This window comes from Bacillus altaicus (assembly GCF_042136375.2).
Taxonomy (GTDB): domain Bacteria; phylum Bacillota; class Bacilli; order Bacillales; family Bacillaceae_G; genus Bacillus_A; species Bacillus_A cereus_U.
Genome location: NZ_CM143394.1, coordinates 862,501 through 1,323,873, shown reverse-complemented (window position 1 = coordinate 1,323,873; position 461,373 = coordinate 862,501). Strand labels below are relative to the sequence as shown.

Here is a 461,373-nt window from a genome sequence, read left to right as displayed (position 1 = left end):
AACATTTTGTACGTTATCTTGTTTCATAAGCTTTTCTTTTACATGTTTTCCAATGCGGTGACCTTCTTCTACAGTGATATATGGATCTACAGATATTTTAATATCAACAATAACATAGTGGCCATGTTCCCTTGCATATAAAGAGCCGATTTTCTTCACACCTTCCACTTGAAAAACTGCCTCCCTAAGCGGAACAGCATCTTCTTCATGCAGAACATGATCGAGCGTTGCATGAATAGCTTCTGCTCCAATACTCCACGCCATCTTAGCAACGAGAATTGAAACAAATAATCCCGCAATTGGATCGGCATATACAAGCCAATCTATGCCTAACTTACCGCCAATAATAGCTGCACAAATGCCGATTAAAGCTGCAATTGAAGAAAACACATCCGAACGATGTTCATATGCATTTGCAATAATTGCATCACTATTTATCCTCTTCCCTAATCGATATTTATACTGAAACATCCCTTCTTTCACTACAATCGAAAGAATAACTGCAAAAATCGTAATTCCTTTTGGTGGTTCTAAATCTTGTGAAAAAGCTTTTATAGACGAAATCGCTATCTCTATTCCAACAATAAATAATAATACCGCAACAATAATCGCTGAAATCGATTCTGCTTTACCATGACCATACGGATGATCTTCATCAGGCGGTTGCTTTGCTGCTCGTAATCCAAAAAGTACAGCTAACGAGCCAATTACATCTGATCCAGAATGCACCGCATCCGCTAAAAGTGCCTTACTGTTTCCAATATAACCAATTACCGCTTTTACAATCGCTAATATAATATTACCAACGATTCCGACAATAGCACCAAACTCGGCCTGTTTAAAACGTTCATCTTTTTCCATAATTGAAATCCCTTCTTTTCTTAACCTATCGTTTTATCCCGCTTTAACGAGCAGTAAGACTCCCACTGATTAAAGTTTCACTTTATTGTAACAAAAACAAAGATAACATCACCACTTTCTTCCATTTATCTCCCCTTTAAAAAAGGCGCTACTTTATTGTGTCCACAAACGAAAAAGAGATGCCTCATATAGAGACACCATCTTTTTATATGTTTTATCCCGCTATTTGTGGGCAGTAAGACTCCCACCTCAAAATCCGGCGAATGCGAGGAAGTTAGGTGGGAGATAACTGCCCGTAAAAGCCCGATTGGTGAAGGCTAATAATCAGTGGGGGATGAACAAAACCCCCACTGATTAAAGTTTCACTTTATTTTTTATACTTGCGGTTCAGGTACTTCTTTTTCTACTTTTTTATTTCTTTTGCCCTTTTTCAAACGACGGTTTTCAAGCATTAACCAAATTTGAGAAGCCACGAAAATAGAAGAGTACGTACCTACAACTAATCCAATTAATAATGCAAGTGAGAAGTTACGCAGTGATTCACTACCGAAAATAAGTAGTGTGATTACTGGGAATAACACTGTTAACACTGTATTAATTGAACGACCAATTGTTTGACGAATACTTGAGTTTACGATTTCTTCTAAATCTTTTATATCGCGAACTCGTTTTTTCTGGTTGTATAACTCACGGTTTCTATCAAACGTAACGATTGAGTCATTGATAGAGTAACCAATAATCGTTAATACCGCAGCGATAAACGTTAAGTCTACCTCTATCTGGAAAAGACTAAACACAACAATCATAACGAACGCATCATGTAATAATGCGATTACTGCAGATACTGCGTACGTAAGACGGAAACGAATACTTACGTATAAGATGATAACCAATGAAGCTATCAGAACCGCGATGAATGCATTTCGTGCAATCTCTTTACCGATTGTCGGCGAAACTGTACTTACGTTTGGATCTGTACCGTATTTATCGTGGAAGAATGTTTTTGTTTTCGCAATTTCATCTTTCGATAAAACGCCTAACGTACGAACCGCGAAACCTTTATTGTCATCTCCGGTCGGTACAATATCTTCTTCCTTCACATCGATGTTCAATTCTTTCAAATCTTTATGAACATTAGAAACAGTAGTTGCTTGTTTTGATTGCAAGTCGATACGTGTACCACTTGCAAAGTCAATACCAAGATTCATTTTGAAGATCGGTAATATAATTGCCCCAGCAATTACAACTACAATTGAGAATAAGAAGAATTTATGACCGATATTTACGAAATTAATACGATCAAATCTCGTCGGTGGATGTACTACACCTTTTGTTAATGGAATAATATCCTTTTCCTTAACACCAAAGTAAGATAGTTTCTTATCAAAGTAACGGCTCTTTACAAGTAAACCTAGTAAGAAACGAGTACCGAATACGTTCGTAATGAAACCAACTAAAATACTTACGATTAAACTTGTTGCGAAACCTTTTACAGAGCTATTACCATAAGCGAATAAAACACCCGCTGCTGCAATTGTCGTAACGTTCGCATCTAAAATTGTCGATAATGAACGATGGTTACCAGCACGGAATGCTGACATCATCGACTTACCAATTTTCAGCTCTTCCTTCAATCTCTCGTACGTAATGATATTCGCATCAACTGCGATACCAACCCCGAGCACTAATGCCGCAATACCCGGTAACGTAAGAACTGCATGCATCCAGTTAAAGACGAGTAATGTAACGAAAATGTATAAACCTAACATAATAACCGCTACAAGTCCTGGTAAACGGTAGAATACAAGCATGAATAAGAAGATAATAGCAATACCGATCGCACTAGCGAAAATCGTTTGCTCTAATGCTTGTTGACCAAATTTCGCTCCAACAGATGTTGAATACATTTCTTTTAAATCAACAGGAAGTGCACCTGCATTTAATAAAGATGAAAGTTCTTTCGCACTTTCAACTGTAAAGTTTCCACCTACGATAGATACTTCAGCTTGGTTAAATACTTGGCTTACTGTTGCTGCTGATAAAAACTTCGGATTCGGTTTTGCAGATTCTGCTTTATATGAATCTTTTCCTTCTTCAAAATCAAGCCAAATTACCATTAAATTCGTTGGTGGTGGCATTTTTGAAATCTTTTCAGTTACTTCACGGAATTTTTCAGCGCTTTTTAGTGTAAGACCTACGCTCGCACGGCCTTGCTCATCAAATGTTTGCTTCGCTCCGCCGCCTTTTAAATCAGTTCCGTCCATAAGAAGGTTATCATCCACATCACGGAATGTTAGTTTCGCTTGTGTTGATAACATTTCACGTGCTTTTTGCTGATCTTGTACACCAGCAAGCTGTACACGAATTCGATCTTCCCCTTCGATTTGAATGTTCGGCTCACTTACACCAAGAACATTGACACGATTTTCAAGAGCACCTACTGTACTTACAAGTGCATCACGATCGATTTTATCACCTTTTTTGGCTGGTTTTACTTCATACAGAATTTCAAAACCACCGCGAAGGTCTAGTCCTAGACTAATTCCTTTTGCTATGTCTTTTCCTGCCGCACCAATTACTCCACCAATTAATAAAACGATGAGGAAAAAGGCGGCAATTCTTGTACCACGCTTTGCCATATGTACCCTCTTTCTGCTACTAACACTTTCAATAAATCTCTTACGATTCATTTTTGCACGTGTGCATACGCCTAGTTAGTAGACTTACTTTCTATAAAATACATGTATTTCCGCTAGTTCATCACTAGCTGTGTCGGTAAGCTTTTCACAATACCTACACTTCTATTATTTATTTTTTCTCTTCACTACCTCCTTTATATATAATCTTAGACATAATTAATTCCTCTTTATCAATACCTATCATTATACTGCAAAAGGAAGAACAAACCAATTACAGTCAGTTATTTATTTTCATATTCATCAAACGACCAAAGTGGCGCCTGATATGCTTCAACAGTTAAATAATTCATATATTCATTAGTACTTACTCTTAATACATCATTTACTAATGCATACAACCTAACATCACTGTCTATCTTTTTCCACTTTTTCACCTTGAGAAACTTCCAAATATCATTATCTGTCACTCGGTCATAACCAAACATGTGAAACTCTTCTACTTTACTTTCTAAAACGACTTGTAACTGTCCGCGGTATGATTCTACCAAAGCCTCATTATCCAACATATATAACATCTCCTTCTTATTTCAGCACGAAAAGTCGCTTTTAATCCCGCTCTAATGGACAGTAATAACTTCTTTCAAGAGTACCATTCATACTTCACTCTCTTAAATGCTTGTCATTCTTGTCTCATACGTGCATATAAATTATTGTAAATCATTCCATTGATTTTGAGAAGGTAGGAGAAGAGTATGACGAGACAAAGCTTTTTAAAAGGTGCATTTATTTTAATGGTAGCTGGCTTTATTACAAAAATCCTTGGATTTATTAACCGCATTGTAATGGCACGTATTTTAGGCGAAGAAGGCGTTGGCCTTTATATGATGGCTGTCCCCACCTTCATTTTAGCAATTACATTAACCCAAATTGGTCTTCCTGTTGCAATCGCAAAATTTGTAGCAGAAGCGGAAGCAGTGAACGATAAACAAAAAGTAAAAAAAATATTAACTGTCTCGCTAGCCGTTACATCCATTATTAGTATCATTTTAACAATTGGGATTATGCTACTCACACCTATTTTAGCAAAAACATTATTAACAGATGAAAGAACTTACTATCCATTAATGGCTATTTTACCTGTCGTCCCTGTTATTGCAGTTTCTTCCGTTTTACGTGGTTATTTCCAAGGGAAACAAAATATGAAGCCGAGCGCTTATGCTCAAGTCATAGAACAAGTTGTCCGCATTACAATTATCGCTGTATGCATTCGGTTATTTTTACCTTACGGCGTAGAATATGCTGCAGCCGGTGCCATGCTATCAGCTGTTCTTGGCGAAGTTGCATCTTTATTATTTTTACTTACTTTATTCCAACGCGAAAAACATTTATCTATACGCTCTGGATTTTTCACTACTGTAAAGGAGAGCAAAAATACGTTTTATTCCCTTATGGACATTGCTTTACCAACTACAGGAAGCCGTTTAATTGGTTCCGTTTCTTATTTCTTTGAACCTATCGTCGTTATGCAAAGCTTAGCGATCGCCGGCGTTGCTGCTTCTGTCGCAACTCAGCAATACGGTATATTAAACGGATATGCGTTCCCGCTTCTATCACTGCCAGCCTTTATTACATATGCTCTTTCTACAGCACTCGTCCCATCAATTAGCGAGGCAATGGCAAAGAGACAACACAAATTAGTGGAACACCGATTACAACAAGCACTTCGAATTTCCTTAATAACCGGTGGATGGTCAGTCGTTATATTATATGTATTTGCTTCTCCAGTTTTAACTCTCATGTACGGATCAGACAACGCGGCCGCATTCATCCAGCTTCTTGCACCTTGCTTTTTATTTCATTATTTCCAAAGTCCCCTTACGTCTGTCTTGCAAGCTTTAAACTTAGCACGCGCTGCTATGATGAACACCTTTATTGGCGCTATCGTAAAATTAATCGTTATCTTTGCACTCGCTTCACGCCCAGAGTTCCAAATGATGGGGGTTGCCCTCGCCATCGCAGCGAATATAGTAACCGTAACATTCCTTCACTACGCCACTGTTTTAAAGAAAATTGCATTTACCATTTACGCAAAAGATTATATTTTCGGCGGAATTGCTATCGGGATTGCTGGTACCTTCGGTTTTTATCTTCATAAGCATATCGTTTTTTCTCATTCACTTGGCGTACAAACATTATGGGAAATCACCTTAACAACAATCGTTTATATCGTTCTCCTCTTCGTTTTCAAACTCATTCGAAAAGAAGAATTAAGTCGTCTCCCTATCATTCGGAAACTTTCATTTTTGAAGTAAGCGGGCTTGCCATTCAAAATGGTAAGCCTCTAATTTTCTTTCAAATCAACAAAAAATTGTCCATTTTGAAAACTACAATATACAATCTGTTTCACATCTTTATAACCTAAGTTATTCAATTTCTCAACGAGCCACTCATTTGTATGCTCAATCATTTGCAAATGATTGTATTGAATTTCTCCATCTATAATTAGTGGGAGTGTAAAAATTGGTGTATCATTTTTGCTTTTTTTACTTTTTTGTTTTTGAAACACAGATAACTTTCCAGATGGTTCTAAAATAGCGTATTCTACATCACGCACATCTCCGATTCCTTGCTCACGTAGTTGCATCAATAAATCATCTATGTTATATCGCTGCTTCCGCATCTTTTTTTCATCAATTTTACCTGCATTCACAAGAATCGCAGGCTCTCCTTCTATTAAATGCCGAAAACGCTGGAACTTTAAAGAAATGACCGACAAAATGATTTGTATACACATTAGAAAAATCATTGGAACTAATTGATGCCAAAGTGATTTATCTGTATTTTCAATTGCCACTACAGCCATTTCACCAAGCATAATGAATACAACCAAATCTAATACACTTAATTCTCCAATTTCACGTTTACCCATAAGACGAAAAATAATTAAAATGATTGTATACAAAAGCATTGTTCGTCCGATTATTGATACCCATTCCATTTCTACATCCCCTTTTTTTACTTATAGGCTCCCCTACAAAAAAGAAACTAGTCTAACTTAAACAAAATGAAAATATGCTTGTATTAAAAAGGGGGAATGCATAATGGATGGAACGAAAAAATTATCGAGCGCAATCGGCTTCGGTATTATTACCCTATTAATCCTCGCATCTATTACAAGTATGATCATGGCTCTTTTATTAAAATTTACGAATATTAATGAAGGGACATTAGTAATTACTATTTTTATAATAGCCCTTCTATCTATGCTTATGTCTGGATTCATTGCTGGTAAAAAGGCACAAGGAAAAGGTTGGTTAGTAGGTTTCACTACAGGACTCACATTCACTCTTCTCGTCTTTCTCGTTAACTATTTAGGCTTCTCTCAAACTTTATCGAACTCACAGTTACTCTACCAATTAGCATTAATGGGTGCGAGTACACTCGGAGGTATTTTCGGTGTAAATATGTCAAAACAAAATAGTTAAAAAAAGGCCCTGCACATTTCATGCAGGGCCTTCATCATTAGTTTTTCACAACTTCACGAATCGCATTGCGATCGAAAGTTAAGTGTGAACCACCAGATTTAACAACAATTTTCGTTTCATCCACTGATTCGATTGTAGCGTGTAAACCACCGATTGTTACGATAGCATCACCTTTTTTGATTTCATTTTGCATTTGAGCAACTGCTTTTTGACGCTTTTGTTGCGGGCGAATTAATAAGAAATAGAAAATCGCAAACATCGCAACAATCATAACGATATTCATCATACCTGCATTCATCTTGTGTTCCTCCTTTTAAATTATGTATTAGAAGTTTTTAGCATTCGGTTTATTAAAGCCATACTGTTCAAAGAACTCTTCGCGGAAATCGCCAAGACGGTCTTCACGAATAGCTTGTCTCACCTGCTCCATTAAGTTTAACAGAAAATGAAGGTTGTGATAAGACGTTAAACGAATTCCGAACGTTTCATCGCATTTCATTAAGTGACGAATGTACGCACGAGAATAGTTTTTACATGTGTAGCAATCACAGTTCGGATCAAGCGGCCCGAAGTCTCTAGCGAATTTCGCGTTTTTCACAACTAGACGGCCTTCACTTGTCATACATGTACCATTTCGAGCAATACGAGTTGGAAGTACACAGTCAAACATATCAACACCGCGAATCGCACCATCAATTAACGAGTCAGGAGAACCTACACCCATTAAGTAACGTGGTTTATCATCAGGAAGAAGTGGTGTTGTAAACTCAAGAACACGATTCATAATATCCTTCGGTTCACCAACAGATAGACCGCCTATAGCATACCCAGGGAAGTCCATTGAAACAAGATCTTTCGCACTTTGGCGACGAAGTTCTTCAAACTCTCCGCCCTGTACTATACCGAATAAACCTTGATCTTGTGGACGTTCATGCGCCTTTAGACAACGCTCTGCCCAGCGGCTCGTACGCTCTACAGACTTCTTCATGTATTCAAAAGTAGCTGGGAACGGTGGGCACTCATCAAATGCCATCATGATATCTGAACCTAATGCATTTTGAATTTCCATCGCTTTTTCTGGTGATAAGAATAATTTATCTCCATTTAAGTGATTACGGAAATGAACACCTTCCTCTTCAATGCGGCGGAAGTCACTTAAGCTAAATACTTGGAATCCACCTGAATCCGTTAAGATTGCACGATCCCAGTTCATAAACTTATGCAAGCCACCTGCTTCACGAATAATTTCGTGTCCTGGACGTAGCCATAAATGATACGTATTGCTTAAAATAATGCCAGAATCCATTGCTTTTAATTCTTCTGGTGACATCGTTTTAACTGTTGCAAGTGTACCAACTGGCATAAATGTTGGTGTATCAAATGAACCGTGTGGCGTATGTACTCGACCTAAACGCGCACCCGTTTGTTTACAAGTTTTAATAAATTCATAACGAATTGCTGTCATAATTTACTCCTTTTATTTGTTTCTCATTTTAGCGTGAGATGCAACGAACATCGCATCACCGAAGCTAAAGAAACGATATTTTTCTTTTACTGCTTCATTATAAGCATGAAGTACATTATCTCTATTTGCAAATGCACTTACAAGCATAATTAATGTTGATTTCGGCAAATGGAAGTTTGTAATTAAACCATCAATTGCTTTAAATTTATATCCTGGGTACATAAAAATATCTGTCCAGCCAGAAGCGGCGCAGAGCTTACCACTATGATCTGTCGCAATCGTTTCTAACGTACGAGTTGATGTCGTACCTACTGTAATAATACGTCCACCATTCTCTTTTACGCGGTTTAATAACGCAGCTGTCTCTTCAGACATATGGTAATACTCTGCATGCATATGATGCTCTTCAATCGTATCTGCAGAAACTGGTCTAAATGTTCCAAGTCCTACATGGAGTGTAATGAATGCTAATTGAACGCCTTTTTGCTTCAATTTCTCAAGTAACTCTTCTGTAAAGTGAAGGCCAGCCGTCGGTGCTGCTGCTGAACCGATTTCCTTCGCATATACCGTTTGATAACGATCGCGATCTTCTAGCGTCTCTTTAATATACGGAGGAAGAGGCATTTCTCCAAGCTCGTCTAAAATTTCATAAAAGATGCCGTCATATGAAAACTCAAGTTGACGCCCACCTTGGTCTGCTGTTCCAATGCAAGTTGCTTTTAACTTTCCTTCACCAAAAGAGATGACAGTCCCTTCTTTTACACGCTTCGCTGGCTTTATAAGCGTTTCCCACTTATCGCCTTCTTCTTGTTTCAAAAGAAGCACTTCAATGTGTGCACCTGTATCTTCTTTCACACCGTGCAAGCGAGCAGGCATAACTTTCGTTTCATTTAAAACTAAGCAATCCCCCTCATGTAAGTAAGAAAGAATGTCCGTAAAATGTTTATGCTCAATATCTCCTGTTTCACGGTCTAACATCATCAATCTTGATGTTTCACGCTCTTCAAGCGGAATTTGTGCAATGAGTTCTTCTGGTAAATGAAAATCAAACAGATTAATATCCATAACTGTATCCACCTATTTCTTATTTGAATCGATTTATTATATACATAATGAAAGATAATGCAATACTTAACACAATACATGTAATGATAGGAAAATAAAAGGTAACGTTACCTTTTTTCACAAAAATATCGCCTGGAAGCCTTCCTATGAACTTCCAAGCTAATCCAACAACAATGAGCAAAATACCAGCTGTAATAAGCAGCTTTGGCATCTCCGTCATACTTTTGGCATCTCCATTCCGAAATGCTCATATGCGAGCGGTGTTACGATCCGGCCTCTTGGCGTTCTTTGTAAAAAGCCAATTTGTAATAAATACGGCTCATACACATCTTCAATCGTATGCGATTCTTCCCCAATCGTTGCTGAAACAGTTTCTAATCCAACTGGACCACCGCGGAACTTTTCAATAATACCAAGCAGTAATTTATGATCGATATGATCAAGTCCTAATTTATCTACTTGTAATAGTTCTAACGCCATTTGTGTAATTTCCATCGCAATCGTTCCGTCACTGCGAACTTGTGCGAAGTCACGTACACGTCGTAATAGACGATTCGCAATACGAGGTGTACCACGGGCACGTCTTGCAATTTCTAATGCTGCTAACGAATCTATTTCAACTTCAAACACTTCTGCTGTACGTTCTACAATCGCAGAAAGCTGATCTACTGTATAGTACTCTAATCGTGAAAGCACACCAAAACGGTCACGAAGTGGTGCTGATAATGCACCTGCACGCGTCGTTGCCCCAACTAGCGTAAATGGAGGTAAGTCTAGACGTACAGAACGAGCTGACGGTCCTTTCCCAATAACGATATCAAGGCAAAAGTCTTCCATCGCTGGGTATAACACTTCTTCAATAGATCTATGCAAACGATGAATTTCATCAATAAATAATACATCCCCAGGCTGAAGTGCTGTTAATACAGCCGCTAAATCTCCTGGTCTTTCAATTGCGGGACCTGACGTTGTTCGAATGTTAACACCCATTTCATTGGCAATAATATTCGCAAGCGTCGTTTTACCAAGTCCAGGTGGTCCATATAAAAGTACGTGATCTAACGTTTCTTCACGCATTTTCGCCGCTTCAATAAAAACTTCTAAATTATGTTTTGCTTTATCTTGGCCAATATACTGACGGAGCGTCTGTGGCCGTAATGAATACTCTAAATCCGCATCTTCGTATCCAGATTCCCCTGAAAGGAGACGTTCGTCCATTATACTCACCTCTTACCATTTAGTAAAAGACTAAGTGCCTTTTTAATATATTGATCCGTCGTTAGTGATTCTTTTAATAACTCTGGTACAACGCGAGAAACTTCTCTCTCTGCGTAACCAAGTGCTCGTAGTGCTTCAAGCGCCTCATCAAGCTCAGTTGATGAACCTTTCTTCTGATCAAAACTTTCGGCATCCGAGAACAGATCAACAAATGCATCTGGCACGACATCTGCTAGTTTTCCTTTTAAGTCTAAAATCATTTGGCGTGCTGTTTTCTTTCCGACACCTGGGAATTTCACTAAAAACTTCTCATCTTCATGTTCAATCGCTTGCACGACCTGTCCTGTTTGACCAGAAGCTAAAATTGCAAGAGCACCTTTTGGTCCAATCCCCGATACACCTAACAACTTTGTAAATAATAAACGCTCTTCACGTGTTTTAAATCCGTAAAGTGCCATAATATCTTCTCTCACATAATGATATGTATAGACACGAATTTCTTGCTTACTTCTTTGAAATACATACGGATTTGGTGTGAAAATTTGATAACCAATTCCATTATGATCAATTACGACATATTCCGGTCCTACATACTCCACGTAACCTGTAACATATTCAAACAAAATACGATCTCTCCCTCTCAAATCATGTATTCCATTTTAACATATTTAACAATAGAAAAGCGAGACTACCCCAACAAATGTTCCCCGTTTACAATTTCCGTTTTTTTCTATTGACATAAAGACAAAAAGAACATTACTATACAGGAGTCAATAATGATTATCAATATTAATTAAAGGGGTTACATCAGGATGAAACAAAGACTATTTATTTTATTTACTATTATGCTAGTTGTTCTTTCTATTGTTGGCTGTTCTTCTCAAAAAGAAGAATCAAAAGCAAAAGAACAACCAAAAACGAAAGTTGTAAAACATGCTAAAGGGGAAACAACAATTCCAGTTAATCCAAAGAGAATTGTTGACTTATCTGGATCAACAGAGGAATTATTACTCCTTGGACATAAACCTGTTGGCACAGCGAACACATATAAAGATAAAATCCAAAATCACTTAACAGACAAGCTAGACGGAGTAAAAGCAGTCGGCTGGTACTGGGCGCCTAAAGTTGATTTAGAAGCTGTTACTGCTTTAAAACCAGACTTAATTATTTTAAACAATCGTCAATTGAAAATTTATGATCAACTAGAAAAAGTTGCACCGACAGTTGTTCTAGAAACAAATCTAGAAGACTGGCGCGGTAAGTTTAAAGAAGTAGGTAAACTATTTGACGAAGAGAAGAAAGCTGACAAATGGATTGCAGACTACGATAAAAAAGCAGAGTCTTTATCTAAAAAAATTAAAGAAAAAACAAAAGATGAAAACTTTATGTTCGTTGCAGTAACACCACAAAACTTCCGTGTATACGGTAGCTTCGGATATGGTGACATACTCTTTAACGATTTAAAGCTTCCAGCAACAAAAGGTACAGATTTAAAACAAACGATGGCACAAGTATCACTAGAAGGTCTTGTTGCATTCCAGCCTGATCAAATGTTTATTGTAAACTTTGGCGGAGAAGCTGATAAAGTTTATGAAGACTATAAAAACAGTGCCGTTTGGAAAGATAATAAAGCAGTAAAAAACAATCACGTATATGAAGTATCAAATGAAGCCTTCAATACGAAAGCATTCAATCCAATCGGAAAAGATATGCTAATTGATGAAATCGCAAAAGAGATTTTAGCTAAGAATAAATAAGAAAAAAGCAGCTCACCCTGAGCTGCTTTTTTTCTTATTTTGCAATGCGTACTGCTTCATTTTTTCGATTGTCTTTACAAAACCTTCTTTTGATTTTATACGAATACCACGTTTCAATTCCGCCCGTTCATAACTTTCAAGCTTTTTCATATCAATTTGAAAGAAGGAATGGATCGCGTTATCACTTTTCGGTACCCCTTTGAAAATTTGCAATATCCCTTCCTCTGAAACACCAAAATAACCACTCGTTTTCAGTAAAGGAGAAATATCATCAACTTTCTTTTGTAATACGATTTGCACATCATCACGATCAACAAGTTGCCATTCTTTATATTGCTGCAAAAACTTTTCTAAATCCGCTACTTTTTCTGTCAGTATTTCCTCGCTTACTTCTCCATCAACATACATACGCTCTAATAAAATTGTAACTGCAGGTTCTTTTTCTGTTGTTTCTGCCCTCACATCGGATCCATAAGCTAAGCAAAACATCATAACGAAAGCTTGCACTGCAATTAGTATCCATTTCATTTCCGTTCACCTCTTCTAGGCAAAATCATACTTTCATTTGTAGCTTTTCCGGAAATGGGGGTTTTATCCATATAAACAATAGCAGTAAATTTCTAAGAAAAATAAAAAATGCAGATAAGGGTTAATCCTCATCTGCATGTATCATTTACTTTTATATAAAATGAAAGACGCCTGCAAAGCAGGCGTCTTGATGCGTTTACGGCGAGAGACCAGGCGACCACATTCGCGTGTTTAGCACTTAAGCATATCTCTCGGCTTACGTAAATTAGCTCATCGCTTTGCTAATATAACATTAATAAGATAGAAGCGCAACATGTTTCTAAACATATTTGTCTTCCTCTTTTATCAAATTGAAATTTATGTAAATTATAAATTGGTTAATGTAATATATATGTTACAATTAATGCTATAAATATAAACAGGGGATGAATGCTTTGAAAAAAATTAAAGACGAGCGCCTCATACTTCAAACGTTAAAAAACATACGCGTTGCCTTTCTCTTCCAATCAATTGGTATAATCGGCATTTTAGGTTATATCGGATTCACCGAAGGAATTAATCAAATTACGAAATCTCCATTATGGTTATTATTTATTCTTACAAGTATGTTAGTTAGTTATTTACAACTAAGTGTTTCAATCGATGTAGAAAACAGTGAAAAAGAAATGAAATTAACGCCTTATTATAAAATTGTATTACGCTCCCTTGTTGTAGGAATCGTTATGGCTATCATTTATATTATTTTCAGTCCAGAAAGGCCTCTATTTGAAGCTATTCTAACAGGTAGTATTCTCTTCATATGCTTTTTAACTTCTTATTCCATTAGTTATTTCATTAAAAAACGTCGTTTACAAGACGAAGATGAATAAAGAGGAAGGGTTCCCCCTTCCTCTTTTGTTTTACTATCGTACTGTACCAGTCAGACCGTAACGAATATCTCGGAACATATTTGTTATGTCACGATTAAAATCGTTTGTAACTGTACCATTACGTAGACGTGTACTCATTGCATCGACACGAGTAAACATGTCATTTCTTACAGAAACATATACGTTTCTATTTCCAACTTCATTCGCAACAGCTTGACGAATTTCGTTCGCCATCGTTGTTTCATTCGTCGCTGGATTACGTGGTTTTACCGCAATCGCTACATCGTTTCCATATACAACTGTAGAAACTCGATCTACGTTATTCATACGTTTTACACGATTCGTAATTTTCTCTGCAGTTTTACCATCATTATTAATGTATGAATTGTTCATTGTAATATTACGAGTTGGGTGCGGATTAGCAATTTGTCCATTGTAATTTACATCACGGTAATAATTATTATATCCTGTATCGTTACGACCGTTTCTATATGTTACATAATCTGTATAACGATCGTTACGCGCTACATTATCACGATACTGGTGTGTATCATTATAAGATGTACGCTCGTAATTATAGTTACGTCCATCCATCGCATTATTATCTTTCGGTGTACCACATGCAGCTAATGCACTGGTAACTAACAAAGAAGCAGCAATAACTTTTACTTTCGTATTCAATACAAAAACCCCCCTTGTTAGAATGAACTTCTCTTTCGAAAAGCTCCCCCTTATGATGAGTAACAGAGAGGGTTTTTACACTGTTAATATTTCACTAGGAATTTTCTAGCACTTAATGTAAATTCACCATATTCCTGACTATCATGAATACAAAAAAGGTGGGAATAACCCCACCTTTTTTAAACTTCCTCTTCATCCTCTTCTTCTGAAACTGGTTCACCAAATACATTTGGTGGGTCTGGCTGATAGTACATCGTTCCTGGCTGCGGTGCATATGCTGGCTGAGTCGGTTGATAATATAAAGGATTGGCGTATTGTGGTCCACCCGGTTGCGGACTATATAACCTACTCTCTCCTCCGCATCCACAATCTTCTTCCCCTTGTACGAGTGGTGGCATATTATTATCCATTGGCATCATATTTGGATTTGGCATAGAAGTATATTGCGGTGCCATTTGTTGATACGGCATTTGATTGTATGGATTTTGTTGCTGATAATGCGGATATTGCGGCATCATTGGCTGTTGATACGGCATTTGATATGGCATCATATTTGGCGGTTGGTTGTTATCCATTATCGGCATCATGTTCGGCATTTGATTGTTATCCATTATCGGCATCATGTTCGGCATTTGGTTGTTATCCATTATCGGCATCATATTCGGCATTTGATTGTTATCCATTATCGGCATCATATTCGGCATTTGATTGTTATCCATTATCGGCATCATATTCGGCATTTGATTGTTATCCATTATCGGCATCATGTTCGGCATTTGATTGTTATCCATTATCGGCATCATGTTCGGCATTTGATTGTTATCCATTATCGGCATTATATTTGGCATTTGGTTGTTATCCATTATCGGCATCATGTTCGGCATTTGATTGTTATCCATTATCGGCATCATGTTCGGCATTTGGTTGTTATCCATTATCGGCATCATGTTCGGTGGTTGATTGTTATCCATTATTGGCATTATATTCGGTGGTTGATTGTTATCCATTATTGGCATTATGTTCGGCACTTGAATATTAGGCGGTATTACTTGCGGGATAATAACACTTTCTTTTGATACGTTTGGTGACACTATGCTTCCTATATTTTCTTTTTTCACTTGTGGCGACACTATATTCCCTACATTTTCTTTCTTCACTTGTGGTGAGACTATGCTTCCTACATTTTCTTTCTTCACTTGCGGCGACACTATATTCCCTATATTTTCTTTTTTCACTTGCGGCGACACTATATTCCCTACATTTTCTTTTTTCACTTGCGGCGACACTATATTCCCTACATTTTCTTTTTTCACTTGCGGCGACACTATATTCCCTACATTTTCTTTTTTCACTTGCGGCGACACTATATTTCCTACATTTTCTTTCTTCACTTGCGGTGACACTATGTTTCCTATATTGTCTTTTTTCGTTTGCGGAGAAATGACGTTGTTAGGTTTCATTTTATTAATTTGAGGAGCAATTAACTCGCTTCCTTTTTTTATTACATCTGAAATTTTATATTCTTTTTTCGCTTTAATTGGCGGTTGCGGTGGCTGTGGCAATACATTAATGGAAAATTTAGTGTTCTCCTTCGTAGTTGGCTTTTGTTTTTCTATAACAGATGGTTTTTGAATGATTGACGGTTTTTCGACTGGTTTCTCCTTTTGCACTTCTTTTTGTGGCTGCACCTGTACTTCTTTTTGTGGTTTCACTTGCATTTCTTTTTGCGGCTTCACCTGTATTTCTTTTTGCGGTTTTACCTGCATTTCTTTTTGCGTTTGTTGCATAGCTGGCTGCTGTGTAATAGGTGCTGATTGATACGTAATCTCATCTTCATCTTCTATTCCAAGCGGAGTTGGTGTTGATGCAAACTCTTTTTGCTGTACCTCTTTTACATATTGTTTCGGGGGCGCTGAACCCGATCCAGTCTGTTGTTTCACATGAACGCTATTCGATGGCACTTTAATTTTCATCCCTGGCATAATTAGGTCTGGATTGCTAAGCTGTGTATTTGTTTTTTTTAGCGTCTCAAAATCCACTCCGTACTTTTTTGCAATTTTCCAAAGGGTCTCCCCTTTTTGCACGATATGAATTTTCAAATTTTCCCCCTCCTGTATAACTTATCTATAAGTAAAAAACACTTTGAAGTAACACTTTCTAAACAACATTAACTTCTTTTACTTTTATCACTTCTTCTATTTTCAATATGATTCGAAGTGGAATAAGCATAGAAAAATCGCAATGATTTCCTCAACACAATGTATGCCTCTTTCGTTCTTGTTATGATTATATGTACGAAAAAAAGCAACGAAAATTCCGCTGCTTTAAACACGCTCTAACATACGATTTAATGCAAGAACTGCCTCTTCTGTTACTTGTTTCTCCACACGAATAACGTTAATCTGTTCTCCTCTTTCTATGTTCTCAAGTGCCCATAATAGGTGAGGTAAGTCAATTCGGTTCATTGTTAAACAAGGACACATAAACGGATTTAGCGAAATAATTTCTTTATCAGGGTGTTGCTGAATAATTCGGTTCACTAAATTCATCTCTGTACCAATCGCCCACTTACTTCCCGCTGGAGCAGCTTCAATCATATCAATGATATATTTCGTTGATCCTGCATAATCAGAATCGGCAACAACTTCATAACAACATTCAGGGTGAACAATAATATTCATATCCGGATGATTTTTTCGCACATTTTCAATATTTTTCACAGTGAAATTTTGATGAACAGAACAATGGCCTTTCCATAAAATCACTTGAATTTCTTCTATATCTCCATCGTACTCTAACGAATCTGTATGCGGGTTCCACACTGCCATTTTTTCTAACGGAATACCTAAATCATACGCTGTATTTCTTCCTAAATGTTGGTCTGGTAAAAAGACGAGACGTTCTTTTTGTGTAAACGCCCAAGACACCATTTGTTTTGCATTAGAAGAGGTTACTGTTGCCCCTCCATTACGACCGCAAAACGCTTTGATCGCAGCTGTTGAATTTACATATGTTAACGGAATCATCGTATCCCCAAATAATTTCGTGAGCTCTTTCCACGCTCTTTCTGTTTGTTCAATATCTGCCATATCTGCCATAGAACAGCCGGCACGCATATCTGGTAAGATGACAATTTGATCATCTGTCGTTAACATATATGCCGTTTCTGCCATAAAGTGCACACCACAAAACACAATATATTTTGCCTCTTTATTATTCGCTGCAACTTGCGCGAGTTGAAGTGAGTCCCCTGCTGCATCTGAAAATTGCACCACTTCATCTTTTTGATAATGATGTCCTGGAATAAAGAGTAATGCCCCCATTTTTTCTTTAATTTCACGAACACGCTCTTCCATCTCTAATGTAGACATCGTTTGATAACGCTCTGGTAACATTACTTCGATTGGCTGAACTTTCTCTAAAATACCCATTTATGATTCTCCCCCTCTAAACCACTCTCATTAAGCCTCAATATTAAAACTAATATCAAGTGCCTTCACTGAATGTGTTAACACTCCAAGTGAAATATAATCTACCCCGGTTTTTCCGTATTTTGATAAATCTTCAATTGTAATACCACCTGAAGCCTCCGTAACGATGGCACTTGGTACAATTTTTGAAAACTCACGAATCTCTTCTGGCGTACGATTATCGAACATAATAACATCTGCGCCGGCCTCTACTGCTTCTCTTACTTGCGCCTCTGTCTCTGTTTCAACTTCTACTTTCACCATATGTCCCAACCTTTCTTTCACCGATGTAACAGCTTTTGTAATCGAGCCAGCAAAAGCAATATGATTGTCTTTAATCATGACACCATCATATAAACCGAATCTGTGGTTAAATCCGCCCCCGCATACTACCGCATATTTATCAAACATACGTAGTCCTGGCATTGTTTTTCTCGTATCACAAATGCGTGTATGACTGCTATCTAAAGCAAGAACCGCCTTACGTGTCATCGTCGCTATCCCGCTCATACGCTGAATAACGTTTAATATAACGCGCTCTGCCGTTAATAATGATGCGATTGGGCCTTGCACGGTTGCAATTATTTCGCCTTTTTCTACAAGATCCCCATCTTTTTTATGAAGTTCAACTTCAATTCTCTGATCAATTAATTTAAATCCTTCTTCAATTACTAAGCGCCCTGCAAATACCCCTGTATCCTTTACAAGAAACGTTCCTTTCGCAAGTGCATTATCGGGAAAGATAAGCTGAGATGTTACATCTCTTTCTCCTATATCTTCTAGAAAAAATCGATTTAATGCTTCCTTAACTTTTAACGTATTCATAAAACCCCTCTTCCCCTTATTAAACAAGTTGTAGTTTTCTTCTCACTCGGATAATCTCTTTTTTCACGCTATTTCTTTCTGGATAATCAATGCGATAATGACCACCAATACTGTCTTCTCTTTGCAAAGCTGATACTGTTATAAGCTCACAAACTGTTAACATATTAATAAGCGTTATCTCTTCATTTGTAAGTGCATCATATTGTAAGATCATATTTAGCACACCGTACCTACTAAACCATCTCTTAACATATGATAAATTTTTCTCAGTTCGCACAATCCCAACATGCTTCATCATGTATTCTTGTATTTCTTCTTTCAGCGGTAAATCATTAAGAGCTATAAAACTTTTCCCTCTCTCTTCCGGCACATTTTTTCTTTCCTCTGCTGGTTTAGCTAAAATGTGTTTTCCTATTCTTCTTCCAAACACAAGACCTTCTAATAATGAATTACTCGCCAATCTATTCGCACCATGAACTCCATTACAAGCCACTTCACCGACCGCATATAAGTTTGAAATGGACGTCTCTCCGTCACAATTCGTCTTCACGCCGCCCATATGAAAATGAGCACCCGGTACGACCGGAATAAGGTTCCCTTTTAAATCAACGCCATTCTTTTTACATAATGATGAGACGGTCGGAAAACGTTGTTCAAAGTTTTGAATGGTTTCGATGTTTAAGTGCACTGTTTCACCCGCAAGAAGTTGTTCATGAATAGCTCTTGCCACTACATCACGCGGTGCGAGATCTTTCCCGGGATGTATACCCATCATAAAACGCTGTCCTTTTTCATTTATAAGGACAGCTCCTTCACCACGAACTGCTTCAGAAACAAGACCACAACATCGCCCGTCCACGTATAACATTGTCGGATGAAATTGTACAAATTCTAAATCAACAAGTTCTCCCCCAGCTCGATATATCATCGCAAGTCCATCGCCTGTAATTGTCTCATCATTCGATGTAAAGGCGTACAAGCCACCAATTCCTCCTGATGCTAACACCGTATTATCAGCATAGTAACGCTTCAGCTTCCCTTCACTATTTCGCGTTAAAGCTCCTACGCATTTATTATTTTCTATAATAAAATCGAGCACCATTTCATGCTCAACGACAGTAACATTCGGAACTACTTCTTGTATTAAATGCTCTAATAGATTTTTACCAGTTGCATCTCCTCCCGCATGTAAAATACGCCGTTTTCGATGCGCTCCTTCTTTACCAAGGTGGAGCCCTTTTTCATCCCCATCAAATTTCATTCCATTTGTAATAAGCTTACTTATTTCTTTCGGCCCCTCTTCAACTAAATAACGAACTGCTTCTTCGTTGTTATAATGGCAACCTGCCACTAATGTATCTTCAAAATGCCCACTCGGATCGTCATATGTAGCAACAGCTGCTGCAATTCCTCCTTGAGCTAAATGTGTATTGTTATTACGTCCTGTTTTTTTTGTGATAATTATCACATTCTTTTCGTGACAAAGCTCTTTCGCAACACGAAGCGCTGCAACGCCACTTCCAATAATCAAGACATCTGCACTTGGCATAATTGTTGCCTCCCACTTTACACTTTCCAACTGTCTTGACACCTATATTTACATAGTTTTAAAATAATGACAAGAGTTTTTTTACAATTCTTATTTTCACTACCATTCTAAAAATGAAAACAAATGTCACTCTTACTGAAGAGAGGAAATTAAATAATGATATATCTAGATTATGCAGCGACAACACCTATGAGCGAAGAATCTTTAGAAACATTTGTAGAAGCGGCAAAAACATATTTCGGAAATGAACAAAGTTTACACGATATCGGCGGAAGCGCATCATCTTTATTACAAGTTTGTAGAGAAACATTTGCAGAAATGATTGGGGGTAAGGAACAAGGTGTATTCTTTACAAGCGGCGGTTCAGAATCTAACTACCTTGCGATTCAATCCCTTCTAAATGCTAGAAATGGAAAGCATATTATTACGACACCTATGGAACACGCATCGATTCGAAGTTATTTTCAATCCTTACAATCGCAAGGTTATACTATTACTGAGATTCCTGTTGATAAAAGTGGGATAATTCATTTAGTAGATTTAGAAGCAGCTATTACAGAAGATACTGCTCTAGCAAGTATACAGCATGGAAACTCTGAAATTGGGACCGTTCAAAACATTGCAGAGATCGGGGCACTTTTAAAAAAATATAATGTTTTATTTCATTCGGATTGTGTTCAAACGTTTGGTAAACTTCCAATAGACGTTACAGCGATGGAGATTGATAGTCTCTCTGTTTCAGCCCATAAAATATACGGACCAAAAGGAGTTGGAGCTTGCTATATAAATCCGCAAGTTCGCTGGGAACAAATATTCCCTGGAACTTCTCATGAAAAAGGCTTTCGCCCTGGTACAGTGAACGTTCCTGGAATCGCTGCTTTTTTAACAGCCGCAGAGCATATATTAAAGAATCAAAAGGAAGAGAGCTTTCGTTTTAAACAATTAAGATCTTATTTTTTAGAGCAATTACAAACACTTCCTCTAGAAATTGAAGTGAAAGGACATTCTACTTCTTGTTTACCACATATTATTGGGGTTACAATAAAAGGAATAGAAGGTCAGTATACAATGTTAGAATGTAACCGTCATGGTATAGCCATTTCAACTGGAAGTGCTTGCCAAGTCGGTAAACAAGACCCTTCAAAAACAATGCTTGCAATTGGAAAAACGTATGAAGAGGCAAAACAATATGTCCGCTTTTCTTTCGGACATCACACAACGAAAGAACAAATTGATACAACTATTCATGCACTACACACAATTGGAAATCAATTTTATAGAGGTGTTAAATCAGAATGAAACAAAATGATCAAAAAAAGATTTTAGGCGAAGAAAGACGACAACTCATCCTCGAGTGGCTTCTTGCTGCAAATGAACCGTTATCGGGGAATGAGCTATCTAAAAAGACAAACGTAAGTAGGCAAGTTATCGTGCAAGACATTTCCTTACTAAAAGCACGAAATGAACCAATTATTGCGACTGCACAAGGGTATTTATATTTAAAACCACAAACAAGACAACAAGCTTTTGAACGCGTAATCGTATGCCAACATAAACCGGCAGAAGTACGTCAAGAACTTACTATGTTAGTTGACCACGGCATTACGATTAAAGACGTAAAAGTTGAGCATCCTGTATACGGCGACTTAACAGCATCGATTATGGTAAGTAATCGCTTTGATGTAGAGCAATATTTACAAAAAATCGAAAACACAAACGCTTCCTATCTTTCGCAACTAACAGATGGTATTCACTTACATACAATTGAAGCAGATTCAAAAGAGAAATTAGACGCAGCTTGTGAGGCACTAGATAAAGCAGGATTTCTCGTTTATTAATGTAAAAGCACAGAGTTTTTTATCATTCTCTGTGCTTTTTTTAATGATATAATATTGTAATCAATTGTAAAGGAGATCAAATATGGGAATTGAACTCGTTCACTTTAGCACCGGTAAACCGAAACAAATGAAATATAACGAAGATAAAGAAATGATAACAGGTATATGTAAGGAGCCTACAGAAGAAGCTTTCCTCTCAAAAGATGGATTCCTTGGTGATGATGTAGCGGATTTAAAACATCACGGTGGACCTGACCGCGCTGTTTGTGTTTATCCATATGAACATTACGCACTATGGGAAGAAGAATTTCAAACAACACTTCCAGCTTCCACATTTGGCGAAAACATTACAGTAACAAATATGTTAGAGCGTGATGTTTGCATCGGAGATACATATCAACTAGGCGAAGCAATCATTCAAGTAACACAAGCTCGCGTACCTTGTAGTACAATTTCAAAACGTCTTGGCATTCCTGGCATTTTGCCACGCATTGTAGCAACTGGATATACTGGCTATTTATGCCGCGTTCTTCAAGAAGGTACTGTACGTAGGGATTCTAAAATTACATTATTGGAGCGTCAACCAAATAAAGTTTCTGCCTTATTTTCTAACGAAATATATTTTCATAGAACGAAAGATAGAGAAGGTATTGAAAAAATCCTTGCCGTTCCAGAACTAGCAGATGTTTGGCGTGAAAAGTTAACAGTACGTCTTGCAAATTTGAAATAATACAAAAGATCCCACCGTATAAAGTGGGATCTTATTCATTAATCGCATTTGCTGCTCTTGCTTCAATAGAATAAACAGCTTGCTCTGCACCAAACCGATGATACGTTTTGATTAACTTCATACGTAACCTTTCTAAAAGTTTACGCGAAGGTGTATTAGCCATTTGTGTTACTGCAATTACTTTTGATAAATGTAATTCATGAAAACCATAACGGAGTACTTCTTGAACTACTTCCGTTGCATAGCCAACTCCCCAAAACATCGGCAATAATTGATAGGATACTTCAATATTCTGATTCACATCATTTGGGTCGAGCGATACTACTCCCAGAAATGCTTTTGTTTTCTTCTCCTTAACAATCCAATACCTACAGTTTTCTTCAGGATGCAACATATCATTCAAAACACCTCTAATCGACTCTTCTTCACGCGGTCCACCAAGATATTTTCTCACTTCCTCATTTAAATATAGCTCTTTTATATTTTCGTAATCTGATTTATGAACTGTATCTAAAAAACAACGTTTCGTTTCAAGCAAGTTTAACAGCCTCCTCACTTCTTACAACCAATAAGAAGAATAACTTCCCAGCACAGTGACAGAAAAACCAAGTGCTTCAAGTTCCATCATTACGCCTGGCAATAATACGTCATCATATGCTTTATCTACGTCGATTAAGAAAAAGTAATTTCCAAGACCTGTTTTCATCGGGCGAGATTCGATTTTTGATAAGTTTAATTTTCTCCATGCGAAAGCTGATAACACTTGATACAGCGCTCCTGCATAATCCGCAGGTAACGTTATCATAAGCGTCGTTTTCTCACCGCGATTTTCTCCGTTGTTTGGGAGTACTGCTTTCTTTTTCTTATGCAGAACAAGGAAACGCGTATGGTTGTTTTTATGCGTATGAATGTCACGCCTTACAATTGTTAATCCGTACTTTTCTGCCGCTGCTTCATTTGCAATGGCGGCAACTTTTTCTGCAGGATGTTCTTTCACATATTGCGCAGCAGCGCTTGTTGATGTCATATCTCGAACTGTTACGCCTTTTAATTCCTCATTTAAAAATTTATGACACTGTGCAATGGCATGCGGATGAGAATGTACAGCGTATACTTCTTTCCACACTTCTTCGTACTGCGGGTGTACGAGTAAATGTTGCTGAATTGGCACTGTAATTTCTCCTACAATGGAAAGTGGCTGCTCATGTACGAGATAATCAACCGTTATATTAACTGAACCTTCTATGGCGTTCTCTAACGGTACGACCGCATAATCTACATTTTCATTTGCTGCTGCATCAATACAATCTGGAATCGTTCGATACGGTACATGCTCTGCTTCCGGAAAAAAACGACTCACCGCCATATTTGTAAAAGTTGCTTCTGGTCCTAAATATCCTACTCGAATCATCGTCTTTTCCCCTCTTTTTCATTTTCTTACTGTTATACCATACTTTTTTATATTCTTCTATGTAAATTTCGAATATTAAAAAAAAGACTAGCATTCGCTAGTCTAAATGTTTCCTATATTCTCTTTGAGCGAGGAAGAAATACATAATGCATGCAGCGATATAAAACAGAATAAACAAGCCTACTTTTCTTAATGAACCGTCCATAAAGACCGTATTATGAAACGTGTATAACGCAACTGCACTATGCATACTTCCTACAATAATCGGCGCAAAAAATAGCATGCATAATTGCCAACGAGAAATCTTCCACACTTCTTCCTTCGTCATTCCAAGTTTAGAGAGCGCACCATACTGTTTACGATCCGATGCAATATTATGAAACCATTTAAAATATACGATACTACATGAAGTAAGAAAGAATAATATACTAATGAATGAGCCTACAAATAGAGTAATATTACCGAACTCTTTCATATTCACATATAACTCCATATTACTTCGAAATGCATCATTTGTATCTTGTTTCATATGTTTCCGTAAATCTGCATTCAAATCTTTCGTATTTTCGATATTTGGTAATGTATAACCTCTATATATCATTTTTTCAGAATCCGGAATTGTATTTGCTATACTGTTAAAATCTTCATCATTCATGACGAAAAACAGAGCATTAATGTATGAAGGGTGATAGTTAAATTGTACCCCTTCTTTCTGAACGTTATATACAAATTGATATGTTTGATTCATTACTTGCAATTGAATCTCTTTTTGATTATATAGATTTGGATAATTGCGTTTATTATAATAAACAAGTGTAACTGTTCCTTTTTTAGGATGATACATTTTCTGTTTTTGTTTTCTCGCCTCTTGATTGTATTCACTTTCCCTTATAAGCGGTGCTGCCTCTGTTTCTCCCTTATTGGACTGAAAGGATGCATACACTCCAACAAAACTCATGTATTGAAAATCATCATATCCATATTGATGTAATAAGTTTTCAATCTTGTCTTTCTCGAAAACTTCATGAGCAGAAGTGCCTTTTTCTATGTATGAAAATGAGTGTACTCCTCCGCCACGCCACATATCTTGCATGCTAGAAAAATATAAGAACACCGTACCTGTCGCCGTAACGACAAACGTTGTTGCCATAGACAACAGAAAGAAAAAGCGACTATTTTCCTTCATTCGATGTGACAATTGATTCACTATAAATAAATACGGATATGTATACATAATCCTTTTATTTCTTTTTATTACTTCTAATATTTGTGTAGCGCCATGTGTAAATGAGAAATACGTCCCAAAAGAAATGAGTATAACAACCGGAAAAAAGTATAATGCTATCGTTGTCATCGTCACTTGTAGCGCTAACGCATATCCCGTCCCTAAACAAGCAAAACCGAATAAACAAAGCCACTTTGATGTTTTCCTCTCTCGTTTATCTGTTCGAAATTCTTTTAATAACCGTATGATTTTTATATTCCATATACGTAAAGCACTTATAAAAGATAACAGAACAAAGACGAGCATATATGTAACAAACGTTACACCAATCGCTCTCATGTCAAATATGACAGGGAGTTCTTTCGGAAGATGAAGTAACATACTAAATACCATAAAAAAGAGTTTCAAAAAAATCATGCCAAGCCCAATACCGAAAATATTAGCGAAAATTCCGATCAATGTTTGCTCGGTCATTATCACTCCTATTACATTAGACTTCGTCGCTCCCATTAACATATATAATCCTAATTCTTTCTTACGTGCTTCTATGAAAATAGAAGTAGAATACAAAATAAATACGACGAAAAAAGAAATAATTATAACGTTACATATGATAAGTCCCCAGCGTACGTTTTGATACCACATCGTCTCTTGCATGTATGGATGTACAATAACAGACATGTATGCGTAAGAAGCAAATATTGCAAAACAACTACTTAAGAAAAACACTTTATAATTACGCCAATTCCCCTTTATATTTTGCAGCGCTAGTTGCCGAATGTTCATCTATCGTCCTCCTGTAACTTACTACATACGTAAAAAGCTAGAGGTTCCCCTAGCTTTTTACGTGTTTTAAATATCCTCTTTGCGCAATCATAAAGTAAATGGCAGAAGCTAAAATGTATGCTCCAATTACAATCGCACCTGATTTCCATAAATCAATATAAAGCATTTTCCCTAACGTATGCAGGGCAAATCCACTATGAATTGTACCGATTAAAATTGGGATAAAGAAGATAACACCCATTTGTCGAATTGCAATTTTACGAATTTCTTTATCTGTCATACCAATTCTTTTCAATGACTTAAATTGAATACGATCTTGTTCTTTATCGTTAAACCATTTAAAGTATGTCATGCTACAAGCAAAGAAGAAGAACAGTACTGCTACGAAGAAACCGATGAACATTGTGATTGCTCCACCTTCTCTTATATCTTTATAAGCAAACACTGCGTTTCTCAATTCCCCTTGCTTTTCTGGTGCAATTTCCTTTTTCAAATCTAGCACAAGGTCTTCCGTACTTTTCCAGTCTTCAATATAATAACCATAATATTTCGTCTTTTCTTCATCTGGTACGAGCTTTTCGTATTTCTCAAAATCTTGATCATTCACAATGAGATATTCGCTATCATTAAAAACAGAATATGACGTTGGCTCATTTAATTGAACAGACTGCCTTTGTCCGTTGATTGTAAATTCATACGGTTTCGTACGATCTATCTTCATAAGTTCATTTGCTGCATCAACCATAACCATCGTCGCACTACCTGGTGCATTATGAACCTCTGTAATTTGCTCTTTCTTTTGTTTACGCACTTCCGCGTTATATTCTTTTTCTGAAATAATCGTCATTGGTACTTCACGTTCACTGTTAAACAACATTATTTTCTGTGTTGCAGGTAGTTTTACGTAAGTTACTTTTCGTGCATCTTCAAACCCATGTTTTTTTACAATCTCTTGTTCTTTTTCTTCATTAATCAGGCTATGCGTATTTAGTCCCTTTTCCTCATATGAAATAGCATGCGGCGTAAGCTCTACCGTTTTCGCACTCATATTTTCAAAATATACATAAAGCGTACCAACCGCTGAAGAAACAACCGCCGTAATAATAGAAATGACAAATAGAAAACGAGCATTATCTTTCATTTTATAAATAAGATTGCTAAGGACAAACATATTCGGATACGTATAAAAAGATTGTTTTCTTTTTTGCAATGCTTTTAATACGACTGTACTACCTTGTGTAAATAATAAATACGTTCCGCCAATTGTCAGTCCTACAATTGGTAATAAATACATAATAAAATTCATAATTGTTACTTGGAAACAAAGTATATACGCCGCAATAATACAGCCTATACCGACTACACCTAACCATGTAAATGCAAAAGGCTCTACTTTTTGTTTTCTTGCCTCTCTTAATAAATCAATAATTTGCAAGCGTCCTACTGTCCAAACACTAAACAATGATAGTATTAAAAAGAGGATAAAGTATATGCCAGCTGTAATAAGAACTGCTTTTCCATTCCACACAAGTGGCAGTGTTTTATCAATTTCTAGTAAGACACTGAGTGCTTGGAAGAAAAGTTTTGAACAAAGCATTCCAATCCCAATACCTACTACAATAGCAATACTACCTAACATCAGTTGCTCTAATATAATCATTCGGCCGAGCTGAGACTTCGTTCCACCTATTAATGTTAATAAACCGAATTCTTTTTTTCTTGCTCGTAAAAACGTTGAATTCGCATATAAAATAAAGAGTGCTGAGAAGATGACTACAATATAATTCATCGATTCTAATCCTTTTGTAATCATCGTCTTCATACTAATATTACCGCTTACGACATCTGGATGATAAATGAAGGAAGCATACATGAAAAATACGACAATCGATAAACAACTACTAATAAGGAACGCTTTATAATTACGCCAATTTCCTTTTACATTGTTAAACGCGAGCTGGCGAAAGTTCATGATATTCCCCCCCTAGCATCGCAAGTACGTCCAGAATTTCTTGGAAAAAGGCTTGTTTCGTTCTTCCTTTATGTATTTCTGAGAAGATCTCTCCATCACGTATGAAGAGGATACGTTCACAATAACTAGCCGCTACCGGATCATGCGTTACCATTGCAATGGTTACTTTCTTTTGCTCATGTAAATCTTGAAGTGCTCCCATTAATGATTTCGCTGACTTAGAATCTAAGTTTCCCGTTGGTTCATCCGCTAAAATTAATGTTGGTTCATGAATAATTGCCCTTGCAGCAGCTGCACGTTGTTGTTGTCCGCCTGATACTTCATATACTTTTTTATTTAAAATTTCTTCGATGTTTAAAAACCTCGCAATTTCAAGTACTTTCGCATCAATTTCTTTTACAGATTTCTTCGCCATTACAAGCGGCAAAATAATATTTTCTTTAATCGATAACGTATCAAGTAAGTTAAAATCTTGGAAAATGAATCCTAAATGTGTACGGCGAAATTCCGCCAATTTTGCAGCGCGCATTTGATTAATTTCTTCACCATTTACAAGCACATGACCTGAAGTTTGCTTATCAATTGTCGCTAATAAATTTAAAAGCGTTGTTTTACCGCTCCCTGAAGGCCCCATAATTCCTACAAATTCGCCTTCTTCAATTTTAAAATTTATATCATTTAAAGCAGTCGTCGCTACTGAACCTTTTGATTGATACACCTTTGTTAACCCTTTTACTTCAAGAACACGCATTTCTAATCCCCCTATGTGTTTTCTTCTTACATTTACTATAAGAAAAATAAGAAAAAGAAACGAGTGATTTTCCTTACAAAACGTTTTGTTATCTTACAGTTTTGTCATTTTTCTCATTAATGTATGATATTCTTCATCTTTTGCAAATTGGAACGTAAAAGTTGTCCCTTCTCCTTCAGCCGATTGAACATAAATTCTATGATGTAAATTATCGCAAATTTCTTTCGTAATATATAAGCCCATTCCAGTCGCTTCCCTCGTTTTACGGCCGTTTACCCCCGTAAAGAATGGGTCAAATATACGCTTTACATCTTGCTCTGGAATACCGATTCCATTGTCCTTAATATGTAATAGCACCTTTTGATCTTTCTCTTCAATTTGAAATTGAATTTCTTTTTTCCCTGCTTCTGAAATTTTTGTATACTTAATTGCATTCACAACAATTTGGCTCATAGCGATACTAAGCCACTTTCTATCAGACGCAATCATACAAGTCTCTTCTTCAAACATCATTTTCGGAAATACAGAAGATTGAATGAACGACTTTCGATTTTCATTAATAATATCTCGAATGACCTCTATAACATTTACTACTTCTACTTTATAATCTTTCGAAAACTGATCTAACCTTGCCATATGTAACGCTAAATCTAACCCATTTAAAATACGGTTATTTTCTTCACGAATACTTTCAATCGTTCCCCTTGCTTCACGGTGTTCCTTACCATATTTCTGTAACAATAATTCAATAACGGATACTGGTGTTTTCATTTGATGGATCCATTGATTCATGAAAATCATTTGCTGTTGCTCTTTTGCATGCTGCTTATGAACTTCATTCATATATTGCTGCCTTAATAGCGTAAACGCTTCAACAACCAGTTCTTGCTCTGACGTATAAGAAGTATCGATAAGTAAAGAGTCATGTAATGTATGTCCACCGGCAATATACTGTTCTATTCTCTTTAAAAACACACTTCGTTTTCGGTAATCGTAAATAAGGTATACACTAAACACAACTGTCCCTAATAACAGTCCGTATAGCCATGTACTCCAGTCCAGCGAACGCTTTTCTAAAAGACTTTGCAACTGCAATACGAGCCCAAATAAACAAAGGCTTATAATGTAAGAAAGGATTAAGGAAAAACGGTCTATGAGGTAGCTTTTAACCTTCATGCCCTTCGCCCCACTCAGTAAGAAGAGCATAACCGTACCCACGCTTTGTGACAATTGCATTTTTAATACCTAACTCCTCAAGTTTCTTCCTTACACGCTTTACATTCACAGTTAATGTATTATCATCAACAAAAGCTACTTCATCCCATAAGGCCTCTAACAGCTCTTCACGTGTCACGTATTGATTCGCTTGTTTCATTAAACATTCTAATAAATAAAATTCATTTTTTGTAAGTTCAGTTTGTTGCCCTTTCCACTCTACTGTGTGCTGTGATGGGAATAATAACAATCCATTAACACCTAAACAATCACTTTCCGCGGCCAAAGCATACTCACCATATCCGCGGCGAAGTGCACTCTTCACCTTTGCCATTACGATATCTAAATGGAATGGCTTTGTAATATAATCATCCCCGCCATTCTCAATCGCCATCACTTGATCCATTTCCCCTGTCCTTGCAGAAACGAAAATAATTGGCGCATTCGATACAATGCGGATTTGGCGGCACCAGTAGAAGCCATCAAAGTATGGTAAATTAATATCAAGTAACACGAGATGAGGACTTACTTTTACAAACTCATCTTTTATATGCCGTAAATCGCTTACTCTGAAAGATTGATATCCATACCTTTCTAAATGCCCCTCTAATATTTCTGCAATTTTTTCATCATCTTCTACAATTAATATTTTATACATGTTCCTTTTCTCCCCATAAAATATTCTTCTAAAATCACTCCTTTTTCTATTATAAATTGAAACTTTAATCAATGGGGATTTTTTCCTATACCGACTTATGGTTCAACTATACGAATCAGATCTTTACTGGACTCAAATAGCGAAAAAAAAAGACCGCCATATTTCGGCAGTCTTAATCGATAAATTCAAATTGATATTCAAGAATTTTTACAATATCTCCGTCTGTTGCACCACGTGCACGAAGGGCTTCATCAATACCCATTCCACGCATTTGACGAGCAAATCGGCGTACAGATTCATCACGTGAGAAGTCTGTCATCTTGAATGTTTTCTCAATGTCATAACCAGAAATAACAAATGTACCATCACTTTCGCGTGTAATTTCAAAATTAGATTCAGATTCAAATTTGTACATTACACTTGCTTCAGATTCTTCTACATCATCGTACATTGGGAATTCTGGTGTTGTTTCTAATAAGTTCGCTACTTCAAATAGTAAGTCACGAACACCTTGTTTCGTTACAGCTGAGATTGGGAAAATTTTCACTTCGTCTCCCAATTTCTCTTTAAATGCTTGTAAGTTTTCTTCTGCATCTGGCATATCCATTTTGTTTGCAACAACAACTTGTGGACGCTCAGTTAAACGCATATTGTATTCTTTTAGTTCATTATTGATTGTGACATAATCTTCATATGGCTCACGTCCTTCTAAACCAGACATATCGATAACGTGCACAATTACACGTGTACGTTCGATATGACGTAAGAATTGGTGTCCAAGTCCAACGCCGGAGTGTGCGCCTTCAATTAGTCCAGGAAGGTCAGCCATAACGAAGCTGCGGTTATCACCAGTTTCAACAACACCAAGATTCGGAACGATTGTTGTAAAGTGATATTCTGCAATTTTCGGACGCGCTGATGATACAACAGATAATAATGTAGATTTACCTACACTTGGGAATCCAACAAGTCCAACATCTGCTAGCACTTTAAGTTCTAGCGTGACATCACGTTCTTGACCTGGTTCCCCGTTCTCAGCGATTTCTGGCGCTGGGTTCGTCGCTGTTGCGAAACGTGAGTTACCACGGCCACCACGGCCACCTCTTGCGATTACAGCTGTTTGTTCATGCGTTACTAAATCGGCAAGAATTTCACCTGTTTTTTCATCTTTCACTATTGTTCCTGGTGGAACCTTTACGATTAAATCTTCAGATTTACGACCGTGCTGACCTTTACTCATTCCGTGCTGACCGCGATCAGCTTTGAAATGACGTTGGTAGCGGAAGTCCATTAATGTACGTAAGCCTTCCTCAACAACAAAAACAACATCTGCACCTTTACCACCGTCGCCACCTGCTGGGCCACCTTTAGGTACATACTTCTCACGACGATACGCAACCATTCCGTTACCACCGTCGCCGCCTTTTACATATATCTTGACCTGATCTACAAACATTATTTCACCACACTTTTTTCGATTAGTTGTAATATAACTGAGACTTCTTCGTCTCGTACTGTATAAGAAATGGAATACCATTTATTGTTTTGGTTCGCAAGCCACGTTTGTAGTTCTTCTACATTCGTTAGCTTTCCACGAAAATCAAAAAAGAAACGAGCATTCTCCGCGTCACATTCAATTGTGATACAAACATAATTTTCAACATATACGTCTAAACTATGCTGAAGCATCGAGAAAAACTGATTCGTCCATGTACATACAGTCTCATCTAGATGAGATAAGTTATGTAATTTCCCTAACACTTCGTACTCCAATAAGCACGGTTGCTGTTTCCAATTATATGTTAAAATCCACTCTGAAAATAAAGGCATTGATAGCCCTATCAGATTGGATTCTTGTCTAGCTTCTTGGACAAAACGATCGATGAGCCCATGAATCTCTTCCACTTTTCCAAGGGAAAGATTTCCTTTAACCATCTGCAAACGATTGAGCCAATCATGTCTTGAATGGCGCAATGCATCTATAATTGTCCATTTTTCATTCATTTAGATACCCCTTAATATAGAAAAACTCTAACCTGCACTCAGGTTAGAGTTTTCCGTGAGTTCTTATGCTTCTTGAGCAACAGGATATACGCTCACTTGTTTGCGGTCACGACCAAGACGCTCAAAGCGTACTACGCCGTCAACTTTCGCGAATAAAGTGTCATCGCCACCACGACCAACGTTAACACCTGGATAAATTTTTGTACCGCGTTGACGGTAAAGAATTGAACCACCTGAAACCGTTTGACCATCTGCGCGTTTAGCACCAAGACGTTTTGACTGAGAGTCACGACCGTTCTTTGTACTACCTACACCTTTCTTAGATGCGAAAAACTGAAGATCTAATCTTAACATACGTTACACCTCCTGCACTTTTTCTATTAAACGGATATACTTTCCGTAATCAAGTTCAATCGTCTTAAGTGAAACAACCAATCCTTCTAAAAGTATTTGTGCTTTTTCTGCTGTATGAACGTCTAAATCATTAGGCAATTCATACGTCAAGAATCCGCCATCACTTCCGAGTTCAATAGTTGCCTGCACATTACAAAGTTCTTCCACTGCATTTATAGAACCAAACACAACCGCTGTAGTTCCAGCACAGACAAGATCTTGTCCATGTGGCGCATAATTGGCATGTCCAGTCATTTTAAATGATTGGATACTTCCTAGTTTCGTGCGACTTATCGTAATTTTAATCATCTTAACCAGAATTAAGCGTTGATAGCTTCAACTACTAGCTTAGTGTAAGGTTGACGATGACCTTGTTTCTTACGATTGTTCTTTTTCGCTTTGTATTTGAAAACGATGATTTTCTTAGCGCGACCTTGTTTTTCAACTTTCGCAGTAACTGTTGCACCTTCTACAACTGGGCTACCAACTTTCACGTTTTCGCCACCAACGAAAAGAACTTTGTCAAAAGTAACAGTTTCACCAGCTTCAACATCTAATTTTTCAATGTAGATTGCTTGACCAGCTTCAACTTTAATTTGTTTTCCACCTGTTTCGATAATTGCGTACATACTTGCACCTCCTCTTAATTACTAAGACTCGCCAAAAACGAGGTAGACATAAAATGTCTTTAGGGAACCTGTCTTGTGCGGTTGTAGCATATAGCAGTTTAGGTGCTATAAACTATAACATAAAAATATTACCATGACTCATTGACTATTGTCAATGAATGTTCTGCTAACTATTTTTTCCGTTCTACAATTTCTTTCTTACTTCCAAAACGGATAATAGCGTACTTTTCGATAATATCATCTTTGAAATAAATTTCAAATGGAATATTTTTTTGTAATTCTTTTTGTGAAAAATGTTTTTGCAAAATTTTTGGTGCAGCGATTAATACTGCTTCATCTTCTATATTGCCATATGTAATTAACTCTCTCTCTAGCTCATATGCAATTGTTTCATAAGACATAACATACCCGGTCGCTTTACAAGGTACACATTCTTCTAATAATACGTCACGTAACGAATGTTTCTTACGTTTTCGCGTCATCTCTAAAATACCTAACTCTGTAAACCCAAGCACTCTTGTATATGTGCGATCATCTTGCATAGCAGCTATGAGGCGTTCTCTTACCTTCTCTTTATCTTCCCGTCTTTTCATATTAATAAAATCAATTAATATCATCCCGCCAATATCACGAAGTCTTAATTGACGAGCAATCTCTTCCGCAGCCATTTCATTTGTGCGAAATACGGTATCTTGTAAATTTTGTTTTCCAGTAAATTTACCTGTATTCACATCAATTACAGTCATCGTCTCCATTTGTTCTACAATTAGATAGGCACCATTTGGTAGCCACACAATTTTTTGAAGTGCTTTCTCGATTTCACGATCTATTCCAAAATGGTTAAACATCGAAGATTTTTCATTATAAAAGGATACTCTTTCTTTCCCTACTTTTTCTTCTAATTCTTTTACTATACTTCTCGTATCTACAACTATTTTTTCAATTGTTTCAATTGGGTTCTCCTGAAATACACGATCTAAAAACGTCGCTGGTTGATGAAGTAGTAAGGGCGCCTTCCCTTGATCTTCTTTTCTTTTTAACTCTTCATATAATTGCTGCAACCCTTGCATTTCAGCTTGTATTTCATCGATCGTTCCTTTTTCAGAAGCAGAACGGAAAATGTATCCACCCGTTCCTTCTACTTCAATTCCCAGTAACTGTTGTCTTCTTGTATTATTTTTTATTTTCCGAGAAACAGCGCGCATATCATCATACGGCATGTAAACGACATATTTTCCGGTAAATTCTATCTTCGCCGTTAATTTTGGCCCCTTCGTATCAATTGCCTCTTTCACAACTTGTACAAGTATTGCCTGCCCTTCATATATGCGATATGAAGATGGTACATCATCAAACGAAAGATATGCATGTTTCTCTAATCCGATATTTACAAAGGCTGCGTTCATTCCAGCAATTGTTCTTACAATACGCCCAACATAAATATGTCCGACAATCTCCTGCTCTTCATTCCGTTTCCATAAAAGCTCTACAATTTTTTGTTTCTCTTCTATCGCAACACGCTTTTCCGAACCAGTGTAGTTAATATATAACGTCTTCAAAATTCTTTCCTCACTTTTCATTTCTTTTCCTTACAATATAAAAGGTTAGTGTCGTCGTCAACACTAACCAATTAATTCTTCAACAGATGAGGTTGTTCGTTTTTCAGCAAAATACGCATACAACAATTCATTTTCGTCCAATGTGTAATGCTCTTTATATTTTCCATGGACGATAATAGAGTGTTTATATCCTCTGCGAAATTTTGTGAAAATCGTATATAAATGATCTTCCGTTTTCACCTCAATAGGTGCTATTTTTTCAATATCTCTTTTATTCCCATAATAACGCTCTAATAAAAAACGCATAAATGCGTACCGTCTTTGTTTCCATTCTTGATATAAAGAAATCGCTAGAAAAACGAGTAATACCCACATCATAATGTTATTACTATTCCAAAGTAACTGCCACCCTAATATTACACTAAAAAAAACACATGACAATTTCATCATCTTTTCATGTGCTTGTAAATAGGGAAAACGATATGATAATACATTAAATAATACTTTTCCGCCATCAAGTGGCCAAATAGGCAATAGATTAAACCCTAAAATAATGACATTATTCCATACAAAGAAATGGTACAAATCATCAGTTACCCAGCCCGCTTGATACAAAATGTAAGCGGCCGCAATCATCCATATATGCTGAATTGGCCCCGCCATAATGACAATTAATTCTTCTTTTAACGATTTATTCCCATGCTCTTCCATCTCAACTACGCCACCAAACGGCAAAAGCTGAATTTGTTTAATACGCCATTTATAATACGCTGCGGCAAAAGCATGCCCAAGTTCATGAATGAGAACGATACAAAATAACAATAGTAACTCTTTAAAACGCGCCGTAAAAATACCAATGACAATAATAACCCAAAACAACGGATGCACGGAAATTTTCGTGAAAACATCCCTATATTTAATCAAATGAAATCACCTGAATTGGATCAATAAATTTTTCATTCTTTTTTATTGCAAAATAAAATTTGCCATTTTTATTATTTTCATCATTACTCACTATTCCAATTTTTTGTTTCTTTGAAACGTAATCATATAATTTTACTGACATATCATTTAAATTTGCATACCATGACTCCGTGCCATCAGCGTGCTGAATTTGAACTGTATTTCCAAGTTCCTCTTTCTTGCCCGCAAAAACAACTAGCCCTTCATTCACTGACTCAACTGTTGCATTTGTAGCTGTTTGGACAAATACACCTTGACCATTTTTTTGAAAGCCTTGCATCACCTTTCCAGAGGCAGGAATTGCATAATCTTTTTGCTGAATCGTTCCTTCCTTTCTTTCATTAGGCGAATAGAATACGAGAGGTTTTCCAAACTGCTTTTCGTACCATTTCGCTACAGTGGCAAACTGAAACTCCTCTTTCATCACTTTTTCTGTAACAGCTTTAGCACCATCGAAAGAAGAAGGAGCATTCTTATATAAAATAGCAACAGAAAGAACTAATATTGCTGATAGCAAAACTTTGAAGAGAAAAACTTCTTTTCGAAATAGAGGATGAATTTCCTTCTCCCCCTCTTCAATAAAGACCGTTTCGCTATCAAAATTTCCTCCCTCAAAATACCGCTCTTCTTCTAGCAATTCTTGCTCTGCTTTCCTTTTCGCAATCCGCTTTTTAATTTCTTCCACTCTTCTATTCTTCATACTGTCTCCTTTCTTTCGTTAGCCTTATTTAACATAGAAACAGTTATATACAGTTTGTACATATGTATGAGTTATAGAAGGAAGATATTCATGCGAAGAAAAAAGAAAGCACTCCGCATTTATGCGAAGTGCTTTTAACGGATTCCAAAGAAATTTTTCATCTTTGTAAATACCGATACTTTTTCTTGTTCAAATGCTTGTAATGGTACATTCTCACCTAATAAGCGTCTTGCAATATTACGATAAGCTATTGCTGCTTTCCCACTAGGTTGCAGTGCTACAGGTTCACCTGTATTCGTAGCACGAATAACTTCATCATCATCCTCGACAACTCCAAGAAGCTCGATTGACAGTGTACGTACGATTTCATCAACATCTAACATATCCTGTTCATGAAGCATATGGCTACGCACACGGTTAATGACAAGTTTCGGTGGTTCAATATCCTCTTTCTCTAAAAGCCCGATAATACGATCCGCATCACGCATTGAGGATACTTCTGGTGTTGTTACAACGATTGCTTTATCCGCACCTGCTACTGCATTTTTAAATCCCTGCTCAATCCCCGCAGGACAATCAATTAATATGTAATCATAATCTTGACGTAATACTTGTATTAATTCATCCATTTGTTCAGGTGTTACCGCCGATTTATCGCTCGTTTGTGCTGCAGGTAATAAATAAAGATCATCAAAACGCTTATCTTTAATAAGAGCCTGAGGTAAACGACAACGCCCTTCAACGACATCAACAAGATCAAATACAATACGATTTTCTAGCCCCATTACTACGTCTAAATTGCGTAAACCGATATCTGTATCAATTAAACACACTTTTTTCCCAGATAACGCAAGGGCTGTACCAATGTTCGCAGACGTTGTAGTTTTACCTACTCCGCCTTTTCCAGATGTAATTACTATTGCCTCTCCCACAGCTATACAATTCCCCTTTCTAACTTTGTTAAATTAGGTCTAAGATGAGTGAGAAGTTGCAGGCGATCGACAACAATGTGATTGTTCTCATTAATGTACGCACATTCTGCCGCCTCTGCTCCGTCTTCTTTCTCTTCCGGAGCCCGCATTGTCACATCACTAATTCGGAGTTGCATAGGGTTCATACTAGATGCAGCAATAACAGCTTCTGAATCTCCATCATACCCCGCATGTGCAATTCCTCTTAATGATCCCAAGACAAAAATATTCCCCCCAGCGATAACCGTTCCGCCTGGATTAACATCTCCAATTAATAATAAATTGCCTTTTACATGTAACACTTGTCCAGAGCGAACAATTTTGGAAATAGGGACAATTTCTGTTTCTTCTTTCCAAGCTATTGCTTCTGCTTTTGTTATAACATCACTTTCGATTGATTCTACAACAAGGTTCTTCTTATTGCGAATTAACGTACGAATCTCTTCTTGTTGTACTTCTGTTAAATAGCGATTTCCTACTTTAACACGCACTTCAATTAAAGAACGTCCGTCACTCTCATAGTAATGTGTAGAAAGCTTTTCATCCAATTCTTTTAGTAGCTCAGAGAATGAACAGCAATCATCTAAATGAAGTGTTATTCCATCTTTTGTCCCTTTTATCGTTACATTTTGTTGCTTTTTTTCTTCCACTAAAGTTCACCCCACCGATTCAATTCGACATAAAATTAGAAAATCCTTTTTTCCTTTTCTTCTATCGCTTTTGAAAGACGCACTAAATATCGTCTCAGTGGGAAACAAACTATTAACAAGAAAATTCCATTTAGCAATAAAGTAGCAAGGAGACGATCTGTGAAAAAGACAGATGCTGACATGTGAGTACGTCCTAACAAAGTTAAAAACCCATACACATAATACTCTAATGCTGCAATGCCAGCCAGTACGATAGAAGCGACAATAAATAAATTCAATTGTAATACCTTCATCACACTATAAACTAAATAAGCTAAAATCGGATAAGCAAAAATATATATTCCGACCAGTTCTGTGTATACGGTATCAAATAAGAAACCAAATAATAGTCCGTAGTAAATCCCTTGAACCTGACTATAGTACACCGTAATAAAACATAACACAATTATAAAGAAATGCGGTGCTGCTATACTGCCTTTCCAAAAGACGTCTGTTGGAACAACAGTAGAGAACATATTTTCAAATAAAAAAACAAAAAGGAGCAAAAGAGGAAGAGCTGCTCTTTTTAAAATCGTCATCATCTCTTCTTCCCCTCCTATTCTAACGGCGCTGTAGGCGTAGCGCGTTTGGCAACCGTAATATGCTCTACGTCATTTAAATCAGCAGCAGGTTTTACATAAGCTGTTTTTGTTAAACCGTATGGATCTGGCTGAACATCAACGATTGTTCCGATCACAAGCCCTTTCGGGAAAATATCCCCAAGCCCAGACGTTACAACTAATTGATCTTTTGCTACTGGTGCATCAGAGCCAATCTTTGTGAAAAGAAGTAATTGTTTTTCTTTATCATAACCTTCAATCAATCCAAAGATTTTTTCTTGACCTTGTACAATAGCAGAAACACGGTTTGTTCGGCTCATAGAACTTAACAACTCTACTGATGATGTAAACTGCGATACACTTTTCACTCGTCCAACTAAACCTTGTGAAGTGATTACAGCCATATCTTTTTTAATTCCTTGCTGTGCCCCTTTATCAATTCCAATTAAATCGTACCATTTATCTGGATTACGAGAAACAACAGTAGCTGGAATTTCAGTATAATCGCTATTCAACTCTTTTTTACCAGTTAACTCTTGTAATTTCTTTTTATCATCTTCTAATTGCTTTACGTCACTTGATAACTTTGCATAGTTATCTAACTTTGCTTTTAATTCTTTATTCTCTTCATACGTGCGCTTTACATCTTCTACGTTCTCGAAGAATCCGGCAACATAATTCGCTGGCTTTTGGAATACACGTTCTACAACACCGACAGTATCTTTTATAAACTGCTCTGGCCATGATAAACTGTTCCGTTCTTTCAATGAGATTCCAATCAATGCCACGAGAAGAATAATACTAACTAACAAAACAATTAATCTTTTGTTTAAGAAAAACTGTGGCACGTTCACACCCTCTTAATTTCATTGATTTTTATTTTGCAATATTATCGAGCAGCAGTTTTGAAAAGGTCGATATTGTCTAATGCTTTACCCGTTCCAATTGCTACGCAATCTAATGGATCCTCTGCAACAAGAACTGGCATATTTGTTTCTTCACTAATCACTTTATCTAAGTTACGTAGTAATGCCCCACCACCTGTTAATACGATACCACGGTCCATAATATCCGCTGCTAATTCAGGTGGAGTTTTTTCTAACGTATTTTTAACTGATTCTACAATTGCATCTACTGTATCTTTTAATGCATCTGCAATTTCTTCTGGTTGAATTAGTACTGTTTTTGGTAAACCACTTACTAAATCACGACCGCGAATTTCCATAGGCTCGATACCTTCTGGCTCGCCTGCAGAACCGATTTCTAATTTTAGTGCTTCTGCTGTTCTTTCACCGATCATTAAGTTATAGCTCTTCTTAATGTACTGAATGATTGAATCGTCCATATCATCACCAGCAACACGAACTGATTGACTTGTTACAATACCACCTAAAGAAATAATTGCAACTTCTGTTGTACCACCACCGATATCAACAACCATACTACCAGTCGGCTCCCAAACAGGTAAGTTTGCACCAATTGCTGCCGCAAATGGCTCTTCGATTGGATAAGCATCACGAGCACCAGCTTGACGAGTCGCATCGATTACCGCACGTCTTTCTACAGCTGTAATACCAGATGGTACACATACCATTACGTATGGTTTACGTGAGAAGAATCCATTTGATTTTTGAGCTTGTTGAATGTAGTATTTCATCATTATTGCTGTTGTTTCATAATCAGCAATTACACCATCCTTCATAGGGCGAAGTGCCACTACGTTTCCTGGTGTACGACCAATCATTTGTTTTGCATCGCTACCTACCGCAACGATTTGTTTCGTATCAGTTTGTAATGCTACTACTGAAGGTTCACGTAAAACTACACCTTTTCCTTTCACATATACAAGCGTGTTCGCTGTTCCTAAGTCAATTCCAAGATCGCGAGTAAATCCACCAAATCCAAACATATCATTTATCTTCCCTTCTTATTTTCACGGACTCATTTTTCTTACTTTATATTTATAAAAACAGTACGTTTTTTTATATCTGTATCCTTCTTGTAGATAATTTTCTACAAAAAACTCATAAATCACATTATAAAACAAAATAGGTAAAAAGAATAGTCTTAAATATGACCTTTTTCCTTTAAACTCACGAATTTATGGTCACCTATTATGATATGATCAAGCACTTCAATTCCAATAATCCGACCACATTCTACTAGTCGTTTTGTAACTTCAATATCTTCACGGCTCGGCGCCGGATCTCCTGAGGGATGGTTATGAAGACATATAATAGAGGCTGCTGCCCGACGGAACGCTTCTTTAAAAACTTCCCTTGGGTGCACAATCGACGTATTTAAACTTCCAATAAAAATAGTTTGCCTATGTATAACTTGATTTTTCGTATTCAAATATAAACAAACAAAATGCTCCTGTTGCAAAAAACGCATCTCTTCCATCATATAACTCGCACAATCTTCTGGACTTCGAATACTATATCTATTTTGATATTCTAAACGTACCATTCTTCTACCTAATTCAAAAGCAGCCATAAGCTGCGACGCCTTTGCAATCCCAACACCATGAATGCTCATCATCTCTTCTAACGTTGCATCCTTTAACATTCGTAAGCCGTCAAAATGATGTAGAATATTATCTGATAACGTTAACACCGTTTCTTCTTTAGAACCCGTTCTGAGTAAAACTGCAAGAAGTTCTCGATTCGATAAACTTCCTGCTCCTTCTAACAATAAACGCTCCCGTGGCTGTTCTTCTCTCACAACATCACGAATACCGTTCATCTCTCCACCCCTTTTTTTACGATTTCTCCTAAAGAAAACCCCATGCAATTTTACGCATGGGTTACATCGCTATCAAACTGTTTTAATTCACGGACAAGACGCGCAATTGGCAAGCCAACTACACTGTAGTAGTCCCCTTGAATATGTTGAACAAAAATAGACCCTTTACCTTGAATTCCATAGCTTCCTGCTTTATCAAGTGGTTCCTTCGATGCAACGTATACGTCTATTTCCTCTTCTGTTAATTCCCAAAATGTTACTTCTGTACGTTCATAAAAAGTTACCGTTTTTTCTTTCAATATAATTGCAACACCTGTGTATACTTCGTGTGTTTTCCCCGATAATAATCGTAACATTTCTTTCGCCTCAGCCTCATTAGACGGCTTTCCAAGAATACGTGAATCATATGTAACAATTGTATCTGCACCTAATACAACGTGATCACTATGATTTTCTGCCACAGCAGATGCTTTTTGCAAAGCAAGCGACATAACAATATCAGAAGGTGATAAATATGCACCAATCGTCTCTTCTACTTCACTAACAACGATTTCAAATGGCACATCAGCTAATTCAAGCAGTTCCTTCCTCCTAGGTGATCCTGAAGCTAAAATAATTTTCCTCATATTTTCTCCTTCCCTTCTCGCATGAAGCAGAATAATTCAAATCAATCGTATCAAAGGAATAGTTTCCCCACAAATTCTAGAAATATCATTTTCTCTAAACAAAATAATAGTTCTTTTTAAATACGATTATATTCTGCCCATACAGAAAGCACTTTGCTCTAAATTCAAAAGAAAGAAGTATATGTACTTCTTTCTCCTTCATCTTATTATCTTATTATTTTACTTTTTGTGAAACCATTTTTTCGTACGAAAGTAATCCATCAATAATAACTTGATTTAATTTAGCTACAGATTCCTTATCGCCCTTCCCTTCCTTAATCGTTTGCACCGCTATTGACGTATACGTATAAAGCTTCTTCGCATCTTCACGCTTCATACTCTTCGCTTCCTTTTCAATAGCTTTCCACTCTTTTTCAATCGCCTCTATATCTTTTGGATTACTTTTTCCACTAGTTTGTACGCTGGACACATATTTTGTTAAATGAGTATATAATGGCTGCACTTTCGCTAAAAACATTCCTACTTCTTTATCATTTTTGAGCAATGCTTTATCTGTAATATCCCAATTTTTTTTCAAAACTGAAACACCATCTTGCTTATACTGATCTATTAATTGATTAACAGCCTGTTCATCGCTCGTAATACCAACAACTAACGCATACTTATCACCACTCGGTTTCAAAGCAGCCACGCCTCCATTGCCTTTCCACTCTTCAAGAGCGGCCTGTCCCTTTTCTTCGGAAGAATAAATCCCTCCTTGAACAAAAAATAATTTCATCGGGTCTAATGACGTTCCTACCTGCGCTTTTTGTTTTTCCTCTTTTGGTGCCGGTGTTTGCTCTGCCGTTCCACCCACCTTTGATTCTTCATTCCCCGTCTGCTTCGAAGCTGTTACTTCGCTTCCCCCTGTCGTTCCTTGTCCATTAAGTAAATGCAGCATTCCCATTCCAAACGCCGTACCAATAACAATTGCAGTTGCAACGATTGCAATTATTGTATTACTCCACTTCTTTCGTTTTTTTTCCTTAGACACTAATTTCGCTTTTTGAAACGGAACAACGTTTTTTAGTCTTTCACTTTCTACTACCATCCAGTCAAACTCATCCTTCTTTTTTTCCTCATACTTCGCTTCTGTTCCATTTACTTTCACTGAGATCGTTCGTGATTGCTTGTCCATACACTCACACCTCACCTCTTATCGTTGTCCGCATCATATCATATTCACTTCGCAAAAAAACGAGATATTTGTCAGAGAAATTCGCCAAATAACCCTATATATTTATCTTATATGTATGCATTTGACTTCATTTGTAGAACAAAAAACTAGATAGCAAAGACTATCTAGTTTTTCTCGCGAATATATTTTCGAACTTCAGAAATGAAATAAAGAGAACCTGTTATGATAAAGACATCATTTTCTCCAATCATACCAACTTTTGTATCAATTGCCTCTTTCCAATCTTCAAAAACTAATTTTGACTCTGGTTGTGAATACGATGCAAGCTTGTCAGCAGAAATGGCACGATCAAAGGCAAACGTCGTAAATATTATTTCATCAGCAACTTTTTCTAATTGCCCTACCATGTTATGTAACTGTTTGTCACCAAGAGCAGTAAATAAAACTATTACATTCTTCTTTTTATAATGTGCCTCTACTGTTTTTACAAGACTTTCAATACCTTCTGGATTATGAGCACCATCTATTATAATATCTGGATTACTTTGTAACTTTTCAAATCGACCAATCCAGTAGGCTTCTTGTAAGCCAGCTTTCATTTCCTCTTCATTAATTAAAAATGATAAATATGTTTTTAAATACATGACTGCCATAAGCGCTAGCGCTGCATTGCCTGCTTGATGAATACCTTTCATTGAAATCCGAACATTTTCAAACGAGGCAAATGGACAAGCAAAATCAAAATGTTCTCCATCTTCATTAGAATGTTTATGTAGTGTTGTAAACTGTTTTCCAAATTCATATAAGCTTGCATGATTTTCCTTAGCAACCTTTTGAATTACTTGTAATGCTTCTTCATTTTTCACACCAGTAATAACTGGAACACCAGACTTAATAATTCCTGCCTTTTCATATGCAATTTCTCCTAGTGTATTGCCTAAAATATGCATATGATCGTGACCAATATTCGTAATAATCGTGAGAACCGGATGAATAACATTTGTAGAATCAAATCTTCCCCCAAGCCCCGTTTCAAATAAAACAACATCACAGAAATTAACTTTACCGAAATAACAAATTGCCATTACTGTAATGATTTCAAACTCAGTCGCTTCTCCTAATTCCGTCTCATCTAATTTTTCAATGACTGGCTTTACCATATTTACAAGTTCCGCAATCTCTTCATCTGCAATCGGTATTCCGTTTACACTAATACGTTCATTGAATGTTTCTATGTAAGGCGATGTAAACGTTCCTACTTTATATTTCGCGCCTTCTAACATGTAGCGCATATATGTTAAAGTTGAACCTTTTCCATTTGTGCCGGCAAGATGAACACATTTTATATGACGCTCTGGATTTCCGAGTTCTTCTAACATCCATTGCATTCTTTCTAGTCCTGGTTTTATCCCAAATTTCAATCGGCTATGAATCCAGTTTATCGCTTCTTCGTATGTATGTATCACGTTTGCTATTCCCCTTTCAAAAGACAAACTTCTTAATTCTATTATACGCAAAGAAAAGAGACTCACCAATATAGTGAGTCTCTGAAAAACATTTTTATTTTTCAAGATCAGCTAGACGTTGACGAACCGCTTCGCGTTTTTCTAGGTAATCTTGCTCTTTCGCACGCTCTCCGTCAATAACTTCTGCAGGAGCTTTCGCTACGAATCCTTGGTTTGAAAGTTTCTTCTGTACACGTTCTACTTCTTTACCGAACTTCTCAAGTTCTTTTTCAAGACGCGCTTTCTCTTCATCAAGATTGATAAGATCGGCTAACGGTAAGAATAACTCTGCACCTGATACGATTGCAGTCATCGCTTTTTCTGGTGCTTGTAAATCAATCTTAATTGTTAGTTCACTTGGGTTACAGAAACGCTCAATGTAAGAGCTGTTTTTCGTAAGCTGCTCTAGTACTGCCTCGTCTTTTGCTTTAATTTGCATTTGAACTTTTTTGCTCATTGGCGTATTTACTTCCGCACGGATGTTACGAACAGAGCGAATGATATCAACTAGAAGGTGCATTTCTGCTGCCGCTTCTTTATCTTGTAAATCTTCGCGAACTGTTGGCCATGCTGCTACTGTAATAGACTCGCCTTCATGCGGTAAATGCTGCCAAATTTTCTCTGTTACAAATGGCATGAATGGATGTAATAGACGCATTGTTTGGTCTAATACGTAAGCTAAAATAGAACGAGTTGTTTTCTTAGCTGCTTCATCTTCACCGTATAGTGGAAGTTTTGCCATTTCAATGTACCAGTCACAGAAATCATCCCAAATGAAGTTGTATAATGAACGACCAGCTTCACCGAACTCATATTTATCCATGTTACGTGTTACACTTTCGATTGTTTCGTTTAAGCGAGTTAAAATCCACTTATCTGCAACTGATTTTTCACCAGTTAAATCGATTTCTTCATACTTCATGTCATCCATGTTCATTAATACGAAACGTGATGCGTTCCAAATTTTATTAATGAAGTTCCAAGTAGATTCTACTTTTTCCATGCTGAAACGTAAATCTTGACCTGGTGCACTTCCTGTTGATAAGAAGTAACGCATTGCATCTGCACCGTACTTCTCGATAACATCCATTGGGTCGATACCGTTACCAAGAGATTTACTCATTTTACGTCCTTGCTCATCACGAACTAAACCGTGAATTAATACATCTTTAAATGGACGCTCTCCTGTAAACTCTAAACCTTGGAAAATCATACGAGATACCCAGAAGAAGATAATGTCATAACCAGTTACTAAAGCATCTGTTGAATAGAACTTTTTAAAGTCTGCTGCATCTTCATTCGGCCAGCCAAGTGTTGAGAATGGCCATAGTGCTGAACTAAACCATGTATCAAGTACGTCGTTATCTTGATTCCAGTTTTCAATATCCGCTGGCGCTTCCGTGCCTACGTATACTTCACCAGTTTCTCTATGATACCAAGCTGGAATACGGTGTCCCCACCATAATTGACGAGAAATACACCAGTCATGAATGTTTTCCATCCAGCGTAAGTATGTGTTTTCAAAACGCTCTGGTACGAACGTTACTTTTTCTTCTTCTTTTTGTTGAAGTTCAACCGCTTTTTCTGCAAGTGGAGCCATTTTTACGAACCATTGTGTTGATAAGTAAGGCTCAACAATTGCACCGCTACGCTCACTATGACCTACTGAGTGCATATGAGGCTCAATTTCTACTAATACGCCAGCTTCTTGTAAGTCTTTCACTAACTCTTTACGGCATTCGAAACGATCCATACCGTTGTACTTACCAGCTTTTTCGTTCATCGTTCCATCTTCGTTCATTACTAAAATACGTGGTAAGTCATGACGGTTACCTACTTCAAAGTCATTCGGGTCATGAGCTGGTGTGATTTTTACAACGCCTGTTCCGAAGTCTTTTTCTACGTATTCATCAGCAATAATCGGAATCTCACGGCCTACGATTGGAAGTGTAACTGTTTTTCCGATTAAATGTTTGTAACGATCATCTTCTGGATGAACTGCTACTGCTGTATCACCAAGCATTGTTTCTGGACGAGTAGTTGCAAGGCGAATGTGCCCAGAACCGTCTGTTAACGGATAGTTCATATGGTAGAATGCACCTTGAACTTCTTTATGAATTACTTCAATATCAGAAAGAGCTGTGCGTGTTGCTGGATCCCAGTTGATGATATACTCACCGCGGTAAATTAAGCCTTTTTCATATAATTGAACGAATACTTTATTAACAGCGTTAGATAAGCCTTCGTCTAATGTGAAGCGTTCACGAGAATAGTCTAGTCCTAAACCAACTTTCCCCCATTGTTGACGAATGTGAGAAGCGTATTCTTCTTTCCATTCCCAAGCTTTTTCAAGGAATTTCTCACGGCCAAGATCGTAACGTGAAATACCTTCTTCACGAAGTTTCCCTTCTACTTTCGCTTGCGTTGCGATACCAGCATGGTCCATTCCTGGAAGCCATAATACATCATAACCTTGCATACGCTTTGTACGAGTTAAAATATCTTGAAGTGTCGTATCCCAAGCATGACCTAAGTGTAACTTACCAGTTACGTTCGGAGGTGGAATTACAATTGTATATGGTTGTTTCTTCTCATCTCCTGTTGCTTCGAAATATTTGCCTTCAAGCCACCACTTGTAAAGGCCTTCTTCAACGGACATATGATCATATTTAGTTGGTAAATTTTTTTCCGTGTTTGACATTATTTTCCCTCCTTAAAATAAAAAATGCCCCTCATCCAAAAAAGGACGAGGGACATCGCGGTACCACCTTTATTTACAAACAAATTCAGAATTTGCTTATACTCTTAATTTGATAACGGACAAATCCGTCTTTTCCTAATAAGAATCATTCCGTTCAGAAAAGATGCTCCAGGGCTACCTTCTAACATAACTATCTAGAGAACCTCCCAGCCAATGGTTCCCCTCTCTGAAGACGTTTCATGTTATACTCTTCCCCTTCAATGCATTTATGTGATTGTTAATTATTATATACAATAGTGTAAAAAACGAAACCTTATTCGTCAAGATAAATTTGAAACTACGGCTTTTATCTCTTTATGGAACTAATAAAAAAAGATAAGCAGGGTAATCTGTACCCTTTGTAAAGGACATTTTTAAAAAAGTTAGGCAACATCAAGAAGATGATTTCTGTATCCAACAGGAGTCATCTTTTTTAAATTCCATTGATATCTATAGTGATTATAGTACGTCATATATTTCTTAATCTCTTGTTTCAACTCAGTAAAAGACTCGCAAGGTTTTATATGTGCTTCATCTTTCAGATGACCAAAAAATGATTCTTGTGGAGCGTTATCCCAACAGTTCCCTCTTCTTGACATAGATTGTCCGAGCTTTAGCTTTTTGACTAATTTTTGGTAGGTAGGGCTTGTGTAGTGGGCTCCTTGATCTGAATGAATATATGCACCTTCAGTCAATCGAATCCTCTTATTCCGTTTTAGTTTATGAAGAGTTGTTGTTACGAGGTCTAATGTCATCTGTTCTGAAACATGGTAAGCTAAAATTTCATTGGTTGAGCCATCTAAAATTGTAGATAAATAAGCTCTTTTATTCTTACCGTAAACTAAATAAGTGATATCTGTAAGAAGCGTTTTTCCTGGGGTGTTTTGTTTAAATTCTCGATTTAATTGATTCGGCACTACTCGATGTTCTTTTGAAGCTTTCAGCATTCTTTTATAAGGATTTGCTTTCCGAATCGGACAGATAATCTCATATTTTTTCATGATTCTACGGATACGCTTTAAATTGTAGACAACTTGAAAATGACCCACCAATGTCATTTTTATTTGACGAGCCCCTTTCTTTCGATTTCTAAATCGAAGTGCTTTTAATATGATTTTTTTCACGATTTCATCTTGATTGTTCTTTTGTTTCCGTTGTTCTTGAGATGAAATGGAAAAATAATTATAGTATCCGAACGGGATACACCAGCTACTTTACACAAATAACTCACCATATTTCTTAAGTTATATTTTATGATGACAGAACGAATCAGGATATATTTCTGACTAGGTGATAACGTTATTTCCTTCTCATCCTCCCTTCCATAAGTTTGATCTTTTTTAACAATTCATTTTCTGCCTTTAGTAAGTTCCGTTCGGCTTCTAAACGAGCATACTTCTCTTCTAACGTAAGCTCTCTCTCAAGAGTTCTTCCCGCGTTTTGGGTGCGTGTATCTCGCAAACCAAATACACCATTTTTTCTGTAAGCAGCACGCCACCTACTTCCTGATGACATAATTCGTTTCATTCCAATCATATCTATATCAAAACCACATTCTTCAAAAATATTTCGAGGTAGTTTTCCTTTCTCATTTTCCTCAATAAAAATACGCTTAAATTCATCTGTATAAGTGATACCTTTCTGACTTACAGATTTTATGTAGGGGTTATTTGATAGAATTTGAATGTCTCTTTCTGTAAATAGCTTTTTTGTCATTTTGAACTTTCTCCGATCCCAATTTTCTCTCATTATACAAGAAATACCCTATAGAATAGACTTTTTTTCAGTGTCTATTCTATAGGGTACATTTTAGGGTTCTCCCTACTTATCTTTTTTATCCCGCTATTTGCCGGACAGTAAGACCCCCACCTCAAAATTCGGCTTGAGCAAAGAAGTTAGGTGGAAGCCCCGCTGTCCGTAAGCGCCCGATTGGTGAAGGCTAATAATCAGTGGGGGATGAACAAACCCCCCACTGATTAAAGTTTCACTTTATCCGTTCCCTTGCTGGGCAGCTTGTAATTGCGAAAGGAAATATTCTGTATTGCTAATGAGCCAATGCGATTGCTGCAGGCTTTTCACCCCGCGAAGCTCATTTTCTTCATTACGACTCTTTCTTCTTTTCGTATACGACTGAATTTGCCGAATAAAATGCGACGGGTACGTCATATACGCAAACATAAGAATCTGCTCCTCTTTCGTAAATGGAAAATTTTTTTGATACATTTGATACCATTCAAAGCGGTCACTCCGCGCAATTGGATATGTGTTTAAAGACCTTGAATAAAAGCTGACGATATCCTGTACCGGTGTAGCAAACTGAGACTTTTCTAAACTAATAAAATAACCGTTTCGTTCATAATCAAATAAAAAGTGATTAAGCGATACATTTCCATGAACGAAAGTAGTACGTGTCGTTTCCTTTTCTTTCATTGCATCATGCCATTCACTTAATTGTTTCGTTGCGAACTCACGTGCTCTCATAACATGGTGATAATACGTACAATATTGTAATTCAAATGGCGACATATACCACTTCGCTTCAGATTCTACAAGAAACTCTTCTAATATCTCACCATCATTTTCCCAACGTTCGGATATATTTGTATAATGTTTTTCTAAATCTTCTTCTGTATAAGTTTCCTCTTTCACCGTTTTTTGATGCAACGTCCCGAGAGTTTGAAACATCTTATGGTATTGATCATTATCTTCTCCGTTTCCTTCCGCACGTTCTAACCAAGGCATTAAATAATAGCTATACGTCCCATCACTTAAAACATAATTCCCGTCCGTCGCATGATAGATAGGTACATAATTCGAAAAACCTTTCTCCTTCAAATATTGAATATGGTGCAAAAAATTATTCCGCTCTAACTTTCTATCTTGTATTTTCTTTAACGCATACGGACCTTGATTCGTATAAATTTTCATTACACTTCCGTGCTCTTCCATATGCTGAGTGTCCAATCTATATTGCCTCACAATGGGTTCATAGCGATTTCGTAATTCAATATCCATACGAATAACCCTTTCTTATTCAAAACATAGCTTCTAGGAAAAGAAAAGAGGTGAGTGAAAAAACTCACTCACTTATTTCGCTGTTGCTTTTGAAACAGGAATATATATAATTTGCCCTGTAGTTAAATATATATCTTCTGATTGATTTACACGATATAAGCTTTGTACAGTCGTTTCATAACGTTCTGCAACCGATTCAATTGTGTCTCCTTCTTGTACGAAGTACATTCTTAACTTCGTAAATTCTTCTTCTGGTTCTTTCGTAAATAATTTCGTTAAATAAAGTGCATTTTCATCTCGCTGTGAATATGCTTCTTCCTCTGGCTCTTCCTGCTTTTTTGCTTTTTCTTTCTTGAAATTTTTCCGCCCGAACAATTCAAATTGTGGCGTCGTTTCTTGCTCCTCTTCACGCTCCACAAGTTCCTGTTCTTCTAATTCCTCTTCTTCTATTTCTTGCTCTTTTCTTTCTTCTAACTGAAACGGTTCAAATGCATAATCTTCCCATCCATCTGATTCTTTATAGGCTGGTACCTCTTCGTGCGGCGCAGGTCTACTTTCATCTTCTTCAGCTGAATTAGCTTCCAACTCGGCATACGCCGTCTCTTCCTCTTCATCCTCGGTTCTTTCTTCGTCACATAAACCTGTAATAGATATATCCGCTAATAGTTGTAAGCAACCATTTTCCTTTAATTCATAATCAAATTCCTCGATTGATACATATAATTCTTCAATTACTTTCACTCGATTTCTTGGAATTGATATTTCGAGCGGAAAGGAATGGACAAGCTCATTAACCCCGTCTGCCCTTGTTTCTACATAATCAATTGCCTTTGCTGGTGATAGCTCTCTTAATGAATAAGCTGAATCATCTTGCCTTGCAACGTACTCTCCCGTTAAATCTAATTGCCCTCTCACGATAACTTCATGATCGAGCTCCTCTATCTCAACGTCTGGATCTAACGAAATTGACAAAAGTTCTTCGACTTCCTGTCCCTTCTGGAACCAAACAGATTCTTTTAATGAAAATCGTAATGAATGATCTGTTGCCACTTCTTTTCCCCCTCCCAAACTATAGGTCATTACAGATTTATGTTCCCTAAGGCTACTTTATGAATAAAAAAAATCGCTCCCCTAATGGAAAGCGATTTTCTCTAAGAAATTATGCTTTTAATTTTGACATTGCAATTTCGGCCGCCGCAATTGTCGCCTCAATATCTGCATCACTATGTGCTGTCGATAAGAATAAACCTTCAAATTGAGAAGGTGGTAAAAATACACCTTGTTCTACCATTTCACGATAGTAAGCTGCAAAGAATTCTAAGTTTGAAGATTTTGCTGTATCATAATTAATAACTTGCTCATCTGTAAAGAAAATACCAATCATAGAACCTGCACGATTAATGTGATGCGGGATATTATGCTTTTCAGCTGCCTTACGTAGTCCAGCCTCTAACATTTCTGCTTTACGCTCAAATTCCACATATGATTCTGGTGTTAACTGCACTAACGTTTCATAGCCTGCTGTCATTGCAAGTGGATTACCCGATAATGTTCCGGCTTGGTAAATCGGTCCGCTTGGTGCAACTTGACGCATAATCTCTGCCTTCCCACCGTATGCTCCTACCGGCAAGCCACCACCGATTACTTTACCTAAACAAGTTAAGTCAGGAGTTACGCCGTAGTAACCTTGTCCACAATTATAAGCAACACGGAATCCAGTCATTACTTCATCAAAAATAAGTAGTGCACCGTTTTGCTCTGTCACTTCACGAAGTCCTTCTAAAAATCCTGGTTGTGGAGGAACAACACCCATATTCCCTGCCACTGGTTCTACAATTATACAAGCAATGTCATCACCGAATTGTTCGAAAGCATATTTTACACTTTCTAAATCGTTGTACGCTACTGTAATCGTATTTTTCGCTACACCTTCTGGTACACCAGGGCTATCTGGTAAACCTAGCGTCGCCACACCAGAACCTGCTTTAATTAATAAAGAATCACCATGACCATGATAACAACCAATGAATTTCAAAATTTTGTTACGCCCTGTATAACCTCGAGCTAAACGTAGTGCACTCATTGTCGCTTCTGTTCCAGAGTTAACCATACGTACAATCTCAATTGATGGCACGCGCTCAATAACAAGCTGCGCTAATTTATTTTCAATTTCTGTTGGGGCACCAAAGCTTGTTCCTTTTTCAGCAACAGCTTTTAAAGCCTCAACAACACGGTCGTTCGCATGACCATGAATTAAAGGTCCCCACGATAATACGTAATCGATGTATTCATTCCCATCGATATCATATACTTTAGAGCCTTTTCCGCGCTCCATAAACAGCGGATTCATACCAACAGACTTAAAGGCACGAACAGGGCTATTTACGCCTCCAGGCATTAAATTTTGTGCCTCTTCAAACGCCGCAATCGACTTATCGAACTTTTTCATTATTTAGCGCCTCCTTCTTGTAACCATCTTGCTGCATCTTTTGCATGATACGTAATAATCAAGTCTGCTCCTGCGCGTTTCATGCTAATTAATTTCTCAAGTACAACTTCTTTTTCATTAATCCAACCATTTTGCGCTGCTGCTTTAATCATCGAATATTCACCACTTACGTTATAAGCAACGACTGGTAAGTTAAAGCTATTTTTCACATCACGAACGATATCTAAATAAGAAAGAGCTGGCTTTACAATTAAGAAGTCTGCCCCTTCCATTACATCTGATTCTGCTTCACGGAATGCTTCCATACGATTCGCTGGGTCCATTTGATATGTTTTACGGTCACCGAACTGCGGTGCACCATGTGCTGCATCACGGAACGGTCCGTAAAATGCTGATGAATATTTCACAGCGTACGACATAACTGGTACATGCGCGAAACCATTTTCATCTAATGCATGGCGAATTGCTGTTACGAATCCGTCCATCATATTTGATGGTGCAATAATGTCTGCGCCTGCTTTCGCTTGACTTACAGCTGTTTTTGCAAGAACTGCAAGAGACTCATCATTTAAAATAACGCCATCTTCTATAACACCGCAATGACCATGGCTTGTGAATTGACATAAACATGTATCTGCAACTACTACTAGCTCTGGGAACTCATCTTTAATTTGCTTAATTGCACGCTGTACAATTCCATGCTCACAATATGCCGATGATCCAACTTCGTCCTTTTCAGCAGGTAAACCAAATACAATAACAGAACGAATACCTAAATCAACGACCTCTTGCATTTCAGCTTGCAATAAGTCTAAAGACATTTGATATACGCCTGGCATAGAAGGAACTTCATTACGAGTATTTTCTCCTTCTAATACAAAAATAGGGTAAATAAAATCTTCTGTATGTAAAAATGTTTCACGCACAAGTGCACGCATGCCCCCGCTTTGTCTTAGACGACGATGACGATTAAATTGTAAAGAATTCATAGATTTCTATCCCCATTCTTTTATTTTATAGATTCACAAATGCATTGTAGTAATGCTTCTACAGTGTACTCTTTCGGCACAATAACATGTGGAAAATAAAGGAGCGCCTCTTTTTCCGTAATAGGCCCTATACAAGCAATTGTACATTTTTTCGTCCATTCTCTCCAGTTTGTACCCTCAAGTAAATGAACAAAACTATCAACAGTTGAAGGGCTCGTAAATGTAATAATATTTACTTCCCCTAATTTCAATGCTGTTATAAGTTCTTGTTTTTTCTCTACATTCACCTTCGTACCATATACGATTAGCTCATCTAGAAAAACACCAAATTCCCTAAGTTTAACCGGGATTATATCTCTTGCTAAATTCCCTTTCGGAAATAGAATGCACTCGTTTCCACTTAGTTTTCTTACAAACTCTTCTGCAAATACTTCTGCAACAAATGAAGTTGGAACAAAGTCCACTTGATAGCCCCTTTTTTCTAACTCTAATTTTGTTTTCACGCCTACCGCAGCAATTTTAATAGTTAATGGTATTTTCTTTTTCAAACCATCTAGAAAAAAAGCTACACCATTTTTACTCGTAAAAATAACCCAGTCATACAAATGTAGTTGCCTTGTTATACGTTGAATTTGCCTATGAGATGTGCCTTCCATACGCAAAAGCGGAATTTCCAATGGAATTCCGCTCCTTTCTTTCACTGCTACACTCATTTGTTTCGCTTGATGCTGGGCACGTGTAATCAATACTATTTTGCCAGCGAGAGCATCCATATTTATTGTTGCTCCTTATTTGCAGCAAGGATGAGCTCTTTTGCTCCTTGTTTAATTAAACGGTCCGCAGCCTCTAATCCAACTTGCTTCGGATCAGTGCCTACTACTATCTCTTTCAATAAAACAGAACCGTCCATAGAACCGACCAGCGCCGTTAATTCGATTGCATCATTTTCTTTAAGAGTTGCATATCCAGCGATTGGAACTTGGCATCCACCTTCAAGTTTATGAAGAAATACTCGTTCAGTAGCCACTGTTCTTTCTGTTACTGCATCATTAATATGTGCTAACAACTGAAGTAAATCCTTATCATCCTCACGACATTCAATCGCTAATGCGCCTTGTCCTACGGCTGGTACACATAACGTTTCGTCTAAATGTTCTGTAATAACTTCTCCGTCCCAGCCCATTCTCTGTAATCCAGCTGTCGCTAAAATAATTGCATCGTAATCTTCATCTTTTAACTTACGTAAGCGTGTATCGATATTCCCACGAATCCATTTCACTTGTAAATCTGGTCTCGCAGCTAGTAATTGTGCACTACGTCTCAAACTACTCGTCCCTAAGATCGCGCCTTCTGCTAAGTCTTTAAACGATTCTCCGTTTTTAGAAATAAAAGCATCACGAGGGTCAACGCGCTTTGGCGTACAACCAATCGTTAATCCATCTGGAAGTACAGCTGGCATATCTTTCATACTATGTACAGCCATATCAATTTCTTTCGTAAGCAACGCATGTTCAATTTCCTTTACAAATAAACCTTTTCCGCCTACTTTTGAAAGAGTAACATCTAAAATAACATCACCTTTTGTGACGATTTCTTTCACTTCAAATTCATATGGTAAACCAAGCGCTTTTAATTGATCGATAAACCAATTTGTTTGTGTTAATGCTAGTTTACTCTTTCGTGAACCTACAATAATTTTGCGCATAATTCTCTCTCCTCATTATAAATACCAAAAGTGGAAATTAGATAAACTGCTTAATAAAAAAATGTTAACTAGCATTACGAGAAATGCCCCGATATTCCACAGCACAATTTTCTTACCCTGCAACACATCTGCCGCTCGTAAATATAAGCCCACGCAATATACAAATAGAACGACAAAAGACCCGATTACTTTCGTATCATACCAATGGAAATTATCCAATTTTGTATATCCCCATATGCATCCTAATATAATTGCTAATAAGAAAAACGGAACAGAAAATAAATTTAATCCGTAAGACATAGATTCAAGCTTCGGCAAATTCCCTAACCTTCTTAATCTCGCATTCCATTTTTTCTTTTTTAATAGCCGATATTGCAATAAATACATAATAGAAAAAATAAACGATACAGTAAACGTTGCATAAGAAATAATCGCCATACCGACATGCACGTATACAAGTTCTGAAACTAATTGCTCTGCAAGTACTGGCGACATCTTTCCGAGCGGTGTAAAAATAGAAAAAGCGCTTACGCCAAATGCTACAACATTTGTAAAAAAGACTAAAAAGTCAATGCGCATAAATCGATTAATGACTAATGACATCGTAATCAATAACCAAACATAAAAATAAATCCCTGACAATAAAGTTAAAATAGGGTTCGTTTCTGAATCTGTAGCCCTAAGCAACATAAAGATAGACTGCAATACCCATACAATCGAAAGTAACCAAAAAGCAAATCGGTTCGCCTTTCGGTTACTTTGAAAATAATCTATAAAATATAAACTAATGCTACAAGCATATAAAATAATTGCAATATGATAAATAATACTGTTATTTAAAAAACTCATCCGATCATCCTTCCAAGTTATAAAGATGGAACGGATGGTGTCCACGCTCTTTTATGTTCTACTTCTTCCGTATTTCCCGCTTCTTCCACTTCTAAATCAAAAATCTTCGCAAATAAAGCTAATTTTTCGCCAGCTCCCTCTTCAGCAGCTAATTCTTTTGCTACTAAAATTGGGTCTTTTAACAATTGATTAATAATACTTTTCGTATGTTTACTAATTACTTTTTTCTCACGATCACTAAGGTTTGGTATTTTTCGCTCAAGACTTTCCATCGTGTCACTTTGAATTGCTAGCGCTTTATCACGAAGAGCCGATATTAACGGTACAACACCAAGCGTACTTAACCACGTTTTAAATAAAACCATTTCCTCTTCAATCATAAATTGAATTTTCTCTGCTTCTTTTAAACGTTCAGCACGGTTTGCTTCAACTACACCTTGCAGATCATCGATATCATATAAGAAAGAGCCTTCTAATTCATCAATCGCAGGATCAATATCACGTGGTACTGCAATATCAACCATAAATAACGGCCGACCAGAGCGCATTCTCTCTACTTTCGTCATCATCTCTTTCGTAATGACATATTCTGATGCACCCGTTGAACTAATTAAAATATCCGCTTCTAATAATGCACATTGCAATTCACTTAAAGGCTTTGCATGTCCCATATATTTCTCAGCCATCACTTCCGCTTTCGTAAGCGTCCTATTCATAACTGTTACTTTACGAGCACCGCTTCCGTATAAGTTTTGCAGTGCAAGTTCACCCATCTTACCCGCACCAAGAATAAGTACATGACAATCTGTTAAATCCCCAAATATTTTCTTTCCGAGCTCAACAGCAGCATAACTAACAGACATCGCACTTTCACCAATCGTTGTTTCTGAGTGCGCACGTTTTGCTAACGTAACCACTTGCTTAAACAACTCATTAAAAATTGTACCTGTCGCTTTTACTTGTTGCGCTTCTAAAAAGCTATCTTTTATTTGACCTAAAATTTGCGTCTCTCCAACAACCATAGAATCTAAACCGCACGTTACGCGGAATAAATGATCTATTGCGCCATCTTGTTCAAAAATAGACAAGTATGGTGCGACTTCTTCTATTTCAAGCTGAAACCAATCAGCTAAAAACTTCTTAATGTAATACCGTCCCGTGTGTAATTGATCGACAACAGCGTAAATCTCAGTGCGATTACAGGTTGATACAATGACATTTTCTAGTACGCTCTTTTGGTTTTGTAATGTAGTCATTGCTTGCTCTAGCTCTGCTGCCTGAAATGTGAGTTTCTCACGAAATTCTACAGGGGCTGTTCGATAATTTACACTAACAACAAGAATATGCACGCAGCATGTCCCCCTTCACCCGTTTTATCACTTTATCTACTATCATAATACAACTTTCCTCTTATGAATCTGACAATCGTGTGAACAACTGATTATTTTTTCTCCATATGTAATAAAGGAGCTTCAGTAAGATTAATAAAGAACTCTCTACTTTATAATGATTATAAAATAATAACTCTATTTGTACGTTACCAAAAAAAGTCCTCATAATCAAGTGATGGAAACTATTCCATATTAATTATAACATCATCTTTTCTATCTTCTTTCATCATGAAGGAAAATATGTATGATTGTTCCAAAATATAGTACTCACTTTCTCAATGCAATGCAATGCAATGCATTTGACATTGTATTTTTTTTCGTTATATTGATTTTACAAAATTAAATTGTGCACAATTTAAAAATATAAGGAGTTGCTTATGAAAGAAAATCCTTTACATCTAGATAACCAACTTTGTTTTTCTATTTACGCTTGTTCTAAAGAGGTTACTCGTTTTTACCGACCCTATTTAGAAGAAATGGGCATTACGTATCCCCAGTACATTACCTTACTCGTACTCTGGGAACTAGACGGACTAACAGTAAAAGAAATTGGAGAACGTCTATTTTTAGATTCTGGTACTTTAAAACCTATGTTAAAACGGATGGAATCATTAAAACTTGTACAACGTGTTCGTTCAAAAGAAGACGAGCGAAAAGTTTGTATTGAATTAACAGAACAAGGTAAAGATTTAAAAGAAATAGCTTGTTCATTACCGGCAACGATGGCTACAAATTTAGGAATTACAGAGCAAGAATATCATTCTTTATTAATCCAATTAAACACATTAATTGAAACAATGAAAAAAATTAATGATAGAAAAGGGGAATAAACATGGATAAATTATATACTGCTTCAGTAACAGCTACAGGTGGAAGAAACGGTAAGGTAGTTTCAGATGATGGCATATTAAATCTTGATGTAAAAATGCCAAAAGCACTAGGTGGCGCAGGCGGAGAGGCAACAAATCCAGAACAATTATTTGCAGCTGGTTATGCAGCTTGCTTTGATAGCGCATTGCAACTTGTAATTCGTACAAAACGTATGAAAGTGGAAAGTACAGAAGTGACTGCACACGTTTCTATCGGTAAAGATACAGATGGTGGTTTCGGACTATCTGCTGTACTTGACGTACATGTTGCTGGTGTTTCTCATGCCGAAGCACAAGAACTTGTAGAAGCCGCTCACGGTGTATGTCCTTACTCTAAAGCAACAAGAGGAAATATTGAAGTTACATTAAACGTACGCTAAAAGTTTAGTAAATAAAAAAAACGCGCGACATTCGTCACGCGTTTTTTGTTTTTGTCATTCTATGAATTGCTTTCCATGCTTCTTCTTTTCCAAGTCCTGTTTCAGAAGAGAATAGAACGATTTCATCGCCAATTTCAACAGCAAGCGTTTCTTTTACAACTTTTAAATGCTTTTGCCATTTCCCTTTCGGAATTTTATCGGCTTTCGTTGCAATAATAATTGTTGGGATTTCATAATGCTTTAAGAAATCATACATCATAATGTCATCTTTTGTTGGTTGGTGACGTAAATCAACTACTAATACAGCTGCGTCTAATTGCGTACGTGTTGTAAAGTAAGTCTCAATCATTCTGCCCCATGCCGCGCGCTCTGTTTTAGATACTTTCGCATATCCATAACCTGGAACGTCAACAAAATGCATCATTTCATTGATTAAGAAAAAGTTCAGCGTTTGCGTTTTTCCTGGTTTAGAAGAAATACGTACTAACTTTTTACGATTTAAAATTTTATTAATAAAGGAAGACTTCCCGACATTAGAACGACCTGCTAAGGCAATTTCTGGTAAATCACTGTCTGGATATTGTTCCGGTTTAACGGCACTAATTACAATATCTGCTTTTGTTACTTTCATTGTTTCACTCCTACTAATGCGTGCTCCAATACTTCGTCTAAATGAGATGCAAGCACAAACGTAAGGTTTTCTTTTACGCTCTCTGGAATATCATCTAAATCTTTCTCATTTTCCGCCGGTAAAATAATTTTTGTTAATCCCGCGCGGTGAGCACTTAATGTTTTTTCTTTCAAACCACCAATTGGTAATACACGACCACGAAGTGTAATTTCACCTGTCATACCAACTTCTTTACTTACAGGAATACCTGTTAGTGCAGAAATAAGTGCCGTTGCCATCGTAATACCTGCTGACGGTCCATCTTTTGGAACTGCTCCTTCTGGAACATGAATATGAATATCGTTTTTCTCATGGAAATCCGGATCAATATGAAGTTCTTCTGCACGAGAACGAATATAGCTAAACGCGGCTTGTGCGGATTCTTTCATAACATCCCCAAGTTTCCCTGTTAAAATTAATTTCCCTTTTCCTGGCGCTACAGACACTTCAATTGCCAGTGTATCGCCGCCCGCTGCTGTGTATGCTAGACCTGTTGCCATACCAACTTGGTCTGTTTTTTCAGCTTGACCATAACGGAATATATGCTTACCAAGTAAATCAACAATATTTTTCTCTGTTACAACAATGCGCTTGCGTTCTGCTGTAACGATAATTTTTGCTGCTTTACGGCAAACTTTTGCAATTTGACGCTCTAACGTACGAACACCAGCCTCGCGTGTATAATAACGAATAATTTCAAGAAGCGCTTCATCACGCACTTGCAAATTACCTTTTCGCAAACCGTGCTCTTTTAATTGTTTCGGCAATAAATGCTCACGAGCAATGTGCACCTTTTCAAGTTCTGTATAACCAGCAATCGAAATGATTTCCATACGGTCAAGCAATGGGCCAGGAACACTTGCAAGTGTATTAGCAGTTGCAACGAACATAACTTTCGATAAATCATATGGCTCTTCAATGTAATGATCACTGAAGTTATGGTTTTGTTCTGGATCTAACACTTCAAGTAACGCCGCTGATGGGTCTCCCCTGAAATCGTTAGACATTTTATCAATCTCATCTAATAAGAAGACTGGATTAACTGTTTTTGCCTTTTTCATACCTTGAATAATACGTCCTGGCATCGCTCCTACATATGTACGACGGTGACCACGAATTTCAGATTCATCGCGCACACCACCAAGAGAAACACGTACAAAGTTACGATTTAACGATGTTGCAATAGAACGTGCTAACGATGTTTTCCCAACCCCAGGAGGTCCTACTAGACAAAGAATTGGTCCTTTTAATGAATTCGTTAACTTCTGTACAGCTAAATATTCAAGTACTCGCTCTTTCACTTTTTCAAGACCGTAATGATCTTTATTTAAAATTTCTTCCGAATGAGCGAGGTCAATCATATCCTCTGTTGCTGTTGTCCATGGGAGAGCTAATAACCAATCAATATAATTACGAATGACACCACTCTCAGCAGAACTTACAGGTAACTTTTCATAACGATCTAATTCTTTCAGTGCAGCCTGCATTGTTTCTTCAGGCATTCCCGACTGTTCAATTTTCTCACGAAGTTCTTCAACTTCCCCGCCCTTGCCTTCTTTATCACCAAGTTCAGTTTGAATCGCCTTCATTTGCTCACGTAAGAAATATTCTTTTTGCGTGCGCTCCATTGAACGTTTCACTTTTTGTCCAATTTTCTTTTCTAGGCTAAGTAACTCTTGTTCATCTTGAATAATTGAAATAAGTGTATGTAGTCGTTCTTTCACAGATACAATCTCTAAAATCTCTTGTTTCTGCTTCGTTTTAATCGGTAAGTGAGAAGCAATTAAATCAGCTAGTCTTCCGGGTTCTTCTACATCAGCTACCGTTGCAAATGTTTCATTTGAAACTTTTTTCGAAACTTTAATATATTGTTCGAAATGCTCCAGTAACGTACGCATAAGAGCCTTCTCTTCTAAATCATCTTCTACTTCTTCAGCTACTGTTCTAATAGAAACTTGTACCAGATTTTCTTCTTCGATAAACTCTACTACTTCTGCTCTATGTAAACCTTCTACAAGGACACGAAGCGTACCGTTCGGCAATTTTAACATTTGCTTCACTTTCGCCACTGTACCTACACTATATATGTCATCTTCTTTAGGATCGTCGATATTCATTTCTTTTTGCATTGCTAAAAAGATGATATTTTCATCCATTGCCGCCTGCTCTAGTGCTTGTATCGATTTATCACGTCCTACATCAAGATGCAGAACCATCGTTGGATATACGAGAATGCCTCTTAATGGTAGGAGGGGTACAATTCTTTCATTCGTATTCATACTAGACATAGCACCTCCATAATAAATTAAACTCCTGTTCAACTATTTTATATTACAATACATCTAGATGCAATTGCAGAGATTCTTCGCAATTGTAAATCTCCTGTTTTTTTGTGCCTCACGAAAAGAAAAAAGACTTCGCTTAAGCATACAAACTTAAACGAAGTCTGGCAAATTTTTATTATTGTATATTCTCACATTGATTGCGCATCTGTTTCATCCAAAGCAGTATGTGCATCAAGCTCACGATGCATATTTTCCTGCATAAATGTTAATTCAAATACTTCTTTTAATTTGCGAACAGGAATGATCTCAATTCCCTTTATTGTATACAAAAATGGTTGCATGTTTTCAGCCGGAATGATGACTTTCTTAGCTCCCGCTTTTTTCGCAGCTTTTATTTTTGCGTACACACCACCAATAGGCTTCACTTCTCCATGGATACTTATCTCACCTGTCATCGCTACTTCATTATTCACATACGTACGATGCACCGCTGAATAGACACCTGTTGCCATAGCAATACCTGCTGAAGGACCATCAATCGGGATACCACCAGGAAAATTAATATGTATATCATACCCTTCTGGCAACACATCTAGAGAACGAAGTACTGTTAACACATTATCAACAGAACCTTTCGCCATACTTTTACGGCGGATTGATTTCGTTTGACTACCAATACTTTCCTCTTCTACAATTCCAGTGACATTTACTGACCCTTTATCTTTCGCAGGAATAGCTGTTACCTCAATTTCTAATAACGTACCTGTATTCGGCCCATATACAGCAAGCCCGTTCACAAGACCGATTCTCGGAATTGGATAAATACGTTTTTCGTACTTTGGTGTAAGCTGACTAGAATGAACAACCCACTCAATATCTTCATCTTTAATGAAAGGTCGTTCTTCATTTATCGCCATACCAGCAGAAATTTGCACGAGATTAATTGCTTCTCGTCCATTTCTTGCATACATTCCAATCATTTCGATACCGTTCTCACCTACTTGCATTTCCACTTTGTCAGCTGCATTTTTCGCTACTTTTTGAATTTCTTCTGTATCTAACTCACGGAAGAACACTTCTAAACAACGCGACCTAATTGCAGGAGGAATTTCCTCTGGTGAACGCGTCGTTGCACCAACTAAGCGAAAATCTGCAGGTAAACCTTTTTGAAAAATATCATGTATATACGTTGGAATCATCGAATTTTCTTCACTATAGTACGCACTTTCCAAAAATACTTTCCGATCTTCTAACACCTTTAGCATTTTATTCATTTGAATTGGATGTAATTCACCAATCTCATCAATGAACAAAATACCACCATGCGCATCTGTTACAGCCCCTTTTTTCGGTTGCGGGATACCCGCTTGCCCCATTGCACCTGCTCCTTGATAAATCGGGTCATGCACTGAACCAATTAATGGATCCGCAATACCACGCTCATCAAACCTGGCTGTCGTTGCATCAAGTTCGATAAATGTTGCATTTGTACGAAATGGAGATTTCGGATTTCGTTTCGCTTCTTCTAACACAAGGCGTGCTGCCGCTGTCTTTCCGACACCTGGCGGACCGTATATGATCACATGTTGCGGATTAGGACCACAAAGAGCCGCTTTTAACGACTTAATCCCGTCTTCTTGCCCTACAATGTCTACAAAGGATGTAGGACGTACCTTTTCCGCAAGTGGCTCTGTTAAAGAAACCTCACGCATCTTACGAAGCTGCTCTAATTCTTTTTTCGATTCTCGATCAATTGAAACTTTTTGTGTTCGCTGATTTCGAAGTAAATGCCAAAAGTACAATCCGACAATTACGCCAAAAACAAGTTGAACAAGTAAAAATATATTTGTCCAGCTCATAATTCATTTCCTCCCGCTATGTTTTACCTTTTAGTATTTCCTGGGAGGAATAGTGCTAAACATAAAGAAAAACAGCAATTATAAAAATTGCTGTTTCTTCTTCGCATTATGCAGATGTTTTTGTATCAAGTACAGTACCGTCTTGTAACACCAATTTTGGCGGTTCATTATCAACTACTGTTTCTTTCGTAAGAATACACTTCTCGATATCTTTGCGAGATGGCAGTTCGAACATTACATCAAGCATCAAGCCTTCAATAATAGAACGAAGTCCACGAGCACCTGTTTTACGTTCAATTGCTTTTTTCGCAATCTCAACTAGTGCACCTTCTTCAAACTCTAACTCAACATCGTCAAGCTCCAATAGTTTTTGGAATTGCTTAACAAGTGCATTTTTCGGTTTAGTTAAAATATCTACAAGAGCATCTTCATCAAGCGGCTCTAGGTTCGCAATAACTGGAAGACGACCGATAAACTCCGGAATTAAACCGAATCTTAAAAGATCCTCTGGTAAAACGTGAGATAAAACATGCTTCTCATTTACATCAGCATTTTTCTTCTCAGCACCAAATCCAATTACTTTCTCACCAAGGCGACGTTTAATAATAGGCTCGATGCCATCAAACGCTCCACCACAAATGAATAGGATATTCGTTGTATCAATTTGAATAAACTCTTGATGCGGGTGCTTACGACCACCTTGAGGTGGAACGCTTGCTACAGTACCTTCTAAAATTTTCAGAAGTGCCTGCTGTACGCCTTCACCAGATACATCACGTGTAATTGATGGATTTTCGGACTTACGTGCCACTTTATCAATCTCATCAATATAAATGATTCCTTTTTCCGCTTTCTCTACATCATAATCAGCTGATTGGATTAATTTTAGTAAGATGTTTTCTACATCTTCCCCTACATATCCAGCTTCTGTTAAAGATGTTGCGTCCGCGATCGCAAATGGAACATTTAAAATACGCGCTAATGTTTGTGCCAATAATGTTTTACCACTACCAGTTGGCCCAATAAGTGAAATATTACTCTTCGCCAATTCTACATCATCAATTTTGCTGTTAGAATTAATGCGTTTGTAATGGTTATATACCGCTACCGCTAGTGCTTTTTTCGCGTTATCTTGTCCGATGACATACTCATCTAAGATTTCACGAATTTCTACCGGTTTCGGTACATCTTTGAATTCTACTTCTTCGTCCTTCGCAAGCTCCTCTTGTACAATTTCAGTACAAAGCTCAATACACTCGTCACAAATGTAAACACCTGGACCTGCAACTAGCTTTCGAACTTGCGTTTGTGTTTTACCACAGAAAGAACATTTCAATTGACCTTTTTCATCATTAAATTTAAACATATTTTCACACCCCTTACAAAGTGCTAACCTCTTGCCTTCGTATGTACACGATAAATGTATCGTATGTAAATACATATTATGTCACTACGTGGCGAGAAATACAAATAATATGACTAGTTATGTACAAATAAAAAAATTTTAAAACTTTTGAAATATGTATATTCGACTTACAAAGGAACTTTTCCTTCTTCATCGAAAAGTTTTATAAATATATTTCTATATTTATAAAACAAGGCACGATTAAAATCGTGCCTTGTTATTTTATTATGCAGCGTTGTCTACTAAGAAGTCTACAGCTTTACGCACTTTAAGATCTTCAGATAAAGCGTCTACGCTTCCAAGAGCTTGCTTGATAGCGTCTACTGGCATACCGTACATTTCAGCCATTTTTTCAACTTCTGCAGTTACTTCTTCTTCAGTAACTTCGATGTTTTCAGCTTCAATGATAGCTTCAAGAACAAGATTGATTCTTACACGTTTTTGTGCATCCTCTTTCATTTGCTCTTTTAATTTGTCAGCGTCAGTACCTGTGAATTGGTAGTAAAGCTCAAGGTTCATACCTTGTTGGCTTAAACGTTGCTCGAATTCACGAACCATACGATCTAACTCAGTGTCGATCATAGCTTCTGGAATGTCGATTTCAGCGTTAGCAGCAGCTAATTCTACTACTTCGTCACGTACTTTGTGCTCAGCTTCGTGCTTCTTGCCTTCTTCTAAGTTTGTACGAAGTTTTGTTTTTAATTCATCAAGAGTTGTAACTTCTTCGTCAGCATCTTTAGCGAACTCGTCGTTTAACTCAGGAAGTTCTTTTGTTTTGATTTCGTGAATTGTTACGTTGAATTTCGCTGGTTTACCAGCTAATTCAGCAGCATGGTACTCTTCTGGGAATGATACTTCAACTTCTTTAGAATCACCAGATTTAAGACCAATTACTTGCTCTTCGAAACCTGGGATGAAAGTACCAGAACCGATTGCAAGAGAATAGTTTTCGCCTTTTCCGCCTTCAAATGCTTCGCCATCAACGAAACCTTCGAAGTCGATTACAGCTGTATCACCATCTGCAACAGTTCCTTCTTCTTTAACAACTAGTTCAGCTTGACGCTCTTGTAAAGCTTTTACTTCGTTCTCTACATCCTCGTCAGTTACAGTTGTTTCAACTTTTTCTACTGCTAAACCTTTGTAATCACCTAATTTAACTTCAGGTTTTACAGTAACTTTTGCAGTGAAAATTAAGTTTTGGCCTTTTTCGAATTTCTCGATGTCAATCTCAGGATGAGCAACTGGGAAGATACCAGCTTCATCGATTGCTTCACCGTATGCTTTTGGTAAGATGATATCTAAAGCATCTTGGTATAAAGATTCAATACCAAAGCGTTGTTCGAATAATGGACGAGGCATTTTTCCTTTACGGAAACCTGGTACATTAATTGTTTTTACTACTTTTTTGAATGCAGCGTCGATAGAGTTATTTACTTCTTTAGCATCAACTTCGATTGTTAAAACGCCAACGTTACCTTCTGATTTTTCCCATTTCGTAGACATTTATTCTTTCCCTCCAACTATAATAATGTATGCACATACCTCTATAGATTAAGATTTTTATTATCTCTTTTTTGAAATAACAAATGTACAAATAACCCTCTAGCAAAAAGCTTTCAGATACAATGTTCCAATCTACTAATTGTCTAAAAGACAACTACGGTATATTTTGTTCGAGACTAATATGAAACATATTAAGTAAGAGAATTATACTCCTCTTCTCTTACAAACAGGCAGATTTCTGCCTTTTGCAACCCTTACATTATAACATAGAATGTGCTCGTTTCAATAACTGAACGATTCTTTTTCATAATTATACGGGCAAATACCCTTCTCTTTCAATGCGCAGTAACCATTGATAGGCAATATGAAATTCCTCAAACTCAATATTGTATGCTGTCATAAGTTCTTCTTCATCAATAGCCAATCCGAAACGCTTTCTTCCAATTCTCTCTAAGACGGCAGCCCAAATTTCTACTTTATCCATTAATAGAGGGAATGGGAAAATGCTAATTTGTAATTCTTTCCAGTATGTAACCATTGCATCAAATATATCCGGATAATTTTGCTCTAACCGGTTTGAGAATTTATGTATAATTTTATCGGATTGCTCCTCATTATGACCTACAAATGCTGGAATCACCTTTATCGTATTCCCAAACTTCTCTACTTCAATCTCTTCTTCTATTTGATTTTCTACCATTTTATACAAAATAGAAGTTTTTAAATAAGGGTGCTGATCTTCGTCTATTAAAAATTTCTTTAAAGTAGGAAGTGCGAGATCCAGGTCTTTTAACGAAAGTTTCTGGATCACCCTTAGCTTTTGACCAAAGTTTTCTCCAAAAAGCAAATTGGCGAATTCTTCTAATTCAAAATTCGAATCCACTAGCGGTATATCTTCTTCATTCAACATCCCTTGCGCAAACAAAGCAAGCTGTGCCAATTTTTCCTTTTGCTCAGGAATTATATCTTTCGTTTGCAAAACTTCCTCAACAGTTTCGATGACACCTTCATAATCATTTGTTTGAACTAAAATAGTTACATACGTTTCAAGAATATCACCAAATAATACAGCTCCTATTTCAAGCAACTGCTTACATTTTCCTTTCGCTTCTTCCATACGTTTTAATTCTAGCAAACAAATAACTGAAGCTAATTCTGTTTGTTCCGTTTCTGCATTATACTGACGTAATATTTCAAAGCAGCGCAATGCATCTTCGAATTCCCGCTCTTTCAACGCTAAAAAACCTTTATCAATATAGCGTTCTGATAGTTGCGGAAACAATACGACCGTATTTTCTTTTTTATCCATACGTCCGCCTCTTTTTCTAGATTTTAATGATCTTCAAAGTAAATATATCAAATGCGTAATGAGAACACAACATTCCAAAATTATTTATTTGAAATATAGGAATATTCTATTTTCGCAACGAAAAGCAACAAACTTTTAAATGAAATTCATTTTTCACAAACAAAAACCCTCAGCAACAGACGCAGAGGATTCATCATTAACGGAAAGCTTTTATAATTGTGGGGTATATAACAAGGGTAATAATTTGGAGAACAATAATTGCCATAACAATCATGCTAAAATAGAAGATCGGTTTACTTCGCTTCATTAAAAACATAATAATAAGCATCGTACAAGCAAACAAACTTAAAAAGAACAAACTTGTTGTCGAACTAAGTATACCACTCGGGACAAAGAACAATAAAACTACACTACAAGTACCTATAATTCCAAATAACCATTCCATCCATTCACTCATTCCCTTTCCCTCTCATGGCAGTTTTTTCTACGCTACTAAATGTTTTACAACATCAATTACATATGTTAACTTTTCATACGCCACAAACCCAAAAGCTACTGTTAAACCCGTTACGATTAATCCCTTCATCATCTCTTCCTCCTCATGTATCGTTGTTATCTTCATTATATAGGATTAGTAATTTGTTACCATCGAACTTCCTTACACTTACCTTACAGAGTTGTAAGATTTCAAAAATAAGTTTAAAATCATGTTAATATATTTTTGTACAATTAAGAATTTAATTTACAAGGGGGATTATATATGTTCAAAAAAATGGCTGCTGATGTTTTAGGTTTAAGCGATGTAGGTTCTGTCATCACACCGAAAGATTACGATAAGGTCGATGCTGATGATTACGTTATGCATGAAGATGGAGAGAAAATTTATTTTCTTATTAAATCAAAATCGGATGAATATTGTTTCACAAACAAAGGATTAATTCATCTAGATGGTACAAGTGCCACAAGCAAAAAACGTACATTACGCCGCTTTAGCTATAGTAAATATCAAATTAAAAACGTAGCACTCGAAACTGCAGGAACGATTGATTTAGATGTAGAAATTAAATTTCAAATGGGAGATGAGCATTACTCAATTGATGTTCATAAAAAACATATTGAAGAATTAAAAGATTTATATAAGGCTTTACTTAAAATCGAAGAAATCTCATACGACAACGACATTACATTGCAGTATGCACATAAAAGTTTAGATATGGCATCTAACGCTTTCAGCCGTATTTCAAATACACAAGTAAATTTAGCAGAACAGTTTAAAGAAATGAACGATATCGCCTTTAACTGGCTCGTTGATACGAAAAAGCAATATAATGTGAAAGATTACGGTTTTGTCTTTGAAAAGTTTATTAATAACTAATTTAAAACAAACAAAAAACCTTGTTATCAAAAGATAACAAGGTTTTGTTAGCGTCCCAGGAGAGATTCGAACTCCCGACCGTACGCTTAGAAGGCGTATGCTCTATCCGGCTGAGCTACTGGGACATGGAGCGGGTGAAGAGAATCGAACTCTCGACCAGAGCTTGGAAGGCTCTTGTTTTACCACTAAACTACACCCGCATATGTTATTTTATTTTTCTTCGTTAGCGCCGTTGCCCTATCGACAATATTTATTATATTCATAACCACTTATAAAGTCAACACTTTTTTAAAAGAGGATAATTTTCCTTATCCTCTTTTAAAAATTGCTTGTTCCACCAGCTGTCCGTCTAATGTTTCAAAACGAACTTCTATATGATTTTCATCCATTTCTAATAAAGCGAATGTTTTTTCCACACGAGAGCGCGGGAGCAAAATACTTCCTGGATTAATAAATAAAATCCCATCAATTAATTCTGCCCCTAATACATGAGAATGTCCAAAGCATGCTACTTGCGCTCCTACTTCTTCTGCATGATACGCTAACGTTTGTAACGTCATTTTCACATTATGACGATGACCGTGCACAACTAAAAAACGAATTCCATCTACATCAGTTACAATTTCACCTTGAAAGTTAGCATAATCACAATTCCCTTTTACAACATGGAAACCTTGCAGCTCTTCGTGAGCAGGCGTTAGCTCTGAATCACCACAATGAATCATGACATCTACTTTCCCTTCGTAATTCTCTTTTAACTGCTGTAATTCCTTCACAGAGCTATGACTATCGCTTACGATTAAAGCTTTCATCAATCTCTCTCCCTTATTCTTCTAAAAACCATTCCGGGATTTTTTCTTCTAATTTACGAAGAGCACGCCCGCGGTGACTAATCGCATTTTTCTCATCTGAGCTTAGCTCCGCCATCGCCTTTTTATATTCTTCTACATAAAAAATCGGATCGTATCCGAAACCATTTTCCCCGCGGCGCTGTTCTAGAATTTTCCCTTCGCACGTTCCGTTTACAATAACCGGCTCTTTATCAGCTTCAGGGAAAGCAACTGCTAACGCACAGTAAAAACGAGCTGTACGTTTTTCTAAATCGACGTCAGTTAACTCTTGTAACACTTTATCTATATTCGCCTGATCATCTTTCGGCTCTCCAGCAAAACGAGCTGAATATACACCTGGCTTCCCGTTTAAGGCATCTACAATAAGACCAGAGTCATCCGCAATTACGACGGAATTCAATTGTCTACTAAGACTGTCCGCTTTTAAAATTGCGTTTTCTTCAAATGTTTCACCAGTTTCTTCGACTTCTTCAATATGAGGAAAATCGTGTAAAGATTTCACTTCTAAGTCAAATCTCTCAAATAACTCAGCAAACTCACGTACTTTCCCAAGATTTTTCGTCGCTACAACAACTTGCTTCATATTTTCCACCTCTACTCTATATGAGATACGATGTCACCTAATGCTTCTTTTTGCTTTTCAACAAGTTGGAAAATCCCTTGTTCAGCAGCATCAAGTAATTCATTTAATTCAGCTCTGCTAAACGTCGCTTCTTCTCCAGTTCCTTGTACTTCAACAAACTGACCTTTTCCAGTCATAATAACGTTCATATCAACGTCTGCTTTAGAATCTTCAGCATAATTTAAATCTAAAACGACACCTTGTTCTTCAACAACACCTACTGACGTTGCCGCTAAATAATCTTTCACTGGAATTTTAGATACTTTGTCTGCTTGCAATAATTTTTCAAAAGCTAATACCATCGCTACATAAGCACCTGTAATAGAAGCTGTTCTCGTTCCGCCATCCGCTTGAATTACATCACAGTCAATCCAAACCGTTCTTTCACCAAGCGCTTCTAAATCAACAACCGCACGCAATGCTCGTCCAATTAAACGCTGGATCTCCATTGTGCGCCCTGTTACTTTCCCTTTACTTGACTCCCTGATTGTACGTTGCTCTGTCGCACGTGGAATCATTGAGTATTCTGCTGTTACCCATCCTTTTCCTTCTCCACGCATAAACGGCGGTACACGCTCTTCAATTGTCGCTGAACAAATTACCTTTGTATCCCCAACTTCAATTAGTACCGATCCCTCTGGATGTTTTAAATAATTTGTATGAATATGTATATGGCGTAGCTCTGCTTGTCCTCTACCATCTACTCGCATAAAAATAACCCCCTCATAAATACTCTCATTAGTATAGCCAAATTTAAATGTACGATATGTATAACAATAAAAGAAGGGGAACTCAAAAAGCAATTCCCCTTTCTTACATAAGTATATCAAATTATTCCCGATTAAAAACTACCTGTATTTACGTTTTGTGGACGATCGACAGGTTTTATTAACTTTTCACCTTTCTCATCCGTAAGGTTTGCTTTCCCATTCACTTCAATAGAAATATTTTTCACACCTTGTTTTTCCGTTAAAGATAAGACTAACGACTTCAATACGTAATTTGAAATCATACTTTTGTCTTGGTTCACAAATATATTTTCATTAAAGTTTAATGTAATATTTCCGTTCTCCACTTTCGGATTCGTAATAAGCTTAACTCCCGGATTAAAATCATTTAGTAACGAACCGTGAATCGGACCTTTTACAAGCTCATTCACAATTGCCGAGTAATCATTTTCTTTTCCTTCTGCAACGCGTCTTGTTACCGGTACGTAATATTGCTGCTTATTATTATTTTGCGCCATAAAGTAAAGTGTAACCGGTTTTGTATTCGTTACATCTGCTACTTGTTCATCATCAAAGTTAATTCCATTCGCACGACTTACACCTTCACCAAGCGGTGTACCCGCAACAGGCATCTTCGCTAACTTTTCACCATTTATTTGGAACTGCACTTGTTTTATTTCTGTAAATTGAGTCAAAGTCCACGCTACCGATTCAACAATTTGACGTTCTTCTTCTTTTGAATAATTTTTCATTTCTTTAGAGAAATCAATTACTGCTGTCCCGCCTTTTTTCAAATTCAAGGTCATCGTCGTATTCGCTGGAAGGACTGCTCGAAATCCATTCGGCAATAAATTTGTGACTGGTCCATCTTTCACAAGATACTCTAATGTTTGCTGTACAACTTCATTTGCCTTCGGAGTAGGCATTGCAATAGTTTGCGGTACGACATATCCATTTTTATCAACGAGGTATAACTCTCTATTTACTGTTTGCCCTTGTTTATCTTTTTTAGCTGTTTCTTTCTTTTCACCTTCTGTATACGTAACTTTTTTTGGCGGATCAATTTGTTCTGTCGCTTTCTCTTGATTTAACAAGCCACACCCTGATAATAAAATCGCACTCACAGTAGCACCAACAACCCATTTAAAAGTGGATTTAGGCATGCCATTCCCCCCTAAAATCTAAGTTTGTACTATTATGTATACGAGCTGTTTCATATTTTAGAACAAGCTATAGCCACTTACACAGAAAAAACCCCTGATTTCTCAGGAGTTCTCTTATATGAATCTACTATTATTCTGTTTCTAAATTAATATGCTTCACATTTTCAATCGGCTGACCGAACCATTTTGATGCAATTTCTTTAAACAGACCTATTTTACCAGTCGTTAAGAAGAGGTGATCACTTTGTTCTTCTCCCTCATTTAACATCTTACTATGGTATAAAATCGTACTTACCTCACGCGCTGTTTCATCACCCGAACTAATTAATTGTACTTGATCCCCCATTACCTTTTTAATAACAGGACCTAAAATCGGATAATGTGTACACCCTAAAATAAGTGTATCAATGTCAGTACTTTTCAACGGTTGCAACGTTTCTCTTACAACTTCATACGCCATTTCACTTTCGAAATTCCCGCTCTCTACAAGCTCAACGAAAGGTGGACACGCTAAACTTTCTACCATAACACGGTTATTAATAGACTTTAGCGCCTCTTCATAGGCACCACTTTTTACTGTTCCAATCGTTCCAATAATCCCAACATGATACGTATTTGTCACTTTTAAAGCTGTACGTGATCCTGGATGAATAACTCCGACTACTGGAATTGGTAATTGTTTCTGCATTTCTTCTAATACAACCGCCGTTGCTGTATTACACGCAATCACTAACATTTTGATATTTAAATCTAATAAATGCTCCGTCATTTCCCACGTAAATTGACGCACTTCTTCACGAGAACGCGGGCCATAAGGGCAACGTGCTGTATCTCCTAAATATATAATACGCTCTTTCGGCAACTGACGAATTAATTCCTTCGCTACTGTTAAACCGCCCACTCCTGAATCAATAACACCGATCGCTCTATTCAACTTAATCACCCGTTTTCTCATTCATCATCTTTTATGTTTATCAGTATATTTTACACACTTTAAGTTCGCTAACTTAAAGTGCCCCTGTATAAAAATTTTCATTTGTACCTGTATAGTTCAGGACCTTTTTTATTTTGCTCCTTTTTTTCATAATTTGCAAGACAGAAAAATAACCGACCTTCTATATGAAAGTCGGTTTCTTCTATATAAAATGCCCATTCAAAACAAAACTCCCGCTACCTTTATTAATAGCGGGAGTTTTATTTCTATATTTTATTTATCGCGTTCTTTATAGCCTTACCTATTTATATATGAAACATTCTTATCATTCATATGGAGCATGAAACAAACAGAAAAATAGCCGACTCCTTATATAAAAGTCGGCTGCTTTCTTATAGTTCGAGCTCTCCCATACGAAGAAGCTCAACAACTGCTTGTGAACGTCCTTTAACCCCTAGCTTTTGCATTGCGTTTGAGATGTGGTTGCGTACTGTTTTTTCACTTATGAAAAGTTCACCTGCAATTTCCTTCGTCGTTTTATCTTGAACGAGTAATTCAAATACTTCTCTTTCTCTCTTTGTGAGTAACGGTTTAGATTGATACGCTTTTTCCTTCAACTGGTATAACCCTCCTTGCTTAAGCCAGAGCTGTATATGTGTAAGTTGGGTGTTTATTTAGTCAAGATATTGTATGAACGAAATGTGCAGGTGGTGAATGAAAATGGGCTTTATTTCTTATGTTATTTTAGACTTTTATACAGTGCGCACACTCTTTCTATCCACTTATTTTCCAGTACGCCATATTTGTTCCAGCAATATACTTACAACAGTGCCTACAAACAAACCATTTCCGAAGATATATTGCATAACAGATGGCAATGATTGAAGTGCTCCAGACGGTAAAAACATAACACCGCAGCCAAACAACACCGCAACCCCTAAAATAGTTACATTCCGTTCGCTAAGCGGCACTTGTTTTATATTATGAAATCCAATCCCAATAAGTTGCACGAACGAAGCCATTAAAACCGCAGATGCGACCGCAGATGGCAGAGAGGCTAAGTAGCGGATAATACTTGGAAACAGCGACATACCAACTAATAGTACACATGCAAATAAGAATGAACGCATGTACTTTTGATTTGTTAAACGTATGAAACCTGCCGTTGCTGGTAATGGAACGACACCTACAGTTGAAAATAAAGAGGAAATCATATGCGAAATCCCTCCGACCCACGTACCATTTCTCAACTGTTTTTGTTCGATAGTCGCTTTATGAATCGTAGCTTGATTAATCGCTATAATAGCTGCCACTGTATTTGAAACTAAAATACATACCATAACGAAACTTGATACAGCCATACCTGTATTCCATTTTGGAAGTCCCCAAGCAAATATATGTGGAAATTGTACAAAATGAGTTACTTGAGATGGAATCGTCACTTTTCCTGCAATGAGAAAAATAATCCAACCGCTCATCAATCCTATTAAAACCGCATAACTTTTAACAAAACCTTTTCCAAAATTAGAGAGTATGACCACGAACAAAAATATGCAAAAAGCGATCAACGCTGTAAATCCATCAATTTGAGAAACAGTAGTTGTAATTCCTAACATCCCTTTTAAAAACACACCACTTAATTGCAAACATAATAGAAGTAAGAACGTTCCTGTCACGAGTGGCGTAAATAAAAATAAAATACGTCCTATAAAACCAGTTAGCCCTAATCCTATTAAAATAACTCCGGCAACCATCATCCCTAATTCTAAAATTTGCAACGTACTATGTAATTGATCTTGCCCTACAGTTGCATAAGCTAGTACGGTAAATACACCAACCCAAGATCCAGCTGGCCCATCCGCAATCGGAAGCTTATGTCCAAGCCACCCTTGTAAAAAAGAAGATATACCAACTACGAAAAACGTACGCTGCATTAAATAAAATACTTCTTCCGTCGTAAGATGAAATAATCCGCCAACGACAATTGGTAATGCTATTGAGTTCGCTAATAAAAAAATAAACCATTGCAAAGTTCCCATAATATGATTTTGATTATGTTGATTGTCCAAACTTTTCATCCCTTCTAGCTTTCCTATAAGGAAGTATAGCGTTATCCTGTTTCTACTGAATACAAAAGAAGGGTTCTATTTTCACAATTAGAACCCTTCTAAAAACATCTAAACGATTCCCCTATACAAGATTATCAGATTTCACTTGATCTAAATCCCCTATAACAACATTTCCTTTATATACAACTACACGCTTCTCTGTTTGACGAGCTACTGCTTCAGCGGCGCATGTTGCATTCGTTAAAACAAAACTTGCCTCATCCCCTACATTCGGCCATACTCGTTTCCCTTCATTATTTAATGTTTCTTTCCCTCCAGTAATAAAACGAAGAGCTTTCCCTAAAGACCTTTCATCACTCCAACCAAATCGTTCTGCCAATCGATTTGCTTTTTGAAGCATATCTCCCGTTCCGAATGGAGACCAATGATCTGTAATACTATCATTTCCTAATGAAACTTTAACTCCTTTTTTATCTAGTAACGGAATTGGGATTACTTGTTTACCTATTGGAACGGTTGAAGTGATATCAATCTTCAAGGCTGCTAGTCTTTCTGCCACTTCTTCAGCCTCTTTATCAGTAACACCTCCAAGTCCAAGCGCATGACTAATTGTTACACGACCTTGCCATCCTGCTTCTTCCGTTAGGCTTGCCAATCTCTTCATTGTAAATGTTCCAAGATTATTCGCATCGTGCAAATGAACATCAACATCCGCATTAAACTCTACCGCAATGTCCATAATCGTATGTAATGATTTTTCAATATCATTATCTACCGTAGCTGGGTCCACTCCGCCAACTAATTGTGCGCCCATACGCATCGCATCTTTTACAAGTTGCACAGAATTACTGCGCAACAATCCATGTTGCGGAAATGCAACTATTCTAACAGACAACCGATCTTTATATGTTTCTAAAGCCGCTAATGTTGCTTCCAAATTACCCAGCCCAATAATTGGATCAACATTACAATGCGTTCTAATATTCGTTGAGCCATTTCGGAGCAGTAACTCTAACATATTTTCCGCCCTATGTTGGGCAGTTGCTAATTGCTTTGGTAAAATCGTTTTTTCTTCATTAAAACGTGTGAAAATATTTTCTGCTGGCATACAAGCTTTCCAAGGCCCACTATAATATGTTTTATCAATATGAATATGCATCTCTTCAAAAGCTGGTAAAACTAATAAACGATTAGCATCAAAAGTTAATGTTCCTTCCTCGTGAACGATTCCCGATATAATTCTTTTAATTCTTCCATCTTCAATAAGAAGACTGCATATCTCAGTTTCTGTTTGTGAAATTTTCGCTTCTTCATATGTATAACCTGCTTCAAGCTTTACATTAGTCAACCAATACAATGTCATTACTATTTCCCCACCTTATATTAGAAAATACGTCACACCCTCATTTTCATTTTAATATCAACTGAAAATCAAGACAATTAATAAGCTATATTGTCCCTTCATAAAAAAATGTAATATAACCTAATGGTCTTCTCATAAATTTCCATATAGAATAAAAGAATACTGTATCACTCATACATAACGGCGGTGATATGAAAAGGAGAGGATCATTATATGTCGAAGAAATTATGCAAATCCGAAACTGATAAAATGTTATTTGGTGTATGCGGTGGTTTAGGAGAATATTTTGATATTAGCTCTACTCTCATTCGTATTATGTGGGTCATTGCTATTTTATGTTTTGGAACGGGGTTTTTAGTTTATCTCATTTGTTTATTACTCATACCACGTTCTTACTAATATTATCCTGATTAACAATACTCCTTTCACTATACTTAAGCAGAATATACAAATTGAAAACAAAGCCTATAGAATCTTTTTCTATAGGCTTTGTTTCATGAAGAATATTTCATCGTTAAATGTAATACGGCCACTTCATCCTCTTCATTTTTATAACTATGTTTCTTATTCGCTTCAAATTGAATGGAATCAAACTCATTTAGCACGTACACATCGTTCTCCACTTGAATAGAAACTTTCCCTTTCATTACTGTTACAAGTTCGATTGCCCCTTCATGATGAGCTTCAGGTTCATATATACTATCCGCTCTTAAACAAGCTCGGTGCATTTCCATCCCCGTTTCTTTCGTGTAACGGAACATTGTTTCTAAGTGCCACGCTTGTCCTACATCTACTGCAAAGCCTTCTCCGCAGCGCGCAACAGCTACAGGCTCTCCAACAACCATCAATCTCGATAAAGGAATTGATAACCCTTTCGTAATTTTCCAAATGACAGCTAATGTTGGATTCGTTTCACCTCTTTCAATTTTTCCTAACGTTAATTTACTAACACCTGTCTTTTGGGCTAAATCTTCTAAACTTAATTTTTGTTCATTTCGAATTTGTCTTAATAACTGACCTACTTGCTGAATTACTTCTTTTGTTTGCATATCTTCATTTTCTTTCATATATAAAAACCACCTTAAAATATAAAATAGTTTACTTTTATTCACCTTAAGTATATTATACTATACATAAATACTCAATCACGAAAGGAGTGCCATACTTCATGCGCGCAATATTACTAGGTCTTTTATCATCGGCCTTTTTTTCTGCAACCTTTATTATTAACAGAGCAATGAATGTATCTGGAACAAGCTGGGCTTGGACTGCTTCCTTCCGTTTTCTATTTGCTCTCCCTATTTTATTCCTTATCGTTTTATTTCGCAAAAACTTAGGAGCTTTATGGGAAGAGTTAAAGAAACATCCTTTTGCATGGATCGGGTGGGGATCAGTCGCTGGCATCGGCTTCTATTCTTTATTAAGCTTCGCAGCTGTTTTTTCTCCAGCTTGGCTCGTTGCTGGAACTTGGCAAGTTACGATATTAGCAGGCTTACTACTATCACCATTATTTTTCGTTAAAATAGAAACGAAATCAGGTACAAAACTTGTACGCGGAAAAATTCCACTTCGCAGTTTATATGTAGCATTATTTATTTTACTTGGTGTAATTTGTATGCAAGCGACTGCAGCAGGTCATATTACAATGACTCAGTTCATCTCGGGATTTTTACCTGTCGTTTTAGCAGCTTTCTTATATCCGTTCGGTAACCGAAAAATGATGGAACTTGTTGGCGGGCGCCTTGATACATTCCAACGTGTATTAGGAATGGCAATCGGAAGTCTCCCTATTACAATTCTACTTGCTATATATGGATTTTCCACTACTGGTATTCCATCATCAAGTCAAATGATGCAAGGATTTTTGTTAGCATTATGTTCCGGAGTTATTGCGACGATGACATTTTTCTTTGCTACTGACTTAGCAAAAGACAATCTCGCTTTACTTGGAGCTGTTGAAGCAACACAAGCTGGAACGATGGTCTTTACCGTGCTTGGTGAGATTATTTTCTTAAATGGCTCATTCCCTAGTGGTCTGTCACTGATTGGGATGATGATTATAATGTTAGGAATGGTCGTAAATAGTGTTTTAAACCGTCCTGTTCCAGTCATTAAACAAAAAAAATCAGCATAAAGATAGATAGGGTTCTTCTTCATAGAACCCTATCTATTTTTATTATCTCCCTATTTCGCCTTATCAGAATAGTATTTCATTAGCTGTTTATAATAAAACCTATGTTATAATACGTTTCATGCGCATTATTAGGAGGTAAATTATGTTAAAAAAAGCAATTGCTGAATTTATTGGTACATTTGTACTTGTATTATTCGGAACTGGAGTAGCTGTCATTGGTGGCGGAATTGAAGGAATTGGAACATTAGGTATCGCTATGGCTTTCGGATTATCTATCGTGGCTATGGCATATAGCATTGGAACAATTTCTGGATGTCATATTAACCCCGCGGTATCAATCGCTATGTTCATTAATAAAAGAATGAACGCTATGGAACTTAGCTATTATTTATTAGCTCAAATTTTAGGTGGCTTATTAGGAACTGCAACGTTAGTAACAATTTTACGATCTGCTAAATTACCTTTAGATAATTTAGGACAAAATAGTTTTGGCACTCTTGGTTTATCTGGAGCATTTTTAGTTGAATTCATTTTAACTTTCGTATTTGTTTTAGTTATCGTTGCTGTAACAGGTAAAAAGGGAAGTTCTTCTTTAGCTGGACTAGTAATTGGTTTCACATTAGTATTAATTCACTTATTAGGTATTCCGTTAACTGGAACATCTGTTAACCCAGCTCGTAGTATCGCACCAGCTCTATTCGCTGGCGGAGAAGCAATTTCTCAACTATGGGTGTTCATCGTTGCCCCAATTTTTGGTGGTATCGTAGCAGCTGTTGTAGGAAAGTTTGTTTTAAATACTGAAAAATAGAATTTTCAATATTTCCGAATAAAAAAAGGCGAGCCCTCATCGTGAGGAAGCTCGCTTTTTTATTCTTTAATTTTCGACTTTAAGTTTGTAACTAACTGCTGCACCGTTACATTTGCAAGTACGTTTTCCATCGCTTCTTGCGATTGTATTAAAACAATCTCTAATACCGATTGAATATTAGCTCCTACTGGACATTCAATGTTGGGATTTTCATGGAAAGAAAATAGATGTCCTTCTTCTACAACTTCCACAGCTTTATATACATCAAGTAATGTAATTTCATCTAAATCACGAGCAAGTGTTGTACCACCTTTACCAGCTTGTACATCAACAAGTCCTGCTCTCTTCAACATTCCTGTAATGCGACGAATCACAACTGGATTTGTATTCACACTACCAGCAATCCATTCAGAGGTACAGCGAGAGTTTCGATCTATTGCAAGTAACGTTAACATATGAACACCTACTGTAAAACGACTACTAATTCCCATCTGCACACCCTCCTTTTTATTCATTCTATTAAAAGACAACTCTTATTATTATATACTATTTTTAATTTATACATAAAGAAAAAGCATGATTCCATTAGAAAATCATGCTTTTCTCCTATTAGTGACGCTTTATAAATTTCGCTAAATCTTTAAATTTCACTTTGTCGGAGTAATTCATTACACCGTTTACGTAGATACGGCTTGTAATCGCATTTAATATACCAATCGTCGCCAATAAAACTACTAATGTTATCGCAATCTCTAACATACCTGCTTCACCAGCTACAATCCGCGAGAAGGTAACCATCGGTGTGAAAAACGGAACATACGAACTTACAACAACAATAGTACTATTTGGATCACTTAATGATTTAATACTAATGAAGAATGCAGCCATGATCAAAATCATTATCGGGAAAGATACAGCTTGTAAATCCTCTGTCTTAGACACAACAGCTCCAGCCGCAGCGTACATCATCGCATAAAGTAAATACCCCGTAATGAAATAAACAAGAAACATACTTATAACCTTTGCATCTAATTTTGTAAAGTCAATTGGAACACCAAACAATGAGGCACTTTCTAAATCGACCCAACCTAACAAATAAGGAATAAGATAACCACACGCCAATATTACAAGTTGTAATAACGCCGTTGAAACAACCGCCAAAATTTTCGCATACATCATCGTAAGAGGCTTTACTTTTGGAAGCATTACTTCCATTACACGTGACGCCTTTTCAGATGCAATATTCATTGCGATTGTATTTCCGAAAGCTACAATAAACATATACAAAGCAAATGTAAAGAAATATGCAATTCCGAAAGAAGATGTACGATCTTTTATCGCTTCTTGCTTCACTTGAATTTCTGCTTGTAATTGCTGCGCAATTTCTGGTGAAACATTATTTTTTGCAATCGTCACCTTCGTATATTGTTGTTTTAAATAACCCGCCATAATCGCAGAAGTTGCTTGGCTTGGAAATCCATTATACATATATGTAACTGCTGGAGTCCCATCCTTTTCCGTCACATGGAATAGACCATCTAAATCTCCCTCTTCTACTTGCTTATGCAGTTTATCAAAATCATCTTTTGAACCGACCGTTATTTTTGCTGATGGCAATAGCTTATTTAGCTCTTCTTTTTGTACTTTGTATGTGGAACTCTCTACTACAACTGCAATTTTATCTTTATCCTTATTTTTATCATTACTTGAAGTAAAATGATTAAATGCAAAAATACCAAACACAACTAAAAATAAAATCGCACTCGTAATTAATGATTTTTTAGATAAAAACGCTTCCTTAAAATAAAATGAAAATACATGAGAAAATTTACGCATCTTTATTTCGCCCTCTCTACAAAGATTTCGTTTAACGTCGGCTCTAACATTTTAAATTGTCGTAAGCTAATACCTTGCTCTTGCAACTGTTGCAAAATCTTTAGAGCTTCTGCATCGCCTTGTACTTTTACATAAAGAAGGCCTTGTTGTTTTTCATACGGAACGTGTATAGCTTCTAATCCCTTTTCATTCTCTACTGTATCTTCAATAGTTAAATTACGGAAACCGTATTCTTTCTTAATATCACTTAACTGTCCTTCTACGACCGCTTCGCCTTTTTTCAAAATACATACATGTTGGCAAAAAGCCTCTACTTGCTCCATACGATGACTTGATAAAATAATTGTCTTTCCACTCTGTACTTGTTCTCCAATAATATTAGCTAACATTCCCGCATTAACTGGATCAAGTCCGCTAAATGGTTCATCTAAAATAAGAAGTTCTGGATCATGAAGAAGAGCAGCAATCAATTGAATTTTTTGTTGATTCCCTTTCGAAAGCTCCCCTGCCGTTTTAAATTTATATTCTGGGATTGCTAATCGCTCTAACCAGTGATCAATTGCAAGATCGACTTCTTTCTTCGTCATTCCTTCTAATCTGCCAAAATATCGCAACTGATCTATTACTCTACTTTTTGTATATAATCCTCTTTCTTCTGGTAAATATCCAATTGTTACCCCGCTATCACCAAATGATTTTCCATCCCACGTAATAGAACCTTCATTTGGCGTTAATAAGCCTAGTAACATTTTAATTGTCGTTGTTTTCCCTGCACCATTTCGGCCAAGTAACCCTAACACTTCACCTTTCGGTAACGAGATTTGCAAACCATTAACTGCTTTAGATTCTCCGAATATTTTTGTTAATTTTTGAATTTGTAAACTCAATGTATAAAGCCTCCCCCTTTAGTATCATTCGTACCTTCTGTTAAAGCCTATGATTGTTCAGAATGAAATATAGTACTATATTTCATTCTCTTATATGTATCACTACACCTAACCCATCATTTGTTTCATTTAGTTAAAATTGTAAATAAAAATCCTGTTTTTGTCAATTATAATTGTCATTACGACAATAAAACTTGTCAAAATAATTATTATTATTTAACCCATCTTTCTAATATAGGACAAACTACTACATATACAAAAGACAATATGCAAATGTTCATAAAAAAAAATATAAAAAGCATTATATTTTAATATATAATATTAAATGATTTACTAACATCAAGGAGGATACATATGAAGATGAAGAGGGGTATTACCACTTTATTATCTGTAGCCGTTCTTTCCACATCGCTTGTAGCATGTTCAGGAACAGCTGAGAAAACAGTGGCGAAAGAAGAAAAAGTAAAATTAACAGACCAGCAATTGATGGCTGATTTATGGTATCAAACAGCTGGTGAAACGAAAGCACTATACTACCAAGGATATAATCTTGGTCAATTGAAGCTTGATGCAGCTCTTGCAAAAGGCACAAACAAAAAACCTGCTATCGTACTTGATTTAGATGAAACTGTTTTAGATAACAGTCCCCATCAAGCAATGAGCGTAAAAACAGGAAAAGGCTATCCTTATAAATGGGACGATTGGATTAATAAAGCTGAAGCTGAAGCTCTTCCAGGCGCGATTGATTTCTTAAAATATACAGAGTCTAAAGGTGTAGATATTTACTACATCTCAAATCGCAAAACGAATCAACTAGATGCAACTATTAAAAACCTTGAGCGCGTTGGTGCTCCACAAGCAACAAAAGAGCATATCTTATTACAAGATCCGAAAGAAAAAGGGAAAGAAAAGCGTCGTGAACTTGTTTCTCAAACACATGACATCGTCCTATTCTTCGGTGACAACTTATCTGATTTCACTGGTTTTGATGGAAAATCTGTAAAAGATCGCAATGAAACAGTTGCAGAATCAAAAGCACAATTTGGTGAAAAATTCATCATTTTCCCTAACCCAATGTACGGTGACTGGGAAGGCGCTTTATACGATTATAATTTCAAAAAATCAGATGCAGAAAAAGACAAAATTCGTCATGAAAACTTAAAATCATTTGATGCAAAATAACAAAGAGGATGGCTTGCGCCATCCTCTTTTATTGCATATTTCTTGTTAAAGGCAAGATAAACACTTCAACACGTCTATTTTTCGCTTTTCCTTCTGGCGTATCATTTGGTGCAATTGAACGGTATTCTCCATAACCAACTGCACTAAATTTTTCTGGTTGCAATTCTTTATTTTGAAGTAACACCTGCATAAAATTAACTGCACGCTGCGTACTTAATTCCCAATTCGATGCAAACTGTGCGTTTGAAATAGGAACATTGTCTGTATGGCCCGATACGGTAATTTCACGAGGTGATGCTGAAACAAGTAGGTTAGACATCTCTTTTGCAATCCCTAACGATTCCAATTTCACATCTGCTTTCCCTGAGTCAAATAGTACATTTTCTAATATTGTTACCATTAAACCTTTTTCGGTTAAATCAGTTTTAAAAGAAGAAGATAATTGCTTTTCCTCAATATACTTATCAATACCTTTTTGTACTGCTTTTAATTCATTCATTTCTTGCTTTTTCACTTCAGCTTCAGCATCTTTTTTGATCTTCTCAGATTCCAAACTACTTGCCGATAATTCTTTTTCCTCATTTGGTTTTTGATCACTTAAAAATTCTTTATTTCCTGTTCCACCGGCTAACTCACTTCGAAAAGCAACTGCCATCTGTTTAAACTTCGCAGCATCTATACTACTCATTGCGAATAATACGATGAACAATGCAAATAACAACGTTAACATATCAGAATATGGAATTAACCAGGTTTCATCGATATGCTCATCATGTTTTTTCTTTTTGCCTCTTCTATTTTTCTTACTCCGCATTTTTTTCTGCTCCTTTTTCTAGCTTTTTACGCTCAGTTGCAGAAAGTGCACCTAAAATGCGGTTCTTCATAATAAACGGATATGTACCTTCTTGTAACATTAATAAACAATCAATAATTAAACGCTTTTTCTCGATTTCAGCTGCAGATTTTTGCTTTAACTTATTTGCAAATGGATGCCATAATACGTAACCTGAAAAAATACCAAAAATCGTTGCAATAAACGCACCTGAAATAGCATGTCCTAACTTGTCAATATCAGTTAAATTACCAAGAGCAGCTACAAGACCAATAACAGCACCTAAAACCCCTAATGTAGGTGCATATGTACCAGCTTGTGAGAAAATAGCAGCTCCTTTTGCATGCCTCTCTTCAATTGCTTCTAATTCGGCTTCTAAAATTTGTTCTAAATCTTCCGCAGATACGCCATCAATAACAAATTTCATACCACGCAAAAGAAATTCATCTTGAATTTTATCTAATTGTTGCTCTAAAGACAAAATACCGTATTTTCTACTCTCAGATGTCCAATGAACAAATAATTCTAGCAATTGTTCATAACTTAAATCTTTTTTATTTGAACCAAAAAGAACTTTAAATAATTTTGGAACTCTTTTTAGTTGATTCATCGGAAATGCAATACACACTGCAGCAAATGTACCGACGAAAATAATTAGTGCTGCGGCAGGATTTAGTAAGGCTGTTATGTCAGCACCCTTGACGACCATCCCTACGACTACCGCTAATACTCCTAAAATGATTCCAATAATTGTTGCAAAATCCATTCCCATTCACTCCTAGTCTATACAAGAAGTCTTTTATTCTCGATAATCGCTACATCTTCTTATATACATATATTACATAAAAAATGCACTTCATGAAAGATAAGAAATGAATTATATGAAAAAATACTACATTTTCACACATTTTCTGACATTTTCTGACATTTTATTTGCATTTCTATTACGTTATGACTCTTATATTTCTTTTTCAATAAACTAAACTTATAATAAAAACGATACATATTTTATTAGGAAAGGACAGTGATTACAAGGTATCATGAAAAAGATAATAATTATTTCTGCCACTACTATTGTAATCGGTATCACATCTTTCGCTTACTTTGGTTCTAAATCACCACTGCAAAATGAGGCGAAAGCTGTCGAAAGTCAAAAACATAGTAACCATCCAAAAGAAGAGATTCCTGCTTTTCCAAAAGCTGATCATAATGCAAAGAAACTAGATGATAATTTTTCCGTTGTAACAAATCCAGATTCTGCTCTTGTATTAGTCAATAAACATCGTAAATTACCAAATGGGTACATTCCAGAAGATTTAACGAAACCGAACGTACCATTTACTAGTCCAAAAGATAAAGAGAAAACATTGCTTCGCAAAGATGCTGCAGACGCTCTTGAAAAAATGTTCCAAGCAGCCAAAGAAGAAGGTTTAGAACTTACAGCAGTTTCAGGTTACCGTTCTTACAAACGCCAACAGTCATTACATAATACATATATTAAACGCCAAGGAAAAGCTGAGGCTGATTCGGTAAGTGCAATTCCTGGAACAAGCGAGCATCAAACTGGTCTAGCAATGGATATTAGCTCAAAATCTGCTAAATTCCAATTAGAACCAATCTTCGGAGAGACAGCAGAAGGAAAATGGGTTGCAGAACATGCCCATGAGTTCGGATTTGTCATTCGTTATTTAGAGGATAAAACAGAGACAACAGAGTATTCATACGAACCGTGGCACTTACGCTACGTTGGCAATCCATATGCCGCATACATATATAAGCACCATCTAACATTAGAAGAGGCAACGAAGGACAAAAAATAAGAGAGCGAATCGCTCTCTTATTTTTCTTTTATTCTATTATTGTAATAATTTCTTCCATTCCTCAGGCCACGGTTCGCCTCTTCCAGTTTTTTTCGATGCTTGGACCATCATACCGCGTCCAACTAAACAAACTTCTCCTTCTGCATTTTTGACCATATAGTGTAAATCTAAAGAGGAGTTCCCAACCGCTCCTGCCTTTACATATATTTTCAACTGCTCATCAAAATAAATTTGTTTAATAAAATTGCATTGTAAATCTGCAACAACGATCATCGTTTCTGAAGATTCATGTGTCCATTCTTGCATAAATCCAAGTTCTTTAAACAATGCGATACGAGCTTCTTCAAGATATGTAAAAGCAACGACATTATTTACATGTCCAAACATATCTACTTCACCAAAACGAACTTTGACAGGATTATAAAATGAAAAACCACTTTCCCATTGCTCAAAGTCTTCAATATAAGAAATTCTCTTCATCGTTCCCTCTCCTTTTCGCCTTTAAAATAAACAGAATAAACAGAAATATAAAGTTATAAATATTGCCTCTTCAACATGAAGAGGCAATATTTATTAATAGTTATTGTCGCTACCAAAGAAATCTTTGAACGATTGAATTGTTGTATCACGGTTTAATGCTGCAATTGAAGTTGTTAATGGAATACCTTTCGGACATGATTGCACACAGTTTTGAGAGTTACCACAGTTTGCAAGTCCTCCATCACCCATAATTGCACGCAAGCGATCTGCTTTATGCATTTCACCAGTTGGATGCGAGTTAAATAAACGCGCTTGTGAAAGCGGTGCTGGTCCAATAAAGTCAGACTTACTGTTTACGTTCGGACATGACTCTAAGCAAACACCACATGTCATACATTTCGAAAGTTCATATGCCCATTGACGCTTTTTCTCTGGCATTCTTGGACCTGGTCCTAGGTCGTACGTACCGTCGATTGGAATCCAAGCTTTAACACGTTTTAACGCATTAAACATACGGCTACGGTCAACTTGTAAGTCACGTACAATCGGGAATGTCTTCATCGGCTTTAAGCGAATTGGTTGTTCTAACTGGTCAATAAGAGCTGTACATGATTGACGTGGTTTTCCGTTAATCACCATCGAACAAGCACCACATACTTCTTCTAAACAGTTCATATCCCATGCAATCGGAGTCGTCTGGTTTCCTTTTGAATCAACAGGATTACGACGAATTTCCATCAGTGCCGAAATAATATTCATATTTGGACGATATGGAATTTCAAACTCTTGGTCAAACTCTTGTGCATCTGGTCCATCTTGTCTCGTAATGATGAGGCGGATTGTTTTCTCAGACATGTTGCTTATCCCCCTTCTCTTCATCCTTAGCAGCTACATCATGTTTTGAGGAATAGTCACGTTTACGTGGTTTAATTAATGAAACATCCACTTCTTCGTAATGGAATGCTGGTGCATTTCCTTCTCCCTCAAATTTCGCCATCGTAGTTTTTAAGAAGTTTGCATCATCACGATTTGGGAATTCTGGTTTGTAATGCGCTCCGCGGCTTTCATTACGGTTATATGCGCCAATTGTAATAACACGTGCTAACTCGAACATATTTGCAAGTTGGCGTGTAAATGAAGCACCTTGGTTACTCCATCTCGCTGTATCGTTAATGTTAATGCGTTTGTAACGCGCCATTAACTCTTCAATTTTCGCATCAGTTTCTAGTAACTTTTTATTTTCACGAACTACTGTAACGTTATCTGTCATCCATTCTCCAAGCTCTTTATGAAGAACATATGCATTTTCGTTACCATCAAGCGTTAAAATATTGTTAAATTTCTCTGTTTCGATTAATTCATTTTGCTCATATACAGTAGATGAAACAGCATCAGATGATTTAGAAAGACCTTTCATATACTCAATTGCGTTCGGTCCTGCTACCATACCACCGTAAATTGCTGATAATAATGAGTTTGCACCTAGACGGTTACCACCGTGCATAGAATAATCACACTCACCTGCTGCAAATAAACCTGGAATACTTGTCATTTGCTTATAATCAACCCATAATCCGCCCATTGAATAGTGAACCGCTGGGAAGATTTTCATTGGTAGTTTACGAGGATCATCACCTGTAAATTTCTCATAGATTTCAATAATTCCACCAAGTTTAATATCTAGTTCTTTCGGATCTTTATGAGAAAGATCTAAGTACACCATGTTTTCACCGTTAATACCTAGTTTTTGCTCTACGCAAACATCAAAGATTTCACGCGTTGCAATATCACGAGGTACAAGGTTTCCGTAAGCTGGATATTTTTCTTCTAAGAAGTACCATGGCTTACCATCTTTATACGTCCAAACACGTCCACCTTCACCACGTGCAGATTCACTCATAAGACGTAACTTATCGTCTCCAGGAATTGCCGTTGGATGGATTTGAATGAACTCACCGTTCGCATAATATGCACCTTGTTGATATACAGCAGACGCTGCTGTACCTGTATTAATAATAGAGTTTGTTGATTTTCCAAAGATGATACCAGGGCCCCCTGTTGCCATAATCACGGCATCAGCTTGGAAACTTTTTATCTCCATAGTTTGTAAGTCTTGCGCGACGATTCCTCGGCACACACCTTCATCATCCACAACAGCTCGTAAGAAATCCCAACCTTCATATTTCGTTACAAGTCCTGCTACTTCATGACGACGTACTTGCTCATCTAATGCATATAGTAATTGTTGACCAGTTGTTGCGCCAGCAAATGCTGTACGATGATGTTGTGTTCCACCGAAACGACGGAAATCAAGAAGTCCTTCTTCCGTACGGTTGAACATAACACCCATGCGGTCCATTAAATGAATAATACCAGGTGCTGCATCACACATCGCTTTAACTGGTGGTTGGTTCGCTAAGAAGTCCCCACCATAAATTGTATCGTCAAAGTGGATCCATGGAGAATCCCCTTCACCTTTTGTATTTACGGCACCGTTAATTCCACCTTGGGCACATACAGAATGTGAACGTTTTACTGGTACTAAAGAAAATAGTTCAACATTTACTCCTGCTTCTGCCGCTTTAATCGTTGCCATTAAGCCGGCCAAGCCACCGCCGACTACTATAAGTTTCCCTTTCATGCTCTCCCACTCCTTACTGGTTTGCTAGCTGTGGATCGATGAACGCTAATAATGCACTCACACCTACATAAGATAGACCTAAGAAAATAGCTAATGTTACATAAGTAGAGATTCTTTGTGAACGTGGAGATACTGTAATTCCCCAGCTTATGCAGAATGTCCATAGTCCATTTGCAAAGTGGAAAATTGTTGAAACAACACCAACTAAATAGAAACCAAACATAAATGGGTTGTTTAAAATATCTGCCATCATATCATAGTTTACCTCTTTACCTAACAATGCTTGAATACGAGTTTCCCAGACGTGCCAAGAAATGAAGATCAGCGTAACGATACCTGAAATTCGTTGGAAGACGAACATCCAGTTACGGAAATAGCCGTAAGATACCGCATTGTTCTTAGCTGTAAATGCAATATATAAGCCATATATAGCATGGTACAGTATAGGTAAAAAGATGATAAAGATTTCTAGCGCATACCGGAATGGAAGGAGCTCCATAAAGCCTGCAGCTTTGTTAAAAGCCTCTGCTCCTCTTGTTGCAAAGTTGTTTACAATTAAATGTTGCGTCAAAAAGACACCAACCGGGATGACCCCCATTAATGAGTGCCACTTACGAAACGTATACTCGCGGCCTTTCATGTCCCCATTACCCCCTTGAATGTTTGACTGCTGTTTTCAGATTAATTTACAACAATAATGTTTTTTCACTATTGGCATAAGAAAAACTGAAAAAATTATTCAAAATATTTCAGCATAATTTGATTCCAAGTTCATTTTACCCCTATTTTTGTCGAAGCGTCAAGAAAACGTATACATAATTTGCATATAATTTGCCAATTCTTTTTTTCTTCTTATATATTCAGATTTCCCCTAAGAAAAATCTGTTTTTATAAATGAAAAATGTTATATAATAAGCCCTATAGAAAGAGGGGAATATTGTGAGCAAAAATACAATCGATATAACATCTTTAGAAGATGTTTCATTGAACGCCTTCGCTTATGAATTGCTACGTGAAGAATTACTACCTGATTTAATTGGTAACGATTTAGATGGTATTTTATACTGGGCCGGTAGAAACCTTGCGAGAAAATATCCACTAGAAACAATTGAAGAAGTCATTCAGTTTTTTGAAAAGGCTGGTTGGGGTACTTTAAGCATCATTGAACATAAACGTCGTGAAATGCAATTTCAACTTAAAGGTACACTTATTACTGAGCGTCAAAAACAAAAAAGACATTCATCTTATCAATTAGAAACTGGATTTATCGCCGAGCAAATTCAAAGACAAAGAAACGTCGTTGCAGAGTCCTACGAAGAACAGAAAAAACGTTCAGACTCTATTACATTTCTTGTTAAATGGGATATAAAAGATCTCATTGAAGTGTAGCATCTATTTACAGTCAACTAGACATATAAGTTTAGTTGACTTTTTTGTATATTCATTTAGGTGTGTTTATTTTAAATCTTCAGAAATTATACCAAAAAACAGAAGACGTTGTAAACTACAGCGTCTTCTTATCTGTTAAATAAGTATAAATTGTCTCCGCTACATTTTTCGGCATACCCGCTTCGACAAATTCCGATACGGAAGCTTCTTTCATCTTTTTTAATGAACCAAAATGTTTTAGCAATACCTTTTTTCGTTTATCACCGATTCCCGGAATTTCATCCAACGCGGATTGAATAACAGATTTCCCATGTAATTGACGATGGAATGTAATTGCAAATCGATGCACTTCATCTTGAATGCGCTGTAATAAATAAAACTCTTGGCTATTCCTCGCAAGCATAACAGGCTCAGGCGGATCCCCAATAATTAAATGTGATGTTTTATGTTTTTCATCTTTTACAAGCCCTGCCATTGGAATATATAATCCAAGCTCGTTTTCAAGAACATCACTTGTAGCCCCGAGATGTCCTTTTCCCCCATCGATAATTATTAAATCTGGCAAAGGTAAATTTTCCTTCAATGCTCTCGTATAACGACGTCTCACAACTTCCCTCATAGACTCGTAATCATCTGGCCCTTGGACTGTTTTAATTTTATATTTCCGATATTCTTTCTTCGCTGGTTTCCCATCGATAAAAGCAATCATTGCTGAAACAGGATTTGTCCCTTGAATATTTGAATTATCAAACGCTTCAATACGATAAGGTGTTTCAATACCGAGCTGCTTTCCTAAATGATCTACAGCTTTAATCGTTCGCTCTTCATCACGTTCAATTAAGTGAAATTTCTCTTCTAGTGCAATTTTTGCATTTTTATTTGCTAATTCCACAAGATCCTTTTTCTTCCCACGCTTCGGCTGTGTCGCTTCAACTTCTAAAAAGCGCTCTACTAATTCTGAATCGATACTTCCTGGAACAACAATTTCCTTCGGCTTGAAATGACTACTGTTTTCATAAAATTGACCGATAAAAGTTAAAAAACCCTCTTCAGGTTCATCATATATCGGGAACATGGAAACATCGCGCTCAATTAACTTTCCTTTTCGAACGAAGAAAACTTGAACACACATCCACCCTTTATCAACTGCATATCCAAACACATCACGATCCACTAAGTCACTCATAATCATCTTTTGCTTTTCCATAATTGCATCAATATGAGCAATTTGATCTCGCAACTCTTTCGCCCGTTCAAATTCTAGTTTCTCTGAAGCCTCATACATCTTCGTTTCTAATTCTGAACGAATTTCTTTATGCCCACCGTTTAAGAATTTAATAATTTCATCAACAATTTCTTTATTTTGCTCATCCGTTACTTCTTTCACACAAGGTGCTAAACATTGACCCATATGATAATACAAGCAAACTTTATCTGGCATATTTGAACATTTACGAAGTGGATACATACGATCTAATAATTTCTTTGTTTCATGTGCCGATTGCGCATTTGGATAAGGCCCAAAGTACTTTCCTTTATCCTTTTTTACATTTCGCGTAATGAGTAAGCGCGGCTGTTTTTCAGCTGTAATTTTAATGAAAGGATATGTTTTATCATCTTTTAATTGAATATTATATTTTGGATCATATTTTTTTATTAAATTTAACTCTAAAATAAGAGCCTCCAAATTTGAGGAAGTCACAATATATTCAAAATCAACAATTTCTCCAACAAGCCGGAGTGTTTTCCCATCATGTGAACCAGTAAAGTACGAGCGCACACGATTTTTGAGTACCTTTGCTTTTCCGACGTATATAACCGTTCCCTGCTTATCCTTCATTAAATAACAACCAGGTTGATCGGGCAAAATTGCTAACTTCTCTTTTAAATGCTCGTGCACTCGTCTCCCTCCATTTCTACATGCTTATCATTTTTATTTTTACATAAAAACATACTATGCCAAAACACCCAACATACGTTCCTTTATTGTAACGGAAAGGTTGTAAAAAAGAAAATAAAAAAAGCTACCAAATGGCAGCTTCTTTATTTTAGAAGTGTTTAGAAACTAATTCTACTAACGCTTCTTTCGGTTTATATCCTAACGCTTGATCAACCACTTTACCGTCTTTTAATACGAAAAGAGCTGGAATGCTCATTACTTCGAATTGACGAGCAGTTTCTTGGTTTTCATCAACGTCCACTTTTACTACTTTTACTTTCTCGCCTAACTCTGAATCGATTTCCTCTAATACAGGAGCGATCATTTTACAAGGTCCGCACCAAGGCGCCCAGAAATCTAATAATACAACACCTTCGCTAGTTTCAGCTGCGAAGCTTTGGTCATTTGCATTTATAATTGCCATTTTATTTCCTCCTTCAAGTATATTCTACCAAGAGTATATCATTAACTTTTATACGTGGCGAATATTATGTATCGTTATGTATTGTAACAAAAAAATGTTCCTTTATACTATATAAAAATATGGATGAAATACTAAAAAGATGAGAGACAGGGGATCTCTCACCTTTTTCTATATATAGGGGTACTTCACTTGGAACTCAAGGGTACTCAAATCATGAATGTACTTTTAACTTTTTAAACTCTTCTGTTAAAAGAGGTAATACTTCAAATAGATCACCGACGATACCATAGTCAGCTACTTTGAAGATACTAGCTTCTGGATCTTTATTAATCGCAACAATTATTTTTGAATTAGACATACCAGCTAAATGCTGAATCGCACCAGAAATCCCGCATGCAATGTATAGGTCTGGTGTAACAACTTTACCCGTTTGACCAATTTGTAATGAATAATCACAATACTCAGCATCACAAGCACCACGTGATGCTCCAACTGCGCCGCCGAGTACGTCAGCTAACTCTTTTAATGGTTTAAATCCTTCTTCACTCTTCACACCGCGTCCACCAGCGATAATAACTTTCGCTTCAGAAAGATCAACACCTTCTGCAGTTTTACGGACAACATCTTGAATGATTGTACGTAGATCTTTCACATCAACTGTAATAGAAGACACATCACCGATGCGAGATTCATCTTTTTCAAGAGTTGCGATATTATTTGGGCGCACTGTCGCAAATAATATACCATCTGTTACAATCTTCTTCTCAAATGCTTTACCAGAATAGATTGGACGAGTAAAGATAACATTGCCACCTTCAATTTCTAAAGCAGTTACGTCAGAAATTAAACCAGCTTCGAGCTTCGCTGCTAATTTTGGTGATAAATCTTTACCAAGTGCTGTATGTCCAAATACAATGCCTTCTGGATTTTCTTCAGCATATACAGCTAAAAATGCTTGTGCATAGCCATCAGATGTATATGATTTTAATTTATCATTTTCAACTGTCACAACGCGATCTGCACCGTAATGAATCAATTCATTTGCAAAAGAGGCAACGCTGTCTCCAACTAGAAGACCTACCACTTCACCGCCTTCTGCAATTGTTTTTGCTGCTGCTACCGCTTCAAACGAAACGTTACGTAGCGATCCATCACGAACTTCACCCATTACTAATACTTTACGAGCCATAGATTTTCCCTCCTGCATATATAATTTCGTATTTTATTAGATTACTTTCGCTTCTGTGTGGAGCAACGATACAAGTTCTTTTACTTGATCTTGCAGCTCGCCTTGTAACACTTTTCCTGCATCTTTCTTAGGAGGCAAATAGATTTCAATTGTTTTTGTTTTTGCTTCCACATCTTCTTCTTCTAAATCTAAATCATCTAATTCTACTTCTTCTAATGGCTTCTTCTTCGCTTTCATAATACCTGGAAGTGATGGATAACGCGGTTCATTTAAACCTTGTTGCGCTGTTACTAGAAGAGGTAATGATGATTCAATTACTTCTGTATCCCCTTCAACATCACGCTCAATCTTCACATTTGTACCATCAATTTCAAGCTTCGTAATCGTCGTTACGTATGGGATATTTAACGCTTCAGCTACTCGTGGACCAACTTGTCCAGATGCACCGTCAATCGCAACGTTCCCGCCTAAAATTAAATCAATTTCTTTATCTTTTAAATATTCAGCAAGCACTTTTGCTGTTGTAAATTGGTCACCATTCTCAACATCATCTTCAATGTTAATTAGTACCGCTTTATCGCAGCCCATCGCTAATGCTGTGCGAAGTTCTTTTTCACTATCCTCGCCACCAACTGTTATAACAGTAACTTCTCCACCTTGTGCATCTCTTACTTGAATCGCTTCTTCAATCGCATATTCATCGTAAGGGTTGATGATGAATTCCGCTTCGCCATCGTAAATTGCACCGTTTTTAATTACGATTTTTTCTTCTGTATCAAATGTTCGTTTCATGAGTACGTAGATGTTCATTCCATTTACCCCCTTATTTTTCAGAAAGATTCTATCAATTTTAAAATTCTGTTAATTTTTATTAAAAAAATAATTGGACTACCTACCACTAAATGAAGGCTTACGTTTTTCTAAAAACGCTGCTACACCTTCTCTTCCATCTTCACTCGTAAATACTTCACCAAAAATCTGTGATTCACGCTGTACACCTTCATAATAATGAGACGATTTTGTCGTCTGTAATAACTCTAGCACAGCACGAGTTGTTGCTGGGCTTTTTCCAGCAATCTGTTTTGCAATTTTAAGCGTATCTTCTAAAATGGATTCTTCAGAAAACACTCCATTAACAAGTCCCCATTGCAATGCTTCTGCACCAGTAATTGGTGTGCTTGTTAACATCATTTCACAAGCTTTCGCTTTACCAACATAACGTGGTAAGCGTTGTGTACCTGCAAAACCAGGAATTAATCCCAGTGTTAATTCAGGTAAACCAAGCTTTGTACTTTCAGTTACAAAGCGCATGTGGCAAGACATAGCAAACTCAAGGCCACCGCCAAGTGCCGCTCCATGAATTGCCGCAATAACTGGTTTTGAACATTTTTCAACACGCTCAAACGTAACTTGTCCAAGCTGTGCTAACTCTGTTGCTTGCTTCGCTTCAGTAACAGATGTAAATTCTTTAATATCTGCCCCCGCTGAGAAGAAGCGTCCTTCACCATGTAGAACAACAACACGAATGTTATCATCCTTTTCCACTTGATCGATTAATTCAGTAACGTCATGCATAACTTGTGAAGACATCGCATTAGCTGGAGCATGATTTAACGTCGCCACCGCGATATAATCTTCAACTTTTACAGATAGGAATTTCAACATGATCCCTCCCATTATTGACGATAACCACAAGCTGCAATAAGTAGCCCGTGTACCGTTTTTGAAAGTGCGACCAGATCATACTTATGATCGCTCATTACCCAATTGGTCACAACTTCATCTACTGTTCCAAAGATCATTTGTCTTGCCACGCGAACATTTAAATCCGCCTGAAACTCACCTTGCTTTATACCGGTCTCTAAAATCTCATCCATAACTTGTAAGTAGCCTTTTAATACTTCATTTATTTTAAGGCGCAAGTCTTGATTGGACTGCCTTAGTTCTAATTGCGTAACGATAGCAAGAGGATCATTTTGTGACAACAGCAAGAAGTGCGTTTCTACCAACATGAATAACTTCGCTACAGCGCTTTCAATTCCTGCTATTTTTTGACGAATTGTTTCAACAAATTCTCCCATCTTCTCTTGGAATAAGGATATTAATATATCTTCTTTATTTTTAAAATATAAATAAATCGTGCCATCAGCTACTCCAGCTTGCTTTGCAATTTTAGAAACTTGCGCTTGATGGTATCCATTCTCCGCAATCACAATGACTGCTGCATCAATAATCTGATTGTATTTCGGTCTGTTTTTCTTCACTTTACTGTCCCCTTCAAGAAGATGACTGAATGAATAGTCATTCATATTCTTATAATACTGACTATTTAGAAAAGTGTCAATCCTATTTTTTCAAAAAGAAAGGGCCTTAGCCCGTTTGCTCATCCTCATTCTTTCTCTTCTCTTCATCTATTAGGACACGGCGTAAAATTTTTCCGACTGTCGTCTTCGGCAACTCACTTCTAAACTCATATACCTTCGGAACTTTGTAAGCTGCTAAATATTTACGTGCAAACTGATCTAATTCTTCTTCAGAACACTCAGCGCCTTCTTTCAAAACAACAAACGCTTTTACAGTTTCCCCTCGATACGGATCAGGAACACCGATTGTTACCACTTCTTGCACCTTTTCGTGTTCATATAACACTTCTTCTACTTCACGAGGATATACGTTAAAACCACTAGCAACGATCATATCTTTCTTACGATCTTTCACATAGAAAAAGCCATCCTCATCCATGTATCCTACATCACCTGTATGGAGCCAGCCATCTTGCAGTACAGCTGCCGTTTCTTCTGGCTTATTCCAATACCCTTTCATAATTTGTGGGCCCTTTACAACAATTTCACCAATTTCACCTGGAGGTAATGACTCTCCTGTTTCAAGGGACATGATGATTGCCTCTGTATCCGGCCACGGTACCCCAATACTTCCCGGTACACGCTTTTCCCACAAAAAATTCCCATGTGTAACTGGTGATGACTCTGTTAATCCATAACCTTCTACTAATTTACCACCTGTAACTCTCTCAAACTCCTCCTGCACTTCTACAGGAAGCGGTGCAGAACCACTAATACAAGCCTGAATTGAAGAAATATCATATTCTTTTAAAAGAGGACTATTTAATAGAGCAATATAAATGGTTGGTGCTCCTGGAAATAGTGTAACTTTATGTTTCTTAATTGCTTCAAAAACCATTTTCATATCAAACTTCGGAATAAGCACCATTTTATATCCTTGCATAATACTTAAATTCATTACAGCTGTCATCCCGTACACATGAAAAAATGGAAGAACACCAAGAATTACCTCTTCTCCTTCTTTACAATTATATAACCAATGCGCTCCCATTAAAGTGTTCGAAACGAGGTTTTTATGCGTTAACATAACCCCTTTTGGAAACCCTGTCGTTCCCCCTGTATACTGCAAAAGGGCTAGATCATTTTCAGGATCACATGGAACTTCAACATTAGCACTACTTTCCCTTTCTACCGATTTCCAAAGATGAATCGTTTCGCTTTCCGACACATTCACAACAAGATTTGCCTGCTTTTTTTGTACAAATGGATAAAGTAAATTTTTAGGGAATGGTAAAAAATCTGCAATACGGGTTACGATAATGTGCTCAAGCTTTGTTGCAGTTTGAACGTTAGTAACTCTCGGAAACACTAAATCAAGGCAAAGAATAACTTTTGCCCCTGAGTCATGAAGTTGATACTCAAGCTCTCTTTCTGTATAAAGAGGATTCGTTTGTACGACAATCCCCCCCGCAAGCAAAGTACCATAATAACCAATTACAGATTGTGGACAATTCGGTAACATAATCGCAACTCTATCGCCTTTTTCAATACCAAGCCTTTGAAGGTAATTCGCAAATTTCTTTACCTTGTCATGAAAATCTGAAAATGTAACATCTTTACCTAAAAAGTGAAGCGCTTTCTTTTTTGGATAACGAGCAGCCATTTTCTCTAAATATCTATGAAGTGGCTGAATATCATAAGAAATTGTCCCTGGAATTTCATCTGGATAACTCTGCAGCCAAGGTTTTTCCACTCTCATTCCCCCTTCCAATACTTGTTAAAATAAATGAATGTTCATTCATGATGATTGTTTTCATTATATTACAGTCAGAACAGCGTTACAATCATAATATTCTGACTTATTTATGACTATGCTTTACTTCGTTAACTTCTTATTATATGTAGAAACTCTCTTAATTTTAAAAGAATAAGAGAGTTATCGTTAATTAGCTTAATCTTATAATCGTTAAAACTGCACCAGGTGTAGTCGTTGATAATGTTGCAACAGCTAACAATCCAAACAACTGCAAACTAATTGCACTCCCCGCTGCAAGAGTCGTAATAATTGTTGCACTAAATGATGTCGTTGCTAATGCAGGGGAATTGATAGTCCCCGCAAGCGGTGCACCGTTAATTGTAATTCGCGAACTAACTAATAATGAAGCCGTTATATTAATTGTATATGAAATATAATAATTCCCCGCATTTGCGGCCGTAAATACTGTGTTCCCCCCCGATACTGTAATTCCAGGACCGATATTCTGATTATTTGGAAGTGGGACATTTGTTCCACCAAGAAGCACTGATATTGCCGCTCCTGATGTATTATTCGCAAATGCATACGTCGCAGTTATACTTGTACCTGTTACTCCCGTTGCTCCCGTTTCACCTGTTGCTCCGGTTGCTCCGGTTGCTCCCGTTGCTCCCGTTGCTCCTGTTGCTCCTGTTACTCCTGTTGCTCCCGTTGCCCCTGTTGCTCCCGTTGCTCCCGTTACTCCCGTTACTCCCGTTACTCCGGTTGCTCCGGTTGCTCCCGTTTCACCTGTTGCTCCCGTTGCTCCCGTTGCTCCTGTTGCTCCGGTTGCTCCCGTTGCTCCTGTTGCTCCGGTTGCTCCCGTTGCTCCCGTTTCACCTGTTGCTCCCGTTGCTCCTGTTGCTCCGGTTGCTCCGGTTGCTCCCGTTTCACCTGTTACTCCTGTTGCTCCTGTTGCTCCCGTTTCACCTGTTGCTCCCGTTTCACCTGTTGCTCCTGTTGGACCTGTTGGACCGAGCTTAAGAACTGTCCCATCGCAACTAAAACAGCATGAATCAACATGCACACCATTTTGATTATTACACCCACAATATCCATTTATATTATTACTCCATAAAGACATGTTGACCCCTCCTTCATGTTCAATCTTTTAAGTACAGCCAACGAATTAAAAATATCTTTCTAATAAAGTGAAACTTTAATCAGTGGGGGTTTTGTCCACCCCCCACTGATTATTAGCCTTCACCAATCGGGCTTTTACGGGCAGTTATCTCCCACCTAACTTCCTCGCATTCGCCGAATTTTGAGGTGGGAGTCTTACTGCCCGTTAATGCGGGATAAAAAATCAGTTTTTATTTTCCTTATCAACTACCCGCTCTAGAACAAACCTTTTATAAGCAAAGATTTATTCCTTACATTCTAATAATTATTACATGCAATACGCTCTCCTTTCGCTTGTACTTTCGCCTTCCTTCTTAAACGAATTTCCTCTCCTTCAGTCTTGATACACATCTGCATTTCAATAAAACATTTCAAAATCCATATAAATCGTTATTTTTCGTCAAAATTTTAAAAAAATATTGACAATTAAAATATCCTCATAGTATGATTTGGTTGTTGTAATTGATAACGATTTTCAATGTCGTTCATTGCAAATCAAATAATTTATTTGGGGGCAGAAGATGAAGAAAATTCTTAGCATTTTCATGGTAGTTCTTCTATTCGTTGTCGGATGCGGACAACAGAAAGAAGAGAAAAAAGAAACAAAAGCAGGCAATAAAAATCAAGCTATAACAATTAAACATGCTGAAGGGGAAACAAAGTTAGATAAACCAGCGAAAAAAGTTGTTGTACTTGAGTGGGTATATTCAGAAGACTTATTAGCACTTGGTGTTCAGCCAGTAGGGATGGCAGACATTAAGAATTATAATAAATGGGTAAATACAGAAACAAAACCAAGTAAAGATGTTGTAGATGTAGGAACACGTCAACAACCGAATTTAGAAGAAATTAGCCGTCTAAAACCAGATTTAATTATCACTGCATCATTCCGTAGTAAAGCTATTAAAAATGAATTAGAACAAATTGCACCAACAGTTATGTTTGATCCATCAACAAGCAATAACGATCACTTTGCAGAAATGACAGAAACATTTAAACAAATTGCAAAAGCAGTTGGAAAAGAAGAAGAAGGTAAAAAAGTATTAGCTGATATGGATAAAACATTTGCTGATGCAAAAGCAAAAATTGACAAAGCAGGCTTAAAAGATAAAAATATTGCAATGGCACAAGCATTTACAGCTAAAAATGTGCCAACATTCCGTATTTTAACTGACAATTCTACAGCTTTACAGGTTACAAAAAAATTAGGTTTAACAAATACTTTTGAACCAGGTAAATCTGAGGCAGATGGTTTTAAACAAACAACTGTAGAATCATTACAAAGTGTACAAGATTCAAACTTCATTTACATTGTAGCTGATGAAGATAACATTTTTGATACTCAATTAAAAGGTAACCCTGCTTGGGAAGAGTTAAAGTTCAAAAAAGAAAACAAAATGTATAAATTAAAAGGCGACACTTGGATTTTCGGTGGTCCTGAATCTGCAAAATCATTAGCAAAACAAGTAGCAGATGTAATGACTGCGAAGAAGTGATTGAACGATGAATAGCTTTCAACATACACTTCGAGCAAGTCTTGTATTCGGAGGAGGAGCAGCTCTCTTGCTCCTCCTTTTCTTTATTCATATTGGTCAGGGACAAGCAAATATTTCCTATAGTATGATTATCGACGCTCTTATCTCACCGAACCAATCTCTAGAGCATCAAACTTTAATCATGCTTCGATTACCTAGAGCTGTAATTGCTATTTTAGCTGGAGGGGCTCTTGCTGCATCTGGGGTCATTTTACAAACTTTAACGAAAAATCCACTTGCTGAAGCCAGTACAATGGGAATTCACTCTGGAGCATATTTCTTTTTAGTAACAGCTACTATTTTTTTACCGAAAGGTTTACAAATTAATTCACTTCTTTTCACATTTATCGGTGGCGCAATTACAGCTTTATTTGTATACCGTATTTCTGGCGGAAAAAAAGGCACTCCACTTCGTATGGCTTTAGCTGGTATGGTCGTTACATTAATGCTTTCAGCTTTTACTGGAACGATGCAACTTTTCTATGAAAATGAAACAGCTGGTTTATTTTTATGGGGGGCTGGGTCTCTTATTCAAAATAACTGGAACGGTGTTCAATTCGCATTTCCATTCATTATTTTTTCTTTCCTAGTTTTACTATTCATGTCACGTAAGCTTAATATCCTCTTACTCGGTGATGATGTAGCTGTTTCACTTGGAGAGAAAACCGCAGTAACACGGTTTATTGCATTCATCGCTGCAATCTTTTTAACAGCAGTAATTGTAACTGTTGTTGGACCGATTGGGTTTGTCGGCTTAGTTGCACCACACTTAATGCGCCTTATTGGTTATCGTCAACACTTTACCCTCCTTCTCTCCTCATTCTTATGGGGAGCAATATTATTACTAGGAGCAGATGTTGTTGGTAGATTAATAGATCCAACTGGTGCAGAATTACCTGTCGGGGCAGTTACAGCAATGATTGGATCACCTTGGCTTATTTATTTAGTGTATCGCATGATGAAATCGAAACAATATATGAATGATAATGGAGCTAATGCAGCTGGAGCTAGTTCTCGCTATTATTCTTATAAAAAGGTAATCATTATATCTATCATGCTTTGTATTGTGACGATTTCTCTTGGAGTTGCAATCGGTAGCAACTCTTATATCGAAAGCATTACAAATGTCATAACAGGACAATTAACACAATTTGATAAAAATATGATGATGAATCTTCGTTTACCAAGAATGCTCGTTGCCGCTATTGCTGGAGCATGTCTTGCGATAAGCGGACTTGTTTTCCAAGGCATATTAAGAAATCCACTTGCCGATCCTTCTATTATTGGTATTTCATCGGGAGCAGGTGTTGGTGCTTTAACCATTATGTATGTCTTCCCTGCACTTCCAGGTTTCTTCCTACCAATTGGTGCATTTATTGGTGGACTACTTGCAGTTGGAATTGTCCTTTTCTTCTCATGGAAATCAGGATTTAGTCCAACAGCTCTTGCTTTAATAGGAATTGGCATTTCGGCGCTCGGTTCAGCGATTATTCAAATCTTTATCGTTAGGGCGAATTTAAACGTGGCTGCTGCTTTAACGTGGTTGTCAGGCAGTACTTATGCAAGAGGATGGAATCACTTAGAAAATATCATTCTATACCCATCACTCATTCTCGTACCAATTATATTTTTCTTAATGAAACAACTCGACGTTCTTGTGCTTGGCGATGATTTAGCAACCGGACTCGGGCAGCCTGTAAATAAAACGCGTCTTGCTCTAATTGTTTTAGCGACACTACTTGCATCAGTCAATATCGCTGCTGTCGGTACTATCGCCTTTTTAGGCCTTGTTGCACCGCACTTAGCGCGGATCGTTGTTGGCATGAATCATCAAAGACTATTCGTTTGTTCAGCACTGTTTGGAGCAATCCTTCTTTCCGTTGCTGACTTACTCGGACGAACAATTGCATATCCGAAAGAAATACCTTCTGGGCTTGTTGTTGCTGTACTTGGAGCTCCGTATTTCTTATGGTTAATGAGGAAAAGTGGGAAGAAAGTTAATTAAAAAGGAGGCTTCTTGTATTGGAAGCCTCCTTTTTTTATTATTCATTTTCATAGCCTAACAGGAAACTAACTGTTTTTCACGAATTTAACCCATGAACATAACTAGGAGGGATAACATGTACCAAACAATTGAAGGCTTTTTACAATCATGGAAATACGAGGCTGAGTCTACTCAAAAGATGCTCGATGCATTAACAGATGAATCTTTGTCACAAGAAATTGCACCTGAACACTGGACGTTAGGAAGAGTTGCTTGGCATATCGTTACTGCAATTCCAGTTATACTATCTGGCACAGGACTTAAGTTTGAAGGAGAAACGAAAGATTATCCTGTACCAACTTCAGCAAAAACACTTGCAGATGGGTATCGCAATGTGAATACAGCTTTTGTTGAAGCACTTCAAAGCGAATGGACTGATAAAGACTTAGCTACTATTAATGACTTCTTTGGTCGCCCTATGCCGAATTCTATATTTTTAATGACACTCATTAATCATCAAAATCACCACCGCGGGCAGATGACTGTTTTAATGCGTCAAGCTGGATTAAAAGTCCCTGGCATATATGGTCCTGCAAAAGAAGAATGGGCTGCAGCTGGAATGGAAGCTCCTAAAATGTAATGACAGAAAAAGACAAGGTGTTTACGCACCTTGTCTTTTTCTGTAACTTGTTTCATGTGAAACTATTTTCTACTAAATGGTATTTTATGAGAAAATACGTTAAAATACATTCATATTATTAGGAGGGAACTAAATTGAATACAAAAAATAAAAAAATAACAATAAGAACTCTCTTACTAACTTCTATCATTGGAGTTATCGGTGTATCTATTTACTTCACATGTTATGGTACCCCTTGGGGAAAACAAACAGCAATTACAGAATCAAAAAATTATATTACAAAATACTTTAATCTAGACGCGAAAGTCAAAAATACTTCTTACGATGCTAAAATGGATAGCTATGCAATCGCCTTTGAAACAATTGAAGATGGCGAGTTTACTATCGAATATAAAAGCCCTAATAACTTTAACATTTCTTCAGGAGTTCAGGAATATTTGAGCAAACACTCCAAATTTACAGAGTAGTAACGAAGCATACATATACAAAAAAAGAGTTGGTGTAACGCCAACTCTTTTTTCTTATTCTTGTCATACAGTTACATCTTCCCTCTCTATATTTTTAATTCCGTAATATGCAATCGCAACTCCAATTGCTGCCAATGCTAGTTGAAGGGGAAGAAAAGTTGCTGTAGGAAACGTTGGGTTGCTATTCATTGCAATTGATACAACGATAAGGGATGAAACAATTGTAGTTGGCACTGAACGTTTACGCATTCCGAAATATAATGGGATTAAACTCATTCCCGCAGTTGCAATGGCTAAAGGAACCAGTTTTATCCCTTCTTGCATCAATTGATCTACTGTGAATGAATTAGGAAGAATTGAAAAGTAACTATCTATTCCAAAGAAAAGTCCTACTACTAAAACATTAGATAAAATAACTGTTATAAATGTTACTATTGCTGTAATAGCCAACTTACTGATCATCATTTTCTTTCGGTTAATTGGATAAGAAAACATAAGTAATATTGTTTTATTTTTATATTCATCAATTATTAACTTGGCTATTAGTACACCACCAAAAACAATAAATGTCGCTCTTACTAACGTACTAGCCATCAACAAAATTGTCTGTGGATCTCTTATTTCTGGATCTCCTTCTATTTGAGCAACGAAACTAACAAAGATTAATAATGCTAGTATGGCGATATTTGCAACAATTGCTCCCTTCACATACCATCCAAGCTTAAACTTCTTCATTTCTAGCTTCATAAGACGTAGCATTATAGTACTCCTTCCATTTAAAATTTAATCGATATAAATTGCTCCTGTTTTACTTAAAATCTTCACTTCGTTTTTTGCATCACCAATGGTTCCTTCTTTTATCTTTTCTGTATTTTGATCTTTCTTCAACCCGTTTAAATTCACCATTATGTCAGTCGAATTACTTTTAGCTGTAAATTTCAATGAAGCCGGAACACCTTTATATCTTACGCCAATATCTCCTGATTTTGTTTCTATAAATAATGATTTTCCTTCTTCCATATCTTTCAGTAATACTTCCCCAGATGTTGAAGTAATGTTCATAAATGTGCTATTTACATTTGTTATATAGTTATCGCCAGTCGTAGACTTTATATTTAATTCTTGTACTGAACTATCTTTTACAGTCAATTCTCCACTTTTTGATGTGAACTCACCTTTCTCTGCCGATAGTCCTACAATCCGTTCATCTCCAGACTTGCTTTTTGTAACGATACTTTTTACTACTATATCGCTTATTTTCACATCACCCGATTTATTATTTAATACAATTTTATCTATTTCTTTCTTCGGAATAGATATAGAAATGACATTCTTCTTCCTAAACGTAAAACCATTAACGAATCCGTTCATCTTCTGTTCTTGCTTAATCATCATTTTATTTCCGTCATTTTCTATTTTAACGGGATCTATCTCTTTATCTAATCGTTCACCTTGAGCGGAAATTACTATTTTGTTAGAATCTGTGCTTTTAAATTCAATATCCCAGTTTTCATTGTCTACTTCTATTTCTTTTATATCATTTATCTCAAAAGACTTTTCTTTCTTAAAATCTTTCCCCTGAAATGTCTTAAAACCAAAAACCACACTAGCAATTGTAATAAGTAAAATTGCAATTACTATTATTTTTTTCACTATTCATACCCCAGTTCGTTGTTGTTTTAAGCTTGCTTCACGCCACATCAATCTTGTCGATTTTACGATATGAAAGATAACTAATAAAAATCCCTAATAAACAGAGCACTATTGGGATAGCGATAAAATTAAACATACTTACTTGACCGTTTCCAGAACCAAAGTTACTACTAATTAGCATCCCAATTATTACTGCAGAAGTAATTGTTGTCGGTGTCGATTTCTTTCTCATCCCAAAAAATAAAGGAATTAAACTTATACCAGATATCATAAATGCACTTATAATAGTAGTTGGAACGATAGCTATTAATTCGCCTATCGTAGCAGGCGTTTCAATCAGTCCGATCATTGGACTCACAAAATATACGAGCAAACTAATAATGAAAGTAGCAATAATCGTGCTCACAAAACAAAAACAAAAAACAATTGTTAATTTCGCCCTCATTAGCATTTTCCTTTGTAGCGGGTACATAAACGATAGTTGCATCGTTTTGTTCTTATACTCATCAATTACTAAACGTGATAAAAGGACTGAACTAAAAGTAATGAATGTTATCCTAATAAAAATGTTTATTAAAGCCATTTGTTGTGTGAAGTCAGAGAGTAGCAAATCTACCTCGCCTTTCCCTCCTAACACCATGAGGTTTACTACGGCGAAAATTGCTATAATACAAATTGCTACACTTTTAAAATAACTAGATAATTTATGTTTTCTCCATTCGAGCTTCATTAATTTAAACATATAAACCACGCCTCCATTCCTTATATAACTGTGTCTACGCTACTAACATTCTAATTCCAGCAGTAACTACGCTTAACATTCCTATCACTAGTAGAATTAACAACCATTTCCGCTCTGGTTTTCTATAATATAAAATCCCACTTATGAACATTACGATCAATCCACTTACCAGGTTCAGCAACAATCCACTAGGCATGAATTCCTTCTCCATCCATTACATTTAAGAAATATTCTTCTAGGGAGCTATGTTTCTTATTAATACTTTCAATTTCTATATCGTTCATAATAAGTGCTTTTGAAATGGCTTGTTGCGTCACCGCCAGATCATACACACGAATCATATTTCCGCTCATTATTTTGTAGTTTTTTACACCAAGTTTATCTTCTAAAAGATAAGCCGCACGTTTCACATCTGGAGTCGTAATTTCAATGTACTCGGTTTGTTTTCCGTTAATACTCTTCATTGAAACTTCTTTTACTAATTTTCCATTTTGAATAACACCGATTGTATCTGCCATTTGTTCCATCTCGCCTAAAATATGACTAGAAACTAATAACGTAATGCCATATTCTTTGCAGAGCATTTTAAATAAGTCTCTTAATTCTTTAATACCAATTGGATCTAAACCATTAATCGGTTCATCTAAAATGAGTAATTCTGGCTTTGTCATGATTGCCCTTGCAATACCGAGTCGTTGTTTCATTCCTAATGAAAAATCTTTTACTTTTTTATTATCTATGCCGTGTAGTTTCACTAAATTTAACGCATGGTCAATTGCGTTTTTATCATAATAGCCCATATATTCACAATGTAATTCTAAATTTTCCTTCGCCGTTAATTTATCATAAAAGATTGGATATTCAATAATTGTCCCCATTCTTTTTAATACTTCATAAGATGTGTTTGTTAACTTCTCACCGAAAATTTCAATATCACCACTCGTCGGTTTTATTAAATTTGTAATCATTTTCATAATCGTTGTTTTACCCGCACCGTTTGGTCCTAAAAAACCATAAATCTCTCCTTTTTTCACATGCATGTTAACACTAGAAATAACTTCTTTCCCTTTAAACACTTTCGTTAACTGGTTCGTTTTTAATATATATGTCATGGCACTTTCCCCTTTCGCACTGCTCTATATTTCTATAATAGACAACGGAAATCTCTTTTTTCTTACCCGTTCCTTACAAATTCCTTACGTTCAAAAAAGCTTGTAGAATCTACTTCTCTACAAGCTAAAACTGCATCTTTGTTAATACAACTGTAAAAACCGTTTTTTCATACGGCTTACTAGAAAGATGAATTTCTCCATCCATCGCTTCCACAAGCCTTTTCGTAATCGTTAACCCTAGACCGCTTCCTTGGTACAATCTATTTCTTGAATCTTCAAGTGTGTACATACGCTCAAACACTTTATCAATATGAGATTCATCAATTCCTTTACCTTTATCCCATACGTCTATATACACACTCGTTTCATCATCTCTTAAAGTCATACCAAGTGTCTTTCCATCGTCCCCATATGTAATCGCGTTTGATATTAAATTATTCAATACCCTGCCTAATACTTCTACATTTCCAAGTGCATATATATTTCTTTCTGGTATATCAATATGGACATGAAAACCTTTCGTCGTCACTAAATCATAGAAAGATAAAATCTTCTCGCGGCAAACTTCATTCATATTTACTTTTGTTATCTCAATTGCCTTGTCACCAGATTCTAATTTTGCTAAATCAAAAAACTTATGAATCAGTTCCATAACTTCCAGCGTTTTCGTATGCACCTTTTCAAGCAATATTTGCTGTTCTTCTTCATTTATCGTTTTATCCTTATTTAACATTTCTGTATATCCAAGAATAACTGTTAGTGGTGTTTTTAAATCATGTGAAATATTTGAAAGCATTTTTCGCATCGAAATTTCTACTTTCGCATGATCTGCATTCTTTTTCTGTTTTGCATCTAATAAATGATTAATTGCCACTAATAGTTTTTGCAATTCTGTATCATCCGTCATTATTAATAGCTTCTCGCCAGTTTGTTCTTTTACAATTCGATTTAACTTTTCATACGTGTAGCGTAAATTCATACTACTATTGTTTCTAATTTTATATTGCACGTAAATAACGATAAGCAATATAATAATCACCACTGTTAAAAATATAACCATACTACATCACTTCCAATTTATAGCCAATTCCCCACAGTGTTTTTATATATTCCGGGTTAGATGGGTCCGTTTCAATCTTCTCGCGTAATCTCCTCATATGAACATTAATAACATTATCATCACCATAATATTCTTCATTCCAAACTAGCGTATATATTTGTGCTTTTGTAAATACACGTTTTTGATTCTTCACGAATAGTTTTAAAATCTCAAACTCTTTGAAAGTAAGTTTAAGCTGTTTTCCCTTTTTCTCCACCGTAAAATTAATTGGGTCAATTATTAAGTCCCCAATCTGAATGGTCTCCTCTTTCAGTTCCGTAGCTGAATACTTTGTAGATCTTCGAATTGCAGCTTTGACACGTGCTGCTAATTCAATCATAGAAAATGGTTTACAAATGTAATCATCTGCTCCAAGCCCTAAGCCAATCGCTTTATCAACATCCGTATCTTTTGCTGACATCATTAAAATCGGAACAGCACTCTTCTCACGGATAATTCTTACAACCTCTAATCCATCTAACTTCGGCATCATAATATCAAGAATAATTAAATCAAATGATGATTTTAAAAAGGATAATACGCCTTCTTCACCATCAGATGCGATTGTAATTTGAAAGCCTTCTTTTACCAAGTACTTTTCAACCATCTCTTGAATTGAGATATCATCTTCAACTAATAAAATATGATATGACATATTTCTATCCCCTTTTCACAAACATTAACAATTCAATTGTATCGCAACTGCAAATTAGTTGGTACAATTATGTGAATTTTTAAACCAACTTCCCTTCCTTCCTTAACAATGATATGATGAAATTCACTACTATTGTTCATAATTAACTTTATATAAAGGAGACTTATCATGTCAGAAAACAAAAAAGTAAGCTTAGCTGATTTAATGCGCGAACAACTTGCAAAGAAAAAGCAAGGAAATGGAAACGGCTCAAATAATGGAAGTCAAAGTCAAGAAACGAAAAAATTACAAAACCAACAAACGAAGAAAACAAACAACCAACGTAGACGTACAGGTGTATAAATGAGCGGGCAAAAACGATCTAACGTCGCGCCAGGTCTTGCGGTTGATATTGTGTTAAAACAAGATCAACGTACAGGCAAGCTAACAAGAGGAATTGTAAAAGATATTTTAACTAACTCACCCTCTCATCCGCATGGCATTAAAGTACGATTGCAGGACGGGCAAGTTGGCAGAGTCCAAAATATCATTCAATAAGAAAAGGAGCTCATTTAAACTTGAGCTCCTTTTTCTTTATTAACCTTTAATTTTCTCGATGAAAACCACTTTTAAATAGTCTCCTTCTTTAAATTGATCAATTGTACGGAAATCTTCTGGTAAAGAATGTTCTTCTAATATTTTATATTTACCGTTCATTTCTTTGAATGCTGTATCGATAAAGCCATTAAACTTTTTCATATCGAATGCGCTACAATTTGTAGAAGCTACGATAATACCGTTATTTTCTGTAATCGCAATTGTTTCTTTTAATAAGTTTTTATAATCTTTCGCCGCACTGAACGTATATTTTTTTGAGCGTGCAAAACTTGGAGGGTCAAGTACAACCATATCAAATTTCATCTTTTTCTTAGCAGCATATTTGAAATATAGAAATACATCTTCTACAATAATATCTTGTGCTTCATAATCAATCTCATTTACACTAAACTGCTCAATCGTTTTACTTAAGCTACGATTTGCAAGGTCAACACTTGTTGTTTTACTTGCGCCGCCAAGTGCTGCAAATACAGAGAAAGCTCCAGTATAAGAGAACATATTTAAAACTGTTCTTCCTTTTGCATATTTATCACGAATTTGTTTTCGAACGTTACGTTGATCTAAAAATACACCAACCATCGCCCCGTCATTTAAATATACAGCAAAATTTACACCGTTTTCTTTTACGATAAGTGGGAACTCACCGTGCTCTCCTGTTACGAAATCATCACCTTCAATGTACTTTCCTTTCGTATCAAAACGTTTTTTCTCATAAATCCCTTTGAAGTTTGCTACTTTTTGAAGTGCTGCTACGATTTCATCGCGGAAAGTATAAATACCTTCACTATACCAACTTATTACGTAATAACCGTCATAATAATCGATGATTAACCCACCAAGGCCATCACCCTCACCATTCAGGGCACGAAACGCTGTTGTATCATTTGATTTATAAAAATCTTTTCGTTTATGTAAAGCAGATTTGATTTTACTTTCAAAGAAAGATTGATTCACTTCCTCCTTCTCTTTTCTCGTTAAAATCCATCCATATCCTTTATTTTGTTTTCCATAATAGCCTTTTCCGATGAATTGGTTCTTCTCATCCACTACGTTGATGATTGTCCCTTCTTCACGTACATCATTTAAATTTTGAATCGCATCTTTTAAAATAAGTGGATACCCACTTTTAATTTCTTTTATAAACTTCGGTTTTATTTTTATAGTTACTTCAGATCGCATGTAATGTCTTCCTTTCCATTTAAATGCTTTCTAATTAGTAGGAAGCAATGTAAAAAACGAGGCTGAAAAAACAGCCCCGTTTCACTATACCATATTATCGCTTTGCTAGTACAACCAGCTCATCCTCCCCCATAATCGAAAAAAAACTTATATATTTCATTATTACTATTGACAATGATAATGAATTTCATTATCATTTAATGTATATGAATTCATGAAATTAAAAGTAACTTTATAGGAGGAATAAACATGATTATTGTTGCAAATATAACTAAAATTACGAAAGATAATGGTCATAAATTAATCGAGCGTTTTAATAAAGTTGGAAAAGTTGAAACAATGCCTGGTTTTTTAGGATTAGAAGTTCTTTTAACACAAAATACAGTTGATTACGATGAAGTAACAATTAGCACTCGCTGGAATTCAAAAGAAGATTTTCAAGGTTGGACGAAGAGCTCAGCATTTAAAGATGCTCACTCACATCAAGGTGGGCTACCAGAGTATATTCTCGACAATAAAATCACTTACTATAATGTTGAGGTTGTACGTATGCCAATGGCAGCAGCACAGTAAGCATATTTCTTTTTTAAAGTATAGAATATGAGGAGCGTTATCACTTCTCATATTCTATACTTTTTTTATTTACTGTCTTTTTACTAGTTTCGCATGCACTACTAATCTTCCCGCTTCCGGATCAAGTGCATAGTCACACGTCGAAAGTGTTACGATTTGATCACTTGCTGTCACTTTTGTATCCGTTTTGTACAGCGATTTTTCTTGAATTTTCTCCAAAAATGATGTGTATTCCGTATCACTGCTAAAATCCGTTTCAATGTAATAAAAATCAGTTGTTGTTGTATACACCGAGAACACTTCAAGATCATATCCTTCAAATAATGTATCGTAATATAATTTACGATGCGACATGAAGAAATCTTCATCTAACATTTTTTTTAGACTTGCAAACATAGAACCATCTTTCATACGGTGACCGTATAAAATTGTATTTCGATTTTGCGACTTCACATCATTACGATAGTCCATAAAGATACTGCCTGCTCGCATATCTTCTCCTTTATAATTACGGTATAAATAGTAATCATTATCTTTAGCTTGAACAATTGGATAATTAATTTGTGTATCATCCATCGTAATCCATCCAACTATTTCTTGGTTAATTTTTTGTAAATCTTGAAACTGTTTTCGTATCTCTCCTTCTTTTGCCTTTTCTTCTACCGGGCTCCGCTCATAAATTTCTTGTGCCTCAGCCATTACTTTACGATTTTCATAGTAGTCCATAAAAATGCCGCCTAATTCATACATTGAGTAGAAAAAGATACCTAAAAAAACAACTGTAAGTATTCGTTGAAAAAAAGGATTCTTTTTCCGTTTTTCTGTACTACTCAAATTATCACCTCAAAACGGATTGCGATCAGTGCTTAAATTCCCATCGGTACCATATACAACCCTGTATCTTCATCATGCTTTACAACGACATCTACACCGTATATCGTTTTAATCATACCCTCTGTTACTACATCATTCGGGTTACCTTTCGTAACGATTTCACCATCTTTCATAACAATAATGTGATCACTATATCGAATCGCTTGATTAATATCATGCAGTACCATTACAATCGTCAATCCATATACTTCATTTAATTCTTTCACTAACTCTAATATTTCAAGCTGATAATAAATATCTAAATACGTTGTTGGCTCATCTAAAAAGAGCATCGGTGTTTTTTGTGCTAAAGTCATCGCAATCCATACCCTTTGTCTCTCACCGCCAGATAAAGCATGAATTGGCTTATCTCGCTTACTCTGTAAATTCGTACAAGTAAGTGCCCTTTCAATAGCTTCACTATCTTCCTCATTGTGTGAAGAAAAAACATTTTTATATGGCATACGACCAAAACTCGTTAATTTTTCTACAGTAATATCTGCCGGCGCCTCATTTTGTTGATGAACAACCGCTAATTTTCTAGCAAACTCTTTCGGCTTATACGTACTAATTGCTTTTCCATCAAGTATTACTTCCCCACTACGGGGAGTGTGATTTCTTGACATAACACCAAGTAATGTTGATTTCCCACAACCGTTTGGGCCAATAATGGTTGTGATTTTCCCCATTTCTATTTCACTACTAACAGACTTTAAACGATCTGTTACATTGTCATACGAAAAGGTTACATTTTTAATTTCCATGAACTTTATCACTCTTTCTCAGCAAGAATATTAAGAATGGGCCGCCAATAACCGCCATAATTGTCGCTGCTGGAATTTCATTAGGTGGCACAAGCAATCTTCCAATCGTATCCGCCGTCAAAATTAACAATGCCCCTGCTAGCGCAGAAAATGGAATTAACACTTTGTGATCTGAACCGACAAATTGTCTTGAAATATGAGGAACAAGCAAACCTACGAAAGCAATAACTCCTGCAATGGCGGTTGATACAGCCGCTAGCAACACTGCAATTGCGGAAATAATAAGGCGAACTCTCGTCACATGAAGACCTAAGTTCTTTGCAGTCTTATCTTGTAATGATAATAAGTTACACCACGCTCCTACAAACAGCGCAAGAACAAGTCCAATTGTTCCGTATGTGACGATGATTTCCACATCTCCCCATGTCTTCATTGTTATATTTGAAGTCGTCGTTTGTTTAATACTCTTAATAAAGTATCCGCAGATCGTAATGAACGATTCATTTAATCCAGTAAACATCGCGTTAATGGCAATACCAATTAAAATGATGCGTAACGGACTCAATCCAGATTTCCATGAAAATGAATAAACTAAGTAACACGCAAAAGCTCCGCCTAAAAAGGCAAATACCGGTGTCCAGAAGAAAAACTGTGGAAATAATGTAATAATTACAAGTGTCATAAAACTTGCCCCTGAAGATATCCCAATTACCCCAGCATCCGCAAGTGGATTTTTCATGACAGCTTGGAAGAGCACACCAGAAACAGCAAGTGCCGCCCCAGTGAATAGTGCAATGATAATACGTGGGAAACGTAAATCTTTAATAACTTCAACATCTTCATTTGCCCCTGTAAATATTCCTTGTACAAGGTCAACAATACCTACTTCTAAACTACCTTTCGTCGCTGACAACAAAGTCATAACGATGAGTAATACAGTAACAATAAAGAAACTCCAATATTTTTTATTCATGCTAATCTTCCTTTATATTAAAATGCATCACGGATACATCATTTTTTTCAATCCATCTAAAGCTTCAGTCGCTGCTAAATTTCCTGTCGTTCCAAATACACTTTCTTCTAAATCGTAAACTCGATTATTTTTAACTGCGGCAAAATGTTTCCAAATGTCATTCGTTTTAAATTCTTTATCAAACATTTTTACAACTTCCTCTGGCATACCATGAGCTGCTCGTAAAATAATATCTGGATCAGCTTTCTTTAAATACTCTGTATTAGAAGCTAAATATTCTACCTGTTCACCTTGCACAATATTTTTACCACCTAATTGTTTCACTAAATCTCCAATATAAGAATGTTCTGTTGCTACTAAATAACTTCCCGGCACACCTAATAAAATTAGCACTGTCGGTTCTTTCTTTCCTTTTACTTCTTTTTGAATCTCTGCAACCTTGTTATCTAACTTAGTTACAACTACTTCAGCCTGCTTTTCACGTCCATATTGCTTACCTAAATTACTAATGGAATTTTGCATATTTTTTAAACTTGTTAGATCTAAAAAGTTTGCCTTCATACCTACACCATCAAAAACTGGCTTTAATTCATATTCAAGTGTTGTCACGGATAATACTTCTGACGGCTTTAATGATTTTACCTTTTCCATATCAGGACTCATCGGATTCCCAACTTCAGGTAAACCTTTATATCTCTTTGGTAAATCTTTCGTACTTGTTGGAACACCAACTAAATCTACTTCTAATGCATCCATAATTTCAGTAACAGCAACTGTCGTTGCGACAATCCTCTCTTTACCCTCACTCTTTACCTGCTTCGCCGTTTCTTTTTTGGGCGCCTGGCATCCAGCTATACTCACTAATAAAATGATAGCCATTAGTACACTTGCAATTTTCTTCACTCTTAATCACCACTCCTTTCCAAACAATATGAAACAAGTCTTGATGCATGCAAACATGCATCAAGACTCCAAAAATTACAATCTACCTGCTCTATATTTGCGAACTAGTAAAGCAAGTGAACCGAGCAGTAGCACCATATATAAACCAAGTTGTGCTGTATCTGCAGTTTTTGAGTTTTTCTCTTTTTTCGCATCATTATTTGTAGCTTCGTTTTTCTTCTTACCGTCTGCATTTCGGTTAAAATCAGGATTACCTACCGTTTTTACATTATCTACTTTCGGTGTAATCACTGGATTTTTCGGATCATTTTTCGGATCTTTTTTTGGATCCTCTTTAATAGTTCCTACCGCGCCGATATTATTTGTATCAAATTGAATTTGTACATCGTAGAAGTGGTAGTAGTTCATCTCATCAATGTCTACTTTCACTTTTGCATTTAATTTTTTAAATAAATCTTCTACTTCAAATTGTACTACTCGCGTATTTGCATTTTTATCTTCGCTTACTACTTTTGCATCAGCAAAAAGACTATTGTTTTCAGTTTGGAATTTCGTAATCCACGCACTATTTTTCAGCGTCATCTCAATGTATTTTTTACCATCTTTTACGATTAATTTCGCTGGATTTACAGTATAATCATGCATCTTTGAAAGCTCATTTGTTTTGTCTTTTAGCACTTTAAATGGAATATCATATTGACCATCTACTAAATTTTTCGGATCAATTATTACTTTCGGTTTGTCATTTCCACCTTGGTTATCGTTTCCGCCTTGGTTATCGTTTCCGCCTTGGTTACCTAAAGCTTTAATACTATCTTTATCAAATACAAATTGAACATCGTAGAAATGATGATAATTCATTGCATCGATATCTACTTTCACTTTTGCATTTAATTTTTTAAATAAATCATCTACTTCTAATTCTACTACTTTTGTATTTTTTTCTTTATTCTCGCTTAACACGTTAGCGTTAACGAAAGAACCATTCTTCTCAAACTCAAACTTTGTAATCCATGCACTATTTGTTAATGTGAATGATACATATTTTTTCCCATCCTTCACTTTTAATACTGCTGGACTCTTTGTATATGTGTTCATGATTGAGATTTCTTCTGTTTTATCTTTTAAAACTTTAAAACCTATGCTGTATTCACCATCTTTAAGAGCCTTGGGATCAATTGTTGTGTTATTACCTTGGTTGTCGTTTCCGCCTTGGTTATTGTTTCCGCCTTGGTTGTCGTTTCCGCCTTGGTTGTCGTTTCCGCCTTGGTTGTCGTTTCCACCTTGGTTGTCGTTTCCGCCTTGGTTGTCGTTTCCACCTTGGTTGTCGTTTCCGCCTTGGTTGTCGTTTCCACCTTGGTTATCTAACAGCTTAATGCTATCTTTATCAAATGCAAATTGAATATCATAGAAATGATGATAATTCATTGAATCGATGTCCACTTTTACTTTTGCATTTAATTTTTTCGATAAATCTGCTACTTCTACTTCCACTACGCGTGTGTCAGCTTTCGTATCTTCACTTAATACATTCACATCAGTAAACGAACCATTTTTCTCAACTTCAAACTTTGTAATCCAAGAGCTATTCGTTAATGTAAATGATACATACTTCTTACCATTTTTTACTTTTAACACACCTGGACTTTTCGTATATGTGTTCATCATTGAAAGTTCATCTGTTTGATCTTTTAACGCTTTAAAATTAATGCTGTATTCGCCATCTTTAATTGCTTCAACATTTGGTTTCTTATCACCATCTGGCTTTTCTACTTCTGGCTTCTTATCACCATCTGGTTTCTTTTCTTCGTTCTTAATTGGCTCAAGTTTATCTTGATTAAATAGAAGTTGTACTTCATGCGTTTGTTTATAATTTCTTGATGCCACTTCGATAAATACTTTTGTATTTAGTTTTTTAGATAAATCATTCACTTCAAATTCTACTACTCTTGTATTTTTTTCTGTATCTTCACTCACTACTTTTGCATCAACAAATGCACCATCTTTTTCTGTTTGGAAATTTTTAATTGATGCGCTATCTTTTAACGTTACAACCGCTTTTTTCTTACCGCTTTCTACTTTTAATACTCCTGGATTTACCATGTAAGTATTCATCTTAGATTCTTCATCTGTTTGATCTTTTAACACTTTAAATGGAATGCTGTACTCACCATCTTTAATTGTGTTAGAATTTGGTTGTTGATCTGGGTCAGGCTTTTGGTCGGGCTTCTGACTTGGATCCGGTTTTCCATTTGGATCTGGCTTATTAGCTGGGTCCTCTTTTTCATTTGGTTGGTCTACATGAATCGGTGTAATACTATTTTGATCAAATGCAATACGCACATCATAGTCATGATGATAATTTAAAAAGTCAATGTCTACTTTTACTTTCGCATTTAATACCTTCTCTACATCGTCCACATCAAATTCTACGACTCTTGTATCTTTTTCTTTATCTTCACTAATTACATTTGCCGCAACAAACTGACCACTTTTTTCGGTTTCAAACTTTGTAATCCATGAACTATGTTCTAACGTAAAGGATACTTTCTTTTTCCCATTCTTCACTTTTAAAGTTCCTGGACTTACAGAGTATTGATTCATCATTGATTCTTCATCTGATGTGTCTTTAAGTACTTTGAAACCGATGGAATATTCACCGTCAGCTAGTTGACTAGCAGCTTGAACTGCAAGGGGGTGTAATGTTGATACGAATGTAAATATCATTAGACACATTGCAACAACAATCTTAAGATACTTGTTCAATGAAATAACGCTCCTTTATAAAAATCTAATTATTTAACACTGTTCCCATCAAATACAAAGCGAATATCATATGAAGCATTATAATTAATAATTGGGATATTAATTTTCACCTTGCCGTTTAGTTTTTTTGACAAGTCAGCAACTTCAAATTCTACAACTCTAGTATTATCTTTTTTGTTTTCACTTAACACGGTTGTTTCTACAAATTGACCATCTTTTTCTACTTGGAAACTTTTAATAGAAGAACTATCTTTCACTTTAAATGAAACATATTGTTTTCCATTTTTAACTGTTAATGTTGCTGGGCTTTCAAAATAACTATTCATTCTAGATGATTCATCTTTATCGCCTTTCCATACAGTAAAAGCAATATTATATTTTCCATCAGCTAGTTGTGTAGCAGCTTTTGCATCTTGTAAGCCTAGTGTTGCTATAAACGTAAATAAGACAGCAAATACGGCAATAATCATTTTAAATTGTTTAAACATATATTCATCGCCCTTCCAAAGATTTATTTACTTAACTTCACTTTGCGAACTAAGAAAACACCTGAGATTAAAACTAACATGGCAAATAATCCGATACGTGCTTCATCACCTGTTTTTGGGTTATCTGTTTTTTCAGCTTTCCCACTTTCATTTGTTCCTTTGTTTGCATCTTTGTTTGTTTCTTTGCTCTCTTCTTTCTTCGTTTCTTCTTTTACTTGTGTACCTTTTTTAGTTTGATCTTCATTTTTTGTTACAGTAGCTGCTTTATTCTCTCCACCTACTGCTTTTACATTTGCATCAAACGCAAAGCGAATTGTGTAGTTATGGTCATAATTTACGTTAGGTACAACAACATGAATTTTTGCAGCTGCTGGTTTAGATAAGTCGTCTATTTTAAACTCTACAGTTCTTTTATCTGCAGATTCATCTTTACTAACAACTTTTGCATCAACAAAGTTACCGTTCTCTGATGCTTTGAATTCTGTAATCCAAGCACTATGATTCATAGGAATTTGTACTCTCATCTCACCATTTTTTACAATTAACTTAGCTGGTTTTTCAAAATAATCATTTGCCATTGAAGCTGAATCATTTTCCGCTTTTTGTATTACATAGTTAATATCGTAAGTACCGTCAGCTACATTTGCCGAAGCTTGTCCGAATGGCACTACGAGAAAAGCTAGCATACATACAAACGTCATAATAAAAGCGGGTAATACAGAAAACTTTCTCATATCCCTTACTGCCTCCCTATTTCTCATTTATTTTATATTTTTGAAAATGATAATTATTCTCAATATAAAAGAAAAAATAAACGTTCATCTCTATTTCATGCCGAATAAAAATATGTAGTTCGAGATGAAATGATTATCATTCTCATCATAGTTCAAAAAAAATAATCTATCTTTATAACTCCTTATACAAAGAATTATTTATTGAACAAAGATCGTTCGGAACTATGATGATTATCATTCTCAATTGTGTTCAAAAAAATAAACCTTCCTCTACTCTATTATTTTATCACCTCTTCTAGCAAAATAATATAGTCACAGACAAGCCCTTCTCTTCTTTCCCTCTCTTTCCTTCCAATATTTCCATAACTAAATCAATCTTAGCCTAATGACATTTTTTTTGTCAACTATATTATATGTATTTTTTAAATATCTAAATTTCCATACATAGCAGTTTTTCTACAAAATAAGAGACTTTCTTTGAAAGAAAGCCTCTTATTTTTATTTTTCTACAGCAACTTCTCGTTTCTGGAACACAGAAATTACATATCCAATCGTAATTCCAACTATAGCAGGAACTAACCAACCAATCCCTACACTATATAATGGGATTTTATTTAAAATAGGTGTTAGTGCAGCAATTTGAAGATCTGCATTGTGCAATCCATCAAAGAAGCTAATCGCAAATGATCCTACAATACCACCTATATACATCGCTAATGGAAGACGAACGTAGTTTTCAACGAGGGATAATACGATCAGTACGATACCAATTGGATAAATTGCAATTAAAATTGGCAATGCTAATGCATTTAACTGAGTTAAACCAAGATTTGCTACCATAAATGCTAATACACAGAAAATGAAAACAACTTTTTGATAAGAAAGCTTTGGTAATAACGAAGAGAAATATTCTCCACAAGCTGCAACAATACCGACAGAAGTTGTTAAACATGCTGCTGTAATTGCGATGCCAAGTAATAACATTCCGTAATTGCCAAATAAATGAGTCACGACGTTTGTTAAAATAATTCCGCCGTTTGCACCCATTCCAAGCGAAACACTAGAAGCTCCAAGGTAAGCAAGCGCTAAATAAACAAGAAGTAAACCAAGTGCTGCAATAAATCCTGCAAATATTGTTACTTTCGCAATGCTGTTCTTATTTGTAATGCCTTTTGCTTTTAAAGCATTGATCACAACATTTCCGAAAACAAGTGCTGCTAATCCATCTAAAGTTAAATATCCATCAATAAAACCTTTAAAGAGCGGGGCACTATATGCTTCTGTCGGTGCACCAAACTCTCCCATTGGAGTCATAATTGCTTTCGCTACAATAATTGCTATAACAGCTAATAAAATTGGTGTTAATACTTTACCAATACGCCCTACTAATTTCGAAGGGTTTAAAGCTAAATAGAACGTTACCGCAAAGAAAATAAATGTAAAGATGACAAGTGGATAGGCCTGACCAGCTACCTCACTTGGTAAAAATGGTGCAATGCTCATTTCATAAGCAACAGTTCCTGTACGTGGCACACTAACAAATACGCCTAAACATAAATAAATTGCAGTAATGAAAATTAGCGCGAATACAGGATGTACACGTCCTGCTAATTCATTAATGTCTCCCTTTAGAGCTATAACAATAACTCCTAATAAAGGCAGTCCTACACCTGTTACGATAAAGCCAAATAACGCGATCCATACATCTGTTCCAGCACCTTGTCCTAACGCTGGTGGGAAAATCATATTACCTGCACCGAAAAATAGTGCAAATAACATTAAACTTATTGCAAACATCTCAGAAAACTTTAAAGATGATTTCATTTCTACTAACCTCCTGAATAATTATATAATTAACAAAATATTCTGAATTAAAATCCGTCACATATCCTCTTTCAAGCATACTTCCCTATAAAAGAACGCAAAAAACACCCGTCCCTAACAAAGGGACGAGTGTTGAAATCGTGGTTCCACCCTTATTCTAATAAAATGAATTTATAACGAAATAAGCTCATTTTATAGCTCGTGTAAATTGATAACGGTTTTATCCGCCAAGAATTACAATGCATCACGCAGTTCACTCTTGAAGTTTAGAGGTGGTAAGTTTGTCTTTCCGTATTAGGAAGCTCACAGCCTAAGGCTTCCCTCTCTGAGAATCGTCAAAAACAACTCATGTCCTCATCATTACTTTTATAAAATATTTTGTCGAAACTTGTTGTTTTTTATTATATGGGCTATTTTCTAAAAAATCAATAGTTTTATTTTTTCTGACAAAAAAATATAGGGAGAAAACTTTTCTCCCTATAACTGCCCTATTAATATTTCTAATTCGTCAGCTGTAATGTTTCGCCATTTTCCAGATTCTAGTCCATTCAGCTCTATATTCATAATGCGAACTCGCTTTAGCTTTGTTACAGTAAACCCGAAAGCACGACTCATTCTACGAATTTGCCTATTCATTCCTTGCGTTAAAACGATGCGAAATGTAGACTGATCGACTCTCGTCACTTTACATGGCTTCGTCATTCCATCTTTAATCTTTACACCGCTGGACATCTCATCAATAAACCAATCTGTAAAAGGCTTATCGACAGTGACAACATATTCTTTCTCGTGCTCATGATCACCGTGTAAAATTTGATTGGCAATGGCGCCATCATTCGTTAATAAAATGAGTCCTTCCGATGCTTTATCTAATCGTCCAACAGGAAATATTCGCTCTGGGTAATTGATATAATCAATAATATTATCTTCAATATGATCAGCTGCTGTACAAGTAATGCCAACTGGTTTATGAAAGACAATATACACCTTTTCTTTCTCTTCCTTTGCAATAACCTGTCCATCAATCGTTACAACATCACCATCGCTCACGATTGTACCATGTGTACAAATTTCACCGTTAATCGCGATACGTCCTGCTTTAATAAGACGGTCTGTTTCGCGTCTTGAGCAGGACTTTGCTTCGCTTATGTATTGGTTGATTTTCATGTTTTATTCCTTTTCTTATAGATTAAAAGCGTCAATCCATGGCAATATCATTATGCCAAGATTGACGCTCCTTTACTTCGCAAAAACAACTAAATAAATAACCCCAATTACCAAAAACATTCCGCAACAAGCTAACAATACTTTTGCAAGTTTGTCCATAAACATATAATGGTTTCCCCTTTTGTTTGGTTGTTTGCTATTTTAATTCAACAACTGTTACGCCTAGGCCTCCCTCGCCCATGTCACCGTAGCGGTAGGTTTTCACGCCGCGATGTTTCTTCAAGTAATCTTGTACACCTTGGCGAAGCGCTCCTGTTCCTTTACCGTGAATAATTGACACACGAGGATAGCTTGCAAGCTGTGCATCGTCTAAATATTTTTCAACGCGCATCATTGCATCTTCATAACGTTCACCGCGAAGGTCTAGCTCTAACGACACGTGATAATCTCTACCCTTCACACTTGCGACTGCTTTTTTCTCAGTTTGCTTCGGTGTATTAATGTATTCCATATTGGATTCTTTCACTTTCATCTTCAGAATACCAATTTGTACGCTCCACTCTGTATCACTTACTTTTTCAAGCAATTGACCTTTTTGACCGAACGTTAACACTTTTACTTCATCACCTGGTCGTAATTGTTGTTTCGGTGCTGTATTTTTCACATTTACTTTTTGTTTCTTCACAAGCTCTGGCGCTGCCCCTTCTAGACGGCTCTTCGCTTCAATAAGCTCATGGTCTTTCACATTTACAAGCTGTGCTTTACGCAATTGACGAAGTTCATGAATAATGCCTTCTGCTTCTTTCTTCGCAGCTTCGACTTTTTCTTCCCCTTCTTTTTGCGCTTTTAATAATTTTTCATCGCGCTCATCGTTAAATTCAATAATTTGACGCTGTAATTCACGATGAAGTTTTTCAGATTGCTTGCGATGTTCTTCCGCTTCTTTTCGTTCGCGTTCTGCATTTTTTTGGCTTTCTTCTAGCTTTACAATCATATTTTCGATTTTGTTCGTATCTGTACTAATATGGTTACGAGCGCGATCAATAACGCGATCAGACAAACCAAGACGCTTTGAAATTTCAAAGGCGTTACTACGTCCCGGTACACCGATTAATAATTTGTACGTTGGGCTTAATGTATTCACATCGAACTCAACGCTCGCATTAATAACTTGCTCACGATTGTATCCATATGCTTTTAATTCTGGGTAATGCGTCGTTGCAACAACGCGAGCACCACGGTTACATACTTCATCTAAAATAGAAATCGCTAGTGCAGCCCCTTCTTGCGGATCTGTCCCAGCACCTAATTCATCAAATAGGACTAAACTTTCAAAATCAGCTTTTTCTAAAATATCTACAATATTTACCATATGAGAAGAGAATGTACTTAAATTTTGTTCAATCGATTGCTCATCACCGATATCAGCAAAAATATTTTTAAATACACATATCTCTGATTCATCCATTACCGGAATATGAAGACCAGATTGCGCCATTAAGACACAAATACCGACTGTTTTAAGTGTAACGGTTTTACCACCTGTATTCGGTCCTGTAATAACGATTGTTGTGAAGTCTTTACCAAGCATAATGTTATTTGGCACGATAATTTCCGGATCAATAAGCGGATGGCGTGCTTGTTTTAAATCCATGTAGCGTTCATTATTTACGATTGGCTTCGTCGCTTTAATTCGCTTCGCATAAAGAGCTTTTGCAAAAATGAAATCAAGATTTGCAACTACTTCTACGTTTGATAAAACGATATCAGCTTCCACTGCTACTTCTTCCGTTAACATCATTAAAATGCGTTCTACTTCTTGTTTTTCTTTCACACGTGCTTCTTGAAGTGCGTTATTTAATTCCACGATTACTTGCGGTTCGATAAATAATGTTTGTCCAGAAGCAGATTGATCGTGAACAATACCACCATATACGCCGCGGTATTCTTGTTTTACTGGGATTACGTAACGTTCGTTACGAATCGTTACAATTGCGTCTGATAACATTTTTTGTGCGTTTGAAGAACGCGTCATGTTTTCTAATTTCTCACGAATACGGCTTTCCGCAGTACGAATTTGGTTACGAATACCACGCAATTTGTCACTTGCGCTATCGACTACTTCACCGCCGTCACCAATACAATTTGTAATCTTCTTTTCTAAATCATATAAAGGCACAATTTGCGCGACATGTGTTTCTAAAATTGGAAGCTCAACACCGTTGTCAATCATATCATCAATGAAACGTTTCATTTGGCGACTACCGTACATCGTACTTGCGATTTCAATTAATTCATGAGGACTTAACATACTTCCAATTTTCGCACGCTTAATATTGGAACGAATATCAGAAATCCCTCCAAGTGGTACATGTCCTTTTAAACGGATAACTTTCGCTGCCTCATCCGTTGTTTCTTGCAGTTCCACAATCTCTTCAAAATCTGTGCTTGGAACTAAATTCTTCACTCTATCACGACCAAGTGAAGATGCTGTATGTTCAAGTAATTGTTCTTTTACTTTATTGTATTCTAATACACGCAACGTTCGTTCTAACATGTTGCAGGTCCCCCCTGTATTACTTATTACGTTTAATATAGTCTAATAAACGTTCAATATCCCATGTGTTAATCACGTTATCTTTTTGAATCCAACCTTTACGCGCTGCTGCTACACCTGTTTCCATATCTTCTAACATTTCAAGTGTATGGGCATCCGTATTAATCGCTACTTTTACACCAGCATCTTGTGCTTGTTTTAATAATTTCGCACTTAAATCTAAACGGTTTGGATTTGCATTTAATTCTAAAACTGTATTTGTTTCTTTTGCGAGCTGGATTAATAAATCTGTATCTACATCGTAACCCTCACGGCGCCCAAGAAGACGTCCTGTCGGATGGGCAATCATTGTGACATGCTTATTCTCAAGTGCAGTACGAAGTCGTTTCATAATCGTTTCACGGTCTTGTGAGAAGCTAGAGTGAATAGCTCCAATGACATAATCTAGTTCTGCTAATACTTCATCGTCAAAATCAAGTGTTGCATCTGGTAAAATGTCCATTTCGATTCCGCGCAAAATTGTAATGTCTGGATACTTTTCATTCATACGTTCAATTTCTTTCGCTTGCTCGCGAAGACGCTCTTTCGTTAAACCGTTCGCTACTTTCAAGTATTGCGAGTGATCAGTAATTGCCATAAATTTATATCCACGAGCACGACATGCTTGTACCATTTCCTCAATTGAAAAAGCACCGTCACTCCACGTTGTATGCATATGTAAATCACCCTGTATATGAGAGAACTGAATTAAGTTCGGATACTCTTTAATTAATTCAATTTCTTTTCCATCTTCACGCACTTCTGGTGGGATGAATGGAAGGCCAAAGTGGGCGAAGAATGCTTCTTCTGTTTCGAATGTTTTCACTTCACCTGTCTCTAAGATTTCCACACCGTATTCACTAATTTTCTCGCCTCTATCTTTCGCGATTTGGCGCATTTTCACATTATGATCTTTTGATCCTGTGAAATGGTGAAGAGTTGTAATAAATTCTTCTGGTTTTACTAAGCGGAAGTCAATTGAAATATCATATTCATATTGAAGACGAACAGATACTTTCGTATCTCCACTTGCAATCACTTCAATCATATTATCAAATTGTAGTAAATGTTCACGTACTACTGCTGGATCTGTCGTTGCAATGATGAAATCTAAGTCCTTCACTGTCTCACGAACACGGCGTAAACTACCAGCACGTGAGAAACGGATTATTTCAGCAACATTCGACAATTTCTCCTCTATTTCCCCGGCAATAGGCAATACCATCGCAATTGGTAAACGCTCTGGACGAGAGCCTACTTGATCAATTGCTTCTAATATTTTCTCTTCTGTTTTCTTACCGAATCCAGCTAAAGCTTGTACTTTATTTTCTTCACAAACAGCTTTTAACGTTTCCATATCAACGACACCAAGTTCTTTGTATAACTTGGCCACCTTCTTACCACCAAGGCCTGGTAGTTTTAATAGTGGTAATAAACTGCTTGGCACTTCTTTTTCAAGTTCTTGTAGTACTTCAGATGTTCCCGATTCTATATATTCTTGAATAACTGCTGCCGTTCCTTTTCCGATACCTGGAATCTTTGTGAAATCTTCAATTTCAGAAAGACTACGGTCATCACTTTCTAGCGCTGCCGCCGCTTTACGGAATGCAGATATTTTAAATGGATTTGCGCCCTTTAGTTCCATAAACAGGCCGATTGTCTCTAGTAATTTGATAACTTGTTTTTTATTCACTTTCATCATTGCCCCGCCTTTCTTTCATAGAAAAAAACTTCTCTTTCCGAAAAAAGAGAAGTTACACTCTGCTACCTGTCTGCCATAGTTCCTTCACCTTTTCAGAAAGAATCGGTGTATCGTCTACAATTATTTTGCTAATTGATGATTTTTGTAATGGTGTTTGTATTTGTTCAATTGGAAGAATTGATCCAACAATAATTAAGACAAACAGAATGATATACACTTCTAAAAAGCCAAGAAGTGCCCCAGCAACCGCATTGACTTGCTTTAAAACTGGGATTTCTGCAAACATATTCAGTAAATTACCAAGTAGTGAAAGTGCGATTTTTGTAATAATAAATAATACGATAAACGCAATTGCTTGATAGAAGACACCCTCAATATTATTCGCATCTATCCATTCTGGAACAGAAACATTCTTATCAAATGGATACGGAATAATTTTCGCAAGTGCTGGCGCTAAATCTTTACAATACCAGTATGCAACGAGGTATGCGATAATAAAGCTTGTTAACTTTACAAGTTGCAAAATAAATCCTCTGCGTAAACCGAGGAAGAATCCCATAACAAGCAATAAAATGATAATAATATCAATCATGTTTATTCAATTCCTTTTTGTGTCATACTTTCTTTCAATTTCTCATGTTCTTCTTTTAATTTTATGTAATCGTGTATGACGTTTACCGCCGTCAATACCGCTAGTCTACTCGTATCAAGCGAAGGATTCTTGGCATTGAGTTCGCGCATTTTATCATCCACAATCGCTGCTACCATGCGGATATGACTTGTACTTTCATCGCCAACAACTGAATATTGTTGACCATATATTTCTACATTAATTCGACTTTTATTTCCCTTTTGTTGTGACAACTCACCGGCCTCCAATCACGTACAGAATCCTAAAGTTTATCATACCATGAACCATCATAATATGGAAACAGAAAGAACAATCCGATATCATAAAAATAACAACATAAAAAAGGAGCGACCATTTTGTCAAATTCTATCGTAATACAAACAAGTTCTACAGTAATTGAAGACATGAAACAACAATACAAACAAGCACTTAGCCCCAAAATTCCGCAAGGCGGTATCTTTATGGCAAAGGTTCCATCTTGCACAATTACAGCTTATAAATCAGGGAAAGTGATGTTTCAAGGTGGACGTGCTGAAGCAGAAGCTTCTCGTTGGCAAACCGTCTCTCAAACACCAAAATCAGCTGTAAAAAAATCGGTCAATTCACATCGTTATGCGCCGCCCGCTTCCATCGGCACAATGTCTATTTTAGGATCAGACGAAGTAGGTACTGGTGATTATTTCGGACCGATGACAGTAGTTGCTGTATATGTGGATGCGAAGCAAATTCCACTTTTAAAAGAACTCGGTGTAAAAGACTCCAAAAACTTAAATGATGCTCAAATTGCTGAGATTGCAAAACAACTCCTTCACGTTGTTCCTTACAGCTCCCTCGTTCTTCATAATGAAAAATATAACGAGCTATTTGATAAAGGAAACAACCAAGGTAAACTAAAAGCTTTACTACATAACAAAGCAATTACAAACTTACTAGCGAAAATAGCACCTACCAAACCAGAAGGCATCTTAATCGACCAATTTACACAGCCTGATACATACTATAAATATTTAGCGAAACAAAAACAGGTACAACGTGAAGATGTTTACTTCGCTACAAAAGGAGAAAGTGTCCATTTAGCAGTAGCTGCTGCTTCCATTTTAGCTCGTTACTCATTCGTAAAACAATTTGATGAACTAAGCAAAAAAGCTGGTATGCCACTTCCAAAAGGTGCTGGTAAACAAGTTGATATTGCCGCTGCTAAATTAATTCAAAAAGTCGGTAAAGAAAGACTACCTGAGTTTGTGAAAGTGCATTTTGCTAATACAGAGAAGGCGTTTCGGTTACTGAAAAAATAACTACTTTTTAGTATCGACAGGATATGGATGAACTAAACAAGGCGAAAAGAATTGAATTCTTTTCGCCTTTTATGAATGAAAAATGGATAAATAGGATCTCACACGTTCCTATTTTCGCCGCACTTATTCTGTATATCTGTATATTTAAATTTAGTCTGATATATATTCATTTACTATTCACCTAAAAAAGAGAGTCTCCATGACTCCCTTTTTATGTTTAACTTCGTTTCTGCTTCTTATTTGATGAAGGTACTTTATAAGAACCCGTTTCATGCGTAGTCGTTCCTTGTCCTTCCACTTCCGGAGAACCTAAGCTTGATCTAGAATGGTCTGTTTTCACTTTCTTACTCATTACAATCACCCCCAAGATTACTTTTCACTTAAGAGTAAAAAACTATTCAGCATAACCATCTGAACATATACTGGCTACTCTTTTATCCTCCTGTCTGTTTTTCACTAATGTCCCATAGACGTTTTGCGGCATCCTTATCCAAGGCAGCTTCAGACATTTTTCCTATTTGCTTATCGGCATAGTAATAACCACTATGATCAGTAAATTCAGTTGATTCTGCTAGCCATATTAGAGTTTCAGCACCTTTCTCGGGTGTACGAGAGAAAGGTTTCATTGCTGCCATAGTTAAGCGAGCAACTAGACCATTGTCCTGGTTGAAATTCGTAGCCACTAGCCCTGGATCGAAGCTGTATGCACTAACACCCGTCCCCTCCAACCGCTTTGCCAATTCAGCGGTAAATAAAATATTTGCTAGTTTTGATTGAGCATAACGCATTGTAGGACCACCCATGAATTTCTTAACACCACGATAAAGTTGTTCTGCATCTAAATCACCGAAATCAATTCCCTTTTTAGCCATTTTGTGACCGTGAGATGCGGTGGTGATAACACGAGCAGGAGCACTTTCTTTTAAACGCTCCAACAGCAAATTAGTGATTAGGAATGGACCTAAATGGTTAACCGCCCAAGTCATCTCCAAATCGTCCTCTGTAAGCTGCCTTGTTTGAAATAAAGCACCAGCATTATTCACTAATATATCTATTCTCGGACACCTTTCCAAAATATCAGTAGCTACCCGGCGTATAGATTGTTGGGAAGCCATATCAGCTAAAAATAGATCTATCATCACATCCCCATTCGTTACATCCTTAATTTGAGCAATAGCAGCATTCGCTTTTTCCTCGTTACGTGCAATGATTCCTAGTTTGGCACCGCGCTCTGCAAATGCCTTAGCTGCCGCTAATCCAATACCACTTGTTGCACCAGTAATCACCACATACTTGTCATGCAGTGTCCACTTTGTATGACTTGGAATCTCCCCCATTGTACAAAAACCCCTTCCCTTGCCCATAAATATTTCATTCGTTTTACTATATGTGAGATATGAACGAACCTATGAAAAACATTTTTCCAAACAAAAAAAGCGAGAGCAGTTGCTCTCGCTTTTTTCATCTTAAAACTCTGAAGAACCTGGAGTTCTTGGGAATGGAATTACGTCACGGATGTTAGCCATACCAGTGATGTACATTAGGAAGCGCTCGAAACCTAGACCGAATCCAGCGTGTTTTGTACCGCCGTATTTTCTAAGTTCTAAGTACCACCAGTAGTCCTCTTCGTTCATACCTAATTCTTTAATTCTGTCTACTAAAACGTCCATTCTTTCTTCACGTTGGCTACCGCCGATTAATTCGCCGATGCCAGGAACTAGAAGGTCAGTAGCTGCTACTGTTTTACCATCTTCGTTCATACGCATGTAGAATGCTTTAATGTCTTTCGGATAGTCAGTTACGAATACAGGGCGTTTGAAGATTTCTTCTGATAAGTATCTTTCGTGCTCTGTTTGTAAGTCAATACCCCATTCTACTGGGTATTTGAATTCAGCACCTGATTCTTGAAGTACTTTAATTGCTTCTGTATAAGTGATGCGACCGAAGTCAGAGTTGATTACGTTGTTCATGCGCTCTAGAACTGTTTTATCAACGAAGCTGTTGAAGAAGTCCATTTCTTCTGGTGCATGCTCTAGTACGTATTTCATTGCATATTTCAGCATATCTTCTGTAAGATCCATTACATCGCCTAATTCAGCGAATGCAATCTCAGGCTCAACCATCCAGAACTCCGCTGCATGGCGAGTTGTGTTTGAGTTTTCTGCACGGAATGTAGGTCCGAATGTGTACACATCACGGAACGCTAACGCATAAGCTTCAGCATTCAGCTGTCCACTTACTGTTAAGTTTGTTTCTTTGCCGAAGAAGTCTTTTGATTCGTCAACTTGTCCGTCTTCACCTTTAGGTACGTTATTTAAATCTTGCGTTGTTACGCGGAACATTTCGCCTGCACCTTCTGTATCACTACCAGTGATAATTGGTGTGTGAACATGTACAAATCCACGCTCTTGGAAGAATTGGTGAATTGCAAATGCTGCGATAGAACGCACGCGGAATGTTGCAGAGAATGCATTTGTTCTTGGACGTAAGTGAGCGATTGTACGTAAGTATTCAAACGTGTGACGCTTCTTTTGAAGTGGGTAATCAGAATCTGATAAGCCCTCGATATCAATTTTTTCTGCCTTAATTTCAAATGGTTGCTTCGCTCCAGGTGTTGCAATTACTTTACCTTCTACTTTAACTGAAGAGCTTAGTGGAAGCTTTGCAATTTCTTTGAAGTTCTCTAATTCTGTATCGAAAACGATTTGAACACCTTTGAAGAAGCTACCGTCGTTTAATTCGATGAAACCAAATGCTTTTGAATCACGTAAGTTACGAATCCAACCCGATACTTGTACTGTTTGATCTGCGTATTTATCTGTATCTCTATACAGACTTTTTACTAATGTGTTTTCCATAGTAAAATTCTCCTTTACTCATATATTTAAATACAAAAAAACCTTTCATCCATAAAGGGACGAAAGGTTAAACTTCGCGGTACCACCCAATTTGTCATAAAGACCAACTTTAACTCGTATGTAATACATACTTCCCGGTTTGTAACAGGCCGGATTCCCGTCTAAGTCTACTCTTGAATACAAGTTTCAATTTCGGTTAGCAACTCCAAGGTGTTCTTCACATATACCGCCTCATCAGGCTCTCACCGTCCCTGACTCGCTTTGGATTATAGTATATACTACTTTTCCTTATCATCGTCTTTCGTTTTGTTAAACTAAAATTAATGTACTACATTCGAGGGAAAGATGCAAGATGTCAAAAAATATATCAGCGATTTTTATAATATATCAATCGTAACTCCAAATATATCGGCGATTTTTGTAATATATCGACTTACCGACATTTTCCGACAATCGTGCCATAAAAAAATTGCCGGACTTAATCCGGCAATTTCTCATTACTTACGTAACTCCGCACCAAATTTCTCTTCTACCGCTGTTAATACACGGCTATGTGCTTCTGTTACTTCTTCGTCTGTTAATGTACGTTCTGCATCGAAGTAGTTCATAGAGAATGCAAGTGATTTCTTGCCTTCTTCCATTTTTTCACCTTCGTATAAGTCGAATAGTGTTACTTCTTTTAGAAGTTCTCCGCCAGCTTCAGCAATTACTTGCTTCATTTCACCAGCTTTTGTTTCTGTTGTTACTACAACAGCCATATCACGTGTCATAGATGGGAAACGTGGAATTGCTATGTAGTAAGTTTCCTCAGCGTCTGCACCGAATACTTTTGCAAGAGATAATTCGAATACGAATGTATTTTTCACATCTAATTGTTTTTCTGTTTCCGGGTGCAATTGACCGATGAATCCGATTGCTTCACCATCTAATACGATGTCAGCTGTACGGCCTGGGTGCATACCTTCACGTTTTGCTGGTGCATAAGTGATTTGGTTTGCAACGCCAAGTACGTCGAATAATCCTTCTAACACACCTTTAACAACGAAGAAGTCTACAACTTTCTTCTCACCTTGCCACGCATGGTGAAGAGCAAGACCTGTCATAACACCTGCAAGATGTTGTTCTTCTTTCGGAAGTTCTCCTGCTTCTGTTGGTAAGAAGATAGAACCTACTTCATATAATGCAACGCTGTCGTTTTTACGTGCAACATTGTATGAAACTGCTTCTAACAATTGTGGCACTAAGCTTAAACGAAGTTGGCTACGCTCTTCGCTCATTGGAAGCGCAAGATTGACAGGAGCTTTTTCGTTTGGCTCAACCATATATTGTTTCGCTTTGTCAGCGCTTGTTAATGAATATGTGATTGCTTCATATAAACCAGCACCTTCTAGGAAGCGGCGTACTTTACGACGTTTCGTTTGTGCTGATGTTAATTTACCACGTGTCATTGTTCCAGATGGTAATGTAACTGGAATGTGATCATAACCGTATAGACGGCCCACTTCTTCTACTAGGTCTTCTGAAATTGTAATATCAGGACGACGTGCCGGTACATTCACATGGAATGTTCCTTCTACTTCTGTGAATGGGAATTTTAAGTTTGTGAACATTGTACCCATTTCACTCGCAGAAATATCCGTACCTAATACACGGTTTACTTTTTCAGCAGTAACAGATACTGTACGTTCTTGTACTTGTAAGTTATCAGCTTCTACTACACCTTCAAGTGCTTCTCCGCCAGCGTATTTTGCCATTAAAGCAGCTGCATGTTGAATCGCTTCAAATGTACGTGTTGGATCGATTCCTTTTTCAAACCGTGCACTTGATTCGCTACGAAGACCTAAGTCTTTTGATGTACGGCGCACTGTTTGACCTGCAAAGTATGCAGACTCAATTAGAACGTTTACTGTCTCGCTATCAACTTCAGAATCCGCCCCGCCCATTACACCAGCAACAGCTAAAGCTTTTTCACCATTTGTAATAACAAGGTGGTGGCTTTGTAATTTACGCTCTTGATCATCTAATGTTTGAATCTTTTCGTCTTCTTTAGCTAGACGAACAACGATTTCTTTTGAACCTAATTTATCGTAATCGAATGCATGTAACGGTTGACCGTATTCCATTAAAATGTAGTTTGTAATATCAACTACATTACTAATTGGACGAATGCCAGCTGCCATAAGGCGAGTTTGCATCCACATTGGTGATGGGCCAATCTTTACGTTCTTCACCATTTTTGCAATGTATAACGGGTTTTCTTCTTTCGCTTCTACACTTACAGAAATGTAATCAGCTGTTTTTTCTGCTGATTCTTGTAAGTTGATAACTGGAAGTTTCACTTCACGGCCGTAAATAGCAGCTACTTCATATGCAACACCTAACATGTTTAAGCAATCTGCACGGTTTGGTGTTAAACCAAGCTCAAGCACTTCATCATGTAAGTTTAAAATTTCAAGTGCATCTGCACCAACTTCAGCATCACTTGGGAAGATGAAGATACCGTCTGCATATTCTTTCGCAACGAATTTCCCATCAATACCAAGCTCTTGAAGAGCACAAACCATACCGTGAGAAGCTTCCCCGCGTAGTTTTGCTTTTTTAATTTTGAAGTTACCAGGAAGTACAGCGCCAACTTTTGCAATTGGTACTTTTAAACCTTTTGCAATATTAGCAGCTCCACAAATAATTTGAACTGGCTCTTCTTCACCAATATCGATTAAGCATTTGTTTAATTTATCAGCTTCTGGGTGTTTTTCACATTCTAATACGTGACCAACTACAACACCTTTTACACCTTTATTTAATACTTCAACACCTTCTACTTCAATACCACTTTTCGTGATTTTGTCTGCTAGTTCTTGTGCTGTTACATCTTTAATATCTACATACTCTTGTAACCAACGATATGATACGAACATATTTATCCTCTCCTTCCCTTACGCTCGTTTGAATTGTTGTAAGAAACGTACATCATTTGTATAGAAATGACGAATGTCATCTACGCCGTATTTCAACATTGCGATACGCTCTGCGCCCATACCGAATGCGAAACCTTGATATTCTGTTGAATCATAACCAGCCATTTCAAGTACGTTCGGGTGAACCATACCTGCTCCTAAAATTTCGATCCAGCCAGTCCCTTTACAAGTGCCACAACCTTTACCGTGACACATCATACAAGAAATATCCATCTCTACAGATGGCTCTGTGAATGGGAAGAAACTTGGACGAAGACGGATTTCACGATCTTCACCGAACATCTTTTTCACGAATACTTGCAGTGTACCTTTTAAGTCACTCATGCGAATGTTTTTATCAATTACAAGACCTTCAATTTGCATGAATTGGTGTGAATGCGTCGCATCATCGTCATCGCGGCGATACACTTTACCAGGACAAATAATTTTAATCGGTCCTTTTTCTTTATTCTTTTCCATCGTACGTGCTTGCACAGAAGATGTATGTGTACGTAGTAACGTTTCTTCTGTAATGTAGAATGTATCCTGCATATCACGCGCTGGGTGATCTTTCGGTAAGTTTAATGCTTCGAAGTTGTAGTAGTCTTTTTCTACTTCTGTTCCTTCAGCTACTTCATAACCCATACCGATGAATACATCTTCAATTTGTTCAACAACTGCTGTTAACGGATGGTGACAACCTGTTTCAACAGGACGACCTGGCAGTGTAACATCAATTGTTTCAGTAGCTAATTTCGCTTCAATTACTGCTTTTTCTAAGTTGCCAATTTTGTCTTCTAGACGCGTTTGAATCGCTTCACGTACTTCATTTACTAATGCTCCCATACGTGGACGCTCTTCTGCTGATAATTTTCCCATGCCGCGTAATACTTCTGTAATTGGACCTTTTTTCCCTAAATACGCTATACGTACGTCGTTTAAGCCCTTTAGCTCTTTCGCTTCTTCAATAAGCTCTAACGCTTTTTGCTTTAGCTCTTTTAAACGTGCTTCCATTTGGAACCCTCCTAATTTTAAAAATAAAAAAACCTCGCTCCCAAAAAGGGACGAGGTAAATTCGCGGTACCACCCTAAATTGACAGAACAAGTCTGCCCACTCATTAGTTATAACGATCAATTCTGACCGGAACGCCTTTACATATAAATGGTCCTGGCGCCAACTCCAGAGGTGAATTCACTTCCATCTACCATAAGAATGCTTTCAGTCTACGGCACTCTCTCCCTATATGGCGATTTTGTAAGCTACTCTTCTCTATCAACGTTTTTCGTTATTTAACTTTTATTGTATGTTCATTACGAACATATACTTCAACTTATTATAAGAAGTTTTTTATTTGTTCGCAACTGGGCTTTGTAAATAATACGTTAAAATCCCTGCTGCAACCGCAACATTTAATGATTCTGCCCCGCCGTAAATCGGAATATACAAGTTTTGATCACTTTTCGCAAGAATTTCTTGGCGTACGCCGCTTCCTTCATTTCCTACAATTAATGCAAAACTTCCGGCCGGTGTTACTTCACCAAATGGAACTCCATTTTCAAGAGCTGTTCCATATACAGGGACGTTATTTTCTTTTAACTTGTCTACCCACTCTTCTAAGTTCCCTTTTACAACCGGTAGGTGAAAAATAGAACCTTGTGTAGAGCGTAATGCTTTACTATTATAAACATCAACGCACCCTTCTCCAAGCACAACGGCATGAATACCAGCTGCATCAGCTGTACGAATAATCGTTCCCAAATTACCTGGGTCTTGAAGGCCGTCTAATAAAAGAAATTTCCCATCCGTAAGAGCTACTTCTTTCTCATGTTTCTCACAAACAGCAAATACGCCTTGCGTTGTTTCTGTTTCGCGAAGTACTTTTACAATTGCTTCAGGCACAATATACATTTCAACATCATTAACTGTCCAATCTTTCGGAAGATCTGTCTGATCTGAAACGATAAGTTCTGTTACAACTCCTGCCTTTAACGCTTCCTCTACTAAATGGAATCCTTCTACAAAAAATAACCCTTTGTTATCGCGCTCTTTTTTCGTCTGCAGTTTTTTCCACTGCTTCACACGCGGGTTTTGTACTGAATCAATGTTTTTCATAATATGTATTTCCCTCTCTTCTTGTCTTATCATTATAGCCTATTTTTCATACATATTTACATAAAAAAGAACAAAAACTAACGTCAGTTTCAATTCTGAAGAAGAGGTGAAGATAATGAGTTTTAATTTACGCGGCGCTGTATTAGCGAATGTATCTGGAAATTCACAAGACCAATTACAAGAAACGATTGTCGATGCAATTCAAAGCGGTGAAGAAAAAATGCTTCCAGGTCTTGGCGTTTTATTCGAAGTCATTTGGAAAAATGCTGATGAAAATGAAAAACACGAAATGTTAGGAACACTGGAGCAAGGTTTAAAAAAATAAGCAATAAAAGGTCACCTTAGAAAAAAAACTAAGGTGACCTTTTATGTCTATAGATTTTTTCTTCTCCTAAACATTTCTACTTTACTAACGCTGATTGATGGAGTACAATGTTCAAAATACATTTAAACCGATCGATTTTTCTTCATATACATCATTGGATAAAAGGAGTGAATGTTTTATGCACCGTATTACGCTTGAACAAATTTTTAAACATCACATTACACAAAAATATGTAAACCGTTCTGGAATGGTCCACGCGATTGCTGTCGCTTACCATGCGTTTCACTTAGCCAAAAAGCATCACGCCTCAGTCGATGCTGCGACAAAGGCTGGCTTCCTTCATGATATCGGACATCATACGTGGTACACAAGCGGCGAATGGGACTATGACTTGTATAAAAAGAATGATATACATGCGATTAAAGGGGCAGAAAGATCTCATAAATTGCTTATTAGATTAGGAGAACATCCGAAACTAGCAAAAGAAATTTCCGTTGCAATTCTTCTGCACACTGATTCTTTCCTACTAGAACAAACACTTGAAAGAACACCTCTACAAAACGTTATTAAGTGGGCGGATGAAGCCGATGAAGAGCCAGGCGGCGCACATCATTATAGAACGATTTCTTATGAAAAAGCATTGAAAGCAATTCAGCAATTAGACCGATTGGTAGAGCGTGAATTACAAATAGAGCAAAAGAAATCGAATGACAAGGCAGAACATAGTTATCAATGAGAAAGAGGCATCACTACAGAGTGATACCTCTTTTTATTATTTTATAACAACTTCAAAAGAAGCTAAATGCTTCTGAATAATACTTTTTATAAGTCCGCCGTATTGGTCGATAATAAAATATAATGCTTTTTCGTTCCTTTTCCTTAGCTGATTCGCAACGTTCTCTTCTGTAATTTTCATATGCCCCTCCTCTCTAACATGCTCTACGTCTATTAATTCGTATCGTTACTACTTATTTCTATCAAATTATATATATTTATTAATAATATCCAAAATAAAAAAGCAGGGAATTTAATTCCCTGCTTTTCTATTTCGTTTATTGCTTGATGGTAAGAAGAACGATAACACCCAAGCAATCCCTGCTAATATTGTTGCAATTAAGAAGGCATCATTAATACCATTAATTGCAGATAGCTTTGAAATTTGTCCGAATAATAGTTGCGTGCTCATCGCATCTCCTGCTTGAGCTGATCCAGCAACTGCAGCTAGGCTTTGGCCCATGCCGTGCACTTTATCAACTAAAATTGGGTTTGACGTTGTTAACATATTGCCGTAATCCGCTACGTGAGCAGTAGTTTGTTGCGTCATAAGCGTGATTAATATCGCTGTTCCAATTGAACCAGCTACTTGTCTTGACGTATTTTGCGTTGCTGTACCGTGAGAAATTAATTTCATCGGCAGTGCATTCATACCAGCTGTCATAATTGGCATCATAATGAATGACATACCAATTGAGCGTATAATATAATCCGTCATAATAACGCTATACGGTGTATCCATCGATAACGTTGTAAATTTATATGTCGCAAATGTTGTAATGGCTAATCCGACAATTGCTAACGGACGAATACCATACTTATCAAATAGTTTACCTGCAACTGGTCCCATAATTCCCATAATTAATGATCCTGGAAGTAATAATAAACCTGATTCCATCGGTGTAAAACCGCGAATGTTTTGCAAGTATACTGGAAGTAATAACATACCTCCGAATAAGGCCATCGTTACAATCGCGTTAATTACTAATGTGAAAGTGAACGTCGGATATTTAAATACTTGTAAATCAAGCATTTTATTGTCTGTTGTTAACTCTCTCCAAATAAATACCGCTAAACCAATGACACCAATGATAAGTGTTATAACAACTTCTGCACTAGTCCAACCATTATTTCCAGCTTCACTAAATCCGTACAGTAAGCTACCTAGTCCAATACTTGAACTAATAACACCGAATACATCTAACTTAGTTTTAGACACTGGCTGGGCTAGTGTAAAGAATTTTAAAGATAAGAACGTAATAATTAAACCGATAACAAACATCCCATAGAACATTAAGTTCCAGCTATAGTTTTCAATTACCCAACCTGTTACAGTTGGTCCGATAGCCGGTGCTAAAATCATCGCTACCCCTAGTAATCCCATAGCTGCTCCGCGCTTATGAGGAGGGAATAATGTCATGAAGATATTCATACCAACTGGCATTAAAATACCTGCACCAACCGCTTGAATAACTCGGCCCGTCATCATCATTGTGAAGTTTCCTGATGTAGCACAAATGATAGATCCTACAGTGAAGAATAACATTGCTGCTATGAATAATTTACGATACGTAAACCGTGAAACTAAAAATGCACTAATCGGTACTAAAATTCCGTTTACAAGCATGAAGCCTGTAATTAACCATTGTGCTGTTGAAGTTGATACGTTAAATTCATTCATTAATGGAGGCAGTGCAACATTAATGATCGTTTGGTTTAAAATAGAAACGAACATACCGAGAATTAATACAGCTACAACTGCCTTTACATTCACATTCTCTACCGGCAATTGTCTCTTCAGCATTTCTTTTTCCTGTTTTACTTGCTCTTGCTTCCCTGTTTCTAATTCCACTACGTTAGAAGCTTCTGTTTCTTGTTTTTGTTCAAGTTCTTTCTCTACTGTTTCTGCTTGACTTACTTCTATCTTACTTACGGCTGGGACTTGTTCTTCTCCCACATTCGTTTTTTTCTTTCGTAAAAGACGATTTATAAGGAAGAAGACGATTATACAAAATAGTGCATATCCTACAATTGCAATTGAGGACATCTCATCTCCCCCTTACTTATGAATACGAACTGACACATTCATTCCAGGAACAATATTTACTGATTTACTATGATCTAAAGAAATTTTAACTGGTACAACTTGCTTTACTTTCGTATAGTTCGCTGTTGCGTTACTTGATGGTAACATCGAGAATGTATTCGCTGTTGTTAATCCAACTTGTTCTACTTTTCCTGTCAATGTTGTATCTGGATATGCATCTACATACACATCTACTGTTTGGCCTTTTTGAACATCATCAATATTTGTTTCTTCAATATTTGCTGTTACCCATAAATTGCTCATATCAAATGCATAAGCAATCGGGCTACCTGCTCCAACGAATGCATTAGTTGTTGCATTTGATTGTACAACTGTTGCATTTTGCGGAATTGTTACATCTACTGTTTGCTCACCATTTGCTCCTGCTACAGTAACCGCACCTAATTTATCGTTCTCATTGTAGTTTTTTCCGACTTCAGCTTTCCAGTCCGTTAACTTACCTGCTACTGGTGATACAATTGGGATTACTTTCCCGTCAATCTTTGCATTTTCTGTTTTTAAATAGTTTTCCGCTTGATTGTAATAGTAATAACCGCCAATACCGCCGCCAACTAATACAATTAATGTGATAATGTTGATAATTACCATTCTTCGAAACTGATTCATTGCATTCCTCTCCTTATATCGCATATAATTTTTTTCTAAACTATTTACATCCTTAGTGTTTATATTGTTTAATTGTTAATTATATTAACCTTTAAACAAAAAAAGCACACCTTTTACGACGCAAACTATGTTTTGTCTGCATCCTAGCGGTGCTGATTTCTAAAGGACTATCGTTTATAATTATAAATAATTATCCCAAATCTACAACCAACAATTTAAACATATATGTTGTTTAAACAACATTACACTACGCGTGTGTTGTTTAAGTTAAAAAAATTAAACGAGGTGAAGTAAAAATGTCTATTAAAAATACAAATGATCCACGTGTAAAACGAACGAGACAACTCATACAGGATGCTTTTGTCGCTTTAGTAGGCGAAAAGGGCTTTGAAAATGTAACTGTGCAACATATCGCGGAACGTGCTCCTGTAAATCGTGCTACATTTTATAGCCATTACCATGATAAATATGATTTATTAGAAAAAAGCATAGAAGAAATGTTAGAAAAACTAGCTGAAGTAATTAAACCACAAAAACGAAATAAAGAAGATTTTCAGCTCACATTTGACTCACCACATCCAACCTTTTTAGCTTTATTTGAACATATAGCAGAAAATGTGAACTTCTATAACGTTATGCTTGGTGATAAAGCCGCTGGAAATTACTCTTATAAAATGATGAAAACAGTCCAAACACATTTAACATTAAGCTTATCTATTTCACAGCCTGATGATGAAGAACTCATGGTTCCTCGTGACATTCTTATTAGTTATGTTACAGGGGCTCATATTGGAATGATTATGTCATGGTTAAAAAGAGGCATGATTTATACCCCGCATTTCATGGCAATGCAATTAACTCGCTTAATTATTTTAGGAGCTCATACTGCAGCAGGATTAGAACGACCGTTTTAAAAATGGAAAAAGCGAAGGAAATTACCCTTCGCTTTTTTCTATTAATTAAATGTAATGTTATGTACAGCCTCTTTATCAAGACGTTTAATAACTTCCACAATTAACTTCACTGCGTTTTCATAATCATCACGATGTAACATCGCTGCATGAGAATGAATGTAGCGTGTCGCAATCGTAATTGCCATAGACGGAATACCATTTACAGAAATATGAATTGCTCCTGCATCCGTTCCCCCGCCCGCTACAGAATCATACTGATATGGAATTTGTAATTCATCAGCAACATCAACAACGAAATCACGTAAACCTGTATGACCAATAACAGAAGCATCATATAGAATGATCTGCGGGCCATCACCCATTTTACTTTGTGCTTCTTTTGCTGTTACACCTGGTGTATCCCCAGCAATACCAACATCTACAGCGAATGCGATATCTGGCTTAATATAGTTTGCAGATGTTTTCGCACCACGAAGACCAACTTCTTCTTGTACAGTCCCAACGCCGTATACAACGTTTGGATGCTTTTCATCTTTTAATTGTTTTAATACGTCAATTGCAATTGCACAACCAATTCGGTTATCCCATGCTTTTGCAAGTAACATCTTTTCATTCTTCATCACTTGGAATTCGAAGTACGGTACAACTTGATCTCCTGGTCTTACGCCCCACTCCATCGCTTCTTCTTGGCTAGAAGCACCAATATCGATGAACATATCTTTAATGTCAACTGGTTTTTTACGAGCTTCTGGAGGTAAAATGTGCGGTGGTTTTGAACCAATTACACCTGTTATATCTCCTTTACGCGTTACAATCGTTACACGCTGTGCAAGCATAACTTGCGACCACCAGCCACCAACCGTTTGGAAACGAAGGAAGCCTTTGTCATCAATTTGCGTAATCATAAAGCCAACTTCATCTAAATGACCTGCAACCATAATTTTTGGGCCGTTTTCTTCCCCAACTTTTTTCGCAACTAAACTTCCTAAATTATCAGTAGAAAGTTCATCTGCAAACGGCTCAATATATTTCTTCATTACTTCACGTGGTTCACGCTCGTTACCCGCAATACCACGTGCGTCTGTTAATTCTTTTAGCATTGTCAATGTCTCGTCTAATTTTATCATTGCCAACACCCTCCTTTTTCTTCAGTCACTTTATTATACAAAAGGAAATTGAAATATTCAAAAATTAAATTAGTACCCTTGTGTTTGACGCTGATGATTTACTTCATTTTTATCTAAATATGCTTTTTCAATTTCTTCTTGTTCAAATTCAAGCGCTTGTCCAAGGCGAAGATAGCTTGTAAATAATTCAATATAGTTCGTGATAGAAGGTTGATCTGTAAAACGAATCACTTTCGCATATGTGTCTAAGAAAATTTCCACTTGTGTTTTATTCGTTTGCGCACATTTATAGAATAAGAAGTTTTTATCAATTCCTAAATCGATTCCGATTGATAAAATAAAATGCAAACCATCTACGTATTCTTCTAATATTACTTCACGTTCTGACGCTGGTTTATTGCTCCAATATTTAAAACAACGTGTTTCATTTGCAAGTTCTCCAATTTCTACAAGAAGAGCTAACATTTTTTCTTTTAACAATTTCTTCGGTTGTAAGTCATGCTCTTTCACAATACGGTCATCTAACTCTTTTTGTAATTTAAATAGTTGTAGTAAGTCCATTCTATTGTCCTCCTCCAACATCGCATTTTCCGCAACAATGTTGTTTCATCTCAAAGTTCATTATTATTTTTCGTTTCTTATTAACAAGTCAGCTACCTACATCTTTATAAAGATAGCTTGTCCTTAATTTGCAAATACGTTTCAATCATCACTCATAGATTGTTCACTTGATGAAAGTTCCATATCATCCTTCCATTATAGCAGTGTCGTTTCTGCTAGGAAAGATACACTTCTCACGAATGAGTTCAAATAAAAAAAGTCAGGAGGATTCTCCTGACTTTTTTTATATATTCTTTTATATCGCTATAGATTTTATATTGATTTTGTCATATCGATAACGACACGTCCGTTAATCTTTCCTACTTTCATGTAAAAAACTCCTCGTTATCGTTACAAAAGTTCTTACAAGCACATCTTAATATACTAGAGAGAAATAACTCATTTAATTGTGACGACACTAAGCGGGAAATTTTACAAGTTATTGAATCGTTATAATGAATACAAATAAAAAAACCTTAGAAGAAAGATCTTCTAAGGTTTTAAACAATTAGTTAATGTTGTTTTTTGCAACTGTTGCTAATTCAGCGAAAGCTTTTTCGTCATGAACAGCTAAGTCAGCAAGCATCTTGCGGTTAACTTCGATGCCAGCATTTTTTAAACCGTGCATTAAGCGGCTGTAAGAAAGACCATTCATACGAGCTGCTGCGTTGATACGTGTAATCCATAATTTACGGAAGTCACGTTTCTTTTGACGACGGTCACGGAATGCATACATTAGAGATTTCATAACCTGTTGGTTAGCAACCTTAAATAATGTACTCTTAGAACCGTAGTAACCTTTTGCTAATTTTATAACTTTTTTACGACGTTGACGAGTAACTGTACCACCTTTTACTCTTGGCATAATATTACCTCCTAGTTTGTTCTATATATCAGCCGAACTTATTTTAAGTTGTCAAGCATTTGACGAATGCGTTTGAAGTCACCAGCGCTAACTACACCAGCTTTACGTAGTTTACGTTTAGCTTTTGTAGATTTGTTAGCGAATAAATGGCTTGTGTAAGCGTGAGAACGCTTCAGTTTACCAGATCCAGTCTTTTTGAAACGCTTTGCAGCGCCGCGATGAGTTTTTTGTTTAGGCATAGGTATTTCCTCCTCTATCTATTACTTATCGTTTTTCGGTGCTAAAACTAAGAACATACTACGTCCTTCCATTTTAGGCTTAGATTCAATTGTACTAACTTCAGCACAAGCTTCTGAGAAGCGATCTAAAACACGTTGACCGATTTCTTTATGAGTAATGGCACGTCCTTTAAAGCGAATTGACGCTTTAACCTTGTCGCCTTTCTCTAAAAACTTGACAGCATTACGAAGTTTTGTGTTAAAGTCATGTTCATCAATTGTTGGACTTAAACGAACTTCTTTCATGCTAATTACTTTTTGATTTTTGCGCTGTTCTTTTTCTTTCTTCTGTTGCTCAAAGCGGAATTTACCGTAGTCCATAATGCGGCATACTGGCGGTTTCGCATTTGGAGCAACCAATACTAAATCAAGATTAAGACCTGCAGCTAAGTCTAAAGCGTCATTACGAGACTTGATTCCAAGTTGATCGCCGTTTGCGCCAACTAAGCGTACTTCACGTGCACGAATTTGCTCGTTAATCATCATATCCTTGCTAATAGTAAGCCACCTCCAAGGTTTTCTTAGAATACGTTTTGCAATTGTAGAACCCGAACAAAAAAAGTGCGGGCACACGGCACCCACACTTGTAATATCTCTAGTAAGAAATACATTTACCTGCTAACTGCGAATGCGTCCATCAGGTGAGAAGCGGGTGCTTCTACTTGTCAAAACCATATTCTATTATCCTTGATGAGTTTATCATAGGACATGACGTCTGTCAAGAAGACGCGATGTGTTTTACTAACAACAAGAAACATTGTAACAAACAACCAGCATACTTGCAATACTTTTTTATGATAAGTATTGTTTGGTTATTTTTTCTAGATTTTCTTTTTTATAATATATAAAAGAGCCGCGGTATACCGCGGCTCTTTCTTATCGTTTTCCTTCTACTTTAATCATGTCAACAAACGCATCTAATGCGATTGTTTCTGATTTTTGTTCCCCATATTTACGTACGTTAACGCCATTTTCAGTAACTTCATTGTCACCTACTACAAGCATGTACGGAATCTTTTGCATTTGTGCTTCACGGATTTTGTAACCAATTTTCTCTTCACGAGTGTCTACTTCAACACGGATACCAGCACGTCGTAATTCATCTTGTACTTTCTTCGCATAGTCTAAATGTACTTGCGGAGAAACTGGAATTACTTGCGCCTGAACTGGAGCTAACCAAGTTGGGAATGCGCCTTTGTATTCTTCAATTAAGAAGGCTACGAAACGTTCCATAGTTGATACAACACCACGGTGAATTACAACTGGACGATGTTGTTTACCGTCTTCACCAACGTAAGTTAATTCAAAGCGTTCTGGAAGTAAGAAGTCTAATTGTACAGTTGAAAGTGTTTCGTCTTTTCCAAGTGCAGTACGAACTTGAACATCAAGTTTTGGACCATAGAATGCCGCTTCACCTTCAGCTTCATAGTAATCAAGACCCATTTCATCCATAGCTTCTTTTAACATACCTTGTGCTTTTTCCCACATCTCATCATCAGCATAATACTTTTTAGTATCTGCTGGGTCACGATAAGATAGACGGAATGAATAGTTTTCTAAACCGAAATCTTTGTACACTTCTAACGTTAAGTTTACAACACGTTTTAATTCTTCTTTAATTTGATCTGGACGAACGAAAATGTGCGCATCATTTAAAGTCATTCCGCGTACACGTTGTAATCCAGATAATGCTCCAGACATTTCATAGCGGTGCATTGTTCCAAGTTCCGCAATACGGATTGGTAATTCACGGTAGCTGTGAATATCATTTTTATAAACCATCATATGGTGAGGGCAGTTCATTGGACGAAGAACTAACTCTTCATTATCCATTTCCATTGATGGGAACATGCCATCACGGTAATGGTTCCAGTGACCAGAAGTTTCATAAAGCTCTCTACTTCCTAATACTGGAGTGTATACGTGATCATAGCCTAAGCTTGCTTCTTTATCAACGATATAACGCTCGATAATACGGCGAATTGTTGCACCTTTTGGTAACCAAAGTGGTAAACCTTGTCCTACTTTTTGGCTATTAGTAAATAGTTTTAACTCTTTACCTAATTTACGGTGATCGCGCTCTTTCGCTTCTTCAAGCATAAGTAAGTGCTCATCTAATTCTGCTTTCTTAACGAATCCAGTACCGTAAATACGTTGTAACATTTTATTATTGCTATCGCCGCGCCAGTAAGCACCAGCAACACTTAATAATTTAAACACTTTAATTTTCCCTGTAGATGGAAGGTGAACACCACGACAAAGGTCGAAGAATTCGCCTTGCTCATAGATTGAAATAACTGCATCTTCTGGAAGATCGTTAATTAAATCTAATTTTAACTCATCGCCGATTTCTTCAAAGCGACGAAGTGCTTCTGCACGTGGTACTTCATGACGAACGATTTCTAAGTTTTCGTTCACGATTTTTTGCATTTCTTTTTCGATTTTTTTGAAGTCTTCAACTGTAATTGCTTCTTCCATATCAATATCGTAGTAGAAGCCATTTTCGATTACTGGACCAATGCCAAGCTCAAGCTTAACATCTTTATATATACGTTTTAACGCTTGTGCTAAAAGGTGAGCTGTTGAATGGCGTAAAATATATAAGCCATCTTCAGAGTCTAATGTAATAATAGAAACTGCACCATCTTCTTCGATTGGTGTAACAAGGTCGATCATCTCATCGTTTAATTTTCCAGCCACAGCTTTTTTCTTTAAGCCTGGGCTAATAGAAGCTGCGATTTCTTCAGTTGTTACTCCTTTTGGAAACTCCTTCACAGCTCCATCAGGGAAAGTAATTTTAACTACATCTGCCATCACTGGTCACTCCTCTTTTTTTTCAAAATAAAAAACACTCATCCCATAAAAAGGGACGAGTGTTGAATTCGTGGTTCCACCCTTGTTCCAATTAACCTTATTGTTAATTGCTCAAGTTCAACATAACGGTGTTGTCCGTTAGCAATTACTAGAAAAACGTTCACTGCTAAAGTTTAGAGGTGGTAAGTAATAATCCCGTAATAGGAAGCTCGCACCCTAAGGCTTCCCTCTCTGAAAATCGTAGAAAACTACCCATGTCCTCATCATAACATTTCGATATATTTCATTTATGTAGGTAATTATATGCTCAAAAACTTAGAAAATCAAGGGCGTTACCTTTATTTTTTAAATTTTTCACGTTGCGCTCAAATTCATGTAATCCATGTAGTTGCACTCGTTCCTGAAATACATTTCGCAAAGTAATAATCATATTATGATCTTGTTCTTTCGTATATAAATAAATCTTTTTCGGCGAAATAGAAAGAAGTGGTGCAATTACTTTCGTATCAATATATACATCCTGTTTCTTTAATAATTCTTCATCTATATATTGAACCAATTTATCCTGTTTTAAACGTCTACCTTTATCATCATAGAAAATAAAACTTTCATCAAAAATAAGATGCACACAGGACAAACGTGATTTCCGGCTACTTACTTGTTGGCGAAGTGTCTCAATGAACATTTGATATTCCTGCTCCATCTTATACTCATCAATTGCAACTTCAGCAAGCCTAGCTATCATTTCCCTATATGTACGAAGACGAAAACGAACGTATGATGAAAACGAGAATGAGAGCGGATCACAAAGCCAATCATTCAAAGACGACGCAATATAAGATTCAAATTTTTGACGTGTTAAATCACGAGCTACTCCTTTTCTTCTTTCCTTTAAAATCTCATGTGCCATATGCAATATTTGATAGCACTCTTCTTGTTCTTCATAAAAAAACTTTTCCTTTAAAATGGTGTGAATCCATTCATTTTGTTTCACATTCATAATGAAATATAGTAATACTGGCAATAAAATCTTTTCAATATAATTCGATTCACATAATGGTATATGGATAACAACCTTTTGTTCGTTTAAATATACACTTGTTTCCTTATATAAGGATTCCGTTCTTTTCGTTAGTTGTCTGTATACGTGCACAGCATCATTTTTTTCTTCGAAGCAAATTTCAATCACTTTTGTCCCCCCCTTTATCCCCGCTCTAAAGGATTGCATCTATACGTTACAAATCCTATAAGAGTCCGATCTATGGAAGTTCACTCTTAGTAGAAACCTATCTCCCATTGTTAGAACATCCACTCGATATGGCTTGCTAATTTTATATATATTAAGGGAGGGAGAAAAAAATGATACAAGCTACTCTGAAAAAATGATTAAAATAAAAAAGAGCAAGCTTCTCAGCTCGCTCTTTACTTATTACGACGGTTCTTCCCGCCAATTGGGATTGGCTTCGCTAAATATTTAATTCGTTCCATAATACGGGCCGCTTTCATCTCTTCTGCTTCACCGCGCTGTGTATACGTTAAATGATGTTCCAACTGTTTGAAATCAAAGTTAGATGTAAAGAACGTCGGTAAGTTTTCCAACATACGGAACTGTAAGATTGCACCGAGTACATCATCACGTACAAAACTTGACATCGCTTCTGCCCCGATATCATCTAACATTAATACTTGTACACGTTTGACAGCATCAATCTTTCCGCTAATCGAATTATCTTGAATCGAACTTTTGATTTCACGTAAAAATTCAGGGAAGTATACGAGCATCGAACTAATTTTCTTTCGCGCAAGCTCATTTGCAATTGCCCCTAAAAGATACGTTTTCCCTACACCAAATTTACCGTACAAATATAAACCTTGTGCTTTTTTACCTGGTTCGTATGTGTTTAAAAATTCATTCGTTGCACCTATTGCATCAATACGTGCATCTAAATCTGAAGGGTCTAAATTTTCCATAGTTGCCTGCAAAATGTCAACTGGCATATATACACTTTGAACAAGTTTTTCATATTTTTTTCTCTCATCATATGCTACTTTTCTAATACAACGATCGTATTGAATATCAATCATCTTACCTTGGATGACGAGCTTCGGCTCATATCCTTGTAGCATATTTTTACATGACCCTAAATCTGGACAATCCGCACACCCTACACTTTGTCCAATATATTCATATAACTTCACAAGACTTCGTTCAATCATAGAAGTCGTTACTTCACCTTTATGTTCGTCTATAAATTCTTTCACACGAGGGTGCGCCATCACTTCTGCCTTTAAGACTTCATATCTATTTTTAAAGTTTTTATTTTCCATTAATTTCGTAAATGAATTTTGAATATGCTCCATTTTCTCACCTCAAAGAGCGTTCATTTTCTTTTATTAATCACGCTTATATTTTTTCAATACTTCTTCTAATCGTTTCCGTTCATCTTCTAACGTACTTGCATCTTTTTTCGCACTTACGTCATTTTTTACAGGTTCTTTCTCTTCTTCTTTCGACTCTTCTTTAAGCCAATCTGGTACCATTTCTTTTCTCACTGTTTTCTTCGCTGTACGACCTTTTTTCTTCGTCTCAGCCCACTCTTGATATTGACGATTCTCTTCTTTCGCTAGCGCCATCGCCTCGCCTACTGTACCAACCTTTTTTCGCGCCCAATGTCCAGCAATCTTCTCGACATACGTTTTAGCAAGCTTCATATCTGAGCGTAGCATAACGTAATATATAAGTACATTCACAACCCCTGGCGTTAACTTTTGGTTTATCATTACATCCTCAACGATTTGCAAGTCCGCTTTCGTCGCCTCTGCACCGCCTGAAATCTCTTTCAATAGTTGTTTTGGCGAGATTTCCTCTAACTGCTTCATTAGCATCTCTTCTTGCGTAGATGGCTCTTTCTCTTTCATTGTACGAGCAGCATGAGGTTGCACTCTTTCACTTAATACAGGTAACGCTTGACCATTTTCGAATTGATACCAATCGCGTGCTCCCTTCCGAAGCCTTTCGATATCAATTGTTTGTATCTCTGTCACTGCGCCAAGAACGATATTTTGCATCGATAACACATCTACACCGTACACATACGCGAGTGTAATGACACATTCTCTCACTTGATCTGTAATCGCCTTTTTAGGAACAAGCGCTGATAGTCCGTCTACAAATAAAGAGAAATCAAAGAAATCATTCCAAACTTTCGGAGCATCCCCATTCTCGTTACTTGGCATAATTGTCGTTTTCGGAATACGCAATTCTTCTTGCGCATATTCAAACTGACCTGGGTTAAACGAATCAAATATATCGTTGAAGGAGCGCGTAACATTTTCATAAGAAGCAAAATCGAATTCTTCTTCTAAGAAATATTGCTTTACTTGGTTGTATTTTGTCCGACTCAAGCGATTATATAAAAAGATACTTAAAACAATATCATCAAAAAACTGCTTCGGAGATAAAGGTGGTTGCAATTCATATATAAACATTCGAATATCTTTTTCTTTCTTAATATATACATTTAAAAGACCAATCGCTTCTAACTTTACTCGTTCCCCATATATTTCAGGAAGTTGCATTTGCATAGTCACCATAAGGGAGTGATGTGTATTCTCTTTTCCAAACACACGATCTTGCTCTAACTCTCCCCATAGTGTCATGTATAAGCTAAAAGCTCTACTACCTATTAACGGCTGATACAACATCGTTAATACTTTCCGGTCGTAATTATGTAACAACCCTTTCGCACTTACTTTATAACGATCAATCGGCAATAGCTCCATCCATGACTGTTTTTCCATTCTTGCTTTTCCTTTCTCTCATCCAATCTAACCTACATTTCACTCGTTCTATCTTTATTATATAATTTATTAGCGAAAAAGAGCTATTAGCTTCCGCTTCTAGCTCTCTTATCTCGTTTACTTACAATATATAAAGGGATTCCTTCTACTCTCTCTCTTTTTGCAGTATATCTTTTAATTCTTCAATAAATACATTTAAATCTTTAAATTGACGATACACAGAAGCAAAACGTACGTAAGCAACATCATCAATATCACGAAGTTCTTCCATAACAATTTCACCAATCATATCACTTTTCACTTCTGATATACCTAAGTTACGAAGTTCACGCTCCACACTTTGGGTTACTTCCTCTAACTGCCTTAAAGATACAGGTCTTTTTTCACACGCTTTAATTAAACCGCGTAAAATTTTCTCTTTATTAAACTCTTCTCGTGTTCCTTCTTTTTTAACAACGATAAGAGGTGATTCTTCTACTCTTTCAAATGTCGTAAAGCGACTTAAACAACTTTCACACTCTCTTCTTCTTCGAATAGAGCGCCCCTCGTCTACCGGACGCGAATCTAACACTCTTGTGCCATTATGAAAACAGGATGGACAACGCAATTCATTCACTCCTTTACACTATAATCTTTATTCTTTCGCTACTCACCTACATGTGACAATATATATACAATATTATATAACTCATTCTTCTATAATGACCACTCTAAGTTATTACATATCGTGATCCTATTTTATATAAACTAAAAAAGAGGTGCATTATACACCTCTTTACATTTTAAATCAATTATGTTCTTTTTTAAAGAGCTTTTGTTTCTCTCTGCTTAATTTCGAAGCTACCAGTGCCTCGAGGAAGCTCGATGCTCTCACGCGTTTTCGCGTTTAAACCTTCTGCAATATATTCTGCAGCAACATTTGGATCAATACGATCCCCACAAGTATAAACATCAATACTTGCGTAACCGTGCTCCGGAAAGCTATGAATTGTTAAATGTGATTCCGAAATAATTACTACTCCACTTACACCTTGTGGTGCAAATTTATGAAAAGCAACCTCACGTACTTCAGCACCAGCTCTTAGTGCTGCATCCACAAATAATTGTTCAATATACGGCATGTCATTAAGCTTGTCGAAATCGCAATCCCAAAGTTCAGCGATTACGTGACGACCCATCGTATCCATAGTATCCATTCTACAGTTCCCCCTTGTAAATTTATTCTAACTGTTCGAATTGAAAACTAATTTGCAATTTGGCTTGCTCCACTACCACGGGGGAAAGTTAGTCCAGAGAGGTCCTAACCCTTTAAGTAGTGACTACGTACCTCAGCTCTTAAGTTTACGAGTGTTAGTATACTTTGTTTATTTTCATTTTGCAACAACAGTTTTTTCGATTTTCTGTCATAATTTCCTCTTTACTTTTCCCTAAAAAAAATAAACGATTCACAAATACAGTAATCACAACGTTTTTTGGTCTGTCCACTATTTGAAAATATACCCATATAATTTTTTTCTTTTCAGAAAAAAATAAAAAAAGAGAGCAAATATTCACTTGCCCTCCCTCTATTTCACTTAAATATGTTGTACATTTTCTTGTTTTGCTAATTCATCAACAACTAACGTTACAAGATCTACAACACGACGAGAGTAGCCCCACTCGTTATCATACCAAGCAAGTACTTTCACTTTACGCTCACCCATTACCATTGTAGATAAACCATCAATAATAGCTGAGTGTGTATTTGTATTAAAGTCGATAGACACTAAAGGCTCTTCGCTGAATTCTACAATTCCTTTTAACGCACCGTTTGCAACAGTTTTGAATGCTTCATTAATATCTTCAACTGTTACATCACGTTTTACGTCTACTACTAAATCAACAAGAGACACGTTTGGTGTTGGTACACGAAGTGCCATACCATGGAGTTTTCCGTTTAAGTGTGGAAGAACTTTTGCAAGCGCTTTCGCAGCACCCGTCGTTGTCGGAATGATAGACTGTCCGCAAGCACGCGCTCTTCTTAAATCTTTATGTGGGTTATCAATATTATTTTGGTCATTTGTATAAGCGTGAACAGTTGTCATTAAACCGTTTTCAATTCCGAACTGCTCATCTAACACCTTTACAACAGGCGCTAAACAATTTGTTGTACAAGATGCATTTGAAATAACGGTATGTTTTGTAATATCTAATTGGTCTTCGTTCACACCAACTACAATTGTTACATCTTCATTTTTACCAGGAGCTGTTAAAATAACTTTTTTCGCTCCAGCTTCAACATGAAGAATTGCTTTTTCTTTCGAGTTGAATTTACCAGTTGCTTCAATTACAACTTCAACACCCAGATCTTTCCAAGGCAATTCCTTTGGATCGCGGTTGTTTAAAAGGCGAATCATTTTCCCATCAACTAGTAGGTGATCTTCAAATGCTTCCACTGTTCCGTCAAACTTTCCATGAACTGTATCATATTTAATTAAATGTGCTAACGTTTCTGATGGATAGCTTGCATTGATTGCTACAATTTCGAATGCGCTTTCTTTTATTGCTTGACGAAATACCATTCTCCCAATACGTCCAAATCCATTAATTGCCACACGAGTCATAATATGTTGTCCCCCTTGAATGCGTTATACTATTTATCTCCAATCCCAATAATAGTATAACACAAAAAGGAGATATGTCACTAAGCATTTTCATTAATTTCGCAATTTTTTAATCAATAATGTTCCATTCTTTCAAAATAGCCGCTAATTGTGTTTTCGCTTCAATAATTGTGCCATCATTATAAATTACTTCATCTGCCTTCTTTACTTTTTCTTCTAGTGGCATTTGAGATTGAATACGCGCTGTTGCTTCTTCTTCTGAAAAGTTATTTCGTTTCATTAAACGTTCCAATTGCGTATTCGGTGTGACTGCTACAACTACAACACGATCAACAAGATTTGTTAATTTACTTTCAAACAAAAGAGGGATATCTAACACAACCGCTTGCATACCTTCTTTTATGTACATCTCCTTTTGTGCATTCATTTCTTCACGCACTGCAGGGTGAACAATTTTGTTTAACTGCAATCGTTTTTCTTCATTATAGAAAACGACACTTCCAAGCTTCGGACGATCCAGCTCCCCATCTTCTTGTAACACTTCCGTTCCAAACACCTCTACAATTTTGTTATATGCTGGTTTTCCTCGTTCTACAACTTCTCGCGCAATAATATCTGCATCAATAACCGGTATACTCATTTCACGAAACATTTCTGATACCGTACTTTTTCCGCTTGCAATGCCTCCTGTTAATCCAATTATTACTGTCATAATAATCCTCCTCATAATATCAAAGGCGCGAAACTAATGTTCCACGCCCCTACTTACATTTTCCAAATTCCAATAATAATGAGTAATACCCCAGGCAGGAATGTGAATTTTTGTAACCATTTCATATTCGATAAAATCGTACCAAGCTTCATTCCAATAAATAAAAATAAAGAACTCATAACCGCGACTAATACCGCCATCATCGCCGGTGCATAACCTAATAAAGATGCACCAATTCCAGCACCAAACGAATCTACAGAAAGAGCGATGCCGAGAAGTAGCGCTTCTCCTGCAGAGATAGTTCCTGATTTATCAAAATCGGCAACAGTCGGCTTCCGCAAAATTTGAATCACTAACCCTAGAGAAGCAATTTCTAACTTCCAAACCTTCTCTTCTTGCTTCGGTTCTTCTTTTTTATCACTTCGAAAAAATTGGTATAATACCCAAATCCCGATTCCAATAAGAACAAACCCACCGATACGCGTTGCGATAACAGGTGAAAATATTTTCGCAATCATATGTCCAATTCCCATGGAAACGAGCATGACAGCCGCTGAACAGATTCCGATAATTATAATTGATTTTAGTGGAATTCTTACACTTCTTAATCCGTATGTTAGCCCCACACTACAGCTATCTAAGCTTAATGTAAAAGCTAATAAAATAAGAGATAAATAAAGATACATCGGTAAGCTCCTCCCTTATACATAGCTCTGCTCTATGTATATGACAAATGCCTATCCGATGTTATCCCTTTTCTATATTCTAGGCTGACAAATTGGGCAGTAATGCGTTCCCCTTCCGCCAACAACTGTTTTTTCTAATAGCGTACCGCAAGTCACACACGGTTCTCCTTTTTTTCCATATACATTTAGAAGTTCCTGGAACGAACCAATTTGTCCTTGCGAATTAATATACGTTCTAATTGTACTTCCGCCTCGCTTAACCGCTTCGCCCAGCGTTGTAACAATCGCCTCGTAAATTCTTTCTACTTCTTCTTCTGTTAAAGATGCAGCTTCTCGTTCTGGATGAATTTGCGAACGGAATAATACTTCATCTACATATATATTTCCAAGCCCCACTAAAAGACGCTGATCTAATAATACAACTTTTATTTTGCGATTTGTCTTTTGCAATCTTTCTTGTAAGTACTGCGGTGTCAATTCAGCATCAAACGGCTCTGGTCCTAAATCAGCAAGAGGCATTTGAGCAAACTCTTCACCTTTCTTAAAGAGATGCATCGTACCAAACTTTCTCACATCTTTATAATGCAATTCAGTTCCATCTGCAAATAAGAAACGCACGTGTGTATGTTTATCAATTGGCTCATCCTCTTGATGAAGTAAAAACTTACCTTCCATACGCAAATGTGAAACAATTACATAGTTTGTTACATACAAAAGCAAAAACTTACCTCTTCGCTTTATATTCTCGATCATCTCGCCTCTTAGCATGTCTTTAAAGATTTCTGCATCGTCCGGTCGTTTCACTATTTTTGGATAAGTGATAATTACATCTTCAATCACTTTTCCCGTTACAAGATTTTCAAGTGTCCGTCTAACATTTTCAACCTCTGGTAATTCCGGCATTTTATCACTTCCTTATTTCGCGTCGTACCAAGTTGGACCGTAAGAATAATCAACTTTTAACGGAACTGCTAGTTCAATTGCATGCTCCATTACTTCAGGTACAAGCTTCTCTAATTTTTCCACTTCTTCTTTTGGCGCTTCAAAGATCAATTCATCGTGTACTTGCAGAAGCAGGCGAGCTTGTAGGCCTTCTTCTTCTAAGCGATCCGCCATAATAATCATAGCCTTTTTAATAATATCCGCCGCACTACCTTGAATTGGTGTATTCATTGCTGTACGCTCTGCAAAGCTACGTAAATTAAAGTTACGGCTCGTAATTTCTGGAATGTAACGACGGCGATTTAATAACGTTGAAACATATCCTTTTTGCTTCGCATCTTTTACAATGTCAGCCATATATTCTTGTACTCCAGGGAAGCTTTCTAAATACCTTTCAATAAATTCCCCTGCCGCTTTTCTCGTGATTCCTAAGTTTTGTGAAAGGCCGTAATCACTAATACCGTATACAATGCCGAAGTTTACAGCTTTTGCTTGTCGTCTCATATTAGATGTCACTTCATCTTTTCCAACACCGAATACATCCATAGCTGTTTTCGTATGAATATCCATGTCATGTTGGAACGCTTCAACTAAACCTTCATCTTTTGCAATGTGAGCAAGCACACGAAGTTCAATTTGTGAATAATCGGCCGCGAACATAATCCATCCTTCTTCTGAAGGAATAAACGCCTGACGAATCTTCCTTCCCTCTTCTAAGCGAATCGGGATATTTTGCAAGTTTGGTTCCGTTGAACTTAGTCGTCCCGTTTGCGTTAACACTTGGTTAAAGCGAGTATGAATTTTAGATGAATCGTCATGTACAACTTTTAGTAACCCTTCAATATATGTAGAGTTTAGTTTCCCTAATTGACGGTAGTGTAAAATCTTCGGAATGATTGCATGATGATCCATAAGCTTGTCTAGTACATCAGCAGATGTAGAATATCCTGTTTTCGTCTTTTTAATAACAGGTAAATTTAAGTTTTCAAACAGAATAACCCCAAGCTGCTTCGGTGAATTAATATTAAATTCCGTTCCTGCAAGCTCATAAATCTCTTGTTCCATTTCCTTTAATCTACCCGCAAGCTCTTCTCCCATATTACGAAGACGCTTCGTATCAACTGTAACACCTTTCACTTCCATGTCAGCTAATACACGAGCAAGTGGTAATTCTAACTCTGTAAATAGTTCATATTGCTCATTCTTTTCTAACTCTTCTACGAATGTTTGCTGCACATCGAATAATACATGCACTTTACGAGCGACATGCTCAGCTACTACCTCTTGCTCAGGAACAGCACGCTTCGCACCTTTCCCGTAAACTTCTTCGTCAGATTTTACCGCATGTGTTTCTTTCATTTTCGCAACAGCGCGGAAATCTTTATCGGTATCAGCTGGATCAAGTAAATAAGCGGCAATTAATAAATCAAAGTCAATCCCTTGAATATCTACACCTTTCCACTTTAGGGCAACGATAGCACGCTTCGCATCAAATGTATGTTTTCTCATCTCTCCATTTGCAATCCACTCTTTAAAAGCATCTGATTTAAGAGCAACATCGGCCGGAATGAAGTAACAACCATTTTCATTTTGAATACCAAAACCTTGAATATCGGCTTTATGATAGTTATCTTCTTGCACTTCAACAATAAGCGCACTATCTTGCTGAAGCATTTCTTCTGTAACTTCTTCTACAATATCAAATATAATATCATCTAATTCAGCTGGAGCCGTTTCCTCCGGCGTAACACCTAATTTATTTAAAAGGGATGTAAATCCTAAATTCTCGAACATTGGAATCAAATCGCTTGGTTCATACCCTTTATATGCCATATCATCTACATGCACAGTAATCGGTGCGTCTGTAATAATAGTCGCAAGTTCTTTACTCATAAGGGCTTGTTCTTTATTCGCTTCTAACTTTTCTTTTAATTTCTTTCCACTCACTTGATCTAAGTTTTCATATACTGCTTCTACCGTTTCAAATTGCGTTAATAATTTAATGGCTGTCTTCTCACCAACACCTGGTACACCTGGAATGTTATCCGATTGGTCTCCCATTAAACCTTTCATATCAATAATTTGCTTTGGTGATAAGCTATATTTCTCAAATAAAGCTTCTTTCGTATATTCATCTACTTCCGTAATCCCTTTGCGAGGAATACATACGAGTGTATTATCTGAAACAAGTTGCAGTAAGTCTTTATCTCCTGAAATAACTTTTACATGAAACCCTTGCTCACTCGCTTCTTTCGCTAACGTCCCCATAATGTCATCCGCTTCATAGTTTTCTAATTCATAGCGCGGAACATTAAATGCATCAAGTACTTCGCGAATAAATGGGAATTGCTCTGATAGTTCAGGTGGAGTCTTTTGACGTCCTCCCTTATAATCACTATACGTTTTATGACGGAACGTTGTTTTCCCCGCATCAAACGCCACAAGCATATGCGTCGGTTTTTCTTCCTCTAATATTCTCATTAACATCATCGTAAAACCATAAATTGCGTTCGTATGTATACCTTTGTCGTTATTTAAAAGCGGTAGTGCAAAGAAAGCACGATACGCGATATTATTACCATCTACTAATACGACTTTTTTTTCCAAACTACAAACCTCCCCATACAAATTTGAAACGATTTTTCCACAGAAAAAAAACCGTTCCTATCCTCTCTCTATATTAACATGACTAATAGAGAGAAGAAAAATAACGGTTTTTTTCTATCATATATAAACAGACTTACATTGGCATAAAAGGGAAGTGACGAGAATAGCATAACTACTCTCGTCCAAAATTACTCCTTGGATGAAGGGGTTTTCATATATTATATTAACAGAGCTTTATTAATATTTAATTAAGCCATTGTTAATATATTGTAAATATCCTTCATCCTATTTTTCAGTAGCTGATTTTGGTAAAACAACTGTAAATGTTGTACCTTCTCCAACCTCACTATCCACCGTAATCGTACCTTGATGTGCTTCAACTAAATGCTTTACAATTGATAAACCAAGACCCGTTCCACCCGTATTTCTACTTCTCGCTTTATCAACTCGATAAAAACGTTCAAATATACGAGGGATTTCTTCTTTACTAATACCAATTCCAGTATCTGATACTTTTATATAAGCATTATATTTATCTTCTGCTAACTCTACAGAAACAATGCCTCCAGCAGGTGTATATACGATTGCATTATTAATTAAATTAATAAAGATTTGTTTCAAACGACTTGGATCTCCAATGACAGAAACACGTTTTAATACATTCACTTGTAAAGAGATTTCTTTTTCACCCGCTTTATTATCAAGCACCATGTGAATGTCTTCAAGAAGCTCCTTCATATCAACCGTACCCATGTTTAATCTAAAACCTTGCTGCTCGATTTTTGACAAATCTAATAAATCTTCAATTAATCCTTGCATACGCTCACTTTCTTTTAAAATGATATGTAAGAAATGTTCGCAGAATTTTTTATTATCCATCGCTCCGTCCAAGAGTGTTTCTGAAAAACCTTTAATAGAAGTAATCGGTGTCTTCAATTCATGAGAAACATTCGCTAAAAAGTCTTTTCTCATTTGTTCTAATTTCTTTAACTCTGTAATGTCATGGAATACGAGAACAATCCCTTTCCACTCATGGTTTGTCCCAATAATTGGTGCTCCGTATACTTCGAAATGCTTGCGCTCAATACCTAGCGGCAATAACATTTGTTTACGCACTTTCACTTCTGTCATAAAAATTTCTTCCACAAGCTCAATAATTTCCGTATGGTGAAACGATTCATAATATAAACGGTCTAAATATTCTTCATCTGTTACGTGGAAAGTCTCCTTATAAGAACGGTTTACAAGGTTTATATAACCACGGCTATCAATTAAAATCATTCCGCTTCCCATATTTTCAATTAATGTGTGCAAACGATCTTGTTGCATTTCTTGTTCGAGTGTCATCTCTTGTAAATTACGAGCTAAAATATTAATTGCTTTACTCAGCATTCCTGTTTCATCTGAATGACTTTCATATGCACGCGCTTTGTAATTACCCTTCGCTAATTCAATTGCAACTTTCGTAACTGATTCAATCGGCCTAATATATTGTCCTGTAATTTTGACACCTAGGAATACAACTACGAGACAAGCAATGACAAATCCGATAATTAATAATCCCCACGTTTTTTGGTGAACGTCCCTCAAAGTATCAATTGTACTTTTCACCAAAATGTATCCTTGTTTCCCTTCTACATCCTGGACGAACACAGCATGATAAAATTCATTCTTTTGATCTGTTTCTTTCGTAATGACTTTATTTTTTTGTTTTCCTGCTTCAGAAGAAAGTTCTTTAATCATCTCTTGATTAAATGTAGATTGTTTCCCACCGCTATATTGAACTTTCTTTTTTTCATCCACAAATATAATAGAAGCTGGTATTTGTTCTTCTAACTTTTCAAATACATACGGCTTTTTTAAAACAGAATCAAACCCTTGCTCCTCTGCTAATACAGCAACATACTGTGTCTCTTTTATCATTCTCTCTTTAGCATGATCTATATAGTAGTTTTCAAATACAGTTTCTAATAATACACCTAGTCCAACTAAAATAAAAACGATAAGAGAAACAAATGTAAAAAGAAGCCTGGAACGAAACTTATTCATCCACTTTTGGCTCCTCTAATTTATAACCTAAACCACGTATCGTTTTAATGTACGTCGGTTTTTTCGTATTTTGTTCAATTTTATCGCGCAAATGGCTAATATGGACATCAACAATTCTTGTATCACCGGCAAAATCATAATTCCATACAGCACTCAATAATTGGTCACGAGTTAATACACGACTTTTATTTTTCGCAAGATAAACAAGTAACTCAAATTCTTTCGGTGTTAGTTCCAGTTTCCTTCCTTGGAAGTACGCTTCATAAAACTCCGGTAAAATTTTAAGCTCTGCAATTTTGATGCTCTCTTCATCTGGCGATTCTGAAACTTTTTCTTCTTGCTGTAATTTCGTGCGGCGCAAAATCGCTTTCACACGAGCAACAACTTCCCTTGGACTAAATGGCTTCGTCATATAATCGTCAGCCCCAAGCTCAAGACCTAGCACCTTATCAAATTCATCATCTTTTGCTGTTAACATTAAAATCGGCGTCATAACACGCTGCAATCGTAATTCTTTACAAACTTCCATACCATCCATTTTTGGAAGCATTAAATCTAATATAATTAAATCTGGGCGTTCTGTTGTCGCTTTTTGAAGCGCCATTTCTCCATCCATTGCTGTTATAACTTCAAACCCAGCTTGTTGTAAATTAAATTCAATTAAAGTTAAGATAAATTCCTCATCATCAACTACTAAAATACGATTGTTCATTCTTTTCCTCCAAGTTATAGACTTGAAACCTTCTTCATCCTAGTATTTTCCCCGTTATTCTCATCATACTAGAAAATAAGGTCCCTCTCAACATTTGACGATAGGGTTTTGTAAAAGATATTAAACAAAAGAACAAATAATATTTTCATATTTTAAGAAAATATTATAAATGTATCAGAAAAACAATTAATTGGATTTTTATTAGATATAAACCCAACCTCTTTTCATTAAAAAACCTTTCACAAAGATTTAAATACAGCATTTAATACACATTCAATAACCATTTCACTTTTATTCAAAAAATATACAGATTTTAAATAACGGAATCTTCCCTTTAAATGTTTTTTCAGAAAAAACATAAATTTTTCTCTTTCAGAATATTGACACAGTCGACTATACATCCTATAATTGCCATATCCTAAAACCAAGGAGTTGACTCGGAAATGACAAAGGATTTAATTCAACTGATTAATGATCTTAATGAAAACTGGGAACTAATCGGAGACTTTTTCGATAATCCTGAAAAAGTAATAGCTACATATGAACTAAGCGAAATCGAAAGACACGCTTTAATTTCTCGTAATTTAGACGATCTTAATCAATTAGGCATTAATGACCAGCTTGCTGTAGGTGCCCTTTCTGGTGCTCATAGTTCAGGCTGCCACATGTAACTTGAAAGTAATCATTTATTCAATTGTCATATACCAAAACCAAGGATTTGACTTGGAAATGACAAAGGATTTAATTCAACTGATTAATGATCTTAATGAAAACTGGGAACTAATCGGAGACTTTTTCGATAATCCCGAAAAGGTAATAACTACATATGAACTAAGCAAAATCGAAAGACATGCTTTAATTTCTCGTAATTTAGACGATCTTAATCAATTAGGCATTAATGACCAACTTGCTGTAGGTGCCCTTTCTGGTGCTCATAGTTCAGGTTGCCACATGTAACTTGAAAGTAATCATTTATTCAATATCATCCAAAAACGAAAAGGCGGCGAATTTCAAATGTCAGGGAATTTAACAAAGTTAATTAATGATCTTAATGAAAACTGGGAACTAATCGGAGACTTTTTCGATAATCCTGAAAAAGTAATATCTACATATGAACTAAGCGAAATCGAAAGACATGCTTTAATTTCTCGTAATTTAGACGATCTTAATCAATTAGGCATTAATGACCAACTTGCTGTAGGTGCCCTTTCTGGTGCTCATAGTTCAGGTTGCCACATGTAAATTGAAAGTAATCGTTTATTCAATACCATCCAAAACGAAAAGGCGGCGAGTTTCAAATGTCAAGGAATTTAACAAAGTTAATTAATGATCTTAACGAAAACTGGGAACTAATTGGAGACTTTTTCGACAATCCCGAAAAAGTAATAGCTACATATGAACTAAGTGAAATCGAAAGACACGCTTTAATTTCTCGTAATTTAGATGATCTTAACCAATTAGGCATTAATGATCAGCTTGCTGTAGGTGCCCTTTCTGGTGCCCATAGTTCAGGCTGCCACATGTAAATAAAGAGCTACCGTAAAACCGGTAGCTCTTTATTCTAAAAATACAATTCATATTTAGGTGATTCCATGGATTATGTTAATAACGTTCTCTTTTTAAATACTAATTACAGTAAAAATAAATTTATATATGCAACAGAAAATGAAAATGGAAACTTTAATATTTTTATGTTTAAAAAAGGTATGGAAATTTCTTGCTTAATCAAAGATATAAAATCCATTAATAATTTAGGATTTTACAGCAATGATAAGTGGTATATATTAACTAACAGAAAACTAGATTTACGCGATTATAAATCTAACCAAATTTCAAAATTAGACTTACATTTTTTAAAACCCGAACAAAAATTACTAAAAGTTTTTGAAAAAGATAACCATAAAATCATTATAATTTCTGTCAATATCGCTAAAAAACTTTTAATTTTACATGAATTAAATATACATAATGGCAACAATAAAATTATATACACTTTTAGCTACTCAGCAATTTTTACTATTGAAGATTTATTAAAAATCACATCAATTTATCCAATAACAAAAATACATAATTTTATAGTACATTTTTTAACTACTATATTGCTTAAAGATGAAATTCTTTTAGATCAGTATTCAGGTGCAAGATTGACTCTAAAAAACATAAGAGGCAGGAGTATTCTGAATTTAAAAACCGAAAATCACAATCTTAATTTCAATTTCAATTATAGCACTATTAATCGTGCCTTTTTCTTATCTAACAAATTACTTCTTATAAATATATCAACAATAACAAAGCCTTTTTCACTAGCAACCTTTAATATTTTCACAAAGGAGATTACATATTTAAATAGGAGTATTAAAACTACATTAGAATTATTAGGCATACAAGAAAAAAAAATAGGAAGTCATTTATACATTACAGAAGATAAAATTCCAGTTATAAAGTTAAAAGAAAAAAACAAAGTAAAATTATATTAATGCTACACGGCGGTCCTTACTATCATTTTGATTTTTCTTATAATCCTCTAGCCGAAAATTTAATTAATAATGAATTTACAGTTTATATGGTTAATTTTTACGGTAGTACAGGATATGGGGAGAATTACAAGAACAAAATACGATTAAGTGCTGGAGAATCAGATTTGCAACAAGTTATAAAAATAAGAAAACATCTCAATAACCTGTATCCTCAAAAAGAAGTTTACGTTTATGGAGAAAGTTACGGAGCATACTTAAGTACCCTTTTATCTTTTCAAAAATATATTCGGATCAAAAAAATTATAGCTTTTGGCACTTTTACAGATATAAGATACCAGATGTTATTTTCTAATTCCATTCTGTTAATGAGAGAATTATTTACCTTAGCCAACATTACAATAAAAAACCCTATTGATTTAGCTCGTAACACAAGAATTATACACGACATAACCTTTATTCATGGGAAAAATGATCAGCATTGCCCCTATCAACAAATAATCAATTTTCAAAATAGTTTAAACACCAAAAACCTTGAGAAAGTAAAAATAGTTACTATAGATAATTTTGGTCATTATAGTCTCAATTCTAAAGAGGATAGATTACTAACTAACCTGATTTCAAAGGAGGCAGCCATAGTTGAATAATAAAAATATAAGAAATCTTCTTAACAGAAAAATCAAAGGTGACCTTACATCAACACTGTTTAAATTTATTAACGCCGTCAAAAAACAAGAAAACAAATCCGTTGAATGGGAATTATTTTATTTATTTATTATAGAATCTTATGCTACCCCCAGATTAAATAGATACAGCGTTTCTCAACTCGGGCTCATACTTAAAGAAGAGGGGCTACAGCCTAGCATATATATTAAACCTTATGCTCACGGCCTCTTTATTCTAGCATTGAAGGACGGCAAAAAAATATATGGAAATCATTTCAATATATAAAAATGAAAGGATGAATTACCTTATGAAGAAAAAAGCAATTAGAACTACTTATAGAAGCACATTAGATAAATTCAAAGTTAATGTTTCATTTGATGAACATTGGTCTTACTATAAAGCAATTGATAATTCCTTACCTACAAGCGGATTCAAAGTACATTTATCCGCTAGCATCACTAATGCAACTACTATCATCGAAAGATGTTTACCTTATTTAATTCATAAAGGATTAAATTTCAAGGCGGTTAGTAATTTAAGGATTTTCGAACTACAAAACAGGGGGATATTTTGGTTTTCACAAATAGGAAAATTAGTAACCATATACCCACGCAATGATCAGGAATTAAACACATGCTTAGAGGAATTAAATTTGTTGACCAAAGATATCAATTCTCCTCTTATACCATCGGACTTTAATTACAAACAAAGTACTGTTGTACATTATAGATATGGAGCTTTTAAACAACTTTATAATAAGGAAAATACCAAAATGTTACTCGAATTATCGAACGGAAGTATATTAGAAGATAAAAGAACCAAAACAATCCCCCAAGAAGTAGCTGTTACTATACAAGATTTTGAACACCCTAGGTTTCAAGAGATACCGAGAAATTTTTTAATCTTATCAGTATTACGAAAAAGAGGTAAAGGCGGCGTTTATAAAGTTTTTGATACAACAGACAAAAAACTTAAGATATTAAAAGAAGGCTGTTTATTAGGAGAAATCGAAGAGTCAGGCGTGGATGGTTTAGATAGACTCTTTTGGGAAAAAAAAGTTCTAGAAGATATGCAAGAGCTTGTATACACTCCAAAAATATATGATGCTTTTTATGTTGCGAGAAATTTTTTTATTGTACAAGAATTCTTTGAAGGCAAAACATTAGAGGAAATGCTTTATAACGAACCCTCTTTTACAGAACTCACAATCTTAGCTATAGTTATTAAAATTGCTAAAGCCGTTGAAACAATACATATAAATTATAAATACACTATTCGTGATTTATCTTTTAATAACATACTAATAAACAAATTGTATGAGGTTAAATTAATCGATTTCGAATTTGCTCATAAAAACACAGAGGAAGCGCCGCCTTACATACTTGTAGGGTCTCCTGGTTTTTATGATAGTACATTTAGTCAGGAAAAGAACACGACCGATATTTATAGCATAGTATGCATACTATACTATCTTCTTAAACCTACTGAATATCAAAAAATCCAGAATATAAGGGCTGATTATTTTAAAAAAACATTAGAAGAGATTTCAAAAAAAAATCTAGATGATATCGATCCCCTTTTTAAAAATATAATTCAAAAAGGACTGAACTTTAAATATATTAATATAAATGAACTCTTAAATGATTTATATATAGCTCAGGAGTGTGTAGTCAAATGAAATTAGAAAACCCACCAATTTTAACAATAAATAGCCTATCCATCATTTATGAAAATAGCCATGGGATAACAGATATAAACTTAGAGTTTCAACCTGGAGATTTCGTCGCTTTAGTAGGCTCTAATGGAGCTGGAAAATCAACATTAATGAATGGGATTTCTGGGATACAAGAAATCACAAAAGGTACCATCTCTTTTCATGATAATTATATTAATAAGAATAACCCTTTTAGCATTTTAGGATTCAGCCCACAAAATCAAGTAATTGATTGGTACTTAAATGTAATAGACAATGTCCTGCTAGGTCCCTTATTAGCTGGCATAGGAAGAAAGCAATCTAAACAGATGGCCTTAGATGCTTTAAGACAAGTAAATTTAGAAAACAAAAACAGTTTTTCAGTCGATCAATTATCTGGCGGACAACAACAACGAGTTCAGATTGCACGTGCCATAGCACATAAACCTATATTTTACCTACTCGATGAACCTACTACAGGTTTAGATGCAGAGTCCGCAGAGATTTTTCTACAATACTTAAACTCTCGGGTAAATGAAAGCACATGCTCAGTACTTATATCTTCTCACGACTTAAACTTATTAGAAAGATACTGTAATAAAATGATATATATTGAAGAAGGAAAAATAATTTATCATGGTTCCATAAGCGAATTTTTAAATAATAACAATCAAGTTAATAAGTATGTAATAGAGTATCAAGGAACATTAGATACAACAACCTTAGATAAAATTACAGCACTTGGAGCAGAGATTTTATCTACCAAGCCATTAATATTAAATGTTAATCAAGCGTTAAGTATATCAAATATTATTTCAATACTTGAAAAAACAACAAAAATTATAAATATAAAAAATGAGCGTAATAGTCTAAGAGAAACATATCTTAAGCTAAAGACCACTAAGGAGCGCTGAAATTTATGGAAGCAAAAGACTTTAGAAGAAAAAGTAATCTAGGTTGGACAGGCTTAAAAATCTTAACCATTATAGAACTTAAAGCTTTTTGGAGAAATAAAAATATACTATATTCACAAATAATGCAACCAATTATGTATTTTTTATTTTTAGTAATGGGTGTTGGAGGCACAATTGGAAATATAACTTATAACAACTTAGAAATTTCATATGAGATGTATGCTCTAGTAGGAGTAATGGGTTTATTAATAACTAGTCAAATGACACAAACTATTTATCGAACTACCATCGATAAACGATGGGGACTGTTACCTTTAAAGTTTTCAAGTGGAATTAAACCCTTTTATTACATAATTGGGATGTCTACGTATCCTACTCTGGGTTTTTTATTTCAATCAACAATATTATATTTATTGTCTCTAATCGTGGGATTGAATTTTAATATACTCAATTATTTAATTGGATTAATACTAGCCGTAATTGCACTCTTATTCTGGACTTCCTTGGGCACTCTAATTACAGTTTTCATAAATGATTATCAAAAAAGAGACTCTATACTCGCTATGTTAATTTTACCCTTAGGATTTACCGCACCAACTTTTTATCTTATAGATTCAGTTCCTAATTATATAAAACTAATTACTCACTTTAATCCTTTAACGTATCAAATTACAGCAATTAGATCTGTTATGTTTGATGAACCAAATTTACTTTTTATAGCTTTAACAGTCTCTTTAACTATTCTTTCATTTTCAATTTGCTCAATTGTATTATACAAAGCAAAACTTGTTATTAAAGAAAAATAATTTATATGTTCTTTAATCAGCAATATATAGTAACTACTCTCTTATTACAGCTATTAAAATTAGAGAATAGTTACTATATTTACCTGCCCATAGCCTTCAAATTATACAAATCTTTATTTTTATTACATTCTACTTCCGTATGAATATTGAGTTCTTGATTTTGCGCTAAGAAAAATGAAAGAGCATATGCAATTTTATAATCCGGCGTTTCATATCCATCAAATACTCTTCCATACATTTCATTCGCGATTGAATCTGCCCACAATTCAGATTCTCTTATCGTTTCAAAAATAGTGTCTTCTCTCTTCCACTTCATCTTAAAAAACCACCCCTTTCATTGACTTCAATCACCAATAAATATATTATTAATTTAAATATATAAATAAATAATATACGGGGGCTATTATGCGAATATTACTACCTATTTTAACTTTAGTAGTAACATGTTTCCTTACTTTTAACGTACCGAGCTGGGATACGATTAAAACAGGTTGTTCAGAATTTACCGAAGGGTTCAAAGAAGGATTCTTCAACTAAAAATAGCGCTAGCCCCCTTATAAAAGGTATGCTAGCGCTATTCATATTTTCATGTTTTAAAAATTATCTAATGCTTTTTCCATAATGGAAACAGATTTAAAAGGTGGTGTTACTGTTAATGAACCTTTTACAACAGTTTCTCCTTTTTCATCATGAGCAAATACAAGCATATCAATTGTATGTTCCTCCTCTGAAACAGCCACAACTTCAAAGTGGATTTGTAACGTTTCATAATGGTGAACATGTTTCACGAACGTAAGGTCCTTCCTAGTAATATGACTACCTGGACCTGGTAAATATTTCGTAACCGCCGTTGTAATCAGCCCCGTTAGCATAATGCTTGGGACAATCGGCTTTTCATACGGAGTTTGGGATGCGTAATCATGCTGAATATATAATGGATTGGCATCATTCGTTAACCCTAAATACAATAACAAATCTTTATCCTCAATTTTTTCAGTGATAGATAATTTCTCTCCTACTGTAATTTCATCCATTTTACGACCAATTTGAACTTTTTTCTTTAACATGTTACAACCCCCTCCGATTTTTTCACCTTATTATCCTACTAAAAGCGATACCTTATCCGAAATTTACTATGATGAGGGCAATGTATAGTATAAGTCTATAGTTTCATTATAGGATACACCGAATGATAGCGTTTTCATATTATTTCAAAAAAACATTTCAATATATAGTAGAAAAAGATTCGGGGCCCCGAATCTTTTTCCGCTTATATTTAATTATTAAACAAGAACTTTCATAACGTTACGTACAGATTCGACAGAGCGATCTAACGCTTCTTTTTCATCTGCAAGAAGTTCTAATTCAATAATTTTTTCAATTCCGTTACCACCTAGAATTACTGGTACCCCTAAGTAAATGTCACTATAACCATACTCACCTTCAAGGTATGCAATAGCAGGTAATACACGGCGTTGATCTTTCAAGATTGCTTCTGTCATTTCAACTAAAGAAGCTGCTGGCGCATAATATGCACTACCGTTTCCTAATAAGCCTACAATCTCGCCGCCACCCTTACGTGTACGTTCTACAATTGCTTCTAAACGCTCTTTTGGAATTAATGTTTCTAACGGAATGCCACCTGCATAGGAATAGCGTACAAGAGGAACCATATCGTCACCATGTCCACCAAGAACAAATCCTGTAATGTCTTTCACAGAAAGGTTTAATTCTTGTGAAATGAATGTACGGAAACGAGCTGTATCTAATACGCCCGATTGACCGATAACACGCTCTTTCGGGAATCCTGCTTCTTTAAATACAGAATATGTCATTGCATCAACTGGATTTGTTAATACAACAATAATCGCATTTGGTGAATGTTTTGCAATGTCGCGCGTAATACTTTTCATAATTTTAGAGTTTGTTGCTACTAAGTCATCACGGCTCATACCAGGCTTACGCGCAATACCTGCTGTAATAACGACAACGTCAGAATCAGCAGTATCTGCGTAATCAGATGTACCAATAATGTTAGCATCAAAACCTTGTACTGGGCTCGCTTCTAACATATCTAACGCTTTCCCTTTTGTTGGATTTTCCAGCTGTGGAATGTCCACTATTACAACATCTGCAAGTTCTTTTTGTGCTAATAAGAATGCTGTTGTTGCTCCTGTAAATCCTGCACCGATGACTGAAACTTTCTTGCGTTTGATTGTCATAATTTACCCCCCGCTTTAATTATGCATTTTTGATTATCGCTACATCCATGTTTTTAATAAGTTCATTAGCGAACTCAGAACATTTCACTTCTGTTGCACCTTCCATTAAGCGTGCGAAATCATAAGTTACTACTTTTGATTCAATTGTTTTCTCAACTGAATCAGTTACTAAATTCGCAGCTTCGTTCCATCCTAAGTGCTCTAATAATAATACACCAGAAAGAAGAACAGACGATGGATTTACTTTATCTAAACCTGCATATTTTGGAGCTGTACCATGTGTAGCTTCAAAGATAGCATGTCCAGTCACATAGTTAATGTTTGCACCAGGTGCAATACCAATTCCACCTACTTGTGCAGCAAGTGCATCCGAGATGTAGTCTCCGTTTAAGTTCATTGTTGCAACAACATCGAACTCACGTGGACGAGTTAAAATTTGTTGTAAGAAGATGTCTGCAATAGAATCTTTTACGATGATTTTCCCAGCAGATTCTGCTTCTGCCATCGCTTTATTCGCTGCATCTTTACCATCTTTTTCAACGATGCGATCATATTCAGCCCAAGTAAATACTTTGTCGCCAAATTCTTGTTCAGCTACTTCGTAACCCCAGTTTTTGAAAGCACCTTCTGTAAATTTCATAATGTTTCCTTTATGAACTAATGTAACAGAAGAACGTTTTTCGTTAATTGCATATTGAATTGCAGCACGAACCAGACGCTTTGTCCCTTCCTCTGAAATTGGTTTAATACCAATCCCTGATGTTTCTGGGAAACGAATTTTATTAACGCCCATTGCTTCTTTTAGGAATGCAAGAACTTTTTCTGCTTCTGGAGAACCTTGTGCATATTCAATACCCGCGTAAATATCTTCTGTATTTTCACGGAAAATAACCATATCAGTATCTTCCGGACGTTTTACAGGTGAAGGAACACCTTCAAAGTAACGAACTGGACGTAGACATACATATAAATCTAATTCTTGACGAAGCGCAACGTTTAGAGAACGAATACCACCGCCAACTGGAGTTGTAAGTGGACCTTTAATTGCGATTAAATATTCACGAATTAAATTTAAAGTCTCTTCTGGTAACCACTCGCCTGTTTGGTTAAATGCTTTTTCCCCTGCAAGCACTTCTTTCCAAACAATTTTCTTCTCACCATCATATGCTTTCTCAACTGCTGCTTCTATTACGCGAGATGCTGCAGCCCAAATATCAGGACCAATTCCATCTCCTTCGATAAATGGAATAATCGGATTGTTTGGTACATTCATAACACCATTAGTTACAGTAATTTTTTCACCTGTCGTCAATGTGATAACCCCCATGTTTGAAATTTCATATGTATGAAACTGAGGGAATAACCCCTCAGTTCAAACCGTTAGTCAAATTTAAATATTCTAATCATTATATCTTTCCGAAAAAATCAGACTTTTGAAAGCGTATTTTCACTATCAAAATAGTGTTTTTCGCTTATCGTTGCGCTAGCGGAACGTACACTTGATGTGTCGGTCCATCATAATCAGCACGCGGACGGATTAAACGGTTGTTTTCATATTGTTCTAGAATATGAGCTAACCAGCCTGACATACGGCTAATTGCAAAGATAGGTGTAAATAAGTCATGGTCAATTCCTAAACAATGGTATACAGAAGCTGAATAGAAATCAACATTTGGTGGAAGACCTTTTTCTTTTGTTACAATGTCTTCAATTTTGATAGACATATTATACCATTTGTCTTCTCCTAAAAGCACGCATAATCTCTTAGACATTTCGCGTAAGTGTTTCGCGCGTGGATCACCATGCTCATATACGCGATGACCAAATCCCATAATTTTCACTTTATTTTGAAGAGCATTATGAATATATGATTCTACATTTTCTTCTTCGCCAATTTCAGTTAACATCTTCATTACATTTTCATTTGCCCCGCCGTGAAGAGGACCTTTTAATGCACCGATTGCTGCTGTAATACCAGAATACACATCTGAAAGTGTAGCTACGCAAACACGTGCAGTAAATGTAGAAGCGTTTAACTCATGATCTGCATGAAGTACAAGTGCCTTATCAAAAGCCTCAATTTCAACTTCATTTGGCTCACGATCATTTAACATGTACAAGAAGTTTGCAGCTAATGATAGATCTTTTCTTGGCTCAACAACATCTAACCCTTTACGAATTCTTGCATAAGCCGCAATTAAAGTTCCGACTTGAGCCTGTAATTTAACCGCTTTCAAATAATTAGACTTTCCATCCATTATTTCAGCGCTCTCATCATATAATGATAGCATGGAAATCGCAGTTCGTAAAACCGACATCGGGTGCGCGATTTTTAAATCTACTTGTTTCAAATATGTTAAAATCTCACCTGGTACTTTATAGTATTCAGATACTGTTCCACTAAATTCCGCTAGTTCTTTTTCGTTAGGAAGCTTGCGGTGCCATAATAAGTACACTACTTCTTCGAACGTAGCATTCTCAGCTAAATCATCAATATTATACCCAACATAAGTTAATGTATCATCAATAATAGAGCTCACAGATGATGTTGTTGCTACTACCCCTTCTAAACCTCGAATAACAGTCATGACATTCTCTCCTTTTCCTGAAAATTCTCCCAACCTTGCTCCTTATATCTATTTGCTCCCCTTATAAATTATGAACGCTCGTTCACTCTTTAGGCAAGCAAAATGCACGTTCATGCAAATTTGTTGCGATGTTCCCCTCTTATTGTCCATTGCTTACATGGAAAGCATGAGCGTGAATGTCTCCCCGAATCCTCACGCTCAGAACAACAAGTTAGTGAGGAAAATGAATTCCGAAGAGTTTATGATAAAAACAACATAAAACAATATCATTATAAAATTGTTTTATGTTGTTTTTATTTTATCTGGTGTAAAGTCTCTGTTGTTATGTAACTTTTCAAAGTTTCTAATCCTATTATAAACAATTATCTGACTTTTGTGAACAGAAAGAATTCAAAAATTTTATATTACTATAAAATTCCTTATTTAAACATTTGTATAATACTCATAACTGCATAGGCAATTCCAGCCCCAATTAACGGACCTACAGCAACTCCATTAAATAAAGCTACAGCTATAATTGTCCCAAAAACAAGTGCGGTTGTAATATGAGGATCCGTCGTTAATAATTGCACCCCACCTTTCGCCAATAAAGCAACCGCTACTCCTGAAGCTAAAGCAATCCATGCATAGTATGATTTCGCCGCTTCTCCAAGCTGTTTAAACCCTATTTCCCCCGTCGCAATTGGGACAAGCACTGCAATTGTAATAACCGTCACACCGAGGTTAATTCCTTTCGTTTGTAAATAAGGAAAGACTTTATCGCCTAAAAACGTAAACTTCAATAAAAATAACACTCCAACAGCTACAGTAAGCGATTGGTTTTTAGCAATAAGTCCTATAATAAGTAGTATGAATAAAAATAACGTTGACTGACTAATCATGATTGCACTTCCTTTCTGAAAATAATGAACTTGTTTCCAAACAAAAATACCCTTAAACCTATCGTTTTACATGCTATACCGATGCATATTTGATAATTATAATAAAGAAAAAAATGATTTTTATATACATTTCAAAATTACAAATAAGACTTTAACCAGAAAAAAATAAAGCATGCATATACATTTAAAAGCGGATGTCTCTCCTTTCTTTTATAATAAGAAACAGGTAAAATAAAAAGGAGAGAAAATGAAGTTTTTACCATATAGTAGAAGCATCACCAACAAGCTTCTGTAGTCATTAATCCGCTGCAGAAGCAGGCTAAATCCATCATTCCACTATAACATAAAGTGAAACTTTGATCAGTGAATCTCACTAGTTATAAGTTGAACGAATTAGGATAATCCAAATTGGAATGGGAGGTATACATCTTTGAACCGAAACTTACTATATATAATATTACGACTCATATTTGTCATTGTAGCAACGGTAGTTGGGTTCTATGCATTGCTGTACATGTCAGGCCTTATCTACCCTTTTATTATCGCTTTTGCATTCGCTTATTTGATTAATCCTGTCGTCAATTTCCTTAATCAAAAACTACAATTCCCTCGCGCATTAGCGGTACTCGTTAGCTTAATTCTCGTATTCGGAGCTATCGTTGGACTTGTTACATACCTTGTAACTGAAGCAATATCTGCCACAACGTACTTACTACAAATTGTTACAGTGAAGTTTCCAGATATCGTTGCATTCGCCCAACAATTTGCACTTAATCATATTATGCCTCTCTATGATGATTTAATCTCTAAATTTAATCATCTCGGAGAACCACAGCGCTACACTATTACACAAAACATTCAAAACTTAGGCACCGAAGCAACGACACAAATGAAAGAACTTTTAACCGCCATTATAAGTGGGTTAACAAATTTCATTAGTGCATTACCAACAACTTTAACTGTCCTTGTCTTCGTCTTATTAGCCACCTTCTTCATTAGTTACGATTGGCACCGTCTTGCTCATAAAGTAAGAAAACTTCTACCTAATCGTTTGCATGGATACGGAAAAACTATTTTTGTCGATTTAAGAAAAGCTTTGTTTGGTTTTGTTAAAGCGCAACTTACACTCGTATCTATGACAACTATCATTGTACTAATCGGCCTTTTAATATTACGCGTGCCATACGCAATTACTATCGCGATTATTACAGGGGTTGTAGATTTACTCCCGTATTTAGGAACTGGAGCCGTCTTCGTTCCTTGGGTTATATACGTATTTTTCACAGGCGATACTGCATTCGCCATCGGTCTTCTCATCCTATACATCGTCGTGATTGTCCAAAGACAAATCATGGAGCCAAAAGTACTTTCATCTAATATTGGACTCGATCCATTAGCGACACTCATCGCTCTATTTGTCGGCTTTAAGCTCTTTGGTTTTTTAGGATTAATCATCGGTCCAGTCATATTAGTACTACTTAATACATTACACAAAGCTCATGTATTCCACGATTTATGGAAATTCATTAAAGGCTCACCATCAAAATAATGTTTTCTAACTCATACACAACAAAAAATCAACTGTAATCAGTGGGAAATTCCCACTGATTACTCACTGTACTTTTTTGTACTACCTACATCTATAAGAGAATTTCCTAAAAAAGGATAATCCTCTTATTTTTTTGCATAAAAACGCATATTTTAGGACGAAAATACATTTTTATTCTATATATTTTATAATTATTACTTACATTTATTACTTTTTATGTAAATGAATAAATATGCAAAACGAGGCAGATGAACCCTTTAATCAGTAATTTTTCTTCTCCTGTCTAACTTCTGCTCACTAGTCGAATCTTACTACAAGCAAAAAACAGCATCCTAATGTAACACTTTTCATTCACAAGAACCCTCTGCATCCTATCGTTTAATAACTAACAAAAATCCAACCCGAGCAGGAAGCTAACAATTGACTATAAATAGCAAATAAAAAAATAACGCATAGATCGCTATAATCTACGCGTTATTTCTGAACAATAATAGTAGTTCTCTTTCTAAATTTCCAATCAATCCACTTCATAACAACCGGCTTCAATAAAGCCCTCGTTACAGGAACAACAAAGATAAAACCTATTATATCCGTCACATATCCAGGCAGTACTAAAAGAATACCTCCTACGAATATAAAAATACCATCTAGAACCGTATCACCCGGCATTTCTCCTCTATTTAACCTAAATTGAATCTCTCTAAGTACTTTAAACCCTTGTCGTTTCGCCAAATATACACCCACAATACCCGTAAATACAATCATAGCGAACGTAGACCATAAACCTATTACATGACTCGATCCTATCAATACCGCAATCTCAATCGCCGGTATTACAATAAGTAAGAATAGCAACCACTTCACAGCTCCACACTCCTTCATATTTCATTCGAAAGGTGAAAGGCATAACTTTTCCCGCCATCACCTTGCAAAAACCCTTATAAGCCCCTTAAAACACTCATACAAGCTTTACAAAGGACGAATAACCCTCTTCCCGCTAGACATTATAACAAACGTTTTTCGAAGCAATTTCAAGTATTTAAAGCTATCTCTATCCTTTTTTGTGTAAAAAAAAGAGAAGGACTCCGATCCTTCTCTCCGTATTACTTCTTATAGCACTTCCGCATGTCCATTATAAACAATTCCGCGTGCTGCATCAACTGTTACTTCTTGGCCACTTTTTAAAGTTGTTGTTACGCCGTTTACACCAACGATAACAGGAATACCGATTGATACACCCACAACAGCTGCATGGCTTGTTAGACCGCCTTCTTCTACAACTAGAGCTGCAGCTTTTTCAATTGCAGGAATCATATCTTTATCAGTACTTGTTGTAACAAGGATATCACCTTTGTTTACGTTCGCTACAGCTTCAGCAGCTGTTTTCGCTACAACTACTTTACCTTTTGCAGCTTTACGACCGATTCCTTGTCCTTTAGCAACTTCTTCACCAACAACGTGGATTTTCATTAAGTTTGTTGTACCAGTTTCAGCAACTGGTACACCAGCAGTGATTACTACAGTATCTCCAAGTCCGATTAGACCCGCATCCATACCTGTTTGAATTGCTGTATCTAACATTTCATCAGTAGACGCTGCACGTTTTCCAGCCATAAACGCTTGTACACCCCAAACAAGTGCAAGACGACGTCCTACTTGCTCGTCAGATGTTACAGCTACGATTGGAGATTTCGGACGGTATTTAGAGATCATTTTCGCAGTATGTCCACTTTCTGTTGGAGCTACGATTGCAGCTACATCAAGAGCAAGTGCTGTATGCGCAACAGATTGGCTAATTGCATCTGTAATTGTTGGAGTGAACTCTTTAATACGTTTTTTGAACATATCTTCATATTGTAATGATTTTTCAACACGTACCGCAATGTTAGCCATCATTGTTACAGATTCTACAGGGTATTGACCCGCAGCAGTTTCACCTGAAAGCATGATTGCATCTGTTCCATCGAAGATTGCGTTTGCTACGTCACTTGCTTCCGCACGAGTTGGACGTGGGTTACGTTGCATAGAATCTAACATTTGTGTTGCAGTAATAACTGGTTTGCCTAATACGTTACATTTTTTGATTAGACGTTTTTGTACTAATGGTACTTCTTCTGGTGGAATTTCTACACCCATATCACCACGAGCAACCATTAAACCGTCAGAAACTTCTAAGATTGAATCGATATTGTCGATACCTTCTTGGTTTTCGATTTTTGGTACAATTTGGATGTATTGAGCGTTATGCCCTTCTAATAATTCACGAATTTCTAATACGTCAGATGCTTTACGTACGAAAGATGCTGCGATGAAATCAACTTTTTGCTCGATACCGAAAACGATATCTTGTACGTCTTTTTCAGTGATACCAGGAAGCTTAATGCTTACGTTTGGTACGTTAACACCTTTTTTATTTTTTACAGTTCCGCTGTTTAATACTTTTGTACGGATGTCTCCGTCAGCTTTCTCGATTACTTCTAGTTCGATAAGACCGTCATCGATTAGAATACGAGAACCTGGATCAACATCATCATAAAGACCAGCATAAGATACAGAGAACTTCTCTGCAGTTCCTAATACTTGTTCAGTAGAAAGAATTACTTCTGCACCTGTTACAAGCTCAGCTTGTCCGTCTACGAAGTCATGTGTACGGATTTCTGGACCTTTTGTATCAAGTAAGATACCAACTGTTTTACCAGTTTTCTTTGAAGCTTCACGAATATTTTTAATACGAGCTCCATGCTCTTCATGGCTACCATGAGAGAAGTTTAAACGAGCAACGTTCATACCCGCTTCCATTAATTGCTCTAATTTCTCAATACTTTCACTAGCAGGACCTATAGTACATACAATTTTAGTTTTACGCATATTGCACCTCCGAAAATTATGAAACCGTTCCCAAATACAAGGCATTAAGCCAATTAGATAGATAATTCTTTAGATAATTGATACATATCTTTATCGATTGTATGCTTTTGAGCTAACGCTTCGATAATGTCATGATCAACAAGTTTATTATTTTGAATACCAACACAACGTCCGCCATTACCAGCAATTAATAATTCAACTGCTCTTGCGCCAAGACGACTAGCTAATACACGGTCTTGTGCACTTGGTGATCCACCACGTTGTACGTGACCTAATACAGTTACACGAGTATCAAAGCTTGTTGCTTCTTCAATGTGCTTACCGATGTCAATTGCACTTCCAACACCTTCAGCTACAACGATAATACTGTGCTTTTTGCCACGTTCACTACCGCGTTTCAGACGAGCGATAACATCTTCCATGTCATACTTTTCTTCTGGAATTAAGATAGTTTCTGCACCATCAGCTAAACCAGCCCATAATGCGATATCTCCAGCGTGACGTCCCATTACTTCGATAACATATGTACGTTCATGAGATGTAGCTGTATCACGGATTTTATCAATTGCATCAATAACAGTATTTAAAGCTGTATCGAAACCAATTGTGAAGTCTGTTCCAGGGATATCATTGTCGATTGTACCTGGTACACCTACACATGGGAATCCTTGCTCAGTTAATTTTTTTGCGCCTTGGTAAGAACCATCTCCACCAATAACAACAAGTCCTTCAATACCATGTTTCTTTAATTGCTCGATTCCTTTTAGTCGTACTTCTGGGTCTTTAAACTCAGGACATCTTGCTGTATATAATTTTGTACCACCGCGGTGGATAATATCGCCAACAGAACCAAGTTCTAATTTTTCAATATGACCAGAAATTAAACCAGCGTATCCATGGTAAATACCATATACTTCAATATCATGGAAAATCGCTTTACGAACAACTGCACGAATGGCAGCATTCATACCAGGTGAATCTCCACCACTCGTTAATACACCAATACGTTTCATTTGTACTCACCTCATAAAGATTATTTGCCTTATAATAAAATAACACGAAAAAATACAAAAACACAATGGAGAAGATGTGTCTTTTCATAATAAAAACGTGCATTCGCGAAGAGGAACGCACGCTTTTCTTATTTTATCCCAATGGAAGCGTTTGAAAACGAAACTTGCCCAATTTTCATATATTTTTCATAACGTTTTTCGATTAATTCATCTTTCGAAATTCCGCTTAATTGTTCAAAAGTTTTCTTAAGCATTAAATCTATATTTTCTGATTGTTTCAAAACATTACGATGCGCTCCGCCTTTTGCCTCTGGAATAATTTCGTCAATTACACCTAATTCTTTCAAATCTAATGCTGTAATTTTCATCGCTTCTGCAGCTTCTTTTGCTTTACCAGCATCTTTCCAAAGAATCGCCGCCGCACCCTCTGGTGTAATGACAGAATAAGTGGAATTTTCCAGCATGTGAATGTAATCTCCTACTCCAAGACCTAACGCACCACCGCTACCACCTTCACCGATAACAATGCAAATAACAGGTACAGTTAAACCCGCCATCTCAAATAAATTACGGGCAATTGCCTCACTTTGTCCACGTTCTTCAGCTGCTTTACCAGGATAAGCTCCCTTCGTATCGATGAAACAAATAATGGGACGATTAAACTTTTCCGCTTGTTTCATTAGACGCAGTGCTTTTCGATATCCTTCTGGATGAGGCATCCCAAAATTACGACGAATATTTTCTTTCGTATCTTTTCCGCGTTGGTGCCCAATTACAGTTACAGGCATCCCCTTATATTTCGCAATGCCGCCGACAATCGCTGCATCGTCGCCAAATAGGCGATCTCCATGACATTCAAAAAAATTAGTAAATAAGTGCTCAATATAATCGAGCGTTGTCGGTCGTTCTGCATGACGAGCAATTTGAACACGGTCCCATACTTTCATATTGCCGTATATATCTTCCTCTAGTTTTTCTAGCTTGTCTTCCAAAATACGAATCTCCTCACTGAAGTCCATCTGGCTGTTTTTCGTATAGTCTTTCAGTTCACGAATCTTATTTCTTAGCTCAACAACTGGTTTCTCAAATTCTAGCTCTGCCATACAGCCATTTCCCCTCCTTGATGAACTTCTAAAATCTTACGGAGTGATTCTCTCATATCATCACGATGCACCACCGCATCTAATTGACCGTGCTCTAGTAAAAATTCTGCCGTTTGGAAATCTTCTGGCAGTTTCTCACGCACTGTTTGTTCAATTACGCGTCTACCAGCAAAGCCGATAAGTGCACCTGGCTCCGCAAGATTGTAATCACCAAGTGAAGCGAAACTCGCTGAAACCCCGCCCGTCGTCGGGTGAGTCATAACAGAAATAAATAACCCTCCTGCATTACTATGCTTTTTCAAAGCTACGCTTGTTTTCGCCATTTGCATTAAACTTAATATCCCTTCTTGCATACGGGCACCACCCGACGCAGTAAAGATAATAAATGGAACCTGTAAGTCGTATGCCTTTTCAACCGCACGAGCAATTTTTTCTCCTACAACAGAGCCCATGCTGCCCATTCGAAAACGAGAATCCATTACTGCAACAACAACAAGCATGTCATCAATTGTTCCTTCACCAGTTACAACCGCTTCATACAATTCAGTCTTCTTACGATCGTTTTCTAGTTTCTCTTCATATCCCGGAAACTCAAGTGGATTTAGTGAAACCATCTCTTTGTCATACTCACGAAATGAACCTTCGTCCAATATACTATCAAGGCGTTCCCATGCATTCATCGGATGATGATATCCACAATTCACGCATACTTTTAAATTTTTAAGAAGTTCTTTCGTATACATGATTTTTTTACATTTCGGACATTTTGTCATAACGCCATCTGGTACATCTTTTCGTATTTGTTCTGAAGGTATTGCAGCGTACTTTTTCTTTTTCACGAATAAATCTCTTAGCACAATTTGACCCCCTTCGTTGAGAGCTAAGGTTAGCGTAAGAAGAAAATGGGGCTAACACCAATGTTTGATGTTAGCCTTATCTTCTCAATCTGTCTAATAACCTCTCTCTTTACGTTTAACTTTAACCGCTATGCGGTAGAATGTTTGTCATAACGTGTCATGGTCATTTCGACAAATTTTATACATTACGAGTGAAACTGTATATTCTCTACTAATTCATCGTAAATTTTTAACGCATCATTTTCTTGTTTCACTTCCAAAGTAGCATAAAGCTTTCTATAGATTTCGATAGAATCTCCTGAAACTTCACAAGAAAGAGTTGCAACGTAATCATTTACGATCATCCAAATGCGATAGAGTAAATAATTATCGAACTGTTCAATAAGTGTTTTAAAGAACGTTTGATGAAGCACCGGAATTGAGCTTTCATTTTCTTCAAGCACTTGGTGTAATTTACTTAGTACTTCAGAAAACGTTTCTTTCGGTAAATTACATACAAGTCGAATCATATCTTTCTCAAGCAATCGTTTTGTTTGTAATAAATCACGAATTGTTTTCTCATCTTGCAGTAAAAACGGAGCAATTAATTGTACAAGACCGTTATCGTAAAAGTTTCGAATAAACGTCCCCTCACCACGTCTCGTTTCAATTAATCCTACCAGTTCTAAAGCACGTAATGCTTCTCTTACAGAGGAACGTCCAACATTTAAGCGTGAACTTAACTCACGCTCAGATGGCAAACGATCCCCTGCTACTAAACAATCCTCTTCCATAATGGATCGGATTTTTTTTACAATTTCGAGATATACTTTTGTATTTGATGATGTCAATGGAAATTCCTCGCTTATTCTTTACCAATCAGCGCTAATTGTCTTGTTTTCTCAGCGACTTCATTTGGATCTACTTGACGGCGAGCTACTCCTGTTTCCATTGCTGCTTTCGCAACGTAAGCCGCTACTTGAGGCGCTACACGCGCGTCAAATGGCGCTGGAATGATATGGTCTGCATTCAACTCATCGTCTGATACAAGCTCTGCAATGGCTTGTACAGCTGCCATCTTCATTTCTTCATTAATTTGTGTCGCATGTACATCAAGTGCACCGCGGAAAATACCTGGGAACGCTAGTACATTATTTACTTGGTTCGGGAAGTCAGAACGACCTGTTCCAACAACAGCTGCGCCCGCTGCTTTTGCCAATTCTGGCATAATTTCTGGAACCGGATTCGCCATTGCAAAAATAATTGCATCGTCATTCATTGTACGAACCATCTCTTCATTTAACGCACCTGCTGCAGATACACCAATGAATACGTCCGCACCTTGTAAAACGTCAGCTAAAGAACCTTCGATACGATTCTTATTTGTATATTTTGCAACTTCATCCTTCACCGGATTCATACCGACAGGACGACCTTCATAGATTGCACCTTTACGGTCACACATAATAACGTCACGTACACCATAGCGATATAAAAGTTTAATGATTGCAATACCTGCTGCACCTGCACCATTTGCGACAACTTTAATGTCGGACATTTTCTTTCCAACTAACTTCAGCGCGTTCACAAGACCTGCTACTGTTACGATAGCTGTTCCGTGTTGATCATCATGGAATATCGGAATGTTTGTCTCTTTTTTCAAACGTTCTTCAATAACGAAGCAGTTTGGTGCTGCGATATCTTCTAAGTTTACACCGCCAAAAGTTGGCTCCATTAATTTTACAGTTTCAACAATTTTATCTACATCGTTTGTATTTAAGGCAATCGGGAATGCATCTACGCCAGCAAAGCTCTTGAATAATACAGCTTTACCTTCCATTACTGGAAGAGATGCTTCAGGTCCAATGTTACCAAGACCAAGTACAGCCGTTCCATCTGTCACAACTGCTACCATATTTCCCTTCATTGTATATTCATATACCTTACTTTTATCGTCATAAATTTCTTTACAAGGCTCTGCAACCCCTGGAGAATATGCAAGACTTAAATCTTTTGCATTTTCTACTTTTACTTTTGATACAGTTTCTAATTTTCCTTGATGCACTTTATGCATATGAAGTGCTTCTTCACGAAGTGTTGACAAGCTATCCACTCTCCTCAAATTATTCTTGCTGCTATCAATTTCTCCAAGTGGTCTGACCACGAACACTACTACTATAATAATCGAAGTATAGGGAAATTGTCCATTATATTTTCACAACAACATTTTCGTTACCGACAATTTCACGAAGTGCTCCTAAGCATTCTTCACTTGGATGAATTGATAAACTTCGAGATAATTGTACCATTTTATGTTCCTGTTCATAATAAATTAGTACTTTCACAAAACCTGAATAGTCAAACAATACTTTTGTAACTTGATTTACAAGCTTTTTTTCATATTGAGACGGCAATTTCACGTAAACAGATGCCTCTTTCATTCCTTCATAAACATCCATTTTTTCTAGCGGATATAGTCCATTCACGATCCATTGCAACTTATGATTTCTTTGCTCAATCGTACCATCAACTAAAACAATTTCCCCTTCTTGTAACCTGTGTGAAAAATGTATATACGTTTCTGGAAAAATGACGGCTTCCATTTCATCATTTTGATCACAGAATGTAATAAACGCCATCTTTTGCAACTTTTTCGTACGAATAACTTTCACACTTGTTATATATACGATCGCTCTTTGTACTTTTTTCTTATGTCGCATCGCCTGAGCAAGAGATGGGATTTCTAATTCTTTTCCTAACTCCGCATACTGCGCTGTCGGATAGCTAGATAAATAAAAACCGAGTGCTTCCTTCTCCTTATTTAACTGTTCAATAAAGGATAGCTCTTCTCCTTGTACATATTTTGATTTCGGAACAGCATCCCCTAAATCAAAGTCACGTGCAAGATTTGCATACTCTAACGCTCCTTTAAGACTTTTCCATAACGTCGTCCTCGAAACACCAAAATCGTCAAAACATCCAGACCAGACAAACGCTTCTAAATTTCGCTCTGTTACAAATTTTGATGGCATACGAAGACAAAACTCAAATAAATCTTCGAACATTTTTTCCTCTCGTTCTTCGAGTAGCGCAGTCACGGTAGCCATTCCGATATTCCGAATCGAAAGTAAACTATATCGAATCGCATTCCCTTCTATTTGGAAGTTGTAACCACTTCTCTGAAGAGACGGCGGTAAAACGTGAAAACCTTTCCGCTTCGTTTCTCGTACATACTGCACAATCTTATCTTCATTTCCAATTGCGCTTGATAATAACGCAGTCATAAATTCCAGCGTATAATTCGCTTTTAAATATGCAAGCTGGTATCCGATCATACTGTAAGCTACAGCGTGACTTCGGTTAAAACCGTAATTCGCAAATCTTACAATTAAATCGTAAATTTGTTCTGAAGATGTCTCATCGTATCCGTTTTCCAAACAACCTTGAACAAAGTGCTTGCGTTCTTGATCTAAAATATCACGATTCTTTTTACTCACAGCACGGCGCAGTAAATCCGCTTCTCCAAGCGAAAATCCAGCTAACTTCGATGCGATTTGCATTATTTGTTCTTGATATACAATTACGCCGTATGTTCGTTCTAAAATAGGCTTTAAGTCCTGATGTAAATATTCAATTCGTCTTTCCCCATGCTTCGATTCAATAAAGGTTGGAATTTGTTCCATCGGTCCTGGTCTGTATAAAGAGTTAACAGCAACTATGTCTTCAAATTCATTCGGTTTTAACCCGCGAAGTACATTTCGCATACCACCTGATTCAAGCTGGAATACACCTGTTGTATCCCCTCTTCCTAACAATTGAAACGTCTTTTCATCTTGAAGAGGTAAATTTCTTATATCAATTTGTTTCCCAGTTTTTTTAACAATAAACTTTATAATATTTTCAAGTAACGTTAAATTACGTAAGCCTAAAAAATCCATCTTGAGCAATCCAAGTTCTTCTAGTGCATCAGCTGGATATTGCGTAACATAAACATCGTTATGCCCTTCTTGAATCGCTATACTTCCCGTTAACGGTTCTTGGCTCATTATAACGCCAGCTGCATGAATAGACGTATGACGCGGTAATCCCTCTACACGTTTTGCAATTTCAAACACACGCTCATGCAAAAGATTCCCTTGTATAAACTCACGGAGCGATTGCGATTCCTCATATGCATCTTTTAACGTTATACCAAGCTTTGATGGGATAAGTTTTGAAAATATGTCGATATCTCTTGGCGGGAGCCCCATCACACGAGCAATGTCTCTAATTGCGGCTTTCGCTGCAAGAGTTCCGAACGTTACAATTTGAGCAACACGAAGCTGACCATATTTATCTTTCACATATCCAATCATCTCATCACGTCTTATATCTGGAAAATCAATATCAATATCTGGAAGTGTCACACGTTCAGGGTTTAAAAACCTTTCAAATAATAAGTCATATTCAATTGGATCAATATCTGTAATTTCCAATACGTAAGAAACGAGTGAACCCGCTGCCGATCCACGGCCTGGCCCAGTTAAAATCTGATTTTCATGTGCATATTTCATAAAGTCCCATACGATGAGGAAATAATCACTAAATCCCATACGAGAAATCACATGTAATTCATGATTTAAACGCTGTATATGCACTTCTTTCGGCGTACCATATCGTTTACTTAAGCCTTCTTCACAAACACGGCGCAAATACGTATCATTCGTCTCGTTAGATGGAACAGGAAACTTCGGTAGTTGATTTACATGGAAAGGAATTTCTACTTGGCAACGTTCTGCGATTGTTATTGTATTTTGAATCGCTTCCTCAGCATGGGAAAATAGTGCTTCCATTTCATCCGATGACTTTAAATAATACTGATCCGTTTTCATTCTCGGCCTATCTGGATCAGTCATTTTGGTTCCGCCTTCAACAGATAATAAACATTCATGAACAAGTGCGTCACTTTGATTAATATAGCGAACATCATTTGTTGCAACGACTGGAACGTTTACCTTATTAATAAATTCAGGCAGTTTTTCTTGTAAAAGTAGCTCATCTTGAATCGCATGATGCTGCAAACTTATATAAAAATTGCTGAACATATTTTGATACGTATGAGCTACTTCTTCAGCCCGACTCTCTTTGTCTTCTAATAATAACTGTTCAATTTCTCCGTCTTTCCCTGGTGAAATTGCAATTAATCCTTTCGCATAATGAGCAAGCCACTTCTTCGGAATACCTTCTTTTGACTTCGTCATAATGCTGCTAGAAATCTTTAATAAATTTTGATAGCCTATTTCATTCTCAGCAAGTAAGACGAGTGGATAAGACCTTTCTTCTTCTTCACTAAAAATAGAAGCTGTTAAGCCGATAATAGGCTGTATACCATGTTTCTTGCATGCTTTATAAAACGGAATAACTCCATACATGACATTTTCATCCGTAATAGCCAGCGACGAAAATCCAAGCTCTTTCGCCCGTATAACAAGCTCTTCAATTTTACAAGCACTTTTTAATAAACTAAAAACGGTTTGACATTGTAAATGCACAAACTTCACTGTTGTACCCTCTCTTTACCTATCTGACTACTTTTATTATAGGTGATGAGGAAAGCGGAAATCAAAACATACTTCTCATACTTTGTCCATATATATGAAGAAGAAAGGGGAATGACGATGGATGTAAGAGAACATACTTTTTTCTCTCTGCTTATTATTAGTTACTTTATTGCCTTTGGAGTTATACTTGGTGGTTCATTAATTGGCGGATTTGGTGCATTTCTCATCGGAAAACCAGCTCTAACCTATATTAGTCAATTTGCCCAAAATTTAAGGATTTGGGCACTCGTTGCAGCAATTGGCGGAACGTTCGATACCTTTTATAGCTTTGAAAGAAGCTTCTTTGGCGGAGATATGAAAGATATCGTAAAACAAATTCTCCTTATTTTTTTTGCAACTGGCGGTATGCAAACTGGTCTTATTATTATTAAATGGCTTACACAGGAACATGTATGAGGGTACCGAGTGCCAATACAGCCAAAAGGTGGTATTTAGTTTTAGCTGGCGCTGCTGTTGGAGGAGTGTTGAGCTGGTTTGTTTTTTTGTACATATACGGTGTTTTTCAGCAGGAACAAGCTAGTAAAATAGCAGAACAAAGGGAAATCATCGAAAAACAAGAAGCAAAACTCCACGTCCTTCTCGAAGACCAAGAGAAATTGAACACAGAAAATAAACGACTCTTAACAATTCAAGAAATCAAAATAAAAATTATAAATCGAAAAAAATATGATTTAGACAATCTTACACTTGAAAACATGACCACTTCTATCCATAATGATCTCCAGCATCTTTTAACGAAAAACATTCAAAGCATCGCAAAAAATAAAGACCTACTCAAAAAAGTCATCGAAAATAAAACGTACAAACATTACGATCGTATATACCGCTTTAAAGTAGATACAGTCTCTTTTGATACCGTACTTGAAATTAGTATTGATATAGAGAAAGAAAAATAAAAAAGGAGGGCCTCAGCGCCTCTCCTTCTCTTTCGTTCAACATACAACTTCTTATTTACACAGCTCACGTAAATCAGCAAAAAGGCGATCCGCTTCTTCCCAAGAAGATGCTTTTGCACCAGAAGCCATCGGATGTCCTCCGCCATTATATTGCATTGCTAATTTATTAATAACTGGTCCTTTTGAGCGAAGACGAACACGAATAACATCATCTTCCTCTAAAAATAGAACCCATGCCTTTAATCCATCAATATTACCAAGCGCCCCGACAACACCAGATGCTTCAGTAGAAAGTACATCAAACTCTTCTAGTACCTCTTTCGTTAATTTAATGTATGCTGCGCCTTCTTCTATCATCGTGAAATTTTGTAAAATATAACCGTTTAAACGAGCAATCTTTTCTTTTGTCTTATACATTTCATTGTATAAATCTGTGAATTTCACGTCCATATCAACAAGCTCACTTACGTAACGAAGTGTTTTCGCTGTTGTATTTGGGAATAAGAAACGACCTGTATCACCGACAATACCCGCTAAAATCAGGCGAGCTGCTTCCTTTGATATCGTTAATCCTTTATCTTTTCCATAACTGTAAAACTCATAAATCATTTCACTTGTAGAACTAGCTGTCGTATCCACCCACGTAATATCTCCGTACGGGTCTTCATTCGGATGATGATCAATTTTAATTACCATCTTTCCTTTTGCATAACGCTGATCACAAACACGCTCTTGATTTGCTGTATCACAAACGATAACAAGTGCATCTTCATATACACTATCTTCAATATCATCCATTACTCGTAAAAACGCTAAAGAAGGCTCGTTGTACCCAACCATATAAATATTTTTCTCTGGAAACGATTCTTGCAGAATTGTACCAAGTCCGCACTGAGAACCTAACGCATCTGGATCCGGACGTACATGACGATGAATAATAATTGTATCAAACTCTTTAATTGCTCCTAAAATTTGCTCATGCATATGTATAATCTCCTTTTTATTCAACTTCTTCATTTTATCCCGCATTAACGTGTAGTAAGACTCCCACCTCAAAAGTATTAAAAACAATGGGGCAAAATTAATTTGGAGCCTGGATGCACGTAAAAGCCCGATTTGTGAGGGCTAATAATTAGTGTGTGGGATCTCCCCACACTAATTAAAGTTTCACTTTATCCCCCATTATAACGGAAAACATTTCATACATGCGAACAATTGCTTTATAATAAAAATTAGAAAGTTTAGATTTTTCTTTTTTCTAAATTGTTATTTTTATACCAATCGATGGGAGCGTTTATTATGCCAGTATTCGTCTTTTGTATTATCATCTCATTTGTGTTGTACCTCTTCTACAAAACAAAATTCTTTCGTACAAACCGTCCAATGGAGAAAGGTTGGCTCTCAGGAAAATCCGCAATGGCACTCGGCTTATTCGTCCTATTCTTTGGGATAAACCAATTCTTTTTAGAACTTTCAACTGCACGCATTATCGTTGGTGTTTTGTTTATTTTACTTGGCAGCGCGAGTACATTTAATGGATTCCGCCAATATAAACATTTTCTACCATTAGCAGTCAAAGAAGCCGAATCTTATAAAACAACGTAAAAAAAGCATCAATATTGTGATGCTTTTTTACGTCCCTTCACTTTCAAAATCATATATGCAACAAACGCAGATGGTATATTAAAGAGATTACCTTGCACGTGAAAATGTAATTGTTCTTCTTCAAAAGACATCTGTTTGTATAATTCTTGCTGAGATAATCCTGTTCTTTTCTTTTTTTCATGCAATCCTTGTAAATATAAATATTGAATTGGTATCATCACAAGAAAGTAAAAGAGTGCGATACCACCAAAAAAGAGTACTTCTGATGACATATGGCATACCACCTTCCGACATCTATTATCTTATAATACAGTTATAACATAGTATGACTTCTAATTAAATTAATATTCTGTTTTTTAACCATATAATTACGTCTCCTCATATATATCCTGCTATTTCTTTCCCGCTAAAACACTTCCACATCTTTAGTAATAACTTCAAAACCAAATAAAGTGAAACTTTAATCAGTGGGGGTTTTGTCCATCCCCCACTGATTATTAGCCTTCACCAATCGGGCTTTTACGGGCAGTTATCACCCACCTAACTTCCTCGCATTCGCCGAATTTTGAGGTGGGAGTCTTACTGCCCACAAATAGCGGGATAAAACAAAAAAAGATGGAACAAACCAAAGCGATTTGTTCCACCTTTTTATTTATCGATCAATTGCACCATAAGTAACGCTTTCCCGACAACATTACCTTCATGATGCACTTCTACATCAACCTTACCAAATTTACGCCCAATTTCTAATACTTTCGGATGAACTGATACAACATTATCAATTTGAACTGGCTTAACGAAATAAATGGTTAAGTTTTCAACAATTAAATCGCTCTTCTTCTGCGCACGAATGACGCGGTTTGTTGCTTCTGTCACAATTGTTGTGAATACACCGTAAGATAACGTCCCGATTGAATTCGTCATTTGTGGCGTCACTGAAAATTGATACAAATGCTCATTTTTCGCTTCTTTCGGTGTCATAAATTGATTCGTTACAATGTCATCAATTGTTTCGCCAACTTGCGGTTGACGTTGAATCATTTGCAGCGCCTGAAGTACATCTTGACGACTAATGATCCCTTGCAATTTATTCCCTTCTTCCACAACAGGAAGCAATTCAATACCTTCCCACACCATCATACGTGCCGCAGCTGCAACAGACATTTTTCCGTTTACCGTAATCGGGTGCTTTGTCATCACTTTATCAATTGGTGTTTCTTTCACGACACCAATCATATCTTTTGAAGTTACGATACCTAACACCTTTTTATTTTCATCAACAATTGGATAACGTCCATGCATAGTTTCTTCATTATACGCATGCCATTGCTGTACTGTATCATTTGGCTTTAAATATAACGTTTCTTCAATTGGCGTTAAAATATCTTCAACGAGTACAATTTCTTTCTTGATAAGTTGATCATAAATTGCACGGTTAATTAAAGTCGCGACCGTAAATGTATCATAACTACTCGAAATAATTGGAAGCTTTAATTCGTCTGCTAATTTCTTCACATGATCTTCCGTATCAAATCCGCCCGTAATTAACACTGCTGCCCCAGCTTCCAGTGCTAATTGATGTGCGTTCGTACGGTTACCGATGATAAGTAAATTCCCTGCTTCTGTATAGCGCATCATCGCTTCTAATTTCATAGCCCCGATTACGAATTTATTTAATGTTTTATGTAGCCCTTCTCTGCCCCCAAGTACTTGACCATCGACAATGTTAATGACTTCTGCATATGTCAGTTTTTCGATATTCTCTTTCTTTTTTTGTTCAATTCGAATTGTTCCGACACGTTCAATTGTACTAACATACCCTTTATTTTCTGCGTCTTTAATTGCACGGTAAGCTGTCCCTTCACTTACACTTAAATCTTTCGCAATTTGCCGCACAGAAATTTTATGCCCTACTGGCAGGCTATTAATATGTTCTAAAATTTGATTATGTTTGGTAGCCAAATGGTTTCACCATACTTTCTTTTCCCTAAATTCTTCATGTGTTGTATTTTCAGTATACTATATTTTCAAAACTGTTACACTCTCTCTTTGTATGTCTGTACTATTTTTTTTATAACAAAATGCTCCTTACATTCCACCAGTCACTCTATTACAACAATGTAATGCTGTTGTCATCTCGTTCGATAGTTTGTCCACTCGATTCCATATACAATTAAGACAAGAAATGAAACAAAGGAGCGAATACATGATGAAAAAATTTTTAGAGGTTGTAGGTGCTGTATTTTTAGCTTTCGTAGATGGGAAAAAAGTTGCAATGGAGTTGAATGAAACACCCGAACAGCCACTTCCAAAAAGAAAAGAATCCCCTAAACAAGTGCAAACTTTAAAAACTATACTACACACATAAAAAACCCTTCACTTGTCATTTCAAATGAAGGGTTTCTTTTTTATAGTGTAATACTTTCTCCAGCTTCTAACACTTTCCCTGTACAATTTTGTAGCTTTTCTACAAATTGATATGGATCTTGTTCAATAACTGGGAACGTATTGTAATGCATCGGTACAACTGTTTTCGCCTCTATCCATTTTGCCGCTAACACAGCATCTTCTGGCCCCATTGTGAAATTATCACCAATTGGCAAAAATGCTACATCAATATTATTAAGTTCTCCAATTAACTTCATATCAGAGAATAAAGCAGTATCTCCTGCATGATATACCGTTTTCTCTTCTGCTGTGAACAAAATACCAGCTGGCATACCTGTATATGTAATCGTCTTATTTTCTTCATCAATATAACTAGAGCCGTGGAATGCTTGAGTGAATTTTACTTTTCCAAAGTCAAATTTATGTGAACCACCAATATGCATTGGATGTGTATTTACACCTTGCCATCCTAAAAATGTCGCTAATTCAAACGGTGCCACAACGACCGCATTATTTTTCTTTGCTAACGCTACTGTATCGCCGACATGATCACCGTGTCCGTGCGATAAAATAATCGCATCAACTTTTACATCTTCAGCCTTTAAATCTGTTTTCGGATTTCCTGTTAAAAACGGATCAATTAAAATAACTTTTCCATTCGTTTCAATCTTTACAACTGAATGCCCGTGATAAGATACTTTCATCATTACATTCCTCCCCTATTCACATTCTCACTTTTTATTCTACATGATTTCTCAATTACCTGTCTTTTCTAACATCGATTTACTTGTCATAACGCTTTCATCCGATGTAAAGTTATATTTGTAATTAAATATCTCGGGGGTGCCAATCGATGAATGCTAGATTAGAAAATTTAATGCAATGGCTAAAAGAAAAAAACGTAGAAGCTGCGTTCTTAACTTCTACACCGAACGTTTTCTACATGACGAACTTCCATTGTGAACCACATGAAAGACTACTTGGTATGTTTGTATTCCAAGAAAAAGAACCTATTTTAATTTGTCCTAAAATGGAAGAAGGCCAAGCGCGTAACGCTGGCTGGGCACATGAAATTATCGGATTTACTGATACTGACAGACCATGGGATATGATTGCAAAAGCAATTAAAGATCGTGGTATTGATGTAAATGCAGTTGCAATTGAAAAAGAACATTTAAACGTAGAGCGCTACGAAGAATTAACAAAATTATTCCCAAATGCAGCTTTCAAATCAGCTGAAGAGAAAGTTCGCGAGCTTCGCTTAATTAAAGATGAAAAAGAACTTTCTATTTTACGTGAAGCAGCTAAAATGGCAGATTATGCTGTTGAAGTTGGTGTAAATGCAATTAAAGAAAATCGTAGTGAGCTAGAAGTATTAGCAATTATTGAGCATGAATTAAAAACAAAAGGCATCCATAAAATGTCATTCGATACGATGGTATTAGCAGGTGCAAACTCTGCTCTTCCACACGGTATTCCGGGCGCAAACAAAATGAAACGCGGCGATTTCGTACTATTTGATTTAGGTGTAATCATTGAAGGTTATTGCTCTGACATTACACGTACAGTAGCATTTGGTGATATTTCTGAAGAACAAACGCGCATTTACAACACTGTACTTGCTGGACAACTACAAGCAGTTGAAGCATGTAAACCAGGCGTTACATTTGGTGCAATTGACAACGCTGCTCGCTCTGTTATCGCAGATGCAGGTTACGGAGACTTCTTCCCACACCGCCTTGGTCACGGACTTGGAATTAGCGTACACGAATTTCCAGATGTAAAAGAAGGCAATGAGTCTCTATTAAGAGAAGGCATGGTCTTCACAATCGAGCCAGGTATTTACGTACCAAACGTAGGCGGTGTTCGTATTGAAGATGATATTTACATCACAAAAGACGGATCAGAAATTTTAACGAAGTTCCCGAAAGAATTACAATTTGTGAAATAATAAAAAAGGTAGCGTGATCGCTACCTTTTTCTATTTCTCTACTAGTTCAAATTTCTCTACAATCATTTTTGCTGGGTAGCTTTCAAGTATTTGAGAAGACCATACATTTATTTTATCCCCTGTTTTTAATTGATCATATGCGTTTTTATCCTTAAAGCTCAAGACTGTATCTGATGGATACTCTTTATTCATTTGTTGTTCCATATAATTTTGCAACTCTACTTTTGTTTCAAACGTTTTATCACCGACAAAAAACACCGTGTCATTTCTTAATATGACATACCCTTTATATTGCCCCGTCCAACTTTTGCTCTCGCTAGAAAAAGTAACATACGAAATCGAACAACTTCCTAAAAAGAAAATACTAATGAAAAAGAATAATGCTCTCCTCATAATAACCCTCCATTCAAAAGCACTTATTTATTGTCTATTTCTTCTTCTTATTATACTATTAAAATACAGAATTTTCTAAAATAGGAGGTTTATATGCTACAACAACAGTTAGAAAAAATTCGTAATAATAATTACATACTGGATAACACACTTAACATTGATTCTTTAAGTTCCAATATGCTTGAACAAATCGGTGTTACCGATAGCTATTTAAGAGACAAACTCATTTACTCTACTTTTTATCATCTCATCAAAAAGGACTACCTTTCACACACACAATTACAGAACCTATTATTAGAAAGCATTAGTGAAAAATATTTATTGTATAAAATTCATTCAGATGACGAAGATGCTGTATTTACCCGTGCATTTACAACATTATTAATTGCGCTCATTATTGATGCTGATACAAATCATAATTTCTTATCACAGACTGATATTTTAAATGTGAAAGATAAATTAATTCTATATATGAACAAAGAACATGATTTCCGTGGGTATGTGCAAGACCATGGCTGGGCACATAGTATCGCTCATGCTTCCGATACGTTTGAAGCGCTTGTTAATAATCCTAAACTGGAAACTTCACATTACGAAGAACTACTACAAACTTTATTAAACAAAGTCTGTGTCCATTCCATCTATTACAAATATGAAGAAGATGAGCGTCTCGTTTATCCGATTGTTGCAATGCTACAAAATGATCTAAAGGAAGAAGTACTCATAATAGCCCTCGGTGATTTAGTAGCTCAATTACAAACTCAAAAACAAACACTACACATTGAATCGTATGAATTTCTATACGGAAATATAAAATCTTTCTTACGTAGCTTATTTTTCAGACTACGCACACTGTCTATATGTAAAAAAACCGAATGCGCAATTGAAAAATTACTACAAGAGCTTCCTAAATATTATTAAAAAAGAAGGCCACTCAAAAAGTGCCTTCTTCTATTTCACTAATATTTAATTGAAATTTCACGATCCAGACTGAGAAAAGGTGGACAAGAAACGCAAACACCATACATGCTCCACTTAAAAAAGTTAATATAGGATGCGAATACACGTGCCCTAAACCATAGGATATCACCACGAGAAATATTGTTATGTAAATATAAATTGCTCCATGTATTTGCTTCATATTAGCCTCCTTTTCCCATATTATAACATAAGTTTTCTGATTATTCACATTAATTAACTGTAATTAATATTTCTCCACTGTTACACCTCTAACAGCCGCCTTAATAAAGTGAAACTTTAATCAGTGGGAGGGTTCATTCCCCACTGATTATTAGTTGAACCAATCGGGCATTTACGGGCAGTTGATCTCCCACCTAACTTCTTTGCTCCAGCCGAACTTTAAGGTGGGAGTCTTACTGCCCGTTAATGCGGGATATATGGTACTCCTTGTAAACCTTGTAAATCCTCTGTTTTTCCGGTTACGACTACACCGTATATTGGTAAGTCTTTTGGTTTTGTATTTTTCATTTCTTTATAGTGTTGTTCAAAATAATCACTTGGTCTACCTTCACTATTTTTTGCTAAATACTTCATTTGGCACAGAGACTCTTTTGAGTTTCTTGTTAAATCATTTTTAATATCTTCATTTACTTTCGCATAGCTTCCTTCAAATCCAAAAACATTACTAGCCATTTCAGCATTTAATATTGAACCACTTTTAGGATCTTTTAATCCTACATAAGAGTCTCTTTTCTAAAAAAAGTTTCTGCACATAAAAAAGCACACCAAATTTGATGCACTTCTCATATAAATCTATTTTAACTTGGCATGAGGCAGAAAAAAGAGAATCGCTTCTCTTTAAAATACTATTCTATTATTTCATTGCTTCCTTCACAACATCTTGAATCATAACAACTTCTGTTTTCATATCAACAGCCTGATCATCCTCATCAATACATTCATACCAAAACGCTAAATGCTTTTTATCAATTTCATAGTGAGAATTTTCGACAAGAGCCCCGCCTTCTCCTTGCACAGAATGCCAATATAAGTACTCTTCTCCATCTCTTATTTCCCGGAAAATTGTCTCTACATACATCTTTTCGTCGTTTAATGTCAAAAGCACTTCTTTCATATTATCATTAAGAAGCTGCATCCATTTATCTACACGATGACTTTTACCTGGCTTTACTTTGAATCTTGTTAATTCTACATTCATTTTTATTCCCACATTTTCTTGTGGACAAGTAAAGCATTTTCTACTGGATTATGAAACCTTAATTTAATAGCTAGCTTCTAGTCTCCACCGCCTCCGCAATCTCCTCCACCATCACTTGAACTGCTACAGTCGTTGCTACTAGAGTCACCAAATCCACTTGATGAACTTGAGGCGTGTGAAGATTTTTTTCTCTTTTTTCTTTTCTTATCTTCGTTACTTTCATGGCTAGGCCACACCCTGCCAAATAATATAAAGAATAGGACTAATTCTATTGTGAAAAGTATAACGTCTAAAATACTTTCGATAATATTAGGTGTTATTCCAAAACTATAGAATACTTCAAATGAATAAGCACACAAAATCACATAAATAGCCATACAGATATACCTAAATGTTCTACCTATAATAATTGCTATTTTCTTTGAGATTGGTATATTCTGTTCCTGCTTTTTCTTTATATATTTTTGTTTTCTAACTTGCTTTCTCTTTCTACTTTTTCTCCCCATTCAATCCCCTCTTTTGACTTTCCTTTTTCGTTTAATTCCAAATTATCACAAAAATATACATTGTAACAAGCTATATTTCTCGTAAAGTTTTGTTTACTTTTTGTAAAGTTTTATTTACTTTTTACCTAAAAATGGATATGATAAATGTAACAAATTTACAAAAAGGAGACTTTGTATATTTGATTAAAAATAAGGTGAAACAATTCCGCGTCGTTAGAGACATCACCCAAGAGCAATTAGCTTCCTCTGTTCAAATCACTAGACAATCCCTCATCGCTATCGAGAAGAATAAATACAACCCAAGTTTAGAATTAGCATTGAAATTATGTGAGTTTTTCAACTGTAAAGTAGAAGATTTATTTCAATTAGATAAAACTGGGGAGGAAAAAGAATGAAAAATACTTTTAATCAAGAATTCATTTCACATCTTACCATTTTAGTGTTAGGATCGACTTTTCTTTATTTCAATAGTAGTGATGAAGAACAGATTCGTTCTGTCCTTCTATTCGCTGGCGCATACATACTCTTAGCCTTGGTACTATTTGTAGTGAAACGAATATTCTTTAAGAAAAAAAAGAAAGAGTCCGAGAAATACCCATTACCTGAGATAGATGAACGAATTGAGAAAATGAGTTTAAAACTTATGGCGCAAATTTTTGGTCTTTCTCATTTAATTGGCTCCGCGATACTATTTGTTTTATATATCACTAATGAAAATTCGACGATACGAGTTGAATATGCCCTTTATTACTTGTTCGGCATTCTTTTCTTTACAATGATGTTCGGCTTGAAAATTGTAAAGAAACTAGACAATTAATCAAAATAAAAAGACCCTCCTTACAGAAGGAGGGTCTTACATATATCTTTATTATGATAAAGCAGGAGCTTTTTCAAGAAGCTCTTTTGCATTAGCGTATTGTAAGCCGTGCGCTTCTGCAACTGCTTCGAATGTTACATAACCATCTAATGTGTTAATACCTTTTAATAATGCAGCGTTGCCTAGGCAAGCTTCTTTATAGCCTTTGTTAGCAATTTGTACTGCATATGGTACTGTTACGTTTGTTAATGCAAGAGTTGATGTACGTGGAACCGCACCTGGCATATTTGCAACTGCATAGTGAACAACACCATATTTCTCATAAGTTGGGTTGTCATGAGTTGTAATACGGTCAGTTGTTTCGAAAATACCACCTTGGTCAATTGCGATATCTACAACGACAGAACCTGGTTCCATTGATTGAATCATTTCTTCTGTTACAAGTTTTGGCGCTTTTGCACCTGGGATTAATACTGCACCGATTACAAGATCAGATTCTCTTACAGCTTCTGCAATGTTGTATGGGTTAGACATTAACGTTTTTACTTGGTTTCCAAAAATGTCATCTAATTGACGAAGACGTTCTGCACTTAAGTCGATGATTGTTACATCTGCACCTAAACCTACTGCAATTTTCGCTGCGTTTGTACCAGCTTGACCACCGCCGATAATTGTTACTTTACCGCGTTTAACCCCTGGAACACCTGCAAGTAAAATACCTTTTCCGCCTTTGTTTTTCTCAAGGAATTGTGCACCGATTTGTGCAGACATACGACCAGCTACTTCACTCATAGGTGCAAGTAATGGTAATGAACGGTTTTCTAATTGTACTGTTTCATATGCGATAGCAACAACTTTCTTTTCAATTAACGCTTTTGTTAATTCTGGTTCTGGAGCTAAGTGTAAGTATGTGAATAAGATTAAACCTTCGCGGAAATAACCGTATTCACTTTCAACTGGCTCTTTTACCTTCATAACCATATCTTGATTCCATGCTTCTTCAGCAGTTTCAACAAGTTTCGCACCAGCTTGTACGTATTCTTCATCTGTAAAGCCTGATCCTACACCCGATCCTTTTTGAACAAAAACTTCATGACCATTTTGTACTAAATGTACAGCTCCCGCTGGCGTCATTGCCACGCGGTTTTCATTGTTTTTAATTTCTGTTGGAATACCGATACGCATTATTAGTTCCCCCTTGAGTTATGAAATGACCCCTGAATCATTTTTTAAAGCGCTTTCTACACTCTTATATTCTAACATAATATCTCAATATTTGACAAAAAATAATACAAGTTTTCCGATAGATTTTACATTACATTAAAGGACAGTATTATCCGTACTTCTCAGTATAAAGGATAAACTGTCCAATTATTCGAAACTTCAATTTATTTAATTCTATCGATGTCTATGAATAACATCAACAGCGCCGGTTACTTCAATAATCGTACCAGTAATCATATCAGAATCGTCCTCACATAAAAACGAAATAGTTCTTGCGATATCTTCACCTGTTCCAGATCTACCAATCGGTGTGTTACTACCTTTCAGGTTTCGTGCTTCTTCAATCGTTGCTTCTTTCATTTCACCAATTATATCACCAGGGCAAACCATATTCGCAGTAATACCATATTCTGCCTCTTCGTAAGCTACTGTTTTCGTTAATGAAACAAGTCCTACTTTCGCAGCTGCAAAGGCTGAACGATAAATCCATCCAGGTGCGCTATCTGCTCCTTGAAATCCATAGTTAATAATACGGCCAAATTGCTGGTTTCTCATAATCGGTACGACAAGTTTTAATAAATGAAACACCGCTGTTAAATTACCCTGGATCATTTCATTCCATTCGTCTTCTTCGTAATCGACTAATTTTTTCCTTTCAAATACGTAAGGACCAGCATTATTAATTAAAAAGTCAATTTTGCCAAAACGGCTCATCGCTTCTTCTACTATTTTATGTAAATCTTTCTTTTTCGTGACATCAGCTTGCACGAACTGCAGACGTTCTTCCATATTTTTATATGTTTCTTTCATTGTTTCCATAGCAGTTATATCGCTATGATACGTTACTGTTACCGAATATCCTTTAGCCAATAACTTTTCTGTTACTTGCTTTCCTAAACCTTTCGTACCGGCTGTAATGAGCGCGTGTCTCACAAACATGCCTCCTTTTAAATTGCTATACTCCATATGTAACAAGTTCTCGCTCCAATTACAACTAAAATGAATTAAAGCAAAGTTTTCAAAATTCTGTAACGTTTCTGGCAAGCACATTACCAAAATTTGTTTTATAATAAAGTTGTAAACGGTAATAAAAATGATTGGGAGGAATTTACTATGAATAATACATATACAAATATTTTAATCGCGGTGGACGGTTCTAAAGAAGCAGAAAAAGCCTTTAAAAAAGCAATTCAAGTCGCAAAACGAAACAATGCAACATTAACAATTGCTCATATCGTTGATGTAAAAGCATACTCAGCAGTAGAGGCTTATAGCCGCGCAATTGCTGAACGTGCTAATCTATTTGCAGAAGACTTATTAGAAGACTACAAAAAAACTGCGCTTGAAGCTGGCCTTGAAAACATTGAAACTGTATTAGAATTCGGTAATCCTAAATCTAAAATTTCAAAAGAAATTGCTCCAAACAATAAAGTGGATTTAATTATGTGCGGTGCAACTGGTTTAAATGCAGTTGAACGTTTCCTAATTGGTAGCGTCTCTGAACATATTATTCGCTATGCAAAATGCGATGTCCTTGTTGTTCGTGGTGATGAGGAGCAAGGTGATCTTTAATTCATAAAGTGAAACTTTAATCAGCCTTCACCAATCGGGCGTTTACGGGCAGTTGATCTCCCACCTAACTCCCTCGCATTCGCTGAATTTTGAGGTGGGAGTCTTATTGCCCGTTAATGCAGGATAAATAAAACACCAAGTCCACATGGGCTTGGTGTTTTTCATTTCACAAACTTCACTATAAATACAAGACAAGCCACCACAACAACGGTGACTGCCAACACATAGGGCGGAAGGAACTTCAAAGACCATAGCGCCATCATTATCGTCGCAACCGTTAAGTACGTTTGCTTAGCATCTTCTGTCATTTTTTTACGAAGTAAGAAAACATACAAATAACCGATTGGCGGCGTAATGAAGCAAAGAACATATATGATTTTGGATTTTAAATACCACTTTTGTTCTCCGAGTTTCCGCATATCTTCTTCTATTCTCTTATGCTCTTGTTCTCTCGCTTCTTCTACAAGTGGATCTTCCTCTTCTCCTCGCTTTTCTTTCATATAAGGAAGAAAGTGCACGAAAAAATAGTATGCAAATACGAACGCTCCAAATCCAATATTTAATCTTTCCAATGGAATATGCTCACTAAAAAAAGCAGCCGTAAGCACTAAAGACAAACAGTACGTCATCATCCAAAATGAACGTTTTCTCTTTTTCCGTTCGATTTCTTTTTTATCTTTTACTTCTTGTACTTTCTTTTTTCTAGAAAGCCATACAGAAATACAGCAATCTACTACAAATAGAATAAAGATAAATATCCCAACATGTACTGTTTCTACATCCTCAAATGAAAATACACTTGGGAATGCAACGTGTAATACAATTAACGTGTACAAAATTAACCCTACAAAATAAATACGTCTCATTTTCCATTCCTTTCTTATTTTCTAACATTACACTAACATACATTTTTTAGTAATAGACGGACAAAATATATGTGTTTAGAAAAGGAGGATGCTACATGGATGATTATGAACGTATTATTTTAGATGTGAACGGTACAGAACTCGAAATGTTAAATACAATTCGCGAGCATTTTAAAGAAAAACATGGTGTTGAACTAAGTCACGGTGCATTGCTTCGAGATTTAATGGATATTGAATACATTCGAATTACGGAAGATCGACACAAGTATGATTAATCGATGAAGCTTTAAGCCTAGAACATATTGTTCTAGGCTTAATTACATCTATACGAAAAATGTTATAATTAGGAAAAAACATGAAGGATACCAAAATATGCATTCTGAAAATATCTCAAAACATTTTCACACATTACATGCGCAAAGAAACCAGTTCCTTCCTAAGCTTCATTCACTTTCACACGAACAACTATGGTATAGGAAAGAGGACGGAAAATGGTCTATTGGTGAACACTTTTATCACTTATATTTAATTGCAAGGATGCTAAAAGTAGCGATTAAATTCTCTTTCACTCTTATCCCTTATGCCAAACTAAGAAAAAACGCCCCATTTGCAACTGATATACATGACATTTATGCCGAATATAAAGAAAAACACGGCAAAGGAATGAAAGCTCCTTGGATTTTAATCCCTTCAAAAAAAGTCTATTACTCTATGAATGTAAACGAATTAGAAGAATTACTTTCACGTGAAACAGATGAAATAAAAAAACTAGTTCAAAATATAGAAGAAAATATTGCAGGACATATCGTATTTTTAGATCCAATTGCTCACTACCCTAACCTTATTCAATCTATCCAACTATTAGCGATTCATGAGAAGCATCATTTTATGATTATGAAAAACAATTATGAAATGATAAATACATACCTAAAAATCTAAATACAAAAAGGTAAGGTACTTTCTAAAAAAGCACCTTACCTTCTATATCATGCATCATTTAACTTCCAACAAACTCTCTAACTAATCCCTTCGCCTTCTCCAAAGCTTTTTCAATTTGTTCAAACCCTGTTCCACCAGCACTGTTACGACGCTTTACAGCTGCATAAGGTGAAAGAACTTCATATAAATCTTCTTCAAATAACGGACTCATTTCTTTATACGTTTCAAGTGGTACATCTAATAAGTAAATTCCTTTTTGTGTGCAATGTAGAACTAACTTCCCAACAATTTCATGGGCTTGGCGGAACGGCAGTCCCTTGCTTGCTAAATAGTCAGCAATTTCTGTTGCGTTAGAGAAGTCTTGCGTCACAGCTTGCCCCATTTTTTCTTTGTTTATGGTCATCGTTTCAAGCATGCCTGCCATAATATGAAGGCATCCTTCTACTGTTTTCACTGTATCAAACATTCCTTCTTTATCTTCTTGTAAGTCTTTATTGTAAGCGAGCGGTAATCCTTTCATTACTGTAAGTAAGCTAAATAAATTGCCATATACTCTGCCTGTTTTCCCGCGAATGAGCTCAGCCATATCCGGATTTTTCTTTTGCGGCATAATACTGCTTCCAGTTGCGTATTGATCGCTCATTTCAATAAATTGAAACTCTTGACTACTCCATAAAATAAGTTCTTCGCAAAAGCGTGATAAGTGCATCATAAGCATAGATGAGTTACTTAAAAACTCCAGTATGAAATCACGATCGCTTACCGCATCTAAACTATTTTCATAGATTCCATTAAATCCGAGAAGCTCCGCACTATACTCTCGGTCAATCGGGAATGTTGTACCAGCTAGTGCTCCTGCTCCTAATGGTGAAATGTTAATACGCTTTAACGAATCTTCATAACGATTCACATCGCGCTCTAACATCCAAAAGTAAGCAAGAATATGATGAGCAAACGATATAGGCTGTGCGCGCTGCAAGTGCGTATAACCAGGCATAATGGTTTCAATGTTATTTTCAGCTTGATGAACAAGAACAGTTTGCAATTGTTTTGTAGCTTTTATAATATCTTCTACTTTTTCTTTTAAATACAAATGCATATCTGTCGCTACTTGATCGTTACGGCTTCGGCCTGTATGAAGTTTCCCTCCTACTTCACCGATTCTTTCAATTAACATCTTTTCAATATTTAAATGAATATCCTCAGCTTCTACCGAGAAATTCAATTTATTTTCTTTCGCTTCCTCTAATAAATACTGAAGCCCTATCTTTATTTTCTCTGCTTCTTCTTTCGTAACGATGCCTTGCTTTGCTAGCATCGTTACATGTGCAATACTCCCATTTATATCTTGATTTACTAATTGTTGATCGAAGGAGATGGATGCTCCAAACTCCTCAACCCATGCTTCCGCTTCTTCTGTAAAACGTCCGCCCCAAAGTTTGCTCACGCTTCCACCTTCTTTTGATTCACTTGACTGTATACTTTTGTAGGTAAACCGAATAATGAAATGAAACCAACTGCTGCATCATGATTAAATTCATCCTGGGCAGTATATGTTGCAAGTTTTTCATCATATAAAGAGTACTCAGATTTACGTCCTTCTACAATCGCATGACCTTTAAATAATTTCACACGCACTGTACCTGTTACATTTTTTTGCGTTTCTTGTAAGAAAGCATTGAGTGCTTGTTTTAAAGGTGAAAACCATAAACCGTTATAAATTAATTCTGTTAGTTTTTGCTCAATCATCGGTTTGAAATGAGCGACCTCTTTCACAAGTGTTAAATCTTCAAGTTCTTTATGCGCTGTTATTAACGTCATTGCCGCTGGGCATTCGTACACTTCACGAGATTTAATACCGACAAGGCGATTTTCTACATGATCGATACGTCCAACACCATGTTTTCCAGCTAGGGCATTTAACGTTTTAATTAATTCTGAAAGTGAATATGCAGTGCCGTTTAAAGTCGTCGGTACTCCTGCTTCAAATCCGATTTCTACAAACTCTGGTTTATTCGGTGTATCTTCTAATGCTAATGTCATCTCGTATGCTTCTTCTGGCGGCGCCGCCCATGGATCTTCTAAAATCCCACATTCATTGCTGCGTCCCCATAAGTTTTGATCGATTGAAAACGGGCTATCTAAATTAATTGGAATCGGTATATCATTTTCTTTTGCATATGCAATTTCTTCTTCACGTGACCATTTCCATTCACGTACAGGCGCAATAACTTCTAAATATGGATTCAACGCTTGAATAGAAACTTCAAAACGAACTTGGTCATTCCCTTTCCCTGTACATCCATGTGCAACTGCACTTGCACCTTCCTGCTCTGCAATTTCTACTAATTTTTTCGCAATAAGCGGACGAGATAATGCAGAGACAAGAGGATATTTCCCTTCGTATAACGTGTGAGCTTGCATTGCTATCAATGCATATTCATTCGCAAATTCTTCTTGAACATCAATCATATATGATTTAATTGCTCCTACTGAAAGTGCTTTTTCTTTTACAAACGCTAAGTCTTTACCTTCCCCTAGATCTAAGCAAAGTGCTATAATATCATAATTCTTCTCTTGTAACCATTTAATTGCAACGGAAGTATCAAGACCTCCGGAATATGCTAATACAACTTTTTTCTTCTCCATTTTGCATCCCCCTAAAGAATAAATATTCATCTTTTCTTATAATAATTCAAACTTTATCACCTTTCATAAAATGAATCAAGGGGAATTTATAAAAATTTTTCAAACAATTTCGTCGAACTTCTTTCTTTTTTTATGTAAAATAGAGGCAGGAAAATGGAGGGGTGTCTATGAAAAAGTATTTTATATACAATGAACATCTAGGAATTGAAGTCCCGAACATACAAGAAAAATGGGAAGACATCTCTGAACAAGCGCAGCATTCTATTTTATTAAAATGGGAGCAAATTCGTGGAAAAATACCTGATCGTATACAAGAGCTTGAACATCATATTAATCAAAAACAACATTGTTTAAATAACGAAGAGAATTTCGAAATTTCCTGTAGGCTTAATTCAGAAATTGCCGATCTCGCTTCAATTATTAACGATCTTTGGCTTTGGTATCGTCTAACCCAAAACGTATCTGAGGGAAAAGCACACCAATGAAAAAAGCATGCCCCTCATTTACTTTGGGTCATGCTTTTTTATCGTAACAAGCTTTGCAATATATTTCTTGCGCCGTTTTTGCTAAACATACATCAAACGGGCCTACTAATATACTTCTTTCTTTCGGCAACTTCACAAAAGCAACTAGCTCTTCTTCATATTCAATCTTTTTCTGACATGAAACGCATTTTAATTCTTTTCTTTTAAACATGTCTTTTAGCATATCTCCATCCTCCCTTTCATCTATCTATATTAATATAATCTCATAATAATTATAATCTGTAAAAAAATGACACATCACAAAGTATGGGATTCATATACTATGTACAAAAGGAGGCCTCAAAATTATGCGAGCTTTCATTATTATCGCTTTAACTTTTTTAAGTGTGATTAGCTGGGATGCATTTTTTACAGATAAAAGTGATAAGAACAATACAATTGAATAAGAACTCTTCTTTTCTTACTTATTGGACAAACTTCTAAAAACTGTCCAGTTCTACGAAATAACTTAGGCTTTTCTACAAAAATATTTAAACATAACAATTTTTGTAGATTCCCTCCGGTTATTGTCGGTTTCCATCCGCATACATTTTTTGAAAGTATGATATAATAATATAAATCTTGAAGGAAGGGATTTTGATATCATGATCGCTCGAAGGAGCATGTGGCATCGTATTGACGAATCATACACGTAGCGTATTTTTCAGCTCAGATACTTTAGTCTAGCGAAAAAAATACGAGAGTGGGGAAATTATGATTGCCCGAAGGATAATTTGGCAAAAAAAAGACTCTTCTTACACATAGCGTTTTGTTTAGGACTTAATTGTTACTAGCTAAACAAAACAAAGAAGAGCAGGATTGCTAAATGAAGAATTCTACTCCACGTTTTGTTTAGTCGCTTTAAGACTTAAACTAAAACGAAGGTAGGGAGAATTGATGGACGAGAGGATTATTCGTTATTTCTTCAGCGACATATAGCGTAGTTAGTTTTACGTAAACTAACTGAAAGCTACATGTGAGCTCGTAGTTAGTTTACAACACCAAAAGGACTACTAACTACGGAAAGAAGGAATAACGATGAGGAACATCCAAAGTCGACAAATTATTAAAGAAGTTTTTATGGTTTTAATCGGTTCATTTATTTTAGCAGCAGCGCTATATCACATTCACTTCCAAAACCACTTAACAGAAGGTGGCTTTGTAGGTATTGCACTATTTATCCAAAATTTTTATGATATTTCACCATCTATTTCAACTGTAGTAATGGATATCCCTATTATTTTACTATGTGCTTCATTTTTAGGTAGAAAAATGGTTGGCTATTCATTCTTAGGTTCACTTTCATTCGGAGTATTTTATTCCCTTATGGAAAATTATTCTCCTTTTACGGTAGATTTATCAAATAATTTATTTGTAGCTGCAGTAGTTGGCGGTGCGTTAGCTGGTATTGGACTCGGTTTTATATTGCGATTTGGCGGTGCAACCGGTGGAGACGATATTTTAACAATTATATTAAGTAAACGAACTCGGTTTACAATTGGGCAAATTTTCTTCGTCTTTGACGCGATTGTTCTTGCGCTTTCATTATATTATTTAAATTGGACAGAAATTGCTTTTACTATTCTTTCGATTGCCGTACAGGCAAAAACATTGGATTTAATTTACTATCCAAAAACAGAAAAGAAAGCAGCAAAGCAACCCGTTTCTATTCCAATGTCCAAAAAACATGCGACAAACTAAAAAGCGAAAGGCTTCGGCCTCTCGCTTTTTTTCATGCTCTCTTTTCTTTTTCTAATATGTAGCGTACTTGGTAAAACTTATTTGCAAATTCAGTAACATTCCTCGTTAAGCGATAGTTCACTGTAGAGCCAATTGCCATTCCAAGTACAGGAATGCCTTGGAATAATTTACGACGAAGAGCATAAATCGAAAATGTCTTCAAAATTTGTTTTAACATAACCTCAGTAGAAGCTGGCTTTAACACCTCTTCGTCTCCTTCATAAAAGAATGAATCTTCTTGCTCAAGTTCTCTCAGTAAATTGTACCATGCATATTGCTGAAGTCTTGCCGGCAATAATGCTGCATGGAATACCTTTAACGCAAGCATCATTTCATATGGCTTGTTCACATCATGCCCAAATGATGTCGCAATAAGTTGTACAGCCTTCACATTTAATGCAAGCATAACCGGAAAATCAGCCGTTAATAATAATAGACCGCCAGCACCTGTTGCTCCGCCTTGTACGAATGAATATAGGCGATGACGTGCTGTTTGCTGCTCTGCTATGTATGTTAATTGATCAATAGATAACGCCTTCAAATCTTCAAGTTGCTCAATTGATTCATCAAATAATCTCGACGTTCCTAAAATACGATTACGTGCATCTAACTGTGATTGTGAACTTTGAATAAGTGCATGCAAATGAAAGAGCCATCCATCTGCTTTCGTAAAAAAGTCTTTTCGTTTTTTCTCAGGTAGTTTTGCAACTGTAGTATGCAACCACTTATCAAACATCTTTTGAAAATCAGTCGCTTCTTGCTCTACTAATTGCCCTTCCCACTCTTTTATATTTTCTAAAATGGCTTGTTCTCGCTTCGATCGCATCGCAACAACCACCTCGTTCGATTTTTTTCTATTGTAACATATTTGTAAATATGCTTGTACATCGCTTGTTTTTTATTTACAACCTAAGAAGTCGCAACAACCTATCCGAATAAATGGTACCAGTTTCTATTCAGCTAGATTATAATCGTCCCTATACAAAACAAATAAGGAGCGATTATACATATGTATCCACGTGCAAAGGCTTTTGGCATTGCTATACATCACGATCGACTTCTCGTACAAGAATATAATATGGAAGACGAAATCTTTTATCGGCCTCTTGGCGGTTCAATTGAACTTGGTGAGAAATCAACAGATACCGTTATTCGAGAATTTACAGAAGAACTTCATACAGAAATAGAAGTTATCGATTATTTAGGATGCTTAGAAAATATTTTTTATTCAGGTAAGGAAATTGGTCATGAGATCATTCAACTATATTCTGTGCGTTTATTAGACATATCACTATATGAAATGGAAATACTGAATATAAAAGATGAACAAACAGCCTCATATGCAAAATGGATTCCCCTCACTGCATTTATTCAAAAGGAAAAAATACTATATCCAGATCAGATTTTAAAATATATACAAAAAAAAGACGAAATCCTTTAGGATCTCGTCTTTTTCATGCATATATTAACCCATATCTCCAAGACGTAATACGTCACGAGCAATCATAACTTCTTCGTCAGTTGGAATTACGATAATTTTTACTGGAGAGTGCGGGAAGCTGATGAATGCTTCTTCACCGAATACGTTATTGCGTTTTACGTCGAAGTATACGCCCATGTACTCAAGGCCTTCTAATACGCGCTCACGAATAACTGCACTGTTTTCACCTACACCAGCTGTAAAGATGATAGCGTCAACGCCTTTCATACGAGCTGTGTAAGAACCGATGTATTTATGGATACGGCTTACGAACACGTCAAGTGCTACTTTCGCACGGTGGTCGCCTTCTTCTTCTTTCGCAATGATGTCACGTAGGTCACTAGAGTAGCCAGTAAGACCTAACATACCACTCTTCTTGTTTAATACGCTAACTACTTCTTCTACAGTTTGGCCTGTTTTTTCCATGATGTATGGAATTAACGCAGGGTCAATGTTACCAGAACGTGTACCCATTGTTACACCAGCAAGTGGAGTGAAGCCCATAGAAGTATCGATAGACTTACCGCCTTCTACTGCTGCGATACTTGCACCGTTACCTAAGTGACAAGAAAGTAGGCTTAAGCCTTCAATTGGACGACCTAATAATTCAGCCGCACGCTCAGTTACGTATTTATGAGAAGTTCCGTGGAAACCGTATTTACGGATGCCAAATTTCTCATAGTACTCATATGGTAAGCTGTATAGGAATGCAGATTCCGGCATTGTTTGGTGGAATGCTGTATCGAATACTGCTACTGCTGGTACGTTTGGTAGTACTTCTTGGAATGATTTAATACCAACAAGGTTTGCTGGGTTGTGAAGTGGTGCTAAATCGCTTAAGTCTTCGATATCAGCTAATACTTCATCATCAATTAAAACAGAATCAGCAAATTTTTCGCCGCCGTGTACAACACGGTGACCGATACCGCCAATCTCATCAAGAGATTTTACGATTCCGTTTTCAGTTAATTTCTTAAGAAGCATGTTAACTGCTACTGCATGATCTGGGATGTTTGTAATTTCTTTTTGTTTTTCGCCATTTACAGTAATTGTGAAGACACTATCTTCTAAACCGATACGTTCTACTAAACCTTTTGTTAATACTGTTTCACTTGGCATTTCAAATAATTGGAACTTTAAGGAAGAGCTTCCTGCGTTAATCGCGATGATTTTTGACATCTAGTCTTTCGCCCCTTTTTCTCTTGGTAGTTGTGTGGATCATTCCACAAACCGCTCGATTTTATCTAATTAAATTCACTCATTATGAAAACGTTTCATCATTAGTAAATTTTATACTCACGATTTTAATTTAAACATCGTCCGACATATATTTCAAGTGAAAAAATTGTAACACCAAGAAAAAAAATATATTACAGATTTCAAAAAGATTCAGTTAAATCTTGTATATATTAAAAAATATTCCATATTATATACAACTGTACTACATTAATCACTAACCCTGTTACATATATCTGACATTACTTATGTGTTGCAAACCACGTATTTAGTTGATCCATCATGTTCTCCATAGCCTTCATGTTGGAGAATTTAGGTAATTCCACTAATAGTGCCTGTTTCGGCATTATTACATCCTGGCCTTTCTTTTGGAGAACAAATATACTTTTTGCATTTTTCTCGTTTTTAAACATGGAAACAGGTAGCTGTAACAATCCTTGAATAAAGCATGTTTCTTTAATGAATGCATGTAGCTTTGGCGCTTGATCACTTTCAAAAATGAAGTTTGGTACTAAGAAGAATAAATACCCGCCTTCTTTCGTATGTTTCACACTTTGTTCAATAAATAAGTGATGCGCATATGACATTCCTTCATCTGCTTTTAATGTATATTCACTTGCACCGATTTCATTTGGATAGTAACCAATTGGCAAATCTGAAACAACTGCATCAACTGGATCGATATAAAGTGGTGCTAGTCCATCTTGGTGGAAGAATTCGATTGCATGCTTTTGTAAATTCGCATTTACTAAAGCAAGTTTAATTAGCACTTCATCCACTTCTACACCAAATCCACTCATTGCTAGTTCTTCTTTGGCGCTATTAAACACGGTAGTCATTAAGTTACCCGTTCCAATTGCAGGGTCTAAAACTGTAATTTCTTTTTGCCCTTGCATAAATTTATGGAATAAGTAGCTCACGAACATTCCAACTGCATCTGGCGTCATTTCGTGATTCGCTTGTACGCCCTCTTTCATTCCTTTTAAAATGGCTAGCTGAAATGCTTTACGAATTTCTTCACCTTTATATGTTTCTTCATTAAACGTACTATATTCACGATTCAACCTTTCAATTGTTGATTCGGATAATTCCTCTTGTAAAATCGCTCCCTCAAACAAGTTATCACCTGTTTCTACAAGCGCCTCTAAATATGTTACATCTAATTCTTTACGTAAAACTACCGTAGAAGAATCAAAATTAGAAAATAATGTTTCTACTGCCTGACTCACGTACATTCCTCCTTCTCTCATTTACACATAACTTATATCATACCACAAAGTGATTTTTTCCAAAAAGAAAAAGCGACCTCTTGCAAAGAGCTCCCCTTCAAGTTGTTTATGATGTAACGTCTTTTCTCATATATTGGTTCAGTTAACAATACATGAGAAAAAACGACCTCTTCTAAAGTGAAACTTTAATGAGAGGTCGTCTTCTTTTACATTACTTCGCCAATTTTGCTGCTTCTAATGCTGCTTCATAGTTTGGATGGCTTGTACCTTCGCTTACGTATTCTACGTAAACTACTTTGTCATTGCTATCTACTACGAATACTGCACGAGCAAGTAAACGAAGTTCTTTCATTACTAAGCCATAAGCTTCGCCGAATGAAAGATCACGGTGATCAGAAAGTGTCGCAACGTTTTCTAAACCGTTAGCTGCACACCAGCGTTTTTGAGCGAATGGTAAATCAGCGCTAATTGTTAATACTTTCGTATTTTCAATACCTGCTGCATCTTCGTTAAAACGACGAGTTTGTGCATCACATACACCTGTGTCGATTGAAGGTACAATACTAATTAATTTCACTTCACCTTTGTATGTTTCTAAACTTACTGGAGATAAGTCATTTGCTAATACTTGAAAGTTAGGCGCTTGATCGCCAACTTTAACTTCTGTTCCAACTAAAGTCATTGGGTTACCTTTAAAAGTTACATTTGCCACTTAAAAATCCTCCCTTATTTAAACAAAATATGTACAATGTAAATGATAGTTTGTCCCTATCGATAATGCAAATAAAATCGCTTTATTTACAAAAAAATAAAGAAGCTAATCCATTGATTAGCTTCTTTACTCCTTAAATTTGAAATTCCGGATCATCTTCTTTTCGTTTATCCATCATTTCTTTCACTTTATCAACAGCTTGTGGCGCTAATTCAATTATTTTGTCAATGACATGTGTTTGTTTATCTAAATGTAAAACTTTCACACCGTCTCCATTTACAACGAGAAAGGCAACAGGATTAATGGAAACCCCACCACCGCTACCTCCTCCAAACGGGTGACGGCCTGAATGTTCTACTTTTCCAAATTCACTTCCACCAGCAGCAAATCCAAAACTTACTTTCGAAACGGTAAGAATTACACTTCCATCTGCCGCTTTAATTGGATCACCAACAATTGTATTTACATCAGTCATTTGTTTTAAATGCTGCATTGCTGTTGTCATTAAACCTTGAATTGGATGGTCCATTCTATATCCCCCCTATGCTTGAACAGATTTATCTTCCATACCAGACTTTTGTTTTCTCATAAACATGAGTAGTTTTACCGCTGTTTTCACAGTACGAAATATATGAAAGGAAGCTGTTAGTTCACATCTTGATGCAAATCCCTTCCCTTGAAAAACAGGTGTAATTTCAAATTCTGGTACGTCGACAATATGCATATATTGTCCTACAACTCCAGCAGCCATTCCTTTTGTCCCCCATGCATATCCAGTGACAATTCCAGTACTAGCCGCATCGCCTGTTCCAATTTGTGAATGCCATTTCCAACTATTGATTTTCACTCGTTTGAGAAAATCTTTAACAATAGTATGAACTTCTTGAAGCTTTTTTATCAGTTCTCCGACGCTATCAAGTTGTGCCATAATTTTATTATCTATGCCGCCATCTTCCTCAGCTTTTTCGATTTTCTGCCCCGTCTTTTTCTGCTGTTTTTCAATTCTTTCCAATACATCAAACGTATATCGAATCATCCATATTTTCACTTGAAATAAACATTGTTTTTCCATTTCTGAATATAAAAACGTCACCTTAAGCGATATTTTCGATAATAGTATTAGCAAAATAAAAAGTAGAAGAATTATCATTCCAATTACGAGCCATTTCATTCGTACCATCCTTTCACTCCATACCCATTATCGACAAGTTTATTCATCATTAAACAACCTTTGATAAAATTGAATATAAAAATTTTTCTAAAAATAAAAAGGGATTTTGACATTTTATATCGAAATATACTATTTGAGCATATTATTCAGAATACAATCTGATGATATGCAGCACTAAAACTAGAAAATTTAACTGCAGTGGAGGGATACATAATGGCAGATCGTCGCAATTTATTTTTCTTTTATGGTGATGACAAAGTAACGCTCGTTGAAAAAATGAAACCAGTATATCGTATTTTAGAGGAGAATGGATTTACCATATTAGATCATCCAAAAAATGCAAACGCTATCGTCAGCGTTGGAGATGATGGAACTTTCTTACAAGCCGTTCGTAAAACTGGCTTTAGAGAAGATTGCTTATACGCAGGTATTTCTACGAAAGATGAAATTTCTTTCTACTGCGATTTCCACATCGATCACATTGATACAGCCCTTCAAGAAATTACAAAAAACGAAATTGAAGTGCGAAAATATCCAACAATTAAAGTAGATGTAGATCACGGTACATCTTTCCATTGTTTAAATGAATTTTCATTACGCTCTAGCATCATTAAAACATTTGTCGTAGATGTACACGTCGACAATTTACATTTTGAAACATTTAGAGGTGATGGATTAGTTATCTCCACACCAACAGGAAGTACCGCTTACAATAAATCATTACATGGTGCAGTTGTCGATCCACTTATCCCATGTTTCCAAGTAAGCGAACTAGCATCTTTAAATAACAACACATACCGTACACTCGGGTCACCGTTCCTTTTAAATCACGAGCGTACGTTAACTTTAACACTTAAACCAGATGGCAATGATTATCCTGTTATCGGAATGGATAACGAAGCACTTAGCATTAAACAAGTGGAAAAAGCCGTTGTTCGTTTAAGCGATAAACAAATTAAAACTGTTAAATTAAAAAACAATTCCTTCTGGGAAAAAGTACAGAGAACGTTTTTATAGTAATAAAATAACCGTCGAATTATGGGATTTCCATAATTCGACGGTTATTTATTCAGCGCTTTATTTGTATCCGTTTCTTTGTCCAATAATCTTTCAGGCGCACTAGAGAAAAATAATTTCTCCTCCTACACTTCCTCCAATTGGACCTAATCGTACAATATAATCAGCTTGTACGATTACTTACAGGTTACGCTCATTTTTTGTAATCACTCACATTTCACATCCCCCTTTATTCCGAAGACAAAAATTACACAATTTACCTTTTCAAAAAAGAACTGACATCTCTCTTTTTTATTTCCCATTCGACAAAATACGACAGAATATAAATAACTTATTTGCTACCATGAGATGAGCAATTTTTCATTTTAAAAGGAGATACAATATGGCTAATCCAAAATATACTAAAGTAGATGAGAGATTTGGCGTAATCGAATATCCCGTTACGCTAAATGAAATGACTGACATATCTAAAGAGTTTCCGAAAACTGAACGGAAGTTTTATCAGTATGCATTTGATGCTTTAAAGAAAGTTATGAAATCACAAGAAGCAATATATTGCTTCGAAGTTGCCCATCCTAAACTAACAAAAACCGGCTTCATTGTTGTCGGAGAACATAATTTATACTTGGTGATGATGAAAGGCGGCTTATTTGGTGGTGCTGAAGCCGAAATTGTAAAATACAAAGATATTAAAGAAGTGGACTTTGATATCATTGAGGGAGCATTTGGTATTTCTCTTATGAATACGGGTATCATTTATCTAGAGATCAAAAAAATGTTTGGTACGAAAAAAAGAACTATACGAAATATTCCTGATTACAACGTTGATTCAGTATTACAAGCGATTCGTAATCAATTAAAATAAGCACTAGCACTCTAATGAGTGCTTTTATTTATTAAGTTCCATCACAAAAGAAATTATGTATATGTTTAGAACTATTATCGTACTTACTCGTTATCCTTTTAATAGGAAATCTGACAGGCCTGTAATTATTGCTGAACAGACACGTAAGTATATATATTAACGATTCTACACAGCATATCAATTTATTGAAAAAACGGACTACATCATCAACCTTTCTAAAAAGAGGAAGCGGCACAAAAATGTATTTTCGGAGCCACATCTTCAAACTTTCAGATGTCTTTCCTATACACAATCTCCCCATCAATGACGGTCATTTCTGCCTTTACTTCTTTTATTTCTTCCACCTCAATTTCAAAAACATTACGGTCTAATATCGTAAAGTCTGCTTCATATCCTTTTGTAATTTGCCCTCGATTTGCTTCTTTTCCAATTGCATACGCACTTCCTGTTGTAAATAAAGAAACAGCCTCATACACCGTTAACCTTTCTTCTGGCATATAACATACACCGTCAATAAAACTTCTACGTGTAACAGCACTATATATACCTAAAAACGGATTCACTTGTTCAATTGGAGCATCAGATCCACCATTGCAGTGCAGCCCTGCGCCGAGCAATGTCTTCCAAGCATACGCATAACGAAGACGATGGTCTCCTAGTTTTTCAATCACTGATGGAAAATCCGATGAAACAAAGACTGGTTGAATATCAATAATAGCTGGCAAGTGTTTCATTCTTTCAATCAACTCTTCACGTGCTAGCTGACAATGAATAATACGGTCACGTAATCCTTCTGCTGGTGGATGTAATTCAAGCGCATCAATGACATATTCAAGCGATAAATCACCAATTGTATGAATCGCAACTGGCATATGTAAATCTCGTGCTTTTTTCACTAAACCTGCAAGCTCTTCACGTGAGAAAATGGCAACTCCATTCGTTTCCTTCGCATCTTCATACGGTTCACTTAATAAAGCTGTTCTTCCGCCAAAAGAGCCGTCAGAAAAAATTTTCATCGCACCAAATTCAATATAGTGCTCATTTTCATATTCTTTTCGTTCATTCGCTACTTCATGGTGAACGAGTAAATGCGCTTTAAATGGCATTTCTTTTATAACGTGTGAAAACGCATTGTACGTTTTTTGAAAACCGCCATAATAATTTAAGTCTTCCGTATGTCCGCCAACGAGTCCGTATTGCCAGCAGTCTGAAATAGCTGTTTGCAGAGCACTTTGCAAATACACTCCATCTATTTCAGGCTGAACATGTTTAATTAACTCTTGTCCTTGCTCATATAAAAGTCCTGTTAATTTATTTAATGAGTCACGACCAATTTTTCCGCCCTTTGGATCTTGCGTCGCTTCTGTTATGTTCGCTTCTTGCAATATGTATGAATTCACCCATGTCACGTGACGACAAACGCGCTTTAATAAAATCGGATGTTCTTTAGAGATTTCATCTAAATCACGTACATGAACATGTTTTGTATCTGTAAAATTATTTTCATTCCATCCTTCTCCTATAATCCAAGAGCCTTTTGGTGCTTCTTCTACTCGCTTCTGAACAAGTGAAAGTACTTCTTTATAAGATGTACAATTTGATAGATCTAGACGAAGTAACCTCTCCCCATGCCCAATAAGGTGCATATGGCTATCAACAAGCCCTGGAATCATCGTTTTTCCTTGTAAGTCGCACGACTTCACTTCTGAATATCGGTTTTCTAACTCTTCTGTATTCCCCACATCAACTATGATGCCATTTTCAACGTAAACGGCGTCCACTTTTTCATTCTCTTCTCGCATTGTATAAATGCTTCCGCCATGCCACATTTCTCCCATATACTCATCCCTTTTTCCTTTAGTCTACGAAATTAATATGTATAAAAAAAGCACCATTCCGATTAAAAATGGTGCTTTTCTAAAAATTATTTTTGTTCAGTAGGATTCGTTGTAACTTGCCATTCAATATTAAATTTATCTTTCAATTGTCCGTATGCTGGGCTCCAGAAAGTTTCTTGAAGTGGCATGATAACTTCTCCACCTTCTTGTAACTTATCAAATACTTCTTTCGCTTTTTCTGCGTTATTAATTCGAATTGCAATTGTTACTTGAGATCCGATTGCATGCCCTTGACCTGGGAATGTATCAGAAATCATAAGCTCCGTATTACCAATTTTTAAATGAGCGTGTAAAACGCGCTCTTTTGCTTCAGCTGGAATCGGGTATTCTGGATTTTCAGGCATGTCACCAAAGGTTTGCATTACTTCTACTTTTGCATCTAACGCCTCTTTATAAAATTGTACAGCTTCTTGCCCACTACCATCTAAAACTAAGTAAGGATTAATACCTAAAATCATACGGACACCTCTTTTTCAAATTTATAAAATCGAACTTACGTTCGTTCTTATAATATCATACGTTTTACATTTCATTCAACTATTTACTTCTTCATTTTCAAAATTATTTTGAAGGAAGCTCCATCTCTTGTTTTCTAAGTTCAATACGGCGAATTTTTCCGGAAATCGTTTTTGGTAGTTCATCTACAAATTCAATTTTTCGAGGGTATTTATATGGTGCAGTCAGTTCTTTGACGTGTTGTTGGAGCACTGGAATTAATGTTTCTTCGTTCTTTTCTATATTCTCTCTTAATACGATAAATGCCTTCACGACACTTCCGCGAATTTCATCTGGACTTGCGACAACCGCACATTCTCTTACGTATGGGTGTTTTACAAGTGCATCTTCTACTTCAAACGGCCCGATTGTATAGCCAGAGCTAATAATGATATCATCTCCGCGTCCTTCAAACCAAAAATAGCCGTCTTCATCTTTTTTCGCTTTATCACCGGTAATATAATAATCACCGCGGAATTGCATCGCTGTACGCTCATCGTCTTTATAATATTGTTTAAAGAGTGCTGGTGTTTCAATGTGAACTGCAATATCACCAACTTCTCCTACCTGCACCGGAATACCTTCTTCATTTACGATATCAACATGGTTTCCTGGCGTTGGTTTTCCCATTGATCCTGGTCTAATGTCCATCCCTTTCATTATCCCAACAAGTAATGTGTTTTCCGTTTGCCCATAACCGTCTCTTACCGTAATATCGAAATGCCTTTGGAACGTTTCAATCACTTCTCTGTTTAACGGCTCACCAGCTGATACAGCGCTATGTAACGCTTCTAAATTGTACTCACTTAAGTTTTCTACCTTTGCCATTAATCTATACTCAGTCGGTGTACAACAAAGCACATTCACCTTATTATCGCCTAATAAGTTTAAATATGTTTTCGGTTCAAATTTACCATGGTATACAAATCCAGTTGCACCTGAACCGAGAGTCGCTACAAACGGGCTCCAAATCCACTTTTGCCAACCTGGACTAGCCGTTGCCCATACAACATCATCTTCTTCGATTCCGAGCCAATTCGGGGCGCTTGTACGTAAATGAGCGTATGCCCAGGCATGCGTATGTACAACTCCTTTTGGATTTCCTGTCGTCCCTGACGTATAAGATAAAAAGACCATATCTTCTTTATCTGTCTTCGCCATTTCTAACATGTCACTTTCTGTTTCTAATGCTGTTTTTAAATTTGTCCATCCATCTACTGATCGCTCGCTCAAGACGAATTTTTGAAGAGATTCCACCGCTTCTACGCCGTCAAATTGTCCAATATACGGTTCGTAACTTACGATAGCCTTTACTTCTCCGTGCCCAATACGATACTCAATATCTTTTTTACGCAACATTTCTGAGCTTGGAATAACGACAAATCCTGCTTTAATCGCAGCAATATACGTCATGTAAGCTTCAATTAAGCGCGGCATCATAATAAGGAGCTTGTCCCCTTTTTGTAAGCCACTTTTTATAAAAGCGTTTCCAATTTTATTCGCACCTTGCATTAATTCAAAATATGTAATCTCTCGTCTATTCCCTTTATCATCTTGCCAAATTAAAGCAAGCTTCTCTTTATCATTCGTATATTTCTCTATTTCCGAAACTAAGTTATAAGACGGCGGCGCCAACAATTCCTCTCTCTTCATATAACATCCTCCTTTATTTCTATGCCTCTCTTATATAATAAAGAATTTTCAGTAAATTTTGAACCCTCTTCTTTTGACAATTTTTTTATATTTATGTCGAACCGTTGAATGAATTTATATCGATTTACCGATAAATCATGACAAAAAAAGAAAGAGCGGGAGAACCCGCTCTTTCTAAGCCATCGTATATGGGATTATTTTTGGTAACCGCCTAATTGTTGCTCAGCTAGTGAAACTAGACGTTTAGTAATTTCGCCACCAACAGATCCGTTAGCGCGAGATGTTGCATCAGCTCCAAGTTGAACACCAAACTCTTGAGCGATTTCGTATTTCATTTGATCTAATGCTGCTTGAGCACCAGATACTGCTAATTTATTTGTGCTTGCCATGTTGTATCACCTCCTTGTGAGTATAGAGTGTGATAAACAACATGACTTCATGCACATTTGAATGTGGTAATTTATGGGTTTAGAAAAGTTCTTCGAATTTTTCTTCTTCGGCCACTACTTCTACTGTTTGTAATACCATTGTTTCTTTGTTCGCTACAGCCTCTTCAATTAACGGCGCGAAATCGTACTTCGCTTCAAAACGATTTGCTTTCTCACGCTTCGGTTTCGTCGATGGACTTGCTGGTGTAAATACTGTACAGCAGTCTTCATATGGACGAATTGAAATATCATACGTTCCAATTTCTTTTGCAATTTTAATAATTTCTAATTTATCCATCGTAATAAGTGGACGAATAACAGGATAGTTTGTCACTTCGTTAATCGTATGCATACTATCTAACGTTTGGCTCGCTACTTGTCCAAGACTTTCACCAGTCGTAATTGCAAGTGCATTACGCTCCTCTGCAATACGCTCTGTAATACGCATCATCATACGACGCATAACTGTCATAGAATAGCTAGATGGAATTTCTTTATTAATCGTTTTTTGCACTTCAGTAAATGGAACAAGGTGAAGTGTTACACGTTTACAGTATTTCGTTAACTCTTGTGCTAAATCGATTACTTTTTGTTTCGCACGCTCACTTGTGAAAGGTGGACTATGGAAGTGAACTGCTTCCACAGATACACCGCGTTTCATCGTTAAGTAAGTTGCTACCGGGCTATCGATACCACCAGAAAGAAGTACCATTACTTTTCCGCCAACACCAACTGGTAAACCGCCTGCTCCCATGTGCTCACCACACATAATATAGCTATAACCACTGCGAATTTCTACACGTACATTCACATCTGGATTATGAACATCTACTGTGATATCCTCTGTATTTTCTAAAATGTGCCCACCGATTTCTGGAAGTAACTCCATCGTCTTCATTGGGAAGCGCTTATCAGAACGGTGCACTGTAATTTTAAATGTTTTCACATCACCTTTTACTTGTAAGAAAGCTGCTAATGCACCTTTTTTAATATCTTCTAATTCTGATGGTACTTTCATCGCTAAGTTAAACTTATGAATACCAAATACATCTTTCAATCTTTCAGAAATTTCTTCATGGTCTTCGCCATTTAACTGAATGTACATACGATCATGTGTTGCATCAATTTTAATGTTTGGGAATTTTTTTAATTTGAATTTCACATTATCTCTTAACGTACTTACAAACTTAGAACGATTCTTTCCTTTTGTCGTCATTTCTCCATAACGAACTAAAATATATTCATATGTCATCATATTTCTTTACCTCATCACTTCATATAATTTTGGCATTGTCTCTTTAACAATACCTTCAAATTGTTTTACTTCTTCCATCGTGTTGTCCGGTGCTAGACTAATGCGAATCGCACTTGTAGCTGCGGCGTGCGGTACTCCCATTGACACTAGTACTCGGCTCACTTCATTTGCTTTTGAAGAACAAGCAGACTTCGTCGATACATATACACCATATTCTTCTAAAGCATGAACGACTACTTCTGGTTTTAAACCGACAAATGATACATTTAAAATGTGCGGTGCCGCATATTCAAGTGATGTATTAATCGTTACAGTTTCCATCTCTTTAAAGAAACGGACCAGCTCTGTTTGTAAATTTTGCAAATGAACTATTTTTTCTTTCACTTGTTCCATCGTCATACGAAGTGCTTTCACCATCGCTACAATACCAGGTAAATTTTCTGTACCTGAACGATACTTGAGCTCTTGTTGACCACCTGATAAGATTGGATCTAATCTTACACCATCACGTATGTAAAGAAGACCTGTCCCCTTTACGCTATGAAATTTATGTCCAGATATTGAACAAAGGTCAATATGAGAAGCGTATAAATCAAGTGGTACTTTTCCTATCCCTTGTACATGATCCACGTGGAATCTTATTTTCGGATAGTTCGCTAATAATGTTCCAATTTCAGCAACGGGCTGAATCGCTCCAGTCTCGTTGTTCACGTGAATAATTGACACAAGAATCGTATCTTCACGAAGCGCTCGTTTTACATCTTCTACCGATACAACACCGTGCTCGTTAACCGGTAAATATGTTACATCAAAACCGAGATCTTCTAATTGTTTATATGCCTCAAACACAGACGCGTGTTCAATATTTGTTGTAATGATATGTTTGCCGCGCGAACGATTCCTCATCGCTATCCCTTTAATCGCAAGGTTATTCCCTTCCGTTCCACCTGATGTGAAAATAATTTCAGAAGGTTTAACGTGAAGGAGCTGTGCCGCAATCGTTCTCGATTGTGTTAATAGACGCTCTGCCTCTCCTCCAAGCGAGTGAATAGAAGAAGGATTACCAAAATATTTCCCTGCAACCGTTACGTACGATTGAAGAGCTTCTGGATATGGCTTCGTCGTCGCACTATTATCAAAATAGATCATCGTTCTTCCCCTTTCAGCGCTATCACATCATATAATCATATCACAAATACGTGTAATTACGCTAAGACTACTCAAAGGTTCCGTTTTTATATAAAAGTGTATATTTCCCCCCGCCATTTGCAGGCATACTGAGTGGTGAAGATTAATAATCAATGGTGGATGAAACCCATCACTTATGGTTTCACTTTATTTTGAAACGAACAACCTTACTGTATTCCGCTATTCATTATAGCAACATCGACTTCAAAATTACACAAAAAAACAAACCCTTTATTAAAGGGTTTGCTCATTGTCTACATATTCAGCTATTTTTTGAACAACGCCAGGTTCAAGTTTCTCTAATATAGAAGCCGCTTGTTCTAAAGCTGCATCGTATTGATATTCACGGAATAATTTCTCCGCATAATTTAAGCTTTCTGCAAGATTCTCATCATGACTGCGGTACCGGTTACCGTATTGAATTAGTTTTTCAACTAAATACGCTTGTCCAATTAATTCTTCCGTCATTTCAGATACACCATTCACAACTGTGTACGCTTCTTCTAAACTGCTATTTACAGTATTCATATTTAACGGCTTTACTTCTAATTGCTCATATACAGCTTGCATCGCCATTTGCCCTTTTTGTAAATCTTCCATAATACTCTCTGGAAGACCTGGTAAATTCGACTTTTGCATAAAACGTTTCGTCTCAAAAATCGTATTTCGCATTTCTTGTAACTTCTCACGTGCTTCAAATTCCTCTTTGCGCATCGTTTGCAGCATTTCTTTATATTCTGCATGAAGTACTTTTAAAGTTTCACATTGCTCATAAACCTCTTCTAGTTCCTCACGAATAATAGAGAATGCAATATCTTGTTCAGCAACACGTATTTGCAACACTTCAAAACGTTTCATTAAAATATGCATTTGCTTTTCAATTACTTTTTGTGACTCAATGTCTTTGTCTTGTAATTGATAACTTTGTTTCACAAGTTGTGTTTCTATTTTCGTTTCAATTGTTTCTGTACGAATTTCTTCTAAATCTTCATAAACAGACAGTGTTTTTTGCTCCACATAGTGTTTCGCATGCACTTCTTGTTCAAGTTGATCATAAAAACTGTCTAAACGAGTTTTTAAGTTCTCTACTTTTTCTGCTGCTTCCGTTATATAAAGCTCCTGTATATCCATTAAACATGTTTGTAGTTGTGTCGTCATATCGCGGACTTCTTTAGGAATTTCCAAATACTCTAATACATAACCTTGTCTTATCATATCATCATGGCCTTGTATTAAATCTTCCAGCTGAACTGGTAATGTCGCTTGACACTCTACCAATAAATCTGGAATTTGATGAATAACGATTTCTAAACTTGCTAAACCTTCTTCTAAACTAATAACAATTTCTCTCGCTTTTAAATAATCACCATTATCAGTTGCCTCTTCAAAAGTTTTGAACTTCTCGGATTCAACATCTAACATCTCTTCAATTTTTTGCTCAGCTGCTCCATACATGTGTCGATGAGCAAGAACGCTCTTTTTCATACTACGATATGTATCACGTAACTCTTCAATTTCCGAGCTGTTTTTCTCATGGCTTTCTAACAGTTGCTGTAATTCATTTAAAATGTCTGTAATACGATTATCAGCGTCATCTAAACCACTTATGGATTCTTTCATCGCATGCTTTGCTTTGCGGAAGGAGAATTGCGAGGCAAATTTTCGCGCTTGCCCTAAATCTTTTTCAGCTTTCGGAAGAGTTGTTGATACAATTTCATCCCACTCTTCACGCCATTTACCAAATAGTTCTTCTGTTTGACCTGTCATATTTAAATCTTTTACCCGCTTTAGTTCATCTGCCACAGGTTTATCTTTTATCTCTTGTTTCCACTGCTCCAGTGCTTCAATATCTTTATATGAACGATTTCTTATCACAAGCTCTATCATGAGCAGCACTAGAATAGAGCTTACTACAATGATAACGATCGTCAGGATAGAATCCATGCAAAAAAGCCTCCTAAGTTATATCTCTTTTTTTGTCCGTTCCGTTTATGAAATGGAAGGCATTATGTATAAAAAAGGAATTCCCCTATATTTAACAACTAACAATGTTCTAATCATACCATGTAATGACGTGTTTTTGACCTAGTTTTTTTAAAAATTTCATGTTTCTTTAAATGTAAATGTAATCTTTCTTAATATTCCGCTTACTTAACTACCTATCCTCAAATGATTGTAATAACAGGCACTCTTTCATATGAGATGCGAAATAAATTTTGCGCACAAGTGACATTTCCTTGCCTTACCGCTTGCTCTACCACCATTTCCGGAATTAAAGTAATACCTAGGCCAGCTTTTACCATTGCAAGCATCGGTTCTGCATAAGATGTTTCAACTATATAACGGCATATTATTTATGAATTTAGTTCCTGTACTTGCACTTATCGGTTTTATGTTTCAAGGTTATACTGTCGATAACATAGAAATTGCCGGCGCCTCATTAACAATTATTGCGCTAGTATGCAACAATTTATAGCAAAGAAAACAACATATAAAAATCCCCACCTCAATTCGTTAGGTGGGGGTTTTTCACATATGAACAGCTCTTGGCAGTTCATAATACATACTCGCTTTATATAATGTTCGTTCCATCCATTGCTCAATTTCCTTCGTATACATTTCTAAGAAAAACGTCTCAGATGGAAATGAGTGTAGCACCTCTGATATATATTGTGGATATAAAAATGGCATATTCATCATACCTTTTAGTTGCGTCATAAACATTGTAAAAGATACCTTTTTAAATTCTTGCTTCATTTGTCCTTGTTTAATGATTTGCTCTATATAATATCTTTCTCTGGAAAAATAAACGGTCATCACTTCACGAATTAATGTCGTATCAAGCGAAAGCTCTCTATAAAAAAAACGTGTCAGTTCTCTATTATCAAATTGATATCGTAAAATCCCGCGCACCATTTGCACCATCGCATCTTTAGCCGATAAATATTCTCTCTGTTCAAATGACGTTTCAATTACGTGAATATATCCTTCTAAAAAATCCGTAATAAGCTGTTCTAATAACCCTTGCTTTCCAGAAAAATAATATGAAATATTCGCTACATTCACATCCGCTCGCTTTGCAATGTCTCGCACCGATGTCCCGTCATACCCTTTCGTATTAAACAACGATATTGCCGCATCAATTACCTTTTGTTTCGTCTGCTTCATGCGCTCACTTCCTCTCAATGAACAGCTATAGTTTAAATTTCTTGACTTTTAAGACAAATTCCTTTAATTTTCTATCGACAAAGTCATGTGAAATACATCGTATTTTGCTACCATTTTACATATCTCGATAAAAAGGGAGTTGTTTCCATGTTCACAAAAGAAAGTTATGCAGGATCTCGTGAAAAGCAATATGAGACAGTAATTAAACAACTGGATGCATTATTAACTGGCGAACCGAACGTAGTCGCAAACTTATCAAATGCGTCCGCACTATTAAATCAATTTTTAGATCGCGTTAATTGGGTTGGCTTTTATGTAACAGAAGGAAATCAGCTTGTTCTTGGACCATTCCAAGGAATGCCAGCTTGCGTGCGTATTCCGTTCGGACGCGGTGTTTGCGGCGTTGCAGCTGAAACAAAAACAACGCAACTTGTAGCAGATGTTCACCAATTTCCAGGACATATCGCTTGCGATAGTGCCTCTAATTCTGAAATCGTTGTACCGATTCTGAAAGAAGGAACTATCATTGGTGTACTTGATATTGATAGTCCTGAAAAAAATCGTTTCGATGAAGTAGATCAGCATTATTTAGAAAAGTTTGTGGAAACACTCCTAAAACATATTTAATAAAGAAAAGAGTGAGTTATCGATTAAGTACGTAACGTACGAAACCGATAGCTCACTCTTTTTTATCCCGCTATTTGCGGACAGTAGGACTCCCACCTCAAAATTCGGGGGATGGACAAAACCCCCACTGATTAAAGTTTCACTTTATTGATTGCTAACAGTAGATATCCTCTTTAGTGCCTGTTCTAAATCAGAAACGATATCTTCCCATGATTCTAAGCCGACAGATAGGCGTATTAAATTATCGAAAATACCCATTTCTTTTCTTAGTTCAGCTGGAATAGCTGCATGCGTCATCGTCGCTGGATGCTGAATTAACGTTTCTGTATCACCTAAACTTACGGCAATTGTAATAAAATGGAGGTCATTGATAAACGACTGTGTTTCCTCTTTCCCGCCTTTAATTGAAAAAGAAATAACGCCCCCGCCTCGTTTCATTTGCCGAGATGCTAATTCTCCCTCCGGATACCAAACACCTTCTACTACTTCATGATTTTTCAAAAACGATACAATTTTTTCCGCATTATCACAATGACGATCCATTCTTACTGCTAATGTTTTTAATCCGCGTAACAATAACCACGCGTCAAACGGCGCCATAATACCGCCGATATCTTTTCGCATCGGACGAATTTTGTCAGCTAACGCTTTCGTTCTACAAATTGTTACACCCGCTACAACATCCCCGTGACCACCAATATATTTTGTCGCACTGTGAACGACGGCGTCACAACCAAGCTCAAGAGGTCTTTGTAAATAAGGTGAACAAAACGTATTATCGACAATAACAAGCAAATCATTGCGCTTCGCTACCCCGATCACCTTTTCTAAATCAATTAATTTCATCGTTGGATTAATCGGTGTTTCCACAAAAATGAGCTTTGTATTTGGACGAATTTTATTTTCAATATCAGTCTCTGTCTCCATATCACAAAACGAATGAGTAATCATAAATTTTTCTTCTAATACTTCTAAAAAACCGTACGTACATCCATATAATCCATTCGAACAAATAATATGATCTCCAGCTTTTAGAAAACCGATTAACGTTGCTGAAATGGCTGCCATACCTGAACCGAACGCCAGCGCTTCCTCTCCACCTTCTAAAACAGCCATACGTTCTTCAAATAATTTCACAGTTGGATTCCCAAGCCTTGAATAAATATAAGATGGATCTTCTCCCGCAAAACTCGCTTCTCCTTGCTGTGCTGTCTCAAACGTAAATGTAGAAGTTTGAAATAAAGGTGGTGTTAAACTCCCTTTATTTTCATTTGATTCATATCCGTGATGAATTAATGCTGTCTCCATATGTTGCTTTTTCATAAAAACATCCCCCTTATGTCTTTATTGCCACATATCCACCAAGAAAAATCTGATGAACGTTTTTACTACATTTTATGTAAGCGTTTTACTTGTGTTTCTATCTTTTCTTTCATATTGTTTTAAATTCCTTCTTGTTAATTTCCAAAATTTATCTGCATAAAACAAAAAGGGAGTCGCTTGACGAAACTGTAGCTAAAAGATATAATAGCGTTTGTGTAAAATAAAAAGGCAGCCTTGTAATGTGAGTTTATCGTTTGTATTTTGTTCCTCTGCGGAGGTGTATCTCGTAACTCCCTGCTGCTGGAGCGAAGGTACATGAAAACAAAATACCCGTAAATATCGATTACGTCTGTTTTTATTTTACGAAAATAAAAACATTTTTGAAGGAGGAGTCAACTATGGCTCGTTATACAGGTCCAGCATGGAAACTGTCTCGTCGTCTTGGAATCTCTCTAAGCGGCACAGGAAAAGAATTAGAAAAACGCCCTTACGCACCAGGTCCTCACGGTCCTAACCAACGTAAGAAACTTTCAGAATACGGTTTACAATTACAAGAGAAACAAAAACTTCGTCACATGTACGGCATGACTGAGCGTCAATTCCGTCGCACATTTGACCAAGCAGGTAAAATGCCTGGTAAGCACGGCGAAAACTTCATGATCCTTCTTGAAGCTCGTCTTGACAACCTAGTTTACCGCATGGGCTTAGCTCGCACTCGTCGTGCAGCTCGCCAATTAGTAAACCACCGTCACATCACGGTTGATGGAGCTCGCGTAGATATCCCATCTTACCGCGTTAAACCTGGTCAAACTATCGGTGTTCGCGAAAAATCTAACAGCCTTGTTGTTGTTAAAGAAGCGATCGAAATTAACAACTTCGTACCAGAATATTTAACTTTCGATGCTGATAAGTTAGAAGCTACTTACACTCGTCACGCTGAGCGTCCTGAGTTAGCAGCTGAAATCAACGAAGCATTAATCGTAGAGTTCTACTCTCGTTAATCTCGGTACTCTGCAAAGAGTAGTATTAAAAGCCTTAGGAACCTTGTTTATCAAGGGGCCTGGGCTTTTTTATTTATTATTAACAACGCAAAATAAGGCATAAAAAAGAATGTCCCTGGGGCTAAGTGGGGCTAGTTTGGGGCAAAAAAATTATAAGGCTGGCGTGTGTATAGAAATGGGTAAGTGTTAACAGAATAAGAAAATGAATTATGATACTTTAATTACCTTTATTATTCATGTTCTCTTTCCTTCTCAATATAAAGTTTTGTTTATGGAAGAATCTTATTAAAGCTTTCCTCACATCCAAGGTATAATAAAAAGCCACATTCAGTTGTTGAATGTGACTACATTAATCCTTCTATTAATTTATTTTCTTCCTCAATATATTTATCAATTAAAACCCATATAACCTTTTTATTTTGCTCAGAAGCTCTCTGATAATGTGATTTTTCCTTTTCATCCGATGTGCTTAAAAAATCAGCACACCGAGTAACATATTCATTACAGTTTTCCCTTAAATCTTTTGTGAATTTGTTTTTTCTATCTAAGTTAATCCAAATAAATATTTTGTGATCTAACAATTCAAATTTCATTTTTTGCTTTTCTTTTTCATCAGTTTCTACATCACACCTTCTACCTATATCAAGAACTTTTGTAATGTGTTCAAATAAATCATTTTGCATTCTTCTTTTCTCAGATAATTCTACAGCAATCCTACGATCTTTTTCTTTGTTTTTATTTAGTGTTATAGCGCTATAACTTGACACTGATAAAGTTAAAAAAGATATAACTAGCGTAATCCAAACCATTTTCTACCTCCTTATGTTGTAAATATATATTACCACATAAGGTTATCACGATATAGTAAACCCCTCTTATTACATTACTTCACATTTTGTTTAGCTTTCTCTTCAACCTTACGAGCAGCTAATATACGTGGAACCGATGTTCTCAAAAAAAATTCAACCATTTTCAATGCTGTTTCTTCACTAGGTGGGTTATCTAATATCGTCCTTTCTTTAGACTCTTTACGTTCCATACGATCCACCCTTTCATTCATAATTTTTTACCTCTTTTCTTTTTATTCCCCTTATAAGTTAATATCGTTCGTAATTTACCATCTTTCATGACCACTTTCCTGTCATAATCCGACAAAATTTCCTCACGATTTATTTTTTCTACTTCTTCACCGTATCCCCAATACCCAGCACGAAGTAGAAACTCATAATATCCTTCTGGAATCGGTAATTCATAACCATCTAAGGTAATTCTAGTTACCTCAATACCTTCTCTAATAATCATCGACTCACCCTTTCATTTTGAATATGGATATGTTCGCTTTGAGTTACATATACACCTTTTTAAATTAAACAAAAAAGAACCTACTAATTAGTTAAGTAAATTCCTCGTCCATTTCTTAAAATAACATCTTAACTTAAGATACTATCTTCAATCATGAAATATTTTCTGATATCCTATGTAAAATATTTCATGTTATAGCTAGGCAGCCTGTTTTTAAAATATGGTAAAATATTCTTAAAATAAATATTAAGGGGGTATTATCCAATGACCAATACTTTACTTGGTACATTAAAAAACTTTATCGATTTTATAAATCCAGAAGGTGCAAAATCAAAAGAAATTAAAGAAAATATTACTCGTTCTCACATCGATGCTGCTAATATTTATTGTCGAAACATAAATGAGTTATCAGCACAATTCAATATAGAGCAAGCTTATAAAGTTGAAATTCACGCTTCTAACGCCGATAAAAAAGAAGAAAATTATCATCTCCACTTACAAAAATATACTAATTTAGATCATCTAAAAAAAGGGTTTCTGAATGGAATAGGTGAATTACACTTGTTAGATTTAGAGGAAAAAATAAAGATACTACCTTCAACCTACATTTTCAATGAGCACAATATTAAATACAAAGCCATTGAAACTAGAAGATTAGTTCCTGATTTTCTTTACACTTTAGATGATGAGGAATACTGCGTTACATTAAAGCCAATCCACACTGCCACATCAAAAAAAGAACTACAATATGAATTACAAAACTTATATAAAACGCTCTACTTATCGTTAAATAAAGAAATTGATATCGATTCAAATTTCCAAACGTCAACATGCTATGAATCAAAGCATATTTTACGTTATTTTAGATTAAATCAAAACAGCTTATTTTTAGTAGTAGAAGATTTAAAAGGTAACGTGCATCATCATACATTTAAAAACATCAATGAAATCAAACATGGATTATCTGGTGGCGGTACACAATTAAAATTTTGGATTTATATGTATGGAGACACTTATCGTTTCTATCTTCCTTATGATGAACAAACATTTAAAACCACTCAAGTTCCATTGGATCAAGAAATATTTAAAATGACATTATAATAATTTTAATATTTTTTTAGAAAGAGTCCGCCCTTACTTTAATGAGTTGATTCTTTTATTTTATATAATAATGGTTTATGGAAAATTACGTATTTAATCAAAGATTTATGAATGACGAAGTAACTAATAACTGTAAACTATCGAAACTTTTATTCAATAGATAAGTCTCTAATATGTGCTATACTGTTGGAGGGTTTATGCATCTATAAATGTAAAATAATTCTTGTAAGTACATAAACTTTTGTTCAAAATAAGTAAAATAGAGGGGATATTTTAATGAGCGATGCATTTAGAATTACTGAGTTACCCAAGTGGGAAGAAATGATTAAAACATTATTTAAAGGGGACGTACCACTTAATAAAGAATGGCATGATCCTAAGGCTATTGTTGAGGTATTAAATTTTATTGGCAAAAACAATGCATTAAATCATACATTTTTACCACAAGGTGGTGGACTAGATTTAACTGGCTGTAAATTATCAAACGAAGATGGCTGCATTGAGTTAAAGTTGGAATCTATAGGACATGTGTTAAAACCAAAAAAATTGATTTTCCAATGGCTTTCAGATGCGGACTATGAATGGGCATACTTTCTACTAGAATTAGACTCATTGGAGCCATCTGGAGTCTATGGAGAATCCTCATATCCAGAAGAAGAGTTAGTAGAATTATCTCCAGGAAAATATATATCTAGAGGCTATTGGGATCAAGGAGAATACTATGGTGAACCCTTGCCACAAGAAGCTAGACTAATTGGTAGATATCTAAAAGGTTCTTTAGTAACTTTTTCTAAGGCTTCTCTATACAATGCTAATTCTGCAACTTATGATGGCCGCCACAATAAACAATCCGCTGAATCATTTAAAAATCATATTCAAGAAGCAGTAACCTATTTAAAACAACAAGAATTAAAATAACTGAATATATTTAAGCTCAGCATCTCAATAGAGATGCTTTTTATTTTCTCTATAAGAAATCATCTATGAGGAATCCCCCTTTACAATTACATTAAGTATTGAAATACTTCTAAAATATTTGCTTATTATTCCATTTTTCCATATTTTAATATATCCTGTAAGTATATATATTTATGTATTTGTTTAACTAATCATCCAATTCATAAATTAAGAGATTATTTATCTCCCGGATTTTGGTTAGACAAATTGAAACGTTAAATAAGTATGGAGGAATAGTAAAAATGAAAAGCTATATGGACTTAACTGAACAACAGCAGCACAATCTATTTTTCTTTATAGATAAAGCTGGAGGCAACCATTTCACCTTATTAAAAGAACACTACCCAGCTCTCACACTAGGTGGATCACTAAAAAATAAAAGTGATAAAGTAATACATTCTTTGATGATGGATGAAATTAATTTTGATTTTTTTATTACATGGTTAAATCATGTTCATATGCATGGTAATAACACTATTTACATCTTTGAACCTGAAGTGAAAACAGTTTTTTCAAAAAATCCAATCCAAACATTCTATGAGAAAATCAAAAAGAAGACCGGACATATCGTTGATACAAACATTGATAGCCTCAATGGAATACAGATTACACATTCAAAATTGGACCTGGTGAAAGAGCAAATCATCATAACACTAGTAGCTCCTTCATATTTATTATTGAAAGACAAGGATAACAATCCTTATTTAGAAAAAGACATATATTCAGCCTACCTTATTATAGACTATAAATTGAACCATTTTAGACTATCATTACATCCAACCCATACTGTTCAATCTATAAACAGTATGATTAAAGATAAGGACAAAGGGTTCGATAATATAGCTTTGATGTTTATGGACTATTTTAGAAAAAACTTTTTAGCTTTTAATTATACCAATCCCGATTGGATCTTTGAAGTGATGGCCGTTATTGTAGAAGAATACTTTGATCACAACAACCCTATCATTGAAAAGAAATTATCACATTTTACAAATTCAGACTTAAAGGGCTTAGTAGACACTCTAACATCCAAAGAAGATGCTTTTAAAAAGAAAAGTTTTGTAAAAAGATTTGAACGTGCATTATTAAATTGTTATGAGACAGAATTGATAGAGGTCTACAAACAAATTCCAAAAGAAAAACCTTTTTCTATATTCTTACACGAAGCCGGAAAAGGTATTGTCTCTTTTATGGCTAATTCACAAGGAAAGCCTCTCAACTATGCTGATTCAAGAAATATTGTTAAAATGATGATGGAAAACACCTTGGTTTCATCCCTGGGTATTACTTACTCCGAAAATGGAAAACCTTATCCATATAAGATTTCAAAAAGTTATAATTTTATTTCTTTAAAGAGGGTGAAAAACTCCGGTACCCCAAAGGAGATAGTTGACGATGTTTTATTTAACCTTAGCAAATATAAATCAATCCAAGAATTTGAAGATACAGGAGCAACAACTGAAAGTATTAAATGAATGTTTAACCATTCTTAGAGAAGATGAAAGTATCTCTCCTTATTTTTTATCAAGAAAATCCAAATTGCCAGTCGGTACAATTATAAGGCTACTTAACTGTATGGTTTCAAGATCAATATTAAAAACTAATTTCATCTTGAGATGTAATAATTCAGATACCGACTTGGTTGATGCCTTTGAATTTGAAGATGAAGAAGAATTACTAGAATTTTTAAGGGAAAATGATTATTGCCCTGATTGTGGATCAACACTAATGACTAGAGACATTCGAGTATTCTATAAGATAAATACTAAGATGATCGGTGATGCAGATGAATAATAGTATTAACTACAATCAATATATAGACTATGCAGATGATGATGATATTTGGAGACCAATTCCAAATAAAGATTATCAGAAATTCGATGACATGGTAAAAAAGGTGGATGACGCCTTTAAATCTGGAACGAAAAAAGAAAAAGGTGATTCCCTTGAGGAATTAATGACATACGTTTATAAACGATTTAAACATATAAAAGTTTATGACAATGTTAAAACCTCAGAAAATCAAATTGATCACATTATTGAATTTCTAGATGGTGTTACTCCAAAATTCATTAGCGATCACGTTGGTCTTCGTCTTATAGGTGAATCAAAAAATCATACACGATCAATCGGTTCAAGAGAAGTAAGTAACTTAGACGAACTTTTACGGGATAAACTATCAAAATTAGGTATTTTCTCATCGTACAAAACATTTAGTAAAGGTACTACCATGTGGCAAAATAGTGAAGGAAAGAGAAGAAAACTTGCTCTGTGGAATCAATATAATCGAATTATTATTGGTTTTACTATTACTGAGATTGCTAGTTTAAAAGAAAATAACTTTTACGCTCTACTAAAGGAAAAATATTATCAGATTATCGATGATTTAAACGATGACCACACTGACATTAAGCTAAAGTTAGATTATCACTATCGTCTATATTACTCTTTATTAGAATTGAATAAAAAAGGGATTATTGATGATCAATCTGTTATTTTAGGAAAAAAACAAATTGAATTACTATATGGTGAACTAGAATGTTAAAGAACAGTAATAACATAAAAAACCGATGCTTAATAAAAGGTGCATCGGTTTTTTTCTACTTAATTATTTAAATCTCCAAACGATACACAGTTGATTCTACCTCTGAATAGATTAATTTCCCAACTTTAAAGCACTCTTAATCTTTCGGATTAATTCTCTCCTTTCAAACTCAAACAGTGTATGATCAATTTGCTCTTTCACCAACAAATGTTGTCGCTTATCTCCTTCCACAACAGTAGTATCCGGATATGCCGGATTGTAGACCGGACTAATCTCACGTAAACGAGCCTTTAAAATAGTCCTATACTCTTCTTCGTGTTTGGTTTCCCAAGTTGAATTTTCATCTACAAAGGTAAAAGATACTTGCGATAATTTACCACTAGTCACTTCCTGGTATACTTTTTGTCCTAGATCATTATCAGGTAGTATTAGCTTGAAACTTAAGCCCACACTGTCTTCTTCCAAGGTTAAACTACCATCTTGAATTTCCCCTAAAAATTTATTTTTATTGTGATTAAATAATGCGAATTGGTCTTTTTCTTTCAAGGACTCTTGAAATGCTCCTTTTTTCACTCGCTCATAAAATTGCTTTCTGTTCGAGTATATCTTAATAGACCATTTGTCCCATTTAACTGCATAACCACTGATTATCTTTTCTTTGCTCTCACTACGTGTCGTTAATTTAAGTTCTCCAACCGAACAACGTATTTCCATTTATATCACATCCGATACCATACAAATTATTAATAAATCATTCTATTAATTGCATGTTTTCTGGCTCCATTAATAATTTCACTATCAGCTTCATGAACGACCAATTGTTTTCCTTGGGTTGCGTAGCCATTATCACCATGGTATTCAGGAACATAATCAGCTTTCTTAACCGAATTAACTTTAGAACGAACGGCCTCACCAAACCTTTTATATTCTAGATATTCTTGTTCATATTCATCTACTAACTTATGGTATTCCTCCCTAGCTTTTAACGCTTTAGATTTTAACTCCTCCACAGCTTTATGCTTTTTATCCAAAATCTTTTGCGTCTCATCTACAACACCATTAAGATCCACAATTTCGGTTAGTTTTGTATCTTGTAATTTCTCGATTACTTTTTCTTCTCTACGTATTTCAATTTCCTTTTTTAAAATGAGTTCCTCAACATCAACTGATTCTTGTTTTTTGAAGAAGAATTTCTTAGGATTCAATTTGTTTAACACTTGTTGTTTATCATCTGATTCGAGCTCTTCAATTTCTTTCTTTAAGGAATTAATTTTTTTCTGGCTCTCCGTAATTAATTGTGACGGTCTAGCTAATACCTCCAACATTTCATTGTACAAATTCGCTTTTTTAATCATTTCTTCATATTTCATTGTTATATCTCCTTTTATTTTTATAGTTTTATTGCAATTTACTTATTTTTTTCAAAGCATCTTTTATCTGTTTCAAAATGCTAATTCTTAATTCTTCTTCCTTTTCCATTTCGAATTTAGCCCTAAGTTCTCTGTGAGCCATAGATGCGGTCTCATACTGTCTAGTCATTTCCCACACCTCCTTTTAATATCTTTTCAACAAATATCGACAAAATGAAGATAGAACATCCCCACTTTTTCACGTATTAAACCTATAAAAACACCCTATTTTTCAACTTAAAAACTGAAGATTACATGTTCTGAATTGTTGATATAGCAAGGTTTTCAACATCTTTATTGGCATTTTCGTATCAAACACCCCCCTTTATTTTTTAAAAATGTTGTCTAACGATAGAAATGCCCCCATACTACCCGTCTTCCCATAAGTGCTTTATTTTGTTTTTTGATAGGGGGGATGATAAATCGTTCATTTCAATACCTTCCACAGTTCTCTATCCTCCTATCTTTAATCTCCTGTAAACTTAATTTCCCTCATAATCTCAGCATGTTTCTTGTTAATATAGCCTGTACTATAATTTAACTCCTCTGCTACCCGTTCTAACGTCATTCCATCGATATATTTCAGCTTAAGTATTCTATTTTCTAATCCTTTGAATGTACTCACTAACTTTTTCAATTTGTACATATCATTCAGCTTATGAGCCAGTTCATACTCAATTGCTTCAATATGTACTTCTACTTTTGCGCCATCTGACTCAGCAGTTAGACGAACATTCTGTAAGTCGCCACTGATCCAGCGTTTTAATTCAGCCTTTGTTTTATCTAAGTTGTATTCCAAATAAGCAATGTCCTTTTCTAATTTCTGATAGTCTTTCAACCAATTCAATTACATATCACCTACTTAGATTTAATTCGCTTTTCTAGTAATCTCTTTACCACCCAGCTTCATCTTCTTTAGAACATAACCTGTACGAGTATAAGGACTATCTTCCTCAAAACAATGTGCATCCCTATGCCCTTCACCTGTTCCGTGGTGATGAAACTTTCTACAGTATTGACACCATGTACTAAGATTTCCTTTTTCATCACGTTCAATCGCTAATACGATTGGAGCTTTTTTAATTGCCATTTTCTCTACCTCCATTTTTTATTGCTTGTTTTAGAAACCACGGCAACCTTCAGCAACCATGTTCATCCCTTACGGTTCTAAGGTTTTTACATGTTTGGTTGCTGGTTGCTCGTTACCCTATCTCCGTTCGTGCATTTATCCAACAATTAATTAATAAGTATATTTGTTATATACATAAATGCATTTTTAATTAAGTTTATATATAAACTAGCAACTAGAACACTTCAAACCCTTATGGCTCTAAGGATTGTACTAGTTGCCGAAAGGTTGCTGTTTGCGCAACACAAACACTTCAAACCATTACCACTCTAAGGCTCACGTTGGTTGCTAATAAGTTGCTGGTTTTATTTTAAAGCCCTTCACTGTTTTTGATGTACCATTTATTTTTACTTTTTTGTCTTTCCACTCCATACCGAACTTAGCACAAACAGCATCTTTGAATCGTTTTTGATCTAATGGATATTGAATATGATTATCTTTACACCACTCATCATATGCCTTTAGAGCATCCGTCCCTCTGACTCTTTCGAAAAATTGTTTATCATATTCAAAAAAGAAGTCAGCAAGTGGATCATTGTATTCCATAAAGTTCTGTTTCGCTTCCTCCGCCTTCTCGTTGTACGTTAGGATATCGGCCGTGCGTTGCTTCATATCCTTTATTGCATCTACAGCCAATTTCAAGACGTATTCCTTTGCACTTACTGTTTCAAGTTGTTTCATGCTTTCCATTTCAGATATACGATCTGGGTCGTTCATAAAATTATGATCAAACGGTAAAATATGCAGTCGTTTATTAATCTGATTGCCGTGCTCTCTGAAATTAGGATAGTGATTACTAGCTGTAATACATACCGTATTCATTTGTACTGTTTGACTACCCTTTCCTTTGTATTCGATGTCGACATATCCACCTGTAATGATAGTTTTTAATGTCCCACTATCACGTATTACCTCATCGGGTTGATCATCTACGATATTTGCCAATTTCCCATAAATACTACTACCCGCGAAGGCATTTTCCGCCAATTTCTGCGGACTTATCGCTGATATGTTCTCCCCAGAATTGAACGTTTTCTGTATCATATATAAAACGGTGGATTTCCCATTATGGGCACTACGTCCATACAAATAAAACATTTTCGGAACTAATAAGGTTGGATACAAAACCGCTCCAAACATTTCATGAATATTTGTGATAGTAGGTAAATGTCCATCAGATACTTTCATCAGCGTTCTTTCAACAAATGAATCAAAAGCCCTTGAATTATATTTTGTTGGTATCTTTTTGGTTACAAATACATCTGGTGTAAACTCTTTAAATTGCATACTATCAAGATGCAATAAACCATTTTCTACTGCTATATAATTCTTGGATTCTTCATTTACTACTGGTGACATGTCCATAATGTATTCTTGTACTTCACGCACTTGATTTCTTTTTAGTATCTCTGCATCACGAACAAGTGAACGTAATTTCCTACACGTTTTATCCAGTTCATATATTCCAGTAGCTTCGTTGTAAACATAGATATCACCATCTTCATTTGGAAAACGAACAATTTTATTTTCCTGTAAAATATAGTCGACCATGATATGATGCAAAAAACTAATCTTTCCGTTATTTTCGCCCCACCAGGTGCCTTTCTTTATACCCGCTGTTTTAGCTTGTTCATTATTTGATAAATGAACATCATTGTTTCGGTTATAATCAGAAACAGAACTGTGGGTAGATTCAATTGCCTTTTCAATTGTCATTTGTCCATATGTACGACCATCAGAAGAATGTGGTTTATCCCACTTCTCACGAAGTAATGAAGATTCTCTAAACATGGAATCCATCTTTGCAGCATCTTTATCCGTCCAAAATGCTAGATGATTACATAAGGCCATGTCAGTTGAAGAATGATCACCATTTATAAGCACCCCACAAAATAAATCCTTAATATCCCTACCATTCTTGCTATTAAACATTCGCTCCCATAGTTCTGAATTGGAGAGATTGTTGATGTTAGCCCCCCTTGAAACAGAAGGTGTTTTTATTGCTGCAGGTACTTCCTTCTTTTCTATATATTTTTGAAATATAACCTTTAATTTTTCAGTTGATTCTTCCACAGGGAGATTATTTATGCCGTTTCCAGTAAAGGTAAAATAACGACCATGCCGATATATCTCAAGACCAATAGCAGGATTTTTTTTGCCTGTACCTGGGCCTCTTAATGGCAATTTTCCTTTTGCTATAATATGAATACCTTCACCGCTTGGAGAGTATTCTGTATAACTCGGAACGATATTCATAATATCCTCTGCTAAATCTGTAAACTTGCCTTCCAGAACACAATGATCTATATCAATCCCAATGAATGGGTCGTCTTTGGAAAACATGAATCCAATTCCGTTATATCCACCTTGCTGATATACTTCCACAACTTCTTCAAAAGTAGCCCAAGTGTTACGATTATTCGCCTGTGCCATTTTGCTGTTGACTTGGTATGGAACCTTTGTTGGTTTACCATCTCTTTTTTCTTTACGCCAAAGCACCCACTGGGTTAAGTTTCTCAATTCTATTGGTATATTATTAAAGTTATCGAGCATAGATTTCACCTCCTATTGCTACCTAATAAACTTGATGTTAAAATATAAGTAGATAAATAATTGTTCTTGAAGATATATGAACGGCCAATTCATATATCTTTTTTTATTGGTTTTTACTACCATTCTTTACTACCTCTTTAAATAATCCATCTTTAATTTCATCTACTTTTTCATATTCTTTATTTAAATCACCGATTGTATGGTTTAATAATCGCCAATATACTCTTAACTTCCTGTGAAAAACGCTAAAACAATAAATTTCCTCACCTTTGTATACCGCTGTATCCATATCTTCTACTAAGTGCGCTAAAAGAACTTCTACATCTGTTAAAGTCGCAACGCTCACTCCCAGTGATCCTAGTTCACCATCAAGTTCACTCGTGAAATTTTTCAAATCACTTTCTTCACCATGATTTTCTGAATACATTTTTGCATTTACTAGGCCTGATACTATTGGTTGCTCTTTTGCTACCGTTAACTGATCCATATTTCTTCTCTCCTTATTTACTACTATTCATTTCATATAACTTTTGCTTCGCTTCAAACTCCATAGCTTCTAAAATCTCAGGATTTTTTCTTGCTACAGCACATCGTTTTACAATTTCATGTGCTTTCATTAACCTTGTCGCGGTTAATACTCCGTTCATATGTATTCACCTCACTCTTTTTCAATTAAGGTTGCCACCCTCATATTAGCTATAAGTGCCTACATTGCATTTTTTTCGGTCCGCTCGACCATCTGACCAACAAAGATGTAATCAGTTTTATTTTCCTATGCATACGCCAGCCAAAGCGTTATCGTCTACCATTCATCTACAATTTCTGTTATCACTTCAAGAGTTTGCTTATAAAACCACCACCGTTTTCTATTGCGACGTCGCTCAATGACGCGCATCCTGGGGTCAGATAAAATCTCATCTTCTAGGAATCTTTTACTCATAGATGTAATGACTACTAATCTTTCAATATCAACCATTAATAATGTTTCATGCATTTGTTGATCTATCTGCTGCAATATGTATTCCTTGATTGCCTTCTCATCAATATTTACTTGTACATTTGCCGGAATCACTATTATGCCCCCTTTTTATCTCCACCCCTTAACAGCATTAAAGATGCTGTTAAACACTAAAAAAAATATAATTAATATCAACATGAGGATATTTGTGTTTTAAAGCATCTATAAAATTCCTTGATGCTTTGATACTCCCACGCTCGACTTTCTCATACATCGAAAGCGATACCCCTATAGACTTAGCCATTTGCTGTTGAGTTAGCTTGATTTCGTGTCTAAATACTTTAAGTCGCACAGTCATTTTTCAATTGCACCACCTTTCCGCATTTATTATGCTTATAACTTATCACAGCATTTATTATGCTGTCAAGCATTTATTATGCTGTTTTTTCTTGCTAATCAGCCTATAGGATGCTTTAATAAGAATATGTACTATATAAGAGGTGAAAAAAATGAAAACATCTACATTTGGAGCAAAAATAAAAGAATTACGAAAAAACAACAAATTTACGCAAAAACAACTCGCTGAAAAACTCGGGAAAGCTGAAAGTACAATAAGAATGTGGGAACTTGGCACAAATACTCCTAACGCAAAAACAATAGTTGAATTGGCTAAAGTATTAAATGTCGGATACACCGATTTACTGTTAAAAGCAGGATATATAAACGAAGAAGATGTAAGTTTAACCCAAGAAGAAAAAGCATCATTTGACGAGGCATCATATCTAATGAATGTTAATGAACTACAGGCAATTGAAAATAAACTGAAACAATGTAATTCCGAAGAAGAAAAAAAGAATTTAAACGCGAGAAAGATCCGCCTAGAAAAACGCATAGCGAAACTAAAACTTAACTTAACTGGAATACAGCAAAGAAGAAATGTAAACCCTTTTGATTTAATGACACCTGAAGAAGAAGAAGCCTATTTTGAAGCAGAAAATAGATCTTATCTTGTGGAAGATTACCGTAGACGTGAATATCCAGATATAAAAGATTTTCTAGAACAGAGTAACGCTTACTTTAACGGTAAAGCATTGACTAGAGAAAACAGAGAACTAGCTATAAAAATGTTAGATGTTTTATTTGAAAAACTTGAAGTAAACTATCCTTCAGATGAAAAAATCGAAAAAGAATACGATGACTTTGAAAATATGTTTGCATTTTTAAAGAAAGAATCATCTGATCGCTCAAAAGATAAATAGTAGCAATTAGCACTTACCTATTCCTATGCATACGCCAGCCAAAGCAATGAAAGGAATGGTAATAGTGAAGTTGCACAAATCCGCAAAAGAGCCTGAAATATACTATTATTTCAATGCAAAGAATGAAAAACTGTGGATGTATCGTCATAAGTATTATGACAATATAGGAAAAAGGAAAGAGAAGAAAAAAAGTGGATTTAAATCAGAAAAGGCAGCTCTCAAATCCCTTTTAGAAGTAAAGGCTGCAACAATACGTGGTGAATCTAAGCAGGTCGAACATGATCAAATGACCATTGGAGAATGGTTGGATATTTGGTATAACACTCATAAAAACAGTTGGAAACCAACCTCTAGAGCGCAACGTGAAATGGCTATTCGCTTACAAATGAAACCATTACTCGGTCATTATAAGTTGCAAACATTGGATAGAACCACATATAAGAGAGAATTTTTGAATGTACTTGAAAAGAAATACAAACCAAGTACAGTTCATTTATTTCACACCCTATTCAAGATTGCTATTAATGCAGCTGTGGAAGATGAGATATTATCTCGTAATCGTTTCACAAAAGTTAAACTTTCAAGCCAAGAAACTATTAAAGAAGAAAACAATAATTACTTCACACCTGAGCAATTAGTTGAATTTTTGAAAGTAGCTAAGCGTGAAGAAAACACCACAAATTATACATTTTTATTAACCGTTGCATACACAGGAATTCGGAGAGGTGAAGCCTGTGGATTGCAGTGGAAAAACATCGATTTTGATAATAAAACAATTACTATTGAACGTACCAGAGATAATAAGGGGATACGATCACCCAAGACAAAAAATAGCTATCGAACAATTCTAATAGATGATGTACTTATCAGCCAACTCAAAACATATCGTAAGTGGTGCATGGAAGTAATGCTATCTTTTGGATACAAACTACAAGATGAATCGTTTGTATTTACATCATACCAAACCGGGAAACCTATAACTGATAGCAGCGTTCTTTATGCATTCAGGAGAGTATTAAATAAAACAAACCTTCCTTCAATTACAATACATGGATTACGTCATACACACTGTACCATACTACTAAATCAAGGTTTAAATGTGAAAGTAATTGCCGAACGTTTAGGGAATTCTCCACAAATGATTTATGAAATTTATGGACATGTATTGAAGGAAATGGAGTCCATGTCAGTAGAGCTATTTAGCCAGAGTTTAGCGGAAAGTGGGGCTAATTTTGGGGCTAGCTAATAATAAACATGCTACGAACACTGATATAATAAGGCTTTTTGATACTATCGAGTTCTACTCTCGTTAATCTCGGTACTCTGAAAAGAGTCGTATTAAAAGCCTTAGGAACCTTGTTTATCAAGGGGCCTGGGCTTTTTTTATTTGTTATTAACAAGGCAAAAAACAAACTATAAAAGAACGTACTTATTTTGAAAAAAACCCCCCAAATTCCCGCTTTATATACAGGACTTTCAAGAATTAAAAATATTATTAGAGGAATTAGTACAAGATGAAATAGAATTCATTCAAAATTTTTCTAAGTATACTTTACATATTTCTTCTAAAGAATATAAAGTGACCATTAATCTTAGAAGTGAGTTTTTCCCATCTCCATACTTGGCAATTGCCGCTATAAGCATTACTCCAAGTAATCAAGGAAAGGGACTTATTGTCCTTGATTGGTTTAAAACATTTGCGAAAGAAAAAGGCTTCCAACGCTTAGTATTACAGGAAATTATAGCTGAAGAAGGCTACCTCTTTGCATTAAAAAACGCATTTACAAAAACCATTAATCTGTACGAAAAAACATTTGGAAATCAAAATAGTATTGACGGGGATTTTGAACTACATTTAACCTAAAGAATTAGATACAAAGTGGACGAATGTTTTTCTTAACCGTTTAATTATCAAATACCGCCTGTTTCCCCACCTCAAAAATAAAATTCATAGCACTTACATAGTTTTATAAAGAACAATTGAAACAGAAAAGCCGCATCTATAATAAGATACGACTCTATTCACTAAAATTCTATTTATATTCTCTTTTTAATATCGCTGTTAACTTTTTACCATCCTATCTAATTCTACGCATCTGTTCCATCTTGCCTTTTCTCTTTCTCCTTATCCTCTTTTAAAAAATCTATTCCACTTGAAGCAGCATTAATTGTGAAACATTGGAACAAATTATAAACAAAGCTTTTCAATTCAATTAGAGAATGCATTAATAGCCCTAAATACATTGTCATTAGTACAGAGGCAATTATCTCATTTGTTTGATGCGAGACGAATGGTAAACTCCAATCCGCAGATACATTCTTAAAAAATAACATCAACAATAAATTTAAAATAATTATCCCTAAATATAATAGACTAAGCCCAAAGAAATATAAGTTATATTCTTCAAACTTACTTTTATCAGCTTCACTTACTGTCATTAAGTTAATTAGTGTTGATCCATTCACAAGAGCTTGAAAAATTGCGTAACCTGTAATAATTACTGCGAAAGTTGGAACAATGATATCATTAATATTCCCTAAAAGATCTGTAAAATTCTCAATGTAATCTTCAGAATGAACTAACATACAATAGTGTATTGCAAAAAAGGCCACTGCTACTAGTACCAAAAATAAGAATCTGCGCTTTGAAGGGATTTGTAGAGCTAAACTCTTCATCACAATCTGATCAGACTTGGTATTCGGATCAGTCATCCTTCTTATACTTGCAATTAACTGATTCTTTTTCTCTTGGTTCATCGTTACCTCCTATCAACCCTTAAACATATTCTCTAATTTCCCAAACCATCTACCATATATACTTGTATTTTCTTCACTAGTATCAGTAAATTCCTCCTTATTTATAACTTTACCTGCTATATTATCTAGATCCTTATAAAGATTTCCTGTATCCTCTAAAGGTATTTTCATCTCTTCTGTAAAAGAATCATCTCTTAATGTTTTAGCTGAACCGTTATCGTATTCAACTCTAAGCGATGGCCGTACTAATCCTTTTGTGTCATCAAGCAGATCCACAACTTTCTCTTTATTGCCCGGCGTTTTTATTTCGACATGACCATTTTTACTCTCTACTTCATCTAGCATTTCTCTCAAGCTGGTTAATGCTTGTTTTCCATCAATATCACCATTCAAAGGATAAAAGCGCAGAATTACATTCTTAATTTTTTTCACCTTTCTCAATTCTTTCCTTATTGCATCTTCAAATGGAATAGCAACAATATTAAGGTTCACAGCAGGTAGCCTATCTTCTTTTTCCTCAATATCTTTATTGATCTTACTAATATAATCCTTCAGCACAAATTTCGCAGTTGCTGAAAAATTCCCAAGTGTCGGACTTCCTTTTTGATTCTTTACAATTACCATTCTATGATTCTTTAAATTTATTAGGAAAAATGAGTATGGATCAGAAGGGTAAATCTCATCAATTAACTTTAAACCTTTGCCTTCCTCATATATTGATTTTACTTCTAATTTTGTGCGCTTTATTAATAACCCACCTAGCATAAAATCCCCTTTTGTCATTATCAATCTTACATTTTCAAAAAAGTATGTGTTACCATCGCTTTCTCTTTTTACCGATTGTTGAAATGCTGGCATAATAATTTCTTCAAAGTAATCCAACATAGGCTTATTTTCATTTCCGAATGTACAATTAAAATTTGCGATGTATAAACTCTTTCCTGTTGCCATATAAACAAATCCCCCATTTACATTAATATATTACCCTAAAAATATGATAAAATCTGAATAATAATAAATGTGGAATTTCGCATTTATTATACAAAATATACAAAAAAGGATACTAAATGATGTATGTATTCCATCATTTTATGTCCCTTTTATTGTTTATACTCCTATATTCGATTAATCCCATAATCAAATCAACTAACCTTACTTCTCCACCATTTGAAAATCATTCCTCCAACAAAATTTCAATTATTCAATAATATACTATCTACGTAATTGCCTCATAAAGAACACACCGAACGAAAGTACCTTTAACTTTAAAATCTCTTTATAATAATATTTAAATATAAATCTTAATATAATAAAAAGCACTTCATAAGAAATGCTTTTTATCTCTATAATTTCTACTCTACACTCTCACACCTAAAATTCCTAAACCGTCTTGTAAGTATTTACCCAAAGAAATTTTCTCTGTTACCATATTAATAATAATATCTTTCTCATCCCATCCTTTTGATCCAAAGTAATGTCTATATTCCGAGTAAATCTTTTCTGGGGTGTCATTCTTATCATAATCTTGATCTCTTCCAAGATACATAACAACTTGGATTGCCTTTATTACCTCATAATCTAGGGCTTTTAAAAAATAATATAATGCATTTTCTCTTCTCTCTAACTCTTTTCCTGCGGATGAATTCTTAAACTCTTTAAGTTCTTGCATTCCACTAGGCGATACAGTCAAACTTTTCATTCCATACTTATCATGATAACTTTCATAATCATTTGCTAAATCGATTACAACCTTAAATACAACTTTTAATTCTTCAAACATTACCTTATCTCCCGTTTTTTCAATATATACATATATCCAATTCTACAGAAATTAGCAATTCCCTCTTTTAAAACACTTACTGATATTCGACATAAAAAGGAGCAACTATGCATTAGTTGCTCTTTCATCAAAGTCTTATAGTAACACTATAATTCAACCGTTAAACACATTTTGTGTAAATTACCACCCATTTAACTTCATGATTCAGGTTATATATTTTCTATATAACATTTCCCTTTCTAATTTTCTGATAATTATCTTTTTTAAAATTTAATATGTTTCTCATTTATATAAAATAAAATTATTTATTTTCCTCTTTCTGAACATATACATAAGCATCTTTCTGCTCTTTATGTACATCAACCTTCGTGCTCTCTGCAAGCTGACCAGCGTTTAGCAAAGAAAAAATAATGAGCGCTTCTAGTGACATTTCGTTTTACCACTCCTTTCTATTTGTGATACGTTTATCATATCGCTTACATGTGATTTCCGTATGAACTCGAAAAGGAGATTAAAACAAAAAAGTTACAGGACTGCTAACTTTATTTTATCCCCGAAATAGTTTATTAAAGTAAATTCTCACGATGTAATAACCAGAAAATGGGAGGTTCGATTCATTTTGACAATAAACCAAATGGTTCAATTCGGTAGTTCATTTATACTGTTTATTACTTCAGCACTTATTAGTTGGTATCAAGGAAGTAATTTAATCGATTATCCTGATGAATGGAAATATAGTGCGAAGTTTACGAATTACTTTAAAGGGACAGTTTTAAATTATGAAGATATTTATCAAATCGATTTCTTTATATATGCAGCAAAGTTTTATCCCACAGCATTTGTTGTTATGTTAATTAGCTTACTTTATATGCTCGTATTAATTCTTCATATTCTATTTAAAAGAAATCATGAGGCAATTTAAATGCATACATAAAAACCCCGAACGATAGACTTTTCAGCCTACCATTCGGGGTACTATTTGTTTTAAATTCGTTTCTGATTAGTAACGAATTAAGAAATATTTCTTCTTACCGCGGCGAATGATTGTAAATTTACCTTCGATGCGGTCGTTTTCTGTTACAACGTAGTCTAACGCTTGTGTACGCTCACCGTTTACGTAGACTGCACCGTTTGTTACATCTTCACGTGCTTGACGTTTAGATGGTGAAATTTTGCTTTCTACAAGTAAGTCGATTAATACTGTATCTTCTGCAGTACGTTCTACAGATGGTACGTCTTTGAATCCTTGCTCGATTTCACTTGCAGTAAGTTCTGCTACAGAACCACTAAATAATGCAGCTGAAATTTTAATTGCTTGCTCTAACGCTTCTTCGCCGTGAACAAGTTTTGTCATTTCAGATCCTAATGATTTTTGTCCTGCACGTTTTTCTGGCGCTTCAGTTACTTGCTTCTCAAGCTCAAGAATTTCTTCATGAGATAAGAATGTGAAGTATTTTAAGTATTTAACTACATCACGGTCATCTGTATTGATCCAGAATTGGTAGAACTCGTAAGGAGTTGTTTTCTCTGGGTCTAACCAAATTGCGCCGCCCTCTGTTTTACCAAACTTCGTACCGTCAGATTTTGTAACAAGCGGAATTGTTAAACCGAATGCTTTCGCATCTTCTTCTGATTTACGGATTAATTCAAGACCAGCTGTAATGTTACCCCATTGGTCACTACCACCGATTTGAAGACGGCAATTGTGTTGTTGGTATAAGTTTAAGAAGTCGTATGATTGTAAAATCATGTAACTGAACTCAGTAAATGAAATACCAGTTTCTAAACGAGATGCTACTGTATCTTTTGCTAACATATAGTTTAAACCGAAGTTTTTACCGATATCGCGTAAGAATGTAATTACATCTAAGTTACCAAGCCAGTCATAGTTATTAGCCATCGTTGCTGGGTTGCCCACATTTTCAAACTCTAAGAAGTTTGAAAGTTGGTTTTTAATGCTTTCCGTGTAGTAAGCAACTGTATCTTTCGTATTTAATGTACGCTCTGCTTTTTTACCACTTGGGTCACCGATCATACCAGTACCACCACCAACAAGTGCGATTGGTTGGTGACCAGCTAATTGGAAACGACGTAACATTAATACTGGTAACATATGACCAATATGTAAGCTATCCGCTGTCGGGTCGAAACCACAGTATAATTTAACGCTTTCTTTTTCTAATAATTGCTCTAATCCCTCAGCATCTGTTTGCTGATTAATTAGCCCGCGAAATTCAAGATCTTGTAAAATACCCATATCCTACATACTCTCCTTTAAGTTCATTACTGGCGTGAAGGTTGAAAACATAAAAAAATCGCCCCTTCAAATAAGGGACGATTTTGATCATCGCGTTACCACCCTAGTTGCAGACAAAAAAGCCTACCACCTTATTTACATAACGGCTTAGCACCGTCTTTTCCCTTTTGAATATAACTCAATCGAAAAAAGATGCTCTAGGGGCGTAATTCGCGATCATCTATGTGCTGATTTTCACCGACCATCAGCTCTCTAAAACAGGGAAATGATCACTACTTCTCCCTTTCCACGCTCAATTATTCATATACTTTTCTTTATAACATTATTTACTAGTATGTGTCAAATTGAAGAAAATAGGAGATTTAATTCGAATTATAAAAGTCTTTTACGTTATAGAAATTATTAAATTCCTCTTTCGTCCCTTTTGTAAATTCCATTCTTCCTGAAGCAGTATCTTCTTGACTAAAATAATACAGCATTCCATCTTTTAATTCTAATGTTGTCATTACATTTTTCCCGCGATCAGTCACGTAGAAGTTCACAGTATCTCGTTTATGATTTACGACATTTCCTTGAATAACTTTTTCTTTTCTCCCTTTATCATAGAAGACCATTTCAATATACTCATCATTTATTTCTCGAATTTGAATATAGTTATGATATTTTTCCGTATACCAATAACCTTTCATCGTATTAAACGGAGATGAATTCATATAAATAAGGACGATACTACTAATGATAATTAAGAAAGCAAGCAAACCTCTTTTTACTAATTTTTGCTCCCACAACATAGCCATCTTACTCTTTACAGGTAATTTTTCTTTATTGTCTACTTCAGTCACGAAATTATCTTTTCTTATTTTCTCTAAATAATGACCACAACCGCTACAATAATTATCGTAATCTTGAATTTTTCCTCCACAATTAGAACAATGTCTCACTTTTTCCACCTCTATTCCACATTAAATATTAATATATTAACATGAAACACCATAATAAATAGAATAATTTTAGGTCTAACAAAAAACATACCGTTTTCAAATACGGTATGTTTTTCACTCAAACGACTAATAGTATTGTTAGCAAAGAAAGAACCGGAACACCAACTAATAACGATACATGAAACACAACCGATAAATCATTCCCAATCGTCGCTTCCACAGGATCTTTCGCTGGAGAAGCAAGAAATCCAAGTAATCGATCAAAGCGACTTACCGTGTTTGGAAAATCCGGTATTTCTACATGGTCACTATCTAAATGCTGCTTTAATTTATATTCATTCTTAAAAGGATTTTCGCTCAATTTCATCCACCTCCAGCAATTGTTTCAATTTCTTTATCCCATTATGAAGTCTCGACTTCACTGTTCCAACAGGAATATCTAGTACCTCTGCAATCTCTTTTTGCTGCATATCATGATAATAAGAAAGAATCAGGACCGCTCGCTGTTCTTCAGGAACTTTCAAAATTGCATCTCTTACCGTGAGCCGGTCTTCGTGGGAAAACTCTACCTCTTGCATTGGTACTAAAAACGGTAAGAGCGAATGCCACTTTTTTCTTCTATTTAATTTATTAATCATAAGACGATAACCGATTTGAAATAAATACGTTTTTACTTTGCCTTTTCGGGTTTCATACATGTGTTTCTTTCGTTCTAACGTCAAAAATGTATCTTGCACAAGGTCGATACTTAATTGTTCATCTCGGTTAAAACGATACAAAAATGTATATAGCGCTGGTTTGATTAAAACATATAGCTTTGCTCCCGCTTGTTTATCTCCATTTTGATACGCAAGCATGAGCTCCTCCTCAATCCCAATCTGCGCCATGATTTTTGATCTCCTTTATTCCTTTTAACGTTAATGAAATTCGGGAAATTAAATATACACTTGCGACAATAATCCACACTTGTGATTGATTCGTAAAAAATTGAACATATGGGTTTTGTATTGTATGACCAGTTGAAACTAAAATATTTAACGCCTGCACACATATGCATGCATACACGGCAAGACAAACCGAAATAGTATCAAATACATTCCAGCGAAAATACACTTTTGTTTTTGTAAAATCAATTTTATATCCTTTTTTCCGTACTATATATTTTCTATCAAACGGAATAATAATTGAAAACATAACAATCATCATGACTCCAGCTGTAATCATTGAAACTTTAAATCCAATTGGCATTGGCAAAAACAATCCACAAGAAAATACAACTATAATTCCAATTAAAGCAAAAGTAAGCATCAATTTATTGGACATATAAAAAACCTCCCTCATCTATTCTTTCATAAATGTATACAGACGAGGAAGGCGCTTCGTTCAAATATTATTTTATTTTTTTTATGATTCTCGCAGGATTCCCGCCAACTACTACATTATCTGGTACATCTTTCGTTACAACAGCGCCAGATGCGATGACAGCATTGTCTCCGATTGTTACGCCCGGATTAATAATAGCCCTTCCGCCAATCCATACGTTATCGCCAATGGTAACTGGTTTTCCGTATTCGGTTCCGCTTATGCGCTCTACTGGATCAAGCGGGTGCGTTGCTGTATAAATGTGAACACCTGGAGCTAACATACAGTTCACTCCGATTGTAACTGGGCATACGTCTAAAATCGTACAGTCAAAGTTTGCGTAAAAGTTTTCACCAACGTGAATGTTATAACCGTAATCACATCTAAAAGAAGATTCAAGATGAATGTTATCTCCAGTCGTTCCGAATAATTCTTTTACGATTGCACTACGTTCTTCTAATTTTACTTCTGATGTTTCATTTAACTTTCTTGTTAATATACGAGCTTGCTCTCTCTCTTGTACTAAAACCGGATCAGCTGGTATGTACATTTCCCCTTGTATCATCTTTTCTTTTTCTGTTTTCATCGTACTATCCCCTTTAACTTATATATATAAGTTGATCATAACATAAAAAAGAAAGGTCTGAACGTCATTTCGTTCAGACCTTTCTCTCTTAATCTTCCATCGTCGACAAATCGCCTGTTGGTAAGTTTAATTCCCACGCTTTTAATACGCGGCGCATAATTTTACCACTTCTCGTTTTCGGTAATTTATCTCTAAATTCAATTTGTCTTGGCGCTGCATGAGCTGCTAGGCCTTTTTTCACAAATTGACGAATCTCTTCTTTTAATTCATCAGATGGTTCGTATCCCACCCGAAGCGCGATAAATGCTTTAATGATTTCCCCGCGCACTGGATCAGGAATACCAATTACACCGGCTTCTGCTACAGCAGCATGCTCGATTAATTTACTTTCTACTTCAAACGGACCAACACGCTCACCTGACGTCATAATTACATCATCAATACGTCCTTGGAACCAGAAGTATCCATCTTCGTCCATATAAGCTGAGTCACCTGATACGTACCAATCTCCCGGCATGAAGTAAGAATCATATTTTTGTGGGTTATTCCAGATTCCACGCATCATAGCTGGCCAACCTTTACCAATCGCTAAATTCCCCATTGTGTATGGAGGCACTTCATTTCCTTCATTATCAACAATCGCTGCTTTCACACCTGGAATTGGTTTGCCCATTGAACCTGGACGGATTTCCATACAAGGATAGTTACAAATAACTTGTCCACCTGTTTCTGTCATCCACCACGTATCATGAATACGAAGTCCAAATGCGCTCATACCCCAGCGAATTACTTCTGGATTTAATGGCTCACCAACACTTAATACGTGACGCACTTGTGATAAATCATATTTTTTAATTGCGTCTTGTCCAGCTCCCATTAACATACGGAACGCTGTTGGTGCGCTATACCAAACTGTTACACCGTAATCTTGTAACGCTTCATACCACGCTTCTGGACTAAAGCGTCCACCTAAAATAACATTTGATGCCCCCACTAACCACGGTGCAAAAATACCGTAAGCTGTTCCAGTTACCCAGCCAGGATCAGCTGTACACCAATATACATCATCTTCTTTTAAGTCTAATACCCATTTCGCTGTTTGATAATGCTGAACCATTGCGTTTTGTGCATGAAGGACGCCTTTTGGCTTACCAGTAGAGCCAGATGTGTAATGAAGAATTAAACCGTCTTCACGGCCTAACCACTCGATATGTAATTCTTTTGAAGCTTGTTCAAATAAAGGATTGAACGCTACAGTTTTACCGCCTTCTTCTGCATTGTCTCCAACAAGGAAGACTATTTTTAAAGCTGGTAAATCATTTAATGGTATGCGCTCTAACAATTCAGGAGTTGTAATTAACACCTTCGCTTCGCTATCTTCTAAACGATCGCGAACTGCGCCTTCCATAAATGCTTCAAATAATGGTCCAACAATTGCCCCTAATTTCACTGCACCTAGAAGTGCGAAATATAATTCTGGGGAACGCGGCATAAAAATAAAAACGCGATCGCCTTTCTCAACATCGCCATAGTTTTTCAGGACATTTCCTGCTTTATTAGAAAAGTCCTTCATTTCCTTAAACGTATATTTCTCTTTTCGCGATCCATCTTGATAATAAAGTGCTACTTTATTCTTTCGATCGGATTTCGCATGCTTATCAATTGCCTCATACGCCATATTTACTCGGCCAGTTTCATTCCAAGTAAAATTTTTTTTAACCTCTTCCCAGTTAAAATTCGCGTATGCCTCTTCATAATTCGGCAAATTATTTTCTCCTTTAATGACAGGAAGCGTTTCCACTTTCATACTTTACATCCCCCTCCTATGTATTCTATTATCTATTATAATGATATTATTTAAAATTTTCAGTATATTTGTTGATTTTTAGACAAATTTTTAATGACAAAATTCGATTCACATCGCATATATTATAAAGTACGATATTAATAGATTCACAAACCCTCAAGGTGGTGAGCAATAAATTGATTCATAAAAAAATATATAATGCCAGAAACTTAAAAACAGCGAAAGGCACTTTAATTATTGAAGGTCCTGTCTCTACACATAATCTTGAAATGTATGAATTTCATCCAGACTTAATTGCGTTTCGTCCTGCCGAGCAGCAATATAAAGCAATTGTCGAAATTTCTAAATTACCAGAAGCTCGTCTCATTATTGCTAGACATGACCAAACGATCGTTGGATATGTTACATACTTATATCCTGATCCGCTCGAGCGATGGTCAGAAGGAAAGATTGAAACCTTAATTGAACTCGGGGCGATTGAAGTTGTCCCAGCCTTTCGCGGTTGCTCTGTCGGAAAAAACTTATTAGAAGTTTCAATGATGGACGATCATATGGAAGATTACATTATATTAACGACAGAATATTATTGGCACTGGGATTTAAAACAAACAGGCTTAAATGTTTGGGAATACCGAAAAGTAATGGAAAAAATGATGAATGCCGGTGGTTTACAATGGATGGCTACAGACGATCCTGAAATTTGTTCACACCCCGCTAACTGTTTAATGGTTCGCATCGGTAAGCGCGTCGATACGGATTCGATTCAAGCATTCGATCGTCTACGTTTTCACAATCGTTTTATGTATTAATAAAGGGGGCAACTGGAATGATTGTAGAAGAAATTATGAACCAAAATGTAGTAACATTGCATCCAGATGACACAATCGAAACAGCAATCCGAACAATACGTACGAAAGGTATTCGGCACATTCCAATTGTCGATCAAAATAATCACGTAGTAGGCATTATTTCTGACCGGGATGTAAGAGATGCAAGTCCATCAATTCTTGATGAACAAGTTTCACTCGATATGCTACAGCAACCGCTCGAGCTTATTATGAAACACCCTGTTATGACTTGCCATCCTCTTGATTTCGTTGAGGAAATTGCTACTTTATTTTTTGAAAATAAAATTGGCTGTCTCCCTGTTACAAAGGCTGGAAAGTTAGTAGGAATTATTTCCGAATCTACAGTACTGCACACATTAGTGAAATTAACAGGAGCACATCAGCCTAGTTCACAAATTGAAATTCAAGTGAAGAATGAACCTGGTATTCTCGGAAAGGTAGTTGCTATTTTTAGCAATTTACAAATTAATATTGTGAGCGTTCTCGTCTATCCAGCAAAAGACGAGAATGATAAAGTACTTGTTTTCCGCATTCAAACGATGAATCCACTAAGAGTGATTCAAGCACTCGAAGCAGAGGGCTACCGCGTATTATGGCCAAACATAATGGGGATGCAAGCATGAGCAGCGCCTTCATTTATTCGGATGACTTTCGGGGCTATTCTTTTAGCCCTGATCATCCTTTTAACCAACTACGCGTCACACTTACGTATGATTTATTACAAAAGAGTGGTTTTATCTCCCCTTCTCAAGTCATCTCGCCAAGAATGGCTACAGATGAGGAAATTGCATTCATTCATACAGAGGAGTACATAAATGCGGTAAAACTTGCTGGAGAAGGAAAGTTAGAAAAATCAATTGCGATGACATATGGGCTCGGAACAGAAGATACACCGATGTTTCCAAATATGCATGAAGCAAGTGCATTACTCGTTGGCGGAACATTAACAGCTGTCGATGCTGTTCTTTCTGGGAAAGTAAAGCACGCCCTCAATTTAGGCGGCGGCTTACATCATGGCTTTCGCGGTAAAGCATCTGGCTTTTGTATTTATAACGATAGCTCTATCGCAATGAAATATATACAGAAGAAATACGGTTTACGCGTTTTATATATTGATACAGATGCTCATCACGGTGATGGTGTACAATGGTCTTTTTATGACGACCCTAACGTATGCACCATTTCATTACACGAAACTGGGCGTTATTTATTCCCTGGAACTGGCGCAGTAAATGAACGTGGACAAGGTAATGGATATAGTTATTCTTTTAACGTTCCACTCGATGCTTTTACAGAAGACGAATCGTTTTTAGATTCATATCGAACAGTTGTAAAAGAAGTGGCAGCATACTTTAAACCGGATATTATTTTAACGCAAAATGGTGCTGACGCTCATTATTACGATCCACTTACACACCTTTGCGCAACGATGAACATTTATCGTGAAATACCGAAGCTCGCTCGTGAAATCGCTAATGAATATTGCGACGGTCGCTGGATTGCTGTCGGCGGTGGTGGCTATGACCACTGGCGCGTCGTACCAAGAGCTTGGGCACTCATTTGGCTCGAAATGAACAACATCCAAAACATCTCAGGTTATCTCCCTCCAGAATGGATTGATGCTTGGAAAGGACAAGCAGAAACAGAACTTCCCCTCACATGGGAAGATCCAGACAACATGTATCAACCTATCCCTAGAAAACCAGAAATCAAAGAAAAAAACGCATTAACTGTAGCGAAGTCTCTTGAAATTATTCGGAATAATATGACAAAATCTTTGTATTAAGTAGAAAGGAGGCTCGTTTTTTGAACAGCCTCCTTTTATTTATTGTCGGTTTCTGTCGGTAAGTCGATATATTTTAATAATCGCTGATATATTTCGAGTTGCGGTCGATATAATCGAAAAATCGCTGATATATTTTTAGTTACTAACCGACTTCTCCACTCTAATGAAAAAAGGTAGTGATACTATGTGGAAACAACAAATAGTCAATACAAAGCGCGGCACATTCGAAATTTTTACAAAAGGCAATGGCGAACCACTTTGCATTACACATCATTATTCACAGTTTAATAATACAGGTGATTATTTTGTGGATGTTTTCACTGCTACACATCGTGTATTCCTCGTTAATTTGCGAGACACCGGTAACTCTGTAAAAGCCCAGACAGAAAACGAATTAAGTATGATTGAAACTATTCACGACTTAGAAGCAATAAGAGATGCTTTACAACTTCCATCATGGCATTTCGCTGGTCATTCAACAGGCGGTATGCTTGGAATTTTATATGCCATTACATATCCAAATGCCTTACAATCATTAATTGTGGTCGGGGCTGCAGCGAGCGATTATACGAAAACATCAAATTGTATTTATCATCCAGAACATACACAGTTTCATTATATGCAAGAACTTATTGAAAACTTAAAAAGCCCTCATCTTACAAAGGAAGAACGAAAAGAATTATCTACTAAGAGAACCAAATTATCATTGTATAAACCTGAAAACTACAACTCTTATTTTTGTAAACCAATCCAAAAAACAATGTCCGCTAGCCGGATGAATGCTTTCGCCAATGAATATCCGTCATTTGATTTAAGAGAGAATTTACCTTCCATCCAAACAAAGACCCTTATTATATGCGGAAGACATGATGTACAGTGCCCAATTCAATATTCTATCGAGATGCATGATGGCATATGTAATTCTATCTTCATTCCATTTGAGAACAGCAACCATTATCCTTTTTTAGAAGAAGCAACTCCGTTTACTTCTTCTACTCAAACATTTTATAAATCATTACGCCAGTACCGTTATTATTAAGGAAAGCTCACAGCCTCTATAAGACTATGAGCTTTTTTCAAAAGAAATATTTCACACTAAAAACAACTAAAAGAACACAAGAAATAACAACTAAACCCACATCAAGTAATACTGCCTTTTTATCTCCTTCTTTTAAACTTATCATAAAACTAGAAATTATTTTAATTGCAAAAAAGATCATCATAAATAACCCACCGAAATGATCATTTGTATAATCTTCATCATAAAACATTTGTATTGCACCAATAATTAATAAGATAAGTATGATATTAGTTCCAATCTTTAAAGCCTTGTTTGATTTATTATTCTTTAATTCAACCCCCAAAATCTAACACTCCCTCTCAAACTATCGTGCGTGTTAGCAAAACAAAGATGTTTGATCTCTCTTTATATTTTAACATAAATTACCTAATATTCCCTTTTCACTTAGGCAACGAGTAAAATACCAACATTACAAAAAATCGAGCATAAAACCTTTATGATTTTATACTCGATTTAATCTGTCATTTATACAATTGTCCTACGCTCTCTGAACTATTTCCCTACAAATGCAACTTGTTCGCCAGTCGCCCAGCCTCCCATCGGTACAACTGTATACTTCATTCCTTGCTGCAGAGTTGCACCGTTTTGTAAGTCAAAGATTCCTACTGCACCTTTTCGAGAGCTGAAGCGATATTGTGCTTCTACTTTCTTTCCATCTTCACTTTGTAACTCTACTTTTCTACCAGCAAAGAGTTCCATGCTCGGATCTTTATCTAATGTAACTTGAATAGATTTATTGTCTATTGCTTCTGCACTTCGAATGACTAATGGAGCGATAGACGAAGCAGTAAATTTCGGATTTTTAACAGTTATCCAGTCAGACGTAATTGTGTACTCTGTTCCTGGTTTCAACGTTTGCCCTGCAGGTAAGCGGAATTTAGGCGCTTGTCTACCATCTGCTGCTTGTGTAAACGGAACATATCCGACTTCAATTTTTTCACCTGAACTTGCTGTAATCGTTAGTTTTCTATCACGAAGTGAAGAAATGATTTGATATTGGTTACCATCTTTATCTTTATTTTCTTCATCTAATTGGAATGCTTGATTACCTCTTCCTGCTTTATACGCTTCAATAATATTTGCATAATCTACCACACCCTCTTCTAAAAATGATTCAATTTCAAACGTATCATTTGTCACTTGCTTCGCTTGGCGAACATTAATCTTTTCCGAACTTCCTTCAAACTTTTCTTTTTTCCCGTCCTTATAACTTAACGTATATTTTTCACCTGGTTTTTGCACCTTTACAGGTACGATATATGTACTCGTTGCCCCTGTTTTTAGTCTCGGTACATTCACAATTTCCAGGCCATTACTAAACACGAAGTTTTTCTTAATAGCATCTAAGTTTTCTAATTTCACTTCTTCTTCTGATAACGGTTTAGCAAATGTTAGTTGTAATGTCATCGCATTTAATGGCTCTAGTTTCGTAATTGGTGCTTGCTGCTTTTTCTTCTCTTTTTTCGCCTCTTGCTTCGTTTCTTGTTTTGATTGCGCCTGCGTTTCTCCTTGCGCGCACCCTGTTACAAGTACTGTAAATCCAATTACTGCTGGTACTAAAAATTTCATTTTTTTCATCTTTATACCCTCCAAATTTATGATTAATATCTTCATTGTTTCCTATGATATTTATAATAAATAGCGGGTATAAATTGCCTATAAATAAATTATTAAAAAAAGATAAAATAAAGATAATATATTTTTAATCTCATTTTTTTCAATAAAAAAACCTATCAACAATTTGACAGATTCACTACACATTAAAGCGATAACCAGCTCCCCACACTGTTTCAATATATTGCGGATGAGCAGAATCTCTTTCAATTTTTTCACGTAGCTTTCTAATATGAACAACAACCGTTGCTAAATCGCCAGCTGAGTCTAATCCCCAAATGCGTTCAAATAACTGTTCTTTATTTAACACTTGATTTGGATGCATTACAAAAAATGTTAATAAATCAAATTCCTTCGTTGTAAACGCAACTTCTTTATTATTTATAAAAACTTTCCTCGCTCGCTGATCAATAGAAATCCCGTGAATGTATAATGTATCACGCTTCTTAACCATATTTCCTGATAATCTTTCATAACGAGAAATATGTGCTTTTACTCTGGCGACTAACTCACTTGGACTAAATGGTTTCGTTATATAATCATCCGCACCTAATCCGAGTCCACGAATTTTATCTATATCTTCTTTCTTTGCTGAAACAAGTAAAATAGGAATGTCTTTTTTAGCACGTATTTGTTTGCAAATTTCAAATCCATTCATCTTCGGAAGCATAATATCTAAAATAATTAAATCATAATCTTCCTTCAAAGCCATTTGTAAGCCTGTTTCTCCAGAATGCTCTACATCAACTTGAAAATCATGAATTTCTAAATAGTCTCGTTGCAATTCTGCAATACTTACTTCATCTTCAATTAGTAAAACTCTCTTCAATTCATTCACCACATTCCTGTACTTTTTGCAGCGAGAAGAAAATACTTGTGCTTTCTCCAAGCTTACTTTCCGCCCAAATTTCCCCACCATGTTCTTCAACAATTTGCTTCGCTATCGCTAAACCAAGTCCACTTCCACCTGTGCTAGAATTTCGTGATTGCTCTGCACGATAAAAACGCTCAAAAATATATGGAAGTGTATCAGATTCTATTCCTGATCCATTATCCTTCACTTTCACAATAACATTATTTTCAATGCTCGATACTGTTACGTTAATTTGCTTCTCTTCTTTATCCATGTACTTCACACTATTATGAATTAAATTCGATATAACTCTCTTTATTTTTTCGCGATCTGCCGTTACATATAATGATGATGCATGTAGTAATTGTAAGCAAACCTCTATACCTTCTTCACTTAAATCCATCTGCATCTCTTCTATTAAATCTTGCATAAACATATTTAACTCTATCGTTTCAAATTGAAATGGAACTCGGTTCAAATCGAGCTTCGAAAACAAAAATAGTTCATCAATGAGTGTGTCCATATGTTTTGCTTTCGTATGAATGGTTGTTAAATATTTATCCATTTTTTCCGGCGTATTTGCTACCCCATCTTTTATTCCTTCCACATAGCCTATAATAGATGTAATTGGTGTTTTTAAATCGTGAGAGATGTTTGAAATAAGTTCTTTTCGATTTTCTTCGTATTGCGTTTGCACTTCAATCGATTCTTTTAACTTCTTCCTCATTTCCTCAAACCCTTGATTTAATTGCCCTACCTCATCGTACGATGTAACTGGAATTTGAAAATCTAAATTTCCTTCTTTAATTCTCTCAGTTGCATCTTTCAATACAAAGATTGGTTTTATCACACTTCTTGAGACAAAATAACTTACTAGTCCAATGAGTAAAATGGCTAAAAGTAAAAGCGCTACGAATAAAATCGGAAATAATTTTTGTGTAAGATCTACGAACGAACTTTGCTTTTTTAGTACAAATATACTCCCTTCTTCATTCTCTGGAAAATAAAAATCAAATTTTACATATCGATAAAATGTACCATTTAGTTCCGTTGTGCCACGACTATTGATATTTGTCTTTTCAAATTTTGGAAGAGCTTCTTTTAAAGCTACGCTTTCAAATACTTTTGAAGCATATGAAATTGCTTCTCCTTTCCTTACAACTATTTTCACATCTTCCTCTTCGATCGATGACATGAACGATTCATCTAACAATTGTGATTGATTCTGTTTAGCCTCCGATTTCAATTCAAGAAAAATATTTTCTTCTTCCGCCGTCAGTGGCTTTTGGATGTAAGAACTCTTGTAGAAATTTTTCACTGATTCCAAATCACCCGTTATCGAAAAAACAATTAAAAATCCCGCGACTAATATAAGCGTAATGGAAACGAGAATAACGGCAATATAAGAAAATAAAAACCTTGTTTTAATAGACATAATTAAAATCCTCACTTTACCCCGCATTAACGGGCAGTAAGACTCCCACCTCAAAATTCGGCGAATGCGAAGGAGTTAGGTGGGAGTCGGACTGCCCATAAACGCCCGATTGGTTCAACTAATAATCAGTGGGGGATGAACCCTCCCCACTGATTAAAGTTTCACTTTACCTATCCTTCATATTCATAAGCATAAAAATATATGTTCAAATACTCAAGCGATTTTATAGTAATTTTAGCACCAGTTTATAAAAATTTAATGTTCCTATTTTACAGTTTAAATTAGGATGCCGAATTGCTTACAAAAGGAGGTTGAAATTCCATGTTCAAAAAAACATTAAGCATGATATGTTGCGTAATTTTTTTACAAGGATGCTCACAAGAACAAGAAGTTAAAAAGGAGATGACAAACATGGAGACAGCACTACTAACAGCTACTAAGAAACAAGAAACAAATACTGTTATATCATTACTCAAAAAAGGGGCTGACATAAATATAACGGACAATAAAGGACGTACTCCTCTTATGATTGCTACATACAAAAATGATGTAAAAACCGCCAAAGCTCTTATCGACGCTGGTGCTGACGTAAATATCCAAGATAATATGAAAAACAATCCATTTCTATACGCCGGTGCAGAAGGTTACTTAGACATTTTAAAACTAACGATTGATGCTGGTGCAGATCCAGCTCTGACGAATCGTTACGGCGGAACGGCTCTTATTCCAGCCTCAGAGCATGGTTATCTCGATGTAATAAAAGAACTCCTCACTCGAACAAATATCGATGTAAACCATGTAAATAACCTCGGATGGACAGCTTTAATGGAGGCCATCGTACTAAGCAACGGAGATGAAACACAGCAACAAGTCATTCAACTTCTTATTGAACATGGTGCTGATATAAATATTCCCGACAATGATGGTATTACCCCATTGCAACACGCCCGTGCTCATAACTTTGAAGAGATAGAGAAGATTTTATTAGCGACAAATAAATAAAAGCTCATTTCCTATAAAAAACGTATCATTTTCAAATCTATTTTTTGCCATTCTCCCCAGTCTATGCTACAGTTATTTCGTCACATAGCTATACAGCTAGACAACTTATATATTTATAATAGGGTGGGAAAAAAACATGAGCAAACCTCGTATTGGAATGATTGGATTAGGTAGTATTGCACAAAAGGCTTACCTTCCAACACTGACAAAGGAAACTGATTGGACTTTTGTGGGAGCGTTTACACCTAATGTTAATAAAAGAAAACAAATTTGCGAGCAATATCGTATTCAAGATTTCGCTAACCTTCAGGCACTCGCTTCAGAATGTGATGCGGCTTTCGTTCATAGTTCAACTGCAACACATTATGAGATCGTTTCTGAACTTCTCCAAAAGGGAATCGATGTTTATGTTGATAAACCGTTAGCAGCTACAGTGGAACAGGCTGAAAAATTAGTTGAAATGAGTGAAAAGTATAATCGAAAGTTAATGGTTGGATTTAACCGCCGCTTCGTTCCTATGTACGTTGCTGCAAAAGAGCAAGCTAATGATATTTCATGGGTTCGAATTGAAAAGCACCGCACAAATAAAGTGGGGCCATATACGTATGACTTTACTATGTTAGATGATTACTTACATATTGTAGATACTGCTCGTTGGCTAGCTAATGATGACCTTAACATCGTTCATAATATGATGCAAATCAATGAAAAGAACGAACTTCTTTACGGACATCATACATATACAACTGCAAATGGACTTTTACTTTCTACGGCGATGCACCGCCATGCAGGTACAAATTTAGAACAAATTGAACTTGTAACGGCAGGTAAAATCATTCGCGTAAAAAATATGAACACATTTGAAATTGAGCAAGAAAACTCCGTTTCACAAAGTGGTTCACCATCATGGGAGACAACGTTAAAGCAGCGCGGATTTGAAGATGCTGTTCATCATTTTATCCAATGTGTGCAAGGTGATACGAAACCGATTACAGATGGATTAGAAGGATTAAAATCTCAACAAATGCTCCAATCTCTACTGCAAGCTGTAAGCAAAAATTAAAACGGATACATTTTTCAGAATTTACTTTCATTCCCATTTCCTCTTTATTTCTCTCACAAATTTCTATAGAATATGTTGATAGGAATTATAAATTTCATAATGAATCGTGGAAAGGATGGGATTGACACATGTGGAACGAGTTTAAAAAATTCGCGTTCAAAGGGAATGTAATCGATTTAGCTGTCGGGGTTGTAATCGGTGCTGCATTCGGTAAAATCGTTAGTTCTTTAGTTAAAGATATCATCACACCATTACTTGGTATGGTACTGGGCGGCGTTAACTTTACAGATTTAAAACTTACATTCGGTAAATCATCTATTATGTATGGTAACTTCATCCAAACTATTTTTGATTTCTTAATTATTGCAGCTGCTATCTTTATGTTTGTTAAAGTTTTCAACAAGCTAACATCTAAAAGAGAAGAAGAGAAAAAAGAAGAAAAAGCAACAAAAGAAGAAGAAATTCTTGGCGAAATTCGCGACTTACTAAAACAACAAAACTCTTCTAAAGATAGAGCATAATTGCACGGATAAAAGGCATGCACCTCTCGGGACATGCCTTTTTTATATGCTATAACGTTTCTGAATTCATATGAATAAATGCAATAATACCTGCAACCATAAGTACCATAATGCTACCTGCAAATAGTGTAATACCGATAAACATTAAACTCGTACTTAAATCTATCGAAATACTTTCAGTAAAAATTGAAATTACATACGTGATAAGGGCGATTCCTGCAAGAATACTTCCTGGAACAAACCGCTTTAAGCCATTTTGTTTTAACGTCATATATGCAAAAATAGCAGTCATGCAAAGCGTAATTATCCAAAGAACGATCATCTTTTCTCCCCCCTCACAAGCCTTTTCTTTCTATTATACATGACATTGCCCTATAATAGTTAAATTTGCACTTGTGTGACATATAACAAGGAATAACCCCCACTGTAGCGAATGTCTTATGAAGAATCCCAAATACATTACCATTATCAAAGTAACCTATTTACAATACCGGATTCACTTATCGCGAGTATTGTTTATGAAGTAAACATTCAGCATAAGGAGATTGATCTCATATGTACGCTGTAAAATTATTATTTGAATCTGTTCATTCAGGTGAACCTAATCCTAGTAAAATTGATGAACATTATGAAGAGAATCACGATACACTTTTTGAAGAAAGTATTATTCTCGTTAAGGCGAACAGTTTAGAGGACGCTCACGAGCTAGGTGAAAAGATAGCTCTACAGTCTGAAGATACGTACGATAATATGTACGATGTGCAAGTAACATGGAAGTTTCGAAAAGTGTTACATGTATTTGAATTAAATGATACGTCATTTGAGACAGGAACAGAATTGTACGCAAGGTTTTTACATGTTAAGAAAAATGAAACTGTCGATACAGTAGTTAAACAATACTATCCTGAATACTAATAAGAGCTCACAGCTATCGCTGTGAGCTCCCTTATTCTTACTTCGTTGAATCTCTAAATTGGATACGGTGAGGTAAGATAACTGAGTGATCTTCTACTTTTTCTTTGTTCATGTATTTCGTTAGTAGACGCATCGCTACTGCACCGATATCATACATTGGTTGTACAACTGTTGAAAGCTGTGGACGCACCATTAATGCAAGACGTGTGTTGTCAAAACCAAGCACTTCGATATCAGTTGGTACGTTTAATCCCGCGTCTTGTGCTGCGTGGATTACACCTAGTGCCATTTCATCAGAAGATACGAAGATTGCTGTTGGCTTTTCATCCATGCTCCAAAGTCTTTCAAACGCTTCTATACCTGAATCATATGTGTAATCTCCATCAATTATAAGATTTTCATCATATGAAATACCTGCTTCTTCTAAAGCTTTTTTATAACCTTTTAACTTCTTCGCGCTTCCTGCTTTATCAATGAAAGGACCAGAGACGAAACCGATACGTTTATGTCCTTGCTCAACAAAGTGCTTCATTGCATCGTAAGCGGCTTGTGTATAATCAATATTTACTGATGACGTTTCATTTTGCTCATCAAATGACGCTGCTAATACGATTGGTACTGGAGATTTTTTGAACTCTTCAACGTGAATATCTGTAATATCTTCACCCATGAAAACAATCCCGTCCACTTGTTTCCCAAGCATCGTATTTAATAAGTGGAACTCTTTCTCTTTGTTCTGGTCAGAGTTACTTAAAATGATGTTATATTTGTACATTGTTGCGATATCTTCAATTCCACGAGCAAGTTCTGCATAAAACGTATTTGAGATATCAGGAATAATAACACCCACTGTAGTTGTCTTCTTACTTGCTAGTCCACGTGCTACCGCATTTGGGCGGTATCCTAAAAGATCAATTGCTTCTAATACTTTCTTTCTTGTTGTAGGCTTTACATTTGGGTTACCGTTCACAACACGTGATACGGTAGCCATTGAAACGTTTGCTTCGCGCGCTACATCATAGATTGTTATGTTCATCTCTTCGCACACTCCTTCTATTTATGTTATCTATTTTTATGTATCGGTTCACTTGAATGAAAAAAAGACATCAACTCTATTTGCAGATGCCAACAATCGTCCCGAGTTCTTCCTTTTACTAATGATACGATAAAAACGCAGGGTCATACAATATTTTCCCGCAAAAGTTTCGAAAAAATTCGCTTCTTTTCTCGTATTTTCGTATTTTTTATGCAAAAAAGGTCAATTTTTGTAAAAAATTATGTAACAAGGGCTACATAGACTAAGAAACCTTTTTATAATTTACTTCCGAATGCTTTTAATTCTTTCATAAACTCATTGAACTGCGGAAAATTTATAAAATAAAAAAGACAGCTTAAAAACTGTCTTTTTTATTTTATAGGAAAGAAACAAACGGTTTATCGCTGTTCTTCTCTTTTATAATAACAACCCCGATTTTATTCTCGGACTTTATCTGTAATTGAACTTTAGCATCTTTAGGAAATTGTTCTAACATACTTTGAGCAGCCATTTGAGAGAGTGCCATTAATTCTGACTTACCATTATATTTAACGACAATATCCATCTTTAATTTATCCATCTTATTTTGCTTATAAGAAATCTTAGCATTAACAGGGATATAATCTCCTGAAGAAAATGCCTTCATTGCTTCAGAAAATTTCTTTAGCTTATCATTATCTTCTCCATGTACCCCCTCAAATTCTTGAGAAGGATACGAATACGACTTTTCATCAATAGTATCCCAATTCCCAAGGTTAGTCTCGTTCTTTTGAACAGTAGCGCTTGAAATATAAGTACCATTCTTTAAAGAACTTGTACTTTCTTGCTTGAATATAGCAAATGTAATTGGAGATTTGTTATATTTATCATTTTTATTAATAGCTTCTATAAGCCCCTTAGCGACTTCAGTACCTTTAGAAATAGCTTCCTCATTAGATACACTTGAAGACATAGATAAACCAATAACAACACCAGATAAGCTTAGTTCATTTGAATTCTGTTTGCCGAAGTAGTCCTGTTCTATAATATTAGTCAAAACTGGTACTTCTTGTTTCGTAACTAATTCATCAATTGTTTTCTCTGGAATATATTGATTTAATTGTAATACGTAATTTTCTGTATCGAATTGTTTTGAAGCAATATCCATTAAACCATTTTCATATTCTGCTAAATCTAGTTTAGAATTAGTTTTAACATTAACTGTATTAATTACCTTTTGTTCTTTTAAAGGAATAACAGTTCTATAGTAATCCTTAGAAACAGCAGTTCTTGGAATCATACTTTTTTCTTTCGTATCTTTCTGTACAACTTCATCTTTCTTCTCAATAGTATTATTGCTGCAAGCCCCCAGTAATATACTTAAGCTTGCGATGCATAACGCCATTTTCTTCATTGCTTAAAACCCACTTTCAAAAGTCAATTTACTTAGTTTTAATGTATCTATAGTGTACCATTAAATATATTGCAACAAAATAAAAAAGAAGCAAGCTCTGCGCTTGCCTCCCCCTATTTTACATTCTCTTCTAAAGCTTCTTTTTTAATATTCCAATGCGATGTATGCCATACTACCATTCCATCTTTTATGTATAGCACTTGCGGAGATTCATGCTTAGTGCTGTACTGCTCTGCAACATGGTTCGAAACATCTCTCGCATCTTGTACGTATAAGTAATATGCTGGCACTTCTCTTTCTTCACCGCAATACGCTTGAAACTCTGTATATGCACCGTGACTAATTGGGCATGTCGTACTATGTTTAAAAAGAACGTAAGGCTCATTCTTTTCTACTAACGCTTCAAGTTCTTCAATTGTTTCAATCTTCATCATACTCATCATTACTCACCTCTCATGCGAATTCTAGAGCGCTTCTCTCTCTTTTCAGCCTTCTGCTCAGCTTTCTCAAGTTTACGCTCTTCTTTTTCAATCTTCTTCTCTTGTCTCGTAGTACGGTAATGATTGTATACTTCAATTGCTGCGCTGCTCCACTGTACAACTTGTGCCACTTTATCTGCATTATTTTCAATTTCGTCTGTAACAGACTCTGAAACGTTGCGAAGCTTCGTATTTAAAGAGTGAATCGTCGTTCCGATTCCATCTACACCTTCTACTACTTTATTTAGCGACTGTGACTTCTGTTGAATATCATCAGCTAACGCATTTGTCTTATGTAATAATTGCTCCGTCTCTACGCTTATTCCTTGCATTTGCTTTTCTAAACCTTCTAACGTACTTGCAACATTTTCTAACGTCTTCTGAACCGATAACAACGTTCTGCATACATACACTACTAATACAGCGAAAGCAACTGCAATAATAGCCGCACTTACATATAAAAGAACTTGCATTTCATCACTTCCTTTATCTTTTTCATACTTTCTCTTATTATACAATCATTTTCCGTTTCGTTCTAATCCCTATCTTTTCATTAGAATTTTCATACTTATTCGTTAACTTTAACACAAATCATTCAACAAATTCCACTAAGTAGGTTACAATAGGTGAGGATACATAATTAGTAGGGAGGCTTTACATATGAAAGATCCACGTATTGAAAAGTTAGCATACAATTTAATTAACTACTCTATCCGCTTACAAAAAGGTGAGAAAGTATTAATTGAAAACTTTGGCTTACAAAAAGAACTTGTAACAGCACTTGTAAAAGAAGCATATGCAGCTGGTGGTTTCCCATTCGTTTCTTTAAAAGATCATCAAGTAGATCGCTCTTTATTAATGGGTGCTACTGAAGAACATTTCGAACAAATCGCTGCATATGAAGCTAGTGTAATGAAAGATATGGATGCTTACATTGGCCTTCGCTCTGGCGATAACATTAACGAACAAGCCGACGTTCCAAGTGAACGTATGAAAGTTCACGGCCAAACAGTTGGTAAAAAGGTTCATAGAGACATCCGTGTTCCGAAAACACGCTGGGTTGTTCTTCGCTACCCAAATGCTTCTATGGCACAGCTTGCTAAAATGAGCACAGAAGCTTTCGAAGACTTCTACTTCGAAGTATGTAACTTAGATTACGGTAAAATGGATAAGGCAATGGATAGCCTTGTTACATTAATGAATAAAACAGATAAGGTTCGCTTAACTGGACCTGGGACTGACTTAACATTCTCTATTAAAGACATTCCAGCTATTAAATGCTCAGGTCATTTAAACATTCCAGATGGTGAAGTATACTCTGCACCAGTTCGCGATTCTGTTAACGGTACAGTTTCTTATAACACACCATCACCTTACAACGGCTATACATTTGAAAATGTACAACTTAAATTTGAGAATGGCCAAATCGTTGACGCAACTGCAAACGATTCAGAGCGCATTAACAAAATCTTCGATACAGACGAAGGCGCACGCTACGTTGGTGAGTTCGCAATCGGCGTAAACCCATACATCTTACATCCAATGGGAGACATTCTATTCGATGAAAAAATCGATGGCAGCTTCCACTTCACACCTGGACAAGCTTATGACGATGCATGGAACGGCAACAACTCTAACATCCACTGGGATTTAGTATGCATTCAGCGCCCTGAATATGGCGGCGGCGAAATTTACTTCGACGACGTACTAATCCGTAAAGACGGACGCTTCGTTGTAACTGAACTAGAAGCTTTAAACCCAGAGAACTTAAAATAATATGAAAAGCGCTCGGATAGAATCCCGAGCGCTTTTTCATTAATACTCTAATAATTTTTTAGCTACATCTTCTGGTACTTTAAAACTATTTTTATTTTTTATTTTACTAATTTTCAATTCAACCTCAACATAAGGGACATCTTTATATACTGTCATAGTACCAATTTCATGTAACTCTTTTTTATCTTTACTCGAATCCAATAATTTCGGTGTATCCTCTTGATACATTTTAAACGTTTTCCCTTGCGGAGTATCCATAGGAGCCGATTCCATTTCCCACTCATTCATCTTGATTGATTCAAACAACTTTGTGATTTCTTTCTTATCGGTAATTGTTTTTTATCGCTCGAATCAATAAGCGATTCTATTTCAATTTTTTGTGCCTTTTCTAAGCTAACATCAGACTTTTCTTTCTTCGCACTACATCCTATTAAAAGAATAGATGTGGTTAGCAGAAACAAAAACAACATATAAATTTTTTTCATTTCTAATCCCCCTGCACTATATAGAACTACTTTTATCACTTTTTGTTTGCTGAAAATGAAAATAAAATAAAAGCGTCACTGCGATAGTACCTATTAATATTGGGACATATAAAGGTAGCTCCCATTTAATATATACTCTAGTGCAAATAGCCAGCACTAGCAAAATTTCCAAACAAAATAAAGTGAAACTTTAATCAGTGGGGGTTTTGTTCATCCCCCACTGATTATTAGCCCTCACCAATCGGGCGTTTACGGGCAGTTGATCTCCCACCTTACTTCTTTGCTCCAGCCGAATTTTGAGGTGGGATTCTTACTGCCCGTTAATGCGGGATAAAGATTTTATATATTTCATTTCTTACCTACCATTTCTATTTTTACATATGGATTTTCTTTCGCGATAAACGCCAAAAATTCATCCGGATCTTGCGGCATCGCAATCATATGTACTTTATACGCATTCGTTGTAATCTCAAATGATTTTCCAACTTGACGAACAACTCTTATATCTTTTAATACAACGTCGTCATTTAAAATTCCGTATTTTAAAATACCATTTTCCACTTTATGTTTTTTAATGAACATTTCCCAAACGAGAGGGACATTTACAATAAAACATAATCCCATCCCAATTAGAGCTGAAGCCCAATCCCCTTTTCTTGTAAAGAACATAACTATTGGATATATCACCATAAAAGCTAACGTTATACTAACGAAAATTATTCCTAACTTACTTCTCTGAATTGGAAAGTTCATACCCACACCCCCTAATCTAAATTATACTATATTTTCCATTTTAGTTCATAAAAAAAGGCCATTTATGAATGACCTTTTTAAACAGTATACCTATAAAATTTCTTATCTACTTCTAGCACTGGAAAACTTTTTGGCAGCTCTTCTATACTCACGCTTTGAAAACCATTCTTTTCATAGAAACGGTGTGCTGCTAGAAATTTAACTGTTGTTCCTAAATAAATTTCTTCCAATTTCTTTTCCTTCGCCCAAGAAATTGCTGTTTGAAGTAGCATACTTGATGCACCCCATTCTTTTCCGCGGAACTCTTTCTTCACGAACATTTTTCTTAACGCTACTTGATGCTTCCCAATATCTAATAAAGCTACCGTTCCAACTACTTTACCATCATAAGTTGCTACCCAAAAGTTTCCGTTTTCCCTTTGATAGAACGTTTCTATTTCAAGTAAGTCAGGCTGCTCTTCTTTCGTAATTGGGACATTGTATTCTTTTTGCTGAATATGAACAATGAGATCTACTACTTCATCTTGAAACTTACTTTCATATGGCATAATACAAATCTTCTCGTTCATCGAATATCCTTCCATTCTGAAGCTAGTAAACTATAAACAGCAATATCCTGAAAATGATCATACACCCATTCTTCATCTCGTAAAATTCCATCTAACTTAAACCCTAAACGTTCTGGGATTGCACGGCTTTTCGCATTTTCAACACCGCACCGAATTTCAATTTTATTCAACTTTAAATTTTCAAATGCATAATGAAGCACACTCTTCACACTTCGCGTCATAATACCTTTTCCGCCAGCATCTTCTGCAAGATAATATCCAAGACTCGTAGCTTTCTTACCCCAGATCACTGGATGAATACCTACCATCCCAACGAGCTTTCCTTTATAACGTATGCCAGCCTCGAACCCATCTCCCTCTGCAAATTTCTTTAACCACATCGGAAAAATATCATCATAAGCAGCAGCAGATTTCGTCCCATCTACCCACGGAAGCCATCTTCTTAAATGATTACGATTTTGATCTATTAATTCATATAGTCCCTCTTTATGATGTTTTTCTAATAGTTGTAATTCGATTTCGTCATCTACTCGGAGTGTGAACATGTTTTTTAGCCCCTTTTCATTTTTCTTATTATTCTAACATTTAAAACTAAAGAAATGCACCATAATATATCAACATTTTTTGAAATATATCGGCTTACCGACTAGATTCGACAACGCTGTACACCCACAACAGCACAAAAAAGACGCACAGCCATAGCTATGCGTCTTTTTTCTTACTTCTCTGCAACTTGAACTTCTTTTACGTAAGCTGCTTCGAATTTTTGGATGTCACCTGCGCCCATGAAAATAAGAACGCCGTGTTTATGTTTCTTTAATACCTCTGTTGTTGTATCTGTAATCAGCTCTGCGCCATCGATACGTTTTTGCAGATCTTCAATTGTTAATTCACCTTTGTTTTCACGTGCTGATCCGAAAATATCACATAAGTATACTTGGTCAGCTTTACTTAGGCTTTCTGCGAACTCATCTAAAAATTTCTCTGTACGTGAGAATGTATGTGGCTGGAATACAGCGACAACTTCACGCTCTGGATGTTTTTGACGAGCTGCTTCAATCGTTGCATTAATTTCTGTCGGATGGTGTGCATAGTCATCAATGATAACTTGCTCTCCCATCGGTTTTTCATTAAAGCGACGTTTAACACCTTCAAATGTTGTTAGTTGATGTTTAACCGCTTCTACATCAACGTCTTCATAATGGCAAAGCGCGATAACTGCTAATGCATTTAATACGCTGTGATCGCCGTATCCTGTAATTTTGAACGTGTCATAATACGTATTACGAACGAATACATCGAATATAGTACCATCAGTTCTCTTTTGAATGTTACGTGCTTGGAAATCATTATCTTCTCCAAATCCATAGAAAATAACAGGTACTTTCGCTTGAATTTTTTGAAGTTCTTCATCATCACCACATGCAATAATACCTTTTTTCACTTGCAATGCCATCTCTTGGAATGCATTAAATACATCATTGATGTCTGCAAAATAATCTGGATGATCGAAATCGATATTTGTCATGATTGCATAGTCTGGATAGTAAGACAAGAAATGACGACGATACTCACAAGCTTCAAATACAAAATACTTACTATTTTCTACCCCATGCCCAGTTCCATCTCCAATAAGGTAAGATGTTGGGTGTGCGCCTTGCATTACATGGGCTAACAAACCTGTAGTTGATGTTTTTCCATGTGCACCAGTTACTGCAACACTTGTGTACTGATTCATAAGGTCACCTAAGAAGTGATGATAACGATGTACTGGGATATTTAATTCTTTTGCTGCTACGATTTCTTCATGCGTATCAGGAAATGCGTTTCCCGCGATAATCACTTGTCCTTCTTTAATATTATTTTTATCAAAAGGAAGGATGGAAATACCACGCTTTTCCAATGCTGTTTGTGTAAAGAAACGCTTTTCATAATCAGACCCTTGAACAGTATGCTTCATGTCATGAAGAATTTGTGCTAATGAACTCATTCCTGTTCCTTTAATTCCTACAAAATGGTAAACTGTCATCTTAAAGAACCTCCAACATTTCGAACTAATACAACGGCCTATCTATAAGACAGTATATGAATCTTTTCTTATTTTGGTAATCATCATACATTTCTGATGCAGTGAATTTCTTTTTATATTCACTTATCAGTGATAAACTCGTACGTACTTTTTTTATGTCCATAACACATTTATTATAGCAAAAAACAAGCCGCTATACTATGATAACAGAAAAACTGATAGGGTCAATCACCTATCAGTTTTTCTCGCTTTTACATATCTTCTTTTGTTTCTAATTGAACACGCTCTAGACGTGAATTTGGACGGTATTTACGACCAGCTTTTGCTTCTGGTTTTCCATCTAATTCTACGTTATCACCAGTAAAACCAATATTCATTTTTAATAAGCTACTTCCTACTCCGTATATATCGACAGGAACATTTTGAGCTTCAAATTCACGAATACGCTTCTCATCAAACCCACCAGTTACAACGATATCTACATGTTGGAACCCTTCCTCATCAAGAGCCTTACGAAGTGCAAATACAAGTGATGGATTTACACCACGTGGATCGAATGTTCCAAGTACTTCTGGGTGACGAATGAAGTATTGATCAATCATTGTACGAGACGTATCGACACGTACACCTTTTAATGTTGATCCAAATTCACGCGCTACGCGAAGTGCATCTGTAATGACATCATTGTTATAATCAATTAGTACGACTAATTCATCTTCTGGGAATTTTTTATGATATGCCTTTGCTGCTTCAACAACATCGCCATTAAACATTTGAATTAAAGCGTGAGGCATCGTCCCCATACCACTTCTGCCCCACCATTCATTCATTGCATGCGTCGCTTGTGCGCTCATACCTCCGATGTATGCCGCATAGCCGTCACCAGCTTGTTGAGTATAATGATCGTCACGATCTCCCATGAAAATAACCGGTTTTTCTTTATCTACACTACGTGCAGCTTGGACAACGTTATATACGTTTGTCGCAACTGATGTACGACGAGCTAAAATCCCATCAATTACACCTTCTAAAAAGCCGAAGTATTCATAAGGACCATGAATTGTTAAAACTGTTTCAAACGGACTAATATTATCGCCATCCTTTAAAGAATGAATTTCTAATTTCTCAGGATTTTTGGCGAATGTTTGTAGCAATGCGATTACCTCATCTGCTCCGCAAAGAACTGAATGTTCTTTTTGGAAAAACTGCATTGTTACAACACTTTTCGGGCGAAATTCTTCAATAATTTCTCTAGTTTTTAAAAAGTAAACGGCAGAGAACCAGCCTTCTCCAACACGTTCATCAAATTTAAATGTTTTATTTGTTAGTCGATTTATTTCACCTTTTAATTTTAATTCAATTTCTTTCATGTCGCTTTACTCCCTACTTTACTATCCAACATTTTCTCTTAGTATACAGCAAAACCGTTTACTATACATTCGTTTCCTGCATAGCGGCAAATTCATCCTCGGAAATAAGGACCTCTCTCGGTTTCGTTCCTCTTGCTTCAGAAATAATCCCTTGCGACTCCATCTCTTCAATTAGACGTGCCGCGCGATTATAACCTATGCGGAACTTTCTCTGTACAGAAGATGTGGACGCCCCCCCTTGCTCTACAACAAATTGACATGCATCAAAAAATAGTTCATCTTCAGACTCACTCTGCTCTGATTTTGCTAATAAATCCTCTTGCTTAAATAAGTAGTTTGGCTTCATTTGCTTTTTCACATGATCAACTGTTCTTTCAATCTCATCATCTGATACGTATACACCTTGTACACGAACTGGTTTAGATGTGCCGTTTCCTAAAAATAGCATATCACCACGGCCAAGTAATTTCTCCGCGCCCCCGATATCGATAATCGTACGCGAATCAACTTGAGATGATACTGTAAACGCAATACGCGTTGGAATGTTTGATTTAATTAAACCTGTAATAACGTCTACAGATGGACGCTGCGTCGCAACTAATAAGTGAATACCACAAGCACGAGCTTTTTGTGCAATACGACAAATCGCTTCCTCAACATCACCAGGAGCAACCATCATTAAGTCCGCTAACTCATCAATGACGATTACAATATAAGGTAATGTCTCACCTGGGATTTCTCTCCCACTTACAATCGTATTGTAACGAGTTAAATCACGAGCACCAGCATGAGCAAACAATTCATAACGACGTTCCATCTCTTCAACCGCCCACTTTAACGCAGCTGTAGCTGCTTTTACGTCAGTAATAACAGGTGCTACAAGATGTGGAACAGAATTGTATGGTGCAAGCTCAACCATCTTCGGATCAATTAGTATCAACTTCACTTCATGCGGCTTCGCTTTATATAAAATACTCGTTAAAATCGCGTTAATGCACACACTTTTCCCTGAACCAGTTGCACCCGCAATAAGTCCATGTGGCATTTTTCGAATATCCGTTACAATTGGATCACCTGAAATATCAAGCCCCAGCGCAACTGTAAGCGGTGATTCGCTCTTTGTAAATACAGGACTTCTTAAAATTTCACGCAGGAATACTGGCTTACTTTCCTTGTTTGGAACTTCAATTCCAATTGCACTCTTCCCTGGAATTGGTGCTTCAATTCGAATATCTTTCGCAGCTAAACTTAACTTAATATCATCACTTAAATTTGTAATTTTATTTACTTTCACACCTGGGTCTGGTTGTACTTCAAAACGAGTTACCGCCGGCCCTTGTGACACGTTAATAACATGTGCTCCAACATGGAAATTATTAAATGTCGTATTTAATAATTCTTCCTGTTCTTCTAGCCACTCCGTATTATCTAATGCTGCCTGCTGTGGAATCGCCAACAACGTTAATGGCGGAAGTTCATACTTCGGTGGCGTTTGTAGTACGTTGCGCATATCGTTCTCTTTTTGATTTACAACATATGCTTTCTCTTGTACTTCCGTATTTGAAATTGGCTCTTGTACTTGTTCAGCCACCACTACTTGTTGCATCGGTTTTTCTTCCACTTGCGGTTCCACTACCACTTGTTGCATTGGTTTTTCTTCCATTTGGGTTTCTACCACTACTTGTTGCATTGGCTTTTCTTCCACTTGGGCTTCCACCGCTACTTGCTGCATTGGTTTTTCTTCCGCTTGGGCTTCTACTACCACTTGCTGCATTGGTTTTTCTTCCATTTGGGTTTCTACCACTACTTGTTGCATTGGCTTTTCTTCCACTTGGGCTTCCACTACCACTTGCTGCATTGGTTTTTCCGTTACTCGTTCACCGACAGTAGATTGCGTTACGTTCGTTCTTACCGCATGTCTTTCCATTAACTTCTTTCTGTCTTGTTTTAACATGACAACGTTAAATGGAACATGACGCTTTTTCTCACGTTTCGGCTCTTCTTTTTGTGCAGCAGGCTGTTCTTCAACAACTTGTTTCTTTTCATCAGCTTCTTCAATTAAAACATTCGCAAAGCTTTGAACATCTTTCTTCGTTTGCTCATCTGCTTCTGAAACTGGTACGAATACTTCACTTTCTCCCATGAACTCAATTGTTTCTTGCTGAGAAATCACTGGTTGCTCTTCAACTGCTATATTTTCTAACGACTCTGTATTCATCGTTTCTTCAATTACTTCTTCTTGCGGTGTTTCCTCTAATGCGAATTCCGTAACTGATTCTATTTCCTTAGATTCCTCTAATTCCACAGCTTCTTCTGCTTCTTCTAACTCCGCAACTTCTTCTGCTTCTTTAGATTCCTCTAATTCCACAACTTCTGCTTCCTCAGATTCTTCTAATTCCACAACTTCTTCTGCTTCCTCAGATTCTTCTAACTCCACAACTTCTTCTGCTTCCTCAGATTCTTCTAACTCCACTTCTTCTTCTGCTTCCTCAGATTCTTCTAACTCCGCATCTTCTTCTGCTTCCTCAGATTCTTCTAACTCCACATCTTCTTCTGCTTCCTTAGATTCTTCTAACTCCACTTCTTCTTCTGCTTCTTTAGATGCTTCTAACTTCGCATCTTCTTCTGCTTCCTCAGATTCTTCTAACTCCACATCTTCTTCTGCTTCTTTAGATGCTTCTAATTCCACAACTTCTTCTGCTTCCTTAGATTCTTCTAACTCCACAACTTCTTCCGCTTCTTTAGATTCCTCTAATTCCACTTCTTCTGCTTCCTTAGATTCTTCTAACTCCACTTCTTCTTCTGCTTCCTCAGATTCTTCTAACTTCGCATCTTCTTCTGCTTCCTCAGATTCTTCTAACTCCACATCTTCTTCTGCTTCTTTAGATGCTTCTAATTCCACAACTTCTTCTGCTTCCTTAGATTCTTCTAACTCCACAACTTCTTCCGCTTCTTTAGATTCCTCTAATTCCACTTCTTCTGCTTCCTTAGATTCTTCTAACTCCACAACTTCTTCCGCTTCTTTAGATTCCTCTAATTCCACTTCTTCTGCTTCTTTAGATTCCTCTAACTCCACAACTTCTTCTGCTTCTTTAGATTCTTCTAATTCCACTTCTTCTTCAAAAGCATCTGGTATTTCTATAGTAATTGTTTCTTCAAGCTTTTCATCTGCTTTTACAATCACTACATCTTCTAAGGTTTCTTCTTCGACTTGATTTGCTGCAACTTCAGCAACAGTTTCTTCTATTTCTGTATTACATTCATTTTCTTCTGTTAATATCGAATACACATGCTCTACTTTAGAATCTATTGACTCTTCTTGTAAAGTTTCTTCGTTATCTTCTGTAGATGATAACGCCACTACATCTTGCTCCTGCTTCAAGGCTTGTACAATTGTAGCCTCTTCTTCCACATGCTGTCCTACTGTTTTATGAAGCAAATCATCACTTAGGCTTTCTTCTAATGAAGGGGTTTGACGTTCAACTTCGTAACCGTTTTTCTCTAACCATGCATCCACAACCGATTTTTCTTCTACTTTATTACTTCGTTCGTTCACTCCGTTCTTAACAGATGAACTTCCTTGTAGAATTCCCGAAAAGTCAGATAATGTATATCCTTTTTTCTCTAACCATGCGTCAACAACAGCTTTTCCTTCAACAGATATTTCAAGATCTTCTCTTTCCTTTTCTTCCTCCTGCACAACCTTCGTTTCTACTGAAGGACGGTTATATCCATAAATCGGAGAAATCATTTCTGTTGGGCGAAATGGTCTACGGTTACTTTCTTGCGACGGTACGAATGCTTTTTTCACGACAGGCTCTGGTTCCAGTTCCGGTTCATATTGCAATTCCGGTTCCTCATATGTAGGTGCTTCTGTTTCCACATACGGTCGTCTGCTTCTTTCCACTTTTATTCCTCTTTGAGTAGGCTGTTCTTCATATGTTCCTCTTTGAATAGGTTGTTCTTCAAAGTTAGGCAGTTCTCTTACATCCTCCTCATCGAAGCCATTATCTGGTATTAGTGGAAAACGACATTTCCCTGCATTCCGACTTGCCATTTGTGCTTCTCTTGCTTCAGTGTAGTGGTTTACACGAGGAATTTTCGGCTGACTTGCAATTTGCTTTGGTACTTCTTTATTCATCGCTGTTTTTTCTTCCTCTTTGTTAAACAGCTTTTTCATCCAATCTAACATGCTTACCACTCTTTCTACTAAATAGTAACAACCTTTATTGTATCAGTATTCGGCAAAAAGTGCAGGTAAAATTAAGCATATTAACTTTATCCATAATATTCTAATTTACGAGTGTTTTGTATATAGAAAAAAGCAGCCTTCCATATAAGACTGCAATTTAAGCTTTATTTTTCCGATATTCATCTACACTATCCGTCACGCTTTGTAATAAAGAATTTACATACTGTGGGTCTGATAATTTTTTGTCTTCTTCTGGGTTTGACATAAATCCGAGTTCTAATAGTACTCCAGGTACTTTCGACCAATTAAATCCAGAAAGGTCATCTCGAAATTTAATTCCATTTACTTTCACCTGATGATTTCCCCTCATTTTGTTTACAATTGTTTGAGAGACTTGAAGACTTTCAGCATAGATTTCTTTCGTATATTGATTTCCTTCTGCTGGCGTCAATACAGCGAACCCACTTTGGTTTGGATTTTCAGAACCATCCGCGTGAAGACGTAAAAATAAATTCGCCTTATGATCATTCGCGAATGTCGCTCGTTCCTTATTACTTATATCAACCTCATGTGACGTTCTTGTCATCAATACTTGTATACCTTTTGCTTCCAGTTTTTCTTTCAATATAAAAGCCATCTCTAATACAAGAACTGATTCCCTCTTTTTCGTTACAACTCCCGTTGTTCCGTCTGTTACTTTATATTTTTGCGTAGTTGCTCCTGGACCAATTGGCTCTAAAGTTAAATTCGCTTTTTGTTGATGCCCCGGATCAATAACGACGAGAAACTTCTCTTGTTTCTCATTACTCTCTACTTTTTGTTCATTATTTTGTACGGGCTGTTCAGTTTGCTGCGCAGGTAGGACTGCTTCTTTCTTTTCTGGGATCGGCACTTCCTCCTGCTTAGGCTCTGCTTGCTCACTCGTTTGAATTGCTTGCGGTTCTTCTTTCTTTTCTTGTTCTTCTTGCTGCTTTTCTACCGGTGCGTCTTCTTTTTTATCGTTGTTTTTTTCTTGTACAGAAGATGTTGTTTCTTTTTTCGGTTGTTCTTGTGAACAACCTCCCATATATATTCCAATGACTGCAATAGCGCACATTATTTTTATATACTTCATTTTTCTCTCCTATCACTTTGCACCGGGATCAAAGCATTTTCTTATAGTATTTTTATAATATCATCCATATTTCCGATATAAATCGGTTGCCACGTTTCCGTACCGCGCTCAGCTGTATAAACAGGATAAATATCTTCATCTACATTAACGAAAACAGGGTCCCCCATGTCCGTTTCATATCCGATAACAATCCATCCTTCCTTCCATTTTCCACTTTCATTGCTTATTAATGAATTTTTATGTTTATCATATCGGTAACCGATTTGTCCTTTTTCTAATTCATCTTCGCTAAATAAATATATTTCATAGGAACCTAACTCGATATCTTGCTGTTTTGAAGTTTCAATTCGTTTCAGAAGTTCTGCAATTTTTGGTTGTTGTTTCATACGTCTATCCCCTTCTTTTTTCTAAATTTTACCTAATCTATTTTTAAAATACAATATAGATTTTGAGAGGAAACGTTACAATACTAGAAATTCCGCACAAAAAAAAATAGCCTCACGTATGCGAGACTACTTTTCTAATATCAATTAAAATTTAAATTCTTGTCCAACTTCAAAACTGTCTTCTAATACAAGAATACCTTTTTCTTCTGGAGCATCTGGAAGCTCTAATTCACGTGCAGAGCAAATCATTCCAGAAGAAGGAACACCGCGAAGTTCAGCTGGTTTAATTAACATACCACTTGGCATTACAGCACCGATTTTTGCAATAACAACTTTTTGTCCTGCATCAACGTTTGGTGCACCACATACGATTTGTAATGTTTCTGTACCGATTTCCACTGTACAGATGTTTAATTTATCAGCATTTGGATGCTTCTCTTTTTCAGCTACATAGCCTACAACAAATTTCGGCGTGAAATCAGCTTCTACTTTTTCTTCAAAGCCGTTCTTTGCTAAAATGTCGTTAATTTTTTCAACAAATTCTTTCGTTAATGTAACGTTTCCGTTGTCTGTTACTTCTACATAAGAAGACGCATTAAAGATGTTGAATCCTCCTGTTACGTTGCTTTCACGATCATAAACGCGAGCAACATCTCCTTTGCGGTCAAATGTACGGTTTTCTAAAGTAATATCTTGTAAGGTAACAATTAAAGTGTCACCAATTCCTTCAAGGTTGTAAAAAACGTTCACTTCGTTCATCCTTTCTCTTTTCCATCTGTCTTCTTCCGATTCTTCGCTAAAATAAAGATTGGTTCGAAGTCCCCATCTTCATATACGAATGAAAGTGATGTAATCGGAACATGCCCTTCGGCAAAAAATTTCATTGTCATTTGTGCAATAATATCATAACCGATTTCGTTGACGATATCAGCAATAATTAATACATCTTGGTGAGGAACTGCAACAACCATATCACCAGAGATCTTTTCACGCATCGAGTGTAGTAACGATTCGTTTAAAATACGACTCGCATCGTATCCATCATTTGTGTTTAAAAAGTAGAATGTATTACCGGCTACTGTGTCCTGCTTAAATTCATAGCCTAATGAGCGAGCATTAAATAATGCCATTTCACGTACTTGTTCCTCTGTAAGCTCTAATTTTTGCAATAAGTGCTCATCAATTAATCGATACGTTTTATTAGAATCTAGCGCATAGTAAATACGTGTTTCCGCCGTATGGTCCGTCATAAGAAACGGATTTCCTTCTTCTGATTGTTTCGGGAAAGAAGTAGAGCGAATAACAGGTAAAATTTTCGCCGTGCTATTTTCTTCTTTATGCATTGCAATTAGCGCTTCTTGTACGTAATAAGCGACCTCTTCAATCGCTTTTTCTTTGTTCACTTCCCATTTTGCAACTACTCCTGGAAGTGATACGTTAATACCTTTTTTCGAGTCTATTTGTTCAATACGAAGAACTTCTTTCTCACTATCATAATGAAAGTCCCATTCTGGTCGAGATAATTTCTTCATTAACTCGTCTTTCATCTTTTTACTTGTCATTTTCATCTCTTTTTCCTCCCTTCCAAAAAAATAACCTCCCCCGCGAAGGTAGAGGTTGTTTTTACAATTCAATTGGCTAATTGTCTTATTTTAAACCTTCAATAAACTCTTCGATTTGCTCTTGTGTTTTACGATCTTTATTTACATAGCGTCCAGTTTCTTCACCTTTATTGTACGCTACAAAGCTTGGAATGCCAAATACGTCTACTTTCACGCATAAATCAATAAACTCATCACGATCTACATAGTAAAATGAGAAATCACTATACTTCTCTTCTACTTCTGGCATAAATGGATCAACGAAACGGCAATCTGGGCACCATTCTGCTGAGAACATGAAGACTACATTCTCTTCATTTTTTAATTCTTGGAATTGTTCCATGCTTTCTAATGATTTCATCTATATTTCCTCCTCTAACGAGTGCACTTTTTTCACACTATAATCTTTTCTTTATACTACCATACATCGCGCATGGTGCAAGGTTTATGCTTGCTTTTCATCATACTTATATTGCCCAACAAGTAACTTAACAACGTGTACAAATAACTCCGTTCGGTCGACATAATCATCTGTAAAAATACCGATAGCACCTTCGTGACTACGAATATCTTTTCGCTCTACAAACTCTTCCATCACTTCACTTAGCTCTTTTCCTTCTTCAAGAGGCGCTAAAAAATCGTCTGGTAACTTAATACGTGCCCCGCCTGCTACAAATGTTTTACCGTCAATCGTCGCTAAAGCACCCCAGTTACACATAAATAATCCATGCTCCATTTTCATAACACCGCCTTCTAGCCCAATGCCGATATGAGCTTCACCTTCCTGTAACGCTCTCTTCGCCCTATTTACTGCTCCTTGCATCGTCTCTTCATCTGAGAAAGGCTGGTTTGCCACTCCTGACGGAACAGAAAGAGATGTAATTTCAGCATCTTTCCAAACCTTCTCCACAGCCCCAAACTTCGTTTTATTCTTCGATCCAACTACTACCTTCATTTCATTCACCTCTATATAAATTCACACTCATATTCCTTCTACATTCAAACTTTTCACTTTCACAACTTCGGGACTCGAACGTTAAAATAGATCATACTCTCACTATCTATTCGGAGTGAGCACCAATTAAGCACTAACCACTACCACTCATCGCTGTGCCCTCTCTCCCACCTAAAAAAAGAAAGGCTCTTCAGCCCTTCTTCCTCTTTACGCGTTATTCTTAATTGTCTCTAACGTCGTTTTGTCCGTCGCTCTCACAAGCTTCGTAATTAATTCCTTCGCTGCCGCATAATCATCAACATGTAAAATAGAAGCATGTGTATGAATGTAGCGTGCACAAACACCAATTACTGCTGATGGGATACCAGAGTTACTTGTATGTACACGGCCCGCATCTGTACCACCTTGTGAAATAAAGTATTGGTACGGAATGTTATGTGTTTCTGCTGTATCTAAAATGAATTCGCGCATTCCTCTATGTGTTATCATTGTGCGGTCATAAATGCGAAGAAGCGCGCCTTTTCCTAATTGACCGAACTGCGTCTTATCACCAGATGCATCATTTGCTGGACTTGCATCAAGCGCATAGAAAATATCTGGTTGAATCATATTTGCAGCAGTTTGTGCTCCGCGAAGACCTACTTCTTCTTGTACAGTCGCACCAGAGTATAATGTGTTTGGTAATGTTTCATCTTTTAATTCTTTTAGCAATTCGATAGCAAGACCACACCCATAGCGGTTGTCCCAAGCTTTCGCCATAATTTTCTTCTCATTTGCCATCGGCGTGAATGGGCAGATTGGAACGATTTGTTGCCCTGGCTTTATGCCAATTTCAATTGCATCTTCATAACTATCTGCACCTATATCAATTAACATATTTTTTATATCCATCGGTTTTGCACGTTGCGCATCACTTAATAAATGAGGCGGAATAGAACCAACAACCCCAATAACAGGACCATTCTTCGTCATAACTTGTACACGCTGAGCTAATAGTACTTGGCTCCACCAGCCACCTAACGTTTGAAAACGAAGCATCCCATTTTTCGTAATTTGTGTAACCATGAAACCTACTTCATCCATATGACCTGCTACAAGAACGCGCGGGCCAGTTTCGTCCCCTTTTTTCAGACCAAATACGCTACCTAAACCGTCTTGCACAATTTCATCAGCATATTTGCTTAATTCTTGCTTCATAAAACGGCGCACATCATGTTCAAAACCCGATGCACCTTGTAATTCTGTTAACGTACGAAATAATTGTAATGTCTCTTTATTCACGAAGTCCCCTTCTTTCAAACCTTAGTAGAATACCTCTTTTATTGTAACGAAATTTTCGAAATGTTTCTAGTTTCTTCTTTTTTAGTTGCATTTGCATTATAATTATTATTGGTACACTATTTTTATTTTACAGAATTGAGGTGAATATATGAGCTGGAAAGGTTTAGTCACAGGTCTTGGCGTTGGGTTCGCAGCTGGTTATTTCGTTGCAAACAAAGTACAAGAACAATCCCATATTTCTTCAGAAAAAGCATTGAAAATGGTGAAACAAGCATTAAGTCATAAAGGTGAAATTACTGGCTCTTGGGTACATATGGTTCCAGAGACATTTGAAAAATATGATGTCGCGTACGAAGTTTATCGCGGCGGTCTTACAACGATGTTAGATGAAATACAAGAACGATTTGAATTTTTAGTTGATGCTAAAACAGGTACTGTTTTAGAAGTTATAGCAGCATAAAAAGGAGGTTTCCCGTTAGGTGAACCTCTTTTTTTTGAAAATCGCCGATAGTAATTAAAATTATATCGACGATTTTTTAAATATATCGATTTACCGACAAAATCTGATAATAATAGCGATCAATAATAAGAGGCGGCTTTCCAACAAATATTTTTGAACAATCTCCTCTTATTAAGCTTCTACAATTGTTTTTCTCTCTATCTTGTCCACTATATGCCCTTCCTCATTCCACTTTACTGCACGGTAATATGCATCATGATAAAAAGTAAACCACGCCTCTTTTTCAGCACCATACTTTATCCACTTTTGTTTATGTTCAATCGATGTCATCGGATAATCATCGTATGCCATTACCCACAATACATTTTGATGTGCATGCGTCGGTAAAATATCCGCTAAATGAAGCATCGTTTCACCTTGACTTTCAAGAATGATAACGGCATGTCCATCACTATGACCACCTGTATGCGCCATTTTTATTTCATCCGTAATTTCTATTTCTTGTCTGAACGTAACAATCTTATCAACGATTGGCTCCCAATTTTCCTTCCAATATGTATTACGCGATCTAACATTTGGATTTTTCATTTCATTCCATTCAGTCTCACTTACATAAATCGTTGCGTTCGGAAACGCCGGAACAAGGTGGTTTCCCTCCCATTTTGTTAAACCAGATGCATGGTCAAAATGAAGATGTGTCATTAAGACGTAATGAATATCTTCAGTATGCAGTCCAAGTTTTTCTAAAGATTCCTTAACTGATGATTCTTCTGTTACACCTTGATTCCGCTTCATTTTCTCATTCAATTTACCGTTGCCTATCCCTGCATCAATAAGCATGTTTCCTTCTTTCGTTTGCAAGAGTAACGGATCTGTTCGTAAATAAATATGATTTGTATCATTATGTTTATATTTGCGTGACCAAAGTACTTTTGGCACAACTCCAAACATCGCGCCTCCATCTAAATGTGTATTCCCACCTTTTAGCCACGTCACTTTTATATTTCCAATTTGTAACTGTTCCATATCCAATCCCCCTTTTTTATTTAATTTTAGCATAATATTCCGATTATTTTTCATATAAAAAACCTATGCATTACTGCATAGGCTCCGTACGATATTTTGCTTCAACTCGGTAAATACGATGACCTTTACTAGAGAATTTCTCTTCGTATTCTGTCATAATGTTTCCTTCATAATCACTATTATGAAGATCTAGGCTAAGGTAAGTTAATAACATACCATACTCAGCCATACTCATAATAGAATATTCAAATAAGTATTGGTTATCCGTTTTGAAATGAATTTCTCCGCCATCTACTAACACTTCTTCATAATTGCGTAAAAATGTTTTATACGTTAAACGACGCTTCGTATGACGATTCTTCGGCCATGGATCTGAGAAGTTTAAATAAACGCGGTCAATTTCACCTTTCGCAAAGAAAACTGTTAAATCTTCAGCATCTTTATTAATTAACTTTAAGTTCGGTACTTCTTCTTCAATTAATTTATCAAGTGCATCTACAACAACACTTGTGAATTTTTCAATTCCAATATAGTTAATATGCGGATTTGCTTTTGCCATATCATACATAAAGCGGCCACGTCCTGTACCTACTTCAATATGAATTGGCTGTTCATTTCCAAATATTTCTTTCCAGTTACCAGCGCTCTCCTCTGGGTTTCCAATTACGATATGTGAATACTCATTAATTCGATCCATTGCATAAGGCTTATGTCTTAAACGCATAGATGTCTCCCTCTCTTTACAAAACTATTTTAAAGGAAAAATTCCTTCTTTCTGTTTTAATCAATCTATCAAACAAAAAACCAAGTACGTACGAGCACTCGGTCCGTTTCTTTCAAGTATAAGATGTACCATTTTGATAAAAACTACATAAAGCATTAAACATTCCATGACGAAACAGCTTTTTCTCTTACATTTCTAGGGAGAGAAAAACACTCGAAAGGATGATCCGTTCATGCCAATTAATCAACAGCATCAATTAGAAGTGTTAAAAGATATTTTAATCAATCATCAAAGTGATTGCTGCGGGACAGTTTCTGAATGCGAGCAATTAGAGCGCCTCATTCAATCGTTACTCGCAAACGATAGTATAAGTAGTGACGCTAAAGCAATGCTAAACGATGTATATTCTTATAGTCAATCGGGTAAATCTTCCTCTAATTTGGACAACCATATTTCCAATAATCAAGAACAACTTACTCAGTGGATTGCTGGAATGGACAATTTTTCTTAAGTATTATTCTGAAGCAAGTAGTTGCTGTAAATATTGGTGCCAATATTTAGCTTCTGCTTGCTGCTTTTTTGTTGTGTGCCATTGAATAGATAAAATCGTTTGTGCTATCACATACCATCTCATACGCCTAAGCAATGATTCATCTAGTTCAACCTCATAATATCCGAGCCACCCACTCCATTCGTGGCGCGGAATATACCAATATAATAACATACCAAGATCTAAAGCTGGGTCAGCAATAACAGCCCCATCCCAATCAATTAAAAACAATTCATCTTCATCCGACAATATCCAATTGTTATGATTTACATCACAATGGCATACAACGAATTCATTGTACTCAATATCTTTTAATGACTCCGTTAAATATTGAAGACCTTGCTGAATTGTTTCATCAACTCTTATATCTCCTCTTAAAACGAGCTGTAGTTGTTGTAATAACTCTTGCCCATGAAGCGGCTGCTTTCCTAGCCTTTGAATCATCTGCACAAGCGCTTTAGAGGAGTGTATTTTCTTCAAAAGTTTCGCAACACGTTCTAGTTTCATATCCTCTTGCTCTAACTTCTGTCCCGGAAGCCATTTTTGAGCAGAAATTACATCACCGTTCGTTACCCTTCTTGTCCAAAGTAATTTTGGAACAATTCCTTCTGCTGACAATACCGCTAAAAAGGGCGATGTATTCCGCTTTAAAAATAACTTTTGTTGTCCGTTTTGCGCAATATATGCATCGCCCGTTACTCCACCAGCCGGTATAAGACTCCACTCTTTTCCTAATAATTGTTCCAACCATTCCATATTCATTACCCGTTAACAAATCCTTATCTTTTATAGTTATGAAAAGAAAAACCGCAACATTTCTACACATGTTGTGGATTCATATATTTTACTGTTTTTGAATGAAAAAACTTGGCATAAGCCGAAAACAGGACAAATCACCTGTTCTTCTAGTTTATTTTACAAAATCACTCATAGAATGACAACTTATCAAAATCGTCACCTTTGTCAATTCTACATTTATTACATTCTCATCGTCAAGTAGCGATTTGTCACATTATCGTCAATATATACGTGCTAATTGGAGCCAATTGAAGTTCCTTTCCTCTAAATGAAGAAATTGGCTCTATTTTTGCTTGCTTTTCGTTTACTAACACATGCCACGTTTCTTCTTTTGGAAGCTGCACCGTTTTAGCTTCCAAACCGCTATTGAATAGCACAACAATCTCTTTCCACGGTCCGAAAGATTCTACATCTCGCAAATGGTATGCAAGTGCTTCTTTTGATGTTTGCAAAAAAGTCATATGCTTTTTTATAAGGTCAGCGCTTTTTAATCGGAATGCCCCATGCTCCTTCCGAATCGCAATTAAACCTTTTATATAGTTAACTGTCTCCATCTCTTTTTCTTTTTGATCCCAATCTAATCGATTGATTTCATCATTTGCATTATAACTATTTTCATTTCCTTGCTTCGTACGATAAAACTCTTGCCCCGCATGTAAGAAAGGAATCCCTTGTGAAAGAATAACCATTGCAGTCGCTAAACGATGACGCCTTTTCAAAATTCCTTCTGATTCTGGATTACTTTGCACTAGTTTATCCCACATCGTCATATTGTCATGACATTCTACATAGTTAATGCTTTGTACTGGCTCTAGGAACAATCCTGTTTCTTTCATACTTAAAAGGCTACCAGCTACTATATACTGCAAATGATTACAGTCTACATGCCCACCAAATGCAAAGCCACGTTTATTTATATTAAAAGTACTTCCTTTTACTCCATCACGAAATTGATCATTAAACTGTGCGATACATGGCATTTTATTCGCATTATTTAACGTCGCTTTCTCTTCAAGAGGAAGCGGTGTTTGTAAATCCCATCCTTCACCTAATAACAGCGCATCCTGCTTTATTTTTCGCACTTCTTTTTCTAACGCATTCATCGTTTCAACATCTGAAATCCCCATTAAATCAAATCGGAATCCATCAACATTGTATTCAGTAAGCCAATATAAAACAGATTCTATAATAAATTTCCTCATCATTTTCCGTTCAGATGCTATATCATTTCCAACTCCCGTCCCATTAGAAGGCATACCATCTTCCCCATGACGAAAATAATATCCCGGGACAAGCTTCTCAAATGATGATAATTCTCTTTCATAAACATGATTATATACAACATCTATAATCACTCGAATGCCGTGATCATGAAATGTTTCAATTAGTTGTTTACACTCTACTATCCTGTTATATGGATCAGAAAGGTTTGCAACATAAAATCCTGTTGGTATATTGTAATATAATGGATTATATCCCCAATTATATGCGGAAGCAGGATTCACTTCATCTATACCACCAAAACAATGTAAAGGTAATAGTTCAACATGTGTAACGCCTAAATCTTTTATATGAGACAATCCTGTTAATGTCCCATTTCGTCCCGTTGTCTCTTCTTCCATCAATCCTTTATATGTTCCCTTTTTATTCACTCCACTGTTTGGATGAATAGTAGCGTCACGAATATGCAGTTCATACAATATGGCATCTGTCATTGACTGTAATGGTGATAATCCCTCTCGTTTTGTTACATTCGTCTTTTCCAAATCGATAACAACGCCGTATTTCCCATTTACAGTCACTGACTTTGCGTAAGGATCAACCGCTTCATTCCATATTAAATTAATACAAACAAGGAATGTATATCGTGCTCCATCATGATCACCTTGTAATGTATGAATCCACACTCCGTTTTCTTCTCTGTACATTTCATAATCAATATATTCTTTATCACTTTTATAAATCCGTACTTTCGCAAGCCTTGCGGTCGGAGCCCATACTTTAAATATTGTTTCTTCTTTTTTATACACAGCACCTAAGTCGGTACCTTCGTAATAATATTTTTCATCGAAAACTACTGTTCGAATCACAGCGCCTATTTGTAAATCTGTTTCTTCATTCCGTTCATCCCGTACTGTATAATACTTCCCCACATCTAGCGGCTCTTCTATAAAACATTCATACTTCGTTGCATCTGGAAGAGCAATAGTATGAACAATCGGTAACTCTTTCACATTGCTTCCTTCTTGTAAACGAAATGTCCGGCTTGTTCCATACGCATGCGGGAGCAAAATTGTAATTTTATTCATTTCATCTAAATAGGCATCAAATGGACGTTTTACTTTCAACATAAAAAATCACCATCATTCTTAAAGTTAAAATGAAACGAGCTGCAAATGATAAGGGTTTTCTTATCAGCGAAGCTCTATACAGTAACACATTATTCCCTATAGTATATTCACCTGTATAAAAAACGTTTTCATACATTCTATGTTTGTAGTTTTATTTCAGTAATCGATTTATACTTCGGCGTTTCCTTAACGTGAGATTCATACAAAGTAATCGTATCTGCTTGAAATGATGTTACGGGCAAATCTTTTACATTTGTCAGATCAAATACTTTTTCTCCTACCCATTTACGCGCAACAGTAATATGTGGATGATAAGGACGTGTCTCTAGAGAGAAACCATTTTCTTCACAAATTGTATGCACTTGTTTTTGCAACTGAACCAAATCATTATTCTCACTTACCTTCGCCCAAAAAACACGCGGCTCTTCTTCTAGGCCAAATGTTGAAAATCTTTGTAACGTGAACGATAGTTCTTTTGTTTCTGTAAGTATTTGTAATCCATTCTTTATTCCTTCTAATTGTTCCTCTGTCGCACTTCCTAAAAATGAAAGTGTAATATGATAATCTTCTTCATGTACCCACGAGCGAAATGGTAATTCATCCTTCATTTCCTCTTTATAATTAGAGAGCACTTCTTTTATATGACGTGGTAAAGTTACTGCGACAAAATAATGCGGCACCATCTACATCGTCTCCTTTATGTTATTGTTGCTTTTCTTGCTTATCTCATTCAGCTAAAAAGAATCCGCCCTCTAAAGTAGAGAGCGGTCATTATTTACATATCTTTTATTTCGCTAATTCATGAATTGCTTGCGCATAAATCGCTGTTGCTTTTAATAAATCTTCAATTTCAATGTACTCGTCTTTTTGATGCGCAAGTTCTTCTTTTCCTGGGAATAACGGGCCAAATGCAACGCCAGCTTTCAATGAACGAGCATAAGTACCACCGCCAATTGCTAACAATTCAGCTTTTTCACCAGTTTGTTCTTCATATACGCGTTGCAAAGTACGAATTAACGTATGATTTTTGTCAACGTGATGCGGGCGAGAGTTAGAATAATCCGCTACTTCAAATCCATGAGTACCAACATATTCTTTTAACTTTGCAATCGTTTCTTCAAAGTTAGTCGTAACTGGATAGCGTACATTTAATCCTAAATTACCACCGTTTTCTTGCGAGTAAGACAAGCGACCAACATTCACTGTTAACGGGCCGCTAATATCGTCTTTATAAGAAATACCAGCTTTTTCTCCAAGAATATCACCTGTAAATGTTTCTGTTACAAACGATGCAAATGAAGCCCCTTTTCCATCAAGAGAAACTTTCGTTAAGCAGTTTGCTAATAATAAACCTGCATTTTCTCCCTTTTCTGGAGTAGATCCGTGAGCTGAAATCCCTTTGATTTGCAACGTCACCGTATTTCCTTCTACAATTGCTTTACCTATTTTTTTAGCAGTTTGTAAATACTCTTCATATGCTACTGTAAGTGCATTTACATCTTCTCCTGTAATAACTGCTTCTGCAAAATCAGGAACCATATTTAAACGACGACCTGACTCAAATGAAATAAGCTTAAATGTGCCTTCTTTCTCTTCGCCACCACTTTGCACAACTTGTATGTCAGAAATTCCTTTTTCCGCATTAATAATTGGAAAATCTGCATCCGGCGCAAAACCGATTGTTGGCATTTCTTCATTTTTAAAATAATGATCTACACACTTCCAATTGCTTTCCTCATCTGTTCCTAAAATCATACGAACACGTTTTGAAAGAGGTAAGCCTAATTCTTTAACGATTTTCATCGCATAATAAGCTGCCATCGTCGGCCCTTTATCATCAATTGCACCGCGTGCAAAAATCTTCCCGTCGCGAATATCCGCACTATACGCAGGAGTTGTCCAGCCATCTCCTTCTGGTACAACATCAACGTGACAAAGAATACCTACTAATTCTTCTCCTTGTCCCATTTCAAGATGACCTGCATACCCTTCTAAATTTTTAGAAGCGAAACCTTCTGCTTCTCCTTTATGTAACATGAAAGATAAGGCTTTTTCTACACCTTCACCAAATGGCGCGCCCTCTTTCGCAGATTCTTCTTCCCATACACTTTTAATTTGCAAAAATTGTTGTGTATCACGAATTAAATCATCTTTTCGTTTTGTAACTTCTTCTGTCCAATTAATCGTTGACATCACGCATCCATCCTTCACTATATTGTCTCTTTCATCATAGCAAACGAAAATCTCTTATGCCATACATGAAAACCTAATAACGAACAATTGTAATATTTCAGATATTTCTTATTAGTTTTTCTTTTATTTTCTCAAAAAAATTTGCAGGAATTTGGCGTTTTACGTAGAAATTTATGAGTTAGTTGACTGACTAAATATACAATGTCAACTTCCAATATTTTTCTATATGAATCTTTGTTAAACTTTTGTAAAATTTAAGTAGATTAAAGCATGAATTTTATCATGTAGAGTACAATGGTAGTAACGACCTTCTTTCCTGAATGGGGTCAAAAAAACTAGTAGAGGAGCGGTTTTCTCTTGAAACCTACAACTACTCGTATGCTAACACGCATTAAATCAATTTATATGTACATCAATGAAAACGGTACGGTAACAACGAAAGACCTTGTAGATGAGTTCGGGATCACACCGCGAACGATACAACGTGATCTAAATGTGTTGCAGTTTAATGAACTCGTGTATAGCCCTTGCCGCGGCAAGTGGACAACGACAGGAAAGAAAGTGAGAATGACCTCATAATAAAAAATAATTGTATGTAAATAAATACATACCCCTTTCCAACTCATTAGAAAGGGGTCTTTTCTATGCTATGAAATTGGCGTTACTTTTCGTTATCTACTTGATACGTCTTTAACATTTCTACTTCTTCATCTGTTAATTCACGATATTGCCCAAGTTCTAACTCTTCATCTAACACTAAAGGTCCCATCTCTGTTCTCTTTAAATACACTACTTTTTTTCCTACCGCTTCAAACATACGCTTCACTTGATGGAATTTTCCTTCTGTAATAACAAGCTCAATTTCGGAAATATCATCACTTTTTAAAATTGTAAGTTCGCCTGGCTTCGTTTCATAGCCATCTTCTAAAATAACACCTTTAGCGAATTCTATTACATCCTCTTCCGTTACAACGCCTGAAATGTGTGCATAATATTTTTTCGGCACATGCTTTTTCGGAGATAATAGTTGATGCGTTAACTTCCCATCATTTGTGATTAATAAGAAACCTTCTGTATCAATATCGAGCCTTCCAACAGGGAATGGATCGAAAATCGCATCTTCTAATTCTAATAAATCTATTACTGTTTCGTGGTTATCATCTTCTGTCGCTGAAATAACACCTTGTGGTTTATGCATCATTAAATAAACAAACTCTTTATATTCCACAACTTCACCGTGAATCATAACCTCTTGCTCTTCTATATTCACATGAAACTTCGCATCTTTCACTGGCGTTCCATCAATTTTCACAACGCCGTCTTTCAGTAATTTTTTTACTTCTTTTCTACTTCCGTGTCCCATATTCGCTAATAATTTATCTAATCTCATGTTCTTCACCTTCTTTATTTATCATAGAAAAGGGGCCGTATTTACGCCCCTTTTGATTTCAACTTTATTTTGAATCTACTACCAAGTTTACGCTGGATTTTCTCTAAAGCTTCTCCGCCAAATACTCTTTCTAGTACTCCCGTGCGAATCGCTAACAATCCGTAAACAAGACCACCAATACCTGCACAAATCGCAACTGTAATAAGAGCACCAATACGGCCATCAGGCGAAATCATGAAGGATAGAAGCCATTGTGATAGTTTTACAGCAATAACCATTACAAGTGTTAATACTGCAATTTGGAATGTTCTCTTATATACAACACCAAATGAATAGTGTGCGTGTTTTTTGATTTGTCTATTCGTATACCATACAGAAGCTAAGAAACCGACTGCAGTAGCTAAAATCGCCCCAACTGTACCGAAATAACGAATAAAGATTACGTTACATACAAATTTCAAAATAACACCCATCACAAGCGCAATAACCGCATGTTTCTGCTTGTTAATCCCTTGCAAGATAGCTGCTGTTACTGTGAATAAAGCGAATAACAATGCAACTGGTGCATACCACATTAATACTTGTCCACCTAGTGGATCTGAATCGTAGAAAGCAGTGTAAATTGGATATGCAAGTGTAGAAATACCGATAACTGCTGGCAATGTTAAAAACATATTCGCCTGGAATGTTTGTGTAATTTGTAATTTCAAATAACGGTATTGCTTTTCAGTAAACGACTTTGTAATCGCTGGTACGAGCGTTAAACTAAACGCTGTTGCAAGTGATACCGGAATCATAATTAATTTATGCGTCCACATCGTGAAAATACCAAGTGCTCGCTCTGCGATATCCCCTTGACCAATCGCCTGCATAATAGAGTTAAATGTCAATGTATCAATTTGTTGATATAAAGGAATTGTTAATCCAATTACAACGTAAGGAATTGCATATGCAAACAACTCTTTAAACAATTGAGCGGTACTCACCGTTGATTCTGGTACAGTTTGCTCAATTAAATATTGATCCAAATATTTTTTACGTTTTAACCAGTACCAAATTAATACACCAAGTGCTCCAACTGCTGAAACGAACGCAGCGAATGTCGCAACACCAACTGCCGTTGCTACTGTACCGCCAAGTACTTTAATAACGATGAAACTACCCGCTAATAAAAAGATGATACGAATAATTTGCTCAATAATTTGTGAAACCGTAGTCGGTCCCATCGATTGGTGGCCTTGGAAATAACCACGAATCAAACTTGCTGCCGGCACAACAATAAGCGCAAAACTTACGAGGCGAATAATCGTCGTAACTTCTTCTATCTTATTTTGTAAACTTTGTTTACCAAGCATTGCTTCTGCAAATAATGGTGCGGTCATGTACAGTACTAAGAAGGAAAGAACTCCTGTTACTATCATCATAACCATTCCCGAGCGGAACATTCTCCGGCTCGTTTTATAATCTCCAAGTGCATTATATTTGGAAACAAACTTCGAAACAGCAAGCGGCACCCCTGCCGTTGCGATACTTAAAAATATCGTATATGGAATGTATCCATATGTATAGAGCGTTCCGCCTTCTGTGCCTACTAATGCATGAAATGGAAAGACGTAAATCATGCCTAAGAACTTTACTAAAAATGTCCCTAACGTCACAATAAGCGTTCCGCGCAGAAATTTTGAATCGGACATACAAAAATCCTCCTACATCTACATAAAGTGAAACTTTAATCAGCGGGAGACTCTCCTCCTACTAACCATTCGAGCATTTACAGGCCGCTTTAACTCCCCTTTACTTCTCTTAAATCTTAAGGTAGTAGTCTTATTGCCCATAAATAGCAGGATAATGCTGAACTCTAACTTTTGTATTGTACCACAATTCTCCTCTTAAGCAGTACTTCACTCTATTTTTCTTTTAAGGGAAAACATGCTATTCTTTTAGGCAGGAAATGTAGAAAATGAGGTCGATATATTATGCATTATGATGTTATTGTCATCGGCGGCGGTCCTTCAGGGCTAATGGCTGCAATCGGTGCTGCTGAAGAAGGCACAAGCGTCTTACTTCTTGATAAAGGAAATAAACTAGGACGTAAACTTGCGATTTCTGGTGGTGGTCGTTGTAACGTAACGAACCGTCTACCACTTGATGAAATCGTTAAACATATACCTGGAAATGGTCGCTTCTTATACAGTGCTTTTTCTATTTTCAGTAATGAAGATATTATTACATTCTTCGAAAATCTCGGTGTACAACTGAAAGAAGAGGATCATGGCCGCATGTTCCCAGTATCAAATAAAGCGCAATCTGTTGTAGATGCACTGTTAACACGATTAAAAGACTTAGGTGTGAAAATACGTACGAATACACCTGTTGAAACGATTGAATATGAAAACGGTCAAACGAAGGCTGTTATTCTGCAAACAGGTGAAGTGTTAGAAACGAATCACGTCGTTATCGCTGTTGGCGGAAAATCTGTTCCTCAAACTGGTTCTACTGGAGACGGATACGCTTGGGCTGAAAAAGCTGGGCATACAATTACAGAACTTTTTCCAACAGAAGTACCAATTCTTTCAAACGAACCGTTTATTCGTGACCGCACATTACAAGGTCTTGCTTTACGAGATGTAAACTTAAGTGTATTAAACCCGAAAGGAAAAGTTATCATTTCTCATAAAATGGACATGCTCTTCACTCACTTCGGCCTATCTGGTCCTGCTGCTCTTCGCTGTAGCCAATTCGTTGTGAAAGCGATGAAAAAGTTTAAAACGAACACAGTGCACATGAGTATCGATGCATTGCCAGAAGAAAATAGTGAGCAACTGTTCCAGCGCATGCTGAAACAAATGAAAGAAGATCCGAAAAAAGGAATTAAAAACGTTTTAAAAGGCTATGTTCCTGAACGTTACTTCCTATTCTTATTAGAAAAAAATGAAATTGACGGTAGCGAACAAGCTGGACAAGTTTCTCATGAGAAGATTCGCGCACTTGTGAAAGACTTTAAAGAATTTACCGTCCATGTAAATGGTACGCAGTCAATTGAAAAAGCATTCGTTACTGGCGGAGGGGTATCCGTTAAAGAAATTAACCCGAAAGAAATGGCTTCGAAATTCACGAATGGTTTATACTTCTGCGGAGAAGTTCTTGATATTCACGGTTATACTGGCGGCTATAACATTACATCAGCCCTTGTTACTGGTCGAATTGCCGGAACAACAGCAGGACAAAATGCGAAAATGCAATATTAAAAAAGAAACAGGGGCTCCTGTTTCTTTTTTTAGTATATTGAAATAGCAAAGCAGTACACGAAATTATATCGGCGATACTTTAAATATATCGACCGTTTCTTCAAAAATATCCCTTCCTCCTAACTTCCCATTGCTTTTTTGTTGCTTTATATACCTTAGTACCTTTATATTTTATATTGTTGAATATTCGAAAAAGGGTAAGGGGAAAACAAATGAGAAAAAAAGTCATGATGTCTTTAATGCTAATGACGTTTCTTTCTGCGGTAGAAGGAACGATTGTTAGTACAGCGATCCCTCGTATAACGAGTGATTTGTCAGGTGTCGAACTTGTTAGTTGGGTATATGCAATCTATATGCTTGCAACAGCTGTTTCGACTCCAATATACGGAAAGCTAGCTGATTTATTCGGCCGTAAAAAAGTTCTGCTCATCGGAGCAACAATCTTCTTAATCGGTTCTGCACTTTGCGGAGTCGTTACATCAATGGAACAATTAATCTTCTTCCGTGCTCTTCAAGGTATAGGGGCTGGTGCTGTTATGCCGATCACAATGACGATTATTGGAGATCTATATAGCGAAGCGAAAGACCGCGCGAAAGCACAAGGCTGGATGAGTGCCGTTTGGGGTGTATCTGGTGTTATTGGGCCGTTAGTAGGTGGATTTTTAGTTGATTCTCTTTCTTGGCGCTATATTTTCTTCTTAAACGTTCCTTTTGGAATTATCGCTTGCTTAATGTTTGCCACTTCTTATAAGGAATCTGTTAAGTCCGCCGCTAAGCAACATATCGACTATCTTGGTGCGACAGTCTTCTCATTAAGTACAATCGCTCTGCTATACGCATTATTAACAGGTAGCAGTAAGCAAAACTGGGGAGACATTTCAATTATCGGCCTATTAATCTTTGCCGCTGTTTCATTCATTATTTTCTTATACATCGAGAAAAAGTCTCCGGAACCATTAATTCCGCTAGCACTTTTCTCTAACCGTACATTATCTACAATAAACATACTAACACTTATTGCTGGCGCAATGATTATTAGTATTACAGTGTACCTTCCAATTTGGAGCCAAGGTGTTTTAGGAAAAAATGCGACAGAGGCGGGACTCATTTTAATGCCGATTCCTGTTATGTGGACATTCGGTGCGATGTTCTCCGGTAACTTAGTTGGCAAGTTACAAACGAAACAAATTATTTTACTTGGAGCTAGCATTTTATCAGTTGCTACTTTCTTATTATTTACATTATCAACAGATTCACCATCATTCCTTATTTATGTTGCAGTCGGATTATTCGGCTTAGGAATGGGGCTTGTTACACCAATTTACATGGTAACAATTCAAGCAGCTGTACCGGCGAATACGCGCGGAACTGCAGTCGGATTAAATACCTTTATTAATACTTTCAGTCAAACACTAGGTGCTGCAATCTTCGGAACGATCTTCAATACGATGATTCATGCACGTGGCATTAAAAACCTTGATCTTGTATCTGGCGGACACGGCGGAACTACAGCAAACGTGGTAACCGAATCGCAATCCGCATTAGCATCAAGTGTACACGTCATTTATATGAGCACTTTCGTATTAGCGGTATTCACATTAATTATCGCTTGGATCCTATTAAAGCCAGCTAAACAAACAAGTGAACAATAAAAAGAGGATGACCATTTTGGTCATCCTTTTTGCATAAAATCTACTCTTCATTCTCCACAATATGCTTCAGCATGGACAATTTATTATCCCAAAATCGTTCATAATACGAGAGCCACTGCTGTAATTCTTCTAATGGTTCTGGATGCAAACGATATATCTTCTCTCTTCCGCTCTTTCTTCCACTCACTAAATTCGCTTCTGAAAGAATATGAAGATGCTTTACAACTGCAGTACGGCTCATCGGAAAATGATCTGTTATTTTTGAAATTGGTAACTCTTTATCACTTAATAACCGTAACACTTCTCGGCGGGTTGGATCAGCAATTGCTTGAAATACATCATATTTCGCTGCTGACGAGGCCATTTAACCTTCGACAACCTTTTTCAGTTTTTCATTTACAATCGCTACCCAGCCGCCATTCATTCTATCGCGAATAATAGAGCTCTTCGCATTCGCTTTCGGAAGAATTTCATCAGGATGTTTCCAGCCGCCGTGAATTAACGTGAATTCTGTTTTATCTCCTAAATCTTTCAAAATGAATGAAACAACCCAGCCATCCGTATCCCATGAGAAGGATAAATGATTTGGCTCATCAATCTCTAACACTTTACATGGTGATGGTCCAAAAGGTGATTGCACATGAAATTCATGTCCTACCTCTAATTCGAAATCATTTGGCATAAACCATGACGCAATTCCTTCTGCAGTTGATACTACATTCCATACTTTTTGAATAGGTGCATTAAAAACGATTGTTTGTTTAATATCATTTAATGTATTTTGTTGTTCCATTTTATATCTCCTTTATTCGGTATTAAATATAACACCCTTTAGTTTCATATCAACAATATAACACCTTTTGGTTTCATGTCAAGAAAGGCTCTTTTTCACTGTTGAGAAATTCTCAACATTTTTTCAACAGGACAAACACCCTCTCAGCATTCCTTCATAATATACTCACAAAGGCAATGAAAAATAGAAAACTCCCTCAACATGAAACTCCGTCATTCATATTGAGAGAAGCGCCTAACTTATCTCATCTGTACTTCGTCTCTCCTCCTTCCCTCGGGGACAATACGCGAGATATGCAAAGATCAGAAGGAGTATGCCCGCCATTTGGGTAGGTAGTTATTTCTCTTCTCCTCAACATTTCCTTAGGAGCGAAATGACTACCGATCCACTTTTTTAAACAAAAATAAAAAGGAGATGAAAGCTATGTTCTATTGCATTAACTGTTCTGAAATTCACCGTGAAAAACACCCAAATGATAAAGTTTTCAAAAACGGTTTTTATATTGATCCATTTTTAGGTGATCGTTATCACCTCGGTATGTGCACTGATGCTCAGGAGCATGTAACAGAAGAAGTTCTTTTAACGACAAAGAAAACAGGCGCAACACAATCTATTATGAATATTTTACCGACACATGTTGTCCCAACGTAAAGCATAAAAAAGAGCTGGATCCCCAGCTCTTTTTTATGCTTTATAAACAATCATCGCTGAAAAACAATAAATTTGATTTTCATCATCGTTAATTGAAACACCAACTTGATACTTTATATCTACAAAATTTCCATCATCAATTTTTTTCAAAAATACATTTACAGCTTCTTCTAAGTCTTTTTCATGACTTTCATCAAACACTTTCACACGAATCATGTTAACACCATCCTAGATCGCAGCCCTCCGCCGCTTGTTTATTGCCACGGTGCGTATCTATGATGCGATAAAACTTTCCATCTTCATATATATATCCGTCTTCTAACACATATTGTTTATCTTCAGTATAGACATAAAACTTACCTATCATAAACTTACTCGTATATAATTCCAAATAATCTTGCCTAAATTTAGCTACAACTTTATTTGTAATATCAATTCTAATTGTGCGCCCCACCTTCTCTCCCTCCCTTGTAAAGAACGGATTTAGGTATATTGTATTAGCGATTTTATATTTTATGCTTAAAAATAAGTGGATATGCCTTCTTTCTGCTCCTGTACTATTTTTCTAAAAAAATTACCTCTACTTATTCAACTTATAAGAGCAAAAAAACACATAAAAAAACGACTTCTATATATTGACTACAGCATATCAGATATGATATTATATAAAATTTGACATTTTTATCCTGGTATGTTATCATTAAAGATAGTTACCACATATGGAGGTGGATGATTTGTTTCAAATTGGTGATAAAATCGTTTATCCAATGCACGGTGCAGGAATCATCGAAGCAATTGAAGAGAAAGAAATATTAGGCACTACGCGTCAATATTGTGTTATACGAATCATTAGTAAAGACATGCAAGTAATGCTTCCGATGAATCAATTACAAAAATCAGGTATACGTTATATCGTCGATAAAGGTACGTTAGATGGTATACTTCTTGAATTTCATCATGGGGAATCAGACCCCTCACTCTCTTGGAAACAAAGATATACAATGAATATGGAAAAAATGAAGAACGGCAATCTTCAAGATAGTGCAGAAGTTGTTCGTGATTTACTTCGTCGCAATAAAGAAAGAGCATTAAATGCGAGCGAAAAACAAATGCTAGATAATGCACGTAAAATGCTTATTAGTGAAGTTGCGCTCGTACAGAATGTTTCAGAACATCAAGCAACAGAATTTCTTCAAGAGACAATCAATCATTAATTTTAAAAATAGCCGACCGCTATTTTTTTTACGTAAAAAAGGCCAAAGAGTTAAATCTCTTTGGCCTTTCATATTACCCACGCCCCGCTTGAAACGATGGGTATAAAGTCATTCCACCATCTGCAAATAACGTAATTCCAGTTACGTAACTTGCCTCTGATGAAGCGAGCCACGTTGCTACTGCTGCGATTTCTTCAGGTTTTCCAATATAACCCATCGGAATCATACTTTCTACGTCGTCACGTTTTTTCGGGTCAGCAAATTTTTCAGCATTAATTGGCGTATTAATTGCACCAGGTCCAATATTATTTACCCGAATACCTTTTGGTGCATATTCTAACGCTAACGTTTCTGTCATAAGCTTAATCCCCCCCTTACTAGCCGCATAATGAACAAATAATGGCCACGGGATTTTCTCATGAACACTAGACATATTAATAACCGAACCTTTAATATCGTGTTCCACAAAATATTTAATCGCTTCACGACTTCCTAAAAAAGCACCTGTTAAATTTGTATGAATTACTTTATTCCAATCCTCTAACGGCATTTCATGCGATGGTACCGCATTTTCTATCCCTGCATTATTAATCATAACGTCGAGCGTACCAAATTCTTTAACAGCAGATTGAATGAGATTCACAACATCTGCCTCGGCCGTGACATCACCTTTTACAGCAATCGCTTCTCCGCCTACCTTTTTTATTTCTTCTAATACCTCGTTCGCTTCTGACTCTCTTGAGCGATAGTTAATAACAACTTTCGCCTTTTCTTTAGCAAATCTTACTCCCATGGCTCTTCCAAGACCAGTTGCTGATCCTGTAATAACGACGACTTTCCCTTCTAAATCGCTATACATTTTAATACCTCCTTAACTTTTCGCAATCCCCAGCATAATTCCAGCTGCAATGATAAAAACAATCCCAATAACAATCCAAATTAATTGACGCTTCGTTTTCCTTTCACCTAATATAAAAATCCCGCCAAGCGTCGAAATAATAATTCCCATTTGTGAAAGGGAAAAGCTTGTTGCGACCCCAACTCTTGGCTGCGAAATGAATAAAAACATATTTCCAGCTGCCCAAATCAATCCTGGAAGAATATTTCGAATCGCATATTTATTGAATGGATGATGTTTAAATGTGAGTAAAATCCCGCCTAATACCATACCGACGGCTTGTGGTAATAAAGCCGCCCAGCCGTTCACGTTAAATAACCGGATAACTACTACGTAAACTAAATAACCGACTGTTGAAATTAATAAAATAATAATTCCTTTTTTGAAATTCCCTGCTTGCTCTGCATTCTTCTCTTCTTTACTTTGAAGTGATGTTAAAATAACCCCGATAATAATACAAACGAGCGCCAAAACTCCAAGTACGACCGATATCGTCGTTGACCATTCATGAAACACGATAACCCCAAATAATGTTGTCGCGACTAATTGAAGCCCTGTTGAAATCGGCATCGTTCTAGAAACACCCATTAAATCAATACTTTTTAATTGATTCGCTTGACCAAGTGCCCAAAATAAGCCGGATACAATTCCAACTCCAATAACAGTCGGAGTTAATACCGGCTTCATAAAAATATAAACAACAATTGAGAAGATAAGTGCACCGAACGTTGTACCGAGCGTTTGACTATACGGTCCCCCGCCCAGTTTCACGTTAAATAGCACAATACTCCCCCAAAATATAGCTGGTAAAATCGCTAAAAGTATATCCATCGCTCATTACCTTTCTCTACAAAATGTCATAGGTTATCGCTCTAAATCATTAGAGTGAGCTTTTATTTTTTCGTTTTTTCGTGCACAAATCTTTTCTACAATAGCACCAGAAACATTCTTTTCTCGATCCACTTTCTTTATCTTTACGTGATCTAAATTATCTTCCAAAGTAAGTGTAACTTTATCATTCGGTGGATTATGTGCACCTTGAAATGTAAGAAATTGTAGCATAATTTCAAATCTAGGAACGAACTCATCTTTCTTACCGAGACGCTTTATATTTATAACAGATTCACATTCATGTTGATCTTCTGTCACTTGCCTTATAACCGAGTAATATCGATTCAGTAACGCACTTTCTAAAAGCTGTTCCGTCGATTCTTTTGCCAAAGAATTGCTTGGAGAAAAGAAAAAAACAGAACATATCATTGAAATTATTACACATATCTTTTTCATAACTTCCTCCTTTTCCTATAAGATAGTGTTCTCCAAAATGCCATAAAAAAACGACTTTCCCTATGTAGGAAAGTCGTTTTTTATAGCACAAATCCAATATTAACCACCACTCACTGGTGGTATTAGTGCAACTACATCACCAGATTGTATCGTATCATCTTCATTCGCGTACTCTTCATTAATCGCAACCATAATTGGAGCTGACACTGGTACATTATATTCTTTCGCAACAATATCTTTTAACTCTGCAACAGTAATATTTTCTTTCTCTATTTGTAATTCACTCGTTCCTGCTTCTTCTTGCAAGTTCGCAAATAACAATACTCGAATCATATTTATAACTCCTTCCCAGGCTCTCCTGCTGGATATGGTGTTTTTTCTAATTGATCACCAATCCATGAGTCACCATCTTCCCAAAACTCCTTTTTCCAAATCGGAACAATTTGCTTAATACGCTCCATAATATATTCATTCGCTTCATAAGCCTCTTTGCGATGAGGCGTTGATACAGCAACAACAACCGCTATATCAGAAATTTGCAGCGTGCCGATGCGATGCGTAATCGCAACATGTGTACCGGGCCACTTCTCCTTCACTTCTAACCCAATTTTCTGTAGCATCTTTTCTGCCATCGTCTTATAAGCTACATACTCTAAGTATAGTGTACGACGCCCTTTCGTAAACTCCCTAACTGTTCCGATAAATGTTGTGACAGCACCACATTCACGGCGAACTACTTTCTTTGCCACCTCTTCAATCGAGATTTCTGTATCAATTACTTCATAATACGTATTTATCATTTTGCACCCCTAACCGTTTGTAAAAACCAGTCTATATACAATTTTTCTTCTGTTATATGAAATACTTTATATTCTTCTCGTACATTTGACGGAGCATCATACCACGTAATAACCGCCGCTATATTTTCTACTTTATGTAAAAGTTCAGCGTCTTCCGCAGAACGAAGTAACACTATTTTTGGATATTCCTCAGCTTTATAGCCCTCTATTAAAATCGTATCCACTTCAAAAAATTCGTACAAGCGGATAATTTCTTGCAAAGACCATTCATCTCGCAAAGAGGACAGAGATAGTAATCCAGCACCTTCTACACTACTTACTACAGCACCAGCTTTTCGGTGTCTTTCACTATCTTTTTGCGCTACTTCAGGAAATCCCCCGTGACCATGATGTTTAATTGTAGCAACCTTCATTTCTCTTTCAGCTAATGCATGTACCATCTTCTCTACAAGCGTTGTTTTTCCGCTATTTTGATACCCTACTATTTGTAAGATTGAAGAGGCTTTGCCCACGGCCAATCACTTCCCTCAGAGCATTCTAACAATAATACAGACACTTTCATTCCTGCTTCAAATCCTCTCGTTCCTCCAGGCAGCACGATAAAAGCATTTGCATCCGCAAGTGAAGAGACTGCACTTGATTTATCTAAACCGACTGGCATCGCTTGTAGTGCTCCATTAACAATGCTCGCTTTCGCTCTTACAAAACGAGTAAACGGATTTGGCTTTGGAAAATCTTTTTGTAAAATAGCATCAGCTCTATATACGTGAGGATCCTTCGCATGCAAATACGTTTTTATAATTGGGTGCACAAATAATTCGAAACCTACATAACAAGCTGATGGATTACCTGATAAACCGAAAAGTAACTTTCCATCAACTTCAGCTACTGTCGTTACACTTCCAGGTCTCATCGCTATTTTATTAAAGAGTACATTCGCCTGTAACCTTGCATAAATAGCCGGTAAGTAGTCGTAATCTCCTACTGAAACACCGCCCGTTGTAATTAAAATATCAACCTCATCCATCGCTGATTTAACGACTGTAAAACATGCATCTAACTCATCGGCAAGTTGTCCATAGTAACGCACTTTTCCGCCAGCTTTCAGAATTTGAGCTGCAATCATATAAGAGTTACTATTTCTAATTTTTCCTGGTTCTAACGGCTCATGCACTTCTAGTAATTCGCTTCCTGTCGTTACAATACCGACAACAGGCTTTTTTACAACTTTCACAGTGCTATATCCAAACGTCGCTAATAATGCGGCAACACCTGGATTGATTACAACACCTTTCTTAACGAGGACTTGATTTTTTTTTATATCTTCTCCTTTAAATGACACATTGTCACCGTTTTGGAAAGGACGTTTTAACTTCATATATGTACTTTCGTTCCTCTCGAATCCTTCCGTCAGTTCTAGCATTACGACTGCATTGCAATCTTCTGGAATAGCTGCTCCTGTCATAATACGAACCGCCTGAAAAGCCCCTACTTCTTCTGTAAAAACAGATCCTGCTCCGATTTCTCCTATTACTTCAAATTCAACCGGCTGCTCTTGACTCGCTTCCTTCGTATCCTCTGCTCGAATTGCGAAACCATCGTAAGGAGAACGATCAAAGTGAGGAACGTCGTGATCTGAGACAACATCCTCGCCAAGAATCCTCCCGTAACTTTCTGTAATAGAAACTTCTTCTACTTCACCATGCTTAGCGTATTTCATAACCCGCTCTACTGCCTCAGCAACTTGAATCGGGATTCGTTTTTCTACCATTGTTTCTCACCTCATATTTGCAAAATATCTAATCTCGATTACACTTTATATATTAAATCGCAATTACTTCAAGGAGGAATTCCATGTCTTCATTCACACATTTCAACGACCAAGGACGCGCTAAAATGGTTGATATAAGTGACAAAAAAATGACCGTTCGAACAGCAATAGCATGCTCTAGCATTCTCATTACGAAAGAAATTTTTAATAAAATCTCGCACAACGAAATTGGTAAAGGTGACGTATTAGCCGTCGCACAAATTGCAGGTATTATGGCTGCAAAACGTACTTCTGATATTATCCCAATGTGCCATCCTTTATTATTAAAAGGTGTTGACGTCTCTTTCGATTGGAAACAGTCAGAAGAACAATATCGACTACTTATTGAAGTAAAAGTTAAAACAGAAGGTAGTACCGGCGTTGAGATGGAAGCTTTAACAGCCGCTTCCGCTACCGCTCTTACTGTATATGACATGTGTAAAGCCGTTGATAAGGGTATGATTATTGGCGAAACGTACTTACTTGAAAAAACGGGCGGAAAAAATGGAGATTATATTAGAAATTCTTAATCCTACCTTTTCCATTTGAACCTAAAGGATTCCCCTTTAGGTTCAACCTATATATCTTGTATATAGTCGTTTCGCAACATTCATATCATTCGTACCATGAATAAACGCCCTGCCATCTGTAAATAAAACAAAACGATATTCTTCCACTGGAAATGATAATAAATACGGCGTTGCTTTTACATCCACATTTTTTTGTAAGCGCTTTTTAATTTCTTCTAAATTAAAACCCTGACGCACACCTGGACGGATTTGAACTGTATTTCGCCCACATAATACTTCTGTTTTCGTTTGTGCTTCAAATGTTAAACTCGGATATGTACGTAATTTCCCACAAGATAAACATGTATCCTTTTTCTGCCTATTCACTTTAAATGCCATCTGTTGATTATTCCAAAGATCAAATGATAGCATCGTTTCACGAAGTGCCTCAAAATCTTCTACTAATATTTTCAAGGCTTCCGTTATTTGATGTGCAACTACTAATTGCACTGCTGGCTGTATAATACCGGCCGTATCACATGTCGCTCCGCTCGCCGGATGTTCCATTAAACATCGAAAACACGGCGTTTTTCCTGGCAAGATGGTATAAGTTACTCCGTAACTTCCAACGCATCCTCCGTATATCCACGGAACGTTATACATCTGAGATATATCATTAATAAGAAGGCGCGTTTCAAAATTATCTGTCGCATCTAATATTAAATCTACCCCTTTAATTAACTCTTCCATTTCTTGCACCGTTACATCAGTCACAACCGGTACAATTTCGACTTCGGAATTAATTGCCTTTAAATGTTCTGCTGCCGCTATCGCTTTCGGCTTATAATGCTTCGCATCTTCTTCTGTATATAATTGTTGCCTTTGTAAATTACTCCATTCTACATAATCACGATCAGCAATTGTTATTTTTCCAACACCTGCCCTAACAATTGCTTCTGCATTCGCTGCTCCAAGCGCACCAGCACCGATGACGAGCACGTGCTTCCTTCTTATTTTCCATTGCCCTTCTTCCCCAACACCAGAAAATAACATTTGTCTTGAATATCGCTCTTGCATACGACATCCCCCTTTCTTATCCTCCTATATAAGACATTTCAATTTTCGGACGATTTTTCGCACTTTCTTCTGTCCGTTCATCTGAATATCGATCTTTTCTATTCTCCCATACATCTTGTATAGCTTTTAATAACTCATTATCTGAAAGGTTTTCCCTCAGAAGTTTCCTTAAATCCATTCCTTCTGTCGCAAACAAGCAAGTATAAAACTTTCCATCTGCTGAAATTCTTGCTCTCGTACAAGAAGAACAAAATGACTCAGAAACAGAGGTAATAAAACCAACCTCTACATTCGTTCCAACGTATCGATACCGCTTCGCAACCTCCCCAAAATAATGAGCTTCTGCTGGCTCAATTGGATACACCCCATGAATCATATCAATTAATTCTCGTTTCGTAATAACTTGATCAAAATTCCATCCATTCGTACTGCCAACATCCATAAACTCAATAAATCTAAGTGAAATTCCTTGTTCTTTAAAATACGCAGCAACCGGAAGTACTTGATGATCGTTCATCCCTTTTTTCACAACCATATTTACCTTCACTTCAAGGCCTGCTTCTTTCGCTGCCATAATTCCTTTTAACACTGGCTTCGTATTCATATTCCGGCCATTAATTGCGCGGAATACATTATCATCTATCGCATCCAAACTAACATTTACTCGGTGTAATCCAGCTTCTTTTAACGCCTTCGCTTGCTTCGTTAAATGAATCGCATTTGTCGTTAATCCTAGATCTACTAAACCGTCAATTTTCACGAGACGTTCGATAAGTTTTGTTAAATCCTTACGGAGCAATGGCTCACCGCCAGTAAGTCTAATTTTCCGTACACCGATGCTAACAAATAATTTTGCTAATCGCTCGATTTCATCAAATGTCAGTAAAAACTCATCTTTCAAAAAAGCATAATCAGGACCAAACACTTCCGCTGGCATACAATACGTACACCGTAAATTACAACGATCAATGACAGAGATGCGCAAATCTTGAAGTGGGCGTCCGAAAAAATCTTTAACCTTCTCCTGCATCGCCACTCTCCCTTTCTGCCAAATTTTTACCTCTCTTCATTCTATTATAATATATTTTTGAACCGCGATGTTTTTGCTCAAGTGAATAAAGTGAAACTTTAATCAGTGGGGGTTTTGTCCATCCCCACTGATTATTAGCCCACAAATAGAGGGATAAAAAACCTTGAAACATAAAAGTTCCAAGGTTTTTTTGCTTATTAACTTAATCTAATAATAGTTAGAGTAGCTCCTGGCGTTGCCGTAGATAATGTAGCCAACGCAATTACTCCAAATAATTGCAAACTAACGGCAGCTCCAGCGGGTAAGTTAGCAATTATTGTTGCACTAAATGAACCAGCAGCCACTGCTGGGGAGTTTATCGTTCCCGCAAGCGGACTTCCATTTACAGTTATACGCGAACTTACAAGTAATCCTGCCGTTAAATTAATTGTATAGGCTATATAATAATTCCCTGCATTCGCAACTGTAAATACAGTATTTCCACCACTAACGGTTATTCCTGGTCCAATATTTTGATTGTTTGGTAACGGAATATTCGTGCCACCTAACAAAACAGAAATAACACTTCCTGATGTATTATTTGCAAATGCATATGTTGCAGTTGTACTAACTCCAGTCACCCCGGTGGCTCCGGTTGCTCCAGCTCCTGTTGGGCCGGTTGGACCTTGAATTCCTTGTAGCCCTGTTGCTCCCGTGGCTCCCGTGACTCCCGTTGGACCTTGAATTCCTTGTGGGCCTTGCGAACCTGTTGCTCCCGTGTCCCCGGTTGGGCCTTGTGGGCCTTGCAAGCCTTGCACTCCTTGTGGACCTGTTGGACCTATTTCCCCTTGCACACCTTGAATGCCAGTTGGGCCTTGTGGACCGGTCGGACCTTGGATTCCTTGTATCCCTTGAATTCCCTGTGGGCCTTGTGCTCCCGTTGCTCCGGTTGCTCCTTGTATCCCTTGCGGACCTTGTTCTCCTTGAATTCCTTGAGGTCCTGTTGGTCCTTGAATTCCTTGTGGCCCTTGGATTCCTTGCGGACCTTGATCTCCCGTCGCTCCTGTTACTCCTTGTATCCCTTGAGGACCTTGTGCACCTTGTGGACCTGTTGGACCAATTACACCTTGGATTCCTTGTATTCCTTGCGGGCCCTGCAGACCTGTTGCTCCCGTTGCTCCTATATCTCCGGTTGCTCCTGTCACACCTGTAGCTCCCGTTGCTCCTGTATCTCCTGTATCTCCGGTTGCTCCCGTCACACCTGTCGGACCAGGTGGCCCACCCGATGGACCTGTTACTCCTGTTGGTCCCGACGGACCTGTTGGACCACTCGGCCCTGCTGGCCCTCCGGAAGGTCCTGTTACCCCTGTTGAGCCTGTTACGCCCGTTGGGCCTGTAGTTCCCTCACCAGTCGCTCCCGTTGCTCCTGTATCTCCGGTTACTCCCGTCGGACCTTGGATTCCTTGTATTCCTTGTGGACCTTGAACACCTTGCGCTCCCGTCGCACCTATTTCTCCTTGTATTCCTTGCACTCCTTGTGGCCCCATTGGCCCTGTTGGGCCAATTGTACCTTGAGGACCTTGCACTCCTTGTGGGCCCTCTGGTCCTGTTGGACCAATTTGTCCTTGTATCCCTTGTATTCCTTGAATCCCTTGTGCTCCTGTCGCTCCCGTCGGCCCCTGTATACCTTGCACTCCCTGTATACCTTGCTGACCTTCTGGACCTGTTGTACCTACCGGTCCCACTGGTCCTTGTATTCCTTGCTGTCCCTCTGGCCCCGTTGGACCAATTGGCCCTTGTACTCCTTGTATTCCTTGCGGGCCCTGCAGTCCTTCTGGACCTTCTGGACCTGTTGGCCCCAATTCACCCATCGGTCCTTGGATTCCTTGTATTCCTTGTGGACCTGTTGCTCCTATTAGCCCTTGTACTCCTTGTATTCCTTGAGGCCCTTGCTCTCCTGTTGCTCCTGTCACTCCTTGAGGTCCTATAGCCCCCTGTATACCTTGTGTTCCTTGATCTCCCGTCGCTCCCGTTATCCCTTGAATCCCTTGTACTCCTTGTATTCCTTGTTCTCCCGTTATTCCAGTCGGACCAGGAATACCTTGAATCCCCTGCGGACCTTCTGGTCCTGTTGGTCCAAGTGGCCCTTGGATCCCTTGTATTCCTTGTGAGCCCTGTATCCCAGTTGCTCCTGTACTTCCCGTCGGACCTGTTGCACCAGGTACTCCTGGACTTCCTGTCGCCCCAGTATTTCCTGTCGATCCAGTTACTCCTGTACTTCCACTCGGTCCGCCTCCTGGCCCTGTTGCACCAGTTGGACCTGTTGGGCCAGGAGGTCCTCCTGACGGACCGGTTACCCCTGTTGAACCTGTAATTCCTGTTGGGCCTGTAACCCCCTGACCAGTTGCTCCAGTTACCCCTGTACTTCCACTCGGCCCTTGTGGACCAATAAGCCCTTGCACTCCTTGCACTCCTTGGGGGCCAGTTGCTCCTGGTAACCCTTGCACTCCTTGGATTCCTTGAGGTCCCTCTGGTCCAGTAGCTCCAATCGGACCTTGTAATCCCTGTATTCCCTGTATTCCTTGTGCTCCTGTCGTGCCTGTTGAACCAATCGGACCTTGAATTCCTTGCACGCCCTGCAAACCTGTTGCTCCCGTTGCTCCTACTGGTCCCCTCAATCCTTGCGGCCCCTGTTGTCCTTCTGGTCCTGTTGCTCCTATTTGTCCAGCTGGCCCTTGAATCCCTTGCACTCCTTGCGGTCCTGTCGGTCCCATCTCTCCCATCGGACCTTGAAATCCTCTTGGTCCTTGAGGGCCCGTTGGACCTTGTGGACCTTGTGGACCTGTTGGGCCTGTAATCCCTATACCCGTAAATCCAGTTGGAACAGGAGGAAAAGTAGGCCCAATAAGTTCTGGTGGAATTCTAAAATTAGAGTTTAACGAATGTTGTTTCCCTTTATTATCACGCTCTTTCACATTTTCACCACCTACAAACCATCTTTTTACATGAAACAAAACTCTTCTTTTTAATCTATTTACAAAAGCAATCTCCAAGACTACTTTTATTAGACTCTAATTTATTTTATGAAGTGAATTTTTTAATTAAATTAATAAAAACTCCCCTAATTTCCTAGGGGAGTCCAGCTGTTGAATCCATATTATCTGTATTAGGGACAGCTTGCGCTATACCCGATGTATTTACACTTTGCCCCATATTTGTTCCTGTTAAAGTACCAGCAGGAGTACCCCGTGTATATGTTGTCGTCACCGAATCTCCCGGCTGTAAACAAAGCTTCGTCTCCGTCCCTATTACTGTAACAATATCAATCCAAGTGCATCCCATTGAGCCACTATACGATTTCGAAGCAGTAAACGAATTATCACTCAAATTATCACCCGTAAATATATTCCCAGTATTATTAACAATAATAAACTCTTTGATGTGTGCAGGCATACTTACACTCTACCTTTCCTTTATGCACCTAATGTACGTGTACTTGTCGCTAATGGTGGAAGAAATACTGACGTTCTAATCACCGCTTCTGGCTGCCGCTTCCCATTTAAAAAAATAGCCGCACTTGACCCTCCAGCACCAGCGTATATTTTTGCCACATTTAAAGGTGAGATATCATAACAGTCGCCAACATTAACAGCTCCCGTATTATTTATAATTTTTACTTTACGCATGTTAATTCCCATTTCGCCTCCCCCTTTTGTATACTGTATGCAAAAGAAAAAAACTTGAAACAGACTCGTTTCAAGTTTTTAACAATTAACTATTTCGTTTCGCCTTCATATTGAAGCATACCGCCAACCATATTCACTGTTTTAAATCCTTGCTCATTTAAATAATGGCATACATTTTCACTACGCATTCCCGAACGGCAAATAAAGATATATTCATTCTCTTTCTCAAAGAAATCTACTTTATTTGGAATATCGCCCATTTTAATATGTACAGCTTCCGGAATTTTCCCTGCCGCTACTTCTTCATCTTCCCTTACATCTACTAAAAATAAGGTTTCTCCATTTTCTAAACGCTCTTGCACTTCTTCTGTAGTAATCGTCTTTACTTCTGTCATATGTAGTTCCTCCTTATATACAATAAAACCTTCAGTTTCTTCTTTAAACAATCATTTCTCATCAATTTTAGCATGCGAAGGAAGGAACGCAAAGAATGGAACATTTATTTCTCAATTTTTCCGCAAAACTTATTCTTTACAAACATAACTGGCGCATTGTATCCTCAATATACTTGTTTGATGAAAGGAGCCAGTTAAAATGACACTTTTTCTTTTCATTATGGGCATCATTTTCTTAGTTTTTGCAGTTATTGCTCTTAGTATGAAAAATAATAAAAAGATAAAATCCCCTCAAGAAATGTCATTCTTATTTCTATTACTTAGTATAGCTTTCTTCGGTTTATCAGTCGCTTCATATATTTTCCGTCTGCAAATCATGTAAAAAAAGGTGCCTACTATAAATCATGCACCTTTCCACATTCATTATTTCCTACACAAAACTAGATACTTTCCGGTTTAAAAACTCATAAACTTTCTTTTCAAACAAATGAACATCTAACGCTCCTGCCATATGCCCATTTATACTTTCTATCTCATATACTTCTGCATACTTCCCTTGCTTTTGCAAAATTTCTACCATTTTATAATTTGAACGAGGCGGCTGAAGTAAATCTTGTTTGCATGGAATCATGAGTACATTCGCTTCAATCTTAGAAAGAGCCTCTTCTAAGGAAGAAAATCCATGTGCAACATCATGTAATAAGACCGCTTTCGTAGTGTACATCCATGAATTTGCATCTACTAAATCTATACTTTTACATGTCACTTTATTTATTTCTTTCTCAAATGATGTTAGTGCAGAGAATTGCTGATAAGGTGCCATTTCTATACTGTTCCGCGGGAATGCCATTTCATAAAAATGTTCATCAAATGCGTTCATAAACATCATTTTATTCGCTAAATGAAGCCCCTTCGTTGGTTGCTCCTCTCCGTACTTTCCACCTTTCCAATTTGGATCAAGCTGAATTGCTTCAATCGCATTTTGCGCTACATTTCCCGACGTTATAATTGGATTTTGTGGATTCGTAATAACTCCAATCATTCGTTCTACCATATGAGGATAGTGGACAGCCCATTGCTGCGCAATCATCCCACCTGCCGATGGTCCCATTACAGCATGTAATCTAGCAATCCCCATATCTTTTATTAACTCATATTGCATACGTGCTACATCTAAAAATGTGAAAACTGGAAAATCCATCGCATACTCAAAACCAGTCATCGGATTTATCGATTTTGGTCCCGTTGTAATCACATAGGGGTTCTTCACCTGTACATTACAAAGGTTATCAGTACATATAACGAAATATTTATTTGTATCAATTGCTTTCCCAGGTCCAATTAATCCATCCCACCAACCAGCTTCCTCATCATGCTCTGTATATTTTCCTGCGGCATGACTTGTTGCACTAAAATAGTGACAAACCAAAATCCCATTTGATCTTTCTCTATTTAAAGCACCATACGTCTCATACCCCATTTGAACAGGAATTCCCCTACCATTTTCAAACACAAACTCTTTTAAAACAAACTTCTCCTTTTTTACAATTTGCACAGACTCGCCTTCTTCCCGTCATTTTATGAACTGCTTACTAAAGGATTTTTTCTATGCAAACCAATCTCCTCCTTCTTTTCATAAATAAATGAATAATATACAAAATTAGCCACAAAATAGCACTATATTACACAATTAAAGAGGGCATATATATGATTTGGAATTGGTTACGTAAGAAAAAAAATTCAAATACAAAAGAGACAGATGATTCGAAACAACAGTCTGATGATCAAAAGGAACATAACAAAGATAAGAATGACGAGGCAAAAAGCACGGAACAAACTGATGATTCTTCTCAAAATAAACGGCAAGACTCTAAACAAGATAATTCTTCTCAAAATAAGCAACAAAACTCTAAACAAGAGGATTCTTCTCAAAACAAACAACAAAGTTCTAAGCAAGAGGATTCTTCTCAAAACAAACAGCAAAATTCTAAACAAGAGGATAATTCTCAAAACAAGCAGCAAAACTCTAAACAAGAGGATAATTCTCAAAACAAACAGCAAAGTTCTAAGCAAGAAGATAATTCTCTAAACAAGCAGCAAAATTCTAAACAAGAGGATAATTCTCAAAACAAACAGCAAAGTTCTAAGCAAGAAGATAATTCTCAAAACAAACAGCAAAACTCTAAACAAGAGGATAATTCTCAAAACAAACAGCAAAGTTCTAAACAAGAGGATAATTCTCAAAACAAACAGCAAAGTTCTAAACAAGAGGATAATTCTCAAAGCAAACAACAAAATTCTAAGCAAAAGGATTCTTCTCAAGACACGCAGCAAAATTCTAAGCAAGAGGATAATTCTCAAAATAAGCAGCAAAGTTCTAAACAAGAGGATAATTCTCAAAACAAACAACAAAGCTCAGGAAGTAACAGCATTTATGACTTTAGCAAGCCAGAAAATGACCATATTCATTCTCTACAAGATTTAATAGAGAAGCTGAAACAGTCTAGTGATTTTGTTAATTACCACACATCTGACGATGAAACGATGCCATATTGGATTTCTTACTATCGCCCTTCACTTGATGGTGAGAAATTGCAAAAGTATTTAATGCCTACTCTAATGGAACGTCCTTGCGCTCCATTAGAAGAATTAAAAGAACATATTCCAATGAGTGGTATAACGATTACGAACGACTTACAAAAAATTGAGGACATGGTTTTAAAGGGACATGCGATTATTCAATTGAATCAGCAAGATCAAAAATGTATGCTTGCAAACATTGCAATTGATAATTATCGTGCACCAACTCCTCCATTAAATGAATCCACCGTTATCGGGCCACAAGAAGGATTCGTAGAAGATATTGATACGAATATTAATTTAGTAAGAAAACGCCTTCCTGTTTTAGAGTTACAAACAAAAGAAATGATTATCGGAGAGTTCTCAAAAACAAAAGTCGTTATGATGTATTTAAATAACTTAGCTGAGAAAGATAATGTAGATTTTCTAGAGGAATCATTACGTTCTCTTGAATATGATCAAATTAACGATAGTGCATATATACAAGAATTAATGGGGGAAAAATCCATTTTCCCGCTCTATATAAATACAGAGCGGACTGACAGAGTTACAAAGGCACTTATTGATGGCAAAATCGCTATTTTTGTTGATGGTTCTCCAAGTGTCCTCTTAACTCCTGTATCATATTTTGATTTTTTCATTTCACCAGAAGACTATAACGTTTCTTGGTTATACGCTACATTCTCAAGGATTTTAAGATTGATCGCTGTTTTATTCTCAATTTGCGCGACACCATTATATGTTGCCACTTTAAACTATCACTATGAATTAGTTCCTAGTGATTTATTGGAAACGTTAATTTTATCAAGGGCGCAAGTACCGTTTCCACCTTTAATTGAAGCACTCTTCTTAGAACTTGCCATTGATTTATTAAGAGAAGCTGGTGCGAGATTACCAATGAAAGTTGGTCAAACACTTGGTATTGTAGGCGGTATCGTAATCGGGCAGGCATCTGTACAAGCTGGTTTAACGAGTAATATTTTATTAATTATCGTTGCCTTATCAGCACTTGCATCCTTTATTACACCTATTTATAAAATGGGTAACGCCGTTCGTTTACTGCGTTTCCCATTTCTCGCCTTTGCAGAAATAGGTGGTCTATTTGGTATCTCTCTTGGATTTATCTTTTTATTTACCCATCTTTTTAGACTAACTTCTTTACGTAAACCGTACGCGCTTTTTTATCCAACTAGACAACAATCAATGAAAGATTCATGGATTCGTTTTCCATTAACGATGATTGATACACGAGATGTACAAGCGAGACCACAGCATGTGAAAAAGTCAGCAAAAGGAATTTCAACAAAACATAGATCGGATTTTGATGATTAAGAAATGAGGTGCATTGATGAGTAAAGTTCAAGAAAAATATCAAATATCTCCTATTTTTGTTTTCTTCTTAATTCACAGTGCACAGTTTGGTGCTGGCGTTCTCGGGTTTGCTCGAATTATAGCAAAAGTCGCTGGATACGACAGCTGGATGGGAGTTCTAATCACAGGAATCTGTATCCATATTCTTATATGGATGATGTATTTCTTATTAAAAGAAACAAACGGGAATTTAATTGATTTACATCGACAAACATTTGGAAAATGGCTAGGAAACGGTATTAGTCTTATCTTTATGATGTATTTTTTAACCGTCAGTATTTCTGTCATTCGAACATACGTTGAAATTATTCAAGTGTGGATGTTCCCTACCGCTTCAACTTGGATGTTAACACTCTTTTTATGCTTAGTTAGCTATTACATTATTTCTTCCGGATTTCGTGTAATTACTGGCATTTGCGTTATCGCTATTGGCGGTACATTAGGATATTTATTTCTTAGCCTTTTCGTTTTGAAGTACTCACATTGGGATAATTTACTTCCTATGTTTACACACTCTTTTTCAGATATATTAAAAGCTGCACACCTTTCAATATATAGTATGTCCGGATTTGAGGTCTATCTTATGGTATATCCATTTGTAAAACAACCTAAAAAATCGCATAAATTCGCTCAATACGGAGCACTGTTTTCAAACCTGTTATATTTATTCAGTACTCTTTTAGCCTTTACTTTTTTTAGTGAAAAACAATTATTTAAAACAATCTGGTCTCAACTCTCTATGACCCAAGTAATTCAACTTCCCTTCATAGAAAGGCTAGAATATATTGCAATTTCAGCTTATGCACTCGTTATTGTTACAAGTTCCATCCTTCCTTTATGGGCGGCAATGAGAGGAACTCACGAAATATTTCGCGTAAAACAAAGAGGGGTTCTAATCACGTTTATCCTTATCACCCTCATTGTTTCACAACTTTTAACAAACAGACACGATATTAATAATTTTATTAGTAATGCATCAAAAGTTAGTTTTTGGCTCATTTATGTATACATCCCAATCCTATTTATCATTGTGTGGGTGAAAAGAAAATGGAAAAAATCAAAAGCAAAAGCAAATTAATACTTATTTCTTGTATAACACTCTTCAGTCTAACTGGATGTTTACAAAAAAATATTATCGATGATGTACAACTTATTCAAGGAACTGTTTTCGATGTAGCAAAGGATAATAAAGTAAAAGTGACATTCGTTTGTCCCATTCAGCGAAAAGGAAATAAAGTTCAAGTTTTTGAAGGAACGGCAAATGCGGTAAAACAAGTAAAAGCAGACACATCTTTAGAATCTTCTCAACCATTTGCGAGCGGACAAATGCGAGTTGCTCTATTTACTACAAAAATTGCAAAAAAAGGAATGTCTACTACATTTGACACATTAATTCGAGATGTGAATATAGGGAACGCTTTATATGTTGCTTTATTAGAGGGAAGTGGCACTGAACTTTTAAAAGGAAAATATACGACTTCATCCAATGTTGCAATTTATATAAAGAAATTGCTAGAACATAACATGGAAACTGGTCCTTTACCAAAGGATAACCTGCATATAGGAGCATTCCGTTATTATCAAGAAGGGCAAGACTACTATATTCCGATTTTAAAGAAACATGCTGACAAAATAAAAATCATTGGAATTGGTCTTTTTAAAAAGGATAAATATATCGGTAAAATTGAGGAAAAAGATATGTTCATATTTAAAGGACTGTTAGAGAAACACAGATTAGATTCACATGAATTTAAAACGGATTCTGCGTACGTAATGATTAATAATATTCGTTCTGTTCCAACTTACGATATAAAAATAAAAAACGGTAAGCCTTCTTTTTTTATTCATGTTAAGCTTGATGCTCGTATTCAAGAATTATCGAAACAAATTAACTTAGAAAATGCAAAGAACACAAACAACATTGAAAAAGCCATCCAAAAACAATTGGATACACAGGGGAACAAACTAATTAAACAGTTTAAATCTTTAGGTGTCGATCCTCTCGGGCTAGGAGCTAAATATAAGCAACATTATCGCCCATTCAAATTAGAAGAGTGGAAACGAATGTACAAAGATGTTCCTGTTAAAATAAAATACACCGTAAATATTACAAATTCTGGTGTGATTGAATAAGTTAATGATTGAACTCCCCTCTCTGGCATGGTACAACGGAGAGGGGAGTTTTTATTTTTAAATAGAGAAAAGGGATATTTACGGGGGAGCTTATGTCTAAAAAATTAGTAAAACCTATTTTAAATGGTATTTTATTTCTCGGCGTCTTTTTATTTGCTCATACATACTTAAAAAATGTTTCTTTCACACGTTATTTGCTTGTTGTTATACCAATGTTACTTGTTGGTATGTTTGGCATCGACCTTATTTTATCTATTTTAATTAAAAAAGAAGAATAACGAGCGAACATCTTATTTCTATAAGATGTTCTTTTCATTTCATAATCACCTTATGTTACAATGAAATTCGGCACAAAGCGAGAAAGGATGAAACAACATGACAAACGAAAAAGGTTTAGATAAAGGATACGAACTTGTTGCAAAAATGCATGAAGAATTCGGACATCCTGTGACAAATACTCCAACAAAACTAACAGAAGAGCGTGCAAAAATTCGTGCTAGCTTTATGCAAGAAGAGTTAGAAGAATTTCTAGAAGCAACCACTGTTGAAGATCAATATGATGCACTTATTGACCTTATTTACTTTGCATTCGGAACGTTTGCAGAAATGGGCGTACGTCCAGATAAAGGATTTGAAATTGTAAACAACGCTAACATGGCAAAACTATTCCCTGATGGGAAACCTCGCTTCCGTGAAGGCGACGGCAAAATTTTAAAACCTGAAGGCTGGCAAGCACCAGAACCACAACTTCGTGCTGAAATCGAACGCCAACGTCAAGAGGTATTGGCAAACACAGGTAAATAATGTAAGAGAAACTGCTAAGAATATTCTTAGCAGTTTTTTGTACTATCATTCACAGGTCATGAACTTCGTATTTTACTAATGAATCAATATCGCATTTCGAACTGCAAATATGTTTTTCCTCAAAATAAAAAATCCCCTTGTACACAAGAGAATTTTTCATGTAATTCATTAATGTCCCACATGTCCAGCATGACCCGCTGCTCCAGCTGTAATTCCAGCTGTTCCCGCTGCAGTTCCAGCTCCTCCACCGTACCAAATTTGTTGTTGCCCTTGATGATTTTGTTGTCCTTGATGATGTTGCTGCCCTTGGTGGTGATGTTGTCCTTGATGATGTTGCTGCCCTTGATGGTGATGTTGCCCTTGGTGATGGTGTTGCCCTTGATGATGGTGTTGTCCTTGATGATGGTGTTGCCCTTGATGATGGTGTTGTCCTTGATGATGGTGTTGCCCTTGATGATGGTGTTGCCCTTGATGATGGTGTTGCCCTTGATGATGGTGTTGCCCTTGATGATGGTGTTGTGTTTGAAAAAGAACAGCCTGCGGATGAATTTGGTGATGACCGTGGTGATGTACTTGTTGTTGATGGTGACCGTGGTGCTGATGATGGCCATGTTGTTGATGGTGACCGTGGTGTTGATGATGACCGTGGTGCTGATGATGACCGTGGTGCTGATGATGACCGTGGTGCTGATGATGACCGTGGTGCTGATGATGACCATGGTGCACATGATGACCGTGAACACCTTGTGGGAAACCACCAACTCCACCAGCTACAACACCGACGCCAGGTACAGGAAATCCTGTTTGTACGCCTCCCACGAAATATGGAAATGTAGTTGGCATACCTACAGGCACTCCTCCTTGTGCTCCTTCTACAAAAGATGGAAATGTAGTTGGCATACCTACAGGTACTCCTCCTTGTGCTCCTCCCACGAAAGATGGAAATGTAGTTGGCATACCTACAGGCACTCCTCCTTGTGCTCCTCCTACTAATGTCGGAATTCCTGTTTGTGCTCCAGCTACTGATGTTGGAAATCCTCCTTGTGTTCCCCCCATCCAACTTGGGATTCCACCATACCCGTGTTGCCCATCTCCTCCCATGAACATCATTTGTCCATAACTATCCGATCCACCTCCGAAGAAGCCATGTGGTGCATTATTGTCCATCCCTTTCATTCCTTTCACCTCTTCTTCTCAATTTAACCTACCTTTTTTATCATATTTCCTATAGAAGAATAGGTGTTTGTCTATATGGGAATTCCGCACCTTTTTCTTCGCTCTTCATTCATGATAGGATTAATTGACTGATTATTTTTTCTTCATTCGAAAGGAGGCATTTCCATTGGAGAACGTAGCAAAGGCTTCAATCGACGATTTAGATTCAATCGTACATATAGATATCGATGTGATCGGAGACGATAGTAGACGAAATTATATTAAACACGCTATTGATGAAGGAAAATGCATAATTGCAAAAGAGGACAATTCTATTTCCGGTTTTCTAACATACGATACAAATTTCTTTGGTTGTACTTTCCTCTCATTAATAATTGTTTCGCCAACGAAAAGAAGACAAGGTCATGCAAGCTCATTAATCTCATATATGTTAAATAATTCTCCTACTCAAAAAATATTTTCTTCAGCGAACGAATCGAATACAAATATGCAAAAAGTTTTTAAAGCGAATGGATTTATGCGTAGTGGAATAATCGAAAACTTAGATGAAGGTGATCCAGAGATTATTTTTCACATAAAAAAGCTCAGAGCATAAACGCTCTGAGCTTTTATTAATAATTAATTAGTTTGCAACAACGTTAACAAGTTTTCCAGGAACGACAATTACTTTACGAACTGCTTTTCCTTCGATTTGTTCTTTAATTGCTTCAAGTGCAAGTTGTTCCATTTCTTCTTTTGATGCGTCTTTACTCATTGTTAATTTTGCGCGAACTTTGCCCATAATTTGAACAACGATTTCAACTTCATCTTCTACAAGTTTAGACTCATCAAATGTTGGCCAGCTTGCATATGTGATTGTTTCATTGTATCCAAGCTTGCTCCAAAGTTCTTCCCCGATGTGAGGTGCAACTGGTGCAATCATTTTTACGAAACCTTCTACATATTCTTTCGGAAGTGTTTCAGCTTTGTATGCATCGTTGATGAATACCATCATTTGAGAAATCGCTGTGTTGAAGCGAAGCTCTGTATAGTCTTCTGTTACTTTCTTCACTGTTTGGTGGTAAGCTTTTTCAAGCTCTTTGTTTGGTGCATCAGTAATTTTCTCACTTAATTCACCGTTATCTTGAATGAATAGGCGCCATACACGGTCTAGGAAACGACGAGCTCCGTCAAGACCATTTTCAGACCAAGCGATTGAAGCATCTAATGGTCCCATGAACATTTCGTATAGACGAAGTGTATCTGCACCATGGCTTGCTACAATATCATCCGGGTTTACAACGTTACCTTTTGATTTACTCATTTTCTCGTTGTTTTCACCTAAGATCATACCTTGGTTGAATAATTGTTGGAACGGTTCTTTCGTTGGAACTACACCGATATCATATAATACTTTATGCCAGAAACGAGCATATAATAAGTGAAGTACAGCGTGCTCTGCTCCGCCGATATAAATATCAACTGGAAGCCATTGTTTTACTTTTTCAGGATCTACAAGTGCTTCGCTGTTGTTTGGATCGATGTAGCGTAAGTAGTACCAGCAGCTACCAGCCCATTGTGGCATTGTGTTTGTTTCACGACGACCTTTTTTACCAGTTTCAGGATCAACAACATTTACCCACTCTTCAATGTTTGCAAGTGGTGATTCACCTGTACCTGAAGGACGAATGTTCTCTGTTTTCGGAAGAACTAATGGTAATTCTTCTTCTTTCACAGCTGTCATTGTACCATCTTCCCAATGGATTACTGGAATTGGCTCACCCCAGTAACGTTGGCGGCTAAATAACCAGTCACGTAGACGGTACGTTACTTTTTGATTTCCTGCGCTTGTTACTTCAAGCCACTCAATCATTTTTACGATTGCTTCTTCTTTATTTAAACCATCAAGGAATGCTGAGTTTACGTGCGCACCATCACCTGTATATGCTTCTTTTGAAATGTCTCCGCCTTTTACAACTTCCTTCATTGGAAGATTGAACGTTGATGCGAATTCATAGTCACGCTCATCGTGAGCTGGAACTGCCATTACAGCACCTGTTCCGTAAGTTGCAAGAACATAGTCAGCGATCCAGATTGGTAATTTCTCACCATTTACTGGGTTAACTGCGTAAGCACCAGTGAATACACCTGTTTTCTCTTTCGCAAGTTCTGTACGCTCTAGGTCACTCTTCATTTTTACAGAATCAATATAAGCTTCTACCGCTTCTTTTTTTTCTGTTGTTGTAATGTCAGCAACAAGTGCATGTTCTGGAGCAAGTACACAGTAGCTTGCACCAAATAGTGTATCAGGACGCGTTGTGAAAACTGTGAACTTCTCATCTGTACCATCGATGTTGAAATGTACTTCTGCACCTTCAGAACGACCGATCCAGTTACGCTGCATATCTTTTAAGCTTTCTGGCCAATCAAGATCATCTAGATCTTCTAATAGACGATCTCCGTAAGCTGTAATTTTTAACATCCACTGTCTCATCGGACGACGCTCAACTGGATGTCCACCACGCTCACTCTTCCCGTCAATTATTTCTTCATTCGCAAGTACTGTACCAAGTGCTGGGCACCAGTTTACAGGTACTTCATCAACGTAAGCTAAACCTTTTTCAAATAGTTTTAGGAAGATCCATTGTGTCCACTTGTAGTAAGTTGGATCTGTTGTATTTACTTCACGATCCCAATCGTAAGAGAAACCTAATGCCTTAATTTGATTACGAAATGTATTAATATTAAGCTCTGTAAATTCTGCCGGGCTGTTTCCAGTATCAAGTGCATATTGCTCTGCTGGAAGACCGAATGCATCCCATCCCATTGGATGAAGAACGTTATACCCTTGCATACGCTTCATACGAGATAAAATATCTGTCGCTGTATATCCTTCTGGATGCCCTACGTGTAAGCCTGCACCTGATGGATATGGGAACATATCTAGTGCATAAAATTTTGGTTTTTCCGTCTCATCTGGCGTACGGAATGTTTTATTCTCTTCCCAATGACCTTGCCACTTCTTCTCAATTTTTTGATGATTAAAGCTCATGAGATACCCTCCTTGAAATTCCATTTATTTTCACCGCCCAAAATACAAAAAACCTCTCATCCCTAGAAAGGGACGAGAGGTTATAGATTCCCGCGGTACCACCCTAAATTAATGTAATAAATACATTCGCTTAGATCCGTAACGTGGATTAACGGCAATTGCTACTAATAATTTCACAACTGCAACTCAAAGGCGAGTTCATAACGAAACGTGGATTGACTTGCACCGACCGTCAACTCTCTAAACCAGCTTCTATTACTACTACTCCTTCTCACTGTTATTACAAATATGAGTTAATGTGAACTACCCACCACTTAGTATCTCTTAAGAGCTTACTTGAAGCGGAGGCTTCTCGGTTAATCGTTACTCTTGCTAACTAACGAATTCGTCTTAGGACAGCCGAGCTAACTCCCTTGTTCCAAAGGATATTTTATTACTATTTATTTAAATATATTCTAAAACATGTTGCATGTTCCGTCAAACTAAACTGCAATTTTTTCTTCAACTGTTTCTTCTACTTTTACTCGTCTATCATAAATACTCGTTGCTATAAGCGCTACTACAAGCATTACCATGATCGCAATAAACAATACTTCCATATTGTATAAGTCAACAATCGCTCCGCCAACGACCGGTCCGAACATTTTCCCTACAGTCGCTGCGCTATTTACAACGCCTTGATAAAATCCTAACTTATCTTTCGGCGCAAGTATATTTGCAATGGTCGGAATTGCCGGCCATACGAATAATTCACCAATTGTTAATGTCACCATCGCAACGAGAAACATCGTAAATTGCTGCGCTTGACTTAAAACAATAAACGACGCCGCAAAAATGATAATTCCAATCATAATTTGTTGTTTTAAAGAACGCTTCATCCAGCGAATCAGCATACTAACAAGCGGCTGTGCACAAACAATCATCGCCCCGTTTATCGTCCATAATAAACTGTAGTGACGAAGGCTAATATTTAACTGTTGCATATACGTCGCAATTGCCCCTTGCCACTGTACGTATGTAACCCAGCATAAAGCATATGCTACACATACGATAAGAAGTGCTTTAAATCCAGGTGTAAGTGACCACCCTTTTTTCGCTTCGGCTTCTTTTTGTACCTCTTGCTCTTTTTTTGCTTCCATACCACGAAATCCAATAAAGGCGATTAAGAAGAAAATAAAATATAAAATAAAGTTCGCTAAGAAAATATAATCAAAACGATAAGACGCAACTAAACCACCGCACGCTGTTCCAATCGCAATCCCAACATTTTGTCCAACATACATTGCATTGAACGCTCGTCTCCCGCCTTCTGGCCAAACCGTACCAACCATCGCATACATCGATGGAAACACCATTCCAGAACCGAATCCGATTAATGCTAGCCACACAACATATAACGGCCAACCATGGAAAAATACAAGACCTAAAATCGATACAAGTGTAATGACAATCCCTACTAAAATTGATTTATAACCGCCCCATTTATCAAATAAAACACCGCCGAGCAAGTTTCCGATTACACCAGTAAGCGAGTTGATCATTAATACCATTCCGGCTACTGATAAAGATTTCCCTAAACTATCATGTAAGTAAATTGTATTAAAAGGCCATAAAAAAGAAGCACCCGTGACATTAATAATCATCCCAGCTACTAATAGCCATACTTTCCTTGGCATAGTCTCCCCTCCTATTCTCTTTTTTTCGTTCATATATATAACAGTAAAATTGTAGTCGTTTTTAAATAGGAAGGCAACTGATTAATAGTTGATGAAATTCAGATAATAGCACAAAGACGATTAGAATGTATTCTAATCGTCTTTGTAAGATATTAATCTATAAATAATGGAATCGTTCCCTCGCGAAAGGTTATCCAACTTCCTTTTTACGTTTTGCACTTTCTTTAGCACTCCATTTAAATATTTTGTCTAGTAGAGAGTATATTCTCCCAGACTCCTTCGTTAATAATGGCCCTAACGACGCCAATATTAAAACATATAAGGCTGAGAATGGTTTAATCGTTTCCATTAAGCCACCCGCTATCCCGAGATTCGCGACAATAATGGAGAATTCCCCGCGTGATATAAGTGTTAAACCGATATTCGTAGAAGCCTTATGCGATAACCCGGCTTTACGCCCTGCAATCATTCCAGCTGTAAAATTACCGATAAGAGTAATGAAAACTGCTCCTAATGCCAACCATACTGCTCCTCCAAGCGAAAACGGATCTATACTTAAACCGAAGCTGAAGAAAAATATAGCTCCAAAGAAATCACGAAACGGGACGACGAGATGCTCGATTCGATCACTATGCTCTGTTTCTGAAAAGACGAGTCCTAATAATAATGCTCCAATCGCCTCAGCAACATGAATCGTTTCCGAGAATCCTGCTACAAAGAATAAAATAGCGAATATTACGATAATAAAAATTTCGTTTGACGAAATATCTAATACTTTATTTAGGAACGACGTAGCTTTTCTAGCGACCACAAAGAATAGTAACATATATCCTACTGCTATTAAAACAGATGTAAGGGCACCTACAAATGACGTTGCACCGCCGAGTACTAAACCTGAAACGACTGATAAATATACAGCTAAAAAGATGTCATCAAACATAATGATTCCTAAAATTAGCTCTGTCTCTTTATTACCAGATCTTCTTAAATCAACGATTACTTTCGCTACAATTGCACTCGATGAAATTGTAATGATTCCAGCAATAATTAATGTTTCTAGTAAGGGGAAGCCCATTATATATCCATAAAGTAAACCTAATATAAAATTAAGTGATATATGAACAGTTCCCCCAAGGGCAATCGACTTTCCTGATTTAATTAATTTTTTTATTGAGAATTCTAAGCCTAAGTAGAATAGGAGGAATATGACGCCAACACGGCCGAGGAAGGAAATAACTTCTCCGCTTTCAATAAACCTTAAATCGATAAGTCCTAAATCTGGGGCATGAGGCCCCACTAGCATACCGAGTATAATGAGAAACGGAATAATCGAGAACTTTAACTTTGCAGCGAGGATAGCTGCAAAAGCTACTAATACTAACGCAGTTCCAACTTCAAAAATTAAAGTATCCATCGATTACGAATCACCTCCTGCTGAAAGCAACTCATTAATAATTCTTTTCACTTCATGTCTTTCGCCCGATAATACGAGCATATCGCCAGCTTCAATGATAGAATCTGGGCCTGGATTAAAAAACTTCTTCATATTCTTTTTCAAAATAGCAATGATTGTTACGTTATATGTTTTTCTAACGTGTAAGCTACCAATTGTTTTTTGTACCACTGGTGCGTTATTTTCTACTTTAAACCATTCAATTGATAATCCTTCAAAAGCCATCTCAATCGTGTCTAAAGCTTGTGGTCTATATACCATCCCGCCTAATATAGCCGCAATTTGTCTTGCTTCAGAATCGCGAAGAGAAATGCTTGAAATACTCTCATCATGATCCGCATCAAAATGATACATTTCCCTTCTTCCATCATCATGAATAACAATAACCATTTTTTCATTACCCTTTGTTATCACTTCAAATTTACATCCAATGCCCGGTAGTTCACTCTCTCTAATATTCATATTCCCGCCTCCTAAAATTTTTTAGTTACGGCTCTTCCCTTTTACAAATCTACATCAATCTCTGTTTTAAACTTTTCATCTTTTGATATCCCTAAATACTTTAACGTTTCTGACGGAGTCGCGTGATGAAAATGTTTTTGCAACAGTGCGATTGCTATTCCTCTTTTATATGCATGAAATCCAAATGTTTTTCGCATTGAGTTCGTTCCAATCTTACCAAGTATTCCGACCGATTCAGCTGCGTTATGGATAACACGATATGCTTGTTGGCGTGAGATTGAATTTGTTGTTTTGTTAGATTGAAATACGTAATTTTCTCTTTGAATATCAAAAGATTGTACGTACGATAAAAGCGCCTCTTTTACTTTTGTATTTAAATAAATATCTTGTTTAAACTTTTCATCTTTCACAGGAAGAGAATAAAAATCTTTAACAGTTCCATCTTCATGTAATACATCTTCAAATTTAATACTCAGTAGTTCAGTAATTTTTAATCCGGTGTTAATCCCAATAACAAATAAAAGATAATCTCGCTGCGAGTGCTCTTTTAAATACTTTTTCATAGCCTCAATTTGGTTTATATCTTTTAATGCTTCTACAACTTCCATACATGTATTCTCCTCATCTTATGAACGGTAATTTTCTCATCATGTTGTCCATTTTACCTTATCACGCTATGAGATTTCCATGTATTATCCATTATTTTCACAATATCCAGCTTAGGTCCGTCAATTTTTAATTTGGAAATTTACGATTGTACAAATGCTTTGTGGTGAGAAAAGAAATGGGGGGGATATAAGTTCAGCTTCTTTCTACAGATAGGATTCCTCCTTTCATTTTCCAGCTGATGATAATCTTATATTATGTTATGTTACTTATTTACATTATATTATATATTTTAGTAACATAAAAGTGTTTTTTCTGAAAATATAAAAAACCGAGCACTTTCGCTCGGTTTTTTACCTATTAATCTTCTTTCGGAAGAACAATTCCTTTATACAATTGAACAGTAATGAAGTAATAAATCGCGTAAATGACTACGAAAATTACAATTGGTATCCAAATACGGAAGTACGGATCGACTAAAATAAATCCGAAAATATTCATACCAACTAATACGTGGGCGATACCCACAATTGCCGGGAATAAGAATACTAAGAATAACTCTTTATAAATTGATTTTGTTAATAATTCACGGCGCACACCGATTTTACGAAGCATTTGATAGCGCGTAATATCTTTTGATGCACCAGAAAGAATTTTAAACATTAAGCAACTTGCCATCATCGCCAAGAAAGCAATTCCAAGGAAGAATCCCATAAATACTGTTCCACTCGCAACACCGTAGAACATATCGTAAGATTGATATTTACTGTTCATTCTTTCAGCCGTTACATTTTTATATTTAACTAGCTGCAACTCGTCAAGTTTTTTCCATTCTTTTGTATATGTTAAAAAGTCATCTGTTTTTCCGATAAATGCTATACCTTCTTTACCATTTATCCCATCGTACGTTTTTTGATCTACAATTTTAATTGCATGATCTTCGTATATATAATATGGATGGATTGTACTAAAAGCATCTCTCCATTCTTCTGAAAGTTCTTTAGCGTTCGCATCTTTTTCATTCATTTCTCTAGAAACTGCACCTACTGGTAGTTCCTCTGAAACTTTTTTCGTATTTACTAAATCCTTCATCGACTCCATATTTGCCATATCTCTTACTAAAGGACGATTTTTCTCTAAATCTTCTTTTACATAATAAACGTATTTATCATCCAATTTGTAACGATATTCACTTTTCTCTTTAAATGTAATACCGTCCAAAATTTTCTTTTCTTCAGCTGTTGGGTTATGAACTACTGAATCATATATTACTAAACCATCTACCATTTTTATAACGTTATTTTTAAACGCCATACCACCTGAAATTGCACCAGCTCCAAGAGCAACTAACATAGCTACCGTCGCAAGCACCTTTGTTAAACTATTAATACGGAAGTTTAATTGTGCAAAAGTAAAAGCGTTAAGGCCTTTTTCACTACGTTTTTTATTACTCTTTAACTTTTTAATAATGACCGGAAGAAGTGATCCAAATAGCATGTAAGTACCGGCTGTTGTTGTAATTAATGCAATAAGAATTCCCATTTCTCTTAGCTTTTCCATATAAATCATTGATGCATAGCCAATTCCTAATAAAATAACCGCAAGGAATGCAACTAAACCTGTCATTTTTCCTTTTACCGCAACACGTTCTGTTTGTGCATCTGCATGTACAAGTTGTAATACAGAAATACGTGATAACTTAATACTGTTCATAATTGCTGATAATACAAATAGTGCAAAGAAGAAAATGCAAGTAACAGTCATAGATGGCAGATAAAATGCTTTATAACCTTCACCAGCAAATTCCAATTGTTTCATTAATAATTGTCCGATACCTTCTGCAAGTCCTACACCAACTGTAATTCCAATTGCAAGAGACGCAGCGCCTAATACGATTGTTTCAATAAACATAAGTAATGTAACTTTATGTTTTTTCGCTCCTAACATCATGTACATACCAAACTCTTTTTGACGAAGAGATAATAAGAAAGAGTTCGCATATAAAATATAGAAGAACGTTATAATAGCTAGTAAAAATGAACCTGCTTGGAATACGAATCCAATAGACTTAATTACAGAATTGGATTCAAGAAACGCTTTATTAAGCGCTAGCGTTTGAAACATATAAAAAATTGAAATGGACATGACAAGACCGACAAGTAAGACGATGTAATCTTTCAGCTTACTCTTTAGCCCTGACATGGAAAGTTTAAATAACATGCCTGAACCTCCTTTCTTATGCTTTTTGTGTACCTATGTCTGCAAGCACATCTAAAATTTCTTTGTAGAACTCTTCACGTGTACCACCGCGGTGAATTTCTTTATATAGCTCACCATCTTGAATGAATAAAATACGCTGACAGTAACTTGCACTGTACGGATCATGCGTAACCATCATAATAGATACGCCTTGTTCTTCATTTAAGTTTGTCATCGCATCAAGTAAACTTGCTGCATTTTTAGAATCAAGAGCTCCTGTTGGCTCGTCCCCTAAAATAATTGCCGGTTCATGCACTAGTGCACGCGCTGCTGCTGAACGCTGTTTCTGTCCACCTGATACTTCAGTTGGATACTTTTGAAGTATCTCTGAAATCCCTAACATATTCGCTACTTTCTCTACTTTCGGACCAATATTACGTGATGGAACACCTTGAAGTGAAAGTGGAAGTGCAATGTTCTCATAAATAGATAAGTTCTCTAATAAGTTGAAGTCTTGGAAGATGAATCCTAATTTTTGTGAACGGAAATCAGAAAGCTCACCTTGCTTCATTTTCGTAATGTCCGTACCCGCAATTTCAACAACGCCGCCCGTTGCTTTATCAAGCGTTGAAATTACATTTAATAATGTCGTTTTACCAGAACCAGATGGTCCCATAATTCCGACAAACTCACCCTCTTGAATTGAGAATGACACACCCTTTAACGCGTGTGATTGGTTCTCACCTTTTTTACCGTACACTTTTTGAACGTTTTTCACGTCTACAACTGGTTTCGTCATATATATCCTCCTACGCTTGTTTTTCCATTACCTATTTTGCGCCTTTTGGAGGTGAACTGCTATTTATTAACATTACAATTACCTTACACTTTTGTAAGAAAAAAAACTGAGCATGTAAGCTTCATTGGTAAATGAAATTTTATCAGCGATTTTCAAAATATATCGGCGATTCTTCCACTTTTATCAGCGATTTTTCAAATATATCGGCGATTCTTCGAGGAATATCGACTTACCGACAAAAGATGACAATAAAAACGAGCTGTTCCACAAAGGAACAGCCCACTTCTCTCTTTATTTCTTTAAAGGTGTTACCGTCCAATACGTAATAACACGCCAAATCCATTCTAGTGGACCCATTTTAAAGACTTTCATCCAAATCACACTAAACACAATTTGAATGGCATAAATTGCGATACATACATATAACGTTTGCATATATGTTAAATTACCTGCAAAGTTAAACACACTACCGGCAATTAAAATCATTGCAGTTTGTCCGATATAATTTGTTAAAGCCATACGGCCGTAGTATTTTAGTGGTGCTAACAATGTTTGAACTGGTTTTAACTGAAGTAATAAAATTAATGCTCCAACATAGAAAGCTGAAATAATTGGCCCAACTGTAACACCAATTTTTAAAAACTGCGTTGCAGCATCCATTGTTCCATCCCCATTCATGAGTATCATATTTACAAATGGATTAGCAGGGACGTGCCCATATTGATACCATAAAGCTATCACACTTAAAACAAACATAATGCCTGTAAAAATAGCGACTTGCTTTATTTTCGTTGAAAGATTTTCAAATACTTTATACTGCCCTGCAGCAAGACCTAATAAAATTAAACCTAGTGGTAATAGTTCCTTAAAAGCCATAATACTAAAAGCTATTGTAAGAATAAGACCAATTACTAAATTTATCTGTTTCTTCACTTTATAAAACGGTAAAGTGACTAATCCACAAATCGCGTATAACGCTAGTGCTTCTCCAGGTTGGAACATTTGATGAATCAAACCAAAAATAAATAATGCAACTCCTTGTCCTAAATTAAATCCTCCCTTACTTTACTGGAAAAATAAGCTTACAACTATCGACAAATCTTACAGGAGTCTTACATTATTGTCATATAATAAAATGAAACTTTAATCAGTGTGTTTTTTCCCATCCCGCACCAATCGGGCGTTTGCAGAGCAAAATAAAACCAGGTCATATTGCGACCTGGTTTACTCTGATTGCTTCGATCTTTGAGGTTGTCCTTTTTTACTATTACGCTGTTTCACTTGAACAATCGGATCAAGTTCATTTGAAAATTCAGCGTTATGTCCATTTTGTGTTTTTTGCTCTGGATTATTTTGATCTGAACGTTTCGCCATTACATTCACTCCTTATTAGTGCGGTGTAATAATCATTTGATGTTGCAGTTGGCGAATTGCCATACGTGCTCTATTTAATTGTTCGCGTTGCTCATCATTCGCATGTTGTTGCATCGTTTGTAAATCGTTATATGCTTGCTCTAATTGCAACTGCGCATCTGAATATTCCATCGTATTGTAATGTTCTTGTCTCATGCCCTGATCTAATTGTTCTTTCGCATATTCCACCGCTTGTTCCGCTTGTGTAATATACTCTTCAAGTGATTGACGCTCTGCCATAATTGTCCCTCCTTGCTTCAATTCCCCTTTAGTGTGTCCCTTCCATCTCAACCTTATGAGTATGTTATAATGGATTTTGTTTCATTTTGACTCGTCTTAGGAGGGAAAGTAATGAAGGTTCAAAACCCTTTTCCATATACAAACGACAATAAACGTTATCATACATGGAATTACCACTTACGAAATGAATTTGGTGAAAAAATCTTTAAAGTTTCATTAGATGCTGGCTTCGATTGCCCGAACCGTGACGGCACAGTTGCTTACGGTGGCTGTACATTTTGCAGCGCTGCTGGATCTGGTGACTTCGCTGGCGATCGCCGCGATGATGTTATAACGCAATATCATGAAATGAAAGAAAAAATGCGCTCAAAGTGGAAAGACGGAAAATGTATCGCTTATTTCCAGGCGTACACAAATACACATGCACCGCTTGAAGTGTTAAAAGAAAAATTCGAACCGCTTCTAGCAGAAAAAGACGTTGTCGGTCTTTCTATCGCAACTCGTCCAGATTGCTTACCTGACGATGTTGTTGAATATTTAGCGGACTTAAATAAACGCACGTACCTTTGGGTTGAACTCGGACTACAAACTGTTCATGAACGTACTGCAAATCTTATTAATCGTGCTCACGATTATCCATCTTATGTGGAAGGCGTAAAGAAATTACGCAAGCACGGTATTAGAGTTTGCTCTCATATTATTAACGGTCTTCCCCTTGAAGATTACGACATGATGATGGAAACAACTCGTGAAGTTGCAAAACTGGACGTACAAGGAATTAAAATTCATTTACTTCATTTGTTAAAAGGAACGCCAATGGTGAAGCAATATGAAAAAGGACAACTAGAATTCCTATCTCTTGAAGATTACGTAAGTCTCGTTGTTGACCAACTTGAAGTTATTCCAGAAGACGTAATTGTGCACCGCATCACAGGTGACGGTCCACCTGATTTAATGATCGGCCCAATGTGGAGCTTAAATAAATGGGAAGTATTAAATTCCATCGATGCAGAATTTGTACGCCGCGGAAGCTGGCAAGGAAAATATGCAAATGAGGAGAAACAAGCATGAAATTAGAACGCGTATTACCATTTGCACGCACACTACTGCAAACAGCAGTAAAAGAAGGCGATTATGCAGTAGATGCAACACTTGGCAATGGACATGACACTTGCTTCCTAGCTGAAATCGTTGGGGATAACGGAAAAGTGTTTGGATTTGATATTCAAAAAGAAGCAATCGAAAGTTCGACTATCCGCCTAAAAGAAAAAGAACTTTTCGAACGTACTGTTTTAGTTCACGACAGTCACGATACACTCTTATCCGTATTACCGGACGACGCAAAGGGAAAAGTAACAGGGGCAATATTCAACTTAGGTTACCTTCCTGGTGGAGACAAACATATCGTCACAAAACCGAACTCAACAATCTCAGCTCTCGAACAATTGCTAGACGTAATGGCACTTGAAGGTATCATCGTCCTTGTCATTTACCACGGACACCCAGAAGGACAAGTAGAACGCGACGCTGTTCTCAAATTTGCAGAAGAACTAGACCAAAAACAAGCTCACGTTTTGCGATACGGCTTCATTAACCAGCAAAATAACCCGCCATTTATTGTGGCGATTGAGAAACGATAAAGTGAAACTTTAATCAGTGGGGGGGCATCCCCCACTGATTATTAGCCTTCACCAATCGGGCGTTTACGGGCAGTTGATCTCCCACCTAACTTCTTTGCTCCAGCCAAATTTTGAGGTGGGAGTTTTACTGCCCGTTAATGCGGGATAATATATCAACGATTTTCCAATTATATCTATCATAACTCCGGATATATCAACGATTTTTTCAATATATCTATCATAACTTACAATATATCAACGATTTTGCCGATATATCGATTCTTCGACAAAACATAACAAAAAAAGACGTGCAACGGATGCACGTCTTTTTCTTATCCTCCTATATAATGGATGTATATAATATTTGAAGAAAGAAGGATAGAACTTTGCTAGTAGAACTAAGGGGAATTCAAAAGAAGTATGGCAAATCACTTATACTAGACAACATCGATTTATCCATTCCAGAAGGCGAAGCAATCGCTATTATTGGTGGGAACGGGACTGGAAAAAGTACTTTACTCAAAATAATTGCAGGCTTTATTTCACCTACGGCGGGGACACTTCAAAGAAAAGAACATATGCAAATCGGCTATGTACCTGAACATTTCCCTGAAGGAATTCGGTTTACATTAGAGGATTATTTATATCATCTCGGCCACATTCACGGTTTATCAACAAAATATTTAAGAAATAAAATTCCGATGCTCCTTGAATCTTTTCATTTACATCATGCAAGGCATTCCATTGTACGAAACTTTTCAAAAGGTATGAAACAAAAAACAGGCATCATGCAAGCATTACTTACAGACGTCCATTTATTAATTTTAGACGAGCCGCTTTCTGGACTCGATCCTAACTCTCAGCAAGAACTAGAACACATTTTACTTTCATTAAAACAACAAGGCATATCTGTACTCTTCACATGTCACGAAAAACAACTACTAGAAAACTTCGCCCAGAGAATTGTGACGTTAGCAAATTATACGATCGTAGAAGATACCTCTGTGCAAAAATCAATAGAACAAGTCTATATTGAGGCAATCGTCCATGAAACATTTTCAGCGATAGAACTACAACAACAATCAGGGATTATACATGTTACACACAATTCAAATCAAAACCTCATTCAGTTACAAATCGAGAAAGATTGTACAAACGAAATACTCCAGTTTTTATTACATAAAAAAGCATCTATTACACTGCTACAACCTAATTTTTAAATCGAAAGAAGGTTTATTATGTTTGCGCTTATTCGTTACAATTTTCTCGACTACACAAAATCGTATAAGTACGTCCCTCCTATTGTGATGTACTTCGTGAGCTTACTTTTTGTATACGCGTATAAACCGACTCCCATTGTACCGACATATTTAGAAACGGCACTCGCACTTTATTTACTGTCTGCCTGGATTACAGTTACAATTTTTCATACAGAAGACCCTGTACAAGAACAAATTACTATTTCACATACGAATAATATTTCAGCATTATACTTCGGTAAATATATTACAGCCCTTCTTATTTGTACTGTTTTATCTGTCATATCCATCAGCTACCCAATTTTCTTACAAATGTTCAATGAAAAAATGACAGCTTCTTTATTTCTAGTCGGATTTCTGGCTCATATGTCTTTATCTATACTAGGGATTTCAATCGCAACATTATTTACAAGAAATATTATTCAAAAAGCAAGCACTGCTTGGCTTAGTCTTACATTTATATTACTTATAACGATCGCCTCAATCCGGTTTAAAAAAGAGCTACTGTGGTTTTTACCACCTGTCGAAAGCTTTATAATGCTTGGACAATACAAATATAATATACTTACTCACACTCTATGGCTCACAGCTTGGGCTATCGTCTATTCATTTTTATTACTTACTTTATTTCTTTTTCTCGTTCGCAGCAAACGTTTTTGATTACATATTAAAGGGGACTAAATAATGATTGGAATACTCGCAGGAATGGGACCAAAATCAACTGGGTCATTCATCGATACAGTTGTAGCACAATGCCAAACAATATACGGAGCAAAGCATGATATGGACTTTCCTCATATGATGATTTATTCTTGTCCAACACCATTTTACATGGATCGGCCTATTGATCATACAGCGATGAAAAAAGCGATTATTGAAGGGGCACAAAAACTTGAAAGTACTGGTGTAGATTTCATCGCAATGCCATGTAATACGGCGCATCTTTATTTCGAGGAATTAAAGCGTTCTATTACCATTCCTATTTTGAATATAGTCAATGAGACGTTAAAAGCAATTCCTGAAAATGCAAAAAGGGTTGCTCTTCTCGCAACAGAAGCAACTGTTCAAGACGGGATTGTAAAACGTGATATAGCGTACATTCATGATGAAAAATGGCAGGAAATGATTAATCAAATTATTACTTGTATTAAAAGCGGAGAAGTTGAAGAAGCTCGCAAATTATGGAATGTGCTCGTTTTACAATTGAAAGATGAAGTAGATACCGCTATTATCGCATGTACCGATTTAAATGTCGTTGCGAGTGAGGACTTTGTTGATTCCTCTCAATGTCTTGCTGAGGCGGTTATTAGGATGTATTTATCCCGCACCAATTGCATTTTTATGTCACGCCGATAAATATATCGGCATTTTTTTAATTATATCGGTCATAAGTTCAAATATATCGACTTACCGAAAAAATTCGAACAAGCGACCATTCCTCCCCCAAAACTTTTAACTTTTTTCACAATTCTTTCAAATTATCCACACTTAATCTCGCTATATTAAATAAGTAGTTTATTCATATAGGGAAGGTTAGGGGAACTGAAGTATGAAACAAAATCGTTCACTTCATTACATTTTTTGGCGTTGGCATTTTTATGCTGGACTTTTTATTACGCCGCTTCTTATTACTTTGTCACTAAGCGGAATTGGGTATTTATTTCGGGAAGAAGTTGAAGATTTCATCTATAAAGATTTATATTTTGGGAAGAGCGCCCAAACAGAGTCTATTTCGATGTCTGATTCTATTTCATTAACAGAGAAAAAATATCCACATTATAGTGTGGCGAAAATTAGTGAGTTTAATGGGGATTATAATACGAGACTTACAATTGCAAATGAATATACTGGACAACAAAAGTATGTGTATTTAGATAGCAATAATCAAATTGTTGGAGATCAAAACGCAAGTGAAACGTTTGCCAATATAATGCGGGAATTACATAGTTCTCTTTTAGTCGGTGGTACTGTCGTCAACTATATTGTAGAGCTTGCAGCGTGCTGGACACTCTTTTTAATTGTAACTGGGTTATATATGAGTATACGCCAATTCAAAAACACACCGTCATCCAATAAGCGAGAAAAAGCAAAACGACGTCATTCTATTATCGGTATTATATTTACAATTCCTCTCGTTCTGCTAGTCGCATCTGGATTGCCGTGGTCCGGATTTATGGGTAACCAAATTTATAAAATCGCAGCGTCGAATGAATCAATCGGATATCCGAAATTGTATATGGCACCACCTGAATCAAAGGTAAAAGAATTGCCGTGGGCAACAAGAAAAGAAGCTCCTCCTGAATCAAATTCAAATGAGCCAAAAGCCATTTCAGTTGATGAATTACAAAAAGGGGTTGAAATAAAGAAGCCATATGTTATCTCACTACCGGCTGATCCGAAAGGTGTATTCACTGTTTCGAAATCGGGCGGCTCTGGCATTACGGGCATGCACGTGGCACCACATGAAGAGCTAACAGCTTACTTTGACCAATATAACGGAGAACTGATTTCAAAAACAGACTATCTTGATTATGGATTATTTGCACAATGGTTCACTTACGGTATCCCGCTTCACGAAGGACATTTATTCGGATGGCCAAATAAAATATTATGCTTACTAACGACATTATCTTTATTACTTCTCATTTATTACGGAATAAAAATGTGGTTAGCAAGAAAACCGAAAGGCAAATTAGCAGCACCTCCAAAACAAAGAGATAAGAAAAGCATATTCGTTTTCTTTATCATGATGGTTATACTAGGCACTGTCATGCCTTTATTCGGACTATCTGTTTTAGTTATTTTCGCAATTGAACTTCTTATATATGTATTTTCAAAGAGACGATCATAATAAAAAGGGACAGTCCAAAAAGTCTAATTTTGGACTGTCCCTTTTTCATTATTGAGCAAGATTGCAACAGCACATTAAATTATATCGAACATAACTCTTATTATATCGACGTTTCGACAAAGGATATCGACTTAACTATAAAATACAACATTAGAGGCAACTTATTAATAAGAAAAGACCATCCCAAAATATCTTTTGAGACGGCCTCTTCATCACTGCGCCATTTTCTTTCTGTACATCTTCCCGTTCCAGTAGAAGAATCGTGAAGTGAGCCCTCCGTATTTTACAATGCGCCGTGCCATTTTGTGCATATTCTTTTGCGCTGATACTTTTTGATCTGATAAGTAAATACCAAGTAATCCTCGGCTTATTAGACGATGAAACTTTGCATGAGGCAAATCACCAATACTCTTCTCTGCTTCTTCTACAAAATGTTTCATACGATCTAATATGGCTTGCTCGTTTTCGTAATAACTACAGAAATTCAAATCTCCGCCGATACGGTCCTCTTCTTGATCGATGAAATAATCAAGTAAAATGTGAAGTCCTTGTACGTAAGGAAAATATCCTTGTCTAATTTTCTCAATATCCTCATCATGTAATTCATCATGAAATGCATATGCCACAAGACAAAAGATTCCTAAAGTTGATCCTGCACAAGCCGAAAATTCAAACCAGCTCATCGGCGGCAAGTTTTCTTTATGAGCTTCAAACCATGTTTTTAGACGTGGTTCTCTTTCTTCTAATTTCACGTGTTTATGAATTTGCAAATCACAATAATAACAAGCAAGCTCATGAAGAATTGGAGCAATTTTATCATAATGCTTCGTTTTCTTTAAAACATCCTGACACGTTTCAACGAGCTCATCTAAATAACCACCATCATCTTGATCATCACGGTAACGATAATAATTACCGCCTCCTTCAACTTCAGGACTTAATGCCATTACCATTGACTCATGAAGAGCCGCAAAGTCTTTCGGATCAAGTGATGTACTACGGTCACATAAATTATCCAAATAGTCGCTAATCGTTTGATATGCTACGATAAAACGAATACATTCCTCTCGATGTTCATTTGCTAGCAGCGCTAAAATGCCACCGCCCTCGCAATGAAACGTTTTATTCTCAATACTTGCGATTGCCTGACTATGAAGCTCATCATTCGGAATATGGTAGGCACGCTCTTTCCACATCGCTAGCTCATGGTGTACAACCGGAAACACATCACGGTATACTTTCGCCATGAGCGTTATGGGATTACTCGGTACGTTCACTTCTTCCTTCATCTCCTCTATTAAATGTACAAATAATGATTTATTTGTTTGTTTTTACTATATTATTGATATGCATTTCAGTAAATGACTGAATATAATTCAAAATTTCATCACGCTCATACTCATTTAATAACTCATGATAGCAATTAGGCCATTCTTTATATGCCTTATCACTCATTTTAACATTATCAAACCATGTACGGACACGTATTTTATCTACAAGTTTATCCTCACACGCCTGCATTAGCAAGAGTGGAACATCTGGAAAATCATCTATTTTCTCATGAGCAATCTCGATAGACTTAATCAATTCACTATACCAACGTACTGATACTTTGCGCAAGAACAATGAATCATTCTCCATCGCATCCCTCACTTCATGATTACGAGTTGACATTTCTACAGTGAGATTTGTTGCAAATTGCAATTTTGGAGCAACGACATTTAATATTTTTGAAGCAGCACGAAGCGGAGCAGAAGGTGCAGCTAATACGCCTAAACAAGGCGAGCTTAATACAATACCGTCTATGTCCTCTCTTTTCGTTTCTTGCATCATACGAATAACGACAAGTCCTCCCATACTATGACCAAATAAAAAAATAGGCAATCTATATTTTCTTGCTTCTTTCACCCATAACTTTATTTCCTCTATGTATTCATCAAATGAATCGATATGTCCTCTATTTCTTGAAGTTGTTCCGTGTGCTGGGAGATCCCCCATAACGACGTGATAACCGCTATAATTCCACATTTCTGCAACTGCTTCATAACGCCCATGATATTCCATAGCACCATGCACGATAATAATGACGGCTTTCGCTTCTTCCGCTTCATAGTTCCACATACGAAACTCCCCCATTTCACTCTTTTTCATAATTTGATACACTAAAACTAGTCTCTAGGAAAGGAAGGCTTTACATGATATATCCTTACAAAGAAAAAAATCCGAAAATTTCGAGTAGTGCTTTTATCGCTGACTATGTTACCATTACAGGCGATGTGACCATTGGCGAAGAATCTAGCATTTGGTTTAATACAGTCATCCGCGGTGATGTATCACCAACGATAATTGGAAATAGAGTAAATGTACAAGATCAATGTACACTTCACCAAAGCCCCCAGTATCCTCTTATTTTAGAAGATGACGTTACCGTTGGGCATCAAGTTATTTTACATAGCTGCAAAATTGAAAAAGATGCTTTAATCGGAATGGGATCTATCATATTAGATGGCGCTGAAATTGGTGAAGGAGCTTTCATCGGTGCAGGTAGTCTCGTTTCACAAGGAAAGAAAATCCCTCCTAATACGTTAGCTTTCGGTCGCCCTGCGAAGGTCATTCGCGAATTAACAGAAGAAGACCGTAAAGATATGGAACGTATCCGCACACAATACGTTGAAAAAGGACAATATTATAAATCGTTACAAAAGTGATTTTATCGCTGCCGTAAGACTGGCAGCTTTTTTTACCCCGCTATTTGTGGGCAGTAAAACTCCCACCTCAAAATTCGGATGGAGCAAAGAAGTTAGGTGGAAACCCTACTGCCCGTAAACGCCCGATTGGTGAAGGCTAATAATCAGTGGGGGATGAACAAAACCCCCACTGATTATAGTTTCACTTTATGAAAAAATCTAACTTTTTCTTTACAAAACATTATTATTCCCTCAATAAAATCTTATTAAAATAGAAGTTAATAACTCCATATATATGTAAATGAGGGAGGAAAAATCTCATGAAGGTCAGTGGACTATATAAAATAGAATGCTACATTTTCAAAGGAATTAATCGCTACTTTGATCAAAAAACATTAAACATCTTTTTCAGCAATATTACCCATATCGGTGGTGCGAGTTTTTCCATTGCACTCACACTTTTCTTTTTAATTTTCGCAACAGGGAATTTGCATCAAGCTGCAATTGCAACTGCTATTTCTTTAACAATTAGCCATATTCCAGTGCAAATATTAAAAAGATGGTATCCACGAAAACGCCCTTATTTAACAATTCAAGATGCGAAATATCCAGTACAGCCTTTAAAAGATCATTCTTTTCCATCCGGACATACAACGGCTGTTTTCTCTGTCCTCATTCCATTTATTTGCTATAATCCAAACTTGCTTGCTTTTCTATTACCGTTAGCGCTATGCGTCGGTATTTCCCGTATTTATTTAGGGCTTCATTATCCGTCAGATGTATTTGTAGGCATGTGCCTTGGCACTTGCTCTGGCATCATCTCTTTTTATCAACTCATTCCACTCATGTAAAGGAGCGATATGATGAGAGTCGCCATATTTACCGATACATTTACACCACAAGTCAACGGTGTGGCGAAAACTTTAGAACGTTTAACTCAATATTTTCACAAAGAAAATATCGCCTATTCTGTTTTCGCCCCTCAGCATACGGCAGAAGATAATTTCGTAACGAATGTGAACAAAATGAGAAGTATCCCGTTAACTATATTATATCCAGAATGTCGCTTTGCCTTTCCTACTCCGCGCATTAGACGGGAACTTCTTGCCTTTAAACCTGATATCATTCATATCGCTACGCCTTTCAATATGGGACTTTGCGGGTTATATTATGCCAAAAAGTTAAATATCCCAGTGGTCGGTTCTTATCATACTGATTTTGACGCCTATTTACGCTATTACAAAATCGAATTTCTCTCCAATATGCTATGGAACTATTTAAGGTGGTTTCATAGTCATATGCAAAAAAACTTTGTTCCTTCTCCTGAAACATTACATCAATTAAAGAAAAAAGGATTTCAGCAGCTCTATATTTGGGGACGTGGTGTAGATTGTACTCTCTTTCATCCAACTTACAATAAAGACCTATTCCGAAAAAAATATAATATTACAGCGAAATATATTCTTTCCTACGTCGGACGCCTTGCTCCTGAAAAAGATATCGACACTCTTCAAACACTTATTCAAACGACAAACAACAAACGTGACGATATTCATTGGCTCATCGCTGGAGATGGTCCTCTCGCAAAGGACCTGCATGAAAATGTTCCAAAAACAAATGTAACCTTTACTGGATATTTACAAGGTACGAATTTAGCTGAAGTCTACGCTTCCTCCGCTCTAATGGTATTTCCATCTACTACTGAAACATTTGGGAACGTCGTACTGGAGTCACTCGCATGTGGTACACCTGTTATTGGCGCGAATAGTGGCGGGGTTAAAAATATTATTAAAGATGAAAAAACTGGATTTCTATGTGAGCCCAAAAATGTGGACTCATTTTTATCATCTACTTATTCTTTATTAAACAATGAAGAAAGATTGAAACAAATGGGAGTCGCCGCCTCGTCTTATGCGAAATCACAAAGTTGGGATGAAATCTTTCATCGTTTACTTAACCAATATGAAGAAGTTCTTCACCAAAACGAATCAGAACTACTGGCTTAAAACTTAAATAAACTCCCTGCAACGAAAGACAGGGAGTTTATTACACAATTGTAAATTTTAGTTTGATAAATGGTACACAAGGTGAACCATAGCCTTATTTCTATATTAATTATAACAGAATCATACATAACTAAACAGACTTGTAATAAAAACCCATAAAAATTAATATATAGTTATACAGTTTTTACTGTATAGAGATTTTAAGATATTCCCCTTAAAATCTACTTACTCACATACCGATATACAGCAATTGTTCCCCAATTGCTGTATATCAAAAAACCTTTCATTTATTTGAAAGGTCTTTTTGAGCCTGTACGTATTCTTCTTTCGTATTCACATTCATAAACCATGCTGCATTTGCTTGTACATCTTCTCCAGCAATATATTTCACATTAGATTGTGATAAAAGCTGCCCCATACTTCTTTTCTCTTCTTGAAGTAAAGTGTAAATTTTCTCTTTCACACGGTTATGATACGCGGCAAGTAACGGTTGTTTCCTTCCATTAATAATAGGTACAACTGCATCATATTCATTACTCGTTTGTCCTAACAAAATCGTAAACCACTCTTGTGAAATGTTCGGCGCATCGCAAGGCATAATAGCGTACCAATCTGCTTCTACATATTCCATTCCTGATACAATTCCAGCGAGCGGTCCGTTTCCTTTATAGTGCGGAATATCTTCTATAACAGGAACTTGTACTAAATTCTCTAATCGCTCTTTTATATCAGAATGACTAATTACTACAATTTCTTGCACAGCGCTTTCCATTACTTTCACAATATGCTCAACAAAAGTAGTTCCCTTCCAAATCGCCAATGCTTTCGGCTCTCCAAAACGACTAGACTGTCCGCCGGCTAATACAATTCCTGCAATTTTCATTGGCGATGCAGCTCAAATGTAATATGACCTAATTCCGGTAAAATTAACTTATTCATCGCAAGACGAACCGCTCCGCTAGACCCTGGCATTGAAAAGACAACTTTACGCCCGATTGTACCGCCGATTGCTCTACTTAACATCGCACTACTTCCGATATCTTCTAAGTAACTTATCATACGGAACAACTCACCAAATCCAACAATTTCTTTATCTAATAACACTGACACTGCCTCAATCGTTACATCCCGTTTCGTAATACCAGTTCCGCCATTCGTTAGCACGACATCAACATCTTCCTTGTGATAACCTGCTAACACTGCTTGCTGAATATTTTCTTTATCATCTTTCACAATTTCATAAGAGGTCACTTTATGTCCTGCTTCTATTAATAATGCATGTAACAATTGACCACTCTTATCCGTCTCTTCCGTACGTGTATCGGAGATCGTCACGATCTTACAACGCACTTCTTTTGGTGCTTGTTTTTTATGTTCAGTTACACTCATTTTTCATCTTCCCCTTCTTAAAAGCTTTTCTTCATTTTATCATACATATCTTTACACAAATCTGTATGAAGCCACCGATACGTCATGATACAATATAAGTATAATCACCCACAAAAAGGAATTTAAATAGGTATACTATTTCCATTTCTTACACTCCTAGCTTTCACATCATTAGCTACTATTTATCTCTTCTTATGTTTTCTACATAATAGGTTTAATTTTTAAATTTACAATGCAAAACAATTCGGAGGTTCACATACTATGGAACTTTATAAAAAATTAACAACGACATTCATCCTCTTATTTGTCGCTTCCATCACTGTCGGCTTTTCTTTAAAAGGCGCAATTCCATACGCTACATTAGTGAGTATTATATTCGCAACGCTATTTTTACTGAGCAGTGCTTTTTGCGCAGGAAAAGCGCGTCAACTGAAAGGGTGACCGTCTATGTTCCGTAAGAAACCAATCCTTTGTAAATCATGTGAAAAGGAAATACAAACGTATGAAAAAGCATGGATTCATATGTCATTTCCGGCAAGTGGTATGACAAATATAAGAAAGTATATTGAGCTAGACGGAGAAGTTTATTGCAGCTCATGCATCCAAGTAGTACATAAAACCAAATAAAAAAAGCTTTGCGCACACAGCGCAAAGCTTTTTTTCATATATTATAGACCAGCTTGCTCTTTTAAAGTAGCTGCTTTGTCTGTACGTTCCCATGTAAGATCTACATCAGTACGTCCGAAGTGGCCGTAAGCTGCTGTTTGTTTGTAAATTGGGCGACGTAAGTCTAGCATTTTAATAATACCAGCTGGGCGAAGATCGAAGTTGTTACGAACTAGTTCTACTAGTACGTCTTCAGATACTTTACCAGTGCCAAGTGTATCAACTGAAATTGATACTGGTTGCGCTACGCCGATTGCGTATGCAAGTTGTACTTCTGCTTTGTCAGCAAGACCAGCTGCTACGATGTTTTTCGCAACATAACGAGCTGCATATGCTGCAGAACGGTCAACTTTCGTTGCATCTTTACCAGAGAATGCACCACCGCCATGGCGAGCATATCCACCGTAAGTATCAACGATGATTTTACGTCCTGTTAAACCAGCATCACCTTGTGGTCCACCAATTACGAAGCGACCAGTTGGGTTAATGAAGAATTTCGTTTCTCCATCCATTAATTCTGCTGGAACTACAGCTTTAATTACATGTTCTTTTAAATCGCGATCGATTTCTTCCCACGTAACATCTGGATGATGCTGTGTAGAAATTACAATTGTATCCACACGTACAGGTTTACCATTTTCATCATACTCAACTGTAACTTGCGTTTTTCCATCCGGACGTAAGTATGATAATGTGTCATCTTTACGTACTTCAGTTAAACGGCGAGCTAATTTGTGAGCAAGCGAGATTGGAAGTGGCATTAATTCTTGTGTTTCATTACATGCGAAGCCAAACATTAAACCTTGGTCTCCCGCACCAATTGCCTCAATCTCAGCGTCAGTCATTAGACCTTCGCGTGCTTCTAGTGCTTGGTCAACACCCATAGCGATGTCAGCAGATTGCTCATCGATAGATGTTAAAACTGCACAAGTTTCTGCATCGAATCCATATTTTGCGCGTGTGTAACCAATGCCTTGAATTGTTTCACGAACGATTTTTGGAATATCTACGTAAGTAGAAGTCGTAATTTCCCCCGCTACCAATACTAAACCAGTTGTTACAGTTGTTTCACAAGCTACACGTGCATTTGCGTCCTTTGCTAAGATCGCATCTAAAATTGAATCAGAAATTTGGTCACAAATTTTATCTGGATGTCCTTCAGTTACAGACTCAGATGTGAACAGATGACGTTTTTTTGTCATGTGGTAAACCTCCCTACAGTAATTGTATATATTGTACGGAACTCATCCTTAATTTGCCACAAACTGCGACATACATTTATTCTCCCACACAAGCATACAGAAAAACCTTTCCCACTTAACATAGAGGAAAGGTTTAATTTGCTACTTGCATACTGCTTTTTGCCCTTTGCTCTTATCGTTCGAGACCGTTAGCCTCGCACAGGTTTTAGCACCTATTCACCTGTATTTACCACTACAAGTGAGGTTGCTGGGCTTCATCGGGCCTGTCCCTCCGCCAGCTCGGGATAAGAGAGTATCCGTCCCAACCTATACTAAAGAAATGATATTCATTTGTCAATTAATATTCACATTTTCCTGAAAGTTTTTCTCAATACGCATAGAATGAAATATTAATAAGGAAATGATACATTCACACAAACAAAAACAAATAAATAGTATACATTATTTATATAATTGTGTTATACTCTTGATGGGGATTACGAGAAATATTTCATTAAATGAAAAGGATGGTATATAAATATGAGTACTGTGAATGTCCAAATTGGTTTACATGAATTATTGAACGGAAGCAATGCACAGATTCAATTAAGTGTTCCGCAATTAGTGGAAAAAGTATTAATGCGAAACGAAGGGAAATTAACTTCTACTGGTGCCGTTTCTGCTTCAACAGGAAAATACACAGGACGTTCTCCTAAAGATAAATTTATTGTGAAGGAAGCATCGGTTGCTGACAAAATTGCTTGGGGAGCCGTGAACCAACCGATCTCTGAAGAACATTTTGATAAATTATATATAAAAGTTTTAGAATACTTAAAAGAAAAAGAAGAGTTATTCATCTTCAAAGGATTTGCTGGCGCTGATCACAACTATCGCCTACCAATTCAAGTTGTTAACGAATATGCATGGCATAATTTGTTCGTACATCAATTATTTATTCGTCCAACTGAAGAAGAATTAACAACTCACGAATCAGAGTTCACAATTGTTTCTGCACCAAACTTCAAAGCAGATCCAGCAATTGACGGTACAAATTCTGAAGCATTCATTATGGTTTCATTCGAAAAACGTATCGTACTAATCGGTGGTACAGAATACGCTGGAGAAATGAAAAAATCAATCTTCTCTATTATGAACTTCTTACTACCTGAACAAGATATTCTTTCTATGCACTGCTCTTCAAACGTAGGCGAAGAGGGCGACGTAGCACTATTCTTCGGTTTATCTGGAACAGGCAAAACAACATTATCTGCTGATCCAAACCGTAAATTAATCGGTGACGATGAGCACGGTTGGTCTGATAACGGTGTATTCAATATTGAAGGCGGTTGCTATGCAAAATGTGTAAACCTTTCTCACGAGAAAGAACCACAAATCTTCGATGCAATCGAATTTGGTTCAGTTTTAGAAAACGTTGTCATTGACGGTCAAACACGCATCGCTGACTATAACGATACTACTTTAACAGAAAATACACGTGCCGCATACCCTATGCATGCGATTGACAATATCGTACTGCCAAGTGTTGCAGGACATCCAAATACAATTATTTTCTTAACTGCTGATGCATCTGGCGTATTGCCTCCAATCAGTAAGTTATCAAAAGAGCAAGCTATGTACCATTTCTTAAGCGGTTACACTAGTAAACTAGCAGGAACTGAGCGCGGTGTTACATCTCCGCAAGCAACATTCTCTACTTGCTTCGGTTCACCATTCTTACCGCTTGATGCATCTCGTTATGCTGAAATGCTTGGTGAAAAAATCGAGAAACATGATGCAAAAGTATTCTTAGTAAACACTGGCTGGACTGGTGGCGAATACGGTGTTGGTAAACGTATGAACTTAGGTTACACTCGTGCAATGATTCAAGCAGCACTAAGCGGTGAACTTGCTAAAGCTGAAACTGCAAAACACGACATCTTTGGCCTTGAAGTACCTTGTCACGTTCCAGGTGTACCTGACGAAGTATTAATGCCTGAACAAACCTGGGCTGACAAAGATGCTTACAAAGCGAAAGCAATTGAGCTTGCAAACGAATTTAAAGAAAACTTCAAAAAATTCGATAGCGTTTCTGAAAATATTATTAACTTAGGCGGTCCAATCGCTTAATATGTAAACTTTCTGTTGCAATAACCCTTTACTCATATGAATAAGTATCGTGTAGCCAAAAGTTTCGCGTACTCACCGACAAAACCCAATGCGGCTTAACGGTTACACATACTTACATAAAAAAGAAGCTTACGTGAAAAACGTAAGCTTCTTTCTATATATTCTTTAATTTACCCACATACAAACCACGGCAAACAGATTTCTCGCTCATTCGCTCCTCTTGCTTTCACAACGCATGGGAACAAAAAAGGCCCTAACCGCTTCTATCCACAGCTAGATCCTCTATTCCATCTAAAAAGGTGCCAAACCTAATTCTCAATTTATATACTTGGATTTTCACACATACAAACCACAGCTTCGAACACATAAACTCTTTTCCGACTCACTACATCCTTCTGGTTTCACATCGCATGGGAACAAAAAAGGATCTGACCGCTTCTATCCATCGCCAGATCCTCTATTCCCTCTAAAAAGAAGCTTTTAGCTCTTTGTTAATTCTTCTTCATCCTTCATACTATAATACCCTAAATTCACAACGATTAAGAAATAGCCACCCAGAATACCTACTGCAAATGCCCACATAACCATATGGTGCTCAATTTCGTACATAATAATTGCACCAAGGATCGCCGCTGCGTAGCGATTAAACATACCAAGCGTCGGCGCTTTCGTCTTCTTTACGATACTATCCCCAAGTTTTTCGATACGCCTTCCTAAAATCCAAACACAATACATGCTTACAATAAGTCCAATTCCTGCACCTAGAAAATGTGCTGAAAAGGGTGTTAACATCCAGCCTAATAACAGAATACCTAGTAGATAATACGATTGAATTTTAAACGACCTTAATGACATACTAATCATGTTGTACTCCCCTTCAATAGTTTTTATCTATCCAACAAAAGTTATATAACTCATTTCTTTCGAGTCCATGCTACTTAAAATCTATTTCATTCAAATTAAAAACAACATAAACAGTATGTTTATGTTGTTAAAATGCTTTTAGAAAATAATATTATACAAGATTTCTAATGTAGAATCCCTCATAAATGTGACGTTTTTCCAAACATTTTCCGTCCATTTATGAAAAAAGTGATATCAATCTATGAACATACGGATATGATGTAATAAGCACATAAATAAAGGGGGCGTCTAATGATTTATTTTTTAATGGCTCTCATTCACCTCATTGTCCCTGCACTTATTGGACTTTCATTATATTGGTACACGAAAAAACATAGTATCTTCTACGCTGTCCTCGGTGTTCTTCTTCCAGGAATTATTCTAATTACACTCTTCCGTATTCCTATTCTTAATTTAATCCCACTTATTACTTCCATTTTATTTCTCATATTTTTACCAAAAATAAAAAAATAGGAAAGCAGATCATAGGTGATCTGTTTTCCTATTTTGATATATGTTCTTGCACGATAGAATGCGCTTCTACTTTCTCTGATTTCACAAACCATAGACCGAAGAAAATGATCATTCCACCGATTATTTGTTGTAACGATACATATTCATTTACCCATATAGCTGCAAATAAAACCGCTACGAGCGGCGTAATATACATATATACCATCGTATGTGATGCCCCAATTTTTTGCACACCAACATACCACATCACTAAACCAAATACTGTTACAAAGAAAATAGAATATAGTAAAGCAAACAATGTCATTCCGTGTGTAATGTGAAATGGCATGACAAATACATGTGGCCCGCTTAATAATAAGAGCGGAATCGCTCCAACTAATGCCGACCATGCAGTAACACGTAGTGCAGAGTATTTTTTAATAAGCGGCCCTGCTAAAACGGGATAAAGTCCCCAACATATTGATGTAATAAGTCCAATCCCATTTCCGTAGAAAGAACTAGCGAGTGAATGCCCCGCTACTAAAACTAATGTAGCACCAACAAAAGCAATCATAGAACCGATTAACTTTCGCGAAGAAAATTTTTCTTGTTTCAAAAAAATCGCAAATAAAGTTGTAAAAATAGGTGAAATAGAAATGAGTAACGAAGCATTTGTAGCGGATGTATATTTAACAGTCTCCATAAATAGCGTTTGATACAGTACAATACCTACCGTGCTAACGATGATTAATCTTGGTATATCTTTTCGCTCCATATAAAGTGACTTTTCGATAAAGAACGTAAATAATAACAGTAGTGGTGCTGCTGCCATCATTCGAACTGCAGTAAACTCAATCGCCGTAAATTCTAAAAGTCCGTATTTCGCAATCGTATAGTTAATCCCCCAAATAATAACGACACTTAAAATTAATAATTCAATTCCCCATCTTCTCATGCGTAATCCCCTCCGCAAAGAGAATTATACAGAAAATTCAATCACATGTACATTTCATTATGTGAAAAAATCCATAAGAAAAAGGAGCATATTATATACTCCCTCTCTCTTCATTATACTCGAATATGTAACTTCATATTTGGATTATAAAACTGGCTTGGGCTCTTCAGCTGAAAAGTCCCTCCAACTTCATGCCAATCAACTGTTAATTTATCATCCATAAATACAAGCTTTGTGCGATCTGCAATAAAGTTTAGTACGCTTGATTCAATATCTACATCGCGCTCATCTTTCTCTGAAACGGCTACTAAATCAATAATCCCGCTCATAACACAACCGCAACCTTCATTATCGTAAAATAACTTCATATATTTCGCTTCACTTGGAATCTTATCCATAATCTTTTTATATGCTGCTTCTGTTACAGTAACGTACATGCGTGAATCTACATCCTCTCTTCTCGTATCATTTATATATTGTACCACCATTTTTCTTGAATTTTACATACAGAAAATTAAGACTAATATACAATGTATGTGGTAAAGGAGGTTATATCACTGATGTTCAAACCACAGCGATATCCCATTTTCTTAAGTCTATTAGGTAGCTTTTTTATTTCTAGCGGAATGGTATTACAACATATACTTCTCTATTCTCCTTCTATTGGCTGGATTCTAGGTTTTATTTGTTTTACATCCGCTTCTTATTTTGCTACAAACAATAAAAACAACTAACAAAGTAAGAACTATCTTAAGGATGATTACCAAACATGCCAGCCTTAAAAGAAATAGAACAATCACTTAATCATTTATTCCAGGAGAAATCCATATACACAATATGATCGACCACACAAAAATATAGAATCTACAATATATATATAGTAGTTCTACTTTTAAAACTAGATTTTCAAAACTATAGAAAGGAGACAATATATGTACCAACGCAATTGCTTTAGTTGTGACGGTAGACGCAACAGTGGTTCTATCGGAAGCACTGGACCTACTGGTGCTACAGGTCCTACTGGCAATGCCGGACCTATCGGGGCCGGTTTACAAAGTACTACCGCTTTTAGTCTAGCAGCCGCCCCTAACTATAAAACGGGACAAGTTGTGACTTACACAAGTAGCGGCTATGTTGTAAAAAAAGATGCACCTCAAGGGTTTCCGAATGTGTCCCCAGATTATATCGTATTAGTAGAAGGTGGACCTACTGGTAGCACTGGGCCTACTGGTGCCACTGGTTCTATCGGCATCACTGGTTCTACTGGCATCACTGGTTCTACTGGCATCACTGGTTCTACTGGCATCACTGGTTCTACTGGCATCACTGGACCTGCTGGTAGTTCATCAGCGAAAAGTATTGTTTTTCAAGGGACGAATGCTGGGTTTCAACGTATAGCAGGTTCTCCAGGAATTGATTCTAACGTTATTCCGTATGTAACTGCTGGAGCTGGGAATATAGTCGGTTTTGCTGCATCTATAAATATTAATAACTTACCCGCTGCTGTTTATACGATTGATATTTGCAAGGATGTCCCAACAAACCTCTCTGCACCTACCTCTAGTTACATCCTATCTACTATCACTTTAACTACTACAGATAAAATTACGGGGACTATGACATTTTCAATTAAACCTACGGATATTGGCTCTAGACAACCTCAAGTGTATAACCCTACTCCAGCATCTGGACCTGCCACTGTAACTTGGACTAGTATTACAACTGGAAACCTGTTTTCGAGGGGGGATGCGATATCTCTTTATATTACCCCTGGGATTACGGCAAGTGCCATATATTCTGTTTTTCTAATCACTGATATATAGCCCACACTTACAAATCGTTCATTTCACAAAAAAACTCGCTACCGCGTCCAAAAAATTACAAATAAATTAAACAAATAACAGACAAATTCATTATATACTCTCGCTTTAAAATACCCATATTTTAGATCGTGAATTTGCACACTATGTCAATCTTGTAAACATCCCCTTTATTGGATTCCGCACTTCCATCCAAAACGAAAGGGGAAATCACTCTCAAGAAAGTGATTTCCCCTTTTTTAAATATCACACTATAATTAAATCGGCAACATAATCTCAACAGTCGTTCCAACTCCAACTTCACTTTCAAAGTTCAATTTACCGTGGTGATCTTTAATGATTTTTTCCGTAACTACTAATCCTAAGCCTGTTCCAGTTTCTTTCGTTGTGTAAAAAGCTTCATTTAGCTTTGGAATTTTATCTTTCGGAATGCCGCATCCCTCATCTATAATTTGAACAATGATCACATCTTCCACTACAACTTTTACAGTAATAGTTCCGCCAACTGACATTGCTTCAATCGCATTTTTAATTAAATTAAAAAATACTTGTTTCAATCGTTTCTCATCACATGTAATTGAAGGTATATCTTTACTATAAATAGCATGCATTTTTATCCCTTGTTCTAAAGCTGGCTTTTCCATAACCCTGATAACATAAGAGATGATTTCTTTAATATTATGAGTTTCGGATTCTACCGATTTAGATTTCTCAAACCCATTTAGTTCTGTAGCAATTGTATAAATTCGCTCTACTTCCTGTCTCATAATTTCACTATAAATCTTATCTTCCGGATATTTTTTCGCTTGCTTATTCACAAGTTTTTTCAATTTTTCTAACGGTCTTCTAATCTTATCGCCAATTACTGTTGCCATTTTTCCAACCATCGCTAATTTTTCTACATTTTGTATTTCTTTGTCCATCATTTCAAGTGTACGAACGTAAGATTGAAATCTTAAAAATATAATCCAACATATAATAACAAACACGCTATATAATGCTATTGGGATAAGAACGATAAAGGATTGAACAACGAATCCCATAAGTGCATATTTTCCAACAATAGTTCCGGCAACTAACCAAAAGTACCTCTTATTCACAAATATCGGTGCAAATAAAATAAAGAATCCTTCTACTATATTCCCGCTATCAAATTCCGCATCACTTCCGTAATAAATAGTGAAGTTATTAATAAAATCCAATATATTATAGCCAATTAAAATAATATACTTCACAATATACGGCTTTTTCCATTTCATAAAATAAAGTCCGATAAAGAATAATCCAATCATCAAACTATATAGCCATAGACCTAATCCTGCTCCAAAAGCATCTGCTAGTTTTTGATTTTTATCTGATAAAAGGACCATTGCCTTTTCAGCAAAATCATACGCAAAAAATATAACGAAGAATAAGCTTAAAAATATTTTTAACGCCTTTATCTCTTCTTTTTCAAATATATTGCCTTTTTCCATATGATAACTCCTTTAACAACACCTCTTAATCTTGTGTCACATTGCGCTCACATTTTTTCGGGAGCAGTATTTCTACTCTCGTTCCTTTCTTTACTTCACTAGAAATGTGTAATTCTCCAAGATGCTCTGTCATAATTCGCTCTGCTACCGTAAGACCTAATCCAATTCTATCTTGCTTCGTTGTATAAAAAGCATCCTTAACTCGTCCTAAATTATCCTTTTTTATCCCAAAACCACTATCTACTATACTTACTGTTACATAATCTCTTTTTTTATTTTTAACTTGTATTTTTAATGTTCCGCCATGTTCCATTGCCTCTAAAGCATTTTTAATAACATACAAAAATACTCCTTTTAATTTGCGTTTATCACATTCAATTTCACTTCTATTTTGCTCTTCATTAAAGGTGCAATTTATATTTAACTCATTCATTTTTTCGCGCATGTTTTCTACCGCTTGTACTAAAACATCACTTACAATGTGTTTTTCATAAACAGAAGGTTTACATGTAGCAACCTCCATTAATTCACTAATCATATTATTCATATTTTCGATTTCGAGAATCATTTGTTCATATGTTGCATCTTTTTTGTGTTTCTCTTTTTGTAATTGCGTAAACCCTTTTAATGAAGCAAGTGGGTTTTTAATTTCATGTCCGACTGTCGCTGCCATTTTTCCGATAACCGCCAATTTTTGTGACTGACTTGCCTCTACAATACGTCCCTTTACTGCTGAAAGATATTGTAAAAATCGATTTAAAATAATAAATGACACGAAAAGTAACACCATATTTATAACAAGAGACATAAACAGGTTAAGTTCTCCAAATACAAATAGGTATATCATATATTTCCCTATAAGAAATGGCGCTAAGACAAATAAATATCTTTTACTCAAAAAGATCGGTACGAAGAAAATGAAAATATATTCAATTACATTCCCTTCATCAAATGCTATTGTATTATGAAAAGCATACCATCCAATATTAAAAATCTCTGCGATTATGTATGCAAATAAATATGTATATTTAACTAAATATGCTTTTCCTCTCTCAAATAAGTAAACACTAATACCTAATATAGCCATAATATATGCAAGCTTCCATATCACTTTATGCCAATTTCCTAAAGGCATTGTATCTTCTAATATAATCGCGTATGCAACCTCGTATACAATTAAAATAACATGCATTACCCATAAGAAAATCTTAGCGTTTTTCTTTTCTTCTTTAGCTGATAGAAAACTCTCTCCCACTTCAACACCCCTTCAAAAGAATACCATTTATTATAATAAATGATTTTCATAGACAAACAAAGATAAATTGAACAAATGAGGAAAATCAATCCATAGATAATATACTTCTTCAGGCCATATGTAAGCATAAAAACCATGAACAATAATACGTATAATATGGGAGGTGCTTTATATGGATGGTCGTGAAAATAAGAAGACAGAACAGTTACAATCCTTTACGAAAAACAATGAAGGAAAAGAGATGACGACGAATACGGGTGTCAAAATTTCAAATGATGAAAACTCTTTAACCGCCGGCGATCGTGGTCCTACACTTTTAGAAGATTTCCTTATGCGAGAAAAACTCGCTCATTTTGACCGTGAACGAATTCCTGAAAGAGTCGTTCATGCCCGCGGTTACGGAGCACATGGTATTTTTGAGCTATATGATTCTTTAGAAGACTTAACAATGGCTCATTTTTTACAAGACCCATCTAAAAAGACACCTATTTTTATTCGTTTTTCTGAAGTTGCTGGATCAAAAGGTGCAAATGAAACGAACCGAGATGTACGAGGATTCGCTGTTAAGTTTTATACAGAGGAAGGAAATTTCGATTTAGTGGGTAATAACATTCCGATTTTCTTCATTCAAGATGGTATTAAATTTCCGGATCTTATTCATGCTCTTAAACCAGAGCCACATAATGAAATTCCCCAAGGACAAACAGCACATGATACTTTTTGGGACTTTATCGCCAATAATCAAGAATCAGCTGCGATGATGATGTGGATTATGTCTGATCGTACAATTCCGAGAAGTTTTCGAATGATGCAAGGGTTCGGCGTTCATACATTCCGCTTAGTTAATAAACACGGAAAGTCACGATTCGTAAAATTCCACTGGAAGCCTAAGCTTGGCGTTCACTCGTTAATTTGGGATGAAGCTCAAAAACTAGGCGGTGCTGATCCGGATTACCATCGCCGTGATTTATGGGAAAATATTAATGCTGGAAACTACCCTGAGTACGAACTTGGCGTTCAAATTTTAGAAGAAGAGGACGAATTTAAATACGATTTCGATATATTAGATGCAACGAAAATTTGGCCAGAAGAAGACTTCCCTGTTAAAATCATCGGAAAAATGACGTTGAATCGGAACGTCGATAACGTATTTGCGGAAACAGAACAAGTCGCACTGCACCCTGGAAGCATCGTCCGCGGTATCGATTTTACAAATGATCCTCTCTTACAAGGTAGACTCTTTTCTTATACAGATACGCAATTAGCCCGCGTCGGTACAAACTATCAAGAGTTACCGATTAACCGCCCGGTATGTCCTTTTCATAACAATCAAAGAGATGGTGCGTCTAAATATATAATTGATAAAGGAAAAGTCGCTTACCATAATAACTCTTTAGCTAATAACTCTCCCTTTACTGTACCTGGTACGAAAGGCGGTTTCGTTACATATCCTTCTACTGTTTCTGGACATAAAATAAGAGAAACAGCCGCTAGTTTTAAAGACCATTTCTCACAAGCCCGTTTATTTTGGAATAGTATGAGCCACGTCGAAAAAACCCATATTATACAGGCCTTCTCCTTTGAATTAGGCAAAGTAAAAAGTAAATCAGTTCGCCAACAAATCGTAGATATGATTGGTCATATAAGTACGGAATTAGCTACTTTAGTAGCTGAAGCAGTCGGAGCAACAGTGCCAAATGTTCAAGAATCAAATGTTACAAAATCCTCACCAGCACTAAGTATGGAACATACAACATTCAGCCCAAATACATTACGAGTAGGCGTCATTGTCGCAAACGGATATGACGGTCAAAACGCACAATATATTATAAATCAATTCAAACAAGCCGGTCTTCAGCCCGTTATTATTTCCGAACGATTAGGTTTTGTGCAAGGCTCTCAAAATGTAAAGTGGGAAGTGAATGATACTTTCTTAACAGGATCACCGCTTCTTTATGATGGGCTACTTCTTATTGGTGGAAATATTGATGATCATTTTCTTAACAAAGCAAGTTCTTTTGTCGTAGAATCGTATAATCACTTTAAGCCAATTGGCGCTTTCAAAAATGGAACTACTATTATTCAATCTTTAAACATCGAAGGAAAACCTGGCGTTATAACAGAACAAAACCCTACCTTACTTGCGAATGAATTTATTCAGGCAATGACAAAACAGCGATTTTGGGAAAGAGCCTATTAAAATGTATGAGGAGGATACGTCATGTTCGTTACAGTGGAAAAAGATGTACACATTTTTGTGCAAGATATGAACCCAGGTCCTGACAGTAAAACTGTTTTCTTTGTACACGGCTGGCCTTTAAATCATCAAATGTACCAATATCAATTTAATATCTTACCACAACATGGTTTCCGCTGCATCGCCATGGATATACGAGGAAACGGACAGTCTGATAAACCATGGACCGGTTACACTTATGATCGTTTAGCTGATGATATCGCAATTGTATTAGAAGCACTTCAAATAGAAAATGCTACGTTAGTTGGTTTCTCAGTCGGCGGTGCTCTTTCTATTCGATACATGTCACGTTATAACGGTCGCCGTATTTCTAAACTTGCATTAATTGATGCCGTCTCCCCCTCTTTCGTAAAAAACCAACAATCCCCTTACGGCGTACCGAAAGAGCAAGCAGATGCCCTGATTGCTCAAATGTATGCGAATTTACCTAAATTTCTTAATGATGTATCTTTATCATTTTTTAATAGAAACTTAGGAGCTGCCACGTTAGAATGGTTTTCTTATCTCGGTATGCAGTCCGCTTCTTATGCTCTCATCAAAATTTTGCAAGCTGCTGCAAACGAAGACGTAACGAAGGACTTAAGTAAAATTAACGTCCCAACAAAAATATTCCACGGTGTTCACGACCAACTCATCCCTTACAAAAGTGCTGAGTTAACAAAAGAACGCATTAAAAACTCTGAGCTATATCCTCTTACAAATAGCGGTCATGGCTCTCCAATCGATCAAGCTGATGAATTGAATAAAGAACTTATTAAATTTATAAACTCATAACAAATTAACAATGCCTCCTCAACAAAAAAGAATTTGCCAAAATGGCAAATTCTTTTTTTAAAATTACCACACAACTTTATTGCAACTTATTTTTCTGAAATTTCAATATATATCTAGATAAAAAAACTCTTAGAAACCTTAAAGAGTTTTTTTACGCATTAAACAAATTATCCAATTATATACTAAATGAAAAATTCACACACTTCTCACAAATCAATTATTAAACCGATTCTATTTTAATTTATACTAAATGTACAAGTAATACTCCCTAAACCTAGCTTGTCTGGTTATCCCGTTAAATACTATGAAAAAAGAACTTGTATCGTATACAAGTTCTTTTTTTCGCTTATTTAAATAATATATCCTTACTATATTGCTTTCCGACGAGTAAGTCATATTGAATAAGCTCATATTGCTTTAGCATTTCTTTTTGTTTTTCTGTTAAACTTTTTATTGCTTTTCCATCTTTTCCTATCCTCAATTCTTCACGAAGTACAGGAATTTCTTCATATAACTTCGATAAAAATTGATAGAACGGTACCTTAGTTAATCCAGCATAATCAAAGACAAGATTTGAAAAATAAATTGGACTTACTAAACCTAAATTTTCATTTGGCATATCAAAATTTGCATACATTAATAACGGCGTTTGCGCCATCGCTAATCGTTCACTTGGCGTTTTTTCATTCGTTATATACCCATTCTCTTTATAAAGAGATTTATTTGTTCCTAGCGACGGAAGATGGTCCCCAAAGAATACTAATAATGTAGGTCTATCTAAATTATCTAGCTCCTCTATTAAATATTGAAGAGCTTCATCTGAACGTCTTAAACCTTCTGTATAAGTCTCTAATTCAGCCTTCGATTCTTCATTTTCTAAACCACTAATTTCTATTTGATTTTCGCCAAATCTTCCTTCTGTAAATGGAAAATGATTTTGCATCGTAACCGCATGAATAAAAGTAGGTTGTTTTTGCTTCTCTAATTCAGCTATTATCTCTTTACTCATAGATAAATCGCTAATATAATCTCCATCAACTTCTACATTCTCCATCGTATCTTGCGCATTAAACTTGTCAAAGCCTAACACTCTATATACATCATCCCGTTTAAAGAATGAGCGACCAAATGAATGAATTGCACTTGTGTAATACCCTTCTTTTTTTAACTCTCGAGTAATAGATGGAATTTCTTTCTTATTTGTAACAACTTGCTGATACGGTATAGAGCCTGGTTTTAACAAACTCATTGAATAACTCGTTAATACCTCAAATTCAACGTTCGCAGTATTTCCTCCAAATGTAGGAGAAATAGTTTGTCCACCTGGAAAACTTTCTATATAATGATGCAAATTAGGTAAAGGATCTTCACTAAAGGACAGGTTCGTTAACTTCGTTGGATCCCAAAACGATTCACTCATTACAAAAATAATATTCGGTTTCTCTGTTTGCTTCTGCGCCCCTATATTGCTGCTATATTGTTTTTTTATATCGTTTGCTATTTGAAGCATATTTTCTTTTGAATAATCTTTCGGCTTTTCAATGACTGTCGTATCCAAATTACTTATAAAGCCTAGCACAAAACCATTCGAAGCATAATTTTCATTTTGATTCCACAAAACGAACTCTATACCTGACTTTTGAAACCATTTATTCATAAACGTATTCGTAAAATTACCATACGCATATAAAACAAAAACGGATCCTATTATAAATAGAACTCGTACGCCTGCATGAACTTTTACATTTTGAATATATTTCCTTATATACATACCCGCCAAAATACACGCAACAACAATTACAATAACGAGAAGAATATAACCCCAACTAAAATAATCCATCACCATTGGTATAACAGATTGCATATGTCCAATCTGTGTAAAATCAGAAGGATATAGTGGGTCCCCTCTAAAAATAAGCTTTAAATGGTTTACAATACCTAAAATAACTAACGTGCAACTCGTTAAAATAACACTCAGAAAAATTTTCCCTAGCACACTATATACAAAAACATATATTGCATAAATTACTAGTAAGCTAAATATAAACTGCATATTATAATTGTAAATCCAATTCATCGCTTCTACGAAGTCCATATTAACTTGTAACACAATATAAAATAAAGTTACTACATGAGCTATAAAAAATAATATAAGATACACTCGAAGGGACGATTTAATTATGAACGTCCCTTTTTCATTTGAACACGCAAAATATAATATTACACCCCATATTAAAATCATCATACTACTTAAAATCAACTTATGATTAAAAATACCTTTAATCATATCTAAATTAAAAAACTTTAAAATCATAAACAGCACAGTTGTTACTAGTAAGGTCACCATGCCACTTAACATGGTAGAAATTAATATATTCCTTCTCGGAAGATGATAAAGTGTGGAACCATACTTCACTTCATTCTCTCCTTTCTATCTATTAATTTCACCCCGCATCTTAAAAATACTTTCTATAAAAATAACATATAACGTGTATTTCGTCTTCCGGCTTACTTTTACTATAAATATATTTTCTTAATTATCCCTTAATAATCAGTTAAATTTTGGAATTCAAACTATGGCGTATTGAAAAATCAAATTACTACGCTCCACTTTATGATATAATAACTATGTTTTGGAAAGCCTTAATACTATTGGGGTTTTATCATGAAAATAAGAAAGAATTAATAAAAAAGGAGCTGCTCATTTTTGTTAAATAAGTTTAAAAATTTACCTAAAGCGTTATATGTAATTTTGGCGCTTTCTTTTCTGTTGCATGTTTTTTGTCTAGTAAAACAGCCAGGATTAAATGGAGAGGTAGTCAAAGTAACATATGGTGCATATGATGCGTTCAACTATTCTTTAACAGCTGAACAGCTATTAAAACACGGTGTCTTTGGATATGTTTATATGGAGCCTAGTGAAGTTCCTGGGAAAAATGCATACATCACACCAGGTCAGCCACTATTATTAGCTGGCGCTATGATTATTTCTGATGTTACATCACTTCCTTACTATTACGTGGCAACCGTCATTAATATGATACTGAACCTCGGCACAGTGTTATTAGTATTCTTAATAGGAAAAGAGTTATTTGAAAAGAATATTTATGGAATTGTCGCAAGTATTTTATATGCTATTTATCCAAGTAACTATACATACTTCCGTACGTTATTAACCGAAGTTCCTTCAATATTCTTATTAACGTTAAGTGTATATGTATTTGTTCTCGCATGGAAATATAATAAAGTAAAATTCCATATATGGTTCGGAATTGTCGTTTCCATTTTACTTATGTTCCGTCCAAATCCAGCTCCAATGATGCTCATTCCTGTTCTTGTCGTCTTGTTCACATATGGATTTAAAGACTCAATTCGAATTGGATTATTATGGCTCATTGGCCCATTCTTTATTATCGGTGCCTGGGTTGTTCGTAACTATTTAGCGTTCAATCAATTTATCTTATTCTCAACCCAAGGTGCGGACCCATTAATTGCCGGTGCAGATCCATTTAACAAAATTGGCTATGAAAATGTAGTTAACCAAATGAAAGCCCAGGGCTTAGAGGATAAAAATGCATACGCAAAAGAGTTAATCAAAAATGGATTTAAGACGGACTTTACATATTGGTTCTCGTGGTTCACTGTTGGTAAAACAATTGAATTATTCAAAACAGCTCCTGCTGTAGACCAATACCATATTCATAAATTTATGCAAATGTGTCATAAAGTCTTCATCATAGGCACATTCTTGAGCAGTTTTTGCTGCATGCTAAATTCATTTAAACATAAACGCGTTATGATGCTAGTAGCAAGTTCTGTTATTTACATCATCTTCTCAAACTTATTCTTAGCAATTAATCGCTACGGATTTTTCATTAACCCTCTTATGTGCTTAATTCTTGCATATGGGTTAGTTTACGCTGTGCAGAAGCTTCCATTTTTCCGCACTAACCAAGCATAATAAAAAAGAGGTCGTCCAAAAATGGACGACCTCTTTTTTATTTATCCAACACTTTGAACACGGCCAATTTGTCCATCTTGTAATCGAACTTTAATTCCGTACGTATGTGTTTCTGTATTTGTTAAAATATCTTTCACAACACCACTCACTGTTTTACTATAATCTTTATCTAATTGAATAACTACATGTGAACCAACCGAAATTTGTGATCTTGTCGGTTTCCCATCTTTTGCTTGTGTTGTTTTTTCTTGTTTTTGTGTTCTCTCTTGTTGTGCAGAATGCTGTTGCTGAGCCTTCTGTAGTTCTTCTTGCTTACGTTTTTCTTCTTCTACTCTTTGCTGCTCTTCTTGCTTACGTTTCTCTTGCTCTACTCTTTGTTGCTCTTCTTGCTTACGCTTTTCTTCTTCTACTTTTTGCTCCTCTTCTTGCTTACGCTTTTCTTCTTCTACTCTTTGTTGTTCTTCTTGCTTACGTTTTTCTTCCTCTACTCTTTGTTGTTCTTCTTGCTTGCGCTTTTCTTCTTCTACTCTTTGTTGTTCTTCTTGCTTGCGCTTTTCTTCAGCCTTCTTATCTTCTTCAATTTTCTTCTCATCTATTTTCTGTTCTTCCGCTGCTTTCAGCTTTTCCTCTTCATCTTTACAAGCTGTTAAAGCAACTACACATAAGCCTGTAAGTAAAAATAATACTAATTTTTTTAACATTAAAAAATCCTCCTATATATACATTACAAATAATGACCTTTAATAGAATAACAAATATGTATGAACCCCCTTGTCGTAATTTGTCGTATACATTGAATTTCCTAAATAACAAAAGAACCTGTCATGTGACAGGTTCTTTTGTTATTTATTATGAACCGGGAAAAATGATGAAATGATTAGCATGTTTACTATACAAGAGGAAGCATCCATATTTTCCATATGATACTTACGATTACTATAAGTACAAAATCAAACAAATCTAATCTCGGACCCTTTTTCATAGTCATATCTAACCACATATGAACCCATTTCACTTCTTTGTATTTATGAATATTTTTCTTTGCAAATCGGTAAGTAAGCACTTGCATGATAAAAACTCCGGCTACGCAAATACATAATAAAATGAGAAATCCAATCACGAAATTCCTCCCTATTTTTGAAGCGCCTTTTCTACTATATGGTTCCTCAACACCCACTCTTCAAACTGAGCACTTCCAAATTCCCAGCTCAAGTCACGAGCATGTACAGAAAAAACGTAATAACCGGCATATTCGTCCATAAACATTCCTGCCCCTACATCATCTTTTTGAATACCGTATACTCCAAAGTTAAAATACACATCCCACACGTCTTCATGCTTCCTCTTATAAGCAATCGATTCCATATCACATTCAGTTCCGAAATAATCAAGATGTAAATGTACGCTATCATCGTATTCGTAATCCATTTTATCACCCCTTATATTTGTACTTCTTTACTACCCAAAAAATTCCTGCTATCTATACTCACATATGGGCACTTACCTACATATTATGCTTGTAGATTGACTTCTAGGAGGTGTCATATAGTGAAAAAATTAATAACCGTTTTTTGCATCATGTTACTAGCTGTTTTCACATTCGCTTCTTGTAGTAGTACAAAGGAAAGTACGAAAGAACAAGCTCAAAAAATTCGCGTTGGCGAAGTTACCCACTCTCTTTTCTACGCACCATTATATGTTGGAATTGAAAAAGGATTTTTTAAAGATGAAGGTTTAAATATTGACTTACAAACAACAGCTGGCGGAGATAAAACGATGACCGCCCTTTTATCTGGCGGAATTGATATTGCGCTCGTTGGTTCAGAAACGTCTATTTATGTTCATCAACAAGGAGCAAAAGATCCTGTCATTAATTTTGCGCAGCTTACACAAACAGATGGCACATTTTTAGTTTCCCGTAAAAAATTAGACTCTTTTAATTGGAACGACGTAAAAGGTGTTACGTTTTTAGGACAGCGTAAAGGCGGTATGCCGCAAATGGTTGGTGAATACGTTTTAAAGAAAAATGGCATTGACCCTCGCAAAGATACGAACTTAATTCAAAATATCGAGTTTGCTAATATTGCAAATGCTTTTGCATCTGGTACAGGAGAATTTGTACAGCTCTTTGAACCGACTGCAAGTATACTTGAAAAAGAAGGAAAAGGTTATATCGTCGCTTCTTTCGGAGCTGAATCTGGCACTGTTCCTTATACAACGTTTATGGCAAAAGAAAGTTTCTTAAAGAAAGATAAAGATGCTGCAGAAAAATTCACTCGCGCACTATATAAAGCGCAGCAATGGGTTGATACACATAGTCCAGAAGAGATTGCCGATGCCGTTTCACCACTATTTAAAGACACTTCAAAAGACATTTCAGTGAAAGTAATTGAGCGCTACAAAAAACAACATTCTTATGCGACAAATCCATTATTAGATGATGCAGAATGGAAACAACTCCAAACGATTATGAAAGAATCTGGTGAATTACAAAAAGAAGTTCCACATGAAGCGCTCGTCAATACAAAAATTGCTGAAAGCGTCATTAAGAAATAGAGGCGAAATATATGAGTTTTTTACAAATACGTAACGTTTCTCACTGCTTTTTTGCAAAAGAAAATGCCAAACTTATTCTTGAAGATATGAGTTTGCACGTAGAAGAAGGGGAATTCATTTCAATCCTTGGCCCAAGTGGTTGCGGAAAAACAACGCTCCTCTCCATCATCGCAGGGCTACTTGATCCAATTGAAGGTATCGTATTTTTAGATGGTGAACCGATTACAACTAAGACCCCATCTATGGGCTATATGCTCCAGCAGGATTACTTGTTTCCGTGGAAAACAATTGAAGAAAATATTATGCTCGGACTTCATATTCGAAAGATTTATGATGAAAATACGAAAGAACATACATTAAAGCTTTTACAACAAGTCGGCCTATATGATATAGAACAGCAATACCCACGTGAACTATCTGGCGGTATGCGCCAACGTGCTGCACTCGTTCGAACATTAGCGACCGATCCAAAAATTTTATTGCTAGATGAACCATTTTCCGCACTTGATTATCAAACAAAATTAAAACTAGAAGATCTCGTCTTCACATTACTACGTAACTATAAAAAAACATCCCTACTTGTGACACATGATATTGAAGAAGCAATTGCGATGAGTGATCGTATTTATTTGCTGCAGGCGAACCCTGGAAAAATTGCAAAAACGTTCATCGTCCCAGAAAGTATCCGTTCCTTATCGCCATTAGAAGCACGCCACCACCATGACTTCCCATCCCTCTTCCAAGAAATATGGAAGGAGTTGGAACGACTTGGATAATATAAAACAACTACATGAACAGTTTCGAAAAAAAGAAAGACAACATGCATGGTTAGCTCGCTCTTTACAACTTGTACTTCTTGTTCTTTTCTTTGCACTATGGGAAATAGCTAGTAAAAAAGAATGGATTGATCCTTTACTCTTTAGCTCTCCTTCAAGTATTTGGGATCTCTTTTTAACGAAATGGATTGACGGTTCAATTTGGATTCACATATGGACGACATTACTTGAAACAGGAGTAGGCTTCATTCTCGGAACTGTACTCGGAGCTATTATTGCTACTTTCCTTTGGTGGATGCCACTTTTGGCCCGCGTACTCGATCCTTATCTCGTCGTCCTAAATGCAATGCCAAAAGTTGCACTCGGTCCAATCATCATCGTTATTTTCGGTCCAAATATTTCATCCTCTATCGCAATGGGGGTAATCATCTCCATCATCATTACTATTCTCGTTATTTACAGCGCATTTCAAGAAGTCGATTCCAACTATATAAAGGTCATGGACACATTTGGCGCAAATAAATGGCAATGCTATAAGCACGTTATTCTCCCTTCATCTTTCCCTGCAATTATTTCAACGTTAAAAGTGAATGTTGGCTTATCATGGGTCGGTGTTATTTTCGGGGAACTCCTCGTTTCTAAACAAGGACTTGGCTATTTAATTAGCTACGGATTCCAAGTCTTTAACTTCACACTCGTCTTACTCAGTGTATTGCTCACTTGCGTCCTCGCAACTCTTATGTATGTATTTGTCGAGGCATTTGAAAAACTCCTTATTGGAAAACGAAAAAAAAGCTGACTTAGAGCGATACGCTAGAGTCAGCTTCTTTCTGTTACCTTTTATCACACATTTTCGAATCGTCTGTAACATTCCCATTAGCAACCGTAACTGTATGGAAACAATCTTTCACACGCACCGTAACGACATTATCTTTTCGATCAATAATATGATAATCATTAAACTCTTTATTTAATGCACTACGAATTTGCTCCCCTTCAAAAATCGGAAAACCGTGAGACATTACCCAAATGAGACCAGCAACAGCAAGAATCGTTTTCATACGTTTCATTACCTCCTCGAGAGTAAACTTATAGCCCCTATACTATGCGCATTATAATTGTGTCTAATTTGTGACGTTTTTATACTAATTCTCTTTTAATGATTCAGTTCCTTCTTCTTTTTTAAAAAAGACAGAATTTTCAATTTTATCAACATAAAGAAACGCAAAGAACGGAACGTCCTCGCGTTTTCATTTAATCGATCAAAAATTTATCGACTTACCAACAAATAATTACCACCAAACTATGACTGCTCTATATCCCTTGAAATATCATATAATCCCGCTAACACTTCCGCTCTCATTTTTACAAGCTCGGGAAATTGATAGAAGAAGGCAATTTTTTTATATTTTAATTCTGTTCCTTCTTCCACCTTTTTTGAATCTTGTAAAATAAACGCTGTAAATGTATCCGCAATATCCTCTGCTACATTTGTCGTCCCATACAGTGAAACAAACTCACCCTGCTTTTCCTTAAAAAATTCAATTTGAGCTTCTTCGCTTTCTTCCACTTTCTTTTCTGTCCACTCCTGATCAATTGGTTTCCAGAACAAATTATGGAATTGATTTATATAAGAGCTCTCCTTCGCACATCCTTCTTGTAAGAAAAGAGATTTACATTTATTTTGGTATGATGAAATATCTTTATCTTCTTCAAAAGCCTTTAAGTATTTTTCATTTACTGGTATTTGTTTATGTCCCAGCGTCAATACGTGAGCCGTCTCATGTATTAATGTTTTCATCACTTGATCGATATTTACTGCAGAATCAAGCGTATCTAAACTAATAGTCCACTCTTTCGGATACTCCATACTCGGCATAACGTGGGCGACAATTCCGTCGTATCCATCTGTTACCATATCAAACTCTTTTATGTCAGTGCGATACTTAGCTGGAATAAGAGTACTGTACATATCCCATAACGATTCATGATACCCTCTATCTTGACGTTGCTTTAATACTTCTTCTTTCGCGTCCTTATCCTCCGCAAAAACCTTATTCAATCGTTTGCGATCTAGTTTATCGAAATAAGGATCTACAATTTCATCACCATCAATATAATAAGAAGCTAAAAAGAAATAATTTTCATCATCCTCTTTTTTCATTTCCGCTTCTTTCATATCATTACTTGAATGTCCTTCTAAATCATAATCCTCTAGTACTTCAAGTTCTGAAAGTCCATCTATCTTTTTATATACTTTTTGAAGTGTCTCATCACCTATTTGTGTGCATTCTTCTGTCGTTTCGCACACATCTTTTTTTTCTCTTTTCGCAGTTTGCTCCGCCATATCACATCCAGCTACTAAGCCAATTGAAAGTATAAAACAAATTAATTTCCCATACAGTTCTTTCATATGAACCTCCGTCGTTACAGTCTACAAAAATATGATAATCATTTTTTCACAAATATGCGATAATAAATTTCACTTTATCAGCAATTTTTCGAATTTATCGGCGATAACTCCACTTTTATCGGCGATTTTTAAAATTTATCAGCGATAACTCCACTTTTATCAGCGATTCGACAAAGAATATCGACTTACCGACAAAAACTGACAATAATAAAAGGAGGCTGTTGTTCAAAAACGCCTCCTCTTCCTTTATTATTCATATACTGTAAACTGCGGTTTGCTCGGATGATCCATAACTAGTGCATCGTCTGGAAATTTTGAGACTTTTTGATAAAGGACAAGGTCACCGATGCAACCTGCTGTTAGTAAAATACCTAAAAATGAGAGAGTCGGAAAATTCATAGCTAATCCAATTATAATTGGTAAAATTCCAGTTGGTACAAGTGGCAACATTAACACTTTCTTCATATGCTTTACTGTAATTGGTTTTTTAGCATGAGCGTATGCAATACCTAATTTCAAATTGACGCCCCATTTCAACTCACTCCATGGAACTCCTCCGATATACCTAAACCCTATTAAATGTAATGCCTCATGAATACATACGAGAACAATCATTGCAATTACAAAAAGAAACATTATCGGTAAAGTAATTTCGATTTGAAATTCTTCAGAAAGCAGTGTATGTAAATAGCTAATTCCAATCATCACAGGGATCATTATAATAAACACATATACATTTAATTTGAACATAGAAACAGAAACAGTCGTTTCTTTTCTTTTATCCACCTTTTCCCCTCCTAAAACGTAAATACACCTTTATAAAATTGTATAATATACCCAAAATAAATATAAAGATATATTTACATTTATTCTTGAAAACACAAAAAAGAAACCGGCCATTTTACTTCGTAAAACAGCCGATTTCTTCTATATGTTTCATCGTACGCGCTAATACATCATCGCGCATAATAAAGCTAAATTTTCTATCAGTTTTAATATTATCAGGAATGTTTTTTAATAAAACAGACCCTTTCGTTTCTTCGTAATGCGTATGTTGCTCTACCGCACTAATTGTTGCAAAATAAATGTTTTTAATGATTATTTTGTCTTTTCCGGATACTTTGTATTGCCCTAAGTAAGTTAAATCAGAAACTATGCCGCCGGTTTCCTCATGAACTTCTCGAACTGCCGCTTCTTCCGGTGTTTCCCCGAGTTCTACTTTACCACCTGGAAATTCAAGACCACGGCGTAAATGATGCGTTAATAACCATTGATCCCCGTACCGGCATACAACCCAAACATGCTTTGGCTCAGGAGAAAATGGGTAACGTTCAAACGATAATTGTACAGTGTTGTGGTAATAATCTTTAAATTTGTACATGCCATTACTCCCCTATTGATGATTACAAGTTTTTCCTACCACAAATTGTAGCATATTCTCGCTTTTCTGCATAATATTATCCAATTACAATCCATTGATTATTCCCATTTGCGCGACTAATTCTTTCGTTTCATGATTCCCTAGATCATAAATCATTTTATATGCTTTTTGTAGTTGTTCATCATATCGATCATTATTCGAATCGTGATGATACTCAACGAATGGAACGTGGGAGCGTATATACGAACCTAAGTCCTCTTCATACGCTTGATCAAAATACTCTCTTAACTCCGTAATCTCTTCGTCATTTGCATAAATTTCAAAATTATACGTATCCGCCGTCTTCACTTGTGAAATTTGACCATTTCCAACTGATATATAATATGTTTTTTTATTCTCCATGTAACACCCTTCTTTCATCCTTTTAATTTCTATTGTTTTCATCAATTACAAAATTATGTAAAATAAAGAAAAGGAGGGGTTTGATGCTTAAAATAGTAATTATCGGTATTATAATCGTCCTAGTCGTACTAGTACTCTCCGTTATGACGATTAATAAAGGCTATTCTTACAAACATTCCGTTGATAAACCAGAAGATAATCCGTATGCAAAAAATAATAAGGAGGACTCATAGTATGCTTCGTATACTTCGCATCATTATCGCACTCACTGTAATAATTATGTCAGCAATTGGGCTCTATACAGGTCAAAATAACTTTCTACCACTTTCACAATTTCTATTAGGGGCCTTAATGTTTCTCATCGCTATTGAGCAAATAAAAAAGAAGGATTCAGGAACCGGTTTGCTGGTGCTTTCATCTGGCTTGTTCTCATCATTACATACATAAAATAGAAGGAGGGTCCTTTATGTTAAAAGGATTTCTAATTACTTTTTCACTTATCGCTTTATCTATAGCAATCTATAGTTTTATCAGCGGCAACAGAGACATTATGCCTTACATGTTCATTTTCTTAGGTTTGATGACTTTCACTATAGGTCAAGAAACAGAGACAATCTAGTGGCACACTTGCTTTCATAGCTGGCGCTGGCGCTGGTGCTTTACTGCTTGGATTTTCAGAAATATTTCGTTAAATAGTCTATTTAAAAGGAGGTATACAATGCTAACTGGATTACGGATTTTTCTTATGCTTTTCATGCTTCTCGGAATCTCTCTTTGCACTTACTCTCTTATTACCGATAATTTCACACTTCTTCCATACATGCAATTTATTCTCAGTTGTTCCTTTATTCTTCTAGGAATTAATGAACTGAAATCCGGACGGAAATCAATGAGTATTCCATATTTTTTCGTTTCCAGTCTTATATTCTTCTTTTTAATATCGAACTACTTTCGCTACATGTAAAATAAAATTTCGACCCATGTAGCATTTATAAGCACTTAATAAAATAGAGGATACTTTTGAAAAAAGGGGGAGATTTGTATGCTAAAAACATTTCGCATTATATCCGCTCTTATCGTCATCGCTCTCGCTCTATCCGGAATTTTTACAAACTCACTTGTTACGATGCCCTATATGCTTATTGCCTTATCTATTATGACTTTCATCATGAGCGCAGAAGAAAAACAGAAACAAAATAAAGTAAATAGTACAATCTCTTTCTTTTCTGGCGTCTTTACTTTAATTATTGTCATTCTTATTCTTGTCTCTCGATAACAATACTTCTACTAAGGAGGATTTCATGTTAAAAAACTTTCGAATTATAATAGCTACTATCGCTCTTATTCTCGCTCTATTTAGCCTCTTTGCAAACCTCTCTATGCTTTTACCATTCGTATATATCCTTTTGAGTATTATGTTTATCCTTTTTGGAGTTGATGAAATAAAACAAAAGCAAAAAGCAAAAGCATTTGTTTATTTTCTAGGTTCTGCCTTTATTTTATATGTTGGGGTGTCTAGTATACTTTCATAAAAAGAAGAGCAAGTTTTCTCTTAACAAAATAAAAAAACTGCCCTTTCACAGGCAGTTTTTTCCTTCTATCCAAACACTTTCTCAAGTTCATCTTTATCTTGGCTTAACCAGAAATTCATTAAGCGTTTTGCTCCTTCTAAGTCGTGAAGCTTCGCTTGACCACATTGTGTTTCATTTGCAGCTGGAATTTCTATAATTTGAACTGCATCTTTTAATGTTAGTTCTAATAAATCAATGATTTCACGAACTGTCGGTGTCCCGCTTACAACAAGATAATATCCTGTTTGGCAACCCATTGGTGAAATATCGATAATATCAAAATGCGGATAACGATCAATATATTTACGTAAATTAAATGCTAATAAATGTTCTAACGTATGAATAACATCTGGTTTCATTGCTTGTTTATTCGGTTGGCAAAAACGAATATCAAATTTATTTACAATACCGTCACTACCTACATTGTGGACTCCGCAATGTCTTACATAAGGCGCCTTTACAATCGTATGGTCTAATTCAAAGCTTTCTACTGATGGCATACAACATCTCTCCCGCTTTTAATTTAATTCCGTTATATCCAATATGATATAACGGAAATGGACATTAGTAAAGAATTATGTACGGTCGTGCTATAATACTTTAAGACTATGCTGAAAAGGAGACCATTATGAAACAGATTTTTATCGGTATTATACGCTTTTATCAAAATTTCATTTCTCCGATGACACCACCAACGTGTCGCTTTCATCCGACTTGCTCTCATTATGGATTAGAAGCGTTTCAAAAACACGGTGCCTTCAAAGGATTTTGGCTTACATGTAAGCGTATATTAAAATGTCACCCTTTCCATCCAGGAGGATTTGATCCTGTCCCAGATAAAAAGGATGACAAAGTAAATTCTTAATTGTCGTAGCCATTCACAACTACATCTAATTTTCCTGTGTCAGGGTGAATAACAAGACCGTGAACAGGTACTTCTTCAGGAAGTAACGGATGGTTGCGAAGTACTGATACACTATGTTCTACACTTTCTTCTACACTAGAGAACCCTCGTAAGAATTGTTCTAAATCAATTCCAGAATAACGAAGTGTATCTAATTTTTCTTCTGTTACACCGCGCTCTTTCATTTTTTCAATCGTACTGCTTGCTTGAATTTTTGCCATACCACAATCGTGGTGACCAACAACACATACTTCTTCAGCACCAAGTTCATATACAGCAACTAAAATACTACGCATAATACTTCCAAATGGATGCGAAATAACCGCGCCTGCTACTTTAATAATTTTCACATCACCGTTACGCATATTCATTGCTTTCGGTAATAATTCAACAAGACGTGTATCCATACAAGAGATAATTACCATTTTTTTATTTGGAAATTTCCCAGCTACAAACTCTTCATATCTCTTCTCTTCAACGAATTTTTCATTGTACTGCAAAATCTCGTCTAATGACTTCATAGTAAAAACCCTCTTTTCTCTCATTTACACTACATAGCTAGTGTACCAAAATATGAAAAACTCAAAAAGGATATTGCTTTATAGTAAAAAACGGATACTTTCAGATAACCGACATAATTCTTTCAAAATATACACACAGCTTTGTAACAACTCTCACATACCTTACTCTTATTTTCACTATAAACTGATTGTAGATAATGTAAAAAAGGAGTGAATATTTATTATGTCCGACGTTCTGTTACTGAGTCGTTTTCAATTTGCAATTACTATTTTTTATCATTTTTTATTTGTACCTTTGACAATCGGACTTGTTATTTTAGTAGCATGTATGGAAACTCAATACGCCCGCACATTGAATCCAACATACCGCAAAATGGCAAATTTCTGGGGTAAATTATTTACAATTAACTTCGTAATGGGGATTATAACCGGGATTACGATGGAATTCCAATTTGGAACAAACTGGTCTGAGTACTCCAAATATATGGGAGATATTTTCGGATCACCTCTCGCAATCGAAGCACTCGTTGCATTCTTCTTAGAATCTACTTTCATGGGAATATGGTTATTCGGTAAAGACAAAATCTCACCAAAATTCCGTGCTTTCTGTATGTGGATGGTTGCACTTGGAACAAATATTTCTGCCCTTTGGATTATTACAGCAAACGGCTTTATGCAAAATCCTGTTGGCTATGTAATACGTAATGGCCGCGCTGAATTAAATGACTTCTGGGCTCTTGTTACAAATCCATATGCATGGAATATGTTCTTCCATACTGTAATTGGTTGTTATATTGTCGGTGCTTTCTTCGTTATGGCAATTAGTGCCTATCACTTACTACGTAAAAATGAAGTGGAATTCTTCAAAAAATCATTTAAGTTTGGTTTAATGTTAGGGTTATTCGCAGCAACTATTACACCTTTTATGGGACATCAATCCGGTGTATCAGCGGCTAAGTATCAACCAGCAAAAGGGGCTGCAATGGAAGCTGTTTGGGAAACTGGCAAAGGACAAGGCTTCTCAATCATTCAAATTCCTGATGTGAAAAATGAAAAGAACTTTGAATTCCTTACTATTCCAAAGTTAGGAAGTTTCTTCTATACAAACTCATTTGATGGAGAAATTGTTGGTTTAAAAGATATTCCGAAAGAAGATCGTCCAAATGTTAACCTCGTGTACTATAGCTTCCGCTTAATGGTTGCACTTGGCATGTTCTTTATGGCATTAACTTGGTTTGGTTTCTATTTAAACCGAAAAGGAAAACTAGAAAACTCAAAACGTTATTTAAAAATTACAATGTGGTCTGTCTTACTTCCTTATATTGCAATTAACGCTGGTTGGATTGTTGCTGAAGTAGGTCGTCAACCGTGGACAGTTTATAAACTAATGCGTACAGCAGAATCTGTGTCACCTATATCAGTTCCACAAATTTGGTTCTCGTTAATTAGTTTAATATTGTTCTACACTCTACTCTTAATTGCAGATGTATACTTAATGCTGAAGTTCGCGAAAAAAGGACCAGCTGCATTAGAAGAACCTGCTACTGAAGGAGGTACAGCTCATGTCTCATGATATGCTTGCAGTCATCTGGTTCGGTTTATGGGGCGTCATTTGGACAGTTTACTTCATTCTTGATGGCTACGCACTCGGTAATGGGATGATTTTCCCATTCGTTGCGAAAGACCGACAAGAACGAAATCAATTACAAGAAGCTATTGGCCCGTTCTGGGGTGGTAATGAAGTATGGTTAATTACAGCTGGTGGCGCAACATTTGCTGCCTTCCCAATCACATATGCAAATATGTTTAGTTACCTGTATACGCCACTATTTTTAGTATTATTTTCCCTATTTGCTCGTGCCGCTGGACTTGAATTTATGCATAAAGACGATTCACCAATTTGGCAAAAAATTTGTAAATGGGCATTTACAATTGGTAGTTTCCTAATCGCCTTCTTATTCGGTGTTACATTCGCTAACCTGTATTACGGGCTGCAAATCGGAAAAGATGGTTATGAAGGAACTTTACTTAGCTTACTAAACCATTATGGTATTTTAGGTGGTCTTTTCTTCACTGCTATATTCGTCGTATCTGGTGCCCTTTGGGTTATGATTAAAACGACTGGCGAAGTATCTGATCGTGCTTATAAAATCGCAAGACCATTTTCAATGGCAGCTGCTATCATTTTAGCTATCTTCTATGTCGCAACTGCAAATCGTACAAATTTATTCCAAAACTTCACGGAATATCCTGTACTGTTCATTCTTCCAGTACTTGCAATGTTAATGAGTGTACTCGCACTTATTATGGTGTACAAACATAAAATCGGCCTTGCATTCACATTCGTTTGCTTAACAATCGCAATGTTTATGACAACTGGTTTTGCAGGTATGTTCCCAAGAATGTTACCATCACGTATTAACGACGCATACAGTACAACGTTATATAACGCAGCCGGTAGTGAATTAAACTTAAAAATTATGTTCTTCGTTGCAATCGTCATGGTACCAATCGTTATTGGATATCAGCTTTGGAGCTACAGTATATTTAAAAATAAAATTCATAAAGACTCTGCTAAAGGATATCACTAAGATGAAAAAGACACTTCGAGCGAAGTGTCTTTTTTCTTATACGTATGATTTTTAATGCGATGTTACATGTCTAGTCTAACAACTATGATAAAGAAGTATCACCAGGCAAATACATCACTTTATGCAATTTTACATATAAAATTATAACGTAGATTGAATTACTTGATCATACACATCGTTATCCGTTACATCTGCCGTACTAATACCACTGAATGTCCTCACATTTAGTCCCGTATTTGAAGATCCTGATCCGTTATAAGCTTTCGTTTTTTCAATCGGATGTACGTTATATTTATCACCTAAGTTGATTGTCCCGTTACAGTTCTCAATAATAACCCCTTCAACAATAGCTGGCATTTTATCACCTACTTTCATTTCGTTACTTTCATTTTATGAAAACTGCCTAAAAAAATAGCATGTTTCAATAAGAAAAAGCACTCAAAAGAGTGCTTTTTCTCTAAGCATGAATGGCAATTTTAGAGACAGTTGACTTTTTCAAAAATTTATTAGGGGTAATATTTTGAAAAAGAAAGCCTTTCATATTTAACTTAACACCACTGGAATATATAGTAAATTGATAATATTTATACGGAAGATTTCTAATGTTTAGTATAGATAGTTTCCACTATACCAACAGTAAAAACTATCTATACTAAACAACAAAAAGTTGCCTTCAAAGAAGACAACTTTCATACTTTTCATAAAAAGACACTCCGCAGAGTGCCTCTTCAACCACTTCACTTTTCATATACCGCCTTGAATGCATTTTATCATACCTATCCATATTATCTTCAAGAAAATTCTAAATCTTTATTTTTATTATTAATAACTTCAAAATCATGTAGTATTAAGGTTGCAATAAAAACATTATAAAAATTGAGGTGTACTATATTTATGTATTTCGGAATTATTCCTCTTATATTGTTTATTATTTTTCTTATCTCTTACTTAAAAGATCCACGAAAAATAATAAACGGCTTTTTATTTAATGCCTTTTTCTGTTTTTTCCTTCTTTTTTGTATGCTTGCAGCTTATGACTCAGGTAATGCTAATCTATACTACATCATGTTTTTACCTATTTTAGCACTTATCATTATGATTCCTTTCGGTATTGTTGCTTTAATGTTTGGGTTATTTCTTAACGCAAGAATTTTAATGAAACGAGAAGGAAGACGTTTCACTAACTGTTTAACACTCATTGCTGCTTTAGGGATTTTATTCTTGATGTTACTCCCTATTATAAATCCAGCAAGTTTATTCTCATCACATTTAAGGCCTATTTTCGCTGGTATTTCTCTTATAACTTTATATTTCTTTATACACTTATCTAACTTCTTAACCGCTTATTTTTTATACCAATTCAACAGACCAAGACGTAATCAAGATTTCATCATCGTTCTTGGTAGCGGCTTAATTAATGATAAAGTACCGCCTTTACTTGCAAGTCGTATTAATAAAGCAATCGACTTTTATTGGAAACAAGCTGCTGTGAATACACCACCAACAATCATTTTCTCTGGTGGACAAGGTCCGGATGAAGGCCTTCCAGAAGCAGAAGCGATGCAAAAGTACGCTGTTGAAAAAGGAATTCCTCTTGAACATACAGTGCAAGAAAATCGCTCTGTAAACACATATCAAAATATGTCGTTCTCTAAAGAAATTATGGATTCTTTAAAGCCTGAAGATAAGTATAGAAGTATTTTTACAACGAACAATTTCCACCTTTTCCGTGCTGGTATATATGCAAGACAAGCTGATCTTAATAGCCAAGGAATTGGATCCAAAACTGCGTTTTATTACTGGCCTAACGCTATGATTCGTGAATATGTTGCGATTGTCGTAATGGGACGTAAACGTCATATGAAAGTTTGCGGAGCTATTTTAGGATTCGCTTTATTCCTATCCGTGCTTAGTTTTATAATTTCTTAATAGCCTCCCATCCTTTGAAAGGATGGGATTTCTTATACTCATTTCAAAAATATTTTAAAGGTAATATGGTGATAATATTCCCTGCATACATCCATTAAAGGAGAATTTTTTCAAATTAAATGTTAAAATGAAATTTAGGTGTGAATTACGTAACAAATAAGAAACTAGTTTGAAACGAGGAAATTACATGGAGAAAATTATCAAAAACAAGCCCAATAAGCTAAAAATCGCTTCAAAAGCTTTGATGATTATTATTGGAGCACTTATCACAGCGTACGGATTAGAAGCTGTATTAATTCCAAACAACGTATCCGACGGTGGTGTAACTGGTTTAAGCATCGTTAGTTCAAGATTATTTGGATTACCATTAGGACTTCTAATCGCAGTCGTTAACATCCCTTTCGTTTGGTTAGGATATAAACAAATCGGTAAAAGCTTTGCGCTTTACTCAATTATCGGTATCGCTTCGTTAGCAGTGGGTACGGTTGTCATGCACGGAGTACCAACAATTATTGAAGGCGATACGCTTTTAATTACTGTTGTTGGTGGTATTATTATCGGTTTTGGTATGGGACTTGCATTACGTAACGGCGGCGCATTAGATGGAATCGATATGCTAGCCGTATTACTTTCTCGAAAGTTACCATTTGGAACAAGTGACCTTATTTTATTCTTAAATATGTTTGTCTTTATTTTTGTTTCAACAGTATTTGGTCTTCAAGGAGCTATCCTTTCGGCAATTGCTTACTTTATCGCTTCGAAAGTGATTCATATCGTTGAGGTTGGTTTAAGTGGTTCGAAAACATTTAAAATCATCACAAAAGAACCTGAACTAATGGTTGAAACAATTCGTGATCGTTTAGGCCGAAGCGCAACATATAATGAAGTTTATGGCGGTTATTCAAGAGAGAAATTTAAAGAAATCTCTTGTGTAATTAACCGTTTAGAAGAAAGTAAAATGAAAGACCTTATTAATGAAATCGATCCTAATGCCTTTATTACAGTTTATGACGTAGCAGAAGTAAAAGGCGGTAATTTCAAGAAACGTGATATTCATTAATCGTTATGAAAAAAGAGGCTGTGCCAAAATTTTGGCACAGCCTCTTCTTCTTATTAAGTTGCTATCGTTATCAGTTTTTGTCGGTAAGTCGATATATTCTAATAATCGCTGATATATTTTGAGTTGCGGTCGATATATTTCAATAATCGCTGATATATTTTGAGTTGTGGTCGATATATTCCAATAATCGCTGATATATTTTGAGTTGTGGTCGATATATTTCAATAATCGCCGATATAATTTTACTCCCCCCACATTTCTCCTCTTTTAATCCAATCTACATACTTTTGAAAGGCGTTCACTTCATGTTGAAAGCGCAGCGGAATATACAGAAAAAGAGTACATGTACATATTCCCCATAAAACACCCCAAATAAAGCTAAACTTCATCGTTGTACTAATGAACAAACTTAGAAATAAGACGAGGAACATAATCAAACTAAATCTTTTATACATAGTCATAACAATCCCTCCCTATACATTAATTGTAGCAGTCATAAACTAAAAGAAAAATACATTTTCAGGTAGACTTTTCCAAAAACTTCATAATATTATTAACAAGAGTGTACTAGATAAGGAGGGCTGCCCACCAATAGCGGGATAAAAATAAGAAATGGAGATAATTTGATAATGAAAAAACACAAAACTAAAGGAGTATTAAAAAACAAGCTTTTCATCGCTCTTCTAATTATTTTAGGACTCATTCTCTCAGGACTAAGTTACTGGTTTCTTTCACCAAATCCAAAAGCATTTATTATAAAAAAAGTCTTTGAAAAAGGCATGATATTTCAATCTGATAACTATGAAAATGCTTTAAAAGAAACAAAAATCATTGAAGATATTGACTATCATTCTAAATTTCCAGACGGCACATTAGATATTATTTATCCTAAAAATCATACGAAAGAAACACCCGTTATCTTCTGGGTGCATGGTGGTGGATTTGTAGGTGGAGATAAATCGCAAATTACTGGTTATGCAGTAGAATTAGCAGCGCGTGGTTATGCGGTAGTAAATATTAACTATGCCCTTGCTCCTAAAAGCAAATATCCTACTCCCGTACTCCAGCTCGGTGAAGCTTATACATATATAAAAAATAATGAAGAGAAATATAATTTAAAACTAAATACTATTTATTTTGCGGGGGATTCTGCTGGGGCACAAATATCTGGTCAATTTGTTACAATTCAAACTTCCCCGCCATATGCAAAATTAGCACAGATTGATGCTATTATTAACCCTTCTACTATAAAAGGTGTTTTGTTATATTGTGGTCCTTATAACATGCCTGCATTAGCTAAAGTGGAAACATCTAAACAAATACAAGATTTTATGCGCACGACTGGTTGGGCATACTTTGGAACAAAAAACTTTGAAACATTACCGGAAATGAACATTGCTTCAATTTCAAAGCATGTAACAAAAGATTATCCACCAACGTTTATTACAGATGGTAATACTGCCTCATTCGAAGATCAAGGTAAGGAATTATTTTCAACATTACAAAGCAAAGATGTAGCTGTAGACGGTCTTTTCTTTGATAAAAGTATTTTTGGCGAGTTAGCGCATGAATTTCAGTTCAACATGAATACACCAGCAGGAAAAGAAACATTCGATAAAACACTACAATTTTTAAATAAAAACAAATGACATACACAATAATAAAAACCCAAGAAGTGCTTACCTGCTCCTTGGGTTTTCCTTTATCCCGCTATTTGCCGGGCAGTAAGACTCCCACCTCAAAATTCGGCGAATGCGCGGAATTTAGGTGGGAGATAACTGCCCGTAAATGCCCGATTGGTGAAGGCTAATAATCAGTGGGGATGGACAAAACCCCCACTGATTAAAGTTTCACTTTATCTTCTCTTCGAAATTTTCCCTGAACCGCCAACCCTTGTTTTCGGGGGAGACGTATTCTTTGGTGGTGTTTTAATAGATGATTTCGGCTTCACATCAGATCCGCTCGAGCCACCTGGATTTTTCGTGATTTTCCCTTTGCTTCCGGTAGAAGGCGGAGGCGTCGTTTTACTTCCTTTTTCCGTAATACTCCCTTTATCACCTACAGATGATTTCGGATCTACATTATCGCCTCGCTTAATAATAGATCCTTTCCCTTCCTTCGTAATTGGAGGTGGGGTTTTCTTTTCTTCTTTCGTAGGTGGTCTTTCCGGGATAACCGGTTTATGATTTTGTCTGTCATTATATCCGCGATAATCACCGTATGATGATTTTCGTGAACCGAATATATCGTTTAATATACTCCCCATAATATATCCTTGTAAGAAGGATGGCTGGTAATTTTGACGGACAAATTCTTCATTACTTATTTCAATTAACGTATCAGATGGTTTCTCTTTATCCTTTTGTAAATTATACATTTTATCAGAATAAACGAGGAACATTTGATTTTCGTCTTCTTTAGATGCTTGTTTCGGTTTCCTTTCGGCTATAAGTTCCTTTGCAACTTCAGGAACTGACCGATTGGCGGCCCTATACACGTAAGATTCTTGTTTACCATCCTTTGCGACAGACTCTAGTGGATAACGGTCCTGAATTGACTTCGCCTGACCACTTTGACAGCCCGATAAAGCATAACCGGCAATAACAAGTAATGTAACGATAGCAAGTATAGGGATTACGAACGATTTAATCATGGTAAACAATCGGTTTGACATGATTACGCCCCCTTATGTTGCTCTTATGATTTGTACATCAGCAGGAATAATTGCTTCTCCCTCATACATCATTGTGCGACCATTTTGCCATTCAACACGTAATAATTTGCGGTTGTCAGACTGGAATTCCCATACGTGCTGTTCCTCTGAAGCAGCGAATGGCGTTTTCCCCATAACAACAACACGTCCATTATATTGTTCTTCCATATGATACTCTATATCATCCATTTCAATCGTCGTCGGAATTTCATCGATTGAATCTAAACGACCATCAATCGGTGTATACAATTTGTAATACGTATTTTCACGGTCTTCAATCTTCAAATAACGAATATCTTTCCCGTCCTGCAAAGTTAAAACAATCTCTTTACGAGAATGCATGCTCGTTTTCCCAGTTAATTCGTACATGACTAACGACACTTCAATCATATCGCCAGGAGCTAACGTCAAAAGACTCTTTTCTGGTTTCGGCGGCTCTGGGCTTTTCATTATATTTTTAATACGTTTAAATAAGCTCACAATCTACCCCTCCTTTTCTCTTTATAAACAAGCACCTAAAATAAGTGCCCCAACGATATGTAATGAACCAGCTAACAGCGCATGTGCTACGCTGCCTTCTTTCGTTCCTTCTTCTAAATCTAAACCAGACATTTTCTTTAACACAAACTCAATGAACATTTCTACAACTAATAAAATAGCGAAAGAAACTGCGGAGGCAAGAAGCGCCTGCCATAAATCATTTGCTTTCGTAATCGATTGTGACAAAATGTATCCTTGAGCGAATAATTTCATAACGAAACGTGTTGTCACTGCTGTGTTTCCATTTTTTATTTCTTTTAAATCATTGTATTTTGTAAAAATCGAATCAACCCACATAATTGCAAATAAAAGTACCGCACTCGCTCCAGTCCATACAAGCATAGCTAAAACATTCATCCACGTCATTACACAACCTCCTCTAAAATAGTAATAGAAAACCGACATGAATTCTCTTCAGACATGTCGGTTTCTTTGTCTATTCTATATTATTTCTCGTACTGCTTCATAATACGAGCTAATTCATCGTCAACAACAGAATTTTTGTTTAAGCTTGCGAACTCATCATCTAACGACTTTTCTTTCTTGTAAATTTCACCGCTTGCTTCTGCTTCAGCCTCTAGTTGAAGTGCTTTCTCTTCCATACGGCTTAAACCAGCTTTTGCTGAATTTGAATCGAATCCAGACATCGCCTGATTAATATTCTTTTGTGCTTTCGCTGCATTTACACGCGCTACAAGTGTTTCACGTTTATTTTTCAGCTCTGTTAATTGCTTACGCATTTCTTCTAGCTTAAGGCGAAGATTATCAGCAGCAGCTTTGTTTTGTTCATAGCTTGCTTTATACTCATTCATCTTTTGCTCTGCATTTTGTTTTTCTTCTAGAGCACGGCGCGCAAGATCTAAGTTGCTAGCTTGAACAGCCATATGAGCTTGCTCTTCACGTTTTTTCACAAGTGCTTCTTGCTCTTCAAATAATATTTTGAATTTCTTCTCAAGTGCGATTTGAGCTGCTACACTTTTCTCAGCTTCTTGTACATCCGCTTGCATATCGCGTAAATATTGATCCGTCATCTTAACTGGATCTTCAGCTTTTTCAATTAATGAATACACATTCGACATTGTTAAATCTCTTAATCGTTTAAATACAGACATCCAAATTCCTCCTATGATATACCTCATATTTCAAATTTACTACTTGGAAAATTAAAAATCTTCCTTTTCAGTAAGAATATTCATTTTTACAACCTATGTGTTTATTATAACAAAACTAAGATGTCCTTACATGTTATTTCCAAAATACAACTAATATAATATGACATTCCAGATATAATATTGTATTCCTACTATATCCTTATTATTTCTGCCTCCAAAATTAACTTATTTTTGCGCGATTTTACTAAATTACATAATTGTAATGTTACTGTAAGCTAACTCGATAGTTACGTTTCAACATTTCTTATACACTAATACCAGAAGCAACGGAATAACAAAAAAGCTTCTCATACTGTAAGGACTAATACAGAAACTGTATTTACTATAAAACATATAAAAGGAGAAATCATCATGAAAAAATTAGTAGGAATCGGATTAGCAGCAGCAATTTCATTCGGAGCATTATCAGGTTGTTCTTTATTAGGAGAAAAAGCGAACGGCTTTGTATTATATGGAACAGAAGAGCAAGTAGCGCAAATTGCAGATAAAAATAAAAAAGAAGTAAAAGAAAAAGATATGTATAAAATGAAGCTTACAACACTTGAAGATAAAAAAGTTCTTGTAATGGATAAGAAAACTGGTGAAGAACTTGTTAAGAAAGAACTACTTAAACAAGTTGATAAAAATGACGACACAAAAGCAATTGATAAATTACCAGCTGTAACAACAGAGCAAGGTGTATTATTCGCAAAAGATAAAGTAGAAAATGCTACACTTGATGGTTCAAAATTAAACTATGAAGGTAATACAATTATCGGTGATGGCCGTTCTTATGCAGATATGTTCGCCATCGTTGATGATGCGACATATGGAAATGTGAAAGGTGAAGAGAAATCTGTAGGTGTACTGAAGTTTGATAAAGACCCTAGCAAAGAATTACCTGGAGCAAATGGAGTAGAAGCATCACAACTTGTAAAAATTAAAAAATAAAGAAAAAAGCTTTGCGAAATTCGCAAAGCTTTTTTTATTTATGAGCAATTTGCTCCATATCCGGACTACAAGTTTGCGACTGACATGACTTACTTAAAGAGCATGCTGCGCATTTTCCCTTTTTACTTCTCTTTACAAAATTAACTAAAGTATATGCTGCATAACCAAAAATGATAGCTCCAATTATAATATTGACCATCACCGCGATACATCTCCTTCTAGAATCCGAGTAAGGATCCAACTTGGTATATAATGAGCGTTAATACATAAGCAACAACGAGCGGATAAATGACAGAGAAAACTGTCCATTTCATCGATCCTGTTTCACGTTTAATGACAGCTACTGTCGCTAAGCACGGAACATATAATAAAATAAAGAACATAAATGCATAGGCTGATAGCGCAGTATAATGTGCTCCCATTACATTTCCTAGCACATCTTCTTTAACGGCATAAATAATTGCCATTGTAGAAACGACAACTTCTTTCGCTAAAAATCCTGTTAAAAGGGATGCCGCAGCTTGCCACGTTCCAAAACCGAGCGGTGCAAAAAGTGGTGCGATAAATCCACCAATCATCGCTAAGAAACTGTCTCCCATATCAACACCAAATCCTGATGGACCTGCATAGTTTAATAACCAAATGACAACAGAACCACCGAAGATGAATGTACCTGCTTTACGAACAAATCCTTTACCTTTCTCCCACGTGCTCAGCCATAGCGTTTTCGCTTGCGGCACACGGTATGGCGGTAGTTCAATGACAAAAATAGATTTTTCCGCTTTTAAAATAGTAAGAGACATAATTTTTGTAACGAGTAACGCAAGAACAATACCTGCAATGTATAAAGAGAACACAACAGTTGCCTGACTATGAGGGAAGAAAACTCCCGCAAATAATGCATATACAGGTAAACGTGCTGAACAAGACATAAATGGTGTTACAAGAACTGTAAGTAAACGTTCTTTTTCTTGTTCAATCGTTCTCGCTGCCATAATACCTGGAACGTTACATCCAAAGCCGATAATCATCGGAATGAACGCTTTTCCGTTTAAACCGAAAAACTCCATAATTCTATCCATAACAACTGCAATTCGTGCCATATATCCCGAGTCTTCTAATAATGAAATGAAGAAGAATAGTGCAAAGATTTGTGGAACGAATACTAATACCGCACCAACTCCAGCAATAATACCTTCTGTAACGAGCGCTTGAATAAAATCAGAAGCGCCAACACTTGTGAGACCAGCTGTAACCCAATCAGTAAGTTGTCCGCCAAAAAATCCATCAAGCATATCAGATAAAGGTGTACCTATCCACGTAAACGTAACCTGAAAAATAAAAAACATAACTGCTAAAAAGATTGGAAGTCCTAAAATTTTATGTGTAATTAACCTATCGATTTTTTCCGAAAAAGGAATTTTTCCTTCTTTCTCATGTTGCATAACATTTGTTTTTAACTTTTCAATATACGCTTCACGAGTCTTGTAAATGTGCTCTTCTAACGTACAATCAAGTTTTCCATCTAAACGAGATCGAATGGCTATAAGTTCCTTATAAATTGGTAGTGCTTTCATTTCTTTTTCTACTACTTCGTTATTGCTTAGAAATTGTAGGGTTAACCATCTCGGATGCTCATAATTCGCTGTCTCTAAAAGAGCAATTATCTCTCCAATTCCTTCATCCATTTGTACACCATATGAAATAATGAATGGCTTTTTCTCTTTTTGTTTCTCTTCATGAAGAGTAGTAAGTAATTCTTCACAGCCTTTTCCGGTTCTTGCGATGACAGGAACGACTGTTACACCTAATATTTCTGATAACCGTTTTACATTAATCACAATTCCTCTTTGCTTTGCCACATCAACCATATTTAAACCAATTGAAACGGGCTTACCAAATTCAAGTAATTGCAATGTTAAATGCATATTCCGCTCAAATTGAGAAGAATCCACTATATTTAACATATGATGAAATTCGTCTGTTAGTAGAAAATTCGTAACGACACCTTCATCACGTGAAACTGGATTCAAATCATAGACGCCTGGTAAATCAATTAATGTTCCTTGCTTATCTTTTAATTTACCAACCTTCTTTTCTACTGTTACACCGCTCCAGTTTCCTACATACTCATAAGAACCAGTAAGTGCATTAAATAATGATGTTTTCCCTGTATTCGGATTCCCTAGCAAAGCTACCTTATTCACGCTAATTCCACCTTTATCATTTTCGCATCACAATGACGAATACTAATTAACTGTCCACGACACTCCAATGTACAAGGACCTTTAAACATCGCTTTCTGTTTCAGGCGAAGTTCGCTTCCTTCCGCGAGGCCGAAAGCAGCCAGTCTACGCTTTAATAACTGATCTAACGACTGAATACTTTTTACTAACACTTTCTCACCAATTTTAATATCTACTAAGCTCATAACCTTCCCCCTCAGAAGAGAATGATAATTATTTTCAAAAAAATTATATCATACTCTATTTCACTTGGACTATACCTTTTCACTTCATATTTATTAACATTTCAATACAATTCTATTTCAATAATTGTCATAAGGTATTCGTTTGCCATTCTCATCCATTTCGCTTACAATAAATAATAACAAATAAAGAATCTCGTTATCACGGGGGGAGCCTTACCGCTGAGAGGGAACATTTCGTTCCGACCCTTTGAACCTGTTAGTTAATGCTAACGCAGGGATTGTGCAAACGTCCGAAATACATACCTCTTTTTTATTTACGTATTTCGTATCCTCCTATGATAATGTTCTTTTTTGTGCAACTTGGATTTAGGGGGAGACAACATGCGTAACACCAATTTACAAGCGATGATCGAATCTGCAATTCTTGCAGCCTTCGCCTTGATTATCGACATTCTACCATTATCAATTAAACTTCCAACAGGCGGTTCCATCTCATTTGCTATGATTCCTATTTTTATTATTGCATACCGCTGGGGCTTCAAAAGTGCTTTCTTAGGAGGCTTAATTTGGGGGCTATTACAAATCGTCGTAGGTAATGCCTACATTCTAACACCTGTTCAAGCATTCATTGAGTACTTCATTGCCTTTTCCTTTATCGGCTTTGCTGGTTTATTCTATCGTCCAATTCAAAAAGCACTTGCCTCAGACAACAGTAATGCAGAGCATTCAAGTTTTGGTAGTCGCAAAGATAAACCAAAACAAAACAAAGGAAAAAAAGCACTCGTTTACATTATCCTTGCCACATTTGTCGGCAGCTTTGCACGCTATTTCTGTCACTTTATTGCTGGTATTATTTTCTTTGGTCAATATGCACCTAAAGGACAATCAGCTGTCTTATATTCATTAATTGTAAACGGCAGTACTATGATCGGCTCTTTCATACTATGTACTGTATTACTAATTCTTTTATTTACAACTTCACCACGCTTATTCAAAAGCATCGGTGCTTATCAAATGAATACAAAAAAGAAGAGCGCTTAATTAGCGCTCTTTTTTCATATCGTAATATCAATAATAAATACAATAAATGCACAAAAGAAAATAAATACCATCACACCTAGTAAATTGCTATTCACGGCTAATCTACTCCTTACATAACCTCATATTCTAAACAGATTATACTGCGTAAAAATAAAGATTAAGTAAAGATAATATGAAAATAACTTAAAAAAAAGCGTAACATGTATTGTCTACGCTTTTTTCGGTAAATAGAAGTAAAATAACACACCATCTTCGGTATTCTTCACCCCATATTCAGCATTGTGCAGTTCTAAAATATTCTTTGAAATTGCAAGGCCAAGCCCTGTTCCACCTTGTGAACGTTTCCGTGCCGCATCCACGCGATAAAAACGATCCCAAATTTTATCTAATTGTTCTTCTTCAATGTGAGAACCTTTATTTTCAATACACACTTCTATACGATTCTTCTCATCTATTACGGAAATAATAATATCCTCTTTTTCTGGTGTATAACGTATTGCATTCGTAATGAAGTTCACTATTACTTGTTCAATTCTATTTTGATTCCCAACCACTTCAGCTGGATATATATGCTTGTGCACAATCAGTTCTTTTTTCTCTATCTCCGATGAAAGCTGTTCACATATTTCTTCAATCACTCCATCGATATAGAAAGAATCCATCTTCATGTTGTATGTGCCAGACTCAAATTTAGCTAATTCAAGCATATCCAAAATTAGTATATCCATCTTGTCTACTTCTTTTTCCATCGCCTGAAAATAGTATTCTTTTTTATGCTCAGCTACCCCATCTTTTAAAATAGAAATACAGCTTTTCATAATACTCAGCGGCGTTTTTAATTCATGCGAAACGCCTGCAATAAATTCTTTCCTGGTGTTTTCTAACTTTCTTTCTTTTTCAATATCTTGTTCTAACTGTCCAATATGTGAATGTAGTTTATTAGATAATGTATTAATATTTTGCGATAAATCACCAATTTCATCTTTTGAAGTAATCGGAATTTTTTCTGTGAAATCCAAATGAGCTATTTTCTTCGTTGTATCATTTATTTTTAGTAACGGTTTTGCAATTTGTTTTGAGTAATAAAACGAAGCTAGAAAAATTAGAACGACTACAAATGCAACAATATAGATGTAATAATCTTGCACCATTTGTACAGCCTCATCGACAGGTTGCAAAGAAGCCATCGCGTATATATATGTTACCGATCCGTCTTTTTCTTTTTTTGGTTTAATTAATAATTTATATTTTATATCATTCTTTTCATAGTCCGTTATTTGTGTTGAATACTGTATATGATTACTCTCTTTTAATAATAAATCAGTTTGAAATTCCTTTATTCTATCTAAGAATAAACTATTTTTATAAATTGGATTCACAGGACCTTTTACATCGGGGAACTGTACTTTCGTAACACGTCCTCCTATGTAAGCACCTAATTCCTGAGTAGCTTGTTCCTGAACGACTGGCTTCTTTTCCTTAACAATTGACTCTTGATCAGCTTTCTTTTTTTCCTCATCTGATTTAATCATTTTCTCCTGAAACGCTTTTTCTAACGGTTTATTAGATCCACTTAAATTCTGCTTAGCTAAAGAAAAAGAGAACGGAATAAAACTATCTTCTTTTCTCACTCCAGAAAAATAAATTTCTTGTCCTAAAAACTGCTCTGATAATTTATTATCAATCTCCTCTATATTGACGAGATTACCTAAGGGAATCTTGAATATTTGTTTTCCAAAGCTCTTTTGTTGCCTACGGTCTATCGTTACTTCAAAATAAAAATCATCCACATGTTTTAAATTCCCATTCTGATCTAATATCGTAATCCACGTATTATTTTCTCTTAAAAAGTCTTGCTCCAGCTTCTGAATTCCTTCTGCACTTCCCGCATAATTTACATAACTCTTTTCAAAGGAATCTAAATTCACTTTAATATCTTCCACTTTTCGATTCGCATAATATTGTTTAAAAAATATCGTTTGTCCAATAAATATCGTCGCTAAAATCAACATGCATAAGGCCGTTGTAAGGGTAAATAATTTAAGCACAATCCCTTTTCTCATATGTTCCCCTCAAATTTATAACCTGTTCGCACTACAGTTGTAATGTGCTTTGCTTTCTCTCCTAATTTATTTCGCAAATTACGAATATGGCTATTAACTGTTCGATCATCACCAGCAAATTCATATCCCCAAATTCTTGAAATTAATTGCTCTCTTGTTAGTACAATTCCTTGGTTTTTCATAAAATACACTAATATTTCAAACTCTGTATGTGTTAAAGCAATACTTTCTCCATCAACAGTAACAGTACGAGATGGGAAGTGAACATAAATTCCATGAATACATATTGTTTCATCTTCACTATTTGGAGATTCTTTCAAAGCTTTTCTACTTTCCAATAATCGTTTCGCTCTCGCTAATAAAATTGGCGGGCTATACGGCTTCGTCACATAATCATCTGCTCCAAGTTCAAACCCAAGTAACGTATCATCTTCATCTACGCGTGCTGTCAGCATAATAATTGGTACTTGGGACGTCTTACGAATCCTTCGGCAAACAGACCATCCATCTAGTTCCGGCAACATAATATCGAGTATAACTAAATCAACCTCTTCTTCCTCAAACAAAGCTAAGGCTTCTTTCCCGTCTCTCGCTTCAAGCACTTTATATTGTTCACTCAAAAAATAATCTTTTAATATTTCACGTAAAATATCTTCATCTTCAACAATTAAAATGTTTTTTGACATAACTTATGTATCCCCCTCCCACTTTCAGAAACTACAATTTTATCCCGCTATTTGCGGGCGGTAAGACTCCCACCTCAAAATTCGGTACATGCGAGGAACTTAGGTGGGAGATTAACTTCCCATAAAAGCCCCCACTTTATTTTGAATAACTACCAGTTAACTTCGCCTCGATAATATATCTATCTGGTGCATCTCCTATATACTCAAATGGATAGCAAGTCGTCAGTGTTAATATTGGTTCTTCTTTTTTTATAATAACAGTACGATCATCCGCATGGGTAATCCATGTCTTTTGAATTTCATATGTGTAAGTTTTATTATCATACTCTAAAATAAGAGTATCCTTTTCTTTTAACTCTCCTAAATCTGTAAATACAGTATCTCGATGCCCACTGAGTACAGTATGTCCCCCTCCAGATGGAGTTGTCGTTAAATCACTAACAAACATACCTACTCCTTTTTTCAAAGTTGCATCATTCGCTCCCCAATATATAGAAAACTTCTTCTTTATTTTCGGTATATTTAACATCGCTACCTTTTCTCCTTCTTTATGTTGTGTTTGAGAAGAAGGTACTTGGGAAGTTACAGGTGTTTCATGTGAAAGTTGATTATCTTGTATGTTTTTAAGGCTCTTTATTTCTTCTTTCGTTAATTCTTGAGCAGAGCTTTTTCCTTTATACCATTCCACAGCGTAATATGATCCCATGAATAGCCCTATGGCCATCAATATGATACCGATATAATTGAGTAACTTCATGTTCCATCCCTCCATGCAAAAAATGGTAGGAATAACCTACCATTTTTAATATATGAAATTATCCCATTCTTTATAGGAAAATATTTTATTTACGCCTTAACTTTATTACGACGCTTCAAACCAAATAATGTCCCTATCCCTACAAGACATGTGCTTAGTGCCATCATTGCTACATTATTTGATGCTGTGTTTGGTAATTTTTCACCTTGTACAGCTGGCTTTGCTACTTCTTTTTTAACTGCATCACTTTTTTCTTGTACTTGTGCTGCTCCCTTTTTCTCTACTTCGTTCTTTTGTTGTACCTTAATTGCTTCTTCTTTTTTAGCCACATCACCTTTTTCTTGTACTTGTGCTGCTCCCTTTTTTTCTACTTCGTTCTTTTGTTGCGCTTTTATTGCTTCTTCTTTTTTAGCGACATCACTTTTTTCTTGTACTTGGGCCGCTTGCTTTTTCTCTGCATCATTTTTTTGCTGTTCCTGAATTGCTGCTTCCTTTTTAGCTACATCTGACTGTACTTGCGCTGCTTCTTCCTTTGTCAGTGTTCCAGTTGAAGCACTCGCTACCGAAGAATAACCTACTGTTAAAAGTGCCATTGCACAAATTGGTAATAGTTTCTTTTTCATTTTCATTCTCTCCTCTTATACGTTTTACATCACGTCGCATCGGATGTATCACTAGAATAAACAATAGGTATAAATATAAGATGCAGATGAAATGGAGTTCTGTTAAAGATTTCATTATAAAAAAAGGTTATCCAAAAATAATCTTTTGGATAACCTTTTTTATTTAATCTACACTTAAAGCTTTCTTCCCCATTTGGTTATAAATACTTGCAAACCAACTCTTACTCACTTTTACATTTTTCGTCCCATAAAATGGGTCATTATAATACACATAATTATCATCCACACCTGTTAGAACAACCGCATGCGTATTCATTCGTCCATAAATTGTTTTTCCGCCTGGTGTTTTCCACGTTGTAATCGGTCTTGGATTATTTAGTGCTACAGTTACCCAAGTAACAACCGGTTTCCCATTTCGCACATAATCTTCTAAGACTGAAAAATCATTTCCTGTTAAATTCGTTCCTCTTGCATATTTATCTAACAATTTTTTTAATGGTTCCGGATTAATAGAATATCCTGGCGTATTTCCTGTCACATCACCTACAAACCCTACATCTGGATCTCCCCAAATTTGTGATGAGGTTTTATAGTTCTTTAATTTCGTTTGATCAAAAGGCATTTCAAACGCAAATGCTACTTTATTTAATGAGCGACCAATTTGATGTTCCACAAGCATTTGTAAAGAAACTACTTCACAGCCATTGTGTAATTCTGGGAATTGATAAATTGACGGTACATTCAATATCACTTGACTACGATTAATATTGCCTTCATTAACCCACTTTAGACCATTATTAGTTTGTATTTGAAGCCAACCGCCTTCTCTTTTGCTATACACTTCTACTGTTTGCGGAGAATATTTCCCTGATACACGCGATACAAAACTAGGGCTGTCATATGCAAAAAATACTTTAGATAAATACTTTGTCTCCTTTTTCGTGTCCAACCATTGATATCCTGCATATGTACTTATACGAAGCCACGTTCCTCTTTCTTCTACAACAGTTACTGTTTGTGGTCCATAATACGCTAAAACAGTCGCAGACCGTGACGGAGCATCATAAGTAGTAAAGTCTCTATCAATCTGTACTTTCTTTTCAGTTAGACATACCCATTTATAGCCTACACTAGTCCGAATTTTAATCCAATCGCCTTCTCTTTCTTCAACAACTGTCACTGCTTGCGGAGTATACTCGCCTGAAATACCAGACGATAATGACGATTCATTATATGTAACGAAGTTTTTCGTTATATTTACTTTCTTCTCAGTTAAGCACACCCACTTAAAACCCAAATCCGTATAAATTTTTATCCATCCACCGTCTCTTTCTTCATATACCCTTACTTCTTGTGATGCATATTCATTTGAAATACCTGATGATAATGATGGACCATTATAAGTAAAGAAATTTTTCGTTATATTTACCTTTTTCACTTTTACTTCGCTATCTTTAGATTTATCTGTCACCGCAACAAGTCGAGCTGCCTCAGCACGTGTTATCGATTTATCAGGTTGCCACTGTGTTCCATTAATACCACTTGATATACCTAATTCTACTAAAATATTAATGAATTTCTCGCCCCAATGATCTTTCACATCATTAAATAATGTCGGTAATTCTCCATTAACTTTCGAATCTAATTGATATGCTTGTACAAGCATTGTTGCCATTGCCGCTCTTGTCATTTGACCGTACGGATTAAATTTCCCATTTCCTTCACCTTTAATAATTCCTGCTTTTTCCACCGCTGCAATGTAGGAAGATGCCCAATGATCTTTCGAATCTATAAAGGTTGGCTTGTCCCCTTCTTTAACTTCTAATCCTAAAACTTTAGCCATAATTGTAGCCGCTTCAGCCCTACTTAATACGTTATTCGGTGAAAATGTTCCATCTGGCATTCCTGTAATTACTTTTTTATTCACTAAATAAGTAACAGACTCTTCCGCCCACCCTGGAACATCAGGGAATGATTGTGGTGCTGCTTGTAAATTACTTACTGCCCGTTTTAATTCTACTTCCCTTTTTTCCTGTTCTTCCTTTTGCTTTAATTCAATTTCTTGTTTTGCTTGTTCTTCCTTTTGCTTTAATTCAATTTCTTGTTTTGCTTGCTCTTCCTTTTGCTTTAATTCAATTTCTTGTTTTGCTTGCTCTTCTTTTTGCTTTAATTCAATTTCTTGTTTTGCTTGCTCTTCTTTCTGTTTTAATTCAATTTCTTGTTTTGCTTGCTCTTCTTTCTGTTTTAATTCAATTTCTTGTTTTGCTTGCTCTTCTTTTTGTTTTAATTCAATTTCTTGTTTTGCTTGCTCTTCTTTCTGTTTTAATTCAATTTCTTGTTTTGCTTGCTCTTCTTTCTGTTTTAACTCTATTTGCTGCTTCTCCAATTGTTGCTGTTTTATTCGTAATTCCTCTTGCTGTTTCTTTAATTCTTCTCTCTTTTGCTTCTCTTTTAATTCAGGATTTGTCTCTTCTTGTTTATTCTTTTCGTTTACTTCTAATCGACTCTTCTCTTCAAGCTCTTCCTTCTTTTTTTGTTCCTCTAATTCATTCGATTTTGTTTCTTCTTGGTTATTCTTTTCATCAATCTTCTTTTCTTTTAGTTCTAACGGATTCTTCTTTTCAAGTTCTTCTTGTTGTTTCTTTAATTCATCTAATTTTTGCTGAACTTCTTCTAATTGTCCTTTATCTTCGCTATCTTGTTTTAGTAATTCTTCTTTTTTCTGTTTTAATTCGTCAACCTTAACAAATAGCTCTTCCTGCTGTTTCAAAATATCCGTTCTTTTTTCTAATTCTATTTGTTGCTCTTGTATAACTTCTAATTGTTTTTGCAACTCACTCTGTCTATCACTATGTATACTCTGTAAAGCTTCTATATTATTTCTTGTTTTATTTTCAATTTCCGCTAGCGAACTAGAAGGAAATGTTAATAGATTTGTTGCCAACAAACTTGCTACTGCAATTACACTGTATTTTTTCATCATACACACCTTTTCTAATTTTACTTCCATCATATTTCCTACCATATGCAAAATGTAAGATTCCTTTATAATCATAACAAATCTTTCCTACGCTAAGGGACTTTTTATGGACGAGAAAGAAGCACCGTATAAATACGATGCTTCTTTGGATGTGTCTCGATATTTATTTGTTACTTTCGCGTGATTGAGAAGTAGAAAGGGCCGGAGTGATAACTAATTGTCTCGGCTCAGTTTTCTTGAAGTGATTTTTGACGTTACACTTACGACATTGAACGACCCACGCTTTAATAGGATTTGTTAAAATAATTTTTTGCCTTTCGTTAGGGGTCTCTTCTTCCAATTTACAACTATCGCTCCACTTACTCCATTTCATTGTAAATTTAGAAGAAGAATGATCGTCTTCTCGATCAAACATCTGCAAAAAATCCATTTCTCCAGCTAGCATTACGGTGTTACTAGTTGCTAAAAAAGAAAAAGTCGTCCAATGTTTCTCCATGCCCTCCTACTCCTTTTTCACATATAGAGTGCCTAAAACTTAATTTACCTAAAATATGCTTACCTTTTACCTTACACTTATAGTTTATCCAAAACACTACAATGCAACTATCGATTTGTCTTACAAATCACCTTACATTTTTGTAAGAAACGAAAAAACCTTCACTATATATATGTGAAGGTTTCTCATTTCTTATCCCGCATTAACTGGCAGTAAGACTCCCACCTTAAAATTCAGCGAATGCGAAGAAATTAGGTGGGAGATAACTGCCCGTAAATGCCCGATTGGTTCAACTAATAATCAGTGGGGGATGGACAAAAACCCCCACTGATTAAAGTTTCACTTTATCTATATGATCTTTCATATCATCAAGTCCAGCCTCTTGCAGCTGTGACATCATACCGTGGGAAATTGCGCCTAATACTAAAGTCATTCCAATTAGTGAAATGCGAATTACAGGTACATCAATTATGTAAGCCAACATGCCAAGAACAATTGTTAAAAGCAATGCTTTTATAAATGTTACACTTGTATACTGTTTCTTTTTCATCATAATCACCCTTTGTGGAAGCGTTTTCTTAATGTGATTAGTATATCATATCATCTGACTATTTTGTGGGACTTTCTGTAAAAACCTTATAACTTCTTTGACTTTTCCCTTTCTATCCTTTACAGTCGAAATGTTCACAAGTTTTACACTGTAGGAGGATTCAAATGAAAATTGAAATAAAAGACACTTTAATTTCTGAAGAACAATTACAAGAAAAAGTAAAAGAACTAGCTCTTCAAATCGAACGTGATTTTGAAGGAGAAGAAATCGTAGTAATCGCTGTATTAAAAGGATCTTTCGTATTCGCTGCTGATTTAATTCGTCACATTAAAAACGAAGTAACTATCGACTTTATCTCTGCATCTAGCTACGGAAATCAAACAGAAACAACTGGAAAAGTAAAACTATTAAAAGATATCGATGTAAACATTACTGGAAAAAACGTAATTGTCGTAGAAGACATTATCGATTCTGGTTTAACACTTCACTTCTTAAAAGATCACTTCTTTATGCATAAACCAAAAGCATTGAAATTCTGTACGTTACTTGATAAACCTGAACGCCGTAAAGTGGACTTAAAAGCTGAATATGTTGGCTTCCAAATTCCAGACGAATTTATCGTTGGCTACGGTATCGACTGTGCAGAAAAATATCGTAACTTACCATTTATCGCTTCAGTTGTAACGGAATAATATAAAAAAATAAAGTGAAACTTTAATCAGTGGGGGTTTTGTCTATCCCCCACTGATTATTAGTTGAACCAATCGGGCTTTTACGGGCAGTTGATCTCCCACCTAACTTCCTCGTATTCGTCGAAATTTGAGGTGGGAGTCTTACTGCCCGTTAATGCGGGGTAAACTTCCATCAATTACTGATGGAAGTTTATTTTCTATCACGATTCGTAAAAGACAAAGGGAGAGAATAAAAATGACAAAGACAAAATTTGAAAAAGTACTCCTCATCGTAAATCCGAAAGCAGGACAAGGTGATTTACATGCAAACTTAACGAAAATCGTACCACCTCTTGCTACGGCTTTTCCTGATTTACGCATCCTTCATACGAAACAACAAGGTGATGCAACAAAATATTGTCAGGAGTTTGCTAGTAAAGTAGATTTAATTATCGTCTTTGGTGGTGACGGAACTGTATTTGAATGCACAAATGGCTTAGCCCCTCTTGAAATTAGACCTACACTTGCAATCATTCCAGGCGGAACTTGCAACGACTTCTCTCGCACACTTGGTGTTCCGCAAAATATTGCAGAAGCAGCAAAACTCATTACAAAAGGACATGTAAAACCAATCGATGTCGCAAAAGCAAATGGACAACACTTCTTAAACTTCTGGGGTATTGGACTCGTCTCTGAAGTATCAAACAATATTGATGCAGAAGAGAAAGCAAAGCTTGGTAAAATCGGTTACTATTTAAGCACCATTCGAACTGTAAAAAACGCTGAACCATTCCCAGTAAAAATCACTTACGACGGACAAGTATATGAAGACGAAGCTGTACTTGTTATGGTTGGAAACGGCGAATATCTTGGCGGTATCCCGTCCTTTATCCCAAACGTAAAATGTGACGACGGAACACTTGATATTTTCGTCGTAAAATCAACAGGCATTCAGGCGTTTAAAGATTATATCGGAAAGAAATTATTTGAAGACTCAAATGAAAATGACATCTTCCACGTAAAAGCAAAATCCATTCATATTGAAACAGAAGAAGAAAAAGAAGTAGATACAGATGGAGAAAGTTCGCTTCATACACCATGCCATATTGAACTATTACAAGGGCACTTTACGATGATTTATAATCCTAATGTTGTGTAATAGAAAAAACGAGTGATATCACTCGTTTTTTCTATTCTAATCTAATTATATCGTTGTATAATTTCTTGTATTTCTTTAACTCTCTCTAAAGTAATTCCATTTCTTTGTTCCAGCGCAAGAGGATGATCAGTCGGTTCTAATTCGATGAACGGAGCCATTCCAACTTCTCTTATATGTATATTTGTCTTTAAATTTAGTGTTTCTGAATAAACTGGTATTTCTACAGATAACCAGCCAAAATAAGGATCACTATTTTCTCGTCCTCTTTCATCCCACTTTTCTAGTACTTTATCATAACTTTCTTTACTAAGTGATACCCACACAGTCCAGATAAAACTTTCATGGTAATCAATTATAGGAAGCTCTAAACATCCCCTAATAAAGTAATGTTCATCGTCCATTACGCAAAGATCTGATGTTAAATGGAAGCGTCCCTCTCTTTCATGAGGCTCTACCTCGTAATAATAATATGGTGCTTCACTTCCGTAACATAAAGGGAGTGTAAAGCGGTTCATTTGTATCTTTTCTCCAGACTTTCTTCTTCTTTTCATCTCGCTCTCCTATCCATGTCATACACAAAATTTATCTACATTTTCCAGTGTGTATTAAAATACTTAATCTTCAATATCATCTAATTGAGTCTTATAACATTCATCACACTCTATTGCAGTAGGAAGAATGCCTCTTTCATCAGGTAACAAAACTCTTAAAACCTCCCGATCTAGCTCTATGAAAGACTTCATACTAACTGGATAGCCTTCAATAATATTTGTGTACTCTATTCCTTGTTCAAACTTTTTTCCACTCTTTATTTCTTCTATTATGGAACAAAAAACACCATGTGCTACTTCAGGATCCATATTTAATGTTATTTGTAAATCTTGATGACTAAAGTTTTCTCTTAGACCATGCGTATGATAATTAGCATGAATACCATCAATATCCTCTGCTAACACGATATGCATGTGCCACCCATACTCTTGTAGCATGTTTTCTTCCCATGCATCTGAACCCTCTTCTAAATCTTCATTAAGTAAATTCGGATCATACCACACATCCTCGTAATCTCTAGCAATTAAAAATCTCCAACCAGGTGGTAATCCTAAATACTTCTTTATTTCAGGTACCCATTCATCAATATGTTGAACGTGTAAAGGAAGAAAGAAATCTTCTTCTGTCCCCATTTCTTCACCAGCCCAAATGTACCAACCTGTCGTTCCGTTTTCTACAGGCATTCGTAACCCATTAATCGGAACGATACCACTTTTCACATTTTGCGCTATTCCTAATTTCAAGTCATTCGGGGATTCTACATACTCTGCTCTATATTTGTCGCATATACTCATTTGCTCTTTTATGTATTTTTCCATCCTTTTAGCACACTCCCAAACTTCTGAAATATAGATTTCTTTGCCGAAGCACTCTCTAACTTCCATACCCCGCACGGATTATAAAATGGATCCTCTTGTTCATAGCGTTCATCTATATAATGAGCTAGACGATACATTGGGGAATCTTCTGTGAAACTAATTGTATCTCCATCTTTCAAATTAGGTTTTTCGAATATATTATGTAGGTTAAAATCATTTAATAAATCTACAGCTACTTCCGGATCTATTCCTCCGTCTAAAACAACATCTGGTAGATTAAATGCTTGCATTCCACACGAATAATAACCGCCCTCTTCATCTCCTACTAAAGTTACAAGGTGTGAGTACATAGGGAATATTTCCTTATCCTCTGCAAGCTCTTTCCATTCTTCTTTCGAATAAGCTACACCTGCTGTTTCAACTTTTAAAGCAAGTCCACCAATATTTAAGAGTTCCATTCCTACATCAATCACTTCTTGTAACCTCTCTGTATCGTCAACTTTCGCAATAACATACACTGTATAAGTATGCTTCTCCAATTCCCGAAGCAATTCTTCATCAAAACGCTCACCGCTTGCATAGAAGAAAGCTTCTCCTAAAGATGTGTCTTGTTCATATACATCAATTTCAAAAACAATCTCCTTCTCCTTATGGTGCATAATATTCCCTGCTAACATATAGTTACTCTTACTCGCAACTTCTTGTATTAATTCTGTTCTATCTTTCCATAAACCAGGTACTCCAATAACGATTTGTGTCTCCATTAACATGCTCCCTTTTCAATTAAAATCACTACAATATTTTTGGATGATAAAAAAGTGTAGCTGAATTACTTAGCTCATTCTACTAATCTTCTTTGAAATCCTTAAGAAATATGTAGCAAATGTTTCTAATATATTGCTCTATATTATCCTCCAGTTATTTCTATCTTGCGATTTATACTACCTATTAATTAGCTCTACTCACTTTTATTAAAAATTTAATGAATTCTAGAAAGAAACTCAACTAAAAAAAATAAAATTTTAAAGAAAAATACCTATTCCGACTCTTTACTGACACTTTTCCATTTTCTATTTCATAATCAATCAAAATAAATTACAATATATTAATACAAAAACACATTGTAAACAAAGTGTAATATCCACCTTATTTATTAGTATTAAATAAGGTATTCACAAGAAAATCAAACAAAAAATCCCTTGTCAAATTGAATTATTACCAAAGTGTTCAACGATGATTTATAATCCTAAGCTTGTATAATCACTATTTCACTATAACTTTAATAATTACTAAACTTCGCATTTTTCAAAAAAATATAGTATGATGAATAAATAAAAGGTTGTTAACAAAAACGTTAACAACCTTTTTTGTTTTTTCTAAAAAACTTTTCAATTTAAAGGAGCGATCACATGTATTGGAGAAAAAATGATAAACCTGTAGAAGAACCAGAAGCAATTGCTGTGTGGGAATGCGAAGCAGACGACTGCCTTGGATGGATGCGTAAAAACTTTTCTTTAGAAGATAAGCCACAATGTCCGTTGTGTAAAGGCGACATGAAAAGCAGCGAACGATTACTACAGAAGTTATAATACCTTTCCCTCTTTATCTTTTATATACTGAAAAGATAGAGGATTTTATTTCTCCTTATCTACAGTACAAGTTGCTTCCTAATTATAAATAATGAAAGAAGCAGCTATTACGTAGAATAGCTGCTTCTTTCAATCTATAACTTCTTCATCGCTATAAATTCCATATAATATTCCCCTAAATTTATCTCTATTCATCATCCCCCTTACTCACTACATACTACACTTCTTTCGGAAGAACAATTTTTTTATACAATTGAACTGTAATGAAATAATAAAACACATAAATGACTAAGAAAATAATAATCGGCAGCCAAATACGGAAATATGGATTATCTATTAAGAACGAGAACATGCTCATTCCGACTAATACGTGCATTATACCTACGATCGCTGGGAACAAGAAAACTAAAAGTAACTCTTTATAAATTGATTTCGTTAATAGCTCATAACGCACACCAATTTTACGAAGCATTTGATAGCGAATAATATCTTTTGAAGCACCAGAAAGAATTTTAAACATTAAACAGCTTGCCAGCATCGCTAAGAAAGCTATGCCTAAGAAAAATCCCATAAATACTGTTCCACTGTAAGTACTGTAATATCCTTCATACAGCATATATTTACTCAAAAGATGTACTTCTTTCATATCTTTATATCTAGCTAGCTCTAATTCATCGATTTTTTTCCATTCTTCTTTATACGTTATAAAATTGTCCGTTTTCCCCAGTATTATAATTTCTTCTTTACCTTGTATCCCGTCATACATCTTTTGATCTACAATTTGTATCTTTTGACTAGGATTCATATATGTCTTTTGAAGAGACCTTAAAACATTTCCCCACTCTTCTGGAATTACATTGGTATTATCCTCATTTTTTTCTTGGCTATGACTTAAAACGGCTCCCACAATTAGCTCCCTCGAAACAGGAACGAATCGGCTACTATTCTCGTCTTTTCCAGTACGTGTTAGCGGACGATTTCTTTCTAAATCTTCTTTCAATTGATAAATAAACTGCTCATCTACTTTGTATCGATATTCATTCTTTTCTTTAAATGTAATACTATCTAATATTTTCTTTTCTTCTGCTGTGGGATTTTTAATTTCGACATCATAGTATTCTGCACTCTCCACCATATTTGTGACATTATTTTTTAACGCCATACCACTGGAGATTGCACCTGCACCGAGAGCCACTAACATAGCAACTGTCGCTAATACTTTCGTTAAACTATTAATAGAAAAACTTAACTGTGCAAACGTAAACGCATTGATTCCTTTTTCACTACGATTTTTATTCGCTTTTAGTTTGTTAATAATAATGGGAAGGAATGATGCAAATAGCATATAAGTTCCTAGTGTTACTGTAATTGTAGCAATGATAAATCCTGATTCCTTTAACTCTTTCATATAAATCATCGAAGCATAACCAACTGCTAATAAAATAATTGATAAAAGTGCTACTATATTCGTTAGTTTTCCTTTAATAGGCGTACGCTCTGTGTGACTATTGGAGTGAACGAGTTGTAATAGCGAATTACGCACTAGTTTCATACCATTCATAATTGCGGACAACATAAATAATGCAATGAAAAAGATGAAAGTAACAATAATTGATGGTACATAAAATGCATGATAACCACCGCCAGTAAATTCTAGTTCCTTCATCAGTAAATGTCCAACGCCTTGCGCCAAGATTATACCGACTATCACACCTACTATAAGAGATACTATTCCTAATACAATTGTTTCAATAAACATGAGCAATGTAATTTTATGCTTTTTTGCCCCTAATACCATATACATACCAAATTCTTTTTGCCGAAGTGATAATAAAAATGAATTGGCGTATAAAATATAGAATAATGTAATGAAACCTAATAAAAATGATCCTGTTTGGAAGACTGAAAAAATTCCATCCATGGAATTTCCTTCGATAAACGTTTTATTTAACGCTAACGTTTGAAACATATAAAAAATTGAAATAGACATAATAAGCCCAACTAATAAGACCATATAGTCTTTTCGTTTACTTTTTAGTCCCGACATGGAAAGTTTGAATAACATGTTGAACCTTCTTTCTTATGCTTTTTGTGTGCCTAAATCTGCAAGCACATCTAAAATTTCTTTATAAAACTCTTCACGAGTACCTCTGCGATGAATTTCTTTATACAATTCTCCATCTTGGATGAATAAAATACGTCGGCAATAACTTGCGCTTAATGGATCGTGTGTAACCATCATAATTGAAACATCCTGTTCTTCATTTAAGTTGGTCATCGCCTCTAATAAACTTTTCGCATTTTTAGAATCAAGCGCTCCTGTTGGCTCATCTCCTAAAATTATTGCTGGCTCATGTACAAGTGCACGAGCCGCCGCCGAACGTTGTTTTTGTCCACCAGATACTTCGGACGGATATTTTTGAAGAATCTCTGAAATTCCTAACATCTCTGCTACCTTTTTCACCTTTAATCCAATTCTTTTCGAATGAACACCTTGCAGAGAAAGCGGTAATACAATGTTTTCATAGATTGATAAATTTTCAAGTAAGTTAAAATCTTGAAAGATAAACCCTAGTTTCTCTGAGCGAAAATCAGATAATTCCCCTTGCTTCATTTTCGTAATATCTGTTCCAGCAATTTCAACAATTCCACCTGTCGCTTTATCTAATGTAGAAATTACATTCAATAATGTTGTTTTCCCTGAGCCAGATGGTCCCATAATTCCAACGAATTCACCCTCTTGAATCGAGAACGATACATTCTTTAGTGCATGTGATTGACTCTCACCTTTTCTACCGTATACCTTTTGTACATTCTTTACCTCTACAACTGATGCTGTCATTTATATGCTCCTACACTTCTTTTTCCTATTTTTATTTTCCTTACATATTTTCCGAGCATTTCTTAACCCATTTCTAAGTATAGATAGCATTTCTTAATAAATAGCAGCGGATATTCTTAACATTTCTTTAAGAATATGAAAAAGCCCCAAAGCTAGTAGCTTGGGACTTTTGGTTTCTATATTCTATTTTTGAGTAAGAAATAAAGACTTTATTTCTCCTCTTTAATCTTAATTTTTGCTTGTTTCTGAAGAACTGCATCTTCCATTTTATCTATAGATTTATGAACTGATTTTACTTCTTCTCGTGCTTTTCCAAAAACTTCTTTTTCTTTGTTCCATACTTTTTCTTATTCCTCTTAATCTTACTCTACCTAAAAAAAAATGATATTCATCTCTTCTTCACTTTTAATAGACACTATTCTTTGCTACCCTTTAGGTTCTACTAAAATGACATCTTCTAAATCATATAAATTCGCCTTGGGTTTTGCATAAATAATATGTGCAAGACCATATTTATCGGGCTCTTGATCTATTACCTCTGCTACTTCAAGACCAGGTGGTATTTTCCGGCTCAATTCAGAGGTAATAATGCTATCACCTATTTTTATTTCTTTCGCTTTATCTGATGGAATATTATTAATTCGAAGAGCTTGTTTTTCCTTATCATACCCTGTGACAAATCCTAAAATGGATGAGTTATTTTGGAAGGTGATTGCTAAACGATTTGTTCGTTCATCTTTCGTAATTAATTTCACAATAGATGTAAATTGATCTACACTCTCTACCTTTCCAATAAGACCACTCACCGTCATAACAGCCATATCAACCTTTACACCATGTTGTACCCCTCTATCAAGAGCGATTTTTCCATACCAATCTTCTGCTACACGCCTTACTACTGTAGCTTGAATTAAATTATATTTTCCTTGTTCCTTTAATTCTCTCGTCTTGTTGATAAGCTTAGTAAGGTTTTCTTTCTCCTCACTTAACATTTGCACTTCACTCTTTAACGATTCTTGGTTCTCGATTTTTTCTTGCAATAATTGATTCTCTTTATATACTTTATAAATGTCTTCTATATTGTGAATAATATTTTGTACATGCCTATTATTCGTACATACATACATCATCAATAAAACAAAAAGAATAATTGAAAGAAATAATAATATTCTCCTCTTAGAAACCTGCATAATCATCCTGTTACTCCTTACCATTTTTTATCTACACAATATAGAATACTAGTAGTTGTATACAGAAGAAATGCAGTTTAGATAAAGTTCAGATAATCTTTATCTTCTTTATAAAAAATTTAGAAATCATCATATACTGCCATTACATTTGAAGCTTGATCGTTACTTTATCTATTGAATACAACTTATCATTTCTATAACTAGACATGCTTTATTGTTACTTTTTCTTTTGCTTTAGCGGGCATTTCGTCACCTTGTATTTCTTCCCATTTCATACCATAAGTCCCTTTAGACTTAATCTTTACATATGCTCCTATTCGTAAATGTTTTGAAGAAGTCATCATAATTTTTTGTTCTTTACCAGATTCATCATATCCTTTAAATTTATAGTTCCATCTACCAAAACCATTACTTTTGGCTTCATATTCCCCATCACTGTCGACAACAGCATAATAAATATCTTCTTTAATAAACGGATTGAGTTGATCTACAATCGGTCCACCTTTCACTACAAGTAATGTAACTCCAACTATAATCAATACGATAAACGCACTTAATTTTTTCATATAACTTTCGATTCTCCACTTCTCTGTTTTATTAGTCAACGTCCACCTGAATGATGGAATAAGCCTCTCTCTAAATCAATAGCAACACTATCACTCATTCTTCCCTAATTAGAAGGTAACCGATATTTCTAATACCCTTCTAATTAAATTGGCAATAAGATAATAAATTGAATAACCCCATTTTCATATTCCGCTCGAATTTCTCCTTTGTGCAATTCAACAATGCTTTTTGCAATTGCAAGCCCCAAGCCTGAACCTTCTACAGCTCTACTTCTCGATTGATCTTTTTTATAAAAACGCTCAAACAAATTCTCCAATTCTGTTTTTGTAAATTCTTCACTATGATTCGCTATAGAAATTTTGATATGCTGTTCTTCTCTTTGAAGTGAAACTTGAATTTCTGCTTTATCTATACTGTATTTAATTGCATTTATTAAGAGGTTTTCAAACACACGCACCATTTTTTCCGAGTCCACAACGGCATATATACGATCTTCCTGAAATTTTTTCACGAATGAAAGATTATGTTCCTCCGCTTGTGGTACTAGCTCTTCTATTAACTGATCAAGTAGTTCATTCATACACACTTCTTGTGAATCTAACACCATATTTTCATCTGTTAGTTTTGTATACTCAAACAAATCCTCTATTAACATCTTCAACTGCTCTGATTTTGAAAAAGCAATTTTTATATACTCATCATGCTGTTCTTTATTTTCATATTTCGCATCACCTAGTAAGCGTAAATACCCCATAATAGAAGTAAGTGGTGTTCTTAAATCATGTGATACATTTGTAATCAATTCACTTTTTTGTTTCTCTATTTGTTTTTCTTTTTCTATATTAGCCAAAAGTTTTTCTGCCATTTGATTAATCTTTGAAGTTAATACACCTATTTCATCTTGACCTGCCTGTTTGATTTTATATTGTAAGTTCCCTTTCGAAAACTCTCTTACTCCTTCTGCCATTGCTTCAATTTGATTCATCTTCCTTTTCGTTATATAAAAGAAAGAAAGTAGAAAAGTAATAAAACCTAGTAAAGATGGAAATGGACTACTACCATTCACTACATACTTTACATTTCCTTGTGGTATACCACTTGCAATGATATACATATTTTTCGTATTAACAGTAACTGGATAAAAGGTTGTAAACTCCTTACGCTTTTGTTCAGCTCTATCTTGAATTAAATTGTGTGCCTCTACATATCGTACTTGATCCATTTTAAAATCCATTACATTACGCATCGTCTCATGAAGATTAATCTGTTCTTCCGGTGCTCCCTTTGTTTTATAAACCACTTTCCCATTCTCATCTATTATTAAAACCTTCAATTGATTTTGATGATTCAATTGATCAAGCTGTTCTTGTATATTAATTTCCTTCCCTTCTTCCGTTATACTTTCAACAAGTCTTTGTGTCTGTCCATCAATGGCTTCCATACCTGATGCATAATCAATGATAGAAACTTTATTCGTATCCTCGAAAAAGGAGGATGAAGACCACCCTACTAATACACCAAGTAATGTACAGAAAGTAAATGTAGCAATCAACTGTACACGTATACTCTTTTGCAAATAACTAACTGTTTTACCTATCATTTTTTTAAAAACTTGATTCATCCATATTATCGGTTCAAATATCTTTCTCAATCTTGTAGCCAACTCCCCATACTGTTTTAATGTAACGAGGCTTCCTTGGAATTGCCTCTATCTTTTCACGTATTTTCCGAATATGTACCATCACAGTATTATCGGATTGGAAAGCTTGCTCTTTCCATACTCTTTCATAAATTTGTTCTGCATTTAATACCATTCCTTGATTTCGTGCAAGCAATTCTAATATCTCAAACTCTCTCGGTGTCAATTTCACCTCTTCATTTGCAATAATGACCTGCCGCGTTGCTATATTTATCTTTATATCTCCAACTTCAAATACATTTTCATCTTTTACACTTGCCCCGCTCATTTTCATATATCTCCGAAGTTGTGATTTAATACGAGCAATGAGTTCAAGTGGATTAAATGGTTTTGCTACGTAATCGTCTGCTCCAGTTGTTAACCCTAGAATCTTGTCCATATCTTGCGTTTTTGCCGACAGCATAATAATGGGCATTTCCGCTATTTCTCTCACTTTCATACACATATGAATACCATCTATTTTCGGCATCATAATATCAAGTACAATTAGATGCACGTCTCTTTTCCTTACTATTTCTAACCCCTCTTCACCATCTCCAGCTTGTAATACTTCGTAACCTTCATTCTTCAAATAGATGGCGATAAGTTTTCTAATTTCCTTCTCATCGTCCACGATAAGTATCGTTCCTTTACTCACAAAATCTCCTCCAGCATCATTTACCAAACTATGAATGTTGCTTTATTTCACTCACTACTGCATTCTTCTTATGCATATACACATAAGAAATACTAGAAACTATGATAACGATGCCACCCAAATATATACCATACTCGGTCACAAGGGTTACTATCATTTCTATATGCTTTCCAAATATAGAGCCTAGTACAAAGTAAACTAACGTCCAAACAAATCCTGTTACATATGAATAAATCGCATACGTTTTAAATGACATGTTATTCATTCCTACTAAATACGGTACGATATGTCTCACAACGGGGATAAAATAACTTATTACTAATGCATAATGACCATATTTCCCTACTATCTCTTGTGATTTTAAAAGGTACTTCGCCTTCTTCTTTTTCATCAATTTTCCAAGCACTCTTATGCCAAATATTTTCCCTAGTATGTAACCTAAAGAAAGCCCAGATACAACGCCTAAATATGTTAATAAAAACGTAGGAATGACACTTAATACGCCTAATGAAGATACAAATCCACCACTCATTACAATCATTTCATCTGGAATCGGCATACCGATAATACCAAGCCATAAACAAAAAAATAGTGCCCAATAACCATACTGCTCAATGTATGATATTAATTCATGTAGCTCCATTATGCATATGCTCCCCTTAGCTCTTTTTTACAGCTAAAGACGTAGGCTGGCGGGAAATTAAACCAAACTTTTTCTAGTGTAATTTCAGGGAAGAAATGCTGTATAAATCCTTTTTTTACAAGTGAATATTGAAATGTAATGAATTCACCACTCTCATGTATCGCTTCCATTGCGTTGTTTAAAATGCGTTTTGAAACCTCTTCTGGTAAAGATGTGAAAGGCAATCCTGATAAGACGTAATCAATGCATTCTATATTGAGCTCTTCCATATACGTCTTTATATTTTCAGCTGAACCATGTACAACAATGACATTCTGCTCATCTTTAAATTTTCTCTTTAGCTCTTTGAAAAACACTTCATTAATTTCGATAAGAAGAAATATTGTCTCCTTCTTCTTTCGCTTCATAATTTCTTTCGTAAAGACTCCTGTACCAGGACCTAATTCCACAATGCACTTCGCTCTATTAAAATCAATTACATCTACCATTTTCTTTGCTAATATTTTTGAACTTGGCGTAATCGCACCAGTATGTTTCGGGTGTTTAATAAATTCATGTAAGAATGTTATGAGTTGCATGTAAATCTCTCTCCATTCGTTCAATAGTTTTTAACTTGTGTTTAAGTATAACTATCGTTTCTTAATAAAAATTGAGGAGATTTCTTAAGATTTTATGAAGAAATCAAAAAACAGCTACCGCTTATAGCGATAGCTGCCCCTTTATTACTTCGCGCTCACAATCTTATAATAAGAGCGAACTGTTAAGAAGTAATATCCGATATAAATAACGCTGTATACTCCGATACTAATTAGAAGCGGAATCATAATTTCAAATGGTAGTATGTTCCCTAAACCTTTTAATGCAAACAAACTGTGTAGAATTCCGATTACTAGTGGAATTGCAAAGATAAAGCTCACTTGTTTTGCAATAGCTTTTTTCATTTCTTGTTTCGTTACACCGACTTTATGAAGGACAACGTAACGCTCACGATCTGCACTTGCTTCTGTTAGCTGTTTGAAGTAAATAATAGAACCTGTTGCTAGTAAGAATACAAGTCCTAAGAACATTCCGATGAACATCATTAGTCCAGTTGCTTCAAGTCCCATATGGAAACCAGTATAGAAGTCTCTAAATGGTGGTGCCATTTCTGATTCACCAGCTGGCATCACTTTTGTTAATTTTTCTGTTAATACTTTACTGTTTCTTTCATCTTTTACATCAATATTTTTTACAACACGTGTTCCAAATGCTTGCTTCGCCTGTTCATACATTTCATCTGAAACGACAACAACTAATTCACCTAAGTTCGTAATTGCATTATTATTTGCACCTTGGATCGTCAATGTCTTCGTTTCATTTCCAATTTGGAATACCGCTTTATTTCCTTTATATTCAGGGCTAAACTCATATCCTTCAATATAAGAACTATCATATATAAATGCTTCGCCAGTAGCTATATTTACTGTTTCCGCATCAATTTTTTTCGCAAGTTTGTTGAATTCAGATTGAGATATAAACTGATATTTCTCTGAAATCGTGTAATTCATATTAAGAATGAAATCAACTTTATCTCCTTCGAACTTCCCTTTGACAGGAACCGTTTCAATTTCAAATTGATCTTTTACAGGGTGATCCTGCTTCTCCTCTGCAAGAATCGTATTTACTTTCTTATCCAGTTCTACATCTTTTCTCTCATAAGAGTAACTGTATGGCATGGCTGCTTTTGATTGCGTAAATGTGTTGTAATACATCGTAACTGACGTACCAACCGCTGTTAATGTTACTGCACTTAAAATAGAAATTGTCGCAAGTGACTTTGCATTTCCTTTAATACGATATAGTAACTGTGACGTCGTTATCATATTCATACCGTTATAAAACGATGATTTATTATTTCTTGCACGTTTCAATACGAATACTGTAAAGAACATAAATAGTAAATACGTACCTAATACTGTCGCAAGTAATATATAAAGTGCGACTGCCATAAAGTTTGCATACATAACTGCCTTCATAAACATTAACGCTAAGAAATAACCTGAGCCGATTAAGAAAACTGAAATTAACGCCATAATTACGGATCCTTTTGGCATTGCTTCTCCTTCACGTTCTGCGCGGAAAAGTTCAATTAACTTAAAGCGATAAATTAAACGATACCCTTGAAGTGATGTATATAAAATAATCACAAAGAAAATAATTGCTGTATCAACAATTGCAGCCATCGGTACTTCAAAATGAACATTTAAATTTAACCCCATCATACTTACTAGTAGTTCAAGGAATAGCTTTGAAAGGACGCTACCAATCGCAATCCCAATAATTAAAGACATTAATCCCATTAACATATTTTCATAAAAGAGCATTTTACCAATTTGTTTTTTACGAATACCGAGTAACGAATATAGCCCAACTTCTTTTTTACGTTTTCGTGTAAAGAAACCGTTCGAATATATAATGAACACCGCTACGAAGATAATTAGCATGACACTTGAAACTTGAAATGCACCGCTAATTTTTTTAGAAGCTTCCGCAGCTTTTTCCATTTGCGAATTATACTGCAACGCCTTAAATGTAAAATAAATGACGATGCTAAATATCATAGATGTAAAATATACAAAGTAGTCTTTAAAGTTCCGCTGTATGTTGCGGAGGGCAATGCTAGATAAGGTCATCAGCCATACCTCCAGAAATGGAAGACATTACGTCAACGACTTTTTGGAAGAACTGTTTACGTGTTGATTCACCGCGGTGCAATTCTTTATATAACTCACCATCTTTAATGAAAATAACTCGTTTACAATAACTCGCCGCAAATGCATCATGCGTTACCATTAAAATTGTAGAATTATCATATTCATTTAACGACTTCATACTTTCTAATAAATCTGTCGCTGATTTAGAATCAAGTGCTCCAGTCGGCTCGTCCCCAAATATCATACTAGGACTTGTAACGATCGCACGCGATGCTGCGCAGCGCTGCTTCTGTCCACCAGATACTTGATATGGGAACTGACTTAAAATATGATCAATACCGAATTTCTTTGAGATTTCAAGAACGCGGCGATCAATCTCATTCGCTTTCACCTTCGATAACGCAAGAGGTAACGCAATATTCTCTTTCACCGTTAACGTATCTAATAAGTTATAATCTTGGAAAATGAACCCTAAATGATCACGGCGGAACAACGCCAGCTTATCATCATTCATCTTCACGATATCTTTTCCATCAATTAAAATTTCACCGTTCGTCGCATTATCAATTGTAGAAAGGACATTTAAAAGAGTCGTCTTCCCAGAACCAGAAGGTCCCATAATTCCAACGAACTCTCCTTCTTTCACTTGTAAGTTAATACCTTTTAAAGCTGCAAATTTATTCCCACCTGTGTCATACACTTTTTCAATATTTTTTGCTTCTAACACTGTTTTCATCTCGACATCCCTCATTTCTTCTATTCTCTATTTTCAACTATATACACTCTCTACTCTTGCCACTATCGATGTTTCTTACACAAACATGACAGTTATGTAAGGCACATAAGCGGAGAAATCAAAATTTAACCTAATGAGCTAAAGTACTTTGTTACTATAACATTGGGATATCATGCCATCCATTCATTCTCCTTACAGGAACATTACAATTTTGTAAGGTTAAAAATGCCCCCTACAAAGTTGTGCATGAAATGTCGGATGGAGCTATTTTGTTCCTGATATTCTATTTATAGAGGAGGTCATATAATGGATTCACTTAAAAATATGAATGCGGCAATGCAGTATATTGAAGACAACCTTACACACGAAATTGATTTTAAAGAAGTCGCAAAAATAGCTTTCTGCTCCGAATATCATTTCAAAAGAATGTTTTCTTTTTTAGCTGGCATATCACTATCAGAATATATTCGCTGTAGACGTCTTACTCTTGCTGCTTTTGAACTAAAAGATAGCAATGTAAAAGTCATTGATGTCGCTATAAAATATGGATACAACTCACCAGATTCATTTACACGTGCATTTCAAAACTTGCACGGAATAACGCCTTCAGAAGCTCGAAGTACAATTCGTTCTTTGAAATCTTATTCACCAATGACCTTCCAACTATCCATTCAAGGAGGAAATGAGATGAACTATCGAATTGAAGAAAAAGATCCATTTCAAATCATTGGCATACAAAAACGAGTACCGATTGTTTTTAACGGTGTAAACGAAGAAATTGCTTCTATGTGGAAAAGTTTAGACAGCCAATCGATCGACATATTAAAGTCCCTTTCAAATATTGAACCTACAGGAATTATTAGTGCTTCTACGAATTTTTCAGAAGGAAGAATGGAGGAAAAAGGAGAACTCGATCACTATATTGGAGTAGCTACGACAAAAGGTTGTCCGGAGCAATTCAAACAACTTGAAGTCGCAGCTTCAACATGGGCTATATTTGAAGCTGTCGGTCCATTTCCTGATGCATTACAAAATGTGTGGGGACGTATTTATTCCGAATGGTTCCCTTCTTCGAACTATGAACTAGCGGAAGGACCGGAAATATTGTGGAATGAAAGCAAAGATGTATCCTCACCGAATTTCAGAAGTGAGATATGGGTACCTGTTTTAAAAAAGTAATATAAAGTTCTAAACCTTTTCAAAATAAAAGCTGCTCTTCCTCTTTACAGGAAAAGCAGCTTTTTATTTTATCCCGCATTAACTGGCAGTAAGACTCCCACCTCAAAATTCGGCGAATGCAAGGAAGTTAGGTGGGAGATAACTGCCCGTAAACGCCCAATTGGTGAAGGCTAATAATCAGTGGGGGATGAACAAAACCCCCACTGATTAAAGTTTCACTTTATACTTCTTCTCGATTCGTTCTTATACAAGAAAATAGTAATAATCGCAAGCACTATAATAACTACAAAAGTAAATACTCTGTAGTTCGAGATCGTAGCAGTACCGATTAAAAAGGCAGGTATAACAGCCGTAATTAAACCACCAAACATACCGACAAACGATCCTATGCTTTGTTTTACTATTTGAGTTTCTGATACCCAATCATAATAACCAAATCGATTATTAATAAAAATCCCCCATACTGCCGAAAAGAATGAATATGTTATCGGTGTTATTACGACTAAAAGAGAACTCCAAACATCTAGTTTTAATCCTATTATCAGTAATAAAGCACTAATAAGTGATGCAGGTATACTTAATGAAAGATTCATAAGAATTTTACTGTCATAAATCATCTTTGGCGCTATAGGCAACGACTTAATAATCCATACATTTTTTCCTTCTAATGACAATGACACACATGTTGTACACGTCATCGAAATCGCTGCTGCAATAGCAAATGGAGCAACCTTTTGCAACAGGGTCTCAATTCCAGGGTACTCTATTAATTGACTTGGTCCTACTACAACTATAGCTAGCGCGAAAGCTAACGCCATCACGACTCCCATTCCACTGTTTATCACATACACTGTAGAAGAAAAGAAACGCTTTAGTTCTTTTTTATACAGCGCGACCAATACACTTTCTTTTCTCATACTATTAATCTCATAATTTGAAAGCATATGATAAGTGGTAATCCCTGTGTTTATTTGCTTATATTTTAACGAAAGTATTTTTACAAAAAGATAATACCAAATAACCGATATCCCAACAAACAGGGTGAAAGCTACAAGATCAGCATGAACAATTGCTTTTTGAAACATGTTAGCTAATGGATACACTTTAGTTAGTTGCTCTGAAACAATTGCACCAATCCCATTCATATCATTAAGGCTATATTGAGCATTTCCGTTTTTTAGCATAAAGAAGCCGAATGTAATCATTACTATAAAACTTAAAATCGTAGTTATTTTATTCGTATTTTTAAATTTAGAAGCGATTGCCGTAATCATAGCTCCAAAGATCGCTGCGATTGTTGTTGGAATTAAAGATGCTATAAACATACTGATGAACCACATAAAGTAAAAAGAAACTGATGGATTCTCATGTATGCCATAAACAACTCCCATTGGTAGCATGATTATGATTGAAAAGATCGTATTCAGCAAATATAAATACAAAAACCTACTTGTAATAACAGTACTTACACGAATCGGTAATGACATTAAAAGATCGTAGTCCTTAAAAGCAAAAATCTCTCCATTTGCCTTAAATATAGTGAAAAACAACGTCAATACACTGCTAATAACTAGTGCATAAACTGGGATAATTTCACTTATTCCTAGTTTCACCAACCCATATGCTGAGGCTCCGCAATATAGCATTAACATGACACCCACCAAGGCAATAGATGCTGTCAGCAAAATTTTATTCTGCTTCTTTTTCTTATCTTTTTCATATTTAAAAGTATTTAAACCAAGCTGCGTTATCAACCGGATTTTCAAAAGACCTAGACTATTAGTATTCATTAGCAAGCTCCTTCATAAAGAGCTCTTCCAATGATCCTTCCTTTATTAAAGAATTCACTTCCCCTGAAAGTGCTAATTTCCCTCTATTAATCATCGCTATTTTATTACATAACTTCTCCGCCACATCTAAAACATGCGTAGAAAAGAAAATCGCACTTCCCTTTTCACAAAGCTCCTTCATAATACCTTTCAACACTACAGCAGCCTTTGGATCAAGACCAACGAAAGGTTCATCTAAAACTAATAATTTCGGTTTATGCAAAACCGCTGATATAATCGCCACTTTTTGTTTCATACCATGTGAATAAGAAGATATTAAATCACCTAGGTACGGTGTAATCTCAAAAGCATCTCCATACTTTTGTATCTCCTTTTCCCGATCTTTTGCAGACACCTTAAAAACATCCGCAACAAAGTTTAAATATTGAATCCCTGTTAATTGCTCATATAAATCGGGATTATCAGGAATGTACGCCATCACTCTCTTACATGCAATCGGATCCTTTTTTACCGAATGTCCATCAACAAAAATTTCACCCTCTTCAAAATCTATAACTCCTACTAACGACTTAATTGTTGTACTTTTCCCCGCACCGTTATGTCCAATAAATCCAAAGATATCTCCTGCTTGAACAGTAATATTTAACTGATCTACTGCTTTTTTTCCACCTTTATATGTCTTGCTAAAATTTATAATTTCTAACATGTGATTTCCCCCAAACTATCTTTATAACTGAATTTTCAGACTCGAAACAAAAAAATTACTCAGTAAGCTTTTCATTCTCCCCACTGAGTATTAAATCGCTTAACACATAGAAACTATAACTATAAAATTTGACTAACACAGCTCACAATTGCATTTCTTTTTTATAAATAACATAAGAATATAAATTCGTTATGATGACAGCAACTACTATAATTCCAAGCATCATATACGATCTCCAATCAACTGGAGCGAAAACACTTATAATCATAATGAGTCCTAAAGCTACAAATACTTTCCCACTAAATCGATGTGTTTTCCGCCATACTTCTTCATTACTTAACGTCCAAGGATTACGCATCCCAACGAAAAAGTTAGGCTTACACTGCGGTAAATAATTACCCATCACTAAAAATAAAACACCAACTAATAATTCTGGGACTCGATTAATGAATAAATTATATCCTAGTCCACTTGTAATAATATCTATATTTCCTACAAATAGTAGCAGGAGTATCCCGTTATTCATCATCATAAAAGCTTTAGAAAATTTCTCGTAATTTGCTTTCCTTGGATCAATCTTTGGTATCACATTTAGAAATACATATAACGCAATCATAATTCCAACCATAAAAATCATTCCGTAAAGTTTAGAAGAATAGCCATCTACCTTACCACCACTCCAATGTGTCGCGATTGTATCCGGTAAATGTGGCCAAGCAAACGCCCATGCGATACAAGTTATAAGAACTAATATAATTGCAAAAAGATGTTTTTTCATTTCCCCTCTTCCCCCTTATTCGTAAATGTAAACACCCAGGTCAATAAATCTTGAAATACAGTTGTGTTTAAAGAGTACATAACAAATTGCCCTCTTTTTTCATCTTGGATAAGTTCAGCATTTTTAAGCGCATTTAGGTGATGAGAAATACTTGGCTTTGTCATATTGAACTGTTCAGCAATTTCGCCAGCTGTTAAATCGCCTTCTTTTAATAAATCTAAAATTTTTCGCCTTGTTGGGTCTGCTAATGCTTTAAATGCTTGATTCAATGTCTTTCTTCCTTTCACTAATTAGACATTTAGATATTTATCTAAATGTTAAAATGATTTCAGTCAATTGTCAATTATATATGAGGCCCTTTTTACTTTTTCCACTTTTGACCTATATGTTTACTCTTTCGTCATATAAATACACCACAGCTATGATATGTATGACAAACAGGAAAGCCTATTCATTTGATTTCTTTGTTTTTACTTCGTACGGGGCAAAAAAAGCTCTGACCGCTTCTATGCATGGCTGGCTCCTCTCTCTCCCCTAAAAAGACAAGTTCTATATTGTTTTTAAAATCTTTATATTTATATAGCTCTCATTTCAACATAATGAAAAGACTTGAAACACATGATACACTATAGCTACAATTGTTTTTTTAGGAGGAATATACATATGTATAAAATTTTAATCGTTGAAGACGATCCAAATATTTCAACATTACTACAATCTCACATTCAAAAATATGGCTATGATGCTGTTGTTGCAGAGAACTTCGATGATATTATGGAATCGTTTAACGCCGTGAAACCACATCTTGTTTTACTTGATGTAAACTTACCGAAATTCGATGGTTTCTACTGGTGCCGTCAAATCCGTCATGAATCTACTTGTCCAATTATTTTCATTTCAGCTCGTGCTGGTGAAATGGAACAAATTATGGCGATTGAAAGTGGCGCGGATGATTACATTACGAAACCGTTCCACTATGACGTTGTAATGGCAAAAATTAAAGGTCAATTACGCCGTATTTATGGTGATTATGCACCAAATATTTCTGAACGTATCGTTGAAGTAGAAGGTTTAAAACTATTCCCTGAACGTCCAGAAATTCATTTCGGATCTGAGCAAGTTCTTTTAACAAAGAAAGAAGCTATTTTAGCAGAAATGCTATTATCTAAATTCCCTCGTACAGCAAGCCGTGAAGATTTATTAGCTGCCCTTTGGGATGATGAGAGCTTCGTTGAAGAAAATACATTAAACGTAAACATTACGCGTCTTCGTAAAAAGTTTAATGAGCTTGGTATTGAGAACTCTATTGAAACAGTACGTGGACTTGGATATCGTTTTAACACAACTTGGAGTGAATAAGCATGAAGCTATTTTTACGTGATCATTTTGCATTTTTTCTACTATATGTATTAAACTTCGGAATCATTTTCGTTCTCTATGATGCAGTAGATGGATTTCAAAATAATAAGTTTTACTTCATCGTTTTAAGCTTATATTTATTCATCTGTTTCCTCGCTTATCGTTACGTTCGTAATCGTAGAATGTACCACAGATTAAGTGAACCACCAGAGAAAATGGAAGATGCGTTTATTGAAAGAGCGACTGCTCCTATGCCCCACGGTGTAAACGAGCTCGTTCGTACGCAATATCGTCTATTCCAAAAAGACCTACAAACATTTGAAGTAAAACAGCAAGAACACCAATTATTTATTAACCACTGGGTACATCAAATGAAAACGCCCGTTTCTGTTATGCAACTTATGGTGCTTGAAATGGAAGATGAACATTTAATCCCGCAATTTAAAAAAGAATTAGAGCGACTAAATCAAGGACTCGATATGGCTTTATACATGGCAAGGTTAAACAACTTCCATGAAGACTTCCATGTTGAGACCGTTTCATTAAAAGATGCTGTAACAAAAAATATTAACGGATTAAAAGAACTATTCATTCGAAACGGGGTCTTCCCTGTTTTAGAAGTTCATTCAGATTTAAAAGTTGCTTCTGATGCGAAATGGCTAAAGTTCATCATTTATCAGTTAATGACAAATGCTGTTCGTTATTCTGGTGAACGCGGAAAGAAAGTTTTCTTATCAGCTTATCGAAATGGAAAAGATATCATTTTGGAAGTTCGTGATGAGGGCGTTGGTATTCCGCAAGAAGATGTTCGAAGAGTATTTGAACCATTTTACACTGGGAAAAATGGTCGTACATTCGGAGAATCTACTGGTATGGGACTTTATATCGTAAGTAAAATTTGTGATTATTTAGGTCATTCTGTAAAACTAGACTCTGAAGTTGGTAAAGGAACGACGATTAAAATCATCTTCCACAACGCTGCAAACAATCAAGCAGAAAATACGGAGAAGGTGACCAAAGCATGATTGGAACATATGCTAGCAAAATGTATGAGAATATACTCTCATACATTTTTTGCAATAAAACTGCATATTGGCCTTCTAACGGGAGGTACATATTATGACATTTTGGCAATTTGCATTTAAAAATGTAACGCGCAACTCAAGAGCTTATTTTGCCTATTTTTTAAGCAGTTCCTTTTCCATTGCTGTTTTCTTTTCGTTTGCTGTTTATTTATTTCATCCGAAATTACAAAATTTCAGTATGATCTCTGAAATTTCAGGATTAATGATTTTTTCAGAAGTTGTCATTGTACTGTTCTCTTTCTTCTTTTTACTATATTCAATCGGATCGTTTTTAAAAGTTCGTAAAAAACAATTTGGTATTTTAACCGTTTTAGGTATATCGAAAAAGCAATTACATCGTCTCGTTTTTACGGAAAATATGTTAATTGGTATTTTATCTATCTTTTTTGGTATGCAGTTTGGGCTTGTCTTTTCGCAATTTTTCTTATTAGTGACGGCGAAAATTACGCACGTACCAGGGATATATTTATATATACCTACGAATGCTTTCATTTTAACAACGATTGTGTTTCTTGGTCTCTTTATCGCTGTATCTGCATTCACACCAATGCTTATTCGAACAAAAAAAGCATTGCACCTTTTAAAAACAAACAATGTAAAACAAAAAGAAAGAAAACCATCCATATTAATTTCTCTGTTTGGTGCTATCTGTTTATTAGGTGGTTATATTTTAGCTGTAAATCCTAAATATTTCTTTTCAGTAAACCCGCAAGTAGGCGTTATATATATGGTTTCAAGTATTTTTGTGATTCCAGCACTTGTTACAATTGGGACATATTTTTTCTTTTCTCAAATTAGTTTCTTACTTATTTATATTTTAAAGAAAAGAAGAAGTTTTTATATGAAACGGATTAATATGCTTTGGATTTCTGATTTAGCAAGTCGTATTCGAACAAATATTAATATGCTTTTTATTGTAGCGATGCTATCTACAGTAGCCTTCACAATGATTACATTTCTATATGGATTTGGAAAGTTTACAAAGCTAGATGTTACGAGAAGTTCACCTTTTCCATTTTCTTATTTTTCATATGACGCAAATCCTTTTGCTAACAAGCATTTAACTTGGCTTGAACAGCAGTTACAAAAAGAAAATTTCTCTTATAAAAAGATAGAAGCTGATTTATATGAAACACCACTGAAAGAAGATGCAGGTATAACGACTTACAATGACATCTATGCAATGAAACAAAGTGACTATAATAAACTTGCAGCTTCCCTGCGAATGAAACAACTATTCATGAGCGATAACGAAGCATATGTCTTAAGCGGCAGCGCTTATTTCACCTTATTCAGCCAATTTGATCCAAGCTTCAATAGAAAATCCATTACACTTTCTAGCACAAATACGATATTACAAGTAAAGGGCTATGAACAAGCAGGGGCCATTCCATCTAACTTTTCATATCAAACTTTAATTTTACCTGATATTGTTGTAAACAACTTACCAAGTACAACAAAGCATGTATCAGCGTACAATTATAACGTACAAAACTGGGAAAAGACGTATGAAATTGCTAATGATTTTATGAAAAAAATACAAAAAGATCGACAGGAATTCCAATACGAAGGCCCCCTTATACACTCCTATGAATCAGCAGACTCATTATATAGAATCACATCAGGAAGTGCTGCATACTTCCTAATCGGGACATTCTTAGGTGTCATTTTCTTTATTGGAGCAGGCAGCGTTCTTTACTTCAGAATGTATACAGATTTAACAAACGAACAAGAAAAATATGTAGCAATTTCAAAAATTGGTGTAACAAATGCAGAGATGAAACGATCTGCAACCATTCAACTTAGCATTTTATTTTTCGTTCCATATGTTATGGCATCCATTCATACAATGTTCGCAACAAAAATGCTTCAAGATGTAATTGATTTATCACTATTCAAAGAAATTTCAGCCGTTCTTATTATTTTTGGCATAGTTGAAATCGTCTTTTTCTTATTCATTCGTTCCTTTTACATGCAAAAGTTATCAGAGTATACGAATGGTTAAGTTTTATGAATATATTAGTACAGGAAAAGGGTATCTCTTATATCCTTTTCCTCTTCACTCTATTAGGAGGTTCAGGTGAATGACATTTTGGCAGTTTGCCTTTAAAAACGTAACACGGAACGCCAGAGCTTATTTCGCCTATTTTGTAAGCAGTGCGTTTTCCATCGCAATCTTTTTCTCATTTGCAGTTTATTTATTTCATCCGAAGCTGCATATGACAGACGTTAATTATGCTCTGAGCATATTAATGACAGTTTCAGAAGTTGTCATTGTATTCTTTTCATTTTTCTTCTTGCTATATTCGATCGGTACTTTCTTAAAAGTACGAAAAAAACAGTTCGGGATTTTAACAGTACTTGGCATATCTCCAAAGCAGTTAAAGAGGCTCGTATTTCTAGAAAACATGTTAATTGGTTTCCTATCCATATTTTTCGGCATTCAATTTGGCCTTGTCTTTTCACAGTTCTTTCTATTGGTTACCGCCAAAATTACACATGTACCTGGTCTATATTTGTACTGGCCTACAAGTGCTATTATTTTAACAACGGTAATCTTTCTCGGACTCTTTATTCTCGTATCTTCCTTTACACCGATGCTGATTCGTACGAGAAAAGCTGTACGACTTTTGCAAGAAGGTGAAAAACAAAAAGAAAGAAAAGCATCTGTACTCATCTCTCTCTTTGGCGCGACATGTTTACTATCTGGATATGCTTTAGCAGCAAACCCGCTATATTTTATATCACTAGGAGATATCGCTGGACTTTTATACGCCGCCACCAGTATATTTGTCATTCCATCACTTGCTGCAGCTGGGACATATTTTTTCTTCTCACAAATTAGCTTCTTACTCATTCGCATATTAAAGACGAGAAGAAAATTTTATATGAAACGTATTAATATGCTTTGGATTTCTGATTTAGCAGCCCGTATTCGGACGAATATTAACATGCTCTTTATTGTGACGATGTTATCGACACTCGCTTTCACAATGATTACATTCTTATATGGGTTTGGGAAATTCACAAAGTTTGATGAAATAAGACAAAACCCTTTCCCGTTTACTTATTTATCACATACTGAAAATACGTTAGCTGATGAACATTTAAATTGGTTAGAACAAACATTTAACGAAGAGCAGTTTACTTATAAGAAATTTAAAACGGATATATATGAAGTATCTTCGGCGGAAGAAAGCCCGCAGCTGTATTATGCAATTAAACAAAGAGACTATAACATACTGGCTAATGCATTAAACTGGGAACATCTCAACGTAAAAAATAATGAATCTTATATCCTTATTAAAGATTTAGACAGTCAAGTTATTGGCACCATTCATGATCAAAAAGCAAAAAATACTCTTACGCTGAATCAAAATTCTTTACAGTTACAAGTAAAAGAATATAAAAGTTATAACCCGTTCCCCAATAGCTTAATATCACAGTTACTCGTACTATCTGATGAAAATGTAGAAGCATTATTAAACGTTTCAAAGCAGATGAGTGTATATAGTTTCAAAGTGAACGATTGGGAACAAGCACATGACATTGGTTCAGCATTTACAACAAAAATTAATAAAGATAATGAAGCTATCCAAGCAGAGCACCCACCGTTCCATGCAAGTGAAGCGAGCGATTCTCTATACAAAACTAAGCTAAATGTCGCTTCATTCTTCTTAATTGGAACTTTCCTAGGTGTCATTTTCTTTATCGGTGCTGGCAGTGTTCTTTACTTCCGTATGTATACAGATTTAACAACTGAGCAAGAAAAATATATAACGATTACAAAAATCGGTTTAACAGAAACCGAAATGAAGCAATCTGCTACAATTCAACTTGCGATTCTTTTCTTTGTTCCTTACATTATGGCATCGATCCATACGATGTTTGCGACAAAGATGTTACAAGAAATATTAAATCTCTCATTATTCGCTGAGATTACAGTTGTACTTGTAATCTTTGGAACGGTTGAAATTCTCTTTTTCCTTTTAATTCGTTCCTTTTATATGCAAAAATTATCACAACATATTAAGTTTTAACGAATAGAAAGGTGATTACTATGGAAGAAGTATTACACATAAAAAACGTCTCAAAAGTGTATGAAGGAAAAGTTCCTCATACTGCTTTAAAAAATATAAATTTACACGTAGATAAAGGTGAATTCGTTGCGATTATGGGGCCATCTGGAAGTGGGAAATCTACATTTTTAAACGTTATCTCTACAATTGATTCACCTACTTCTGGTGAAGTTATTATTAATGGAAAACAACCGCACACGTTCCGCAGAGAGAAGCTTGCTATTTTCCGTCGCCAAGAGTTAGGATTTGTTTTCCAAAACTTTAACCTATTAGATACACTAACAATCGGTGAAAATATCGTACTACCTTTAACGTTAGATAATGTTCCTTTAAAAGAAATGGACGAAAAACTCGCTAACATTTCAAAGAAACTTGGAATTGATCATATTTTGGACAAACGTATTTTTGAAGTTTCTGGAGGACAAGCACAGCGTACCGCAGTAGCACGTGCTGTTATTCATCACCCATCACTTCTACTTGCGGATGAACCGACAGGAAACTTAGATTCGAAAGCGGCAATTGATGTAATGGAATTATTTACGAAATTAAATAAAGAAGAGGATGCAACGATTTTAATGGTTACTCACGATCCGTTTGCAGCAAGCTATTGTAACCGAGTTATTTTCATTAAAGATGGTGGCCTTTACAATGAATTACACCGCGGATTATATCGCGAGAAGTTTTATCAAGAAATATTAGATGTTTTAGCATTATTAGGAGGAAGACGTGGATGACGTTTTGGCAGTTTGCATTTAAAAATGTAACGCGTAATTCTAAAGCATATTTCGCTTATTTTGTAAGCAGTGCGTTTTCCATTATGGTTTTCTTTTCATTTACTGTATATGCGTATCATCCGCGCTTACAAAATGTCCAAAGCTTTCAAGAACGGGATCCTCTAATGAATTTAGCGAGTACAGCACAGCTTGTTATCGTTATGTTCTCGTTCTTCTTTCTCTTATATTCAATCGGAACATTTTTAAATGTACGAAAGCAACAATTCGGGATACTCACTATTCTTGGTATCTCACAGAGACAATTAAAAAGACTTTTATTTACCGAAAACATGATAATCGGGATATTATCTATCTTTATCGGTATTCAAGGCGGCCTTGTGTTCTCTAACTTTTTCTTATTAGTCACTTCGAAATTAACAGGTGCGAAAGGTCTCTATTTATATTGGCCAACACAAGCAATCATCGTTACAACCATAACATTTATCATTTTATTTTTAATCGTTTCTACATTTACACCGCTGTTCATCCGTACTCGTAAAACAGTCCATCTCATTAAAGGTAATAAGAAAATGACAGCCGAAAAAAGGCCGTCTATACTCATCTCTTTATTCGCTTTAATTTGTTTAGGGCTATGCTATTATATTGCCGGTTACCCGCAAGGCTATGTAACAGAAAAAAATGTACAAAATGGATCTGTCTTCTTTATTATGTTATCTATTTTACCCCTCGTAGTAGTTGGGACATATTTTTTCTTTTCACAAACATTTCTTCTTTTTATCTATATTTTAAAGAAACGAAGAAAGTTTTATTTGAAACAAATAAATATGTTATGGATTTCAGATTTAGTTTCTCGTACCCGTAGTAATATTAATGTACTCTTTATCGTTTCTATGCTATCTGCACTTGCATTTACGATTATTATCGGACTATTTGCTGCTAATAATAATACAAAAGCATCGATACTAGAAAGATATCCAATCCCCTTCACATATACATCAGAAGGTAATAATTCACTTGAACAAAAGCACATTACTACAATAGAAACTGAGCTTACAAATAGCAATTTCGAGTACAAAAAATATAAGTTTACAGTATTAAAAGATACAGCTTTAAAAGAAGACATTGCGCTTATGAAAATGAGTGATTATAACGCACTTGCTAAACAATTGCAGAGACCGGAAATAACACTTGATTCTACACAAGTTTATATTATTTCCCGCCACTCACCAGAGCTTTTAAATCTTGTCTCAAATCCATTTGCAAAACAAAATACACTTACAATCGGATCTAATAAAAAAGAATTTCGTATTAAAGGATTTATTAATAAAGGGATAGCACCAGACTTTGCATTGCCCCATTTAATTGTTATGCAAGATTATGTAATTGATAATATGGTCCCTCATATTGAAACGACTATAGTTTATAACTACTTCGTGGAAAACTGGGAAAATGCAATGATTCCGACCAAAAATATGTTGCGAATTATTGGAGATGATGCAAACGCCTTCTATGAAAAACATAAAGGCGAAAAAGCTCAAATTCCTTTTTACATTTATACAGCTACTGATGAACTAGTTCACAGTAAAGAAAATGCAATTGCTAATTTCTTTATTTGGGCATTTCTCGGCTTTATTTTCTTTATTGGAGCCGCTAGCGTTTTATATTTCCGTATGTATAATGACTTAACGAGCGAGAAACAAAAGTATATTACAATTACCAAACTTGGATTAACAGAATCAGAAATGTTTCACTCTGCAACGATTCAATTAGGGATTTTATTTTTTGTCCCATATATCGTCGCTGGTATTCATACAGTATTTGCGATTCAGTTTTTACAAAGCATGTTTTCTTTCTCTTTACTAAAAGAATCATTCATCGTACTCACTTTATTCGGGATTATCGAGATTATTTTCTTCTTCTTAATCCGTTCTCTTTACATCAGTAAATTATCACAGCATATAAAAATATGAATAAAATAGCCTTGTGCAATATGCACAAGGCTATTTTCAATAGTTTTTAAATAATTAGCAGCAGTATCCACCATAGCCGCCGCCATAGCCACCATAACCGCCGTAACCACAAGAACCGCCGCCTCCGCCGAAGCAGCTAGCACCGATAATGATTAATAAAATAAACAATACGATTAGAAGCGCAAAACCGCCTCCGCACCCACGTCTGCGGTCGCAATCATCATGTCTGTGTTCACACTTTTCGCTCATTACTCTATTCCTCCTTTAGTATCATTCATAACAAGTTCAACTTGCTCTAAATGAGGGGATTCCATTTATATTATGTTTTCAGGGCAAATAGGAAGCTTGGCACTCCTAAAAACGGGCTTGTTTCATGAAAAGAGCCCCAACACAAAAGAGGATACCTTTAAATAGGCACCCCCTTCTTTTAAACAAACATATTAAGTAAAAGCGCAAAGCCGAATGCAATAAATGATAACAATGTCTCCAACACCGTCCACGTTTTAAACGTTTCTTTTACTGTCAAACCTAAATACTCTTTTACAAGCCAGAACCCTGCATCATTTACGTGAGAAAACATTAATGAACCTGCACCCGTTGCAATAACCAGCAACTCTAAATTCACACCAGACATGTGCTGAATAACCGGTGAAACAATTCCAGCTGCTGTCGTTAATGCTACAGTAGCTGAACCTGTTGCAATTCGGATTAATCCCGCTACCATGAACGCTAAGACGATTGGTGATAATGAAATATGTTCTGCCATTTGAGCGATGGCTGTTCCAACACCGCTTTCAATTAATATTTGTTTAAATCCACCACCTGCACCGATAATTAAAATAATTGAACCGACCGGTAATAAACTTTCATCTGTTAATTTTTTAATCATCTTTTTATCAATACCTTGTCGTATACCTAATAAATAAAACGCTGCGAAACATGAAATAAGTAAAGCGATTACCGGACTTCCTACAAATACTAAAAATTCAGTTATTTTATCCGGTAATGAAATATATGGTGCGACTACTGATAAAATCATTAAAACTACTGGCAGTAAAATAATAAAAAATGAAACTTTACGACTCGGTAAATCAGTTGATACTGTCGTAACTCGAACAAGCTCCGGTTCATTTTCAGGTATAACCCTCTTATGTACCCACTTTGCAAATATCGGTCCTGCGATAATTGCTGTTGGTAACGCGATAATTAATGAATACAATAGTACCTTCCCTAAATTCGCATTATAAATACCGATTGCTGTCATCGCACCTGGATGCGGCGGCACTAGCCCATGTACAATCGATAATCCAGCAATAACAGGTAACGCAATTAACAATATATTTTGTTTCGTTGTTTTTCGAATTGAAATAACAAGTGGTAATAAAATGACGATTCCCACTTCGAAAAATACTGGAATCCCTATAACAAATCCCGCAAATAACATAGCCCAAGGCAGTTTTTTCACACCGAAAAATCGAATAAAGAAATCTGCAACTTGCATGCCTGCCCCTGAATCGGACATCATTTTCCCTAAAATTGTTCCGAGAGCCAAAATACCAACTAAATGCCCTAGTACACTACCAACACCAGTTTCATAGGCAGTCACTATTTTCGTTAAGTTCAGTCCAGACATAATAGCTAAAAACAAACTAGCAACTGTTAAACTAATAAATGCATGCCACTTCCACCACGATACCCCTAAAATAACAATTGCGATCGCAATTAACGTGACGATTAATAAGTATATATTCATCTCTCATTCCCCTTACTTTATAAAAAAAGAGGGAATATCCCCTCTTTTTTATACGTCATAATTAACTACATAATGCTGCATTTCCGTATTGTAGTAGCCTTCACTATATTCAATTACTTCGCCTACTTCATCGTAAGAATAACGCATACGTTTTAATAACGCTGTTCCTTCTTTTTCTCCTAACGCTTCTGCAACGAAATTAGGCGCAAATCCAACAGCGAATTCATCTCTGAAGTTTTCTAAATGTATACCTCGGTCCTCGACTAAATCATAAAGCGATTGTAAGTCAAAGTCCGATAAGTCTGTACTTGCCATTTGTGCTGAAAAATAGTGCGTATAATGAATGTACGGAGTATCATTTAAAGCATATAGACGCTCAATACGAAAACTCTCTTTACCGAATAATCGAAACGGCACTGTTCCTTCTTCATTATGAACCACTTCTGCCTTTAGCAATTTCTTTTGTACTTTATATCCTTCTTCCACTAACACTTCTGTAAATTTCTTTCCCTTTGAAAGCTTTGTCGCAGAAGTATTTCGAATGACTTTCGTTCCTTTACCACTTTTCTTTTCTAAATATCCTTCTTGAACGAGTTCTTTAATTGCGTTTCGCACTGTAATTTTACTCACTTTGAACTCTTCTTCTAATTGTGGTTCAGAAGGAATATTTGTATGGATGGCATAAACACCATGTAATATTCGATCACGAATAATATTTTTAATTTGTAAATATAATGGACCTCTTTTTCTCGTTACGTTCACCGTTACACCCACTACCTTTCTACATCACCTACTGATGCCGTCATTGCCCGAAGTATATCTTTCTCTGATGACATTGGCGTATCACCGACGATTGTATGTGCAAGCATTCCAGCTGCTGACGCAAATGAAACAGCTTTCTCTGGTGCAAACTCTTCTATCTCGCCATGAATAATTCCGCTCGTATAAGCATCTCCAGCACCTATTCTATCATATACAGAAAACGTAAGTGTTTTTGCAAAAGTGAACGTCCCATCTTTACATATGAATCCGCGAAGTGAGTGTGTATTATCGCTATTAATAGAACGATGTGTACCAGCAATTGTAGCGATATTATATATTTCAGCCACTTTTGGAATAAGATCGACAAGCTGTGCTTCTCGCTCCGTCTCTTCTGTTTTCATTCCGAGAACAAACATCGCATCTTTTTCATTCATCATTACAATATCGGCAAGGCCTAGCATTTCTTCATAATGCGGTTTCGCCTGTTCATACCCATCTTCTCCCCAAAGCGATGGACGATAGTTGCAATCAAAAACAACAGTACCTCCGTTTTCCTTAACTGCTTTCGCTAAAGATTTCATATGATGACGAACAGTATCATTCATCGCAAGTGTAATTCCGCAAAAATGAACGATATCAATCTCCTTGGCGATTTCTTCAAATTGGTACATCTCTTCAGATGCTGTATTGAAACTACTTTCTAGTCTATTTGAATACGTAACGCGGCTTGCACGTGCTCCAAATCCATTTTCTAAAAAGTACATGCCCACATATTTACCGCCTCTTGAAATAAACGGTGCCTGAATGCCTAACTTTTGAATATGTGATACCGCAGCATCTCCAACTGAATTCTCCGGTAAAGTTGAAATAAGAAACCCTTCATGACCTAAATGAGAAAGTGCTGCTGCGACGTTTACACCTGTACCTGAAAAAGAATAATTTAGTGTGTTAGCTTGCGATAGCAATTCATATCCCGGCACTTGCAGGCGCATCATTACTTCACCGAATGCTGCAATTTTCTTACGCATATTGATCAACTAGCTTCTTCACTACCGCTAATAGCTCGCGAACATCTTCTGTTTTCGTATTACCAGTTTCTTTATCAATAATAGAAGAGTACACATGCGGGATAACTTGCTCTACGTTTGCTTCTAAAGCAATACGTACAATTGTTTCAAAGTTCTCTTTATCGATTCCGCCTGTTGGCTCTAATGCAAATCCTTCTTCCGCACATGCTTTCGCAACTGCGCGATATTCTTCTTCATGAGCTAAGCCTTTCATCGGGAAGTATTTCAATGAATTTCCGCCCATATCACGTACAAGTGCGATTGCTGTTTTAATTGGAACGTTTGCTTTTTCTTCCTCAGCCGCACTAATTGGGCCAGTAGAAATATTTACGTAACCTACTTTTCCTGTTGGTGATACTAAACTATTAATCCAGCTATCTTTTCCGCCAAGATTTGCACGTGTCGCTCCAACTGAAGGGAACACTTGGTTAATATGACTACCAGGATAATGCTTCGCAATTTCAGCTACAACCGCTGCTTGGCGATTATCTCCTGCTCCAAGTCCGATTGATACAGCATCATCAATTTCTTTTCCGTATGCTTTCATTGCTGTAACTGCTTCTTCTACTGTTGAGTAATCTTTTGATAAAACGCCGACTACTACATAACCTTCTGCTGCTTCAAAAATGTCTTTCGCATTTCGGATATTGTTCGCTAATACATTTAATGCTACGCGGCCTTTATAAAAACGTTTTTGAATGTTTGTCATTTTAGTTTCCCCCTACAATTTCTCTCATTTTTTCTTCAATCACATGTATATCATCACCTTGAAGTGGACGTGGATCAATATCAAAGAATCCTTGTCTTACTCCGTAGTCACGTGTGTAAATTGCGATTTCCCCTTCGCGTAATGCCGTCACAACATCTTTTGCTGTTTTATTTAACTCTTTCTCGTTAATTTGAATACGTGCTCTAAAGATCGCTCTTCCTGCTTCATCTTGAACGATTGTTACATTTACACCGTTTAACTCTTTTAGCGGCATAAGTACTTGCAACAATTCTTTTTCTTGTTCACTCTTATCTTCTTTCACTCCGTATTCATCCAGTGCTTGAAGTAAACCGAAAGTCGTCTCTTTCCCAACTTTCATACTTCTTCCGATGCAATGTAATTGCACTTTTAGCCATTCGATATATTTTCGTTTACCGCCGACAATACCAGAAGTAGGTCCTTCAATCGCCTTTGAACCGCTATAAATTGCTAGATCAGAATACTTCACATATTTTTGAATGTCTTCTTCAGCTGCCGCATCAACGATAAGTGGTACATTATTTCGCTGTGCAACTTCCCATGCTTCTTCAACAGAAATCATATTTTTTTGCACTGCATGATGCGATTTCACATAAAGAATAGCTGCTGTATTTTCACCAATCGCATCTTCAATATGCTCTGCTTTCCCTTCATTTGCGTAACCTACTTCAACGAGCTTACCTCCGCCTAAATAAATCATCGTTTCAACAGGAGCACCGTATTGAACGTTATGACCTTTCAGCATAATCACTTCATTTTTCGCAATAACTTCTTGATGAAGTCGTTCACTTTTACGACGATTTCCTTCTGTAACGATACCAGCGATAGAAAGCGCAATTCCACTCGACGCTGAGTTCACAACAACTGCCGCCTCTGAATCTAAAATTCTTGCAATATGGTCCCCCGCTTTATCTACTAAATCTGCAATTTCCACATAATTTTGTCCACCATGCTTCATCGCATCCATTACTGTATTTGTCGGAGCGGATACACCTAAAATACTCATTCTACCGCTCGCATTAATTACACGTTTTAGTCCGTACTTAGCATTCAATGAATGACCCATTGATTACAACCCCTTTCGTATCAATTCTTCTTTCAGCAATGCGCTGGTCCCCTTCTGAATCAATTAACGTAATCGGTTCATCTTTCACCGTAAATAAAGTTAAGTTCGCAATATCGCCTTCTTGAATGCGGCCAAACTCTGGTTTCTTAAGCCATTCTGCTGCATTTTTCGTAACCGCATCAATCACTTCTTCTAGCGAATAACCTAAGTAAAGGAATTTCGAAAGAACGTTAGCCATACTGTAAACTGGACCATGTATACGATTCTTCCGGTAAATATCTGTACTAATTGTATTAAGGGCAATGCCGTGATGCTTCGCTGCCTCTGCTACTTTAAAAGAAAAGCTAGCATTGCCATGCCCAACATCTAAGTGAACACCGCGTTTTACTGCATCTAGTAACACAGGTAGCGGTTTTCCTTCTTCATCAAATAAATTATTTTCTTTCCCGTTTAAGTAATGTGTAATCACATCATCTTTTTCTAGAAGTGGTACAACTTCCTCAATTCGCGGAGGTGCTGAGCCGATATGTACCATAATTGGTAATGATGTTTCGCTAGATAACGAGCGAGCCACGTGCAGCGGTTCAATTCCGCTATCACAAACGACACTTTTACTCATTCTCGCTTTTAACCCAACGATTACATCTTTATACTTGTCTACTGCATCTATTACTTTCTCTTTATCTATCCATTCCATATTGGATAATTCATCAATTCGTTTCAAACCGATGCGAGAAATATTTAAAAAGGCAAATAAATTTGTTTTTGCCTGCTTTCTACTTTGTACTAAATCTGCGATGCGATCAGCTCCGCAGCTTCCCGCATCAACAATTGTCGTTACCCCTTGCTTAACGCCAATTTCATCCACCTCATCGCCATACGGATCAAACTCTGGAAAAGCATGAACGTGCAAATCAATCCAGCCACTCGATACGTAAGTACCTGAGTAATCAAGAACCTTTCCACCTTCGCCAGCACCAGCTTTCGTCACCTGTGCGATTTTATTATTTTCAACTACAATGTCAATCTCTTCCCCGTTCACACGCTTCACATTACGTAGCACGAATCGTTCTGTCATTGTATTTCCACCCTTTTCTATAAGAAGCCATAAGAATACGCTTACATTAAAGTTTCATTTTTATATCTCTTTCACATATTTAGAGTATCACGAAAAAAACGAAAAGTAAATATAACGTTATAATGTTTAAAGTTATATAAAAGCGTACTCTCTAAAATTTCGATAGTACAAGAAAATATATCAACGGTTTTTCGAATATATCTATCGTAACTCACAATATATCAACGATTTTTCAAATATATCTATCATAACTCACAATATATCAACGATTCGACAAGGAATATCGATTTACCGGCAAAAAACGTCAATCCCTTTCTTATATGCTAAAAGACTGCCCCAAAACGGACCAGCCTTTTTCTCTATTCCTGAACCGTCACAATAACCCCATCCATATTATTCCCCGAAATTTCATACTGCTTATTCACTGGAACCTTCACGTTCATACTCTCTGAAACTTTATAATAAGAAACCGTATATTTCTTACCTTCAACCTCAGTTGAAACTTCTTTTTCCTCTTTTAAAAAGTCCAAATATTCCTCTAACGTAATCTTCTTTTTTTGCATAATTGCGCTATGTGGTAAGCCGACATAACGTATGTGCCACGGCTCATATTGAATGCCCGTAATATCACTTTTATTTTTCGGATAACGTAAAACAAATCCGTGCTTCCATACGTTCTCTTCAATCCATTTTCCTTCAGGAGCTTTCTCCATTTTCTTTTGAGTAGACCCAACGTCGAGTGATAACCCTAAATTATGTTCACTATATCCTGCTGGAAGTGCATAATCAGATCCCATTTCTTTATATAATTTACTTTGTTCTTGAAAATCTCGGTAACCGCTACTCATTAAGAAATGCTGTATTCCATCTTTCCCAGCTGCATCGACAACGCTCAAAAACTTTTTTACAACACCCTTTGATAAGCGAAGATTTCTATCAAATATTACATAGCCTCTTACTAATTCACTATTGTGATTTACATTTATAATATCGGACCTAACACTATCTTTTTTAACCGGGTAATCTTTATTAACTAATAATAGATCACCTTTATAAATTTGTTCCTCTGTAACCTCTATCTTTTCAGTGTTCGCGGCTTTTACTTTGTTATCTTTTTCTGCAATTTTAACATCGATATCCTTTTGAAATAATGGTGATATATAAAAGCCTACACAGACTGTACATAATATAAAAAGAGAAATAAATACCCACTTTTTCATTTCTAGTTCCTCCTTAACGTAACTTACGTCTAGAATAGAAAAAACTATTAAAATAAAAAGTGGGGTAAAGTTTAAATTTTTATTAAATTATTGAACTCTCTTCTTTTGGCAATCTCACTTCAAATATCGTTCTAATTACATTACTGTCAGCAGAAATGGTACCGTTATGCTGCTCGACAATATTTTTCGCAATAAATAACCCAAGGCCTGTACTACCTTGTTGCTCCGTTCTAGCTTTATCACCTGTATAAAACATATCAAAAAGATACGGTAAATCTTCTTCTGGAATGCTATCTCCGTAATTAATAATTTGTACGACTACCTCTTCACTCTCAATATATCCGTTCACATCAACAAACTTTCCATCGTATCCATAGCGAATTGCATTCGTTAAAAGATTTTCAAATACTCGTGCTAATAATTTTCCGTCACCATTAATAGGTAAATGCGAATCCATATTCAATCTCGCTTCTAAATCCTTTTTTTCTAATGACGGATACAATTCTTCCTCTAACTGTATGAGTAATTCACTTATATCAATTGGTCTTTTTTCAATTTTCAACATGCCATAATTCATTCTCGTTATTTCAAATAATTCATCAATTAAACTTTCCAGTCTTTCGGATTTCGTAAAAGCAATTGTGGAAAAGTGTTTAATTTGTTCCTTCGTCAAATTCTCATCTTTAAGAATTAAATCTAAATAACCTAAAACAGATGTTAATGGTGTTCTTAAATCGTGAGCTAAGTTAACAATGAGCTGATCCTTACTACTTTCCGCAAAATCTCCTCGTTCAACTGCTTCTTTTAATTTCTCACTCGCTACATTCATTTCGCGGGCGATATATCCAAACTCATCATTTGATGAAACGCGAACTTGATTTGTAAAATCTCCGTTCGCCAAATGATGAATCCCGTTTGAAATCTCATCAAAATACTTTAAATACGGCCTAGTAAGAAAGAAGAAAAACATAATGGACAGAGGGATGAAAATAATTAAAAAGAAATTAATATCCCCAATTTGTCTTACCATTGAACGCAATTGAGCTAAAGGATCCTCATAACGAACTACTAATTTATAATAAATCCGTAATCCTTCATAAAGTAAATACGTTACGCCAGCAGCTAATATCATACTTAGCGCAAATAACATAACCATTTTCGAACGAAAGCTTCTCATCTTTTTAGCCATTGAAAGTATACCCTACTCCCCACACTGTTTTTATTAACTTATTCTTTCTTTTATCTTCTCCAAGTTTTTTCCGCAAAGTACGGATATGTACCATAACTGTATTTCCACTTTCGTAATACCCTTCAGCCCATACTTGCTGAAAAATATTTTCCACACTGTACACTTTCTTCGGGTGACTTGCTAATACATATAAAATGTCAAACTCTTTAGGTGTTAATTCAATTGGCTCTCCGTACACATTTACCGTTCTTCGCTCAGGGTCAATAGCGACTCCGCCTATTTCTAAAGCAGATTTACTCTCCGCTACTTTCGGCTGATTTAACGTAAGAAATCGGCGTAATTGTGCATTTACACGTGCGACTAATTCAATCGGTGTGAAAGGCTTCGTCATATAATCATCTGCGCCTAGCACAAGACCTGTCACCTTATCAAAATCAGATGTTTTCGCACTTAAGAAAATGATTGGCATGTGGTGCTTACCGCGAATCTGCCTCGTCACTTCATATCCATCCATTTTCGGCATCATAATATCTAAAACCACTAAATCGATTGGCTGCGTTTCAATAACATGAATTGCCTCTTCTCCATCAGCTGCTTTCACGACGTGGTAACCCTCTTTTTCTAAATGTATCTCAATTAAATCAGCAATTTCCGCTTCATCATCAGCTATTAAAATTGAAATGCGCTTCATTTTAGTCCCCCTACTTTATTCTGTTTTCATACGCTCGATTTTAAACTAGTCTATCCAATTTGTACAATAAGAAAAGGCTACTCATAAGAGTAACCTTGATAAATGAAATTATATCGGCAATTTTCAAAATATATCAACTGTAATTTAAATTATATCAGCGATTTTTTAAATATATCGACTTACCGACAATTAACGACAAAATCATCCCGCTATTTGCAGGTAGTCAGTACTAATAAAAGCTCCCATTCATCGCTCAAAAATAATCCGCTGCTTTGTTATTTCTTCCAACCTGCCTCGATCTACTTCATACTCACGTTCAATACTTTGCGGTACCCTTACTTTTCCGCCTTCAAGCATCACTTCTGGTGAAATGATATCCTTCTCCCAATGTCTACTAGAAGCAGATATATCTCCAGGAATCGTAAAGTTTGGCAAAGAGGCAAGTGCAACATTTTGAGCTCGTGAAATCCCCATTTCTACCATGCCACCGCACCAAACTGGTATGTTATGCTCCATACAATAATTATGGATTTGAACGGACTCTGTTAATCCGCCCACTCGCCCTGGTTTAATATTAACGACGCGGCAACTGCCAAGCGTAATCGCAACACGTGCGTCTTCTAAACTATGGATGCTTTCATCTAAACAAATCGGTGTCTCAATTTTCTTTTGCAGTTGTGCATGATCCAGAAAATCGTAATCCGCTAACGGTTGTTCAATCATCATAAGTTGGAATTCATCTAGTCGTTTCAACTTCTCCGTATCCGCTAATGTATAAGCTGAATTTGCATCAGCCATTAACGGGATGTTCGGAAACTCTTTGCGAATTTCTTTCAGTAATTCGTAATCATGTTCTGGCTTTATTTTCACTTTAAAGCGCTCGTATCCTTCTTCCGCATACTTCTCGATTTGTTTTAACATAGTGGGAATTGTATTGATCCCAATCACAACGCCGACTTCAATTTCAGACCTATTTCCGCCAAGCAATATCGCTAACGACTGCTCTTGACGCTTCGCATATAAATCCCAAACAGCACCTTCAATTCCGGCCTTTGCCATTCGGTTTCTCTTTATATGTTGGAACAAAGACGGTACTTCATTCGGATGAGAGATTTCAGCTTTCAATAAATCTGGTAATAAAAAATCCTGAAGTACATGCAGCGCTGTCTTCACCGTTTCTTCCGTATACCACGGTTCAGAAAATGCAACGACTTCACCAAAACCAATGTATCCATCTGTATCTTCTAATTCAATGAAGATACTTTCACGCTTTTCATAAGTCCCGTAACTTGCCGCAAACGGGATAATGAGCGGCATTTCCGTTATATAAAGTGTCGCTTTTTTTATTTCCACCTACATCTCCTCCACTAATTGTCTTAACTCTCGTCTTAACAATTTCTTCGAAGCATTTCGTGGTAATTCCTCTAAGAAACATGCTTTCTTCGGCACTTTATATTTCGCTAATTTCTCTTCGCAAAAACGAAGAATTTCTTCTTCTGTTACGTCTCCACTTTTTACAACAAAAGCAGCTGGTACTTGTCCCCAACTTTCGTCAGCCATACCGACAACACCCGCTTCTGCTACCGCCGGATGAGAGAGCAATACTTCTTCAATTTGAGCTGGATATATATTTTCTCCGCCAGAAATAATTAAATCACTGCGTCGATCTAATACGTATAAAAATCCTTCTTCATCTAAATAACCGAGGTCACCAGTATGAAGCCATCCATTTCTGATCGCCTCATGCGTCGCATCTTCACGGTTAAAGTAGCCACCTGTTACGTTCGGTCCTTTTACTACAATTTCTCCTTCAGCACGGGGCGGCACAACTACGCCGTCTTTTTCAATACGAAGCTGACACTGAAATAGTGGTTTTCCGGCTGATCCTACTTTCGTTAACATATAATCTGCTGTTAACGTACAAATTTGCGATGATGTTTCTGTCATACCGTACGTTTGATACACAGGAATTCCTTTTTCCACACATGTTTCTAATAACGGCTTCGGTGCTGGTCCTCCCCCAAGTAACATGCATCGTAAAGAAGATGGATATGTACCTTCGCCAAGTCGTTCTAATAAATCTGTTAGCATTTTAGAAACGACAGAAATAATCGTAACGCCTCTCGTTTGAAGTGCTTTATGAATAAAATTAGCATCATATTTTGGAACGAGTAAAATGCGCATACCGTACATAATATTTTTCATTAAAAGAGATAACCCGCCAACGTGGAACATTGGCATACAGGCTAACCAACAATCATCATCACGAAGCCCTAAATTAAGCGAAGAACCGACTGCACTTGCCCAGTGGTTACCGTACGTTAAAACAACGCCTTTCGGTTTCCCTGTCGTCCCTGACGTATAAATAATTGTCATCGCTTCTTCTAAAGAGAATTCTTCTTGTATAAATGCTTCCGCCCTCGGTCCTTGCATCACTTCAGCAAATGAACATACTGGAACATTTTCCGTCTCAAACTCTTGATCCGTCACTAAACAAACAACTTCCGCATCATCCATTTGCCAAAGTAGCTCTTCTCTTGAAAGACGCGTATTTAAAAGCACAGCTACTGCACCTATGTAAGATAGGGCATGAATAACTGTAATCATCTCCATACCATTTTTCATCAGAACAGCCACCTTTTGCGCCCGCTTCACTCCTACATGCGTGAGGTGTTCACAAACAGATACTACTTTTTCATGCAGCTGCACGAAAGTAACCTTCTCCTCTTCAATTTCAATTGCAGTGCGATCAGGTGTTAAAAATGCACGTTGCATTAACCAATTCGGCATCGTCTCCATCACTCATTCTCCTTTCATGAAAGAAAGAGACCTGATATGACATCAAGTCTCTTAGTTGTTTTGTTTCCGGTGTGATCTTTTGGGAGCGTCTCACATTCTAAGCGAGCCGCTTCTGCTTTTGATCTCATCCAGCTACAGCGGCTAGAATGTTCGGTGGCTTCACTTCTTCCTACGAGGCAAAAAGCGCCTCTTTGTCAGAAGCTCCATCCCCCTCACATTCTAAGCGAGCCGCTTCCGCTTTTGATCACGGGAAACGAGGGAATTGACCGAAGTCCGGGCTGCGTTTTTCTTTGAATGCGTCGCGGCCTTCTTTTGCTTCGTCAGTTGTGTAGTACAGTAACGTTGCGTCTCCAGCTAGTTGTTGAATACCAGCTAAACCGTCTGTGTCTGCGTTGAATGCAGCTTTTAGGAAACGAAGTGCCATTGGGCTGTTTGCTAAAATTTCTTGTGCCCATTGTACTGTCTCTGCTTCAAGTTCTTCTAATGGTACTACTGTGTTTACTAAGCCCATATCAACCGCTTCTTGTGCACTATATTGACGGCATAGGTACCAAATTTCGCGAGCTTTCTTATGGCCTACCATACGAGCTAAGTAACCAGCTCCGTATCCACCGTCAAAGCTTCCTACTTTAGGACCTGTTTGTCCGAATACAGCGTTGTCTGCAGCGATTGTTAAGTCACATACGATATGAAGTACGTGTCCACCACCGATTGCATAACCTGCTACCATTGCGATAACCGGTTTAGGGATTGCGCGAATTAGACGTTGTAAGTCTAATACGTTTAGACGTGGGATTTGGTCGTCACCTACATATCCACCATGACCGCGAACTTTTTGGTCGCCGCCAGAACAGAATGCACGTCCACCTTCACCTGTTAAAATGATAACGCCAACATTTGCATCATCACGAGCGTGTGCAAAAGCATTGATTAACTCCATTACCGTTTTAGGACGGAATGCATTATGTACTTCAGGGCGGTTAATCGAAATCTTTGCGATGCCATTGTATGTTGAATAAATAATATCTTCGTAATTGCCTTCTTTTACCCATTCAATAGTCATTACTATTACCTCCTTTTATATTTCTGATCTCCTCTATAAGTGCAACTTCCTTCTTGCTGAAAAAAGCATCACTGCATAGTTTTTAGAAATCCCTTTACTATTGTATCAAACTTTTCCGGTTGTTCCACATGAATTGCATGGCCAGCACCATCAATTTTGACAAAATTCGCGCGAGGGATGCATTTTTCTATGTTTTTTAATAGGCGAAAGAACTTTTCATCGCTTTCTCCATTCAGTAAAAGGACAGGCATTTTTAGGTTTTGCAATTCGTTCCACCATGAAGGTTGAGCCCCTGTTCCCATGCCGCGAAGACTATTTGCAAGTCCTTTTGGATTATTAGCAAGTCGTTCTTTTCGCACCGCTTCTTTTACGTTTTGTGCTAAACGTTTTTGTGTTTCAAATAGCGGAATATTTTCCCACATCGATACAAAATTTCGGATACCTTCTTGCTCAATTTTATAGGCAAGTCGTTCATCTTTTTCCTTGCGTTCTTTTCGCTCTTCCTCACTCTCAAGTCCAGCTGTACAGTTTTCTAAAAGAAGCGAACGCACATATTCTGGATATAAGCATGCCATCGTAATCGCAAGTCTACCACCCATTGAATAGCCAAGTACATGTGCATTTTCAATATGAAGATGATCCAGTAGTTCCTTCATGTGCAGCGCCACATTTTGAATATCATAATGCGTCACATCTTCAGGACTTTCCGTTTTCCCGTGTCCAACAATGTCTACTAAAATGACTTGAAACCGCTCGCTCCAAGAAGGAATAAAGGAACGCCACGTTTCCATGCTTCCCGTAAAACCATGAAGAAGTAGAAGTGGTTCCCCGCTTCCGACTACTTCATATTCATGCGATACACCTTGCAATGTTACTCTCATTTTGATTCACCTTGCAAAGATGTAGTAATAACGTCCATTGTTTTTGCCCATAGTTCACGATGTAATTTCAAGTTTCCTTCGCGATTCGTACAAATTTCCACAACGTGTAATCCATTCGTTTTCGTTCCAGTTTGTACTTCTTCTCGGAAGTTTTCCCATCCATTCACACGGCTAAATGAACCACCATACATTTTGACAACATGCTCGTAATCAAGCCCAATTGGTGTTCCAAATAATGATTCGAAATGTTCCTTTTTCTCGTATTGTGGTAAGAATGAGAAAATACCTCCACCATCATTATTTACAACAACAATCGTTATATTTAATTCATGTAATTTTGCAGCTAATAATCCGTTTAAATCGTGATAAAATGATAAATCACCGATTACTAATACGAGCGGATCACAAATAATACTCGCTCCTAAAGCGGTTGAAATAATTCCATCAATACCATTTACACCGCGGTTCGCCATTACTTGAATGTTTTTATCCGATGTGAAGAAAAATGAATCGGTATCGCGAATTGGCATACTATTACTCACAAATAACGTTGCCCCTTCTGGTAATACACGTACAATATCCGTAATTACTTTTCCTTCAAATGCCGTTTCATATGTTTCCATCTCACGAAGTGTTTCTCTCGTTTTCTCGTTTATATGTTTCCACATTCCGAACCAATCATTCTTTTTCATAACTCGCATTTTCTCTAGTAATGCTCTGCAAAATTCAATGTCACTAGCTTGTACAACTTCTGTCGCAACTAGAGCTGGATCTCTCCATTGTCCAGATTCATCAACAACGATATGAACAGCTTTCGTTTGTTTTTTGATGAACTGCGTTAATGCTTTAGAGACAGGCATTCCGCCGAAACGAATTAAAACATTCGGCTTCCACGTTTCTTTTAACAATTCATTTCGTAAAAATGTATCATAACAATCTATAACCATCGTTTTATCATGATTACCACTACGGAGGTTAGAAAGTGGATCTGCTAAAATTGGATACCCTGTTTTCTCAGCTACTTTCATAACAACTTCTGTTATTTCTGGATGACTGCCATCTCCACAAATAATAAGCCCCTTTTCCATATGTGAAAGGCACTCCACAAGAGAATTTACATATTCACTCGGCATCGTCACATTTCCTTGCTGAACTACTCCTGTATATTCACCACGCCCTTTATCCCATAAGCTTTCTAATGAAAAATCTGGGATTAACGGCTCGCGAAGCGGAAAATTGAGATGGATAGGTCCTTGCGGTGCTAGCAGTGCGCTTGCTATCGCACGCTGAGTCGTCATACGAGCGTAATGATACATCGTTTCGCTCGCCTCTGGAAGTGCCATCTCCATAAATCGCTTCACAAAAGTACCGTATAAATTAAATTGATTCATCGCCTGTGGTGCACCCACATCTCGTAATTCATGCGGTCTATCCGCCGTTAATACGATAAGCGGCACTCGTGAATGAAAAGCTTCACATACAGCTGGATAATAGTTCGCTGCTGCCGTCCCTGACGTACATAATAGTGCAACAGGACGTTTTTTTGCTTTCGCAATACCAAGTGCAAAGAATCCTGCTGATCTTTCGTCTACATGTAAATATGTTTTCATTCTTTCATGTTGTTCCATTAGTAAGGCAATCGGCGTTGACCGTGAGCCTGGACTAATGACAACATCACATACATTTAGACGCGTCAGTTCGTCCACGAACGCGCCTAAATAATATGATAATGCTTCTATATGATTGTTCATTTCATTAATTCCTCCAAAGCACCAAGCATCGGTCTAAACTTCAAACTTGTTTCTTCATATTCAAGCTGCGCTACTGAATCAATTACGATACCACAGCCGGCAAATAAGGATGCCTTCTCGCCGTTTAATAATCCGCAGCGAAGTGCAACCGCAAATTCACCATTTCCTTCATCATCTATAAAGCCAATTGGGGCACCATATAATCCTCTATCTAAAAGCTCTACATCACGGATTAATTTCAACGCCTCATGACGAGGTGTACCACCAAGAGCTGGCGTTGGATGTAATTCTTCTACCATCGCTAAAAGACTTGCATCACCTTTTGCTTCTACTGGCGTATATAAATGGATTAAATTTTTCGTCGTTAATAAGCCCGGGCTCTTCGGAATATTAACAGATTCGCAATGCTCACTTAGCACACCTCGAATCATGTTAACTACATAACCGTGTTCAGCCAAATTCTTTTCATCATGAAGAAGCGTCTCACCATTTTGTTTACTTTCTTCTATAGAATTGCCATGACCAATTGAACCAGCAAGGCACATCGATGTAAACTTCTCGCCTTCTTTTCGAATCAATCGCTCAGGTGTCGCCCCTAAGAAGCATGCTCCTTTATAATCAAAAGAAAATACGTAACAATCCGGTTGCCCAATGCGAAGCGCTTCTAAAACAAGAACGGAATCAACATGCTGATCCATCGTTAATTTTAGCTCCCTTGCTAATACAACCTTCTGCACGTTCCCTTGCTTCATTTCATCCTGAACTTTTCCGATCGCATTCATCCAGCCATTCGGATCAACTTCTACTTTAGAAGTAACTGTTAATTTTGATCCTTCTAGTGCACATTTACTCTCTTGTAAAATTCTCTCTTCTACAGAAATAATTTCGTTATGCAGAGTTTCTGCACAATCTTCAGCTGAAACGAACTGATTAATGGTTAACCACGCTTTTTCATTTTTTACAGTTAATAAAAATGCTGGTAGTGAAAATGTGGTATCATCAAATTCTTTCCAAAGATTCGTTTTTTCTTTTTCTTGGTCAAATGAAAATCCACCAAATAAAAGAGGACCTGTTCCAAATTCGTATCCTTCTCTTTGTACAAATGCTTTCTCTTTTACTTTATCCCACTCGTTACGAGCAGTTTGAAAGCGTTTGTGAGAAGAATTTGCTATAGTGAAAACAGAGCCAATTCCAGCAAATATTACATGCTGAGCTGGGTCTGCAAAATAACATCTATTTTCGAATGAGACCCTTTTTCCTGCTGCATAAAACAGAAGTGGATCCACCCAATCTATTTGTTTTACAAAACTAACTAATGTTTTTTCATCAGTCGCACGCTTAATAGCTGTAACAAGAACTTCTTGTAAGCCTTTTTGTTTCGTTTGAATCACAATTGTCTCCCCCCTATGGGCGAAAAATAGTCATAATTACGCTTGATTTTAAGATACACCTCAAAGGAAAGGCCTGTCAACGTTTAGCATTTCTGAGAAATTCACCTTCTCTTCCTAGAAAATAAACGTTGACACTAAATGATGCTTTTTCTACACTTAATTGTGTACAATATGTGACCAAGGAGGGTTCAACATGGAAATGAACGTCGAAACGAATTCCTCTCCTACAGCGCAAAAGCCAAGTAAACAAACCGGCTGGCGCATTTGGTGGAGTTTATTACGTCCCCATACATTAACAGCAGCTTTCGTTCCTGTTTTCATCGGAACAGCTTATGCAATGCAGGTCGGAGGTATAAATCAAATACATCTTCCTCTTTTCTTTATGATGCTTCTTGCTTGCCTTCTCATTCAAGCAGCAACGAACATGTTTAATGAATACTTTGATTATAAAAGAGGCTTAGATCATGAAGGTTCAGTTGGAATTGGCGGTGCTATCGTCCGCGATGGCATTAAACCAAAAACCGTGCTTAACTTAGCATTCGGATTTTTAGGCATCGCAACGCTATTAGGTGTTTATATTTGTATGAACTCTAGCTGGTGGCTTGCCGCGATCGGTCTTGTTTGTATGGCCGTTGCTTACCTTTACACTGGTGGCCCCATTCCAATTGCGTACACACCATTTGGAGAGCTAACAGCAGGATTATTTATGGGTGTCATTATTATTGGTATTTCATTCTTTATCCAAACAGGAGCAGTAACATCAGAAGTGATTTTACTATCTATCCCAAGCTCCATTTTAATTGGTGCGATTTTACTATCTAACAACATTCGTGATTTAGATGGTGATAAAGAAAATGGCCGTAAAACATTGGCGATTCTCGTTGGACGTGAAAGAGCAGTTGGTGTACTTGCTTCTATGTTCATCGTTTCCTACATTTGGACAATCGCTTTAATCATCGTTAACATCGTATCACCATGGATGCTTATCGTATTCTTAAGTGCACCGAAAGCATTTAAAGCGACGAAAGGCTTTATCGGCAAAAGCATTCCAATGGAAATGGTACCCGCGATGATTTCAACAGCAAAAACAAATACAATTTTCGGTCTCCTAATGGGAATCGGATTATTGCTTGGATACTTCCTATAAAGTGAAACTTTAATCAGTGGGGGTTTTGTTCATCACCCACTGATTATTAGTTGAACCAATCGGGCGTTTACGGGCAGTTGGTCTCCCACCTAACTTCTTTGCTCCAGCCAAATTCTAAGGTGGGAGTTTTACTGCCCGTTAATGCGGGATAGAAAGGAGCTGCTTACGCAGCTCCTTTTTTCATATACCAACTTCCCGGCTGAAATTCATCTCATAATTCCTACTCTCAACGCTCATACTATGTAAAGAAACTGAATTGTAGGAAGGTGGACGACTATGTTAACTCCACAACAAATAAATCAATTTAAATCTATTTTAGAAAAACAACAGCAAGAAGTCGAACAAACGATACAAACTCATGAAAATGAAAACCGTGCATCTGAACGTGATTCAGTAGGAGAATTGTCTAGCTATGACAACCATCCAGGTGATATGGCTACAGAATTGTACGAACGTGAGAAAGATTTCGGACTCATCGAATTTTGGCATAAACAGTTAGAAGATACGAAACATGCTCTGCAAAAAATTGAAGCTGGTACGTACGGAATTTGCGAAGTGTCTGGTGAGGAAATTCCATTTGAAAGATTAGAAGCAATGCCAACTGCTACAACGTGTATTCAGCACACTACAAATAAATTAGATATGAACACGCGCCCAGTTGAAGAAGAGGTGCTAGCTCCTTCGTTTCACAAGCACGACGAAGATCATTCTGTTGAATACGATGCTGAAGATGCTTGGCAAGACGTCGCAAATTACGGAACATCAGAAACACCATCCGATTTAGAAAGACAGGATTCAAAAAACTATAATGGAATGTACGTAAATAGTGAAGAAAATGTTGGTTATGTAGAGGATTTCGAAAACTTTATCGGAACAGATATGTATGGAAAAAACCCACAAGTTTTCGCTACAGAGGAACATGAAGAATATGAACAATTGCTTGATGATTTTGAAGAACGCACCTTTAAAGGTGAATTATCTTCAGATGAGTCTGGTTCTAAAGCATAAAAAAAGCATTCCGAAGTTCGGAATGCTTTTTTTCGCTAGCTAATTAGTTTTTTGTAACGTTAGCTGCTTGTGGTCCGCGGTTTCCATCAACGATTTCGAAAGAAACTTCTTGACCTTCTTCTAAAGTTTTGAAGCCGTCGCCTTGAATAGCTGAGAAATGTACGAATACGTCTTCTCCGCCTTCAACTTCGATGAAGCCAAAACCTTTTTCGCCGTTAAACCATTTAACTTTACCTGTTTGCATGTCATGTACCTCCTAAATAAAAATGAAACTATGAATCCACATGAAAAGGTGGATATAAAGGACATGAATGTATAACAAGCTTACAGCCTTTAATACAACGTGCTTTATTTCCGTACCACATTATGTAGCTCAATAGTGTTTTCACTATATCACGCTACATCCAAAACGTCAAATGAGAATACTTTCATCCTATCATTTTTATAATCCTAGTATAATCTTAAATTTCCATTCTATTTTTATTCAAAAATTAACAAAACTACAGTATTTTAATTCCTTTGATTTCTGTACAATATAATTACTACATATGATGAGGTGAAAACATGCAAGCACATGAAATCGAGTATAAATTATATGGCGATGATATGCAGTTTGTTGAAATTGAATTAGATCCAGAAGAAAGCGTTATCGCTGAGGCTGGCGCAATGATGATGATGGAAGATCATATCGAAATGGAAACGATTTTCGGTGATGGTTCAGGACCATCTGGCGGCTTATTTGGGAAATTAATGGGCGCTGGCAAGCGTCTCGTTACAGGTGAAAGCATGTTTATGACTGTATTTACAAATACAGGTCATGGCAAACGACACGTATCATTTGCCGCTCCTTATCCTGGAAAAATTATTCCTGTTGATTTAACAGAATATCAAGGAAAAGTAGTCTGCCAAAAAGATGCATTTCTTTGTGCGGCAAAAGGTGTTTCTATCGGAATCGAATTTACAAAGAAAATTGGAACTGGTTTCTTCGGTGGTGAAGGTTTCATCATGCAGAAACTTGAAGGTGACGGACTCGCTTTCATGCACGCAGGTGGAACAGTATATAAGCGTGAATTGAAACCTGGTGAAAAACTTCGCATTGATACAGGTTGTCTCGTTGCAATGACGAAAGATGTTAACTACGATGTTCAATTCGTTGGAAAAGTAAAAACAGCTCTATTTGGCGGTGAAGGTTTATTCTTCGCAACATTAGAAGGTCCTGGAACAGTTTGGATTCAGTCCTTAACACTTAGTCGCTTAGCAGCACGTCTTACAAGCCCAGCAGCTCAAAATAGCGGTGAAGGCAGCGTTTTAGGCGGAATTGGTCGCCTTTTAGATGGGAAAGAGTAAAACACTAAAAACAGATAGTCCCCTTCTTCATAGGGAACTATCTGTTTCTTTTGGACTGTATAAACCATTTTGAATCATATAATATTCCATCACTTCATTAAGCCATAGCTCTTCCTCCACTGTATAAGGAGAGGGCATTATCTTATTATATTGTTCTTCTATATCCTCTATTTTTCCACTTAAAGAATACATCGTTTCTTCTCCGACATACTTAAGGGTTGCCTTCATATGCTGATCGGCAAGCTTTTGTACTTCTGGATCATCAACATTTTTTCCAAATAGCCTTTTTACTTCTTTTGATAAGCGGACAAACTCTTTATCTAGTTCTATCATCTCTTCTTCAGGCTTATTATATAATCCATCAACCATTTCCTTCGGTATATATTCTTCCAGCCATAAGCGTTGTTCGTTTTCTTTTTGAATACTGTTAATTAGACTCATTAATATGCCACTATCTACCTGCTCTTCTTCTTCAAGACATATTATCGTTCTTTCAATTGCTGTTATCGAAACTTCAATTTGTTTTTTCTTTTCTTCAAAAGCTGCTCTTTGGTTTTGCAATGTTTCTTTTAAACTTATATTCAAACTTTTCATATTGAGCATGACACGAATTTCTTCTAAACTATATCCTAATATTTTTAGACTCACTATTTTTTGAAGCTCTAATATATTTCGATCTTTATATACACGGTGTCCTGAACTCATATTTTTTTCAGGTTTAAGCAATCCAATTCCATCGTAATATTGTAGTGTCCGTATTGATGTGCCTGTTCTCTTTGAAAACTCACCAATTGAATAGCCTTCCTTTTCGCTCATCCTACATTCCTCCTAACAATATGTTTACAAAAATCATACTCCCTCACGTAACTGTAGGTTCCAGCCTTTTTTCAAAAGAATGAATCAAGTCCCTCACTGCATATATTGAACTATACCTTTTCTTAAGGAGGGCTTTCTTGATGCGTACTCCTTTATCCTTTGATAAAGATACTGCCATATTGTTAGCATCTTGCTGCGATCTAACGTATGAACAATATAAACAAAATGGGATTTTTGAAATACCTGATGGATTCCAATATGTACAAGGCTTTCAAGGAAAAGCAATTCAAACAATGGAATGGTTTGGATTCATATTAGAATCTGAGGATACAATCATTGTAGCTTTTAGGGGCACACAAACAGATACAGATTGGATTATCGATTCACTCGTCAACCAAAGGCCATACCCATACGCTTTAAATAGCGGAAATGTCCATAACGGCTTTCTTTCAATTTATGAATCTTGCCGGGATCCTATTATGGATATGCTCGTGTCATTACCAGCCCATAAGAAACTTCTTGCAACAGGCCATAGCTTAGGAGGTGCACTCGCTACACTACACATACTAGATGCCCGTATAAATACTGCCTTCGCACAGTACGGTCTTTATACATTCGCCTCTCCAAAAGTTGGAGATATCGCCTTTCGAAATTATTATAAACTGCAAGTAGCTAGTAGCTTTCGTTTCGTCAACTTATTCGATGTCGTTCCGCTTCTCCCTCCAAGAAATGTCCATTTTAATGAGAAAGACTGGGAATATGCACACGTCCATCACAACATGACATTTACGAAAAATACAAAATCCATTACGAATAATCATTCCATTACAACATACAAAACATGTCTGACCTCTCATTTTTAACCAGTAAACAATTGGAAAATAAACATTTGTATACTATAATAATCTATGAAATTACTTTCGGATGAGGGGACCTTACATGCTAAAATTTATCTTTGCACTTTTTCTTATAATAATTTTTTCGTTTACAGGTTTCTTTACATTTTCATACTTTGCGACAGGAGAATATGACGGAACAGGTATAATATATACCGCTATCCCATTTCTTTCTTAAGCAACATAAGTAAAACGAGCTTAATCTCATTAAGCTCGTTTTATTTTTCTAAGCAAGCGTATCCCTGTTTTAAAATTGAACAAATAAAAGCCCCTTCAAAAGGGGCTTTTATCTAAAAAAGTTTAACAGTATTACCAATACCCCAAATTTCATTACTGTACTGCAAAATTGTTCGATCACTCGCAAAATGCCCAGATTGTGCAATGTTCAAAATCGACATTTCCAGCCATTTCTTCCTATTTTCATAGGCCCTTCCGACAGCTTCTTGTCTTTCAGCATATGGGCTAAAATCTCGAAGAACGAAGTATTCATCATTTTGAATAACGAGAGAATCATAAATCGCTTCAAATTCAGCTCCCGACTGTGCAAAGAAACCATTCGTTAACTGATCTACTACTTTTTTAATGTGCATATTGTGGTGGTAATAGTCACTTGCACGATATCCACCATTTTGATAGTAATGAAGAACCTCATCCGCTGTTAAGCCGAAAATGAAGCAGGCATCATCACCGACCCGGTCTTTTATTTCAATATTAGCTCCATCTAACGTTCCGAGTGTAATTGCACCATTCATCATGAATTTCATGTTACCTGTTCCCGATGCTTCTTTACTCGCAGTTGAAATTTGTTCACTTACATCTGCCGCCGGGAATATATCTTCCGCTAAAGAAACTCGGTAGTTTTCTAGAAAGATAACTTTCATAAATTGACTTACGTACGGATCGGTATTCACCTTTCTTGCAAGCTCATTTATTAATTTAATAATTTTCTTCGCATAATAATAGCCAGGTGATGCTTTAGCCCCAAAAATAAAAGTACGCGGGTAAAATGAAAAACTAGTATCCTCTTTTAAACGATTATACAAGTACAAAATATGAAAAACATTTAATAACTGTCGTTTATAGGCATGTAGCCTTTTCACTTGCACATCAAAAATAGAATTTGGATCAATAGTGATCCCCATTTTATTATGAATGCGCTCCGCTAAAATAATCTTACGCTCTTGTTTTACCCCTGCAAGCTTTTCTTGAAAACTAGTATCATATATGACGTTTTGCAGTGCTTGCAGCTTAATTGGATCTTTCTTCCACTCTTCACCAATCGCTTCCGAAATAAGATTCGTCAGCTGCGGATTCGCCTTCATTAGCCAGCGCCTATGAGCAATTCCATTCGTTTTATTATTAAACTTATCTGGATAAAATTCATAGAACAATCGCATTTCACGCTGCTTTAAAATTTCCGTATGAATTTTCGCCACACCGTTAACGCTATGGCTACCAACAATCGCTAGATGAGCCATTTTCACAAGGTCATGCGCAATAATGGCCATGTCCTCAATGCGCTTCCAATCGTACGAATAACGGTCCCAAAGCTCATGACAGAAACGTTCATTAATTTCTTCAATAATCATATAAATTCTCGGTAATAACGGTTTAAAAATGTGAATTGGCCATTTCTCAAGCGCTTCTGATAACGTTGTATGATTCGTATAGGAAATCGTCTGCGTTGTTATGTGCCAAGCTTCTTCCCATGTCAATTTTTCTTCGTCTAATAAAATACGCATAAGTTCTGGAATTGCTAGAACCGGATGTGTATCGTTTATATGAATCGCAATTTTTTCATGTAACTGACGAAGACTACCGTATCTCTCCCTATGCATACGAACGATATTTTGCAAACTTGCTGATACGAGGAAATACTGTTGTTTTAAACGAAGTATTTTCCCCTCATCATGCGTATCATCTGGATATAAAAACTCCGATACGGCCTCTGTTTCACGCTTATATTTCAAAATATCTTTACAATTTTGCGGGAAAGGAACTGGCTCCGCATTCCAAAGCCGAAGCGTATTTACAGTACTTGTTTCATACCCTACAACTGGAACGTCATATGGTACTGCCATAATAACTTCTGCATTTGTATGTCTGAACTCTAAACGTCCATCAATTTCTAGTGGTTCAACGTTTCCAAAATAACTTACTTCTACGGCTTGGTCATACCTTCTTACTTCCCAAACGTTTTCATGAAGAAGCCACTGTTCTGGAAATTCTACTTGATAGCCGTCAACAATTTTTTGATCAAACAGGCCATGCTTATAACGAATACCACAGCCATGTCCTGGTAAGTTTAAAGAAGCGAGTGAATCGAGGAAACAGGCTGCTAAACGTCCAAGGCCACCATTACCAAGGCCAGCATCTGCTTCAATCTCTTCTAACTCGTGCAAAGAAATTCCAAGTTCAGAAAGCCCCTTTTCACATACATCTCGAATGCCTAAATTTAATATGTTACTGCCTAGCAAACGCCCAAGCAAAAACTCAATGGATAAATAATACATTTGCTTTTGATCTCCAGAACGATAACTTTCATTCGTTGCAATCCATTGACTATTCATATACTCACGTACCATATGACCAAGCGTATTATACTGATCACGAGTTGTAGAATCTTTGAAACTTTTCCCATACATCATTTCTAATTTTTCTAGAAAAGCGGATTTGAAGCTTTCAACATGAGTAAACATTTTTTCACCACCTCAATGTTATTCCATGAGACTTTTATACAATTTCTTGTATGCAAGAGCAGATTTCCCCCAGCTATAATCTTCAGTCATCGCTTGCTTTACAAGCTTATCCCATACCGGTTTATCTTGATAAAACTCAATTGCACGAAGAATCGTATGTAACATGTCATGCGCATTAAAATTCGTAAAGCTAAAGCCATTCCCAATTCCAGTGTCCTCATCGTAAGAATGTACAGTATCATTTAATCCGCCTGTTTCTCTTACAATTGGAATCGTGCCATATGCTAGCGCAATAAGTTGTCCAAGTCCGCACGGTTCAAACAGCGATGGCATTAAAAACAAATCGCTTCCCGCATACACTTGGTGCGCTAACGCTTCATTAAATCCAATATATACTTTTACCTTTTCTGGATACTCGTATGCCATCCATTCAAAGAACTGCTCGTATTCAGAATCGCCTGACCCTAAAATAATACATTGTACATCTTCTTCCATTATTTCACGGAATACAGTACGTACTAGATCAAGCCCCTTTTGCTTCGTTAATCGTGTTACCATCGAAATAACTGGTGTATCTTCTTTTTCTGGTAAACCAAAATAACGCTGCAATGCGCGTTTATTTTCATTCTTTTCATCTAGCGACTCTGCACTATACTGAGCCGTAATATATGGATCTGTTTCTGGATTATATACGCTCGTATCAATTCCATTTACAATGCCACTAAGCTTATCATTATATTCTCGTAGCAATCCATCTAACTTCTCACCGAAAAACTCATATTGAATCTCTTCTTTATATGTCGGGCTAACCGCTGTAATTTGGTCAGATGCGATAATACCGCCTTTCATAAAGTTCACGTTTCCATAAAACTCAAGCTGTTCACTATGAAAATATTCATGACCAAGCTCCAGTAAGTCGTACATCACTTCAGGAGGAAATACACCTTGGAACTGCAAGTTATGAATCGTATATACCGTTTTAATATGCTCATATAACGGGTTATCTTGATACTTTTCACGAAGTAAGAAATTAACCATAGCTGTATGCCAATCATGGCTATGAAGAACATCTACTTCGAAATCAAGATGCGGAATACACTCTAAAACTGCTTTTGAAAAATAAGAAAAACGCTCCCCATCATCATAATGGCCATATAGAGAATCTCTCTTAAAATAATATTCATTATCGATTAAGTAATACGTAATCCCATCCTGCTCACCTTTTAAAATCCCGCAATATTGGTTTCTCCATCCAAGAGGAACGTTAATTACTTTATGAAGCGTACATCCTTCTCTTAGCTCTTTCGGGATAAGACTGTAGTTTGGAAGTATAATGCGAACATTCACTCCTAATTTTTTTAATTCTTTTGGGAGCGCGCCTGCTACATCAGCTAGACCTCCGGATTTAATAAACGGTACACATTCTGATACTGCAAATAAAATATTCACCTGTTGTTCCACTGCACGAAAAGCGTATACATCATAAATCGCTCTTCTTACAGCTTCCTCCCTTCAAGTTTTCATATAGAGTAAAACCTTAATTAGTGGGGGTTCTCTAAATCCCCCACTAATTATGCACCTGCTATTTACGAATAACTATTGATTGTACTATTTTGTACACTACCTTTTTCTACAACATATGGCTCATCAGCATTTCCTTTTAACACTACGCCGTCGCCAAGTTTCACATCTTTATCAATAATAACACCGTCTATTATGCAATTATCTCCAATTTGGCTCTTTTGCATAATAATACTATTACGAACAATTGAACCTTTTCCAATTTTAACAGAACGGGAGACAACACTATTTTCTACTTCACCTTCAATAATACTGCCGTTTGCAATCATCGTATTTTTCACTACTGCACCCTTCATATAACGAGTTGGTGGCTCATTTTTCACTTTCGTAAAGATTGGTGCTTCTTTCTTAAATAATTGCTTCCAAATAGAAGGTTGCAAAATTTCTAGGCTATGTTTATAGTAACTTTCAATAGAATCAATAATAGCTACATATCCTGTATGCTCGTACGTAGTAATATGCAGTGATTTCCCGCTCTTTTCTCTCACTACATCAAATAAACTGTATTGCTCCACATCTTTATATGTCTCAAATAAGTCTAGCAATAATTGTTTCTTTAACACATATGTTTGAAGCGAAACCCCTTCATGACAAACTTCAGTAATATCTGCAGACGTATGTATATGTCGCTCTAACACCGCTTGAAAGTTTAACGCTGTTACAAGATGGCTATTCGTAATAACAACATATTCTTCTCTGCTTCTTAGAAAATAATCAATATGTCTTCTAAAATGTGCAAAAGATCCAAATTCGTCATGATCACATTGGCAGTTCGGTGGGAATAAAAACAGTCCATCACGCTTTCTATCTAAATCCCACTGTTTTCCTGAACCGACATGATCCATTAAAGAACGATTTTTATGACTTGTAAAAACCGCCACGCTATGAATATTAGAATTCACCATATTTGAAAGCATGAAATCAATGAGGCGGTAACGGCCTCCAAACGGTAACGCCGCTAATGAACGATGCCCTGTTACTTTCTTTAAGGAAGGAAAACTTCCCGTTGCATTAATAATTCCTAACATTTTTTCTCCCATTCATTTCATCCCCCTTTTCTATTTTCCTTCAGCAATTAGTACTACATCATCAACATTTTTTTCTGGACGAATTATTGTCCCATCTTCAATAACCATTTCCGATCCAACGATCGCTCTTTCAATCACAACGTTTTTACCAATCTTTGCCCCCGGCATAACGACAGAATCGATTACCATACTACCTTCTTCCACCGTCACTCCTTGGAATAAAACAGAATGCTTCACGTCCCCTTCAATGACGCATCCTTCATTAATAAGTGACTCTTCTACTTTTGCTTGTTCTGCAATATATTGAGGCGGCTCGTTTGGATTTACAGAATAAATGCGCCAATTACGATCGTTCAAGTTCAACGATGTTTCATCGCGAAGTAAATCCATATTCGCTTCCCATAAGCTTTTCACCGTTCCAACATCTTTCCAATATCCTTCAAACGGATACGCCATCAACTTCTTCCCTTCATCTAACAAGAGCGGAAGTACATCTTTTCCGAAGTCATTACTAGATTCAGGGTTTCTTGCGTCCATCTCTAAATATTCTTTTAAAATAGCCCAGTTAAAAATATAAATTCCCATTGATGCAAGATTACTTCTTGGAAATTGTGGTTTCTCCTCAAATTCAACAACTTCCATCTCTTCATTTGTATTCATGATGCCAAAGCGACTTGCTTCATCCCACGGCACTTCAATAACAGAAATCGAAACGTCCGCTTCTTTCTCAATATGGTAATCTAGCATTTTGCTGTAATCCATTTTATAAATATGGTCACCTGATAAAATAAGGACATATTCTGGTTCATACTGACTTAAATAGTTTAAGTTTTGATAAATAGCACTTGCCGTACCTGTATACCACTTCACACCTGAAGACTCCGCATAAGGGGGTAACACAGTGACTCCACCGTTTACACGATCAAGATCCCAAGCATTTCCGATTCCAATATAATTATGAAGTTCTAGCGGTTGATATTGTGTTAAAATCCCCACCGTTTCAATACCGGAGTTTGCACAGTTACTTAACGTAAAATCAATAATGCGATATTTACCACCAAATGGAACAGCTGGCTTGGCTAAATTTTTTGTTAATGCACTTAAACGACTACCTTTTCCCCCTGCTAGTAACATTGCTACGCACTTTTGTTTTTGAGCCATCTTGTTTTTTGCTCCCCTTTCTCGTCTTCACTGGTCGTAATATGGATACGCCAAATGGTGGAATTGTTATTTCTACATGTGCCGCTTGATTATGATATGGCTCTAGAATCGTCTTGAGACGTTTCTTATTAACTTGCCCCGATCCGCCATATTGCGCCGAGTCACTGTTTAAAATTTCGTTATAATACTCGTAATCTGGTACACCTACTTTATAGTTTTCATATGTAGCTTTCGTAAAATTACATACGACAACTAACGCATCTTCCTGCTTATCCCCTTGGCGGATAAACGAGAAAATACTTTGTTCATTATTATTAGCATCAATCCACTGAAATCCTTCAGGCGAGTGATCTAACTGCCAAAGTGGTTTTGAGCGCTTATACAATGCTATGAGCTCTTTAAAGTAATCATGCATGTAACGATGCATTTCAAAATCATGTAAATTCCAATCTAAATCTTCAAGGTCTTTCCACTCATCAAATTGCCCGAATTCTCCACCCATAAAGAGTAATTTCTTACCTGGATGAGTAAAGAAATATCCATATAATAAACGAAGTTGGGCGAACTTATCCCAGTAATCTCCCGGCATTTTATTTAATAACGACTTTTTCCCATGAACGACTTCATCATGAGAAAGCGGCAATATGAAGTTTTCAGAGTGAGCATATATTAAAGAGAATGTCATTTTCTCATGAATGTATTTCCGGTACTCTGGCGCACATTCCATATATTTCAGCACGTCATTCATCCAACCCATATTCCATTTATAATTGAATCCAAGTCCACCCTCGTATGTTGGAGCTGTTACAAGTGGCCAAGCTGTTGAATCTTCCGCTGTCATAAGAAACTCTTCATCTTCTGCAAACACAGCTTCATTTAACTCTCGTAAGAAAGAAACAGCGTGTTCATTGCTTTGCTCTTTTCCTTCTTTATTCCAGTACAGCATATTCGCAACTGCATCTACTCTGAAACCATCAATATGGAAATACCTCATCCAAAATAACGCATTTGAAATTAAGAAATTACGTACTTCTCTCTTCCCTAAATCAAAATTAACAGTTCCCCATACCTGGTTTTCTTGTACATCTATATCTTTATATTCATAAGTCGGTGCCCCATCAAACAAATATAAACCGTGAGCATCTTTACAAAAATGCCCCGGTACCCAATCTAAAATGACACCGATTCCATATTTATGACATTCATCGACAAAATACATCAAATCATGTGGCGTGCCGAATCTACTTGTAGCTGCATAATATCCCGTTCCTTGATATCCCCAAGAACGATCATATGGATGCTCAACAAGCGGCATAATTTCAATATGTGTAAATTGATGTTCCACCACATACGGAATGAGCTCCTCAGCCATTTCTCTGTAAGAATACAGAGCGCCATCTTCTTTCTTTTTCCAAGAACCGAAATGTAATTCATAAACTGTCATCGCTTCTTTATAAATCGATTTTTTCTTTCTCTTACGAATCCAGTTTTTATCATTCCATTCATATCCCTCTATATCAAAAACTACAGATGCCGTATTTGGTCGTACTTCTGCATATACTGCGTAAGGATCTGCTTTTAAAATAACGTCACCGTTCATCGTTTCAATCGCATACTTATATATCTCATTCTCTTCAATATGCGGTGCAAACAAGGACCAAATCCCCTCTTCTGTCACTTGTAGCATCTTATGTTGCTTATAATCCCATTCATTAAAATCCCCAACAACACTCATTGCTTTCGCATGAGGAGCCCATACTGTGAATCGTACCCCTCGCATCCCATCTTCCGTCACAATATGTGCCCCAAAGATGTTATAACTGTCATAGTGCTTTTCTGTATGAAACTCATCTCGTTTCACTTCTTCACAATTTATTACATCCAATATGTTCACCTCACTAAGATGACAGAAATTTTTTACTCTTTATCATTTCTGCAAAAAACTGAAATATCCTTGTTGTTTTTTAAAAAATATTCGTTTTTTTCTTAAATTTCACTTAAAATGTTTACATTTATCGTGTAAAATATCGAATTTTGACGAATATTCATTGCAAACGCTTTATTTCCCTTACTATTTCTCGCCCTTCATTGTTGCTCAATATTTATTTTATTAGTTTCTCTCCATTTTTCACGCTATTTCTCACGTAAAATACAAGCGAAATAATCTATTGTTTAAAAATATTTCTCAACATTTTTTGTCACAAATTTTATCATTTCCCGACGGAAAACTCCCACCTCAAGGAATAGGTAGGACATGGTTTAATGAGTATGCGGGAGATGAATGGCGTTTAGGAAAAATTGCCACAAGGTTAACTCCTAAAGAATGAAGTGAAACTCTGCTCGCAATTAGTGGGATAACGCACAAAAGCACTCTATTCAAAAATAGAGTGCTTTTTTCTATAAACGACCCTTATCCAGCAAAAGGGGTATATTGGGGATATACAAGGGAAACCGGAAAAGGAATTTATATTAATTTATATAAATTCAGAGGTAGGAAGCAGTTTCCCGCCTCTGAATTATTTAGCAATTATTATAGTACTGGTGCCATTGTTTCTTTTAATACTTTTACAGAATGAGCGAATTTCGCTTTTTCTTCTTCGTTTAATTCAAGTTCTACGATTTCACGTACACCTTCGCGGTTAATAACAGCTGGAACACCTACGTAAGCATCTTTCTCACCATATTGACCTTCAAGGTATGCAGATACAGTTAATACGCTGTTCTCGTTGCTTAAGATCGCTTTAGTTACACGAAGTAGTGACATACCGATTCCGTAGTAAGTTGCGCCTTTACGCTCGATAATATGGTAAGCTGCATCACGTACATTTTCAAAGATTTTATCTAAATCTTCTTGGTTATACTGTTCGTTGTTCGCTAAGATTGTTTCTAGTTTTTGTACACCTACAGTAGCGTGGCTCCATACTGGAAGTTCAGTATCACCGTGCTCACCAACGATGTAAGCATGAACGTTACGTGGATCTACATCTAAGTAGTCACCTAACATGTAACGGAAACGAGCAGAGTCTAAAGTTGTACCAGAACCAATTACGCGCTCTTTTGGCAAGCCAGATTCTTTCCAAGTTACGTAAGTTAAAATATCAACTGGGTTTGTTGCGATTAAGAAGATTCCATCGAATCCGCTATCCATAATACCGCGAACGATTTGTTTAAAGATCTTTGTATTTTTCTCAACTAAGTCTAAACGAGTTTCGCCTGGCTTTTGTGGTAATCCAGCAGTGATAACAACTAGATCTGCATCTTTACAATCTGCATAGCTACCGCTCCAAACTTTTGTTGGTGCTGGAGAGAATGGTACCGCATGGCTTAAGTCCATTGCTTCCCCTTCTGCTTTTGCTTCATTAACATCTACAAGTACGAATTCTTCAGCTACACCTTGGTTGATCATTGAGTAAGCGTAACTACAGCCTACAGCTCCTGTTCCTACTAATACTACGCGATTGATACCTTTTTTCATGTTAATTTCCCCTTTCAATTGTTTACATCTATTTTTTATTATTGTTTAAGTAAGTAATTAAAATACTAATTTAATGTTGTTTAACTTCTTTACATACATATTGTAGCATGGATTATTGTGAATTACTTCACAAATTATGACCTAATTGTGAACTTTTTCACATAGAGTGTAAACTTATCAGGTTAGGTGTGGAATCCATACCAATTTAGGGATTTTGATTAGATTGTGAACGAGTTTTTCTTACACATACCCCGGTAAGTGAAATTATATCGACGATTATTTAAATATATCAACGATTTTTGGGATATATCTATCGTAACTCAAAATATATCAACGATTCGACAAGGTATATCGACTTACCGACAAAACCCGACAACATTAGCCCCATAAAAAAACTGCCTCCAATAGATCACCTATTTAGAGACAGCTTCTTCTATTTATACTATTTGTTTTCCGCAGTAGCTCCTAATATAGCCGCTTTTACGTAATTTTGACCGTTTAATTTTTGTAAATCCGCAGCCGTTCCTGTTACGACTACTCCAATGACTTTTACATCTTGCTCACTTGGTTTTGTTTTCTTTCCTTTTAGGTAGTCATATATACGCTTATATTCCTCATAATACTTTCCCTTTTGATCTAAACCATTTTGAATTGCTAAAAGGAAATCTTTTTCTGTTCCATTTCCAAATCTTTCTATTAGTTAGACGATTCAAATAGAAAAAAGTATACAAAAATCCATAAAAAAATAGACTATCCAAAGTCCACTTTTATACAACAAAAAAGAGATAGCAGATTATGCTATCTCTTTTAGTATGACCCGTACGGGATTCGAACCCGTGTTACCGCCGTGAAAGGGCGGTGTCTTAACCACTTGACCAACGGGCCAAAATATGGCAGAGAAGAAGGGATTCGAACCCTCGCACCGCGTTTGCGATCTACTCCCTTAGCAGGGGAGCCCCTTGAGCCACTTGGGTACTTCTCTATAGTATGGCTCCGCAGGTAGGACTCGAACCTACGACCGATCGGTTAACAGCCGATAGCTCTACCACTGAGCTACTGCGGAATAATTATGGTGGGCCTAAATGGACTCGAACCATCGACCTCACGCTTATCAGGCGTGCGCTCTAACCAGCTGAGCTATAGGCCCATAAAAAGCGGGTGAAGAGAATCGAACTCTCGACCAGAGCTTGGAAGGCTCTTGTTTTACCACTAAACTACACCCGCATTAAATTAAAAATGGTGAGCCATGAAGGATTCGAACCTTCGACCCTCTGATTAAAAGTCAGATGCTCTACCAACTGAGCTAATGGCTCATTTTGAAAGTGGTGCCGGCTAGAGGACTTGAACCCCCAACCTACTGATTACAAGTCAGTTGCTCTACCAATTGAGCTAAGCCGGCTTGCGATTTCAAAATGGTGGCTCGGGACGGAATCGAACCGCCGACACGAGGATTTTCAGTCCTCTGCTCTACCGACTGAGCTACCGAGCCTTTATGTAAAAAAATGGCGGTCCCGACCGGGGTCGAACCGGCGATCTCCTGCGTGACAGGCAGGCATGTTAACCACTACACCACGGGACCATTTGGTTGCGGGGACAGGATTTGAACCTGCGACCTTCGGGTTATGAGCCCGACGAGCTACCGTACTGCTCCACCCCGCGATGATATAATATTTAATTTAGAAAAAATGGAGGAGGTAGAGGGATTCGAACCCCCGCGCGACTCTCGCCGCCTGTCGGTTTTCAAGACCGATCCCTTCAGCCGAACTTGGGTATACCTCCAAGATATGAACTTTGAGTGGTGGACCTTGTAGGACTCGAACCTACGACCGGACGGTTATGAGCCGTCTGCTCTAACCAGCTGAGCTAAAGGTCCTTATGGTAGCGGCGGAGGGGATCGAACCCCCGACCTCACGGGTATGAACCGTACGCTCTAGCCAGCTGAGCTACACCGCCATAAGTGATATTCAAATAAGTGGAGCCTAGCGGGATCGAACCGCTGACCTCCTGCGTGCAAGGCAGGCGCTCTCCCAGCTGAGCTAAGGCCCCATATTTTGAAAAAATCGGGAAGACAGGATTTGAACCTGCGACCCCCTGGTCCCAAACCAGGTGCTCTACCAAGCTGAGCCACTTCCCGTTAATAAAAACGCGCCCGAGAGGAGTCGAACCCCTAACCTCTTGATCCGTAGTCAAACGCTCTATCCAATTGAGCTACGGGCGCATATGGTGCCGAGGGCGGGGGTCGAACCCGCACGGTGGTCACCCACCGCAGGATTTTAAGTCCTGTGCGTCTGCCTGTTCCGCCACCCCGGCATGTCATATTGAAAATTGGAGCGGAAGACGGGATTCGAACCCGCGACCCCAACCTTGGCAAGGTTGTATTCTACCACTGAACTACTTCCGCAAGACATGTATGAGTTATTTTATTAAAAGTGCGGGTGAAGGGAGTCGAACCCCCACGCCAAAGGCGCTAGATCCTAAGTCTAGTGCGTCTGCCAATTCCGCCACACCCGCATATTATATATTTCAAAAGAAAAAATGGGGCGACTGATGGGAATTGAACCCACGAGTGCCGGAGCCACAATCCGGTGCGTTAACCACTTCGCCACAACCGCCATGATTTTCTGGTGCCGACTAGAGGACTTGAACCCCCAACCTACTGATTACAAGTCAGTTGCTCTACCAATTGAGCTAAGTCGGCTAAATGGTGGAGGATGACGGGATCGAACCGCCGACCCCCTGCTTGTAAGGCAGGTGCTCTCCCAGCTGAGCTAATCCTCCGAATTGCCTGGCAACGTCCTACTCTCACAGGGACAAGGTCCCAACTACCATCGGCGCTAGAGAGCTTAACTTCCGTGTTCGGTATGGGAACGGGTGTGACCTCTCTGCCATCATTACCAGACTGTATTCATTTAAGACAAGAATTATCATAACTTATTCGACATTTAAAGTCAATAAGTTTTTTATATTCTCTCAAAACTAGATAACATTAGCTTCATATTATATGGTTAAGTCCTCGATCTATTAGTATTCGTCAGCTCCACATGTCACCATGCTTCCACCTCGAACCTATCAACCTGATCATCTTTCAGGGATCTTACTAGCTTACGCTATGGGAAATCTCATCTTGAGGGGGGCTTCATGCTTAGATGCTTTCAGCACTTATCCCTTCCGCACATAGCTACCCAGCTATGCCCTTGGCAGAACAACTGGTACACCAGCGGTGCGTCCATCCCGGTCCTCTCGTACTAAGGACAGCTCCTCTCAAATTTCCTGCGCCCACGACGGATAGGGACCGAACTGTCTCACGACGTTCTGAACCCAGCTCGCGTACCGCTTTAATGGGCGAACAGCCCAACCCTTGGGACCGACTACAGCCCCAGGATGCGATGAGCCGACATCGAGGTGCCAAACCTCCCCGTCGATGTGGACTCTTGGGGGAGATAAGCCTGTTATCCCCGGGGTAGCTTTTATCCGTTGAGCGATGGCCCTTCCATGCGGAACCACCGGATCACTAAGCCCGACTTTCGTCCCTGCTCGACTTGTAGGTCTCGCAGTCAAGCTCCCTTATGCCTTTGCACTCTACGAATGATTTCCAACCATTCTGAGGGAACCTTTGGGCGCCTCCGTTACACTTTAGGAGGCGACCGCCCCAGTCAAACTGCCCACCTGACACTGTCTCCCGGGTCGATAAGACCCGTAGGTTAGAATTTCAATACAGTCAGGGCGGTATCCCACCAGCGCCTCCACCGAAGCTAGCGCTCCGGTTTCAATGGCTCCCGCCTATCCTGTACAAACTGTACCAAAATTCAATATCAGGCTACAGTAAAGCTCCACGGGGTCTTTCCGTCCTGTCGCGGGTAACCTGCATCTTCACAGGTACTATAATTTCACCGAGTCTCTGGTTGAGACAGTGCCCAAATCGTTACACCTTTCGTGCGGGTCGGAACTTACCCGACAAGGAATTTCGCTACCTTAGGACCGTTATAGTTACGGCCGCCGTTTACTGGGGCTTCAGTTCAGAGCTTCGCTTACGCTAACCCCTCTCCTTAACCTTCCAGCACCGGGCAGGTGTCAGCCCCTATACTTCGCCTTACGGCTTCGCAGAGACCTGTGTTTTTGCTAAACAGTCGCTTGGGCCTATTCACTGCGGCTTTCCGTTAAGAAAGCACCCCTTCTCCCGAAGTTACGGGGTCATTTTGCCGAGTTCCTTAACCAGAGTTCTCTCGCACACCTTAGGATTCTCTCCTCGCCTACCTGTGTCGGTTTGCGGTACAGGCACCTTTTATCTCGCTAGAAGCTTTTCTTGGCAGCGGGGAATCAAAGACTTCGCTCCATAAGGAGCTTCCCCATCACAGCTCAGCCTTCACGATAAGCGGATTTGCCTACTTATCAGCCTAACTGCTTGGACGTGCACAACCAATC

Annotated in this window: 466 protein-coding genes, 24 tRNA genes, 2 rRNA genes, 12 pseudogenes, 2 riboswitches and 9 other annotated features (2 of these 515 cut by a window edge); of the genes and pseudogenes, 139 read left to right on the top strand and 365 right to left on the bottom strand. The window is 36.4% G+C overall.

Annotated elements, in window-relative coordinates; all coding sequences use genetic code 11:
• From ACE38F_RS06930 to ACE38F_RS06920, 3 genes are all read right to left on the bottom strand, one after another.
• Window positions 1–861, bottom strand: partial view of a cation diffusion facilitator family transporter gene (locus ACE38F_RS06930; protein WP_215554271.1) — the 5' portion only. It extends 33 nt beyond the left edge of the window; 861 of the gene's 894 nt are visible here — the first part of the coding sequence; its start codon is at window positions 859–861; the stop codon falls past the left edge of the window.
• Between the two features lie 374 nt (window positions 862–1,235).
• The gene (gene secDF, locus ACE38F_RS06925; RefSeq protein WP_375369599.1) at window positions 1,236–3,500 is read right to left on the bottom strand and encodes a protein translocase subunit SecDF; all 2,265 of its coding nucleotides are present in this window, start codon (window positions 3,498–3,500) and stop codon (window positions 1,236–1,238) included.
• Window positions 3,501–3,781: 281 nt separating this feature from the next.
• Window positions 3,782–4,066 carry a post-transcriptional regulator gene (locus tag ACE38F_RS06920; protein WP_002143227.1) on the bottom strand — a complete coding sequence of 95 codons (285 nt, stop codon included), beginning with the start codon at window positions 4,064–4,066 and terminating at the stop codon, window positions 3,782–3,784.
• A gap of 186 nt (window positions 4,067–4,252) precedes the next feature.
• Between ACE38F_RS06920 and spoVB the strand changes: the two genes are divergently transcribed.
• Entirely contained in the window at window positions 4,253–5,812 is a 1,560-nt protein-coding gene (gene spoVB / locus ACE38F_RS06915) for a stage V sporulation protein B (protein WP_375369600.1), read from the top strand.
• A 29-nt stretch (window positions 5,813–5,841) separates the two neighbouring features.
• Here spoVB and ACE38F_RS06910 read toward each other — a convergent pair whose 3' ends face one another.
• Entirely contained in the window at window positions 5,842–6,498 is a 657-nt protein-coding gene (locus tag ACE38F_RS06910; protein ID WP_002112002.1) for a DUF421 domain-containing protein, read from the bottom strand.
• Between the two features lie 103 nt (window positions 6,499–6,601).
• Here ACE38F_RS06910 and ACE38F_RS06905 point away from each other — a divergent pair, with 103 nt between their 5' ends.
• A complete protein-coding gene (locus tag ACE38F_RS06905; protein WP_070144970.1) occupies window positions 6,602–6,985 on the top strand; it encodes a TIGR04086 family membrane protein in 384 nt (127 codons plus the stop codon).
• 37 nt (window positions 6,986–7,022) lie between these two features.
• Here ACE38F_RS06905 and yajC read toward each other — a convergent pair whose 3' ends face one another.
• Genes yajC through ruvA form a run of 6 tightly spaced genes read right to left on the bottom strand, consistent with a single transcriptional unit; the run spans window position 7,023 to window position 11,356 of the window.
• A complete protein-coding gene (yajC, locus tag ACE38F_RS06900; protein ID WP_002034132.1) occupies window positions 7,023–7,283 on the bottom strand; it encodes a preprotein translocase subunit YajC in 261 nt (86 codons plus the stop codon).
• A gap of 27 nt (window positions 7,284–7,310) precedes the next feature.
• Window positions 7,311–8,450 (bottom strand): tRNA guanosine(34) transglycosylase Tgt, encoded by a 1,140-nt coding sequence (tgt, locus tag ACE38F_RS06895; protein WP_002015319.1) that lies wholly within the window; start codon window positions 8,448–8,450, stop codon window positions 7,311–7,313.
• Window positions 8,451–8,462: 12 nt separating this feature from the next.
• The gene (gene queA / locus ACE38F_RS06890) at window positions 8,463–9,515 is read right to left on the bottom strand and encodes a tRNA preQ1(34) S-adenosylmethionine ribosyltransferase-isomerase QueA (protein WP_375369602.1); all 1,053 of its coding nucleotides are present in this window, start codon (window positions 9,513–9,515) and stop codon (window positions 8,463–8,465) included.
• 19 nt (window positions 9,516–9,534) lie between these two features.
• Window positions 9,535–9,735 (bottom strand): DUF2905 domain-containing protein, encoded by a 201-nt coding sequence (locus tag ACE38F_RS06885; protein WP_000138161.1) that lies wholly within the window; start codon window positions 9,733–9,735, stop codon window positions 9,535–9,537.
• Window positions 9,732–10,733 carry a Holliday junction branch migration DNA helicase RuvB gene (gene ruvB, locus ACE38F_RS06880; RefSeq protein WP_000344470.1) on the bottom strand — a complete coding sequence of 334 codons (1,002 nt, stop codon included), beginning with the start codon at window positions 10,731–10,733 and terminating at the stop codon, window positions 9,732–9,734. The genes ACE38F_RS06885 and ruvB overlap by 4 nt, the downstream gene beginning before the upstream one ends.
• A 5-nt stretch (window positions 10,734–10,738) precedes the next feature.
• Window positions 10,739–11,356 carry a Holliday junction DNA helicase RuvA gene (ruvA, locus tag ACE38F_RS06875; protein ID WP_002112013.1) on the bottom strand — a complete coding sequence of 206 codons (618 nt, stop codon included), beginning with the start codon at window positions 11,354–11,356 and terminating at the stop codon, window positions 10,739–10,741.
• Window positions 11,357–11,545: 189 nt separating this feature from the next.
• Here ruvA and ACE38F_RS06870 point away from each other — a divergent pair, with 189 nt between their 5' ends.
• A complete protein-coding gene (locus tag ACE38F_RS06870; protein ID WP_375369603.1) occupies window positions 11,546–12,490 on the top strand; it encodes an iron-hydroxamate ABC transporter substrate-binding protein in 945 nt (314 codons plus the stop codon).
• Window positions 12,491–12,502: 12 nt separating this feature from the next.
• On the opposite strand, the gene ACE38F_RS06865 is transcribed toward ACE38F_RS06870, so the two are convergent.
• Window positions 12,503–13,018, bottom strand: a complete 516-nt coding sequence (locus ACE38F_RS06865; protein WP_375369604.1) for a BofC C-terminal domain-containing protein — start codon at window positions 13,016–13,018, stop codon at window positions 12,503–12,505.
• A 434-nt stretch (window positions 13,019–13,452) separates the two neighbouring features.
• Between ACE38F_RS06865 and ACE38F_RS06860 the strand changes: the two genes are divergently transcribed.
• On the top strand, window positions 13,453–13,887 hold the full coding sequence (locus ACE38F_RS06860; RefSeq protein ID WP_375369606.1) for a branched-chain amino acid ABC transporter substrate-binding protein: 435 nt from the start codon (window positions 13,453–13,455) through the stop codon (window positions 13,885–13,887).
• Between the two features lie 33 nt (window positions 13,888–13,920).
• Here ACE38F_RS06860 and ACE38F_RS06855 read toward each other — a convergent pair whose 3' ends face one another.
• From ACE38F_RS06855 to nadB, 5 genes and pseudogenes are all read right to left on the bottom strand, one after another.
• Window positions 13,921–14,568, bottom strand: a complete 648-nt coding sequence (locus tag ACE38F_RS06855; protein WP_375369607.1) for a YhcN/YlaJ family sporulation lipoprotein — start codon at window positions 14,566–14,568, stop codon at window positions 13,921–13,923.
• Window positions 14,569–16,510: 1,942 nt separating this feature from the next.
• Window positions 16,511–16,667: pseudogene (gene safA, locus ACE38F_RS06850) on the bottom strand (SafA/ExsA family spore coat assembly protein); the annotation flags it as partial.
• Between the two features lie 225 nt (window positions 16,668–16,892).
• Window positions 16,893–17,999 (bottom strand): quinolinate synthase NadA, encoded by a 1,107-nt coding sequence (nadA, locus tag ACE38F_RS06845; protein WP_375369608.1) that lies wholly within the window; start codon window positions 17,997–17,999, stop codon window positions 16,893–16,895.
• A 30-nt stretch (window positions 18,000–18,029) separates the two neighbouring features.
• Window positions 18,030–18,863: a carboxylating nicotinate-nucleotide diphosphorylase gene (gene nadC / locus ACE38F_RS06840; protein WP_375369610.1), complete on the bottom strand. Its 834-nt coding sequence runs from the start codon at window positions 18,861–18,863 to the stop codon at window positions 18,030–18,032.
• Window positions 18,864–18,882: 19 nt separating this feature from the next.
• Complete coding sequence (gene nadB / locus ACE38F_RS06835) at window positions 18,883–20,412, bottom strand: L-aspartate oxidase (protein ID WP_375369611.1); 1,530 nt, start codon at window positions 20,410–20,412, stop codon at window positions 18,883–18,885.
• A 153-nt stretch (window positions 20,413–20,565) separates the two neighbouring features.
• Between nadB and ACE38F_RS06830 the strand changes: the two genes are divergently transcribed.
• From ACE38F_RS06830 to ACE38F_RS06820, 3 genes are all read left to right on the top strand, one after another.
• Entirely contained in the window at window positions 20,566–21,711 is a 1,146-nt protein-coding gene (locus ACE38F_RS06830; protein ID WP_375369634.1) for an IscS subfamily cysteine desulfurase, read from the top strand.
• Window positions 21,708–22,250, top strand: a complete 543-nt coding sequence (locus ACE38F_RS06825; protein ID WP_215554285.1) for a transcription repressor NadR — start codon at window positions 21,708–21,710, stop codon at window positions 22,248–22,250. The genes ACE38F_RS06830 and ACE38F_RS06825 overlap by 4 nt, the downstream gene beginning before the upstream one ends.
• Window positions 22,251–22,332: 82 nt before the next feature.
• On the top strand, window positions 22,333–22,980 hold the full coding sequence (locus ACE38F_RS06820; RefSeq protein WP_375369613.1) for an MOSC domain-containing protein: 648 nt from the start codon (window positions 22,333–22,335) through the stop codon (window positions 22,978–22,980).
• Window positions 22,981–23,011: 31 nt separating this feature from the next.
• On the opposite strand, the gene ACE38F_RS06815 is transcribed toward ACE38F_RS06820, so the two are convergent.
• The 34 genes and pseudogenes from ACE38F_RS06815 to hemA form a co-directional block, all read right to left on the bottom strand.
• Entirely contained in the window at window positions 23,012–23,518 is a 507-nt protein-coding gene (locus tag ACE38F_RS06815; RefSeq protein ID WP_375369614.1) for a GNAT family N-acetyltransferase, read from the bottom strand.
• Window positions 23,519–23,539: 21 nt separating this feature from the next.
• Complete coding sequence (gene pheA / locus ACE38F_RS06810; RefSeq protein WP_002112030.1) at window positions 23,540–24,391, bottom strand: prephenate dehydratase; 852 nt, start codon at window positions 24,389–24,391, stop codon at window positions 23,540–23,542.
• Window positions 24,392–24,488: 97 nt separating this feature from the next.
• Entirely contained in the window at window positions 24,489–26,402 is a 1,914-nt protein-coding gene (locus ACE38F_RS06805) for an ABC transporter permease (RefSeq protein ID WP_375369616.1), read from the bottom strand.
• A gap of 49 nt (window positions 26,403–26,451) precedes the next feature.
• Window positions 26,452–28,374 (bottom strand): ABC transporter permease, encoded by a 1,923-nt coding sequence (locus ACE38F_RS06800; protein ID WP_375369617.1) that lies wholly within the window; start codon window positions 28,372–28,374, stop codon window positions 26,452–26,454.
• On the bottom strand, window positions 28,349–29,125 hold the full coding sequence (locus ACE38F_RS06795) for an ABC transporter ATP-binding protein (RefSeq protein WP_375369618.1): 777 nt from the start codon (window positions 29,123–29,125) through the stop codon (window positions 28,349–28,351). Before ACE38F_RS06795 ends, ACE38F_RS06800 begins: the two co-directional genes overlap by 26 nt.
• A gap of 93 nt (window positions 29,126–29,218) precedes the next feature.
• A complete protein-coding gene (locus ACE38F_RS06790) occupies window positions 29,219–30,301 on the bottom strand; it encodes a HAMP domain-containing histidine kinase (RefSeq protein ID WP_016100220.1) in 1,083 nt (360 codons plus the stop codon).
• The gene (locus ACE38F_RS06785; protein WP_215554293.1) at window positions 30,291–30,998 is read right to left on the bottom strand and encodes a response regulator transcription factor; all 708 of its coding nucleotides are present in this window, start codon (window positions 30,996–30,998) and stop codon (window positions 30,291–30,293) included. The genes ACE38F_RS06790 and ACE38F_RS06785 overlap by 11 nt, the downstream gene beginning before the upstream one ends.
• A 172-nt stretch (window positions 30,999–31,170) precedes the next feature.
• Entirely contained in the window at window positions 31,171–32,454 is a 1,284-nt protein-coding gene (gene obgE / locus ACE38F_RS06780) for a GTPase ObgE (RefSeq protein WP_002015378.1), read from the bottom strand.
• Window positions 32,454–33,002 (bottom strand): sporulation initiation phosphotransferase B, encoded by a 549-nt coding sequence (locus tag ACE38F_RS06775; protein ID WP_215554294.1) that lies wholly within the window; start codon window positions 33,000–33,002, stop codon window positions 32,454–32,456. Before ACE38F_RS06775 ends, obgE begins: the two co-directional genes overlap by 1 nt.
• A gap of 63 nt (window positions 33,003–33,065) precedes the next feature.
• The gene (rpmA, locus tag ACE38F_RS06770) at window positions 33,066–33,356 is read right to left on the bottom strand and encodes a 50S ribosomal protein L27 (RefSeq protein WP_002088814.1); all 291 of its coding nucleotides are present in this window, start codon (window positions 33,354–33,356) and stop codon (window positions 33,066–33,068) included.
• Window positions 33,357–33,359: 3 nt separating this feature from the next.
• A complete protein-coding gene (locus ACE38F_RS06765; RefSeq protein WP_002008596.1) occupies window positions 33,360–33,704 on the bottom strand; it encodes a ribosomal-processing cysteine protease Prp in 345 nt (114 codons plus the stop codon).
• An 11-nt stretch (window positions 33,705–33,715) separates the two neighbouring features.
• Window positions 33,716–34,024: a 50S ribosomal protein L21 gene (gene rplU, locus ACE38F_RS06760; protein WP_000270907.1), complete on the bottom strand. Its 309-nt coding sequence runs from the start codon at window positions 34,022–34,024 to the stop codon at window positions 33,716–33,718.
• 14 nt (window positions 34,025–34,038) lie between these two features.
• Window positions 34,039–34,117: a sequence feature (ribosomal protein L21 leader region), on the bottom strand.
• 77 nt (window positions 34,118–34,194) lie between these two features.
• Entirely contained in the window at window positions 34,195–35,604 is a 1,410-nt protein-coding gene (locus tag ACE38F_RS06755; protein ID WP_375369620.1) for an Rne/Rng family ribonuclease, read from the bottom strand.
• Window positions 35,605–35,646: 42 nt separating this feature from the next.
• On the bottom strand, window positions 35,647–36,507 hold the full coding sequence (locus ACE38F_RS06750) for a M50 family metallopeptidase (protein ID WP_375369621.1): 861 nt from the start codon (window positions 36,505–36,507) through the stop codon (window positions 35,647–35,649).
• Window positions 36,500–37,246 carry a stage IV sporulation protein SpoIVFA gene (gene spoIVFA / locus ACE38F_RS06745; RefSeq protein WP_215554296.1) on the bottom strand — a complete coding sequence of 249 codons (747 nt, stop codon included), beginning with the start codon at window positions 37,244–37,246 and terminating at the stop codon, window positions 36,500–36,502. The genes ACE38F_RS06750 and spoIVFA overlap by 8 nt, the downstream gene beginning before the upstream one ends.
• A gap of 134 nt (window positions 37,247–37,380) precedes the next feature.
• Window positions 37,381–38,178 carry a septum site-determining protein MinD gene (minD, locus tag ACE38F_RS06740; RefSeq protein WP_000503308.1) on the bottom strand — a complete coding sequence of 266 codons (798 nt, stop codon included), beginning with the start codon at window positions 38,176–38,178 and terminating at the stop codon, window positions 37,381–37,383.
• A 2-nt stretch (window positions 38,179–38,180) separates the two neighbouring features.
• Window positions 38,181–38,867, bottom strand: coding sequence for a septum site-determining protein MinC (minC, locus tag ACE38F_RS06735; protein ID WP_016096069.1), 687 nt, complete (start codon window positions 38,865–38,867; stop codon window positions 38,181–38,183).
• Between the two features lie 35 nt (window positions 38,868–38,902).
• Window positions 38,903–39,448, bottom strand: a complete 546-nt coding sequence (gene mreD / locus ACE38F_RS06730; protein WP_341305774.1) for a rod shape-determining protein MreD — start codon at window positions 39,446–39,448, stop codon at window positions 38,903–38,905.
• A 14-nt stretch (window positions 39,449–39,462) separates the two neighbouring features.
• The gene (gene mreC / locus ACE38F_RS06725; RefSeq protein WP_070144995.1) at window positions 39,463–40,314 is read right to left on the bottom strand and encodes a rod shape-determining protein MreC; all 852 of its coding nucleotides are present in this window, start codon (window positions 40,312–40,314) and stop codon (window positions 39,463–39,465) included.
• Between the two features lie 41 nt (window positions 40,315–40,355).
• Window positions 40,356–41,375, bottom strand: coding sequence for a cell shape-determining protein MreB (gene mreB, locus ACE38F_RS06720; RefSeq protein WP_002015369.1), 1,020 nt, complete (start codon window positions 41,373–41,375; stop codon window positions 40,356–40,358).
• 158 nt (window positions 41,376–41,533) lie between these two features.
• On the bottom strand, window positions 41,534–42,211 hold the full coding sequence (gene radC / locus ACE38F_RS06715) for a DNA repair protein RadC (RefSeq protein WP_002015368.1): 678 nt from the start codon (window positions 42,209–42,211) through the stop codon (window positions 41,534–41,536).
• 50 nt (window positions 42,212–42,261) lie between these two features.
• Window positions 42,262–42,837: a Maf family protein gene (locus tag ACE38F_RS06710; protein WP_002112047.1), complete on the bottom strand. Its 576-nt coding sequence runs from the start codon at window positions 42,835–42,837 to the stop codon at window positions 42,262–42,264.
• Between the two features lie 214 nt (window positions 42,838–43,051).
• On the bottom strand, window positions 43,052–44,014 hold the full coding sequence (locus ACE38F_RS06705; RefSeq protein ID WP_341305708.1) for a stage II sporulation protein B: 963 nt from the start codon (window positions 44,012–44,014) through the stop codon (window positions 43,052–43,054).
• Window positions 44,015–44,178: 164 nt separating this feature from the next.
• Window positions 44,179–45,480 carry a bifunctional folylpolyglutamate synthase/dihydrofolate synthase gene (locus ACE38F_RS06700; protein WP_375369624.1) on the bottom strand — a complete coding sequence of 434 codons (1,302 nt, stop codon included), beginning with the start codon at window positions 45,478–45,480 and terminating at the stop codon, window positions 44,179–44,181.
• A 94-nt stretch (window positions 45,481–45,574) separates the two neighbouring features.
• A complete protein-coding gene (locus tag ACE38F_RS06695; RefSeq protein ID WP_375369625.1) occupies window positions 45,575–48,220 on the bottom strand; it encodes a valine--tRNA ligase in 2,646 nt (881 codons plus the stop codon).
• A 38-nt stretch (window positions 48,221–48,258) separates the two neighbouring features.
• Window positions 48,259–48,490 (bottom strand) — a binding site (T-box leader).
• Between the two features lie 152 nt (window positions 48,491–48,642).
• Window positions 48,643–49,975: pseudogene (locus ACE38F_RS06690) on the bottom strand (IS3 family transposase).
• A gap of 273 nt (window positions 49,976–50,248) precedes the next feature.
• A complete protein-coding gene (ysxE, locus tag ACE38F_RS06685) occupies window positions 50,249–51,274 on the bottom strand; it encodes a spore coat protein YsxE (RefSeq protein ID WP_002112053.1) in 1,026 nt (341 codons plus the stop codon).
• Window positions 51,275–51,346: 72 nt separating this feature from the next.
• The gene (gene spoVID, locus ACE38F_RS06680) at window positions 51,347–52,354 is read right to left on the bottom strand and encodes a stage VI sporulation protein D (protein WP_375369935.1); all 1,008 of its coding nucleotides are present in this window, start codon (window positions 52,352–52,354) and stop codon (window positions 51,347–51,349) included.
• Window positions 52,355–52,433: 79 nt separating this feature from the next.
• Window positions 52,434–53,723 (bottom strand): glutamate-1-semialdehyde 2,1-aminomutase, encoded by a 1,290-nt coding sequence (hemL, locus tag ACE38F_RS06675; RefSeq protein ID WP_002112056.1) that lies wholly within the window; start codon window positions 53,721–53,723, stop codon window positions 52,434–52,436.
• On the bottom strand, window positions 53,723–54,712 hold the full coding sequence (gene hemB, locus ACE38F_RS06670) for a porphobilinogen synthase (protein WP_002112058.1): 990 nt from the start codon (window positions 54,710–54,712) through the stop codon (window positions 53,723–53,725). The genes hemL and hemB overlap by 1 nt, the downstream gene beginning before the upstream one ends.
• 20 nt (window positions 54,713–54,732) lie before the next feature.
• Window positions 54,733–55,485 carry a uroporphyrinogen-III synthase gene (gene hemD, locus ACE38F_RS06665; protein ID WP_375369936.1) on the bottom strand — a complete coding sequence of 251 codons (753 nt, stop codon included), beginning with the start codon at window positions 55,483–55,485 and terminating at the stop codon, window positions 54,733–54,735.
• Between the two features lie 2 nt (window positions 55,486–55,487).
• Window positions 55,488–56,417: a hydroxymethylbilane synthase gene (hemC, locus tag ACE38F_RS06660; protein WP_215554307.1), complete on the bottom strand. Its 930-nt coding sequence runs from the start codon at window positions 56,415–56,417 to the stop codon at window positions 55,488–55,490.
• A gap of 15 nt (window positions 56,418–56,432) precedes the next feature.
• Window positions 56,433–57,266, bottom strand: a complete 834-nt coding sequence (locus ACE38F_RS06655) for a cytochrome c biogenesis protein (protein WP_215554308.1) — start codon at window positions 57,264–57,266, stop codon at window positions 56,433–56,435.
• A 17-nt stretch (window positions 57,267–57,283) separates the two neighbouring features.
• On the bottom strand, window positions 57,284–58,615 hold the full coding sequence (gene hemA, locus ACE38F_RS06650; RefSeq protein ID WP_002112063.1) for a glutamyl-tRNA reductase: 1,332 nt from the start codon (window positions 58,613–58,615) through the stop codon (window positions 57,284–57,286).
• Between the two features lie 419 nt (window positions 58,616–59,034).
• On the opposite strand from hemA, the gene ACE38F_RS06645 reads away from it, so the two are divergent.
• Window positions 59,035–59,487, top strand: coding sequence for a MarR family winged helix-turn-helix transcriptional regulator (locus ACE38F_RS06645; protein WP_375369937.1), 453 nt, complete (start codon window positions 59,035–59,037; stop codon window positions 59,485–59,487).
• A 2-nt stretch (window positions 59,488–59,489) separates the two neighbouring features.
• Window positions 59,490–59,906, top strand: a complete 417-nt coding sequence (locus tag ACE38F_RS06640) for an organic hydroperoxide resistance protein (RefSeq protein WP_002015349.1) — start codon at window positions 59,490–59,492, stop codon at window positions 59,904–59,906.
• 34 nt (window positions 59,907–59,940) lie between these two features.
• Here ACE38F_RS06640 and yihA read toward each other — a convergent pair whose 3' ends face one another.
• The 7 genes from yihA to ACE38F_RS06605 form a co-directional block, all read right to left on the bottom strand.
• Complete coding sequence (gene yihA / locus ACE38F_RS06635) at window positions 59,941–60,537, bottom strand: ribosome biogenesis GTP-binding protein YihA/YsxC (RefSeq protein ID WP_215554311.1); 597 nt, start codon at window positions 60,535–60,537, stop codon at window positions 59,941–59,943.
• Window positions 60,534–62,864 carry an endopeptidase La gene (gene lon / locus ACE38F_RS06630; protein ID WP_215554312.1) on the bottom strand — a complete coding sequence of 777 codons (2,331 nt, stop codon included), beginning with the start codon at window positions 62,862–62,864 and terminating at the stop codon, window positions 60,534–60,536. Before lon ends, yihA begins: the two co-directional genes overlap by 4 nt.
• A 185-nt stretch (window positions 62,865–63,049) precedes the next feature.
• On the bottom strand, window positions 63,050–64,720 hold the full coding sequence (lonB, locus tag ACE38F_RS06625; RefSeq protein WP_215554313.1) for an ATP-dependent protease LonB: 1,671 nt from the start codon (window positions 64,718–64,720) through the stop codon (window positions 63,050–63,052).
• Window positions 64,721–64,826: 106 nt separating this feature from the next.
• Window positions 64,827–66,086: an ATP-dependent protease ATP-binding subunit ClpX gene (gene clpX, locus ACE38F_RS06620; protein WP_215554314.1), complete on the bottom strand. Its 1,260-nt coding sequence runs from the start codon at window positions 66,084–66,086 to the stop codon at window positions 64,827–64,829.
• Window positions 66,087–66,350: 264 nt separating this feature from the next.
• Window positions 66,351–67,628, bottom strand: a complete 1,278-nt coding sequence (gene tig, locus ACE38F_RS06615; RefSeq protein WP_215554315.1) for a trigger factor — start codon at window positions 67,626–67,628, stop codon at window positions 66,351–66,353.
• Window positions 67,629–67,938: 310 nt separating this feature from the next.
• A complete protein-coding gene (locus ACE38F_RS06610) occupies window positions 67,939–68,937 on the bottom strand; it encodes a hypothetical protein (RefSeq protein WP_375369938.1) in 999 nt (332 codons plus the stop codon).
• A 196-nt stretch (window positions 68,938–69,133) separates the two neighbouring features.
• Window positions 69,134–69,382 carry a hypothetical protein gene (locus tag ACE38F_RS06605; RefSeq protein WP_215556637.1) on the bottom strand — a complete coding sequence of 83 codons (249 nt, stop codon included), beginning with the start codon at window positions 69,380–69,382 and terminating at the stop codon, window positions 69,134–69,136.
• 315 nt (window positions 69,383–69,697) lie between these two features.
• On the opposite strand from ACE38F_RS06605, the gene ACE38F_RS06600 reads away from it, so the two are divergent.
• On the top strand, window positions 69,698–70,312 hold the full coding sequence (locus ACE38F_RS06600; protein ID WP_375369939.1) for a PH domain-containing protein: 615 nt from the start codon (window positions 69,698–69,700) through the stop codon (window positions 70,310–70,312).
• A gap of 51 nt (window positions 70,313–70,363) precedes the next feature.
• Here the strand turns inward: ACE38F_RS06600 and ACE38F_RS06595 are convergent.
• From ACE38F_RS06595 to ACE38F_RS06550, 10 genes are all read right to left on the bottom strand, one after another.
• A tRNA-Arg gene (locus ACE38F_RS06595) sits at window positions 70,364–70,437 on the bottom strand.
• A 1-nt stretch (window position 70,438) separates the two neighbouring features.
• Window positions 70,439–70,512 (bottom strand) — tRNA-Gly (locus ACE38F_RS06590).
• A gap of 108 nt (window positions 70,513–70,620) precedes the next feature.
• The gene (locus ACE38F_RS06585; protein ID WP_215554317.1) at window positions 70,621–71,124 is read right to left on the bottom strand and encodes a metallophosphoesterase; all 504 of its coding nucleotides are present in this window, start codon (window positions 71,122–71,124) and stop codon (window positions 70,621–70,623) included.
• Window positions 71,125–71,137: 13 nt separating this feature from the next.
• Window positions 71,138–71,746 carry an XTP/dITP diphosphatase gene (locus ACE38F_RS06580; protein ID WP_215554318.1) on the bottom strand — a complete coding sequence of 203 codons (609 nt, stop codon included), beginning with the start codon at window positions 71,744–71,746 and terminating at the stop codon, window positions 71,138–71,140.
• An 11-nt stretch (window positions 71,747–71,757) separates the two neighbouring features.
• Complete coding sequence (gene rph / locus ACE38F_RS06575; RefSeq protein WP_001261778.1) at window positions 71,758–72,495, bottom strand: ribonuclease PH; 738 nt, start codon at window positions 72,493–72,495, stop codon at window positions 71,758–71,760.
• 131 nt (window positions 72,496–72,626) lie between these two features.
• Window positions 72,627–73,676 (bottom strand): GerMN domain-containing protein, encoded by a 1,050-nt coding sequence (locus tag ACE38F_RS06570; RefSeq protein WP_215554320.1) that lies wholly within the window; start codon window positions 73,674–73,676, stop codon window positions 72,627–72,629.
• 130 nt (window positions 73,677–73,806) lie between these two features.
• Window positions 73,807–74,619 carry a glutamate racemase gene (racE, locus tag ACE38F_RS06565; protein ID WP_002015338.1) on the bottom strand — a complete coding sequence of 271 codons (813 nt, stop codon included), beginning with the start codon at window positions 74,617–74,619 and terminating at the stop codon, window positions 73,807–73,809.
• 383 nt (window positions 74,620–75,002) lie between these two features.
• The gene (gene gerE / locus ACE38F_RS06560) at window positions 75,003–75,227 is read right to left on the bottom strand and encodes a spore germination transcription factor GerE (protein ID WP_000659484.1); all 225 of its coding nucleotides are present in this window, start codon (window positions 75,225–75,227) and stop codon (window positions 75,003–75,005) included.
• A gap of 165 nt (window positions 75,228–75,392) precedes the next feature.
• Entirely contained in the window at window positions 75,393–76,688 is a 1,296-nt protein-coding gene (locus tag ACE38F_RS06555) for a purine/pyrimidine permease (RefSeq protein WP_375369940.1), read from the bottom strand.
• Between the two features lie 112 nt (window positions 76,689–76,800).
• A complete protein-coding gene (locus tag ACE38F_RS06550; protein ID WP_375369941.1) occupies window positions 76,801–78,042 on the bottom strand; it encodes an amidohydrolase family protein in 1,242 nt (413 codons plus the stop codon).
• A gap of 213 nt (window positions 78,043–78,255) precedes the next feature.
• Here ACE38F_RS06550 and ACE38F_RS06545 point away from each other — a divergent pair, with 213 nt between their 5' ends.
• Window positions 78,256–78,441, top strand: a complete 186-nt coding sequence (locus tag ACE38F_RS06545) for a PspC domain-containing protein (RefSeq protein ID WP_215554323.1) — start codon at window positions 78,256–78,258, stop codon at window positions 78,439–78,441.
• A gap of 95 nt (window positions 78,442–78,536) precedes the next feature.
• On the opposite strand, the gene ACE38F_RS06540 is transcribed toward ACE38F_RS06545, so the two are convergent.
• The gene (locus ACE38F_RS06540; protein WP_002112092.1) at window positions 78,537–79,109 is read right to left on the bottom strand and encodes a helix-turn-helix domain-containing protein; all 573 of its coding nucleotides are present in this window, start codon (window positions 79,107–79,109) and stop codon (window positions 78,537–78,539) included.
• A 101-nt stretch (window positions 79,110–79,210) separates the two neighbouring features.
• Here ACE38F_RS06540 and ACE38F_RS06535 point away from each other — a divergent pair, with 101 nt between their 5' ends.
• Both ACE38F_RS06535 and ACE38F_RS06530 read left to right on the top strand, forming a co-directional pair.
• Complete coding sequence (locus ACE38F_RS06535) at window positions 79,211–80,176, top strand: DMT family transporter (RefSeq protein WP_375369942.1); 966 nt, start codon at window positions 79,211–79,213, stop codon at window positions 80,174–80,176.
• 142 nt (window positions 80,177–80,318) lie between these two features.
• Window positions 80,319–80,984, top strand: coding sequence for an aquaporin (locus ACE38F_RS06530; protein ID WP_044442340.1), 666 nt, complete (start codon window positions 80,319–80,321; stop codon window positions 80,982–80,984).
• 59 nt (window positions 80,985–81,043) lie between these two features.
• Here ACE38F_RS06530 and ACE38F_RS06525 read toward each other — a convergent pair whose 3' ends face one another.
• From ACE38F_RS06525 to ACE38F_RS06515, 3 genes are all read right to left on the bottom strand, one after another.
• Window positions 81,044–81,475 (bottom strand): Rrf2 family transcriptional regulator, encoded by a 432-nt coding sequence (locus ACE38F_RS06525; protein WP_002112095.1) that lies wholly within the window; start codon window positions 81,473–81,475, stop codon window positions 81,044–81,046.
• Window positions 81,476–81,593: 118 nt separating this feature from the next.
• A complete protein-coding gene (locus ACE38F_RS06520) occupies window positions 81,594–82,820 on the bottom strand; it encodes an ABC transporter permease (protein ID WP_375369943.1) in 1,227 nt (408 codons plus the stop codon).
• A 2-nt stretch (window positions 82,821–82,822) separates the two neighbouring features.
• Window positions 82,823–83,707, bottom strand: coding sequence for an ABC transporter ATP-binding protein (locus ACE38F_RS06515; RefSeq protein WP_219920428.1), 885 nt, complete (start codon window positions 83,705–83,707; stop codon window positions 82,823–82,825).
• Window positions 83,708–84,061: 354 nt separating this feature from the next.
• Here ACE38F_RS06515 and ACE38F_RS06510 point away from each other — a divergent pair, with 354 nt between their 5' ends.
• Window positions 84,062–84,889 carry a 5'-nucleotidase, lipoprotein e(P4) family gene (locus ACE38F_RS06510; protein WP_215554328.1) on the top strand — a complete coding sequence of 276 codons (828 nt, stop codon included), beginning with the start codon at window positions 84,062–84,064 and terminating at the stop codon, window positions 84,887–84,889.
• A 28-nt stretch (window positions 84,890–84,917) separates the two neighbouring features.
• On the opposite strand, the gene motB is transcribed toward ACE38F_RS06510, so the two are convergent.
• Together motB and motA are read right to left on the bottom strand one after the other, a co-directional pair.
• Window positions 84,918–85,703 carry a flagellar motor protein MotB gene (motB, locus tag ACE38F_RS06505; RefSeq protein WP_341305681.1) on the bottom strand — a complete coding sequence of 262 codons (786 nt, stop codon included), beginning with the start codon at window positions 85,701–85,703 and terminating at the stop codon, window positions 84,918–84,920.
• Entirely contained in the window at window positions 85,693–86,487 is a 795-nt protein-coding gene (gene motA / locus ACE38F_RS06500) for a flagellar motor stator protein MotA (RefSeq protein WP_375369944.1), read from the bottom strand. The genes motB and motA overlap by 11 nt, the downstream gene beginning before the upstream one ends.
• A gap of 274 nt (window positions 86,488–86,761) precedes the next feature.
• Between motA and ACE38F_RS06495 the strand changes: the two genes are divergently transcribed.
• Window positions 86,762–87,541: a M15 family metallopeptidase gene (locus ACE38F_RS06495; RefSeq protein ID WP_193662587.1), complete on the top strand. Its 780-nt coding sequence runs from the start codon at window positions 86,762–86,764 to the stop codon at window positions 87,539–87,541.
• Window positions 87,542–87,577: 36 nt separating this feature from the next.
• Here the strand turns inward: ACE38F_RS06495 and ACE38F_RS06490 are convergent, their stop codons facing one another.
• The 4 genes from ACE38F_RS06490 to sdhC form a co-directional block, all read right to left on the bottom strand.
• Entirely contained in the window at window positions 87,578–88,021 is a 444-nt protein-coding gene (locus ACE38F_RS06490; RefSeq protein ID WP_375369945.1) for an acyl-CoA thioesterase, read from the bottom strand.
• A gap of 93 nt (window positions 88,022–88,114) precedes the next feature.
• Entirely contained in the window at window positions 88,115–88,876 is a 762-nt protein-coding gene (gene sdhB / locus ACE38F_RS06485; protein WP_002088861.1) for a succinate dehydrogenase iron-sulfur subunit, read from the bottom strand.
• A complete protein-coding gene (gene sdhA / locus ACE38F_RS06480; protein WP_375369946.1) occupies window positions 88,869–90,662 on the bottom strand; it encodes a succinate dehydrogenase flavoprotein subunit in 1,794 nt (597 codons plus the stop codon). Before sdhA ends, sdhB begins: the two co-directional genes overlap by 8 nt.
• Window positions 90,663–90,675: 13 nt before the next feature.
• Entirely contained in the window at window positions 90,676–91,302 is a 627-nt protein-coding gene (gene sdhC / locus ACE38F_RS06475; protein ID WP_002015407.1) for a succinate dehydrogenase cytochrome B558, read from the bottom strand.
• A 299-nt stretch (window positions 91,303–91,601) separates the two neighbouring features.
• Between sdhC and ACE38F_RS06470 the strand changes: the two genes are divergently transcribed.
• On the top strand, window positions 91,602–92,051 hold the full coding sequence (locus ACE38F_RS06470) for a YslB family protein (RefSeq protein WP_375369947.1): 450 nt from the start codon (window positions 91,602–91,604) through the stop codon (window positions 92,049–92,051).
• Between the two features lie 115 nt (window positions 92,052–92,166).
• Here the strand turns inward: ACE38F_RS06470 and uvrC are convergent, their stop codons facing one another.
• The 8 genes from uvrC to ACE38F_RS06430 form a co-directional block, all read right to left on the bottom strand.
• Window positions 92,167–93,951: an excinuclease ABC subunit C gene (uvrC, locus tag ACE38F_RS06465; RefSeq protein WP_215554330.1), complete on the bottom strand. Its 1,785-nt coding sequence runs from the start codon at window positions 93,949–93,951 to the stop codon at window positions 92,167–92,169.
• Between the two features lie 148 nt (window positions 93,952–94,099).
• Entirely contained in the window at window positions 94,100–94,414 is a 315-nt protein-coding gene (trxA, locus tag ACE38F_RS06460) for a thioredoxin (protein ID WP_000974757.1), read from the bottom strand.
• 211 nt (window positions 94,415–94,625) lie between these two features.
• Window positions 94,626–95,603 (bottom strand): electron transfer flavoprotein subunit alpha, encoded by a 978-nt coding sequence (gene etfA, locus ACE38F_RS06455; RefSeq protein ID WP_002160311.1) that lies wholly within the window; start codon window positions 95,601–95,603, stop codon window positions 94,626–94,628.
• 36 nt (window positions 95,604–95,639) lie between these two features.
• Window positions 95,640–96,413, bottom strand: a complete 774-nt coding sequence (etfB, locus tag ACE38F_RS06450; RefSeq protein WP_215554331.1) for an electron transfer flavoprotein subunit beta — start codon at window positions 96,411–96,413, stop codon at window positions 95,640–95,642.
• 78 nt (window positions 96,414–96,491) lie between these two features.
• Window positions 96,492–97,268, bottom strand: a complete 777-nt coding sequence (locus tag ACE38F_RS06445; RefSeq protein WP_215554332.1) for an enoyl-CoA hydratase — start codon at window positions 97,266–97,268, stop codon at window positions 96,492–96,494.
• Window positions 97,269–97,279: 11 nt separating this feature from the next.
• Window positions 97,280–97,867, bottom strand: a complete 588-nt coding sequence (locus ACE38F_RS06440) for a TetR/AcrR family transcriptional regulator (RefSeq protein WP_012261773.1) — start codon at window positions 97,865–97,867, stop codon at window positions 97,280–97,282.
• 106 nt (window positions 97,868–97,973) lie between these two features.
• Window positions 97,974–99,659, bottom strand: a complete 1,686-nt coding sequence (locus ACE38F_RS06435; RefSeq protein WP_375369949.1) for a long-chain-fatty-acid--CoA ligase — start codon at window positions 99,657–99,659, stop codon at window positions 97,974–97,976.
• A 193-nt stretch (window positions 99,660–99,852) separates the two neighbouring features.
• Window positions 99,853–100,782, bottom strand: a complete 930-nt coding sequence (locus ACE38F_RS06430; RefSeq protein ID WP_375369950.1) for a BclA C-terminal domain-containing protein — start codon at window positions 100,780–100,782, stop codon at window positions 99,853–99,855.
• Between the two features lie 559 nt (window positions 100,783–101,341).
• Between ACE38F_RS06430 and ACE38F_RS06425 the strand changes: the two genes are divergently transcribed.
• The 4 genes from ACE38F_RS06425 to ACE38F_RS06410 all read left to right on the top strand — a co-directional run bounded on the left by ACE38F_RS06425 (window position 101,342) and on the right by ACE38F_RS06410 (window position 105,446).
• The gene (locus ACE38F_RS06425; protein WP_375369951.1) at window positions 101,342–102,316 is read left to right on the top strand and encodes an ABC transporter substrate-binding protein; all 975 of its coding nucleotides are present in this window, start codon (window positions 101,342–101,344) and stop codon (window positions 102,314–102,316) included.
• Between the two features lie 7 nt (window positions 102,317–102,323).
• Window positions 102,324–104,360 carry a Fe(3+)-hydroxamate ABC transporter permease FhuB gene (fhuB, locus tag ACE38F_RS06420; RefSeq protein ID WP_375369952.1) on the top strand — a complete coding sequence of 679 codons (2,037 nt, stop codon included), beginning with the start codon at window positions 102,324–102,326 and terminating at the stop codon, window positions 104,358–104,360.
• A 115-nt stretch (window positions 104,361–104,475) separates the two neighbouring features.
• Window positions 104,476–104,979: a DinB family protein gene (locus tag ACE38F_RS06415; protein ID WP_375369953.1), complete on the top strand. Its 504-nt coding sequence runs from the start codon at window positions 104,476–104,478 to the stop codon at window positions 104,977–104,979.
• Between the two features lie 134 nt (window positions 104,980–105,113).
• The gene (locus ACE38F_RS06410) at window positions 105,114–105,446 is read left to right on the top strand and encodes a YfjL-like protein (RefSeq protein WP_375369954.1); all 333 of its coding nucleotides are present in this window, start codon (window positions 105,114–105,116) and stop codon (window positions 105,444–105,446) included.
• A 63-nt stretch (window positions 105,447–105,509) separates the two neighbouring features.
• Here ACE38F_RS06410 and ACE38F_RS06405 read toward each other — a convergent pair whose 3' ends face one another.
• The 7 genes from ACE38F_RS06405 to ACE38F_RS06375 all read right to left on the bottom strand — a co-directional run bounded on the left by ACE38F_RS06405 (window position 105,510) and on the right by ACE38F_RS06375 (window position 110,707).
• A complete protein-coding gene (locus tag ACE38F_RS06405; RefSeq protein ID WP_375369955.1) occupies window positions 105,510–106,205 on the bottom strand; it encodes an ABC transporter permease in 696 nt (231 codons plus the stop codon).
• A gap of 24 nt (window positions 106,206–106,229) precedes the next feature.
• A complete protein-coding gene (locus ACE38F_RS06400) occupies window positions 106,230–107,099 on the bottom strand; it encodes a DUF4097 family beta strand repeat-containing protein (protein ID WP_375369956.1) in 870 nt (289 codons plus the stop codon).
• A gap of 37 nt (window positions 107,100–107,136) precedes the next feature.
• Complete coding sequence (locus ACE38F_RS06395; RefSeq protein ID WP_375369957.1) at window positions 107,137–107,841, bottom strand: ABC transporter permease; 705 nt, start codon at window positions 107,839–107,841, stop codon at window positions 107,137–107,139.
• Between the two features lie 34 nt (window positions 107,842–107,875).
• The gene (locus ACE38F_RS06390) at window positions 107,876–108,037 is read right to left on the bottom strand and encodes a hypothetical protein (RefSeq protein WP_375369958.1); all 162 of its coding nucleotides are present in this window, start codon (window positions 108,035–108,037) and stop codon (window positions 107,876–107,878) included.
• The gene (locus tag ACE38F_RS06385; RefSeq protein ID WP_215554342.1) at window positions 108,030–108,953 is read right to left on the bottom strand and encodes an ABC transporter ATP-binding protein; all 924 of its coding nucleotides are present in this window, start codon (window positions 108,951–108,953) and stop codon (window positions 108,030–108,032) included. The genes ACE38F_RS06390 and ACE38F_RS06385 overlap by 8 nt, the downstream gene beginning before the upstream one ends.
• Before the next feature lie 124 nt (window positions 108,954–109,077).
• The gene (locus ACE38F_RS06380; protein WP_375369959.1) at window positions 109,078–110,013 is read right to left on the bottom strand and encodes a HAMP domain-containing histidine kinase; all 936 of its coding nucleotides are present in this window, start codon (window positions 110,011–110,013) and stop codon (window positions 109,078–109,080) included.
• Between the two features lies 1 nt (window position 110,014).
• Complete coding sequence (locus ACE38F_RS06375) at window positions 110,015–110,707, bottom strand: response regulator transcription factor (protein WP_215554344.1); 693 nt, start codon at window positions 110,705–110,707, stop codon at window positions 110,015–110,017.
• A gap of 168 nt (window positions 110,708–110,875) precedes the next feature.
• Here ACE38F_RS06375 and ACE38F_RS06370 point away from each other — a divergent pair, with 168 nt between their 5' ends.
• On the top strand, window positions 110,876–111,049 hold the full coding sequence (locus ACE38F_RS06370) for a hypothetical protein (protein ID WP_002015431.1): 174 nt from the start codon (window positions 110,876–110,878) through the stop codon (window positions 111,047–111,049).
• Window positions 111,050–111,244, top strand: coding sequence for a YwbE family protein (locus ACE38F_RS06365; RefSeq protein ID WP_002160297.1), 195 nt, complete (start codon window positions 111,050–111,052; stop codon window positions 111,242–111,244).
• A 39-nt stretch (window positions 111,245–111,283) separates the two neighbouring features.
• On the opposite strand, the gene ACE38F_RS06360 is transcribed toward ACE38F_RS06365, so the two are convergent.
• Window positions 111,284–112,483: a class I SAM-dependent rRNA methyltransferase gene (locus tag ACE38F_RS06360; RefSeq protein WP_215554345.1), complete on the bottom strand. Its 1,200-nt coding sequence runs from the start codon at window positions 112,481–112,483 to the stop codon at window positions 111,284–111,286.
• 249 nt (window positions 112,484–112,732) lie between these two features.
• Between ACE38F_RS06360 and isdG the strand changes: the two genes are divergently transcribed.
• The gene (gene isdG, locus ACE38F_RS06355) at window positions 112,733–113,056 is read left to right on the top strand and encodes a heme oxygenase (RefSeq protein WP_215554346.1); all 324 of its coding nucleotides are present in this window, start codon (window positions 112,733–112,735) and stop codon (window positions 113,054–113,056) included.
• A gap of 69 nt (window positions 113,057–113,125) precedes the next feature.
• On the opposite strand, the gene srtB is transcribed toward isdG, so the two are convergent.
• From srtB to zapA, 13 genes are all read right to left on the bottom strand, one after another.
• Window positions 113,126–113,890 (bottom strand): class B sortase, encoded by a 765-nt coding sequence (gene srtB / locus ACE38F_RS06350; RefSeq protein WP_215554347.1) that lies wholly within the window; start codon window positions 113,888–113,890, stop codon window positions 113,126–113,128.
• A 32-nt stretch (window positions 113,891–113,922) separates the two neighbouring features.
• Window positions 113,923–114,693: an ABC transporter ATP-binding protein gene (locus tag ACE38F_RS06345; protein WP_215554348.1), complete on the bottom strand. Its 771-nt coding sequence runs from the start codon at window positions 114,691–114,693 to the stop codon at window positions 113,923–113,925.
• A complete protein-coding gene (locus ACE38F_RS06340; RefSeq protein WP_215554349.1) occupies window positions 114,683–115,666 on the bottom strand; it encodes a FecCD family ABC transporter permease in 984 nt (327 codons plus the stop codon). The genes ACE38F_RS06345 and ACE38F_RS06340 overlap by 11 nt, the downstream gene beginning before the upstream one ends.
• A gap of 27 nt (window positions 115,667–115,693) precedes the next feature.
• Window positions 115,694–116,569 carry a heme ABC transporter substrate-binding protein IsdE gene (gene isdE, locus ACE38F_RS06335; RefSeq protein WP_375369960.1) on the bottom strand — a complete coding sequence of 292 codons (876 nt, stop codon included), beginning with the start codon at window positions 116,567–116,569 and terminating at the stop codon, window positions 115,694–115,696.
• 75 nt (window positions 116,570–116,644) lie between these two features.
• Complete coding sequence (locus ACE38F_RS06330) at window positions 116,645–119,335, bottom strand: NEAT domain-containing protein (protein ID WP_462782398.1); 2,691 nt, start codon at window positions 119,333–119,335, stop codon at window positions 116,645–116,647.
• Between the two features lie 29 nt (window positions 119,336–119,364).
• The gene (locus ACE38F_RS06325) at window positions 119,365–119,823 is read right to left on the bottom strand and encodes an NEAT domain-containing protein (protein ID WP_098499721.1); all 459 of its coding nucleotides are present in this window, start codon (window positions 119,821–119,823) and stop codon (window positions 119,365–119,367) included.
• A 23-nt stretch (window positions 119,824–119,846) separates the two neighbouring features.
• Window positions 119,847–120,557, bottom strand: coding sequence for a heme uptake protein IsdC (gene isdC / locus ACE38F_RS06320; protein WP_215554352.1), 711 nt, complete (start codon window positions 120,555–120,557; stop codon window positions 119,847–119,849).
• 498 nt (window positions 120,558–121,055) lie between these two features.
• Complete coding sequence (gene brnQ6, locus ACE38F_RS06315) at window positions 121,056–122,381, bottom strand: branched-chain amino acid transport system II carrier protein BrnQ6 (protein ID WP_375369962.1); 1,326 nt, start codon at window positions 122,379–122,381, stop codon at window positions 121,056–121,058.
• A gap of 118 nt (window positions 122,382–122,499) precedes the next feature.
• Window positions 122,500–122,751, bottom strand: a binding site (T-box leader).
• Between the two features lie 107 nt (window positions 122,752–122,858).
• Window positions 122,859–123,548, bottom strand: coding sequence for a 23S rRNA pseudouridine(2604) synthase RluF (locus tag ACE38F_RS06310; protein WP_215554354.1), 690 nt, complete (start codon window positions 123,546–123,548; stop codon window positions 122,859–122,861).
• A gap of 196 nt (window positions 123,549–123,744) precedes the next feature.
• On the bottom strand, window positions 123,745–126,105 hold the full coding sequence (locus ACE38F_RS06305; protein ID WP_375369964.1) for an endonuclease MutS2: 2,361 nt from the start codon (window positions 126,103–126,105) through the stop codon (window positions 123,745–123,747).
• Between the two features lie 19 nt (window positions 126,106–126,124).
• Window positions 126,125–127,843: a DNA polymerase/3'-5' exonuclease PolX gene (polX, locus tag ACE38F_RS06300; protein WP_215554356.1), complete on the bottom strand. Its 1,719-nt coding sequence runs from the start codon at window positions 127,841–127,843 to the stop codon at window positions 126,125–126,127.
• A 55-nt stretch (window positions 127,844–127,898) separates the two neighbouring features.
• Window positions 127,899–128,438 carry a CvpA family protein gene (locus ACE38F_RS06295; protein ID WP_002015450.1) on the bottom strand — a complete coding sequence of 180 codons (540 nt, stop codon included), beginning with the start codon at window positions 128,436–128,438 and terminating at the stop codon, window positions 127,899–127,901.
• Between the two features lie 2 nt (window positions 128,439–128,440).
• Window positions 128,441–128,710, bottom strand: coding sequence for a cell division protein ZapA (zapA, locus tag ACE38F_RS06290; protein ID WP_002112165.1), 270 nt, complete (start codon window positions 128,708–128,710; stop codon window positions 128,441–128,443).
• 123 nt (window positions 128,711–128,833) lie between these two features.
• On the opposite strand from zapA, the gene rnhC reads away from it, so the two are divergent.
• Window positions 128,834–129,772, top strand: coding sequence for a ribonuclease HIII (rnhC, locus tag ACE38F_RS06285; protein WP_204208444.1), 939 nt, complete (start codon window positions 128,834–128,836; stop codon window positions 129,770–129,772).
• A gap of 217 nt (window positions 129,773–129,989) precedes the next feature.
• On the opposite strand, the gene ACE38F_RS06280 is transcribed toward rnhC, so the two are convergent.
• The 6 genes from ACE38F_RS06280 to ACE38F_RS06255 all read right to left on the bottom strand — a co-directional run bounded on the left by ACE38F_RS06280 (window position 129,990) and on the right by ACE38F_RS06255 (window position 137,733).
• Window positions 129,990–130,124: a YuzL family protein gene (locus ACE38F_RS06280; protein WP_002112167.1), complete on the bottom strand. Its 135-nt coding sequence runs from the start codon at window positions 130,122–130,124 to the stop codon at window positions 129,990–129,992.
• An 82-nt stretch (window positions 130,125–130,206) separates the two neighbouring features.
• On the bottom strand, window positions 130,207–131,109 hold the full coding sequence (locus ACE38F_RS06275) for an SDR family oxidoreductase (RefSeq protein ID WP_085312480.1): 903 nt from the start codon (window positions 131,107–131,109) through the stop codon (window positions 130,207–130,209).
• Between the two features lie 129 nt (window positions 131,110–131,238).
• Complete coding sequence (asnS, locus tag ACE38F_RS06270) at window positions 131,239–132,630, bottom strand: asparagine--tRNA ligase (RefSeq protein WP_002034242.1); 1,392 nt, start codon at window positions 132,628–132,630, stop codon at window positions 131,239–131,241.
• 52 nt (window positions 132,631–132,682) lie between these two features.
• Window positions 132,683–132,934: a binding site (T-box leader), on the bottom strand.
• 193 nt (window positions 132,935–133,127) lie between these two features.
• On the bottom strand, window positions 133,128–135,548 hold the full coding sequence (pheT, locus tag ACE38F_RS06265; RefSeq protein WP_375369966.1) for a phenylalanine--tRNA ligase subunit beta: 2,421 nt from the start codon (window positions 135,546–135,548) through the stop codon (window positions 133,128–133,130).
• 18 nt (window positions 135,549–135,566) lie between these two features.
• Complete coding sequence (gene pheS, locus ACE38F_RS06260) at window positions 135,567–136,601, bottom strand: phenylalanine--tRNA ligase subunit alpha (RefSeq protein WP_215554360.1); 1,035 nt, start codon at window positions 136,599–136,601, stop codon at window positions 135,567–135,569.
• A 43-nt stretch (window positions 136,602–136,644) separates the two neighbouring features.
• Window positions 136,645–136,873, bottom strand: a binding site (T-box leader).
• A 62-nt stretch (window positions 136,874–136,935) separates the two neighbouring features.
• Window positions 136,936–137,733: a TrmH family RNA methyltransferase gene (locus ACE38F_RS06255; protein WP_078172719.1), complete on the bottom strand. Its 798-nt coding sequence runs from the start codon at window positions 137,731–137,733 to the stop codon at window positions 136,936–136,938.
• An 82-nt stretch (window positions 137,734–137,815) separates the two neighbouring features.
• On the opposite strand from ACE38F_RS06255, the gene sspI reads away from it, so the two are divergent.
• Together sspI and ACE38F_RS06245 are read left to right on the top strand one after the other, a co-directional pair.
• Window positions 137,816–138,025, top strand: coding sequence for a small acid-soluble spore protein SspI (gene sspI, locus ACE38F_RS06250; protein ID WP_000009511.1), 210 nt, complete (start codon window positions 137,816–137,818; stop codon window positions 138,023–138,025).
• 178 nt (window positions 138,026–138,203) lie between these two features.
• Complete coding sequence (locus ACE38F_RS06245; protein ID WP_002160276.1) at window positions 138,204–138,761, top strand: HD domain-containing protein; 558 nt, start codon at window positions 138,204–138,206, stop codon at window positions 138,759–138,761.
• A gap of 45 nt (window positions 138,762–138,806) precedes the next feature.
• Here the strand turns inward: ACE38F_RS06245 and ACE38F_RS06240 are convergent.
• The 3 genes and pseudogenes from ACE38F_RS06240 to ACE38F_RS06230 all read right to left on the bottom strand — a co-directional run.
• Window positions 138,807–138,941 (bottom strand): annotated as a pseudogene (locus ACE38F_RS06240) (DNA replication protein); the annotation flags it as partial.
• A gap of 111 nt (window positions 138,942–139,052) precedes the next feature.
• The gene (locus tag ACE38F_RS06235) at window positions 139,053–140,846 is read right to left on the bottom strand and encodes a DHA2 family efflux MFS transporter permease subunit (protein ID WP_375369968.1); all 1,794 of its coding nucleotides are present in this window, start codon (window positions 140,844–140,846) and stop codon (window positions 139,053–139,055) included.
• Window positions 140,847–140,858: 12 nt separating this feature from the next.
• Window positions 140,859–141,512 (bottom strand): HlyD family secretion protein, encoded by a 654-nt coding sequence (locus ACE38F_RS06230; RefSeq protein ID WP_215554363.1) that lies wholly within the window; start codon window positions 141,510–141,512, stop codon window positions 140,859–140,861.
• Between the two features lie 296 nt (window positions 141,513–141,808).
• On the opposite strand from ACE38F_RS06230, the gene ACE38F_RS06225 reads away from it, so the two are divergent.
• The gene (locus ACE38F_RS06225; protein WP_002067422.1) at window positions 141,809–142,426 is read left to right on the top strand and encodes a TetR/AcrR family transcriptional regulator; all 618 of its coding nucleotides are present in this window, start codon (window positions 141,809–141,811) and stop codon (window positions 142,424–142,426) included.
• 41 nt (window positions 142,427–142,467) lie between these two features.
• On the opposite strand, the gene ACE38F_RS06220 is transcribed toward ACE38F_RS06225, so the two are convergent.
• From ACE38F_RS06220 to phoP, 18 genes are all read right to left on the bottom strand, one after another.
• Window positions 142,468–143,553, bottom strand: coding sequence for a M42 family metallopeptidase (locus tag ACE38F_RS06220; protein WP_375369970.1), 1,086 nt, complete (start codon window positions 143,551–143,553; stop codon window positions 142,468–142,470).
• 69 nt (window positions 143,554–143,622) lie between these two features.
• Complete coding sequence (locus tag ACE38F_RS06215; RefSeq protein WP_000365057.1) at window positions 143,623–144,114, bottom strand: dUTP diphosphatase; 492 nt, start codon at window positions 144,112–144,114, stop codon at window positions 143,623–143,625.
• A gap of 547 nt (window positions 144,115–144,661) precedes the next feature.
• Window positions 144,662–145,018: a 50S ribosomal protein L20 gene (gene rplT / locus ACE38F_RS06210; RefSeq protein ID WP_001138364.1), complete on the bottom strand. Its 357-nt coding sequence runs from the start codon at window positions 145,016–145,018 to the stop codon at window positions 144,662–144,664.
• A gap of 38 nt (window positions 145,019–145,056) precedes the next feature.
• Window positions 145,057–145,257, bottom strand: coding sequence for a 50S ribosomal protein L35 (gene rpmI / locus ACE38F_RS06205; protein WP_001125945.1), 201 nt, complete (start codon window positions 145,255–145,257; stop codon window positions 145,057–145,059).
• Window positions 145,258–145,278: 21 nt separating this feature from the next.
• On the bottom strand, window positions 145,279–145,782 hold the full coding sequence (gene infC, locus ACE38F_RS06200; RefSeq protein ID WP_002015470.1) for a translation initiation factor IF-3: 504 nt from the start codon (window positions 145,780–145,782) through the stop codon (window positions 145,279–145,281).
• 63 nt (window positions 145,783–145,845) lie between these two features.
• Window positions 145,846–145,966, bottom strand: a sequence feature (ribosomal protein L20 leader region).
• A gap of 206 nt (window positions 145,967–146,172) precedes the next feature.
• Complete coding sequence (gene thrS, locus ACE38F_RS06195; protein ID WP_375369971.1) at window positions 146,173–148,110, bottom strand: threonine--tRNA ligase; 1,938 nt, start codon at window positions 148,108–148,110, stop codon at window positions 146,173–146,175.
• A 48-nt stretch (window positions 148,111–148,158) separates the two neighbouring features.
• Window positions 148,159–148,386: a binding site (T-box leader), on the bottom strand.
• 31 nt (window positions 148,387–148,417) lie between these two features.
• Complete coding sequence (gene ytxC / locus ACE38F_RS06190; protein WP_375369973.1) at window positions 148,418–149,299, bottom strand: putative sporulation protein YtxC; 882 nt, start codon at window positions 149,297–149,299, stop codon at window positions 148,418–148,420.
• A gap of 233 nt (window positions 149,300–149,532) precedes the next feature.
• Window positions 149,533–150,471, bottom strand: coding sequence for a primosomal protein DnaI (dnaI, locus tag ACE38F_RS06185; protein ID WP_002015473.1), 939 nt, complete (start codon window positions 150,469–150,471; stop codon window positions 149,533–149,535).
• Window positions 150,472–150,504: 33 nt separating this feature from the next.
• A complete protein-coding gene (locus ACE38F_RS06180; RefSeq protein WP_002160267.1) occupies window positions 150,505–151,911 on the bottom strand; it encodes a replication initiation and membrane attachment family protein in 1,407 nt (468 codons plus the stop codon).
• 145 nt (window positions 151,912–152,056) lie between these two features.
• Window positions 152,057–152,518 carry a transcriptional regulator NrdR gene (gene nrdR / locus ACE38F_RS06175; protein ID WP_001203686.1) on the bottom strand — a complete coding sequence of 154 codons (462 nt, stop codon included), beginning with the start codon at window positions 152,516–152,518 and terminating at the stop codon, window positions 152,057–152,059.
• 196 nt (window positions 152,519–152,714) lie between these two features.
• Window positions 152,715–153,098, bottom strand: coding sequence for an adenosylmethionine decarboxylase (gene speD / locus ACE38F_RS06170; RefSeq protein WP_002003660.1), 384 nt, complete (start codon window positions 153,096–153,098; stop codon window positions 152,715–152,717).
• A gap of 387 nt (window positions 153,099–153,485) precedes the next feature.
• Window positions 153,486–154,514, bottom strand: coding sequence for a glyceraldehyde-3-phosphate dehydrogenase (locus ACE38F_RS06165; protein WP_215554366.1), 1,029 nt, complete (start codon window positions 154,512–154,514; stop codon window positions 153,486–153,488).
• 109 nt (window positions 154,515–154,623) lie between these two features.
• Complete coding sequence (coaE, locus tag ACE38F_RS06160; protein WP_215554367.1) at window positions 154,624–155,226, bottom strand: dephospho-CoA kinase; 603 nt, start codon at window positions 155,224–155,226, stop codon at window positions 154,624–154,626.
• 53 nt (window positions 155,227–155,279) lie between these two features.
• On the bottom strand, window positions 155,280–155,912 hold the full coding sequence (gene ytaF, locus ACE38F_RS06155) for a sporulation membrane protein YtaF (protein ID WP_215554368.1): 633 nt from the start codon (window positions 155,910–155,912) through the stop codon (window positions 155,280–155,282).
• 72 nt (window positions 155,913–155,984) lie between these two features.
• A complete protein-coding gene (mutM, locus tag ACE38F_RS06150) occupies window positions 155,985–156,815 on the bottom strand; it encodes a DNA-formamidopyrimidine glycosylase (RefSeq protein ID WP_215554369.1) in 831 nt (276 codons plus the stop codon).
• Between the two features lie 12 nt (window positions 156,816–156,827).
• Entirely contained in the window at window positions 156,828–159,461 is a 2,634-nt protein-coding gene (polA, locus tag ACE38F_RS06145; RefSeq protein ID WP_215554370.1) for a DNA polymerase I, read from the bottom strand.
• Window positions 159,462–159,746: 285 nt separating this feature from the next.
• Window positions 159,747–161,510 carry a sensory box histidine kinase PhoR gene (gene phoR, locus ACE38F_RS06140; protein WP_375369974.1) on the bottom strand — a complete coding sequence of 588 codons (1,764 nt, stop codon included), beginning with the start codon at window positions 161,508–161,510 and terminating at the stop codon, window positions 159,747–159,749.
• Window positions 161,503–162,222, bottom strand: a complete 720-nt coding sequence (gene phoP, locus ACE38F_RS06135) for a two-component system response regulator PhoP (RefSeq protein ID WP_215554372.1) — start codon at window positions 162,220–162,222, stop codon at window positions 161,503–161,505. The genes phoR and phoP overlap by 8 nt, the downstream gene beginning before the upstream one ends.
• A gap of 443 nt (window positions 162,223–162,665) precedes the next feature.
• Here phoP and ACE38F_RS06130 point away from each other — a divergent pair, with 443 nt between their 5' ends.
• From ACE38F_RS06130 to ACE38F_RS06085, 10 genes are all read left to right on the top strand, one after another.
• Complete coding sequence (locus tag ACE38F_RS06130; protein ID WP_375369975.1) at window positions 162,666–162,893, top strand: hypothetical protein; 228 nt, start codon at window positions 162,666–162,668, stop codon at window positions 162,891–162,893.
• Window positions 162,865–163,179 carry a hypothetical protein gene (locus ACE38F_RS06125; protein WP_375369976.1) on the top strand — a complete coding sequence of 105 codons (315 nt, stop codon included), beginning with the start codon at window positions 162,865–162,867 and terminating at the stop codon, window positions 163,177–163,179. The genes ACE38F_RS06130 and ACE38F_RS06125 overlap by 29 nt, the downstream gene beginning before the upstream one ends.
• 57 nt (window positions 163,180–163,236) lie before the next feature.
• Entirely contained in the window at window positions 163,237–163,464 is a 228-nt protein-coding gene (locus ACE38F_RS06120) for a hypothetical protein (protein WP_375369977.1), read from the top strand.
• Window positions 163,465–163,520: 56 nt separating this feature from the next.
• Window positions 163,521–163,748 carry a hypothetical protein gene (locus tag ACE38F_RS06115; protein ID WP_375369978.1) on the top strand — a complete coding sequence of 76 codons (228 nt, stop codon included), beginning with the start codon at window positions 163,521–163,523 and terminating at the stop codon, window positions 163,746–163,748.
• A gap of 66 nt (window positions 163,749–163,814) precedes the next feature.
• The gene (locus tag ACE38F_RS06110) at window positions 163,815–164,699 is read left to right on the top strand and encodes a hypothetical protein (RefSeq protein ID WP_375369979.1); all 885 of its coding nucleotides are present in this window, start codon (window positions 163,815–163,817) and stop codon (window positions 164,697–164,699) included.
• On the top strand, window positions 164,699–165,343 hold the full coding sequence (locus tag ACE38F_RS06105; protein ID WP_375369980.1) for an alpha/beta hydrolase family protein: 645 nt from the start codon (window positions 164,699–164,701) through the stop codon (window positions 165,341–165,343). Before ACE38F_RS06110 ends, ACE38F_RS06105 begins: the two co-directional genes overlap by 1 nt.
• A complete protein-coding gene (locus ACE38F_RS06100) occupies window positions 165,336–165,647 on the top strand; it encodes a hypothetical protein (RefSeq protein ID WP_375369981.1) in 312 nt (103 codons plus the stop codon). Before ACE38F_RS06105 ends, ACE38F_RS06100 begins: the two co-directional genes overlap by 8 nt.
• A 22-nt stretch (window positions 165,648–165,669) precedes the next feature.
• Window positions 165,670–167,040 (top strand): class III lanthionine synthetase LanKC N-terminal domain-containing protein, encoded by a 1,371-nt coding sequence (locus tag ACE38F_RS06095; RefSeq protein WP_375369982.1) that lies wholly within the window; start codon window positions 165,670–165,672, stop codon window positions 167,038–167,040.
• Window positions 167,037–167,969, top strand: coding sequence for a metal ABC transporter ATP-binding protein (locus tag ACE38F_RS06090; RefSeq protein WP_375369983.1), 933 nt, complete (start codon window positions 167,037–167,039; stop codon window positions 167,967–167,969). The genes ACE38F_RS06095 and ACE38F_RS06090 overlap by 4 nt, the downstream gene beginning before the upstream one ends.
• A gap of 5 nt (window positions 167,970–167,974) precedes the next feature.
• Window positions 167,975–168,775 (top strand): ABC transporter permease, encoded by an 801-nt coding sequence (locus ACE38F_RS06085; protein ID WP_375369984.1) that lies wholly within the window; start codon window positions 167,975–167,977, stop codon window positions 168,773–168,775.
• A 79-nt stretch (window positions 168,776–168,854) separates the two neighbouring features.
• On the opposite strand, the gene ACE38F_RS06080 is transcribed toward ACE38F_RS06085, so the two are convergent.
• Entirely contained in the window at window positions 168,855–169,091 is a 237-nt protein-coding gene (locus tag ACE38F_RS06080) for a hypothetical protein (RefSeq protein WP_375369985.1), read from the bottom strand.
• Between the two features lie 89 nt (window positions 169,092–169,180).
• On the opposite strand from ACE38F_RS06080, the gene ACE38F_RS06075 reads away from it, so the two are divergent.
• Window positions 169,181–169,312 (top strand): hypothetical protein, encoded by a 132-nt coding sequence (locus tag ACE38F_RS06075; protein WP_375369986.1) that lies wholly within the window; start codon window positions 169,181–169,183, stop codon window positions 169,310–169,312.
• Between the two features lie 56 nt (window positions 169,313–169,368).
• On the opposite strand, the gene ACE38F_RS06070 is transcribed toward ACE38F_RS06075, so the two are convergent.
• The 5 genes from ACE38F_RS06070 to ACE38F_RS06050 form a co-directional block, all read right to left on the bottom strand.
• Window positions 169,369–169,842 carry a MaoC family dehydratase gene (locus ACE38F_RS06070; protein ID WP_016106325.1) on the bottom strand — a complete coding sequence of 158 codons (474 nt, stop codon included), beginning with the start codon at window positions 169,840–169,842 and terminating at the stop codon, window positions 169,369–169,371.
• 216 nt (window positions 169,843–170,058) lie between these two features.
• Complete coding sequence (mdh, locus tag ACE38F_RS06065) at window positions 170,059–170,997, bottom strand: malate dehydrogenase (RefSeq protein WP_215554374.1); 939 nt, start codon at window positions 170,995–170,997, stop codon at window positions 170,059–170,061.
• Window positions 170,998–171,016: 19 nt separating this feature from the next.
• A complete protein-coding gene (gene icd / locus ACE38F_RS06060) occupies window positions 171,017–172,309 on the bottom strand; it encodes an NADP-dependent isocitrate dehydrogenase (RefSeq protein ID WP_193656557.1) in 1,293 nt (430 codons plus the stop codon).
• 160 nt (window positions 172,310–172,469) lie between these two features.
• The gene (gene citZ / locus ACE38F_RS06055) at window positions 172,470–173,618 is read right to left on the bottom strand and encodes a citrate synthase (protein WP_002015492.1); all 1,149 of its coding nucleotides are present in this window, start codon (window positions 173,616–173,618) and stop codon (window positions 172,470–172,472) included.
• A 386-nt stretch (window positions 173,619–174,004) separates the two neighbouring features.
• The gene (locus ACE38F_RS06050) at window positions 174,005–174,466 is read right to left on the bottom strand and encodes a DUF441 domain-containing protein (protein WP_002112200.1); all 462 of its coding nucleotides are present in this window, start codon (window positions 174,464–174,466) and stop codon (window positions 174,005–174,007) included.
• 430 nt (window positions 174,467–174,896) lie between these two features.
• On the opposite strand from ACE38F_RS06050, the gene ytvI reads away from it, so the two are divergent.
• Window positions 174,897–176,015, top strand: a complete 1,119-nt coding sequence (gene ytvI / locus ACE38F_RS06045) for a sporulation integral membrane protein YtvI (RefSeq protein ID WP_375369987.1) — start codon at window positions 174,897–174,899, stop codon at window positions 176,013–176,015.
• Window positions 176,016–176,489: 474 nt separating this feature from the next.
• Here the strand turns inward: ytvI and ACE38F_RS06040 are convergent, their stop codons facing one another.
• From ACE38F_RS06040 to dnaE, 8 genes are all read right to left on the bottom strand, one after another.
• Complete coding sequence (locus tag ACE38F_RS06040) at window positions 176,490–176,879, bottom strand: FxsA family protein (RefSeq protein WP_002160258.1); 390 nt, start codon at window positions 176,877–176,879, stop codon at window positions 176,490–176,492.
• Between the two features lie 246 nt (window positions 176,880–177,125).
• Window positions 177,126–178,883 (bottom strand): pyruvate kinase, encoded by a 1,758-nt coding sequence (gene pyk / locus ACE38F_RS06035; protein WP_215554376.1) that lies wholly within the window; start codon window positions 178,881–178,883, stop codon window positions 177,126–177,128.
• A gap of 53 nt (window positions 178,884–178,936) precedes the next feature.
• A complete protein-coding gene (gene pfkA / locus ACE38F_RS06030; protein WP_002034288.1) occupies window positions 178,937–179,896 on the bottom strand; it encodes a 6-phosphofructokinase in 960 nt (319 codons plus the stop codon).
• 128 nt (window positions 179,897–180,024) lie between these two features.
• Window positions 180,025–180,999 carry an acetyl-CoA carboxylase carboxyl transferase subunit alpha gene (gene accA / locus ACE38F_RS06025; RefSeq protein WP_000818787.1) on the bottom strand — a complete coding sequence of 325 codons (975 nt, stop codon included), beginning with the start codon at window positions 180,997–180,999 and terminating at the stop codon, window positions 180,025–180,027.
• Complete coding sequence (gene accD, locus ACE38F_RS06020) at window positions 180,987–181,856, bottom strand: acetyl-CoA carboxylase, carboxyltransferase subunit beta (RefSeq protein ID WP_002160256.1); 870 nt, start codon at window positions 181,854–181,856, stop codon at window positions 180,987–180,989. The genes accA and accD overlap by 13 nt, the downstream gene beginning before the upstream one ends.
• Window positions 181,857–182,041: 185 nt before the next feature.
• The gene (locus ACE38F_RS06015; RefSeq protein WP_002160255.1) at window positions 182,042–182,686 is read right to left on the bottom strand and encodes a FadR/GntR family transcriptional regulator; all 645 of its coding nucleotides are present in this window, start codon (window positions 182,684–182,686) and stop codon (window positions 182,042–182,044) included.
• A gap of 14 nt (window positions 182,687–182,700) precedes the next feature.
• Entirely contained in the window at window positions 182,701–183,909 is a 1,209-nt protein-coding gene (gene ystJ, locus ACE38F_RS06010) for an NADP-dependent malic enzyme (RefSeq protein WP_215556638.1), read from the bottom strand.
• Between the two features lie 133 nt (window positions 183,910–184,042).
• Entirely contained in the window at window positions 184,043–187,375 is a 3,333-nt protein-coding gene (gene dnaE / locus ACE38F_RS06005; protein WP_375369988.1) for a DNA polymerase III subunit alpha, read from the bottom strand.
• 42 nt (window positions 187,376–187,417) lie between these two features.
• Between dnaE and ACE38F_RS06000 the strand changes: the two genes are divergently transcribed.
• Both ACE38F_RS06000 and ytrI read left to right on the top strand, forming a co-directional pair.
• A complete protein-coding gene (locus ACE38F_RS06000; protein ID WP_078172708.1) occupies window positions 187,418–187,831 on the top strand; it encodes a YtrH family sporulation protein in 414 nt (137 codons plus the stop codon).
• Entirely contained in the window at window positions 187,828–188,331 is a 504-nt protein-coding gene (gene ytrI, locus ACE38F_RS05995; protein WP_215554378.1) for a sporulation membrane protein YtrI, read from the top strand. Before ACE38F_RS06000 ends, ytrI begins: the two co-directional genes overlap by 4 nt.
• A gap of 51 nt (window positions 188,332–188,382) precedes the next feature.
• Here ytrI and ACE38F_RS05990 read toward each other — a convergent pair whose 3' ends face one another.
• On the bottom strand, window positions 188,383–189,315 hold the full coding sequence (locus tag ACE38F_RS05990) for a DHH family phosphoesterase (RefSeq protein WP_341305638.1): 933 nt from the start codon (window positions 189,313–189,315) through the stop codon (window positions 188,383–188,385).
• Between the two features lie 315 nt (window positions 189,316–189,630).
• On the opposite strand from ACE38F_RS05990, the gene ACE38F_RS05985 reads away from it, so the two are divergent.
• Window positions 189,631–189,936, top strand: a complete 306-nt coding sequence (locus ACE38F_RS05985; protein ID WP_002088950.1) for a YtpI family protein — start codon at window positions 189,631–189,633, stop codon at window positions 189,934–189,936.
• 8 nt (window positions 189,937–189,944) lie between these two features.
• On the opposite strand, the gene ACE38F_RS05980 is transcribed toward ACE38F_RS05985, so the two are convergent.
• Together ACE38F_RS05980 and ACE38F_RS05975 are read right to left on the bottom strand one after the other, a co-directional pair.
• Window positions 189,945–190,208: a DUF3949 domain-containing protein gene (locus tag ACE38F_RS05980; RefSeq protein ID WP_199671999.1), complete on the bottom strand. Its 264-nt coding sequence runs from the start codon at window positions 190,206–190,208 to the stop codon at window positions 189,945–189,947.
• Between the two features lie 376 nt (window positions 190,209–190,584).
• Complete coding sequence (locus ACE38F_RS05975; RefSeq protein ID WP_341305637.1) at window positions 190,585–191,898, bottom strand: DRTGG domain-containing protein; 1,314 nt, start codon at window positions 191,896–191,898, stop codon at window positions 190,585–190,587.
• A gap of 244 nt (window positions 191,899–192,142) precedes the next feature.
• Between ACE38F_RS05975 and ACE38F_RS05970 the strand changes: the two genes are divergently transcribed.
• Window positions 192,143–192,304 (top strand): hypothetical protein, encoded by a 162-nt coding sequence (locus ACE38F_RS05970; RefSeq protein ID WP_341305636.1) that lies wholly within the window; start codon window positions 192,143–192,145, stop codon window positions 192,302–192,304.
• 40 nt (window positions 192,305–192,344) lie between these two features.
• Here ACE38F_RS05970 and ACE38F_RS05965 read toward each other — a convergent pair whose 3' ends face one another.
• Window positions 192,345–193,028 carry a metal-dependent hydrolase gene (locus tag ACE38F_RS05965; RefSeq protein WP_375370125.1) on the bottom strand — a complete coding sequence of 228 codons (684 nt, stop codon included), beginning with the start codon at window positions 193,026–193,028 and terminating at the stop codon, window positions 192,345–192,347.
• Between the two features lie 149 nt (window positions 193,029–193,177).
• On the opposite strand from ACE38F_RS05965, the gene pepQ reads away from it, so the two are divergent.
• Complete coding sequence (pepQ, locus tag ACE38F_RS05960) at window positions 193,178–194,275, top strand: Xaa-Pro dipeptidase (protein WP_375369989.1); 1,098 nt, start codon at window positions 193,178–193,180, stop codon at window positions 194,273–194,275.
• Window positions 194,276–194,305: 30 nt separating this feature from the next.
• Here pepQ and ACE38F_RS05955 read toward each other — a convergent pair whose 3' ends face one another.
• Complete coding sequence (locus tag ACE38F_RS05955; protein ID WP_215554384.1) at window positions 194,306–194,668, bottom strand: DUF3221 domain-containing protein; 363 nt, start codon at window positions 194,666–194,668, stop codon at window positions 194,306–194,308.
• 93 nt (window positions 194,669–194,761) lie between these two features.
• On the opposite strand from ACE38F_RS05955, the gene ACE38F_RS05950 reads away from it, so the two are divergent.
• Window positions 194,762–195,589 (top strand): DUF2785 domain-containing protein, encoded by an 828-nt coding sequence (locus ACE38F_RS05950; RefSeq protein WP_215554385.1) that lies wholly within the window; start codon window positions 194,762–194,764, stop codon window positions 195,587–195,589.
• Between the two features lie 13 nt (window positions 195,590–195,602).
• On the opposite strand, the gene ACE38F_RS05945 is transcribed toward ACE38F_RS05950, so the two are convergent.
• The 4 genes and pseudogenes from ACE38F_RS05945 to ACE38F_RS05930 form a co-directional block, all read right to left on the bottom strand.
• A complete protein-coding gene (locus ACE38F_RS05945) occupies window positions 195,603–195,809 on the bottom strand; it encodes a hypothetical protein (RefSeq protein ID WP_002160248.1) in 207 nt (68 codons plus the stop codon).
• Window positions 195,810–196,051: 242 nt separating this feature from the next.
• Window positions 196,052–196,381 (bottom strand): annotated as a pseudogene (locus ACE38F_RS05940) (anti sigma factor C-terminal domain-containing protein); the annotation flags it as partial.
• A 121-nt stretch (window positions 196,382–196,502) separates the two neighbouring features.
• Window positions 196,503–196,847 (bottom strand): DUF6176 family protein, encoded by a 345-nt coding sequence (locus ACE38F_RS05935; protein WP_341305631.1) that lies wholly within the window; start codon window positions 196,845–196,847, stop codon window positions 196,503–196,505.
• Between the two features lie 77 nt (window positions 196,848–196,924).
• Complete coding sequence (locus tag ACE38F_RS05930; RefSeq protein WP_215554388.1) at window positions 196,925–197,353, bottom strand: hypothetical protein; 429 nt, start codon at window positions 197,351–197,353, stop codon at window positions 196,925–196,927.
• A gap of 131 nt (window positions 197,354–197,484) precedes the next feature.
• On the opposite strand from ACE38F_RS05930, the gene ACE38F_RS05925 reads away from it, so the two are divergent.
• Window positions 197,485–197,748 (top strand): helix-turn-helix transcriptional regulator, encoded by a 264-nt coding sequence (locus ACE38F_RS05925; RefSeq protein WP_141554606.1) that lies wholly within the window; start codon window positions 197,485–197,487, stop codon window positions 197,746–197,748.
• The gene (locus ACE38F_RS05920) at window positions 197,745–198,170 is read left to right on the top strand and encodes a hypothetical protein (RefSeq protein WP_375369990.1); all 426 of its coding nucleotides are present in this window, start codon (window positions 197,745–197,747) and stop codon (window positions 198,168–198,170) included. The genes ACE38F_RS05925 and ACE38F_RS05920 overlap by 4 nt, the downstream gene beginning before the upstream one ends.
• A 51-nt stretch (window positions 198,171–198,221) precedes the next feature.
• Here ACE38F_RS05920 and ald read toward each other — a convergent pair whose 3' ends face one another.
• Both ald and ACE38F_RS05910 read right to left on the bottom strand, forming a co-directional pair.
• On the bottom strand, window positions 198,222–199,355 hold the full coding sequence (ald, locus tag ACE38F_RS05915) for an alanine dehydrogenase (protein ID WP_375369991.1): 1,134 nt from the start codon (window positions 199,353–199,355) through the stop codon (window positions 198,222–198,224).
• A gap of 213 nt (window positions 199,356–199,568) precedes the next feature.
• A complete protein-coding gene (locus ACE38F_RS05910; RefSeq protein ID WP_375370126.1) occupies window positions 199,569–200,360 on the bottom strand; it encodes an SDR family oxidoreductase in 792 nt (263 codons plus the stop codon).
• 147 nt (window positions 200,361–200,507) lie between these two features.
• Here ACE38F_RS05910 and ACE38F_RS05905 point away from each other — a divergent pair, with 147 nt between their 5' ends.
• A complete protein-coding gene (locus ACE38F_RS05905) occupies window positions 200,508–200,966 on the top strand; it encodes a universal stress protein (protein ID WP_002112239.1) in 459 nt (152 codons plus the stop codon).
• A 161-nt stretch (window positions 200,967–201,127) separates the two neighbouring features.
• Here the strand turns inward: ACE38F_RS05905 and ACE38F_RS05900 are convergent, their stop codons facing one another.
• The gene (locus tag ACE38F_RS05900) at window positions 201,128–201,832 is read right to left on the bottom strand and encodes a hypothetical protein (protein WP_375369992.1); all 705 of its coding nucleotides are present in this window, start codon (window positions 201,830–201,832) and stop codon (window positions 201,128–201,130) included.
• Window positions 201,833–201,927: 95 nt separating this feature from the next.
• On the opposite strand from ACE38F_RS05900, the gene ACE38F_RS05895 reads away from it, so the two are divergent.
• Window positions 201,928–202,107 carry a hypothetical protein gene (locus ACE38F_RS05895; RefSeq protein WP_002034316.1) on the top strand — a complete coding sequence of 60 codons (180 nt, stop codon included), beginning with the start codon at window positions 201,928–201,930 and terminating at the stop codon, window positions 202,105–202,107.
• Between the two features lie 97 nt (window positions 202,108–202,204).
• On the top strand, window positions 202,205–202,771 hold the full coding sequence (locus ACE38F_RS05890; protein ID WP_375369993.1) for a DinB family protein: 567 nt from the start codon (window positions 202,205–202,207) through the stop codon (window positions 202,769–202,771).
• 58 nt (window positions 202,772–202,829) lie between these two features.
• Here the strand turns inward: ACE38F_RS05890 and argH are convergent, their stop codons facing one another.
• A complete protein-coding gene (gene argH, locus ACE38F_RS05885; protein WP_375369995.1) occupies window positions 202,830–204,218 on the bottom strand; it encodes an argininosuccinate lyase in 1,389 nt (462 codons plus the stop codon).
• Window positions 204,215–205,420: an argininosuccinate synthase gene (locus tag ACE38F_RS05880; RefSeq protein ID WP_215554394.1), complete on the bottom strand. Its 1,206-nt coding sequence runs from the start codon at window positions 205,418–205,420 to the stop codon at window positions 204,215–204,217. Before ACE38F_RS05880 ends, argH begins: the two co-directional genes overlap by 4 nt.
• A gap of 167 nt (window positions 205,421–205,587) precedes the next feature.
• On the opposite strand from ACE38F_RS05880, the gene ACE38F_RS05875 reads away from it, so the two are divergent.
• Window positions 205,588–205,905, top strand: coding sequence for a radical SAM protein (locus ACE38F_RS05875; protein WP_215554395.1), 318 nt, complete (start codon window positions 205,588–205,590; stop codon window positions 205,903–205,905).
• Window positions 205,906–205,933: 28 nt separating this feature from the next.
• Here the strand turns inward: ACE38F_RS05875 and ACE38F_RS05870 are convergent, their stop codons facing one another.
• The gene (locus ACE38F_RS05870; RefSeq protein ID WP_215554396.1) at window positions 205,934–206,128 is read right to left on the bottom strand and encodes a hypothetical protein; all 195 of its coding nucleotides are present in this window, start codon (window positions 206,126–206,128) and stop codon (window positions 205,934–205,936) included.
• 854 nt (window positions 206,129–206,982) lie between these two features.
• Here ACE38F_RS05870 and ACE38F_RS05865 point away from each other — a divergent pair.
• Entirely contained in the window at window positions 206,983–207,645 is a 663-nt protein-coding gene (locus tag ACE38F_RS05865) for a YitT family protein (RefSeq protein ID WP_002112250.1), read from the top strand.
• Between the two features lie 31 nt (window positions 207,646–207,676).
• On the opposite strand, the gene ACE38F_RS05860 is transcribed toward ACE38F_RS05865, so the two are convergent.
• On the bottom strand, window positions 207,677–208,510 hold the full coding sequence (locus ACE38F_RS05860) for an EcsC family protein (RefSeq protein WP_375369996.1): 834 nt from the start codon (window positions 208,508–208,510) through the stop codon (window positions 207,677–207,679).
• A 183-nt stretch (window positions 208,511–208,693) separates the two neighbouring features.
• On the opposite strand from ACE38F_RS05860, the gene ACE38F_RS05855 reads away from it, so the two are divergent.
• A complete protein-coding gene (locus tag ACE38F_RS05855) occupies window positions 208,694–209,125 on the top strand; it encodes an NUDIX hydrolase (protein WP_375369998.1) in 432 nt (143 codons plus the stop codon).
• A gap of 24 nt (window positions 209,126–209,149) precedes the next feature.
• Here the strand turns inward: ACE38F_RS05855 and ackA are convergent, their stop codons facing one another.
• From ackA to ACE38F_RS05830, 5 genes are all read right to left on the bottom strand, one after another.
• Complete coding sequence (gene ackA / locus ACE38F_RS05850) at window positions 209,150–210,343, bottom strand: acetate kinase (RefSeq protein WP_215554399.1); 1,194 nt, start codon at window positions 210,341–210,343, stop codon at window positions 209,150–209,152.
• Between the two features lie 299 nt (window positions 210,344–210,642).
• A complete protein-coding gene (locus ACE38F_RS05845) occupies window positions 210,643–211,629 on the bottom strand; it encodes a class I SAM-dependent methyltransferase (protein WP_215554400.1) in 987 nt (328 codons plus the stop codon).
• Between the two features lie 211 nt (window positions 211,630–211,840).
• Window positions 211,841–212,341, bottom strand: coding sequence for a thiol peroxidase (gene tpx / locus ACE38F_RS05840; RefSeq protein WP_375369999.1), 501 nt, complete (start codon window positions 212,339–212,341; stop codon window positions 211,841–211,843).
• 133 nt (window positions 212,342–212,474) lie between these two features.
• On the bottom strand, window positions 212,475–212,870 hold the full coding sequence (ytfJ, locus tag ACE38F_RS05835; RefSeq protein ID WP_215554401.1) for a GerW family sporulation protein: 396 nt from the start codon (window positions 212,868–212,870) through the stop codon (window positions 212,475–212,477).
• A gap of 12 nt (window positions 212,871–212,882) precedes the next feature.
• Window positions 212,883–213,521, bottom strand: coding sequence for a DUF2953 domain-containing protein (locus ACE38F_RS05830; RefSeq protein ID WP_215554402.1), 639 nt, complete (start codon window positions 213,519–213,521; stop codon window positions 212,883–212,885).
• A gap of 204 nt (window positions 213,522–213,725) precedes the next feature.
• On the opposite strand from ACE38F_RS05830, the gene ACE38F_RS05825 reads away from it, so the two are divergent.
• Window positions 213,726–214,529 (top strand): NAD kinase, encoded by an 804-nt coding sequence (locus ACE38F_RS05825; protein WP_215554403.1) that lies wholly within the window; start codon window positions 213,726–213,728, stop codon window positions 214,527–214,529.
• A gap of 382 nt (window positions 214,530–214,911) precedes the next feature.
• Window positions 214,912–215,394 (top strand): PH domain-containing protein, encoded by a 483-nt coding sequence (locus tag ACE38F_RS05820; protein WP_375370001.1) that lies wholly within the window; start codon window positions 214,912–214,914, stop codon window positions 215,392–215,394.
• Window positions 215,395–215,663: 269 nt separating this feature from the next.
• On the opposite strand, the gene ACE38F_RS05815 is transcribed toward ACE38F_RS05820, so the two are convergent.
• From ACE38F_RS05815 to ACE38F_RS05780, 8 genes and pseudogenes are all read right to left on the bottom strand, one after another.
• Window positions 215,664–217,232 carry an amidohydrolase gene (locus tag ACE38F_RS05815; protein WP_375370002.1) on the bottom strand — a complete coding sequence of 523 codons (1,569 nt, stop codon included), beginning with the start codon at window positions 217,230–217,232 and terminating at the stop codon, window positions 215,664–215,666.
• Between the two features lie 86 nt (window positions 217,233–217,318).
• Entirely contained in the window at window positions 217,319–217,750 is a 432-nt protein-coding gene (locus ACE38F_RS05810) for a VOC family protein (RefSeq protein ID WP_341305625.1), read from the bottom strand.
• 103 nt (window positions 217,751–217,853) lie between these two features.
• Window positions 217,854–219,440, bottom strand: coding sequence for an acyl-CoA synthetase MbcS (gene mbcS, locus ACE38F_RS05805; protein ID WP_215554406.1), 1,587 nt, complete (start codon window positions 219,438–219,440; stop codon window positions 217,854–217,856).
• 194 nt (window positions 219,441–219,634) lie between these two features.
• Window positions 219,635–219,829 carry an alpha/beta-type small acid-soluble spore protein gene (locus tag ACE38F_RS05800; protein WP_000168891.1) on the bottom strand — a complete coding sequence of 65 codons (195 nt, stop codon included), beginning with the start codon at window positions 219,827–219,829 and terminating at the stop codon, window positions 219,635–219,637.
• 79 nt (window positions 219,830–219,908) lie between these two features.
• Window positions 219,909–221,123 (bottom strand): tRNA uracil 4-sulfurtransferase ThiI, encoded by a 1,215-nt coding sequence (gene thiI / locus ACE38F_RS05795; protein ID WP_002160228.1) that lies wholly within the window; start codon window positions 221,121–221,123, stop codon window positions 219,909–219,911.
• 6 nt (window positions 221,124–221,129) lie between these two features.
• Window positions 221,130–222,272, bottom strand: coding sequence for a cysteine desulfurase family protein (locus ACE38F_RS05790; RefSeq protein ID WP_215554407.1), 1,143 nt, complete (start codon window positions 222,270–222,272; stop codon window positions 221,130–221,132).
• A gap of 273 nt (window positions 222,273–222,545) precedes the next feature.
• Window positions 222,546–224,255 carry a septation ring formation regulator EzrA gene (gene ezrA, locus ACE38F_RS05785; RefSeq protein ID WP_215554408.1) on the bottom strand — a complete coding sequence of 570 codons (1,710 nt, stop codon included), beginning with the start codon at window positions 224,253–224,255 and terminating at the stop codon, window positions 222,546–222,548.
• 211 nt (window positions 224,256–224,466) lie between these two features.
• Window positions 224,467–224,644 (bottom strand): annotated as a pseudogene (locus ACE38F_RS05780) (LysR family transcriptional regulator); the annotation flags it as partial.
• A gap of 8 nt (window positions 224,645–224,652) precedes the next feature.
• Here ACE38F_RS05780 and ACE38F_RS05775 point away from each other — a divergent pair.
• A pseudogene (locus tag ACE38F_RS05775) lies at window positions 224,653–224,787 on the top strand (EamA family transporter); the annotation flags it as partial.
• A gap of 53 nt (window positions 224,788–224,840) precedes the next feature.
• Here the strand turns inward: ACE38F_RS05775 and refZ are convergent.
• The gene (gene refZ, locus ACE38F_RS05770) at window positions 224,841–225,479 is read right to left on the bottom strand and encodes a forespore capture DNA-binding protein RefZ (protein ID WP_215554409.1); all 639 of its coding nucleotides are present in this window, start codon (window positions 225,477–225,479) and stop codon (window positions 224,841–224,843) included.
• Window positions 225,480–225,626: 147 nt separating this feature from the next.
• On the opposite strand from refZ, the gene ACE38F_RS05765 reads away from it, so the two are divergent.
• Window positions 225,627–226,106: a GAF domain-containing protein gene (locus ACE38F_RS05765; protein ID WP_002160224.1), complete on the top strand. Its 480-nt coding sequence runs from the start codon at window positions 225,627–225,629 to the stop codon at window positions 226,104–226,106.
• Between the two features lie 144 nt (window positions 226,107–226,250).
• Here ACE38F_RS05765 and megL read toward each other — a convergent pair whose 3' ends face one another.
• Window positions 226,251–227,429: a methionine gamma-lyase gene (megL, locus tag ACE38F_RS05760; protein WP_375370003.1), complete on the bottom strand. Its 1,179-nt coding sequence runs from the start codon at window positions 227,427–227,429 to the stop codon at window positions 226,251–226,253.
• Window positions 227,430–227,827: 398 nt separating this feature from the next.
• Between megL and rpsD the strand changes: the two genes are divergently transcribed.
• On the top strand, window positions 227,828–228,430 hold the full coding sequence (rpsD, locus tag ACE38F_RS05755; protein WP_215554412.1) for a 30S ribosomal protein S4: 603 nt from the start codon (window positions 227,828–227,830) through the stop codon (window positions 228,428–228,430).
• A 344-nt stretch (window positions 228,431–228,774) separates the two neighbouring features.
• Here the strand turns inward: rpsD and ACE38F_RS05750 are convergent, their stop codons facing one another.
• The 3 genes from ACE38F_RS05750 to ACE38F_RS05740 all read right to left on the bottom strand — a co-directional run bounded on the left by ACE38F_RS05750 (window position 228,775) and on the right by ACE38F_RS05740 (window position 229,732).
• The gene (locus ACE38F_RS05750) at window positions 228,775–229,239 is read right to left on the bottom strand and encodes a hypothetical protein (RefSeq protein ID WP_305453380.1); all 465 of its coding nucleotides are present in this window, start codon (window positions 229,237–229,239) and stop codon (window positions 228,775–228,777) included.
• A 74-nt stretch (window positions 229,240–229,313) separates the two neighbouring features.
• The gene (locus tag ACE38F_RS05745; RefSeq protein ID WP_305453382.1) at window positions 229,314–229,490 is read right to left on the bottom strand and encodes a hypothetical protein; all 177 of its coding nucleotides are present in this window, start codon (window positions 229,488–229,490) and stop codon (window positions 229,314–229,316) included.
• Complete coding sequence (locus tag ACE38F_RS05740) at window positions 229,487–229,732, bottom strand: hypothetical protein (protein ID WP_305453384.1); 246 nt, start codon at window positions 229,730–229,732, stop codon at window positions 229,487–229,489. Before ACE38F_RS05740 ends, ACE38F_RS05745 begins: the two co-directional genes overlap by 4 nt.
• 264 nt (window positions 229,733–229,996) lie before the next feature.
• Here ACE38F_RS05740 and ACE38F_RS05735 point away from each other — a divergent pair, with 264 nt between their 5' ends.
• From ACE38F_RS05735 to ACE38F_RS05715, 5 genes are all read left to right on the top strand, one after another.
• Window positions 229,997–230,833, top strand: a complete 837-nt coding sequence (locus tag ACE38F_RS05735; protein WP_305453386.1) for a hypothetical protein — start codon at window positions 229,997–229,999, stop codon at window positions 230,831–230,833.
• A gap of 276 nt (window positions 230,834–231,109) precedes the next feature.
• A complete protein-coding gene (locus ACE38F_RS05730; protein WP_305453388.1) occupies window positions 231,110–231,751 on the top strand; it encodes a serine/threonine protein kinase in 642 nt (213 codons plus the stop codon).
• A 281-nt stretch (window positions 231,752–232,032) separates the two neighbouring features.
• A complete protein-coding gene (locus ACE38F_RS05725; protein ID WP_305453390.1) occupies window positions 232,033–233,265 on the top strand; it encodes a hypothetical protein in 1,233 nt (410 codons plus the stop codon).
• Window positions 233,186–233,584, top strand: coding sequence for a hypothetical protein (locus tag ACE38F_RS05720; RefSeq protein WP_375370004.1), 399 nt, complete (start codon window positions 233,186–233,188; stop codon window positions 233,582–233,584). Before ACE38F_RS05725 ends, ACE38F_RS05720 begins: the two co-directional genes overlap by 80 nt.
• Window positions 233,571–234,335, top strand: coding sequence for a hypothetical protein (locus tag ACE38F_RS05715; protein WP_375370006.1), 765 nt, complete (start codon window positions 233,571–233,573; stop codon window positions 234,333–234,335). The genes ACE38F_RS05720 and ACE38F_RS05715 overlap by 14 nt, the downstream gene beginning before the upstream one ends.
• A gap of 111 nt (window positions 234,336–234,446) precedes the next feature.
• Here ACE38F_RS05715 and ACE38F_RS05710 read toward each other — a convergent pair whose 3' ends face one another.
• The 10 genes from ACE38F_RS05710 to ACE38F_RS05665 all read right to left on the bottom strand — a co-directional run bounded on the left by ACE38F_RS05710 (window position 234,447) and on the right by ACE38F_RS05665 (window position 240,742).
• Window positions 234,447–235,049 (bottom strand): HK97 family phage prohead protease, encoded by a 603-nt coding sequence (locus ACE38F_RS05710; protein WP_375370007.1) that lies wholly within the window; start codon window positions 235,047–235,049, stop codon window positions 234,447–234,449.
• Window positions 235,050–235,078: 29 nt separating this feature from the next.
• Window positions 235,079–235,705: a hypothetical protein gene (locus tag ACE38F_RS05705; RefSeq protein ID WP_305453398.1), complete on the bottom strand. Its 627-nt coding sequence runs from the start codon at window positions 235,703–235,705 to the stop codon at window positions 235,079–235,081.
• A gap of 28 nt (window positions 235,706–235,733) precedes the next feature.
• Complete coding sequence (locus ACE38F_RS05700; RefSeq protein WP_305453400.1) at window positions 235,734–235,874, bottom strand: hypothetical protein; 141 nt, start codon at window positions 235,872–235,874, stop codon at window positions 235,734–235,736.
• A gap of 336 nt (window positions 235,875–236,210) precedes the next feature.
• The gene (locus ACE38F_RS05695) at window positions 236,211–236,591 is read right to left on the bottom strand and encodes a hypothetical protein (RefSeq protein WP_305453402.1); all 381 of its coding nucleotides are present in this window, start codon (window positions 236,589–236,591) and stop codon (window positions 236,211–236,213) included.
• Between the two features lie 21 nt (window positions 236,592–236,612).
• Complete coding sequence (locus ACE38F_RS05690) at window positions 236,613–236,834, bottom strand: hypothetical protein (protein ID WP_305453404.1); 222 nt, start codon at window positions 236,832–236,834, stop codon at window positions 236,613–236,615.
• Window positions 236,835–237,161: 327 nt separating this feature from the next.
• Window positions 237,162–239,426 (bottom strand): phage/plasmid primase, P4 family, encoded by a 2,265-nt coding sequence (locus tag ACE38F_RS05685; protein WP_305453406.1) that lies wholly within the window; start codon window positions 239,424–239,426, stop codon window positions 237,162–237,164.
• Between the two features lie 103 nt (window positions 239,427–239,529).
• Window positions 239,530–239,913, bottom strand: a complete 384-nt coding sequence (locus ACE38F_RS05680) for a hypothetical protein (RefSeq protein ID WP_305453408.1) — start codon at window positions 239,911–239,913, stop codon at window positions 239,530–239,532.
• Window positions 239,914–239,926: 13 nt separating this feature from the next.
• Window positions 239,927–240,073, bottom strand: a complete 147-nt coding sequence (locus ACE38F_RS05675) for a hypothetical protein (RefSeq protein ID WP_305453410.1) — start codon at window positions 240,071–240,073, stop codon at window positions 239,927–239,929.
• Window positions 240,074–240,228: 155 nt separating this feature from the next.
• Window positions 240,229–240,498, bottom strand: coding sequence for a hypothetical protein (locus ACE38F_RS05670; RefSeq protein WP_305453412.1), 270 nt, complete (start codon window positions 240,496–240,498; stop codon window positions 240,229–240,231).
• Window positions 240,499–240,547: 49 nt separating this feature from the next.
• Complete coding sequence (locus tag ACE38F_RS05665; protein ID WP_305453414.1) at window positions 240,548–240,742, bottom strand: helix-turn-helix domain-containing protein; 195 nt, start codon at window positions 240,740–240,742, stop codon at window positions 240,548–240,550.
• Window positions 240,743–240,893: 151 nt separating this feature from the next.
• Here ACE38F_RS05665 and ACE38F_RS05660 point away from each other — a divergent pair, with 151 nt between their 5' ends.
• The 3 genes from ACE38F_RS05660 (at window position 240,894) to ACE38F_RS05650 (ending at window position 243,507) form a co-directional block, all read left to right on the top strand.
• Window positions 240,894–241,643 carry a helix-turn-helix domain-containing protein gene (locus tag ACE38F_RS05660; RefSeq protein WP_305453416.1) on the top strand — a complete coding sequence of 250 codons (750 nt, stop codon included), beginning with the start codon at window positions 240,894–240,896 and terminating at the stop codon, window positions 241,641–241,643.
• Window positions 241,644–241,707: 64 nt separating this feature from the next.
• Entirely contained in the window at window positions 241,708–242,889 is a 1,182-nt protein-coding gene (locus ACE38F_RS05655; RefSeq protein WP_462782397.1) for a site-specific integrase, read from the top strand.
• 219 nt (window positions 242,890–243,108) lie between these two features.
• A complete protein-coding gene (locus tag ACE38F_RS05650) occupies window positions 243,109–243,507 on the top strand; it encodes an N-acetyltransferase (protein ID WP_375370127.1) in 399 nt (132 codons plus the stop codon).
• Between the two features lie 224 nt (window positions 243,508–243,731).
• On the opposite strand, the gene ACE38F_RS05645 is transcribed toward ACE38F_RS05650, so the two are convergent.
• The 4 genes from ACE38F_RS05645 to ACE38F_RS05630 all read right to left on the bottom strand — a co-directional run bounded on the left by ACE38F_RS05645 (window position 243,732) and on the right by ACE38F_RS05630 (window position 246,610).
• On the bottom strand, window positions 243,732–244,400 hold the full coding sequence (locus ACE38F_RS05645) for a hypothetical protein (protein ID WP_375370009.1): 669 nt from the start codon (window positions 244,398–244,400) through the stop codon (window positions 243,732–243,734).
• A 12-nt stretch (window positions 244,401–244,412) separates the two neighbouring features.
• Complete coding sequence (locus ACE38F_RS05640; protein ID WP_375370010.1) at window positions 244,413–245,351, bottom strand: hypothetical protein; 939 nt, start codon at window positions 245,349–245,351, stop codon at window positions 244,413–244,415.
• A gap of 406 nt (window positions 245,352–245,757) precedes the next feature.
• Window positions 245,758–246,180, bottom strand: coding sequence for a hypothetical protein (locus ACE38F_RS05635; RefSeq protein ID WP_375370011.1), 423 nt, complete (start codon window positions 246,178–246,180; stop codon window positions 245,758–245,760).
• A 301-nt stretch (window positions 246,181–246,481) separates the two neighbouring features.
• On the bottom strand, window positions 246,482–246,610 hold the full coding sequence (locus tag ACE38F_RS05630; protein WP_002015573.1) for a hypothetical protein: 129 nt from the start codon (window positions 246,608–246,610) through the stop codon (window positions 246,482–246,484).
• A 189-nt stretch (window positions 246,611–246,799) separates the two neighbouring features.
• Here ACE38F_RS05630 and ACE38F_RS05625 point away from each other — a divergent pair, with 189 nt between their 5' ends.
• Window positions 246,800–247,102, top strand: coding sequence for a YjdJ family protein (locus ACE38F_RS05625; RefSeq protein ID WP_375370012.1), 303 nt, complete (start codon window positions 246,800–246,802; stop codon window positions 247,100–247,102).
• 78 nt (window positions 247,103–247,180) lie between these two features.
• Here ACE38F_RS05625 and tyrS read toward each other — a convergent pair whose 3' ends face one another.
• The 7 genes from tyrS to acsA form a co-directional block, all read right to left on the bottom strand.
• Entirely contained in the window at window positions 247,181–248,437 is a 1,257-nt protein-coding gene (gene tyrS, locus ACE38F_RS05620; protein ID WP_215554415.1) for a tyrosine--tRNA ligase, read from the bottom strand.
• 70 nt (window positions 248,438–248,507) lie between these two features.
• Window positions 248,508–248,735 (bottom strand) — a binding site (T-box leader).
• A gap of 64 nt (window positions 248,736–248,799) precedes the next feature.
• Entirely contained in the window at window positions 248,800–249,378 is a 579-nt protein-coding gene (locus ACE38F_RS05615; RefSeq protein WP_215554416.1) for a zinc ribbon domain-containing protein, read from the bottom strand.
• A gap of 118 nt (window positions 249,379–249,496) precedes the next feature.
• On the bottom strand, window positions 249,497–249,739 hold the full coding sequence (locus tag ACE38F_RS05610; RefSeq protein WP_215554417.1) for a hypothetical protein: 243 nt from the start codon (window positions 249,737–249,739) through the stop codon (window positions 249,497–249,499).
• Window positions 249,720–250,265 (bottom strand): RNA polymerase sigma factor, encoded by a 546-nt coding sequence (locus ACE38F_RS05605; protein ID WP_375370013.1) that lies wholly within the window; start codon window positions 250,263–250,265, stop codon window positions 249,720–249,722. The genes ACE38F_RS05610 and ACE38F_RS05605 overlap by 20 nt, the downstream gene beginning before the upstream one ends.
• Window positions 250,246–250,701: a hypothetical protein gene (locus tag ACE38F_RS05600; RefSeq protein WP_375370014.1), complete on the bottom strand. Its 456-nt coding sequence runs from the start codon at window positions 250,699–250,701 to the stop codon at window positions 250,246–250,248. The genes ACE38F_RS05605 and ACE38F_RS05600 overlap by 20 nt, the downstream gene beginning before the upstream one ends.
• 67 nt (window positions 250,702–250,768) lie before the next feature.
• The gene (locus tag ACE38F_RS05595; protein ID WP_375370015.1) at window positions 250,769–251,326 is read right to left on the bottom strand and encodes a maltose acetyltransferase domain-containing protein; all 558 of its coding nucleotides are present in this window, start codon (window positions 251,324–251,326) and stop codon (window positions 250,769–250,771) included.
• Between the two features lie 88 nt (window positions 251,327–251,414).
• Window positions 251,415–253,133, bottom strand: a complete 1,719-nt coding sequence (gene acsA / locus ACE38F_RS05590) for an acetate--CoA ligase (RefSeq protein ID WP_375370016.1) — start codon at window positions 253,131–253,133, stop codon at window positions 251,415–251,417.
• Between the two features lie 176 nt (window positions 253,134–253,309).
• Here acsA and acuA point away from each other — a divergent pair, with 176 nt between their 5' ends.
• From acuA to ACE38F_RS05570, 4 genes are all read left to right on the top strand, one after another.
• Window positions 253,310–253,942, top strand: a complete 633-nt coding sequence (gene acuA, locus ACE38F_RS05585) for an acetoin utilization protein acetyltransferase AcuA (protein ID WP_215554421.1) — start codon at window positions 253,310–253,312, stop codon at window positions 253,940–253,942.
• A 17-nt stretch (window positions 253,943–253,959) separates the two neighbouring features.
• Window positions 253,960–254,604 carry an acetoin utilization AcuB family protein gene (locus ACE38F_RS05580; protein WP_375370017.1) on the top strand — a complete coding sequence of 215 codons (645 nt, stop codon included), beginning with the start codon at window positions 253,960–253,962 and terminating at the stop codon, window positions 254,602–254,604.
• The gene (gene acuC / locus ACE38F_RS05575) at window positions 254,601–255,767 is read left to right on the top strand and encodes an acetoin utilization protein AcuC (protein WP_375370018.1); all 1,167 of its coding nucleotides are present in this window, start codon (window positions 254,601–254,603) and stop codon (window positions 255,765–255,767) included. The genes ACE38F_RS05580 and acuC overlap by 4 nt, the downstream gene beginning before the upstream one ends.
• Window positions 255,768–255,930: 163 nt before the next feature.
• Complete coding sequence (locus ACE38F_RS05570) at window positions 255,931–256,806, top strand: alpha/beta fold hydrolase (RefSeq protein WP_375370019.1); 876 nt, start codon at window positions 255,931–255,933, stop codon at window positions 256,804–256,806.
• 37 nt (window positions 256,807–256,843) lie between these two features.
• Here the strand turns inward: ACE38F_RS05570 and ACE38F_RS05565 are convergent, their stop codons facing one another.
• The 4 genes from ACE38F_RS05565 to ACE38F_RS05550 all read right to left on the bottom strand — a co-directional run bounded on the left by ACE38F_RS05565 (window position 256,844) and on the right by ACE38F_RS05550 (window position 260,750).
• A complete protein-coding gene (locus tag ACE38F_RS05565; RefSeq protein ID WP_375370020.1) occupies window positions 256,844–257,131 on the bottom strand; it encodes a hypothetical protein in 288 nt (95 codons plus the stop codon).
• Between the two features lie 209 nt (window positions 257,132–257,340).
• Entirely contained in the window at window positions 257,341–258,426 is a 1,086-nt protein-coding gene (locus tag ACE38F_RS05560; protein ID WP_375370021.1) for a hypothetical protein, read from the bottom strand.
• Window positions 258,427–258,601: 175 nt separating this feature from the next.
• On the bottom strand, window positions 258,602–259,291 hold the full coding sequence (locus ACE38F_RS05555) for a response regulator transcription factor (RefSeq protein ID WP_375370022.1): 690 nt from the start codon (window positions 259,289–259,291) through the stop codon (window positions 258,602–258,604).
• A 1-nt stretch (window position 259,292) separates the two neighbouring features.
• A complete protein-coding gene (locus ACE38F_RS05550; protein WP_375370023.1) occupies window positions 259,293–260,750 on the bottom strand; it encodes a sensor histidine kinase in 1,458 nt (485 codons plus the stop codon).
• Window positions 260,751–261,071: 321 nt separating this feature from the next.
• Here ACE38F_RS05550 and ACE38F_RS05545 point away from each other — a divergent pair, with 321 nt between their 5' ends.
• The 3 genes from ACE38F_RS05545 to mscL all read left to right on the top strand — a co-directional run bounded on the left by ACE38F_RS05545 (window position 261,072) and on the right by mscL (window position 263,336).
• Window positions 261,072–261,752 carry an ankyrin repeat domain-containing protein gene (locus tag ACE38F_RS05545; RefSeq protein WP_215554427.1) on the top strand — a complete coding sequence of 227 codons (681 nt, stop codon included), beginning with the start codon at window positions 261,072–261,074 and terminating at the stop codon, window positions 261,750–261,752.
• A gap of 136 nt (window positions 261,753–261,888) precedes the next feature.
• The gene (locus ACE38F_RS05540) at window positions 261,889–262,815 is read left to right on the top strand and encodes a Gfo/Idh/MocA family protein (protein ID WP_375370024.1); all 927 of its coding nucleotides are present in this window, start codon (window positions 261,889–261,891) and stop codon (window positions 262,813–262,815) included.
• 128 nt (window positions 262,816–262,943) lie between these two features.
• Entirely contained in the window at window positions 262,944–263,336 is a 393-nt protein-coding gene (gene mscL / locus ACE38F_RS05535) for a large conductance mechanosensitive channel protein MscL (RefSeq protein WP_375370025.1), read from the top strand.
• 49 nt (window positions 263,337–263,385) lie between these two features.
• Here the strand turns inward: mscL and ACE38F_RS05530 are convergent, their stop codons facing one another.
• Window positions 263,386–263,658, bottom strand: a complete 273-nt coding sequence (locus tag ACE38F_RS05530) for a DUF3917 domain-containing protein (protein ID WP_002112306.1) — start codon at window positions 263,656–263,658, stop codon at window positions 263,386–263,388.
• Window positions 263,659–263,769: 111 nt separating this feature from the next.
• Between ACE38F_RS05530 and ACE38F_RS05525 the strand changes: the two are divergent.
• Both ACE38F_RS05525 and ACE38F_RS05520 read left to right on the top strand, forming a co-directional pair.
• Window positions 263,770–263,904: pseudogene (locus ACE38F_RS05525) on the top strand (DUF3949 domain-containing protein); the annotation flags it as partial.
• Entirely contained in the window at window positions 263,892–264,251 is a 360-nt protein-coding gene (locus ACE38F_RS05520) for a DUF4288 domain-containing protein (RefSeq protein WP_215554431.1), read from the top strand. The pseudogene ACE38F_RS05525 and the gene ACE38F_RS05520, both read left to right, overlap by 13 nt.
• A 37-nt stretch (window positions 264,252–264,288) precedes the next feature.
• On the opposite strand, the gene ccpA is transcribed toward ACE38F_RS05520, so the two are convergent.
• The 4 genes from ccpA to ACE38F_RS05500 form a co-directional block, all read right to left on the bottom strand.
• Window positions 264,289–265,287, bottom strand: a complete 999-nt coding sequence (gene ccpA / locus ACE38F_RS05515) for a catabolite control protein A (protein WP_215554432.1) — start codon at window positions 265,285–265,287, stop codon at window positions 264,289–264,291.
• Window positions 265,288–265,663: 376 nt separating this feature from the next.
• Complete coding sequence (locus ACE38F_RS05510; protein WP_375370026.1) at window positions 265,664–266,680, bottom strand: CamS family sex pheromone protein; 1,017 nt, start codon at window positions 266,678–266,680, stop codon at window positions 265,664–265,666.
• 113 nt (window positions 266,681–266,793) lie between these two features.
• Complete coding sequence (ytxJ, locus tag ACE38F_RS05505; protein WP_375370027.1) at window positions 266,794–267,120, bottom strand: bacillithiol system redox-active protein YtxJ; 327 nt, start codon at window positions 267,118–267,120, stop codon at window positions 266,794–266,796.
• A 2-nt stretch (window positions 267,121–267,122) separates the two neighbouring features.
• Window positions 267,123–267,632, bottom strand: a complete 510-nt coding sequence (locus tag ACE38F_RS05500; protein WP_050551549.1) for a DUF948 domain-containing protein — start codon at window positions 267,630–267,632, stop codon at window positions 267,123–267,125.
• A gap of 187 nt (window positions 267,633–267,819) precedes the next feature.
• Here ACE38F_RS05500 and ACE38F_RS05495 point away from each other — a divergent pair, with 187 nt between their 5' ends.
• Complete coding sequence (locus tag ACE38F_RS05495; protein ID WP_002034367.1) at window positions 267,820–268,935, top strand: aminopeptidase; 1,116 nt, start codon at window positions 267,820–267,822, stop codon at window positions 268,933–268,935.
• A gap of 39 nt (window positions 268,936–268,974) precedes the next feature.
• On the opposite strand, the pseudogene ACE38F_RS05490 reads toward ACE38F_RS05495, so the two are convergent.
• The 14 genes and pseudogenes from ACE38F_RS05490 to ACE38F_RS05425 form a co-directional block, all read right to left on the bottom strand.
• Window positions 268,975–269,420 (bottom strand): annotated as a pseudogene (locus ACE38F_RS05490) (hypothetical protein).
• 348 nt (window positions 269,421–269,768) lie between these two features.
• Complete coding sequence (locus ACE38F_RS05485; protein ID WP_375370028.1) at window positions 269,769–270,173, bottom strand: PH domain-containing protein; 405 nt, start codon at window positions 270,171–270,173, stop codon at window positions 269,769–269,771.
• 77 nt (window positions 270,174–270,250) lie between these two features.
• Complete coding sequence (locus tag ACE38F_RS05480; RefSeq protein WP_375370029.1) at window positions 270,251–270,742, bottom strand: GNAT family N-acetyltransferase; 492 nt, start codon at window positions 270,740–270,742, stop codon at window positions 270,251–270,253.
• Window positions 270,739–271,287, bottom strand: coding sequence for a GNAT family N-acetyltransferase (locus ACE38F_RS05475; RefSeq protein ID WP_215554437.1), 549 nt, complete (start codon window positions 271,285–271,287; stop codon window positions 270,739–270,741). The genes ACE38F_RS05480 and ACE38F_RS05475 overlap by 4 nt, the downstream gene beginning before the upstream one ends.
• 173 nt (window positions 271,288–271,460) lie before the next feature.
• Window positions 271,461–272,771: a UDP-N-acetylmuramate--L-alanine ligase gene (gene murC / locus ACE38F_RS05470; protein WP_215554438.1), complete on the bottom strand. Its 1,311-nt coding sequence runs from the start codon at window positions 272,769–272,771 to the stop codon at window positions 271,461–271,463.
• A 251-nt stretch (window positions 272,772–273,022) separates the two neighbouring features.
• Window positions 273,023–274,141 (bottom strand): nicotinate phosphoribosyltransferase, encoded by a 1,119-nt coding sequence (locus ACE38F_RS05465; protein ID WP_215554439.1) that lies wholly within the window; start codon window positions 274,139–274,141, stop codon window positions 273,023–273,025.
• A gap of 61 nt (window positions 274,142–274,202) precedes the next feature.
• Window positions 274,203–278,333 (bottom strand): DNA translocase FtsK, encoded by a 4,131-nt coding sequence (locus ACE38F_RS05460; RefSeq protein WP_462782396.1) that lies wholly within the window; start codon window positions 278,331–278,333, stop codon window positions 274,203–274,205.
• A gap of 157 nt (window positions 278,334–278,490) precedes the next feature.
• Window positions 278,491–279,447, bottom strand: a complete 957-nt coding sequence (locus ACE38F_RS05455) for an N-acetylmuramoyl-L-alanine amidase (protein ID WP_375370031.1) — start codon at window positions 279,445–279,447, stop codon at window positions 278,491–278,493.
• 41 nt (window positions 279,448–279,488) lie between these two features.
• Window positions 279,489–279,833: a thiamine transporter gene (locus ACE38F_RS05450; protein WP_375370032.1), complete on the bottom strand. Its 345-nt coding sequence runs from the start codon at window positions 279,831–279,833 to the stop codon at window positions 279,489–279,491.
• 144 nt (window positions 279,834–279,977) lie between these two features.
• Window positions 279,978–280,592 (bottom strand): YtpR family tRNA-binding protein, encoded by a 615-nt coding sequence (gene ytpR, locus ACE38F_RS05445; RefSeq protein WP_341305585.1) that lies wholly within the window; start codon window positions 280,590–280,592, stop codon window positions 279,978–279,980.
• Window positions 280,589–281,401, bottom strand: a complete 813-nt coding sequence (locus ACE38F_RS05440) for a DUF1444 domain-containing protein (protein WP_215557566.1) — start codon at window positions 281,399–281,401, stop codon at window positions 280,589–280,591. Before ACE38F_RS05440 ends, ytpR begins: the two co-directional genes overlap by 4 nt.
• A 79-nt stretch (window positions 281,402–281,480) precedes the next feature.
• Window positions 281,481–281,795, bottom strand: coding sequence for a thioredoxin family protein (locus ACE38F_RS05435; protein ID WP_002015619.1), 315 nt, complete (start codon window positions 281,793–281,795; stop codon window positions 281,481–281,483).
• A gap of 84 nt (window positions 281,796–281,879) precedes the next feature.
• Window positions 281,880–282,389 (bottom strand): DUF84 family protein, encoded by a 510-nt coding sequence (locus ACE38F_RS05430; protein ID WP_375370033.1) that lies wholly within the window; start codon window positions 282,387–282,389, stop codon window positions 281,880–281,882.
• 207 nt (window positions 282,390–282,596) lie between these two features.
• Window positions 282,597–283,670 carry a M42 family metallopeptidase gene (locus ACE38F_RS05425; RefSeq protein ID WP_078173974.1) on the bottom strand — a complete coding sequence of 358 codons (1,074 nt, stop codon included), beginning with the start codon at window positions 283,668–283,670 and terminating at the stop codon, window positions 282,597–282,599.
• 148 nt (window positions 283,671–283,818) lie between these two features.
• On the opposite strand from ACE38F_RS05425, the gene ACE38F_RS05420 reads away from it, so the two are divergent.
• Window positions 283,819–284,130: a PepSY domain-containing protein gene (locus tag ACE38F_RS05420; protein WP_002112333.1), complete on the top strand. Its 312-nt coding sequence runs from the start codon at window positions 283,819–283,821 to the stop codon at window positions 284,128–284,130.
• A gap of 171 nt (window positions 284,131–284,301) precedes the next feature.
• Here ACE38F_RS05420 and ACE38F_RS05415 read toward each other — a convergent pair whose 3' ends face one another.
• The gene (locus ACE38F_RS05415; protein ID WP_435868534.1) at window positions 284,302–285,156 is read right to left on the bottom strand and encodes a YtnP family quorum-quenching lactonase; all 855 of its coding nucleotides are present in this window, start codon (window positions 285,154–285,156) and stop codon (window positions 284,302–284,304) included.
• A 70-nt stretch (window positions 285,157–285,226) separates the two neighbouring features.
• A complete protein-coding gene (trmB, locus tag ACE38F_RS05410; protein ID WP_375370034.1) occupies window positions 285,227–285,880 on the bottom strand; it encodes a tRNA (guanosine(46)-N7)-methyltransferase TrmB in 654 nt (217 codons plus the stop codon).
• A gap of 232 nt (window positions 285,881–286,112) precedes the next feature.
• On the opposite strand from trmB, the gene ACE38F_RS05405 reads away from it, so the two are divergent.
• The gene (locus ACE38F_RS05405; RefSeq protein ID WP_002112336.1) at window positions 286,113–286,391 is read left to right on the top strand and encodes a YtzH-like family protein; all 279 of its coding nucleotides are present in this window, start codon (window positions 286,113–286,115) and stop codon (window positions 286,389–286,391) included.
• A gap of 3 nt (window positions 286,392–286,394) precedes the next feature.
• Here the strand turns inward: ACE38F_RS05405 and ACE38F_RS05400 are convergent, their stop codons facing one another.
• From ACE38F_RS05400 to pepV, 4 genes are all read right to left on the bottom strand, one after another.
• The gene (locus ACE38F_RS05400; protein WP_375370035.1) at window positions 286,395–287,192 is read right to left on the bottom strand and encodes a phosphotransferase; all 798 of its coding nucleotides are present in this window, start codon (window positions 287,190–287,192) and stop codon (window positions 286,395–286,397) included.
• Window positions 287,193–287,437: 245 nt separating this feature from the next.
• Window positions 287,438–289,579 carry a type I pullulanase gene (gene pulA, locus ACE38F_RS05395; RefSeq protein ID WP_375370036.1) on the bottom strand — a complete coding sequence of 714 codons (2,142 nt, stop codon included), beginning with the start codon at window positions 289,577–289,579 and terminating at the stop codon, window positions 287,438–287,440.
• A gap of 137 nt (window positions 289,580–289,716) precedes the next feature.
• Entirely contained in the window at window positions 289,717–290,262 is a 546-nt protein-coding gene (thpR, locus tag ACE38F_RS05390; RefSeq protein WP_375370037.1) for an RNA 2',3'-cyclic phosphodiesterase, read from the bottom strand.
• Window positions 290,263–290,365: 103 nt separating this feature from the next.
• Window positions 290,366–291,772 (bottom strand): dipeptidase PepV, encoded by a 1,407-nt coding sequence (gene pepV / locus ACE38F_RS05385; protein ID WP_215554449.1) that lies wholly within the window; start codon window positions 291,770–291,772, stop codon window positions 290,366–290,368.
• A gap of 357 nt (window positions 291,773–292,129) precedes the next feature.
• On the opposite strand from pepV, the gene ACE38F_RS05380 reads away from it, so the two are divergent.
• Window positions 292,130–292,351, top strand: coding sequence for a DeoR family transcriptional regulator (locus ACE38F_RS05380; protein ID WP_000805512.1), 222 nt, complete (start codon window positions 292,130–292,132; stop codon window positions 292,349–292,351).
• 82 nt (window positions 292,352–292,433) lie between these two features.
• On the opposite strand, the gene ACE38F_RS05375 is transcribed toward ACE38F_RS05380, so the two are convergent.
• Entirely contained in the window at window positions 292,434–293,162 is a 729-nt protein-coding gene (locus tag ACE38F_RS05375; RefSeq protein WP_215554450.1) for a pseudouridine synthase, read from the bottom strand.
• A 41-nt stretch (window positions 293,163–293,203) separates the two neighbouring features.
• Complete coding sequence (locus ACE38F_RS05370) at window positions 293,204–294,856, bottom strand: putative polysaccharide biosynthesis protein (RefSeq protein WP_215554451.1); 1,653 nt, start codon at window positions 294,854–294,856, stop codon at window positions 293,204–293,206.
• A 282-nt stretch (window positions 294,857–295,138) separates the two neighbouring features.
• On the opposite strand from ACE38F_RS05370, the gene ACE38F_RS05365 reads away from it, so the two are divergent.
• Together ACE38F_RS05365 and ACE38F_RS05360 are read left to right on the top strand one after the other, a co-directional pair.
• Window positions 295,139–296,410: a BaiN/RdsA family NAD(P)/FAD-dependent oxidoreductase gene (locus tag ACE38F_RS05365; RefSeq protein WP_375370038.1), complete on the top strand. Its 1,272-nt coding sequence runs from the start codon at window positions 295,139–295,141 to the stop codon at window positions 296,408–296,410.
• 212 nt (window positions 296,411–296,622) lie between these two features.
• A complete protein-coding gene (locus tag ACE38F_RS05360) occupies window positions 296,623–298,062 on the top strand; it encodes an MDR family MFS transporter (RefSeq protein ID WP_085312546.1) in 1,440 nt (479 codons plus the stop codon).
• Between the two features lie 40 nt (window positions 298,063–298,102).
• On the opposite strand, the gene ACE38F_RS05355 is transcribed toward ACE38F_RS05360, so the two are convergent.
• Together ACE38F_RS05355 and ACE38F_RS05350 are read right to left on the bottom strand one after the other, a co-directional pair.
• Window positions 298,103–298,426 carry an ArsR/SmtB family transcription factor gene (locus tag ACE38F_RS05355; protein WP_088079512.1) on the bottom strand — a complete coding sequence of 108 codons (324 nt, stop codon included), beginning with the start codon at window positions 298,424–298,426 and terminating at the stop codon, window positions 298,103–298,105.
• Window positions 298,427–298,855, bottom strand: coding sequence for an SRPBCC family protein (locus ACE38F_RS05350; RefSeq protein WP_375370039.1), 429 nt, complete (start codon window positions 298,853–298,855; stop codon window positions 298,427–298,429).
• 423 nt (window positions 298,856–299,278) lie between these two features.
• Here ACE38F_RS05350 and ACE38F_RS05345 point away from each other — a divergent pair, with 423 nt between their 5' ends.
• On the top strand, window positions 299,279–299,506 hold the full coding sequence (locus ACE38F_RS05345; protein ID WP_375370040.1) for a DUF3973 domain-containing protein: 228 nt from the start codon (window positions 299,279–299,281) through the stop codon (window positions 299,504–299,506).
• A gap of 33 nt (window positions 299,507–299,539) precedes the next feature.
• Here the strand turns inward: ACE38F_RS05345 and ACE38F_RS05340 are convergent, their stop codons facing one another.
• Together ACE38F_RS05340 and ACE38F_RS05335 are read right to left on the bottom strand one after the other, a co-directional pair.
• The gene (locus ACE38F_RS05340; protein ID WP_002112353.1) at window positions 299,540–299,722 is read right to left on the bottom strand and encodes a sporulation protein Cse60; all 183 of its coding nucleotides are present in this window, start codon (window positions 299,720–299,722) and stop codon (window positions 299,540–299,542) included.
• A gap of 1 nt (window position 299,723) precedes the next feature.
• Complete coding sequence (locus tag ACE38F_RS05335) at window positions 299,724–299,960, bottom strand: DUF2553 family protein (RefSeq protein ID WP_002089059.1); 237 nt, start codon at window positions 299,958–299,960, stop codon at window positions 299,724–299,726.
• A gap of 265 nt (window positions 299,961–300,225) precedes the next feature.
• Here ACE38F_RS05335 and ACE38F_RS05330 point away from each other — a divergent pair, with 265 nt between their 5' ends.
• On the top strand, window positions 300,226–300,720 hold the full coding sequence (locus tag ACE38F_RS05330; protein ID WP_375370041.1) for a CarD family transcriptional regulator: 495 nt from the start codon (window positions 300,226–300,228) through the stop codon (window positions 300,718–300,720).
• 73 nt (window positions 300,721–300,793) lie between these two features.
• On the opposite strand, the gene ACE38F_RS05325 is transcribed toward ACE38F_RS05330, so the two are convergent.
• From ACE38F_RS05325 to ACE38F_RS05295, 7 genes are all read right to left on the bottom strand, one after another.
• Complete coding sequence (locus tag ACE38F_RS05325) at window positions 300,794–301,579, bottom strand: glucose 1-dehydrogenase (RefSeq protein WP_215554456.1); 786 nt, start codon at window positions 301,577–301,579, stop codon at window positions 300,794–300,796.
• Between the two features lie 12 nt (window positions 301,580–301,591).
• Entirely contained in the window at window positions 301,592–302,449 is an 858-nt protein-coding gene (glcU, locus tag ACE38F_RS05320; RefSeq protein ID WP_341305577.1) for a glucose uptake protein GlcU, read from the bottom strand.
• Between the two features lie 33 nt (window positions 302,450–302,482).
• The gene (locus tag ACE38F_RS05315) at window positions 302,483–302,905 is read right to left on the bottom strand and encodes a DUF3888 domain-containing protein (protein WP_375370042.1); all 423 of its coding nucleotides are present in this window, start codon (window positions 302,903–302,905) and stop codon (window positions 302,483–302,485) included.
• A gap of 99 nt (window positions 302,906–303,004) precedes the next feature.
• Window positions 303,005–303,238 (bottom strand): molybdopterin converting factor subunit 1, encoded by a 234-nt coding sequence (moaD, locus tag ACE38F_RS05310; RefSeq protein WP_000621795.1) that lies wholly within the window; start codon window positions 303,236–303,238, stop codon window positions 303,005–303,007.
• Window positions 303,239–303,240: 2 nt separating this feature from the next.
• Window positions 303,241–303,705, bottom strand: coding sequence for a molybdopterin synthase catalytic subunit MoaE (moaE, locus tag ACE38F_RS05305; RefSeq protein WP_215554459.1), 465 nt, complete (start codon window positions 303,703–303,705; stop codon window positions 303,241–303,243).
• Entirely contained in the window at window positions 303,702–304,223 is a 522-nt protein-coding gene (gene mobB, locus ACE38F_RS05300; protein WP_002145314.1) for a molybdopterin-guanine dinucleotide biosynthesis protein B, read from the bottom strand. The genes moaE and mobB overlap by 4 nt, the downstream gene beginning before the upstream one ends.
• Window positions 304,187–305,476 carry a molybdopterin molybdotransferase MoeA gene (locus ACE38F_RS05295; RefSeq protein ID WP_341305575.1) on the bottom strand — a complete coding sequence of 430 codons (1,290 nt, stop codon included), beginning with the start codon at window positions 305,474–305,476 and terminating at the stop codon, window positions 304,187–304,189. The genes mobB and ACE38F_RS05295 overlap by 37 nt, the downstream gene beginning before the upstream one ends.
• An 83-nt stretch (window positions 305,477–305,559) precedes the next feature.
• Between ACE38F_RS05295 and moaC the strand changes: the two genes are divergently transcribed.
• Window positions 305,560–306,045 carry a cyclic pyranopterin monophosphate synthase MoaC gene (gene moaC, locus ACE38F_RS05290; protein WP_375370043.1) on the top strand — a complete coding sequence of 162 codons (486 nt, stop codon included), beginning with the start codon at window positions 305,560–305,562 and terminating at the stop codon, window positions 306,043–306,045.
• Between the two features lie 42 nt (window positions 306,046–306,087).
• On the opposite strand, the gene ACE38F_RS05285 is transcribed toward moaC, so the two are convergent.
• From ACE38F_RS05285 to ACE38F_RS05260, 6 genes are all read right to left on the bottom strand, one after another.
• The gene (locus ACE38F_RS05285) at window positions 306,088–307,101 is read right to left on the bottom strand and encodes a molybdopterin-synthase adenylyltransferase MoeB (RefSeq protein ID WP_375370044.1); all 1,014 of its coding nucleotides are present in this window, start codon (window positions 307,099–307,101) and stop codon (window positions 306,088–306,090) included.
• A 16-nt stretch (window positions 307,102–307,117) separates the two neighbouring features.
• Entirely contained in the window at window positions 307,118–308,131 is a 1,014-nt protein-coding gene (gene moaA / locus ACE38F_RS05280) for a GTP 3',8-cyclase MoaA (RefSeq protein ID WP_375370045.1), read from the bottom strand.
• A gap of 197 nt (window positions 308,132–308,328) precedes the next feature.
• Window positions 308,329–311,085 (bottom strand): BclA-related collagen-like exosporium protein, encoded by a 2,757-nt coding sequence (locus ACE38F_RS05275; protein WP_375370046.1) that lies wholly within the window; start codon window positions 311,083–311,085, stop codon window positions 308,329–308,331.
• 154 nt (window positions 311,086–311,239) lie between these two features.
• The gene (locus ACE38F_RS05270; protein ID WP_375370047.1) at window positions 311,240–311,563 is read right to left on the bottom strand and encodes a hypothetical protein; all 324 of its coding nucleotides are present in this window, start codon (window positions 311,561–311,563) and stop codon (window positions 311,240–311,242) included.
• A gap of 20 nt (window positions 311,564–311,583) precedes the next feature.
• Window positions 311,584–311,808: a spore germination protein gene (locus ACE38F_RS05265; protein WP_375370048.1), complete on the bottom strand. Its 225-nt coding sequence runs from the start codon at window positions 311,806–311,808 to the stop codon at window positions 311,584–311,586.
• Between the two features lie 77 nt (window positions 311,809–311,885).
• Window positions 311,886–312,191, bottom strand: a complete 306-nt coding sequence (locus ACE38F_RS05260; RefSeq protein ID WP_000141214.1) for a rhodanese-like domain-containing protein — start codon at window positions 312,189–312,191, stop codon at window positions 311,886–311,888.
• A 199-nt stretch (window positions 312,192–312,390) separates the two neighbouring features.
• On the opposite strand from ACE38F_RS05260, the gene ACE38F_RS05255 reads away from it, so the two are divergent.
• Window positions 312,391–312,573 (top strand): hypothetical protein, encoded by a 183-nt coding sequence (locus ACE38F_RS05255; RefSeq protein ID WP_002015640.1) that lies wholly within the window; start codon window positions 312,391–312,393, stop codon window positions 312,571–312,573.
• Between the two features lie 48 nt (window positions 312,574–312,621).
• Here the strand turns inward: ACE38F_RS05255 and ACE38F_RS05250 are convergent, their stop codons facing one another.
• Window positions 312,622–313,746: a homoserine O-acetyltransferase family protein gene (locus tag ACE38F_RS05250; RefSeq protein WP_375370049.1), complete on the bottom strand. Its 1,125-nt coding sequence runs from the start codon at window positions 313,744–313,746 to the stop codon at window positions 312,622–312,624.
• A 152-nt stretch (window positions 313,747–313,898) separates the two neighbouring features.
• On the opposite strand from ACE38F_RS05250, the gene ACE38F_RS05245 reads away from it, so the two are divergent.
• From ACE38F_RS05245 to ACE38F_RS05225, 5 genes are all read left to right on the top strand, one after another.
• The gene (locus ACE38F_RS05245) at window positions 313,899–316,103 is read left to right on the top strand and encodes a spore germination protein (RefSeq protein ID WP_375370050.1); all 2,205 of its coding nucleotides are present in this window, start codon (window positions 313,899–313,901) and stop codon (window positions 316,101–316,103) included.
• A gap of 16 nt (window positions 316,104–316,119) precedes the next feature.
• Window positions 316,120–317,220: a spore germination protein gene (locus ACE38F_RS05240; RefSeq protein ID WP_375370051.1), complete on the top strand. Its 1,101-nt coding sequence runs from the start codon at window positions 316,120–316,122 to the stop codon at window positions 317,218–317,220.
• A complete protein-coding gene (locus ACE38F_RS05235; protein ID WP_078173954.1) occupies window positions 317,190–318,275 on the top strand; it encodes a Ger(x)C family spore germination protein in 1,086 nt (361 codons plus the stop codon). The genes ACE38F_RS05240 and ACE38F_RS05235 overlap by 31 nt, the downstream gene beginning before the upstream one ends.
• A gap of 92 nt (window positions 318,276–318,367) precedes the next feature.
• Complete coding sequence (locus ACE38F_RS05230; protein ID WP_000038783.1) at window positions 318,368–318,553, top strand: hypothetical protein; 186 nt, start codon at window positions 318,368–318,370, stop codon at window positions 318,551–318,553.
• A gap of 97 nt (window positions 318,554–318,650) precedes the next feature.
• The gene (locus ACE38F_RS05225) at window positions 318,651–319,079 is read left to right on the top strand and encodes a pyrophosphohydrolase domain-containing protein (RefSeq protein ID WP_199659275.1); all 429 of its coding nucleotides are present in this window, start codon (window positions 318,651–318,653) and stop codon (window positions 319,077–319,079) included.
• A gap of 168 nt (window positions 319,080–319,247) precedes the next feature.
• On the opposite strand, the gene ACE38F_RS05220 is transcribed toward ACE38F_RS05225, so the two are convergent.
• Entirely contained in the window at window positions 319,248–320,255 is a 1,008-nt protein-coding gene (locus ACE38F_RS05220) for a VrrB protein (RefSeq protein WP_375370052.1), read from the bottom strand.
• A 166-nt stretch (window positions 320,256–320,421) separates the two neighbouring features.
• Between ACE38F_RS05220 and ACE38F_RS05215 the strand changes: the two genes are divergently transcribed.
• Window positions 320,422–320,850: a GNAT family N-acetyltransferase gene (locus ACE38F_RS05215; RefSeq protein WP_375370053.1), complete on the top strand. Its 429-nt coding sequence runs from the start codon at window positions 320,422–320,424 to the stop codon at window positions 320,848–320,850.
• Window positions 320,851–320,877: 27 nt separating this feature from the next.
• Here ACE38F_RS05215 and leuS read toward each other — a convergent pair whose 3' ends face one another.
• The 10 genes and pseudogenes from leuS to ACE38F_RS05165 all read right to left on the bottom strand — a co-directional run bounded on the left by leuS (window position 320,878) and on the right by ACE38F_RS05165 (window position 332,134).
• Window positions 320,878–323,286 carry a leucine--tRNA ligase gene (leuS, locus tag ACE38F_RS05210; protein ID WP_375370054.1) on the bottom strand — a complete coding sequence of 803 codons (2,409 nt, stop codon included), beginning with the start codon at window positions 323,284–323,286 and terminating at the stop codon, window positions 320,878–320,880.
• Between the two features lie 65 nt (window positions 323,287–323,351).
• Window positions 323,352–323,570: a binding site (T-box leader), on the bottom strand.
• 198 nt (window positions 323,571–323,768) lie between these two features.
• Window positions 323,769–324,962, bottom strand: a complete 1,194-nt coding sequence (locus ACE38F_RS05205; protein ID WP_375370055.1) for an MDR family MFS transporter — start codon at window positions 324,960–324,962, stop codon at window positions 323,769–323,771.
• 190 nt (window positions 324,963–325,152) lie between these two features.
• On the bottom strand, window positions 325,153–326,376 hold the full coding sequence (locus ACE38F_RS05200) for a cation:proton antiporter (protein ID WP_375370056.1): 1,224 nt from the start codon (window positions 326,374–326,376) through the stop codon (window positions 325,153–325,155).
• A gap of 3 nt (window positions 326,377–326,379) precedes the next feature.
• A complete protein-coding gene (locus ACE38F_RS05195; RefSeq protein ID WP_001026047.1) occupies window positions 326,380–326,877 on the bottom strand; it encodes a cation:proton antiporter regulatory subunit in 498 nt (165 codons plus the stop codon).
• Window positions 326,878–326,918: 41 nt separating this feature from the next.
• Window positions 326,919–327,485: a tyrosine-type recombinase/integrase gene (locus ACE38F_RS05190; protein WP_375370057.1), complete on the bottom strand. Its 567-nt coding sequence runs from the start codon at window positions 327,483–327,485 to the stop codon at window positions 326,919–326,921.
• Window positions 327,486–327,843: 358 nt separating this feature from the next.
• On the bottom strand, window positions 327,844–329,703 hold the full coding sequence (locus ACE38F_RS05185) for an FtsX-like permease family protein (protein WP_375370058.1): 1,860 nt from the start codon (window positions 329,701–329,703) through the stop codon (window positions 327,844–327,846).
• Window positions 329,704–329,719: 16 nt separating this feature from the next.
• Window positions 329,720–330,481, bottom strand: coding sequence for an ABC transporter ATP-binding protein (locus ACE38F_RS05180; RefSeq protein WP_215554477.1), 762 nt, complete (start codon window positions 330,479–330,481; stop codon window positions 329,720–329,722).
• A gap of 291 nt (window positions 330,482–330,772) precedes the next feature.
• A pseudogene (locus tag ACE38F_RS05175) lies at window positions 330,773–331,516 on the bottom strand (DUF418 domain-containing protein); the annotation flags it as partial.
• A gap of 189 nt (window positions 331,517–331,705) precedes the next feature.
• The gene (locus ACE38F_RS05170) at window positions 331,706–331,855 is read right to left on the bottom strand and encodes a hypothetical protein (protein ID WP_001129341.1); all 150 of its coding nucleotides are present in this window, start codon (window positions 331,853–331,855) and stop codon (window positions 331,706–331,708) included.
• A gap of 15 nt (window positions 331,856–331,870) precedes the next feature.
• Window positions 331,871–332,134, bottom strand: a complete 264-nt coding sequence (locus tag ACE38F_RS05165; RefSeq protein WP_002089099.1) for a YtzC family protein — start codon at window positions 332,132–332,134, stop codon at window positions 331,871–331,873.
• Window positions 332,135–332,245: 111 nt separating this feature from the next.
• On the opposite strand from ACE38F_RS05165, the gene mnmL reads away from it, so the two are divergent.
• The 6 genes from mnmL to ACE38F_RS05135 all read left to right on the top strand — a co-directional run bounded on the left by mnmL (window position 332,246) and on the right by ACE38F_RS05135 (window position 337,863).
• Window positions 332,246–333,205 carry a tRNA modification radical SAM protein MnmL/YtqA gene (mnmL, locus tag ACE38F_RS05160; RefSeq protein ID WP_375370059.1) on the top strand — a complete coding sequence of 320 codons (960 nt, stop codon included), beginning with the start codon at window positions 332,246–332,248 and terminating at the stop codon, window positions 333,203–333,205.
• Window positions 333,202–333,774: a tRNA 5-(aminomethyl)-2-thiouridylate-methyltransferase MnmM gene (mnmM, locus tag ACE38F_RS05155; protein WP_375370060.1), complete on the top strand. Its 573-nt coding sequence runs from the start codon at window positions 333,202–333,204 to the stop codon at window positions 333,772–333,774. The genes mnmL and mnmM overlap by 4 nt, the downstream gene beginning before the upstream one ends.
• A gap of 365 nt (window positions 333,775–334,139) precedes the next feature.
• A complete protein-coding gene (locus ACE38F_RS05150) occupies window positions 334,140–334,973 on the top strand; it encodes an ABC transporter ATP-binding protein (protein WP_341305556.1) in 834 nt (277 codons plus the stop codon).
• 18 nt (window positions 334,974–334,991) lie between these two features.
• Window positions 334,992–335,672: an ABC transporter permease gene (locus tag ACE38F_RS05145; RefSeq protein WP_375370061.1), complete on the top strand. Its 681-nt coding sequence runs from the start codon at window positions 334,992–334,994 to the stop codon at window positions 335,670–335,672.
• Window positions 335,673–335,696: 24 nt separating this feature from the next.
• Window positions 335,697–336,368, top strand: a complete 672-nt coding sequence (locus ACE38F_RS05140; RefSeq protein WP_375370062.1) for an aspartate/glutamate racemase family protein — start codon at window positions 335,697–335,699, stop codon at window positions 336,366–336,368.
• A gap of 193 nt (window positions 336,369–336,561) precedes the next feature.
• Complete coding sequence (locus ACE38F_RS05135) at window positions 336,562–337,863, top strand: PepSY-associated TM helix domain-containing protein (protein WP_375370063.1); 1,302 nt, start codon at window positions 336,562–336,564, stop codon at window positions 337,861–337,863.
• A gap of 212 nt (window positions 337,864–338,075) precedes the next feature.
• On the opposite strand, the gene ACE38F_RS05130 is transcribed toward ACE38F_RS05135, so the two are convergent.
• Window positions 338,076–339,140, bottom strand: coding sequence for a tetraprenyl-beta-curcumene synthase family protein (locus tag ACE38F_RS05130; RefSeq protein ID WP_002199075.1), 1,065 nt, complete (start codon window positions 339,138–339,140; stop codon window positions 338,076–338,078).
• A gap of 40 nt (window positions 339,141–339,180) precedes the next feature.
• The gene (locus ACE38F_RS05125; protein WP_375370064.1) at window positions 339,181–339,984 is read right to left on the bottom strand and encodes an alpha/beta hydrolase; all 804 of its coding nucleotides are present in this window, start codon (window positions 339,982–339,984) and stop codon (window positions 339,181–339,183) included.
• A gap of 74 nt (window positions 339,985–340,058) precedes the next feature.
• Between ACE38F_RS05125 and ACE38F_RS05120 the strand changes: the two genes are divergently transcribed.
• The 3 genes from ACE38F_RS05120 to ACE38F_RS05110 all read left to right on the top strand — a co-directional run bounded on the left by ACE38F_RS05120 (window position 340,059) and on the right by ACE38F_RS05110 (window position 342,556).
• On the top strand, window positions 340,059–340,571 hold the full coding sequence (locus ACE38F_RS05120) for a gamma carbonic anhydrase (RefSeq protein WP_107887332.1): 513 nt from the start codon (window positions 340,059–340,061) through the stop codon (window positions 340,569–340,571).
• Window positions 340,572–340,870: 299 nt separating this feature from the next.
• Complete coding sequence (locus tag ACE38F_RS05115) at window positions 340,871–341,401, top strand: phosphatase PAP2 family protein (protein ID WP_002167520.1); 531 nt, start codon at window positions 340,871–340,873, stop codon at window positions 341,399–341,401.
• A gap of 12 nt (window positions 341,402–341,413) precedes the next feature.
• A complete protein-coding gene (locus tag ACE38F_RS05110) occupies window positions 341,414–342,556 on the top strand; it encodes a glycosyltransferase family 4 protein (RefSeq protein WP_375370065.1) in 1,143 nt (380 codons plus the stop codon).
• 283 nt (window positions 342,557–342,839) lie between these two features.
• Here ACE38F_RS05110 and ACE38F_RS05105 read toward each other — a convergent pair whose 3' ends face one another.
• Together ACE38F_RS05105 and ACE38F_RS05100 are read right to left on the bottom strand one after the other, a co-directional pair.
• On the bottom strand, window positions 342,840–343,439 hold the full coding sequence (locus ACE38F_RS05105; protein ID WP_375370066.1) for a molybdenum cofactor guanylyltransferase: 600 nt from the start codon (window positions 343,437–343,439) through the stop codon (window positions 342,840–342,842).
• A complete protein-coding gene (locus tag ACE38F_RS05100; protein ID WP_215554491.1) occupies window positions 343,436–343,945 on the bottom strand; it encodes a MogA/MoaB family molybdenum cofactor biosynthesis protein in 510 nt (169 codons plus the stop codon). The genes ACE38F_RS05105 and ACE38F_RS05100 overlap by 4 nt, the downstream gene beginning before the upstream one ends.
• 261 nt (window positions 343,946–344,206) lie before the next feature.
• Here ACE38F_RS05100 and ACE38F_RS05095 point away from each other — a divergent pair, with 261 nt between their 5' ends.
• Window positions 344,207–344,386 (top strand): hypothetical protein, encoded by a 180-nt coding sequence (locus tag ACE38F_RS05095; RefSeq protein ID WP_002067722.1) that lies wholly within the window; start codon window positions 344,207–344,209, stop codon window positions 344,384–344,386.
• A 6-nt stretch (window positions 344,387–344,392) separates the two neighbouring features.
• A complete protein-coding gene (locus ACE38F_RS05090; RefSeq protein WP_375370067.1) occupies window positions 344,393–344,572 on the top strand; it encodes a hypothetical protein in 180 nt (59 codons plus the stop codon).
• Window positions 344,573–344,613: 41 nt separating this feature from the next.
• Here the strand turns inward: ACE38F_RS05090 and metK are convergent, their stop codons facing one another.
• A complete protein-coding gene (gene metK / locus ACE38F_RS05085; RefSeq protein ID WP_215554493.1) occupies window positions 344,614–345,813 on the bottom strand; it encodes a methionine adenosyltransferase in 1,200 nt (399 codons plus the stop codon).
• Between the two features lie 169 nt (window positions 345,814–345,982).
• A riboswitch (SAM riboswitch) is annotated at window positions 345,983–346,104 on the bottom strand.
• Between the two features lie 228 nt (window positions 346,105–346,332).
• On the opposite strand from metK, the gene pckA reads away from it, so the two are divergent.
• Window positions 346,333–347,919, top strand: coding sequence for a phosphoenolpyruvate carboxykinase (ATP) (gene pckA / locus ACE38F_RS05080; RefSeq protein WP_215554494.1), 1,587 nt, complete (start codon window positions 346,333–346,335; stop codon window positions 347,917–347,919).
• Between the two features lie 480 nt (window positions 347,920–348,399).
• Here pckA and ACE38F_RS05075 read toward each other — a convergent pair whose 3' ends face one another.
• Window positions 348,400–348,783: an ATP synthase subunit I gene (locus ACE38F_RS05075; protein ID WP_341305547.1), complete on the bottom strand. Its 384-nt coding sequence runs from the start codon at window positions 348,781–348,783 to the stop codon at window positions 348,400–348,402.
• A 291-nt stretch (window positions 348,784–349,074) separates the two neighbouring features.
• Between ACE38F_RS05075 and ACE38F_RS05070 the strand changes: the two genes are divergently transcribed.
• The gene (locus tag ACE38F_RS05070; protein ID WP_215554495.1) at window positions 349,075–349,296 is read left to right on the top strand and encodes a hypothetical protein; all 222 of its coding nucleotides are present in this window, start codon (window positions 349,075–349,077) and stop codon (window positions 349,294–349,296) included.
• A gap of 28 nt (window positions 349,297–349,324) precedes the next feature.
• Here the strand turns inward: ACE38F_RS05070 and ACE38F_RS05065 are convergent, their stop codons facing one another.
• Both ACE38F_RS05065 and ACE38F_RS05060 read right to left on the bottom strand, forming a co-directional pair.
• On the bottom strand, window positions 349,325–350,230 hold the full coding sequence (locus ACE38F_RS05065) for a DMT family transporter (RefSeq protein WP_215554496.1): 906 nt from the start codon (window positions 350,228–350,230) through the stop codon (window positions 349,325–349,327).
• 113 nt (window positions 350,231–350,343) lie between these two features.
• Window positions 350,344–350,667, bottom strand: coding sequence for an iron-sulfur cluster biosynthesis family protein (locus ACE38F_RS05060; protein WP_215554497.1), 324 nt, complete (start codon window positions 350,665–350,667; stop codon window positions 350,344–350,346).
• Window positions 350,668–351,162: 495 nt separating this feature from the next.
• Here ACE38F_RS05060 and ACE38F_RS05055 point away from each other — a divergent pair, with 495 nt between their 5' ends.
• A complete protein-coding gene (locus tag ACE38F_RS05055) occupies window positions 351,163–352,053 on the top strand; it encodes a collagen-like domain-containing protein (protein ID WP_375370068.1) in 891 nt (296 codons plus the stop codon).
• 254 nt (window positions 352,054–352,307) lie between these two features.
• Here ACE38F_RS05055 and ACE38F_RS05050 read toward each other — a convergent pair whose 3' ends face one another.
• Together ACE38F_RS05050 and ACE38F_RS05045 are read right to left on the bottom strand one after the other, a co-directional pair.
• Window positions 352,308–353,525 carry an ATP-binding protein gene (locus tag ACE38F_RS05050; RefSeq protein ID WP_375370069.1) on the bottom strand — a complete coding sequence of 406 codons (1,218 nt, stop codon included), beginning with the start codon at window positions 353,523–353,525 and terminating at the stop codon, window positions 352,308–352,310.
• A 25-nt stretch (window positions 353,526–353,550) separates the two neighbouring features.
• Window positions 353,551–354,780, bottom strand: a complete 1,230-nt coding sequence (locus tag ACE38F_RS05045) for an ATP-binding protein (protein WP_375370070.1) — start codon at window positions 354,778–354,780, stop codon at window positions 353,551–353,553.
• 172 nt (window positions 354,781–354,952) lie between these two features.
• Between ACE38F_RS05045 and ACE38F_RS05040 the strand changes: the two genes are divergently transcribed.
• Together ACE38F_RS05040 and ACE38F_RS05035 are read left to right on the top strand one after the other, a co-directional pair.
• Complete coding sequence (locus ACE38F_RS05040) at window positions 354,953–356,980, top strand: catalase (RefSeq protein ID WP_375370071.1); 2,028 nt, start codon at window positions 354,953–354,955, stop codon at window positions 356,978–356,980.
• 21 nt (window positions 356,981–357,001) lie between these two features.
• Window positions 357,002–357,811, top strand: a complete 810-nt coding sequence (locus ACE38F_RS05035) for an alpha/beta fold hydrolase (protein WP_215554502.1) — start codon at window positions 357,002–357,004, stop codon at window positions 357,809–357,811.
• A 346-nt stretch (window positions 357,812–358,157) separates the two neighbouring features.
• Here the strand turns inward: ACE38F_RS05035 and ACE38F_RS05030 are convergent, their stop codons facing one another.
• Window positions 358,158–360,227, bottom strand: coding sequence for an LTA synthase family protein (locus ACE38F_RS05030; RefSeq protein ID WP_375370072.1), 2,070 nt, complete (start codon window positions 360,225–360,227; stop codon window positions 358,158–358,160).
• A gap of 291 nt (window positions 360,228–360,518) precedes the next feature.
• Here ACE38F_RS05030 and ACE38F_RS05025 point away from each other — a divergent pair, with 291 nt between their 5' ends.
• A complete protein-coding gene (locus ACE38F_RS05025; protein ID WP_215554504.1) occupies window positions 360,519–361,772 on the top strand; it encodes a glycosyltransferase family 39 protein in 1,254 nt (417 codons plus the stop codon).
• 41 nt (window positions 361,773–361,813) lie between these two features.
• On the opposite strand, the gene ACE38F_RS05020 is transcribed toward ACE38F_RS05025, so the two are convergent.
• The 3 genes from ACE38F_RS05020 to ACE38F_RS05010 form a co-directional block, all read right to left on the bottom strand.
• Window positions 361,814–362,473 carry a YwbE family protein gene (locus tag ACE38F_RS05020; RefSeq protein WP_375370073.1) on the bottom strand — a complete coding sequence of 220 codons (660 nt, stop codon included), beginning with the start codon at window positions 362,471–362,473 and terminating at the stop codon, window positions 361,814–361,816.
• Between the two features lie 188 nt (window positions 362,474–362,661).
• Window positions 362,662–362,892 (bottom strand): hypothetical protein, encoded by a 231-nt coding sequence (locus ACE38F_RS05015; RefSeq protein WP_375370074.1) that lies wholly within the window; start codon window positions 362,890–362,892, stop codon window positions 362,662–362,664.
• Window positions 362,893–362,903: 11 nt separating this feature from the next.
• Window positions 362,904–363,200 carry a DUF3986 family protein gene (locus ACE38F_RS05010; RefSeq protein ID WP_375370075.1) on the bottom strand — a complete coding sequence of 99 codons (297 nt, stop codon included), beginning with the start codon at window positions 363,198–363,200 and terminating at the stop codon, window positions 362,904–362,906.
• 120 nt (window positions 363,201–363,320) lie between these two features.
• Here ACE38F_RS05010 and ACE38F_RS05005 point away from each other — a divergent pair, with 120 nt between their 5' ends.
• Genes ACE38F_RS05005 through ACE38F_RS04995 form a run of 3 tightly spaced genes read left to right on the top strand, consistent with a single transcriptional unit; the run spans window position 363,321 to window position 365,903 of the window.
• Window positions 363,321–364,328: an ABC transporter substrate-binding protein gene (locus tag ACE38F_RS05005; protein WP_375370076.1), complete on the top strand. Its 1,008-nt coding sequence runs from the start codon at window positions 363,321–363,323 to the stop codon at window positions 364,326–364,328.
• Window positions 364,329–364,339: 11 nt separating this feature from the next.
• Complete coding sequence (locus ACE38F_RS05000; protein ID WP_215554511.1) at window positions 364,340–365,104, top strand: ABC transporter ATP-binding protein; 765 nt, start codon at window positions 364,340–364,342, stop codon at window positions 365,102–365,104.
• Complete coding sequence (locus tag ACE38F_RS04995) at window positions 365,097–365,903, top strand: ABC transporter permease (protein ID WP_078173924.1); 807 nt, start codon at window positions 365,097–365,099, stop codon at window positions 365,901–365,903. Before ACE38F_RS05000 ends, ACE38F_RS04995 begins: the two co-directional genes overlap by 8 nt.
• 34 nt (window positions 365,904–365,937) lie before the next feature.
• Here the strand turns inward: ACE38F_RS04995 and ACE38F_RS04990 are convergent, their stop codons facing one another.
• The 5 genes from ACE38F_RS04990 to ACE38F_RS04970 form a co-directional block, all read right to left on the bottom strand.
• Window positions 365,938–366,165 carry a hypothetical protein gene (locus ACE38F_RS04990; RefSeq protein ID WP_002089142.1) on the bottom strand — a complete coding sequence of 76 codons (228 nt, stop codon included), beginning with the start codon at window positions 366,163–366,165 and terminating at the stop codon, window positions 365,938–365,940.
• Window positions 366,166–366,407: 242 nt separating this feature from the next.
• On the bottom strand, window positions 366,408–367,517 hold the full coding sequence (locus ACE38F_RS04985) for a recombinase family protein (RefSeq protein WP_375370077.1): 1,110 nt from the start codon (window positions 367,515–367,517) through the stop codon (window positions 366,408–366,410).
• Window positions 367,518–367,766: 249 nt separating this feature from the next.
• On the bottom strand, window positions 367,767–368,303 hold the full coding sequence (locus ACE38F_RS04980; protein ID WP_341305536.1) for a DUF3267 domain-containing protein: 537 nt from the start codon (window positions 368,301–368,303) through the stop codon (window positions 367,767–367,769).
• A gap of 115 nt (window positions 368,304–368,418) precedes the next feature.
• The gene (gene mutTA, locus ACE38F_RS04975) at window positions 368,419–368,898 is read right to left on the bottom strand and encodes an antimutator 8-oxo-(dGTP/GTP)ase (RefSeq protein WP_000276388.1); all 480 of its coding nucleotides are present in this window, start codon (window positions 368,896–368,898) and stop codon (window positions 368,419–368,421) included.
• Between the two features lie 84 nt (window positions 368,899–368,982).
• Complete coding sequence (locus ACE38F_RS04970) at window positions 368,983–369,300, bottom strand: hydrolase (RefSeq protein ID WP_375370078.1); 318 nt, start codon at window positions 369,298–369,300, stop codon at window positions 368,983–368,985.
• 83 nt (window positions 369,301–369,383) lie between these two features.
• On the opposite strand from ACE38F_RS04970, the gene ytzI reads away from it, so the two are divergent.
• The 5 genes and pseudogenes from ytzI (at window position 369,384) to ACE38F_RS04945 (ending at window position 370,832) form a co-directional block, all read left to right on the top strand.
• The gene (ytzI, locus tag ACE38F_RS04965; protein WP_215554515.1) at window positions 369,384–369,533 is read left to right on the top strand and encodes a YtzI protein; all 150 of its coding nucleotides are present in this window, start codon (window positions 369,384–369,386) and stop codon (window positions 369,531–369,533) included.
• Between the two features lies 1 nt (window position 369,534).
• Window positions 369,535–369,752: pseudogene (locus ACE38F_RS04960) on the top strand (hypothetical protein).
• Between the two features lie 14 nt (window positions 369,753–369,766).
• Window positions 369,767–369,992 (top strand): annotated as a pseudogene (locus tag ACE38F_RS04955) (hypothetical protein).
• A 350-nt stretch (window positions 369,993–370,342) separates the two neighbouring features.
• A complete protein-coding gene (locus tag ACE38F_RS04950; RefSeq protein WP_375370079.1) occupies window positions 370,343–370,576 on the top strand; it encodes a hypothetical protein in 234 nt (77 codons plus the stop codon).
• A 25-nt stretch (window positions 370,577–370,601) separates the two neighbouring features.
• Entirely contained in the window at window positions 370,602–370,832 is a 231-nt protein-coding gene (locus ACE38F_RS04945; RefSeq protein ID WP_215554519.1) for a YczI family protein, read from the top strand.
• A 65-nt stretch (window positions 370,833–370,897) separates the two neighbouring features.
• Here the strand turns inward: ACE38F_RS04945 and luxS are convergent, their stop codons facing one another.
• On the bottom strand, window positions 370,898–371,371 hold the full coding sequence (gene luxS / locus ACE38F_RS04940) for an S-ribosylhomocysteine lyase LuxS (protein ID WP_193648300.1): 474 nt from the start codon (window positions 371,369–371,371) through the stop codon (window positions 370,898–370,900).
• A gap of 128 nt (window positions 371,372–371,499) precedes the next feature.
• Between luxS and yidD the strand changes: the two genes are divergently transcribed.
• Window positions 371,500–371,736 carry a membrane protein insertion efficiency factor YidD gene (yidD, locus tag ACE38F_RS04935; protein WP_215554520.1) on the top strand — a complete coding sequence of 79 codons (237 nt, stop codon included), beginning with the start codon at window positions 371,500–371,502 and terminating at the stop codon, window positions 371,734–371,736.
• Here the strand turns inward: yidD and ACE38F_RS04930 are convergent.
• Entirely contained in the window at window positions 371,733–372,296 is a 564-nt protein-coding gene (locus ACE38F_RS04930; protein ID WP_215554521.1) for a beta-class carbonic anhydrase, read from the bottom strand. The two genes, yidD and ACE38F_RS04930, sit on opposite strands and share 4 nt — an antisense overlap.
• Before the next feature lie 223 nt (window positions 372,297–372,519).
• Between ACE38F_RS04930 and cydA the strand changes: the two genes are divergently transcribed.
• Window positions 372,520–373,869, top strand: a complete 1,350-nt coding sequence (gene cydA / locus ACE38F_RS04925; protein WP_016106456.1) for a cytochrome ubiquinol oxidase subunit I — start codon at window positions 372,520–372,522, stop codon at window positions 373,867–373,869.
• On the top strand, window positions 373,859–374,887 hold the full coding sequence (gene cydB, locus ACE38F_RS04920) for a cytochrome d ubiquinol oxidase subunit II (protein ID WP_375370080.1): 1,029 nt from the start codon (window positions 373,859–373,861) through the stop codon (window positions 374,885–374,887). The genes cydA and cydB overlap by 11 nt, the downstream gene beginning before the upstream one ends.
• Before the next feature lie 141 nt (window positions 374,888–375,028).
• Here cydB and ACE38F_RS04915 read toward each other — a convergent pair whose 3' ends face one another.
• The gene (locus tag ACE38F_RS04915) at window positions 375,029–375,262 is read right to left on the bottom strand and encodes a spore germination protein (RefSeq protein ID WP_002015747.1); all 234 of its coding nucleotides are present in this window, start codon (window positions 375,260–375,262) and stop codon (window positions 375,029–375,031) included.
• A 519-nt stretch (window positions 375,263–375,781) separates the two neighbouring features.
• Between ACE38F_RS04915 and ACE38F_RS04910 the strand changes: the two genes are divergently transcribed.
• Entirely contained in the window at window positions 375,782–376,816 is a 1,035-nt protein-coding gene (locus ACE38F_RS04910) for a YdcF family protein (protein ID WP_375370081.1), read from the top strand.
• Window positions 376,817–377,003: 187 nt separating this feature from the next.
• A complete protein-coding gene (locus ACE38F_RS04905) occupies window positions 377,004–377,876 on the top strand; it encodes a YitT family protein (protein ID WP_201034406.1) in 873 nt (290 codons plus the stop codon).
• Between the two features lie 242 nt (window positions 377,877–378,118).
• Here the strand turns inward: ACE38F_RS04905 and ACE38F_RS04900 are convergent, their stop codons facing one another.
• Window positions 378,119–378,337 (bottom strand): hypothetical protein, encoded by a 219-nt coding sequence (locus tag ACE38F_RS04900; RefSeq protein WP_215554525.1) that lies wholly within the window; start codon window positions 378,335–378,337, stop codon window positions 378,119–378,121.
• A gap of 168 nt (window positions 378,338–378,505) precedes the next feature.
• On the opposite strand from ACE38F_RS04900, the gene ACE38F_RS04895 reads away from it, so the two are divergent.
• Entirely contained in the window at window positions 378,506–379,525 is a 1,020-nt protein-coding gene (locus ACE38F_RS04895; protein ID WP_375370082.1) for an alpha/beta hydrolase, read from the top strand.
• 206 nt (window positions 379,526–379,731) lie between these two features.
• On the opposite strand, the gene ACE38F_RS04890 is transcribed toward ACE38F_RS04895, so the two are convergent.
• The 4 genes from ACE38F_RS04890 to ACE38F_RS04875 form a co-directional block, all read right to left on the bottom strand.
• Complete coding sequence (locus ACE38F_RS04890; protein WP_131232046.1) at window positions 379,732–380,550, bottom strand: DUF4247 domain-containing protein; 819 nt, start codon at window positions 380,548–380,550, stop codon at window positions 379,732–379,734.
• Window positions 380,551–380,562: 12 nt separating this feature from the next.
• Window positions 380,563–381,069, bottom strand: coding sequence for a DUF4178 domain-containing protein (locus ACE38F_RS04885; protein WP_215554528.1), 507 nt, complete (start codon window positions 381,067–381,069; stop codon window positions 380,563–380,565).
• 21 nt (window positions 381,070–381,090) lie between these two features.
• On the bottom strand, window positions 381,091–381,495 hold the full coding sequence (locus tag ACE38F_RS04880; RefSeq protein ID WP_215554529.1) for a DUF350 domain-containing protein: 405 nt from the start codon (window positions 381,493–381,495) through the stop codon (window positions 381,091–381,093).
• An 80-nt stretch (window positions 381,496–381,575) separates the two neighbouring features.
• A complete protein-coding gene (locus ACE38F_RS04875; protein ID WP_002015754.1) occupies window positions 381,576–382,241 on the bottom strand; it encodes a PspA/IM30 family protein in 666 nt (221 codons plus the stop codon).
• Between the two features lie 411 nt (window positions 382,242–382,652).
• Between ACE38F_RS04875 and ACE38F_RS04870 the strand changes: the two genes are divergently transcribed.
• Window positions 382,653–383,231, top strand: coding sequence for a lipoprotein BA_5634 family protein (locus tag ACE38F_RS04870; RefSeq protein ID WP_375370083.1), 579 nt, complete (start codon window positions 382,653–382,655; stop codon window positions 383,229–383,231).
• Window positions 383,232–383,265: 34 nt separating this feature from the next.
• On the opposite strand, the gene ACE38F_RS04865 is transcribed toward ACE38F_RS04870, so the two are convergent.
• Genes ACE38F_RS04865 through ACE38F_RS04855 form a run of 3 tightly spaced genes read right to left on the bottom strand, consistent with a single transcriptional unit; the run spans window position 383,266 to window position 385,662 of the window.
• On the bottom strand, window positions 383,266–383,433 hold the full coding sequence (locus ACE38F_RS04865) for a FeoB-associated Cys-rich membrane protein (protein ID WP_000989601.1): 168 nt from the start codon (window positions 383,431–383,433) through the stop codon (window positions 383,266–383,268).
• A gap of 16 nt (window positions 383,434–383,449) precedes the next feature.
• Window positions 383,450–385,438, bottom strand: a complete 1,989-nt coding sequence (gene feoB / locus ACE38F_RS04860) for a ferrous iron transport protein B (RefSeq protein WP_375370084.1) — start codon at window positions 385,436–385,438, stop codon at window positions 383,450–383,452.
• Entirely contained in the window at window positions 385,435–385,662 is a 228-nt protein-coding gene (locus tag ACE38F_RS04855; RefSeq protein ID WP_000060512.1) for a FeoA family protein, read from the bottom strand. Before ACE38F_RS04855 ends, feoB begins: the two co-directional genes overlap by 4 nt.
• Before the next feature lie 194 nt (window positions 385,663–385,856).
• Window positions 385,857–385,958: riboswitch (TPP riboswitch) on the top strand.
• An 85-nt stretch (window positions 385,959–386,043) separates the two neighbouring features.
• Between ACE38F_RS04855 and thiT the strand changes: the two genes are divergently transcribed.
• Complete coding sequence (thiT, locus tag ACE38F_RS04850; RefSeq protein ID WP_375370085.1) at window positions 386,044–386,703, top strand: energy-coupled thiamine transporter ThiT; 660 nt, start codon at window positions 386,044–386,046, stop codon at window positions 386,701–386,703.
• Between the two features lie 209 nt (window positions 386,704–386,912).
• On the opposite strand, the gene ACE38F_RS04845 is transcribed toward thiT, so the two are convergent.
• From ACE38F_RS04845 to ACE38F_RS04815, 7 genes are all read right to left on the bottom strand, one after another.
• Window positions 386,913–388,766, bottom strand: a complete 1,854-nt coding sequence (locus ACE38F_RS04845; protein ID WP_375370086.1) for a sensor histidine kinase — start codon at window positions 388,764–388,766, stop codon at window positions 386,913–386,915.
• A complete protein-coding gene (locus ACE38F_RS04840; protein WP_375370087.1) occupies window positions 388,763–389,452 on the bottom strand; it encodes a response regulator transcription factor in 690 nt (229 codons plus the stop codon). Before ACE38F_RS04840 ends, ACE38F_RS04845 begins: the two co-directional genes overlap by 4 nt.
• A gap of 136 nt (window positions 389,453–389,588) precedes the next feature.
• Entirely contained in the window at window positions 389,589–390,209 is a 621-nt protein-coding gene (locus ACE38F_RS04835; RefSeq protein WP_375370088.1) for a class D sortase, read from the bottom strand.
• Window positions 390,210–390,298: 89 nt separating this feature from the next.
• A complete protein-coding gene (locus ACE38F_RS04830; RefSeq protein WP_375370089.1) occupies window positions 390,299–390,832 on the bottom strand; it encodes an LPXTG cell wall anchor domain-containing protein in 534 nt (177 codons plus the stop codon).
• Window positions 390,833–390,995: 163 nt separating this feature from the next.
• On the bottom strand, window positions 390,996–393,812 hold the full coding sequence (locus tag ACE38F_RS04825) for an S-layer homology domain-containing protein (protein ID WP_462782404.1): 2,817 nt from the start codon (window positions 393,810–393,812) through the stop codon (window positions 390,996–390,998).
• Between the two features lie 163 nt (window positions 393,813–393,975).
• A complete protein-coding gene (locus ACE38F_RS04820) occupies window positions 393,976–394,308 on the bottom strand; it encodes a hypothetical protein (RefSeq protein ID WP_375370091.1) in 333 nt (110 codons plus the stop codon).
• Window positions 394,309–394,639: 331 nt separating this feature from the next.
• Window positions 394,640–394,861, bottom strand: a complete 222-nt coding sequence (locus ACE38F_RS04815; RefSeq protein ID WP_215554538.1) for a hypothetical protein — start codon at window positions 394,859–394,861, stop codon at window positions 394,640–394,642.
• A gap of 161 nt (window positions 394,862–395,022) precedes the next feature.
• On the opposite strand from ACE38F_RS04815, the gene hpt reads away from it, so the two are divergent.
• Together hpt and ACE38F_RS04805 are read left to right on the top strand one after the other, a co-directional pair.
• Window positions 395,023–395,550 (top strand): hypoxanthine phosphoribosyltransferase, encoded by a 528-nt coding sequence (hpt, locus tag ACE38F_RS04810; RefSeq protein ID WP_000687586.1) that lies wholly within the window; start codon window positions 395,023–395,025, stop codon window positions 395,548–395,550.
• Window positions 395,551–395,785: 235 nt separating this feature from the next.
• Window positions 395,786–396,688: a diacylglycerol/lipid kinase family protein gene (locus ACE38F_RS04805; protein ID WP_375370092.1), complete on the top strand. Its 903-nt coding sequence runs from the start codon at window positions 395,786–395,788 to the stop codon at window positions 396,686–396,688.
• 41 nt (window positions 396,689–396,729) lie between these two features.
• On the opposite strand, the gene ACE38F_RS04800 is transcribed toward ACE38F_RS04805, so the two are convergent.
• The 3 genes from ACE38F_RS04800 to ACE38F_RS04790 form a co-directional block, all read right to left on the bottom strand.
• Window positions 396,730–397,239 (bottom strand): DUF2199 domain-containing protein, encoded by a 510-nt coding sequence (locus tag ACE38F_RS04800; RefSeq protein ID WP_375370093.1) that lies wholly within the window; start codon window positions 397,237–397,239, stop codon window positions 396,730–396,732.
• A 63-nt stretch (window positions 397,240–397,302) separates the two neighbouring features.
• Complete coding sequence (locus ACE38F_RS04795) at window positions 397,303–398,058, bottom strand: DUF4262 domain-containing protein (protein ID WP_375370094.1); 756 nt, start codon at window positions 398,056–398,058, stop codon at window positions 397,303–397,305.
• The gene (locus tag ACE38F_RS04790; RefSeq protein ID WP_375370095.1) at window positions 398,043–398,822 is read right to left on the bottom strand and encodes a DUF4261 domain-containing protein; all 780 of its coding nucleotides are present in this window, start codon (window positions 398,820–398,822) and stop codon (window positions 398,043–398,045) included. Before ACE38F_RS04790 ends, ACE38F_RS04795 begins: the two co-directional genes overlap by 16 nt.
• A gap of 645 nt (window positions 398,823–399,467) precedes the next feature.
• Between ACE38F_RS04790 and ACE38F_RS04785 the strand changes: the two genes are divergently transcribed.
• A complete protein-coding gene (locus ACE38F_RS04785) occupies window positions 399,468–399,647 on the top strand; it encodes a cold-inducible protein YdjO-related protein (protein ID WP_002067775.1) in 180 nt (59 codons plus the stop codon).
• 217 nt (window positions 399,648–399,864) lie between these two features.
• On the opposite strand, the gene ACE38F_RS04780 is transcribed toward ACE38F_RS04785, so the two are convergent.
• From ACE38F_RS04780 to ACE38F_RS04735, 10 genes are all read right to left on the bottom strand, one after another.
• Entirely contained in the window at window positions 399,865–401,712 is a 1,848-nt protein-coding gene (locus tag ACE38F_RS04780) for an FtsX-like permease family protein (RefSeq protein ID WP_375370096.1), read from the bottom strand.
• Between the two features lie 15 nt (window positions 401,713–401,727).
• Window positions 401,728–402,489, bottom strand: a complete 762-nt coding sequence (locus ACE38F_RS04775; RefSeq protein WP_375370097.1) for an ABC transporter ATP-binding protein — start codon at window positions 402,487–402,489, stop codon at window positions 401,728–401,730.
• A gap of 425 nt (window positions 402,490–402,914) precedes the next feature.
• Window positions 402,915–403,685, bottom strand: coding sequence for a rod shape-determining protein MreC (mreC, locus tag ACE38F_RS04770; protein ID WP_375370098.1), 771 nt, complete (start codon window positions 403,683–403,685; stop codon window positions 402,915–402,917).
• A 194-nt stretch (window positions 403,686–403,879) separates the two neighbouring features.
• On the bottom strand, window positions 403,880–404,245 hold the full coding sequence (locus ACE38F_RS04765) for a YxeA family protein (protein ID WP_215569360.1): 366 nt from the start codon (window positions 404,243–404,245) through the stop codon (window positions 403,880–403,882).
• Between the two features lie 143 nt (window positions 404,246–404,388).
• Complete coding sequence (locus tag ACE38F_RS04760) at window positions 404,389–405,897, bottom strand: sensor histidine kinase (RefSeq protein WP_215598000.1); 1,509 nt, start codon at window positions 405,895–405,897, stop codon at window positions 404,389–404,391.
• Entirely contained in the window at window positions 405,881–406,582 is a 702-nt protein-coding gene (locus ACE38F_RS04755) for a response regulator transcription factor (protein ID WP_215557613.1), read from the bottom strand. The genes ACE38F_RS04760 and ACE38F_RS04755 overlap by 17 nt, the downstream gene beginning before the upstream one ends.
• Window positions 406,583–406,610: 28 nt before the next feature.
• Window positions 406,611–407,225: a DedA family protein gene (locus tag ACE38F_RS04750; RefSeq protein WP_375370099.1), complete on the bottom strand. Its 615-nt coding sequence runs from the start codon at window positions 407,223–407,225 to the stop codon at window positions 406,611–406,613.
• A complete protein-coding gene (locus tag ACE38F_RS04745; RefSeq protein WP_215579940.1) occupies window positions 407,225–407,803 on the bottom strand; it encodes a class I SAM-dependent methyltransferase in 579 nt (192 codons plus the stop codon). The genes ACE38F_RS04750 and ACE38F_RS04745 overlap by 1 nt, the downstream gene beginning before the upstream one ends.
• A gap of 144 nt (window positions 407,804–407,947) precedes the next feature.
• On the bottom strand, window positions 407,948–409,897 hold the full coding sequence (locus ACE38F_RS04740) for an ABC transporter permease (RefSeq protein WP_375370100.1): 1,950 nt from the start codon (window positions 409,895–409,897) through the stop codon (window positions 407,948–407,950).
• The gene (locus ACE38F_RS04735; RefSeq protein ID WP_078184703.1) at window positions 409,884–410,654 is read right to left on the bottom strand and encodes an ABC transporter ATP-binding protein; all 771 of its coding nucleotides are present in this window, start codon (window positions 410,652–410,654) and stop codon (window positions 409,884–409,886) included. Before ACE38F_RS04735 ends, ACE38F_RS04740 begins: the two co-directional genes overlap by 14 nt.
• Before the next feature lie 306 nt (window positions 410,655–410,960).
• Here ACE38F_RS04735 and ACE38F_RS04730 point away from each other — a divergent pair, with 306 nt between their 5' ends.
• Entirely contained in the window at window positions 410,961–411,833 is an 873-nt protein-coding gene (locus tag ACE38F_RS04730; RefSeq protein ID WP_375370101.1) for an AraC family transcriptional regulator, read from the top strand.
• 215 nt (window positions 411,834–412,048) lie between these two features.
• Here ACE38F_RS04730 and ACE38F_RS04725 read toward each other — a convergent pair whose 3' ends face one another.
• From ACE38F_RS04725 to ACE38F_RS04710, 4 genes are all read right to left on the bottom strand, one after another.
• Window positions 412,049–413,623 carry a putative ABC transporter permease subunit gene (locus ACE38F_RS04725; protein WP_375370102.1) on the bottom strand — a complete coding sequence of 525 codons (1,575 nt, stop codon included), beginning with the start codon at window positions 413,621–413,623 and terminating at the stop codon, window positions 412,049–412,051.
• On the bottom strand, window positions 413,613–414,329 hold the full coding sequence (locus ACE38F_RS04720) for an ABC transporter ATP-binding protein (protein WP_088293106.1): 717 nt from the start codon (window positions 414,327–414,329) through the stop codon (window positions 413,613–413,615). Before ACE38F_RS04720 ends, ACE38F_RS04725 begins: the two co-directional genes overlap by 11 nt.
• Window positions 414,330–414,471: 142 nt before the next feature.
• On the bottom strand, window positions 414,472–415,107 hold the full coding sequence (locus ACE38F_RS04715; RefSeq protein WP_375370103.1) for an SdpI family protein: 636 nt from the start codon (window positions 415,105–415,107) through the stop codon (window positions 414,472–414,474).
• The gene (locus ACE38F_RS04710; protein WP_002089211.1) at window positions 415,104–415,376 is read right to left on the bottom strand and encodes an autorepressor SdpR family transcription factor; all 273 of its coding nucleotides are present in this window, start codon (window positions 415,374–415,376) and stop codon (window positions 415,104–415,106) included. The genes ACE38F_RS04715 and ACE38F_RS04710 overlap by 4 nt, the downstream gene beginning before the upstream one ends.
• 394 nt (window positions 415,377–415,770) lie before the next feature.
• On the opposite strand from ACE38F_RS04710, the gene ACE38F_RS04705 reads away from it, so the two are divergent.
• From ACE38F_RS04705 to ACE38F_RS04680, 6 genes are all read left to right on the top strand, one after another.
• Window positions 415,771–416,466, top strand: a complete 696-nt coding sequence (locus tag ACE38F_RS04705; protein WP_375370104.1) for a response regulator transcription factor — start codon at window positions 415,771–415,773, stop codon at window positions 416,464–416,466.
• Between the two features lie 2 nt (window positions 416,467–416,468).
• The gene (locus ACE38F_RS04700) at window positions 416,469–417,491 is read left to right on the top strand and encodes a sensor histidine kinase (RefSeq protein WP_002034498.1); all 1,023 of its coding nucleotides are present in this window, start codon (window positions 416,469–416,471) and stop codon (window positions 417,489–417,491) included.
• 94 nt (window positions 417,492–417,585) lie between these two features.
• Window positions 417,586–419,556 (top strand): FtsX-like permease family protein, encoded by a 1,971-nt coding sequence (locus tag ACE38F_RS04695; protein ID WP_375370105.1) that lies wholly within the window; start codon window positions 417,586–417,588, stop codon window positions 419,554–419,556.
• A gap of 79 nt (window positions 419,557–419,635) precedes the next feature.
• On the top strand, window positions 419,636–421,591 hold the full coding sequence (locus ACE38F_RS04690) for an FtsX-like permease family protein (RefSeq protein WP_375370106.1): 1,956 nt from the start codon (window positions 419,636–419,638) through the stop codon (window positions 421,589–421,591).
• Between the two features lie 20 nt (window positions 421,592–421,611).
• Window positions 421,612–422,364, top strand: a complete 753-nt coding sequence (locus ACE38F_RS04685) for an ABC transporter ATP-binding protein (protein ID WP_375370107.1) — start codon at window positions 421,612–421,614, stop codon at window positions 422,362–422,364.
• On the top strand, window positions 422,361–424,334 hold the full coding sequence (locus ACE38F_RS04680; protein WP_375370108.1) for an FtsX-like permease family protein: 1,974 nt from the start codon (window positions 422,361–422,363) through the stop codon (window positions 424,332–424,334). Before ACE38F_RS04685 ends, ACE38F_RS04680 begins: the two co-directional genes overlap by 4 nt.
• A gap of 54 nt (window positions 424,335–424,388) precedes the next feature.
• Here the strand turns inward: ACE38F_RS04680 and ACE38F_RS04675 are convergent, their stop codons facing one another.
• The 16 genes from ACE38F_RS04675 to ACE38F_RS04600 form a co-directional block, all read right to left on the bottom strand.
• Window positions 424,389–424,583: a YjcZ family sporulation protein gene (locus tag ACE38F_RS04675; RefSeq protein WP_002112522.1), complete on the bottom strand. Its 195-nt coding sequence runs from the start codon at window positions 424,581–424,583 to the stop codon at window positions 424,389–424,391.
• A gap of 178 nt (window positions 424,584–424,761) precedes the next feature.
• Window positions 424,762–426,087 carry a gluconate permease GntP gene (gene gntP / locus ACE38F_RS04670; RefSeq protein ID WP_375370109.1) on the bottom strand — a complete coding sequence of 442 codons (1,326 nt, stop codon included), beginning with the start codon at window positions 426,085–426,087 and terminating at the stop codon, window positions 424,762–424,764.
• Window positions 426,088–426,135: 48 nt separating this feature from the next.
• Window positions 426,136–426,861: a GntR family transcriptional regulator gene (locus tag ACE38F_RS04665; RefSeq protein WP_199674570.1), complete on the bottom strand. Its 726-nt coding sequence runs from the start codon at window positions 426,859–426,861 to the stop codon at window positions 426,136–426,138.
• A complete protein-coding gene (locus ACE38F_RS04660) occupies window positions 426,861–427,877 on the bottom strand; it encodes a sugar kinase (protein WP_375370110.1) in 1,017 nt (338 codons plus the stop codon). Before ACE38F_RS04660 ends, ACE38F_RS04665 begins: the two co-directional genes overlap by 1 nt.
• Window positions 427,870–428,625 carry a 2-dehydro-3-deoxy-phosphogluconate aldolase gene (gene dagF, locus ACE38F_RS04655; protein ID WP_375370111.1) on the bottom strand — a complete coding sequence of 252 codons (756 nt, stop codon included), beginning with the start codon at window positions 428,623–428,625 and terminating at the stop codon, window positions 427,870–427,872. Before dagF ends, ACE38F_RS04660 begins: the two co-directional genes overlap by 8 nt.
• A 1-nt stretch (window position 428,626) precedes the next feature.
• The gene (locus tag ACE38F_RS04650; RefSeq protein ID WP_375370112.1) at window positions 428,627–429,730 is read right to left on the bottom strand and encodes a DgaE family pyridoxal phosphate-dependent ammonia lyase; all 1,104 of its coding nucleotides are present in this window, start codon (window positions 429,728–429,730) and stop codon (window positions 428,627–428,629) included.
• Window positions 429,708–430,808 (bottom strand): amidohydrolase/deacetylase family metallohydrolase, encoded by a 1,101-nt coding sequence (locus tag ACE38F_RS04645; RefSeq protein ID WP_375370113.1) that lies wholly within the window; start codon window positions 430,806–430,808, stop codon window positions 429,708–429,710. The genes ACE38F_RS04650 and ACE38F_RS04645 overlap by 23 nt, the downstream gene beginning before the upstream one ends.
• A 359-nt stretch (window positions 430,809–431,167) precedes the next feature.
• Window positions 431,168–432,028, bottom strand: a complete 861-nt coding sequence (locus tag ACE38F_RS04640; RefSeq protein ID WP_375370114.1) for a M15 family metallopeptidase — start codon at window positions 432,026–432,028, stop codon at window positions 431,168–431,170.
• Window positions 432,029–432,110: 82 nt separating this feature from the next.
• Window positions 432,111–433,217, bottom strand: coding sequence for a HAMP domain-containing sensor histidine kinase (locus tag ACE38F_RS04635; RefSeq protein ID WP_375370115.1), 1,107 nt, complete (start codon window positions 433,215–433,217; stop codon window positions 432,111–432,113).
• Window positions 433,210–433,908 carry a response regulator transcription factor gene (locus ACE38F_RS04630; RefSeq protein ID WP_375370116.1) on the bottom strand — a complete coding sequence of 233 codons (699 nt, stop codon included), beginning with the start codon at window positions 433,906–433,908 and terminating at the stop codon, window positions 433,210–433,212. Before ACE38F_RS04630 ends, ACE38F_RS04635 begins: the two co-directional genes overlap by 8 nt.
• Before the next feature lie 246 nt (window positions 433,909–434,154).
• Window positions 434,155–435,261, bottom strand: coding sequence for an o-succinylbenzoate synthase (gene menC / locus ACE38F_RS04625; RefSeq protein WP_375370117.1), 1,107 nt, complete (start codon window positions 435,259–435,261; stop codon window positions 434,155–434,157).
• Entirely contained in the window at window positions 435,262–436,707 is a 1,446-nt protein-coding gene (locus tag ACE38F_RS04620) for an o-succinylbenzoate--CoA ligase (protein ID WP_375370118.1), read from the bottom strand.
• A gap of 244 nt (window positions 436,708–436,951) precedes the next feature.
• On the bottom strand, window positions 436,952–437,770 hold the full coding sequence (gene menB, locus ACE38F_RS04615) for a 1,4-dihydroxy-2-naphthoyl-CoA synthase (protein WP_215554572.1): 819 nt from the start codon (window positions 437,768–437,770) through the stop codon (window positions 436,952–436,954).
• A gap of 68 nt (window positions 437,771–437,838) precedes the next feature.
• On the bottom strand, window positions 437,839–438,651 hold the full coding sequence (menH, locus tag ACE38F_RS04610; protein WP_375370119.1) for a 2-succinyl-6-hydroxy-2,4-cyclohexadiene-1-carboxylate synthase: 813 nt from the start codon (window positions 438,649–438,651) through the stop codon (window positions 437,839–437,841).
• Window positions 438,648–440,402 (bottom strand): 2-succinyl-5-enolpyruvyl-6-hydroxy-3-cyclohexene-1-carboxylic-acid synthase, encoded by a 1,755-nt coding sequence (menD, locus tag ACE38F_RS04605; protein WP_375370120.1) that lies wholly within the window; start codon window positions 440,400–440,402, stop codon window positions 438,648–438,650. Before menD ends, menH begins: the two co-directional genes overlap by 4 nt.
• Entirely contained in the window at window positions 440,399–441,793 is a 1,395-nt protein-coding gene (locus tag ACE38F_RS04600; RefSeq protein ID WP_375370121.1) for an isochorismate synthase, read from the bottom strand. Before ACE38F_RS04600 ends, menD begins: the two co-directional genes overlap by 4 nt.
• A gap of 193 nt (window positions 441,794–441,986) precedes the next feature.
• On the opposite strand from ACE38F_RS04600, the gene ACE38F_RS04595 reads away from it, so the two are divergent.
• Both ACE38F_RS04595 and ACE38F_RS04590 read left to right on the top strand, forming a co-directional pair.
• Entirely contained in the window at window positions 441,987–442,940 is a 954-nt protein-coding gene (locus tag ACE38F_RS04595) for a 1,4-dihydroxy-2-naphthoate polyprenyltransferase (RefSeq protein ID WP_002112545.1), read from the top strand.
• Between the two features lie 276 nt (window positions 442,941–443,216).
• Window positions 443,217–443,948: a yteA family sporulation protein gene (locus ACE38F_RS04590; RefSeq protein WP_002145149.1), complete on the top strand. Its 732-nt coding sequence runs from the start codon at window positions 443,217–443,219 to the stop codon at window positions 443,946–443,948.
• Window positions 443,949–443,991: 43 nt separating this feature from the next.
• Here ACE38F_RS04590 and cspD read toward each other — a convergent pair whose 3' ends face one another.
• Window positions 443,992–444,192 carry a cold-shock protein CspD gene (cspD, locus tag ACE38F_RS04585; protein WP_001193051.1) on the bottom strand — a complete coding sequence of 67 codons (201 nt, stop codon included), beginning with the start codon at window positions 444,190–444,192 and terminating at the stop codon, window positions 443,992–443,994.
• Window positions 444,193–444,512: 320 nt separating this feature from the next.
• Here cspD and ACE38F_RS04580 point away from each other — a divergent pair, with 320 nt between their 5' ends.
• Window positions 444,513–445,295, top strand: a complete 783-nt coding sequence (locus tag ACE38F_RS04580) for a TIGR00266 family protein (protein ID WP_375370122.1) — start codon at window positions 444,513–444,515, stop codon at window positions 445,293–445,295.
• Window positions 445,296–445,322: 27 nt separating this feature from the next.
• On the opposite strand, the gene ACE38F_RS04575 is transcribed toward ACE38F_RS04580, so the two are convergent.
• Window positions 445,323–446,111 carry a MerR family transcriptional regulator gene (locus ACE38F_RS04575; RefSeq protein ID WP_215554577.1) on the bottom strand — a complete coding sequence of 263 codons (789 nt, stop codon included), beginning with the start codon at window positions 446,109–446,111 and terminating at the stop codon, window positions 445,323–445,325.
• Between the two features lie 140 nt (window positions 446,112–446,251).
• Between ACE38F_RS04575 and ACE38F_RS04570 the strand changes: the two genes are divergently transcribed.
• On the top strand, window positions 446,252–446,974 hold the full coding sequence (locus ACE38F_RS04570; RefSeq protein WP_002145144.1) for a lipase family protein: 723 nt from the start codon (window positions 446,252–446,254) through the stop codon (window positions 446,972–446,974).
• Between the two features lie 323 nt (window positions 446,975–447,297).
• On the opposite strand, the gene glgP is transcribed toward ACE38F_RS04570, so the two are convergent.
• The 31 genes and pseudogenes from glgP to ACE38F_RS04415 all read right to left on the bottom strand — a co-directional run.
• Window positions 447,298–449,706: a glycogen phosphorylase gene (gene glgP / locus ACE38F_RS04565; RefSeq protein ID WP_375370123.1), complete on the bottom strand. Its 2,409-nt coding sequence runs from the start codon at window positions 449,704–449,706 to the stop codon at window positions 447,298–447,300.
• Between the two features lie 18 nt (window positions 449,707–449,724).
• Window positions 449,725–451,155 (bottom strand): glycogen synthase GlgA, encoded by a 1,431-nt coding sequence (glgA, locus tag ACE38F_RS04560; RefSeq protein WP_341305488.1) that lies wholly within the window; start codon window positions 451,153–451,155, stop codon window positions 449,725–449,727.
• A 137-nt stretch (window positions 451,156–451,292) separates the two neighbouring features.
• Window positions 451,293–452,327: a glucose-1-phosphate adenylyltransferase subunit GlgD gene (glgD, locus tag ACE38F_RS04555; RefSeq protein WP_215554580.1), complete on the bottom strand. Its 1,035-nt coding sequence runs from the start codon at window positions 452,325–452,327 to the stop codon at window positions 451,293–451,295.
• An 18-nt stretch (window positions 452,328–452,345) separates the two neighbouring features.
• The gene (glgC, locus tag ACE38F_RS04550; protein ID WP_000057600.1) at window positions 452,346–453,476 is read right to left on the bottom strand and encodes a glucose-1-phosphate adenylyltransferase; all 1,131 of its coding nucleotides are present in this window, start codon (window positions 453,474–453,476) and stop codon (window positions 452,346–452,348) included.
• The gene (gene glgB, locus ACE38F_RS04545) at window positions 453,424–455,361 is read right to left on the bottom strand and encodes a 1,4-alpha-glucan branching protein GlgB (RefSeq protein ID WP_375370124.1); all 1,938 of its coding nucleotides are present in this window, start codon (window positions 455,359–455,361) and stop codon (window positions 453,424–453,426) included. The genes glgC and glgB overlap by 53 nt, the downstream gene beginning before the upstream one ends.
• Before the next feature lie 645 nt (window positions 455,362–456,006).
• A complete protein-coding gene (locus ACE38F_RS04540) occupies window positions 456,007–456,951 on the bottom strand; it encodes an L-lactate dehydrogenase (protein WP_002112560.1) in 945 nt (314 codons plus the stop codon).
• Between the two features lie 442 nt (window positions 456,952–457,393).
• Window positions 457,394–457,639, bottom strand: a pseudogene (locus tag ACE38F_RS04535) (anti sigma factor C-terminal domain-containing protein); the annotation flags it as partial.
• Between the two features lie 125 nt (window positions 457,640–457,764).
• Window positions 457,765–457,836: transfer RNA gene (locus ACE38F_RS04530), tRNA-Glu, on the bottom strand.
• Window positions 457,837–457,842: 6 nt separating this feature from the next.
• Window positions 457,843–457,933 (bottom strand) — tRNA-Ser (locus ACE38F_RS04525).
• 6 nt (window positions 457,934–457,939) lie between these two features.
• Window positions 457,940–458,014, bottom strand: a tRNA-Asn gene (locus tag ACE38F_RS04520).
• Between the two features lie 7 nt (window positions 458,015–458,021).
• Window positions 458,022–458,098, bottom strand: a tRNA-Ile gene (locus ACE38F_RS04515).
• 6 nt (window positions 458,099–458,104) lie between these two features.
• Window positions 458,105–458,175 (bottom strand) — tRNA-Gly (locus ACE38F_RS04510).
• Between the two features lie 13 nt (window positions 458,176–458,188).
• A tRNA-Lys gene (locus tag ACE38F_RS04505) sits at window positions 458,189–458,264 on the bottom strand.
• 10 nt (window positions 458,265–458,274) lie between these two features.
• Window positions 458,275–458,350, bottom strand: a tRNA-Thr gene (locus ACE38F_RS04500).
• 14 nt (window positions 458,351–458,364) lie between these two features.
• Window positions 458,365–458,440: transfer RNA gene (locus tag ACE38F_RS04495), tRNA-Phe, on the bottom strand.
• A 14-nt stretch (window positions 458,441–458,454) separates the two neighbouring features.
• Window positions 458,455–458,530: transfer RNA gene (locus ACE38F_RS04490), tRNA-Asp, on the bottom strand.
• A gap of 3 nt (window positions 458,531–458,533) precedes the next feature.
• A tRNA-Met gene (locus tag ACE38F_RS04485) sits at window positions 458,534–458,610 on the bottom strand.
• Window positions 458,611–458,637: 27 nt separating this feature from the next.
• Window positions 458,638–458,730 (bottom strand) — tRNA-Ser (locus tag ACE38F_RS04480).
• Between the two features lie 17 nt (window positions 458,731–458,747).
• Window positions 458,748–458,824, bottom strand: a tRNA-Ile gene (locus ACE38F_RS04475).
• A 3-nt stretch (window positions 458,825–458,827) separates the two neighbouring features.
• A tRNA-Met gene (locus ACE38F_RS04470) sits at window positions 458,828–458,904 on the bottom strand.
• 20 nt (window positions 458,905–458,924) lie between these two features.
• Window positions 458,925–458,997 (bottom strand) — tRNA-Ala (locus tag ACE38F_RS04465).
• A gap of 14 nt (window positions 458,998–459,011) precedes the next feature.
• A tRNA-Pro gene (locus ACE38F_RS04460) sits at window positions 459,012–459,085 on the bottom strand.
• A gap of 10 nt (window positions 459,086–459,095) precedes the next feature.
• Window positions 459,096–459,169 (bottom strand) — tRNA-Arg (locus tag ACE38F_RS04455).
• Between the two features lie 3 nt (window positions 459,170–459,172).
• Window positions 459,173–459,261: transfer RNA gene (locus tag ACE38F_RS04450), tRNA-Leu, on the bottom strand.
• Window positions 459,262–459,277: 16 nt separating this feature from the next.
• Window positions 459,278–459,352: transfer RNA gene (locus ACE38F_RS04445), tRNA-Gly, on the bottom strand.
• Between the two features lie 29 nt (window positions 459,353–459,381).
• A tRNA-Leu gene (locus tag ACE38F_RS04440) sits at window positions 459,382–459,462 on the bottom strand.
• A 25-nt stretch (window positions 459,463–459,487) separates the two neighbouring features.
• Window positions 459,488–459,563: transfer RNA gene (locus ACE38F_RS04435), tRNA-His, on the bottom strand.
• A 10-nt stretch (window positions 459,564–459,573) separates the two neighbouring features.
• Window positions 459,574–459,649: transfer RNA gene (locus tag ACE38F_RS04430), tRNA-Thr, on the bottom strand.
• Window positions 459,650–459,653: 4 nt separating this feature from the next.
• A tRNA-Val gene (locus ACE38F_RS04425) sits at window positions 459,654–459,729 on the bottom strand.
• A gap of 5 nt (window positions 459,730–459,734) precedes the next feature.
• Window positions 459,735–459,850 (bottom strand): 5S ribosomal RNA (rrf, locus tag ACE38F_RS04420).
• A 102-nt stretch (window positions 459,851–459,952) separates the two neighbouring features.
• Window positions 459,953–461,373: ribosomal RNA gene (locus tag ACE38F_RS04415) — 23S ribosomal RNA — on the bottom strand (it continues 1,501 nt past the right edge of the window).

Bases quoted from the DNA above. Each gene is read 5' to 3' on its own strand.
- secDF (WP_375369599.1), bottom strand. From the start codon at position 3,500: ATGGCAAAGCGTGGTACAAGAATTGCCGCCTTTTTCCTCATCGTTTTA.
- ACE38F_RS06920 (WP_002143227.1), bottom strand. From the start codon at position 4,066: ATGTTGGATAATGAGGCTTTGGTAGAATCATACCGCGGACAGTTACAA.
- spoVB (WP_375369600.1), top strand. From the start codon at position 4,253: ATGACGAGACAAAGCTTTTTAAAAGGTGCATTTATTTTAATGGTAGCT.
- ACE38F_RS06910 (WP_002112002.1), bottom strand. From the start codon at position 6,498: ATGGAATGGGTATCAATAATCGGACGAACAATGCTTTTGTATACAATC.
- ACE38F_RS06905 (WP_070144970.1), top strand. From the start codon at position 6,602: ATGGATGGAACGAAAAAATTATCGAGCGCAATCGGCTTCGGTATTATT.
- yajC (WP_002034132.1), bottom strand. From the start codon at position 7,283: ATGAATGCAGGTATGATGAATATCGTTATGATTGTTGCGATGTTTGCG.
- tgt (WP_002015319.1), bottom strand. From the start codon at position 8,450: ATGACAGCAATTCGTTATGAATTTATTAAAACTTGTAAACAAACGGGT.
- queA (WP_375369602.1), bottom strand. From the start codon at position 9,515: ATGGATATTAATCTGTTTGATTTTCATTTACCAGAAGAACTCATTGCA.
- ACE38F_RS06885 (WP_000138161.1), bottom strand. From the start codon at position 9,735: ATGACGGAGATGCCAAAGCTGCTTATTACAGCTGGTATTTTGCTCATT.
- ruvB (WP_000344470.1), bottom strand. From the start codon at position 10,733: ATGGACGAACGTCTCCTTTCAGGGGAATCTGGATACGAAGATGCGGAT.
- ACE38F_RS06870 (WP_375369603.1), top strand. From the start codon at position 11,546: ATGAAACAAAGACTATTTATTTTATTTACTATTATGCTAGTTGTTCTT.
- ACE38F_RS06865 (WP_375369604.1), bottom strand. From the start codon at position 13,018: ATGAAATGGATACTAATTGCAGTGCAAGCTTTCGTTATGATGTTTTGC.
- nadA (WP_375369608.1), bottom strand. From the start codon at position 17,999: ATGGGTATTTTAGAGAAAGTTCAGCCAATCGAAGTAATGTTACCAGAG.
- nadC (WP_375369610.1), bottom strand. From the start codon at position 18,863: ATGAATACGTTAAAAGTTAAGGAAGCATTAAATCGATTTTTTCTAGAA.
- nadB (WP_375369611.1), bottom strand. From the start codon at position 20,412: ATGCCAAGTGCAGATGTCTTGATTATTGGAAGTGGCGTTGCAGCGCTT.
- ACE38F_RS06825 (WP_215554285.1), top strand. From the start codon at position 21,708: ATGAAACAAAATGATCAAAAAAAGATTTTAGGCGAAGAAAGACGACAA.
- ACE38F_RS06820 (WP_375369613.1), top strand. From the start codon at position 22,333: ATGGGAATTGAACTCGTTCACTTTAGCACCGGTAAACCGAAACAAATG.
- pheA (WP_002112030.1), bottom strand. From the start codon at position 24,391: ATGATTCGAGTAGGATATTTAGGACCAGAAGCAACTTTTACAAATATG.
- ACE38F_RS06805 (WP_375369616.1), bottom strand. From the start codon at position 26,402: ATGAACATTCGGCAACTAGCGCTGCAAAATATAAAGGGGAATTGGCGT.
- ACE38F_RS06800 (WP_375369617.1), bottom strand. From the start codon at position 28,374: ATGAACTTTCGCCAGCTCGCGTTTAACAATGTAAAAGGAAATTGGCGT.
- ACE38F_RS06795 (WP_375369618.1), bottom strand. From the start codon at position 29,125: ATGCGTGTTCTTGAAGTAAAAGGGTTAACAAAGGTGTATCAATCAAAA.
- ACE38F_RS06790 (WP_016100220.1), bottom strand. From the start codon at position 30,301: ATGAAGGTTAAAAGCTACCTCATAGACCGTTTTTCCTTAATCCTTTCT.
- ACE38F_RS06785 (WP_215554293.1), bottom strand. From the start codon at position 30,998: ATGTATAAAATATTAATTGTAGAAGATGATGAAAAAATTGCAGAAATA.
- obgE (WP_002015378.1), bottom strand. From the start codon at position 32,454: ATGTTTGTAGATCAGGTCAAGATATATGTAAAAGGCGGCGACGGTGGT.
- ACE38F_RS06775 (WP_215554294.1), bottom strand. From the start codon at position 33,002: ATGAATGAAAAATGGACAATTATAGATGCATTGCGCCATTCAAGACAT.
- rpmA (WP_002088814.1), bottom strand. From the start codon at position 33,356: ATGTTAAGATTAGATCTTCAGTTTTTCGCATCTAAGAAAGGTGTAGGT.
- ACE38F_RS06765 (WP_002008596.1), bottom strand. From the start codon at position 33,704: ATGATTAAAATTACGATAAGTCGCACGAAACTAGGAAGTATCCAATCA.
- rplU (WP_000270907.1), bottom strand. From the start codon at position 34,024: ATGTACGCAATTATCGAAACAGGTGGAAAACAAATTAAAGTTGAAGCT.
- ACE38F_RS06755 (WP_375369620.1), bottom strand. From the start codon at position 35,604: ATGAAAAGTGAGGAAAGAATTTTGAAGACGTTATATATTAACTACACT.
- spoIVFA (WP_215554296.1), bottom strand. From the start codon at position 37,246: ATGAAGAATAGAAGAGTGGAAGAAATTAAAAAGCGGATTGCGAAAAGG.
- mreD (WP_341305774.1), bottom strand. From the start codon at position 39,448: ATGATGACGATTTTAAAAAGAGCAGCTCTTCCTCTTTTGCTCCTTTTT.
- mreB (WP_002015369.1), bottom strand. From the start codon at position 41,375: ATGTTTGGATTTGGTGGATTTACTCGCGATCTTGGAATTGACTTAGGA.
- radC (WP_002015368.1), bottom strand. From the start codon at position 42,211: ATGAACGGTATTCGTGATGTTGTGAGAGAAGAACAGCCACGGGAGCGT.
- ACE38F_RS06710 (WP_002112047.1), bottom strand. From the start codon at position 42,837: ATGAGGAAAATTATTTTAGCTTCAGGATCACCTAGGAGGAAGGAACTG.
- ACE38F_RS06705 (WP_341305708.1), bottom strand. From the start codon at position 44,014: ATGGACAAGCAATCACGAACGATCTCAGTGAAAGTAAATGGAACAGAA.
- ACE38F_RS06695 (WP_375369625.1), bottom strand. From the start codon at position 48,220: ATGTCAAACACGGAAAAAAATTTACCAACTAAATATGATCATATGTCC.
- ysxE (WP_002112053.1), bottom strand. From the start codon at position 51,274: ATGGATATTGAATTACGAAATCGCTATGAACCCATTGTGAGGCAATAT.
- spoVID (WP_375369935.1), bottom strand. From the start codon at position 52,354: ATGACCTATAGTTTGGGAGGGGGAAAAGAAGTGGCAACAGATCATTCA.
- hemL (WP_002112056.1), bottom strand. From the start codon at position 53,723: ATGAAAAAGTTCGATAAGTCGATTGCGGCGTTTGAAGAGGCACAAAAT.
- hemB (WP_002112058.1), bottom strand. From the start codon at position 54,712: ATGAATTCTTTACAATTTAATCGTCATCGTCGTCTAAGACAAAGCGGG.
- hemD (WP_375369936.1), bottom strand. From the start codon at position 55,485: ATGGATGCTCTCGCTGGCAAAATAGTATTGATTACACGTGCCCAGCAT.
- hemC (WP_215554307.1), bottom strand. From the start codon at position 56,417: ATGCGCAAAATTATTGTAGGTTCACGAAAGAGTAAACTAGCATTAACA.
- ACE38F_RS06655 (WP_215554308.1), bottom strand. From the start codon at position 57,266: ATGAGTTTTTTAAATAACAGTATTATTTATCATATTGCAATTATTTTA.
- ACE38F_RS06645 (WP_375369937.1), top strand. From the start codon at position 59,035: ATGAAAGAAAATCCTTTACATCTAGATAACCAACTTTGTTTTTCTATT.
- ACE38F_RS06640 (WP_002015349.1), top strand. From the start codon at position 59,490: ATGGATAAATTATATACTGCTTCAGTAACAGCTACAGGTGGAAGAAAC.
- yihA (WP_215554311.1), bottom strand. From the start codon at position 60,537: ATGAAAGTAACAAAAGCAGATATTGTAATTAGTGCCGTTAAACCGGAA.
- lon (WP_215554312.1), bottom strand. From the start codon at position 62,864: ATGTCTAGTATGAATACGAATGAAAGAATTGTACCCCTCCTACCATTA.
- lonB (WP_215554313.1), bottom strand. From the start codon at position 64,720: ATGAGCTGGACAAATATATTTTTACTTGTTCAACTTGTTTTTGGCGTA.
- clpX (WP_215554314.1), bottom strand. From the start codon at position 66,086: ATGTTTAAATTTAATGATGAAAAAGGTCAATTGAAATGTTCTTTCTGT.
- tig (WP_215554315.1), bottom strand. From the start codon at position 67,628: ATGTCTACGAAATGGGAAAAATCAGAAGGTAACGTTGGCGTTTTAACA.
- ACE38F_RS06610 (WP_375369938.1), bottom strand. From the start codon at position 68,937: ATGGATAAAAAAGAAAATACGGTCGTATTGTTTCCGCAACTATCAGAA.
- ACE38F_RS06605 (WP_215556637.1), bottom strand. From the start codon at position 69,382: ATGGAATGGTTATTTGGAATTATAGGTACTTGTAGTGTAGTTTTATTG.
- ACE38F_RS06600 (WP_375369939.1), top strand. From the start codon at position 69,698: ATGTTCAAAAAAATGGCTGCTGATGTTTTAGGTTTAAGCGATGTAGGT.
- ACE38F_RS06585 (WP_215554317.1), bottom strand. From the start codon at position 71,124: ATGAAAGCTTTAATCGTAAGCGATAGTCATAGCTCTGTGAAGGAATTA.
- ACE38F_RS06580 (WP_215554318.1), bottom strand. From the start codon at position 71,746: ATGAAGCAAGTTGTTGTAGCGACGAAAAATCTTGGGAAAGTACGTGAG.
- rph (WP_001261778.1), bottom strand. From the start codon at position 72,495: ATGCGAGTAGATGGTAGAGGACAAGCAGAGCTACGCCATATACATATT.
- ACE38F_RS06570 (WP_215554320.1), bottom strand. From the start codon at position 73,676: ATGCCTAAATCCACTTTTAAATGGGTTGTTGGTGCTACTGTGAGTGCG.
- ACE38F_RS06555 (WP_375369940.1), bottom strand. From the start codon at position 76,688: ATGAAAAGTTTGGACAATCAACATAATCAAAATCATATTATGGGAACT.
- ACE38F_RS06550 (WP_375369941.1), bottom strand. From the start codon at position 78,042: ATGACATTGTATTGGTTGACTAATGTAAAGCTTGAAGCAGGTTATACA.
- ACE38F_RS06545 (WP_215554323.1), top strand. From the start codon at position 78,256: ATGTCGAAGAAATTATGCAAATCCGAAACTGATAAAATGTTATTTGGT.
- ACE38F_RS06540 (WP_002112092.1), bottom strand. From the start codon at position 79,109: ATGAAAGAAAATGAAGATATGCAAACAAAAGAAGTAATTCAGCAAGTA.
- ACE38F_RS06535 (WP_375369942.1), top strand. From the start codon at position 79,211: ATGCGCGCAATATTACTAGGTCTTTTATCATCGGCCTTTTTTTCTGCA.
- ACE38F_RS06530 (WP_044442340.1), top strand. From the start codon at position 80,319: ATGTTAAAAAAAGCAATTGCTGAATTTATTGGTACATTTGTACTTGTA.
- ACE38F_RS06525 (WP_002112095.1), bottom strand. From the start codon at position 81,475: ATGGGAATTAGTAGTCGTTTTACAGTAGGTGTTCATATGTTAACGTTA.
- ACE38F_RS06520 (WP_375369943.1), bottom strand. From the start codon at position 82,820: ATGCGTAAATTTTCTCATGTATTTTCATTTTATTTTAAGGAAGCGTTT.
- ACE38F_RS06510 (WP_215554328.1), top strand. From the start codon at position 84,062: ATGAAGATGAAGAGGGGTATTACCACTTTATTATCTGTAGCCGTTCTT.
- motB (WP_341305681.1), bottom strand. From the start codon at position 85,703: ATGCGGAGTAAGAAAAATAGAAGAGGCAAAAAGAAAAAACATGATGAG.
- motA (WP_375369944.1), bottom strand. From the start codon at position 86,487: ATGGATTTTGCAACAATTATTGGAATCATTTTAGGAGTATTAGCGGTA.
- ACE38F_RS06495 (WP_193662587.1), top strand. From the start codon at position 86,762: ATGAAAAAGATAATAATTATTTCTGCCACTACTATTGTAATCGGTATC.
- ACE38F_RS06490 (WP_375369945.1), bottom strand. From the start codon at position 88,021: ATGAAGAGAATTTCTTATATTGAAGACTTTGAGCAATGGGAAAGTGGT.
- sdhB (WP_002088861.1), bottom strand. From the start codon at position 88,876: ATGTCTGAGAAAACAATCCGCCTCATCATTACGAGACAAGATGGACCA.
- sdhA (WP_375369946.1), bottom strand. From the start codon at position 90,662: ATGAAAGGGAAACTTATAGTAGTCGGCGGTGGCTTGGCCGGCTTAATG.
- sdhC (WP_002015407.1), bottom strand. From the start codon at position 91,302: ATGAAAGGCCGCGAGTATACGTTTCGTAAGTGGCACTCATTAATGGGG.
- trxA (WP_000974757.1), bottom strand. From the start codon at position 94,414: ATGGCAATTATAAATGCAAATGACCAAAGCTTCGCAGCTGAAACTAGC.
- etfA (WP_002160311.1), bottom strand. From the start codon at position 95,603: ATGGCTCGTAAAGTATTAGTAATGGGTGAAGTTCGTGATGGATCGCTA.
- etfB (WP_215554331.1), bottom strand. From the start codon at position 96,413: ATGAACATCTACGTACTCATGAAACGAACATTTGATACAGAAGAAAAA.
- ACE38F_RS06445 (WP_215554332.1), bottom strand. From the start codon at position 97,268: ATGTTGAAATTCCTATCTGTAAAAGTTGAAGATTATATCGCGGTGGCG.
- ACE38F_RS06430 (WP_375369950.1), bottom strand. From the start codon at position 100,782: ATGTCTTTATGGAGTAATAATATAAATGGATATTGTGGGTGTAATAAT.
- ACE38F_RS06425 (WP_375369951.1), top strand. From the start codon at position 101,342: ATGAAGAAAATTCTTAGCATTTTCATGGTAGTTCTTCTATTCGTTGTC.
- fhuB (WP_375369952.1), top strand. From the start codon at position 102,324: ATGAATAGCTTTCAACATACACTTCGAGCAAGTCTTGTATTCGGAGGA.
- ACE38F_RS06415 (WP_375369953.1), top strand. From the start codon at position 104,476: ATGTACCAAACAATTGAAGGCTTTTTACAATCATGGAAATACGAGGCT.
- ACE38F_RS06405 (WP_375369955.1), bottom strand. From the start codon at position 106,205: ATGCTACGTCTTATGAAGCTAGAAATGAAGAAGTTTAAGCTTGGATGG.
- ACE38F_RS06395 (WP_375369957.1), bottom strand. From the start codon at position 107,841: ATGTTTAAATTAATGAAGCTCGAATGGAGAAAACATAAATTATCTAGT.
- ACE38F_RS06390 (WP_375369958.1), bottom strand. From the start codon at position 108,037: ATGCCTAGTGGATTGTTGCTGAACCTGGTAAGTGGATTGATCGTAATG.
- ACE38F_RS06385 (WP_215554342.1), bottom strand. From the start codon at position 108,953: ATGACATATATATTAAAAACGAACCAGTTAACGAAAGTGTTTAAAGGG.
- ACE38F_RS06380 (WP_375369959.1), bottom strand. From the start codon at position 110,013: ATGGTTATATTTTTAACAGTGGTGATTATTATATTGCTTATCGTTATT.
- ACE38F_RS06375 (WP_215554344.1), bottom strand. From the start codon at position 110,707: ATGTCATATCATATTTTATTAGTTGAAGATGATATCTCAATTCAAGAG.
- ACE38F_RS06370 (WP_002015431.1), top strand. From the start codon at position 110,876: ATGTCAGAAAACAAAAAAGTAAGCTTAGCTGATTTAATGCGCGAACAA.
- ACE38F_RS06365 (WP_002160297.1), top strand. From the start codon at position 111,050: ATGAGCGGGCAAAAACGATCTAACGTCGCGCCAGGTCTTGCGGTTGAT.
- ACE38F_RS06360 (WP_215554345.1), bottom strand. From the start codon at position 112,483: ATGCGATCTGAAGTAACTATAAAAATAAAACCGAAGTTTATAAAAGAA.
- isdG (WP_215554346.1), top strand. From the start codon at position 112,733: ATGATTATTGTTGCAAATATAACTAAAATTACGAAAGATAATGGTCAT.
- ACE38F_RS06345 (WP_215554348.1), bottom strand. From the start codon at position 114,693: ATGGAAATTAAAAATGTAACCTTTTCGTATGACAATGTAACAGATCGT.
- ACE38F_RS06340 (WP_215554349.1), bottom strand. From the start codon at position 115,666: ATGAATAAAAAATATTGGAGTTTCTTTATTGTTACTGTATTACTCATC.
- ACE38F_RS06325 (WP_098499721.1), bottom strand. From the start codon at position 119,823: ATGTTTAAACAATTTAAAATGATTATTGCCGTATTTGCTGTCTTATTT.
- isdC (WP_215554352.1), bottom strand. From the start codon at position 120,557: ATGAGAAAGTTTTCTGTATTACCCGCTTTTATTATGACGTTTGTATGT.
- brnQ6 (WP_375369962.1), bottom strand. From the start codon at position 122,381: ATGAAATCATCTTTAAAGTTTTCTGAGATGTTTGCAATAAGTTTAATG.
- ACE38F_RS06310 (WP_215554354.1), bottom strand. From the start codon at position 123,548: ATGAAAATCAACCAATACATAAGCGAAGCAAAGTCCTGCTCAAGACGC.
- ACE38F_RS06305 (WP_375369964.1), bottom strand. From the start codon at position 126,105: ATGTTAGAACGAACGTTGCGTGTATTAGAATACAATAAAGTAAAAGAA.
- polX (WP_215554356.1), bottom strand. From the start codon at position 127,843: ATGAAAGTGAATAAAAAACAAGTTATCAAATTACTAGAGACAATCGGC.
- ACE38F_RS06295 (WP_002015450.1), bottom strand. From the start codon at position 128,438: ATGATTGATATTATTATCATTTTATTGCTTGTTATGGGATTCTTCCTC.
- ACE38F_RS06280 (WP_002112167.1), bottom strand. From the start codon at position 130,124: ATGAGTAAGAAAGTGAAAACAGACCATTCTAGATCAAGCTTAGGTTCT.
- ACE38F_RS06275 (WP_085312480.1), bottom strand. From the start codon at position 131,109: ATGGGGGAGATTCCAAGTCATACAAAGTGGACACTGCATGACAAGTAT.
- asnS (WP_002034242.1), bottom strand. From the start codon at position 132,630: ATGGAAAACACATTAGTAAAAAGTCTGTATAGAGATACAGATAAATAC.
- pheT (WP_375369966.1), bottom strand. From the start codon at position 135,548: ATGTTCGTATCATATCGTTGGTTACAAGAGTATGTAGATATTAAAGAT.
- pheS (WP_215554360.1), bottom strand. From the start codon at position 136,601: ATGGAAGCACGTTTAAAAGAGCTAAAGCAAAAAGCGTTAGAGCTTATT.
- ACE38F_RS06255 (WP_078172719.1), bottom strand. From the start codon at position 137,733: ATGATAAGACAAGAAGAGAGGGAAATACATATTATGAAAAACATTGAT.
- sspI (WP_000009511.1), top strand. From the start codon at position 137,816: ATGAGTTTTAATTTACGCGGCGCTGTATTAGCGAATGTATCTGGAAAT.
- ACE38F_RS06245 (WP_002160276.1), top strand. From the start codon at position 138,204: ATGCACCGTATTACGCTTGAACAAATTTTTAAACATCACATTACACAA.
- ACE38F_RS06235 (WP_375369968.1), bottom strand. From the start codon at position 140,846: ATGTCCTCAATTGCAATTGTAGGATATGCACTATTTTGTATAATCGTC.
- ACE38F_RS06230 (WP_215554363.1), bottom strand. From the start codon at position 141,512: ATGAATCAGTTTCGAAGAATGGTAATTATCAACATTATCACATTAATT.
- ACE38F_RS06225 (WP_002067422.1), top strand. From the start codon at position 141,809: ATGTCTATTAAAAATACAAATGATCCACGTGTAAAACGAACGAGACAA.
- ACE38F_RS06220 (WP_375369970.1), bottom strand. From the start codon at position 143,553: ATGATAAAATTAGACGAGACATTGACAATGCTAAAAGAATTAACAGAC.
- ACE38F_RS06215 (WP_000365057.1), bottom strand. From the start codon at position 144,114: ATGGACTTACTACAACTATTTAAATTACAAAAAGAGTTAGATGACCGT.
- rplT (WP_001138364.1), bottom strand. From the start codon at position 145,018: ATGCCAAGAGTAAAAGGTGGTACAGTTACTCGTCAACGTCGTAAAAAA.
- rpmI (WP_001125945.1), bottom strand. From the start codon at position 145,257: ATGCCTAAACAAAAAACTCATCGCGGCGCTGCAAAGCGTTTCAAAAAG.
- infC (WP_002015470.1), bottom strand. From the start codon at position 145,782: ATGATGATTAACGAGCAAATTCGTGCACGTGAAGTACGCTTAGTTGGC.
- thrS (WP_375369971.1), bottom strand. From the start codon at position 148,110: ATGGCAGATGTAGTTAAAATTACTTTCCCTGATGGAGCTGTGAAGGAG.
- dnaI (WP_002015473.1), bottom strand. From the start codon at position 150,471: ATGGAGCATATTCAAAATTCATTTACGAAATTAATGGAAAATAAAAAC.
- ACE38F_RS06180 (WP_002160267.1), bottom strand. From the start codon at position 151,911: ATGGAAAAACAGTCATGGATGGAGCTATTGCCGATTGATCGTTATAAA.
- speD (WP_002003660.1), bottom strand. From the start codon at position 153,098: ATGGATACGATGGGTCGTCACGTAATCGCTGAACTTTGGGATTGCGAT.
- ACE38F_RS06165 (WP_215554366.1), bottom strand. From the start codon at position 154,514: ATGACTCGTGTGGCAATTAATGGATTTGGACGTATTGGGAGAATGGTA.
- coaE (WP_215554367.1), bottom strand. From the start codon at position 155,226: ATGACAGTAATAATTGGATTAACAGGAGGCATTGCAAGCGGAAAAAGT.
- ytaF (WP_215554368.1), bottom strand. From the start codon at position 155,912: ATGTATCTTTATTTATCTCTTATTTTATTAGCTTTTACATTAAGCTTA.
- mutM (WP_215554369.1), bottom strand. From the start codon at position 156,815: ATGCCGGAATTACCAGAGGTTGAAAATGTTAGACGGACACTTGAAAAT.
- phoR (WP_375369974.1), bottom strand. From the start codon at position 161,510: ATGAATAAGTTTCGTTCCAGGCTTCTTTTTACATTTGTTTCTCTTATC.
- phoP (WP_215554372.1), bottom strand. From the start codon at position 162,222: ATGAACAATCGTATTTTAGTAGTTGATGATGAGGAATTTATCTTAACT.
- ACE38F_RS06130 (WP_375369975.1), top strand. From the start codon at position 162,666: ATGACAAAGGATTTAATTCAACTGATTAATGATCTTAATGAAAACTGG.
- ACE38F_RS06120 (WP_375369977.1), top strand. From the start codon at position 163,237: ATGTCAGGGAATTTAACAAAGTTAATTAATGATCTTAATGAAAACTGG.
- ACE38F_RS06115 (WP_375369978.1), top strand. From the start codon at position 163,521: ATGTCAAGGAATTTAACAAAGTTAATTAATGATCTTAACGAAAACTGG.
- ACE38F_RS06110 (WP_375369979.1), top strand. From the start codon at position 163,815: ATGGATTATGTTAATAACGTTCTCTTTTTAAATACTAATTACAGTAAA.
- ACE38F_RS06105 (WP_375369980.1), top strand. From the start codon at position 164,699: ATGCTACACGGCGGTCCTTACTATCATTTTGATTTTTCTTATAATCCT.
- ACE38F_RS06095 (WP_375369982.1), top strand. From the start codon at position 165,670: ATGAAGAAAAAAGCAATTAGAACTACTTATAGAAGCACATTAGATAAA.
- ACE38F_RS06090 (WP_375369983.1), top strand. From the start codon at position 167,037: ATGAAATTAGAAAACCCACCAATTTTAACAATAAATAGCCTATCCATC.
- ACE38F_RS06085 (WP_375369984.1), top strand. From the start codon at position 167,975: ATGGAAGCAAAAGACTTTAGAAGAAAAAGTAATCTAGGTTGGACAGGC.
- ACE38F_RS06080 (WP_375369985.1), bottom strand. From the start codon at position 169,091: ATGAAGTGGAAGAGAGAAGACACTATTTTTGAAACGATAAGAGAATCT.
- ACE38F_RS06075 (WP_375369986.1), top strand. From the start codon at position 169,181: ATGCGAATATTACTACCTATTTTAACTTTAGTAGTAACATGTTTCCTT.
- ACE38F_RS06070 (WP_016106325.1), bottom strand. From the start codon at position 169,842: ATGTTAAAGAAAAAAGTTCAAATTGGTCGTAAAATGGATGAAATTACA.
- mdh (WP_215554374.1), bottom strand. From the start codon at position 170,997: ATGACAATCAAACGCAAGAAAGTTTCAGTCATCGGTGCAGGATTTACA.
- ACE38F_RS06050 (WP_002112200.1), bottom strand. From the start codon at position 174,466: ATGATTAGTCAGTCAACGTTATTTTTATTCATACTACTTATTATAGGA.
- pyk (WP_215554376.1), bottom strand. From the start codon at position 178,883: ATGCGTAAAACTAAAATTGTATGTACTATAGGTCCTGCTAGTGAAAGT.
- pfkA (WP_002034288.1), bottom strand. From the start codon at position 179,896: ATGAAACGTATTGGTGTATTAACGAGTGGTGGAGATTCACCTGGTATG.
- accA (WP_000818787.1), bottom strand. From the start codon at position 180,999: ATGGCAGAGCTAGAATTTGAGAAACCAGTTGTTGAGCTAAGAAATAAG.
- ystJ (WP_215556638.1), bottom strand. From the start codon at position 183,909: ATGCATAAAGTGCATCAAGGAAAATTAGAAACTGTATCAAAAGTAAAA.
- ytrI (WP_215554378.1), top strand. From the start codon at position 187,828: ATGAGGGTACCGAGTGCCAATACAGCCAAAAGGTGGTATTTAGTTTTA.
- ACE38F_RS05990 (WP_341305638.1), bottom strand. From the start codon at position 189,315: ATGCATGAGCAAATTTTAGGAGCAATTAAAGAGTTTGATACAATTATT.
- ACE38F_RS05985 (WP_002088950.1), top strand. From the start codon at position 189,631: ATGCCAGTATTCGTCTTTTGTATTATCATCTCATTTGTGTTGTACCTC.
- ACE38F_RS05980 (WP_199671999.1), bottom strand. From the start codon at position 190,208: ATGTCATCAGAAGTACTCTTTTTTGGTGGTATCGCACTCTTTTACTTT.
- ACE38F_RS05970 (WP_341305636.1), top strand. From the start codon at position 192,143: ATGATGAAAAAATTTTTAGAGGTTGTAGGTGCTGTATTTTTAGCTTTC.
- ACE38F_RS05965 (WP_375370125.1), bottom strand. From the start codon at position 193,028: ATGAAAGTATCTTATCACGGGCATTCAGTTGTAAAGATTGAAACGAAT.
- pepQ (WP_375369989.1), top strand. From the start codon at position 193,178: ATGAATGCTAGATTAGAAAATTTAATGCAATGGCTAAAAGAAAAAAAC.
- ACE38F_RS05955 (WP_215554384.1), bottom strand. From the start codon at position 194,668: ATGAGGAGAGCATTATTCTTTTTCATTAGTATTTTCTTTTTAGGAAGT.
- ACE38F_RS05950 (WP_215554385.1), top strand. From the start codon at position 194,762: ATGCTACAACAACAGTTAGAAAAAATTCGTAATAATAATTACATACTG.
- ACE38F_RS05945 (WP_002160248.1), bottom strand. From the start codon at position 195,809: ATGAAGCAAATACATGGAGCAATTTATATTTACATAACAATATTTCTC.
- ACE38F_RS05935 (WP_341305631.1), bottom strand. From the start codon at position 196,847: ATGAATGTAGAATTAACAAGATTCAAAGTAAAGCCAGGTAAAAGTCAT.
- ACE38F_RS05930 (WP_215554388.1), bottom strand. From the start codon at position 197,353: ATGGGGAGAAAAAGTAGAAAGAGAAAGCAAGTTAGAAAACAAAAATAT.
- ACE38F_RS05925 (WP_141554606.1), top strand. From the start codon at position 197,485: ATGGATATGATAAATGTAACAAATTTACAAAAAGGAGACTTTGTATAT.
- ACE38F_RS05920 (WP_375369990.1), top strand. From the start codon at position 197,745: ATGAAAAATACTTTTAATCAAGAATTCATTTCACATCTTACCATTTTA.
- ald (WP_375369991.1), bottom strand. From the start codon at position 199,355: ATGCGTATCGGTATTCCAACAGAAATTAAAAACAATGAAAACCGCGTG.
- ACE38F_RS05910 (WP_375370126.1), bottom strand. From the start codon at position 200,360: ATGGAGTATAGCAATTTAAAAGGAGGCATGTTTGTGAGACACGCGCTC.
- ACE38F_RS05905 (WP_002112239.1), top strand. From the start codon at position 200,508: ATGAATAATACATATACAAATATTTTAATCGCGGTGGACGGTTCTAAA.
- ACE38F_RS05900 (WP_375369992.1), bottom strand. From the start codon at position 201,832: ATGAGACGTATTTATTTTGTAGGGTTAATTTTGTACACGTTAATTGTA.
- ACE38F_RS05895 (WP_002034316.1), top strand. From the start codon at position 201,928: ATGGATGATTATGAACGTATTATTTTAGATGTGAACGGTACAGAACTC.
- ACE38F_RS05890 (WP_375369993.1), top strand. From the start codon at position 202,205: ATGCATTCTGAAAATATCTCAAAACATTTTCACACATTACATGCGCAA.
- ACE38F_RS05880 (WP_215554394.1), bottom strand. From the start codon at position 205,420: ATGGAGAAGAAAAAAGTTGTATTAGCATATTCCGGAGGTCTTGATACT.
- ACE38F_RS05875 (WP_215554395.1), top strand. From the start codon at position 205,588: ATGAAAAAGTATTTTATATACAATGAACATCTAGGAATTGAAGTCCCG.
- ACE38F_RS05870 (WP_215554396.1), bottom strand. From the start codon at position 206,128: ATGCTAAAAGACATGTTTAAAAGAAAAGAATTAAAATGCGTTTCATGT.
- ACE38F_RS05865 (WP_002112250.1), top strand. From the start codon at position 206,983: ATGAGGAACATCCAAAGTCGACAAATTATTAAAGAAGTTTTTATGGTT.
- ACE38F_RS05860 (WP_375369996.1), bottom strand. From the start codon at position 208,510: ATGCGATCGAAGCGAGAACAAGCCATTTTAGAAAATATAAAAGAGTGG.
- ACE38F_RS05855 (WP_375369998.1), top strand. From the start codon at position 208,694: ATGTATCCACGTGCAAAGGCTTTTGGCATTGCTATACATCACGATCGA.
- ackA (WP_215554399.1), bottom strand. From the start codon at position 210,343: ATGTCAAAAATCATCGCGATTAACGCAGGAAGCTCTTCCTTAAAGTTC.
- ytfJ (WP_215554401.1), bottom strand. From the start codon at position 212,870: ATGGACCATCCAATTCAAGGTTTAATGACAACAGCAATGCAGCATTTA.
- ACE38F_RS05830 (WP_215554402.1), bottom strand. From the start codon at position 213,521: ATGGTACGAATGAAATGGCTCGTAATTGGAATGATAATTCTTCTACTT.
- ACE38F_RS05825 (WP_215554403.1), top strand. From the start codon at position 213,726: ATGGCAGATCGTCGCAATTTATTTTTCTTTTATGGTGATGACAAAGTA.
- ACE38F_RS05820 (WP_375370001.1), top strand. From the start codon at position 214,912: ATGGCTAATCCAAAATATACTAAAGTAGATGAGAGATTTGGCGTAATC.
- ACE38F_RS05815 (WP_375370002.1), bottom strand. From the start codon at position 217,232: ATGGGAGAAATGTGGCATGGCGGAAGCATTTATACAATGCGAGAAGAG.
- ACE38F_RS05810 (WP_341305625.1), bottom strand. From the start codon at position 217,750: ATGATTTTAGGTATTAATCCTTACTTAGTTTTAGATGGTAGTGGGCAA.
- mbcS (WP_215554406.1), bottom strand. From the start codon at position 219,440: ATGAAGAGAGAGGAATTGTTGGCGCCGCCGTCTTATAACTTAGTTTCG.
- ACE38F_RS05800 (WP_000168891.1), bottom strand. From the start codon at position 219,829: ATGGCAAGCACAAATAAATTAGCAGTATCTGGTGCTCAAGCAGCATTA.
- thiI (WP_002160228.1), bottom strand. From the start codon at position 221,123: ATGATGACATATGAATATATTTTAGTTCGTTATGGAGAAATGACGACA.
- ACE38F_RS05790 (WP_215554407.1), bottom strand. From the start codon at position 222,272: ATGATCTATTTTGATAATAGTGCGACGACGAAGCCATATCCAGAAGCT.
- ezrA (WP_215554408.1), bottom strand. From the start codon at position 224,255: ATGGATTCTATCCTGACGATCGTTATCATTGTAGTAAGCTCTATTCTA.
- refZ (WP_215554409.1), bottom strand. From the start codon at position 225,479: ATGAAGCAGACGAAACAAAAGGTAATTGATGCGGCAATATCGTTGTTT.
- ACE38F_RS05765 (WP_002160224.1), top strand. From the start codon at position 225,627: ATGTTCACAAAAGAAAGTTATGCAGGATCTCGTGAAAAGCAATATGAG.
- megL (WP_375370003.1), bottom strand. From the start codon at position 227,429: ATGAAAAAGCAACATATGGAGACAGCATTAATTCATCACGGATATGAA.
- rpsD (WP_215554412.1), top strand. From the start codon at position 227,828: ATGGCTCGTTATACAGGTCCAGCATGGAAACTGTCTCGTCGTCTTGGA.
- ACE38F_RS05750 (WP_305453380.1), bottom strand. From the start codon at position 229,239: ATGGTTTGGATTACGCTAGTTATATCTTTTTTAACTTTATCAGTGTCA.
- ACE38F_RS05745 (WP_305453382.1), bottom strand. From the start codon at position 229,490: ATGAATGAAAGGGTGGATCGTATGGAACGTAAAGAGTCTAAAGAAAGG.
- ACE38F_RS05740 (WP_305453384.1), bottom strand. From the start codon at position 229,732: ATGATTATTAGAGAAGGTATTGAGGTAACTAGAATTACCTTAGATGGT.
- ACE38F_RS05735 (WP_305453386.1), top strand. From the start codon at position 229,997: ATGACCAATACTTTACTTGGTACATTAAAAAACTTTATCGATTTTATA.
- ACE38F_RS05730 (WP_305453388.1), top strand. From the start codon at position 231,110: ATGAGCGATGCATTTAGAATTACTGAGTTACCCAAGTGGGAAGAAATG.
- ACE38F_RS05725 (WP_305453390.1), top strand. From the start codon at position 232,033: ATGAAAAGCTATATGGACTTAACTGAACAACAGCAGCACAATCTATTT.
- ACE38F_RS05720 (WP_375370004.1), top strand. From the start codon at position 233,186: ATGTTTTATTTAACCTTAGCAAATATAAATCAATCCAAGAATTTGAAG.
- ACE38F_RS05715 (WP_375370006.1), top strand. From the start codon at position 233,571: ATGCAGATGAATAATAGTATTAACTACAATCAATATATAGACTATGCA.
- ACE38F_RS05710 (WP_375370007.1), bottom strand. From the start codon at position 235,049: ATGGAAATACGTTGTTCGGTTGGAGAACTTAAATTAACGACACGTAGT.
- ACE38F_RS05705 (WP_305453398.1), bottom strand. From the start codon at position 235,705: ATGAAATATGAAGAAATGATTAAAAAAGCGAATTTGTACAATGAAATG.
- ACE38F_RS05700 (WP_305453400.1), bottom strand. From the start codon at position 235,874: ATGACTAGACAGTATGAGACCGCATCTATGGCTCACAGAGAACTTAGG.
- ACE38F_RS05690 (WP_305453404.1), bottom strand. From the start codon at position 236,834: ATGGCAATTAAAAAAGCTCCAATCGTATTAGCGATTGAACGTGATGAA.
- ACE38F_RS05685 (WP_305453406.1), bottom strand. From the start codon at position 239,426: ATGCTCGATAACTTTAATAATATACCAATAGAATTGAGAAACTTAACC.
- ACE38F_RS05680 (WP_305453408.1), bottom strand. From the start codon at position 239,913: ATGGATCAGTTAACGGTAGCAAAAGAGCAACCAATAGTATCAGGCCTA.
- ACE38F_RS05675 (WP_305453410.1), bottom strand. From the start codon at position 240,073: ATGAACGGAGTATTAACCGCGACAAGGTTAATGAAAGCACATGAAATT.
- ACE38F_RS05665 (WP_305453414.1), bottom strand. From the start codon at position 240,742: ATGACTGTGCGACTTAAAGTATTTAGACACGAAATCAAGCTAACTCAA.
- ACE38F_RS05660 (WP_305453416.1), top strand. From the start codon at position 240,894: ATGAAAACATCTACATTTGGAGCAAAAATAAAAGAATTACGAAAAAAC.
- ACE38F_RS05645 (WP_375370009.1), bottom strand. From the start codon at position 244,400: ATGAACCAAGAGAAAAAGAATCAGTTAATTGCAAGTATAAGAAGGATG.
- ACE38F_RS05640 (WP_375370010.1), bottom strand. From the start codon at position 245,351: ATGGCAACAGGAAAGAGTTTATACATCGCAAATTTTAATTGTACATTC.
- ACE38F_RS05635 (WP_375370011.1), bottom strand. From the start codon at position 246,180: ATGTTTGAAGAATTAAAAGTTGTATTTAAGGTTGTAATCGATTTAGCA.
- ACE38F_RS05630 (WP_002015573.1), bottom strand. From the start codon at position 246,610: ATGTCACTAGAAGCGCTCATTATTTTTTCTTTGCTAAACGCTGGTCAG.
- tyrS (WP_215554415.1), bottom strand. From the start codon at position 248,437: ATGGGTATTTTACAAGATCTTGAATTTCGCGGGCTAATTAATCAGCAA.
- ACE38F_RS05605 (WP_375370013.1), bottom strand. From the start codon at position 250,265: ATGGCGCAGATTGGGATTGAGGAGGAGCTCATGCTTGCGTATCAAAAT.
- ACE38F_RS05600 (WP_375370014.1), bottom strand. From the start codon at position 250,701: ATGTCCAATAAATTGATGCTTACTTTTGCTTTAATTGGAATTATAGTT.
- ACE38F_RS05595 (WP_375370015.1), bottom strand. From the start codon at position 251,326: ATGAAAACAGAAAAAGAAAAGATGATACAAGGGGAAATGTACATACCA.
- acsA (WP_375370016.1), bottom strand. From the start codon at position 253,133: ATGAAAGTGGAAACGCTTCCTGTCATTAAAGGAGAAAATAATTTGCCG.
- ACE38F_RS05580 (WP_375370017.1), top strand. From the start codon at position 253,960: ATGATTGTAGAAGAAATTATGAACCAAAATGTAGTAACATTGCATCCA.
- acuC (WP_375370018.1), top strand. From the start codon at position 254,601: ATGAGCAGCGCCTTCATTTATTCGGATGACTTTCGGGGCTATTCTTTT.
- ACE38F_RS05570 (WP_375370019.1), top strand. From the start codon at position 255,931: ATGAAAAAAGGTAGTGATACTATGTGGAAACAACAAATAGTCAATACA.
- ACE38F_RS05560 (WP_375370021.1), bottom strand. From the start codon at position 258,426: ATGAAAAAAATGAAATTTTTAGTACCAGCAGTAATTGGATTTACAGTA.
- ACE38F_RS05550 (WP_375370023.1), bottom strand. From the start codon at position 260,750: ATGTCTATTAAAACAAGGTTTTTATTTTCTTATATTGCCGTTATTCTC.
- ACE38F_RS05545 (WP_215554427.1), top strand. From the start codon at position 261,072: ATGTTCAAAAAAACATTAAGCATGATATGTTGCGTAATTTTTTTACAA.
- ACE38F_RS05540 (WP_375370024.1), top strand. From the start codon at position 261,889: ATGAGCAAACCTCGTATTGGAATGATTGGATTAGGTAGTATTGCACAA.
- mscL (WP_375370025.1), top strand. From the start codon at position 262,944: ATGTGGAACGAGTTTAAAAAATTCGCGTTCAAAGGGAATGTAATCGAT.
- ACE38F_RS05530 (WP_002112306.1), bottom strand. From the start codon at position 263,658: ATGATCGTTCTTTGGATAATTACGCTTTGCATGACTGCTATTTTTGCA.
- ACE38F_RS05520 (WP_215554431.1), top strand. From the start codon at position 263,892: ATGTACGCTGTAAAATTATTATTTGAATCTGTTCATTCAGGTGAACCT.
- ccpA (WP_215554432.1), bottom strand. From the start codon at position 265,287: ATGAACATAACAATCTATGATGTAGCGCGCGAAGCAAACGTTTCAATG.
- ACE38F_RS05510 (WP_375370026.1), bottom strand. From the start codon at position 266,680: ATGAAGAAAATGGCGTTATGCATCGCAAGCTTAAGTATATTACTGGGG.
- ytxJ (WP_375370027.1), bottom strand. From the start codon at position 267,120: ATGAGTATGATGAAGATTGAAACAATTGAAGAACTTGAAGCGTTAGTA.
- ACE38F_RS05500 (WP_050551549.1), bottom strand. From the start codon at position 267,632: ATGCAAGTTCTTTTATATGTAAGTGCGGCTATTATTGCAGTTGCTTTC.
- ACE38F_RS05495 (WP_002034367.1), top strand. From the start codon at position 267,820: ATGAAAGATCCACGTATTGAAAAGTTAGCATACAATTTAATTAACTAC.
- ACE38F_RS05485 (WP_375370028.1), bottom strand. From the start codon at position 270,173: ATGAACTTTCCAATTCAGAGAAGTAAGTTAGGAATAATTTTCGTTAGT.
- ACE38F_RS05480 (WP_375370029.1), bottom strand. From the start codon at position 270,742: ATGAACGAGAAGATTTGTATTATGCCATATGAAAGTAAGTTTCAAGAT.
- ACE38F_RS05475 (WP_215554437.1), bottom strand. From the start codon at position 271,287: ATGTTCACACTCCGAGTAGATGACGAAATCGAATTACAACTATTAGAA.
- murC (WP_215554438.1), bottom strand. From the start codon at position 272,771: ATGACAGTTTACCATTTTGTAGGAATTAAAGGAACAGGAATGAGTTCA.
- ACE38F_RS05465 (WP_215554439.1), bottom strand. From the start codon at position 274,141: ATGAAAGAAATTGAATTAAAATTAAAAGGTGAAATAAATCGACTAACA.
- ACE38F_RS05460 (WP_462782396.1), bottom strand. From the start codon at position 278,333: ATGTTAGATTGGATGAAAAAGCTGTTTAACAAAGAGGAAGAAAAAACA.
- ACE38F_RS05455 (WP_375370031.1), bottom strand. From the start codon at position 279,447: ATGAAGTATATAAAAATAATGTGCGCTATTGCAGTCATTGGAATATAT.
- ACE38F_RS05450 (WP_375370032.1), bottom strand. From the start codon at position 279,833: ATGAAACAACAACCAAAAATTGCAGAACTTCTGAAACGAATTGAAACT.
- ytpR (WP_341305585.1), bottom strand. From the start codon at position 280,592: ATGAACGAAGTGAACGTTTTTTACAACCTTGAAGGAATTGGTGACACT.
- ACE38F_RS05440 (WP_215557566.1), bottom strand. From the start codon at position 281,401: ATGAAAATGACAAGTAAAAAGATGAAAGACGAGTTAATGAAGAAATTA.
- ACE38F_RS05435 (WP_002015619.1), bottom strand. From the start codon at position 281,795: ATGAAATCATTAGAAAGCATGGAACAATTCCAAGAATTAAAAAATGAA.
- ACE38F_RS05430 (WP_375370033.1), bottom strand. From the start codon at position 282,389: ATGAAGGTAGTAGTTGGATCGAAGAATAAAACGAAGTTTGGGGCTGTG.
- ACE38F_RS05420 (WP_002112333.1), top strand. From the start codon at position 283,819: ATGAGCTGGAAAGGTTTAGTCACAGGTCTTGGCGTTGGGTTCGCAGCT.
- ACE38F_RS05415 (WP_435868534.1), bottom strand. From the start codon at position 285,156: ATGGAACAGTTACAAATTGGAAATATAAAAGTGACGTGGCTAAAAGGT.
- trmB (WP_375370034.1), bottom strand. From the start codon at position 285,880: ATGCGTTTAAGACATAAGCCTTATGCAATGGATCGAATTAATGAGTAT.
- ACE38F_RS05405 (WP_002112336.1), top strand. From the start codon at position 286,113: ATGCCAATTAATCAACAGCATCAATTAGAAGTGTTAAAAGATATTTTA.
- ACE38F_RS05400 (WP_375370035.1), bottom strand. From the start codon at position 287,192: ATGAATATGGAATGGTTGGAACAATTATTAGGAAAAGAGTGGAGTCTT.
- pulA (WP_375370036.1), bottom strand. From the start codon at position 289,579: ATGTTGAAAGTAAAACGTCCATTTGATGCCTATTTAGATGAAATGAAT.
- thpR (WP_375370037.1), bottom strand. From the start codon at position 290,262: ATGGTGCCGCATTATTTTGTCGCAGTAACTTTACCACGTCATATAAAA.
- pepV (WP_215554449.1), bottom strand. From the start codon at position 291,772: ATGTCAACGATTAATTGGACAGAAGAAGTTACAAAACGAAAAGATGAT.
- ACE38F_RS05375 (WP_215554450.1), bottom strand. From the start codon at position 293,162: ATGAGATTAGATAAATTATTAGCGAATATGGGACACGGAAGTAGAAAA.
- ACE38F_RS05370 (WP_215554451.1), bottom strand. From the start codon at position 294,856: ATGTCCGATTCAAAATTTCTGCGCGGAACGCTTATTGTGACGTTAGGG.
- ACE38F_RS05365 (WP_375370038.1), top strand. From the start codon at position 295,139: ATGCATTATGATGTTATTGTCATCGGCGGCGGTCCTTCAGGGCTAATG.
- ACE38F_RS05360 (WP_085312546.1), top strand. From the start codon at position 296,623: ATGAGAAAAAAAGTCATGATGTCTTTAATGCTAATGACGTTTCTTTCT.
- ACE38F_RS05355 (WP_088079512.1), bottom strand. From the start codon at position 298,426: ATGGCCTCGTCAGCAGCGAAATATGATGTATTTCAAGCAATTGCTGAT.
- ACE38F_RS05350 (WP_375370039.1), bottom strand. From the start codon at position 298,855: ATGGAACAACAAAATACATTAAATGATATTAAACAAACAATCGTTTTT.
- ACE38F_RS05345 (WP_375370040.1), top strand. From the start codon at position 299,279: ATGTTCTATTGCATTAACTGTTCTGAAATTCACCGTGAAAAACACCCA.
- ACE38F_RS05340 (WP_002112353.1), bottom strand. From the start codon at position 299,722: ATGATTCGTGTGAAAGTGTTTGATGAAAGTCATGAAAAAGACTTAGAA.
- ACE38F_RS05330 (WP_375370041.1), top strand. From the start codon at position 300,226: ATGGAGGTGGATGATTTGTTTCAAATTGGTGATAAAATCGTTTATCCA.
- ACE38F_RS05325 (WP_215554456.1), bottom strand. From the start codon at position 301,579: ATGTATAGCGATTTAGAAGGGAAAGTCGTCGTTATTACAGGATCAGCA.
- glcU (WP_341305577.1), bottom strand. From the start codon at position 302,449: ATGGATATACTTTTAGCGATTTTACCAGCTATATTTTGGGGGAGTATT.
- ACE38F_RS05315 (WP_375370042.1), bottom strand. From the start codon at position 302,905: ATGAAAAAGATATGTGTAATAATTTCAATGATATGTTCTGTTTTTTTC.
- moaD (WP_000621795.1), bottom strand. From the start codon at position 303,238: ATGATTCGAGTATTGTTATTTGCGAACTTGCAAGAAGAAGCAGGAACG.
- moaE (WP_215554459.1), bottom strand. From the start codon at position 303,705: ATGATAAATACGTATTATGAAGTAATTGATACAGAAATCTCGATTGAA.
- ACE38F_RS05295 (WP_341305575.1), bottom strand. From the start codon at position 305,476: ATGGTAGAAAAACGAATCCCGATTCAAGTTGCTGAGGCAGTAGAGCGG.
- moaC (WP_375370043.1), top strand. From the start codon at position 305,560: ATGTCTTCATTCACACATTTCAACGACCAAGGACGCGCTAAAATGGTT.
- ACE38F_RS05285 (WP_375370044.1), bottom strand. From the start codon at position 307,101: ATGCAAGAGCGATATTCAAGACAAATGTTATTTTCTGGTGTTGGGGAA.
- moaA (WP_375370045.1), bottom strand. From the start codon at position 308,131: ATGCAGGAGAAGGTTAAAGATTTTTTCGGACGCCCACTTCAAGATTTG.
- ACE38F_RS05270 (WP_375370047.1), bottom strand. From the start codon at position 311,563: ATGCCTGCACACATCAAAGAGTTTATTATTGTTAATAATACTGGGAAT.
- ACE38F_RS05265 (WP_375370048.1), bottom strand. From the start codon at position 311,808: ATGGGAATTAACATGCGTAAAGTAAAAATTATAAATAATACGGGAGCT.
- ACE38F_RS05260 (WP_000141214.1), bottom strand. From the start codon at position 312,191: ATGACAGAAGTAAAGACGATTACTACAGAAGAAGTGCAAGAGCGTTTA.
- ACE38F_RS05255 (WP_002015640.1), top strand. From the start codon at position 312,391: ATGACACTTTTTCTTTTCATTATGGGCATCATTTTCTTAGTTTTTGCA.
- ACE38F_RS05245 (WP_375370050.1), top strand. From the start codon at position 313,899: ATGATTTGGAATTGGTTACGTAAGAAAAAAAATTCAAATACAAAAGAG.
- ACE38F_RS05240 (WP_375370051.1), top strand. From the start codon at position 316,120: ATGAGTAAAGTTCAAGAAAAATATCAAATATCTCCTATTTTTGTTTTC.
- ACE38F_RS05235 (WP_078173954.1), top strand. From the start codon at position 317,190: ATGGAAAAAATCAAAAGCAAAAGCAAATTAATACTTATTTCTTGTATA.
- ACE38F_RS05230 (WP_000038783.1), top strand. From the start codon at position 318,368: ATGTCTAAAAAATTAGTAAAACCTATTTTAAATGGTATTTTATTTCTC.
- ACE38F_RS05225 (WP_199659275.1), top strand. From the start codon at position 318,651: ATGACAAACGAAAAAGGTTTAGATAAAGGATACGAACTTGTTGCAAAA.
- ACE38F_RS05220 (WP_375370052.1), bottom strand. From the start codon at position 320,255: ATGAAAGGGATGGACAATAATGCACCACATGGCTTCTTCGGAGGTGGA.
- leuS (WP_375370054.1), bottom strand. From the start codon at position 323,286: ATGAGCTTTAATCATCAAAAAATTGAGAAGAAGTGGCAAGGTCATTGG.
- ACE38F_RS05205 (WP_375370055.1), bottom strand. From the start codon at position 324,962: ATGCCAAGGAAAGTATGGCTATTAGTAGCTGGGATGATTATTAATGTC.
- ACE38F_RS05200 (WP_375370056.1), bottom strand. From the start codon at position 326,376: ATGGATACTTTAATTTTTGAAGTTGGAACTGCGTTAGTATTAGTAGCT.
- ACE38F_RS05195 (WP_001026047.1), bottom strand. From the start codon at position 326,877: ATGAATATTAGAGAGAGTGAACTACCGGGCATTGGATGTAAATTTGAA.
- ACE38F_RS05190 (WP_375370057.1), bottom strand. From the start codon at position 327,485: ATGGAAGTTGTAGAAGCATTAAAAGATATAAACCAAATTGAGGCTATG.
- ACE38F_RS05185 (WP_375370058.1), bottom strand. From the start codon at position 329,703: ATGTTATTTAAACTTTCCATGTCAGGGCTAAAGAGTAAGCTGAAAGAT.
- ACE38F_RS05180 (WP_215554477.1), bottom strand. From the start codon at position 330,481: ATGACGAAACCAGTTGTAGACGTGAAAAACGTTCAAAAAGTGTACGGT.
- ACE38F_RS05170 (WP_001129341.1), bottom strand. From the start codon at position 331,855: ATGGCGAAACGTTCAGATCAAAATAATCCAGAGCAAAAAACACAAAAT.
- ACE38F_RS05165 (WP_002089099.1), bottom strand. From the start codon at position 332,134: ATGGCAGAGCGTCAATCACTTGAAGAGTATATTACACAAGCGGAACAA.
- mnmL (WP_375370059.1), top strand. From the start codon at position 332,246: ATGAAGGTTCAAAACCCTTTTCCATATACAAACGACAATAAACGTTAT.
- mnmM (WP_375370060.1), top strand. From the start codon at position 333,202: ATGAAATTAGAACGCGTATTACCATTTGCACGCACACTACTGCAAACA.
- ACE38F_RS05145 (WP_375370061.1), top strand. From the start codon at position 334,992: ATGTTTGCGCTTATTCGTTACAATTTTCTCGACTACACAAAATCGTAT.
- ACE38F_RS05140 (WP_375370062.1), top strand. From the start codon at position 335,697: ATGATTGGAATACTCGCAGGAATGGGACCAAAATCAACTGGGTCATTC.
- ACE38F_RS05135 (WP_375370063.1), top strand. From the start codon at position 336,562: ATGAAACAAAATCGTTCACTTCATTACATTTTTTGGCGTTGGCATTTT.
- ACE38F_RS05125 (WP_375370064.1), bottom strand. From the start codon at position 339,984: ATGTGGAACTATGAAGCGGAAGAAGCGAAAGCCGTCATTATTATCGTG.
- ACE38F_RS05120 (WP_107887332.1), top strand. From the start codon at position 340,059: ATGATATATCCTTACAAAGAAAAAAATCCGAAAATTTCGAGTAGTGCT.
- ACE38F_RS05115 (WP_002167520.1), top strand. From the start codon at position 340,871: ATGAAGGTCAGTGGACTATATAAAATAGAATGCTACATTTTCAAAGGA.
- ACE38F_RS05110 (WP_375370065.1), top strand. From the start codon at position 341,414: ATGAGAGTCGCCATATTTACCGATACATTTACACCACAAGTCAACGGT.
- ACE38F_RS05105 (WP_375370066.1), bottom strand. From the start codon at position 343,439: ATGAAAATTGCAGGAATTGTATTAGCCGGCGGACAGTCTAGTCGTTTT.
- ACE38F_RS05100 (WP_215554491.1), bottom strand. From the start codon at position 343,945: ATGAGTGTAACTGAACATAAAAAACAAGCACCAAAAGAAGTGCGTTGT.
- ACE38F_RS05095 (WP_002067722.1), top strand. From the start codon at position 344,207: ATGGAACTTTATAAAAAATTAACAACGACATTCATCCTCTTATTTGTC.
- ACE38F_RS05090 (WP_375370067.1), top strand. From the start codon at position 344,393: ATGTTCCGTAAGAAACCAATCCTTTGTAAATCATGTGAAAAGGAAATA.
- metK (WP_215554493.1), bottom strand. From the start codon at position 345,813: ATGACAAAAAAACGTCATCTGTTCACATCTGAGTCTGTAACTGAAGGA.
- pckA (WP_215554494.1), top strand. From the start codon at position 346,333: ATGAGTACTGTGAATGTCCAAATTGGTTTACATGAATTATTGAACGGA.
- ACE38F_RS05075 (WP_341305547.1), bottom strand. From the start codon at position 348,783: ATGATTAGTATGTCATTAAGGTCGTTTAAAATTCAATCGTATTATCTA.
- ACE38F_RS05070 (WP_215554495.1), top strand. From the start codon at position 349,075: ATGATTTATTTTTTAATGGCTCTCATTCACCTCATTGTCCCTGCACTT.
- ACE38F_RS05065 (WP_215554496.1), bottom strand. From the start codon at position 350,230: ATGAGAAGATGGGGAATTGAATTATTAATTTTAAGTGTCGTTATTATT.
- ACE38F_RS05060 (WP_215554497.1), bottom strand. From the start codon at position 350,667: ATGTACGTTACTGTAACAGAAGCAGCATATAAAAAGATTATGGATAAG.
- ACE38F_RS05055 (WP_375370068.1), top strand. From the start codon at position 351,163: ATGTACCAACGCAATTGCTTTAGTTGTGACGGTAGACGCAACAGTGGT.
- ACE38F_RS05050 (WP_375370069.1), bottom strand. From the start codon at position 353,525: ATGGAAAAAGGCAATATATTTGAAAAAGAAGAGATAAAGGCGTTAAAA.
- ACE38F_RS05040 (WP_375370071.1), top strand. From the start codon at position 354,953: ATGGATGGTCGTGAAAATAAGAAGACAGAACAGTTACAATCCTTTACG.
- ACE38F_RS05035 (WP_215554502.1), top strand. From the start codon at position 357,002: ATGTTCGTTACAGTGGAAAAAGATGTACACATTTTTGTGCAAGATATG.
- ACE38F_RS05020 (WP_375370073.1), bottom strand. From the start codon at position 362,473: ATGTTAAAAAAATTAGTATTATTTTTACTTACAGGCTTATGTGTAGTT.
- ACE38F_RS05010 (WP_375370075.1), bottom strand. From the start codon at position 363,200: ATGGATTACGAATACGATGATAGCGTACATTTACATCTTGATTATTTC.
- ACE38F_RS05000 (WP_215554511.1), top strand. From the start codon at position 364,340: ATGAGTTTTTTACAAATACGTAACGTTTCTCACTGCTTTTTTGCAAAA.
- ACE38F_RS04990 (WP_002089142.1), bottom strand. From the start codon at position 366,165: ATGAAAACGATTCTTGCTGTTGCTGGTCTCATTTGGGTAATGTCTCAC.
- ACE38F_RS04985 (WP_375370077.1), bottom strand. From the start codon at position 367,517: ATGAAAGAACTGTATGGGAAATTAATTTGTTTTATACTTTCAATTGGC.
- mutTA (WP_000276388.1), bottom strand. From the start codon at position 368,898: ATGTACAAATTTAAAGATTATTACCACAACACTGTACAATTATCGTTT.
- ACE38F_RS04970 (WP_375370078.1), bottom strand. From the start codon at position 369,300: ATGGAGAATAAAAAAACATATTATATATCAGTTGGAAATGGTCAAATT.
- ytzI (WP_215554515.1), top strand. From the start codon at position 369,384: ATGCTTAAAATAGTAATTATCGGTATTATAATCGTCCTAGTCGTACTA.
- ACE38F_RS04950 (WP_375370079.1), top strand. From the start codon at position 370,343: ATGCTAAAAACATTTCGCATTATATCCGCTCTTATCGTCATCGCTCTC.
- ACE38F_RS04945 (WP_215554519.1), top strand. From the start codon at position 370,602: ATGTTAAAAAACTTTCGAATTATAATAGCTACTATCGCTCTTATTCTC.
- luxS (WP_193648300.1), bottom strand. From the start codon at position 371,371: ATGCCATCAGTAGAAAGCTTTGAATTAGACCATACGATTGTAAAGGCG.
- yidD (WP_215554520.1), top strand. From the start codon at position 371,500: ATGAAACAGATTTTTATCGGTATTATACGCTTTTATCAAAATTTCATT.
- ACE38F_RS04930 (WP_215554521.1), bottom strand. From the start codon at position 372,296: ATGAAGTCATTAGACGAGATTTTGCAGTACAATGAAAAATTCGTTGAA.
- cydA (WP_016106456.1), top strand. From the start codon at position 372,520: ATGTCCGACGTTCTGTTACTGAGTCGTTTTCAATTTGCAATTACTATT.
- cydB (WP_375370080.1), top strand. From the start codon at position 373,859: ATGTCTCATGATATGCTTGCAGTCATCTGGTTCGGTTTATGGGGCGTC.
- ACE38F_RS04915 (WP_002015747.1), bottom strand. From the start codon at position 375,262: ATGAAAGTAGGTGATAAAATGCCAGCTATTGTTGAAGGGGTTATTATT.
- ACE38F_RS04910 (WP_375370081.1), top strand. From the start codon at position 375,782: ATGTATTTCGGAATTATTCCTCTTATATTGTTTATTATTTTTCTTATC.
- ACE38F_RS04905 (WP_201034406.1), top strand. From the start codon at position 377,004: ATGGAGAAAATTATCAAAAACAAGCCCAATAAGCTAAAAATCGCTTCA.
- ACE38F_RS04900 (WP_215554525.1), bottom strand. From the start codon at position 378,337: ATGACTATGTATAAAAGATTTAGTTTGATTATGTTCCTCGTCTTATTT.
- ACE38F_RS04895 (WP_375370082.1), top strand. From the start codon at position 378,506: ATGAAAAAACACAAAACTAAAGGAGTATTAAAAAACAAGCTTTTCATC.
- ACE38F_RS04890 (WP_131232046.1), bottom strand. From the start codon at position 380,550: ATGTCAAACCGATTGTTTACCATGATTAAATCGTTCGTAATCCCTATA.
- ACE38F_RS04880 (WP_215554529.1), bottom strand. From the start codon at position 381,495: ATGACGTGGATGAATGTTTTAGCTATGCTTGTATGGACTGGAGCGAGT.
- ACE38F_RS04875 (WP_002015754.1), bottom strand. From the start codon at position 382,241: ATGTCTGTATTTAAACGATTAAGAGATTTAACAATGTCGAATGTGTAT.
- ACE38F_RS04870 (WP_375370083.1), top strand. From the start codon at position 382,653: ATGAAAAAATTAGTAGGAATCGGATTAGCAGCAGCAATTTCATTCGGA.
- ACE38F_RS04855 (WP_000060512.1), bottom strand. From the start codon at position 385,662: ATGAGCTTAGTAGATATTAAAATTGGTGAGAAAGTGTTAGTAAAAAGT.
- thiT (WP_375370085.1), top strand. From the start codon at position 386,044: ATGCGTAACACCAATTTACAAGCGATGATCGAATCTGCAATTCTTGCA.
- ACE38F_RS04845 (WP_375370086.1), bottom strand. From the start codon at position 388,766: ATGAGAAAAGGGATTGTGCTTAAATTATTTACCCTTACAACGGCCTTA.
- ACE38F_RS04840 (WP_375370087.1), bottom strand. From the start codon at position 389,452: ATGTCAAAAAACATTTTAATTGTTGAAGATGAAGATATTTTACGTGAA.
- ACE38F_RS04835 (WP_375370088.1), bottom strand. From the start codon at position 390,209: ATGAAGTTACTCAATTATATCGGTATCATATTGATGGCCATAGGGCTA.
- ACE38F_RS04830 (WP_375370089.1), bottom strand. From the start codon at position 390,832: ATGAAAAAGAAACTATTACCAATTTGTGCAATGGCACTTTTAACAGTA.
- ACE38F_RS04825 (WP_462782404.1), bottom strand. From the start codon at position 393,812: ATGAAAAAATACAGTGTAATTGCAGTAGCAAGTTTGTTGGCAACAAAT.
- ACE38F_RS04820 (WP_375370091.1), bottom strand. From the start codon at position 394,308: ATGGAGAAACATTGGACGACTTTTTCTTTTTTAGCAACTAGTAACACC.
- ACE38F_RS04815 (WP_215554538.1), bottom strand. From the start codon at position 394,861: ATGATGAAAAAGAAACAGTATACAAGTGTAACATTTATAAAAGCATTG.
- hpt (WP_000687586.1), top strand. From the start codon at position 395,023: ATGAAAATTGAAATAAAAGACACTTTAATTTCTGAAGAACAATTACAA.
- ACE38F_RS04805 (WP_375370092.1), top strand. From the start codon at position 395,786: ATGACAAAGACAAAATTTGAAAAAGTACTCCTCATCGTAAATCCGAAA.
- ACE38F_RS04800 (WP_375370093.1), bottom strand. From the start codon at position 397,239: ATGAAAAGAAGAAGAAAGTCTGGAGAAAAGATACAAATGAACCGCTTT.
- ACE38F_RS04795 (WP_375370094.1), bottom strand. From the start codon at position 398,058: ATGGAAAAATACATAAAAGAGCAAATGAGTATATGCGACAAATATAGA.
- ACE38F_RS04790 (WP_375370095.1), bottom strand. From the start codon at position 398,822: ATGGAGACACAAATCGTTATTGGAGTACCTGGTTTATGGAAAGATAGA.
- ACE38F_RS04785 (WP_002067775.1), top strand. From the start codon at position 399,468: ATGTATTGGAGAAAAAATGATAAACCTGTAGAAGAACCAGAAGCAATT.
- ACE38F_RS04780 (WP_375370096.1), bottom strand. From the start codon at position 401,712: ATGTTATTCAAACTTTCCATGTCGGGACTAAAAAGTAAACGAAAAGAC.
- ACE38F_RS04775 (WP_375370097.1), bottom strand. From the start codon at position 402,489: ATGACAGCATCAGTTGTAGAGGTAAAGAATGTACAAAAGGTATACGGT.
- mreC (WP_375370098.1), bottom strand. From the start codon at position 403,685: ATGATTATGCAGGTTTCTAAGAGGAGAATATTATTATTTCTTTCAATT.
- ACE38F_RS04765 (WP_215569360.1), bottom strand. From the start codon at position 404,245: ATGAAAAAATTAAGTGCGTTTATCGTATTGATTATAGTTGGAGTTACA.
- ACE38F_RS04750 (WP_375370099.1), bottom strand. From the start codon at position 407,225: ATGGAGCTACATGAATTAATATCATACATTGAGCAGTATGGTTATTGG.
- ACE38F_RS04745 (WP_215579940.1), bottom strand. From the start codon at position 407,803: ATGCAACTCATAACATTCTTACATGAATTTATTAAACACCCGAAACAT.
- ACE38F_RS04740 (WP_375370100.1), bottom strand. From the start codon at position 409,897: ATGACCTTATCTAGCATTGCCCTCCGCAACATACAGCGGAACTTTAAA.
- ACE38F_RS04735 (WP_078184703.1), bottom strand. From the start codon at position 410,654: ATGAAAACAGTGTTAGAAGCAAAAAATATTGAAAAAGTGTATGACACA.
- ACE38F_RS04730 (WP_375370101.1), top strand. From the start codon at position 410,961: ATGGATTCACTTAAAAATATGAATGCGGCAATGCAGTATATTGAAGAC.
- ACE38F_RS04725 (WP_375370102.1), bottom strand. From the start codon at position 413,623: ATGAATACTAATAGTCTAGGTCTTTTGAAAATCCGGTTGATAACGCAG.
- ACE38F_RS04720 (WP_088293106.1), bottom strand. From the start codon at position 414,329: ATGTTAGAAATTATAAATTTTAGCAAGACATATAAAGGTGGAAAAAAA.
- ACE38F_RS04715 (WP_375370103.1), bottom strand. From the start codon at position 415,107: ATGAAAAAACATCTTTTTGCAATTATATTAGTTCTTATAACTTGTATC.
- ACE38F_RS04705 (WP_375370104.1), top strand. From the start codon at position 415,771: ATGTATAAAATTTTAATCGTTGAAGACGATCCAAATATTTCAACATTA.
- ACE38F_RS04700 (WP_002034498.1), top strand. From the start codon at position 416,469: ATGAAGCTATTTTTACGTGATCATTTTGCATTTTTTCTACTATATGTA.
- ACE38F_RS04695 (WP_375370105.1), top strand. From the start codon at position 417,586: ATGACATTTTGGCAATTTGCATTTAAAAATGTAACGCGCAACTCAAGA.
- ACE38F_RS04690 (WP_375370106.1), top strand. From the start codon at position 419,636: ATGACATTTTGGCAGTTTGCCTTTAAAAACGTAACACGGAACGCCAGA.
- ACE38F_RS04685 (WP_375370107.1), top strand. From the start codon at position 421,612: ATGGAAGAAGTATTACACATAAAAAACGTCTCAAAAGTGTATGAAGGA.
- ACE38F_RS04680 (WP_375370108.1), top strand. From the start codon at position 422,361: ATGACGTTTTGGCAGTTTGCATTTAAAAATGTAACGCGTAATTCTAAA.
- ACE38F_RS04675 (WP_002112522.1), bottom strand. From the start codon at position 424,583: ATGAGCGAAAAGTGTGAACACAGACATGATGATTGCGACCGCAGACGT.
- gntP (WP_375370109.1), bottom strand. From the start codon at position 426,087: ATGAATATATACTTATTAATCGTCACGTTAATTGCGATCGCAATTGTT.
- ACE38F_RS04660 (WP_375370110.1), bottom strand. From the start codon at position 427,877: ATGCGTAAGAAAATTGCAGCATTCGGTGAAGTAATGATGCGCCTGCAA.
- dagF (WP_375370111.1), bottom strand. From the start codon at position 428,625: ATGACAAACATTCAAAAACGTTTTTATAAAGGCCGCGTAGCATTAAAT.
- ACE38F_RS04650 (WP_375370112.1), bottom strand. From the start codon at position 429,730: ATGGGTCATTCATTGAATGCTAAGTACGGACTAAAACGTGTAATTAAT.
- ACE38F_RS04645 (WP_375370113.1), bottom strand. From the start codon at position 430,808: ATGACAGAACGATTCGTGCTACGTAATGTGAAGCGTGTGAACGGGGAA.
- ACE38F_RS04640 (WP_375370114.1), bottom strand. From the start codon at position 432,028: ATGAAAAAGTGGGTATTTATTTCTCTTTTTATATTATGTACAGTCTGT.
- ACE38F_RS04635 (WP_375370115.1), bottom strand. From the start codon at position 433,217: ATGGCTAAAAAGATGAGAAGCTTTCGTTCGAAAATGGTTATGTTATTT.
- ACE38F_RS04630 (WP_375370116.1), bottom strand. From the start codon at position 433,908: ATGAAGCGCATTTCAATTTTAATAGCTGATGATGAAGCGGAAATTGCT.
- ACE38F_RS04620 (WP_375370118.1), bottom strand. From the start codon at position 436,707: ATGGAGACGATGCCGAATTGGTTAATGCAACGTGCATTTTTAACACCT.
- menB (WP_215554572.1), bottom strand. From the start codon at position 437,770: ATGACTATTGAATGGGTAAAAGAAGGCAATTACGAAGATATTATTTAT.
- menH (WP_375370119.1), bottom strand. From the start codon at position 438,651: ATGAGAGTAACATTGCAAGGTGTATCGCATGAATATGAAGTAGTCGGA.
- menD (WP_375370120.1), bottom strand. From the start codon at position 440,402: ATGAACAATCATATAGAAGCATTATCATATTATTTAGGCGCGTTCGTG.
- ACE38F_RS04595 (WP_002112545.1), top strand. From the start codon at position 441,987: ATGGAAATGAACGTCGAAACGAATTCCTCTCCTACAGCGCAAAAGCCA.
- ACE38F_RS04590 (WP_002145149.1), top strand. From the start codon at position 443,217: ATGTTAACTCCACAACAAATAAATCAATTTAAATCTATTTTAGAAAAA.
- cspD (WP_001193051.1), bottom strand. From the start codon at position 444,192: ATGCAAACAGGTAAAGTTAAATGGTTTAACGGCGAAAAAGGTTTTGGC.
- ACE38F_RS04580 (WP_375370122.1), top strand. From the start codon at position 444,513: ATGCAAGCACATGAAATCGAGTATAAATTATATGGCGATGATATGCAG.
- ACE38F_RS04575 (WP_215554577.1), bottom strand. From the start codon at position 446,111: ATGAGCGAAAAGGAAGGCTATTCAATTGGTGAGTTTTCAAAGAGAACA.
- ACE38F_RS04570 (WP_002145144.1), top strand. From the start codon at position 446,252: ATGCGTACTCCTTTATCCTTTGATAAAGATACTGCCATATTGTTAGCA.
- glgP (WP_375370123.1), bottom strand. From the start codon at position 449,706: ATGTTTACTCATGTTGAAAGCTTCAAATCCGCTTTTCTAGAAAAATTA.
- glgD (WP_215554580.1), bottom strand. From the start codon at position 452,327: ATGGGAGAAAAAATGTTAGGAATTATTAATGCAACGGGAAGTTTTCCT.
- glgC (WP_000057600.1), bottom strand. From the start codon at position 453,476: ATGGCTCAAAAACAAAAGTGCGTAGCAATGTTACTAGCAGGGGGAAAA.
- ACE38F_RS04540 (WP_002112560.1), bottom strand. From the start codon at position 456,951: ATGAAAAAAGGTATCAATCGCGTAGTATTAGTAGGAACAGGAGCTGTA.